At 66.6% G+C, this 326,285-nt stretch carries 291 protein-coding genes, 4 tRNA genes, 3 rRNA genes, 2 pseudogenes and 2 riboswitches (1 of these 302 running past the window's edge); of the genes and pseudogenes, 217 read left to right on the top strand and 83 right to left on the bottom strand.

The genetic code is table 11. The annotated features are described in order from the left end of the window. The 15 genes and pseudogenes from FBY30_RS20610 to FBY30_RS20545 form a co-directional block, all read left to right on the top strand. Positions 1-667 (top strand): AAA family ATPase (locus tag FBY30_RS20610; protein WP_142134764.1); only part of this gene is annotated, 667 nt, incomplete at its 5' end. Positions 668-737: 70 nt separating this feature from the next. Then, positions 738-2,081 (top strand): DUF58 domain-containing protein, encoded by a 1,344-nt coding sequence (locus FBY30_RS20605; protein ID WP_142134763.1) that lies wholly within the window; start codon positions 738-740, stop codon positions 2,079-2,081. Then, the gene (locus tag FBY30_RS20600) at positions 2,078-4,651 is read left to right on the top strand and encodes a transglutaminase-like domain-containing protein (RefSeq protein ID WP_142134760.1); all 2,574 of its coding nucleotides are present in this window, start codon (positions 2,078-2,080) and stop codon (positions 4,649-4,651) included. The genes FBY30_RS20605 and FBY30_RS20600 overlap by 4 nt, the downstream gene beginning before the upstream one ends. After that, positions 4,648-4,728, top strand: a pseudogene (locus tag FBY30_RS21210) (zinc-ribbon domain-containing protein); the annotation flags it as partial. The gene FBY30_RS20600 and the pseudogene FBY30_RS21210, both read left to right, overlap by 4 nt. Positions 4,729-4,977: 249 nt before the next feature. After that, positions 4,978-6,270, top strand: coding sequence for an RDD family protein (locus FBY30_RS20595; protein ID WP_235009523.1), 1,293 nt, complete (start codon positions 4,978-4,980; stop codon positions 6,268-6,270). Beyond that, complete coding sequence (locus FBY30_RS20590) at positions 6,267-7,238, top strand: PP2C family protein-serine/threonine phosphatase (RefSeq protein WP_235009522.1); 972 nt, start codon at positions 6,267-6,269, stop codon at positions 7,236-7,238. Before FBY30_RS20595 ends, FBY30_RS20590 begins: the two co-directional genes overlap by 4 nt. Beyond that, complete coding sequence (locus FBY30_RS20585) at positions 7,225-9,315, top strand: FHA domain-containing protein (protein ID WP_142134756.1); 2,091 nt, start codon at positions 7,225-7,227, stop codon at positions 9,313-9,315. The genes FBY30_RS20590 and FBY30_RS20585 overlap by 14 nt, the downstream gene beginning before the upstream one ends. Then, complete coding sequence (locus tag FBY30_RS20580; RefSeq protein ID WP_142134754.1) at positions 9,312-11,102, top strand: serine/threonine protein kinase; 1,791 nt, start codon at positions 9,312-9,314, stop codon at positions 11,100-11,102. The genes FBY30_RS20585 and FBY30_RS20580 overlap by 4 nt, the downstream gene beginning before the upstream one ends. Positions 11,103-11,205: 103 nt before the next feature. Then, positions 11,206-11,910, top strand: a complete 705-nt coding sequence (locus tag FBY30_RS20575; protein WP_142134752.1) for a hypothetical protein — start codon at positions 11,206-11,208, stop codon at positions 11,908-11,910. Beyond that, entirely contained in the window at positions 11,907-16,352 is a 4,446-nt protein-coding gene (locus FBY30_RS20570; RefSeq protein WP_142134750.1) for an FtsK/SpoIIIE domain-containing protein, read from the top strand. Before FBY30_RS20575 ends, FBY30_RS20570 begins: the two co-directional genes overlap by 4 nt. Before the next feature lie 121 nt (positions 16,353-16,473). Further along, positions 16,474-17,115, top strand: a complete 642-nt coding sequence (locus FBY30_RS20565) for a hypothetical protein (protein ID WP_142134748.1) — start codon at positions 16,474-16,476, stop codon at positions 17,113-17,115. A gap of 112 nt (positions 17,116-17,227) precedes the next feature. Beyond that, positions 17,228-19,600, top strand: a complete 2,373-nt coding sequence (gene ligA, locus FBY30_RS20560) for an NAD-dependent DNA ligase LigA (RefSeq protein ID WP_142134746.1) — start codon at positions 17,228-17,230, stop codon at positions 19,598-19,600. Next, a complete protein-coding gene (locus FBY30_RS20555; protein WP_142134744.1) occupies positions 19,597-20,406 on the top strand; it encodes an inositol monophosphatase family protein in 810 nt (269 codons plus the stop codon). The genes ligA and FBY30_RS20555 overlap by 4 nt, the downstream gene beginning before the upstream one ends. Before the next feature lie 111 nt (positions 20,407-20,517). Continuing rightward, complete coding sequence (locus FBY30_RS20550; protein ID WP_142134742.1) at positions 20,518-21,021, top strand: GNAT family N-acetyltransferase; 504 nt, start codon at positions 20,518-20,520, stop codon at positions 21,019-21,021. A 47-nt stretch (positions 21,022-21,068) separates the two neighbouring features. Further along, positions 21,069-21,449 carry a RidA family protein gene (locus FBY30_RS20545; RefSeq protein ID WP_142134740.1) on the top strand — a complete coding sequence of 127 codons (381 nt, stop codon included), beginning with the start codon at positions 21,069-21,071 and terminating at the stop codon, positions 21,447-21,449. Positions 21,450-21,459: 10 nt separating this feature from the next. On the opposite strand, the gene FBY30_RS20540 is transcribed toward FBY30_RS20545, so the two are convergent. After that, a complete protein-coding gene (locus FBY30_RS20540; RefSeq protein ID WP_142134738.1) occupies positions 21,460-22,122 on the bottom strand; it encodes a response regulator in 663 nt (220 codons plus the stop codon). Beyond that, positions 22,115-23,872 (bottom strand): sensor histidine kinase, encoded by a 1,758-nt coding sequence (locus tag FBY30_RS20535; protein ID WP_142134736.1) that lies wholly within the window; start codon positions 23,870-23,872, stop codon positions 22,115-22,117. The genes FBY30_RS20540 and FBY30_RS20535 overlap by 8 nt, the downstream gene beginning before the upstream one ends. A 186-nt stretch (positions 23,873-24,058) precedes the next feature. On the opposite strand from FBY30_RS20535, the gene FBY30_RS20530 reads away from it, so the two are divergent. The 5 genes from FBY30_RS20530 to FBY30_RS20510 all read left to right on the top strand — a co-directional run bounded on the left by FBY30_RS20530 (position 24,059) and on the right by FBY30_RS20510 (position 30,006). Continuing rightward, entirely contained in the window at positions 24,059-25,558 is a 1,500-nt protein-coding gene (locus FBY30_RS20530) for a CitMHS family transporter (RefSeq protein WP_142134734.1), read from the top strand. 146 nt (positions 25,559-25,704) lie between these two features. Then, on the top strand, positions 25,705-26,001 hold the full coding sequence (gatC, locus tag FBY30_RS20525) for an Asp-tRNA(Asn)/Glu-tRNA(Gln) amidotransferase subunit GatC (RefSeq protein ID WP_141940678.1): 297 nt from the start codon (positions 25,705-25,707) through the stop codon (positions 25,999-26,001). A 2-nt stretch (positions 26,002-26,003) separates the two neighbouring features. Continuing rightward, positions 26,004-27,578: an Asp-tRNA(Asn)/Glu-tRNA(Gln) amidotransferase subunit GatA gene (gene gatA, locus FBY30_RS20520; RefSeq protein ID WP_142134732.1), complete on the top strand. Its 1,575-nt coding sequence runs from the start codon at positions 26,004-26,006 to the stop codon at positions 27,576-27,578. Next, the gene (gene gatB / locus FBY30_RS20515; protein ID WP_142134730.1) at positions 27,578-29,086 is read left to right on the top strand and encodes an Asp-tRNA(Asn)/Glu-tRNA(Gln) amidotransferase subunit GatB; all 1,509 of its coding nucleotides are present in this window, start codon (positions 27,578-27,580) and stop codon (positions 29,084-29,086) included. The genes gatA and gatB overlap by 1 nt, the downstream gene beginning before the upstream one ends. 206 nt (positions 29,087-29,292) lie before the next feature. Then, on the top strand, positions 29,293-30,006 hold the full coding sequence (locus tag FBY30_RS20510) for a DUF5666 domain-containing protein (RefSeq protein WP_142134728.1): 714 nt from the start codon (positions 29,293-29,295) through the stop codon (positions 30,004-30,006). A gap of 60 nt (positions 30,007-30,066) precedes the next feature. Here FBY30_RS20510 and FBY30_RS20505 read toward each other — a convergent pair whose 3' ends face one another. Continuing rightward, positions 30,067-30,978 carry a LysR family transcriptional regulator gene (locus FBY30_RS20505; RefSeq protein WP_142134726.1) on the bottom strand — a complete coding sequence of 304 codons (912 nt, stop codon included), beginning with the start codon at positions 30,976-30,978 and terminating at the stop codon, positions 30,067-30,069. A 130-nt stretch (positions 30,979-31,108) separates the two neighbouring features. Between FBY30_RS20505 and tdh the strand changes: the two genes are divergently transcribed. From tdh to FBY30_RS20475, 6 genes are all read left to right on the top strand, one after another. Then, positions 31,109-32,155, top strand: coding sequence for an L-threonine 3-dehydrogenase (gene tdh / locus FBY30_RS20500; protein WP_142134723.1), 1,047 nt, complete (start codon positions 31,109-31,111; stop codon positions 32,153-32,155). 21 nt (positions 32,156-32,176) lie between these two features. Further along, complete coding sequence (locus tag FBY30_RS20495; protein WP_142134721.1) at positions 32,177-33,373, top strand: glycine C-acetyltransferase; 1,197 nt, start codon at positions 32,177-32,179, stop codon at positions 33,371-33,373. A 103-nt stretch (positions 33,374-33,476) separates the two neighbouring features. Next, a complete protein-coding gene (locus FBY30_RS20490; protein ID WP_142134719.1) occupies positions 33,477-34,607 on the top strand; it encodes an NAD(P)/FAD-dependent oxidoreductase in 1,131 nt (376 codons plus the stop codon). Between the two features lie 11 nt (positions 34,608-34,618). Then, positions 34,619-35,830 carry an imidazolonepropionase gene (hutI, locus tag FBY30_RS20485; RefSeq protein ID WP_142134717.1) on the top strand — a complete coding sequence of 404 codons (1,212 nt, stop codon included), beginning with the start codon at positions 34,619-34,621 and terminating at the stop codon, positions 35,828-35,830. 100 nt (positions 35,831-35,930) lie between these two features. Beyond that, on the top strand, positions 35,931-36,719 hold the full coding sequence (locus tag FBY30_RS20480) for a DeoR/GlpR family DNA-binding transcription regulator (RefSeq protein WP_142134715.1): 789 nt from the start codon (positions 35,931-35,933) through the stop codon (positions 36,717-36,719). 71 nt (positions 36,720-36,790) lie between these two features. Continuing rightward, positions 36,791-37,570, top strand: coding sequence for a CPBP family intramembrane glutamic endopeptidase (locus FBY30_RS20475; protein ID WP_142134713.1), 780 nt, complete (start codon positions 36,791-36,793; stop codon positions 37,568-37,570). A gap of 71 nt (positions 37,571-37,641) precedes the next feature. Here the strand turns inward: FBY30_RS20475 and FBY30_RS20470 are convergent, their stop codons facing one another. After that, entirely contained in the window at positions 37,642-39,363 is a 1,722-nt protein-coding gene (locus tag FBY30_RS20470; protein ID WP_142134711.1) for an HNH endonuclease signature motif containing protein, read from the bottom strand. Positions 39,364-39,831: 468 nt separating this feature from the next. After that, positions 39,832-40,470: a VOC family protein gene (locus FBY30_RS20465; protein WP_142134709.1), complete on the bottom strand. Its 639-nt coding sequence runs from the start codon at positions 40,468-40,470 to the stop codon at positions 39,832-39,834. Positions 40,471-40,621: 151 nt separating this feature from the next. Further along, positions 40,622-40,736, top strand: a riboswitch (SAM riboswitch). A gap of 44 nt (positions 40,737-40,780) precedes the next feature. On the opposite strand from FBY30_RS20465, the gene FBY30_RS20460 reads away from it, so the two are divergent. From FBY30_RS20460 to FBY30_RS20445, 4 genes are all read left to right on the top strand, one after another. Further along, positions 40,781-42,097: a bifunctional o-acetylhomoserine/o-acetylserine sulfhydrylase gene (locus tag FBY30_RS20460; RefSeq protein ID WP_142134707.1), complete on the top strand. Its 1,317-nt coding sequence runs from the start codon at positions 40,781-40,783 to the stop codon at positions 42,095-42,097. Between the two features lie 122 nt (positions 42,098-42,219). Beyond that, positions 42,220-42,335: riboswitch (SAM riboswitch) on the top strand. A gap of 11 nt (positions 42,336-42,346) precedes the next feature. Next, positions 42,347-43,462 carry a homoserine O-acetyltransferase MetX gene (gene metX / locus FBY30_RS20455; protein WP_142134705.1) on the top strand — a complete coding sequence of 372 codons (1,116 nt, stop codon included), beginning with the start codon at positions 42,347-42,349 and terminating at the stop codon, positions 43,460-43,462. Between the two features lie 178 nt (positions 43,463-43,640). Then, on the top strand, positions 43,641-45,023 hold the full coding sequence (locus FBY30_RS20450; protein ID WP_142134703.1) for an MFS transporter: 1,383 nt from the start codon (positions 43,641-43,643) through the stop codon (positions 45,021-45,023). A 7-nt stretch (positions 45,024-45,030) separates the two neighbouring features. Continuing rightward, complete coding sequence (locus FBY30_RS20445) at positions 45,031-46,167, top strand: alcohol dehydrogenase catalytic domain-containing protein (RefSeq protein WP_142134701.1); 1,137 nt, start codon at positions 45,031-45,033, stop codon at positions 46,165-46,167. A 1-nt stretch (position 46,168) separates the two neighbouring features. Here FBY30_RS20445 and FBY30_RS20440 read toward each other — a convergent pair whose 3' ends face one another. Further along, entirely contained in the window at positions 46,169-47,101 is a 933-nt protein-coding gene (locus FBY30_RS20440) for a LysR family transcriptional regulator (protein WP_142135525.1), read from the bottom strand. A 111-nt stretch (positions 47,102-47,212) separates the two neighbouring features. On the opposite strand from FBY30_RS20440, the gene mmsB reads away from it, so the two are divergent. Next, entirely contained in the window at positions 47,213-48,130 is a 918-nt protein-coding gene (mmsB, locus tag FBY30_RS20435) for a 3-hydroxyisobutyrate dehydrogenase (RefSeq protein ID WP_142134699.1), read from the top strand. Between the two features lie 68 nt (positions 48,131-48,198). Continuing rightward, positions 48,199-49,683, top strand: coding sequence for a CoA-acylating methylmalonate-semialdehyde dehydrogenase (locus tag FBY30_RS20430; protein WP_142134696.1), 1,485 nt, complete (start codon positions 48,199-48,201; stop codon positions 49,681-49,683). A gap of 115 nt (positions 49,684-49,798) precedes the next feature. Here FBY30_RS20430 and FBY30_RS20425 read toward each other — a convergent pair whose 3' ends face one another. Next, entirely contained in the window at positions 49,799-50,404 is a 606-nt protein-coding gene (locus FBY30_RS20425) for a hypothetical protein (RefSeq protein WP_142134694.1), read from the bottom strand. A 48-nt stretch (positions 50,405-50,452) separates the two neighbouring features. Then, entirely contained in the window at positions 50,453-51,322 is an 870-nt protein-coding gene (locus FBY30_RS20420; RefSeq protein ID WP_142134693.1) for an SGNH/GDSL hydrolase family protein, read from the bottom strand. Between the two features lie 78 nt (positions 51,323-51,400). On the opposite strand from FBY30_RS20420, the gene FBY30_RS20415 reads away from it, so the two are divergent. Beyond that, positions 51,401-52,051, top strand: coding sequence for an alpha/beta hydrolase (locus FBY30_RS20415; RefSeq protein WP_142134691.1), 651 nt, complete (start codon positions 51,401-51,403; stop codon positions 52,049-52,051). Positions 52,052-52,083: 32 nt separating this feature from the next. On the opposite strand, the gene FBY30_RS20410 is transcribed toward FBY30_RS20415, so the two are convergent. Next, the gene (locus FBY30_RS20410; RefSeq protein ID WP_142134689.1) at positions 52,084-52,317 is read right to left on the bottom strand and encodes an RNA-binding S4 domain-containing protein; all 234 of its coding nucleotides are present in this window, start codon (positions 52,315-52,317) and stop codon (positions 52,084-52,086) included. A gap of 32 nt (positions 52,318-52,349) precedes the next feature. Between FBY30_RS20410 and FBY30_RS20405 the strand changes: the two genes are divergently transcribed. The 3 genes from FBY30_RS20405 to FBY30_RS20395 all read left to right on the top strand — a co-directional run bounded on the left by FBY30_RS20405 (position 52,350) and on the right by FBY30_RS20395 (position 55,909). After that, positions 52,350-53,339, top strand: coding sequence for a DMT family transporter (locus FBY30_RS20405; RefSeq protein ID WP_142134687.1), 990 nt, complete (start codon positions 52,350-52,352; stop codon positions 53,337-53,339). 129 nt (positions 53,340-53,468) lie between these two features. Beyond that, positions 53,469-54,854, top strand: coding sequence for a glycine--tRNA ligase (locus FBY30_RS20400; RefSeq protein ID WP_142134684.1), 1,386 nt, complete (start codon positions 53,469-53,471; stop codon positions 54,852-54,854). A gap of 2 nt (positions 54,855-54,856) precedes the next feature. Beyond that, a complete protein-coding gene (locus FBY30_RS20395; RefSeq protein ID WP_142134682.1) occupies positions 54,857-55,909 on the top strand; it encodes a GNAT family N-acetyltransferase in 1,053 nt (350 codons plus the stop codon). 101 nt (positions 55,910-56,010) lie between these two features. On the opposite strand, the gene FBY30_RS20390 is transcribed toward FBY30_RS20395, so the two are convergent. Continuing rightward, positions 56,011-56,835 (bottom strand): lysophospholipid acyltransferase family protein, encoded by an 825-nt coding sequence (locus FBY30_RS20390; RefSeq protein WP_142134680.1) that lies wholly within the window; start codon positions 56,833-56,835, stop codon positions 56,011-56,013. Positions 56,836-56,847: 12 nt separating this feature from the next. Next, positions 56,848-57,666, bottom strand: a complete 819-nt coding sequence (locus FBY30_RS20385) for an alpha/beta hydrolase (protein ID WP_235009521.1) — start codon at positions 57,664-57,666, stop codon at positions 56,848-56,850. 110 nt (positions 57,667-57,776) lie between these two features. Here FBY30_RS20385 and FBY30_RS20380 point away from each other — a divergent pair, with 110 nt between their 5' ends. The 11 genes from FBY30_RS20380 (at position 57,777) to FBY30_RS20330 (ending at position 67,939) form a co-directional block, all read left to right on the top strand. Beyond that, positions 57,777-59,258: a YibE/F family protein gene (locus FBY30_RS20380; RefSeq protein ID WP_142135520.1), complete on the top strand. Its 1,482-nt coding sequence runs from the start codon at positions 57,777-57,779 to the stop codon at positions 59,256-59,258. Positions 59,259-59,329: 71 nt separating this feature from the next. After that, positions 59,330-60,508: a tRNA dihydrouridine synthase DusB gene (gene dusB / locus FBY30_RS20375; protein WP_142134678.1), complete on the top strand. Its 1,179-nt coding sequence runs from the start codon at positions 59,330-59,332 to the stop codon at positions 60,506-60,508. Beyond that, positions 60,456-61,805 (top strand): deoxyguanosinetriphosphate triphosphohydrolase, encoded by a 1,350-nt coding sequence (locus FBY30_RS20370; RefSeq protein ID WP_442858292.1) that lies wholly within the window; start codon positions 60,456-60,458, stop codon positions 61,803-61,805. The genes dusB and FBY30_RS20370 overlap by 53 nt, the downstream gene beginning before the upstream one ends. 128 nt (positions 61,806-61,933) lie before the next feature. After that, positions 61,934-62,305, top strand: coding sequence for a hypothetical protein (locus tag FBY30_RS20365; protein WP_142134674.1), 372 nt, complete (start codon positions 61,934-61,936; stop codon positions 62,303-62,305). Position 62,306: 1 nt separating this feature from the next. After that, positions 62,307-63,431, top strand: coding sequence for an FAD:protein FMN transferase (locus FBY30_RS20360; RefSeq protein ID WP_235009520.1), 1,125 nt, complete (start codon positions 62,307-62,309; stop codon positions 63,429-63,431). Beyond that, positions 63,424-63,981 carry a ferric reductase-like transmembrane domain-containing protein gene (locus FBY30_RS20355; RefSeq protein WP_235009519.1) on the top strand — a complete coding sequence of 186 codons (558 nt, stop codon included), beginning with the start codon at positions 63,424-63,426 and terminating at the stop codon, positions 63,979-63,981. The genes FBY30_RS20360 and FBY30_RS20355 overlap by 8 nt, the downstream gene beginning before the upstream one ends. Then, positions 63,978-65,270: an NADH-ubiquinone oxidoreductase-F iron-sulfur binding region domain-containing protein gene (locus tag FBY30_RS20350; protein WP_142134670.1), complete on the top strand. Its 1,293-nt coding sequence runs from the start codon at positions 63,978-63,980 to the stop codon at positions 65,268-65,270. The genes FBY30_RS20355 and FBY30_RS20350 overlap by 4 nt, the downstream gene beginning before the upstream one ends. Beyond that, positions 65,267-65,539 (top strand): ferredoxin, encoded by a 273-nt coding sequence (locus FBY30_RS20345; RefSeq protein WP_142134668.1) that lies wholly within the window; start codon positions 65,267-65,269, stop codon positions 65,537-65,539. Before FBY30_RS20350 ends, FBY30_RS20345 begins: the two co-directional genes overlap by 4 nt. A gap of 41 nt (positions 65,540-65,580) precedes the next feature. Next, complete coding sequence (dnaG, locus tag FBY30_RS20340) at positions 65,581-67,560, top strand: DNA primase (RefSeq protein WP_142134666.1); 1,980 nt, start codon at positions 65,581-65,583, stop codon at positions 67,558-67,560. Between the two features lie 98 nt (positions 67,561-67,658). Then, positions 67,659-67,731 (top strand) — tRNA-Asn (locus tag FBY30_RS20335). A 135-nt stretch (positions 67,732-67,866) separates the two neighbouring features. Next, positions 67,867-67,939: transfer RNA gene (locus tag FBY30_RS20330), tRNA-Asn, on the top strand. 88 nt (positions 67,940-68,027) lie between these two features. Here the strand turns inward: FBY30_RS20330 and FBY30_RS20325 are convergent. From FBY30_RS20325 to FBY30_RS20315, 3 genes are all read right to left on the bottom strand, one after another. Continuing rightward, the gene (locus FBY30_RS20325) at positions 68,028-68,435 is read right to left on the bottom strand and encodes a hypothetical protein (protein ID WP_142134664.1); all 408 of its coding nucleotides are present in this window, start codon (positions 68,433-68,435) and stop codon (positions 68,028-68,030) included. An 89-nt stretch (positions 68,436-68,524) separates the two neighbouring features. Further along, a complete protein-coding gene (locus FBY30_RS20320; protein ID WP_142134662.1) occupies positions 68,525-68,704 on the bottom strand; it encodes a glycine zipper 2TM domain-containing protein in 180 nt (59 codons plus the stop codon). Positions 68,705-68,751: 47 nt separating this feature from the next. After that, the gene (locus FBY30_RS20315; protein ID WP_235009518.1) at positions 68,752-69,975 is read right to left on the bottom strand and encodes a multidrug effflux MFS transporter; all 1,224 of its coding nucleotides are present in this window, start codon (positions 69,973-69,975) and stop codon (positions 68,752-68,754) included. Positions 69,976-70,155: 180 nt separating this feature from the next. On the opposite strand from FBY30_RS20315, the gene FBY30_RS20310 reads away from it, so the two are divergent. From FBY30_RS20310 to FBY30_RS20285, 6 genes are all read left to right on the top strand, one after another. Beyond that, positions 70,156-71,007, top strand: coding sequence for a phage holin family protein (locus FBY30_RS20310; RefSeq protein ID WP_142134658.1), 852 nt, complete (start codon positions 70,156-70,158; stop codon positions 71,005-71,007). Positions 71,008-71,090: 83 nt separating this feature from the next. Continuing rightward, positions 71,091-71,714 (top strand): CDP-alcohol phosphatidyltransferase family protein, encoded by a 624-nt coding sequence (locus tag FBY30_RS20305; protein ID WP_142134656.1) that lies wholly within the window; start codon positions 71,091-71,093, stop codon positions 71,712-71,714. Then, positions 71,714-72,622 (top strand): DMT family transporter, encoded by a 909-nt coding sequence (locus FBY30_RS20300; protein ID WP_142134654.1) that lies wholly within the window; start codon positions 71,714-71,716, stop codon positions 72,620-72,622. Before FBY30_RS20305 ends, FBY30_RS20300 begins: the two co-directional genes overlap by 1 nt. 109 nt (positions 72,623-72,731) lie before the next feature. Beyond that, the gene (locus tag FBY30_RS20295) at positions 72,732-73,928 is read left to right on the top strand and encodes a glycosyltransferase (protein WP_142134652.1); all 1,197 of its coding nucleotides are present in this window, start codon (positions 72,732-72,734) and stop codon (positions 73,926-73,928) included. Positions 73,929-74,002: 74 nt separating this feature from the next. Beyond that, positions 74,003-74,076, top strand: a tRNA-Ile gene (locus FBY30_RS20290). Between the two features lie 148 nt (positions 74,077-74,224). Beyond that, complete coding sequence (locus tag FBY30_RS20285; protein ID WP_142134650.1) at positions 74,225-75,415, top strand: acyl-CoA dehydrogenase family protein; 1,191 nt, start codon at positions 74,225-74,227, stop codon at positions 75,413-75,415. A gap of 87 nt (positions 75,416-75,502) precedes the next feature. Here the strand turns inward: FBY30_RS20285 and FBY30_RS20280 are convergent, their stop codons facing one another. After that, a complete protein-coding gene (locus FBY30_RS20280; RefSeq protein WP_142134648.1) occupies positions 75,503-76,084 on the bottom strand; it encodes a M23 family metallopeptidase in 582 nt (193 codons plus the stop codon). Positions 76,085-76,532: 448 nt separating this feature from the next. Here FBY30_RS20280 and rpsB point away from each other — a divergent pair, with 448 nt between their 5' ends. The 6 genes from rpsB (at position 76,533) to FBY30_RS20250 (ending at position 81,539) form a co-directional block, all read left to right on the top strand. Then, a complete protein-coding gene (gene rpsB / locus FBY30_RS20275; RefSeq protein WP_142134646.1) occupies positions 76,533-77,378 on the top strand; it encodes a 30S ribosomal protein S2 in 846 nt (281 codons plus the stop codon). A gap of 126 nt (positions 77,379-77,504) precedes the next feature. Beyond that, a complete protein-coding gene (gene tsf, locus FBY30_RS20270) occupies positions 77,505-78,341 on the top strand; it encodes a translation elongation factor Ts (protein WP_142134644.1) in 837 nt (278 codons plus the stop codon). 149 nt (positions 78,342-78,490) lie between these two features. Continuing rightward, the gene (gene pyrH / locus FBY30_RS20265) at positions 78,491-79,228 is read left to right on the top strand and encodes a UMP kinase (protein ID WP_043452869.1); all 738 of its coding nucleotides are present in this window, start codon (positions 78,491-78,493) and stop codon (positions 79,226-79,228) included. Positions 79,229-79,358: 130 nt separating this feature from the next. After that, positions 79,359-79,916, top strand: coding sequence for a ribosome recycling factor (gene frr / locus FBY30_RS20260; protein ID WP_043452867.1), 558 nt, complete (start codon positions 79,359-79,361; stop codon positions 79,914-79,916). Beyond that, on the top strand, positions 79,916-80,836 hold the full coding sequence (locus FBY30_RS20255; RefSeq protein ID WP_142134642.1) for a phosphatidate cytidylyltransferase: 921 nt from the start codon (positions 79,916-79,918) through the stop codon (positions 80,834-80,836). Before frr ends, FBY30_RS20255 begins: the two co-directional genes overlap by 1 nt. A 118-nt stretch (positions 80,837-80,954) precedes the next feature. Then, complete coding sequence (locus FBY30_RS20250; RefSeq protein ID WP_142134640.1) at positions 80,955-81,539, top strand: DivIVA domain-containing protein; 585 nt, start codon at positions 80,955-80,957, stop codon at positions 81,537-81,539. A 33-nt stretch (positions 81,540-81,572) separates the two neighbouring features. Here FBY30_RS20250 and FBY30_RS20245 read toward each other — a convergent pair whose 3' ends face one another. From FBY30_RS20245 to FBY30_RS20225, 5 genes are read right to left on the bottom strand one after another with little or no spacing between them, the layout of a single operon-like run. Then, positions 81,573-82,289: a hypothetical protein gene (locus FBY30_RS20245; protein ID WP_142134637.1), complete on the bottom strand. Its 717-nt coding sequence runs from the start codon at positions 82,287-82,289 to the stop codon at positions 81,573-81,575. Between the two features lie 19 nt (positions 82,290-82,308). Continuing rightward, the gene (locus FBY30_RS20240) at positions 82,309-83,775 is read right to left on the bottom strand and encodes a sodium/solute symporter (protein ID WP_142134635.1); all 1,467 of its coding nucleotides are present in this window, start codon (positions 83,773-83,775) and stop codon (positions 82,309-82,311) included. A 7-nt stretch (positions 83,776-83,782) separates the two neighbouring features. Next, complete coding sequence (locus FBY30_RS20235; RefSeq protein WP_142134633.1) at positions 83,783-84,154, bottom strand: DUF485 domain-containing protein; 372 nt, start codon at positions 84,152-84,154, stop codon at positions 83,783-83,785. Beyond that, positions 84,151-84,867: a LytR/AlgR family response regulator transcription factor gene (locus tag FBY30_RS20230; RefSeq protein WP_142134631.1), complete on the bottom strand. Its 717-nt coding sequence runs from the start codon at positions 84,865-84,867 to the stop codon at positions 84,151-84,153. The genes FBY30_RS20235 and FBY30_RS20230 overlap by 4 nt, the downstream gene beginning before the upstream one ends. 33 nt (positions 84,868-84,900) lie before the next feature. Further along, positions 84,901-86,082 (bottom strand): sensor histidine kinase, encoded by a 1,182-nt coding sequence (locus FBY30_RS20225; RefSeq protein ID WP_142134629.1) that lies wholly within the window; start codon positions 86,080-86,082, stop codon positions 84,901-84,903. A 184-nt stretch (positions 86,083-86,266) separates the two neighbouring features. On the opposite strand from FBY30_RS20225, the gene FBY30_RS20220 reads away from it, so the two are divergent. Beyond that, complete coding sequence (locus FBY30_RS20220) at positions 86,267-86,647, top strand: DUF485 domain-containing protein (RefSeq protein WP_142134627.1); 381 nt, start codon at positions 86,267-86,269, stop codon at positions 86,645-86,647. Next, a complete protein-coding gene (locus FBY30_RS20215) occupies positions 86,644-88,260 on the top strand; it encodes a solute symporter family protein (protein WP_142134625.1) in 1,617 nt (538 codons plus the stop codon). The genes FBY30_RS20220 and FBY30_RS20215 overlap by 4 nt, the downstream gene beginning before the upstream one ends. A 108-nt stretch (positions 88,261-88,368) precedes the next feature. Here FBY30_RS20215 and FBY30_RS20210 read toward each other — a convergent pair whose 3' ends face one another. From FBY30_RS20210 to FBY30_RS20190, 6 genes are all read right to left on the bottom strand, one after another. Beyond that, the gene (locus FBY30_RS20210; protein ID WP_235009505.1) at positions 88,369-89,223 is read right to left on the bottom strand and encodes an IS3 family transposase; all 855 of its coding nucleotides are present in this window, start codon (positions 89,221-89,223) and stop codon (positions 88,369-88,371) included. Further along, positions 89,220-89,546 (bottom strand): helix-turn-helix domain-containing protein, encoded by a 327-nt coding sequence (locus FBY30_RS21095; RefSeq protein ID WP_235009504.1) that lies wholly within the window; start codon positions 89,544-89,546, stop codon positions 89,220-89,222. The genes FBY30_RS20210 and FBY30_RS21095 overlap by 4 nt, the downstream gene beginning before the upstream one ends. A gap of 272 nt (positions 89,547-89,818) precedes the next feature. Next, positions 89,819-90,427, bottom strand: coding sequence for a hypothetical protein (locus FBY30_RS20205; RefSeq protein ID WP_235009517.1), 609 nt, complete (start codon positions 90,425-90,427; stop codon positions 89,819-89,821). Positions 90,428-90,458: 31 nt separating this feature from the next. Next, positions 90,459-90,863 carry a DUF4383 domain-containing protein gene (locus FBY30_RS20200; RefSeq protein WP_142134623.1) on the bottom strand — a complete coding sequence of 135 codons (405 nt, stop codon included), beginning with the start codon at positions 90,861-90,863 and terminating at the stop codon, positions 90,459-90,461. Positions 90,864-91,018: 155 nt separating this feature from the next. Next, positions 91,019-91,633 carry a hypothetical protein gene (locus FBY30_RS20195; protein ID WP_235009516.1) on the bottom strand — a complete coding sequence of 205 codons (615 nt, stop codon included), beginning with the start codon at positions 91,631-91,633 and terminating at the stop codon, positions 91,019-91,021. 134 nt (positions 91,634-91,767) lie between these two features. Continuing rightward, the gene (locus tag FBY30_RS20190) at positions 91,768-92,241 is read right to left on the bottom strand and encodes an Lrp/AsnC family transcriptional regulator (RefSeq protein WP_142134621.1); all 474 of its coding nucleotides are present in this window, start codon (positions 92,239-92,241) and stop codon (positions 91,768-91,770) included. 193 nt (positions 92,242-92,434) lie between these two features. On the opposite strand from FBY30_RS20190, the gene pdhA reads away from it, so the two are divergent. From pdhA to FBY30_RS20175, 3 genes are read left to right on the top strand one after another with little or no spacing between them, the layout of a single operon-like run. After that, positions 92,435-93,604 (top strand): pyruvate dehydrogenase (acetyl-transferring) E1 component subunit alpha, encoded by a 1,170-nt coding sequence (pdhA, locus tag FBY30_RS20185; RefSeq protein ID WP_142134619.1) that lies wholly within the window; start codon positions 92,435-92,437, stop codon positions 93,602-93,604. Next, on the top strand, positions 93,604-94,614 hold the full coding sequence (locus FBY30_RS20180; RefSeq protein WP_142134617.1) for an alpha-ketoacid dehydrogenase subunit beta: 1,011 nt from the start codon (positions 93,604-93,606) through the stop codon (positions 94,612-94,614). The genes pdhA and FBY30_RS20180 overlap by 1 nt, the downstream gene beginning before the upstream one ends. After that, positions 94,611-96,017: a dihydrolipoamide acetyltransferase family protein gene (locus FBY30_RS20175; RefSeq protein WP_142134615.1), complete on the top strand. Its 1,407-nt coding sequence runs from the start codon at positions 94,611-94,613 to the stop codon at positions 96,015-96,017. Before FBY30_RS20180 ends, FBY30_RS20175 begins: the two co-directional genes overlap by 4 nt. Here FBY30_RS20175 and FBY30_RS20170 read toward each other — a convergent pair. Then, positions 96,014-96,679, bottom strand: a complete 666-nt coding sequence (locus FBY30_RS20170; protein WP_327437020.1) for an SACE_7040 family transcriptional regulator — start codon at positions 96,677-96,679, stop codon at positions 96,014-96,016. The two genes, FBY30_RS20175 and FBY30_RS20170, sit on opposite strands and share 4 nt — an antisense overlap. A gap of 145 nt (positions 96,680-96,824) precedes the next feature. Between FBY30_RS20170 and FBY30_RS20165 the strand changes: the two genes are divergently transcribed. From FBY30_RS20165 to FBY30_RS20135, 7 genes are read left to right on the top strand one after another with little or no spacing between them, the layout of a single operon-like run. Next, on the top strand, positions 96,825-98,432 hold the full coding sequence (locus FBY30_RS20165) for a carboxyl transferase domain-containing protein (protein WP_142134613.1): 1,608 nt from the start codon (positions 96,825-96,827) through the stop codon (positions 98,430-98,432). 7 nt (positions 98,433-98,439) lie between these two features. After that, positions 98,440-100,713: an ATP-binding protein gene (locus FBY30_RS20160; RefSeq protein WP_142134610.1), complete on the top strand. Its 2,274-nt coding sequence runs from the start codon at positions 98,440-98,442 to the stop codon at positions 100,711-100,713. Positions 100,714-100,715: 2 nt separating this feature from the next. Further along, positions 100,716-101,879 carry an acyl-CoA dehydrogenase family protein gene (locus FBY30_RS20155; protein ID WP_142134608.1) on the top strand — a complete coding sequence of 388 codons (1,164 nt, stop codon included), beginning with the start codon at positions 100,716-100,718 and terminating at the stop codon, positions 101,877-101,879. A 47-nt stretch (positions 101,880-101,926) separates the two neighbouring features. Beyond that, complete coding sequence (locus FBY30_RS20150; RefSeq protein ID WP_142135508.1) at positions 101,927-102,727, top strand: CoA transferase subunit A; 801 nt, start codon at positions 101,927-101,929, stop codon at positions 102,725-102,727. Further along, positions 102,724-103,506: a CoA transferase subunit B gene (locus tag FBY30_RS20145; RefSeq protein ID WP_442858291.1), complete on the top strand. Its 783-nt coding sequence runs from the start codon at positions 102,724-102,726 to the stop codon at positions 103,504-103,506. Before FBY30_RS20150 ends, FBY30_RS20145 begins: the two co-directional genes overlap by 4 nt. Next, entirely contained in the window at positions 103,503-104,024 is a 522-nt protein-coding gene (locus tag FBY30_RS20140) for a MaoC family dehydratase (protein ID WP_142134606.1), read from the top strand. The genes FBY30_RS20145 and FBY30_RS20140 overlap by 4 nt, the downstream gene beginning before the upstream one ends. A gap of 4 nt (positions 104,025-104,028) precedes the next feature. Beyond that, positions 104,029-104,868 carry an HpcH/HpaI aldolase/citrate lyase family protein gene (locus FBY30_RS20135; RefSeq protein ID WP_142134604.1) on the top strand — a complete coding sequence of 280 codons (840 nt, stop codon included), beginning with the start codon at positions 104,029-104,031 and terminating at the stop codon, positions 104,866-104,868. Here the strand turns inward: FBY30_RS20135 and FBY30_RS20130 are convergent, their stop codons facing one another. Next, on the bottom strand, positions 104,869-106,338 hold the full coding sequence (locus tag FBY30_RS20130) for a lipase maturation factor family protein (protein ID WP_142135502.1): 1,470 nt from the start codon (positions 106,336-106,338) through the stop codon (positions 104,869-104,871). A gap of 104 nt (positions 106,339-106,442) precedes the next feature. Here FBY30_RS20130 and dxr point away from each other — a divergent pair, with 104 nt between their 5' ends. The 11 genes from dxr (at position 106,443) to FBY30_RS20075 (ending at position 118,102) form a co-directional block, all read left to right on the top strand. After that, a complete protein-coding gene (dxr, locus tag FBY30_RS20125; RefSeq protein ID WP_142134602.1) occupies positions 106,443-107,627 on the top strand; it encodes a 1-deoxy-D-xylulose-5-phosphate reductoisomerase in 1,185 nt (394 codons plus the stop codon). Between the two features lie 17 nt (positions 107,628-107,644). Next, positions 107,645-108,976 (top strand): M50 family metallopeptidase, encoded by a 1,332-nt coding sequence (locus tag FBY30_RS20120; protein WP_142134600.1) that lies wholly within the window; start codon positions 107,645-107,647, stop codon positions 108,974-108,976. Between the two features lie 128 nt (positions 108,977-109,104). After that, positions 109,105-109,818, top strand: coding sequence for a MarR family transcriptional regulator (locus FBY30_RS20115; RefSeq protein ID WP_142134598.1), 714 nt, complete (start codon positions 109,105-109,107; stop codon positions 109,816-109,818). Further along, on the top strand, positions 109,815-110,351 hold the full coding sequence (locus tag FBY30_RS20110; RefSeq protein ID WP_142134596.1) for a hypothetical protein: 537 nt from the start codon (positions 109,815-109,817) through the stop codon (positions 110,349-110,351). The genes FBY30_RS20115 and FBY30_RS20110 overlap by 4 nt, the downstream gene beginning before the upstream one ends. Positions 110,352-110,484: 133 nt before the next feature. Beyond that, complete coding sequence (locus tag FBY30_RS20105; RefSeq protein WP_142134595.1) at positions 110,485-110,778, top strand: YciI family protein; 294 nt, start codon at positions 110,485-110,487, stop codon at positions 110,776-110,778. 34 nt (positions 110,779-110,812) lie between these two features. Next, positions 110,813-111,979 carry a flavodoxin-dependent (E)-4-hydroxy-3-methylbut-2-enyl-diphosphate synthase gene (ispG, locus tag FBY30_RS20100; protein ID WP_142134593.1) on the top strand — a complete coding sequence of 389 codons (1,167 nt, stop codon included), beginning with the start codon at positions 110,813-110,815 and terminating at the stop codon, positions 111,977-111,979. Next, a complete protein-coding gene (locus tag FBY30_RS20095; protein ID WP_142135500.1) occupies positions 111,942-112,832 on the top strand; it encodes a GNAT family N-acetyltransferase in 891 nt (296 codons plus the stop codon). Before ispG ends, FBY30_RS20095 begins: the two co-directional genes overlap by 38 nt. 59 nt (positions 112,833-112,891) lie before the next feature. Then, complete coding sequence (locus tag FBY30_RS20090; protein ID WP_235009514.1) at positions 112,892-113,635, top strand: hypothetical protein; 744 nt, start codon at positions 112,892-112,894, stop codon at positions 113,633-113,635. A 415-nt stretch (positions 113,636-114,050) separates the two neighbouring features. Next, positions 114,051-115,862, top strand: a complete 1,812-nt coding sequence (locus tag FBY30_RS20085) for a proline--tRNA ligase (protein WP_142134589.1) — start codon at positions 114,051-114,053, stop codon at positions 115,860-115,862. Next, positions 115,859-116,653 (top strand): sulfite exporter TauE/SafE family protein, encoded by a 795-nt coding sequence (locus tag FBY30_RS20080; RefSeq protein ID WP_142134587.1) that lies wholly within the window; start codon positions 115,859-115,861, stop codon positions 116,651-116,653. Before FBY30_RS20085 ends, FBY30_RS20080 begins: the two co-directional genes overlap by 4 nt. Positions 116,654-116,710: 57 nt before the next feature. Further along, positions 116,711-118,102 carry a pyridoxal phosphate-dependent decarboxylase family protein gene (locus FBY30_RS20075; RefSeq protein ID WP_142134585.1) on the top strand — a complete coding sequence of 464 codons (1,392 nt, stop codon included), beginning with the start codon at positions 116,711-116,713 and terminating at the stop codon, positions 118,100-118,102. 22 nt (positions 118,103-118,124) lie between these two features. Here the strand turns inward: FBY30_RS20075 and FBY30_RS20070 are convergent, their stop codons facing one another. The 3 genes from FBY30_RS20070 to FBY30_RS20060 all read right to left on the bottom strand — a co-directional run bounded on the left by FBY30_RS20070 (position 118,125) and on the right by FBY30_RS20060 (position 121,135). Further along, positions 118,125-119,117, bottom strand: a complete 993-nt coding sequence (locus FBY30_RS20070; protein WP_142135497.1) for an aminoglycoside phosphotransferase family protein — start codon at positions 119,115-119,117, stop codon at positions 118,125-118,127. Positions 119,118-119,154: 37 nt separating this feature from the next. After that, positions 119,155-119,922, bottom strand: coding sequence for a VIT1/CCC1 transporter family protein (locus tag FBY30_RS20065; protein ID WP_142134583.1), 768 nt, complete (start codon positions 119,920-119,922; stop codon positions 119,155-119,157). A 97-nt stretch (positions 119,923-120,019) separates the two neighbouring features. Continuing rightward, entirely contained in the window at positions 120,020-121,135 is a 1,116-nt protein-coding gene (locus FBY30_RS20060) for a DUF4439 domain-containing protein (protein WP_235009513.1), read from the bottom strand. Between the two features lie 106 nt (positions 121,136-121,241). On the opposite strand from FBY30_RS20060, the gene rimP reads away from it, so the two are divergent. The 5 genes from rimP to rbfA all read left to right on the top strand — a co-directional run bounded on the left by rimP (position 121,242) and on the right by rbfA (position 127,235). Further along, complete coding sequence (rimP, locus tag FBY30_RS20055; RefSeq protein ID WP_142134581.1) at positions 121,242-121,853, top strand: ribosome maturation factor RimP; 612 nt, start codon at positions 121,242-121,244, stop codon at positions 121,851-121,853. After that, a complete protein-coding gene (gene nusA / locus FBY30_RS20050) occupies positions 121,853-122,833 on the top strand; it encodes a transcription termination factor NusA (protein ID WP_142134579.1) in 981 nt (326 codons plus the stop codon). The genes rimP and nusA overlap by 1 nt, the downstream gene beginning before the upstream one ends. Positions 122,834-123,014: 181 nt before the next feature. Next, a complete protein-coding gene (locus tag FBY30_RS20045; RefSeq protein WP_142134577.1) occupies positions 123,015-123,362 on the top strand; it encodes a YlxR family protein in 348 nt (115 codons plus the stop codon). Positions 123,363-123,514: 152 nt separating this feature from the next. After that, a complete protein-coding gene (gene infB / locus FBY30_RS20040) occupies positions 123,515-126,436 on the top strand; it encodes a translation initiation factor IF-2 (protein WP_142134575.1) in 2,922 nt (973 codons plus the stop codon). Positions 126,437-126,725: 289 nt separating this feature from the next. Beyond that, positions 126,726-127,235 (top strand): 30S ribosome-binding factor RbfA, encoded by a 510-nt coding sequence (gene rbfA, locus FBY30_RS20035; RefSeq protein ID WP_142134573.1) that lies wholly within the window; start codon positions 126,726-126,728, stop codon positions 127,233-127,235. Between the two features lie 85 nt (positions 127,236-127,320). On the opposite strand, the gene FBY30_RS20030 is transcribed toward rbfA, so the two are convergent. Further along, positions 127,321-128,448: a ScyD/ScyE family protein gene (locus FBY30_RS20030; RefSeq protein WP_142134571.1), complete on the bottom strand. Its 1,128-nt coding sequence runs from the start codon at positions 128,446-128,448 to the stop codon at positions 127,321-127,323. A gap of 177 nt (positions 128,449-128,625) precedes the next feature. Here FBY30_RS20030 and FBY30_RS20025 point away from each other — a divergent pair, with 177 nt between their 5' ends. Next, entirely contained in the window at positions 128,626-129,129 is a 504-nt protein-coding gene (locus tag FBY30_RS20025) for a nucleoside deaminase (protein ID WP_142134569.1), read from the top strand. A gap of 2 nt (positions 129,130-129,131) precedes the next feature. Then, positions 129,132-129,569 carry a thioredoxin gene (gene trxA / locus FBY30_RS20020; RefSeq protein WP_142134566.1) on the top strand — a complete coding sequence of 146 codons (438 nt, stop codon included), beginning with the start codon at positions 129,132-129,134 and terminating at the stop codon, positions 129,567-129,569. Positions 129,570-129,596: 27 nt separating this feature from the next. Here the strand turns inward: trxA and FBY30_RS20015 are convergent, their stop codons facing one another. Next, positions 129,597-130,751, bottom strand: coding sequence for a pyridoxal phosphate-dependent aminotransferase (locus FBY30_RS20015; protein WP_200830734.1), 1,155 nt, complete (start codon positions 130,749-130,751; stop codon positions 129,597-129,599). 83 nt (positions 130,752-130,834) lie between these two features. Here FBY30_RS20015 and truB point away from each other — a divergent pair, with 83 nt between their 5' ends. From truB to FBY30_RS19965, 10 genes are all read left to right on the top strand, one after another. Beyond that, entirely contained in the window at positions 130,835-131,788 is a 954-nt protein-coding gene (gene truB / locus FBY30_RS20010; protein ID WP_142134563.1) for a tRNA pseudouridine(55) synthase TruB, read from the top strand. 2 nt (positions 131,789-131,790) lie between these two features. Next, the gene (locus tag FBY30_RS20005; protein ID WP_142134561.1) at positions 131,791-132,144 is read left to right on the top strand and encodes a hypothetical protein; all 354 of its coding nucleotides are present in this window, start codon (positions 131,791-131,793) and stop codon (positions 132,142-132,144) included. A 19-nt stretch (positions 132,145-132,163) separates the two neighbouring features. Next, positions 132,164-132,631 carry a hypothetical protein gene (locus FBY30_RS20000; protein WP_142134559.1) on the top strand — a complete coding sequence of 156 codons (468 nt, stop codon included), beginning with the start codon at positions 132,164-132,166 and terminating at the stop codon, positions 132,629-132,631. Between the two features lie 100 nt (positions 132,632-132,731). After that, complete coding sequence (locus tag FBY30_RS19995) at positions 132,732-133,715, top strand: bifunctional riboflavin kinase/FAD synthetase (protein WP_142134558.1); 984 nt, start codon at positions 132,732-132,734, stop codon at positions 133,713-133,715. Between the two features lie 42 nt (positions 133,716-133,757). Continuing rightward, the gene (kynA, locus tag FBY30_RS19990) at positions 133,758-134,612 is read left to right on the top strand and encodes a tryptophan 2,3-dioxygenase (RefSeq protein ID WP_142134556.1); all 855 of its coding nucleotides are present in this window, start codon (positions 133,758-133,760) and stop codon (positions 134,610-134,612) included. After that, positions 134,609-135,868 (top strand): kynureninase, encoded by a 1,260-nt coding sequence (locus FBY30_RS19985; protein WP_142134554.1) that lies wholly within the window; start codon positions 134,609-134,611, stop codon positions 135,866-135,868. Before kynA ends, FBY30_RS19985 begins: the two co-directional genes overlap by 4 nt. Before the next feature lie 226 nt (positions 135,869-136,094). After that, a complete protein-coding gene (rpsO, locus tag FBY30_RS19980) occupies positions 136,095-136,364 on the top strand; it encodes a 30S ribosomal protein S15 (RefSeq protein WP_043452786.1) in 270 nt (89 codons plus the stop codon). A 243-nt stretch (positions 136,365-136,607) separates the two neighbouring features. Further along, entirely contained in the window at positions 136,608-138,866 is a 2,259-nt protein-coding gene (locus FBY30_RS19975; protein ID WP_142135492.1) for a polyribonucleotide nucleotidyltransferase, read from the top strand. A 112-nt stretch (positions 138,867-138,978) separates the two neighbouring features. Beyond that, entirely contained in the window at positions 138,979-140,322 is a 1,344-nt protein-coding gene (locus tag FBY30_RS19970; protein WP_142134553.1) for a M16 family metallopeptidase, read from the top strand. A gap of 66 nt (positions 140,323-140,388) precedes the next feature. Continuing rightward, positions 140,389-140,913, top strand: a complete 525-nt coding sequence (locus FBY30_RS19965; RefSeq protein WP_235009512.1) for a DUF1579 family protein — start codon at positions 140,389-140,391, stop codon at positions 140,911-140,913. A 92-nt stretch (positions 140,914-141,005) separates the two neighbouring features. Here the strand turns inward: FBY30_RS19965 and FBY30_RS19960 are convergent, their stop codons facing one another. From FBY30_RS19960 to moaA, 3 genes are all read right to left on the bottom strand, one after another. After that, a complete protein-coding gene (locus FBY30_RS19960; RefSeq protein WP_142134551.1) occupies positions 141,006-142,664 on the bottom strand; it encodes an HNH endonuclease signature motif containing protein in 1,659 nt (552 codons plus the stop codon). Positions 142,665-142,734: 70 nt separating this feature from the next. Beyond that, positions 142,735-143,001 (bottom strand): MoaD/ThiS family protein, encoded by a 267-nt coding sequence (locus FBY30_RS19955; protein ID WP_142134550.1) that lies wholly within the window; start codon positions 142,999-143,001, stop codon positions 142,735-142,737. Between the two features lie 6 nt (positions 143,002-143,007). After that, positions 143,008-144,126 carry a GTP 3',8-cyclase MoaA gene (gene moaA / locus FBY30_RS19950; RefSeq protein ID WP_200830733.1) on the bottom strand — a complete coding sequence of 373 codons (1,119 nt, stop codon included), beginning with the start codon at positions 144,124-144,126 and terminating at the stop codon, positions 143,008-143,010. A gap of 227 nt (positions 144,127-144,353) precedes the next feature. Between moaA and FBY30_RS19945 the strand changes: the two genes are divergently transcribed. The 8 genes from FBY30_RS19945 to FBY30_RS19910 all read left to right on the top strand — a co-directional run bounded on the left by FBY30_RS19945 (position 144,354) and on the right by FBY30_RS19910 (position 151,201). Next, positions 144,354-145,874 (top strand): molybdopterin-dependent oxidoreductase, encoded by a 1,521-nt coding sequence (locus FBY30_RS19945; RefSeq protein WP_142135484.1) that lies wholly within the window; start codon positions 144,354-144,356, stop codon positions 145,872-145,874. 23 nt (positions 145,875-145,897) lie between these two features. Continuing rightward, complete coding sequence (locus FBY30_RS19940) at positions 145,898-147,151, top strand: molybdopterin molybdotransferase MoeA (protein ID WP_142134548.1); 1,254 nt, start codon at positions 145,898-145,900, stop codon at positions 147,149-147,151. Continuing rightward, positions 147,139-147,630 (top strand): cyclic pyranopterin monophosphate synthase MoaC, encoded by a 492-nt coding sequence (gene moaC, locus FBY30_RS19935; RefSeq protein WP_142134547.1) that lies wholly within the window; start codon positions 147,139-147,141, stop codon positions 147,628-147,630. Before FBY30_RS19940 ends, moaC begins: the two co-directional genes overlap by 13 nt. Beyond that, on the top strand, positions 147,627-148,151 hold the full coding sequence (locus FBY30_RS19930) for a MogA/MoaB family molybdenum cofactor biosynthesis protein (RefSeq protein WP_142134546.1): 525 nt from the start codon (positions 147,627-147,629) through the stop codon (positions 148,149-148,151). Before moaC ends, FBY30_RS19930 begins: the two co-directional genes overlap by 4 nt. Continuing rightward, entirely contained in the window at positions 148,141-148,605 is a 465-nt protein-coding gene (locus tag FBY30_RS19925; protein WP_142134544.1) for a molybdenum cofactor biosynthesis protein MoaE, read from the top strand. The genes FBY30_RS19930 and FBY30_RS19925 overlap by 11 nt, the downstream gene beginning before the upstream one ends. An 82-nt stretch (positions 148,606-148,687) precedes the next feature. Next, positions 148,688-149,458 carry a 4-hydroxy-tetrahydrodipicolinate reductase gene (gene dapB, locus FBY30_RS19920; RefSeq protein ID WP_142134543.1) on the top strand — a complete coding sequence of 257 codons (771 nt, stop codon included), beginning with the start codon at positions 148,688-148,690 and terminating at the stop codon, positions 149,456-149,458. 3 nt (positions 149,459-149,461) lie between these two features. After that, positions 149,462-149,935, top strand: coding sequence for a hypothetical protein (locus tag FBY30_RS19915; protein WP_142134541.1), 474 nt, complete (start codon positions 149,462-149,464; stop codon positions 149,933-149,935). A gap of 297 nt (positions 149,936-150,232) precedes the next feature. Next, positions 150,233-151,201 (top strand): TM2 domain-containing protein, encoded by a 969-nt coding sequence (locus tag FBY30_RS19910; protein ID WP_142134540.1) that lies wholly within the window; start codon positions 150,233-150,235, stop codon positions 151,199-151,201. Positions 151,202-151,325: 124 nt separating this feature from the next. On the opposite strand, the gene FBY30_RS19905 is transcribed toward FBY30_RS19910, so the two are convergent. Then, positions 151,326-152,561 (bottom strand): heparan-alpha-glucosaminide N-acetyltransferase domain-containing protein, encoded by a 1,236-nt coding sequence (locus FBY30_RS19905; protein ID WP_142134539.1) that lies wholly within the window; start codon positions 152,559-152,561, stop codon positions 151,326-151,328. A 122-nt stretch (positions 152,562-152,683) separates the two neighbouring features. Here FBY30_RS19905 and FBY30_RS21090 point away from each other — a divergent pair, with 122 nt between their 5' ends. The 7 genes from FBY30_RS21090 (at position 152,684) to FBY30_RS19870 (ending at position 160,616) form a co-directional block, all read left to right on the top strand. Then, a complete protein-coding gene (locus FBY30_RS21090; RefSeq protein WP_235009511.1) occupies positions 152,684-153,136 on the top strand; it encodes a hypothetical protein in 453 nt (150 codons plus the stop codon). 58 nt (positions 153,137-153,194) lie between these two features. Continuing rightward, complete coding sequence (gene dapA, locus FBY30_RS19895) at positions 153,195-154,103, top strand: 4-hydroxy-tetrahydrodipicolinate synthase (protein WP_142134537.1); 909 nt, start codon at positions 153,195-153,197, stop codon at positions 154,101-154,103. A gap of 40 nt (positions 154,104-154,143) precedes the next feature. Then, complete coding sequence (locus tag FBY30_RS19890; protein ID WP_142134536.1) at positions 154,144-155,835, top strand: ribonuclease J; 1,692 nt, start codon at positions 154,144-154,146, stop codon at positions 155,833-155,835. A gap of 140 nt (positions 155,836-155,975) precedes the next feature. Further along, positions 155,976-158,870, top strand: coding sequence for an FtsK/SpoIIIE family DNA translocase (locus FBY30_RS19885; protein ID WP_142134534.1), 2,895 nt, complete (start codon positions 155,976-155,978; stop codon positions 158,868-158,870). Positions 158,871-158,887: 17 nt separating this feature from the next. Then, positions 158,888-159,532: a CDP-diacylglycerol--glycerol-3-phosphate 3-phosphatidyltransferase gene (gene pgsA, locus FBY30_RS19880; protein ID WP_142134532.1), complete on the top strand. Its 645-nt coding sequence runs from the start codon at positions 158,888-158,890 to the stop codon at positions 159,530-159,532. After that, positions 159,529-160,008 (top strand): CinA family protein, encoded by a 480-nt coding sequence (locus tag FBY30_RS19875; protein ID WP_142134530.1) that lies wholly within the window; start codon positions 159,529-159,531, stop codon positions 160,006-160,008. Before pgsA ends, FBY30_RS19875 begins: the two co-directional genes overlap by 4 nt. Before the next feature lie 167 nt (positions 160,009-160,175). Then, on the top strand, positions 160,176-160,616 hold the full coding sequence (locus FBY30_RS19870; protein WP_142134528.1) for a helix-turn-helix domain-containing protein: 441 nt from the start codon (positions 160,176-160,178) through the stop codon (positions 160,614-160,616). 109 nt (positions 160,617-160,725) lie between these two features. Here FBY30_RS19870 and FBY30_RS19865 read toward each other — a convergent pair whose 3' ends face one another. Then, positions 160,726-161,256, bottom strand: a complete 531-nt coding sequence (locus FBY30_RS19865) for a MarR family winged helix-turn-helix transcriptional regulator (protein WP_142134526.1) — start codon at positions 161,254-161,256, stop codon at positions 160,726-160,728. A 41-nt stretch (positions 161,257-161,297) separates the two neighbouring features. Between FBY30_RS19865 and FBY30_RS19860 the strand changes: the two genes are divergently transcribed. From FBY30_RS19860 to dapF, 6 genes are all read left to right on the top strand, one after another. Next, positions 161,298-161,522, top strand: coding sequence for a DUF3046 domain-containing protein (locus tag FBY30_RS19860; RefSeq protein ID WP_142134524.1), 225 nt, complete (start codon positions 161,298-161,300; stop codon positions 161,520-161,522). A 196-nt stretch (positions 161,523-161,718) separates the two neighbouring features. Then, positions 161,719-162,774 (top strand): recombinase RecA, encoded by a 1,056-nt coding sequence (gene recA / locus FBY30_RS19855; protein WP_142135479.1) that lies wholly within the window; start codon positions 161,719-161,721, stop codon positions 162,772-162,774. A 120-nt stretch (positions 162,775-162,894) separates the two neighbouring features. Beyond that, complete coding sequence (locus FBY30_RS19850; protein WP_200830786.1) at positions 162,895-163,395, top strand: regulatory protein RecX; 501 nt, start codon at positions 162,895-162,897, stop codon at positions 163,393-163,395. 3 nt (positions 163,396-163,398) lie between these two features. After that, on the top strand, positions 163,399-164,958 hold the full coding sequence (gene miaB, locus FBY30_RS19845; protein ID WP_200830732.1) for a tRNA (N6-isopentenyl adenosine(37)-C2)-methylthiotransferase MiaB: 1,560 nt from the start codon (positions 163,399-163,401) through the stop codon (positions 164,956-164,958). Between the two features lie 3 nt (positions 164,959-164,961). After that, positions 164,962-165,858, top strand: coding sequence for a tRNA (adenosine(37)-N6)-dimethylallyltransferase MiaA (gene miaA, locus FBY30_RS19840; RefSeq protein WP_142134519.1), 897 nt, complete (start codon positions 164,962-164,964; stop codon positions 165,856-165,858). A 96-nt stretch (positions 165,859-165,954) separates the two neighbouring features. After that, a complete protein-coding gene (gene dapF / locus FBY30_RS19835; protein WP_142134517.1) occupies positions 165,955-166,899 on the top strand; it encodes a diaminopimelate epimerase in 945 nt (314 codons plus the stop codon). Here the strand turns inward: dapF and FBY30_RS19830 are convergent. Beyond that, positions 166,871-167,494 (bottom strand): class I SAM-dependent methyltransferase, encoded by a 624-nt coding sequence (locus tag FBY30_RS19830; RefSeq protein ID WP_142134514.1) that lies wholly within the window; start codon positions 167,492-167,494, stop codon positions 166,871-166,873. The genes dapF and FBY30_RS19830 overlap by 29 nt on opposite strands. A gap of 430 nt (positions 167,495-167,924) precedes the next feature. Between FBY30_RS19830 and hflX the strand changes: the two genes are divergently transcribed. Together hflX and FBY30_RS19820 are read left to right on the top strand one after the other, a co-directional pair. Continuing rightward, positions 167,925-169,505, top strand: coding sequence for a GTPase HflX (gene hflX / locus FBY30_RS19825; RefSeq protein WP_142134512.1), 1,581 nt, complete (start codon positions 167,925-167,927; stop codon positions 169,503-169,505). 76 nt (positions 169,506-169,581) lie between these two features. Further along, positions 169,582-171,630, top strand: a complete 2,049-nt coding sequence (locus FBY30_RS19820; protein ID WP_142135473.1) for an ATP-dependent DNA helicase — start codon at positions 169,582-169,584, stop codon at positions 171,628-171,630. 111 nt (positions 171,631-171,741) lie between these two features. On the opposite strand, the gene lexA is transcribed toward FBY30_RS19820, so the two are convergent. Next, positions 171,742-172,479: a transcriptional repressor LexA gene (lexA, locus tag FBY30_RS19815; protein ID WP_142134510.1), complete on the bottom strand. Its 738-nt coding sequence runs from the start codon at positions 172,477-172,479 to the stop codon at positions 171,742-171,744. Between the two features lie 358 nt (positions 172,480-172,837). Between lexA and FBY30_RS19810 the strand changes: the two genes are divergently transcribed. From FBY30_RS19810 to FBY30_RS19780, 8 genes are all read left to right on the top strand, one after another. Next, positions 172,838-173,188: a LysM peptidoglycan-binding domain-containing protein gene (locus FBY30_RS19810; protein WP_142134507.1), complete on the top strand. Its 351-nt coding sequence runs from the start codon at positions 172,838-172,840 to the stop codon at positions 173,186-173,188. 113 nt (positions 173,189-173,301) lie between these two features. Beyond that, complete coding sequence (locus tag FBY30_RS19805) at positions 173,302-174,420, top strand: histidinol-phosphate transaminase (RefSeq protein WP_142134505.1); 1,119 nt, start codon at positions 173,302-173,304, stop codon at positions 174,418-174,420. Positions 174,421-174,481: 61 nt separating this feature from the next. Then, positions 174,482-175,108 (top strand): imidazoleglycerol-phosphate dehydratase HisB, encoded by a 627-nt coding sequence (gene hisB, locus FBY30_RS19800; protein WP_142134503.1) that lies wholly within the window; start codon positions 174,482-174,484, stop codon positions 175,106-175,108. Next, positions 175,105-175,872, top strand: coding sequence for an imidazole glycerol phosphate synthase subunit HisH (gene hisH / locus FBY30_RS19795; protein WP_142134501.1), 768 nt, complete (start codon positions 175,105-175,107; stop codon positions 175,870-175,872). The genes hisB and hisH overlap by 4 nt, the downstream gene beginning before the upstream one ends. Then, positions 175,873-176,031: a hypothetical protein gene (locus tag FBY30_RS20870; protein ID WP_200830731.1), complete on the top strand. Its 159-nt coding sequence runs from the start codon at positions 175,873-175,875 to the stop codon at positions 176,029-176,031. A gap of 111 nt (positions 176,032-176,142) precedes the next feature. After that, positions 176,143-176,889 (top strand): bifunctional 1-(5-phosphoribosyl)-5-((5-phosphoribosylamino)methylideneamino)imidazole-4-carboxamide isomerase/phosphoribosylanthranilate isomerase PriA, encoded by a 747-nt coding sequence (gene priA, locus FBY30_RS19790; RefSeq protein ID WP_142134499.1) that lies wholly within the window; start codon positions 176,143-176,145, stop codon positions 176,887-176,889. Between the two features lie 19 nt (positions 176,890-176,908). Then, on the top strand, positions 176,909-177,793 hold the full coding sequence (locus FBY30_RS19785; RefSeq protein ID WP_142134496.1) for an SseB family protein: 885 nt from the start codon (positions 176,909-176,911) through the stop codon (positions 177,791-177,793). Between the two features lie 59 nt (positions 177,794-177,852). Further along, positions 177,853-179,148: an MFS transporter gene (locus FBY30_RS19780; protein ID WP_142134494.1), complete on the top strand. Its 1,296-nt coding sequence runs from the start codon at positions 177,853-177,855 to the stop codon at positions 179,146-179,148. Positions 179,149-179,296: 148 nt separating this feature from the next. Here FBY30_RS19780 and FBY30_RS19775 read toward each other — a convergent pair whose 3' ends face one another. Further along, positions 179,297-179,683, bottom strand: a complete 387-nt coding sequence (locus FBY30_RS19775) for a DUF1844 domain-containing protein (RefSeq protein WP_018771577.1) — start codon at positions 179,681-179,683, stop codon at positions 179,297-179,299. Positions 179,684-180,082: 399 nt separating this feature from the next. On the opposite strand from FBY30_RS19775, the gene infC reads away from it, so the two are divergent. The 4 genes from infC to FBY30_RS19755 all read left to right on the top strand — a co-directional run bounded on the left by infC (position 180,083) and on the right by FBY30_RS19755 (position 182,885). Further along, a complete protein-coding gene (gene infC / locus FBY30_RS19770) occupies positions 180,083-181,063 on the top strand; it encodes a translation initiation factor IF-3 (protein WP_235009510.1) in 981 nt (326 codons plus the stop codon). A gap of 119 nt (positions 181,064-181,182) precedes the next feature. Beyond that, on the top strand, positions 181,183-181,377 hold the full coding sequence (gene rpmI / locus FBY30_RS19765) for a 50S ribosomal protein L35 (RefSeq protein ID WP_018771575.1): 195 nt from the start codon (positions 181,183-181,185) through the stop codon (positions 181,375-181,377). Between the two features lie 122 nt (positions 181,378-181,499). Next, entirely contained in the window at positions 181,500-181,889 is a 390-nt protein-coding gene (rplT, locus tag FBY30_RS19760) for a 50S ribosomal protein L20 (protein WP_018763610.1), read from the top strand. A 69-nt stretch (positions 181,890-181,958) separates the two neighbouring features. Next, a complete protein-coding gene (locus FBY30_RS19755) occupies positions 181,959-182,885 on the top strand; it encodes a TrmH family RNA methyltransferase (RefSeq protein WP_142134492.1) in 927 nt (308 codons plus the stop codon). A 126-nt stretch (positions 182,886-183,011) separates the two neighbouring features. Here the strand turns inward: FBY30_RS19755 and FBY30_RS19750 are convergent, their stop codons facing one another. Together FBY30_RS19750 and FBY30_RS19745 are read right to left on the bottom strand one after the other, a co-directional pair. Next, entirely contained in the window at positions 183,012-183,287 is a 276-nt protein-coding gene (locus tag FBY30_RS19750) for a GlsB/YeaQ/YmgE family stress response membrane protein (RefSeq protein WP_142134490.1), read from the bottom strand. A gap of 175 nt (positions 183,288-183,462) precedes the next feature. Then, positions 183,463-184,671 (bottom strand): MFS transporter, encoded by a 1,209-nt coding sequence (locus FBY30_RS19745; protein WP_142134488.1) that lies wholly within the window; start codon positions 184,669-184,671, stop codon positions 183,463-183,465. 168 nt (positions 184,672-184,839) lie between these two features. Here FBY30_RS19745 and FBY30_RS19740 point away from each other — a divergent pair, with 168 nt between their 5' ends. Then, a complete protein-coding gene (locus FBY30_RS19740; protein WP_142134486.1) occupies positions 184,840-185,295 on the top strand; it encodes a (deoxy)nucleoside triphosphate pyrophosphohydrolase in 456 nt (151 codons plus the stop codon). A gap of 34 nt (positions 185,296-185,329) precedes the next feature. On the opposite strand, the gene FBY30_RS19735 is transcribed toward FBY30_RS19740, so the two are convergent. The 3 genes from FBY30_RS19735 to FBY30_RS19725 form a co-directional block, all read right to left on the bottom strand. Next, complete coding sequence (locus FBY30_RS19735) at positions 185,330-186,448, bottom strand: Rv2578c family radical SAM protein (RefSeq protein WP_142134484.1); 1,119 nt, start codon at positions 186,446-186,448, stop codon at positions 185,330-185,332. Positions 186,449-186,525: 77 nt separating this feature from the next. Then, on the bottom strand, positions 186,526-187,164 hold the full coding sequence (locus FBY30_RS19730; RefSeq protein ID WP_235009509.1) for an SIMPL domain-containing protein: 639 nt from the start codon (positions 187,162-187,164) through the stop codon (positions 186,526-186,528). 29 nt (positions 187,165-187,193) lie between these two features. Next, on the bottom strand, positions 187,194-187,631 hold the full coding sequence (locus FBY30_RS19725) for a hypothetical protein (protein WP_142134479.1): 438 nt from the start codon (positions 187,629-187,631) through the stop codon (positions 187,194-187,196). Between the two features lie 199 nt (positions 187,632-187,830). Here FBY30_RS19725 and pheS point away from each other — a divergent pair, with 199 nt between their 5' ends. Beyond that, complete coding sequence (gene pheS / locus FBY30_RS19720) at positions 187,831-188,892, top strand: phenylalanine--tRNA ligase subunit alpha (RefSeq protein ID WP_142134477.1); 1,062 nt, start codon at positions 187,831-187,833, stop codon at positions 188,890-188,892. Between the two features lie 2 nt (positions 188,893-188,894). Beyond that, the gene (gene pheT, locus FBY30_RS19715) at positions 188,895-191,438 is read left to right on the top strand and encodes a phenylalanine--tRNA ligase subunit beta (RefSeq protein WP_142134474.1); all 2,544 of its coding nucleotides are present in this window, start codon (positions 188,895-188,897) and stop codon (positions 191,436-191,438) included. 91 nt (positions 191,439-191,529) lie between these two features. Here the strand turns inward: pheT and FBY30_RS19710 are convergent, their stop codons facing one another. Then, a complete protein-coding gene (locus tag FBY30_RS19710; protein WP_142134471.1) occupies positions 191,530-192,495 on the bottom strand; it encodes a quinone oxidoreductase family protein in 966 nt (321 codons plus the stop codon). Positions 192,496-192,653: 158 nt separating this feature from the next. Here FBY30_RS19710 and argC point away from each other — a divergent pair, with 158 nt between their 5' ends. The 10 genes from argC (at position 192,654) to FBY30_RS19660 (ending at position 202,729) form a co-directional block, all read left to right on the top strand. After that, complete coding sequence (gene argC, locus FBY30_RS19705; RefSeq protein WP_142134469.1) at positions 192,654-193,685, top strand: N-acetyl-gamma-glutamyl-phosphate reductase; 1,032 nt, start codon at positions 192,654-192,656, stop codon at positions 193,683-193,685. Further along, positions 193,682-194,848 (top strand): bifunctional glutamate N-acetyltransferase/amino-acid acetyltransferase ArgJ, encoded by a 1,167-nt coding sequence (gene argJ, locus FBY30_RS19700; protein WP_142134467.1) that lies wholly within the window; start codon positions 193,682-193,684, stop codon positions 194,846-194,848. Before argC ends, argJ begins: the two co-directional genes overlap by 4 nt. A gap of 55 nt (positions 194,849-194,903) precedes the next feature. Next, the gene (gene argB, locus FBY30_RS19695; protein WP_142134464.1) at positions 194,904-195,863 is read left to right on the top strand and encodes an acetylglutamate kinase; all 960 of its coding nucleotides are present in this window, start codon (positions 194,904-194,906) and stop codon (positions 195,861-195,863) included. After that, on the top strand, positions 195,860-197,113 hold the full coding sequence (locus FBY30_RS19690) for an acetylornithine transaminase (RefSeq protein WP_142134462.1): 1,254 nt from the start codon (positions 195,860-195,862) through the stop codon (positions 197,111-197,113). The genes argB and FBY30_RS19690 overlap by 4 nt, the downstream gene beginning before the upstream one ends. Continuing rightward, positions 197,110-198,111, top strand: coding sequence for an ornithine carbamoyltransferase (gene argF, locus FBY30_RS19685; protein ID WP_142134461.1), 1,002 nt, complete (start codon positions 197,110-197,112; stop codon positions 198,109-198,111). The genes FBY30_RS19690 and argF overlap by 4 nt, the downstream gene beginning before the upstream one ends. Next, positions 198,111-198,641: an arginine repressor gene (locus FBY30_RS19680; protein ID WP_142134458.1), complete on the top strand. Its 531-nt coding sequence runs from the start codon at positions 198,111-198,113 to the stop codon at positions 198,639-198,641. The genes argF and FBY30_RS19680 overlap by 1 nt, the downstream gene beginning before the upstream one ends. Before the next feature lie 45 nt (positions 198,642-198,686). Continuing rightward, positions 198,687-199,892: an argininosuccinate synthase gene (locus FBY30_RS19675; RefSeq protein WP_142134456.1), complete on the top strand. Its 1,206-nt coding sequence runs from the start codon at positions 198,687-198,689 to the stop codon at positions 199,890-199,892. A gap of 5 nt (positions 199,893-199,897) precedes the next feature. Continuing rightward, a complete protein-coding gene (gene argH / locus FBY30_RS19670; RefSeq protein WP_142134454.1) occupies positions 199,898-201,325 on the top strand; it encodes an argininosuccinate lyase in 1,428 nt (475 codons plus the stop codon). Between the two features lie 96 nt (positions 201,326-201,421). Beyond that, positions 201,422-201,970, top strand: a complete 549-nt coding sequence (locus FBY30_RS19665; protein WP_142134452.1) for a pyridoxine/pyridoxamine 5'-phosphate oxidase — start codon at positions 201,422-201,424, stop codon at positions 201,968-201,970. Positions 201,971-201,991: 21 nt separating this feature from the next. Beyond that, a complete protein-coding gene (locus FBY30_RS19660; RefSeq protein ID WP_142134450.1) occupies positions 201,992-202,729 on the top strand; it encodes a maleylpyruvate isomerase family mycothiol-dependent enzyme in 738 nt (245 codons plus the stop codon). Positions 202,730-202,829: 100 nt separating this feature from the next. Here the strand turns inward: FBY30_RS19660 and FBY30_RS19655 are convergent, their stop codons facing one another. Then, positions 202,830-203,324, bottom strand: a complete 495-nt coding sequence (locus FBY30_RS19655; protein ID WP_142134448.1) for a methylated-DNA--[protein]-cysteine S-methyltransferase — start codon at positions 203,322-203,324, stop codon at positions 202,830-202,832. Beyond that, positions 203,321-204,814 (bottom strand): AlkA N-terminal domain-containing protein, encoded by a 1,494-nt coding sequence (locus tag FBY30_RS19650; RefSeq protein ID WP_142134446.1) that lies wholly within the window; start codon positions 204,812-204,814, stop codon positions 203,321-203,323. Before FBY30_RS19650 ends, FBY30_RS19655 begins: the two co-directional genes overlap by 4 nt. Before the next feature lie 128 nt (positions 204,815-204,942). Between FBY30_RS19650 and FBY30_RS19645 the strand changes: the two genes are divergently transcribed. The 6 genes from FBY30_RS19645 (at position 204,943) to rrf (ending at position 215,228) form a co-directional block, all read left to right on the top strand. Then, a complete protein-coding gene (locus FBY30_RS19645) occupies positions 204,943-205,632 on the top strand; it encodes a DNA-3-methyladenine glycosylase (RefSeq protein WP_142134444.1) in 690 nt (229 codons plus the stop codon). Between the two features lie 51 nt (positions 205,633-205,683). Further along, entirely contained in the window at positions 205,684-207,912 is a 2,229-nt protein-coding gene (locus FBY30_RS19640) for a HelD family protein (RefSeq protein ID WP_142134442.1), read from the top strand. Positions 207,913-207,946: 34 nt separating this feature from the next. Continuing rightward, positions 207,947-209,260, top strand: coding sequence for a tyrosine--tRNA ligase (gene tyrS, locus FBY30_RS19635; RefSeq protein WP_142134440.1), 1,314 nt, complete (start codon positions 207,947-207,949; stop codon positions 209,258-209,260). Between the two features lie 501 nt (positions 209,261-209,761). After that, positions 209,762-211,284, top strand: a 16S ribosomal RNA gene (locus FBY30_RS19630). Positions 211,285-211,799: 515 nt separating this feature from the next. Continuing rightward, positions 211,800-214,926, top strand: a 23S ribosomal RNA gene (locus tag FBY30_RS19625). Between the two features lie 185 nt (positions 214,927-215,111). Further along, positions 215,112-215,228 (top strand): 5S ribosomal RNA (gene rrf, locus FBY30_RS19620). The 16S, 23S and 5S rRNA genes sit together here, the layout of an rRNA operon. Positions 215,229-215,500: 272 nt before the next feature. Here rrf and FBY30_RS20865 read toward each other — a convergent pair. Further along, positions 215,501-216,544, bottom strand: coding sequence for a hypothetical protein (locus FBY30_RS20865; protein ID WP_200830730.1), 1,044 nt, complete (start codon positions 216,542-216,544; stop codon positions 215,501-215,503). 12 nt (positions 216,545-216,556) lie between these two features. Here FBY30_RS20865 and FBY30_RS20860 point away from each other — a divergent pair, with 12 nt between their 5' ends. The 10 genes from FBY30_RS20860 to FBY30_RS19570 are packed head-to-tail and all read left to right on the top strand — an operon-like array spanning position 216,557 to position 226,494. Beyond that, positions 216,557-217,639: a hypothetical protein gene (locus FBY30_RS20860; RefSeq protein WP_235009508.1), complete on the top strand. Its 1,083-nt coding sequence runs from the start codon at positions 216,557-216,559 to the stop codon at positions 217,637-217,639. A gap of 6 nt (positions 217,640-217,645) precedes the next feature. Continuing rightward, complete coding sequence (locus tag FBY30_RS19610; RefSeq protein ID WP_142134435.1) at positions 217,646-218,635, top strand: HAD-IIA family hydrolase; 990 nt, start codon at positions 217,646-217,648, stop codon at positions 218,633-218,635. A 9-nt stretch (positions 218,636-218,644) separates the two neighbouring features. Then, the gene (locus tag FBY30_RS19605) at positions 218,645-218,908 is read left to right on the top strand and encodes a hypothetical protein (RefSeq protein ID WP_142134433.1); all 264 of its coding nucleotides are present in this window, start codon (positions 218,645-218,647) and stop codon (positions 218,906-218,908) included. Continuing rightward, complete coding sequence (locus tag FBY30_RS19600; RefSeq protein WP_142134431.1) at positions 218,908-219,723, top strand: TlyA family RNA methyltransferase; 816 nt, start codon at positions 218,908-218,910, stop codon at positions 219,721-219,723. The genes FBY30_RS19605 and FBY30_RS19600 overlap by 1 nt, the downstream gene beginning before the upstream one ends. A gap of 13 nt (positions 219,724-219,736) precedes the next feature. Then, complete coding sequence (locus FBY30_RS19595; protein WP_142134429.1) at positions 219,737-220,762, top strand: NAD kinase; 1,026 nt, start codon at positions 219,737-219,739, stop codon at positions 220,760-220,762. A 4-nt stretch (positions 220,763-220,766) separates the two neighbouring features. Next, positions 220,767-222,506 carry a DNA repair protein RecN gene (recN, locus tag FBY30_RS19590; RefSeq protein ID WP_142134427.1) on the top strand — a complete coding sequence of 580 codons (1,740 nt, stop codon included), beginning with the start codon at positions 220,767-220,769 and terminating at the stop codon, positions 222,504-222,506. Positions 222,507-222,534: 28 nt separating this feature from the next. Continuing rightward, on the top strand, positions 222,535-224,310 hold the full coding sequence (locus FBY30_RS19585; RefSeq protein ID WP_142135468.1) for a CTP synthase: 1,776 nt from the start codon (positions 222,535-222,537) through the stop codon (positions 224,308-224,310). A gap of 25 nt (positions 224,311-224,335) precedes the next feature. Continuing rightward, complete coding sequence (locus tag FBY30_RS19580) at positions 224,336-224,995, top strand: NUDIX domain-containing protein (RefSeq protein ID WP_142134425.1); 660 nt, start codon at positions 224,336-224,338, stop codon at positions 224,993-224,995. Next, positions 224,995-226,002 carry a site-specific tyrosine recombinase XerD gene (gene xerD / locus FBY30_RS19575; protein WP_200830729.1) on the top strand — a complete coding sequence of 336 codons (1,008 nt, stop codon included), beginning with the start codon at positions 224,995-224,997 and terminating at the stop codon, positions 226,000-226,002. Before FBY30_RS19580 ends, xerD begins: the two co-directional genes overlap by 1 nt. Positions 226,003-226,011: 9 nt before the next feature. Next, a complete protein-coding gene (locus FBY30_RS19570; RefSeq protein ID WP_142134423.1) occupies positions 226,012-226,494 on the top strand; it encodes an 8-oxo-dGTP diphosphatase in 483 nt (160 codons plus the stop codon). An 82-nt stretch (positions 226,495-226,576) separates the two neighbouring features. Here FBY30_RS19570 and FBY30_RS19565 read toward each other — a convergent pair whose 3' ends face one another. The 4 genes from FBY30_RS19565 to FBY30_RS19550 form a co-directional block, all read right to left on the bottom strand. After that, positions 226,577-227,716, bottom strand: a complete 1,140-nt coding sequence (locus FBY30_RS19565; protein WP_142134421.1) for a bifunctional 2-methylcitrate synthase/citrate synthase — start codon at positions 227,714-227,716, stop codon at positions 226,577-226,579. Positions 227,717-227,802: 86 nt separating this feature from the next. Continuing rightward, the gene (prpB, locus tag FBY30_RS19560) at positions 227,803-228,705 is read right to left on the bottom strand and encodes a methylisocitrate lyase (protein ID WP_142134419.1); all 903 of its coding nucleotides are present in this window, start codon (positions 228,703-228,705) and stop codon (positions 227,803-227,805) included. After that, complete coding sequence (locus tag FBY30_RS19555; protein ID WP_142134417.1) at positions 228,705-230,225, bottom strand: MmgE/PrpD family protein; 1,521 nt, start codon at positions 230,223-230,225, stop codon at positions 228,705-228,707. The genes prpB and FBY30_RS19555 overlap by 1 nt, the downstream gene beginning before the upstream one ends. After that, on the bottom strand, positions 230,218-230,874 hold the full coding sequence (locus tag FBY30_RS19550) for a GntR family transcriptional regulator (RefSeq protein WP_142134414.1): 657 nt from the start codon (positions 230,872-230,874) through the stop codon (positions 230,218-230,220). The genes FBY30_RS19555 and FBY30_RS19550 overlap by 8 nt, the downstream gene beginning before the upstream one ends. A gap of 172 nt (positions 230,875-231,046) precedes the next feature. Between FBY30_RS19550 and FBY30_RS19545 the strand changes: the two genes are divergently transcribed. Continuing rightward, on the top strand, positions 231,047-232,951 hold the full coding sequence (locus FBY30_RS19545) for a propionyl-CoA synthetase (RefSeq protein WP_142134412.1): 1,905 nt from the start codon (positions 231,047-231,049) through the stop codon (positions 232,949-232,951). A 31-nt stretch (positions 232,952-232,982) separates the two neighbouring features. Here FBY30_RS19545 and FBY30_RS19540 read toward each other — a convergent pair whose 3' ends face one another. After that, a complete protein-coding gene (locus tag FBY30_RS19540; protein ID WP_142134410.1) occupies positions 232,983-233,696 on the bottom strand; it encodes a response regulator in 714 nt (237 codons plus the stop codon). Next, complete coding sequence (locus FBY30_RS19535; protein ID WP_142134408.1) at positions 233,693-235,327, bottom strand: sensor histidine kinase; 1,635 nt, start codon at positions 235,325-235,327, stop codon at positions 233,693-233,695. Before FBY30_RS19535 ends, FBY30_RS19540 begins: the two co-directional genes overlap by 4 nt. Positions 235,328-235,481: 154 nt before the next feature. Here FBY30_RS19535 and FBY30_RS19530 point away from each other — a divergent pair, with 154 nt between their 5' ends. The 10 genes and pseudogenes from FBY30_RS19530 (at position 235,482) to FBY30_RS19485 (ending at position 245,078) form a co-directional block, all read left to right on the top strand. Continuing rightward, positions 235,482-236,825, top strand: a complete 1,344-nt coding sequence (locus FBY30_RS19530; RefSeq protein ID WP_142134405.1) for a cation:dicarboxylate symporter family transporter — start codon at positions 235,482-235,484, stop codon at positions 236,823-236,825. Positions 236,826-237,055: 230 nt separating this feature from the next. Beyond that, positions 237,056-237,955, top strand: a complete 900-nt coding sequence (locus FBY30_RS19525; protein ID WP_142134403.1) for a ParA family protein — start codon at positions 237,056-237,058, stop codon at positions 237,953-237,955. A 7-nt stretch (positions 237,956-237,962) separates the two neighbouring features. Further along, a complete protein-coding gene (locus FBY30_RS19520; RefSeq protein WP_142134401.1) occupies positions 237,963-238,778 on the top strand; it encodes a segregation and condensation protein A in 816 nt (271 codons plus the stop codon). After that, positions 238,775-239,443 carry an SMC-Scp complex subunit ScpB gene (gene scpB / locus FBY30_RS19515; RefSeq protein ID WP_142134399.1) on the top strand — a complete coding sequence of 223 codons (669 nt, stop codon included), beginning with the start codon at positions 238,775-238,777 and terminating at the stop codon, positions 239,441-239,443. Before FBY30_RS19520 ends, scpB begins: the two co-directional genes overlap by 4 nt. 123 nt (positions 239,444-239,566) lie before the next feature. Continuing rightward, positions 239,567-240,775, top strand: a complete 1,209-nt coding sequence (locus FBY30_RS19510; protein WP_142134397.1) for a pseudouridine synthase — start codon at positions 239,567-239,569, stop codon at positions 240,773-240,775. A gap of 3 nt (positions 240,776-240,778) precedes the next feature. After that, complete coding sequence (locus tag FBY30_RS19505; protein WP_142134395.1) at positions 240,779-241,888, top strand: prephenate dehydrogenase; 1,110 nt, start codon at positions 240,779-240,781, stop codon at positions 241,886-241,888. Beyond that, positions 241,888-242,601, top strand: coding sequence for a (d)CMP kinase (gene cmk / locus FBY30_RS19500; protein WP_142134393.1), 714 nt, complete (start codon positions 241,888-241,890; stop codon positions 242,599-242,601). The genes FBY30_RS19505 and cmk overlap by 1 nt, the downstream gene beginning before the upstream one ends. A 31-nt stretch (positions 242,602-242,632) precedes the next feature. Further along, positions 242,633-243,308, top strand: a pseudogene (locus FBY30_RS19495) (lysophospholipid acyltransferase family protein); the annotation flags it as partial. A 12-nt stretch (positions 243,309-243,320) separates the two neighbouring features. After that, the gene (gene der / locus FBY30_RS19490) at positions 243,321-244,868 is read left to right on the top strand and encodes a ribosome biogenesis GTPase Der (protein ID WP_142134391.1); all 1,548 of its coding nucleotides are present in this window, start codon (positions 243,321-243,323) and stop codon (positions 244,866-244,868) included. Positions 244,869-245,004: 136 nt separating this feature from the next. Continuing rightward, positions 245,005-245,078: transfer RNA gene (locus FBY30_RS19485), tRNA-Pro, on the top strand. Positions 245,079-245,243: 165 nt separating this feature from the next. Here FBY30_RS19485 and FBY30_RS19480 read toward each other — a convergent pair. Together FBY30_RS19480 and FBY30_RS19475 are read right to left on the bottom strand one after the other, a co-directional pair. After that, the gene (locus FBY30_RS19480; RefSeq protein ID WP_142134389.1) at positions 245,244-247,013 is read right to left on the bottom strand and encodes a polysaccharide deacetylase family protein; all 1,770 of its coding nucleotides are present in this window, start codon (positions 247,011-247,013) and stop codon (positions 245,244-245,246) included. 116 nt (positions 247,014-247,129) lie between these two features. Next, a complete protein-coding gene (locus tag FBY30_RS19475) occupies positions 247,130-247,999 on the bottom strand; it encodes an Fpg/Nei family DNA glycosylase (RefSeq protein ID WP_142134387.1) in 870 nt (289 codons plus the stop codon). 167 nt (positions 248,000-248,166) lie between these two features. Here FBY30_RS19475 and gcvH point away from each other — a divergent pair, with 167 nt between their 5' ends. The 5 genes from gcvH to FBY30_RS19450 all read left to right on the top strand — a co-directional run bounded on the left by gcvH (position 248,167) and on the right by FBY30_RS19450 (position 251,255). Next, entirely contained in the window at positions 248,167-248,553 is a 387-nt protein-coding gene (gcvH, locus tag FBY30_RS19470) for a glycine cleavage system protein GcvH (RefSeq protein ID WP_142134386.1), read from the top strand. A 156-nt stretch (positions 248,554-248,709) separates the two neighbouring features. After that, entirely contained in the window at positions 248,710-249,186 is a 477-nt protein-coding gene (locus FBY30_RS19465; RefSeq protein WP_142134384.1) for an FHA domain-containing protein, read from the top strand. Positions 249,187-249,209: 23 nt separating this feature from the next. After that, complete coding sequence (gene ftsR, locus FBY30_RS19460; RefSeq protein ID WP_018763526.1) at positions 249,210-249,926, top strand: transcriptional regulator FtsR; 717 nt, start codon at positions 249,210-249,212, stop codon at positions 249,924-249,926. Further along, positions 249,926-250,429 (top strand): bifunctional nuclease family protein, encoded by a 504-nt coding sequence (locus tag FBY30_RS19455; RefSeq protein ID WP_142134382.1) that lies wholly within the window; start codon positions 249,926-249,928, stop codon positions 250,427-250,429. The genes ftsR and FBY30_RS19455 overlap by 1 nt, the downstream gene beginning before the upstream one ends. A gap of 232 nt (positions 250,430-250,661) precedes the next feature. Next, positions 250,662-251,255 carry a MerR family transcriptional regulator gene (locus FBY30_RS19450; protein WP_142134380.1) on the top strand — a complete coding sequence of 198 codons (594 nt, stop codon included), beginning with the start codon at positions 250,662-250,664 and terminating at the stop codon, positions 251,253-251,255. A 96-nt stretch (positions 251,256-251,351) separates the two neighbouring features. Here the strand turns inward: FBY30_RS19450 and FBY30_RS19445 are convergent, their stop codons facing one another. Next, the gene (locus FBY30_RS19445) at positions 251,352-252,170 is read right to left on the bottom strand and encodes a ParA family protein (RefSeq protein WP_142134378.1); all 819 of its coding nucleotides are present in this window, start codon (positions 252,168-252,170) and stop codon (positions 251,352-251,354) included. 302 nt (positions 252,171-252,472) lie between these two features. On the opposite strand from FBY30_RS19445, the gene FBY30_RS19440 reads away from it, so the two are divergent. Continuing rightward, positions 252,473-255,871, top strand: coding sequence for a pyruvate carboxylase (locus FBY30_RS19440; RefSeq protein WP_142134376.1), 3,399 nt, complete (start codon positions 252,473-252,475; stop codon positions 255,869-255,871). Positions 255,872-255,934: 63 nt separating this feature from the next. On the opposite strand, the gene FBY30_RS19435 is transcribed toward FBY30_RS19440, so the two are convergent. Next, positions 255,935-257,743, bottom strand: a complete 1,809-nt coding sequence (locus tag FBY30_RS19435; protein WP_142134373.1) for an AMP-dependent synthetase/ligase — start codon at positions 257,741-257,743, stop codon at positions 255,935-255,937. Positions 257,744-257,913: 170 nt separating this feature from the next. Between FBY30_RS19435 and FBY30_RS19430 the strand changes: the two genes are divergently transcribed. Continuing rightward, entirely contained in the window at positions 257,914-259,002 is a 1,089-nt protein-coding gene (locus tag FBY30_RS19430; RefSeq protein WP_142134371.1) for an ROK family glucokinase, read from the top strand. A gap of 63 nt (positions 259,003-259,065) precedes the next feature. On the opposite strand, the gene FBY30_RS19425 is transcribed toward FBY30_RS19430, so the two are convergent. The 3 genes from FBY30_RS19425 to FBY30_RS19415 are packed head-to-tail and all read right to left on the bottom strand — an operon-like array spanning position 259,066 to position 261,201. Further along, the gene (locus FBY30_RS19425) at positions 259,066-259,623 is read right to left on the bottom strand and encodes a hypothetical protein (RefSeq protein WP_142134369.1); all 558 of its coding nucleotides are present in this window, start codon (positions 259,621-259,623) and stop codon (positions 259,066-259,068) included. Beyond that, entirely contained in the window at positions 259,610-260,416 is an 807-nt protein-coding gene (locus FBY30_RS19420) for an alpha/beta hydrolase (protein WP_142134367.1), read from the bottom strand. Before FBY30_RS19420 ends, FBY30_RS19425 begins: the two co-directional genes overlap by 14 nt. Further along, entirely contained in the window at positions 260,413-261,201 is a 789-nt protein-coding gene (locus FBY30_RS19415) for an alpha/beta hydrolase (RefSeq protein WP_142134365.1), read from the bottom strand. Before FBY30_RS19415 ends, FBY30_RS19420 begins: the two co-directional genes overlap by 4 nt. 111 nt (positions 261,202-261,312) lie before the next feature. Here FBY30_RS19415 and FBY30_RS19410 point away from each other — a divergent pair, with 111 nt between their 5' ends. Continuing rightward, on the top strand, positions 261,313-262,137 hold the full coding sequence (locus tag FBY30_RS19410; protein WP_142134363.1) for a lysophospholipid acyltransferase family protein: 825 nt from the start codon (positions 261,313-261,315) through the stop codon (positions 262,135-262,137). A 99-nt stretch (positions 262,138-262,236) separates the two neighbouring features. Beyond that, positions 262,237-263,628 (top strand): class II 3-deoxy-7-phosphoheptulonate synthase, encoded by a 1,392-nt coding sequence (locus FBY30_RS19405; RefSeq protein ID WP_142134361.1) that lies wholly within the window; start codon positions 262,237-262,239, stop codon positions 263,626-263,628. Positions 263,629-263,673: 45 nt separating this feature from the next. Here the strand turns inward: FBY30_RS19405 and pknB are convergent, their stop codons facing one another. Both pknB and FBY30_RS19395 read right to left on the bottom strand, forming a co-directional pair. Then, on the bottom strand, positions 263,674-265,764 hold the full coding sequence (gene pknB, locus FBY30_RS19400; RefSeq protein ID WP_142134359.1) for a Stk1 family PASTA domain-containing Ser/Thr kinase: 2,091 nt from the start codon (positions 265,762-265,764) through the stop codon (positions 263,674-263,676). A 101-nt stretch (positions 265,765-265,865) separates the two neighbouring features. Then, positions 265,866-267,251, bottom strand: a complete 1,386-nt coding sequence (locus FBY30_RS19395) for a lytic transglycosylase domain-containing protein (RefSeq protein WP_142134357.1) — start codon at positions 267,249-267,251, stop codon at positions 265,866-265,868. 249 nt (positions 267,252-267,500) lie between these two features. Between FBY30_RS19395 and FBY30_RS19390 the strand changes: the two genes are divergently transcribed. Further along, positions 267,501-267,854 (top strand): Rv2175c family DNA-binding protein, encoded by a 354-nt coding sequence (locus FBY30_RS19390; RefSeq protein ID WP_200830728.1) that lies wholly within the window; start codon positions 267,501-267,503, stop codon positions 267,852-267,854. Between the two features lie 9 nt (positions 267,855-267,863). On the opposite strand, the gene FBY30_RS19385 is transcribed toward FBY30_RS19390, so the two are convergent. Both FBY30_RS19385 and FBY30_RS19380 read right to left on the bottom strand, forming a co-directional pair. Continuing rightward, positions 267,864-268,958, bottom strand: a complete 1,095-nt coding sequence (locus tag FBY30_RS19385) for a polyprenyl synthetase family protein (protein WP_142134355.1) — start codon at positions 268,956-268,958, stop codon at positions 267,864-267,866. Next, entirely contained in the window at positions 268,955-269,479 is a 525-nt protein-coding gene (locus FBY30_RS19380; protein ID WP_142134353.1) for a hypothetical protein, read from the bottom strand. The genes FBY30_RS19385 and FBY30_RS19380 overlap by 4 nt, the downstream gene beginning before the upstream one ends. Positions 269,480-269,602: 123 nt before the next feature. Here FBY30_RS19380 and dinB point away from each other — a divergent pair, with 123 nt between their 5' ends. From dinB to dnaE, 23 genes are all read left to right on the top strand, one after another. Then, positions 269,603-270,835: a DNA polymerase IV gene (dinB, locus tag FBY30_RS19375; protein ID WP_142134351.1), complete on the top strand. Its 1,233-nt coding sequence runs from the start codon at positions 269,603-269,605 to the stop codon at positions 270,833-270,835. A 252-nt stretch (positions 270,836-271,087) separates the two neighbouring features. After that, on the top strand, positions 271,088-271,459 hold the full coding sequence (locus tag FBY30_RS19370) for a DUF3040 domain-containing protein (protein WP_142134349.1): 372 nt from the start codon (positions 271,088-271,090) through the stop codon (positions 271,457-271,459). A gap of 353 nt (positions 271,460-271,812) precedes the next feature. Beyond that, positions 271,813-272,241: a division/cell wall cluster transcriptional repressor MraZ gene (mraZ, locus tag FBY30_RS19365; protein ID WP_018763545.1), complete on the top strand. Its 429-nt coding sequence runs from the start codon at positions 271,813-271,815 to the stop codon at positions 272,239-272,241. Positions 272,242-272,408: 167 nt separating this feature from the next. Beyond that, entirely contained in the window at positions 272,409-273,401 is a 993-nt protein-coding gene (gene rsmH, locus FBY30_RS19360) for a 16S rRNA (cytosine(1402)-N(4))-methyltransferase RsmH (protein WP_142134347.1), read from the top strand. Then, positions 273,398-274,111, top strand: a complete 714-nt coding sequence (locus FBY30_RS19355; RefSeq protein WP_142134345.1) for a hypothetical protein — start codon at positions 273,398-273,400, stop codon at positions 274,109-274,111. The genes rsmH and FBY30_RS19355 overlap by 4 nt, the downstream gene beginning before the upstream one ends. A 48-nt stretch (positions 274,112-274,159) precedes the next feature. After that, positions 274,160-275,962, top strand: a complete 1,803-nt coding sequence (locus FBY30_RS19350; RefSeq protein ID WP_142134343.1) for a peptidoglycan D,D-transpeptidase FtsI family protein — start codon at positions 274,160-274,162, stop codon at positions 275,960-275,962. Between the two features lie 96 nt (positions 275,963-276,058). Beyond that, complete coding sequence (locus FBY30_RS19345) at positions 276,059-277,690, top strand: UDP-N-acetylmuramoyl-L-alanyl-D-glutamate--2,6-diaminopimelate ligase (RefSeq protein ID WP_142134341.1); 1,632 nt, start codon at positions 276,059-276,061, stop codon at positions 277,688-277,690. A 6-nt stretch (positions 277,691-277,696) separates the two neighbouring features. Further along, positions 277,697-279,160: a UDP-N-acetylmuramoyl-tripeptide--D-alanyl-D-alanine ligase gene (locus FBY30_RS19340; RefSeq protein WP_142134339.1), complete on the top strand. Its 1,464-nt coding sequence runs from the start codon at positions 277,697-277,699 to the stop codon at positions 279,158-279,160. Continuing rightward, positions 279,157-280,266 (top strand): phospho-N-acetylmuramoyl-pentapeptide-transferase, encoded by a 1,110-nt coding sequence (gene mraY / locus FBY30_RS19335; RefSeq protein ID WP_142134337.1) that lies wholly within the window; start codon positions 279,157-279,159, stop codon positions 280,264-280,266. Before FBY30_RS19340 ends, mraY begins: the two co-directional genes overlap by 4 nt. Further along, positions 280,248-281,825, top strand: a complete 1,578-nt coding sequence (murD, locus tag FBY30_RS19330; RefSeq protein ID WP_200830727.1) for a UDP-N-acetylmuramoyl-L-alanine--D-glutamate ligase — start codon at positions 280,248-280,250, stop codon at positions 281,823-281,825. The genes mraY and murD overlap by 19 nt, the downstream gene beginning before the upstream one ends. A gap of 2 nt (positions 281,826-281,827) precedes the next feature. Continuing rightward, positions 281,828-283,153 (top strand): putative lipid II flippase FtsW, encoded by a 1,326-nt coding sequence (gene ftsW / locus FBY30_RS19325; RefSeq protein WP_142134333.1) that lies wholly within the window; start codon positions 281,828-281,830, stop codon positions 283,151-283,153. A gap of 6 nt (positions 283,154-283,159) precedes the next feature. Further along, positions 283,160-284,260 carry an undecaprenyldiphospho-muramoylpentapeptide beta-N-acetylglucosaminyltransferase gene (murG, locus tag FBY30_RS19320; protein WP_142134331.1) on the top strand — a complete coding sequence of 367 codons (1,101 nt, stop codon included), beginning with the start codon at positions 283,160-283,162 and terminating at the stop codon, positions 284,258-284,260. Beyond that, the gene (gene murC / locus FBY30_RS19315) at positions 284,257-285,633 is read left to right on the top strand and encodes a UDP-N-acetylmuramate--L-alanine ligase (protein ID WP_142134330.1); all 1,377 of its coding nucleotides are present in this window, start codon (positions 284,257-284,259) and stop codon (positions 285,631-285,633) included. The genes murG and murC overlap by 4 nt, the downstream gene beginning before the upstream one ends. Continuing rightward, a complete protein-coding gene (locus tag FBY30_RS19310; protein WP_142134328.1) occupies positions 285,626-286,543 on the top strand; it encodes a cell division protein FtsQ/DivIB in 918 nt (305 codons plus the stop codon). The genes murC and FBY30_RS19310 overlap by 8 nt, the downstream gene beginning before the upstream one ends. A 184-nt stretch (positions 286,544-286,727) precedes the next feature. After that, positions 286,728-287,978, top strand: coding sequence for a cell division protein FtsZ (gene ftsZ, locus FBY30_RS19305; RefSeq protein ID WP_142134327.1), 1,251 nt, complete (start codon positions 286,728-286,730; stop codon positions 287,976-287,978). 8 nt (positions 287,979-287,986) lie between these two features. After that, on the top strand, positions 287,987-288,676 hold the full coding sequence (gene pgeF, locus FBY30_RS19300) for a peptidoglycan editing factor PgeF (RefSeq protein WP_142134325.1): 690 nt from the start codon (positions 287,987-287,989) through the stop codon (positions 288,674-288,676). After that, on the top strand, positions 288,669-289,430 hold the full coding sequence (locus FBY30_RS19295) for a YggS family pyridoxal phosphate-dependent enzyme (RefSeq protein WP_142134324.1): 762 nt from the start codon (positions 288,669-288,671) through the stop codon (positions 289,428-289,430). The genes pgeF and FBY30_RS19295 overlap by 8 nt, the downstream gene beginning before the upstream one ends. Before the next feature lie 90 nt (positions 289,431-289,520). Further along, on the top strand, positions 289,521-290,051 hold the full coding sequence (locus FBY30_RS19290; RefSeq protein ID WP_141160844.1) for a cell division protein SepF: 531 nt from the start codon (positions 289,521-289,523) through the stop codon (positions 290,049-290,051). 132 nt (positions 290,052-290,183) lie between these two features. Continuing rightward, the gene (locus FBY30_RS19285; RefSeq protein ID WP_142134322.1) at positions 290,184-290,471 is read left to right on the top strand and encodes a YggT family protein; all 288 of its coding nucleotides are present in this window, start codon (positions 290,184-290,186) and stop codon (positions 290,469-290,471) included. Positions 290,472-290,645: 174 nt separating this feature from the next. Continuing rightward, positions 290,646-291,329, top strand: a complete 684-nt coding sequence (locus tag FBY30_RS19280) for a DivIVA domain-containing protein (protein ID WP_142134321.1) — start codon at positions 290,646-290,648, stop codon at positions 291,327-291,329. Positions 291,330-291,422: 93 nt separating this feature from the next. Further along, positions 291,423-291,995 carry a signal peptidase II gene (gene lspA / locus FBY30_RS19275; RefSeq protein ID WP_142134320.1) on the top strand — a complete coding sequence of 191 codons (573 nt, stop codon included), beginning with the start codon at positions 291,423-291,425 and terminating at the stop codon, positions 291,993-291,995. Beyond that, positions 291,988-292,914, top strand: a complete 927-nt coding sequence (locus FBY30_RS19270; protein ID WP_142134318.1) for an RluA family pseudouridine synthase — start codon at positions 291,988-291,990, stop codon at positions 292,912-292,914. The genes lspA and FBY30_RS19270 overlap by 8 nt, the downstream gene beginning before the upstream one ends. Positions 292,915-292,963: 49 nt before the next feature. Continuing rightward, entirely contained in the window at positions 292,964-296,521 is a 3,558-nt protein-coding gene (dnaE, locus tag FBY30_RS19265) for a DNA polymerase III subunit alpha (protein WP_142134317.1), read from the top strand. A gap of 89 nt (positions 296,522-296,610) precedes the next feature. Here the strand turns inward: dnaE and FBY30_RS19260 are convergent, their stop codons facing one another. Beyond that, positions 296,611-297,111 carry a flavin reductase family protein gene (locus tag FBY30_RS19260; protein ID WP_142134315.1) on the bottom strand — a complete coding sequence of 167 codons (501 nt, stop codon included), beginning with the start codon at positions 297,109-297,111 and terminating at the stop codon, positions 296,611-296,613. 127 nt (positions 297,112-297,238) lie between these two features. Between FBY30_RS19260 and FBY30_RS19255 the strand changes: the two genes are divergently transcribed. From FBY30_RS19255 to nrdR, 3 genes are all read left to right on the top strand, one after another. Next, the gene (locus tag FBY30_RS19255) at positions 297,239-297,772 is read left to right on the top strand and encodes a hypothetical protein (protein WP_142134314.1); all 534 of its coding nucleotides are present in this window, start codon (positions 297,239-297,241) and stop codon (positions 297,770-297,772) included. A gap of 4 nt (positions 297,773-297,776) precedes the next feature. Further along, positions 297,777-299,150 (top strand): histidinol dehydrogenase, encoded by a 1,374-nt coding sequence (gene hisD / locus FBY30_RS19250; RefSeq protein WP_142134312.1) that lies wholly within the window; start codon positions 297,777-297,779, stop codon positions 299,148-299,150. A gap of 138 nt (positions 299,151-299,288) precedes the next feature. Then, a complete protein-coding gene (nrdR, locus tag FBY30_RS19245; RefSeq protein ID WP_142134311.1) occupies positions 299,289-299,789 on the top strand; it encodes a transcriptional regulator NrdR in 501 nt (166 codons plus the stop codon). 51 nt (positions 299,790-299,840) lie between these two features. Here nrdR and ppgK read toward each other — a convergent pair whose 3' ends face one another. Beyond that, positions 299,841-300,644, bottom strand: coding sequence for a polyphosphate--glucose phosphotransferase (gene ppgK / locus FBY30_RS19240; RefSeq protein WP_142134309.1), 804 nt, complete (start codon positions 300,642-300,644; stop codon positions 299,841-299,843). Positions 300,645-300,749: 105 nt separating this feature from the next. Next, entirely contained in the window at positions 300,750-301,628 is an 879-nt protein-coding gene (map, locus tag FBY30_RS19235) for a type I methionyl aminopeptidase (protein ID WP_142134308.1), read from the bottom strand. A gap of 117 nt (positions 301,629-301,745) precedes the next feature. On the opposite strand from map, the gene FBY30_RS19230 reads away from it, so the two are divergent. Next, positions 301,746-301,910 (top strand): SPOR domain-containing protein, encoded by a 165-nt coding sequence (locus FBY30_RS19230; protein ID WP_110544584.1) that lies wholly within the window; start codon positions 301,746-301,748, stop codon positions 301,908-301,910. 133 nt (positions 301,911-302,043) lie between these two features. Here FBY30_RS19230 and panB read toward each other — a convergent pair whose 3' ends face one another. Then, positions 302,044-302,931, bottom strand: coding sequence for a 3-methyl-2-oxobutanoate hydroxymethyltransferase (panB, locus tag FBY30_RS19225; RefSeq protein WP_142134306.1), 888 nt, complete (start codon positions 302,929-302,931; stop codon positions 302,044-302,046). 285 nt (positions 302,932-303,216) lie between these two features. Here panB and glnA (FBY30_RS19220) point away from each other — a divergent pair, with 285 nt between their 5' ends. Genes glnA (FBY30_RS19220) through FBY30_RS19210 form a run of 3 tightly spaced genes read left to right on the top strand, consistent with a single transcriptional unit; the run spans position 303,217 to position 308,116 of the window. Beyond that, positions 303,217-304,557: a type I glutamate--ammonia ligase gene (gene glnA / locus FBY30_RS19220; protein WP_141160830.1), complete on the top strand. Its 1,341-nt coding sequence runs from the start codon at positions 303,217-303,219 to the stop codon at positions 304,555-304,557. 9 nt (positions 304,558-304,566) lie between these two features. Continuing rightward, positions 304,567-307,578: a bifunctional [glutamine synthetase] adenylyltransferase/[glutamine synthetase]-adenylyl-L-tyrosine phosphorylase gene (locus FBY30_RS19215; RefSeq protein ID WP_142134305.1), complete on the top strand. Its 3,012-nt coding sequence runs from the start codon at positions 304,567-304,569 to the stop codon at positions 307,576-307,578. Continuing rightward, positions 307,568-308,116 (top strand): GNAT family N-acetyltransferase, encoded by a 549-nt coding sequence (locus FBY30_RS19210; RefSeq protein WP_142134303.1) that lies wholly within the window; start codon positions 307,568-307,570, stop codon positions 308,114-308,116. Before FBY30_RS19215 ends, FBY30_RS19210 begins: the two co-directional genes overlap by 11 nt. Positions 308,117-308,406: 290 nt before the next feature. On the opposite strand, the gene glnA (FBY30_RS19205) is transcribed toward FBY30_RS19210, so the two are convergent. Then, positions 308,407-309,831, bottom strand: coding sequence for a type I glutamate--ammonia ligase (gene glnA / locus FBY30_RS19205; RefSeq protein ID WP_142134301.1), 1,425 nt, complete (start codon positions 309,829-309,831; stop codon positions 308,407-308,409). Positions 309,832-310,116: 285 nt separating this feature from the next. Between glnA (FBY30_RS19205) and FBY30_RS19200 the strand changes: the two genes are divergently transcribed. Further along, on the top strand, positions 310,117-310,554 hold the full coding sequence (locus FBY30_RS19200) for an RDD family protein (protein WP_142134299.1): 438 nt from the start codon (positions 310,117-310,119) through the stop codon (positions 310,552-310,554). 10 nt (positions 310,555-310,564) lie between these two features. Here the strand turns inward: FBY30_RS19200 and FBY30_RS19195 are convergent, their stop codons facing one another. The 5 genes from FBY30_RS19195 to lipB form a co-directional block, all read right to left on the bottom strand. Continuing rightward, a complete protein-coding gene (locus tag FBY30_RS19195; RefSeq protein WP_235009507.1) occupies positions 310,565-311,521 on the bottom strand; it encodes a DMT family transporter in 957 nt (318 codons plus the stop codon). 19 nt (positions 311,522-311,540) lie between these two features. Further along, positions 311,541-311,894: a DUF3817 domain-containing protein gene (locus FBY30_RS19190; protein WP_142134297.1), complete on the bottom strand. Its 354-nt coding sequence runs from the start codon at positions 311,892-311,894 to the stop codon at positions 311,541-311,543. Between the two features lie 97 nt (positions 311,895-311,991). Next, positions 311,992-312,744 carry a DUF4191 domain-containing protein gene (locus FBY30_RS19185; protein WP_142134295.1) on the bottom strand — a complete coding sequence of 251 codons (753 nt, stop codon included), beginning with the start codon at positions 312,742-312,744 and terminating at the stop codon, positions 311,992-311,994. An 88-nt stretch (positions 312,745-312,832) separates the two neighbouring features. Next, a complete protein-coding gene (lipA, locus tag FBY30_RS19180; protein ID WP_142134293.1) occupies positions 312,833-313,852 on the bottom strand; it encodes a lipoyl synthase in 1,020 nt (339 codons plus the stop codon). Next, positions 313,849-314,517, bottom strand: a complete 669-nt coding sequence (gene lipB, locus FBY30_RS19175; RefSeq protein ID WP_142134291.1) for a lipoyl(octanoyl) transferase LipB — start codon at positions 314,515-314,517, stop codon at positions 313,849-313,851. Before lipB ends, lipA begins: the two co-directional genes overlap by 4 nt. A gap of 134 nt (positions 314,518-314,651) precedes the next feature. Here lipB and FBY30_RS19170 point away from each other — a divergent pair, with 134 nt between their 5' ends. Then, the gene (locus tag FBY30_RS19170) at positions 314,652-316,367 is read left to right on the top strand and encodes a serine/threonine-protein kinase (RefSeq protein WP_142134289.1); all 1,716 of its coding nucleotides are present in this window, start codon (positions 314,652-314,654) and stop codon (positions 316,365-316,367) included. A gap of 48 nt (positions 316,368-316,415) precedes the next feature. On the opposite strand, the gene FBY30_RS19165 is transcribed toward FBY30_RS19170, so the two are convergent. Further along, positions 316,416-317,318: a TIGR01777 family oxidoreductase gene (locus tag FBY30_RS19165; RefSeq protein WP_142134287.1), complete on the bottom strand. Its 903-nt coding sequence runs from the start codon at positions 317,316-317,318 to the stop codon at positions 316,416-316,418. Positions 317,319-317,391: 73 nt separating this feature from the next. On the opposite strand from FBY30_RS19165, the gene FBY30_RS19160 reads away from it, so the two are divergent. Next, positions 317,392-320,919, top strand: a complete 3,528-nt coding sequence (locus FBY30_RS19160; RefSeq protein ID WP_142134285.1) for a S41 family peptidase — start codon at positions 317,392-317,394, stop codon at positions 320,917-320,919. Positions 320,920-321,002: 83 nt separating this feature from the next. Here FBY30_RS19160 and FBY30_RS19155 read toward each other — a convergent pair whose 3' ends face one another. The 5 genes from FBY30_RS19155 to FBY30_RS19135 all read right to left on the bottom strand — a co-directional run. Then, positions 321,003-321,431 (bottom strand): OsmC family protein, encoded by a 429-nt coding sequence (locus FBY30_RS19155; RefSeq protein ID WP_142134283.1) that lies wholly within the window; start codon positions 321,429-321,431, stop codon positions 321,003-321,005. A gap of 134 nt (positions 321,432-321,565) precedes the next feature. Further along, positions 321,566-321,919 carry a hypothetical protein gene (locus tag FBY30_RS19150; RefSeq protein WP_142134281.1) on the bottom strand — a complete coding sequence of 118 codons (354 nt, stop codon included), beginning with the start codon at positions 321,917-321,919 and terminating at the stop codon, positions 321,566-321,568. Between the two features lie 159 nt (positions 321,920-322,078). Next, positions 322,079-323,842 (bottom strand): 2-oxoglutarate dehydrogenase, E2 component, dihydrolipoamide succinyltransferase, encoded by a 1,764-nt coding sequence (sucB, locus tag FBY30_RS19145; protein WP_142134279.1) that lies wholly within the window; start codon positions 323,840-323,842, stop codon positions 322,079-322,081. 114 nt (positions 323,843-323,956) lie between these two features. Continuing rightward, a complete protein-coding gene (gene lpdA / locus FBY30_RS19140) occupies positions 323,957-325,342 on the bottom strand; it encodes a dihydrolipoyl dehydrogenase (RefSeq protein WP_142134277.1) in 1,386 nt (461 codons plus the stop codon). A 254-nt stretch (positions 325,343-325,596) separates the two neighbouring features. Then, positions 325,597-326,285: the 3' end of a leucyl aminopeptidase gene (locus FBY30_RS19135; protein ID WP_142134275.1), read on the bottom strand. The gene runs 835 nt beyond the window's last position; only the last 689 of its 1,524 coding nucleotides appear in the window; the start codon falls outside the window, past its right edge; it ends in the stop codon at positions 325,597-325,599.

The raw sequence follows: 326,285 nt of genomic DNA, 5'->3' as shown, positions 1-326,285 counted from the left end.
TGGTCCGATCTTCAACAACATCGTCCTGGCCGATGAAATCAACCGCGCTTCGCCCAAGACCCAGTCAGCCCTCCTTGAAGTCATGGAGGAATCCCGGGTCACCGTGGACGGCGTCACCTACTCAGCGGGCCGCCCGTTCATGGTCATGGCCACCCAGAACCCCATCGAGCAGGCCGGTACCTACCGCCTGCCCGAAGCCCAGTTGGACCGCTTCCTGATCAAGACGTCCATCGGCTACCCGGACCACGCCTCCACCGTACGGCTCCTGGGTGGCAGCAACCTGAAGGACCGTTCCAAGGAACTGTCCGCTGTCATCACCACCCAGGCAGTGGCGGACATGGCTGACCTCGCCGCAACCGCGCACATCGACACCGCGGTGCTGGAGTACATCTCCCGCCTGTGCGAAGAAACCCGCAACGCTCCCGAAACCAGGCTCGGCGTCTCCGTGCGCGGCGCCCTGGCCATGGTGCGGGCCGCCAAGGTGTGGGCCGCCTCGCAGGGACGCAACTTCGTCCTGCCGGATGACATCAAGGAACTGGCCTCCGTGGTGTGGACCCACCGGTTCGTGATGGACCCCGAAGCCGAATTCTCCGGCGCCACCGCCGAGGCCGTGCTGACCCGGATCCTGGCCGACGTCGCAGCCCCGCAGCAGCGCACCAACGCCTGACCGGCCGGCTGCAGCCTGGCGCTGCAGCCACCACCACTCCATCCCAGCGCAACAACGAAGGCACACCCCTATGTCCGACGGCACGTCCAGCGGCACCCCGTTGACCCGGCTCACGGAGCGATTCCACCAGCTCTTCCACCGGAACGGCCGCCCCACCCGACTGCACCCAGCAGCGGTATGGTCCGAAGCCAGCAGCACGGCCCTCCAGGCCCTGACACCTGCCTGGCGGGCCGTCCGCGACACCTGGCTGAAGTATGCCTGGCCGGTGCTTTCCGTGGTCAGCATCCTGGGCTGGTCCGTACTTGCCGCCGCCATCCTGCTGTGGACCACGGGACAGGCATTCGGCTGGCAGGAAGCCACAGCGGCCTCCATTGCCGCGTTCGCCATGTTCGTCATCGCGGTGGCCTTCATCCTGGGCCGGTCTTCCTACGGGGTGGTCCTGGACCTGGCCCGTACGCGGGTTGCGGTGGGGGACAGCGCCGTGGGCAGCATTGCCGTCTCCAACACGTCGGCCCGGCCGCTGCTGCCGGCCGCGCTGGAACTGCCGGTGGGCAGCACCACGGCCGTCTTCCACCTGCCGCGGATGAAGCCCGGACAGGTCCACGAAGACCTGTTCACCATCCCCACCGCGCGGCGCGCCGTCATCGTGGTAGGACCGGTCCGCTCCGTCCGGGCAGACCCCCTGCACCTGCTGCGCCGCCAGGTCCTCTGGACCGAGCCGGAGGATCTCTTCGTACACCCGCGCACCGTCGCCCTCGCAGGTTCGGCCGCCGGCTTCATCCGCGACCTCGAAGGCATGCCCACCACCGAACTCTCCAGCGCCGACGTCTCCTTCCACGCCCTGCGCGACTACGTGCCCGGCGATGACCGGAGGCACATCCACTGGAAGACCACGGCCCGTACCAACAAACTGATGGTGCGCCAGTTCGAGGAAACCCGACGCGCCCACCTGGCCATCTCGCTGTCCATCAACACCGAGGAATACGCGTCCGAAACCGAGTTCGAGATGGCCATTTCGGTGGCTGCCTCCATCGGCCGCCAGGCCATCCGCGAACAGCGGGAACTGGATGTCCTGACCCAAAAGGGGCCGCTGCGCTGTGAAACCGGCCGCAACATGCTGGACGACATGACAAGGATCGTCGGCACCCCCATGCGCCGCACCGCCGTCGACCTCGCCCGCACCCTGGCCGACACCGTCCCCAACGCCTCCGTGGTCTTCTTCGTGGTGGGCAGCCACGTGACCGCAACCCAGCTCCGTTCCGCCGCCGCCTCCGTGCCTCCGGGTGTGCGGAGCCTCGCCGTACGGGTGGAAGCGGGCGCTGCCCCCACCCGGGCCAACATCGCAGACCTTACTGTCCTGACGCTCGGCGACCTGGCCGACCTTGCCATCGTGCTGAGAAAGGCGGCCGCATGAGCACCGCACCGGGCCGTTCCCCGCAAACCTCCATCCCGCCCACCCGTACCCGCCGGAAAGCCGCCACCACGGCGTCGGCCTTCGCAGACGGCCAGCCCCTCTGGCACTTCCTGCTCGACGCCGCTGCCCTGGTGGTCCTGCTGGGCCTGGGCCTGCTTGGCTTCGGCCTGAGCTTCGGCGGCGACCCCTACTACCTGCTCTCCGGATTCGGCGGCATCATCCTGGGCCTGGCCATCGGGGCGGCGAACGCCCACCTGCGCCTGGGCCTGCTGATCACCACCGCCCTCGCCCTGGCCGCGTACCTGGTGTTCGGGACCTGGCTGGCCGTGCCGGATGCTGCGATTGCCGGCTTCGTTCCCTCGCTGGACTCGCTGCGGACCCTGCTGCTGGGTGTCGTCTTCGCCTGGAAGGACATGCTCACCGTCGGCGTGCCGGTGGGCACGGCAGGTGGCGTCCTCATCGTTCCGTTCCTGAGCTCGCTCATCACAGCCCTCGTGGCCGCGCTCCTGACCTGGCGGCTCCGCAGCCCCTACCTGCCCCTCCTTCCGGTGCTGGTTCTGTTCGTCACCGGCATCGCCTTCAGCACCAACGCCGCCTTCCTGACGCTGGAGCGCGGCATTGGGCTGACCGTGCTGGGCATCGCCTGGGCAACGTTCCGCCGGGACGCCCTGCGGCGGAACAGCACCAAGCGGGTGGCCGTGAACAACCCGCAGAATGACAGTGCCACTGCACGGCGGGCCAGGATCCGCCGGCTGGGCATGGCCGCGGGCGTCATCGCCGTCAGCGTGGGCATCACCGCGGTGGCCGCACCGCTGGTCAGCGCCGGGGAGGACCGTAAAGTCCTCCGCAACGTGGTGGTGCCGCCGTTCGATCCCAAGGATTACATCACTCCGCTGGCCAGCTTCCGGACCTACGTGAAGGACAAGAAGGACGACACCCTGTTCGTGGTCAAGGGCCTCCCGCGCGACGGCCGGGTGCGCCTGGGGGCCCTGGACGCCTTCAACGGCACCAACTACAACATGGACCCCAACGGATCGGGCAACTTCAGCAAGGTGGGCGACGCCAAATCCATCAACACGCTTGCCGATACGTCCGGCGTGGTGCCCACCAACGACTACTCGATCAGCATCAACATCGAGGACTACCAGGGCTACTTTGTCCCCGGCGGCCGCAAGACCACCGGCATCAGCTTTGACCAGCCCGGTTCTGCCGCGGCTGGTGGCCTCTACTTCAATCCGGGATCGGACACCGCCGTCACCACCAGCGGACTGTCCAGGGGCGACTCCTACACGGTCCAGGTCTCCGACCCCGTCAAGCTCGAGCACGGGCAGCTGACCCAGTACGACTTCGCCAAGATCTCCCTCCCGGACCCCCTGGAGGTTCCGCCGGTGGTGGGCTCCCAGGCGAATGACCTGTCCGCCGATGCCCCCACGGCCATCGACCGGCTGCGCCAGATCGAGGCGCATTTCCAGAAGACCGGGGCGTTCAGCAACGGCTTGGTGAGCGAAGGGCAGTTGCCCAGCGTCTCCGGCCACGGCTCCGCCCGCATTCGCAACCTGCTCACGGCCAAGCAGATGCTCGGCGACGACGAACAGTACGCCGTGGCCATGTCCCTGATTCTGCGGCACCTGGGCATCCCCTCCCGCGTGGTGATGGGCTTCTACCCTGAACCGACCAGCCCCGAGAACGGTGCCGGCGAAGTGAAAATCACGGGCAAGGACGTCCACGCCTGGGTGGAGGTGGCGTTCGAGCGGGTGGGCTGGGTCAGCTTCGATCCCACCCCGCCCAAGGACAACATCCCCATCCCGCCGGACCCCGAAAGCAAGTCCAAGCCCAAGCCGCAGGTGCTGCAGCCGCCGCCCCCGCCGCAGGAGCCGGCGGACCTGCCGCCGGACTCCTCGCCGGACGCGCTGGACGCGGACCAGAAGAAGAACAACCCGTGGCTGTTCTGGGGCGCGCTCCTGGGCGCCCTGGGTGTCGCGGCCATCCCGGTGGTCATCCTGGCCCTGCCGCTGTTGCTGATTGCTTTGCTGAAGGCACGACGGCGGAAGTCGCGTTTCCGTGATGGCCTCCCCGCCCAGCGTGTGGGCGGGGGATGGAACGAGGTGGTGAGCCTGGCGACGGACCTGGGTGCCGCCGTCGACACCCGGTCGACCCGGCGCGAAAGCGCCGCCGTGCTGGCCGAGGCGTTCCCTGCAACCTCGGGGACCACCACCATGCTGGCCCGCCGGGCGGACGCATCAATCTTCGGCGCCGGGGAGCCCACGGAGGAGCAGGTCCGGGAGTACTGGACCATCGTTGACGGCTCGCTTAAGGAGATGACCTCCGGAATGGGCTTCTGGCGCCGGCAGCAGGCACGGTTCTCGCCGCGGTCGCTGCTCGCCGACGCCCGCACGGCCATGAACTCCGGCAAGAGCCTTAAGCTGCGCGGAGGCCGGCTGGCACTGCCGACGGTGCCCGGGATCCTTGCCGCGCGCCGCCGTCGTACCTCCGGCAACGCTGATGCGCCGCAGCAACAGCAAACACCCAACCAGCAAGCGCCCAACCAGCAAGGACCAAACCAGCAGTGACGCCCGACGCCGAACGCTGCCCCCGCTGCCAACAGCAGATCCGTGCCGGGGCCACCTTCTGCACTGCCTGCGGTGCGCCGCTGTCCAACCGGGCGGCGCGCCGCACCCGCACTCCGGACCCGCTTCAGGATCACGGCCCCAGCGCTGCCAGGGAGGCGCGTCCCGAGCATGCGACGGGGATTCCCGGTACTATCCCGGTAGTAGAAAGGCCCCTGGCAGGTCAGCCGGCGGGCAGCGCATTGACGGGTCCCATGTACACGGGCTCCGGGCCGGGCAGGACCGGCGGTTCCACCAAGGTGGAAGCCGCTCCAGGGGGAGGAACGGGAATGGCAGTGAACCTTCAGCTTGTTCCGGCTACGGCGGGCAAGCGGCTTGGTGCTGCCGTCATTGACTGGCTGCCTGGGATAGCGGTGCTGGTGGTGACCTTCGCCATTGGTTTCGCAGGCATAACGCGGACCAGGAGCGGCGGCTTCATCGTCTATGACACGTCGTCCCTGGTGCTGTTCGGCGGCATCGGCCTCGGCCTGACCCTGGCCTACCTGTTTGTCGTCCTCGGACTGGAGGGCCGCAGCGGCAAAACCCCCGGCAACCTGATGATGGGCATCCGCAGTGCGGACCAGGATGGTTACGCGCCCGGCGCCGGCGCCGTGTTCCTGCGCGGCCTGATCACGGGAGCGGGTGTCCTGCTGGCCTTGCTGGCGGCGGTACTGGTGGTGGTGTTCAAATGGTTTGACGTTGCCCTGTTCATTCTTGGGCCGCTGCTCCTGGTGGCTGCCGTCTGGGCTGTGCTGGTGGTTGTTTCCTGCCGATGGGACAAGAGCGGCGGGCTGCGCGGCTGGCATGACAACGCTGCCAAGACCCTGGTGTTCGACGTGAAGGCGGGCCGGGATCCTATTACCACCGGCGGCATCCAGGGGCCCTACAGCTTCGCACCCTTGGACCTTCCGCCCGTCCAGCAGGTGCTGTCCCCGGTGGCGTCCCAACCCGGCGCGCCCCAGGCAGCGGCGACGCCCCCGGCAACCCCAGCCCACGCACTCCAAGCACCTGCGCCGTCGGCCACCATGCCGTCCCAGACCATGCCCTACACCTCGCCGGCATCCTTCGCTCCGCCGGCTGCCGGTGCCCCGGCTGCTGGTAGTCCGGGTTCGCCGTCGGGCTTCGAACAAGGTGCCGCCCAGGGGGTCCCTCCTACGGGCGCTCCCTCCGGTCACCGCGTGCCCCCGCCGCATGTGGACGACGACGTTGAGCGCACCCAGGTGCGCCCCGGCAGCGGTGCCCCGGCCCAAGTGGCAGTCCTGCGCATCCGCCTGGACGACGGCCGGGACTTCCAGCTGGACCGCAGCGTCCTGGTGGGCCGCAACCCCGTGGGACAAACCGGGGAGCAGCATGCGCAGCTGCTGGCCGTGGACGATCCCGGCCGATCCATTTCGAAAACCCACCTGCACCTGCTTACTGACGGTGCCGGCATCTGGGTGACGGACCGGCACTCAACCAACGGAAGCGCCGTCACCACCCCGGACGGCCTGCGCACCCCCTTGGTGCCGGGCGTCCCCACGTTTGTTACCCCGGGATCCAGCGTGCACTTTGGAGACCGTACCTTTTACCTAGGACAGGCATGAACCAGCACCCCGCCAGTGTTTCCTCCACCATCGAGCCGGGGCCGGGCCTTAGCCTCTCCTGCGGTTACGGGACGGACAGGGGGCTCCGCCGGGAACTGAACGAGGATTCGTACATCGCAGCCGATCCCGTCTTCGCCGTGGCTGACGGCATGGGCGGCCACGAAGCCGGCGAAATTGCCAGCGGCCTGTGCGTGCGTACGCTGGCCGAGATGCCCCAGGTCGCCACGGGGGAGCGGAACATCACGGCATCCGTCCTCCAGCAGTACCTGGTCCGTGCCGACGCCTCCATCCGTGAAGCCGCCGGGGCCCGCGCCGGTACCACGCTGACGGGCGCCGTCGTTGTGGAACAGATGGGCATGCCCTACTGGCTGGTGATGAACATCGGCGACTCCCGCACCTACCGGCTCAGCCTGGGACGGTTCGAGCAAATCAGCGTGGACCACTCCGAAGTCCAGGAGCTCGTGGACGCGGGCGAAATCACCGCCCAGGAAGCCACCGTCCACCCGCGCCGGAACGTCGTCACGCGCGCCCTTGGGACAGGGGATGAGACGGAGGCGGACTACTGGCTCCTCCCGGTCGAGGAAGGCGATCGCGTGCTGGTCTGCTCCGACGGCCTGACCGGCGAACTGGCAGACGATGACATCCTCCGTATCCTCAGCACCCTGGCCGACCCGCAGGAGGCCGTGGACGCCCTGATCCAGGCGGCCCTGCGCAGCGGCGGCCGTGACAACGTCACCGCCATCGTTGTGGACGCACACAACGTGGCGAACGACGACGGCGCAGGCACCACGGCGCCCCGCCACACCACAGCTGACGGGGACGAAGTGACGCTGCCGCGTCCGCAGTCCTCCGAGGCCATAACGGAACCGCTGCCCGAACCACTGGTGGACGGCACGGCACTGGAGAACGGCACCGGGCTGGTCGACGGCACTTCGCTGGAGGGGGAACCGGGCGATGACCGGCGCTAGCTACATTCCCGGCGGCTGGCTGGGGATCGTCCGGTCCCGCACTGCAGTCCTGTTGGGGCCGGAGGCGCCCGCTGAACTGGCCGGCGCGCTGTGGGAACTCCTTGCCGGCGGACCCGAGCCCCACGAGGTCCTGGCCGCCGTGACCAGCAGCTCCGGCGGTTCGCTTACCCACATACCATCCTTCGCCATCCTTGACTTCAACGGGTCGCTGCGGGTCTTCCTGCGGGGCGCGGTCGACCTCACCGTCGAGCAGCCCGGCGGCGCCGTGGACCTCGACGGCAGGGACGTGACCACCTGGAACGAACGCAAGTTCGTGGTGGCCGGCACGTGCAGGCTGGGTGTCGCGGACGGCGGGGCTGCAGGCGCCGGTGACGCCGGGACCGCTGAGGGTCCCCGGCTGCCGCTGGGGGAGGGCGTGGTGCTGCTGCGGTCGCTGACCTTCGGGGCGCGCCCAGGCCCTGCCGCCGTCGATGGCGCTGTTGCTGATGCTGGCACCGCGGCGGGCGCAGGCACCGCCGTGGTCACAGGCGCGGCGCCTGCGAGCGGTCCAGAAGCAGGGCATGCTCCTACCGCCCCCGACGGCCCTTTCGCCGTCAACGCTGCCGGTGAAGTGGACGCTGCCGGTGAAGTGGACGCTGCCAGCGAAGTCGACGTTGCCGGCGAAGTCGACGGTAGCGGCGGCGCTGGCCATGTTGCCGGGACTGTGGTGGGGGTGATCGACGAGGACCTGAACGCGGACCCGGTTGAGGACCCGGTCGCTGACTTGAATGACGACCTGGACGAGGCGCCGGACGGGGAACGCGCGGAAGACGCGAACCTGCCCCAGGCGTTCGCCGCCGATGCTGGTGACCTCGAAGGCCCTGACCTCGAAGGCCTTGACCCCGACGCCACCATCGCTCCGGGCGCCATCATCGACGCCGACGAGGAACTGCTGGAGGAGCCTGCCACTCCGGAACCGGTTGGCGACGGACCGGGTGGCGACGGAACTGCCGGGCCGGACGGGCTGCAGGCTGACCCAGGCGATGCCCCTCCGGCCGAGGAACTCACCAGCTCCTACGACCACCTCTGGGACCGCACCGTCATGCGGAACATCGAGGACGCGGCGGTGCGCGAGGAACCCGATGCAGACTCCGGCCACGTGGTCCCACAGCAACCGCCAGCACTGCCTGCAGCCGAACCGCTGGCCGCCCTTGGTTCGGCGGAGAACGCCGGCCTGCAGGGTGCAGCAGCCGGTTCCAGTCCGGCAGCGGACACCGACACTGACACCGGCGCCGGCAATCCTGCCACAGCTGGCCCCGAAACCGGCGCGGCGGCTGCCATGCCCCGCCCCGCCTCCACGGGCCTCATCGATTCCGTCCCATGGCGTACCGGGGGAGCAGCGACAACACCCACCCCGGAACCCAGCACGCCACCAACCCTCGGCACGCCGCCGGCTCCGCCGGTCCCTGCTCCCGTTGCATTCCAAGGAGGTCCCGCCAGCCCGGCGCAGAGCTCATCCCAGAGCCAACCAGAGGCCGGCTTCGATCCCGACCACGACGGCCAGACGGTCATGAAGAGCAGCCTCCCGGGAACGGGCGGCCCGGCAGCGAACCGGCAGGCGCAGCAGGATGCCGGCGACGGTCCGCTGGTACTGGCGCGCGTCTGTCCGCAGGGCCACGCCAACCCGCCAACCCGTGCACACTGCAACGCCTGCGGTTCGGCGCTGTTGCCCGATGCCGTTCAGGTGGCACGCCCCCGGCTGGGCCGGATGCGGCTGTCCACCGGGGAACTCCTGGACCTGGACCAATCAATGGTCATCGGCCGCCAGCCCTCCGTGTCCCGGGTCCAGGGCGGGGTCATGCCGCGCCTCGTGCAGGTGGCGAGCCCGGGCGGGGACATCTCCCGGTCCCACGTTGAGGTGCGGCTCGAGGGCTGGCACGTCATGCTCTGCGATCTCAAAGCCACCAACGGCACCGTCCTGGTCCGCGAAGGCCAGCCGCCGCGACGCCTGGCCCAAAACGAGATGGCCATCCTGCTCGACGGCGACATCGCGGAGCTGGGCGACAACATCTCACTGCGTTTTGAGGAGATTCCGTGAGTTCCAAACGGCCCGTTGCGCCGCCGCCCCGCATTCCGGGGTTCACCTACATCAGCCTGCTGGGATCCGGCGGCTTCTCCGATGTCTACCTCTACGAACAGGACAGGCCGCGCCGAAAGGTGGCGGTCAAGGTGCTGCTCTCCGACCTGAAGACTGAGGGCGCCCGGCGTAGGTTCGAATCCGAAGCCAACCTCATGGCCCAGCTGTCCTCGCATCCGTACATTGTCACCATTTTTGAAGCGGAAGTGACGGATGACGGGCACTCCTACCTGGCCATGGAGTACTGCTCCCGGCCCAGCCTTGACGTGCGGTACCGGCGGCAGCGCTTCAGTGTGGACGAAGTCCTGGCGGTGGGCATCCAGGTTGCCTCCGCCGTCGAGACAGCCCACCGTGCCGGCATCGCCCACCGCGACATCAAGCCCGCCAACATCCTGGTCACGGACTACAACCGCCCTGCCCTCACCGACTTCGGCATCTCCGGCACCCTCGCCGGGGAATCGGACGACGACTCCGGGATGTCCATTCCGTGGTCCCCGCCGGAGCAGTTCCGGGACGGCCCCGTGGACGGCGTCATGGTGGACGTGTGGGCGCTTGGCGCCACCCTTTACACGCTGCTGGCTGGCCGCTCGCCCTTCGTGATGCCCGGGGCGGACAACTCCCAGCGCGAACTGATCAACCGCATCAGCAACACGGCCCTGCCGCGGCTGGGCCGTGCGGATGTCCCGGAGTCCCTGGAACTGGCACTGGCGACGGCCATGGCCAAATCACCGCAGTCCCGGTACTCCTCGGCCCATGCCTTCGCCTTGGCCCTGCAGCGCATCCAGGCCGAGCTCAACCTCTCCGTCACGCCCTTCGAGGTCCTGGAGGAGCCCCAGCAGGACGAGGGCCACCCGGACGACGGCACCGAAGAGACCCGCGTCCGCAGCATCGCCGCCATCGACCCGGAAGGCACCGGCAGCGCCCCCACCTTCCCGGCACGCACCCGACCCAACACACCCGGCGCCAACCTTCCGGGCGTAAATCTTCCCGGTGCCCAGACCGATGCGACCGGACGCAGGGGAGGCGCCCTCCCGCCGTCGGCCTTCACTCCGGCAGCACCCAGCCAATGGCGCGCCGCCCCGGCAGTGCCCTCCATCCCGGCAAGTCCGGCAGGAGCGGCCTCCGCCGGAACAGAAACGGCCGACGGCGGCGGGCAGGGTGAGTGGGCCCAGTCCACCGTCCTGCGCGGCAGCCCGGGGGCGGTGAACTACGGTGCGCCGGTAACCGACGCATGGCAGGACGCCTACACCGCCGACGCAACAGTCCAGCGGGCCGTAAAAGTGGACGAGCCGGAGGCGGCGCCGGAAGCCGACCACGGCAAACGCAACCTCTGGCTGGCAGTCACCGGCGGCACCCTCCTGGCGCTGGCGGCTGTGGTGGGCATCGTGGTGGCCAACACGGCCCCGGGCACACCCAAGCCTGTGCCCACCCAGCAGGTAACCAAGTCCCCAGCGGACGCTTTGGACAACGGCACGGTGCCCGACGTGGAAGGCCTTAAGGGATCCATCGGCGGCGACGGGGAGGCCAGCTTCACCTGGACCAACCCGCAGCCTAAGGAAGGGGACACCTACAAGTGGAAGGTGTACACCATGGGCGGGAACAGCGCTGAGTTCCACGCCGTGGATAAGCCGCCGGTCAAGATCCGGCCCAACCCCACCGGGCAGACCTGCATCCAGGTAATGATCGTCCGCTCGGACGGCGCATTCTCACCCATGGAGGAGAACTCCATCGCCTGCACCGGCCAGTGATGTCACCCGACCAGCGCATGACATCCCGGCCCCGGCACCGGGCAACAGCACACCACCAGTACTCCGGTCAACGGAAAAATTCTGCCTTGAGGAGGCGTGGATCGTGGGGGATCTAGCAATCGATTTCTGCGGCGAATGGTATGAGCCATCGGACGAGGACATCTTCAATATCGGCCGCGAGGGCGACCTGGAAGTGGACGACAACCCTTACCTGCACCGGCAGTTCCTGCAAGTGGCCCGGTATGACGGGATCTGGTGGCTCAGCAACGTGGGCAGCATGCTCTCCGCCACCGTTGCCGACGCATCGGGCGGCATGCAGGCCTGGCTGTCACCCGGCGCCCGGATTCCGCTGGTGTTCAGCCACACCAATGTGATCTTCACGGCCGGACCTACCACCTACGAATTCGCCGTGCACCTGAAGACGCCGTCGTTCCGGCAGGAAGCCAGGGAAGACGCCAGCAGCGGGGACACCACCATCGGCCCCGTGGTCTTCACCGATGCTCAGAAGGCACTGATCGTGGCGCTCGCCGAGCCGGTACTGCGGCGCGAAGGCACCGGCTTCAGCACCATCCCGTCCTCGGCGGCGGCCGCCAAGACCCTTGGGTGGGCGCTGACCCGCTTCAACCGCAAACTCGACAACGTCTGCGACAAGCTGGACCGCGTGGGCGTGGTGGGGCTGCGCGGCGGCGGCGGCAAGCTGGCCACCAACCGCCGCGCCCGCCTGGTGGAACACGCCGTCACCACCCACCTGGTAACACCCGATGACCTGTACCTGCTCGAAAAGATGAGGGGCGTGGACGAAGGATGAGGATCCGGCTGACACTCCGCCGCGAACCCGCCGACGCCAAGGACCTGGCCGTCACGGTGGACGGCATGGCCACCGTAGCCGATATCGCCACCGTGCTCTGGGCTGCGGACCCGGACCGCAAGGGCACTCCTGCGCCGGACAACCTTTCGCTGCGGATCGATGAAGCCTTCGTGGGCGCCGGAATCAGCGGCAACATCCTGGCCCGCCAGGACAACCTCCTCGAATCGGGCCTCCGCCCCGGCTCCGTGGTTTCACTGGCCCAGGTGAGCGAACAGTTCCACGAGCCAGGGGCCAACCGGGGGCCGGCAGCGGCCACCCTGCGGGTGCTGTCCGGGCCCGACGTCGGCCGCGAATTTTCGCTGCCCACCGGCACCAGCTACATCGGCCGGGACCGGGACGTGGACATCCGGTTGACGGACCCGCTCACCTCCAAGCGGCACGCCCGGATCACGGTGGGCGAGAGCATCGAAATCGTGGACACCAACTCCGCCAACGGGCTCCTCATGGACGGCCTGCCCGTCACCCGCGCCACCCTCAACTCCTCCGACACCGTGACCCTGGGGGACACCACCGTCACGGTGGTGCCGCTGGGGCACAACCACGCGGCAGCGCCGACGTCGCCCCTGGTGGACTTCAACCGTTCCCCGCGCGTGGTGCCCCGCTTCGAGGTACCCAAGCGCGTCCTTCCCTCAGGGCCCAAGCGGCCCGAGGACCAGCCATTTCCGTACATCATGCTGGTGGCGCCCCTGATGATGGGCGCGGTTATCTTCGCGGTCACGCAGAACGTGCTGTCCATGGTGTTCATGCTGATGATGCCCCTGTTCATCGTGGGCCACTACGTTGACACAAAGATGCGGACCCGGAAGCAGCAAAAGGAGCAGCTCAAGCAGTTCCGGGCTTCCATGGCCGCCTTCCGGCAGGACCTCACCGAGCTGCAGCAGGTGGAACGGGCCGTCCGGCTCCAGGAGGCACCGTCCGTCAGCGACACCGTGGACGCCATCTACAAGCTGGGGCCGCTGCTGTGGACGCACCGGCCGGAGCACTCCTCCTTCCTGGGCCTGCGCTTCGGACTGGGCACCGCGCCGTCCCGCATCCCCCTTGAGGAACCGTCCAACAACGACACCGAGGTCCAGTACGCCCGCGAAATCCAGGACTGCATCAAGCAGTTCAGCGAGATCGAAGGCGTTCCCGTGGTCTCCCAGCTGCGCACCTCCGGCGCCCTGGGCATCGCTGGAGCCCGCGGCCTGGTGGACGACGTTGCCCGCGGCATGGTGCTGCAGCTGGTGGGCCTGCACTCGCCGGCTGAAGTAGTTCTCACCGCCATCACTTCCGCACAATCGCGTGAGCGCTGGAACTGGCTGCAGTGGCTGCCGCACGTTGGCTCCGGCCACAGTCCGCTGGGCGGAGACCACCTTGCTGCCGGGTCGGCCGGCGGGTCGTCGCTGCTGGCCCGCCTCGAGGACCTGGTGGATGCCCGTGAGGCGGCGGCCAAACGGACTGCGCCGGAGCTGCGTCCCGGCATCGACCCGGTCAAGCATGAGCTCGAGGAACCGGTCCTGCCGTCCGTGCTGGTCATCGTGGAAGACGACGCCCCGGTGGACCGCGGCCGCCTCACCCGGCTCGCGGAACGCGGTCCCGACTCAGGTGTCCATGTCCTGTGGGTGGCCACCGACATCCAGGCCCTTCCTGCAGCCTGCCGCGACTTCATGGTGGTGGACGGCGAGCACGGCACCACCACCGGCCAGGTCCGCCTGGGCCGCCACACCTACCCCGTCAGCTGCGAAAGCGTTGACGCTGAACTCGCCGCCCAACTGGCCAGGATGCTGGCTCCCGTGGTGGACGTGGGCAAGCCCGTCAACGACGACTCCGACCTGCCCAGGGCCGTCTCCTACGCCACCCTGATCGGCAAGGACTTCCTGGACAACCCGCAGGCTGTGGCGGAGCGCTGGACGGAGAACAACTCCGTGCACGCCACCGCCGTGGCCAACCGCAAGGACAACGGCACGCTCCGGGCCTTGGTGGGGTCAAAGGGCATCGAACCGCTGTATCTGGACCTGAAGAACGAGGGGCCGCACGCGCTGGTGGGCGGCACCACCGGCGCCGGTAAATCCGAGTTCCTGCAGTCCTGGGTGATGGGCATGGCCGCGGCCTACAGCCCGGACCGGGTCAGCTTCCTGTTCGTGGACTACAAGGGCGGCGCCGCCTTCGCGGACTGCATCAACCTTCCGCACACCGTGGGCCTGGTGACGGACCTGTCCCCGCACCTGGTGCGCCGCGCCCTCACATCGCTGCGGGCCGAGCTGCACTACCGGGAGCAGCTGCTGAACCGGAAAAAGGCCAAGGACCTGCTGGCCCTGCAGCGTGAGGCCGACCCCGAGGCGCCGCCGTACCTGATCATCATCGTGGACGAGTTCGCGGCCCTGGCCAACGATGTTCCCGAGTTCGTTGACGGCGTGGTGGACGTGGCCGCCCGTGGCCGCTCCCTGGGCCTGCACCTGATCCTTGCCACCCAGCGACCGGCCGGCGTCATCAAGGACAACCTGCGCGCCAACACCAACCTCCGGGTGGCATTGCGCATGGCGGACGAGGACGACGCCACCGACATCCTGGGCGTCCCGGATGCGGCCTACTTCGACCCCGCCATTCCCGGCCGCGGCGCCGCCAAGACCGGCCCCGGCCGTATCCAGGGGTTCCAGACCGGCTACGCCGGCGGCTGGACCACTGACAAGCCGCAGCGGCCGCAGATCGACATCGTGGAGATGGCCTTCGGTTCCGGTCCCAGCTGGGAGGCACCCGCACCGGACAAGCCTGTGGCCCAGGAACCGGCCGGCCCCAACGACATCGCCAGGATGACCTCCACCATCGTGCACGCCGCGGACACCCTGGCCATCCAGCCGCCGCGTAAACCGTGGCTCGATGAGCTGGCCAAGACCTACGACTTCTCCAAGCTCCCCAACCCGCGCACCGACGAACAGCTGCTGCTCGGTGTGGCCGACGATCCCGTCCACCAGGACCAGCCCACCGTGTTCTACGAACCGGACCGGGATGGAAACATGGCCATCTACGGCACCGGTGGCTCGGGCAAGTCCGCGGCCCTGCGGGGCATCGCCATCGCAGCCGCGGTCACCCCGCGCGGCGGGCCCGTGCACGTGTACGGCATCGACTGCGGCTCCGCCGGGCTGCGGATGCTTGAGGAGCTTCCGCATGTTGGCGAGATCATCAACGGCGACGACGTGGAACGCGTCGGGCGGCTGCTGCGCCTCCTGCGGGACATCGCAGAGCTGCGGGCCGCCCAGTTCGCCGAGGTCCGTGCCTCCACCATCGTGGAGTACCGGAAGCTGGCCAACCGGCCGGACGAGAAACGCATCTTCGTGCTGGTGGACGGCATGTCTGCCTTCCGGGAGGCCTACGAACACAGCAAGCTCTCCGGCCTCTGGGACATTTTCCTGCAGCTGGCTACGGACGGCCGGACGCTGGGCATCCACCTGGTGGTCACGGGAGACCGGCCCAACGCCGTCCCCGCGTCGCTGCTGGCCTCCATCCAGCGGCGGCTGGTCCTGCGGCTGTCCAACGAGGACGACTACATATCCATGGACGTGCCCAGGGACGTCCTCACCGCCAACTCACCTCCGGGCCGCGGACTCCTGGACGGACTCGAAGTCCAGCTGGCCGTCCTGGGCGGCAACTCGAACCTGGCCCTGCAGGCCCGGGAAGTGCACAAGCTCAGCGAAGCCATGCTGCGGCAGGGGCTGGGTACCGCCCCCGGCATCGAACGGCTTCCCGAGCAGGTGGACCTGGACGTCCTGCCCGCCGGGAGCCAGGACCTGCCCGTCATCGGCGTGGACGACGAGTCACTCCAGCCCGCCGAGATCATGGCACGTGGCCCGCTGCTGCTGGCCGGCCCGCCCGGTGCCGGGCGGACCGTAGCCCTGGTCACCCTGGCCTACGCGCTGCGGCGGTCCAACCTCGCCACTGAGCTGATCTACCTCGGGTCCCGCCGGTCCGCCGTGGCCTCCCTTCCCATCTGGAACCGTTCCGTGGTGGGGCCGGACGATCTCGCCGAGGTGGTGGAGGACCTGGTGGAACACTCCACCGGGAACCCGGGAACGGTGGCCTTCTTCATCGAAGGCCTGACCGAGTTCACCGACACCATCGCCGAATCGGGCGTGGCGCAGCTGGTGACGGCGTCGCTGAAGGCGGACCAGTGGGTAGTGGGGGAGTCCGAGTCCTCCACCTGGTCCAGTGCGTGGCAGCTTGCCCAACCCTTCAAATCCGGCCGCCGCGGGCTGCTGCTCAACCCGGGGGACATCGAGGGCGACAGCCTGCTCAACACTTCCCTGGGCCGCGTCAGTCCGGAGTTCATCCCCGGCCGCGGCTATGTGGTGGGACGCGGCAAGGCGCGGAAAATCCAGGTGGCACTGCCACCGGAAAACCGGGACTGAACAGGCCCGATAACTGCGGGGCCGCCACTGCTGCGGATTTGCGGCCCCGCAGGGCGCTGTAGAAGACTACCGGGGACACCAGAAAGCCGTGGTGGGGGGCTGCGCGCATCGAAAGGTAGCAATGACCCCGTCCGCACCGCTCCGCCACGCCGTTTCGACAACGGCATCCGCAGCCGTCCTGGCCCTCGCCTTTGGCTTCTTCCCCGCCGGCCCGGCGCTCGCTGCCACAGCTGAACCCACGCCCGTCCCGGCGTCAGATACCCAGGCTCCTTCAGACTGCGGCCTGATCTGCGTGCCCATCCTTGCCGGCAGCCCGGACTCAAGCCAGCCCGGCCGCCCTCGGAAATCCAAGGAACCCGTTGCTCCGCCGGCCCCGCCGGCGCCGCCTGCCGAGCCGCCCGCCCAGCCGGCCCAGCCCCAGCCGCCGCAGACAAATATGCCCCCACAGCCCGTCGCCCCGGCACTTGATCCGGCAGCGATCCCTGCGACCGAAGCGGCAGTCCCGGATGAGCCTGCCCCCGACACTGCCTCGGCCGCCGCCGGTTACCGGCCTCCCACCGGCCCGTCCAGCGGCCAGGACTGGAACAGCCCAGTCACCCGGTCCGCCGCGCCTGCCCAATTGGCTGCCGTTGCCCCCGCAGGTGGCCATGGCCCTGACGGCCCGGCGCTGCTGCCCATCGTCGCCGGAACGGTGCTGCTGGCAGTGTCCGCCGGAGCCTTCGCGTGGTGGACCCGGAACCGCAACCGGCTTCGGTCGCACTGAGCCGTTCCTGCGGCAACACTGCCTGGCTGCCGGGGCTTTCCGGCTGCGACGCTTCCTGCCTGCCGCGCGGGCCTGCCGGGTGGCTGTCGGAGGTGTAAGGCAAGATAGGTTTGTGAGCACAGGACCAGGACCCGCAGAAAAGACCGCCGCCCGGACCACGGCACCGCACGAACCAGAGGCGGTCCCCACAGAGGCCATCCGCGAGGAATACGAAAACCTTGCGGATCTGGTGCGAAAGTACCGGTTCGCGTATTACCAGGAGGACGCGCCGCTGGTGTCGGATGCCGAATTCGACGCCCTCTTCCGCCGGCTCGAGGAGATCGAGGCGCTGCACCCGGAACTGGTGGCCAACGATTCACCTACCCAGGAAGTGGGCGGCGAGGTCTCCGCCGCGTTCGCCCCGGTGGAACACCTGCAGCGGATGTACAGCCTGGAGGACGTCTTCTCGCTGGAGGAGCTTGAGGCCTGGCTCAACCGGGCCGAGGCCAGCATCGAAAAAATCGGTGACGGCGGCGCCAAGGCAGCCTGGCTGACCGAACTCAAGATCGACGGCCTGGCAGTCAACCTTTTGTACCGGGACGGCAGGCTGGTTCGGGCTGCCACCCGCGGCGACGGCACCACGGGTGAGGACATCACCCACAACCTGCTCACCATCAAGGAAATCCCGCAGGAACTGGCCGGCAGCAGCTTCCCGGCCGAGATGGAGGTGCGCGGTGAAGTCTTCATCCCCTCCAAAGCCTTCGCGGAGTTCAATGAAGCACTGATCGAAGCCGGCAAGGCTCCACTGGCCAACCCCCGGAACGCTGCCGCCGGGTCGCTGCGCCAGAAGGACCCGGCCGAGACCGCCAAGCGGCCCCTGAAAATGTTCGTCCACGGCATCGGCGCCCGGGAGGGGCTTGAGGCCGGCAGCCAGTCGGAAACGTATGGGTTGCTCAAGGAGTGGGGCCTGCCCGTCAGTCCGTACTTCGAGGTGCTGGAAGCCCGCGACGACGTCCTGGGCTTCATCAAGCGGTACGGCGACCAGCGCCACAAGCTGCTCCATGAGATCGACGGCATCGTGATCAAGGTGGATGACTTCGCCATCCAGCGGGCCCTGGGCAACACCACCCGCGTTCCCCGCTGGGCCGTGGCCTACAAGTATCCGCCGGAGGAAGTCCACACCAAGCTGCTGGACATCCAGGTCAACGTGGGCCGCACCGGCCGCGTCACCCCCTACGGCGTCATGGAGCCGGTCAAGGTTGCCGGATCCACAGTGGAGATGGCCACCTTGCACAACCAGGACGTGGTCAAGGCCAAGGGTGTCAAGATCGGCGACATCGTGATCCTGCGGAAAGCGGGGGACGTCATTCCCGAGATCGTGGGCCCGGTCCTGAATCTCCGCGACCAGCAGGATCCCCCGGTGCGCGACTTCGTCATGCCCACTGAATGCCCCTCCTGCGGCACACCGCTGGCCCCGGCCAAGGAAGGGGACGTGGACGTCCGCTGTCCCAACGCCCGGTCCTGCCCGTCCCAGCTGCGCGAGCGGGTGTTCCACGTAGCCGGCAGGGGCGCGTTCGACATCGAGGCCCTGGGCTGGGAAGCCGCCATCGCCCTGACCCAGCCCATCGAACCTGAGGTGCCGCCGCTGACCTCCGAAGCGGGGCTCTTCGACCTCACGCCCGAGGACCTGGCCGATGTCAGGATCCGGCGCGAGAAAAAGGCCAAGGGGGTCCCCACGGGTGAGTACGAGTTGGTGCCCTACTTCTTCAGCAAGGGCACGGCCAAGTCGCCGTCCAAGCCCACGGCCACTACGCAGAAGCTCTTCAAGGAACTCGAAAAGGCCAAGACCCAGCCCTTGTGGCGCGTGCTGGTTGCCTTGTCCATCCGGCACGTTGGTCCCCGCGCATCGCGGGCCCTGGCGCAGGCGTTCGGCTCCATGGACCGCATCCGCGCAGCCTCCGAGGAGGAACTGGCCCACGTGGACGGGGTGGGGCCCACCATCGCCGCGGCCCTGAAGGAATGGTTCGCCGAGGACTGGCACGTGGAGATCGTCGAGCGCTGGGCCGCCGCCGGGGTGCGCATGGAGGACGAACAGGACGAGTCCATGCCGCGCACCCTCGAAGGGCTCACCGTGGTGGTCACCGGCTCCCTGCCCAACTTCAGCCGCGACGAGGCCAAGGAGGCAATCCTGCTCCGGGGCGGCAAGGCCGCGGGCTCCGTTTCCAAGAACACCAGCTACGTGGTGGCCGGCGAAAGCGCCGGCAGCAAGCTGGACAAGGCAGAGCAGCTCGGAATCCGGGTGCTGGATGAGGACGGGTTCCGGCAATTGCTCGACGGTGGCCCGGCAGCTTTGGGTGACGGGGCAGCAGCGGACACAGGAGCAGCCAGCAGCGTAGAAGAAGCAGACGACGACGGCAACGAAGAGGCGACCCTGCCGGCCACCGCGGGGGAGAACACTCCGGGGGAGAACACTGTCGGGGAGAACAGGGTGGAGGAAAACGCATGACATCCGCTTCGGAGCTCCTGGAGGTGGCCAAACAGGCTGCGGCAGCAGGCGCCAAGGTCCTGTCCGGCCGGGATGGCAAGGCCCTGGACGCAAGCAACAAGGGAGCGGCGGGGGACTGGGTGACCGCCTATGACGTCGCTGCCGAAAATGCCGTGCGGGATGTCATTTCCGCTGCCCGCCCAGGCGACAGCGTCACGGGTGAGGAACAGGGAACCACCCGCGCTGCCCACCCCACCGGCTACCGCTGGTCCATCGACCCCCTGGATGGCACCACCAACTTCATCCGCAACATCGTCTACTACGCCACCTCCGTGGCCGTGGCGGATGCCGACGGCGTCTGGCAGGCCGGCGTCGTGAACGCGCCAGCGCTGGGCCGGGTGTACTACGCTGCCCGCGGCCACGGTGCGTGGCTGGAGGAGCGGGGCACCGTCACCAGGCTCGACGGGCCGGTTCCGGGGCGCACCGGGCAGATCCTGGCCACCGGGTTCAGCTACGAGCCCGGGATCCGCGTCCAACAGGCTGCGGCCTTCGGTGCCTTGATGGACGGCTTTGCCGATGTCCGCCGCCTTGGTTCCGCCGCCCTCGACCTGTGCATGGTGGCGGATGGAACCCATGACGCCTATGGCGAGCGGGGGCTAAACGAGCATGACTTCTCGGCCGGCGCCCTGATCGCGGAGGAAGCCGGCTGCTGGGTGCGCAGGCCGCGCCTCACCAGCCCGCTCGACGGCGGTCCCACCGACGACGAGCGCCTGGACGCCTGGACCTGCGCCGCCAGCCTGGAACTGTCCGGCAAGTTCCCACTGTAAAAGGGGTACGTGCCGGCAGTCGCACGTGCTCCAGTCGCCCGTACTGATAGTTCGATCACGGAAAGCGCGTTTCCGCCGGAGACGAGGTACGCGGGCTACTACCATTGACGGGTGCACAAGCAGTTGACCATCCGTCCCGCCGTCAAGGCCGATTTCGCCGCCGTCGCCCGCATCACCGGCGACTCCTACCTTTCCGCAGGCTACTTCGACGACGCCGCCCACCCGTACATGGTCAAGATCATGGACGTTGCGGCCCGCGCCGAGCAGGCCACCATTTGGGTGGCGGAACGGGAAGGAACCGTTATCGGCTCGGTCACGTTGGCGCTGGCCGGGGAACCGTACGCGGACATCGCGCTGCAGGATGAGCTGGAGTTCCGCATGCTGGTAGTGGACCCGGCCGTGCAGCGCAGCGGTGCCGGCAAGGCCATGGTGGACGCCATCCTCAGCCACGCGAAGACCCTTCCCGGCATCAAGGGAGTGTCACTCACCACCGGCCAGGCCTGGGAAAGCGCGCACGGGCTGTACCGCAAGACCGGTTTCCAGCGCGTGCCCGAGCGGGACTGGTTCGTTCCCGGCACCGACACAAAACTGCTGGTTTATCGACGCGACCTGTAGCAGCCCTACAGTGGTGGCGACCCATTCCAGCTTTGAAAGGCCCACCCATGCGCAAAACCTTCGGCAGCGGATCCGTCTGGGAACAGACCCTCGGTTACTCCCGCGCCGTCCAGGTGGACAACACCCTGTACATCTCCGCCACCGCCGCCAGCGGCGAGGACGGCGTGGTGGGGGACGACTTCTACACGCAGACCCAGTACATCCTGCAGAAACTCGGCAAGGTCCTGGCCGACGCGGGCTTCGCCTACGGGGACGTGGTGCAGTCCAAGCTGTACCTGACGGACATCAGCAAATGGGAAGAAGCCGGCCGGGCCCACGGCGAGGTGTTTGGCGAAATCCGCCCCACTCTCTCCCTGGTCCACGTGCTGCCGTTCCTGGACCCGAAGATGCTCGTCGAGATCGAACTGGTCGCCCAGAAGAGCGCGTAGTTCCCCTGCCCTACCGGGCCGGCAGGCCGTAGCGGTGTTCCGGCCTGCCGGTGGTGCCGTAGCGGAGCTGGATGTCCACCGCGCCGTCGTCGGCCAGCGAGGACAGGTACCGCTGGGCGGTGGCGCGGGAGACGCCCACCCGGGCGGCCACCTCGGCGGCAGAGTACTGCTCGCCCGGGGCCAGTGATTCCAGCACCGCCGCCTCCGTTGCGGAGCGCGGTTTCGACGACGGCGTGACGTCGCCCGGAATCAGCGACCGTTTTGCGCGTTCCACGCCGTCCTGGTCCAGCGCCCCCGGCTGGCCCAGGAGGCGCCGGTACCGGGCGTAGGAGCGCAGCTGCTGGGACAGTGACTCCGCCGTAAAGGGCTTGAGCAGGTACCCCAGCGCCCCGCGGCGGAACGCCACCCGGACCGACGCGGGATCGGAGGCAGCGCTGAGGATGATCGTGTCCACATCCAGTTGCTGGAGCAGGTCCAGGCCGGAGGCATCCGGAAGGTAGACGTCCAGCAGCACCAGGTCCGGCCGCAGGCTGTGGATAGCCTGCAGCGCCAGGGATGCCGTGCCAACCGGGGCCAGGGCGAGGAAGCCCGCCACCGAATCCACATAGGCCGCGTGCAGCTTGGCGACATGGAAGTCGTCGTCCACGATCAGGACCCGAAAATCGTCAGCCATTCCCATCCTTTCCGGCTGCCCCCAGATTACTGTCGGCAGGGTTGCCTGCCGTGGTGTGCGGAAGGGTAGCCATGAACACGGCACCCGGCCCGCCCTTGGCCCCGCGTTCCAGCACCTTTACATCGCCACCGCGGCGCCGTGCCAGCTGGCGCGCCAAAGCCAGCCCGAAGCCCTGCCCGCCGCCGGCACGGACAGGACCGGCGGAGGTGGTGAAACCCTCCGCAAAGACGTGCTCCGCATCCGTTCCCTCTGCCAGCCCGTCACCGGAATCGGCGACCACCACGTGCAGGGTGCCGCCGTCGTCGCCCGGTTCATCCAGCACCTCAAGCTCAATCCAGCGGTCCGTCGCTGAGCCGGCCACGGCGGCGTTGACTGCGTTGTCGATCAGGTTCCCCAGCACCGTGGTGACATCCTGGGCATCCGTCACCTGCCCGCGGACCAGGGTCTCCGGGCCGATGCGCAGGGCGACGCCCCGCTCGTCGGCCTCCACGCCCTTGGCACCCACGAACGCCTGCAGGTACGGGTCCTGGAGCAGCTCGGCCTGGTCCACCGGGAACTTGAGCGGCCCGGTGGCTGCCAGCGTGGCCAGGTAATCGCGTGCTTCCTGGTGCTGCCCGATGCCCAGGAAGCCGGCAAGGGTGTGCAGCTGGTTGGCGAACTCATGCCGCTGGGCACGCAGCGCCGTGGACATGGTCCCGACGGCGTCCAGCTGCCGCGTGAGCCCCTGCAGTTCCGTGCGGTCACGCAGCATGATCACCCAGCCCAGGTCCTCCCGCCGATGCAGCGCCTTGCGGGCGTTCACCACCAGCACCCGGCCGCCGGCCACCAGCTCCAGGGCGTCAGGCGTGGCACCCGCGGTGATGGAAACGCCAGGACCGGCAGTTGCAGACGCCGGCCGGGTCAGCGACTTCAGCTGGTCCGGCACCGGCGCGTCCTCCCAGCGGGACCCCGCCAGGTCCGGCAAACCAAGCAGCCGCTGCGCGGCGGCGTTGAACACGCTGACCCGGCCGTCGGCACTCACACCGATGACGCCGTCGTCCACACCCTGCAGCACCGCCACCTGGTCGTGGACCAGCGTGCTGATCTCCTCGGGTTCCAGCCCCAGGGTGAGGCGCTGCAGGCGGCGGCGCAGCAGGAAGGACCCCAGGATCCCCGCGAGCAGGGCGCCTGCGGCGGTCAGGGCCACCGGGCCGATGTCGCGGGCCACGCTCTGGGCCACGGTTTCCATGGAGTAGCCCACGCTCACCTCGCCCACCACCGTGCTGCTGCCGGGAGCGTACACGGGAACCTTCGCCCCGGCGGAAGGCCCCAGGGTTCCGGTGTTCCGGGTGGTGATCTCCTGCCCGGACAATGCTTCGGACGGGTCGGTGCTCACCTTCTCGCCGAGCCGCTGCGGATCCGGGTGGGCCAGCCGGATGCCCGTTTCGTCGGTGATCACCACGAACAGCGCCCCGGTCCGGGTCCGCGCTGCCTCGGCGGAGGACTGGAGCGGGCCGGCCAGGAGCTCGGCCGGCGGGGGAGTGCCGGGCTGTTCACTGATGGCCAGCACATTGGCGCGCACCTCGGGGTCGGAAGCCACGGTCCGCGCCAGCGTCAGCGCCTGGTTCTCCGCATCGCTGCCCACCCGGTCGTACGTCAGCCAAGCGTGCACGGCGGCGCTGAGCAGCACCACCAGCAGCACCACGGCCAGCTGCAGCAGCAAAGTCTGGGTGGAAAACCGCAGCGGCTGCCGGGGCACGGGTCGCTGCATTCATCCTCCTTGACGGGCGTGGGTTGGTGGTTTAGTGCGAAAACGTGGTGAGCACAATGAGCAAAATGCTCCCAATAAGCAGTATGCCAATCAATTGAGCCAAAGGCATTCCCGTGACGGCCGCCACCCTACAGTCTGTAGCACGCATCACAACGCTGTGGTGCTGTTCACAAGAAGGAGCCGGCTGTGCTGGTAATACTTGGATTCGCCATGATCGCGGTATTCATGGTGCTGATCATGACGAAGAAGTTGACGCCAGTGCTGGCGTTGATCATTGTCCCTACTGTTTTTGGGCTTTTCGCCGGGGCCGGCCTGGGCATCGGCGACATGGTCATGGACTCCATGAAGTCCATGACCTCCACTGCGGCCCTGCTGATGTTCGCCATCATCTACTTCGGCCTGATGATCGACGTCGGACTCTTTGACCCGCTGGTGAAGTTCATCCTCCGCAAGCTGGGCAATGACCCCGCCAAGGTTGTCCTCGGCACCGCCATCCTGGCTGCTGCCGTATCACTGGACGGTGACGGGTCAACCACGTTCATCCTCACCACCGCGGCGATGCTGCCCGTTTACCTGCGCCTCAAGATGAGCCCGGTGGTCCTCACCTGCGTCGCCGGCCTGGCCAACGGCACCATGAACATCCTGCCCTGGGGCGGCCCCACCGCCCGTGCTGCCACCGCCCTGAAAATCGACGTCAACGACGTGTTCGTCCCCATGATCCCGTCCCTCGTGGCTGGCTTGGTCGTGGTCTTCGCCTTCGCCTGGCTGCTCGGCCTGCAGGAACGCAACCGGCTCCGCGCCACCGCGCCGGAGATCTGGGGAACGCCGTCATCGGCAGAGCCCTTCGCGGCAGAAGAGTTCGACGGCGGCACTTCCGCAGGTGCCTCCGGCACCGGCGCTTACGGAACCGGCCGACGCAAGGGCGGCAACCCCGGCGGAGCAGCCCCCGCTGTCGGCCGTCCCCTTGGCGGCGCCGGCGTGGCCGTGCTGGAACGCACCGAAACCCTGGTGGACGAACACGACACCGCCATGGCGGACACCGCCCTGGACCCCAACCGCAGCACCCTGCGCCCCAAGCTGTTCTGGTTCAACCTGGCCCTGACCGTCGCCGTCATGGTGGTGCTGGTGGCCAACGTCATCCCGCTGCCGTTCGTGTTCATGGTGGGCGCCGCAATCGCCCTGTTGGTCAACTTCCCCAAGGTCAAGGACCAGGGCGCCCAGCTGATTGCGCACGCCCCGTCCATCGTGGCCGTGGTCAGCATGGTCATGGCCGCCGCCGTCCTCACCGGCGTCCTCAAGGGCACCGGCATGGTGGAAGCCATGTCCGCGTGGCTGGTCCAGATCATCCCCACCTCCATGGGCCCGTTCATGGCCGTCATCACCGCCGTGCTGAGCATCCCCATGACGTTCTTCATGAGCAACGATGCCTTCTACTTCGGCGTCCTGCCGGTCCTCAGCGAGACCGCCGCCCACTACGGCGTCGGTGCCGCGGACATGGCCCGCGCCTCCATTACCGGCCAGCCGTTCCACCTGCAGAGCCCGCTGGTTCCGGCCATCCTGCTGCTGGTGTCGCTGGCAAAGGTTGACCTCGGTGACCACCACAAGAAGGTCCTGTGGCGCACCGCCGTGATCTCCCTGGTGATGCTTGGGGTCGGCATGCTGACCGGAGCCATTGGGATCGGTTAGTCTGTACCTGCCCGCGCTCCCGTCCCCGTGACCGGACCGGGTATCGAAGGTGCCCGTCTGACGCCCGCTGGGGGATGTCAGACGGGCATCTGCGTTTCCGCACTAGACTGGATCGGAAAACAATCCGAACTTTGCAGGGGAGATCCATGGCTGCGATCAACCGTGACGACGTCGCGCATCTCGCGCGGCTCGCTCACATCGAGATGAGTGCCGAAGAGCTGGACAGGATGGCCGGCGAGCTCGCCGTCATCGTCGATTCGGTCAAGTCCGTCAGCGAGGCCGCCGGGGACGATGTTCCGGCCACCTCACACCCCATTCCGCTCACCAACGTATTCCGTGAGGACGTCGTGGGGCACACCTTCACGGCCGAGCAGGCACTCTCCGGCGCACCGGATTCCGATGAGAACCGTTTCAAGGTCCCGGCCATCCTGGATGAGGCATAACCATGACTGAACAGAACTCCACCGGCACCAGCGCCGACGCCCTGATCCGCCTGTCCGCCGCGCAGCTGGCCGAAAAGCTCGCCGCCCGCGAGGTCACCGCCGTCGAGGTGACGCAGGCCTACCTGGACCGCATTGCCGCCGTTGACGGCAAGGTCAACGCCTTCCTGCACATCAACGCCGAGGAAGCCCTCGCCGTCGCCGCCGAGGTGGACGCCATCCGTGCCGCCGGCGGTGCCGAAGCCGAGGCCCTGCACGTCCTGGCCGGTGTCCCCATCGCCGTTAAGGACCTCATCGTCACCATCGGCCAGCCCACCACGGCAGGCTCGAAGATCCTCGAAGGCTGGCACAGCCCGTACGACGCCACCGTGGTGGAACGGCTGCGCGCCGCCAGGATGCCCATTCTGGGCAAGACCAACCTCGACGAATTCGCCATGGGCTCCTCCACCGAGCACTCCGCCTACGGCCCTACCCGCAACCCCTGGGACCTCGACCGGATTCCCGGCGGATCCGGCGGTGGCTCGGCCGCGGCCGTGGCCGCCTTCGAAGCGCCCCTGGCCCTGGGCACGGACACCGGCGGCTCCATCCGCCAGCCAGGTGCCGTCACCGGAACGGTCGGCGTGAAGCCCACCTATGGCAGCGTTTCCCGCTATGGCGCCATCGCCATGGCCTCCTCGCTGGACCAGATTGGGCCCGTCACCCGGACCGTGCTGGATTCAGCCTTGCTGCACCAGGTCATCGGCGGCCATGATCCGCGCGACTCCACCTCCCTGCCGGACCCGCTGGCGGACCTCGTTGCCGCCGCGAAGACCGGCAGCGTTGAGGGCCTGCGGATCGGTATCATCAAGGAACTGCACGGCGAGGGCTACCAGGCCGGCGTCGAAAACCGCTTCAACGACGCCCTGGAGCTGCTCAAGGAAGCCGGCGCCGAAATCGTTGAGGTCTCCTGCCCCAACTTCCAGTACGCCCTGGGCGCCTACTACCTGATCATGCCGTCCGAGGCCTCCTCCAACCTGGCCAAGTTCGACGGCGTCCGGTACGGCCTGCGCGTCCTGCCCGAAGAGGGGCCCATGACCATCGAACGGGTCATGGGTGCCACCCGCGCCGCCGGGTTCGGCGACGAGGTCAAGCGCCGCATCATCCTGGGCACCTACGCCCTGTCCGCCGGTTACTACGACGCCTACTACGGCTCGGCCCAGAAGGTCCGCACCCTGGTGCAGCGGGACTTCGACGCAGCCTTTGAAAAGGCCGACGTCCTGATCTCGCCCACCGCGCCCACCACGGCGTTCCCGCTCGGAGAAAAGCTGGACGATCCGCTGGCCATGTACCTCAATGACGTCGCCACCATCCCCGCGAACCTCGCCGGCGTGCCCGGCCTGTCGCTGCCCGGCGGCCTGGCGGACGAGGACGGACTGCCCGTCGGCATCCAGCTGCTGGCCCCGGCCCGGGAGGACGCCCGCCTGTACCGGGTGGGCGCAGTCCTGGAATCGCTGCTCGAAGCGAAGTGGGGCGGCCCGCTGCTGGCCCAGGCTCCCGACCTTGCGGCTGCTGAAACCCTCGAAACCCAGGAGGCAAAATAATGAGCACTGACGACATCCTGAGCTTCGAAGAGGCCATGGAGAAGTACGATCCCGTCCTGGGGTTCGAGGTCCACGTGGAGCTGAACACCAAGACCAAGATGTTCTCCTCCGCCCCGAACGTTTTCGGCGACGAGCCCAACACCAACGTCAACGAGGTGGACCTTGGCATGCCCGGCGTGCTTCCCGTGGTCAACAAGACGGCCATCGAGTCCTCCATCAAGATCGGCCTGGCGCTGAACTGCAAGATCGCAGAATCCTGCCGCTTCGCCCGGAAGCAGTACTTCTACCCGGACACGCCCAAGAACTTCCAGACCTCCCAGTACGACGAACCCATCGCGTACGACGGCTACCTGGATATCGAACTCGAGGACGGCACTGTGTTCCGCGTGGAGATCGAGCGCGCGCACATGGAGGAAGACGCCGGCAAGCTGACCCACATGGGCGGCGCCACCGGCCGTATCCACGGCGCCGACTTCTCCCTGGTGGACTACAACCGCGCCGGTGTTCCGCTCGTGGAAATTGTCACCAAGCCCATCGAGGGCGCCGGCTCCCGCGCACCGGAGCTGGCCAAGGCCTACGTGGCCGCCGTCCGCGAGATCGTGAAGAACCTTGGCGTCTCGGATGCCCGCATGGAACGCGGCAACGTCCGCTGCGACGCCAACGTCTCGCTCCGCCCCCACGGCCGCGAACGCTTCGGCATCCGGTCCGAAACCAAGAACGTGAACTCGCTGCGCGCCGTCGAACACGCTGTCCGCTACGAGATCCAGCGCCACGCCGCCGTCCTGGACTCAGGTAACCCTGTTGTCCAGGAAACCAGGCACTGGCACGAGGACACCCGGACCACTACCTCGGGCCGGCCCAAGTCCGACGCCGACGACTACCGCTACTTCCCGGAACCGGACCTGGTCCCCGTGGTGGCATCCCGCGAATGGGTGGAGGAATTGCGCGCCACCCTGCCCGAGCCGCCCGCCGAGCGCCGCAAGCGGCTGAAGGCCGACTGGGGCTACTCCGACCTCGAATTCCGCGACGTGGTGAACGCCGGCGTCCTGGACGAAATCGAGGAAACCATTGCTGCCGGAGCCTCCGCGTCCGTTGCCCGCAAGTGGTGGATGGGCGAGATCGTGGGCCGCGCCAAGGCCGCCGACGTCGACCCCGGCCAGCTGGGCGTCAGCCCCGCCACCGTTGTGGAGCTGAGCCGCATGGTGGAGGCCGGCAAGATCAACAACAAGATGGCCTCGCAGGTGCTGGACGGCGTCCTCGCCGGCGAAGGCACTCCGGAAGAGATCGTGGAGAAGCGCGGCCTTGCGGTCGTGTCCGACGACGGCCCCCTCCTGGAAGCCATCGACGCCGCACTCGCGGCGCAGCCCGACGTCGCGGAGAAGATCCGCGGCGGCAAGGTGCAGGCCATCGGCGCGATCGTGGGCGGGGTCATGAAGGCCACCCGCGGCCAGGCCGACGCCGGCCGCGTCAAGGAGCTGATCCTGGAAAAGCTGGGCGTCACCGTCTAGCAGGTCCACCCAACTGGGTCGCAGTTATTGTCGTTTTGAGCCCTCATAACGACAACAACTGCGACCCACTTGCGCTTTAAGTACTCAGGTGGCCGCCGCTGAAAGTACCCGTGGTTGAGCGTGCGCCGCCGCACTTACACTGGAGGCCACGGGGCGCTGATGCCCCGGCCGTTGAGCTGCGGTGTGAGTGTGCGGGAGGAACAACCATGGTGGTCCGGGAACCAATAAGGGTGCGCAAGGCGGCGCTTGCAGGGGTGGTGGCCCTGGCGCTGACCGGGACCGGCGCCGCGCTGGCGTGGTCCGCCACAGGCGCGCCAACACCGGCGCCGTCGCCACAACAATCGTCACAATCAGCGCCCGGCAACTCGGGCAACGCTCCGGGGCACAACAAGCCCGGCAAAGGCCAGCGTGCCCAGCCCCTCCACGGGGAGGCCGTGGTCAAGAATCCCGATGGCAGCCTGCAAACCCGGCTGGAACAGCGGGGGACCGTGGAGTCGGTCAGCGACTCGGCCATCACCGTCAAGAGCGAGGACGGTTTTTCCCAGACCTACACAGTCAACGGCGATACGAAGATCACCAGGATTCCTCCGGCCGCCAATCCGGGTGCAACGCCCAATCCAGGCGCAACGCCCAACCCCGGTGCAACGCCCAGCCCCGGAGGAAAGTCCGACGACGGCAAGCGCCTTAAGCCGAGCGACGGAACCATCGCGGACATTGCGGTTGGTGACGCCGTGCGGATTGCCGGCGTCAAGGACGGAGACAACGCCACAGCCAAGCGGATTGTGAAGGGCGCCGGTGACAAGCCCGGCCTTGGGCTGGGGCGCGGTTTGGAACACGCACCTGGACTGAAACACGCCCCCGGACTTGGGCCTGGCAAAGGAATGAACCAGGGCAACGGCAAAGATGACCAGGGAGCGTAACTCCGGCAGATTCCGGGCGTGCCCGCCTTCCGGGGCGGACCCCTTACCGCTTAGCGCTGTTCAGCCCTGGCGTACCAGGCCTGCCATGATGTCCTCCAGCGCCTCGCAAACCATCACCACGGCCCGCCGCTTCAGGTTCTCCGGCCGGGCCAGCAGGTCAATCCTGCGGCGGGTGCTGATCCCCGCCAATGGGCGCAGCACGATGTCCGGGTTCAGGACGGGCCCGGCCGTGTACCTGGGCAGCAGCCCCACCACGCCACCGGCAGCCACAAGGGCCGCTACCGTGGAGTAGTCATTGATGCGGTGGACGATGTTCGGTTCGCGGCTGGAGACGGCAGCGACGGCGGCCAGGACATCGGCGGGGGAGTAGCCGGGGTGGCTGGTCACCCAGGCCTCGGCGCCGACGTCGTCCGCCGTCACCGTGTCCTGCCGGGCCAGGGGGTGGCTGGCGGGCAGCGCCACGTCCAGGGGCTCGTGTGCCAGCGGGATGACGGCAACCCGTTCCGCCGGCCAGCGGGGGCTGTGGTCCATGCGGTGGGCCAGTACCAGGTCATAGCGGGCAGTGAGCGCCGGAAAGTCCTGCTGGGCAACGTCCTCGTCGGACAGCTCAATCCGCGGATGCTCCGGCTTATCCAGCATCCTGGCCAGGGGCGCGAACAGGGCCTGTCCCGCGCTGTGGAACCCGCTGACCGTCACCCGGCCGGCGGGAGAGCCATGATAGGTTCCCAGCGCGCCGCGGGCCTCGGCCATGGCGCTGACGACGGCGGCGCCTGCGTCGGCGAGTACCTGGCCGGCCTCCGTGAGCACCAGGTTCCGGCCCTCCTTGCGCGTCAGCGGCACCTCCACGCTGCGCTGCAGATGGGCCAATTGCTGGGACACTGCCGACGGGGTCACCATGAGCGTATCGGCCACCGCTTTCACGCTGCCAAGGGCACCCAGTTCCCGCAGGATTTCGAGCTGATGAACCTCCATGGCTCCAGTCTATTCATTAGCTATTACTACATCGTTGATTGAGAAAAATCCTGTTGTGCTAACGCTTCAGCAGGGCTTCAATGGGGATGACATACCCCGCAAACGTGAACCCCAATCAGTAAGGACGCCAATGAAGGCCCTGTACAAGGCCGGCCCGCAGGCCGGTTTCGAGCTCGTCGAGCGGCCGGAACCGGAGGCCGGTCCGGCGGACGTAAAGATCCGCGTCATGACCACGGGCATCTGCGGCACGGACCTGCACATCCAGTCCTGGGACTCCTGGGCGCAGGGGATCATTGAAGCTCCCCTTATTGCCGGCCACGAGTTCTATGGCGAAGTGGTGGAGGTGGGCGAGGACGTCCGCGAGGTCAAGGTGGGCGACAGGGTCTCGGGCGAAGGACACGTGGTGTGCGGCATCTGCCGGAACTGCCGGGCCGGACGCCGCCAGATGTGCATCCATACCGTCAGCGTGGGTGTCCAGCGTGACGGTGCCTTTGCCGAGTACGTGGTGATCCCCGAAACCAACGCGTGGGTACACCACGACCCCTCCGTCACGCCGGAGCTTGGCGCGATCTTCGACCCGTTCGGCAACGCCACCCACACCGCGTTGAGCTTCCCCCTGGTGGGTGAGGACGTGCTGATCACCGGCGCCGGCCCCATCGGACTCATGGCCATCGCCGTCGCCCGCCACGCGGGCGCACGCAAGATCGCCATCACGGACGTCTCCCGCCCGCGGCTGGACCTGGCCCGGCAGCTCGGCGCCGACCTTGCCATCGACGTCTCCACCACCCGGGTGCGCGACGCCCAACGTGAGCTGGGCATGCGCGAAGGCTTCGACGTCGGAATGGAAATGTCCGGCCATCCCTCCGCGCTGCCTGAGATGATCGACAACATGAACCACGGCGGCCGGATCGCCATGCTGGGACTGCCCAGCCAGGAGATCACCATCGACTGGGGCAAGGTGGTCACCCACATGCTCACGCTCAAGGGCATTTATGGCCGCGAGATGTACGAAACCTGGTACGCCATGAGCGCCATGCTCTCTTCCAATCCGGTCCTCCACGCCGGAATTTCTGCCGTGGTCACGGACACGCTGCCCGCAACGGACTGGGAAAAGGGCTTTGAGATTGCCCGCAGCGGCGTGGGCGGCAAAGTTGTCCTCGACTGGACCCGACTCTAAGACCCGACGGTAAGGAACCCCATGTACACCTCCATGAAGGACCAGCTCCACGACGAGCTGGAAGAAATCCGCACGGCCGGGCTCTACAAGACCGAACGCAGCATCAGCTCGCCGCAGTCCAGCCACATCACCGCCGGGCAGATCGGCGGCCCGGGCGCCGACGTACTGAACTTCTGCGCAAACAACTACCTGGGCCTGGCGGACCACCCGGACATCATCAGCACCGCCAAGGCCGCCATGGATGAGCGCGGTTTCGGGATGGCCAGCGTCCGTTTCATCTGCGGCACCCAGGACCTGCACCTGGAGCTGGAAGCCAGGGTCTCCAAGTTCCTGGGCACCGAGGACACCATCCTGTTCTCCAGCTGCTTTGACGCCAACGGCGGGGTGTTCGAGTCCCTCTTTGGGGCCGAGGACGCAGTGATCTCCGATGCCCTGAACCACGCGTCCATCATCGACGGAATCCGCCTGTGCAAGGCACAGCGGTACCGGTACGCCAACCAGGACATGGCCGATCTCGAAGCCAAGCTGATGGAAGCCAAGGACGCCCGGCGGAAGATCATCGTCACTGATGGCGTGTTCTCCATGGACGGCTACCTTGCACCGCTTGAGGCCATTTGCGACCTCGCCGACAAGTACGGCGCCCTGGTGATGGTGGATGACTCCCACGCCGTAGGCTTCATGGGAGCCACCGGTGCGGGTACCCCGGAACACGCCGGTGTCAGCGACCGCGTGGACATCTATACCGGTACCTTTGGCAAGGCGCTGGGCGGGGCCTCCGGCGGTTACGTTTCCGGCCGCAGGGAGATTGTTGCCATGCTCCGCCAGAAGGCGCGGCCCTACCTGTTCTCCAACTCCCTGGCTCCCGCCATCGTTGCCGCCACCCTCAAGGCGCTGGACCTGGTGGAAAACTCCCATGACCTGCGGCGCCGGCTGTTCGAATACGCCGAACTGTTCCGCCGCCGGATGACCGAGGAGGGCTTCGACCTGCTCCCCGGCGAACACGCCATCGTCCCGGTCATGTTCGGCGACGCCGTGATGGCCGCCAAGGTGGCCGACCGGATGCTGCAGCACGGCGTCTTCGTCACCGCCTTCAGCTTCCCCGTGGTTCCGCGGGGTGCCGCAAGGATCCGGGTGCAGCTTTCGGCCGCACATTCAGCGGACGACGTCGAAGCCTGCGTGCGTGCCTTCGTCGCCGCCCGCGCCGAGGCGGCAGCCTGACAGGAGTTGTTGCGGAGAGCCAGGCGGTCCCGGCAATCAACCGCCAGGCAACGGACCCGACAGGAATAAGCTTTGTGAGGACCAACCCGGACAGGAGTAACCAATGGCAGCCCATTACGACGTCCTGATTGTGGGCGGCGGCATTGCCGGCCTCTCCCTGGCATCCGCGCTGGCGGGCCGCTGCAGTGTTGTGCTGGTGGAGGCGGAACAGGAGCTGGCGTACCACACATCCTCCCGCTCGGCCCGGCAGCTGATCCCCAGCTACGGACCGCCGGTGGTCCAGGAACTCACTGTCCGGACCCTTGAGCTGCTCGCGGAACGGGACACTGAGCTTCCGGAACCGGTCCTGACGCCGCGGAGCTTCATGCTGATCGGTTCCGAGGCTGAGGTGGCCGCGGAAGCCAGCGGGCACATGCAGTCCATCACGGTGGACCGCGCCCTGGAACTGTGCCCGGCCCTGAAGCCTGGAACCTTTGCCGCCGCGGGACTTGATACCGGATCCTTTGGCTGCAACGCCCCGTTGCTTTTGGAAGAACACCGAAAGCGGGCGCTCGCCGCCGGCGCAGACATCCTCACCGGAGCCCGTGTCCATTCTGCGCAACGGCTCGGTTCCGGCTGGCAGGTGGGTGCCGGTGCCGAGGGGTTCGAGGTAGGAGTGCTGGTCAACGCGGCCGGAGCGTGGGCGGACGAGCTCGCGGTGCTCAGCGGCGTCGAAAAGCTGGGCCTGCAGCCGTACCGGCGCACGGCGGCGATTACCGCCGTCGAACGTCCCCTTCCGGCCGCCACTCCAATGGTGGCTGCGGCCGACAACACGTTCTATTTCCGTCCGGACGGCCGGGACGTGCTGATTTCGCCGTCCGAGACCGTTCCCAGCGGCCCCGAGGATGCACGCCCCCGGCCCGGAGATGTGGAACGCCTGGTGGAGAAGCTCAACGCCTTCACCAGCCTTGGAATTACGGCAGTCCGCCGGGCCTGGACTGGGCTGCGCACCGAGGCGGCAGATGGGATTCCGGTAGCGGGGTTCGATGCCGAAGCGGCCGGCTTCTATTGGCTTGCAGGGCAGGGCGGCTATGGCTTCCAAACCTCGTCAGCCCTGGCGGAATTCGCGGCGTCGCAGATCCTTGCCGGGCAGGACCCGTCCGGCGGTACTGCTTCCCTTGATGGCGCCGCCGACGGTCCGGTATCCCGGACAGCGCAGGCCTTGGCAGCCACGCGCTGGTCCATCCGGCGTTGAAGAATGGTGCAATGAGCACCCTGATCACCAACATTGCCGAGCTGATGACGCAGGACCTTGAGCACCGCGTCCTGAAGAATGCGGCGGTAGTTATCGAGGGGGAACGGATCTCGTGGATCGGCGCCGCGGCCGATGCACCTGCAGCGGATGACGCCGTCGACGCCGGAGGCCGGGCCATGCTGCCAGGTTGGGTGGACTCGCACAGCCACCTGCTGTTCGCCGGGGACCGGACCGCTGAGTTCGAGGCTCGGATGGCGGGGGAGGCCTACGCGGCCGGTGGCATCGCCGTCACCATGGAAGCCACGCGCGCCACCTCCGATTTCGACCTCACACGGCTGGCGATGGGCCGGGTCGCCGAGGCCGTCTCGCAGGGAACCACGTATCTGGAAACCAAAACCGGCTACGGCCTGGATGTGGAGAACGAGGCCCGGAGCGCCCGCATCGCCTCCACCGTGGCAGACCAGGTGACCTACCTCGGCGCCCACCTGGTTCCCAGCGGCCAGGATCCTGACGAGTACACGGACCTGGTCTGCGGACCGATGCTTGACGCCGTCCGTCCGTACGTCCAGTGGGCTGATGTCTTCTGCGAAGAGGGTGCGTTCACCGCCGAACAGTCCCGCCGGGTGCTGCTGGCCTGCCGGGACGCGGGCCTGGGCCTGCGCGTGCACGGCAACCAGCTGGGTGAAGGGCCAGGGGTCCAGCTTGCCGTGGAGTTGGGAGCGGCAAGCGTGGACCATGTGAATTACCTGATGGGGCAGGACGTGAAGGCCCTCGCTGCTTCCTGGTCCGGGTGGGACGCTGTCAGCGGCGCCGGCGAGCGGGGCACTGTGGCCACCTGCCTCCCTGCGTGCGACCTCTCCACCCGCCAGCCGCTGGCTCCTGCCCGCGAGCTTCTCGATGCCGGAGTGCAGGTGGCGCTTGCCTCCAACTGCAATCCCGGCACCTCCTACACCAGTTCCATGGCGTATTGCGTGACCACTGCCGTCCTCCAGATGCGCCTGACTGTGCACGAGGCAGTCCGCGCCGCAACGTACGGTGGTGCCCTGGCCTTGCACAAGGACACCGGGCGGGACGCGGACGGTGAACGCGCGGTGGGGTCGCTCGCCGTCGGGCACCGTGCGGACCTGCACCTCCTGAACGCACCTTCCGCCACGCACCTCGCTTACCGCCCGGGCATGCCTTTGACGTACGCTGTGTGGCGGGCCGGAGCCCGGGAGCGGTAGCACCAGCATCCCGATGTGCTTGTTTCTGATCGTATGCCGTAGGTTAGAATCAGAAAACGTCATCAGGAATGGTGGCTGAATGATCGGAAGGCCCCCTTGCATGACGCGCACTGACCGGCTTACGGCGATCCTCGACCTGCTGGCCAAGAGCGGCCAAGTGGAGGTTGACGAGATCGTCAGCACCCTCAATGTTTCCCCGGCCACTGCCCGCCGCGACCTGGACAGCCTTGCCAAGCGCCGGCTTTTGACGAGGACCCGGGGCGGTGCGACCACCGGTGCCCTGGCCTACGACCTGCCCGGCCGCTACAACCGCGACGACCATGCCGAAGCCAAGGAACAGATCGCACAATGCGCCTCTGCCTTGATCCGTCCAGGGGCGGTCATCGGGCTCTGCGGAGGCACCACCAGCACGGCGCTTGCGCAGATCCTGGCTACCCGGGAGGACCTGAACGCACCCTCCAACCAGCCCACGCTTACCGTGGTGACGAATGCAATCAACATTGCTGGCCAGTTGGCGGTCCGGCCCAACATCAAGGTGATGGTCACGGGCGGGATCCTCAACCCCCGCTCCTACGAACTGGTGGGGCCCTACACGGACATCATCATGCAGAAGGTGGTGCTGGACATCGCGTTTATCGGCGTCAACGGCATCGATCCCGAGGTCGGCCCCACCAACACGGGGGAGGGGGAGGCTTCCGTCAACGCCCTTCTGGCATCCCGCGCCCGCGTTTCCTATGTCATTGCCGATTCCTCCAAGGTGGGAGTGCGCGCCTTCGCCACCATGGACGGCTATGACTTCAACAGGTTGATCACAGACTCCGGCATTTCTGCCCGCGACAAGGCCGCGTTCGAGGCCAACGGCACGGAAGTGATCGTCGCACCCGCCTGACATCGCGGAGAGACGGGGTGCATCGGCAGTTTCATCAGGCCGGATCCAGAAACTGAATGCAAGATGGGAACATGCTGGTTCCCTCCCGCCGTCGCCTGCGGCTCGAAGTCTGGATCGTCCTGGGTCTGTCCCTGGGCCAGTCGGCTGTCTATTCCGTGGTGCAGCTGCTCGACAAGATGACGCGTGCGCCCTTGGCCGAGGGGACGTCCACCCTGAACCGCTCGCAGAGCACGCGGGAGTACTTCGACCTGACCTACCAGCTGCTGGACATCATCTTTGCGCTGGTGCCGGTGCTGCTGGTCCTCTACTTCCTCACCGAGCAGCGCCAGACTGTACCTGGTGAAACGGGCAACCCCGGCTCCGCTTTCCAGAAACTTGGCTTCAACTTTGCCCGGCCCGGCCGCGACCTGCTGCAGGGGCTGGGGCTCGCTGCACTGATCGGCATACCCTCACTGGGACTCTATGCGGCCGGCCGGGCCTTGGGCATCACCACGGCCATCATTCCCAGCGCACTCGATGCCTACTGGTGGACCGTTCCCGTCCTCATCCTGTCCGCCATCCGGCACGCCGTGCTTGAGGAAGTCATTGTGGTGGGTTATCTCCTGGACCGTTTTGGGAAGTTCGGTTGGAGCACGCCGCTGGCCATCGCCGTGAGCTCGGTCCTCCGCGGCAGCTACCACTTGTATCAAGGCTTTGGGCCGTTTATTGGCAACGCCGTGATGGGAGTTGTGTTCGCCTGGCTGTACACCCGGACACGGCGGGTCATGCCACTGGTGATCGCCCATGCCCTGCTGGATATCGTGGCGTTCGTTGGGTTCAGCCTCTTCGGCAAGGCTGTGGGGCTGGGGTAGGGAAACCGGCCCTCACGGTGGGGTGGGTCCGGCGAAAAGTCGTGGGCTGGCAGGAGAAGGCGTCTCTGCTGTCACATTAGCGGCAGCAGTAGCCACGAATCTGCCTCGGGGTCGGGTGGCAGATTGAATGGTTGCGCGTAGAAGTCGTCCCATAGTGGATCTGTGGGGCACAGGCCGCTGGGGTCGAGCAGATTCCCGGCGGGTGGTTCTTCAGGTGGCGGGTCGGGCCAGTTTGGCATGTCCGCGAGTAGTGGCTCCCACTCCAGATCCTCAGTTGCGCGCGCAACAGCATTCATCGGGATGATGCCTGGTGGCCAGTGTGGTGGTTTGGGGTCTGGGTGTTCGGGTTTGTAGTGGCGGCCGGTGGGTGAGGTCCAGCCGGGTGGGTCGTTCATGGTGGCTGGATCCGGTGTCCATTGGCTGTGGTGTTTGAGCCGGTGATGTTTGGGGCAGAGCTGCGCCAGGTTGGTGATGCCGGTGGTGCCGCCGTTTTCCCACGCGGTGAGGTGGTCGGTGTCGTTGTCCGGGGTGAGGTTGGTGCAGCCGGGGAAGGTGCATTTGGCGTCGCGCATCCTGATCCAGCGTTTGATGGTCTCGGGAAGCCGGTAGTTCTTGCGGCCTATCTCCAGCGGTGCCCCGTCCCTGGGGTCGACGAGGACGCGGTAGAACGAGTCGGCCCCGTCCGCGACGAGTTTGCGTGCCATCGAGGCCGGGATCGGTCCCACCCCGTCCAGTACTGCCGGCTCATCGGTCGCCCCGAGCAGGGAGAACACCGGAACCATGACCAGGACATCGGCCCGCGGTGTGGGTACCTTCCCGATCTCCCGGACGGCCCGCGAACCGGCAGCGGTGCCGGTCCCGTCGTCGTTACCGGGTCCTTCGTCGTTGCTGACCGGCTCGCTTGCTGGGGCGGTGGTGTTGCGGTTGGTCTCCATGGCGTTGCCGGTGCTGAGGAGGAGGGATGCTGCGATGTCGGGGCGGAGTTGGGTGATGGTGCGTGGTTCGTTGGGGCCTTGGAGGCCGCGGGCGGTGGCGGTGGTGCGGTTCCAGATGGCGCAGGCGGTGTCGCCTGGGAGGTAGAGGGTGACCCGGGCCATGCCGTCGCGGTCGGGGGTGTATTCCATGCGCCGGTCGGCAAAACCTTTGGTGTGGCGTTTTTCGATGGATTCGGGGTGGTGGCGTTCGCGCCAGCCACGGACTTTGGCCCGGAAGCGGGAGGGGACGAGTTCGCCGGGGGCGGCGCCGCGGGCGGGGTGGGGTGCGTCGGGGTCGAAGAAGTGCGCCACGAGCCCGGCAGCGCCGGCGGGGTCGAGGCCTTCGGTTTCATCGGTGATGACTTTGGCGTGCTGCCAGGACATGTCACCGGCGGCCAGGGCTTTGAATACGGGTGGGAGGGAGCAGACCTTCCGGGACTGGTCCACAAGAGCCCCGGCCGCGGCGGAGCTGATGGTCAGGACCCCGGCGATCTCCTCAACCGTGGACATCTCCGTGTAGGTGCGGTCGTGCAGGGAGGCGTCGGGCGGGGTCATGGCCTGCTGAAAACCGAGGGCTTCGGATGCGTCCCGTGCCTTCATCGCGGCGAGTTGCGCCTCCAGACGTGCCGTGACCTCCAGTCGTTCCAGCCGGATCTCGTACCGCCGCTGCAACACATCAACACCGGAACCAACAGCAGCCCCCGAACCAAAAGCAGTGCCGGAGGCCAGGAAAGCATCCTCACGGTCCAGGGCATCAAGAGCGACCACGGAGGCATGAACGCCTTCCGTACCTGCCCCCACACCGCTGCTGATTCCCATACGAACATCGTCCCTCGAGGCACTGACAAGCAAACCTGTCATGCAGACTTACGGCATGGACCGGCGCCCGAGGGCGCGCCAGCCTAGTACCGCCGTCGTATGTTCTCGCGGCGCACGTTCCTATTCGCACCCCACATACTCGTCGCGAAAAGGAATATGTGTGGCGCAGGAATATATGTGGTGCGAAAAGGAACAGATGCAGCGCCGGAACGCGGCAGCCGGAGCACCAAACCCGCCAGCCGTCGTCGTACGTTTTCGATGCGAAGGTTCCCTGCCGCAGCCAAAATGTACGGTGCCCAAAGGAGTATGTGGCGCAGAACTATTTGCGGCCCAGCAAAAGCGAGTACCACTTAAATGAATTCGGCCGCCATGGGATGGTGACGCCGTTGTCACCACCTCATGGCGGCCGAAGATTACCCGGGCATGGACCCGGCGTCCCATTCCCGAAAGGGAACAAGGCTGGAACGATCAGATGGTGACGGCTCCGTTGGCGGTTTCAAAGGTGACCGACAGGATGCCCGGCGTTCCGTGCGGGGCGACCCATTCCACTGCAACATCCTCCAGCGGCTTCTCCACCGGCTCACCCAGCCACTCGGTGACACGCGAGGCGGAACCGGCGATGGTCAGGCAGCTCATCTTGAGGCTGCTCTCGTAGGCGTTGGACGGGTGAAGTGAGGGATCACCCTCCCACTTGAGCATGTACGGGACCTGGGGATCGGCGATGAGGCCCAGGATGCCAATCTGCTTCCAGACCAGCTCCCGCCCGTCCGGGAACTTGCGGTTGCCGTTGACGGCCGCGCGGCCCAGGCGTTCCTCGAAGGGGGCGAGGTCGTCCACTTCGACGCACCAGCCCATCCAGCCTCCGCCTGCCGCGGAACGGGCCCGTACGGCCTGCCCGAACGGTGCCTTGTCCGATGCAGGGTGGTCCAGGACCTCCACGACCTCGAGGTACTTGTGACCGGCGAGCGGGATGATCATATTCCGGGTTCCGAACCGGGGGTGTACCCCGCCCTTCACTGCCTCAACGCCGAGGGCAGTTGCAATACGTTCGGTGGTGGCCGCGAGGCCGTCGTGTTCACAGGCGTAAGAGACGTGATCCATGCGCATGGCAACATCTTGGCACTTTGTGATGCGGCTCTCAGCTAAGGGTACCCTTACTGGATTTGCGCGCTTTCAGAGGCCATGGAAAGGCCGCCTAAAAGACCATGTTCGTCACAATCCTGTTCATCGCAACAACGCTGTTCCTAAACTTGGCGCAGGTCATGAGTGCCAGCGCCAAGCCCCGGCTCGCTGGCCGGCAACCCTCCATCCGCGGTGGGGTGCCCCGGGTGAAGACCTGGCTGTCCGGCAAGAGCCGGAGGCAAGCGCGGCCCGCACTGCCGGTGAGCATGCCGGGCCCACGTCAAAGGAGATTTGGATGTCCAACGGTTGGTCCTTCGAAACCCGCCAGATCCACGCCGGCCAGGAAGTGGACAGTGCCGCGGGAGCCCGTGCGCTGCCCATCTACCAGACCACATCCTTCGTGTTCCCTACGGCCGAGAGCGCAGCAAACCGCTTCGCACTGTCCGAGCTCGCGCCCATCTACACCCGCATCGGCAACCCGACGCAGGACGCCGTGGAACAGCGGATCGCCAGCCTTGAAGGTGGCCTCGCTGCGCTGCTGCTGAGCTCCGGCCAGGCCGCCGAAACATTCGCGGTGCTCAACATCGCCGAGGCAGGGGACCATATCGTGGCCAGCCCCAGCCTCTACGGCGGTACCTACAATTTGTTCGCCCACACCCTGAAGAAGTTCGGTATTTCCGTCACGTTCGTGGACGATCCCGACAACCTGGACCAGTGGCGCAACGCCGTCCAGCCCAACACCAAGCTCTTCTTCGGTGAAGTGGTCTCCAACCCGCGCCAGGACGTCCTGGACATCGAGGGCATCTCCGAGGTCGCCCACCAGGCCGGCGTGCCCCTCATCGTGGACAACACCCTCTCCACCCCATACCTGATCCGCCCGCTGGAGTGGGGAGCGGACATCGTGATCCACTCAGCCACTAAATACCTGGGCGGCCACGGTACAGCCATCGCCGGCGTGATCGTCGATTCCGGTAAATTCGATTTCAGCAAGGACCCGGAACGGTTCCCAAGCTTCAACACCCCGGATCCCACCTACAACGGGCTGGTCTACGCCCGGGACCTGGGAGCCGACGGCGCGTTGGGGGCCAACCTCTCCTACATCCTCAAGGCGCGCGTCCAGCTCCTGCGCGACCTGGGCTCGGCGGTCTCGCCTTTCAATGCCTTCCTGATTTCCCAGGGCCTGGAGACATTGAGCCTGCGGGTGGAACGCCACGTGGCCAACGCCACCGAGGTGGCGCGCTGGCTTGAGGCAAGGGACGACGTCGAATCGGTCGCCTACGCCGGGCTGCCATCCAGCCCCTGGTACGAGCGTGGCCGCAAGTACGGCCCCAAGGGTACGGGCGCCGTCGTCGCCTTCAACCTGGCCGGCGGAGCGGAGGCGGGCAAACGCTTCGTCGACGCCCTGGAACTGCACTCCCACGTGGCCAACATCGGCGACGTGCGCTCCCTGGTCATCCACCCGGCGTCGACCACGCACAGCCAGCTCTCGCCCGAGCAGCAGGCGGTGGCCGGGGTGCACCCGGGACTCGTCAGGCTTTCCGTGGGTCTGGAACACATCGACGACATCCTGGCCGACCTGGAAGCAGGCTTCAGGGCTGCGAAAAGCGCCTAGAAGCGTAAAGCACGACGCCGGGCCTCCACTTGGGCGGTAAGGCGGGGCGGGCAGCAAGCCGGGAAGTCATAACCAGTCACACTCTTGGCTTGGACCGGGTGGTGTTTCGTACACTCGATCCAGGTCATGAGTGCCAGTGACAGCCCCGGCTTGCTGGCCGGCAACCCTCCTTCCGCGGTGGGGTGCCCCGGGTGAGGACCTGGCCTGCCGGTCAGACGACGGCAGGCAAGCGCGTAGAAGAGGTCTGCCATGACGGTTACCGTCGCCCCAACCACCATCCCCGAACACGGAATTGTCCGCTACGCCTCCATTGGGGGACTGGAGCTCGAGGCCGGGGGATACCTGCCCGACGTAACGCTGGCCTACGAAACCTGGGGCACCCTCAACGCGGATGCCAGCAACGCCGTCCTGATCGAGCACGCGCTCACCGGCAGCACCCACGTGACCCGCGGTGACACCGACGAAGAAGGCTGGTGGGAACAGCTGGCCGGCCCCGGCGCCCCCGTGGACACCAACCGTTTCTTCGTGGTGTCCATCAACATCGTTGGCGGCTGCTACGGCTCCACCGGCCCCTCCTCGCCCGCCCCCGACGGAGCGCCCTGGGGCTCGCGCTTCCCCCTGGTCACGCTGCGGGACAGCACCGTGGCCGAGGCCCGGCTGGCAGACCAGTTGGGGATCAAGAGCTGGTTCGCGGTCCTTGGCGGCTCCATGGGCGGTGCCCGCGCACTGGAATGGGCGGTGACCTACCCGGAAAGGGTTCAGCGCTGCGCCGTGATCTCCGTGGGTGCGGCGAGCACTGCGGAGCAGATCGCCTTCGCCCAGGCCCAAACCCTGGCCATCCGGCAGGATCAAAACTTCAACGGCGGCGACTACTACGGCGGTCCCTGCCCTGAACAGGGCCTGGCCCTTGCCCGGCGCATCGCCCACATCACGTACAGGTCCGCCGCGGAACTGGAAGGCCGCTTCGGCCGGTCAGCCCAGGCATCCGAGTCGCCCCTGCAGGGCGAAGTGTTGGCAGCCCGCGGCCGCTACCAGGTGGAAAGCTACCTGGACCACCAGGGCAATAAGCTCGTGAAGCGCTTTGACGCCAACAGCTACATCGCCCTGACCGAAGCGCTGATGAGCCATGACGTCTGCCGCGGGCGGGGGACCCTGGCCGAAACCCTGGCCGGTACTACTGCACGCTTCTTCGTGGCCGCCGTCGACTCCGACCGGCTCTACTTCCCAAGCCAGTCGCGGGAGCTTGCGCAGGCGCTGCCCGGCGAGGTGGACGTCCACATCATCCAGGCGCCCATTGGCCACGACGGATTCCTTACCGAGATCGGCCAGCTGGGGCCGCAGCTCCGGAGCAGCTTCCTGGCCTAGTACCACCCAGCAAACCACCAGCAATGTGCATCCCTGCAGATGCCTTCTGCACTAATGGGCGTTGAGGTTGCACGGGCAGGCAGACCATACTCATCGAAGCCGCTTTTCGTGGTGTACATCACACGCGGCTGCCATCGACTGTCCCCATGGTGTCGACGACGACGCCGAAGGAGTTCGCATGAGTACGGAACGCTCCGCCGCAAGGCGCACCGAGGAAACCGACGTCAAGGCATCAGGCCTGAAGAAGGTGGTGACGGCCTCCATGGCCGGCACCGTCGTGGAGTGGTACGAGTTCTTCCTCTACGCATCGGCCGCCACCCTGGTGTTCGGAAAGGCCTTCTTCCCCAACGCCGGGACCGAACTGGACGGCATCATCGCCGCCTTCCTTACCTACGCCGTCGGCTTCGTGGCCCGTCCCATCGGCGGCATCGTCTTTGGCCACTTCGGCGACAAGTTCGGCCGCAAGCAGCTGCTGCAGCTGAGCATCGTCCTGGTGGGAGTCTCCACCTTCCTCATGGGCTGCCTGCCCACATTCGCGCAGATCGGCTACTGGGCTCCGGCGCTGCTGGTCATCCTCCGGTTTGCGCAGGGCTTCGCTGTTGGCGGGGAATGGGGCGGCGCCGTCCTCCTCGTGGCAGAGCACAGCCCCAGCAAGTCCCGCGGGTTCTGGGCCAGCTGGCCGCAGTCAGCGGTGCCCCTGGGCAACCTCCTCGCCACGGCCGTGCTGTTCGTCCTGTCCTCCACCCTGACCCAGGAAGCCTTCCTCGGATGGGGCTGGCGCGTTGCCTTCTGGCTGTCCGCGGTGATCGTCCTGATCGGCTACTACATCCGGACCAAGGTCAACGATGCCCCCATCTTCCTTGAGGCCCGCAAGGAAGTGGACGCCGGCCATAAGGGCTACGGCGTGGCCGAGGTCTTCCGCCGCTACCCGCGCGGGGTCTTCACCGCCATGGGCCTGCGCTTCGCGGAAAACATCCTGTACTACCTGGTGGTGACGTTCTCCATCACCTACCTCAAGACCGTGGTGCAGGCGGACACTACCCGCATCCTCCTCCTGCTGCTCCTGGCCCACGCCGTCCACTTCGCCGTGGTGCCCATGATCGGCAAGCTCTCGGACCGCTTTGGCCGCAAGCCCGTCTACATGGCCGGCGCCGTCATGGGTGCCACGTGGGGCTTCTTTGCCTTCCCGATGATGGACACAAAGAACGACTTCATCATCCTGGCGTCCATCATGATCGGCCTGGTGTTCCACGCCTTTATGTACGCCGGCCAACCTGCCATCATGGCGGAAATGTTCCCCACCCGGATGCGCTACTCCGGCGTCTCCCTGGGCTACCAGGTGACCTCGATAGTTGCCGGCTCCCTGGCCCCCATCATCGCCGCCTCACTTCTGGCCACCTACAAGTCCTCGGTTCCCGTGGCCGTCTACCTGCTCATCGCCTGCGCCATCACCGCCGTCGCGGTCTTCTTCCTGAAGGAGACCCGCGGCGTCTCACTCCACGACGTGGATGCCGCCGACGCCCAGGGCACCGCCGACCTGTTGGCCGCCAGCAAGAAGTAGGGGTCCCATGAAAGCCGCCGTCCTGTACGCAACCGTCCCCGCCACTGGAGACGCCTCCGGTAAACGCAGCTACGCCGACGCCCGGCCACTGCTGGTGCAGGAGCTCCAGCAGCCGGAGCCCCGGGCGGGTGAACTGGGGGTTGCCATCACCTATTCGAGCCTGTGCCACTCCGATCTCTCCGTGGTGGACGGCTCAAGGGTCCGGCCGCTTCCCATGGCCCTGGGCCATGAGGCGGTGGGGCGCGTAGTGTCCGTGGGCCAAGGTGTGGAGGACGTGTCCGTTGGCGACCACGTGGTGTTGGTGTTCGTACCCAGCTGCGGCCATTGCCGGGCCTGCCTGGCCGGCCGGCCCGCGCTTTGCCACCGGGCAGCTGAGGTGAACGGATCCGGTGACCTGCTCCATGGTCCGGCACTGTTGCGGACGCCGGAGGGGGAGCGCATCAACCATCACCTGGGTGTCTCGGCCTTCGCGGATTACGCAGTGGTTGCGCGGGAATCAGTGGTGGTGATTGACGACGACGTCCCGGACACGGTCGCGGCAATGTTTGGTTGCGCCGTGCTCACCGGAATGGGCGCGGTGTTCAACACGGCGGGAGTCAGCCAGGGACAGCACGTGGCAGTGTTCGGCCTGGGCGCGGTGGGCCTTTCCGTCGTCATGGCGGCACGCCTGGCCGGAGCTGCCAGCGTGATTGCCATCGACCCGAACCAGGGAAAACACCAGCTGGCCCGTGATGCCGGTGCCACCGCGGTGGGTACGCCGGACGACGCCGGCCGGCTGATTGGCGAAGCTTCGGGCGACGGAGTGGACGTTGCCATCGAGGCGGTGGGCTCGGCAGGGGTGATCGCGTCCTGCCTGGAGCGGGTCACCCGGGGTGGGGCGGTGGTCTCGGTGGGCCTTCCGCATCCGTCCGCCGAGTTGACCGTCCCGGCCCTCCAGTTCGCGGGAGCAGGCAAGCGGCTGCTGGGCTCCTACATGGGTGATGCCGTTCCCGCCCGCGACATCCCCAAGTACCTGGGGTACTGGCGGGAGGGGAGGCTGCCGGTTGAGCTGCTGCACACGGACACGCGGCCACTGAGCGAAATCAACGAGGGCCTGGACGCGCTCGCAGCCGGGGAGGTAGTGCGCCGGCTCTTCCAGGCCTGACTCAGCCGGCCAGCAGTCCCGCGCGCTCCTTCAGCTCTTCCTTCAAGGCCGCGATCACCGCCTGCACGCGGCCCGACCGGAGCGACTCCGGACGGGCAACGGCCCAGATGGGGAGCTGGCGCTCAAAGTCGCCGGCCAGGACGGGAACGAAATCCTCCCGGTCCGCCACCATGAAGTTGGGCAGCAGGCCAATGCCGGCGCCCTGGCGTACCGCCTCCACTTGGGCGAAGACGCTGGTGGCCTGGAAGCTTGTTCGGGGCATTGGCAGCTGCGATGACCAGCGGGGGCCCAGTTCCGCCACCTGGAGCGCAGACTCGACGTAAGAGACAAACGCGTGCTGCCCCACGCCGTCGAGCGTTTCCGGAAGGCCGTGCCGCGCTGCATAGTCCTGGCTGGCGTAGAGGCGCAGGTAGTAGTTGCTCAGGAAGATGGTCTGGGCAGTGCTGACGTCGGCCCGGCCCACCACGATCTCCAGGTCCACCCCGGACCGGTTCTGGCTGACTTTCCGGGTGGCGCTCAGCATTTCGATGTTCAGCTGGGGGTTCTGTTGCTGGAGCCGCACAAGCGACGGGGTGACGAACACCGCTCCCACTGCGTCGGTGGTGGCGACCCGCACCAGGCCGGCAAGGGCGCTCTGGTCCTGGCTGATCAGGCCTGACAGTGAGCCGAGCGTGCTCTCGATCGCCTCTGCTGCATCCACGGCGGCAGCACCGAGCTGAGTGAGTTCCCAGCCGTGCGGGCTGCGCTCCAGTGTCCGGCCGCCCAGCTGCTTGTCCAGCGCGAGGATCCGGCGGGAGATGGTGGTGTGGGTGGTTCCCAGGCTCTCGGCCACCGCGTTGAACCGGCCCAGGCGTGCAACCGTCAGGAGGATGAGCAGGTCGTCAGGGCTCGGCAGCCGTCTGGAGTCCACGCTGGACCTTCCCTTGATGTGCATCAATGCACAGAGTGTCTGTAATTTTTCCCCTTGATTGCACCCTAGCACGGTGTGATGGTTGACACAGGAATGCCGGCAAAAGCGCCGGAATGGAAGCAAAGGAGCTTACGCATGGCAGTTATCGGTTGGATCGGCCTGGGCAACATGGGCGGCCACATGTCGGTGAACCTGGTGAAAGCCGGGCATGATGTCCGCGGCTTTGACCTCAACCCGGCAGCCCTGGACGCGGCTGCAGCAGGCGGCGTCAAGAGGGCCGCGAGCATTGCTGAAGCGGTGGAGGGAGCGGACGCCGTGTTCACCATGCTGCCCAAGGGCGAGCACGCCCGGGCAGTGTATCTGGGTGCGGACGGGGTGCTGGCGCACGCGGACAAGCGCACGCTGCTCATCGACTCCTCCACCATCGACATCGCCTCCGCGCAGGAACTGCACGACGCCGCTGCTGCCGCCGGCTTCCGCTTCGTGGACGCGCCGGTATCCGGCGGGATGAGCGGCGCGGAGGCCGGAACCCTGACGTTCATGGTGGGCGGTGAAGAAGGTGCCGTCAAGGACGCTGCCGGCTACATCGGTCCCATGTCCGGCAACATCATTCCCACCGGCGGCCCCACCACAGGGCAGGCGGCCAAGATCTGCAACAACCTGATGCTTTTCATCAACCTTGCCTCCACTGCTGAAGGCGCTGTGCTGGCTGACCGCCTGGGCCTGGACAAGCAGGTCTTTTGGAACATTGCCTCGGTCTCCTCGGGGGACTCATGGGCGCTCCGGACCTGGTACCCCGTGCCAGGTGTGGTTCCCACCGCGGCCTCCAACAATGACTTCGCACCCACCTTCACCACCGAACTCGCCAACAAGGACATTGGCCTGGCCATCAGCGCCGCCGAGGACACCGGCACGCCCCTGGAGATCGGCAAGCACGTCCAGCAGCTGTTCCAGCGGCTCATCGACGCCGGGGACGCGGGCAAGGACTGCTCCATGATCATCAAGCTCGTGGACGGCTCGCTTGAGGCCGCCGACCGCACGGCGTCCAACTAACCCCACCGTCGAGCCAACTCCGCTGTCCAACCAGCCACGCAGCAAGCACCGCAGGAAAAGAGACTCTTTTGGAAACCATCCCGCACTACATCAACGGCGCCCGCGTCACCGATGCCGACCGCTTCGGTTTCGTCTTTAACCCCGCCACCGGCCAGCAGGAGAAGCAGGTGGCGCTCGCCTCCGCGGCCCGGACAGAGGAAGCCATCGCGGCAGCCCGCGCAGCGCTGCCTGCATGGCGCGCAACCAGCCTGGCCAAGCGCACCACCATCTTCTTCAAGGTCCGCGAAATCCTGAACCAGCGCAAGTCCGAACTCGCCGCGATCCTGACCAGCGAGCACGGCAAGGTCCTCTCCGACGCGGAAGGTGAAATCGCCCGCGGCCTGGAGAACATCGACTTCGCCACGGGCCTGTCCCACATGCTGAAAGGCGAGCGGTCGGAGCAGGTCTCCAGCGGCATCGACGTCCACTCCATCCGCCAGCCGGTGGGCGTAGTGGCCTGCATTACCCCGTTCAACTTCCCGGCCATGGTGCCGCTGTGGATGATCGGCAGCGCCCTGGCCTGCGGCAACACGGTGCTGCTGAAGCCGAGCGAAAAGGATCCGTCCGCGGCCGTCTTCATCGCGGAGGCCTTCGCCGAAGCGGGGCTCCCGGCCGGCGTGCTTAACGTGGTCCAGGGGGACAAGGAAGCAGTGGACGTCCTGCTGGAGCACCCTGACGTAAAGGCAGTCAGTTTCGTTGGGTCCACCCCCGTGGCCCAGTCAATCTACAAGAGGGCAGCTGAGCACGGCAAGCGCGTGCAGGCCCTGGGTGGTGCCAAGAACCACATGGTGGTGCTTCCCGACGCCGACCTGGACATGGCTGCCGACGCTGCGGTGTCTGCCGCCTACGGTTCCGCGGGCGAACGCTGCATGGCTGTCAGCGTCCTGGTGGCCGTGGGCAACATCGCCGACGACCTGGTGAAGGCGATTTCCAGCCGCATGGCAGACCTCAAGATTGGTGACGGCACGGATCCCGCCTCGCAGATGGGCCCCCTGATCACTGCGGAGCACCGGGAACGCGTGGCTTCCTACGTTGCGGGAGCGGAAGGCGAAGGCGCAACCGTGGTGGTGGACGGGCGCTCGCAGCAGTTCGACTCCAACGGGTTCTTCATCGGCGTCAGCCTGGTGGACCACGTCAAGCCCGGCATGAAGGTGTACGACGACGAAATCTTCGGCCCGGTCCTGTCCGTGGTCCGCGTGGACACCTACAACGACGCTGTCCGGCTGGTCAACGACAACCAGTTCGGCAACGGCACCGCCATCTTCACCCGCGACGGCGGAGCGGCGCGGCAGTTCGAGTTCGACGTCGAAGCGGGCATGGTGGGCGTCAACGTGCCCATCCCGGTCCCGGTGGGCACCTTCTCGTTCGGCGGCTGGAAAAACTCCCTGTTCGGTGACACCCACATGTACGGACCCGACAGCATCCGCTTCTACACCCGGGGCAAAGTGGTGACCACCCGTTGGCCGGACCCATCAACCTCGGTGATCGACCTGGGCTTCCCCCAGGTGGACTAGCAGGCTGGACTGAACCAGCGCACTAGGCAGATGGATTAAACAAAAACAAGCAGGTCGGGGACCGGAAACCGGTCCCCGACCTGCTCTGTCCCCGACCTGCCTCAAAGCCAGTTGGCTAGCCGTTCATGATGTCGCCGCGGCGCTTCATGTACTCCTCCATGGACAGCTCACCGTTGGTGTACTGCTGGTCCAGTTCCGCGAGCTTGCGTGCCCGGAACCCCTGCGGCGCCGACGGCGGCGGGGGAGTGGCAGGCCCGGAGGATTGGGCGCGTCCCGGTTGGCCCTGCCCGGGCTGCTGATATCCGGGCTGCTGGTAGCCCGGCTGCTGGAACGGCGGTTCCTGCCCGAAGTCCTGTGACCCCGTGCCGAACCGGGGGTCCGGCACGGGCGGCTGTCCGTACTGGTACGGCGGCAGCTGCTGCCCGCCATAGGGCTGCGGCGGCTGGCCGGGCTGGCGGAAGCCACCGGAGAAGTAGTCCTGCTGGGTGTAGCCGTCGCGGGGCTGGCGGTTCTGCGGCCCGGCCGAGCCCGGGAACTGGCCATAACCCGGGTACTGGTCCGGCCCGGGGAACTGGTTCTGCCCCGGGAACTGGCCAGGCCCGGAAAACGGCCCGGGCAAGCCCTGGTCCCGGTCCCGCCGTGCCATGGAGCGGCGGTACGCCCGCATGGCCATGGGGACCACGAAGGACAGGATAATGATCCAGAAAAACAAGCTGCTCACGGTGCCGCGCCTCTCGTGTATTGTCCTTCCAGCGTAACCCCGGCAGCCCTACCGGCGGCTGGGCTCGGCCGATCCCAGCGGACCCTCGCCGGAACCCAACGGAACGCCAGGGCCGAAGACGGGACCCGGCGTCGGCCGTTTTGCCGTAATGCCGTCCCCGGACGACTGGTGGCGCAGCCGGCGCAGCACCCACGGCACGAAGTATTCGCGCGCCCACACGAGGTCCCCGCTCCTGGCCTCGCGCCAGGTCCGCGGCGGCAGCGGCTTGGGCTGCAGCGGTTCCAGGGAGTGCTCCACGTTGAGCGCGTCCAGCACCATGGCTGCGATGGTGTGGTGGCCCAGCGGGGAGAAGTGCAGGCGGTCCTGGTCCCACATCTGCGGGTCGCTTAGCTGCCGCAGGGACCACATGTCGGCGATCACCGCGTCATGGCGCGCGGCAACGGTCCGCAGGTTTTCGTTGTAGATGGCCACCTTGCTGCGGATCCGGCTGAGCACGGAGGATCCCGTATCCGGCCCATTGAACAGGACCACGGTGGCGCCGCCCATGGACAGGATCTGCACCACGGAATCAAGCTTCTCGGCCAGCGCATCGGGATCGCCGCCGGGACGGATGAGGTCGTTGCCGCCTGCGGACAGGGTGACCAGGTCCGGCTTCAGTTCCAGTGCAGGAGCGAGCTGCTGGTCCACGATCTGCTGGAGCAGCCGGCCGCGCACGGCAAGGTTGGCATAGGCGAAGTCCGGCTGGGTGCGGCCCAGCTCTTCGGCCACCCTGTCGGCCCAGCCACGGTGGCCGCCGGGGCTTGAAGGCTCGGGGTCACCGATGCCTTCCGTGAACGAATCACCCATCGCCACGTACCGGGTCCAGGGGTGGGAACCGGCGTGCGCGGAGGGGGTCTGGATGGCACTTGCGTCAGTCACGGTCCTATCCTGCCTTCCGCCTCGCTGCCTACGCGAACGTAGGTTGTTACTTCCAAGTAACTGGTATGAATGGAAACCATGACTGACGCCGAAGTATTTCCTGCCCCCGTTGTCCTGTGGTCCCATCCGGAAGACCAGCGCGCCGGCAAGCCGCTGCTGGTCCTGCTCCACGGCTACGGCGCCAACGAGCAGGACCTGCTCAGCCTGGCGGACATGCTGCCCGGGGACTTCGCCGTCGCCTCCCTCCGCGCGCCCATCGCCATGGGCCCCGGCTTCACCTGGTTCCCGCTGACGGCCTCCATCGAATACTCGCTGGACCGGGTCAAGGAGGCTTCGGCCTACGTGCTCGAATGGATCGACGCCATCAGGCCCGGCCACCCTTCAGTGACCCTCCTGGGCTTTTCCATGGGCATGGCCATGGCCACCACGCTCCTGCGCCAGCGGCCCACGGACTTTGCCGCCGTCGTCGGACTTTCAGGCTTTGTGGTGGACGCCGCCGGCGACCCAACCTTCAAGGACGACGAGCTGGACGGCACCGTGCCCATGTTCTGGGGCCGCGACCAGCAGGACCCGGTGATCACCCAGGACAAGATCGAGTTCACCATGGGCTGGGTCCGCAAGCACGTCAAGCTCACCAAGGTCCTCTACACCGGCATGTGGCACGGCATCAACCAGCAGGAGATCGGGCACGTGGGGGAGTTCCTCACCCATGAGGTGCTGAACAAATAGGACGTACGACGGCGGCGCAACAGCTGCCGCCGTCAGCCGGCCTGGGGTGCCACCACTCGGATGGTCTGGCCGTTAACGGTGACGGTGTCCCCGTTGTGCAGCTGCCGGCCCCGGCGGTCGTCGCTCTCGCCGTTGACCTTGACCAGCCCGTTCTTGATCAGCTCCGCCGCCTCCACGCCGTCTTCCACGAGATTGGCGAGCTTCAGCAGCTGGCCCAGCCGGATCATGCTGTCGCGGATGGGGACGTCGTCAATGGGGTTGCTCATAGAGCAATAATGCCTGAACTAAGGTGGATTCAATGACCTCCCCTTCGCGCCTGCCGGTACTCGCAGGCCTGCCCCTGGCCGTGGGCTCCGGCCTTGCCATCCCCGTCCAAGGGCGGATTAACGGGGCGTTGGGTGCCCGGCTCAACGATGGAATCGCGGCCGCGGCCGTGAGTTTCAGCACAGGCCTGCTGGTCATGATCATCATTTCCCTTGTGTTGCCGCGTGGCCGGGCCGGCCTGGCAAACATCCTCCCCGCAGTCCGGAACCGGGCGTTTCCCCGGATCTACGTGGTGGCAGGAGCCATCGGGGCCTTGTTCGTCTTTGCCCAGTCCTTCACCGTGGGCATCCTGGGCGTGGCACTCTTCACCGTCGCCACCGTCACCGGGCAGACGGTGAGCGGCCTGCTGGTGGACCGGCTGGGAATCGGGCCGGCCGGAAAGAAATCGGTGACGGGCATCCGCATCATCGGCTGCATCCTGACCATCGCCGCCGTCGCCTGGGCGGTGTCGCCCCGGTTCAGCAGCGGAGGCTCGGGGGACGGCGCGGCCGGCCTGCTGCTGCCCCTCCTCCTGCCGGTGGCGGCGGGCTTCCTCATGAGTTTCCAGCAGGCCATGAACGGCACCGCGACGCTCCACTACGGGACGCCCATTGCGGCCACGCTGGTGAACTTCGTGGCCGGCTGCATCGTGCTGTGGGCAGCGTTCGCGGTGAAGCTGGCCGTGGCCGGTCCCGCCAACCCGCTGCCGGGGGAGTGGTGGTACTACCTGGGCGGGCCCATGGGCTGCGTCTTCATCGGCCTTGGCGCCCTCCTGGTCCGCAGCCTGGGCGTGCTGGTCACCGGGCTGGGCATGATCGCCGGCCAGTTGCTCGGCTCGCTGGCCCTGGACCTGATGCTTCCCGCACCGGGCACCATCGTTGCTCCCGCCACCGTCCTGGGGACCCTGCTGACCCTCGGCGCCATCATCCTGGCAACCCTGCCCTGGCCGCGGGGCGCGCTGCGCAGGCAGCGGCCGGTACGCTAGGACACGAGCTTTCACCATCTTCCTTCATCCGCCCCGACGCGTTGCCCGCTGTGCCCAGGCACGCAGCAGCCGGGGCCCGAACAACCCGCGGACCGCACCCAGCGGCCCTGTAGAAATTGGAGTTATCCCATGGCAGCAAAATCCGTCCTCGACCAGGTCATTTCCCTCTCCAAGCGGAGGGGCTTCGTGTTCCAGGCCGGTGAGATCTACGGAGGCTCGCGGTCTGCCTGGGACTACGGCCCCCTGGGCGCTGAGCTGAAGGAAAACATCAAGCGCCAGTGGTGGCAGTCCATGGTCCGCGGCCGCGAGGACGTGGTGGGCCTGGACTCCTCCGTGATCCTGCCGCGCCAGGTCTGGGAAGCCTCCGGCCACGTGGAGGTCTTCTCCGACCCGCTGGTGGAGTGCCTGTCCTGCCACAAGCGCTACCGCGCGGACCACCTCGAGGAAGAGTACGAGGAGAAGAAGGGCCGCCCGGCGGAAAACGGCCTGAAGGACATCGTCTGCGCCAACTGCGGCACCCGCGGCCAGTGGACCGAGCCGCAGGAGTTCTCCGGCCTGCTCAAGACCTACCTGGGCCCGGTGGCCAGCGAGGAAGGCCTGCACTACCTCCGCCCCGAAACCGCGCAGGGCATCTTCGTGAACTTCAACAACGTCCTCACCACGTCCCGGAAGAAGCCGCCGTTCGGCATCGGCCAGATCGGCAAGTCCTTCCGCAACGAAATCACGCCCGGCAACTTCATCTTCCGCACCCGCGAGTTCGAGCAGATGGAAATGGAATTCTTCGTGGAACCCGGCACGGACGAAGAGTGGCACAAGTACTGGATGAACGAGCGCATGGCCTGGTACACCGGCCTGGGCATCCGCGAGGAGAACCTGCGCTTCTACGAGCACCCCAAGGAAAAGCTCAGCCACTACTCCAAGGGAACCACGGACATCGAGTACCGCTTCGGCTTCCAGGGTTCCGAATGGGGCGAGCTGGAAGGCATCGCCAACCGCACCGACTTCGACCTCTCCACCCACGCCAAGGCCTCCGGCACGGACCTAAGCTACTTCAACCAGGCCACCAACGAGCGCTACACCCCGTACGTGATCGAGCCCGCGGCCGGCCTGACCCGTTCCTTCATGGCGTTCCTGGTGGATGCCTACACCGAGGACGAGGCCCCCAACGCCAAGGGCGGCGTGGACGTCCGCACCGTGCTGAAGCTGGACCCGCGCCTGGCCCCGGTCAAGGCCGCCGTGCTGCCGCTGAGCCGCAACGAGGACCTGTCCCCGAAGGCCAAGGCCCTGGGCGCCCAGCTGCGCAAGAACTGGAACATCGACTTCGATGATGCCGGTGCCATCGGCCGCCGCTACCGCCGCCAGGACGAGATCGGCACCCCGTTCTGCATCACCGTGGACTTCGACACCCTTGAGGACCAGGCCGTCACCATCCGCGAGCGGGACACCATGAGCCAGGAGCGCGTCTCCCTGGACAAGGTGGAGGGCTACCTGGCGGCACGGCTGATCGGCGCCTGAGCATGGCCATCGAATACCGCGAATGGCGCGACGGCGACGACCTGGCGCTCCTGGAAATCTGGGGTGACCCGGACACCGCCCAGGCCCGCCAGTTCCGTGGCGCGCTTGCCGTGTCCTCCAACGGCGGGAACGGAATGCCCTGGCGCCGCTGCATCGTGGCGGAAGACGTCGTTGACGGCGTCGGCATTCCCGTGGCCGCCGGCGTCGTCTATGAAGCGTCGCTGCACCCCGAGCGCTTGTGGACGTACATCGAAGTGGCGAAGGACCACCGCCGCGCGGGCATCGGGGCCAGCCTTCTAACCATGCTGCGGCGCGAAGCCGAAAACGCGCCGTCGGGCGTCAGCAAGCTCCGCGCCAAGGTGGAACCCGGCACCGCGGGCGCCGCGTTCGCTGAAGAATCCGGGCTGGCGCCGATCCAGCGCTCCCGGCTGGTCATCGTGGAACCCGGAGCCCTGAAGCTGCCCGTCTTCCCGGACAAGGACCACGGCGGCCGCCCCATTGACGGTGAAAACGCCGGTTCCGACATCGTGATGGACCTGGCCACCGGCTCGGTGGAGCTGACGGACGTGGTGGGCCGGTACTACACCTTCATCCACGGCTGGGACTCCCCGGGCGTGCTGTCCGTGGGACAGGTGCAGAGGCTGTTCCTGGACGAGCTCACCGGAGCCCACGGCGCCATCGTGCTGCGAGCCCAGCCGGAATCTGCGTTCGGCCAGGGAGTTGCGCCCAGCAAAAAGGGCCGCATCCGCGCATTCGCGGTCAGCTACGCCGCACCCGCGGACCCGGATGCGGCCCCGGCCCACCTGGAAGGCTCCGCTGCAGAGGCAACGGGTGCCGATACCCCCACGGACGTCTTCGTGGGGCACGAGCCGTCCCTCGCCGCTGACGACGCCGCCGAAGCGGTCCGCGACATCCTCGCACTGATCGCCTACCAGCACCCGGTCATGCTGGAACTGGACGATTCCATGACCGCCCTGCGCGCCGCCGTCGAGCCCCTCCTGGAGAGCGGCAAAGCCCGGCTGGCGGGCGCCGAGACCCTGGTGGTTTCGGACTAGCTACTGCCGGTCCACGTCAGCGCCGCGCGTCGTTCCCCGAGGGACGGCACGCGGCGCTGGCTGCGTTAAACCCACGTCCTGCCCTTGAGCGCCCGTCCCGGCTACTTTGTGCGGGGAGCACGACGTCGGCCGGCGGCTGCGTCGGCCGCGTCCAGCAGTTGCCGCTCGGCATCGGTGGGGGCGCTGCCGCCCAGGGAGGCGGGCATCCACCACGCCCCTGGTCCGGGCTGGAGCGGAAAGCCGGCGATGCAGCGGTCAATTCCCGCCTGCAGGACGCCGCGCAACTCTTCCGTTGCCGCCTGCACATCGACGTCCTGCTCAAACACCATCGGCACGCCTACCTGGACCCGGACAGGGGCCCGCCAGCTGCGCCGCAGGGAGAAGCCATGGCCGCGGGTCAGGATCCGGTGTGCGCCCCAGACGGATACCGGGATCACCGGGACACCGGCCTCAGCAGCCATCCGGACAGCCCCGGTCCTGCATTCCCGGACCGTGAAGCTACGGCTTACCCCGGCCTCGGGAAAAACCGCGAGGTACTCGCCGGCCCGCAGCTTTGCCACGGCAGCGTCGTAGGCGCTGGACCGGTCCGAGTAGCCCACCACCACCTGCCCGGAGGCGCTGATGGCGGGCCCCGCCAGCCAGTGGTCGGCCGCACCCTGGTGCACCAGGAACCGCAGCTGGGCACGGGAATGGCGCCACAGGAGCAGCTCCAGCACCGCAAAGTCCAGATAGCCGAAGTGCGTGACGGCGAAAACCACCCCCTGCCCGGGAGAGACCCACCGCGAGGGTCCGCTCAGGGGAGCCTTTGGCGGCAGGTGCTCCAGGCCCTCCGCACGGATGTCCAGCTGCAGCGCCCAGCGCAGGAACAGCCCGGTGCGGACGATCAGCCGGTAGAAGCGGTCGTTGGATGGGGGACGCCAGGGCATGGCAAAAACTGCTTAGAGGGTGACCTGGACGGAGGAGTCCGGCAACAGCCCGGTAAAGGCCCGGGACGGCTGGACCGCCGCCCCTGTGCTCTCGGCAAAGGACTTGATGACGAAACCGGTGGCCAGGGTGTGCCAGATGCGGACCTTGCGGAGCATGAAGTGCCCCACGCCCCTCAGGGACACGTACTGCATGCTGGCTGCGTCCGGAGCGGCGCGCCGGGCGAAGGCAAGGGACTGCGTGGGGCTGGTCATATGGTCCGTGGTCCCGTGGATGATCAGGACCTTCCGGCCGGTAACCCTGTCCGCAGGGGTCTGCGGGTCGAGCCAAGGGGCCAGCGCCACCACGGCCTCCACCTGCGGGTGGTCCGCGGCGCATACCGCAGTCAGGCCGCCCATGGAGTGGCCCAGCAGGAACACCGGAACATCGGGGTGGCGTTCTGCGATTTGCTGCAGCGCCCATCGTGCATCCTGCAACGGGGACATGTCGGGCCCATTCCAGCCGCGGACACTGTTGCGCAGGGACCAGACGGCCAGCCCGTGTCGCCGGCCCGCGCGGTGCAGGTGCCGGGCGAAGGGCACCATGCGCGCCGGGCTCAGGTGCCGGGCCTCCACCGGATCCCGGCTGTGGGCCTTGCCGCCGTGCAGGACCAGGACCACGCCCTTGGTGGCGCCGGATGCTTCAAGGACACTGAGCACGGGCTGGTGGGCTGGAATCACCGGCACCTGTCCGGCCTTTGCGCTTCCTGCCGGGGAAACTTCTGCCCCACGAATATCGGCCCCACCCCTGCCGTGGTTGTCCATGCCTGGTACCTCCCCATCCCGATGGTCCATTTATCAACCCTATGGCGCCGCACGTAGAGTTCAACCATGAGGTTGTACTGCTGATGGGCGCCGGTCACTCCCATGCTTCCTTGGATCATTCGGAGCCGACGCCCCAGGCGATGGCTGCCCGCAGCAAAGCGAACCGAATCCTGGCTGCAGTGCTGATTCCCCTGGCGCTGCTGACCCTGGCCGGGATGGCCGCGCTTTGGCCCTCGGGGAGCAAGGAGGGCATCTCGCTCGCCAACCCGTACTCAACCGCTCCCGGGGTCACCTTCGATACGGGCACCATCCAGAGCGTGCTGACCGGGAGCTGCATGCAGGGGCCCGGCCAGCAGGCTTCAAACCAACAGGGCACGGGTCAACAGAGTTCCGGCCAGCAGGATCCAAACCAACAGGGGTCCGGCCAACCCAGCACCACACAGCAGCCGCCCAGCCAGGGCTCCGAGTGCACCTTCGCCGTCACCGAACCGGACAAGGGCGGAAGCCCGGTGAAGGTGGTCATCAACCCGGACGTCGCCTCCTCCCATGGGGTGAAGCCCGGGGACCAGATCCGCTACCTGAACCTCTCCAACGTCCAGGGCGCAACGGGGTCGCAGGGCTCGCCGGCCTACATCTTCGTGGACTTCGTCCGCACCTTGCCGATCATCCTGCTGGCCGTGCTCTACGCCGTGGTGGTCATTGCGGTCGCCAGGTGGCGCGGATTGCGCGCCCTGATCGGGCTGGTGGGCGCTTACTTCGTGCTCGCCAACTTCCTGCTCCCGGGCCTGGTGGAAGGCAAGCCGCCCCTGCTGCTGGCACTGGTGGGGTCCACGGTGATCATGATCGGGGTACTCTACTTCGCCCACGGATTCTCCGCGCGCACGTCCACCGCGCTCCTGGGGACAATCTTCGGGCTGGCCATCACCGCCCTGCTGGCAGCCTGGGCCACGGACGCCGCCAACCTCGCGGGCGTGGGCAGCCATGACGCCGCCACTTTGGTGAACACGTCGTCCAACATTTCCATCTCCGGGGTGATCCTTTGCGGGCTCATCATCTCCGGCCTGGGTGTCCTCAACGACGTCACCATCACGCAGTCCTCGGCTGTCTGGGAGCTCTACGAACTGGCACCGGCCAGCAGCGCCCGGAAGCTGTTCACCTCCGCCATGCGGATCGGCCGGGACCACATCGCCTCCACCGTGTACACCATCGCCTTTGCCTACGCCGGCGCGGCGCTGCCCATCCTGATCATCGTGATGCTCTACGACCGGCCTCTGATGGACACCCTCACCAGCGCCGAACTCTCCGAGGAAGTCATCCGGACGCTGGTGGGCTCCATCGGGCTGGTCCTGGCCATCCCCGTCACCACCCTGATCGCCGTGCTGGTGGTTAAGGCCACCGGAGTCAAGGCAGCGGGCGCCGAGCCAGTGGACGGCGGTCGTCAGGACGGAATGCACGACGGCGGGCACCACCACGCGGAGGACGTTGCGGACACCGGGGCGCTCGCCGCAGCGGCGCTTGAGGAACGCGGCCGGCGCGCCGCCGTCGAACCTGCCGTCGAAGCCGCCCGGGAGCCGTCCGCACAGCCCGCAACGCGGCGCGGCCGCCGGGCTGACCGCGGCTGACCTTACTGCCCGGCCAACCGCCGTATGGGTCGGCAGATCGCCGATTTGCCCGGCTTTGCAACAATGGACAGGTGACTGTTGCAGCAACTCCTCCCGCCCCCAAGCTGGAACTCCCGCCCCTGAAGCTGGGACCCATCACGGTTGACACCCCGGTGATCCTTGCCCCGATGGCCGGCATCACCAACTCCGCGTTCCGCAGGCTGTGCCGTGAATACGGCGGCGGCATGTACGTGGCGGAGATGGTGACCTCCCGCGCGCTGGTGGAGCGGACGCCCGAATCCCTCCGCATCATTTCGCATGACGACGACGAAAAGGTCCGGTCCGTGCAGCTCTACGGCGTGGACCCGGGCACGGTGGGTGCCGCGGTGCGGATGCTCGTGGAGGAGAACCGGGCGGACCACATCGACCTCAACTTCGGCTGTCCCGTCCCCAAGGTGACCCGGCGCGGCGGCGGGTCGGCGCTGCCCTGGAAGATCGACCTCTTCACCTCCATCGTGCAGACCGCCGTCAAGGAAGCGTCCAAGGGCAACATCCCGCTGACCATCAAGATGCGCAAGGGCATCGACGAGGACCACCTGACGTACCTCGACGCCGGCCGGATCGCCCGCGATTCCGGTGTTGCCGCCGTCGCGCTCCACGGCCGCACGGCCGCCCAGTTCTATTCCGGCAAGGCCGACTGGTCCGCCATCGCCCGGCTCCGCGAGGCGCTGCCCGACATTCCCGTGCTGGGCAACGGCGACATCTGGTCCGCCGAGGACGCCGTCCGCATGGTGCGTGAAACCGGCGTGGACGGCGTAGTGGTGGGCCGAGGCTGCCAGGGCCGGCCCTGGCTCTTCGGCGACCTGCAGGCCGCGTTCGAGGGCAGCGACGTCCGGCACCGCCCCAACCTGCGGCAGGTGGCCGAGGGCGTTTACCGGCACGCCGAACTGATGGTGGAAACCTTCGGTGACGAAGGCAAGGCGCTGCGCGAGATCCGCAAGCACATCGCCTGGTACTTCAAGGGCTACGTGGTGGGCGGTGAGCTGCGCACCCGGCTGGCCCTGGTCACCAGCCTGGAGGTGCTCCGGGACACCCTCGCCGAGCTGGACCTGGACTCGCCCTATCCCGGGGTGGACGCCGAAGGCCCGCGCGGCCGCGCCGGCTCGCCCAAGAAGCCTGCCCTGCCCAAGGACTGGCTGGACTCCCGTGCCCTGAACGATGACCAGTCCCGCGATATCGCCGCCGCCGAACTGGACGTTTCCGGTGGCTGAAACACCAACTGCCGGAACCCCCACCGCAGCCCTGGCGCTCCCGGGTTACGACACGCACGACTCTGCCCGCTGGGTGGAGGAGCCGCCCAAGAGCACCTACCGCTCGGACTTTGAACGGGACCGTGCCCGGGTGCTGCACTCCTCGGCGCTGCGGCGGCTTGGCGCCAAGACCCAGGTGGTGGCACCGGATACGGACGATTTCGTCCGGACCCGCCTCACGCACAGCCTGGAAGTGGCACAGGTGGGCCGCGAACTGGGCCGCGCCCTGGGCTGCGATCCGGACGTGGTGGACACGGCATGCCTCAGCCACGACCTGGGCCACCCGCCCTTCGGCCACAACGGCGAATCCGCGCTGAACGAGGTGGCGCACGCCATCGGTGGTTTTGAAGGCAACGCCCAGACCCTCCGCCTGCTTACCCGCCTGGAACCCAAGGTGCTCAGGGCTGACGGCCACCCCGCCGGACTGAACCTGACGCGCGCAAGCCTGGACGCGGCGTCGAAATATCCCTGGTCAGCCCTGGAAGCACCCGTGATCCACGGGCAGCGGACCAGCAAGTTCGGGGCCTACGAGGATGACCTCCCCATCTTCAGCTGGATCCGCGAAGGCGCCCCGGAACGCCGTACCTGCCTGGAAGCGCAGGTGATGGACCTTGCGGATGACATCTCCTACTCGGTGCACGACGTGGAGGACGCAATTGTCGCCGGCCACTTCCAGTTGCGCTGGATGGACAACCCGGACCACCGGGCCCGCGTGGTGGGCTACGCCAAGCAGTGGTACCTGCCGCACAACGACCCCGCCGCCATTGACGCCGCCCTGGCGCGCCTGGAGGCCACCGACGTGTGGGTGCGCGAAGCCGACGGCAGCCGGAAATCCATGGCGGCACTGAAGAACATGACCAGCCAGCTGATCGGCAGGTTCTGCCAGTCCGCCCTGGAGACCACCCGCGCCGTCTATGGGCCGGAAAACCTGACGCGCTACAACGCCGAACTCATTGTTCCGGACGAGACCGTCATGGAGATCGCGGTCATGAAGGGCCTTGCCACCACCTTCGTCATGACCACCGAACACCGGCAGCCCATCTATGAGCGCCAGAGGGAAGTGCTCCACGCCCTGGTCACGGCCCTCAGCGCCACGGGTGACCGGCACCTGGAGCCGATGTTCGCTGCGGATTGGCGGGCAGCGGACGACGACGGCGCGCGCCTCCGGGTGGTCATCGACCAGGTGGCGTCGCTCACCGACGGGTCGGCCCTGGCCATGTACGAACGCCTGGTGGGGAGCCTGCCCTCGCTCTGGTGAACCCGCCTGTACCCCCATGCGGAGAAACTCCTCGACGTCCTCCTGATCAACAGCTTCCTTAAAGCATCTACACAGGAAGGAAGCGCACCATGGGAGGAAAGGCAGGCCGCTAGGAACGGGAGCAGGTCATGAGTACTCGCAGCAGGGGCAAGCGCCTGGCCACCGGAATCACCGCGGCGGTGGGCGTGGGCAGCTTCGCCGTTGCCGGCGTGGCCGCGTCCGCTGTCTATGCCGCGACTCCGTCCGTGATTGCCAGGACAACTGCAGGTACGGACAGCAGCACCCAGGACGGCGGTGCGCAGGGGAGCACGCCCAAATCCGGGTCCGGCCGCTCTGATGACGACGGTTACGGTACCCGGCAGGACAGTGGCACCGGCCAGAACAGCGGCACCCAGAATGGTGGCTCGCGGCGCTCGAAGAGCTACGGAAACTACGGCAGCACCAGCCCGGTCCAGCCCGGCAAGGGCGGCACCATCCACGGAAGGTCCTCGGGGTCCTGACGTGGCCGGTTCAGACACCCATCGCATTGGAGCCCGGGAATCTGCAGCGGCCCATGATTACGAAGCCGCACCGGCCCCCACAGCACAATCCAACTGGACCGTATGGGAACTCGAGGCAGCCGTCACGGTGACCGAGCCCGGCCTGCTGGATGCCGCGGAAATGCTTGTTCGCCAAGTGCTGGCGGCGGTGGACCATGCCTGCAGCCGCTTCCGTGCCGACTCGGAACTGGTGGCGCTCCAGCCCCGAATGGCATCTGGCGTCAGGGTGAGCCCCATGTTCCGGCTGCTCCTGGAGCGCGCCCTGGACGCTGCCAGGCTGACCGGAGGCGCTGTTGATCCCACCCTTGGAGCAGACCTGGCCGCCCTGGGCCACGGTCCGGAGATGTCGGGTGAACTCTCCAGGCTGCCAGACACAGGGGGCAGGCCGGAAGTCCGGAGCGTGCCCGTATTGCCGCTGCCTTCGCCCCCGGACCTGGTGCCGCCGCTGGCACCGCGGGCGCCAGGCTGGTGGCGGATTCACGTGGACGGTGATGTGCTGACCGTGCCGGCCGGGCTTCGCCTCGATCTGGGTGCATCCGCCAAGGCCGTCGCAGCTGATCTAGCCGCTGCCGAAGTGCACCGGCGGCTGGGCTGCGGAGTCCTGGTAAGCCTCGGTGGAGACCTGGCCAGCGCAGGACCAGGCCCGCGAGGGGAGCAGCCGGAGGACAGGCCTGGCCAGTGGCAGATCCTGGTGCAGGACATTCCCGCCGACCCCGCCCAGCGCATTTCGCTGGCTCCGGGATTTGCCCTGGCAACGTCCAGCACGCAAAAGCGCCGCTGGCTCCACCAGGGCAGTCAGGTGCACCACATCCTCGATCCCCGTTTTGGCCTGCCCGCGCAACCGGTGTGGCGGTCGGTGACCGTGGCGGCGCCTACCTGCCTGGAGGCGAATGCGTTCAGCACCGGGGCCATTGTGCGCGGCTTCCAAGCCCTCGAGTGGTTCCGCGCCGAGGGCATTTCCGCCCGGTTCGTGGACAGCCGCGGCAGGGTGGCGACCACCGGAGACTGGCCCGCCGAAAACTACCGCCCAGCCGAAAGCTCCCGTCCCCTCGTAAGCTTCAGCAGGGAAGGCCTGCGCCATGGATGAGGCAATGTGGGCCTTCGGTCGTGTCAGCGGATTCGTGGCACTGGCACTGTTTACCGCATCGGTGCTGCTGGGCATCCTGAACCGGTCAGGACGGCCCCTGCTGGTGCTGCCGCGGTTCTCCATCAGCCTCCTGCACCGGAACATTGCCCTGCTCGCCACGGTTTTCCTGGGGCTGCACGTTGGGTCCCTGCTCCTTGACTCTTTCGCCAGGCTCAATCCCGTGGACATCGTGGTGCCGTTCCTGGGGTCGTACCAGCCGTTCTGGCAGGGGCTGGGCACGGTGGCCCTGGACCTGGTCCTGGCCGTCGTGGTCACAGCGCTGCTGCGGCACCGTATTGGGCAGCGCACCTTCAGGGCTGTCCATTGGTTCAGCTATGGCGTTTGGCCGGTGGCCATGGCCCACGCCCTCGGAAACGGCACGGACGTGTCAAGCGGGTGGTTCCTCCTGTTGGCTGCGGCGTCCGCAGTGGCCGTTGCCGCTGCCCTGATGTGGCGGTTGAGCCCCTCCTTCCTCGAAACCTTCCGCGCCAGGCAAGGAAACCTCCCGTGAACCAATCCCGTAGCGGCTACCCCGTGAACCAGGACAGTATCCGCCAGGAGCCGCGCCTCCTGGCGGCAGGCCCTGATGCAGGCTGGGCCCGGCACCTGGACACCTTTGGCCAGTGGGAGCCGCAGGCGGCAGGTCCGGGTCTCCTGGAAGTGCTCGCTGAATCCGGGTTGACCGGCCGCGGCGGAGCCGCATTCGAAACCTGGCGCAAGGCCACTGCAACTGCCGGTACCGGGCGAAAGGGTTTGTTCGCCGCCCGGCCCGTGGTGATAGCCAACGGCGCGGAGGGCGAACCGCTCAGCTTCAAGGACCGGACCCTCCTCGCCCACGCGCCGCACCTGGTCATTGACGGGTTGACCGCCCTCGCCGCCGCCCTGGGCCAGACAGGCGGCAGGACAAGCAGCCAGGCAGGCGCTGGCGGCACAAGCATGTACGTTTACGCCCCCGCGGCCAGCCTTGCCCGTGTGAAGCAGGCCCTCGGGGAGCGTCCGGGCGGCAGGAAGATCCGGGTAGTGCAGGCTCCCGAAACTTTCATTTCCGGCGAGTCGAGCGCCGTCGTCAACATGATCGAGAACGGTACCGCCCTGCCCACGGACCAGCGCCGGCGCCTCAGCGAGTCGGGCCTGAACGGCCGCCCCACTCTGGTGGTCAATGTCGAGACCCTGGCCCAGGTGGCCCTGATCGCCCGCTACGGCGCGCAGTGGTTCCGGCAGGCGGGCACCGCCACCGATCCCGGCACCAGGTTGGTGTCCGTGTCCGGGCCTGCCCCCACAAGGGACGTGGTGTTGGAGGTACCGGGCGGGGTGCAACTTTCCGCCGTCCTGAAGGAAGCCGGAATGGATCCGGGATCCTTGTCCGCCGTCCTGGTGGGCGGGTACCACGGCCGGTGGGTGCGGCCGGCGGATCACGCCCTCACGCCCGCGGGAGCGCCGGGCCGGGCAGTCCGCCCGGGTGCGGGAGTTATCCATGCCCTGGACCTGCAGACCTGCGGCATCCAGGAGACGGCCCGGATCCTCAACTACCTGGCCGGCCAGTCCGCCCGGCAGTGCGGCCCCTGCATGTTCGGGCTGCCGGCCATGGCGTCCGTCCTCAACCGCATCGCCGGAGGCGAAACAAATCCGCGGCTTGGCTCGGAGCTGGACCGGCTGGGGCGGCTGGTTTCCGGGCGCGGTGCATGCCGCCATCCCGAAGGGACCACCGGTATGGTCAGCAGCGCGTTGGACGTCTTTGCCGCTGACTTCCGCGCCCATCTGTCCGGATACTGCACAGGCCCGGGAGGCGTGGCGGCATGAAGACGTACCTGCATATCGACTGGACCAGCTGTGATGGCCGCGGCCTGTGCTCAGAGCTGCTTCCCGCAGTGCTCGACAGGGACGACTGGGGCTACCCGGTGGCACGGGGCAAGGTTGGCCGTGACCGCACGGACGTTCCGCTGCGGGACGCCGACCGGGATGCCGCGCAGGAGGCCGTCTTCCTTTGCCCCAGGCTTGCCCTCAGCCTGGTGGAGCGCGCGGCGCCCGAAGCGGGACAGCGGACGCCCGGCAGGACGCCCGGGAGGTAGGCCCGCCAGTGGCACCAAGCCAGTGACACTAAGATTGCTGTGTGGCTGGGCTGATCAAACGTGAAGATATCGATGAAGTACGCCAGCGCACGGACATCAAGGAAGTTGTTGACGGCTACGTGACGCTCAAGGGCGCCGGGCTGGGCACCTTCAAGGGTCTGTGCCCCTTCCACGATGAGCGCTCGCCGTCCTTCACCGTCCGTCCCCAGGTGGGCCGGTACCACTGTTTCGGCTGCGGCGAGGACGGCGACGTCATCGCCTTCGTGCAAAAGCAGGACCACAGCTCCTTCCAGGAAGCCGTGGAAAAGCTCGCTGCCCGAATCGGTTACGAGCTCCGGTACGAGGACGGCGGGACCGGACCCAACCGCGAGGAAGTGGGCCGGCGCCAGCGGCTGCTTGACGCGCACAAGATCGCCGACGAGTTCTTCCGCGCCCAACTGCTCACCCCAGGTGCGGCAGAGGCCCGGAACTTCCTGTTCGGCCGGGGGTTCGACAGGGCGGCCGCGGAACACTTTGGCTGCGGCTACGCTCCGCAGGGCTGGGACGCGCTCCTGAAACACCTTCGCGGCCGCGGCTTCACCGATGCCGAGCTCAAGCTCACCGGCATGTTCAGCGAAGGAAACCGGGGCATCTACGACCGCTTCCGCGGCCGCCTCATCTGGCCCATCAAGGACATCGCCGGCGACACCATCGGCTTCGGCGCCCGCAAGCTCTACGAGGACGACCAGGGCCCCAAGTACCTCAACACCCCGGAGACCACCCTCTACAAGAAGTCCCAGGTCCTCTACGGCATCGACCTGGCCAAGAAGAGCATCGCAAAGGACCGCCAGCTGGTGGTGGTGGAGGGCTACACGGACGTGATGGCCTGCCACCTTGCAGGAATCACGACGGCGGTGGCCACGTGCGGCACGGCGTTCGGCACCGAACACATCAAGATCGCCCGGCGGCTTTTGTCCGACGACGGCACCGGGGGAGAAGTGGTGTTCACCTTCGACGGCGACGCCGCCGGGCAGAAGGCAGCACTGCGCGCCTTCGAGGAGGATCAGCGGTTCACTGCCCAGACCTTCGTGGCCGTGGAACCCACTGGAGCCGATCCCTGCGACCTCCGGCTCAGCAGGGGGGACGAGGCCGTACACGCCCTGATCCAGTCCCGGCGGCCCCTGTTCGAGTTCGCCATCCGGACCACGCTGAAGCAGTTCAACCTGGACACCGTGGAAGGCCGCGTCCAGGGCCTGAAGGCTTCCGTGCCGGTGGTGGCGGCCATCCGCGACGGCTCCACCCGGACCGGGTACTGCCAGGCCCTGACCGGCTGGCTGGGCATGCCCGATCCCAATGAAGTCCTGCGCCTGGTCAACGCCGAGGTGAAGAACGCAGCGAAGCGGGGGGACACCGGAAGTCCCGCGGGCCAGGGCACCTCCAACCGGGGACAGCAGCAGCGCAGCAACGGCCACGAGGGCAGGGGGTACGAAGGCCAAACCGGCCCGGCACCTGCCGGCGGCCCCGGCGTGGCTGTTGGGCCGTCGTCGGGCGCTGTTCCTTCCTTCCACCGTCCGGACCCGCGCGACCCCGTGGCTTCCATGGAACGGCAGGCGCTGGAGGTGGCCCTGCAGCAGCCGTCGCTGCTGGCGGGCGAGGTTTGGGACCGGTTCGCGGCTGCCCGCTTCTCCACCCCTGCCTTCCAGGCCGTGCACGACGCCATGCGCGCCACCGGGCCGGGACTGGTGGGTGATCCGGTGCGCTGGGTGGAACACGTCATGCACGAGGTCCCCGAACCGCTCCGGCCGCTGGTGTCGGAACTGTCGGTGGTGCCGCTTCCGGCCCATACGGAGGAGGCGGTGCTGAAGTACTGCCGTGACATCCTGTCCCGGCTGTTCGAACTCCAGATCACCCGGGTCAAAGCGGACAAGATGGGCCAGCTGCAGCGCCTTGACGCCGCGGCAGACCCGGAAACGTACCAGCGGCTCAACCGCGAACTGATGATGCTGGAAATGGAACGCCGGGCCCTGCGGGCAGAAGCGTAGGCGGCTGCCTGCCGGGTGGAACCAGGAAGTGGGGGAGGTCATGGCACTCCCGATTTCGTTTCCGCAGCGGGTGTTTGCTAGGCTGGTACCCGCTTCATTCCTCCTTAGCTCAATTGGCAGAGCATTCGACTGTTAATCGAAGGGTTGCTGGTTCAAGTCCAGCAGGAGGAGCTTCCAATCCCCGTTCCGGCTTCCGGAACGGGGATTTTTGTTTCTGCTTTTGGACTGCGCGAGGCGGGTTTTGGCCCGAAATACCGCCGATTTCCCTTGGGCCGGAAACCTTTGCTAATGTCATACCTGCTTCATTCCTCCTTAGCTCAATTGGCAGAGCATTCGACTGTTAATCGAAGGGTTGCTGGTTCAAGTCCAGCAGGAGGAGCGCTACGAAAAATCCCCGTTCCTCCGGCTGGAGGAACGGGGATTTTTTGTTTCCGCGGGGTGGGAAAACCGGGGTGGGGAAGATGGGCTCAGACGAAGTCCATTTCCACCTGCAGGAACCTTTCGGCCTCGGCGATGGCTGACTCGAAGGCTTCCTTTTCCGTGGGGGACTTGCGGGGTTCGCGGGGATTCCATTCGTGCGGGGCCGAGTGGATACGGACAAAGCCGGCATCCGGTGGGGCGTAGAAAATGCCGAAGCGCTGTACCGGCCATTCCGGCGAGGTTTCCGGTGCCACCAGGAGGGCGGCCTTGAAGGCTGGATTGAACCACTGGGCGATGGGCCGGCGCCGGTCCTCCGTGAACAGCCCTGCCGCGTACAGCGCCGCAGATTGCTGGCCTGCCTGCGCGCACAGCCGCTCCCACCACAGTGGCAGGATCCTGGCGTCGCACCGTTGCCATGTGGCCGGAAGTGGCGGTTGGTTCTGCCAGCTGGACACGGGATCATTTTATCGCGCTGGGCTTCATCGTGCAGTGGAGCCATAGGGCAGGGATGGCCGCGCCAAGCGGTATCCGGCAGCAGGTGCTGTCAGCGGCGGTTGCGGCGGCCCGGATTTACCCGGTACAGGAGTGCGGCACCCGCCAGTGTTCCCAGGATGATGCCCCAGGCGGGGTTGCCCATGGCACGGCCGGCAAAATAGCCGACGACGGCGCCAAGCACCGCGCCGAGGAAGAGTCCCCTTCCATTACGGTGCGGTCTGCGGGCCATGTTCTGCCTTCCTGGTGCCTGGCGTGCGGTCAATGGAGTGTAGGTACTCAGTGGATCGAGGGTACCGTGCGCGGCCGGACCACCAGCCACAGGGCCCCAATGGCCACCAGGATGCACGCCGCCTGGACTGCTCCCATGGGCGCGGCGCTGGTGATGCCCACCCAGCCCACCACGGGGGAGATCAGCCCGGCCATGAGGAACGTGGCCGCGCCGAGGAGGGATGCCGCGGTTCCCGCCTGGGAGGCATGGCTTGCCAGGGCCAGCACCTGGACGCAGGGGAACATGAAGCCGGTGCCCAGGATGTAGAACCACAGGGGCACCATGACGCCCCACAGCCCCAGGCCCAGCCGGTCGAACACCACGATCAACAGGGCCATCAGGAACATCCATGCCGTGGCGGCGGCCAGGATCCATTGCGGCGGGACAATCCTGATCAGCCGTGAACTGGTCTGCACGCCCGCCACGATGCCCAGGGAGTTGATGCCGAAGAGCAGCCCGTACTGCTGGGCCGAAAACCCGAAGACGTCCTGGAACAGGAACGGGGAGGCCGACAGATACGTGAAGAGGCCGCCGAAATTGAAGCCGGCCACCATGAGCAGCCCCACGAAGATCCGGTCGCTGAAGAGCGCCTTGTAGCGCTGCCTGGCCGTCATGCCGCTCTGGCCCCGCTTCTCCGGCGGAAGCGTCTCCCGCACCAGGAGCAGGGCGGCCACGATGACCAGCGTCCCGTACGCGGCCAGGAACACGAAGATGCCGGGCCACGGCATCACCAGGAGCAGTTGTGAGCCGATCACCGGCGCCAGGATGGGCGCCAGGCCGTTAACCAGGGCCATCCGCGAGAACATCCGCACCATGGCATACCCGGAGAACAGGTCACGCACCATGGCCATGGCCACCACGCCGCCGCCGGCTGCGCCCACACCCATCAGGACACGGAACACCCCCAGGGTGGCGATGTCAGTGGACAGGGCGGCGCCCATGGACGCGGCAATGTGCAGCGCGGTGGCAAGGATCAGCGGAGTCCGTCGCCCGAACTTGTCACTGAACGGCCCCACCACCAACTGGCCAAACGCGAAACCGACAGTAGTGCCGGCCAGGGTGAGCTGGACCTGCGCCTCGGTCACCCCCAGGCTTGCCTCCAGCGCGGGGAAGGCAGGCAGGTAAAGGTCGATGGTGAACGGGCCAAGGGCCGTCAAGGCGCCCAAGAGGAGGATGTAAAGGAGCTTGCGGCGGCGGCTCAGCAGGTCGCCCGGATTGGGGGGATTGGTCACGGAGAACAATCCTAGGCCCCGCCCGGACGGTTTTTGCATCGTTGTAGGCCGCGCCGTCCGGCAAGCCCCCAAGTTCGCCCTGAACCTGAATGGTAGTTTTGGTGGCGTGGACTGTGCGGCTGCACATTTCCGCAATAAACGGAAGCAGTATCGACCCATGAAACCAGTAAGGCGGAACCGATGAGCGGACGTCACAGCGGGCGTACCAGCCCGGGATTGCGTATCACTGCGCTGCCCGGAACGGCAAGACTCCTTTTCCGGTTGGCCCCCCGCCAGCTCAACGACGAGATCGCCTTCGCCAAGATCGAACTCAAGCGCAAGGGCATCCAGGTGGGGGTGGCCGCCGCCTTCTTCGCTGTGGCGCTCCTCTTCCTGGCGCTCCTGGTGGTCGGCCTGATCGTTGCTGCGATCATGGGCCTGGCCACCATCATGCCCGCCTGGCTGGCAGCCCTCCTGGTCTCCGCAGCCTTCCTGCTGATAGCGCTCGTCGGCGGACTGGTTGGCCTCGCGAGGTTCAAGAAGGCCATGCCGCTGATGCCCGAGGAAACCATCCGTGGCATCAGGCACGATATCGGCGTTGCCCGGGAAGGCTCCGCCTTCAACCCCGCCATCCTGGATCCGGAGAGCCCGGAGGCAAAGGCTGCGAAGGCAGCCAAGGCCGAGGCCGCTGCCAAGGCAAAGGCCGAAAAGGAAGCAAAGGCCGCCCGGGAGCAGCAGGAGTTCCCGCACGCGTCCGAACCCGAGCTTGCGCGCCGCCTGAGCCAGCGCAGGCACCACCTCACCGAGGTCCGCGACGAACTCGGTACCGAACTGGACTTCAAGACCCAGGCCCGGTACCTGCTGGCAGCCGCACAGGTCAAGGCGCGCGAAGGCCAAGTGCTGGCGCAGCACGGCGTGGACGCAGCGGGCGAACGCTTCGCGGCGTTGTCCGGCTCCGCGGACCTGTCCAGGCGCTGGAAGCCGCTGGCAGCCTTCGTAGCCGCAGGAACCGTCCTGGTTGTCCTCCTCCGCAGGCTGTTCCGTTCCAACTAGGCTGCTGCTCCAAAAGCACTGCCTGGTACACAAGGAATTACTGAACACCGCGCTCCGGCGCAGCAGGAAAGGAGAGGGGACGGGTGAAGTTCATTGGTGCAGGCGCCCGCCCCGGCCGTCCCCAGGTGGACCACGACCTCGTGTTCACCATCCCCAACCTGCTCACCGTGGTGCGGTTCATGGGTGTTCCGCTCTTCATGTGGCTCGTCCTGGCCCAAAAGGAATACGGTGCCGGCGTGATCGTCCTGGCTGTCATGGCAGGCACGGACTGGATCGACGGCTATATTGCCCGGCGCTTCGACCAGGCCTCCAAGCTCGGCAGGGTCCTCGACCCCATCGCCGACCGGCTTGCCCTGCTGGCCGTGGCGTTCACCCTGGTGATTGCCGGCGTCGTGCATTGGCTCTACCTGGCCGCGCTGGTAGTGCCCGATGCCGTGTTGCTGGCCCTGACGCTCTCCTTCTTCCATGGCCACCCGGACCTCCCCGTCAGCGTGGTGGGCAAGGTGCGCACCGGTCTGCTGCTCCTGGGCACCCCGCTGCTGGTCCTCTCCCGCCTGGATACCGGCGCTTCTGACCAACTCTTCGCAGCCGCCTGGGTGGTGTTGGGCCTGGGCCTGATCGGCCACTGGATTGCCGCCTGCAACTACTTCTGGGCCATCCTGCGAAAGGGCAGGGAACTGAAACAGCACGACGGCGGGAACGGCTGATGGTGTGGCTAGCCGTCGGCCTGGCGGTGCTTGGCGCGTTCTGCCTCGCCCTGGGTGCCCAGCGCCAGGGCAGCGCTGTCAAAGCCGACACCGGCGGGCTTGCCCTGAGTTCCAACGGCTTCCTGCGCCTGCTCCGCAACCCCCGGTGGATGTTCGGGCTCCTGCTGCTCTGCACCGGGATGGCCATGAACGCCGTGGCCCTGGTGTCCGCGCCACTCACGGTGATCCAGCCCATCGGCGCCATCGCCCTGGTGATCACCACCGTGGTCAACGCCCGCGACCAGGACCTGACCATCAACCGCGCCACGGCCGTCTCCATCGGCGCCTGCGTCACCGGCTCGGCACTCTTTGTCCTCCTGGCGGTCAACGTCACCCAGGAAAGCCACCATGTCAGCCCGGAGGACGAGCTCACCATCGTGCTGCTGCTGGCCCTGGCCGTGGGGCTGTTCGGCACCCTGGCAGTGACGTTCAAGCACCGCATGAACGCGTTCATCTACATCCTGGGCGCCGGTATCCTCTTCGGCTTCGTGGCGGTCCTCACCCGGATCATCGGCAAGCACCTCCTGGACCCCAACGGCCTCTTCCTGCTCAACGTCCAGTGGTACTCGGTGGTGGCCATCATCGCGGCCGGCGGCCTGGGCTCGTGGTTCGTGCAAAGCGCATACTCCACGGGACCGCCGGACCTGGTCATCGCCGGGCTCACCGTGATCGACCCCATGGTGGGCATTGCCATCGGCATCATCATCCTGGGCGAACTGCGTCCCGACGTCCATGCGGTCATGGCAATTGCGATGGGAACGGCTGCCTGCCTTGCTATCGTTGGGGTTATCGCCCTTTCCCGGCACCACCCGGAGGTCACCAAGCGCAAGAAGGACGCGCGCAAGGCCGCCGGCAGGCCGTCCCACTAGCCCATTTCTTCCAGATCCCAAACCCCACGAGGCCTGAGCCCATGCGCCACCGGCCAACCGTGCTGTCAGTTCCATGCTGTCCGCACCGTGACCATCAGGAGTACTCCCCATGACCACGCCAGCCGACCAGCGTCCCCTGACCATTCTCATCGCCGCCGACACCTATCCGCCGGACGTCAACGGCGCTGCCCAGTTCGGATACCGCCTGGCGAAAGGCATGACTGCCAGGGGCCACAACGTCCATGTCCTGGCGTCCCGCGACAGTAAGGGAAAGAGCTTCACCGAGTTCCGCGAGGAAGCAACCGTGCACCGGCTCCGCTCGCACAAGGCGTTCACCCACGAAAGCTTCCGCCTCTGCTTCCCGTGGGAAATCAAGAAGGAAATCACGCTCCTCTTCGACCGGGTGAAGCCCGACGTCGTGCACATCCAAAGCCACTACATGATTGGCGAGCACGTGCTTTACGAGGCCGTTAAGCGCGGCGTCCGGATCATCGCCACCAACCACTTCATGCCCGAGAACCTCAACCCCTTCCTGCCGTTCCCGCAGTGGTTCAAGGACATCATTGGGCGGGTCTCCTGGAAGGACATGGGCAAGGTCATGGGCCAGGCGGATGTGGTCACAACCCCCACGCCGCTTGCCGCCCGTGCCATGCACGAACACGCCTTCCTGCGGAAGGTGCTGCCGTTGTCCAACGGCATCGATTCCGCTGCCTATGAGCTGCAGCCCGGCGAGCACATCGAGCCGCATGCCCACCCCACCGTCCTGTTCGCCGGGCGGCTTGCGGAGGAGAAGCATGTGGACGTGCTCATCGAGGCCATCGGCAAGACGCCGCCGGAGCTGAACGTCCATCTGGAGATCGTGGGCGGGGGAGAGGTGCGCCCTGCACTGGAGGACCTGGTGCGTCGGTTGGGACTCACCAGCCGGGTCAAGTTCCTGGGCCTTGCCAGCGACGACGAACTGCGCACCGCGTACATCCGGGCGGACCTGTTCTGCATGCCCGGAACGGCTGAGCTGCAGTCCCTGGTCACCCTGGAAGCCATGTCCGCCTCCACCCCCGTGGTCCTGGCCGACGCCATGGCCCTGCCGCACCTGGTGCGCGACGGCGAGAACGGCTACCTCTTCACGCCCAACGACAGTGACGACCTCGCCAAGAAGATCACCCAGGTCCTGGAGCTTCCCAAGGACCAGCAGCGCGCCATGGGCCGGGCCAGCCGGCAGATGGTGGAGCCGCACAGCCTCCAGGGAACGCTGCAGACCTTTGAGGACCTGTACCGGGGCGCCACCTACGAGGACAAGGTGGTCTGAACCCGTTCCCGGGTTTGCTAGAGTGTTTTTGCCCTGCCGGGGCGTGGTGTTCCACGACGTATCCGCAGGGATTGGGGGCTATAGCTCAGCTGGTTAGAGCGCGGGACTCATAATCCTAAGGTCCTCGGTTCAAGTCCGAGTAGCCCTACCGAACAGCAGGAAGAACCGCGGCCGACAGCTTTCGTCGGCCGCGGTTCTTCTTGGTTAACCCCGACCCCTGCGGTAAGTTACTGCCCAGTAACATTCCGTGCCCGGTTCCGCGGCACGGCCAGCGCTGAACACCAAAGAAGGTACCCATGGCAACCTCCGCAGCCGAGTCCCACGAGCTTCCCTACGCCGACGGCGACTTCTTCGCCTTCGAGCAGCTTCTGTCCGGCAAGGAACAGGACAGGCTCGCCGAGGTCCGCGACTTCCTGGCGCGCGAGGTCAAGCCCCTTGCCGTGGACTGCTGGAACCGCGGGGAGTTCCCCATGGACCTGGTGCCGAAGTGTGCAGCCCTGGACCTGGTCAGCCCGGTCCGCCGGCAAGGTTACTCCAACCTCTTCGCCGGCATGCTGCACGCGGAGGTCACCCGCGCCGACGCGTCGATCGCCACCTTCCTGGGCGTGCACGACGGGCTGTTTACCGGGTCCATCGAGCTGCTGGCATCCCAGGAGCAAAAGGACGAGTGGCTGCCCGACATCTACGCCTTCAAGAAGATCGGCGCCTTCGGCCTGACCGAGCCGCTGGGCGGCAGCGACGTGGCCGGCGGTACCCGTACCACGGCGCGAAGGGACGGTGGCAACTGGATCCTCAACGGAGCCAAGCGGTGGATCGGCAACGCCACCTTCTCCGACTGGGTGGTCATCTACGCCCGCGACGTTGCCGACAACCAGGTCAAGGGCTTCCTGGTGGACACCACGCTTGATGGATTCAGCGCGACAAAGATCGAAAACAAGATCTCCCTGCGCACCGTCCAGAATGCCGACATCGTCCTCACGGACGTGGTGGTCCCGGACCACTTCAAACTGGCCAACGCCAACAGCTTCCGCGACGTCAACAAGGTGCTCAAGGCCACCCGCCTGTCCGTTGCCTGGCAGGCCGTCGGGCTCCAGCTGGCCGCGTTCGACGTTGCCCGCCGCTACGCTGTGGAGCGGCATCAGTTCGGCCGGCCGCTCGCCTTCTTCCAGCTCATCCAGGACCAGCTGGTCCGGATCCTGGGCAATACCGTCAGCTCCATGGGCATGATGGTCCGCCTCTCCCAGCTGGAGGACGAAGGCGCGGCCAAGGACGAACAGTCCGCCCTGGCAAAGGCCTTTGCCACGGCACGCATGCGGGACAGCGTGGCCCTGGGCCGCAGCATCCTGGGCGGCAACGGCATCGTGACCGACTATGAAATGGCCAAAATTTTTGCCGATGCCGAAGCCATCTACTCGTACGAGGGCACCGCTGAAATCAACACCCTGGTGACGGGCCGGGCCATCACCGGCATTTCGGCCATCGTCTAGCCAGCCGCATTCCAACCAGCCACCGTCCAGTCAGTCATCGGCCGGCCCCGGCACGCTTCATGGGGCAGCATCATCCGTTCCCGCGGCCTATGGCGGTCCGGGCAGTGGAAGCAGGATGGACGGGCGAAGGTCCAGGACGAACTGCAGGGGATTGACATAGTCCTCTCCCTCCCGCACTCCCCAGTGCAGGCACTGGGCCGCCGGGCAATGTCCGGGGACGGCGGTCCCGATCACCTGGCCGGCCGCCACGGTGGACCCCGCAACCAGCGTGCTCTCCACCGGTTCGAAACTGCTGCGCAGCCCGCCGCCATGGTCGATGGTGATCACGGGACGGTCCACCACCACGCCCACGAAACTGACCGATCCGGCCGCCGGTGACACAACCTGTGTTCCTGCCGTGAAATCCAGGTCCACGCCGCGGTGCCCGCTGAGCCAGGGCTTGGGTGGGGGATCGAAGCCCCGCAACACCGGCGGACGCGGCGCCAGCGGCCAGCGCCAGGAGGGCCTGGCAGCCACCCCGGCAGCCGCCGTCGTCCTTTCCTGCTGAATGGTGCTGGATTGGGCCCCGGAGGGCTGCGCGCCGGCTGCGGTGTACTGGAAGGCCGGGCCGGGGGAGGCCACGGACGCCGGCAGCAGCAGGAGCGCGGCCAGGAGGACTGGTGGTTTCATCCCACCAGCCTGCCCGGCTGAGTCCGGAGCGGGCAGGGCCGGTTCCGGCTATGTGGACAACGCCTCCGACGGGGTGCTTTCCTGTCCGGCGGCCGGGGGTGCCTGTAGTACACTTGATGGAGCAGTTTGCTGCGCCCTCAACGCTTCCCGTCCCAGTGGTTCACCTCCGCGGTGCATTGCCCTGTCCGGATTGCGTCGGCACATCTCATTCAGGAGTGTGGGGGAGCAGCGGCTGACTACGCGCATCCAGCCCTCCGGCAGGCGACGCCCCGCGTCGTCCATGGAGGACCGCACTTCCTGCGGTCAGGCTTTGTTCCTGATGGGAAGAACGGTGGATGCCAGGAGCACGGCCCAACCGGGCCACGCTAATCAACCGTCAACTATTGGCAGGGTAAGAAGCCTCCGGGTTTTCTCATGAATGACCTGCCGGAAAATAAGGAGCGCCGGAATGCCCGTCGTAACCATGCGCCAGCTGCTTGACAGCGGCGTCCACTTTGGACACCAGACCCGCCGTTGGAACCCGAAGATGAAGCGCTTCATCTTCACCGAGCGCAACGGCATCTACATCATCGACCTGCAGCAGTCGCTGTCCTACATCGACCGCGCCTACGAGTTCGTCAAGGCCACTGTTGCCCACGGCGGCACCGTGCTCTTCGTTGGCACCAAGAAGCAGGCCCAGGAAGCAATTGCCGAGCAGGCAACGCGCGTGGGCCAGCCCTACGTCAACCAGCGCTGGCTCGGCGGCATGCTGACCAACTTCCAGACGGTTGCCAAGCGCATCCAGCGCATGAAGGAACTCGAAGAGATCGACTTCGACGACGTCGCCGGTTCCGCTTACACCAAGAAGGAACTGCTGCTCCTCAAGCGCGAGCTCACCAAGCTGGAGTCCAACCTGGGCGGTATCCGCAACCTGACCAAGGCACCGTCCGTGCTGTGGGTTGTCGACACCAAGAAGGAACACCTCGCCGTTGACGAGGCCAAGAAGCTGAACATCCCGGTTGTGGCCATCCTGGACACCAACTGCGATCCCGACGAAGTTGATTTCCCGATCCCGGGCAACGACGACGCCATCCGCTCCGTGAACCTCCTGACCCGCGTGGTTGCCGACGCCGTTGCTGAGGGCCTGATCGCCCGCAACAACCGCGGCACCGGCACCACCGAGGCTCCGGAAGAGCCGCTGGCCGAGTGGGAGCGCGAGCTCCTCGAAGGCAGCAAGGCAGAAGCCGCCGCCGCTCCGGCCGAGAACGCTGAGGCTCCGGCTGCCGCCGAGGCTCCCGCCGAAGACGCCAAGTAAGACACTCAAATCCGGATTCTCCGCGCTGTCCGCAGCCGGAGCTGCTGACAGGATGGCAGCCCACCCCGTGGGCTGCCGTCCTGTCGGTCCGTACACCACCACACATTTCTAGACAGAGGGGTTCACATGGCGAACTACACTGCCGCGGACATCAAGGCCCTGCGCGAGCGCACCGGCGCCGGCATGATGGACGTCAAGAAGGCTCTTGACGAAGCCAACGGTGACGCCGAGAAGGCCACCGAGATCATCCGCATCAAGGGCCTCAAGGGCGCTACCAAGCGTGAAGGCCGCTCCACCGCTGAGGGCCTCGTGGCCGCCAAGGTCAGCAACGGCGTCGGCGTCATGATCGAGGTCAACTGCGAGACCGACTTCGTTGCCAAGGCTGACAAGTTCATCCAGCTGGCCGACAAGGTCCTGGCCGTCGCCGTCGAGTCCGGCGCTGCCGACCTCGACACCCTGCTGGCCACCGACGTTGACGGTAAGCCGCTCTCCGAGGTCGTCGTCGAAGAAGGCGCCATCCTGGGCGAGAAGGTTGTTGTCCGCCGCATCTCCCGCATTGAGGGTGCAACGGTCGACGCTTACCTGCACAAGACCTCCAAGGACCTCCCGGCCCAGGTCGGCGTGCTGTTCGCTGTCGACGGTGAAGGCGAAGCCGCTGCTGCCGCCGCCCACGACGTTGCCGTCCACATCGCTGCCATGGCTCCGAACTACCTCACCCGCGAGGACGTTCCGGCCGAGCTCGTTGAGTCGGAGCGCCGCATCGCCGAAGAGACCGCCAAGGCCGAAGGCAAGCCCGAAGCCGCCCTCACCAAGATTGTGGAAGGCCGCGTGACGGGCTTCTACAAGGGTGAGGTCCTGGTTGACCAGGCATTCGCCAAGGACGCCAAAAAGTCCGTGGCACAGGTCCTCGAAGAGGCCGGTGTCAAGGGAACCGCGTTCACGCGCTTCCGCGTCGGCTCCTAGTCGAAACTGCAAGGGGTGGCCACTTCGGTGGCCGCCCCTTTTGCATGCGCCCAAACCACTGGAAGTCCGGTCCATGTGGTGCGCAGCCGGTTCCGACCACCGGATCCGGCAGGATACCCTTTTTTCAGAGTCATCAACGGGAAGGCATCATGGAAGCCGTCAACACTGTCACGCATTCAGAGAAGAGCCGGCGGCGCGTCCTCCTGAAGCTCTCCGGCGAGGTCTTCGGCGGCGGAAAACTGGGTGTCGACCCCGAAACCGTCCGCGACGTTGCCAAGCAGATCGCAGCCGCTGTCCCGCAGGTGGAAGTGGCCATCGTGGTGGGCGGCGGCAACTTCTTCCGCGGCGCCGAACTGTCCCAGAGCGGCATGGACCGCTCCCGGGCCGACTACATGGGCATGCTGGGAACGGTCATGAACTGCCTGGCCCTGCAGGATTTCCTGGAGCAGGCAGGCGTTGAAACCCGCGTGCAGAGCGCCATCACCATGGGGCAGGTGGCCGAGGCCTACATTCCGCGCCGTGCCATCCGGCACATGGAGAAGGGCCGCGTGGTCATCTTCGGCGCCGGCGCAGGCCTGCCGTACTTCTCCACGGACACCGTTGCCGCCCAGCGCGCCCTGGAAGTGCACGCCGACGTGGTCCTCATGGCCAAGAGCGGAGTGGACGCCGTCTACACCGCCGACCCCAAGAAGGACCCCACCGCGGAGCGCCTGGAAACCCTCAGCTACGACGACGCCCTGCGCCGCGACATCCGCGTCATGGACCAGACCGCCATGACCATGTGCAAGGACAACAACCTTTCCATGGTGGTCTTTGGCATGGAGGGCGAAGGCAATGTCACCCGCGCCATCCTTGGCGAAAAGCTGGGCACCCTGGTCACCGCCTAGCTGCGGCTAGGATGATTTCAGGACAGTTCCGTCCCCGCCCTTGCCGGCGGGGACGGAAAACAGCAACCAAGAACCACGTGCGTGCAGATAACCGGCGCCCCGGACCGCACCAGAACCGTCAGGAGAGACCGTGATCGAAGAAACCTTGCTCGAAGCCGAAGAAAAGATGGACAAGGCGGTTGAGGTAGCCAAGGAAGACTTCGCTTCCGTCCGCACCGGCCGCGCCAACCCCGGCCTGTACAACAAGGTCCTGGTGGACTACTACGGTTCACCCACGCCCCTGCAGCAACTGGCTTCCTTTGCCATCCCGGACGCCCGGACCATCCTGATCACCCCGTTCGACAAGTCCGCCATGCGCGACATCGAGCGTGCCCTGAGCGATTCCGAGGTCGGCGCCAACCCGTCCAACGACGGCAACGTCATCAGGATCACCATTCCTGAGCTGACCAAGGAACGCCGCAAGGAATACGTCAAGATCGTCAAGACCAAGGGCGAGGACGCCAAGATCTCCATCCGCAACATCCGCCGCAAGGCCAAGGAGACGCTGGACCGCCTGGTCAAGGACGGGGAGGCCGGCGAAGACGAGGGAAACCGCGCCGAGAAGGAACTGGACAGCCTCACCAAGGCCCACGTGGACGGCATCGACGAGCTGCTCAAGCGCAAGGAAGCAGAGCTGCTCGAAGTCTGATGGGCCAGGCAGATCAGGCCCCCACACCCAGGGCGCGCACACGGGGGAAGCAGCCCAGGAGCAACCCGACACCAAAGGCCGGGCGGAACCTGCCCGCCGCCGTCGTGGTGGGCCTTGCCATGCTCATCGCCGTCCTGGGCGGGCTGCTGTTCCTCCCGCTGGTTTTCGTCGCCATCGTCACGGCCTTCGCCGTGTTCGGCGTCTGGGAAATCTACCGGGCGCTGGAAGCAAACGGTACAAGGATGCCGATTGTTCCGGTCATGACCGGAACCCTGGCCATGCCGGTCGCCGCCTACTTCGGCGGGATCGAGAGCCAGCTCTTTGCCCTGCTCCTGAGCGCCGTGGCGGTCCTGGTGTGGCGCTCCATTGAAAGTGCCGCCGGATCCGCGAACAGTATTTTCGCCGGCGTCTTCACCCTGGGCTGGGTGCCGTTCTTCATCAGCTTCGCCGCGCTGCCGCTGCATGCCGCCGGCACAACACCGCTGGGACTCTGGCCGGGCGGCATGGCGCCCATCGGAGCGTGGGAGATCGCGGTGATGCTGCTGCTGGTGGTATCCAACGACACCTTCGGCTACCTGGTGGGCGCGTCAATCGGCAAGCATCCCATGGCTCCGAAGATCAGCCCCAAGAAATCCTGGGAAGGGTTCGCCGGCTCCGTGGCGGGCGCCATGCTGATCGGCATCCTCGCAGCCCTTTTTGTGCTGGACAAGCCGTGGTGGGTCGGCGCTGTGCTGGCCGTGGGAACGGTGGCAGCCTCCACTGCCGGCGACCTCGCTGAATCCATGGTTAAGCGTGAGCTGGGCGTCAAGGACATGAGCAGCATCCTGCCCGGACACGGAGGCGTGATGGACCGCCTGGACTCCATCGTGTTCGCCGCGCCCGTGGCCTTCATCCTGTACGGACTTGTGGCCGGCGCCTAGGTCCCTCCGGCCCGGCGCACCCGGGTATTGACACAAACGGGGTCCGGGGGGCGCACCGGGTCCGGCACCCTAAACTGGTGCGGAAGCACTACGGCTGAAGAGCATTGAAGGAATCGAAGTGGCATTGGACATTCATCGGCAGATCCCTGCGTCCTTTGAGCGCGTGCAGCGCACCGAGTACGGCTACAACGCCAAGCAGGTGGACCAGTTCCTCCAGCGGGCACGGGTTTCCCTGGAAACGCCCGAAGCTGCAACCGAGCCCGTCAACAGCTCCGACGTGCGGGCAGTGTCCTTCGATCCCGTCAAGGGCGGCTACTCGGCGGCCGTGGTGGATGCCGCGCTGGATCGGCTTGAGGATGCCTTCGCCCGCCGGGAGCGGGATGAATTGATCGCAGCGCGGGGCGAGGAAGCCTGGCTGCGCGAAATCGGAAACCTGTCCGGCATCCTCCGGGGACGGCTCCACCGGCCGGACGGCGACCGCTTCCGCCGGCCCAGCAAGAAGAGGGGGCGCAGCTACAACACGGACGACGTCGACCGGCTGTGCCACGAGCTCATCGCCTACCTTGAGCAGGACAAGCCGCTGAGCGTGGACAGTGTGCGGCGCGCAGTCTTCCGCCCAGCCGTGGGCCAGGAAGGATACGAGGAATCCCAGGTGGACGCCTTCCTGGACCGCGTCGTGGAACTGATGGCAGCCATCGACTGACCCGCCCCTGCCGGAGGCCCTGCACCCGTACGCTCAATTCCCGGATGGCGATGTGGGCGACGGCGGCGTGGGGGACAGGGGCTTGAAACGGCGCCACACATCGCGGTAGCTACGGTACCCGCGGACCGCGGACGCAGCCAGGAACACAGCCCCGCACACTGCACCCGTCACCGCCGCCGGTGCCGTACCGGCGCCCGCCAATGTCACCAGCAGGCCCGCCAGGATGGCAATCAAGGCAGCGTTCGCCGTCGTCATGAAGATCATGCTGCTGCCCGCCACGTGGCTGAAGCTGCCGCGGTTGCCAAAGAAGTAGTAGGTCTGCACGGAGCCGGCCTCGTCGTCGTGGTGGGAGGCCATCAAATACGGCGCCACCCCGGGATCAAGGTCCACGTAGCCGGCCCGCAACCTGTTCATGGCCGTCACGTACATGAGGTCCTCGTGGGCCACGTTGTTCACCCGTAGCTGGGTCAGGAGGCCGATTGCCGCGTCGATGAACAACACCACCACTGCCAGCAGGACGAACGCATCCGAAAACCCGGTTGCCTGTCCCACCAGCGCCACACTGACCACGCTGGCAGAGGTGAAGGTGAGGAACATGCTGATGCGGGTCAGCACCTCCGCCTGTGCCGTGCTGCGGGACGCCAGCAGGCCCCAGTGTTCCGTGGCGAGGAGTTGGGCCCGCACGGAGGCCGGGACCGCGCTGTCCTGCTGGAAGCCGTGCTGGTGGGACGCGCCGTCCTCGATGGACATAGCGTTATTGTCCTCCCGATCACCGTTCGGTTGCCAGTGGCCGTTCCGGGGTGTGCAGCCGGGTCATGATCCTCGGCATGGTGGCCGGGATCCGGCTGGCGGTGGCCCGTGACACGATGACCATCACGGCGAACGCGGCGGGCACGCTCCAGGCCGCCGGCTGAGCCAGCCAGGCCGGCGTCGGGCCCGCACCGGGGAGGGCTCCGGCGATCATTGCCCCGCCGCAGAGCAATCCGCCGGTCACCATCCCGGCAATGGCGCCGGCATCGGTCAGGCCACGCCACCAGATGCCCAGCAGCAGGACCGGACACACGGTGGAGGCCGTGAAGGCGAACACCAGGCCGACGCTGCCGGCCAGTGCCAGGGAACCGGTCATGAAGGCAAAGCCAAGGGGCACGACGGCGGACACGACGGCTGCGAGCCGGAACCCGCGGACGCTGCCGCCCAGGACGTCCTGGCTGATGACGCCGGCCAGGGACACTACTAGTCCGGACGTCGTGGACAGGAAGGCGGCAAACGCCCCGGCCACCACCAGGGCGGTGAGCAGGTCGCCGGCCACCCCGCCGACGAGTTCGCCGGGCAGCCGCAGGACCATGGCGTCCGGCTGCCCGGACCGGGCGAGGTCCGGGGCGAACATCCGGGCCACCAGGCCGTAAGCACTGGGGAAGAGGTAGAACACTGACAGCAGGCCCAGGACGATCAGCGTGGTGCGGCGAGCTGAGTGCCCGTCCGGGTTCGTGTAGAAACGCACCAGCACGTGCGGCAGGCCCAGGGTGCCGAACAACAGCGCCACCAGCAGGGACACGTTCTGGTAGGGCCCGGCCGGCGCCAGGCCCGTGGGGTTGACGGCCGGCGGGGCTTGCGCCTCGGCCCCGTTCCCGGCCAGCACGAAGATGATGAACAGGATGGGTACGGCCAGGGCCGTCAGCTTGAGCCAGTACTGGAAGGCCTGGACAAAGGTGATGGAGCGCATTCCGCCCGCCACCACCGTCAGGCACACCACCACCACGACAGCCACGGAGCCCACCCAGGACGGCAGGCCCGTGGCGATATGGATGGTCAGCGCGGCGCCGTGGAGCTGCGGCACGATGTACAGCCACCCCACCATCACCACCACCAGGCTGGTGACCCGCCGCACCGTCCGGGAGGCGAGCCGGGACTCCGTGAAGTCCGGGATGGTGTAGGCCCCCGACCGGCGGAGCGGGGCGGCCACGAAGAGCAGCAGCATCAGGTACCCGGCCGTATAGCCCACGGGGAACCAGAGCGCGTCGGTCCCGGACAGCAGGATGAGGCCGGCCACGCCCAGGAAGCTGGCGGCAGACAGGTACTCCCCGCCGATCGCCGATGCATTCCACCAGGGCCGCACGGTCCGCGAGGCGACGTAGAAGTCTCCCGTGGTGCGGGAGATCCGCAGCCCGTAGAACCCGATGATGGCGGTGGCGAGGGACACCACGGTGACGGCGGTGATGGCGACGCCGGCATTCACCCCTGCATCACTGTTCCCCCGCCAGGTCCCGGTACCGTGCCTCGTTTCGGGCCGCCGTCCTGACGTACAGCCATGCGCTCAGTCCGATCACCGGGTAGATTCCGGCGCCCAGCAGCAACCAGCCAAAGGGGATGCCGGCGATGCGGGCGTCGGCGAGGCCGGGAACCACCACAAGGATCAGCGGGAACGCGGCAAGGATCAGCAGGAAGCCACCCGCCACCACCAGGGCCAGCCGCAGCTGGGACCGGATCAGCGAACGGACGAACACCTGTCCAACGTCGGACTCCTGCGCTGCTTCGCGCGACTCCAGGGGCTTGGATGAGCCGCGCACCGGAATCCTCGGCGCCGCGTGCGGGGCCGTGACCCGGACCCGGGTCATGCGTGCGGCCTGATGCGGGTGGCCTCCAGCTTCTCCCGCACGATGGGCAGGTGCCGGCGGCTGATGGGCAGGCCGGCTCCGGCCACCGTCACGCGCGGCCCGTCCGCCGCCAGCTTCATGGAGGAAACATGCTTCAGGGCCACAAGGTAGGAGCGGTGGGTGCGGATGAAACCTGCGTCTGCCCACTGCTGTTCCAGGTCGGCCAGTGGCACCCGGATGAGGTAGCTTGCGTCGGCGGTGTGCAGCCGCGCATAGTCCCCCTGGGCCTGGACGTACGTGACGTCGTCGCGGCGGATCATCCTGGTGGTCCCGCCCTGGTCCACGGTGATCATCTCCGGTGCCGCCCCGCCGTCGCGCAGTTCACTGATCCGTCCCACGGAACGGGCCAGGCGCTCGGAGCGCACAGGCTTGAGCAGGTAGTCCACGGCGGCGAGTTCGAAGGCCGCGAGGGCGTGGTCCTCGTCAGCGGTGACAAAGACGACGGCGGGCGGGTTGCTGCTCCGGGCGATGGCGCCGGCAATATCCAGGCCGGACACGGCGGGCATGTGGATGTCCAGGAAGACGGCGTCGATGCTGCCGGCGGACAGGGCCGTAAGTGCCTCGGCGCCGGACGTGGCCCGCAGCACCTTTCCGATGCGTTCGTCCCTGCCCAGCAGGAAAGCCAGTTCCTCAACGGCGGGCAGCTCATCATCAACGACGAGGACGTTAATCATTCTCCTAGGGTACTTCCAGGGACAGCGGGCGTTTCACGCATCGTGCCCGGGCTGGGACTTGGGCACCCGCATGGTGATGAGGGTCCCCTCTCCGGGCGCCGTTTCCACCACCAGCCCGTGGTCGTTGCCGTACACCTGGCGGAGGCGGGCATCCACGTTTCGCAGTCCCACATGGTCCCCATCGGTGTGACCCGCAAGGACCGACCGGAGCTGCTCCGGATCCATCCCCACGCCGTCGTCCTCGATGGTGACCTCAGCGAAGGCACCCGCGTCCTCCGCCGTGATGCTGATGTGGCCGGGCCCCGCTTTGGCTTCAAGCCCGTGCCGGACGGCGTTTTCCACCAGCGGCTGGAGGCTGAGGAAAGGGATGACGGTACTCAGCACCTCCGGGGCTATGCGCAGGCTGACCTGGACCCGGTCACCGAACCGGGCCCGCTCCAGGAGCAGGTAGCGGTCGATGCAACGCAGCTCTTCGGCAAGCGTGGTGAAGTCGCCGTGCCGCCGGAACGAATAGCGGGTGAAGTCCGCAAACTCCACCACCAGTTCCCGTGCCCGCTCCGGGTCCGTGTTGATGAAGGACGCGATGGCGTTGAGCGAGTTGTAGATGAAGTGCGGGCTGATCTGGGCGCGCAATGCCCGGACTTCCGCTTCCATGAGCAGCGTGCGGGAAGCGTCCAGTTCGGCCAGTTCCACCTGGACGGCCACCCAGTCCGCCACTTCCCCCGTCGCCCTGACCAGGCCTGCCCCCGCAGAAGGGGCAAAGGCGGCCACGGCACCTACCACGTGGGTGCCCGCCCGCACTGGGGCGATGACGCCGGCAAGGTGGCCCCCGGTTCCTTCCCCTCCCGCGGGGAGTACGGCTGTCCGGCCCGAAGCAAGGACATTCGCGGCAAGTTCCATCAGGCGCGGCTTGATGTCCTCGCCGCCGCCGTCCCAGGCCAGCACGCCCGAGGTGTCCGTGATCGCCAGGGCATCGCAGGCAAGCAGGGCGCGGAGCTGGCGGCTGGCCTTGGCGGCTCCGGCGGGGTTCAGGCCGCGCCGCAGGTGCTGCCCGGCCTGGGAGGCCGCGTGGAGCGTGTGGTAGGTGGCGCGTTCGGCGTCGGTGCCCAGCTCACGGAAGGAACGGAGCACCTTCAGGCCCACGCCGACGACGACGGCAATGGCCATGGCGATCACCGCCACTGCCGCGGCGGTGAGGAGGGGGGAGTCCGGCATGGTGCCCAGCGTAGCGGCGGGCGCCGCTTGCCGCAGCATCGCAACCGTTGAGCGACGGTGGGGGATGATGTGCTGGAACACGGGCGGGACTGGACGGCAAAGTGATTGGTGTCACATCTGCGGTGCCCCTGCGTGATCAGGGCCTGCCGCCCGGTGTGTTCCGGCAACTCAATGAGGAGGAACGATGGGTAACGATGCCCATACTCCGGACGCAGCGGCGTCCGTGGACTTTGAACAAGTCCAGTCGACCGGGCAGTTCCAGGAATTGCGCAAGCGTCACCGCAGCTTTGTCTTCCCCATGGCAGTGGCCTTCCTGCTGTGGTACTTCGCGTATGTCCTGCTTGCCGACTACGCGGTGGGATTCATGTCCACCAAGGTCTGGGGCAACATCAACATCGGCCTGATCCTGGGCCTGCTCCAGTTTGTCTCCACCTTCGCCATCACCGGCTGGTACGTGCACTACTCCAACAAGCGGCTGGATCCCATCGCCTCGGAAATCAGGCACGAGATCGAGGAGCATGAATTCGATAGGAACGGAAACCGAGTGGGCGGAGCCAACAAATGATCGCAATTCCCGCAGCGGTGGACGTCGCCGCCCTCAAGGACACCACCCTGCTGAATATGGGCATCTTCGGCCTGTTCGTGGCCGTGACCATGGTGATCGTGTTCCGTGCCAGCCGCAACAACAAGACCGCCGCCGATTACTACGCGGCAGGACGGTCGTTCACCGGCTCGCAGAACGGCACCGCCATTGCCGGCGACTACCTGTCCGCAGCATCCTTCCTGGGCATCACCGGGGCCATCGCCATCAACGGATACGACGGGTTCATGTACTCCATCGGCTTCCTGGTGGCCTGGCTGGTGGCGCTGCTGCTGGTTGCTGAACTGCTGCGCAACACCGGCAAGTTCACCATGGCGGACGTGCTGTCCTTCCGGCTGAAGCAGCGCCCGGTCCGGATCGCCGCCGCCATCTCCACCCTCGCCGTGTGCTTCTTCTACCTGCTGGCCCAGATGGCCGGCGCGGGAAGCCTGATTTCCCTGCTGCTGGGCATCAGCGACTGGGGCGGACAGGCCCTGGTGATCATCGTCGTCGGCGCCCTCATGATCATGTACGTCCTGATCGGCGGCATGAAGGGCACCACCTGGGTCCAGATCATCAAAGCCATGCTGCTGATCGCCGGTGCCGCCGTCATGACGCTCTGGGTCCTGGCCATCTACGGCTTCAACCTCTCCGCCCTGCTGGGCGGCGCCGTGGAGACCGCCAACAACCCGGCGGTCCTCAACCCGGGCCTGCAGTACGGCAAGACCGAAACCTCCAAGCTGGACTTCATGTCCCTGGGCCTGGCCCTGGTGCTCGGCACGGCAGCCCTGCCGCACGTCCTGATGCGCTTCTACACCGTCCCCACGGCCAAGGAAGCACGCAAGTCCGTGGTCTGGTCCATCTGGCTGATCGGCCTGTTCTACCTCTTCACCCTGGTGCTGGGATACGGAGCCGCGGCCCTGGTGGGGGCGGACACCATCAAGTCCGCACCCGGCGGAGTTAATGCCGCAGCCCCGCTGCTGGCGTTCCACCTGGGTGGCCCGCTGCTGCTCGGGTTCATCTCGGCGGTCGCGTTTGCCACCATCCTGGCGGTGGTGGCCGGCCTGACCATCACGGCCGCGGCATCCTTTGCCCATGACATCTACGCCAACGTCATTGCCAAGGGCAAGGCCGACGCTGCCACTGAAGTCCGGGTAGCCCGCCGCACCGTGGTGGTGATCGGCATCCTGGCCATCCTGGGCGGCATCTTCGCCAACGGCCAGAACGTGGCCTTCCTGGTGGCGCTCGCATTCGCGGTAGCCGCTTCGGCGAACCTGCCCACCATCATCTACTCGCTGTTCTGGCGGAAGTTCACCACCCAGGGCGCCGTGTGGAGCATGTACGGCGGCCTGGCCTCCGCGATCCTGCTCATCGTGTTCTCCCCAGTGGTCTCGGGATTGAAGACCTCGATGATCCCGGGCGCCAACTTCGCCCTCTTCCCGCTTAGCAACCCGGGCATCGTGTCCATCCCGCTGGCCTTCTTCCTGGGCTGGCTGGGTACCACCCTGGACAAGCAGAAGGAGGATGCCGCCAAGCAGGCCGAGATGGAAGTCCGGTCGCTCACGGGCATCGGAGCCGAAAAGGCCGTGGACCACTAAATAGCGCACCACTGCAAAGAAGCCCCGGGACTGTTCCGGCGCAACGCGAAGAGCCTCCTGCCGCAGAACTGAACTGGTCCCCGGAAGTTGGACTGGCCAAATAAGAGCCTAAGCCGCAAGGGCCTGGGTCCGGTATTGCACCGGGCTCAGGCCCTTGAGCTTTGTCGAGATTCTTTGGGTGTTGTACCAGCGGATGTATTCGTGCAGTGCCGCTGTCAAGGCGTCGGTGCTGAGGTATCGCACGTGATGGAAGAGCTCTTCCTTGAGGTGGCCGAAGAAGTTTTCCATCACGGCGTTGTCGTAGCAGTTGCCCTTGCGTGACATGGACTGGCTCGCGCCGGCTTCCTGTAAGAGTTTTCGCCATGAGACGTGCTGGTACTGGAAGCCCTGGTCGGAATGCACGAGTGGCTGCTGGTTATCCTCAAGGCCGGCAAGGGCCTGGCGTAGCGAATTATTGGTGAGCTCCAGATTCGGGGACGGGCTGATCGAGTAGGAGATGATCTGCCGGTCGAAAAGATCCATGACCGGCGAGAGATAGAGCTTACGGTCGCCGACGCTGAACTCCGTCACGTCCGTTACCCACTTTCGGTTCGGGGCATCCGCCTCGAACTCCCGGTTCAACACGTTCGGGGCAACCCTGCCCTGCCCGCCCTGGTAGGAGTTGTAACGCTTCTTCCGCCGGACCTTGCACACCAGGTTCAGGGACCGCATGAGCTTCAGCACGGTCTTTTTCGCGGCCGTCCACCCCTGCTTGAGCATCTCGGTGTGGACCCGCCGGTGCCCGTACCGGCCATGGTTCTTCTCGAAAATTTCCCTGACAGCGGCCTTGATGGCCTCCTGCGGATCAGGGCCTTGGATGCGTGCCTGATGATAGAAGAACGTGGACCTGGCAAGAGCTGCTGCCTGCAGCAGGACCGGAAGCGGGAAGTCAGCCTTGAGAGCGATGAGGGCTTGGACCTTCACCGTCGTTCCTGCGCCCTCAAGGCCCGCAATTTTCCCAGGTAAGCCACTTCCGCCCGCAACCGTTCGTTCTCCCGCCGCAACCGCTCCAGTTCCGATACCTCGGCCGGCTGCGGGGCACCGGGTGCCTTAGGCCTGCCCTTGGGCTTGGGACGTAACGCGTCTGGGCCCTCGCGGCGATACGCCCGGGCCCACGTCTTCAGTAGCGTGGGCGAGGACAAACCAACCTCCGCCGCGAGATCCGGGGCAGACTCACCGGCGATAAACCGTTCAACCAGCGCGAGCTTGAATTCGAACGAGTACACCTGTTTCGTCGGCTTGGCCACCAGCGCTCCTCGACCATGGATCTTCCACCGCCGATAGAGAACCCTTACCGGCGGGCGGGACACCCCCAGCAACGTCGCCGCTGCACTATCCGCGATGCCCTTCTCAAACCACGCTACAGCGGCCTCACGCTGAATCTCAGACAACGAACTACGTGCATGCATAAAACTGCTCCCCGGAAGTCGGAACTGAATTTCTCAGTCCAACTTCCGGGGAGCAGTTCAGACCGCGGCATGGAGGCTCTTTCGTTGGAGTTGGTCTTGCTGGGGACGGCTTAGTGCTGGTGATGGCCGCCCGGCGCCAGGTTCCCGTGGCCACCGTGCGGCACTGCGTACTGGCCGGCGGTCGAAGCGGCGAGTCCCGGCGTCGTAATGCCCGCCACCAGGACGGCGCCCGCGAACGCTGCCAGCAGCAGCCTCCCCGGGCGCATGGCCCGCTTTTCCCCGCTTGCCCGCCCCAGCCAAGCAAGCGAGGCGATGATCATCAGTGTGAGCAGCAGCGCCGAAAGATGTGTCAGGTTCAGCCCGGAGGTTGCGGGGGTGGGGAAGGCGATGGCGGCGAGATGCGCCACGGCCGCGGCTGCCAACGCATACCGCACCCGCCGGCCGCCTGCTGGCCGGTCCCTGGCCAGGAATACCACGGCACCGGCCAGCAAGGCCGCGCCCCAAAGCCCGGCCACCGCTCCGGCGATGACCCTTTCCGGCTCACCGGAGCCAGCTGCAAAGAAGCTCGACGCAATGGCCAGGTTGACGGACCCCGCGCCGAATCCGGCAAACCCTGTTACCAGCCGGACCGAAGGGTGCGCCTGGGGCACCGCTTGCGGCGGCACCGGGCGGTCCAGCCGTGCTGGTGCCCAGAGAGCCGCTGCGTCGTGCCCTGTCATGCTCTGCCCCGCCGTGTCCTGTCCCGGCATGCTAGGCGCGGGCTGCGGCCGGGGACTTGTCCAGGGACAGGCCCACGCCGAGCAGGAGTACCGCGCTGGCCAGGTGGAGGACGTTGTCGGCACCGTTCAACGCGATAATGTTCAGCGGCGAGTTCAGCAGGAACAGGCCAACAATGCCCACCAGGAGGTAGACGGCGCCTACGGTGGCGTTTACCGTGCGTGCGCTGGCCGTTCCGCGAAGCCCGGCGAACAGCAGCGCGGCGCCGATTGCCAGGTGAATGACATTGTGCAGCGGGTTGACTTCGAAAATGATGAGGTTCGCGCCCTCGGTGGCGGCGAAACCGACGCCGGAGGTGACGGCGAAGCCCAGGAGGCCCACCAGCAGGTAGACGGCTCCGAAAATGGTGGCGATGAGGCGGTTGGGTGAGTTGCGCATGGCCTAGATCCTTCCGATAGGGCGGGTGGGCCCACCCGCCGTTTGTGGTCCCTGGGCGGGACCCTCGGAAGCGATTCGGATCGCGGGCGGAGGTGGATGGGTAAAAAGAGCAGTACCCTTTCCACTTTCCGGCTTTCCCCGCCGTCACGTGGACTCTACGAGGCGGGACGCAGCTTGATGTTGATCATGCGGAGCTGGTCGGTTCCCTGGAACTTGTAGGCCAGGTCAACCTTCTTGCCGGTGCAGCTGATCTGGCCCACCACCTCGGCCGACTTGACGCCGTTCTCGGTGGCAACCTTGAGGTTGTTGTAGGAGGGCTGGCAGGAGCTGTCCATTTCCAGGCTCTGCACCCCGGAGATGAATGCCTCCTTGGAGAGCTGCTCCTGCAGGGCAGGGTCAAGGTATTCGTCATACGCCCCGGAAGTGTCGCCGGCGATCACCTTTTTGGTGAAATCGTCCGCAAGGCCCCTGGCCTGGTTGGTGGCACTGCCCACGATGTTCACCAGGATGACGACGCCGATGATCACCAGCAGCAGCACCCCGCCGATGCTGCCAAGGATGATCCACAGCCTCCGCCGGCTCCGCTGCCGGATCCGCTGCAGGGGAGGCTCACCGGGCAGACCGAACGGGGCCGGCTGCTGCGCCGGCATCGGGGGAAACTGCTGCGGCGGCGTGTAGCCCGAAGCGCCCTGCTGGTACGGACCCTGCTGGTATGGATCCTGGGAGCTGCCCTGGTCCTGGGGGCTGCCCGCTTCCTGGGGACTAGTCAAGTGGGAGCCTTTCATCGAACAGGCGCTCTGGCGCCGGCGGGCGGACGGGCCGTCCCGGCCCGCGCATGACTGGAACCAGCCTATAACCCCGCCCGTCGCCGTCGTGCTTTCAGCGCCGGCTTGAAATCCTGCCGCTACGCGCCCTCGGAGCCCCGGTCCAGCAGGGGCTGCACCCGGAAGGGGATCAGCTCGCCCATCGCCAAGGCTGTGTCCGCCCGCTCCACGCCGTCGCAGGCCAGGATCTTGCCGTTGATGCGGAACAGGTCCTCGGCATCCCGGGCCACCACGCGCAGCAGCAGGTCGGCCGATCCGGTCAGACCGTATCCCTCCAGAACCTCCGGAATGGCCGCGATCTCCTCCGCCAGCCGCCCAAGCTTCTGCTGCTGGACATGCACCGAGATGAAGGCCATGAGCGGGTACCCCAGCGCAGCCGGGTTAATGCGCCGTTGAAAGGACAGGAAGGCGTGCTTCTTTTCCATCTGGGCCATCCGCGCCTGGACCGTATTGCGGGAGAGGCCCAGCTTCTGGGCGAGCGCCACTACCGTCCGGCGCGGATCCTCTGCCAGCGCCGACAGCAGGCGGGTGTCAGTGCCATCCAAAGCTTGCATAATGCGCAACGCTAGCACGGTACGGGATGGCTCAACCGTGCATCCTGCTCAAGAAATTCCTAAGTGGTTGTACCCCCTGGACGTTGTGAGTAGGGTCACAGTATCTGGGGCAATGACGCCCGGAAGGCCGGTGGCTGCAGGGGCCAAAAGCCCTAAAGCCACGGGTCAACGACGTACGAAGGTTGCGGCAATCGTGTCTACAGACGAAACGGGCCATGGCGGCGCACAGACCCCCGAAAGCGCAGGAAATCCGGGCACGCCCGGGCAGGAATTTCTCCAACTGATCACCCCGGCAGGCGAGCGCATCAGCCATCCGGAATTCGACTTCTGGGTCAGGGATATCACCGACGAGCAGTTGTGTTCCCTGTTCGAGGACATGACCGTCATCCGCCGGATCGACGTGGAGGCCACCGCCCTGCAACGGCAGGGTGAGCTGGCCCTGTGGCCCCCGCTGCTCGGCCAGGAGGCGGCCCAAATTGGCTCCGGCAGGTCGCTGCGCGCGGACGACTTCGTGTTCTCCAGCTACCGCGAGAACGGCGTGGCGTACTGCCGCGGCGTGGATCTGACCGACCTCCTCCGGGTATGGCGCGGCAACGCCTCCGGCGGCTGGGACCCATACAGCATCAACATGGCCACGCCGCAGATCATCATCGGTGCCCAGACCCTGCACGCCACCGGCTATGCCATGGGGATCCAGAATGACGGGGCCGACGCGGCCGCCATCACCTACTTCGGCGACGGTGCCACCAGCGAAGGCGACGTCAGCGAGGCCATGGTATTTGCCGCCAGCTTCCAGGTCCCCGTGGTGTTCTTCTGCACCAACAACCACTGGGCCATCTCCGAGCCGGTACGCCTGCAGTCCCATATCCAGCTCGCGGACCGGGCTGCCGGCTTCGGCATCCCCAGCCTGCGGGTGGACGGCAACGACGTCCTGGCGGTCATGGCCGCCACCAGGCTGGCACTGGACCGGGCACGGCGCGGCGGGGGTCCCACCTTCATCGAGGCCGTCAGCTACCGCATGGGGCCGCACACCACCGCGGACGATCCCACCCGCTACCGCGACGCCAATGAACTGGAGGACTGGGCGGCGAAGGACCCCATCTCCCGGCTGGCAGGCCTCCTGGACCGGAAGGGCCTGCTCAGCCCCGAACTGCAGCAGCAGGTCAAGGACAAGGCAAACGCCGTTGCGGCGGAGGTGCGCCGCGGCTGCACCACCATGCCCAATCCCCAGCCCATGGACATCTTCAAGCACGTCTACAGCACACCCAACTCATGGCTGGAACGCCAGCAGGACCATTACGCCCGTTATTTGGCGTCCTTCGGCGATCCCGCAGGAGCCGTTTCAGAGGAAGGTGCACGCTGATGACGCAATTGACCTTTGCCCGTGCCATCAACGCCGGGCTGCGCAAGTCCCTGGAGAACGACTCAAAGGTGGTCCTCCTCGGCGAGGACATCGGCACCCTGGGCGGAGTGTTCCGGGTGACGGACGGCCTGCAAAAGGACTTCGGGACCCACCGCGTCGTGGACACGCCACTGGCCGAGTCCGCCATTGTGGGCACCGCCGTGGGCCTGGCCTACCGGGGCTACCGGCCGGTGGTGGAGATCCAGTTCGACGGGTTCATCTACCCGGCGTTCGACCAGATCGTCAGCCAGGTGGCCAAGCTGCACTACCGCACCCTCGGGGCCGTCAAGATGCCCATCACCATCCGGGTACCTTTCGGCGGCGGCATCGGCTCGCCCGAGCATCACTCGGAATCCCCGGAAGCCTACTTCACCCACACCTCCGGGTTGCGGGTGGTGACCGTGGCCAACCCGCAGGACGCTTACACCGTGATCCAGCAGGCCATCTCCTGCGACGATCCCGTCCTGTATTTCGAGCCCAAGCGCCGCTACCACGACAAAGGCGAAGTGGACGAGTCCGTGGATCCGGCCAAGGCCCTGCCCATGGACAAGGCGCGGGTTTTGACCGACGGCAGCGACGTCACCCTGGTGGCTTACGGGCCCCTGGTCAAGACCGCCCTGGACGCCGCCTCCGCCGCTGCCGACGAAGGCATCTCCATTGAAGTCATCGACCTGCGCTCGCTTGCCCCCGTGGACTACGAACCCGTGGTGGCCTCCGTGCGGAAGACCGGGCGGCTGGTGGTGACCCACGAGGCCGGACAGTCCGGCGGGCTCGGCGCGGAGGTGGCTGCGAGCATCACCGAGCGGTGTTTCTATCATCTGGAAGCAGCTCCCGTCCGCGTGACCGGCTTCGACATTCCATACCCGTACTCCAAGCTGGAAATGCACCACCTGCCGGGCCTGGACCGCATCCTGGACGGCGTTGACCGTGCCCTGGGCCGCCCCAACTCCCTGAGCGGGCTGGAAGGATGAGTGCCACCATGATCAAGGAATTCCGGCTCCCGGACCTGGGGGAGGGGCTCACTGAGTCCGAAATCCTCAGCTGGAAAGTGGGTGTTGGCGACACCGTCAGCCTGAACCAGGTCATCGCCGAGGTGGAAACGGCCAAGGCCGTGGTGGAGCTTCCGTCGCCGTTCGCCGGCGTCATCAAGGAACTTCACGAGCAGCCCGGTTCCGTCGTGGAGGTGGGCAAGCCCATCGTCTCCTTTGAGGTGGCGGACGACGCCGGCGGGTCACCTTCTGTCCCGTCCGGCACAGTCCCGTCCGGTACCGTTCGCACCGGCGCCGGAAGCGCGGGGTCCGGGGAGGCTGCGGTGGAAACGCCCAAACGGGAACCGAACCTGGTGGGGTACGGCGCCGTCGTCGAAGGTTCCGGGCGCCCCACGCGCCGGGCGCGGAACTTCGCCCCGGTGGCTGGGCCCGCCGAAACCAAACCCGCGGTGGTTGAGCCTGTCGACACCAGACCTGTCGACACCAGCGCGGCCGAACGTCCGCGGTCCACTCCTCCTGTCCGCAAGTTGGCCAAGGACCTTGGAGTGAACCTCGTGCAGGTTCGCGGTACCGGTCCCGGCGGCCTGATTACCAGGGAGGATGTGCAGGGATTTGCCGGGCAGGTGGAAGAGGCTGCCACGCCCTTGGCCGGCCAGGTGTCTGCAGCTGCAACCGCTGCGGGGGAGCGGGAAACCCGGACCCCCATCAAGGGCGTCCGGAAACACACCGCGGCCGCGATGGTGCAAAGCGCCTTCACCGCGCCGCATGCCACCGAGTTCCTCACCGTGGACGTCACGCCCAGCCTCGAGCTGCTGGCCAAGCTCAAGGACAGCAGGGCATTCGCCGGCATCAAGCTCACGCCCCTGACACTCGCAGCCAAGGCGGTCCTCATCGCCCTGCGCCGGCACCCGGCGTTGAATTCGCGCTGGGATGAGGAACACCAGGAGATCGTCACGTTCCATTACGTGAACCTGGGCATCGCCGCGGCCACGCCCAGGGGGCTCACCGTGCCCAACATTAAGGACGCCGACGCCCTGCAGCTCCCGGAGCTCGCCCAGGCGCTGGCTGAGCTCGCCGATACGGCGCGGGCGGGCAAGACCACCCCTGCCGACCTTACCGGCGGCACCATCTCCATCACCAACATCGGTGTCTTCGGCATCGACGCCGGCACCCCGATCCTCAACCCGGGGGAGGCGGCGATCCTTGGCCTTGGGGCGGTCCGCACCATGCCGTGGGAATACCGGGGTGAGGTGGCGCTGCGCCAGGTGCTCACGCTGAGCCTGTCCTTCGACCACCGGCTGGTGGATGGGGAACAAGGCTCCCGTTTCCTGGCCGACGTCGGCGCCATCCTGGCCGAGCCGGGGATGGTCCTCACCATGGTCTAGCCGCGGGGCGGTGTGCTCTCAACCATCAGGGCTGCCAGCGCCATCCGTTCCAGCAGGGGGCGGGCAACGCTGGCAGCCATCCGCCTGCCATGGCTGCGGACCGAGTGGGGCGTGGAATTGATCAGGCCGAAGGTGGCATGGGCACGCATCCGCAGCTCTGCGGCATCGATGCCGGGGTGGACCTTGGCCAGGACGTCCACCCACACCTCCACGTAGCTGCGCTGCAGTGCGCGCACCGCGGACTGGTCCTGCTCCGACAGATTGCTGAGGTCCCGGTCCTGCACCCGGATCACGTCGGGCTTGCCGAGCGCGAAATCCACCTGGAACTCCACCAGTTGACGCAGCGCTGCCAAGGGATCGGCGGTGCGCTCCACAACTTGGCGCCCGCCGTCGAGCAGTTCCTGGCTCACGGTGACCAGCAGGTCGGCGAGGACTGCCTGCTTGCCGGGAAAGTGGCGGTAGACCGCAGGCCCGCTGACGCCCGCGGCGGCGCCCAGGTCCTCCAGGGACACCCGGTTGAAGCCGTTGGCTGCGAACAGTGATGCCGCAGCAGTGAGCAACGCCTGCCGCCGGTTCTCCTTGGCCTTGCCGCGCTGCGTTGTAGGGACCTGCGTTGTGGGGGCCTGCGTGGCAGGGACCGGCTGCACTGGATTGCTGGACACTTTTCCTCCTGGGGCCGACGCAGAGTCTAACAAGGCGCCCGTGTGTTGGACATCACAGTTAATCGAGACTAACCTGAATTTCAGTTATTAGTCACTAACCGAGTTGGCTTTGTGCTGGCCCGGTGCGCATAAGGATGGATCGTCAATGGAGACCCTGGCCACCCGGCTCGACCCCGCAAGCGAGTCCTTCCGCGCCAACCGTGAAGCGCAGCTGGCGCTCGCGGAGAACCTGCGGAAGAGGCTGGCGGATGCGGCGCTGGGCGGACCCCAGAAGTCCCGGGACCGGCACGTTGCCCGCGGCAAGCTGCTCCCGCGGGACCGGATCGACCAGCTCCTGGATGACGGCAGCCCGTTCCTGGAGATCGCGCCCCTTGCCGCCAACGGCATGTACAACGACGACGCATCGGGCGCCGGGGTAATCGCCGGGATCGGCCTGGTGCACGGACGGCAGGTGCTGGTCATCTCCAACGACGCCACTGTCAAGGGCGGCACCTACTACCCGATGACGGTCAAGAAGCACCTCCGTGCCCAGGAGATTGCCCTGGAGAACCGGCTGCCCTGCATTTACCTGGTGGATTCGGGCGGGGCGTTCCTGCCCAAGCAGGATGAGGTGTTCCCGGACAAGGAACACTTTGGCCGGATCTTCTACAACCAGGCCCGGCTCTCCGCCGCCAAGATCCCCCAGATTGCCGCCGTGATGGGGTCCTGTACCGCGGGCGGCGCCTACGTCCCCGCCATGAGCGACGAAACCGTCATCGTCCGGAACCAGGGCACCATCTTCCTAGGCGGACCGCCGCTGGTGAAGGCGGCTATCGGGGAAATCGTCACCGCCGAGGAACTGGGTGGCGGCGAGGTGCACTCCCGGGTCTCCGGCGTCACCGACCACCTGGCCGACAATGACGAGCATGCCCTGCAGATCATCAGGGACATTGTGGCCACCCTGCCACCCCCCGCCGCGCCCGCCTGGCAGGTGGAAGCCGCCGTCGAACCCGCCGTGGACCCGGAAGGGCTCTACGGCGCCGTGCCCACGGACGTCAACGCGCCCTACGACGTCCATGAAGTCATCGCCCGGCTGGTGGATGGCAGCTGGTTCCACGAGTTCAAGAAGGACTACGGCACCACCCTGGTCACGGGATTCGCCCGGATCGAGGGTCACCCGGTGGGCATCGTTGCCAACAATGGCGTGCTGTTCAGCGAGTCCTCGCTCAAGGGAGCCCATTTCATCGAACTGTGCGATCAGCGCGGCATTCCGCTGCTGTTCCTGCAGAACATCTCCGGCTTCATGGTGGGTAAGGATGCCGAGCAAGGCGGGATCGCCAAAAACGGTGCCAAAATGGTCACCGCCGTGGCCACGGCCCGTGTCCCCAAGCTGACAGTGGTGATTGGCGGATCCTTTGGTGCCGGAAACTACTCCATGTGCGGCCGTGCCTATTCACCGCGGTTCCTGTGGATGTGGCCGGCGGCCCGGATCTCCGTGATGGGCGGCAACCAAGCGGCCAGCGTGCTGGCCACCGTGAAGCGGGACCAGTACGAGGCGGCAGGGCAGGACTGGGCGGCCGACGACGAGGAAGCCTTCAAGGCCCCCATCCGCCGGCAGTATGAGGACCAGGGAAGCCCCTATTACTCAACGGCACGCCTGTGGGACGACGCCGTCATCGACCCCGCCGATACCCGCACCGTCCTGGGCCTCGCCCTGGACGTCGTCTCCCGCACCCCCTTGCCGGAGACGTCCTTCGGCCTCTTTCGGATGTGAGCCAGCAATGACCATGCAGACCAACACCGCCACGCAGCCCACGACCGCCGCCGGGAGCGGGGCGGCCGCCAATGATGCCACGCCCCTTTTCAGCACGGTCCTGGTGGCCAACCGCGGCGAAATCGCCTGCCGCGTCATCCGGACCCTCCGCCAGCTGGGGATCCGCTCGGTGGCTGTCTACAGCGATGCCGACGCCGGCGCCCGCCACGTGCGCGAAGCCGACACTTCCATCCGGATCGGCCCGGCCGCGGCAGCCGAGAGCTACCTGAACACCGACGCGATAGTGGAAGCCTGCCGGCAGTCCGGCGCCGAAGCCGTCCACCCGGGGTACGGCTTCCTCAGCGAGAACGTGGACTTCGCCCGCGCCCTCGAAAAGGCCGGCATCACCTTCATCGGCCCGGGCGTGGAAGCGCTGAACGTCATGGGCGACAAGATCCGCGCCAAGAACCATGTGGCGGGGTACGGCGTGCCCGTGGTCCCCGGCGTTGCCAGGCCCGGCATGACGGACACCGAACTGGTCGAGGCGGCTGCCGGCGTCGGCTATCCACTCCTGATCAAGCCCTCCGCCGGTGGCGGCGGCAAAGGCATGCACGTGGTGGAAAGGCCGGCGGACCTGCCCGCCGCCCTGGCTACGGCGCGGCGGGTGGCAAGCGCGGCGTTCGGTGATGACACCCTGTTCCTGGAGCGCCTGGTGACCACCCCGCGGCACATCGAAGTGCAGGTGCTGGCCGACACCCACGGCAACGTCATCCACCTGGGCGAGCGCGAGTGCTCCCTGCAGCGGCGGCACCAGAAAGTCATCGAGGAAGCACCGTCGCCCCTGCTGGAGGGCCTGCCGAACGGTGCGGAGGTGCGGGCACGGATCGGCGAAGCCGCATGCAACGCCGCCCGCAGCGTGAACTACACCGGGGCGGGAACCGTGGAGTTCCTGGTGTCCGACGATGCCCCGGACGAGTTCTTCTTCATGGAGATGAACACCCGGCTGCAGGTGGAACACCCGGTCACGGAAATGGTCACCGGCATCGACCTGGTGGAATGGCAGGTGCGGATCGCCGCCGGTGCGGAACTGACCCTGCGGCAGGCCGACGTCGAACTGTCCGGCCACGCGGTCGAGGCGCGCGTCTACGCCGAGGTGCCGGAGAAGAACTTCCTGCCGTCCACCGGGACGGTGCTGCAGCTGGATGAGCTGCCGGGACCACAGCAGCGGCCCAGCGCTCCCGCAAGCTTCGAAGCGGACCAGCCCGGCAGCCGGGTCCGGGTGGATTCTTCCCTGGTGGAAGGGCTGGAGCTGTCGGCACACTACGATCCGATGATCTCCAAGGTGATCGCGTGGGGCAGTGACCGTGGCGCGGCTTTGGCATCCCTGGACACAGCACTGACCGGCTACACGGCACTGGGCATCGAGACCAACGTCGAGTACCTGCGGCTCCTGCTCAATGATCCCGACGTCCGCGCCGGGCGGCTGGACACCAGCCTGATCGAACGGAAGCTGCCTGCGCTCGAATTCCGCCGCATCGGGGAGCCCGAACTCGTGGCTGCCGCGCTTTACGTGCTGACCCTCGAAGTGCAGAACGAGCCCGTCCCGGCGCCCGGGCCCTGGCAGGGCAGGAGCGGCTGGCGCCTTGGCGCGCATGCGCCGCGGCGCATCAGCCTGGGAACGCCCGACGGCGGCGTAACAACCGTGCTGGTCAGCGGCAGCCCCAACGGGGGAGGGACCGCCACGGTAACGGTCGACGGCGGTACCCGCCGGCGTGCGGCGCTGTACTGGTCCAGCCGGCAAAGCATCGACCTCGACCTGGACGGCGAACGCCGGAGTTACCGGCTTGCGCCGGTCTTCACGGGGCCGGTGGAACCGACGTGGAGCAATCCACTGCCCGGACGCCCCGCCCAACTCTTCCTCGGCAACGGCGGCTGGTCCTGCCGGCTTGAGGTCCTGACCCGAGAGGCGCGGCTGGAGCGGGTACTGGCAGCAGTCCAGCGGCAGGAAGGCGCCGCCGATCCCGAGGTGCGCTCGCCGATGCCCGGAACGGTGGTGGCTGTCCCGGTCAGTGACGGGGATGAGGTTCAGGCCGGAGAGGTCCTGGTGTCCGTGGAGGCCATGAAGATGGAGCACCATTTGGTGGCGCCGCTGGCCGGGACAGTTCACCTGACCGCCCGAACCGGGGACCTGGTGAAGGCCGACCAGGTGCTGGCCACCGTCCACCCCCATTCCACGGATACCCAACCCGCGCCCGGCAATACAGAAACAGCTACAGACGAAGACCAAGGCGAAGGAGCCTGACCATGACCGGTTTTGAACTTAGCGAGGAATACCAGGACCTCAGCGACACCGTGCGCGACTTCGCGGACAACGTGGTGGCCCCGGTCTCGGCGAAGCACGACGAAGAGCACAGCTTCCCCTACGAAGTGGTGAAGCAGATGGCCGAGATGGGCCTGTTCGGGCTGCCGTTCCCGGAGGAATACGGCGGCATGGGCGGGGACTATTTCGCCCTGGCCCTCGCGCTGGAACAGCTTGGCCGCGTGGACCAGTCCGTCGCCATCACCCTGGAAGCCGGCGTATCCCTGGGCGCCATGCCGGTGTACCGCTTCGGCACCGAGGCGCAGAAACAGGAATGGCTGCCCATGCTGGCGTCCGGCCAGGCGCTCGCCGGGTTCGGGCTCACCGAGCCGGAGGCAGGCTCGGACGCCGGCGGCACCAAGACCCACGCCAGGCGCGAGGACGGCAGCTGGGTGATCAACGGCAACAAGGAGTTCATCACCAACTCCGGAACCGACATCACCCGGCTGGTCACCGTCACCGCCGTCACGGGGCAGCAGGAACGCGAAGACGGCAGCATCAAGAAGGAGATCTCCACCATCCTGGTGCCCACGGACACCCCCGGCTTCAAGGCGGAGAAGCCCTACAACAAGGTGGGCTGGAACGCTTCGGACACCCACCCCCTCACCCTGAAGGACGTCCGGGTACCGGAGGAAAACCTGCTGGGCACCGAAGGGCGCGGCTACGCCAACTTCCTGTCCATCCTGGACGAGGGCCGCATCGCCATCGCGGCCCTGGCAACCGGCGCGGCGCAGGGCTGCGTGGACCTGTCGGTCAGGTATGCCAGCGAGCGCCGGGCCTTTGGCCACGAAATAGGCAAGTACCAGGCAGTCTCCTTCAAGATCGCACGCATGGAGGCGCGGGCCCACACCGCCCGGCTGGCCTACTACGACGCGGCGGCCCGGATGCTGGCCGGCAAGCCGTTCAAGACCCAGGCGGCCATCGCTAAGATGGTCGCAGGCGAGGCAGCCATGGACAACGCGCGGGATGCCACCCAGGTATTCGGCGGCTATGGCTTCATCAACGAGTTCACTGTGGCACGCCACTACCGCGACTCCAAGATCCTTGAAGTGGGGGAAGGCACCACGGAGGTCCAGCTGATGCTGATCGCCCGCGAACTGGGACTTTAACCCTGCGCCTGCCGCAGGGTACATAAGCCGGCCTGAAAGGATCAATGATGATTGACAAGGTTGTTGCCAGCGCTGATGAGGCCGTGGCGGACATTCCCGACGGTGCCTCGCTGGCCGTGGGCGGGTTCGGCCTCTGCGGGATCCCGGTAGCCCTGATCGACGCCCTGCACCGGGCCGGCACAACGGACCTGGAAACCGTCAGCAACAACTGCGGCGTTGACGACTGGGGGCTTGGCATCCTGCTCCGGGACGGGCGCATCCGCCGCACCATAAGCTCCTATGTGGGCGAAAACAAGGAGTTCGCCCGGCAGTACCTTGCCGGCGAGCTTGAGGTGGTACTTACCCCGCAGGGCACGCTGGCCGAGAAATTGCGCGCCGGCGGCGCCGGCATCCCGGCGTTCTACACCAAGGCAGGGGTAGGCACGCAGGTGTCCGACGGCGGCCTGCCGCAGAAGTACGACGCCAACGGAGGCATCGCGGTTGCCTCAGCCCCCAAGGAAGTGCGCCCGTTCGGTGGCGTCGACTACGTCCTGGAGGAGTCCCTCACCCCGGACTTCGGGCTGGTGCACGCGTGGAAGGGCGACCGCCACGGCAACCTTGTCTTCCACGCCACTGCCATGAACTTCAACCCGCTGTGTGCCATGGCCGGCAAGATCACCATCGCCGAGGTGGAGGAACTGGTGGAACCCGGAGAACTGGACCCCGAACACATCCACACGCCCGGCATCTTTGTCCAGCGCGTGGTCCTGGCGCAGAACGGGGAAAAGCGCATTGAGAAGCGGACCGTGGCACTGACCGCCCCGTCTTCAAGCGGAACAGCCGGCAGCAACCAGGAGGCAGGAGCATGACCATGGATCCCAACAGCCCCGAAGCTCCGCGGCCGGAAGCCGTACGGCCGGAATACCGGCGCGCAGGCTCCCAGCAGCACGCCGGCCAAGGTGACTCCACATCGCCCGCTGAAACGAAAGGCTGGAACCGCAATGAGCTGGCCGCCCGGGTGGCCAGGGAACTGCGGAACGGACAGTACGTGAACCTGGGAATCGGCATGCCCACCTTGATCCCCAACTACATCCCGGACGGGGTGGAAGTGGTGCTGCACTCCGAGAACGGGATCCTCGGCGTCGGACCTTATCCTGCCGAAGATGCCTTGGACCCGGACCTGATCAACGCCGGCAAGGAAACCGTGACCGTCAACAGGGGCGCGGCGTTCTTCGACTCCGCAACCTCCTTCGGCATGATCCGCGGCGGCCACGTCGACGTGGCCGTGCTGGGCGCCATGGAGGTGGCCGCCAACGGCGACCTGGCCAACTGGATGATTCCCGGAAAGATGGTCAAGGGCATGGGCGGGGCCATGGACCTGGTGTTCGGGGCCAAGCGGGTGATCGTGATGATGGAGCACGTTGACCGCAACGGCAGACCCAAGATCGTCCAGCAATGCTCGCTGCCGCTGACCGGCAAGGGCTGTGTGGACCGGATCATCACGGACCTTGCGGTCATCGACGTCGTCAAGGATGGCGGCTCGTCACGCCTGGTCCTGCAGGAACTCGCCCCCAACGTCTCCGTGGAAGACGTGGTGGCCGCCACCGGCGCGGACCTGTTCGAGGAAGACCGGGAACTCACGGTATGACGGGCGACGGCGGCAGGCGGGTCGTCGAGCAGCGCGGGCTGTACTTCGACGAACTGGAGGAAGGCGTGGTGTATGCCCACCGTCCCGGGCGCACGGTGACCGAAGCCGACAACGTCCTGTTCACCACGCTCACCATGAACACCCAGGCCCTCCACCTGGACGCGGCCTGGAGCGCGGGGCAGCCCTTTGGCCAGCGGCTGGTGAACTCCATGTTCACCCTTGCCACCATGGTGGGCCAGTCCGTCACCCAGCTAACCCAGGGGACCATCATCGCCCAGCTGGGCCTGACGGACGTGTCCTTCCCGCACCCGCTCTTTCATGGCGACACGCTGTACACGGAAACCGTCATTACCGGCAGGAGGCCTTCTGCCTCGCGCCCGGGCCAGGGGATCGTGACCATGGAACACACCGGCCGCAACCAGGATGGAACCGTGGTGGCCCGGGCCACGCGCAGCTGCCTGATGTGGACGCGGGACGCGTACCAGGACGCGCAAAACGTTCAAAACAACGGAGAATAGCCTTATGACTTTCGTGATGGGCCCTGCCCTGCTGTTCTGCCCCGCCGACCGGCCTGAGCGCTACCAAAAGGCCGCTGCCCGCGCGGATGCCGTGATCCTTGACCTGGAAGATGCGGTGGCGCCGGCGGACAAGCAGCGCGCCCGCGGCGCCATCCTGGCCCAGTTGGGAACCACCGGGGTGGAGCCGGAACTGGAACCCAGCTGCACCATCGTCAGGGTCAATCCCGTGGGAACCGAAGACTTCGAAAAGGACCTGCACTGCCTGGCCCACACGCCGTACCGCACCGTGATGCTGGCCAAGGCCGAGTCCGCAGAACAGCTCAAGGCCCTTGAGGGCTACCAGGTGATCGCGCTCTGCGAGACGGCCCTGGGCGTGCTCAACGCCCCGGCCATCGCCGCCGCGCCCAACGTGGTGGGACTCATGTGGGGGGCGGAAGACCTGCTGGCCACGCTTGGCGGGACTTCCAGCAGGACGGACGACGGCGGCTACCGGGCTGTTGCGCTGCACGCCCGCTCTTCGGTGCTGGTGGCGGCCAGGGCGTTTGGCAAGGAAGCCGTGGACGCCGTCTATACCAACATCCCCGACCTTGACGGGCTGGCGGCCGAGGCAGCCGACGCCGTCGCCTCGGGCTTCAGTTCCAAGGCATGCATCCACCCGAACCAGGCGGAGGTGGTCCGTAAGGCCTATGCACCCTCCGATGACGAAGTTGCCGCGGCCCAGGCACTCCTGGCTGCCGCGGAGTCGGCCGGGTCCGGAGTGTTCCGGTACGAGGGAAAAATGATCGACGGCCCCATCCTGAAGCATGCCCAGGAGATCATCCGGCGCGCGGCACAGAAGGTTTAGCTAGCGCTGCCGTCCCTGCTGCCGCCGCAGGGATGTTGGCGGGATGGGTTCGTACAGCAAGGTCCGCACCCAGCGGTTCCCTGTCTCGCGGAACTCCTTCCGGCTGGCGAAACGGTAATGGAAGCTGCGCACGCGCACCCACCGGGGCGCGGCGCCGTCGAACGGGTCATGCCGCAGCAGCCGCAGCATTTGCCGGTCCGCCGCCAGCAGCTTTGCCAGGAAGGCGTAAAACCATTCCTCGTGCACGCTGCGCAGCGGCAGGAACCACATAAGCCAGTCAAGGCGCAGGTGGTACGGGGCCCACTGCCTGGGGATCCTGCGGACATCGCCGGGCTTGCCCTTGAAGCCGTACTCACGCCACTCGGAGGTGTCGCCGGGGTCTTCGTCCAGGGTGCCCTCCACCACGATTTCGATGCGTTGCTTGGTCACGGAGCCAAATGCGCCGTAGGCGTTGACCAGCTGCCACCGGTTGAAGCTGGCGTTCATCAGCTGCCGGCGGGAGAAGAGGTTGCGCAACGGCCAGTAGCTCAGGGCGAGCAGCAGGAGGGACGCGGCCAGGGTGATGCCCTGCCACCACAAGGGCGTCTCCCGCTGTACGCCCATTGCGGCGTCCCAGTCCGCAGGGATTGCCGGTATCACGGCGTGCGCCACGGGGTCGCTGACTGCGGCGAACCCCAGCACTATCGCCATCCAGTTCAGCCAGGCGAAGTTGCCGCTGGCCACCAGCCACAGCTGGGTGGCCACCACGACGCCGGCAGCAACACTGGCTACGGGCTGCGGCGCGAAGAGCAGGAACGGCACCACCAGCTGCGCAATGTGGTTGCCCACCACCTCGATGCGGTGCAGCGGCTTCGGCAACAGGTGCGCCTGCCGGCTGAGCGGCCCTGGCATCGGTTGGGTTTCGTGGTGGTAGTACAACGCCGTCAGGTCCCGCCACTCCCGGCCGCCGCGGATCTTGATCATCCCCGCACCGAACTCGAGCCGGAACACCAGCCACACGATGAGGATCAGGATGGTCCTCGGCGGCTCCGTCTGGTTGGACCCAAGGAAGGCTACCGTGAAACCCGACTCCAGGAGCAGCATCTCCCAGCCGAACCCGTAAAACGTCTGGCCCACGTTCACGATGGACATGTACAGCAGCCACAGGGCCAGGAACGCGATCAGCGGCACCCAGGGCGGCCCCATCTGCGGGATCCCGGCCACGAGCAGCGCCGATACCACCAGCCCTGCGGCGCAGACACCGCGCAGCAGCCCGTCCGAGTACCGCCACCGGAACAGTGTGGGCCGGCGCATCCGGGTAAACGCCGCCAGGAACTCCGGCACCGGCAGCAGGCCGCGCTCGCCCAGCAGGGCTGGAAACTGGTTCAGCGTGGACAGGAACGCCACAAGGTACAGTGCCGCCACACCCCGTTGCAGCACCTGCCGGGCGAATTCGTACTCCGGCGCATCAAACCATGAGAGCCAGTCCACGCAGTCCACGTTACGCCCGGCCACCCCGGGGTCAAGGCGCAGCAGCAGGTCAGCGGCGCGGGCCGGCGCACGGCCGGCCCCGAAGGGTGCGGGATACTTAACCAATGCAGCCACGCAGAATCGTCCTTCTCGGATCCACCGGTTCCATCGGCACCCAGGCGATCGACGTCGTCGACGGCGCCCCGCACCTGTTCGAGGTGGTGGCCCTGAGCGCCGGGGGCGGCAACCTGGAACTCCTGGCCCGGCAGGCGGTCCATACCGGTGCCGCATTCGTGGGAATCGCCGGGGGAGACCCAGCCAGGCTGGAAACACTGATCCGTGAAGCCGCGGCCGCGGCAGGCCGCCCCGGCTACCGGCCCCAGATCGTGTCAGGTCCGGATGCCTCCGCGCAGGTCGCGGCGGTCGAAGCCGATGTGGTGCTCAACGGCATTACCGGTTCCATCGGCCTGGCCCCCACGCTGGCGGCGCTCAAGTCCGGCGCCACCCTTGCCCTGGCCAACAAGGAGTCGCTGATCGTGGGCGGCAGCCTGGTCAAAGCCGCGGCCCGGGAGGGCCAGATTGTTCCGGTGGACTCGGAACACTCCGCCATTGCCCAGTGCCTGCGCTCCGGCACTGCGGACGAGGTGGACAAGCTGATTTTGACCGCGTCCGGCGGCCCGTTCCGCGGCAGGAGCCGGGAGGAACTCCACGGCGTGACGCCGCAGGAGGCCCTGGCCCACCCCACCTGGGACATGGGCGTCATGGTCACCACCAACTCGGCCACGCTGGTCAACAAGGGCCTGGAAGTCATCGAGGCGCACCTGCTGTTCGATATTCCGCTGGACCGGATCGACGTCGTGGTCCATCCCCAGTCAGTGGTGCACTCCATGGTGCAGTTCGTTGACGGCTCCACCATCGCCCAGGCCTCCCCGCCGGACATGCGGCTGCCCATCGCGCTGGGACTCGGCTGGCCGGCCCGGGTAGCTAAAGCCGCCAGCCCGTGCGACTGGACCAAGGCCGCCACGTGGACCTTCGAGCCGCTGGACACAGAGGCGTTCCCCGCCGTCGGCCTTGCCAAGGATGCGGCCAAGCAGGGCAGCACGTTCCCTGCCGTGTTCAACGCGGCCAACGAGGAAGCCGTCACGGCGTTCCATGCCGGCAGGATCCGCTTCACCGACATCGTGGACACCATCGATACCGTGCTCAGCGAACACTCAGGCTCCTCCGGGCTGACGGTGGAATCAGTGCTGGATGCTGAAAGCTGGGCACGCGCCCGCGCCCACGAACGTTTAGCAGTCAGCAGTCTCTAGGAAGCAGCAGCACCTCCATGACCCCTGTTTTACTTTTCATCCTCGGCGTCGTCTTCGTGGCCGTGGGCATCGCCGTGTCCATTGCGCTTCATGAAGTGGGGCACCTGGTCCCCGCCAAGCTCTTCAAGGTGCGCGTCACCAAATACATGATCGGGTTCGGTCCCACCCTGTGGTCGCGCCGGAGAGGCGAAACCGAGTACGGCCTCAAGGCCGTACCGCTGGGCGGCTACGTCTCCATGATCGGCATGTACCCGCCCAACAAGGAGGACGGCTCGGTAAGGCCCTCCAGCACCGGCATGTTCCAGACACTTGCCACCGAAGCCCGCTCCCAGGCCCACGAGGAAGTTGGCCCGGGCGACGAAAACCGGGTGTTTTACCGGCTGCCGGTCTGGAAGAAGATCATCGTGATGCTGGGCGGCCCGGCCATGAACATGCTCCTCGGCCTGCTGTTCACGGCCGTGCTGCTCATGGGCTTTGGGGTTGCCACCGCCACCACCACCATCTCCGACGTCTCCAAGTGCCAGGTGGCCGCCGGCCAAACCGTTGATCCCAATTCCGCTGACTGCCAGCTGACGCCGGCAGCGGCGGCCGGGCTCAAGCCCAACGACACCATCACCTCCTTTGACGGCAAGGCCGTGACCAGTTGGAGCCAGCTGACGGAATGGATCCGCGCTTCCGCAGGCAAGGAAGTGGCCATCACCGTGCAGCGGGACGGCAACCCCGTGTCCACCACCGTGACGCCCGTCCTTTCGGCCCGGCCGGTGATGGGAAACGATGGACGCCAGGCCACTGACGCCGCCGGCAATCTCCAGTACCAGGACGTCGGCTTCCTTGGCATCGGTGCGCAAACGGCACTGGTGCCCCAGCCGGCGTCGTCCGTCCTGCCGATGGCGGGGGAGAACATCCGCCAGGTGGCCGGCGTGGTCTTCAACCTCCCGGCCCGTGTGGTGGGCGTGGCCAAAGCCGCGTTCAGCGAAGAGCCGCGCGACCCCAACGGACCCATCAGCGTGGTGGGCGTAGGCAGGGTGGCAGGCGAAGTGGCCGCCATGGAGGCGGTGCCGCTGCAGTCCCGGGTGGCTACCCTCGTTGGCCTGCTGGCAGGCCTGAACTTCGCTCTCGCCGTGTTCAACCTGATCCCGCTCCTGCCGCTCGACGGCGGCCACGTTGCCGGGGCGCTCTATGAGGGCGTACGCCGCAAGGTGGCAAAGCTGCGCGGGCGCCCTGATCCCGGAGCTTTCGATATCGCCAAGCTGCTGCCCGTCACCTACGTTGTCGCGGCACTGCTTATGGGCATGAGCGTGCTGTTGATCTACGCCGACATCGTCAAGCCGGTAAATCTCTTCGGCTAGTCGCGCTTCTGTTGGGGGCCCTGGCCGGCACGGAGAGCTCTGCTTGGCCAGCAGCCGGGATCGGCTGATTTCCAGAATATCAGCCAAATATGATTGATCTGCTGGTATCAGCCATCTATGGTTGAGGGATGTTCGTCATGACCATCGACCAGAGGGGAAGTACCGGCGCCCAGGACCTCGTCCCGGATCTTCTCGCCCGGATTGCCGCGCTGCAACTTTCCGGAACGGGGAAACCGGTCTTCGAACGAACCGTGGGTGATGAGGTCCAGGGAGTAGTGCCGGACGCTTCCGCCGTTGTGGAGGTTGCCCTCCATGCACTCCGGGTCGGTCGCTGGTACGTGGGGATCGGCGTCGGAACCGTCTCCCTGGCTCCAGGTGCCAGCCCCCGCGAAGGAACCGGCACCGCGTTTGTCGCCGCCCGCAAGGCAGTTGAATTGGCCAAAGCCGCCGGGCAGCAGGTGCCCTTGTCAGTGGTGCCGGGCATCATGGCAAAGACCGGTGGCAGTGGCCCCGCCGGGGAAGGGAGCCAGGCGTGTGCAAATGCGGAGGCGGTGCTCCGGCTGCTCGGCCGGCTTGTCCAGGACCGCACGGAGGCCCAGTGGCGGGTGGTGGATGCGCTGCGCCGCCTGGGACCGGCCCGCCATGGAAGCCAGAAACAGGTGGCGCTTGACCTCGGCATCTCGGAACAATCGGTGAGCCGCACCGTGCTTCGGTCCGGATGGCAGGAAGAATGGGCAGCCAGGCCCGCTGCGGCGATGCTTCTTGGTATCGCTGACTCGCAGATTAGTGGCCCCTTACAAGACGACCGTAATGCAGGCGACCCCAACGAAGGAGACAGGTGAGCGCACTGTGGGTGGCAGTGGCCCTGGTGGTGGCCGGCTTCGCCGGCTGGCCGGTCACGGCGTTGGTGTTCAAGCTCGCACGGACCATCGACGACCGGGCGGATGCTGCGAAGGCGGCGGAAGCAGCCCGCGGGGCCGTAGAGGATCCGGCGGCCGACGTCACGGTGGACGACATCGCTGCGGCTCCCGACGCTGCCCTTGGAACAGCAGGCGGCCAGACCGTTGACGGTGAGCTGACCGCCCCGCCTGTCCAGCCGACGCCGGCCGCGCCCGCCGGACCGTCGCTCCCCACCCAGCGCATCCTGCGCGGCGGCGCCATCATTGGCGTGCTGGAGCGGCTGGGCGTCTGCCTCGCCATCCTTACCGGGCAGCCCGTGGCCATCGCCTACATCGTTGCCATCAAAGGCCTGGGCAGGTTCGCCGAGCTGAAGGAAACCCCGGTGGCAGCCGAGCGATTCATTATCGGCACGCTGACATCAATGCTCTGGGCGGCCGGAACCGCTGCCGCAGTCAAAGTCCTCTTCCTGCACTGAGGTCATGGCTGCCCCGGCTGGTCTTTGCCCCGCCGGTGGTCTTTGCCGCGCCGGTGGTCCTGCTGCACCCGCCACTGGCCCTGCCCGCCCGATGCGTACGGTACCAAGCCGGCCATGGCGATAGGGTAGCGGTATGACAGTTTTTGCCGTTGAGTACGTTTATGCCGCCAGCTCCACTGAAACCCGCAACGAGGTCCGGCCCGCCCACCGCGAATGGACGGGGAACCTCGCGCAGGACGGCGTCATCGTGGCCAGCGGCCCTTACGGTGACGGTGTTGGTGCCCTGCTGATCTTCAAGGCGACGGATGAAGCCGCGCTCAATTCGATCCTCAAGCAGGACCCCTTCGCCGGAGCCGGTGTGATCGCCGGAACGCGCGTCACGGAATGGTCACCGGTAACCGGCATGTTGGCCGGCATTTCCGCGTAGCCGCTTTTTTACCCTTTCAACTCAAGGAGTCCACGTGACCTCGGTCAGCCTGGGAATGCCGTCAGCACCACCGCCCGTCCTTGCCCCCCGCCGCAAGACGCGCCAGATCAAAGTCGGCTCGGTAGGCGTAGGGTCTGACTACCCCATCAGCGTGCAGTCCATGACCACCACGCCCACCACGGACATCAACGCCACCCTGCAGCAGATCGCTGAACTGACGGCGTCCGGCTGCGACATCGTCCGGGTCGCATGCCCGTCCGCTGATGATGCCGAAGCGCTGCCCATCATTGCCCGGAAGTCCCAGATCCCTGTTATTGCGGACATTCACTTCCAGCCCAAGTACGTCTTTGCGGCCATTGAAGCCGGCTGCGCCGCCGTGCGCGTGAACCCGGGAAACATCCGCAAGTTCGACGACCAGGTCAAGGAGATCGCCGCCGCCGCCAAGGACCACGGCACCTCCATCCGCATCGGCGTGAACGCAGGTTCCCTTGAGCCGGGCATCCTGAAGAAGTACGGCAAGGCCACGCCTGAGGCACTGGTCGAGTCGGCGGTCTGGGAAGCCTCCCTGTTCGAGGAACACGGCTTCCACGACTTCAAGATTTCCGTGAAGCACAACGACCCCGTGGTCATGGTGGCCGCCTACGAGATGCTCGCGGAAAAGGGTGACTGGCCCCTGCACCTGGGCGTCACCGAAGCCGGTCCCGCTTTCCAGGGGACCATCAAGTCCGCCACCGCGTTCGGCGCGCTCCTCTCGCGGGGGATCGGCGACACCATCCGCGTGTCCCTGTCCGCTCCGCCGGTGGAGGAGATCAAGGTGGGCAACCAGATCCTCCAGTCACTGAACCTGCGGCCCCGCAAGCTGGAAATCGTGTCGTGCCCTTCCTGCGGCCGCGCCCAGGTGGACGTGTACACTCTGGCAGAACAGGTCACCGCCGGGCTCGAGGGAATGGAAATTCCGCTGCGCGTGGCGGTCATGGGCTGCGTCGTGAACGGCCCCGGCGAGGCGCGCGAGGCTGACCTTGGTGTTGCATCGGGCAACGGCAAGGGCCAGATCTTCGTTAAGGGCGAGGTCATCAAGACTGTTCCCGAGAGCGCAATTGTTGAGACACTGATCGAAGAGGCTATGCGTATCGCGGAAGAGATGGGGGAGGCCGATGGCGAAGATGCTGTCAAGGGTAGCCCCGTGGTTAGCGTCTCGTAGGGACGCACCAGACCCGGCAGGGATTTTTGTCCGTACGCTCGACGACCGGGACACCCCCGCGCTGACATCGCTGGCCCAGCAGGACCCGGTGGCCAATGTGTTCATCCTGGCGCATCTGCACGGCACCGGGACGGCGGCACCCACCAGTGGCGGGGCCGGCGTCATCGGCGTCTTCGACGACGGCATCCTGACGGGTGCGTGCTGGGCCGGGGCCAACCTGGTTCCGGTCCAGCTCAACCCCGCGTTCGCCCCCCTGGTGGCGGAGGCCGCCAACAGCTCCGGGCGCAGGTACGCGTCCGCATTCGGGCCCGCCGATGCCGTACTGGCACTCAATGCCGAACTCACGGAGCTGGGGCACCACGCCCACGAGGTCCGGGCGGACCAGCCATTGATGGTCATCGACGGGCCGCCCCGGGTACCGCCTCACCCGGGCCTGGTACACGGGGACCTGGCAGACTTCGACCGCATCCTTCCCGCGTGCGCCGCCATGTTCGAGGAAGAAGTTGGCTACTCGCCCTACCTGGGCGGCAGGGAGTTCTACAGCCGGCGGGTGGAGGGCCTCATCAGGCAGGGGCACTCCCTGGTCCACCTCAACGAAGCCCGCGAAGTGGTGTTTAAAGCCGAGCTGGGTGCAGTAACGGAGGACGTCACCCAGGTCCAGGGAGTATGGATGAATCCTGCCTTCCGCGGCCAGGGGCTCAGCGCGGCGTACATGGCGGCAGTGGTGGAAAAGGCCCAGCAGGTTGCCCCGATGACCAGCCTTTACGTCAACGGCTTCAACACCAGGGCCAGGTCCACTTACGAGCGTGTGGGCTTCCGCCAGGTGGGGACGTTCGCTACAGTCCTCTTCTAGCCGGTAATTGCCGGCTGCCTGCCGCGTGCTGAATATTGGGGGAAAAATTGAAGACGTCCGTGCTTGGAACTTTCGGGGCCTGCGCCCTTCTTGCCGTTAGTGTTTCTGCGTGCGGCGGGACGTCCGCGCCGCAGGCAGCGGAATCCACAGCTGCCGCCTCCGCGGCCCCAGCAACAACCACCCCCACGCCAACGCCAACCCCCACACCAACTGCCAAGGCCTACACCACCGACGAGCTCGCGGCCATCGTGGGACAGGTCCGGGACGCAGCGGACCGAAGGCTGTCCGTCCTGCCCAGTACGGACATCAATACCACGCTGGAACAAACCAAGGCGATGATGGCATCCATCGACGTCAAGCCGGCAGAATGCAAGGAACTCGCCGCGGCGAGCACGGTGCCTTCCGTCGAGGGAGCGACCATGGCGATGGGCATGAGCACGGACGCCGGCACCGGTGCCGTCACAGCCCTGTCGTTGATTGCCGGCCTGGACCAAAGCTTCCTCGCCAAGGTCAAGGACCAACCGGACCAGCTGGCCAAGTGCTCCTCCATGACCATGACCGCCTCCGGCATGGAAATCGCCGTCACCGTAAAACCGGTGGAGGGGGCCGGCAGCCTTCCCGGCACCGTTGCTTACCGGACCGACAGCGCCCTGCCGGACGGCCGCAAGCAGTCAACAGTTACCGCCCAGGTGGTCAAGCAGGGCGTGGTGCTCACCTCGGTGGCGTCCGGCGGCGCGAGCGAGACCGACGCTGTGCGGCGGGCAGGTGCCCTCCTGGATTCCGCAGCCGCGCTGGTTAAGTAACAACAAGCTGTTACGTAACAACAATTCGCCAAGGAACAACAATGGAAGTAATGCCCGGCGACATATATCGGGTAAACGAATTCCGAAAATAAAAACACTTGTCAAACGTGCGCGCGATCACATAAATTCGTTCTAGCTGCGCTGGAAGTGGGGTGGGCGGTCTCACCAGTCCTCACCAGTACTCAGGCGATAACGGCGTTGAGCCACGCCCGGATGCGATGACCAGCCTCATTGGGGGGCCAGGGGCTTTGCATTCCCGGGCGTGGCTCTACTGTTTCCGGCCCTTGCCGGGCACGTCTGCCCGGTTCTCCTCCCTGGCCCCGTAATTGCCGCAGGTTCCGTGCCGGTAGATTAGTATCCAGACGAATTGTCCGGCCCTGCTGACCCAGCACTTCCCCAGAAACGGATACCACCCGTGGTCCTACGACTGTCCCAGCTTTTCCTGCGCACGCTGCGCGAAGACCCCGTCGATGCCGAGGTCGCCAGCCACAAGCTCCTGGTCCGCGCCGGCTACATCCGCCGCGCTGCCCCCGGCATCTACACCTGGCTTCCGCTGGGACTGAGCGTCCTGCGCAAGGTCGAGGAGATCATCCGCGAGGAAATGGCAGCCATTGGCGCCCAGGAAGTCCACTTCCCGGCCCTGCTGCCGCGTGAGCCGTACGAGGCCACCAACCGCTGGACTGAATACGGCGAAGGCCTGTTCCGGCTCCAGGACCGCAAGGGCGCCGACTACCTGCTGGCGCCCACGCATGAGGAGATGTTCACGCTCCTGGTCAAGGACCTGTACTCGTCCTACAAAGACCTGCCGCTGAGCCTGTACCAGATCCAGAACAAATACCGCGATGAGGCCCGCCCCCGCGCGGGGCTCCTCCGCGGCCGCGAGTTCATCATGAAGGATTCCTACTCCTTCGACGTGGACGACGCCGGCCTCGATGCCAGCTACGCTGCCCACCGCGCCGCCTACCTGAAAATCTTCGAACGCCTGGGCCTCGAGGTGGTGCCGGTGGCAGCTACCGCGGGCGCCATGGGCGGGTCCAAGAGCGAGGAATTCCTGTTCCCCACCGAGATCGGCGAGGACACCTTTGTCCGGTCCGCCGGCGGCTACGCGGCCAACGTCGAGGCCGTCACCACAGTGGTCCCTGAGGGGATCGACTTCACCAACGCCCCGGCGGCCGAGGTTCTGGATACCCCGGACACTCCCACCATTGAGACCCTGGTTGCCGCTTCCAACCAGATTGCCCCGCGGGCAGAGTCCGACGGCGGCGCCTGGACTGCAGCGGACACGCTCAAGAACGTGGTCCTCGCCGTCACGCTGCCCACCGGTGAGCGGCAACTGGTTGTCATCGGCCTCCCCGGCGACCGCGCAGTGGACCTCAAGCGGGTAGAGGCAAACATCGGCGCCTTCCTGCCGATCGGTGGAGAGATCGGCCTGGAGCAGGCAACCGAGGAAGACCTCAAGAAGCAGCCGCTGATCGTCAAGGGCTACCTGGGCCCCGGCCTGTCCCTGGACGAACCGCTCCTGGGCGCGGAGAGCGCCACTAAGCTGCTCTACCTGGTGGACCCGCGGGTGGTCAGCGGAACGGCGTGGATCACCGGCGCCAACGAGGCCGGCAAGCACGTGTTCGGCCTGGTGGCCGGCCGCGACTTCACCTGGGACGGCGTCATCGAGTGCACCGAAGTCCGCGCAGGCGACCCCTCCCCGGACGGCTCCGGCCCGCTGGAGACCGCCCGTGGCATCGAAATGGGCCACATCTTCCAGCTGGGCCGCAAATACGCCGAAGCCCTGGACCTCAAGGTGCTGGACCAAAACGGCAAGCAGGTGGTGGTCACCATGGGTTCCTACGGGGTCGGAGTCACCCGCGCCGTGGCCGCCCTGGCAGAGGCCAACCACGATGACCGTGGCCTTGTCTGGCCCCGCACGGTGGCTCCCGCCGATGTGCACGTGGTGGCCGTGGGCCGCGGCGACGAAATCTTCCAGACAGCGGAAAAGCTCTCGACGGAACTCGAAGACGCCGGCCTGTCCGTCATCTATGACGACCGGCCCAAGGTCTCGCCGGGCGTGAAGTTCGGCGACGCCGAGCTGGTGGGCGTCCCAACCATCCTGGCCGTGGGCCGCGGCTTGGTGGACGGCGTGGTGGAGATCAAGGACCGCCGCAGCGGCGCCGCCGAGAACGTGGCGGTAGACAAGGCCGTCGACTACGTGGTCAACGCCGTCCGCAACCAGTGATCTCCGGCTTCGAATCGATCCAGCTCACCACCATCATCCTGATCGTGGTGGCTGGATTCGCAGCCGGCTGGGTGGATGCGGTGGTGGGAGGCGGAGGACTCATCCAGCTTCCGGCGCTGCTCCTGGTTCCCGGCATCGCGCCGGTCCAGGCGCTGGCCACCAACAAGATGGGCTCCATCTTCGGTACCGCCACCAGTGCCGTCACGTACTACCGGCGGGTGGGCCCCGACCTTCGGACTGCGGTGCCCATGGCCGTGATAGCCCTGGCAGGCAGCTTTGGCGGGGCAAGCCTGGCCGCCACCCTGCCGGCCGGGGTGTTCAAGCCCATCATCGTGGTGGCCCTGGTCGCCGTCGCGCTTTTCACGGCCCTGAGGCCCAGCGTGGGCGAGCTGACGGCGCTGCGCCACGAAGGTCACAAGCACTACGTCGTGGCCTGCCTTATCGGTGCCGTGATCGGCTTTTATGACGGACTTATCGGCCCGGGGACAGGCTCCTTCCTGGTCATCGCTCTGGTGTCCGCCATGGGCTACGCCTTCCTGGAAGCAAGCGCCAAGGCCAAGATCGTCAACATGGCCACCAATGCCGGCGCCCTGTTGTTCTTCCTGCCGCACGGGTCCATCCTGTGGGGGATCGGCCTGCTGCTCGGCGGAGCCAACATGGCCGGGGGCTACCTCGGCGCCCGCACTGCCGTAAAGCAGGGCAGCAAGTTCGTCCGGGTTGTCTTCCTGGTGGTCGTGGCGGCCCTGATCGTCAAGCTGGGCTACGACGTTTGGCAGGAAAACTTCTCCTGAGCAACTCCCGGAAAGATCGTCCTCGTCGCGTACACCGGTCCGGCGTAGCATGCAGGTATGGCACACGGCGATGACGGGATTGCCGCGGCACTGGCAGCCGCCGCAGGGTATTCGCAGGCCTGGCTGGACAGCCTTCCGCACCGCCGCGTGGGACCCAGCCGGAACGCCACTGAGCTTGCCGCAGTGTTCGGCGGGCCGCTGCCCGAAGCGGGGATGCCTGCAGCCGGCGTCATCGACTTCCTGGCCACCCAGGCAGAGCCCGGCCTGATGGCCATGCCCTCCGGCCGGTTCTTCGGCTGGGTGATCGGCGGCACCCTGCCCGCGGCCCTGGCCTCGGACTGGCTGGTCAGCGCCTGGGACCAGAACGCCGGCCTGCGCTACGCCACCCCGGCTACGGCGGCCATCGAGGAAGCCGCCGGACACTGGCTGCTGGACCTGCTGGGCCTCCCCTCCACCGCCGACGTCGGATTCGTCACCGGCGCCACCATGGCAAACTTCACCGGAATGGCCGCCGCCCGCTGGCGGCTGCTCGCCGACGCCGGCTGGGACCTGGACCGCGACGGGCTCTTCGGCGCACCCCGGATCCGGTGCTTCGTGGGACGGGAACGGCACGACACCGTAGACCTCGGCCTGCGCTACCTGGGCCTCGGAAAACCAACGGAAGTGGACGCCGACGGGCAGGGCCGCCTGCTCCCCGCCGCCCTGGACGCCGCGCTTGCCGCCGGCACCGGTCCCGCCCTGGTGTGCCTCCAGGCGGGCAACCTGCACTCAGGCGCCTTCGACCCCTTTGCCGAGGCGATCGCCGTCGCCCGCAAACACGGCGCGTGGGTGCACATCGACGGCGCATTCGGCCTCTGGGGCGCCGCCGCACCGGAACTGCAGCACCTCACCCGGGGCTATGAAGAGGCTGACTCCTGGGGCACCGATGCCCACAAGACCCTCAACGTTCCCTACGACTGCGGCATCGCCATTGTCCGCGACCCTTCAGCACTGCGGGCCGCGATGGGACTGCACGCGAGCTACCTGGTGCACGACGCGGAAGGCCCGGGCGATCCGTTCGAGAAGGTCCCGGAACTCTCGCGCCGGGCCCGGGGAGTACCCGTGTGGGCCGCGCTGAAAAGCCTGGGCCGCGAGGGCGTGGCCGCCCAGGTGGGCGGTCTTGCAGGTGCCGCCGCGGCCATCGCGGAGGGGATGGCCGCCCTGGACGGCGTGGAGGTGCTCAACGACGTCGCCTACACCCAGGTGTGCCTGGCTTTCGGCGACGACGACACCACCCGCGCGGTCACGGCCCGCATCATCGAGGACGGGAAGGTGTGGATGTCCGGCTCACGCTGGAGGGAGCGGGACATCCTTCGGGTTTCGGTGAGCAACTGGCATACGGCGGGAGAGGACGTGGGCACCGCCGTCGAGGCCGTGCGGTCAGCCCTGGCCGCAGTGCGGAACTCCTGACAGTCTCCGCTTGCCGCCGGCCCTACCCGTCCTGTCCTGGCTCCGGCAGCCAATGGGGATCCGGCAAGCCGTCCAGCGTTTTGCCAGCCAGGGTGCTGGACACCCAGAGAGACCGGGCCAGATCGCCCCTGTGGCCCTGCGCGGCGTACCCCAGTGCGTTTTCCACCTCCCTGGCGATGGCCCACTGCCGGGCCACGTCAGGGTCCAGGCCGGCAGCGGAGCTGAAGTCATGGCAGCGCCGGAGCAGCGCCGCGCCGGCCATGGATGCCGGCAGGTCGGCAAGGCGGTTCCACAGCAGCGGAGCCACGGCGAACTCGGGCTCGCCAATCATTGGCTGCGGGTCGATGGCCGCATAGCCCGCCGCAGTCGGTGCCTCACTCGCGGGCGGCAATCCCGGGCGCGCCAGGACATTCAGGAAATGCAGGTCGGTGTGGACCAGCAGGTCATGCGCGGACCGGCGGCCCACCGCCCCGCGCGTCTGGCACACCTCCAGGGCTGCCTCCAGCAGCCACCGGGGGAACGGGCGGCCCAACTGGTCCCAGTCCGCCGGCAGCTCGTCGCTCCACTGTTCCGCACGGGCGGCGATGTGGGCGAACTCCCGCCATTCGGGCCGGCGGTCCGGAGTTACCCCCAGTTGCCGCACCAGCCCGCCCCACACCACGGCAGCGTCTTCCAGCGGTACGTCTGCCAGCGACCGGCCCGCATCAAGGCGTTCCAGGACCATCGCGCATGATTCCAGGTCCGAGGCCAGCAACGCAACAGCGCCATGGCCGCCCCAAAGCGCCAGCGCATGCCGCTCCACCTTGGCTTCATCGTGGGGGAAAGCGATCTTCAAGGCTGCAGGTGAACCGTCTTCCTGCCGCACCGGCACCACGATGCCGCCATGTCCGCTCCAGGGCAGGCTGCCGGGCGCCAGGTCAACGTCGAGCCGCCACTGCTCCAGGCGGTCAGCCAGCAGCCCCGGAAGACTGTCCAGCCATGCCCGTCCCGCCGCGCTGCGCGTGTAACGGGCCATGAGGGCCGGCGGGATGGGCGGCGCCGGCACCACGGGGTCAGACAACACCCGAAGCGCCCAGCAGGTTGCCGATCAGGAACGTTGCCACGAGCGCCAACGCGCCGCCCACCACTACGCGCACAGCTGCCCGGGTCTTGGAGCCGCCTCCGATCCATGCCCCCAGGGCGCCCGTCAAAGCCAACGCCACCAGCACTGATGCGAAGGTCAGCGGGACCCGGATGCCGGGCGGGGGAAGCAGGATGGCCAGCATTGGCAGGATCGCGCCGATAGTAAAGGCAATGGCGGAGGCGAATGCCGCGTGCCAGGGGCTGACGATGTCCTCCTCGGCGATGTTGAGCTCGGCCGACAGGTGCGCGGCCAGGACATCGTGGGCAGTCAGTTCCCGGGCCACCTTGGCCGCGGTTTCGGGGGTCAGCCCCTTGGCCAGGTAAATGGCGGTCAGCTCGGCGAGCTCCGCTTCCGGTTCTTCCGCCAGTTCGCGGCGTTCCTTCTCGATCAGGGCCCGTTGGCTGTCGCTTTGGCTGCTGACCGAGACATATTCCCCCAACGCCATCGACACCGCACCGCCCACCACCCCGGCTACGCCGGCCGTGAGGATGGGGCCCGGCTCAGCTGTGGCGCCTGCCACGCCCACCACAATGGCGGCCACGGAGACAATGCCGTCATTCGCGCCGAGGACGCCGGCGCGCAGCCAGTTCAGCCGGTGGGCTATGTCATTGCCGTGCGGTTCCGTCTCGAGGTGGCTGTTCAACTCCGGGCCTGCGGCACCGGATCCCGGGACATCGGCTGGATCGTCGGCGTTCATGCCTTCAGCAAACCACCCCTGCCTGCCCAGTGCCACCCTCTGCGTGGCCTTCTTTGGCGCCGGGACATGGGAAGGAATGAGAGCCGCGCACCCGGGTTCAGGATCCCGTGGACGACGGCGTGGGGCCGGTACCAGCAGGTAATCCGGTACCAGCGGGAAGGGCAGGGAGTTGGCCAACGTCCAGGGCGAGGCCCGGAACGGGTCCGGGGTCAGCGCCCCAGCGGAGCGCCCTTGCCGCGGCGGCCTGCAGCGCTGACAGCGCCCACCTCCGGTCCTGGCCCTGGGACAGCGCCACAAGGTCGCCGTAGGAGGCGAGCGTCGCCGCCTCGAGCCTGCCCAGGCCTGCCGCCGGTGCGGCCAGGAAGCCGGGATCCAGGACATATCCGGGTTGCTGGGGTACGGCCGTTCCACACGCGAGCCTGAGGCGTTCCTCCCCGGCGGCGGCCAGTTCCCGATGCCGGGCCAGGAACTCCGATGCCGGCCCGGCCTCGGCGGGAGCGAGGCGGGGGAGTGCCGCCTGGTACCCGTAGGCAGCCTCCTGCTCCGCGGTGATGGCACTGGCCAGGGCCTGGCGCACACCGGCAGCAGTGCCCTGGACTCCGCCCTCCTGGGAGGCAGCCGGGGAAGGCGGGGGGCACGGGGAAGCAGTTGCCGCGGCGGGCACCTTTACTACCGTTGCGGCGGCCGCTCCCTCCGGGACGGGTACTCCTGTGGCGGAGGCCAGGCGCCCGGCCGCGAGGAGCTGCGCGGTGCCGGCGCCCGCGAGGAGGCGGGCCATGCCGCCGTCGGCTGTCTCTGCGTCCTTGAGCCGGGCGGTGCCGCTGCCGGCCAGCGCCTGGACCAGCCCGGCAACGCCGGCGGGACCGGCGGTGGAAGACGGCGGGACAGAGGCTGCCGGCCTGGCGGGCGCGGTTTCCGGCGCAGGGCCCATCAACGCCCTCGCCTGGATGGTCAGCAAGGTCACAACGGGTTCCAGGATGCTGGAATCCGCGGCGCCGGTGGAAGCCAGCTCCATCCCGGAAGCACGCAGGTCCTTGGCAGCAGTGAGCGCCGCCGCCCTGGCCCTTTCAGTAGAGGAAGGCTCGGCGGGAGCCGGCTTTTCCGCGGGAATCAAGGCGAAACCAAGGCTCAGGACCACCAGCGCCGCAAGGGCAAAGACGGCAAACCGGAACGCGCGCACGCGCGGGTGGGGGTCCTTGAGGGGGTCTTTCACAACAGACCATGGTGTCACGCTGAGGGGGCACCCGGGTGCACCACTGGGCCGGTAAAATAGCTACGCTAGTAAACACCACATCATCTATAGGGAGGCGGCCGGCATCGTGAGCAATGCAGAAGCTACGGCTTCACCAGACCACACCGGCACGGGAAGCGAAACCGCACCGGCCCACAACCCCGAAGCTGCGCGGCTCCGGGCCCTCCTGGAACCCGCCGTTCACGCCAACCGCCTGTACCTCGAGGACGTGGCCATCATCCCCGGCTCCCACCGCGTGGTTCACGTCGTGGTGGACCTGCCGCAGGAGGAAACGGGCGGCGTCAGCCTGGACGTCATCGCGGACATCTCCAAGGTTCTTTCGGATGTGCTGGACAACGACCCCAACGATGACGGCCGTCCATATGACCTCGAAGTGTCCTCGCCCGGCGTCGGCCGTCCCCTGACCGAGCCGCGGCACTGGCACCGTGCCCGGGGCCGGATGGTCAAGGTCAACGTCATCCAGGGCGACAACATGACCGGCCGCATCAAATCCGTGGACGATGGGGGAGTCACCCTCGTTCCGGAAATCGCCGTCAAGAAGGGCATGAAGCCCCGGCAGGGCGAACCCGTAAAGCTTCCTTTCGACAGGATCCGCAACGGAAAAGTCGAGATCGAATTCAGCCACCTCCCGGAGGACGGTCTGGAACCTGAACACAATGGACCTTCTGAGGAGGCCTGATGGATATTGACATGAGCGCACTGAGACTTTTGGAGCGTGAGCGTGAAATCCCGCTGGACCTCCTCATCCCCACCATCGAGCAGGCGCTCCTGGTGGCCTACCACAAGTCGCCCGGCGCCTTCGAAAAAGCGCGCGCCGAGCTGGACCGCAAGAGCGGCCACGTGACCATCTGGGCTGTGGAGATTGACGACGACGGCGCCCCCATCGGCGAATTCGAGCACACCCCCGAAGGGTTCGGCCGCATCGCTGCAAGCACCGCGCGCCAGATCATCCTGCAGCGGCTCCGCGACGTTGAGGACGACAACGTCCTGGGCGAGTTCAAGGGCCGCGAAGGCGAGCTGGTGTCCGGCACCATCCAGCAGGGCAACAACCCGCACATGATCCAGGTCAACCTCGGCTCGCTTGAGGCGCTGCTTCCGCCGCCAGAGCAGGTTCCCGGCGAGAAGTACATCCACGGAAACCGCCTGCGCGCCCTGGTCATCGATGTGCACCGCGGCACCAAGGGCCCCTCCGTAACACTGTCCCGGTCACACCCCGGCCTGGTCCGGAAGCTCTTCGAACTCGAAGTCCCGGAAATCGCGGACCACTCCGTGGAGATCGTGGCGCTGGCCCGCGAGGCCGGTCACCGCACCAAGATCGCCGTCAAGGCGAACACCCCGGGAATCAACGCGAAGGGTGCCTGCATTGGCGAGATGGGTTCCCGCGTCCGCGCCGTCATGACCGAGCTGAACGACGAAAAGATCGACATTGTCGACTACAGCGAGAACCCGGCGACCTTCATCGCCAGTGCGTTGTCGCCGTCGCGGGTGAATTCGGTCACCATCACGGACGAGGCCACCCGCTCCGCGCGCGTGGTGGTCCCGGACTACCAGCTGTCCCTGGCCATCGGCAAGGAAGGCCAGAATGCCCGCCTCGCGGCAAAGCTGACCGGGTGGCGCATCGACATTGTCTCCGACGCCGCGGTGGCCCGCGACAAGTAACTACCGGGACGGGGGTGGCTGGCGCACCGCGGCAGCCACCCCCGTTTCGGGTAGAACGGCCCCGAGGGGCTAGAATGGATAAGACCGCGCCTTAGAGCCGGTAGCCGTGTGCCTTGGGCGTGCTCGTTTCCGCGACTGCGGAGGCGGTCAACCTGCGGCCAGCAGAAAGAACGTCAGGACGATGACCGTGGCAGAAATGCTTTCCACCGGGAATCAGCCCGAGCGTACCTGCATCGGATGCCGGAAGAAGGGTACGCGGTCGCAGTTGCTCCGGCTCGTCGCCGAAGGCAGCGGGTCAACCGCTGTCCTGGTGGATGAACGACGCCGGATGGCTGGCCGGGGTGCATGGCTGCACCCCAGCGAATCGTGCCTGGCCCTGGCGGTCAAGCGGCGAGCATTCGGACGTGCCCTTCCGGGCGCAACTGAAACAACCGCCGTCGAACGCCGGATCACCTCAGGTCCGAACGTTGACGCCGCCCCGGTGGCTGCAACACCAACCGTCCAACCTGAAAGCGGGTCAGAAATCTGATGGAAACCCGATGAGTTCCCAGCGATGAGTGCGTAACGATGACAACTTTGTTGCGCTCTGCAATGGGCCCCTTCGCATCAACAGCGGCTGGGGTCCGCAGTAAGAAGTAGACGGTTCGTGCCTGGCTCGGTGCGGACCGAGACAGGAGAAATGTGGCCAAGGTCCGCGTACATGAGCTCGCCAAAGAGCTCGGTATAACTTCCAAAGATGCAGTGACAAAACTGCAGGAACTGGGCGAATTCGTTCGCTCTGCCTCTTCAACCATTGAGGCCCCCGTTGTGCGTAAACTGCGCAACGCCTTCCCCGATGCCGCCGCAAAGTCGTCGGCTCCGGCGGCAGCGCCTGCCGCTGCGCCCAAGGCGCCTGCCCCCGCGGCAGGAACACGCCCTTCAGCACCGGCCCCCGGCCCGGCTGCGCCCAAGGCTCCGGCCCCCAAGGCGCAGGCACCGGCTCCGGCCGCTCCCGCTGCTCCTGCACAGGCAGCAGCCCCGGCAGCCCCCGCCACGCCTGCCGCTCCCGCGGCTCCGGCTTCCGGTGCGCCGGCTTCCAGCGCCCCGTCCGCTGGTGCCCCGTCCACCGGCGCCAAGCCCGGTGCGCGTCCGGCACCCAAGGCTGACGCCCCGGCTCCCTCCGCCCGTCCGGGTGGTTCAGGGCCCCGTCCCGGCGGTCCCCGTCCGGGCAATAACCCATTCGCCACCTCGCAGGGCATGCCCCGCGGCCGCGGCGGAGACGGTGACCGTGCACCCCGTCCGGGCAACAACCCGTTCGCCACCTCCCAGGGCATGCCCCGTCCGGGTGGCAGCCGTACGGACGGCGACCGCCCCGGTGGTCCCCGTCCCGCAGCAGGCGCCGGCGGACCGCGCCCTGGTGGGCCGCGTCCCGCAGCCGGTGCCGGTGGTCCCCGCCCCGCAGCAGGCGCCGGCGGCCCCCGTCCGGGCGCACCGCGCCCCGGTGGTCCCCGTCCTACTCCCGGCATGATGCCCAACCGCACTGAGCGTCCCGCACCCGCAGGTGCAGGCCGTCCCGGCGGCGGCCGCGGTCCCGGACGCCCCGGCGGCGCTCCCGGCACCGGTGGTCCCGGTGGCGGCGGTGCTCCCGCCGGCGGTGGCTTCGGCAAGGGCGGCCGCGGCCGCGGCGGCACCCAGGGTGCCTTCGGCAAGGGCGGCGCAGGCCGTGGCAAGCAGCGCAAGTCCAAGCGCGCAAAGCGCCAGGAACTTGAGCAGATGAGTGCCCCGTCGCTGGGTGGCGTGAGCGTACCCCGCGGCGACGGCAACACCGTCATCCGGCTTCGCCGAGGTTCTTCCATCACGGACTTCGCCGACAAGATCGAGGCAAACCCCGCCGCACTGGTCACCGTGCTGTTCCACCTTGGTGAAATGGCCACCGCCACCCAGTCGCTGGACGAGGACACCTTCGCCCTGCTCGGCGAGGAACTCGGCTACAAGCTCCAGGTCGTCTCCCCGGAGGACGAGGAGCGCGAGCTGCTCTCCAGCTTCGACATCGACTTTGAAGCCGAACTCGAAGCCGAAGGCGACGAGGAACTCGAGGCACGTCCGCCGGTAGTCACCGTCATGGGCCACGTGGACCACGGTAAAACCCGCCTGCTGGATGCCATCCGCAAGTCCGACGTCATGGCGGGCGAGCACGGCGGCATCACCCAGCACATCGGTGCCTACCAGGTCACGCACAACCACGAAGGCGACGACCGCAAGATCACCTTCATCGACACCCCGGGCCACGAGGCGTTCACCGCCATGCGTGCGCGTGGTGCCAAGGTCACCGACATCGCCATCCTGGTGGTCGCAGCGGACGACGGCGTGATGCCGCAGACCGTTGAAGCCCTCAACCACGCCCAGGCGGCCAACGTGCCGATCGTCGTGGCCGTGAACAAGATCGACAAGGAAGGCGCCAACCCGGAGAAGGTCCGCGGCCAGCTGACCGAGTACGGCCTGGTTCCCGAGGAATACGGTGGCGACACCATGTTCGTGGAGGTCTCTGCGCGCCAGAACCTGCACATCGACGAGCTGCTCGAGGCCGTCCTGCTCACCGCGGACGCCGCCCTGGACATGCGCGCCAACCCGAACAAGGACGCCCGCGGTATCGCGATCGAAGCCAACCTGGACAAGGGCCGCGGTGCGGTTGCCACCGTCCTGGTGCAGTCCGGTACCCTGCGCGTCGGCGACACCATCGTGGCAGGCACGGCCCACGGCCGCGTCCGTGCGATGTTCGACGACGACGGCAGCGCCCTGACCGAGGCAGGCCCGTCCCGCCCCGTCCAGGTGCTGGGCCTGTCCAACGTGCCGCGCGCCGGCGACACCTTCTTCGTGACCGCTGACGAGCGCACCGCCCGCCAGATCGCCGAGAAGCGCGAAGCCGCCGACCGCAACGCCGCCCTGGCCAAGCGCCGCAAGCGCATCAGCCTGGAAGACTTCGACCAGGCCGTCGCCGAAGGCAAGATCGACACCCTCAACCTCATCCTCAAGGGTGACGTGTCCGGTGCCGTGGAAGCCCTCGAAGACGCGCTGCTCAAGATCGACGTCGGCGAAGGCGTGCAGCTGCGCGTCATCCACCGCGGTGTGGGTGCCATCACCCAGAACGACGTCAACCTGGCAACGGTCGACTCCGCCGTCATCATCGGCTTCAACGTCAAGCCCGCCGAGCGGGTTGCCGAACTGGCAGACCGCGAAGGCGTGGACATGCGCTTCTACTCCGTCATCTACGCAGCAATCGATGACATCGAGGCAGCGCTCAAGGGCATGCTCAAGCCGGAATACGAAGAAGTCCAGCTCGGCACCGCCGAGGTCCGCGAAGTCTTCCGCTCCTCCAAGTTCGGAAACATCGCCGGCTCGATCGTCCGCTCGGGCATCATCCGACGCAACGCCAAGGCACGCGTCAGCCGCGACGGCAAGATCATCGGTGACAACCTCACCGTGGAGTCGCTCAAGCGCTTCAAGGACGACGCCACCGAGGTCCGTACGGACTTCGAGTGTGGTATCGGTCTTGGGTCGTACAACGACATCACCGAAGGCGACATCATCGAGACCTTCGAGATGCGCGAGAAGCCGCGCGTCTAGTCTGTCTGGTGTGGGGCCGTCGGGATCTCCCGGCGGCCCCCGCTTTTCCGCCGTGAAGGGGGCCCCGCCCCTACGACGGGTGGCTGGCGATCTGCGATCGTCAGCCACCCGTCTCCGGCAGGCCCGACGCCACTCCCGGGCCCCCTTCACGGCTCCAAAGCGCCGCCGGAAAATCCCGACGGCATGGTCGTTGGCCCGCCTTTAGCGCGTGGCACATAACTGAAACGTTCGACGCCGGCCCACCGCCGCCGTCGTACGTCCCTTACTTTTCTTCTTATAGGAGTTGTTCATGGCTGATCCGGCACGTGCTGCCAAGTTGGCGCAGCGGATTAAGGTTGTTGTTGCTGAGGCCCTGGGCCGGCGGATCAAGGATCCTCGGGTTGAAGGCGTTACCGTTACTGATGCCCGCGTGACCAATGACCTGCAGCACGCCACTGTGTACTACACCGTCTTCGGGGACCAGGCTGTCCAGGCTGATGCTGCCAAGGGGCTTGAAAAGGCCAAGGGTGTGCTTCGGCAGGAAGTGGGCCGGAACATCACCGCCCGCCTGACCCCCACCCTCGAATTCGTCGCCGACCAGATCCCGGTCAACGCCTCCAACCTGGAGGAACTGCTGCGGGAGGCCCGGAAGCGGGACGCCGAGGTGGCAGCCCTTGCCGCCAACGCCCGCCACGCAGGCGACGCCGACCCGTACAAGTCCGATGCGTCCGGTGACGTGGACATCGACGAGGACGACTTCGACGAAGAGGACCTGGACCTCAACGACGATGAGGACCTCGACGAGGACGGCAACAAGTAACACGCACACCAGGGCCCGGGAGCTTATCCCGGGCCCTGGCTGCTTTTAACCCACCCAGTCCTTAACCAGGGGCGGTCACCGTCGGCTACCCGAGGTCGGCCTTGATGACCTTTCCAGCGGGCGGCTGCGTCGGGTCACCCAGGACATCGATCGTGGCGTAGAGGTTGTTCCCCTTGATGTCGACGTCAGCTGGCATATTCACCTTGAGGAATGTCGAACGGTCGCCGTCGTCGTTGAACTTCAGGATCTCTCCGCCGAACAGCGACGCTGCATACACGTCACCGTTGCCAGCGACAGCCACACCCGTGGGGCCAAGGATGTCGTCCGCCCAAACGTCGGTGTCACCGTTCCACGGATTTACCTTGAAGATCGCACCACGGGCACCCAGTTCAGGTCCTTCCGGTCCGCCGGGCAGGGACGTCACGTACAGCATGCCGTCAGGGGCGACCGCGACATCCGTGGGGACGGGTTCGAACGCATATTCATGCCCCACTACGCAGGCCGGCACCTCCGCCGTGTTCCCCTGCATATCTGTAGGGATCCGCAGACCCGCCGGAATCACCGCCGGCCGTGGCGGCAGGACGGCAACCGTATCGATGTCACCATTCTTCAGGTTGACCTTCAGCACAGCGTTCATGCCGGCATCCGCAACGTACGCAGTATTGTCCCGGACGGCCACGGCGTAGGGGTGCGAATCCACGGTGCCCTTGTAGGTGGCCGGCGGGAAGTTTGGCCAGTTGGCCATGCACTGTGCGCTGACGTCATCCCCGAAGCCGTAACGCTGGTCGCCATCCGGGTTATGGCGCCGCTCGTAATCGGCAAAGTTTGCGATGGTGTCCACATGGCCTTTGGAGTCAATCGACTTCAGGTATCCGTGCAGTGCGGCGGGGTCTTCTTGCCCGGCGCCCACGCTTTCAAGGAAGTAGGTTGTGCTGCCGCGCGTATCGGAACCGGCCACTTCCCAGCCCTTGGGCGTGCCCGTATCCAGGTCTTCGGCTGCTCCGTCATGGTTGAAGCGCGTGAGTTTCCCGGCAAAATCCTGGGACACCAGGACGTCCTTGCCGGTTCCTGCGGCTACATGCAGCGGCGAGACCAGGCCGCCTGCAATTACCTGGTAATCCGGCGCTTTAGTGGAAGCGGCGGCGGGGCCTGCGGACGCTATGGCAGCGGCCGAGGCGGTGATACAGGCTAAGAGTGCGAGTCTTCTCTTCATTGGGTACTCCGGGTGCGGGGCCCTTGCGGGCTGGATAAATGGAAGCCTCGGCAGAGGCAAAATATGTATCCCCCGGCGCAAGAGTAGGCCCCTACCGGCGGGTAGTGTTTGGGGGCGTCCCCCCTTCCTTGCCCCCTTTCCATCCCCCATAGGGTCACCGGTGGCTAGGATCGTGCTATGACGGCTGCAGACCATGGAAAGAGCTCCCAAAAACACTTCGAACGGGTCCACTACCTCGAACAGGCAGTGGACCTTGCCACGGCGAACGTGGGCCAGGGCGGCGGACCGTTCGGGGCCGTGGTGGTGACGCCCGACGGACGGGTCCACTCCGGCGTCAACAGAGTGACCCGGGACAACGATCCGACCGCCCACGCGGAGGTGGTGGCTATCCGGGCCGCGGCAGCCGCAACAGCGGATTTCGACCTCACGGGATCGGTTCTCTACGCCAGCTGCGAGCCCTGCCCCATGTGCCTGGCATCAGCCCTGTGGGCCCGAATCGGGCACGTCTATTTCGCCGCGGACCGCCATGGCGCCGCAGCAGCGGGCTTCGACGATGCCCTCTTTTACGACTATTTCAGCGGTGCCGCACCGGAACTGATGCCGGTCACCCGGGGCGACATCCCGACGTCGGACGTCCCCTTCCAGACCTGGCGCGCCTTTGACAGCAGGAAGGAATACTGACCATGGAATCCACGCTGCTTGCCTGCCCCTCCTGCGGAAAGACCAACCGCGTGCCCGCCCAGGCCTCCGGCCACCCCCGCTGCGGCAACTGCAAGGCGGACCTGCCGTGGATCGTGGCCGCGGGCGACAGCGACTTCGCTGCCGTGGCGGAGCAGGCCCCGGTGCCGGTGCTGGTCGATTTCTGGGCCGCCTGGTGCGGCCCCTGCCGGATGGTCAGCCCGGTCCTGGACAAGCTGGCGCGGGAACGGCCCGGGAAGATCAAGCTGGTAAAGGTGGACGTGGACAAATCTCCCGGGCTGTCGAGGCGGTTCGATGTGCAGGCCATCCCCACCCTGATGGTGCTCGTTAACGGGAAAGTAGCCGCGCGCCAGGCGGGCGCCGCAGCCGCCGAGGTCCTTCGGTCGTGGCTGGACAAGGCCCTGGCCGGCGCCCGCAGCTGACGCCGCTCCGGCGCTGGAGGGCAGCAGTCAGGATGCCGCCGGAAGACGCGACAACCCTTCCAGCAGGTCCTCTTTCCGGCCGCACAGGGCAACCCGTACCCAGCCCTCGCCGATGGAGCCGAACGCCGTCCCCGGAGCCAGCGCCACGCCGGACTCGGCGAGGAAGCGCCGGACCCAGGCCCGGACGTCGCCGCCGGTGACGTGCGACATATCGGCCCAGAGGTAAAACGCGCCCTGTGCCGGCAGGTAGCGGATCCCCTTTGCGGCAAGGACTGCCGAAGCCGCATCGCGGTTCTCGCGGTAGTGCTGATGTGCGTGCCGGACGTAGTCCTGCGGCCCCGTAAGCGCCGCCAGCGCCGCGTACTGCGGGGCGGACGCCACGCAGGAGACGATCGATTCCATGACGTTGTCCATCTTCCGTTCCAGCCCCGGCGGGCAGACCAGTGCGCCGATGCGCAGCCCGGTCAACCCGTAGGTCTTGGACAGTGTCAGCGAAGTGAACACGCGCGCATCAGCCTCGGTGCCGCCGTCGAACCTTGCCGGGCTGACGTGCGGGACATCGTAGGTGAACGCCTCGTAGCACTCATCCGAGATGACCCAGATGTCGTGCCGGCGGGCCAGCTCCACCAACTCCCGCACCAGTTCCCCGTTGAGCACGGCGCCCAGCGGGTTGGAGGGCGAGTTGAGCACCAGCACCCGGGTGCGGCCGGTGATGAGGGCCTCGACGTCGGCAACGCGCGGCTGGAAGCCGTGCTCGGGATGCAGCGGATAGCCCACCGGAACGGCGTTCAGCAGCCGGCTGGTCATGGCGAAAGTGGGGTAGCCGGGATTGGGGATCAGGATCTCGTCGCCGGGGGAGAGCAGCAGGCTCATGGCGAAGTGCAGGCCCTGCTGGGCGCCGGACACCACGTACACCCGGTCGGCGCCGACGTCCACACCCTGTTCCTCCCGGAACCTGGCGGCGAACGCCTCGCGCAGGGCCGGGATGCCTGCGTTGGGGGTGTAGTTGGTCTCGTCCCGGTCCAGGCAGGCAATACCCGCGTCCAGGACGTGGCGGGGAAGCGGAAAGCCGGGCTCCCCGATGCTCAGCACGATCGCGCCGGGAGTCCGCCATGCGGCCTCGGTGATCTCGCGGATCTGGTTTACGGGCACGTCGCGGACATGGGCGGCAAGCTGGGGCATGCCAGCCATCCTAGCCGCCGCCGTCGTACGCCTGCGCCGGTCCCTGCACAAGGGCCCCAACCTGCGCCGATATACTGGGAGGCGTGCTTTCTGGACTGGTGATAGTGGACAAGCCGCAGGGATGGACCAGCCATGATGTGGTTGGGCGGATGCGGCGCCTCGCAGGGACCCGGAAAGTCGGGCACGCTGGAACACTCGATCCCATGGCTACCGGCGTGCTGGTGCTGGGCATCAACAAAGCCACCCGCCTGCTGACCTACATCGTGGGCACCTCCAAGACCTACACCGCCACCATCCGGCTGGGCCAGTCCACGGTGACGGATGACGCGGAGGGCGAGGTCACGGCCACCGCCAGCGCCGCCGGCGTTTCGGAGCAGGAGATTTACGACGGCGTCGCGGTGCTCACGGGGGAGCTGCAGCAGGTGCCCAGCAGCGTCAGCGCGATCAAGGTGAACGGCGAACGCGCCTACGCACGCGTGCGGTCCGGCGAAGACGTCAAGCTCGCCGCGCGCCCTGTCACCATCCACCGCTTCGACGTCCACGCCATCCGCAGGGACGCCGCGGCCGGCGTCGTGGACCTGGACGTGACGGTGGAGTGCTCCTCAGGCACGTACATCCGTGCCCTGGCCCGGGACCTCGGCAACGCCCTTGGCGTCGGCGGCCACCTCACCGCCCTCCGCCGGACCCAGGTGGGTCCGTACACCCTTGACCAGGCGCGCACCCTGGAACAGCTCGCCGAAGAGCTCAACGTCCTGGACATGTCCCTGGCCGCGCGTGCCCTGATGCCCAACCGCGAACTCACTGCCGAGGAAACCGCGGAGATCTCGTTCGGCCGGCGGATCGCTTCCGGTACGGCTCCCGGCACCCCCGGCGCCGCCACCACTGAACACCCTGCCGCCGGCTTCGCCCCTGATGGCAGCCTGGTGGCCCTCCTCGCCGATGCGGGCAGCTACGCCAAACCGGTCCTTGTCTTCGCGCCCGGCACCGGGACTGGAAATGGGAACGGGGCGGCCGCCACCGCGTCCGCGGAGGCGTAGGCGTGGACGCATACTTTTGGATCATCCTGGCCGTCGGCCTGGTGTCCACGGTGCTCTGCCTCGGGGCGGGAATCCTGAAGAAGGCGCCGAACGACGTCACCCTCCTGTCCGTCGTGGCCGTGGAAGCAGCCCTGGTGGTCTACCTGGTGGGCTCGATCGTCCGCGTCATCGCCGGCGAATCGATCGCCGGCGAAGCGTGGGAGTTTTGGGGCTACATGGCCACCGCCATGCTCCTGCCGCCCGCGGCAATCTACTGGGCCATCCTGGAGCGGACGCGGTGGAGCAACTTTGTCCTGGCCGCGGTGGGTGTCACTGCCCTGGTGATGGCTGCCCGAATGAACCAGATCTGGTACTGAAGTGGAAGAAGCAGCAGAAATGAAAGAGCAGCAGGCCCGCGCGGCCGCCGGCGACGCACCCGTCCGCAATACCCGCAACACCGGACCCGGCCGCCTGTTGATCGCGGTCTATGGGGTGTTCGCCATATCGGCCACCGCCCGCGCCGGCTACCAGATCCTCACCAAGTTCTCGGAGGCCCCGCTGGCCTACCTGCTCTCTGCGTTCGCCGCCGTGGTGTACATCCTGGCGACGGTTTCGCTGGCCAAGGCAGGGACCACGTGGTTCAAGGTCTCCGTTGCCGCCGTGCTGGTGGAGCTCGCCGGGGTCCTTGTGGTGGGAACGCTGAGCATCCTGGACTCAGTGCAGTTCCCGCATGAGACTGTCTGGTCCCTGTTCGGCCGCGGCTACGGCTTCATCCCCCTGCTGCTGCCCATTCTGGGCCTGGTGTGGCTGTACCGCCGCCGTCCCTCCGCAGCTGCGGCGGGTTCTGCCAAGGCTGCGGAGTGACGGCGAAAGCCGCGCAGCGGATCCGGGTAACCTTGAAGAGTTCCCCAGCCGCACGGCCGGCGGAACACCGATGCTTGCACGCAGCTTAAAGGCGAGGGTGATGGTCTACATCTGGAACGATCCGTCCGATGTCCCGGCGGACTTCGGCCCATCTGTTGTCACTTTCGGCAACTTCGACGGCGTTCACCGCGGCCACCAGCAGGTGCTGTCCCAGCTGATCCGTTCTGCCCGGCTCGCGCAGGCCAAGGCCGTGGCCATCACCTTCGACCCCCACCCGGCAGTTATCCACCGGCCCGAGGCGGCCCCGGAGCTCATCATGGGCCTGGATGACAAGCTGGAGGCGCTGGGGGAGCTTGGCCTGGACGCGATCCTGGTGGTCAAGTACTCGCTGGACCTTGCCAGCCTCACGGCCGAGGAGTTCGTGGAGCAGTACCTGGTGGACTGCCTGCATGCCAGCCACGTCGTCATCGGCCACGACGCCCGCTTTGGACGCGCCAACTCCGGGGACCTTGAGACCATGAAGGCGCTGGGCGACAAGTTCGGCTTCGACGTCCAGGTCATCAGCGAGTTCGGGTCCGAGGGCTACCCCCTGCATGACGACGACGGCACGGACCGCCGCTGCTCCTCCACCTGGGTGCGGGAGGCGCTGCAGGAGGGCGACGTCGCCACCGCAGCCTCCGTCCTGGGCCGCCCGCACCGGATGCGCGGCGAAGTTGTCCACGGCGCCGCCCGGGGCAGGGCGCTTGGCTTCCCCACGGCCAACCTCTCCTCGAATGCCACGGGCCTGATCCCCGCGGACGGCATCTACGCCGGCTGGCTGGTGGACCAGGCAGGCAAGCGCTGGCCGGCCGCCATCTCGGTAGGCTCCAACCCCACCTTCGATGGCGTCAGCCGCCAGGTGGAGGCGCATGTAATCGACAGGCCGGAGGAAGCCGTGGAGGACTTCGATCTGTACGACCAGACAGTCATTGTGGAATTCGTGCAGCGGCTCCGCGGCATGGTGGCCTACCGTGGCCCTGAGGCCCTGGTGGAACAAATGCGGCTGGACGTGGCCCAGGCCCACCAGATCCTGGCCGGCCCCTGACTCCAGCCTCATCCCCGGGGTGAGAATAACGAAAGGCAGTGCGTGTCCGTCGAGAAGAACACCCGCAAGCTGGATAAGGGGATTGTCCGCGACTTCAGCTCACGGATGAGCTACGCCTCCTACCTGCAGCTTCCCACGCTGCTCAGCGCGCAGCAGCCGGTCAGCCAGCCTGAACACCACGACGAGCTGCTGTTCATCATCCAGCACCAGACCACGGAGCTGTGGCTGAAACTGGTCCTGCACGAACTGCGCAGCGCCGCCGCCTGGCTCCGGGAGGACGACCTGGGCTCGGCACTCAAGGGCATCGCCCGGGTCAAGCACATCCAGAAGACCCTCACCGAGCAGTGGTCCGTCCTGGCCACCCTCACGCCCACCGAGTACTCGCAGTTCCGCGGTTTCCTGGGCAACTCCTCCGGTTTCCAGTCCGCCCAGTACCGCGCAGTGGAGTTTGTCCTGGGCAACAAGAACAGCAAGATGCTGCCCATCTTCGAATCCGATCCGCAGGCCCACGGGATGCTGGCGGAGCTGCTGGCCGCCCCCAGCATCTACGACGAGTTCCTGGCCTACCTTGCCCGGCAGGGGTTTGACGTGCCGCGGTCGGTCCTGGACCGGGACGTCACTCTGGCCCACGAGTTCGCCCCCGAACTGGTCCCTCTCTTCAAGCACATCTACGAGAACGCCGCGGACAACTGGGCTGCTTACGAGGCCTGCGAGGAACTGGTGGACCTGGAGGACAACTTCCAGCTCTGGCGGTTCCGGCACCTGCGCACCGTCCAGCGGACCATCGGCATGAAGACCGGAACGGGGGGATCCAGCGGTGTGACGTTCCTGCAGAAGGCCCTGGAACTGACGTTCTTCCCGGAACTATTCGCTGTCAGGACGGAGATCGGACAATGAGCATCCATCAGGAAAACCCCACGGACGTTTCCGCCGAAGAGCTCCGGCAGCGAGCCGAAGAGCTGGACCGCCGTGACGCCCTGGCGCACTACCGGGAGCAGTTCATTGGCACGGACACACCCCTGTCCTACCTTGACGGCAATTCCCTGGGCCGCCCCCTGAAGCGGACTGCCGACGATGTGGCCGCCTTCATCCGGGACGAATGGGGTGGCCGGCTCATCCGCGGCTGGGACGAGAAATGGCTGGCCCTGCCACAGGCTATCGGGGACCAGCTGGGCCGTGCTGTCCTGGGGGCAGCGCCGGGGCAGACCATCATCGCCGACTCCACCACCGTGGTGCTTTACAAGCTCATCCGCGCGGCCCTTGCCTCTGTGCAGGACCCGGACCGCAACGAGCTGGTGCTGGACACGGAGAACTTCCCCACGGACCGCTACCTGGTGGAGGGCATCGCCCTTGAGGAGGGCCTGACCCTGCGCTGGATCCAGCCGGATCCCGCCGCCGGGGTGACCCTTGAACAGGTGCGCCAGGCCACCGGGCCGCGCACCGCCGTCGTACTCCTCAGCCAGATCGCCTACCGCTCCGGCCACCTCGCCGACCTGCCGGGAATTACCGCCGCAGTGCACGACGCCGGCGCCGTGGTGGTGTGGGACCTTTGCCATTCCGCGGGGTCGGTGGAGATCGACCTGGACGGCGCGGACGTGGACTTCGCCGCCGGATGCACGTACAAGTACCTCAACGGAGGCCCGGGGTCGCCGGCCTTCGCGTACGTCAACGCCCGCCACCTGCCGTCGCTGAACCAGCCCATCTGGGGCTGGATGGGCCGCAAGGACGCCTTCGAAATGGCCGCCGGATATGAACCGGCCCAGGGCATTCGGGGTTTCCTCAGCGGCACACCCGCCATCTTCGGCATGATCGCCATGCAGGGCACCCTGGCCCTCATCGAGGAAGCGTCCATGGCCGCCATCCGGGAAAAATCCGTGGCGCTGACCGGCTTCGCCGTGGAGGTCTTCGACGCCTGGCTGGCCCCGCTGGGTGCGCAACTGGCATCGCCCCGGGAACCGGGGGAGCGCGGCGGCCACATCACCGTGGACCACCCGGACTTTACCAAGGCCACGGTGGAAGCGCTCTGGGACGGGGACGTCATTCCGGACTTCCGCTCGCCGCACGGCATCCGGGTGGGGCTGTCCCCGCTGAGCACCAGCTTCGCCGAAGTGCTGCAGGGCATGGCCGCCATCAGGGAACGGCTGCAGGGCTGAGCGCCCCACTGTCCCCGCTGACTGTTTCGAGCGCTCCGTTTCGAGCGCCCTGTTTCGACAAGGTTAGGCCGGGGCCGGTAAACTGGACGATGGATCCGGCTGCAGTCCGTGGCGGCTGGCTCCTGTTGTTGGCGCCTCCTCCGGTTTTCCCGATCAGGACGCTGGCGGCAGACCCGGCAGTGAGTTACTGACCTGGGCCTTCACGGCACATTCCCAAGGAGTTATTGTGGCACTTGACGCCGCTGTAAAGCAGTCCATCATCAAGGAATACGCAACCGCCGAAGGCGACACCGGTTCACCCGAGGTCCAGGTTGCCGTCCTGACCCAGCGGATCAAGGATCTGACTGAGCACATGAAGGAGCACAAGCACGACTACCACACCCAGCGCGGTCTGCTGGCCATGGTTGGTCGCCGCAAGCGCATGCTGAGCTACCTCAAGAAGACTGACATCGCCCGCTACCGTTCGCTCATCGAGCGCCTCGGCCTGCGCCGCTAGTCTGGCTTTGGGGCGGCCCTTTCCCTCCGGATCGGGCCGCCTTCTTCAAATGAAAAACTAAACAGGAGGATCAACCGCATCACGCATTCGCGGTCCTCGGTAGTGATCTCCGGGAACGGCTTCGTTGACAGAAGCCGGCGGCCCGTGGGTCTCGATCGATGACCGGGTGCAGGGCCAGTAGACAGATGCTGGGCTGGGTTGATGCGGCTGGACTTCCGTGAAACAGAAACGGAGGTGACTCTCTTGGAGGGTCCCGAAATCCAGTTCTCAGAGGCAGTCATTGACAATGGCCGCTTCGGCAAGCGTGTAATCCGCTTCGAAACCGGCCGCCTCGCCAAGCAGGCTGCCGGCGCAGCCATGGTGTACATCGACGATGACACCGCGCTGCTGTCCGCCACCACCGCCGGCAAGCACCCGCGTGAAGGCTTCGACTTCTTCCCGCTGACCGTTGACGTCGAAGAGCGCATGTACGCCGCCGGCCGCATCCCGGGCTCGTTCTTCCGCCGCGAAGGCCGCCCGTCCACCGAAGCCATCCTGGCCTGCCGCCTGATGGACCGCCCGCTGCGCCCCGCCTTCATCAAGGGCCTGCGCAACGAAGTCCAGATCGTGGTGACCGTCCTGGCCATCAACCCCGATGAGCTGTACGACGTCGTGGCCATCAACGCTTCCTCGATGTCCACCCAGCTGTCCGGCCTGCCGTTCTCCGGCCCCATCGGCGGCGTCCGCGTTGCCCTGGTGAACGACGAAAACGGCTCCCAGTGGGTTGCCTTCCCCAAGCACTCGCAGCTGGAAAACTCCGTGTTCAACATGGTGGTTGCCGGCCGTGTTGCCGGTGACGACGTCGCCATCATGATGGTCGAGGCCGAAGCCACCGACAACTCCTGGAACCTCATCAAGGAACAGGGCGCCACCGCCCCCACCGAAGAGGTTGTGGCCGAGGGCCTGGAGGCTGCAAAGCCGTTCATCAAGGCACTCTGCGACGCCCAGGCCGATCTCGCCGCCCGCGCTGCCAAGCCCACGGTCGAGTTCCCGGTCTTCCTGGACTACGAGGACGACGCTTACGCCGCCGTCGAGTCCGCTGCAGCCGACAAGCTTGCCGCCGTCTTCCAGATCGCAGACAAGCAGGAACGCGACAACGCTTCCGACGCGCTCAAGGACGAGGTCCTGTCCAGCCTGGCCGGCCAGTTCGAAGGCCGCGAGAAGGAACTGTCCGCAGCGTTCCGCTCGGTCACCAAGCACGTGGTGCGCCAGCGCATCCTGAAGGACCAGATCCGCATCGACGGCCGCGGCCTGACGGACATCCGCCAGCTCACGGCCGAGGTGGAGGTCCTGCCCCGCGTCCACGGCTCCGCCATCTTCGAACGCGGCGAGACCCAGATCATGGGTGTCACCACGCTGAACATGCTCAAGATGGAACAGCAGATCGACTCGCTGTCGCCGGTGACGCGCAAGCGCTACATGCACAACTACAACTTCCCGCCGTACTCCACCGGTGAAACCGGCCGCGTGGGCTCGCCCAAGCGCCGCGAAATCGGCCACGGCGCCCTGGCCGAACGTGCCCTGGTGCCCGTCCTGCCGTCCCGCGAGGAATTCCCGTACGCCATCCGCCAGGTGTCCGAGGCCCTCGGCTCCAACGGTTCGACGTCGATGGGTTCCGTCTGCGCCTCCACCCTGTCCCTGCTGAACGCCGGTGTGCCCCTGAAGGCCGCCGTCGCCGGCATCGCCATGGGCCTGGTCTCCGACCAGGTGGACGGTCAGACCCGCTACGCAGCCCTGACCGACATCCTCGGCGCCGAAGACGCCTTCGGTGACATGGACTTCAAGGTTGCCGGCACCTCCGAGTTCGTCACGGCCATCCAGCTGGACACCAAGCTCGACGGTATCCCCGCCTCCGTGCTGGCGGCAGCACTGAAGCAGGCCCGCGAAGCACGCCTGCACATCCTCGAGGTCATCAACTCGGCAATCGACACCCCGGACGAGCTCTCCGAGTTCGCACCGCGCGTCATCGCCGTGAAGATCCCCGTGGACAAGATTGGCGAGGTCATTGGCCCCAAGGGCAAGATGATCAACCAGATCCAGGAGGACACCGGCGCCGACATCTCCATCGAGGACGACGGCACGGTCTACATTGGCGCCACCAACGGCCCGTCTGCCGACGCAGCACGCTCCGCCATCAACGCCATCGCCAACCCGCAGGTCCCCGAGATCGGCGAGCGCTACCTGGGCACGGTCGTCAAGACCACCACCTTCGGTGCCTTCGTGTCGCTGACCCCGGGCAAGGACGGCCTCCTGCACATCTCCGAGCTCCGCAAGCTGGCCAACGGCAAGCGCGTGGACAACGTGGAGGACGTGGTTTCCGTCGGCCAGAAGATCCAGGTGGAAATCACCAAGATCGACGACCGCGGAAAGCTCTCGCTTGCCCCGGTGGTAGCCGAGGAAGAGGCTCCGGCCGACACCGAGCGCGCCCACACCACGGAGCCCGCTGAAGGCGTTGACGTCTAACAGCCCGGGACTCCCGGCAGAAGCATGAATCGGCGGGGCCGGTGGATGATCCACCGGTCCCGCCGCTGTTACGATGGCAGCCAGATCCGGCTGCCCCTCCTGAAAGGCATCAATGACTGTTGTACCCCTGCCGCTTGAGCAGAACCACGCCGGCGACACCCTGGTCCACGGCTCCGACGGCGGGTCCGAGGTCCGCCGTTCAGTGCTGCCAGGAGGCGTGCGGGTACTGACGGAGGCGATGCCGGGCCAGCGGTCAGCCACCATCGGGTTCTGGGTGGGCGTCGGGTCCCGCGACGAGGCCCCGGGCCAGCACGGATCCACCCACTTCCTCGAGCACCTGCTGTTCAAGGGCACCAAGCGGCGCACTGCCCTGGAGATCGCCTCGGCCTTCGACGAGGTGGGCGGGGAATCCAACGCGGCAACAGCCAAGGAAAGCACGTGCTACTTTGCCCGGGTGCTGGACACGGACCTGCCCATGGCCATCGACGTCATTGCGGACATGATCACCGGGGCCGTATTGGATCCTGACGAGATGGAGCAGGAACGCGACGTCATCCTGGAGGAGATCGCCATGGACAGCGATGACCCCACAGACGTCGCCCACGAACATTTTGTCGCCGCAGTCCTCGGCAGCCACCCGCTGGGCCGTCCCATCGGCGGAACCCCCGCCGCGATCAAGGCCGTGGCCCGGGATTCCGTGTGGGAGCACTACCGCAGGTACTACAAGCCGGAGGAACTGGTCATCACCGCCGCGGGCGGCCTGGACCACGACGTCGTCTGCGGACTCGTGGTGGATGCCCTCGAGGCCGCCGGGTGGTCGCTGCAGTCCGACGCGGCGCCCGTGCAGCGCCGCTCCACCGAACGTGCCCTGATCACCGGGACGGCCGGGCTGCACGTGGTCAAGCGTGCCGTGGAGCAGGCAAACATCATCATGGGATGCCCCACGATCGTCGCCACCGACGAACGCCGCTATGTCATGAGCGTCCTGAACGCGGTCCTCGGCGGCGGCATGTCCTCGCGGCTGTTCCAGGAAGTCCGCGAGAAGCGTGGCCTCGTTTACTCCACCTACTCCTTTGCATCGTCCTACGCCGACGCCGGCTACTTCGGCATGTACGCCGGCTGCACGCCGTCCAAGGTCCGCCAGGTGGTGGACCTGCTGGGCGTGGAGCTTGACAAGCTCGCTGAGCACGGAATTTCCGAGGATGAACTCCGCAAGGCAGTGGGACAGCTCGGCGGCGGAATCGTCCTGGCCCTGGAGGACACCGGCTCCAGGATGTCCCGGCTGGGCCGGGCAGAGCTGGTCTCCGGCGAATACCAGGACATCGACGAGACCCTGCGCCTGATCAAGGCCGTCACCGCCGAACAGGTCCAGGAACTGGCCGCCGAACTCGCTGCCGCGCCGCGGACCATCACCGTGGTGGGCCCCTTCGAAGAGACGGAAACCTTCGGACTGTAGGAGGCTGGCGCTGCTGCCCTGCAGAGTCCATCCTGAGTATGGGGGTGAGCTTCGGCAGGAGGTGGCGTGTTCGTGGACAGGCCGGAGTTGAAGCCCGGGCATCCTGCCCTGGCACCTCTGTTGGGCCACTGGCGTGGAAGCACCGTCCTTGCCGCCGGTCCTTGGGGGCCTGAGCGCACGGTGGACGCCGAGGTGTCCTACACGCCGATTGCTGGTGGCTTCGGAGTGGTGCAGGGCTACCGGCATGTCGAGCCTGATGGCACGCACTTCGAGGGCCATGGCATCTTCACGATCGATCCTGCGCGCAAGGACGTGCTCTGGTATTTCGTGGACAGCACAGGTGCGCTGCCCGCTGGCGCTGCCCGGTGTACGTGGCACGACGGCGTCATCCGGGTGGAGCGGCCAAGCAGTGCAGGCTGGACGCGGCACGCCATCAGCGTTGAAGCCGGAGTGCTGCGGCACGTCACCGACTTGCGTGCAGCTGGAAGATTCGAGCCTGAAGACGTGCCGGAGGTGAAAGCACAGGTCGCAGGGAACGGAAAGGATCAAACCTACCGGCCCTTCATGCGATCCGTCTTCCACCGTGCCTGAGGGCGTCTGGGAACGAGTGCGCGGGCCGCGAGCGTTGCCGATCTTTCAAGCCCAGGCTTCGTCGGCACCTCAATTGACGGTGGCTTCAAAATTTATGACTTCAGCCGTTCCCAGTCCTTCCACGGGTCGGGTGGCAGATTGAATGGTTGCGCGTAGAAGTCGTCCCATAGTGGATCTGTGGGGCACAGGCCGCTGGAGTCGAGCAGATTCTCGGAGGGTGGTTCTTCAGGTGGCCGGTCGGGCCAGTTTGGCATGTCCGCGAGTAGTGGCTCCCACTCCAGATCCTCAGTTGCGCGCGCAACAGCCTCTATCGGCAGGATTCCTGGTGGCCAGTGTGGTGGTTCGGTGTCTGGGTGTTCGGATTTGTAGTGGCGGCCGGTGGGTGAGGTCCAGCCGGGCGGGTCGTTGTCGGTGGCTGGGTCTGGTGTCCATCTGCTGTGGTGTTTGAGCCGGTGGTGTTTGGGGCAGAGCTGGGCCAAGTTGGTGGTGCCGGTGGTTCCGCAGTGTTCCCAAGCTTGAAGGTGGTCGGTTTCGTTGTCCGGGGTGCCGTTGGTGCAGCCGGGGAAGGTGCATTTGGCGTCGCGCATCCTGATCCAGCGTTTGATGGTCTCAGGAAGCCGGTAGCTCTTCCTGCCGATTTCCAGCGGCGCCCCGTCGCGAGGATCGACGAGGACCCGGTAGAAGGAGTCGGCCCCGTCGGCGACGAGTTTCCGTGCCATCGAGGCCGGAATCGGTCCCAACCCGTCAAGTACCGCCGGCTCATCCGTCGCCCCGAGCAGGGAGAGCACCGGCACCATGACCAGGACATCTGCCCGCGGCGTGGGGACCTTGCCAATTTCCGTGACGACCGCTGAAGTGGGGGCGTTGTCGGTGGTGTCCACGGCGTTTACGGTGCCTCTTAGGGTGTGGCCGGCTCCGAGGAGCTGGGACGCTGCGATGTCGGGTCGGAGTTGGGTGAGGGTGCGTGGTTCGTCGGGCCCCTGGAGCCCGCGCGCGATGGCGGTACTCCGGTTCCAGATGGCGCAGGCGGTATCGCCGGGGAGGTAGAGCGAGACCCAGGCCATGCCGTCGCGGTCTGGGGCGTATTCCATCCGCCGGTCAGCGACCCCCTTTACGTGGCGCTTCTCGATCGATTCGGGGTGGTGGCGTTCCCGCCACCCCCGCACCTTCGCTCGGAACCTGGACGGCACAAGTTCACCCGGGGCTGCCCCGCGGGCGGGGTTGGGTGTGTCGGGGTCGAAGAAATGCGCCACGAGGGCGGCAGCCCCGGCCGGGTCAAGGCCATCGGTTTCACCGGCGATGACCTTCGCGTGCTGCCAGGACACGACACCGGTAGACAACGCCTCGAACACCAGCGGTAGGGAGCAGACCTTCCGCGACTGGTCCACGAACGCAGCGGCGGCCGCCGAACTAATGGTCAGGACCCCGGCGATTTCCTCCACCACGGACATTTCGGCGTAGGTCCGGTCCGTGACGGACGCGTCCGGCGGCATCAAGGCCTGCTGGATCTCCATGGCCTCACCAGCATCCCGGGCTTTCATCGCGGACAGCCGCGCCTCCATCCGGGCGATAACTTCGAGCCGTTCCAGCCGGATCTCGTACCGCCGCTGCAGCACATCAAAATCAGGGCCAATACCTACGCCGGCCGCCAGGAAGGCGTCCTCGCGTTCCAGAACATTCAGGGCATCGAGGGCAGCAACGCAGGCATGAACACCTTCCGCTGCCGCTGCCACCCCAAGGCTGGTTCCCATAGAAGAATCATCCAACGAGGGTCTGACAATCAAAGCCCCGCAGGCACCAATGCGCCCGAAGGCTGGCTCCCTAGCCTCCCGCGAAGGGCGGAAGCACGTCCACCACGTCGTCGGGACGCAGCACAGTTGCCTGGTCCCGCACGGCCACCTCGTTGAGCAGGAAGCTGCTCCGGGAAAGGATCCGGGGAAGCGGCGGGGTTCCCGTTGGGGGCTCCGCCCGCTCCACGGCGGCTACGGCCTTCACCAGGTCAGCCACCGTGGCGCCGTCGGGCAGGTCGAACTTCTCTTCTTCGAAACCGGCGGCGGCGCGTGCGGCAGCAAAGTAACGTACAAGCATTTCCGGTCAGCCCCCGATGGCACTCATGCTGCGGTCCGGCTGGACGAAGTCCGGGGCGTCCAGTCCCACGTGGTCCATGCCATGCGCTTTGGGTTTGATCCACATGGCGTCCTGCCACCGCTGCGCCAGCTCCGCGTCGCCGGCGCCCGCCCGCAGCAGGCCCAGCAGATCGTATTCTTCCCGTGAGAACAGGCAGCTCATGATCTTGCCTTCGGCGGTGATCCTGGTGCGCCGGCAGTCGGAGCAGAACGGCTCGGTGACGGAGGCGATAATCCCCACCGTCCCCAGCACCGGGCCCTCCGGATCCGCAGGGCCGGCCACCCGGCGTCGTACTTCAAAGCGTTCCGCGGGGGCGCCGTCACGTTCCCGGGGATCTGGACTGAGGACGAAATCCCGGGACAGCAGCTCCCGGATTTCGGCGGCGGTGATCATGTTCCGGCGCGTCCAGCCATGGTCCGCGTCGAGCGGCATCTGCTCGATGAACCGCAGCTCGTACCCGCGCTCCAGGGCCCAGGCCAGCAGCTGCGGTGACTCGGCATCGTTGATCCCGCGCATCAGGACAGCGTTCAGCTTGACCGGTCCCAGCCCGGCAGCCCAGGCCGCGTCCACACCGGCCAGGACCTGGTCCAGGAAGGGGCGGCGGGTCAGCTTGGTGAACGTTTCCTCGTGCAGGGAATCAAGCGACACGTTGATGCGCGTCAGCCCGGCGCCCTTCAGCGCTGCCGCCTTCCTGGCCAGGCCAACGCCGTTGGTGGTCATCGAGATCGGAAGGTCGGGGTGGTTGCGCCGCAGGGCCGCGATGATGTCCACCAAATCGTGCCGGACCAGCGGCTCGCCGCCCGTCAGCCGCAGCTCCCGGACACCCAGCCGTTCAACGCCCACCTTGACGATCCGCACGATTTCTTCGCCGGACATCACCGCCTGCTTGGCCAGCCACTCGAGGCCTTCGGCAGGCATGCAGTAGGTGCAGCGGAGGTTGCATTTGTCAGTCAGTGACAGCCTCATGTCGGTGGCGCGGCGGCCGTACCTGTCCGCCAGGCCGGCCGGTGCATCCGCGGGGCGGCGTCCGGGCACAGCCGATGCTGCTTCTTCCCGCGGCTGGGGCATGCCTAGCTGGACACTCATGAATTCAGGCTACGCCACCTTGAGCCGCGCATCACACAGTGACCGGTCGGGGAACATCCCGGCGCCACGATCCTATGCTGGGAGATGTGAAGACTTCCCGGCACGGGTACGGGGCGGACGACGACGGCGGCGGCCTCGAGGGGCGCGCGGAACCTTCCGTCCGGCACCAGGGAGTCCCGCGCGCCACGGTGCGGCACCCACGGAGGTATTGGGGTGCGGCAGCCGGGATGGCGGCCGTCGCCGGGGGTGTCGCGGCGGGGGAGCTGCTGGCCGGGTTCGCCAGCCCCTCCCTTTCCCCGCTGACCGCCGTTGGCGGAGTGGTGATCGACGGTGTTCCCCCCGGTGTGAAGGACTGGGCCATCTCCCTTTTCGGTACGGCTGACAAGGCTGCCCTGCTGACGGGCATGGCGTTGGTCATCGCGGGGCTGGCCGCGCTGGCCGGGGTGCTTGAGCTCCGGAGACGGTTCGCCGGTGCGGGCGTGGTGGGAGTCTTCGGACTCGCCGGAGCGGCAGCCGTGCTGACGCGTTCCCAGGTGACCCCGGTGGCTGTTGCGCTTCCGCTCCTGGCCGCGGGTGCCGCCGTCGTGCTCTTGCGGCTCCTGGCAGGGCGGGTGGCGGCGTGGGAGGCCACTGCTTCAACCGGCGATGCCGAAAGCGCACCCGATCCCACAGCTGCCGGCTCCCGCCGCCGCTTCCTCCAGGCCCTGGGAGGCACCGCGGCGCTGACTGCCGCTGCCGGCGTGCTGGCGGGGATCTGGCGCGGGGCCACCACCGCGGTCAGCGAAGCCCGGGCACGCATCACCCTTCCAGTGCCGGCATCTCCCGCGCCGCCCATCCCGGCCGCTGCGGAGTCCGGCGTGGCGGGAACGCCGCCGCTGGTCACACCGAACCGGGACTTCTACCGGATCGACACAGCCCTCACCGTTCCGGCGGTCAACCCGGATACCTGGGTCCTCAAGGTCACCGGCATGGTGGCCCGGGATCTCCAGCTCTCCTTTGCGGACCTGATGGCGAAACCCCTGACCGAACGCCACATCACCATCGCCTGCGTCTCAAACAACGTGGGTGGGGACCTGATCGGCAACGCCCGGTGGCTGGGGTGGCCGGTCCGGGACCTGCTGGGCCTGGCGGAGCCGCAGCCGGGAGCCGACATGGTGCTCTCGCGCAGCGCCGACGGCTGGACCGCCGGGACGCCGTTGGAGGTGCTGACGGATAACCGGGATGCCCTGCTGGCCGTAGGCATGAACGGGGAGCCGCTGCCCCTGGAGCACGGCTTCCCCGTCCGGCTGGTGGTCCCCGGCCTTTACGGCTACGTTTCTGCGACCAAGTGGCTGACCGAACTCAAGGTCACCAGGTTCGCCGACGATGCCGGGTACTGGACCCCGCGGGGCTGGTCCGAGCGCGGGCCCATCAAGACGTCGTCGCGCATCGACGTGCCCCGCAGCGGCTGGCCGCTCAGCCCGGGGACCGTTGTTTTTGCCGGCGTAGCCTGGGCCCAGCACACGGGCATCGGGAAGGTGGAAGTGCGGCTCAACCGGGGGCCATGGCGGGAAGCTGAGCTGGCGCCCGGCATCTCCGCCGATACCTGGTACCAGTGGAAGCTGGCCATCGACCTCACTCCGGGGCAGTACGAAGTCCAGGTCCGCGCCACCGACCTGAACGGCCGGCCCCAGGACGAAACTTTCCGGCCGCCCGCGCCTGACGGAGCCACCGGATTCCACACGGTTAGAGTGGACGTGAAATCCTGACGGCCGCGACCAAAGGCGTACCCATGACCACTGCGCAACACGCCCCTGCCGGCAGGGCGCATAACGCCCGCTCCGTTGCCGACCACCGAGCCGCCGTCACGGATCTCCTGGCCCCGCTCGCGGCAGAATCCCGTGCCGAGGCTGTTCCGTTGCCGGATGCCCTGGGCCGGTCGTTGGTGCATGGACTCCTTGCGCCGCTCAGCCTTCCCCCCTTCGCCAATTCCCAGATGGACGGGTACGCCGTCCGTTCCGCGGACATTCCCAACGGCGGCACTGACCTGCGCATCATGCCCCCCGTTCCCGCCGGGTCAACCCCCCAGCCGCTGGAGCCGGGGACTGCGGCGCCCATCATGACCGGTGCCATGATCCCGGTGGGGGCTGACGCCGTCGTACCTATCGAAAAGGCGGTGCCAGACCATTTCCTTCCGGAGGGGACTGTTGTGACGCTGCCTGCCACTGCCCCGGGAACGTACGTGCGCACCGCCGGCAGTGACATTCCGGCGGGGGAGCGGGCGCTCGCCGCACGGACCTGCCTGGGGCCGGCGCAGCTGGGACTGCTCGCCGCCCTAGGCCTAACGGAGGTGGAGGTGTACCGGTCGGTGACCGTCCTGCTCGTCACCACCGGGGACGAAGTGGTTGAACCGGGCCGGCCCCTGCCGGACGGCAAGATCTACGACTCAAACGGAACCCTCCTGGAAGCGGCCATGACACAGGCAGGCCTCCGCGTCCGCCGCGCAGGGATCTCCACCGACAACCCTGCTGAACTCCAGGCGCTGCTGCGGGCCGAAGGCCGGGACTCCGACCTGATCGTCACCACCGGAGGGGTCAGCAAGGGAGCCTACGAGGTGGTGCGTCAGGCCATGGCGGAACAGCCGGTCGACTTCCTGCATGTTGCCCTGCAGCCTGGCGGTCCCCAGGGAATAGGAACGTTCGACAGCGTCCCCTTCCTTGGGTTTCCCGGCAATCCGGTCAGCTGCCTGGTCTCCTTCGAAATGTTCCTCCGGCCCGCCCTGTCGGCCTTGGTGGGGGCACCGGCGCCCCGGCTGCCCCTGCGCGCCCGGCTTGACCTTGAAGGGCAAACGCAGCAGCTCACCTCGCCCGGCACCAAACACCAGGTCCGCCGGGGGAGCCTGCGGCCGGACGGGACGGTACGGCTGGAAGGCGGCGAGAGCTCGCACCTGATGCACGCGCTCGCGGGCTCGAATGTCCTGGTCCACATCCCCGAGGGCGTCACGGAACTCGCTGCCGGGGACGAGGTGGAAGTATGGATGCTGTGAACGCAGAACAGACCCCCGCCCTGACGCACCTGCGCCAGGACGGCAGCGCCCAGATGGTGGACGTTTCCGCCAAGGCAGAAACCACCCGGGAAGCGACGGCCACCGCCACGGTCCGGACCACCGCCGAAGTAATGCAGCTCCTGGGCACCGGCGGGCTCCCCAAGGGCGATGCCCTGGCCGTTGCCCGCGTAGCCGGCATCATGGCCGCCAAGAAGACCCCGGACCTGATCCCGCTCTGCCATCCGCTGCCGCTCTCCAAAGTCACGGTCGACTTTGACCTTGGCGCTGACGCCGTCACCATCGGCGCCACCGTCAAGACCAGGGGTGTCACCGGCGTGGAAATGGAGGCCCTGACCGCGGTGTCCGTGGCCGCCCTGAGCGTTTACGACATGATCAAGGCAGTGGACAAGCACGCCGTGCTGACGGACATCAAGGTGCTGGCCAAGAGCGGCGGCAAGAGCGGAGACTGGGCACTGTGACCACACCCTTCAGCGCGGCGGCCCCGCATGTGCACGGCGAGGTGCAGGGGCGGAAGGCCGGCGTCGTCATCGCCTCCACCCGCGCGGCCGCCGGCATCTACGACGACGAAACCGGCCCCGTGATCACTGACTGGCTCGCCGAGCACGGCTTCGACGTGTTTCCGGCCATGGTGGTCCCCGACGGTGACCCGGCGGGTGCCGCCATCAGGGCGCTCCTCACCCAGCACCCCGCCGTCATCATCACCAGCGGCGGCACCGGGCTCAGCCCCGACGACCGCACGCCGGACGTCACCCTGCCGCTCCTGGACCGCGAGATTCCCGGGATCATGGAGGCGATCAGGAGGGCGGGCGCTGCCAAAACCCCGCTCGCTGCCCTAAGCCGTGGCTACGCCGGCGCCGCAGGGCACACGTTCATCGTCAACCTGCCCGGATCACCGAAGGGCGTCATGGACGGGCTCACCGTCCTGGACCCGCTGATCGGGCACCTTTGCGACCAGCTGGAAGGCGGACATGGGCACTGAAGCATTTGAAGTGGTCAGGGCAGTCCTGAGTGCGGATCCCATCTCGGTGGACCAGGCAATAGCGGCAGTGGAAAGCGACACCGCGGGCGCGGTGGTCAGCTTCAGCGGCGTGGTGCGGAACCACGACGGCGGCAAGGCCGTTCAGCGCCTCAGCTACAGCGCGCACCCCACGGCACACCAGGTGATGGCCGACGTCGTCGCGCGCCTTGTTGCCGAACAGGGCGCTGAAGGGGACGCCGGGGCTGAACAGCCTGTCCGGATCTGGGCAGCACACCGCACCGGCATGCTGGAAATTGGCGACCCCGCTCTGGTGTGCGCCGTCTCCGCCGCGCACCGTGGCCAGGCCTTCGCCGTCTGCTCAGAACTCGTGGACCGCATCAAGGAACAGGTGCCCATCTGGAAGGAACAGTTCTTCTCCGACGGCACGGTGGAATGGGTTGGCGCAGGCGGCTGACACCCACCGCTGATCCCCGCTGCGAGGTAACGCACGCCTCCCGGTTCCTGCACCAACCACCGGCGCCGGTAGGGTTAACGCCATGACCGAACAACACTCCGTTCCCAAGCTGGTGGCCGTCCTCGGCGCCAACGGACGCATGGGCGCCGAAGCCGTCAAGGCCATCGACGCCGCTCCCGACATGAAGCTCGTCGCAGCCCTGGGACGGGGTGACTCACTGGAGCAGCTGACCGCCTCAGGTGCGCAGTACCTGGTGGACCTCACGGTCCCCGAAAGCACCGAAGCGAACGTCCGCTTCGCCGTCGAGCACGGAATCCACGCCGTGGTGGGCACCACAGGCTGGGACGCCCAGCGCCTCTCCGCGCTGGAATCCCTCTTGGCGGAACACCCGGAGACGGGCGTCCTGATCGCCCCGAATTTCGCCCTGGGCTCCGTCCTGGCCTCCGCGTTCGCCGCGAAGGCGTCCAAGTACTTCGAATCGGTGGAGATCATCGAACTGCACCACCCGGACAAGGTGGATGCCCCTTCCGGCACTGCCGTCCGCACGGCGGAGCTGATTGCCGCCGAACGTGCTGCCGCCCAGCTGCCACCCAGCCCCGATGCCACCACCAGCGAACGCGCCGGGGCCCGGGGCTGCGAAGTGGACGGCGTCCGCGTGCACAGCGTCCGGCTCCGCGGGCTCGTGGCACACCAGGAAGTGCTCCTCGGCGGTCCCGGTGAGCAGCTGACCCTCCGCCACGACTCCTTTGACCGTGCCTCCTTCATGCCGGGCGTGCTCCTGGGCGTTCGCAACGTCGCTGCGCACCCCGGCCTGACCGTCGGCCTGGACGGTTACCTGGACCTGGGACTCTAGGCCGTGAACGGGCTCGCAGCCGGCTTCCGGAAAAACCGCACCAAGATCTGGGTGGCAGCGGTGACGCTGCTGCTGGTGTTCTACCTGGTGGTGTCCTTCCAGCGCTCCCTCCTGCTTCTGTCGGACGCCAACCTGACCGCCAAGGCCATCGGCGCCGCCTACCTGGTGCTGCCCATTGTTGGCGCCTGGGCCCTGATCCGCGAGCTGATGTTCGGAGCCCGTACCGAACAGATGGCCAAGGTCCTGGAAGCCGAAGGCGGCCTGCCGGTGGACGAGCTCCCGCGCACGCCCGGTGGCCGGATCGTCCGGGCGGCTGCAGATGCCGAATTCGAAAAGTACCGGGCCGAGGCCGAGGCCGCTCCCGACGACTGGCGTTCCTGGTTCCGGCTCAGCTGCGCCTACGACGCCGCCGGGGACCGCAAACGTGCCCGGGCATCCATGCGCGACGCCGTGAAGCTTTTCACCGCCGCGTCCTAGCTTCCGGGGCTGCTCCCCGCCGCGATGGGCATTTCTGCCCATCGCGGCTTTTTACCGTCCACGGTAGGTTGACTTAGTACACACTCTTCAGCTTTGGGGGAAAGCATGAGGTTGGCCACCGCCGTTGGCACCGTCCGCGCCACAGGTGCGCACTATTTCCGGCCCGGCCCCAACGGTCCCACCCCCGTATTGCAGACGCCGTCGTTCCACGTGCCCGGACACCGGAGGCCAAGACCTGCACCCTGACCACAGCACGCCTCATCACCGCACCCTTGTTACCGCACAGAAGGACCATCAATGAGCCACCCGAATTACCCCCACCCGCAGCAGAACGGACCGTCTGCGCCTCCCATTCCGCCGCCGCCTTCCTCCTTTGGCGCGCAGCCCGCTTTCGAGGGGCAGTATCCGGCAGGTCCGCAGGGGGAATACCAGTCCGCGCCCTACGGCCAGGGCCCCTACTCCGATGCGCCGCGGAAATCCTTCATGGTCACGTGGCTCCTTTCCCTCCTGCTCGGCACTTTTGGCGTGGACCGCTTCTACCTGGGCAAGATCGGCACCGGCGTGGCGAAGCTGCTCACGGCCGGCGGTGCGGGCATCTGGTCGATTGTGGACCTGATCATGACCCTGACCGGAAACACCCGGGACAAGGACGGCCGTCCGCTGGAGGGCTACCAGGAAAACAAGAAGAAGGCGTGGATCATCACTGCCGTCGTCTGGCTGGTCAGCATCATTACCGGGATTCTGTTGACTATCGCGTCCATCGCCATGGTTGGTGCGGCCATCGATGCCCGGAAGGTGCCCGTGGCACCTGAACTTCCTTCGGCTTCCCAGGCCGCACCTGCCCCCTCCGGCGGAAGCCAGACCGGTGGCAGCGCGGCCGGAGCCAACTCCATGGTCGCAACCGTGTCCGAAGGCAACACCGTGAAGGTCAGCGTTCTTGACTCCATCTACACGGACAAGATTCCCGGCATGGACTACATGACTGCAAAGAACGGTGGCTTCTTTGCAATAGAGGTTTCCTGGGAGACGCAAACGGGCAGCAGCTTCTCCAGCCCCTCCAACTTCACCGTCCTTGATGCCGACGGCAAGGAGGGCGAGATGGTGTACCTGGACGAGAAGCTGGGACCGCTGCCCACCGATGAGGTAGGTGCCGGCGATGCCCGCAAGGGGATTATTGCGTTCGACGTCAAAAAGGGTCCGGTCCAGGTAGTGGTCTTTGATGACTATGGCGACAAGGCGGCCACCTTCAACCTGACCGCCCAGTAGGCAGCCAACTCCCGGCAGGTGTTCAAAAGGGAACCCGCGGCCCCATCTTGAGGTGGGCCGCGGGTTCCTTTCCTTAACCGAAAAACCGATTGTAAGGTCCAGGCCAGTCTTTGGTGGCTGCCGGTCAGTGGAGGGCCTTGAGGCCGCCCCGGCCCACCCGGCTCGCCGCATGGCCCACCCACTCCAGCGGACCGCGCCACGCCAGCACGGCGAACACCATGCCAATGATGATCGCGGCCGCTGCATGGGCAAAGTACATGCCGTCTTCGGTCCAGCCCGCGGGCAGGGGTTTGAGGTAGAAGCCGGAGACCACCCAGACGTGAACGGTGTACAGGGTCAGCGTCATGGCGCCGGCTCCCCGCAGCGGCAGCAGCAGGTCCAGGTCCACCCATTCGGCGAGGCGTCCCAGGAGCAGGCAGGCCCCGATGACGGCTGCCGCCACCGCCGAGGTGTGCAGCAGGTCAAGCGGGGTGCCGGAGTGCGGTGCGGCGGATGCCAGCCACCACCACGAGCCCTCCTGCGGCAGTCCCGCCAGGTTGACCTGCAGGACGCTGCCCAGCGGATAACCCGGCGAGTTGAGGACCTTCTCCAGCGCCGCGCGGCCGCCCCAGTCCTCCATGGCGGCTGTGCCCAAGGTCTTGGCGGCCACGGCCACCACCGTCCCGCCCACCAGCAGCAGGACGGGAACCAATGCCTTGGTGAGGACCAGGCGGCCGATGGCCAGACCAACCAGCAGGTAGGACAGCCACTGCACCACCGGGTAATACCCGGTGAAGAACACGTCCGCGAGCAGCCTCGAGGGGGTTCCCAGGTCCTCCCAGTTTGGGTTGTGGCCCAGCTTCAGCGGCGGCTCGGGGGCCAGGAGCCAGGGCCGCAGCAGATAAGCCAGCACCGGTGACGCCAGGATCCAGCCTGCAGCCCACGCACACAGGCGCTTCACGCCGAGTCCCAGGAACGGAAGGATGCACAGGAAGAGCACGGCGTAGTGGACCAGGATGATGGCCACGTTCACTTCCAGGCTGCCCAGGGTAAGTCCGACGGCGGCAATCACCAGTGCGCGCAGCGCCACTCCACGCCGGGCGCCCGACAGTTCGGCGCCCTCCAGGGGCTTGTCCCTGCCGGTCGAGAGGGCAAGCCCCACGCCGGCCAGAACGGCGAACAGTGCCGCGGCCCGCCCCGAGAATGTCAGGCCGATCCAAGTGGGGGTGAGGTTGGCATTCGATTCGAACGTCGGCAGCAGGTGCGTGGCCATCATGCCCAGCAGTGCCAGGCCGCGGGCGGCGTCGATGCCCCGAAGGCGCCCCGATTGTTGCCGGCCTGGGGTCTTCCGGGAACGGGTGGCCGGTGTTCGGGAGGTCATGACCAGATCGTCTCACACGCACTCGCGGCGTTGCTGTCAAGCAGGCGACGCCAACAGGGAAGGGAGTTGCGGCGGCGGAGAACCCTCTTGTTTTCGAATATATGTTCGAATAACATGGCTGCATGAAGACGTCATCAACCGGAGCCCCTGCCCCGCGGGGAGCCCAGCAGCCGGGAAATCTCCACTCCGGAAACCTGCAGGCGGGGAACGTGCCCACAGGTTTCCGTCCGGCCGGTCCGTCGGCTGAGGACGCCGCGGCCGGGGATGGCCTGCTGAAGGCAATGAGTCCCGGCGTGGTGGACTATCTTTTCCGCCAACTCGTTTCAGGCCGTCCGGCCGAGGATGTCCAATGGGAGCGGGAGGGCATCAGCCTTGCTGCCCAGCCGGAAGGGGCCGAGCTGGCCCGGCGGCTCGCGGAAACAGACATTGATGCGCTGACGCCAACGGAGCTGTTCCACTATGTACGCGCTGCGCAGCGGCTCGCTTCCTGGGCTGAGGACCTCCGGCAGGCCGCCGTCGGACGCTATTGCCATGCCGGAACAAACGGACCGCGGCCCGGCGGCCGCCATATTTGACGTTCGTCACGCCCGTGGCATTGTCCTAACCAGCCGGGGACAGGGTAACGTTTTTTCCATGGCTGACTCTTCCGCGCACATCCCTGCCCTCGGTACCCTTCTGACCGCCATGGTCACGCCGTTCACCAAGGACGGCGCAGTGGATTACGACCAGGCGGCAGCGCTGGCCAGCAAGCTGGTCGACGACGGCTGCGACGGGCTGGTGGTCACCGGAACCACGGGTGAAACCTCCACGCTGACGGACGAAGAGAACGTCGGCATGTTCCGCGCCGTGAAGGACGCCGTAGGCGGCCGGGCGGCCATCATCGCCGGTACCGGCACCAACGACACCGCGCACTCGGTCCACCTTTCCCAGCAGGCAGCAGCCCTCGGCGTCGACGGCCTCCTCCTGGTGACCCCTTACTACAACAAGCCCAGCCAGGCCGGCGTCCGCGCCCACTTCGAGACCATTGCGTCCGCCGTGGACGTCCCCGTCATGCTCTACGACATCCCCGGCCGGTCCTCCATCGCCATCGAACCGGACACCATGATCCGGCTGGCGCAGCACCCCAACATCGTCGCCGTCAAGGACGCCAAGGCGGACCTCACCGCCGCCACCCGTGTCATGGCGGAAACCGACCTGCTGTTCTACTCGGGCGACGACGGACTGACCCTTCCCTGGATGGCGCTGGGCGCCGTCGGGCTGGTAGGTGTCACCACGCATGTCGCCACCCGCCGCTTCCGGGAAATGATTGACGCCGTCAACGCCAATGACCTCGGCACCGCCCGCAAGATCAACTTCGAGCTGCAGCCCGTGGTTCGCGCCACCATGACCCGCGTACAGGGAGCCGTGGCGGCCAAACAGATTCTTAAATGGCAGGGAGTCCTGCCCAACTCGATTGTCCGTTTGCCCCTCGTGGAGCCGGACGAAACCGAGATCGAAACCATCCGCGGGGATTTGGCGGAAGCGGGGCTGGTCTTCTCCTGAGGCTAAGACCGGCACCCTTCCGCCTGGAAAGTAGTGCACTATGACCCAAACTGCCCTTACCGGCCTTGTCACCCCTCCGCGCCTGCCCCAGGGCACGCTGCGGATCGTCCCGCTTGGCGGGCTGGGGGAGATCGGCCGGAACATGGCCGTGTTCGAAATCGACGGCAAACTGCTGATCGTGGACTGCGGCGTCCTCTTTCCCGAGGAAACCCAGCCCGGCGTTGACCTGATCCTGCCGGACTTCTCCTACATCGAGGATCGGCTGGACGACGTCGTGGCCGTGATCCTCACGCATGGCCACGAGGACCACATCGGTGCGGTGCCGTACCTGCTGAAGCTGCGCAACGACATCCCGCTGGTGGGATCGCAGCTGACCCTCGCCCTCATCGAGGCCAAGCTGCAGGAGCACCGCATCCGGCCCTACACGCTGACCGTCGAAGAAGGCCAGGTGGAAAAGTTCGGGCCCTTCGAATGCGAGTTCGTGGCCGTGAACCACTCCATCCCGGACGCCCTGGCCGTGTTCATCCGCACCGCGGGCGGCACCGTCCTGCACACCGGCGACTTCAAGATGGACCAGTTGCCGCTGGACGGCCGCATCACCGACCTCCGGCACTTTGCCAAGCTCGGCGAAGAGGGCGTGGACCTCTTCATGTCCGACTCCACCAACGCCGACGTCCCGGGATTCACCACGGCTGAGAAGGAGATCGGCCCCACGCTGGAGCGGCTTTTTGGCCAGGCCACCAAGCGCATCATCGTGGCGTCCTTCTCCTCCCACGTGCACCGGGTACAGCAGGTGCTGGACGCGGCGGCCAAACATAACCGCAAGGTGGCCTTTGTGGGACGGTCCATGGTCCGCAATATGGCCATCGCCGAGAAGCTGGGCTACCTTGACGTTCCTGCCGGACTGATTGTCGACATCAAGAACATCGACAACCTTCCGGACAACCGTGTGGTGCTCATGTCCACTGGTTCACAGGGTGAGCCGATGGCCGCCCTGTCCCGCATGGCAAACGGCGACCACCGGGTGGTGGTGGGCGACGGCGATACCGTCATCCTGGCCTCCAGCCTTATCCCGGGCAACGAGAACGCCGTGTTCCGGATCATCAACGGCCTGCTCAAGCTCGGCGCCGACGTGATCCACAAGGGCAACGCGAAGGTGCACGTCTCCGGCCACGCCGCCGCAGGCGAGCTGCTGTACTGCTACAACATCCTCGAACCGCTCAACGCCATGCCCGTGCACGGCGAAACCCGCCACCTGATCGCCAACGGCAAGATCGCCATCGAGTCCGGCGTGCCGGAAGCCAGCGTCATCCTCGCGGACAACGGCAGCGTCATCGACCTTCGCGACCATCAGGCAGACATTGTGGGCCAGGTGGAGGTTGGCTTCGTCTACGTGGACGGTTCCAGCGTGGGCGAGATCACCGATGCCGACCTCAAGGACCGCCGCATCCTGGGTGACGAAGGCTTCATCTCCATCATCACGGTCATCCACCGCGCCACCGGCAAGGTGGTGTCCGGTCCGGAGATCCACGCCCGCGGCGTGGCTGAGGACGACTCGGTCTTCGACGACATCATCCCCAAGATCAACGCGGCCCTGGAGGAAGCAGTCCAGAACCACGCCGACCACACCAGCCACCAGCTCCAGCAGGTTGTCCGCCGGGTTGTCGGCACGTGGGTCAATCGGAAGCTCCGCCGCAAGCCCATGATCATCCCCGTGGTGCTCGAAGCCTGACAACATCCGCTCACTGGCTCCGGCCCGTACTCCCGCTGGCAGCAGGAGTCCGGGCCGGAGCTGTTTAACTACAGGGTCCAGGTGCCTGCCCGGCCCCGATATCCCCGGAATCACAGCATGCTTCCGGTAGCGTGGCTACTATGGCCACACGTACTACTTCCGCGCCCAAAGGTACCGGCAGGGGCAGCTCCGGCAGCAAATCCGGGAGCTCCACAGGCCGCGGAACCGGCTCCACCGCCAGCAAGGCAGGACGCGGCGGCTCCTCCAGCACCGCCCGCACCCGCCAGCTTCCCGCCGTCGAACACCACCAGCCCTGGCTGCTGCGCGTGGTGGGCGGAGCCTGGCTGGGCGTGGGCCACCTGGTGGGCGGGGGAGTGCGACGCATCGGCCATGACGTCAGCGATCTCCCTGCCGAGGATCGCCGCGACGGCGCCGCCCTGTTCAACCTGGCTCTGGGCATCTTCATTGCCACCTTCGCCTGGTGGGGCCTGACAGGCTGGTTCCCGGACGCCGTCTACGCCGTGGTGAACGGCACGTTTGGCTGGATCTCACTGCTGCTTCCGCTCATGCTGTTCGTGTGCGCGTTCCGGCTGTTCCGCCAGCCCTCCGATGGCCGGGGCAACAACCGGGTAGGCATCGGCTTCCTGATCATGGCGTTTGCCGGCTGCGGCCTGGCGCACATCCTGGGCGGCCAGCCCACGGTCGCCGACGGCTTCGACGGCCTGCGCAAGGCCGGCGGAATGCTTGGCTTCCTGGCCGCCGCACCGCTGGCCGCCATCCACCCGGCCGTCCCCGTGCTCCTCTACGGGCTGCTGGCCTTTATTTCGCTGCTGATCCTCACCGCCACCCCGTTCACGGCCATCCCGCGGCGCCTTCGGGAAGCCTACGAACACCTCATGGGCATCGACCTGATGGACCAGGAAAGCCCCGGCGACACGCACGACCGCAGCTACCTGGAACGGTCGCGGCCTGCGGCCCCGAAGAAAAAGAAGCGCAAGCTGTTCGGCAAGGATGAGGAGCACGACGCCGGCCTTGAGGGCTACGTGGGCGACGAAGCCTTTGAACACGCCGTCATTGACGACGACGACGAACGGGAAGCGCCCCGGCCGGCGCCCGGCGTGCGGCGGCCCACCCAGGCGGAAATCGCCGTCGAAAAGATCAAGGCGGCCCAGGGCCTGGGCGCCGGGGGGCCGGCTGCTCCTGCGGAGAACGCCACCGAGGCCATCCCGCTGGTCATCCCCGGCGCCGCTGCCCCCGGCAAAGCCGCCGCCGCGCCCACCGTGCCCTCCAACCCTGTTGCTCCCGCACCCCCGCCCGTGCCCATCCCGCAGCGCACCGAGCAGCTCTCGCTCGCGGGCGACGTCACCTACACTCTTCCGGCCTCGGACTTCCTGACGCCCGGCTCCATCCCCAAGGAGCGCACCGAAGCCAACGACGCCGTCGTCGCTGCCCTGACCGACACCCTGACCCAGTTCAACGTGGACGCCACCGTCACCGGCTTCAGCCGCGGCCCCACGGTCACCCGGTACGAGATCGAACTATCGCCCGGCACCAAGGTGGAGCGCGTCACCGCGCTGTCCAAGAACATCTCCTACGCCGTGGCGTCCAGCGACGTGCGCATCCTCAGCCCCATCCCCGGCAAATCGGCCATCGGCATCGAGATCCCCAACACGGACCGCGAAACCGTCTCCCTGGGCGACGTGCTCCGCAGCCAGAACGCGCGCCGCACGGACCATCCGATGGTGATGGGCGTGGGCAAGGACGTGGAGGGCGGCTACGTGGTGGCCAACCTGGCCAAGATGCCGCACCTCCTGGTTGCCGGCGCCACCGGTGCCGGTAAGTCCTCCTTCGTGAACTCGATGATCACCTCCATCCTGATGCGGGCCACGCCGGACGAAGTGCGCATGGTCATGGTGGACCCCAAGCGGGTGGAACTGACCGCCTACGAGGGCGTCCCGCACCTGATCACGCCCATCATCACCAACCCCAAAAAAGCCGCCGAAGCACTGCAGTGGGTGGTGCGGGAAATGGACGCCCGGTACGACGACCTCGCAAATTACGGCTTCAAGCACATCGACGACTTCAACAAGGCGGTGCGGGCCGGCAAGGTCCACCCGCCGGAGGGGTCCAAGCGGGTCATCCGCGCCTACCCGTACCTGCTGGTGATTGTCGACGAACTCGCGGACCTCATGATGGTGGCCCCGCGCGACGTCGAGGACTCGATCGTCCGCATCACCCAGCTGGCCCGTGCCGCCGGCATCCACCTGGTGCTGGCCACCCAACGTCCGTCCGTGGACGTGGTCACCGGCCTGATCAAAGCCAACGTCCCTTCGCGCATGGCCTTTGCCACGTCCTCCGTCACGGACTCCCGCGTGGTCCTGGACCAGCCCGGTGCCGAAAAGCTCATCGGCCAGGGTGACGCGCTCTTCCTGCCCATGGGTGCCTCCAAGGCGATGCGTGTCCAGGGCGCCTGGGTCACGGAGTCGGAGATCCACAAGGTGGTTGAGCACGTCAAGGGACAGCTGCAGGCCGTCTACCGCGACGACGTTGCCCCTGAAGCGGAAAAGAAGCAGATCGACGACGACATCGGGGACGACCTCGAGGTGCTGCTGCAGGCAACCGAACTGGTGGTCACCACGCAGTTCGGCTCCACGTCCATGCTGCAGCGCAAGCTGCGCGTCGGCTTCGCTAAAGCGGGCCGCCTCATGGACCTGCTCGAATCCAGGGGAGTGGTGGGTCCCTCCGAGGGGTCCAAGGCGCGCGACGTGTTGGTCAAGCCGGACGACCTCGCTGCCGTCCTGGCCGCCATGAAGGGCCAGGAGGCGCCGGCCACGGCCGACTCCCAGACGGCCGCGCTTAGCGACAATGCCAACGCCAACATCGCCCAGGGCGGCTACGCCGAAGACCTGGTGGCTGCGGACCTGGACAACAGGAAGCAGAGCGTCGAATACTACGACGGCTCCGATTCCGCGCCGGGCGGCTACGGCGATGACGACGACGGGTCCGAAGACGCATGGTCCCTCACCGGGCGTTAGGCCGGTAGCCTAGAAACGTGACTAGCACTGATGCAACCGCCGCCGGCCAGGGCCGTGCCGGGGTCTGGAACCTTCCTAATGTCCTGACCATGATCCGCATCGCGCTGGTCCCGTTTTTCGTGTGGTTCCTCGTAGCGGACGCCCCCGGGCTGCACAGCGAATCCGGGCCGTGGCGCTGGGCAGCGGTGGCGGCGTTCGCCGTCGCCATCTACACGGACAAGCTTGACGGCGACATCGCCAGGAGCCGGAACCTCGTCACCGACTTCGGCAAGATTGCCGACCCCATCGCTGACAAGCTCCTCACCGGCTCGGCGCTGGTGATGCTGTCCCTGCTGGGGGAGCTGCCCTGGTGGGCCACCCTTGTGATCCTGGTCCGGGAATGGGGCATCACGGCCCTGCGCTTCTTCGTGATCCGGTACGGCGTCATCCCTGCCTCCCGCGGCGGCAAGCTCAAGACCGTGGTGCAGACGGCGGCGATCTTCCTGTACCTCCTGCCGTTCGGGTCGTTCGCACCGTGGATGTCCTGGGTTGCGTTTGCGGTCATGATGGCGGCAGTGGCCATCACGCTGTGGACCGGCGTCGAATATGTTGTTGAGGCGCTGCGCCTCCGTGCGAAGGGCAAGCGCCAGGCCGGAACCGTGCAGGGGCAGGAGCAGGCATGAGCAATCTTCACCACCTGGCAGCGCGGGCCGTCCGCCAGGCGCTTGAGTCGGGGCAGACCGTTGCCACCGCCGAATCCCTGACGGCGGGCATGGTGTCAGCTGTTCTCGCCGACACGCCCGGGGCGTCCGGCATGCTGCAGGGCGGGGTGGTGGCCTACCAGAACTCCGTCAAGGACAGGGTGCTGCACGTCCCCGCCGATCTGCTGGCCCGCGTCGGGTCGGTCGACCCGGACGTCGCCCGGGCCATGGCAGCCGGCGCGCGCGCGGAACTCGGCGCCGACGTCGGGCTTTCCACCACGGGGGTGGCAGGTCCTGATGCCCACGACGGCAAGCCGGTGGGGCGGGTCTACATTGGGATCTCAACCGCCGCTGGATCCGCAGCGTTCGAGTATTCCTTCACCGGCAGCCGGCCGGACATCCGCGCCGCCGCCTGCGCTGCCGCCCTGGAAAGGCTCGGGGAGGCGCTGTCCGCCTGAACCTGTGGCCGCCTAAGTTACCAGGCGTAAAGTTGGCGGGAACAAAAGCCGGTACCGATTAGTTATTACATTGTGTCGCTTCCGGAGAGCGGAGGCGCCTAGGATGAAATGACCACGACGGTCCGCCAGGCGGCGGACCTGACCAATGAGGGAGCAAGGCGATACAGATGGTAAAGCAGCCCGTATCCGTAAACGGCGTTGTCCGCTGGAAGGATGTGGGCCTCGCCGAACAGGCTAAGAGCGAACAGAAGGAGCGCAAGATGGTAGTACTTCGTCACGAAATCGGTGATGTCCTGCGCGATGTCCGCCAGCGTCAGGGGCGTACGCTCCGTGAAGTTTCGCACAGCGCCCGCGTCTCCCTGGGATACCTCAGCGAAGTGGAGCGCGGCCAGAAGGAAGCATCGTCAGAGCTCCTGTCCTCGATTTGCTCGGCACTGGATGTTCCGCTGTCAAGCATGCTCCGCGAGGTCAGCGACCGCGTGGCAGTAGCCGAAGGTGTCGCCGTTCCGGACACCGTTCCACAGGAATTCTCCCAGCGTTACGGCCGCGACCTTAACACTGAACTGGACGACGAACTCTCCACGGGCCTTCTCTCCGGCGCCCGCTAGAGCAGCCGGCGCCCGCAGCGGGTCCGACGAACAGCAGGAAGCCCCTGGCGTGGCCGGGGGCTTCCTGCTGTTTCTTTTGCGCCGGTCCCCGCGTGCTTGTCCGGTTGGGCTACTGGTCCTGGGCGGACGCTGCGCCTGCGGCATCCCCGGGAAACCCGTCACGCTCGTATGTAGAGTTCAGCTTGGCCATGTAGCGGCCGAGTTCCTGCAGGTCCTCCACCGGCCACTCGCGCAGCCGTTCCTGGAAGACCTGGCGCCGTGCGTCCTGGACCTGGTGCATCTTCTCCTCGCCCTTGGCCGTCAGGCGGATGGACTGCGCCCTGCGGTCCAGCGGATCAGCCTCCTTGGATACCAGTCCCAGGCTTTCCAGGAACGCGATCTGCCGGCTGACCGAAGGCTTTCCCACCCCGATGTTCATGGCAAGCTCGGTGAGCCGGATGGGTCCCTCCCGGCGGATCACCGTCAACAGCCCGTACGCGGCAGGCTCCATGTCTGGGTGGACTTCCCGGGACAACTGGTTGGAAATGGCCCGGGCCCGCCGCCAAAACAGGCTGATCTGGTGTTCGACATTCTGCAGCGCGGTGTCGGCGGCTTCTTCGCCTGGATCGCGCCGCGGCGGGACATCGGGGGAGGTGCTCATGGCAATAATTCTATGGTCCACAATCATGAGAGGATTTACCGATGCGAATCAGCGAGTACTGGCGTCTCATGGATGACGAGTTCGGCGCGGGCTACTCCCGGGTGCTGAGCAGCAGCCTGGTCCTTGCCGGCGTCGGCGGGCGCACCGCCGACCAAGCCCTCGCTGCCGGTGTGGAGCCCCGAAAGGTCTGGCTTGCCGTCTGCGACGTCCAGGACGTACCGGCAGAACGCCGCTTGGGACGGGATATCGCTCCCCGGCGGGACTAACCGCCCTCCCGCCGGACACGCCGCAGGAGCCGTACTCTTCGAATACCTGTTCGGATAACGCTATGCTTTTTCTATTGGGTTTATCCACATAGCCGTCGTCCTCCGGCCGGAATGTCAGTGGGTCCCCTTAGCGTCAGAGATGACCAATAAATCGGCCGCGAAGGCCACCATCGAGAAAGCATTAGAGGTGTCAACCATGGCGGCAGCCCCGGATCGTGCAAAAGCGCTGGAAGCAGCGCTTGCCCAGATTGACAAGCAGTTCGGCAAGGGCTCGGTCATGCGCCTGGGCGACGAAGTCCGTGCCCCGATCGAAGTCATCCCCACCGGCTCCATCGCACTGGACGTCGCCCTTGGCATTGGCGGGCTCCCGCGCGGCCGCGTCATCGAAATCTACGGTCCTGAATCCTCGGGTAAGACCACCGTCGCCCTGCACGCCGTGGCAAACGCTCAGCGCGCCGGCGGCATCGCGGCCTTCATCGACGCCGAACACGCCCTGGATCCGGATTACGCCGCCAAGCTTGGGGTGGACACGGACGCCCTCCTCGTCTCGCAGCCGGACACCGGTGAACAGGCACTGGAAATCATGGACATGCTGGTGGGCTCCGGCTCGCTGGACGTCATCGTCATCGACTCCGTTGCCGCCTTGGTGCCGCGCGCCGAAATCGAAGGCGACATGGGTGACAGCCACGTCGGCCTGCAGGCACGCCTCATGAGCCAGGCCCTGCGTAAGATCACCGGCCGCCTGAGCCAGACCAAGACCACCGCCATCTTCATCAACCAGCTGCGCGAAAAGATCGGCGTCTTCTTCGGTTCGCCCGAAACCACCACCGGTGGTAAGGCCCTCAAGTTCTACGCTTCGGTCCGTATCGACGTCCGCCGCATCCAGACCCTCAAGGAGGGCGCCGACTCCGTCGGCAACCGGACCAAGGCCAAGATCGTCAAGAACAAGATGGCCCCGCCGTTCAAGGTGGCCGAGTTCGACATCATCTACGGCCAGGGCATCTCCCGCGAGGGCGGCATCATTGACATGGGCGTGGAGCACGGCATCATCAAGAAGTCCGGCTCCTGGTTCACCTACGATGGCGACCAGCTGGGCCAGGGCATGGAGAACTCGCGCCGGTTCCTGCGCGACAACCCTGAACTCGCCGCCGAGCTGGAACGCCTCATCAAGGAAAAGCTTGGTGTCGGGGTCAAGCCCGCCGAAGACGACTCCAAGGATGCGCCCAAGCTGAAAGCCGTCGACGGGTTCTAGCCCTTGGCTGGATCACGCTCACGGCGGTCCTCGTCCGGCGGCCCGTTCCCTGGGCCGCCGGACGACTTCGATGTCCCTGAGGACCCGCAGTCCGTAGACGCCGAACCGGACCCTTTCTCCGTGGCACAGGCCATCGTGTACCGACAGCTCACTGCAGCGCCCAAGAGCAGGCTGCAGCTTGCCCGGAAGCTGGCAGAACGGAACATCCCCGAGCACGTTGCCGAAGCAGTGCTGGACAAGTTCCAGGAAGTGCGGCTGATCAACGATGCCGAATTTGCCGACATGTGGGTCAGGAGCCGTTCCCAGTCCCGCAAACTGGCCAAGGGCGCGCTGCGGCGTGAGCTCGCCGAAAAGGGCATCGACCAGGAAACGGCGGCCTCGGCGCTGGAACAACTGACCGACGATGACGAGGAAGCCGCGGCCCGCGCCCTGGTGGAGCGCAAGCTCCGGCCCGGGACGGATCTGTCCGGCCCGGGGGAACGGGACAAGGCTGTCCGGCGGCTGGCCTCGATGTTGGCCAGAAAGGGCTACCAGCCGTCCCAGGCGTTCCGGATCGTCAACGAGGTCCTCGATGCCCGGCAGGAACCTGACGATGGTCCGGTCCAAAGCCGGTACCCTTAACGGGTGAGTTTGACCATTCCTTCCCCCCAATCCGGCGCCACCCCTTCGGTCGAAGCCGGGGCCGTTCCGCAATCCGGAGCCCTGCAGCCGCGCACCTACCACGTCCGCACCTTCGGCTGCCAGATGAACGTCCATGATTCGGAGCGGATGGCCGGCATGCTCGAGGACGCCGGCTACGTTCCGGCGGAAGGCGACCATGCCGACGTCGTGGTGTTCAACACGTGCGCGGTTCGGGAAAACGCCGACAACAAGCTCTACGGGAACCTTGGCATTCTGGCCCCTGTCAAGGCAGCCAACCCGGGGATGCAGATCGCCGTGGGCGGATGCCTTGCCCAAAAGGACCGCGAAACCATCCTGAAGAAGGCGCCATGGGTGGATGCGGTATTTGGCACCCATAACGTCGGCGCCCTGCCGGCCCTCCTGGACAGGGCACGGCACAACAACGAGGCTCAGCTGGAGATCCTCGAATCCCTGGACGTCTTCCCATCCACACTGCCCACCAAGCGGGACTCCGTCTACTCCGGCTGGGTGTCCATCTCCGTGGGCTGCAACAACACCTGCACCTTCTGCATCGTGCCGGCGCTCCGCGGGAAGGAAAAAGACCGGCGCCCCGGAGACATCCTCGCTGAAATCCAGGCACTCGTGGACGACGGCGCCATCGAGGTGACCCTGCTGGGCCAGAACGTCAACTCCTACGGAGTGGAGTTCGGCGACCGCCAGGCCTTCTCCAAGCTGCTGCGCGCCTGCGGTGATATCGAGGGCCTTGAACGGGTCCGCTTCACCAGCCCGCACCCGGCAGCCTTCACAGACGACGTCATCGACGCCATGGCAGAGACGCACAACGTCATGCCGCAGCTGCACATGCCGCTGCAGTCCGGTTCGGACCGCATCCTCAAAGCCATGAAGCGCTCCTACCGGTCCACGAAGTTCCTGGGCATCCTGGACAAGGTCCGGGAGAGAATCCCGCACGCAGCCATCTCCACGGACATCATCGTGGGTTTCCCCGGCGAAACTGAAGAGGACTTCCAGGCAACCCTGGACGTCGTGGAAAAGTCGCGCTTCGCCACGGCCTTCACGTTCCAGTATTCAAAGCGCCCCGGAACCCCCGCCGCCGACCTCCCCGACCAGCTGCCCAAGGCAGTGGTCCAGGAGCGCTTCGAACGGCTCACCGCCCTGCAGGACCGCATCGCCGCGGAGGAGAACCGGAAGCAGCTGGGCCGCAGGCTCGAGGTCATGGTCACCGCGCAGTCCGGGCGGAAATCGGAGGAGACCCACAGGTTGTCCGGCCGCTCCCAGGACCAGCGGCTGGTGCACTTCTCGGTTCCCGAGGGCGCTCCCGCCCCCCGACCGGGAGACCTCGTCACCGTCACCATCACCGAGGCCGCGGCGTTCCACCTGGTGTCCGATCCTACGCTCGAGGACTACAGCCTGCGCCGGTCACGGGCCGGGGATGCCTGGGACAGGTCCCAGGCAGACTCCTGCGGAGCACCCGCTCCCGATTCCGCGCCGGGACAAAAGGGCGTTTCCCTCGGCATGCCCTCGCTGCCGCTGCGCACCCGCTGACAGGTGGCCGCCCCGCCCGTCATCGCCGTCGTCGGTCCCACCGGCTCCGGCAAGTCCGATCTTGCCGTCAGCCTTGCCCTGGAACTGGACGGCGAGGTCATCAACGCCGACGCCATGCAGTTCTACCGCGGCATGGACATCGGCACCGCCAAGATCACGCCGGCTGAACGCAAAGGCGTTCCGCACCATCTCCTGGACACCCTGGACGTGACCCAGGAAGCCAGCGTGTCGGACTTCCAGCAACAGGCACGTGAAATCATTGCGGACATCCATGCCCGCGGCAAGCGCGCCATTCTGGCCGGCGGCTCCGGCCTTTATGTGCGCGCAGCCCTGGACGTCCTGGAGTTCCCCGGCACCGACCCTGCCGTGCGCGCGCGGCTGGAGGCAGAGCACGCCAAGGTCGGCACGCAGGAGCTCCTGGACCGGCTGGCGAGCGTGGATCCAGTCTCCGCGGGCAGGGTCTCCGACGCCCGGCGCATCATCCGGGCGCTGGAGGTCCATGAGCTCACCGGGCGCCCTTTCAGTTCCTTCATGCCGCGCCGGGAGTACTGCCAGCCGGCCATCCAGGTGGGCCTTGGGGTGGACCGGGAGGTGCTCCGTGAACGCCTGGCAGCACGGGTGCACCGAATGGTGGACGCCGGCCTGCTCGAGGAGGTCCGGCGGCTCGACGCTCTGGGCCTGCGCCGGGGCAAGACCGCTTCCCGCGCACTTGGCTACTCGCAGTTCCTGCGGGTCATTGATGGCACCTCTACCGTGGAGGATGCTGCGGAGGAAACCATCGTGGCCACCCGGCAGTTCGCCCGGCGGCAGCTGACCTGGTTCCGCGCCGATCCCCGCATCACGTGGCTGGACTGGCAGGATCCGGAGCTCGTGGGCAAGGCAGCGGAGCTGAGCAGATAGGAAGGCAGGCGGGCCGCAGACTGGAATCCGTCCCGGTTGCCGCGGTTCAGCACCCTGGTTTCGGCACCGGACGGGTCCGCCGCTACGCTTGGGACCATGAATGCAACCCCCGCAGAAACCACCGGATCCGCCCTGCGCACACTAAGCGGGCTCCGCTTTTCCAAGGGGCACGGCACCGGAAACGACTTCGTCCTGGTAGCCGATGCCGACGGCACGCACGCCATCGGCGCAGACCAGGCCGCCGCCCTCTGTGACCGCCACCGCGGCATTGGTGCAGATGGCCTGATCAGGGCGGTGCCCTCCCGGTTCCTGCCCGAAGGCCGTGAACTGCTGGCCGGTGCCCCGGACGCGGAATGGTTCATGGATTACCGCAACGCGGACGGCTCATTGTCCGAGATGTGCGGCAACGGGGTGCGGGTGTTCGTCCACTTCCTGCACACCGAGGGCCTGATCGACCTGCCCGACGGCGGATCGCTCACCATTGGCACGCGCGGCGGGGTGAAGACCGTGGTCCGCACCGGCGACGGCTACGCCGTGGACATGGGGCCTTGGGAGTTCATTTTCCCCGGGGAGGCCAGCGCCAAGGCCATGGATTCCCTGGTCACCGCCGACGGACTGGAAGTTGCCCGGCCTGCGCTCTCCGTGAGCATGGGAAATCCGCACACGGTGGTGGCCCTCGCCGAACTTTCCGAACTGGCAGGCACACAGCTCTTCACCGCGCCGAAGGTGGACCCGGTGCCGCCGAACGGGACCAACGTGGAGTTCGTGGTTCCCGCGGAACCGCTGGTCCATGACGGAGTGGGTTCGGTGACCATGAGGGTGCATGAGCGCGGGGTGGGGGAGACCCAGTCCTGCGGCACGGGCGCGTGTGCTGCCGCCGTCGCCATCCGGCACTGGGCCGGAGCCGAAGCCCCGGATGCCTGGCGGGTCCATGTTCCGGGCGGAGTGGTGGGCGTCAAGTTCTTTGCCGGCCCCGGTGGCCACGAGCACGTGGAACTCAGCGGCCCCGCTGTCATTGTGGCGAGCGGGACGCTTTCGTAACCTTGAGGATTCGAAAGGACTTGGACGTTGACTCCCGGGTCACGGTGAACGAATCGTCCAGTTCCGCAGCCAGCCAGCGCTGAAGCGAATCCGAACCCAGGTTCTTCTGAACCACCAGCCATGCCGTGCCGCCGTCGGCCAGGCGGGGCAGCCAGAGCTTGAGCAGGGTGTGCAGCTCATCCTTGCCGATCCTGATCGGCGGGTTGGACCAAATGGTATCGAAGCGGACGCCCGGGTCCACCTCCTGGGGCGTGCTGGCGACGACGTTGGGCAGTCCCAGCGCCGCGGCGTTTTCGTTGGTCAGGGCAATGCAGCGTTCGTTGACGTCCACGGCGTAAACCTTGGACCCGGGGGCCAGCAGGCCCATGGTCAGCGCAACGGGGCCCCAGCCGCAGCCGATGTCCAGGAGGTTGCCCTGGGGATTCGGATCAGGAACTTCGGCCAGCAGTACGGCAGTGCCTTTATCAATCCCGTCCGGACTGAAGATGCCGGTGGAGGTATGCAGCTTACGCGGCTTGCCCGCCAGCTCGACCGTGAGTGGCTTACGGGTGAAGGGGCCGGCGGGGGACGCGCTGAAATAGTGTGCTGACTCCATAACTCGCCAGAGTAGTTCCCCTTGCAGCGTAAAGGGAAACCGCGCTGCGGCCCCTCTGCTACGCTGGAACGCATGTTCCTGATCTTCGAGTAGCCGGCACGGGCCACGCCCGTCCCGCAGCCTGTCCTTTAGCGACAGTCCGTCCCGCAGCGACGCAGGCTTCATGCCTTCCGCTTGCGCACCGGCCAGACCGTACCGTCTGCCCGGCCGCCGGACGATACCCGAACGTCAGCATCCCGCTGTACTTCCCGCCATTCTCCGGCCCTTTTACGTCTTGCCGCCGTTCCAAGGCGGCGTTCCCAGCCCGGCATCGCAGCCGGTGCAGACCATCAGGAGAACCATGACCGCAGGCCGTCAGCCCAGCGCGAATACTTTCCAACTTCCACCCAATCAGCACTATTCTGGAATTGCCGAATCTTCAAAGGAGACCATGACCAGCCAGCCCAATACCGGTTCCGAACCAGCCGCCCAGGACATGAGTCCGCAGGAGATCCAGGCTGTCATCGACCGGATCCTCGCCAAGGACGTACCGGCCAAGAATGTCAGCACGCCCCGCGGTGAGGGCAGCGGCAATGGAAAAGCGGTGCTCGGCAGGGCACAGGCCATTTCCCGCCTCGACGAAGAGCATTCAACGTACGACGGCGACCAGCAGGATCTTGAGGAACGCCGGGCGCTGCGGCGCAGGGCAGGCCTCTCCACTGAACTTGAGGACGTCACCGAGGTCGAGTACCGCCAGCTGCGCCTTGAGCGTGTGGTCCTGGCCGGGCTCTGGTCCGAGGGCACGCTTGCCGACGCCGAGAACTCCCTGCGCGAGCTGGCCGCCCTTGCCGAAACCGCCGGATCGGAGGTCCTCGACGGCCTGGTGCAGCGCCGCGACAAGCCGGACCCCGGAACCTTCCTGGGCTCGGGCAAGGCACAGGAGCTCAAGGACATCGTGATGTCAACGGGCGCGGATACCGTGGTGGTGGACGCCGAACTGGCACCGTCCCAGCGGCGCGCCCTTGAAGACATCGTCAAGGTCAAGGTCATTGACCGGACTGCCCTGATCCTGGATATCTTCGCCCAGCACGCCAAGAGCCGCGAGGGCAAGGCCCAGGTGGAACTCGCGCAACTGGAATACCTGCTTCCCCGCCTGCGCGGCTGGGGCGAGTCGATGTCCCGCCAGGCCGGTGGCCAGGTTGGCGGCGCCGCCGCCGGCATGGGTTCCCGTGGCCCCGGTGAAACCAAGATCGAACTGGACCGGCGCCGCATCCGCACCCGCATGGCCAAGCTGCGGCGCGAAATCGCCGCGATGAAGCCCGCGCGCGAGACCAAGCGGGCCAACCGCCGTCGTAATGAAGTGCCCTCCGTCGCCATCGCCGGATACACCAACGCCGGCAAGTCCTCCCTGCTCAACCGCCTCACCGACGCCGGAGTCCTCGTGGAGAACGCCCTGTTCGCCACCCTGGACCCCACCGTCCGCAAGGCGGAAACCACGGACGGCCTGGGCTATACCCTGGCCGATACCGTGGGGTTCGTCCGTTCGCTGCCAACCCAGCTGGTGGAGGCCTTCCGCTCCACCCTCGAGGAAGTGGCCGACGCCGACCTGATCCTGCACGTGGTGGACGTCTCGCACCCCGATCCGGAAGGCCAGATTGCTGCCGTCCGCAAGGTCTTCAGCGAAGTTGACGCCCGGAAGGTTCCGGAAATCATCGTGCTGAACAAGGCTGATGCCGCCGACCCCTTCGTGGTGGAGCGGCTGAAGCAGCGCGAACCGCGCCACGTTGTGGTCTCCGCCCGCACGGGCGAGGGGATCCCGGAACTGCTGAAGGTCATCAGCGAATCCATTCCCCGGCCTTCGGTCAAGATGCAGCTGCTCATCCCGTACGACCGCGGAGACCTGATCAGCAAGCTTCACGAGTCCGACGCCGAGATCCTCAGCCTGGACCACGTGGAGGCCGGGACCAGGGCTGCCGTGATGGTCCGGGAGGGCCTGGCGTCCGAACTGGAATCCTTCACCGTCAATGAGTGATCCTGCGGCGGACGAAGCCGCGCAGACGGCCGGCGAGCAGTTCGTCATCGAACTGCTCGACCGGGCCGTCGCAGGCATGGGCGGACAAAGCCTGCAGACGGCCGGCGAGCAGTTCGTCATCGAACTGCTCGACCGGGCCGTCGCAGGCATGGGCGGACAAAGCCGCGCCGGACAGCACGAAATGGCCCTGCAGGTGGCCCGCGCCATCGAAACGGGCAACCATCTGCTGGTCCAGGCCGGTACCGGCACCGGCAAATCGCTTGCCTACCTGGTGCCACTGATCGCCCATGCGCTGGAAAGCAACAAGCCTGCGCTGGTCTCCACGGCCACGCTTGCCCTCCAAACCCAGATCGTGGGCAGGGACCTGCCCCGGCTTTTGAAGAACATCACCCCGGCACTGGAACGTCCGGTCAAGGTCGCCTTGGTGAAGGGGCGTTCCAATTACGTTTGCCGCCACAAGCTCGAAGGCGGTTTCCCCTCCGAGGAGCCCTCCGAAGGGCAGCTCTTTTCGCTGGGCGAGGATACCAGCGTGCCGCACTTCGCGGCGTCCGTGGGCGGACCATCCTCCCAGCTCGGTAAGGAAGTGGTCCGGCTCCGCGAGTGGGCGGAGAAGACGACCACTGGGGACCGGGACGAATTGCTTCCGGGCGTGACAGACCGCGCCTGGCGGCAGGTCTCTGTGACGTCCATGGAGTGCCTGGGCGCCCAGAAATGCCCCATGGCTGCCGAGTGCTTCAGCGAACTCGCCCGGCAGGACGCTGCCGAAGCGGACGTGGTGGTCACCAATCACGCCATGCTCGCCGTCAGCGCCTTCGAGGGACTCGCCGTCCTGCCTGAATACGACGTCGTGGTGGTGGACGAAGCGCACGAACTCCAGGATCGGGTCACCGGAGCCGTATCGGGGCAGCTGTCAGTTGCGATGGTCCACGCCGCTGCTGCCGGTGCACGGAAACACACAGCCATTACTGTTGACGCCCTCAATGCCGCCGCTGCCAACCTTGAGCTGGCCCTCGGCGGCGCACCAAACGGCTTGCTTCCCAACGGCCTGAACGATGAACAGCTTGACTGCGTGGATCAGCTGCGTGAGGCCTGCCGGGCTGCGTTGTCCGATTCCAAGGGGGACAGCAACACCACGGCCGACGGCGGCCGGCAGCTGGCCAGATCCCGTCTCATGCTCATCCTGGAGCTGTGCGAGCGTCTGATCGCCGCCCGGGAAAACCGGGAAGTGGTGTGGTTCTCCCGCGCCAGCACCTTCGACCCCGGCCAGGGCTACTCGCAGCCGGACGAGAATGCACCGGTGCTGATAAACATCGCCCCGCTGTCCGTCGCCGGGCGGCTGCGGGAAGGGCTCTTTGCCGACCATACCGTGGTGCTGACTTCCGCCACCCTGGCCATCGGTTCCGCTTTTGAACCCGCCGCAGGAGGGCTTGGCCTCCTCGGCGACGGCGCTCCCAGCTGGACCGGTGTGGATGTCGGCTCACCCTTCGACTACCCCAAGCAGGGCATCCTCTACGTCGCCGGGCACCTGCCCAAGCCCGGCCGCGGCGTGTCCCCGGAGGCGCTGGAGGAACTGGAAGCGCTCATCAAGGCGTCCGGTGGGGGAGCCCTGTGCCTGTTCTCCTCACGGCGGGCAGCCGAGGAAGCCGCCGACGCCCTCCGGCCCAAGCTGGATATGACCGTCCTCTGCCAGGGGGAATCGACCATGACTGCCCTGGTTAAGCAGTTCGCCGATGAACCGGACACCTGCCTTTTCGGAACCATGTCCCTGTGGCAGGGCGTCGACGTCCCGGGCGGCTCGTGCCGGCTGGTGGTGATTGACCGGATTCCATTCCCGCGGCCGGACGATCCCCTGATGACGGCACGTTCGCGTGCCGTGGCGCAGGCAGGCGGTAATGGCTTCATGTCCGTTTCAGCCACCCACGCTGCGATCCGCCTGGCCCAGGGCGCCGGGCGGCTGATCAGGTCAACGGGAGACAAGGGGGTTGTGGCCGTACTCGACTCCCGCCTGGCAACCGAGCGGTACGCCGGATTCCTTCGGGGCGCCCTGCCACCGTTCTGGGCCACCACCGACCGCAGCAAGGCGCTGGCAGCCCTCACCAGGCTGGGCGCGGACGCGCTCCGGTAGGTCCGGGAGAGCGCTCCAGGCCCGCCTCGATGGAACGGGGGCGGGCCTGGGGCGGACTCGGGCGCCCCTGGTGGGGGCTTGGGCCGGCGGATATAAGCCGAAGGGAACGGGCTAGAGCGAACGCAGGACCGAGACGACCTTGCCCATGATGGTGGCGTGGTCGCCCAGGATGGGTTCGTACTGCGTGTTCTGGGGGAGTAGCCAAGTGTGGCCGTCGCGCTGGCGGAGGGTCTTGACGGTAGCTTCGTCGTCCAGCAGCGCTGCAACGATGTCCCCGTTGGCTGCGTCCGCCTGGCGCCGGACCACCACCCAGTCGCCGTCGCAAATGGCGGCGTCCACCATGGAGTCGCCGGCCACGCGCAGCATGAAGAGCTCGCCCTGGCCCACCAGCTGGCGGGGGAGGGGCATGACATCCTCGACCAGCTGCTCGGCCAGGATGGGACCGCCGGCAGCGATCCGGCCCACAAGCGGAACCATTGCGGTATCGAGCGCGGTAGGAAGCTCGGTCACGGATGCGCCCCCACCGGCGGGCTGGGGCGCAGGAGAGGTGCCCGCGGCCTTACCGGCACCGCTGTCCAGGGTGAGGGGCATCAGCACTTCCATGGCGCGCGGCCGCTTGGGATCGCGGCGCAGGTAACCCAGTTTTTCCAGCTGGGAGAGCTGGTGGGTCACGCTGGACAGGCTTGCCAGCCCCACGGTATCGCCGATCTCGCGCATGGAGGGCGGGTATCCGTTCTCATTGACCGAGCGCTGGATGGTTTCGAGGATCTTCTTTTGCCGGGGGGTCAGGCCCTTGGCGGTCCTCTTGGTTTGCGGGGCGGTCCTGCCCCCGGCGGCTGCTGCTGCCATATTCGCCAATGCCTTTCGCTTGCCGCCGGATCGTCCACCCCGGTGCTGGTGTGTATGCGCCGGCGGAAGGACTCCCACTGTCATTGTCAGACCCTGCTGTTCAACTTCAGGGGTGGTTGTTCTTTGGTTTCAAAGCTAGGCCAGCCGCATTGCTTTTTCAAACATTTGTTCTAGCGAGTCTCGACAATATTCGTTGATAAGTGCTAAAACTTAACAAGCAAAGTTCGAACATGTGTTCTAACCAGCGCGTGCCCTATTCGAAAACCCGACCGGAGGAAGTTCCGGGTGCGGTCTGAATGGTCAGGGCGGCCGCGGGTGGACACCCGGGCAGCACGGCAGGTCCAGGAGGGCTCAGTTCATGTCAGCTTCATCTCGTCACCAGGTTTCACCGACTTCCGCGCCCCTGCGCCTTACCCGGCGCGGGAGGGTCGTCCTGATCGGAGTCCCGCTGGTACTCCTCGCGGTTCTCCTGCTGTCGCTGTCCGGGTTCTTCAACTCGCCGGCCAAGGCCTCCGACTCCGCAGCGGACCTGGCGGTGACCCCGACGGTCACCGTGACGGTGCAGCCGGGCCAGTCGCTGTGGACCATCGCCGGTGCGGTTGATCCGGACCGCGACGCCCGGGATGTGGTGGCAGATATCGTCCAGCTCAACAACCTCAGCGCCGGCTCAGTTCTGCCGGGGCAGCAGCTGTTCGTCCCAACACACTGAACCTCGCTGCCCACTCGGGATAAGGGGGTCGGAGTGGCCGGGGCGGCGCACGCCGAGGGCGAACAGCACCCGTCACATTTTCCGGTCGTTGCTGCGGCAACTAAACTGTTCAGGTGAACGACCAGCTAGAGCGTCTGAACCGGCTTCCCCTCCGCAGCAACCTTCGCGGGCTCACCCCTTACGGGGCGCCCCAACTGGACGTCCCCATCCTTTTGAACGTCAATGAGAACACCCATGGTGTCCCTGCCGATGTGCAGGCCGCCATCAGCGCCGCCGTAACGGAGGCCGCCGCAGGCCTGAACCGCTACCCGGACCGGGAGTTCACGGAACTCCGAAAAGCTTTGGCGGAGTATCTCGGGCATGGCCTCGACGAGACCAACGTATGGGCAGCCAACGGCTCCAATGAGGTCCTGCAGCAGATCCTCCAGGCCTTCGGCGGCCCGGGCCGCACGGCCCTGGGCTTCCCGCCCACGTACTCCATGTACCCCCTGCTGGCCAGCGGGACCGACACGCAGTACATCACCGGGGAGCGCGCCGAAGGATACGACCTGAGTGCAGAGTCGGCCGCGCGCCAGGTCAAGGAACTGCAACCGAACATCGTGTTCCTCTGCTCGCCCAACAATCCCACGGGGACCGGGCTCGGCCTGGATGTCGTGGAGGCTGTCTATGAGGCCGGGGAGGCCAGCCAGGCCATTGTGATCGTGGACGAGGCCTACCATGAGTTCGCGCACGACGGAACGCCCAGCGCGCTGACCCTGCTTCCCGGCCGGGAGCGGCTGATCGTGTCCCGCACCATGAGCAAGGCGTTCGCCCTGGCAGGCGCCCGCCTCGGCTACATGGCTGCCGCGCCGGAGGTCACCGACGCCCTGCGGCTGGTGCGCCTGCCGTACCACCTTTCAGCCATCACGCAAGCCACCGCGCTGGCCGCCCTTGAGCACCGCGAAGCGCTGATGGCGGACGTCCAGGACATTAAGGCCCAGCGGGACCGGATCGTGGCGGAACTGACCAGAATGGGCCTGACGCCTGCAGCCTCCGATTCCAACTACGTGTTCTTCGGCGGCCTGGAAAACCCCCACCAGGTCTGGCAGGAACTGCTGGACGCCGGTGTGCTGATCCGCGACGTTGGCATCCCCGGCCACCTTCGGGTGACTGCGGGCACTGAGGCGGAAACCACAGCCTTCCTTACCTCCCTGGAACGCATCCTTGCGGGCCAGGCCGCGCTTCCCGCCTAGACTTGTAGTGCGGCGCTGGACGCCTTGAACCACTTCTTCTCCCACTAAGGATCCCTTCACCATGAGTCCAACCGGATCGAATGCGGCTGCGGCCCGGACCGCCCGCATGGAGCGTGCCACCAGCGAGTCCTCCGTGCTCGTGGAGATCAATCTCGATGGAACCGGGGTGTCTGACATCGATACTTCGGTGCCGTTCTACGACCACATGCTGACCGCCCTGTGCAAGCACTCCCTGATCGACATGACGGTCAAGGCCACCGGCGACACCCACATCGACGTCCACCACACCGTGGAGGACGTTGCCATCACCTTCGGCGAGGTCCTGCGCACTGCCCTGGGCAACAAGGCGGGAATCCGACGTTTCGGTGAGGCCACCGTGCCGCTGGATGAAGCGCTTGCCAATGCAGTCGTGGATGTCTCCGGCCGCCCCTACCTGGTGCACGGCGGCGAGCCGGCGGGCCAGGAGTACCACCTGATCGGCGGCCACTTCACCGGGTCCCTGACCCGCCACGTTTTCGAAGCCATCACGCTGCACGCCGGCATCTGCCTGCACATGACCGTACTGGCCGGCCGGGACCCGCACCACATCGTCGAGGCTCAGTTCAAAGCCTTCGCCCGTGCCCTCCGCGCCGCCGTCGAACCTGATCCCCGCGTTGAGGGCATCCCGTCCACCAAGGGCGCACTGTGAGCGGCCAGGTCCTCAAGGACGGGGCCATCATCGACCCCTCGGCCTCACGCAAGCTGCCTTCACCCGAGGGTAAACCGACCGTCACCGTGCTGGACTACGGTTCCGGGAACGTCAGGTCCGCTGTCCGCGCACTGGAACGTGCCGGTGCGGAAGTGATCCTAAGCTCCAAGCCGGAGGACGTGCTGAACGCGGACGGACTGGTGGTGCCCGGCGTCGGCGCTTTCGAGACCGTGATGCGCGAACTCAAGGCCGTGGATGGCATCCGGCTCATCGGCAGGCGCGTTGCCGGCGGCCGCCCGGTGCTGGGCATTTGTGTTGGCCTCCAGGTGTTGTTCGAGGCCGGTGTGGAGCACGGCACCGAAGCCGAAGGCATCGGTGAATGGCCCGGAAAGGTGGAGGCCCTTCCCGCGGAAGTTGTGCCGCACATGGGCTGGAACACCGTCAAGGTTCCTGAAGGTTCCAAGCTCTTTGCCGGCGTCGAAAATGAGCGCTTCTACTTCGTGCACTCTTACGGTGTGCAGGAATGGAATTTCGATGTGATTCAGCCGCGGATGGCTCCGCCGATGGTCACGTGGTCCGAGCACGGCGCTCCGTTCATTGCGGCGGTTGAAAACGGGCCGCTCTGCGCCACCCAGTTCCACCCGGAAAAGTCAGGAGACGCCGGCGCGCGTCTGCTGCGCAACTGGGTGGAAGGCCTGCGCAAACCGGCCAACGGCGAAACCGGCTCCGGAGCAGCATCAGCCGATGCCGGCAGCGGCGCCTAGATGTGGCCCGTACTGCTGACGGGCCTCGCCGGCCTTTTGATTGGCGGCGGCATCTCGTTCCGGCAGCAGCGCAAGCCCGTCTGGACGCAGGTTGTCTTCTACGTCCTGGCCGCAATGTCGCTGCTCGCCGCCTATTTGCTCACGCTGCCGGCCAGCTGACCACCGGTGGTCAGACTCCCATTGGCAGCCCGACGGTAGACCCGCAACGCCAGGCCCAGCCCCAATTCCCGCCAAATGCCTTGAGCCCACGAACCAACACCGAGGATGAGTATGACCACCGCACATGACCTGCCGGTACTTGAACTGCTGCCCGCCGTCGACGTCGTTAATGGCCAGGCCGTTCGGCTGGTCCAAGGCGAGGCCGGCAGCGAGACCAGCTACGGCACCCCCCTCGAAGCGGCGCTCAACTGGCAGCAGCAGGGCGCCGAGTGGGTCCACCTGGTGGACCTCGACGCCGCTTTTGGGCGCGGATCCAACGCGGAACTGCTCCGTGAGGTGGTGGGCCGGCTGGACATCAAGGTGGAACTCTCCGGCGGGCTCCGCGACGACGAGACCCTCGAAGCAGCTCTTGACCTGGGCGTTGCCCGCGTCAACCTGGGCACCGCAGCGCTGGAGAACCCCGAGTGGACCGCCCGGGCCATCGACCGCTTCGGCGACAAGATTGCCGTCGGGCTCGACGTTCGTGGCACCACCCTTGCAGGCCGCGGCTGGACAAAGGAAGGCGGGGACCTGTGGGACGTCCTGGGCCGCCTCGAAGAGGCCGGCTGCGCCCGGTACGTGGTGACCGACGTAACCAAGGACGGCACCCTGCAGGGACCGAACGTGGAACTCCTGCGGCAGATGGTGGAGAAGACGGGCAAGCCGGTGGTGGCCTCCGGCGGAATCTCCAGCCTGGACGACCTCAAGGTCCTCCGCTCGCTGGTCCCGCTGGGCGTGGAAGGCGCCATCGTCGGCAAAGCCCTGTACTCCGGAGCCTTCACGCTGCCTGAAGCCCTCGACGTCGCCGGCCGGCGCTAGGGCCGGGCGCATTATTCCCATGTCCAACGTCGAGGAACCGCAACCCCCCACAGCCCGCCATTTGCCCGGTCACATTGCAGCAGCACTCGCCGGTGCCGGCGGTGCTACAGACTCCGCGGGCCAGCCGTGGGCGGGCCGGAGCCTCGCCGGCGACGACGCCAAGATCCACAACTTCGAGGACGACGACGGAACAGCCGACGCCGGTTATCTCGCCGCAGTTGCCGCGCTCCGCGAGGGACGGAGCGGTGAAGAAGCGGTGGTTGCCTCGCTGGCAACTGCCCGGGTCTTCATTCCGATCGTGGCGCAGCTTGCCGAGGAGGAAGAAACCGCCCACGGGCTGCATGCGGACAAGCAGGCAGACATGGCGCTGGTGACGCTGAAGGCCGCCGACGGGAGGACCGCGCTGCCGGCGTTCACCTCGGCCGCCGCGCTGTCGGCATGGCATCCCGAGGCCAGGCCGGTAGCTGTCTACGCCGCCCGGGCGGCGCTCTCGGCAGTGGCCGAAGGAGCCGAACTCCTGGTCCTTGACCCGGGCGCCGATGTGACGTTCGTGGTCCGCAGGCCCGGAGTCTGGGCCCTCGCCCAGCAGCATGGCTGGATCCCCTCCTACGGTGATGAGGAGCTCGCCGCCGAAATGGGCCGCGCGGCCTCAGGCTTCGCCGCCATCCGCCGGCTCGAACTCCTGCCCGGCAGGGGGGTGGCCGCAAGGGCCGCCGACGGATCGGTAATCCCCGGTGGCGGTGCCGGCCCGGAACTGCAGGTGGTGCTGTACCTCGAAGACGGCCTGGACGCCGCCGGTGTCCAGCAACTGGTAGCGGGCCTGCAGGCGGAGTGGTCCCGGAATGTATTGTTTGGGGAGCGCGTCGATTCCCTTGAAATCAAACTAAGGCGCGCTCCCGACTAGCCGCCAGCCGGATGGGTGATCCCCGCCAGGGCTGCGGCGCATCCTGAAGGACCGCTTTCGTGAATTTCGCTCTCTACCGGGAGTTGCTCGCCATCCGGCCTATCCGCCGGCTGCTGCTGGTGGGCATGGTTGCCCGAATCCCGCACTCGGCCGCCGGCGTCCTGCTCACCCTGCACATCGTCCTCACCCTGGGCCAGGGCTATGCCGCGGCCGGTGCTGCCGCGGCGGTCATGACCATCGGCATCGCCCTGGGGGCCCCGTGGCGTGGGCGGCGCGTGGACACGGTGGGGCTGCGCACGGCGCTCATCCCGTCGGTGATCTCGGAGACGGTGATCTGGTCGATTGTGCCGCACGTGTCCTACCAGTGGCTCCTGCCGCTGGTCTTCGTGGGCGGCCTGCTCACGCTGCCCATCTTCAGCGTGGTCCGGCAATCCCTGGGTGTGCTGGCCGAGGGCGACCAGCGCCGGACCGCGTTCGCCCTCGACGCCATCACCACGGAAGTGGTGTTCATGATCGGACCGGCCGCCGGTGCCGTGGTAGCGACCAGCGGCTTCACCGTTGCCGGACTGACGGTGGTGGGGGTGGCCACTTCCCTTTCCGGGCTTTTCCTCATGTGGTTCAACCCACCCACGCGCAGCGAGGGCCTGACGATCGAATGCGCCGAGGATGAGCAGCATGCCGCGGAAGCCGCCGTCGTCTCCACTGCTCCGGCCCATGTCCAGGAAGCCGCCGCGGAACTGGCCCCTGCCGGGGCCGCCACCAGTGCCGCGCAGGGCCTGAGGGGAAAGCTGGCGGGCGGCTTTTCGTGGTTCACCGCCACAGTCGCTGCACTCTTCGCCGTGGCCGCCGGCGCCGGCATGGTCCTCAGCGGAACCGACGTAGGCATCGTCGCAGCCCTGCAGATCGGTGGACACCAAAGCGAAATCGGCATCGTCTTCGTCTTCTGGTGCGCCGCTTCCGTGGTGGGCGGCTTGATCTACGGCGCCATGCACCGGCCTGTCCCCCCGATCCTGCTGCTGCTGGGCATGGCTGCCCTGACCCTGCCCATGGCCTTCGCCCACGACACCTGGACGCTGGCCTTCGTCTCCGTCCTGCCGGGCTTGCTGTGCGCGCCCGTGCTCTCTGCAGCCTCCGAAAAGGTGGCAGACCTGGTGTCGGAGGAGCGGCGCGGGGAGGCCATGGGCTGGTATGGATCGGCCCTCACTGCCGGGGTTGCCTTGGGTTCCCCGCTGGCCGGGGTCTTCATCGACGTCATGGGCCCCTCCGGTGGCTTCGTGTCCGTCGGTGCCGCGGGCGTGGTGCTGTGCCTGGTGGGCCTGGCGCTCCAACAGCGCCGCCGCCGGGCCGCCGCCTAAGCATTACCCACCCATCGATTGCTGCCTAATGGTCCTTTTGGCCCCGCTAAACGGCAGTTACGGAGCAATCGATGCTGTTAAAGCGCGACGGCGGGACAACCTTCAAAAGGCCGTCCCGCCGTCGGACGTTGCTTGGGGGAGTTCTTCCTTAGTTCACTGCCCCGGTGTACTTTTCGCCCGGGCCCTTGCCCGGAGCGTCCGGAATCAGCGACTCTTCGCGGAAGGCCAGCTGGAGGGAACGCAGGCCGTCGCGCAAGGGGCCGGCGTGCTGGGAGCCGATCTCGGGGGCGGCGGCGGTGACCAGGCCGGCCAGTGCCGTGATCAGTTTCCGGGCCTCGTCCAGGTCCTTCAGTTCGGCTGCGTTGTCTTCCGCGGCCAGGCCAAGCTTTACCGCGGCGGCGCTCATCAGGTGAACTGCGGCCGTGGTGATGACCTCGATGGCGGGAACCTCCGAGATGTCCCGGATCTGCTGTGAAACGTCTGCGCCTGCGTCGCCGGGCTCGAAGACGTACGAATTACTGTCTGAGGTGCTCATACTGGTAAGCTTGACACAGACCGACTGGATGTCGTTATTTCAGGGATTGTTCCAACAATCAGGTTCCCAACAGCGCTTTCCGGCGTTGGCGGGAATTTTTTCTGTAGAATGGCATGCAGTTTGCAAGCGGAGTTCTCTCCCACCCGCGTCAGCCGCTGTCCCAGGCGTTCCATCGGAATGTGCAGGGGCGCAAGGTTGCCGGGTACCTGGTTGGGCATGGGCCGGCATTTGCCGGGACTGTGCACGTGCAGCCCTTTGCGGGGTTGCGTCGCCAACCTCTTTGAGGCCTTCGATTGCTCCGGCAATTGGGGGCCTTCTCTATTTGCCGGAAACAACAACAAACACAGGAGCTTTAACATTAGCGAGCCAAGAATCAATGAGCGTATCCGCGTCCCCGAGGTGCGGCTGGTCGGACCTGCAGGTGAACAGGTAGGAATCGTCCGTATTGAGGATGCCCTGCGCCTGGCTGCCGAATCCGACCTTGATCTCGTTGAAGTTGCACCTCAGGCGAAGCCTCCGGTGTGCAAGCTGATGGACTTCGGCAAGTACAAGTACGAGGCCGCGGTCAAGGCGCGTGAGGCCCGGAAGAACCAGACGAACACCGTTCTGAAGGAAATCCGCTTCCGCCTGAAGATCGACACCCACGACTACGAGACCAAGCGCGGGCACGCCCTTCGCTTCCTCGGTGCCGGGGACAAGGTCAAGGCCATGATCCAGTTCCGTGGCCGTGAACAGCAGCGTCCGGAGATGGGCATCCGCCTGCTCCAGCGTTTCGCGGACGACGTCGCCGAAGTTGGCGTGGTGGAGTCCAGCCCGCGCATCGACGGCCGCAACATGGTCATGGTGGTTGGCCCGCTGAAGAACAAGGCCGAGGCCAAGGCTGAGGCACGTCGTGCCACCCAGCGCGCCGAGGCCAAGGCACAGAACGAAGCCAAGGCTTCCGGACGCGTCGACACATCCGGCCAGGACCAGGCCCCCATGACGCAGTCACTGGCGGACCTCCTGCCGGAAGGCTTCACCGTGTCCACCGAGCCCCAGGCGGCGGCTCCGGAGCAGGAAGTCCCGAAGCAGGAAGCACCGAAGGCCGAGGCTCCGAAGCAGGAAGCCCCCAAGGCTGCCGCGCCCAAGCAGGAAGCCCCGAAACAGGAAGCCCCTAAGGCTGCCGCTCCGAAGCAGGAAGCTCCCAAGGCGGCTGCGCCGAAGGCCGCTCCGGCGCCCAAGCCTGCGGCTGCCAAGCCGGAAGCTGCAGCACCGGCCGCGCCCAAGCCTGCTGCCGTGCCTGCACCGCCGAAGCCGGTGGCCAGGCCTGCCGCGCCCAAGCCTGCTGCGCGCCCTGCCCCCAAGGCAGTGCCGAAGCCGGCCGGCAAGAAGACCAACTAGTTCACAGCTGCCGGGGGTCCGCCCTCCGGCAGTCAGCAACCAGCATGCTGCCCGCAGGGGCGGCTGCGCGATAGAACTGCGGCCTCCGGGCCTGCAGAAACGTAAGGAGATCGGTTCCCATGCCGAAGATGAAGACCCACAGTGGTGCTAAGAAGCGCTTCAAGCTGACCGGCAGCGGCAAGCTGCGCCGCCAGCAGGCCAACCGCCGCCACTACCTGGAGCACAAGTCCTCCCGCCTGACCCGTCGCCTCGCCGGCGACAGGATCGTCTTCAAGGGCGACGCCAAGGTCATCCGGAAGATGCTCGGCATCTAGTTCCCAAGTTTTACTGACGGGCCGCCCCCTGGTGGCCGGTCACCTGCCAAACAGCCTTCTCAGGCCGCCGCCGGATTACCGGCAACAGATGCTTGGGATCAGATTTTCGAAGGAGTACGCACGTGGCACGTGTGAAGAGGGCGGTAAACGCCCACAAGAAGCGCCGGGTTGTCCTTGAACGGGCAAAGGGTTACCGCGGACAGCGTTCGCGCCTGTACCGCAAGGCCAAAGAGCAGCTGCTGCACTCGTTTGTGTACAGCTACGGCGACCGCAAGAAGAAGAAGGGCGACTTCCGCCGCCTGTGGATCCAGCGCATCAACGCTGCTTCCCGCGCCAACGGCCTCACCTACAACCGCCTCATCCAGGGCCTGAAGGCCGCCGAGGTCGAGGTTGACCGCCGTATGCTGGCCGAGCTTGCCGTCTCCGACGCCAACGCCTTCGCCGCACTGGTCCAGGTTGCCAAGGACTCCCTGCCGGCAGACACCTCCGCCAAGAAGGTTGCCGCAGCCTAGCCAAAGCTGCCGCCCCTCGCCTGAGGGGCCCATTCAGGAACAGGTGGCAGCAGCTACTACAGTTCTTGTATGAACGAAACCGGGCGCCCGCAAGATCTTCCACTGTCCAACCCCCGAGCCGATCGGGTCAGGGATGTGGCGAAACTTGCAGGGCGCCCGGCCCGTTTAAAGCGCGGCCAGTTCCTTGCCGAAGGTCCACAGGCCGTCCGGGAGGCCCTCAAGCTCCACCAGCAGCGCCTTGCGGCAGGTGCCCCCGGAGTCGTCACGGAAGTCTTTGCCAGCGAAAGCTGCCTTGACCGTTTCCCTGAGTTTGAAGAGCTCGCCCATGGCACCACGGCCCGGCTGGCCACCGATGAGGTCCTGGCCGCCATGGCCGACACCGTCAATCCGCAGGGGATCGTGGCCGTCTGCCGCTTCGTGGATGTTTCCCTGGCGGAAGTGCTGGACGCCGGCCCCCGTCTGGTTGCCGTCCTGTGCCAGGTCAGGGACCCTGGCAACGCGGGAACCGTACTGCGTGCGGCCGACTCCGCAGGCGCAGACGCGGTGGTCTTCACCGCATCCAGCGTGGACATCTACAACCCCAAGGCGGTCCGGTCCACCGCGGGGTCGTTGTTCCACCTTCCGGTCGTCCTGGCCGCGGACCCTGCGGAACTGGCAGCGGAGTGTAAAGCCCGGGGCATCGGCGTCCTCGCGGCTGACGGTTACGGCCAGCTGGACCTGGACGTCCTGCAGGACGAGAGCGCCCGCCGCAGGCTCACCGGCGCCGGCCCCGAGTCTGCCTACGATCTCGCCGGGCCTACCGCCTGGTTCTTTGGAAACGAGGCGCAGGGTCTTTCCGAGGAGGAACTTGGCCTTGCGGACCACCGGGTGGCCGTGCCCGTCTATGGCGCCGCCGAAAGCCTCAACCTTGGGACCGCAGCCACCGTATGCCTGTACGCCAGCGCCCGGTCCCAGCGCCGGGCTGAGGCTGCGGCGGGCACCGGAAGCGCCCGATAGGACGCCCGAGGCAGGACTGGGCGCAAACACGGGACTGGGCTGAAACACGGACGACGGCGGCCGGTCCGGAGGACAAAGAAAGGCCCCGGAATTCCGGGGCCCGTGGGTTATTGATTGACAGAGCGATCAGGGTGCGCGGCTGGCTTTCCCGCGTCCGGTGACTGCTCCGTAGATGCCGGCGACAATCAGGCCGCCGACGATAGCGAGAATCCAGGTGCCGAGGTCGAAGAAGGCAAGATCGCCCTTGTTGAACAGGAGGCTGCCAATCCAGCCGCCAACAATGGCTCCGACGACACCCAGGATGAGGCTGGTCACCCAGCCGCCGCCAACCCGTCCGGGCATTACGGCTTTAACGATGGCCCCAACAATCAGGCCCAAAATAATCCAAGCAAGAAAACCCATGTCTCCTCCTCATTGTGACCGGGATTAATAGTCCCGATGAGGCTCAAGCTAACATAAGCACCCCCTAAAGTCAGTAGCTCCGGGGGCGGCGTTGCAGCATCGTTAGGCCTCCGTGCAGGGAAGTATTCGCCATGGATCGTCCACGGCAACCCGGGCAGGGACAGCCTCGGCAAGCTCAGGCAGCCAACGGCCGTCTGCGTTCCATCAGGCCGCTGAAGAGGGCCACGCCGAAACCGAGGAGTGCCAGGACGGCGCCAACGAGTGCCGGGGCGGTGAAGCCCCAGCCGAGGGCAATGACCAGGCCGCCGAGGAACGCCCCCAAGGCATTGGCGACGTTCAGGGCGGCATGGTTCAGCGAGGATGCCAGTGACGGGGCATCCGGCGAGGCGTCCAGCAGTCGGGTCTGCAGGGCCGGGATCAACATGGAGCCGGCGGCGCCCACCACGAACACCATGACCATGGCGCTCCACGGCCAGTGCGCGGCCACAGCGTAGACCACCAGGGCCACGGCGACAGCCGGGAGGACCCGGTACAGGGTGCCCATGACGGACCTGTCGGCCAGCCGGCCGCCAACAATGTTTCCGGCCACCATGCCCAGCCCATAGAGCGCCACCACCAGGGGGATCAGTGCGGTGGGGATGCCGGCCACGGCGGTCATGGTGTGCGCAATGTAGGTATAGGTGGCAAAGAAGCCGCCGAAACCCACGATGCCCACCAGGAGGGCCAGCCACACCTGCAGCCGCTTGAGCGCGCCAAGCTCACGCCGGATACTCGCATCGGGGTGGGCAGCCTGGAAGGGCACGAACTTCCACACCATGGCCAACGCCAGCAGACCGATGGCGCCCACCAGGACAAACAGCAACCGCCAGCCGAAGGTCTGGCCCAGCCACGTGGCAAACGGTACGCCCACCACGTTGGAGACGCTGAGCCCTGCCATGACCATCGAGATGGCCCAGCCGCGCCGGGTAGCGGGGACTAGGGAGGCGGCTATGACTGCAGCAACTCCGAAGAAGGCCCCGTGCGGGAGCCCGGCGGCAAAGCGGGAGACGAGCATCGACCCGTAGTCAGGGGCGATGAAAGAACTCAGGTTGGCCAGGGTGAAGAAGAGCAGGAGCCCCAGCGCGAGTTTCTTGCGGGGGAGCTTGGCGCCGACGGCGGCCAGCAGGGGAGCGCCAACCACCACTCCCAGCGCATAGGCGGAGATCAGATGGCCGGCCTCGGGCGTGCTGATCCCCAGGCCCTGTTCCACTTCCTTCAGCAGGCCCATCATGGTGAACTCAGTGACGCCGATGCCCACACCGCCCATGGCCAGGGCAAAGATGGCCATTCCGATATTGGGGGCCTTGGTGCCGGCTGCCGTGGACGGGGAAAGAACGCTGCTCATATGCCTGCTTTTCGAAGGTGGAACATGGAATGGACGGTGCCACAGCAGTGGGGCAGGATAATCCGGACAGTGTTGCAAACCCCCGGCGGTCAGGAGCTATTCCTCCGGCGTCGACGGGCTGCCGGATGCTGTTCCGGGCATTCCCATTGTGGCCCATAGAATGAGCCGGTGACTGGACTGATACAGGTAGTGGGCGGAGCCGTGGTGGACAACCTGGCCCAGCCGGCGGCAATGCTGGTGGCGCGGAGGAGCGCACCGGAGCACCTGGCCGGGCTGTGGGAGTTTCCCGGGGGCAAAGTGGAAGCCGGCGAGGAACCCGAAACAGCGCTGGTGCGCGAACTCGCCGAGGAACTGGGCATCGATGTCCGCCTGGGGTCGGAGCTGCCCGCGGAGGACCCCCAAGGCTGGCCGCTCAATGAGCGCGCCAGCATGCGGGTCTGGTTCGCCGAAGTGACCAGCGGCGAGGCGACGCCCCTTGAAGACCACGACGAGCTGCAGTGGGTGGACCTCCGAAACCGGGAAGCCGTCCTTGGCCTGCCCTGGATCCCGGCCGACTATCCGATTGTCAGTGCCCTCCTGGACTCTGTGGCGGTGCCGGTACAGGAGCCCCTGGCGCAGGACTGAGCCCCTGCGACTGACCCCCGGGGCCTCACAAAAGTCAGAACAGTGAATCCTGCACTCCGGGCCGGGAAGCCGCAGAAACAGCAGGGGAGCCGCCTTGAACGGCGACGGGGATGCTGCCTGCCGGGTACTGCGCCTCTTCGACGCGCGGATCGTCCAGGTCCGGCTTGTCCAGGTCACGGTGGCTGAAGCCTGACGAATGCGAGAAGCCGTGGCGCGCCTTGAAGTACCGGACCCTCCCGGCGAGCCACGTCCGGTATTCCTTGGACGCGTAGGAGCCGGTGCCGTACAGCCGCCGGTAGCGGCCGGCAAGCTCGGGGTGGTTGGCCGCGATCCACTTCATGAACCACTCCCTGGTGCCGGGTTTCAGGTACAGGGCACCCGCAGTGACTCCTGTGGCGCCCGCTGCCGCCAGCGAGCCGAACAGCGCATCCAGTGCTTCGTCGCTGTCGGACAACCACGGCAGGATGGGCATGGCCATCACGCCGCAGGGCAGTCCCGCTTCGCGGAGCCGGGACACCAGCCGGAGCCGCGCCCTGGGTGCCGGCGTTCCGGGCTCGATCGCCTCGGACAGGGCTTCGTTGGTCATGGCCAGGGAAATGCCGAGCCCTACGGGGACCTGCGTGGCGGCGCTCTTAAGCAGCGGAATGTCCCGTGCCAGCAGGGTTCCCTTGGTGAGGATGGACAGGGGAGTGCCGGACTCGGCCAGGGCGTTAATGATTCCCGGCATGAGCCGGTACCGGCCCTCGGCCCGCTGGTAGGGATCGGTGTTGGTGCCCAGGGCCACTTGCTGGCGCGTCCAGGAGGCCTTGTTCAGTTCCTTCCGGAGGACCTCGGCGGCGTTCACCTTCACCACAACCTGGCTGTCGAAGTCCATGCCGGCGTCGAAATCCAGGTACGTGTGCGTCTTGCGGGCAAAGCAGTAGACGCAGGCATGGCTGCAGCCGCGGTAGGGATTGACGGTCCATTCGAATGGCATCCTGGACCCCGCCGGCACCTTGTTGAGCACCGATTTGGCAGTGACCTCGTGGAACGTGATGCCTGCGAACTCAGGCGTGGTGACGGAGCGGACCAGGCCCGCCAGCGGAAGCAGCGCTGGAGCGGCTGTGCCTGCGGGGTTGGGTGTGGGCACCAGTGCCTGCGCTTCCCATCTCATGCCTCCATTCGAAAACATGTTCGAATGGAAGTCAAGGCCGCAACACCTCCCGCAGTCCCGCCCCTACCGGGAGGGTGTCAGCGCTGCAGCTCCCACGTGACGGTCACGGCCGCGTCCACCCGGTTTTCCCCGGGCTCAACGGCCAGGGATTCGGCGGAGGAGGCCCGCTGCAGTCCAGCAAGCGGTACGGGCCCCGAAGCCGGCCGCTGGTCTGCCACGGACAACACCCGTCCCAGGGTGGCCGAGGCCAGCGCGGCGTACTGTCCGGCGGTGTGGAGCGCGTCCTCCCACGCGGCGTCCCGGGCCTGTGCCCGAACGGCGGAATCGTCGGACAGGACCAGCTGCAGGCTGTTAAGCCGGGCAGCGTCCCCTGCCGCGCGGACGGCTTCCGAAACCGTTCCCGATGCGCTGCCAAGGTCCCGCAATTTCACCAGAAGGCTGCCGGCGGCCACGTAGCCCACGAGTTTCTGCCCTTCCCCGTCCCGCCAGGCGAGGTCGGCCCGGACACTCAGCCCTGCGGTCCGGAGATCGACGGGGGCAACGCCGCGGCCGCGGAGCACCGATCCCACGGCAGCCAGGGCCTCGCCTGCTGCCGCGTACGCTTCCTGCACCGATCCGGCCCGGCACTCCACGCCTACCGAAACCAGCATCAGGTCCGGGGCCGCCTCCGCGGAGCCCGTTCCCGTCACGGTGACCGTGCCGGCGCCAACCTGCATGTGCGGGTCCTGAACCATCACGTCCGCCTTCACGTAAGGGGGTAACCGCCCGCGGCCAGCCCCGCGTGCATTTCAAAGATGTTTGCCGTCCCCGGATTTCCCGTGCGCAGCACGGACCAGCCCGCGGCTGCCAGGTACAACGGGATGAACGGCAGCCCCAGGCACCACGCGTACTGGGTGCAGTGCCGTTCCTCGTGGCCCATGAGCGCCGGGCGGGAGACCAGCTCCTCAGCGGTGCTGCGGCACAGCACCACGTTGCCCAGGGTGTAGGCCTGCGCAAAGGGCAGCCGCCACCGGTATCCCGCGGCGATGATCAGCCCCCGGGGCCCCCGGCTGATGCGTGTCCGGGCGGCGAGGGCGACGGCGAGCCCGGCCAGGGTGCTTCCGTTAAGGAGGTTGGCTGCCCGCCTGAGCCGCTGGGCCGCCGTCGGACCCTGAAGGGAACCCGTGCGCTGCCGCAAAGTCATGAGGCCATGGTAGCCGGAGGGTTCAACTAGACTGGAGGGCAGTGGCCGCCGGTCCTGCCGGCGAGCCCTGACCTGGTCATTGAATGCCACTGACGTTCAGCATTCATCCATGACCTGCCAGCGACGGACGCGCCGGGCGGGAAACCGCGCGTGGCTGCCCCGCCTGCCGGCAGCCACGACTCGTAGCTAAGAACAGTAGATGACTGAAACTTTGCCGGGCGCCGCCATCCCGAACCCCACGGATGAGGCCGCCATCAACGCCGCTGTAGACCAGGCCATCACCGCCATTGCCGGTGCGGCCACCCTTGACGAGCTGAAGGCGGTACGCCTTGCCCACAGTGGCGAGAAGTCCCCGCTCAGCCTTGCCAACCGTGAGATCGGCCGGCTGCCCAAGGACCAGAAGGCGCTCGCCGGAAAGCTGATGGGTGCCTCCCGCGGAAAGGTCAACAAGGCGCTCGCCGAGCGCGCCGAAGTGTTGGAGGCCGAAAACGATGCCCGGATCCTGGTGGAGGAAACCGTGGATGTCACGGCCGCTCCGCGCCGCCGCCGTGCCGGTGCCCGCCACCCGCTCTCCACGCTGCAGGACCGCGTGGCGGACATCTTCGTTGGCATGGGTTGGGAGATCGCTGAGGGGCCGGAGGTGGAATCGGAATGGTTCAACTTCGACGCCCTGAACTTCAAGCCGGACCACCCTGCCCGCGAAATGCAGGACACCTTCTTCGTGGAGCCGCCCGAAGCCCACCTGCTGATGCGTACCCACACCTCCCCGGTGCAGGTGCGGTCCATGCTGGAGCGCGAGGTACCCATCTACGTGCTGTGCCCGGGCAAGGTGTTCCGCACCGATGAGCTCGATGCCACGCACACGCCGGTGTTCCACCAGTTCGAAGGCCTGGCCATCGACAAGAACCTGAGCATGGCAGACCTGCGGGGCACCCTTGAGCACTTCGCCCGGCAGATGTTCGGCGACGAAGCGCAGATCCGGCTGCGCCCCAACTACTTCCCGTTCACCGAGCCCTCCGCCGAGCTGGACATCTTCCACCCCGGCGCCAAGGGTGGCCCGGCATGGATCGAGTGGGGCGGCTGCGGCATGGTCAACCCGAACGTCCTGCGCGCCGCCGGCATCGATCCGGAGGTCTATTCAGGTTTTGCCTTCGGGATGGGCATCGAGCGCACCCTCATGTTCCGCAATGAGGTGGGGGACATGCGCGACATGATCGAGGGCGATGTACGGTTCAGCGAGCACTTCGGGATGGAGATCTAACAGTGCGTATCCCACTTTCCTGGCTGCGTGAATTCGCGGCAGTACCGGCCGAAGCAACGGCCGAAGACGTCATGGCAGAGCTGGTCAAGGTCGGCTTCGAGGAGGAAGCGGTCCACCGCCCCACGGAGACCCTGCAGGGCCCCATCGTGGTGGGCCAGGTCCTGAGCCTTGTCAAGGAACCGCAGAGCAACGGCAAGACCATCAACTGGTGCCAGGTCCGCGTTGTCCCCGAGGGGCAGGAGCAGACCCTCACCGGCAAGGGCATCGATCCCTCCGGTGTGCAGGGCATCGTCTGCGGTGCGCACAACTTCGTTGAGGGCGACAAGGTGGTGGTCACGCTTCCGGGCGCCGTGCTGCCGGGCGACTTCCACATCTCGGCACGCAAGACCTATGGGCACCTCTCCGCCGGCATGATCGCCTCCGTCCGCGAACTGGGCATCGGCGAGGACCACGACGGCATCCTGGTGCTGTCCCGCATCGGGCTGGACCCGGAAGTGGGCACTGACGCCATGGAGCTCCTGGGCCTCTACGACCAGGCCGCGGAAATCAACGTCACCCCGGACCGCGGGTACGCGTTCTCCATCCGCGGCGTGGCCCGCGAGTACGCGCACGCTACGGGCACGGCCTTCACGGACCCGGCCACCAAGGTCCAGGCCCCGGCGGAACTGTCCGGCGGCTACGGCATCAAGCTCAACGACGACGCCCCCATCTACGGCAAACCAGGCTGCGACCGGTTCGTGGCGCGCACCGTCCGCGGCGTCGACGCCACCAAGCCCACGCCGCAGTGGATGGTCTCCCGGCTCCGGCTGGCCGGCATCCGCTCCATCTCGCTGCCGGTGGACATCTCCAACTACGTCATGCTCGAGCTGGGCCAGCCCACCCACTGCTATGACCTGGACAAGCTGTCCGGGGACATCGTGGTGCGGCGCGCGTCCGCCGGCGAGAAGATCACCACGCTGGACGGCAAGGAACGCACCCTCGACGCCGAGGACCTGCTCATCACCGACGACTCCGGCGCCATCGGCATCGCGGGCGTCATGGGTGGCGCGGCAACCGAGGTGAGCGATTCGACGTCGAACGTCCTGGTGGAGTCCGCGCACTTCGACGAGGTGTCCATCGGCCGCTCCCGCCGCCGGCATAAGCTGCCGTCCGAGGCCTCCAAGCGCTTCGAGCGCGGCGTGGACTGGCAGGTGGCGGGCATCGCCGCGCAGCGCGTGGTGGACCTCCTGGTGGAACTGGCCGGCGGCACGGAGGACGAAGCCGGCACCGACGTTGGCACCGCTCCGGAGACGATCAGCATCGAGCTGCCCGCCGGTTTCGCTGCCGCACGCATCGGCATTGACTTCACCGGGGAACAGATCATCACCTCCCTTGAGGACCTGGGCGCCGGAGTCGTTAAGAACGACGGCGGCTGGACCGTCACGCCGCCCAGCTGGCGGAGCGACCTGGGCACCAAGGAAGACCTCACGGAGGAAATCGCCCGGCTGGTGGGCTATGACAAGATTCCCGCCACGCTTCCGGTGGCGCCTCCCGGCCGCGGCCTCACCCGGGTCCAGCAGCAGCGCCGGCGCCTCATCCAGGCCCTGGCGGACTTCGGCCTCACCGAGGTCCTGGCGTACCCGTTCGTATCCAAGGCCGCCAACGACACCTTCGGGGTGTCGGAGGAAGGTGCGGCGCGAAGCGCCGTCAAGCTCGCCAACCCCATCAGCGAGGAGCACGGCTACCTGCGGACGTCCATCCTGCCCGGGCTGATCGAGGTGGCCAAGCGGAACCACTCGCGGGGCTTCCGCGACCTGGCCCTCTTCGAATCCGGCCTGGTGTTCCTGCCCGGCGAAAGCGTGGGCACGGCCTCCATCCCGCCGCTGGGAATCAAGCCTTCCGACGAGGTGCTCGATGACTTGTTCGACGGCGTCCCGGACCAGCCGTTCCACCTCGCAGCGGTCCTCACCGGCCATGATTCCCCGGCCGCCGCGTCCCACACCCCCCGGGCGTGGGACTGGGCCGACGCGCTGGATGTTGCCCGCCTTGCCGGCGATGTCCTCGGCGTGGACCTGGTGGTCAGCCAGGGCAGCCACCAGGCGTTCCATCCCGGCCGTACCGCCAAACTTGCGCTGCGAACGGGGGAGACCGTGGGGTACGCGGGCGAACTGCACCCCAAGCTGCTGGCAGCCTCGGACATGCCGGCCCGGACCGTTGCCCTCGAAATCAACGCCGATGCCCTGTTCGAGGCGGCTCCGGACGTCATCGTGGCCCGCCACATCTCCACCTTCCCGGTGGCAACCCAGGACGTGGCCCTCGTGGTCCCGGCCGACGTGCCGGCAGACGAGGTTCTCGCCGCACTGCGCGAAGGCGCCGGGGAGCTCCTGGAGGACGTGGCTCTGTTCGACGTCTACGCCGGCAAGGGCATCGAGGAAGGCAAGAAGTCGCTGGCCTTCGGTCTGCGTTTCCGGGCACAGGACCGCACGCTGACCGCTGACGAAGCCTCGGCAGCCCGCGAAAGCGCAGTGGCCCTGGCTGCTGAACGGTTCGGAGCTGTCCAGCGCTAACCGCAGCCCTTGGAAATCCGAACGTCCCCGCAATCCTCATGGATTGCGGGGACTTTCTATTTGCCGACGCGTATTGGCCGGCGACTACATGTCAGGGCACCAGGAGGACCTTGCCGGTGGTCTTGCGGCCCTCAAGGTCGCGGTGCGCCTGCCCGGCCTGACTCAACGGGTAGCGGGCACCGATCCGGACCTTCAGGCTGCCGTCCGCGGCGGCGGCAAAAATCTCGTCCGAGCGCCAGCGCCGCTCCGCCGCATCCCGCAGGTAATGCCCCATGGTGGGGCGCGTCAGGAAAAGGGAACCGGCGGCGTTGAGGCGTTGCGGATCAAAGGGCGGAACGGGGCCTGACGCAGCACCGAACAACACCAGCATCCCGCGGACCCGCAAGGACGCCAGCGAACCGTCGAAGGTGTCCTTGCCCACGCCGTCGTACACCACGTCCACCCCGGTCCCGCTGGTGATGTCCCTGACCCGCTCCGCAAAGCCGTCGTAGCGCAGCACGTGGTCCGCGCCGGCGTCGAGCGCCAGCTGTTCCTTTTCGTCGGTGGAAACCGTGGTGATGACTTCCGCGCCACGTGCCTTGAGCAGCTGGATCAGCAGCAGCCCCACGCCGCCGGCCCCGGCATGCAGCAGGACCTTGTGCCCCGGCTCCACCTTGAAGGTCGAATTCATCAGATAGTGCGCAGTGACACCCTGCAGGGGCAGCGCTGCGGCGGTGAATACGTCCAGGCCCTTGGGTACCGGCAGCGCGGCGTCCTCGTCAACGAGCGCATAGTCCGCGTAGCAGTCGATACCCTCGGCGGTGGCTACCCGGTCGCCCACGGCGAAGCCGGTCACGCCGTCGCCTACTGCTTCCACCGTGCCCGCGGCCTCCGAGCCGGGTGTGAAGGGGTATGGCACTTTGTAGGTGCCGCTGCGCTTGTACGTGTCGATGAAGTTGACGCCCGCCGCCCCGACGTGGATCAGCAATTGTCCAGGGCCTGGCGTGGGAGGTTCAACGTCAACGTAGTCAAGGACTTCCGGACCGCCTGCCTGCCGTGCGACGATTGCGTGCGTCATGGCTCTCCTTTCGCGGGTCCCGGCGTTTCCGGACCCGGCTGCCGAAACCATCCTAGGGACAGGGGTGTCCGGGAGGACAAGTACGGCACGCCTCTTGCAGCCAATGCCTATGCATAATTATCGGTACCAATGCATAACTATTGCTGTATAGTCGGAGCATGACTATTTCTGTTGCGGTTTCAGGAGCCAGCGGTTACGCCGGGGGAGAAGTCCTCCGTCTTCTGGCCGGGCACCCGGGGGTGACCATTGGCGCCATCACAGCCCACAGCAACGCCGGTTCCCGCCTGGGTGAACTGCAGCCGCACCTGCATGGACTCGCCAGCCGCATTCTTGAAGACACCACGGTGGAAAACCTCTCCGGCCATGACGTTGTATTCCTTGCCCTGCCGCACGGTGCCTCCGCTGGGATCGCGGCCCAACTGCCGGAAGGGACGGTGGTGATCGACGCCGGCGCCGACCACCGCCTCGAAGATCCCGCCGCCTGGGAAAAGTTCTACGGCTCCGCCCATGCCGGCACCTGGCCCTACGGGCTTCCCGAGCTCCCTGGCCAGCGCGAAGCCCTCAAGGGCGCCAAGCGGATCGCCGTTCCCGGCTGCTACCCGACGTCCGCCCTCCTGGCGCTGGCGCCCGGGTTCGCTGCCCACCTGCTGGAACCCGACGACGTCGTGATCGTTTCCGCCTCCGGCACCTCGGGTGCGGGCAAGGCTGCCAAGGTAAACCTGATCGGATCCGAGGTCATGGGCTCCATGAGCCCTTACGGAGTGGGCGGCGGGCACCGGCACACCCCGGAAATCGAGCAGGGCCTCTCCAACGCGGCGGGGGAGAAGGTCACCGTCTCCTTCACGCCCACCCTCGCCCCAATGAGCCGCGGCATCCTCACGACCGCCACCGCGAAGGTCAAGGCCGGCACCACCGCAGCCCAGCTGCGGCTGGCCTGGGCCGAGGCCTATGAAGACGAGCCCTTCGTCCACCTGCTACCCGAAGGCCAGTGGCCGACGACCAAGTCGGTCCAGGGCTCCAACCACGCAGCCATGCAGCTGGCTTTCGACGCCCACACGGGACGGGTCATCGTCACCTGCGTGATCGACAACCTCACCAAGGGCACGGCCGGCGGCGCCGTACAGTCCATGAACATCGCACTCGGCCTGCCGGAAACCGCCGGCCTCAACCTGCAGGGAGTAGCCCCGTGACCATCACCGCACCCCAAGGATTCCGGGCCGCCGGCGTCACCGCCGGACTCAAGGCATCCGGCAACCCGGACCTCGCGCTGGTGGTCAACGACGGACCGTCCAAGGCCGCCGCCGCCGTCTTTACCAGCAACCGCGTCGCTGCCGCGCCTGTGCACTGGTCCCGGCAGGTAGTCTCGGACGGCCGCGTGGACGCCGTCATCCTGAACTCCGGCGGAGCCAACGCCTGCACCGGCCCCACCGGCTTCCAGAACACCCACAGCACAGCGGAAAATGTCGCCGAGGTCCTGGGCATTTCCGCTACGGACGTCTTTGTCTGCTCCACCGGCCTGATCGGCGAGCAGTTGCCCATGGACAAGATCCTGCCGGGCGTTGAAGCTGCCGCTGCCGAGCTCAGCACCGACGGCGGCCCTGCCGCCGGCACCGCCATCATGACCACGGACAGCGTGCCCAAGTCCGCGCTCTTCATCGGTACGGACGCCGACGGCCAGGAATTCAGCATCGGCGGCATCGCCAAGGGAGCCGGCATGCTGGCCCCGGGCCTGGCGACGATGCTGGTGGTGCTCACCACGGACGCCGACGTCCAGCCGGAAATGCTCGACGTCGTCCTCCGCGACGCCACCCGCGTCACCTTCGACCGCGCCGACTCGGACGGCTGTATGTCCACCAACGACACCGTTGTCCTGCTGGCGTCCGGTGCTTCCGGCGCCGTGCCCTCTGCCGAGGACTTCGGCGCAGGGCTCACCCAGGTCTGCGCCGAGCTGGCCCGGAAGCTGATCGCGGATGCGGAAGGGGCCAGCCACGACATCGCCATCCGCACCTTCAACGCAGCCAGCGAAGCAGACGCCGAAACGGTCAGCCGCTCGGTTGCCCGCTCCAACCTGTTCAAGGCAGCCATCTTCGGGAAGGACCCCAACTGGGGCCGCGTGCTCTCGGCCGTGGGCACCACGGACGCCGCCTTCGAGCCGGACAAGCTCAACGTCGCCATGAACGGCGTCCAGATCTGCCGCAACGGCAGCATCGGTGACGACCGCAGCCTGGTGGACCTGGAACCCCGCGAGGTCCTGGTGGAGATCGACCTGCAGGCAGGCGATGCCGAAGCCACCATCTGGACCAACGACCTCACCCACGACTACGTCCACGAAAACAGCGCCTACTCCAGCTAGGAGCACCGCCCAGGGCAAAACCCGCCGGGCCCAAACCGCTGTGGAAAGTGACACCATGAACACCCAGACGCGTGAAAACACCACCATGTCCGCCGCGCAGGACAAGGCTGAAACCCTGATCGAGGCCCTGCCGTGGATCCAGCGGTTTGCCGGCAGCATCATGGTGGTCAAGTACGGCGGCAACGCCATGGTCAATGACGAACTCCGGCGCGCCTTCGCCGAGGACATCGTCTTCCTCCACCACGTGGGCATCCACCCCGTGGTGGTCCACGGCGGCGGCCCCCAGATCAACTCCATGCTGGGCCGGCTGGGCATCGAGTCCGAGTTCAAAGGCGGCCTGAGGGTCACCACCCCCGAGGCCATGGAGGTGGTCCGCATGGTCCTCACCGGTCAGGTTGGCCGCGAACTGGTGGGCCTCATCAACTCCCACGGGCCCTACGCCGTTGGCATGTCGGGCGAAGACGGCGGCCTGCTCCGAGCCGTCCGCACCGGCACCGTAGTGGACGGGGAAGAGGTGGACCTCGGCCTGGTGGGCGAGGTGGTGGGCGTCGACCCCGCCGGCATCGTGGACATCCTTGAGGCCGGCCGCATCCCGGTGATCTCCACCGTCGCCCCGGAAATCGTCGACGGCGGAGAGGGCGTAGTGGGCACCGTCCGGTTCCAGCCCACCGGCCAGGTCCTGAACGTCAACGCAGACACCGCGGCGGCTGCCGTCGCCTCGGCGCTGGGCGCCTCCAAGCTGGTGATCCTGACCGACGTCGAAGGCCTTTACGCCAACTGGCCGGACAAGTCTTCCCTGATCTCATCCCTTACGGCTTCCGAGTTGCGGGAGATGCTGCCGAGCCTCCAGTCCGGCATGATCCCCAAGATGGCCGCCTGCCTGAAGGCCGTCGACGAGGGCGTGGAAAGGGCACACATCGTGGACGGGCGCCTGGCCCACTCGATGCTTCTTGAAACATTTACGACGGCGGGCATCGGCACCCAGGTAGTCCCGGACGAGGAGATTAACGGATGAACACTATCGAGAAGGCATCAGTGACCGAGCTGGTGGAGACCACGGGCCACGCCGGCTCCGAGTGGCTGTCCCGCTACTCCTCTTCGCTCATGAACGTGTTCGGTACGCCCCAGCGCGTCCTGGTCCGCGGGGCCGGTTGCCTGGTGTGGGATGCCGACGGCAAGGAGTACCTGGACCTGCTGGGCGGCATCGCCGTGAACGCCCTGGGCCACGCCCACCCCTTCGTGACCTCGGTCATCGCCAGCCAGCTGGCCACGCTCGGGCACGTCTCCAACTTCTTCACCAGCCCCACCCAGGTGGCGCTGGCCGAGAAGCTCCTGGAACTGGCCCACGCCCCCGCCGGTTCGAAGGTGTTCTTCAGCAACTCCGGCACTGAAGCGAACGAGGCCGCCTTCAAGCTGGCCCGCCGCAACAACGGCACGGACGGAACGAAACGCACCAAGATCATCGCCTTGGAGGGCGCCTTCCATGGCCGGACCATGGGCGCGCTGGCACTCACCGCGAAGGAGGCCTACCGGGCACCCTTCGAGCCGCTGCCCGGCGGCGTGGTGCACATTCCGTTCGGCGACATCGCCGCGCTGGAGGCGGCGGTAGACGACACCGTGGCTGCCGTCTTCCTGGAGCCCATCCAGGGCGAGGCAGGTGTCCGGCCGCTGCCCCCCGGCTACCTCAAGGCCGCGCGTGAAGCCACCAGCAAAGCCGGTGCCCTGTTGATCCTGGACGAGGTCCAGACCGGCATCGGCCGGACCGGCAAGTGGTTCGCCAGCGAGGATGCCGGGATCGTCCCCGACGCCATCACGCTGGCCAAGGGCCTCGGCGGCGGGTTCCCCATCGGTGCCCTGATCACGTTTGGTGAGGCAACGTCGTCGTTGTTGTCCGCTGGCCAGCATGGCACCACCTTCGGCGGCAACCCGGTGGCGACCGCCGCGGCCCTTGCCACCCTGCACGCCCTCGAAAGCCAGAACGTGCTCGCCAACGCCACGGCGGTGGGGGAGCACCTGCGCTCAGCGCTGGCCGCGATCCCCGGCATCACCGAGGTCCGCGGCGAAGGACTCCTGATCGGCTTCGACCTGGACGCCGACGTCGCCCCCGCCGTGGTGCAGGCCGCCCTCGATGCGGGCTTTATCATCAACAGCCCGGGTCCGCGCACTATCCGCCTGGCACCGCCGCTGATCCTCACCACGGCGCAGGCCGACACCTTCCTCGCCGCTTTCCCGGCAATCCTCCAAGCAGCTAAGGACGCCCAGTGAAAACTGCAACCCGGCACTTCCTCAAGGACACCGACCTTTCCCCGGCCGAGCAGGCGGAAGTCCTGGAACTCGCGGCCCGCATGAAGGCTGCCCCCTACAGCGTGCAGCCGTATGCAGCGGAAGGCAGTGGCCGAAAGACCGTGGCCGTGATTTTCGACAAGACCTCCACCCGGACCCGTGTCTCCTTCGCCACCGGCGTTGCGGACATGGGAGGCAATGCGCTGATCATCAACCCCGGTGAAGCACAGATCGGGCACAAGGAATCCGTGGAGGACACGGCAAAGGTGCTGGAACGCATGGTTTCCACCATCGTGTGGCGCACCGGAGCGCACGCCGGCCTGGTGGCCATGGCGGAGAACTCAAAGGTTCCGGTCATCAACGCCCTCTGCGACGACTACCACCCGTGCCAGCTCCTGGCGGACCTGCTGGCCGTGAAGGAGCACAAGGGCGAGCTCAAGGGGCTGACCATGAGCTACCTGGGCGACGCCGCCAACAACATGGCCAACTCCTACCTGCTTGCGGGGGTCACGGCCGGGATGCACGTGCGCATCGCGGGACCGGAGGGCTACCTGCCGGCCGCGGACATTGTGGCAGCAGCCGAGGAGCGGGCGGCCGAAACCGGCGGCTCGGTGCTGATCACCACCGATGCCAAGGAAGCGCTGCAGGGGGCAGACGTGGTCGCCACCGATACGTGGGTGTCCATGGGCCAGGAGGCCGAAAAGGAAGCCCGGATGCAGTTGTTCCGGGACTACTCCGTGGACTCTGACGCCATGGCACTGGCTGCGGATGACGCCGTCGTGCTTCACTGCCTGCCCGCCTACCGCGGCTACGAAATTTCCGCCGATGTCATCGACGGCCCGCAGTCCATCGTCTGGGACGAGGCGGAAAACCGGCTCCACGCCCAGAAGGCATTGATGGCCTGGCTGATGCACCGTTCGGGCCTGGCAATTGTCGACGGCCTTTCTCCGGTTAAAGGCACCGGGGAAAGCACGTTCTAGTGTCCGCCCAACCGTCCTCCCCGGGCACCAGCCCGGCCACCAAGACCGCCAGGCAGGCTCGCATTACCGCCATCCTCACCGGGCAGTCCGTGCGTTCGCAGGCGGAGCTCGCTGCGTTGCTGGCGGACGACGGCGTGCAGGTCACCCAAGCCACGCTCTCCCGCGACCTCGTGGAACTCGGCGCCGTCCGGGTCCGCGGGAAGGAAGGCGTGCTGGTGTACGCGGTCCCCGGCGAAGGCGGTGAGCGCGGAGCCAAGAGCGGCGTGACCCAGGAAATCCTGGACGCCAGGCTGGCCCGGCTCTGCAGCGAACTGCTGGTCACTGCGGAGGCCTCCGGCAACATAGCCGTGCTGCGGACCCCGCCGGGTGCCGCCAACTTCCTGGCCCTGGCCATCGACCACTCGGTGATGCCGTCCATCCTGGGCACCATCGCCGGCGACGATACCGTACTGCTGGTCTCCCGCGACCCGCTGGGCGGCCAGGACCTCGCTGCCCGTTTCCTGCAAATGGCTGAGGAAGCCGGGCAATAAGCTTGAAGACAAAGAACAACCAAACCCCAACAAGGAGCATTTAAAGTGACTGAACGCATTGTGCTGGCCTACTCCGGCGGCCTGGACACGTCCGTCGCCATCGGCTGGATCGGTGAAGCCACCGGTGCCGAGGTCATCGCCGTGGCGGTCGACGTCGGACAGGGCGGCGAATCGCTGGAAACCATCCGCCAGCGCGCCCTGGGCTGCGGCGCCGTGGAGGCGTACGTGGCCGACGCATCGGACGAGTTCGCCAACGAATACTGCGTGCCCACCCTGAAGGCCAACGCCCTCTACCAAGGCCACTACCCGCTGGTTTCCGCCATCTCCCGCCCGGTCATCGTCAAGCACCTGGTGAAGGCTGCCCGTGAATTCGGCGCCACCACCGTGGCCCACGGCTGCACCGGCAAGGGCAACGACCAGGTCCGCTTCGAAGTGGGCATCCAGACCCTGGGCCCGGACCTGAAGTGCATCGCACCGGTCCGCGACCTCGCCCTGACCCGCGACAAGGCCATCGCCTTCGCCGAGGAAAAGGGACTGCCCATCGAGACCACCAAGAAGAACCCGTACTCCATCGACCAGAACGTCTGGGGCCGCGCCGTGGAAACCGGCTACCTCGAGGACATCTGGAACGCCCCCACCAAGGACATCTACGACTACACCGCCACTCCAGAGTTCCCGCCGGCACCGGATGAGGTCACCATCTCCTTCGAAGCCGGCGTGCCGGTCGCGATCGACGGCGTCAAGGTCACCGCGCTGCAGGCCATCAAGGAACTGAACCGCCGCGCCGGTGCACAGGGCGTCGGCCGCATCGACGTCGTGGAGGACCGCCTGGTGGGCATCAAGTCCCGCGAAATCTACGAGGCTCCGGGCGCCATGGCGCTGATCACCGCGCACAAGCACCTCGAGGACATCACCGTCGAGCGCGAGCAGGCCCGCTTCAAGGCCACCGTTGGCCAGCGCTGGGCCGAACTGGTCTACGACGGCCAGTGGTTCTCCCCGCTGAAGCGCTCGCTGGACGCCTTCATCGAGGACACCCAGAAGTACGTCTCCGGCGACATCCGCATGACCCTGCACGGTGGCCAGGCCATCGTCAACGGCCGCCGCTCCGACACCTCGCTGTACGACTTCTCCCTGGCCACCTACGACACCGGTGACACCTTCGACCAGTCCCAGGCCAAGGGCTTCATCGAGCTGTGGGGCATGTCCGCCAAGGTTGCCTCCGGCCGCGACATCCGGGTCGCAGGGAAGTAGCCTCTGTGGCTGAGCAGAAGACTGAGGCGACCAACGCAGGTGCGCTGTGGGGCGGCCGGTTCGCCGGCGGCCCCGCAGACGCCCTCGCGGCGCTGAGCAAGTCCACGCACTTCGACTGGCGGCTGGCACGGTACGACATCGCCGGGTCCAAGGCGCACGCGCGCGTGCTGCACAAGGCCGGGCTGTTGAACGATGCCGAACTGGAAGGCATGCTCGCCGCGCTGACGCAGCTGGACGAGGACGTGGCCTCCGGCGCGTACCTCCCGGCCGAGTCGGACGAGGACGTGCACGGTTCGCTGGAGCGCGGACTGATCGAGCGTGCCGGTGCCCAGCTGGGCGGCAAGCTCCGCGCCGGCCGGTCCCGGAACGACCAGGTGGCAACCCTGGGCCGGATGTTCCTGCGTGACCATGCCCGGATCATCGCGCGCGGAGTGCTGGCGACGGTGGACGCGCTGGTTGAACAGGCCAGGGCCCACCACGGCGTGGCCATGCCGGGCCGCACCCACCTGCAGCACGCGCAGCCCGTCCTGCTCAGCCACCACCTGCTGGCCCACGCCTGGGCCCTGCTGCGCGACGTGCAGCGGCTCCAGGACTGGGACAAGCGGGCGGGCGTTTCGCCCTACGGCTCCGGCGCGCTGGCCGGGTCCTCGCTGGGACTCGATCCGGAAGCGGTGGCTGCGGACCTGGGGTTCTACTCCGCCGTGCACAACTCGATCGACGGCACCGCCTCGCGCGACGTCTTCGCCGAGTTCGCGTGGGTTTGCTCCATGATCGGCGTGGATCTGTCCCGCATCTCCGAGGAAGTCATCTTCTGGGCCACCAAGGAGTTCTCCTTCGTGACGCTCGACGATTCGTACTCCACGGGGTCCTCGATCATGCCGCAGAAGAAGAACCCGGACGTGGCGGAACTGGCCCGCGGCAAGGCGGGGCGCCTGATCGGCAACCTAACCGGCCTGCTGGCAACGCTCAAGGGCCTGCCGCTCGCGTACAACCGCGACCTGCAGGAGGACAAGGAGCCGGTGTTCGACGCCGCGGACACCCTGGAGCTGCTTCTCCCGGCCGTGTCCGGCATGATCGCCACGCTGAAGTTCAACACGGAGCGGATGGAATCGCTGGCTCCCCAGGGCTTCGCGCTGGCCACGGACATCGCCGAATGGCTGGTCCGCCAGGGCGTGCCGTTCCGCGAGGCGCACGAGCTGTCCGGCGCCGCCGTCAAGCAGGCGGAGTCGCGCGGTGTGGAGCTGTGGGACCTCACGGATGAAGAGTACGCCGCCATCTCCGGGCACCTGACCCCGGAGGTCCGCACCGTCCTCTCCACGGAGGGGTCACTCAACAGCCGCAACTCCCAGGGCGGCACGGCACCGGCCGCCGTCGAACGCCAACTGGCTGCGCTGGAAGCCGAGCTGGCCGGCGTGCGGGAGTACGCCAAGTAAGTCCCCCGCGAGATGGCACTTCGCGGCAGTATTTTTCATCCACACTGCTGCGAAGTGCCATCTCGCGGCGTTTAATGGGGCGGCTAGGCTGGGGCAATGAGCGAAACCTTCCGCAAGTTCCTTCGCACCCTGCCCGACTTCCCATCCGATCTGCCCGGCTTCGATCCGGACAGCGCCCCGCAGGACCCGGCCCTGCTTTTCAAACAGTGGCTGGACGAGGCGCTGGATTCGGGGGAGCGGCAACCGCACGCTTTCAGCCTGGCCACGGTCGGGGGAGGCGCCGACAGCGGCCCCCAGCCGTCCTCACGGATGCTGATCCTGAAAAACATTGACGACGACGGGTGGCACTTCGCCACGTCCCGCACCTCCCGGAAGGGCCGGGAACTGGCGGAGTCGCCAAGGGCCGCGATGAACTTCTATTGGCCCGGCCTGGGTCGCCAGGTCCGCGTGGTTGGCCCCGTGTCCGAACTCTCTGCCGAAGCATCCGCCGTCGATTGGCATGAGCGTCCCAGGGCTGATGGCAGCGACAACCCGCACTGGCAGCTGTACGCCCTGCAGCCCACCGAGATCGAGTTCTGGCAGGCCAGTAACGACGGCCAACACGTTCGCCACCGTGTCGGCCCAGACGGACAGGCGCTCGGCTGATCCCTCCGCTAGTCTGGCCGCATGACCTCTCCTTCTCCTGCCGGCCTGCTGGCTGAGCTGCACAAGGCCGCCACGGCGCTGACCGCCACCATGGACCGCATCCCCGACGGCGGCGAACGCGCTCCGTCCACCCTTCCCGGCTGGAGCCGCGGACACCTGCTGGCCCACATCACCGGTATCTGCAATGCGTTGGCCCGCCAAGTGGAGTACGGCCGGCACGGTGAGACCGTGGAGCTTTACGACGGCGGCGTGGACGGCCGTAACCGGGCCATCGAGCTCGCCGCCGGGCACAGCCTCCAGGAGCACCGGGACGACGTCGCTGCGGCCATGCAGCGGGCATTGGCCGCCTTTGATGCGTTGACCGAGGATGAGTGGCGGACCCATATCGCGTTCCGCGACGGAGTGATCTTCGACGCGGGGCTGGCGCTCTGGCGCGAACTGGTCATCCACACCGCGGACCTGGACAGCGGCACGGGACCCGAGACCTGGAACCGGGAGTTCTGCTCCCACCTGTTCGACTTCCTGGCCGCCCGCGTGCCCGCCGAAACCAAGCTGGTCCTGCAGCCCGTGGCACTCCCGCCACTGGCCCTCGGAGCCGGCGCCAGCACCGTCGTCGTCAGCGGCATGGTCACCGACATCGCCGCCTGGCTGGCCGGACGGACGCCGTCCCTGGACAGCCTCCGTGCCACGGCCGCCGGGGACGGCACCGACCTTCCCAACCTGCTGCCCTGGCCGTCGGCGATGCCGGATCCCAAGTAGCACGCCCCGCCCCCAAACCTCTGCGCGAGATGGCATTTAATGGCAATGCCGCGGCGCAACACTGCCGTTAAATGGCATCTCGCGGGTGGGAGGAGAGCGCCTATGCGGCTTCGCGGGCCAGGAGGCTTTCCTTGACGCGCAGGCCCCACCGGAAGCCGCCCAGCGACCCGTCCGTCCGGATCACCCGGTGGCACGGAACGAACAGTGCCGCAGCGTTGAACGCGCACGCGCTGGCCGCAGCCCTCACGGCGCGCGGGTTGCCGGCCAGGGCCGCGTACTCGGTGTACGTGACCGGTGAACCCGGCTTGACCTGGCGCAGGACGTCCCATGCATGGGCGCGGAACGGGCCCGACTGCTGAAGCACAGGGACGGCCATGGCAGGGGCGGGGTCGCCGGCGTAGAAGGCCTCGACGGCGGACGAGATGGCTCCGAGGTCCGCCACCACCTCCACGGTGTCGGGGCGGAGGGAGGGATGGACCTGCCCGGTCAGTTCGGCAAGGCCGGCAGTCCAACCCGAGGCAAGGACCACGCCGTCCCTTGCAAGCACCGTGAATGGGCCGTCCGGCGTGGACAGCTGCAGCAGTTGGGCTTTCATGGCATCCCTTTCGCAGGAGCGGTGGTTGTCAGGGCGGGCCGGGCAGCAGCGCGCCAAAGGTGCATGGTGGCGTAGGAACGCCACGGGCTGGTCTCGCGGAAGTCAAGGCTCAGGGCGCCGTCCCCGATGGCGTAGTTCCCATTATCGAGGGCGCGGATCCCGTTCCGGACCGCGGCGTCGTTGGCGAGGAAGATGTCCGGTGCGCCCAGGACGCGCATTGCCACGTACCCCACCGTCCATGGGCCCACGCCGGGCAACGGCAGCAGTTTCGCGCCCAGGCCGGCCAGGTCGTCGCCGTATCCGAACTCGAAGTGTCCTTCAGCCATCGCCGTCGCGGCATGCAGCAGCGATTCGATCCTGCGCCGGGGACCGCGGAGCAGATGCTCCGCCGCCGCGATCTCCGCGGGTGTAGGGAACAGCCGGTCCAAGCCTTCGCCGGGAGCGCTGGAGGGACTCCCGGCCGCGGACAGCTGGGTCAGCGCGGTCCGGGCTGCCGCTACCGTGATCTGCTGGCCCACCATGGCCCGGACCAGCAGTTCCTGTGGGTCCAGCGCCCCGGGCATCCGCATCCCCGGCGCCTGGGCAACGGAGGTGGCCAGGCGGGAGTCGGCGGCGAGGGCAGTATCAATTGCCTCCGGATCGGCGTCCAGGTCGAAGAGCCTGCGCACGCGGCTGAGCAGCGCCGGCAGGTCGCGCAGGTCCACCGCGCCGACGGTGAGCGTTAACTGCCGCTCCCGGGTGCCGCCGTCGTACTCCACCCGGAACCTGGCGTCGCCGTGGGGGAGCCGCAGGGTCCGGGCGTAGGAGGCGGGCGTCCCCTCCTCGATGCCGGGGATGGCGCGGGCTGCAAGGAAGGAGAAGATGCCCGGGTCGAACGGCGGGCGGAAGGGCAAGCCCAGCGTTAGGGCGGTGGTGCCGCCGGCGGGTGCCGGGTGCCGGGACGTTTGACGCAGGGCAGTGGGTGTCATGGCGAACACCTCGGCGATGGTCTCATTGAACTGCCTGACACTGCTGAAGCCTGCCGCAAACGCCACGTCGGCGAGCTTCATGGAGGTGGACACCAGCAGGGTGCGTGCCGTCTGCGCCCTCGCCGCGCGGGCCAGGGACAGGGGACCGGCGCCGAGTTCCTGGCCCAGGATCCGATTGAGCTGCCGGGGTGAATACCCCAGCCGGGCGGCAAGGCCTGCCACCCCGTCCCGGTTGATCACGCCGTCGTTGATCAGCCGCATCGCCCGGCCCGCAATGTCCTGCCGCACGTTCCAGGCGGGGGTGCCGGGCACCGCCTCAGGCAGGCAGCGCTTGCACGCCCGGTACCCTGCCTCGTGTGCCGCTGCGGACGTTTCATAGAACGTCACATTGGCGGCCTTGGGGGTCCGTGCGGGGCAGGAGGGGCGGCAATAGATCCCGGTGCTGCGGACGGCGGTGAAGAACTGGCCGTCGAACCGGGGGTCGCGGGCATCGATTGCCCGGTAGCGCTGCCAGAAGTCCATTCCTCAATCCTGCCAGCCCGGGCCCACTGCTACTAGCGGAAATCGGACATGGCCGTGGAGGGGGCATAACTCCGCCGGGCCGCGCTTCAACGGGGATGAAATCGGCAACATCTGGGTAAGGTCAAGCAATGAACGAAAGCACTTTGGGCGCGGAACGGCTGCGGGACTTCCTGTCTGCGGACGCCCGTGAGCTCGCCCCGCAGCTGCTGGGTGCCGTGCTGACCCACGAGTCGCGCGACGGCGCCGTGTCCATCCGGCTCACGGAGGTGGAGGCCTACATGGGACCCGAGGACTCCCTGCATCCGGATCCCGGCTCACACACCTACCGCGGTCCGACACCCCGCAACGCCCCCATGTTCGGCCCCGCCGGGCACCTCTACGTCTACTTCACGTACGGAATGCACCACTGCACGAACATCGTCTGCGGTCCGGCAGGATTCGCGTCCGCCCTGCTGCTCCGGGCTGGGGAAGTCGTGGACGGGCTGGAACTGGCGCAACTGCGCCGGCCCACGTCGAAAAGCCCCGCCGACCTTGCCAGCGGCCCCGCCCGTCTCGCCAAAGCGCTGGGATTGACGACGGCGGACAGCGGCCGGGATGCGCTGGCTCCACCGTTCGAGCTGGTGCTTCCGTCCGGTCCCGCCGGTCCCGTCAGTTCCGGCCCCCGGGTGGGCGTGGCAGGAGCCGGAGGATCGGACGAGTACGCCTGGCGGTTCTGGCTCACCGGCAACCCCACGGTCTCCCAGTACAAAGCGGCGAAGCCACGGAACCGGAAGCGACCCGCAACGGCGCCGCCCGGTGCAACGTTTCACAAGCGTTAATCGAAATGGTAGTAGAATGGACGGTCTGTCTTTCGCGATAGGGGAACGTTAATGCTCGACGCCGAATTGGCCCACGAACGGGAGTATGTGGCCGGCCTGTACGCCCGGCTGGAGGAACTCCGGGAGGAAAAGCGCCGCCAACTGGCGCAGGTCCGTCATGCCGGAGCCGTGGGCACCATGCAGAACGTTTCGGAACGTGACGCGTTCGCCGCACTGTATGAGGACCGTTTGGCACAGCTGGACGCGGTGGATGACCGGCTGGTCTTCGGCCGCCTGGACCTGGACTCCGGGGAAGCGCAGTACATCGGCCGCATCGGGCTCACCACCGAGGACCTGCAGCGGTTGATGGTGGACTGGCGCGCCCCCGAGGCCGGGCACTTCTACCAGGCCACCGCATTTGACCGGCAGGGCGTGCGCCGCCGCCGGCACCTGATCCTGCAGGGACGCGACGTCAAGGCCATCGAAGACGATGTGCTGGACGCCTCCATGCTCACGGACGCCGATACCCTCCAGGGCGAAGGCGCCCTGCTGGCTGCGCTGAACTCCAAGCGGACGGGCCGCATGTCGGACATCGTCAGCACCATCCAGTCCGAGCAGGACCGCATCATCCGGTCTTCGATCTCCGGGGCCGTAGTGGTTCAGGGCGGGCCGGGCACGGGCAAGACCGCCGTGGCCCTGCACCGCGCCGCTTACCTGCTCTACACCCACCGTGACCGCCTCAAGAGTGCAGGCGTGCTGCTGGTGGGCCCGTCGTCGTCGTTCATGAAGTACATCGAACGGGTGCTGCCCTCGCTCGGCGAGACCGGCGTGGTCATGGCGAGCCTGGGCCGCCTGATGCCGGGCATCAACGCGGTGCCCGAAACAAACGCGGACGTTGCCGCCATCAAGGGCCGATTGGACATGGCTGCCATCGTGGCCAACGCCGTGTCCAATCGCATGCGCGTGCCACCGCAGAACCGGATCCTCGAGGTGGACGGACGCAAGCTCACCCTGACGCCCCGGCAGGTCCGCCGTGCGCGGGAACGTGCCCGCGCCACCGGGAAGCCGTACAACGAGGCCCGCGTGACGTTCGTGAAGATCCTGTTGCGCGAGCTGACGGAACAGATGACCGAGCTCGTTGAGGCCGCCAACATCGGCAACAACGCGGACCGCTCCTACCTTGCCGAGGACGTCCGCACCGCCCGGGACGTGCGGATTGCCCTGAACCTGTGCTGGATGCCCATGACGCCGGAGAAGCTCATCTCCGATCTGTTCAGCAAGCCGGAAATCCTGGAGTTCTGCACCCCCAACCTGAGCCCGGCCGAGCGCGCGCTGCTGCAGCGCCCAGCCGATGCACCTTGGACAGAGTCTGACGTGCCGCTGCTGGACGAGGCCGCTGAACTGCTCGGCGAGCTGGACCCTGCGGCCGGGCGCGGGCTGGCGCAGCAGGAGCACGACCGTGCCCGGGACCTGGCCAACGCCAAGCAGACCCTGGTCAACATGGAAGCCGCCGGGGTGGACCCCCTTATGTCCGCCGAAGAGCTGGCTGAGCAGAACCGGGAGCAGGAAGCCCGGCAGACCGCGGCAGAGCGGGCAACCAGTGACCGTACCTGGGCCTTCGGCCACATTGTGGTGGATGAGGCCCAGGAGCTGTCGCCCATGCAGTGGCGGCTGCTGGTGCGCCGCTGCCCGCTGAAGTCCTTCACTATCGTCGGTGACATTGCCCAGACCAGCTCAGTTGCTGGAGCCAATTCCTGGCAGGGCGCGCTGGCTCCGATGTTCGGCGACCGTTGGCAGCTGGAGGAGCTGACGGTCAACTACCGCACGCCGTCTCAGATCGCCGAGGCGGCTGTCCGGATGGCCAACGCCGCCGGGCTGGTGGTTTCCGCCCCCAAGGCTGTCCGGGAAGGGCGCTGGGAGCCCATCATCGACGAAGTTTCCACCGGTGCCGTGGTGGACCGGCTCGTCGAGGTGCTTCCGGAAGAGCTTGAAGCGCTCGACGGCGGCCTGCTCGCCGTGATTGCCGACGGTGACCTCCTGCCCCAGGCCACGGCCGCACTGCGTGCCGTGTACGGGCGTCGGATCGGGACCGGGGCCGGCAGCTACGAGCAGGACATCGTGGTGATCAGCCCCCGTGAGGCGAAGGGCCTGGAGTTCGACGGCGTGGTGGTGCTGGAACCGTCAGCGATGCTCAACCACGAACACGGCAAGGTGGGGGACCTCTACGTCGCCATGACCCGCGCTACACAGCGGTTGCGGCTGATTGCGTCCCAGCCGGTACCTGCGGGGATTGCCGGCTGACAGCGCCTTCGGCGTTACTGCTAACTTAGGAAGCGTGCCAGAACTGAACAACCTCGAACCGCAGCGCAACGACCCCACTTTTGCCAACGTTTGGCAGGAACTGAAGTGGCGTGGGCTGGTCCATGTCTCCACCGACGAAGCAGAGCTGGAAAAGCTCCTCGCCAACGGGCCGGTCACCTACTATTGCGGCTTCGATCCCACCGCGCCGAGCCTTCACCTGGGCAACCTGGTCCAGTTGCTGGTCATGCGGCGGCTCCAGCTGGCCGGCCACAAGCCGCTGGGACTGGTGGGCGGCTCCACCGGCATGATCGGGGACCCGCGTCCGACGGCGGAACGCACGTTGAACACCAAGGACACGGTGGCGGAGTGGGTTGGCTACCTCCAGGCCCAGGTTCAGCGCTTCCTCAGCTTTGAGGGAGACAACGCTGCCCGGATGGTGAACAACCTGGACTGGACTGCACCACTGAGCGCCATCGACTTCCTGCGTGAAGTGGGCAAGCACTTCCGCGTGGGCACCATGCTGCGCAAGGACGCGGTGGCGTCCCGCCTGAACTCCGACGAGGGCATCAGCTACACGGAGTTCAGCTACCAGATCCTCCAGGGCATGGACTACCTGCAGCTCTACCGCGACTACGGCTGCGTGCTGCAGACCGGCGGTTCGGACCAGTGGGGAAACCTGACCAGCGGTACGGAGTTGATCCGCAAGGTGGAGGGCAAGAGCGTCCACGCACTGGGAACCCCGCTGATCACCAACTCTGACGGAACCAAGTTCGGCAAGAGCGAGGGCAACGCCATTTGGCTCGACGCCGGCATGTGCAGCCCCTACGCGTTCTACCAGTTCTGGCTCAACACGGCGGATGCCGACGTGGTGGACCGGCTCAAGGTGTTCACCTTCCTGACGCGTGCCCAGATCGAAGAGATCGCCGTGTCTGTGGCCGAGCGCCCCTTCGCCCGCGAAGGACAGCGGAAGCTCGCTTTCGAAGTGACCTCGCTGGTGCACGGCGTGGAAGCCACCGAGAAGGTGATTGCCGCCTCGGCAGCTTTGTTCGGCAACGGGGACCTGGCCGCGCTGGACAAAGCAACCCTCCAGGCCGCTACTTCCGAACTTCCCACTGCCACCGTTCAGGTGGATGAAATGGGGATCGTGGACCTGCTGGTGGCGTCCGGGCTTTCCGAAAGCAAGTCGGCTGCCCGCCGGACGGTGGGGGAGGGCGGCGCCTACGTGAACAACGAGAAGGTGTCCGATCCTGAAGCCGTGATTTCCGAAGACGAACTTCTGCACGGCCAGTACCTGTTGTTGCGCCGCGGCAAGAAGAACCTGGCCACTGTTGAAGTGCTGGTTCCCTAGCACCTTCCACACCTGCATGCACGCCCTTCGGCAGCCGATTTGCACGGCCGCTGGGGGGCGTGTATTGTTTTCTGAGTCGCCGCCGCTGAATGGTGACAAACCCCCAACTAATGAGAAGCAATTCTTGCCGCGGATCACGCGGACTTGGAGAAATTGCTTCTTATTCTGCTGGGCGGATTCATTCCACCGAGTGAATTCCGGGAAAATCACCGGATTTGCAAAAGTGAATATGAATGAAATAAGATAAAAACATCGCAGCGAAGAAATGCGGAATAGAAATTCTTTGAATTTTTCCGGCGAGTATTCGAAATGTGTCTGTTGTTTGAGAACTCAATAGTGTGCCAAGTTTGTTGATACCGATTATGTATGTAATTGGTTGATTGTGCCGAATCGTGCCGCCCCTGTGGTATTGGTTTGGTGTTTTTAGCTGGTTTCAAATTTTGTGCAGCCTTTGTCGCCGTTATTTCCGGTGGTTTTGGTTGTGTCTGTTTTTGTTTTACTTCAACGGAGAGTTTGATCCTGGCTCAGGATGAACGCTGGCGGCGTGCTTAACACATGCAAGTCGAACGATGAAGCCCACTTGTGGGTGGATTAGTGGCGAACGGGTGAGTAACACGTGAGTAACCTGCCCTTGACTCTGGGATAAGCCTGGGAAACTGGGTCTAATACCGGATATGACCTTCCATCGCATGGTGGTTGGTGGAAAGCTTTTGTGGTTTTGGATGGACTCGCGGCCTATCAGCTTGTTGGTGGGGTAATGGCCTACCAAGGCGACGACGGGTAGCCGGCCTGAGAGGGTGACCGGCCACACTGGGACTGAGACACGGCCCAGACTCCTACGGGAGGCAGCAGTGGGGAATATTGCACAATGGGCGCAAGCCTGATGCAGCGACGCCGCGTGAGGGATGACGGCCTTCGGGTTGTAAACCTCTTTCAGTAGGGAAGAAGCGTAAGTGACGGTACCTGCAGAAGAAGCGCCGGCTAACTACGTGCCAGCAGCCGCGGTAATACGTAGGGCGCAAGCGTTATCCGGAATTATTGGGCGTAAAGAGCTCGTAGGCGGTTTGTCGCGTCTGCCGTGAAAGTCCGGGGCTCAACTCCGGATCTGCGGTGGGTACGGGCAGACTAGAGTGATGTAGGGGAGACTGGAATTCCTGGTGTAGCGGTGAAATGCGCAGATATCAGGAGGAACACCGATGGCGAAGGCAGGTCTCTGGGCATTAACTGACGCTGAGGAGCGAAAGCATGGGGAGCGAACAGGATTAGATACCCTGGTAGTCCATGCCGTAAACGTTGGGCACTAGGTGTGGGGGACATTCCACGTTTTCCGCGCCGTAGCTAACGCATTAAGTGCCCCGCCTGGGGAGTACGGCCGCAAGGCTAAAACTCAAAGGAATTGACGGGGGCCCGCACAAGCGGCGGAGCATGCGGATTAATTCGATGCAACGCGAAGAACCTTACCAAGGCTTGACATGAACCAGACCGGGCTGGAAACAGTTCTTCCCCTTTGGGGTTGGTTTACAGGTGGTGCATGGTTGTCGTCAGCTCGTGTCGTGAGATGTTGGGTTAAGTCCCGCAACGAGCGCAACCCTCGTTCCATGTTGCCAGCGGGTAGTGCCGGGGACTCATGGGAGACTGCCGGGGTCAACTCGGAGGAAGGTGGGGACGACGTCAAATCATCATGCCCCTTATGTCTTGGGCTTCACGCATGCTACAATGGCCGGTACAAAGGGTTGCGATACTGTGAGGTGGAGCTAATCCCAAAAAGCCGGTCTCAGTTCGGATTGGGGTCTGCAACTCGACCCCATGAAGTCGGAGTCGCTAGTAATCGCAGATCAGCAACGCTGCGGTGAATACGTTCCCGGGCCTTGTACACACCGCCCGTCAAGTCACGAAAGTTGGTAACACCCGAAGCCGGTGGCCTAACCCCTTGTGGGAGGGAGCTGTCGAAGGTGGGACTGGCGATTGGGACTAAGTCGTAACAAGGTAGCCGTACCGGAAGGTGCGGCTGGATCACCTCCTTTCTAAGGAGCACCTACAACAACCACCCGCTCAACGCATGTTGGTGGTGTGGGGTTGTCAGGAGTAAAGGCCCGTTGCACGGACGAATGTTCCGTGGCGGGTGCTCAAGGGTGGAATATCAACAAATAGGTGCCTGGTGGCACGGACCGTTCAGTGAGTACGAACCTTCTCCTTCGTGGGGTTGTTGTTCTGGAAAGCGGCCGGACCGGGTTGTCCTGGGTAGTGTTTGGCACACTGTTGGGTCCTGAGGCAACAGGACCATGTGGTGGCTCTGCGTTTGTGGGGGTTGCCGGGTGGGTTTTGTTTGTTTCTGGTTTCCCTGCCGCGACGTCCCGCACATGTTTGTGTGTGGGGTGTGTGGTGTGGGGTTGTTGTTTGAGAACTACATAGTGGACGCGAGCATCTTGTATAAGAAGCAATTTCCAAGATATTAGAACCTGGATCTGGTTCGTGTGCCTTTTGGGTGTGCGGGACAGTTTCTGTGGTTCTCTCGAGTGAGCTTGTTTTTGATCTTTGTGGTCAAGTTTTTAAGAGCACACGGTGGATGCCTTGGCATTAGGAGCCGAAGAAGGACGTAGGAATCTGCGATAAGCCTGGGGGAGTCGATAACCGGACTGTGATCCCAGGGTGTCCGAATGGGGAAACCCCGCCAAGCGCGCGAGTGACTTGGTGACCCGTACCTGAACACATAGGGTGCGTGGGGGGAACGCGGGGAAGTGAAACATCTCAGTACCCGCAGGAAGAGAAAACAATAGTGATTCCGTTAGTAGTGGCGAGCGAACGCGGATCAGGCTAAACCGTTCCATGTGTGATAGCCGGCGGGCGTTGCATGGTCGGGGTTGTGGGACTTTCCATACCAGTTCTGCCGGGCTGGTGGGGTGTGATGTGCGCGCATAGGTGAACGGTTTTGAAAGGCCGGCCAGAGAGGGTGTTAGTCCCGTAACCGTAATGTGTTTGTACCGCCTGTGAGAGTATCCCAAGTAGTACGGGGCCCGAGAAATCCCGTGCGAATCTGTCAGGACCACCTGATAAGCCTAAATACTCCCTAATGACCGATAGCGGACCAGTACCGTGAGGGAAAGGTGAAAAGTACCCCGGGAGGGGAGTGAAACAGTACCTGAAACCGTGTGCTTACAATCCGTCGGAGCAGCCTTGTAGTTGTGACGGCGTGCCTTTTGAAGAATGAGCCTGCGAGTTAGTGTTACGTCGCGAGGTTAACCCGTGTGGGGCAGCCGTAGCGAAAGCGAGTCTGAATAGGGCGTGTGAGTGGCGTGATCTAGACCCGAAGCGAAGTGATCTACCCATGGCCAGGTTGAAGCGACGGTAAGACGTCGTGGAGGACCGAACCCACTTCAGTTGAAAATGGAGGGGATGAGCTGTGGGTAGGGGTGAAAGGCCAATCAAACTTCGTGATAGCTGGTTCTCCCCGAAATGCATTTAGGTGCAGCGTTGCGTGTTTCTTGCTGGAGGTAGAGCTACTGGATGGCTAATGGGCCCTACAAGGTTACTGACGTCAGCCAAACTCCGAATGCCGGTAAGTGAGAGCGCAGCAGTGAGACTGTGGGGGATAAGCTTCATAGTCGAGAGGGAAACAGCCCAGACCACCAACTAAGGCCCCTAAGCGTGTGCTAAGTGGGAAAGGATGTGGAGTTGCCCAGACAACCAGGAGGTTGGCTTAGAAGCAGCCACCCTTAAAAGAGTGCGTAATAGCTCACTGGTCAAGTGATTCCGCGCCGACAATGTAGCGGGGCTCAAGTACACCGCCGAAGTTGTGGCATTCACACATGTTCTAAGCCGTCATGGTTCAGGAGTGTGGATGGGTAGGGGAGCGTCGTGTGGGCGGTGAAGCTGCGGTGTAAACCAGTGGTGGAGCCTACACGAGTGAGAATGCAGGCATGAGTAGCGAAAGACGGGTGAGAAACCCGTCCGCCGAATGATCAAGGGTTCCAGGGTCAAGCTAATCTGCCCTGGGTAAGTCGGGACCTAAGGCGAGGCCGACAGGCGTAGTCGATGGACAACGGGTTGATATTCCCGTACCGGCGAAAAACCGCCCATGCTGAGCGGGGGATACTAACTGCCCGAAACCTGCCCGACACCCCTTGTGGGTGAAGGGTTTTGGTGGAGCGCAGGACCTGATCCCGGGAGGCAAGCGTATTAACAGGTGTGACGCAGGAAGGTAGCCGAGCCGGGCGATGGTTGTCCCGGTCTAAGGATGTAGGGCGAATGGTAGGCAAATCCGCCGTTCATGTGCCTGAGATCTGATGGGACCCCCGTTTGGGGGGATTTGGTGATCCTATGCTGCCGAGAAAAGCATCGACGCGAGGTTTTAGCCGCCCGTACCCCAAACCGACACAGGTGATCAGGTAGAGAATACCAAGGCGATCGAGAGAATTATGGTTAAGGAACTCGGCAAAATGCCCCCGTAACTTCGGGAGAAGGGGGGCCCCAACCTTGAACACCACTTGCTGGTGGGAGGGGATCGGGGCCGCAGAGACCAGGGGGAAGCGACTGTTTACTAAAAACACAGGTCCGTGCGAAGTCGCAAGACGATGTATACGGACTGACTCCTGCCCGGTGCTGGAAGGTTAAGAGGACCGGTTAGCCGTAAGGCGAAGCTGAGAATTTAAGCCCCAGTAAACGGCGGTGGTAACTATAACCATCCTAAGGTAGCGAAATTCCTTGTCGGGTAAGTTCCGACCTGCACGAATGGAGTAACGACTTCCCCGCTGTCTCAACCATAAACTCGGCGAAATTGCAGTACGAGTAAAGATGCTCGTTACGCGCAGCAGGACGGAAAGACCCCGAGACCTTTACTATAGTTTGGTATTGGTGTTCGGAGTGGCTTGTGTAGGATAGGTGGGAGACGTTGAAGCCCGGACGCCAGTTCGGGTGGAGTCATCGTTGAAATACCACTCTGGTCACTTTGGACATCTAACTTCGGCCCGTAATCCGGGTCAGGGACAGTGCCTGATGGGTAGTTTAACTGGGGCGGTTGCCTCCTAAAAAGTAACGGAGGCGCCCAAAGGTTCCCTCAGCCTGGTTGGCAATCAGGTGTCGAGTGTAAGTGCACAAGGGAGCTTGACTGTGAGAGAGACATCTCGAGCAGGGACGAAAGTCGGGACTAGTGATCCGGCGGTACATTGTGGAATGGCCGTCGCTCAACGGATAAAAGGTACCTCGGGGATAACAGGCTGATCTTGCCCAAGAGTCCATATCGACGGCATGGTTTGGCACCTCGATGTCGGCTCGTCGCATCCTGGGGCTGGAGTAGGTCCCAAGGGTTGGGCTGTTCGCCCATTAAAGCGGTACGCGAGCTGGGTTTAGAACGTCGTGAGACAGTTCGGTCCCTATCCGCTGCGCGCGCAGGAAATTTGAGAAGGGCTGTCCTTAGTACGAGAGGACCGGGACGGACGAACCTCTGGTGTGTCAGTTGTACTGCCAAGTGCACCGCTGATTAGCTACGTTCGGATGGGATAACCGCTGAAAGCATCTAAGCGGGAAGCTCGCTTCAAGATGAGATTTCCATACACATTTATGTGTGAGAGGCCCCCAGCCAGACCACTGGGTTGATAGGCCGGATGTGGAAGCGAGGACTAACGACTCGTGAAGCTGACCGGTACTAATAGGCCAACAACTTACACCACACAGAAACATACATATTCTGCTTGCGTCCACTATGTGGTTCCCAACCAACAACCCCGAACACGGGCTTGTCTGGCAGGAACCAACCAACTGAATAACAACACCACCAGTCCAAGAACACGGACAATGTTGTAACCACTGGTTTTCCCACCCCCGGCACTTTTTGAGGGGGAGCGGGTGAAAGGGTTACGGCGGTCATAGCGTGGGGGAAACGCCCGGTCCCATTCCGAACCCGGAAGCTAAGACCCACAGCGCCGATGGTACTGCACCCGGGAGGGTGTGGGAGAGTAGGTCACCGCCGGAACATAATTACTGGTCGAGGCCCCAACCACCACGGTTGGGGCCTCCCACATTTAACAACCACAACGAGTACCAGGGACGCCCCCAAAACCCCCGCTCACCTACGGCAGGTAAACAACCGACCCCAGCTCACCTCTGACACCAAGGGCAGGAATCCTCGCTCACGTCCTTCTTGAGGCAAATCCGCGGCCCCTCCAGGGAACCCTGCAGCAAGTGAGCGGGCATCGGGAGGGAACGTGCCGGATGTGAGCGGGCATCGTAAGAAAAGCTGCAGGATCAGAGCGGGCGTCCGGGGAGAGGGGACGGGGCCTCGTGTGAACATGGCCACGATACTGCTGCCAGGGCTCCCACCGTGCCGGGGATTTTCTCGGCTCCACTAGAATTGATGAAGATGTACGGACTTCGAAGCGCTTGATTTCGGGTTGCGTAGGAAACGAAACGAGCGGCTGCAGTTGCGCCAGTGGTCGGCTCACAACAGGAGGAATCCATATGGCCGAGCACAACGGTGGCAACCGCGGCAATGACCGCGGCGCGTTCCGCGGCAACAACAATTCCGGCGGTGAGCCCCGCGGCTTCAGGTCGCGGTCCGACCGTGACGGCAACAACTTCTCCCGCGGCGGAGCCACCGGAGGCGGGGAGCGTAAATCCTACGGTGACCGTGATCGTAAGCCGTTTGGTGATCGTCCGCGTCGTGATGGTGAGGGTGACCGGCGTGGTTTCGGTGGTGCTGGTGACCGTGATCGTAAGCCGTTTGGTGATCGTCCGCGTCGTGATGGTGAGGGTGACCGGCGTGGTTTCGGCGGTGCTGGTGACCGTGATCGTAAGCCGTTTGGTGATCGTCCGCGCCGTGAGGGTGAGGGTGAGCGCCGTCAGTTCGGCGACCGTGATCGTAAGCCTTACGGTGATCGTCCGCGCCGTGAGGGTGAGGGTGAGCGCCGTCAGTTCGGCGATCGCGACCGTAAGCCTTACGGTGATCGTCCCCGTCGTGAGGGTGAGGGTGAGCGCCGTCAGTTCGGCGATCGCGACCGTAAGCCTTACGGTGATCGTCCGCGCCGTGAGGGTGAGGGTGAGCGCCGTCAGTTCGGTGACCGGGACCGCAAACCCTTCGGTGACCGGGACCGTAAGCCGTTTGGTGATCGTCCGCGCCGCGATGGTGAGGGTGACCGGCGTGGTTTCGGTGGCGACAACCGCAAGCCGTTTGGCGACCGGCAGGAACGTGCGCCCCGCAGCTTCGACGGTGGCGACGCCCCCCGTGCTGAGTCCGGCCGCGGCGCAGGCCCCCGTGACTCCGGCCCCCGCAGCTTCGGCCGCGACCGCCAAGAGGAACGCCCGGTGCGCGTGCCCAACGCCGCTGACCTTCGCAGCGCCAACCGCCCGGACCGGGAACGCTCACCCGAAATCGACGAGGACGTCACGGGCAAGGAGCTTGACCGCGCCACGCAGCACCAGATCAAGACCCTCGAGTCCAAGAGCTCGGAGTGGGTGGCCCGCCACTTGGTCATGGCCGGCCGCCTGATTGACGATGAGCCCGAGCTGGCGTTCCAGCACGCCCTTGCGGCCAGCCGCCGCGGCGGAAGGCTCGCAGCTGTGCGCGAAGCCGTTGGCCTGACGGCTTACGCTGCCGGCCACTACGGCGAGGCGCTCCGCGAGTTCCGCACCTTCCGGCGCATCAGCGGCTCCAACGTGCACCTGCCCGTGATGGCCGACTGCGAACGTGGCCTGGGCCGGCCCGACCGCGCCCTTGACGTTGCCCGCTCCGAGGAAGCCCAGGATCTGGACGCTCCGGGCAAGGTCGAACTGGCCATTGTTGCCGCCGGCGCCCGGACCGACCTCGGCCAGCTGGATGCGGCAGTGGCGGAGCTTGAGATCCCGCAGCTGGACATCAACCGTGCGTTCTCCTACAGCCCGCGTCTCTTCCGTGCCTATGCGGAAGCACTGGCAGCGGTGGGGCGCGACGAAGAGTCGCAGAAGTGGAGCCGGCAGGCCGTAGTGGCGGAAAACGCCCTGGGCCAAGGTATGGATGAGGAGCCGGAGATCATCGACCTCGGTTGGGACGAGGAAGAAGAGGCCCGGGAAGAGGCTGAGCGCCGCCGGATGCTGGACCGTGCTTCCAAGGCCTCCGGAGCTGTAACCGGCCCCGAAACTACGGCAGCGTCCCCGGAAGCCGCTGGAACTGGGAACCCGCGCGCCACTGAAGCGAAGGCTGTCCAGGACGGCAGCATCGACGACCAGGATGCCGACTACTTCGTTTCCGACGACGCCGAGTCGGACCAGGACTCAGTGGAACACGACGAGCTTGAGCCCGGCTCAGCAGCCGTGGACGAGGCCGGCAATGAGGACGCCGTGGACGACCAGGACGCAGTGGAACACCACGTCAACGCGGATTCCTTTGCGGATGAAGAACGGCGGGACTAGGCTCCCATGACTGACGTTTCCCTGGTTTCCCGCTTCGATGCCCTTCTGGCCGACCTGGACGGCGTGGTGTACGCAGGACCGCACGCAATCCCCGGCGCAGTGGAGTCGCTGCGGCAGCTCTCCGGGCTGGGCATCGGTTTGGGCTATGTGACGAACAACGCCTCCCGTTCCCCGGCAGAGGTGGCAGCGCACCTGCGCGAACTCGGCGCTCCCGCCGAGGACAACCAGGTGGTCAGCTCCTCCCAGGCGGCAGCGGACCTGCTTGCTTCGCTGCTGGCACCCGGGTCACGGATCCTCATTACCGGCAGCCCGGCGCTGGCCCGCGAAATCGAGCTTGCCGGTTTGGTGCCGGTGGGCAGCCAGGATGAGGAACCGGTGGCCGTGGTCCAGGGCTTCAGCCCGGCCATTGGCTGGAAGGAGCTGGCGGAGGCCACCTATGTGGTGAACGCCGGCGCCCTTTGGGTGGCCACCAATACCGACATGACGATTCCGCAGGCGCGCGGGATCGCCCCGGGGAACGGGACTTTGGTTGCGGCCGTCGCTGCCGCTACTGCGCAGCAGCCAAAAGTCGCGGGCAAGCCGGAGGCTCCGCTGTTCCACTCCGCGGCCAAACGGCTCGGCGCCGAGCGTCCCCTGGTGGTGGGGGACCGGCTGGACACGGACATCCTGGGCGGCAACAACGCGGGCTTTGCCACCGTGGCGGTGCTGACCGGCGTCGACACACGCGAGTCGATCCTTGCGGCGCGCTCCGCGGAACGGCCCAACTACATCATCGGGAACCTGACGGACCTGCACCGCCCCTACCCTGACGTGACGCACGACGACGGCACCTACGCTTGCGGGGAAGCGACGGCACGCGTGGCCAACGGAGCGGTGGGCATCATCGGCAGCCAGGACGACCTGGACTCCTGGCGCGCGGCGTGCGCTGCCTGGTGGGCGGAGACGCCGAACGCCGCAACCCCGCAGGCACCCAAGCTGGTGTGGCTCAATCACTAGACTGGTTCAATGACTGAGCTGACCGAACCGGACGACTCGACAGCCCAGCCCACCCCGGAGTGGCCGGAGGCGGCCTCCCCGGACAGCGGGCGCGGGATCACCGATCCGCAGGTGGCGCGGGCGGTGGCCAGGCTTTCGGACCTACCCGGCCTACCTTCGTCAGATCACGAAGTTGTGTACAACGAACTCCACGACGAACTGCTGGCCGCCCTGAACAGCGATCCCATCGACCAGGTCAGGGCGGCAACCGGCCGCGCCGGCGGGGCAGCCTGATGCCGGTCCGCCTAGACCAGGCCCTTGTGGCCCGTGGCCTGGCGAGGTCGCGCACACATGCAGCCTCGCTGATCGCCGAAGGCAAGGTCACCTCTGGAGGCCAGGTCCTCGCCAAAGCCTCCCTGCAGGTTGACGAAACCCGGGAGCTCGCCGTCGAACTTGATGACCAGGACACCTACGCCAGCCGGGCCGCCCACAAGCTGGCCGGCGCCCTCGACGCCTTCCCGGAGGTATCGGTGCAGGGCAAGAGGTGCCTCGACGCCGGTGCCTCCACCGGCGGTTTCACCGACGTCCTCCTTCGGCGCGGTGCCGCACAGGTGGTGGCGGTCGACGTCGGACACGGCCAGTTGGTGCCGCAGCTCCGCGACCACCCGCGCGTGGACGTCCACGAGGGCATGAACGTCAGGTATATGGCGCCGGAGGACATCGGCGGCCCCGCCGCCCTGACCGTGGCGGACCTGTCCTTCATCTCCCTCACCCTGGTGGTCCAGCCGCTGGCGGACTGCACCGAACCGGGCGGCGACCTGGTGCTGATGGTCAAGCCACAATTCGAGATCGGCAAGGACCGGCTGGGCCGCACCGGTGTGGTCACCTCGGAGCGCGAGCGGCGGATGGCGGTCGAAAAGGTTGCCAGGGCAGCGCTCGACGCCGGGTTGGACCTTTGCGGCCTGGCGCCCAGTCCGTTGCCCGGGCAGGACGGAAACGTCGAATACTTCCTGTGGATAAAACGCAGGATCAGCAAAGACTTGCCTAAGATCAAAGAGCGAGAGGCAGCAGCCGCTGCGTTGCTCGGACAAATCTGGCCGAACCACTAGAGAGCGGAACCTGATGAGCAGGCGTGTACTGGTCCTTGCCCACACCGGCCGCGAGGAGTCGTTGAAAGCCGCCTGGGAAGCCTGTGCCCTGCTGCACGCCTCGGGCATGGTCCCCGTAATGCAGGAGTCCGAGCTGGGGGACATGGAGCGGTTCTTCGGGCATCTGGCCCAGCCGGTGGAGGTGCTCCACGACCACGTCCAGCTGCCCGACGTCGAACTCGTCATGGTCCTCGGCGGCGACGGAACCATCCTGCGGGCCGCCGAACTGGTCCGCGAGGTGGATGTGCCGCTGCTCGGCGTCAACCTTGGCCACGTGGGTTTCCTGGCCGAAAGTGAGCGCGCGGACCTGGCCCAGACCGTCGAGTGGGTCGCCAGCCGCGAGTACACGGTGGAAGAGCGCATGACCATCGACGTGCAGGTGTGGGTCCGCGGCCAGAAGATTTGGCACACCTGGGCTTTAAACGAGGCCGCCATCGAGAAAGCCAACCGGGAACGGATGCTGGAAGTGGTGACCGAGGTGGACGAGCGTCCTCTGACGTCCTTCGGCTCGGACGGCATTGTGCTGGCCACCCCTACGGGTTCCACGGCCTACGCGTTCTCCGCCGGCGGACCCGTGGTGTGGCCGGAGGTGGAGGCGCTGGTAATCGTGCCCATCAGTGCCCACGCGCTCTTCGCCAAGCCCCTGGTCGTGTCGCCGCGGTCCAAGCTGGCTGTTGAGGTGCTGGGCCGCACGGATGCCCAGGGGGTCCTGTGGTGCGACGGCAGGCGCTCCGTTGACCTGCCGCCCGGCGCGCGCGTGGAAGTGACCAAATCGGCCACCCCCGTCCGGCTGGCCCGCACCCACCAGACCCCGTTCTCGGCACGCCTGGTCCGCAAGTTCGAGCTGCCCATCCACGGCTGGCGCGGCCCGCTGCCCAAGACCGAGGCCGTGCACACCGGCCCCATTCCCGTGGTGCGGACGCCCCGGCCCATGCCGCCGCTGCCCGTGCCGCACGTTGAGAACCCGGGCAGCGATCCCGATCCGTCGACTGCAAAGTGAATCCATGCTTGAAGAACTGAGAATCCGCGATCTGGGCGTCATTACCGACGCAACGCTTCCGCTCGGCCCGGGACTGAGCGTCGTAACCGGCGAAACCGGTGCCGGCAAGACCATGGTGGTCACCGCCGTCGGACTGCTGCTGGGCGCCCGCTCGGACGCGGGGGCCGTCCGCAGCGGGGCGAAAAGCGCCACGGCCGAAGCCGTGCTCAAGCTCGACACCGGACATCCCGCCGTCGCCCGTGCCCTCGACGCGGGCGCCGACGCTGAGGAGTTCGACGGCGGCACGGAGCTGATCCTCGCCCGCCGCCTGGGTGCGGACGGACGGAGCCGGGCGTTCCTTGGCGGCCGTGCCGCGCCCGTGGGCGTTCTGGCCGAGATCGGCGAATCGCTGGTGGTGGTGCATGGCCAGACGGACCAGATCCGGCTCAAGGGCGCCACGGCGCAGCGTGAAGCCCTGGACAAGTTCGCCGGGGAGGCGCTGGCCAAACCGCTTGCCGCCTACCAGGACCTTTACAGCCGGTGGAAGGCCAGCCAGGCGGAACTGGACAGCCTCCGCAGCGCAGCCCGCGACAGGCTCCGCGAAGCCGAATCCCTGGAGGCAGCCCTTGCGGAGATCGATGACGTGGATCCGCAGCCGGGGGAGGACGAGCTCCTGAAGGCCGAAGCCGTGAAGCTGGCGAACGTTGAGGAGCTCCGGATTGCCGCCAGCACCGCGCACCAGGCCCTCATCGCCGAGGACTTCGGTGAGGCCGGGGATGCCACCACACTGGTGGACTCTGCCAAACGGACCCTTGAACACGTAGCCGAGCACGACGCCGAACTGGGGTCTGCCGCCGCCCGCCTGGCCGAGGTGGGCTTCCTGCTCAACGACATCGCCACCGAACTGGCCAGCTACCAGGCGGGCCTGGACTCTGAGGGTCCGGAACGGCTCGCCGAAATCGAGGACCGGCGCGCCGCCCTGGCCAAGCTGGTCCGCAAATATGCTCCCACCATCGACGAGGTGCTGGAGTGGGCGGACAAGGCACGCGTCCGGTTCGACGAGCTGCAGGACGATTCCTCCCGCATCGAGGCCCTGGACGCGGAAGTGGTCCGTGCTGAAGCGGACCTGAAGAAGCAGTCGGCGGCCATCAGCAAGATCCGGGCCAAGGCCGCCAAGGACCTCTCCGCCCGGGTCAGCGCCGAACTGAAGGCCCTGGCCATGGCCGACGCCACTTTGGTGATCAACGTCGATCCGGCTGCGCAACTGGGCCCCTACGGCGCGGACGAGATCAGCTTCCTGCTGCAGCCGCATTCCGGCGCCCCGGCCCGGCCGCTGGGCAAGGGCGCGTCCGGCGGTGAGCTCTCCCGCGTGATGCTGGCCATCGAAGTGGTGCTGGCCGCCGTCGATCCCGTCCCCACGTTCGTCTTCGATGAAGTGGATGCCGGCGTGGGTGGGCGCGCCGCCGTCGAGATCGGCCGCCGGCTGGCCATGCTGGCACGCCATGTGCAGGTGCTGGTGGTCACCCACCTTCCGCAGGTGGCCGCTTTCGCGGACCAGCACATCACGGTGACCAAGACTTCCGTCAGGGGAGCCGACGGCGGCACCGCCACCGGGTTCACCTCCAGTGACGTCCGCCTCCTCGATGAGCCGGAGCGGGTGCGTGAGCTGGCCCGGATGCTTGCCGGCCAGGAGGACTCGGAATCGGCGCAGGCCCATGCCCGGGAGCTGCTGGATGACGCCAAGCTGCTGCCGCAGCGGGCCTGACCTGCGCAGCCACGGGAAGGCGTAAATGATGATAGGCTCGAATTCCGTGGTGCAGCGATCAAATTCCCGTGTAAATTCCCGGTTCCCGGGCTCCTCCAAGACGACCAAGCACATTTTCGTCACTGGCGGTGTGGCGTCCTCGCTCGGTAAGGGACTGACGGCCTCCAGCCTTGGTCATCTGCTGCGGGCACGCGGCCTGTCCGTCACGATGCAGAAGCTCGATCCCTACCTGAACGTGGATCCGGGCACGATGAACCCCTTCCAGCACGGTGAGGTCTTCGTCACGGACGACGGCGCCGAGACGGACCTGGACATCGGGCACTACGAACGCTTCCTCGATGAGAACCTCGAAGGTTCCGCGAACGTGACCACCGGCCAGGTGTACTCCACCGTGATTGCCAAGGAACGTCGCGGCGAGTACCTCGGGGACACCGTTCAGGTCATCCCGCACATCACCGATGAGATCAAGCGCCGCATGCGCCTGCCCGCCGAGGGCAAGAACGCGCCGGACGTCATCATCACCGAAATCGGCGGCACCGTGGGCGACATCGAGTCGCAGCCCTTCCTCGAGTCCGCCCGCCAGGTCCGCCAGGACATTGGCAGGAACAACGTGTTCTTCCTCCACGTGTCCCTGGTGCCCTACATCGGCCCGTCCCAGGAACTGAAGACCAAGCCCACCCAGCACTCCGTGGCTGCGCTGCGCTCCATCGGCATCCAGCCGGAGGCCATTGTGATCCGTTCGGACCGCGAAGTGCCCGAGGCCATGCGCGAAAAGATCGGCCGCATGTGCGACGTCGACATCGACGCAGTGGTGAACGCCGCCGACGCCCCCAGCATCTACGACATCCCCAAGACCCTGCACGGCCAGGGACTGGACTCCTACATCGTCCGTGCCCTGGACCTGCCGTTCAAGGACGTCGACTGGACCAGCTGGGACCGCCTCCTCGAGGCCGTCCACAACCCGAAGCACCACGTTGAGATCGCCTTGGTGGGCAAGTACATTGATCTCCCGGACGCCTACCTTTCGGTCACCGAGGCGCTGCGCGCCGGCGGCTTCGCCAACGAGGCCAAGGTCAAGATCCGCTGGGTCCCGTCCGACGAGTGCGAGACCCGTGAGGGCGCCATCAAGGCGCTCGACGGCGTTGACGCCATCTGCGTTCCGGGCGGCTTTGGCATCCGCGGCCTCGAAGGCAAGCTGGGCGCCCTGAAGTTCGCCCGCGAAACCAAGCTGCCGGTCCTGGGCCTGTGCCTTGGCCTGCAGTGCATGGTTATCGAATACGCCCGCAACGTGGTGGGCCTGGAAGGCGCCTCCTCCAGCGAGTTCGAGCCGGACTCCAAGTACCCGGTCATCGCCACGATGGAAGAGCAGCTGGAGTACGTCGAGGGCCGCGGCGACCTCGGTGGCACCATGCGCCTGGGCCTGTACGAAGCCAAGCTCGACGAAGGCTCGGTCATCGCCGGAACCTACGGCAAGACCACCGTCAGTGAACGCCACCGGCACCGCTACGAGGTCAACAACAAGTACCGCCAGCAGATCGCGGACAAGGGGCTGGTCTTCTCCGGCACCTCCCCGGACGGCAAGCTGGTGGAATTCGTCGAGCTGCCCGCCGACGTCCACCCGTACTACGTTGCCACCCAGGCGCACCCCGAGCTGAGCTCGCGGCCCACGCGCCCCCACCCGCTGTTCGCCGGCCTGGTCAAGGCTGCCTTGGACCACCAGAACGCCAACCACCAGGGTGCAGCCGACACGGCGGCCCCCGCGGACGGCGAGCCTGCAGCATCGGGTAGCGTTACCGCTAAGTAGTCAAGAGAACACAAAGGACGGCGCGATGCCTGGTACACCTGAAGCCACCCCTGCCAAACAGGTTTCGGATGCACCAAGCCCGCGCCGTCTTTTGTCTTCCGAGAAGGTTTATGAGGGCCGGATCTGGGACGTCGTCAGCGACACCTTCCAGCTCTCCGAGTCCGGGGACGCCCTCACCCGCGACTACATCGACCATCCCGGCGCCGTTGCGGTCCTGCCCATGAATGACAAAGGCCAGATCCTCCTCCTGAAGCAGTACCGGCACCCTGTGGGCATGGACCTCTGGGAAGTCCCCGCCGGTCTGCTGGACGTCGAAGGCGAGGACTTCGTGGTGGGGGCGGCACGCGAACTCGCCGAGGAAGCAGATCTGGCGGCCGGGACCTGGAACGTCCTGGCCGACGTCTTCAACTCCCCGGGATCCTCCAGCGAGGCCATCCGGATCTACCTTGCCCGGGACCTCACCGAGGTTCCGCACCACGAACGCCATGAGCGGACGGACGAGGAAGCGGAGATCGAGTTCCACTGGATCAGCCTCGACGACGCCGTGGCGTCCGTCCTGGCCGGCCGCCTGCACAACCCGTCCGCCGTCGTCGGGATCCTTGCCGCCGCGGCCGCCCGGGCCGGCAACTACCAAGACCTCCGCCCCGCCGACGCCCCCTGGCCCGCACACCCCAGCCAGCGCTGATGGTCCCGGGTCCTTCGGCTGAAGCAGTACCGTCCGTCCAGCCGGCTGCCGGTGCGGCCCCGGCCGACGTTCCTCCCGCCATTGACCGGGGAATCACTGACTACCTCCAGCACATGGGCGTGGAACGGGGGCTGGCAGCGAACACCCTGGCGGCCTACCGCCGCGACCTGGCCCGATACGCCCGCTACCTGGCCGCTGCCGGGTGCACCCGGCCGGAGGAGATCACCCGGCACCATGTCACCGGCTACGTCCGTGCCCTCTCCGATGGATCCGACGGCGGATCCACCCTGGGGGTGCGCTCGGCAGCCCGGACAGTGGTGGCCGTCCGGGGGCTGCATAAGTTCTGGGCCCTGGAAGGCTTCACGCCCGCGGACCCAGCCAGCGAAGTCCACCCGCCGATGGCCGGTAAGCGGCTGCCCAAAGCCATCAGCGTCGATGAGGTGACCCGTATCCTCGAGGCCGCGGGTACCGACACCGCAACGGGATTGCGGGACCGCGCCCTCCTGGAATTCCTCTATTCCACCGGCGCCAGGATCAGCGAAGCCGTAGGCCTTGACGTGGACGACATCTCCCTGGCGGAACCCGAATCCGGGCCGGCCGTTGTCCGCCTGTTCGGCAAGGGATCCAAGGAACGGATGGTGCCGCTGGGCTCCTACGGCGCCCGTGCGCTGGATGCCTACCTGGTCCGCGGCCGGCCGCTGCTCGCCGCCAAGGGAAAGGGCACCCCGGCGTTGTTCCTGAATGCCCGCGGCGGCAGGATCAGCCGGCAAAGTGCCTGGACCATCCTGAAGGCGGCTGCGGAGAAAGCAAACATCACCCGGGACGTCTCGCCGCACACGTTGAGGCACTCGTTCGCCACCCACCTGCTCGAAGGGGGCGCCGATGTGCGCGTGGTGCAGGAACTGCTGGGCCACGCGTCCGTGACCACCACACAGGTGTACACGCTGGTCACTGCGGACACTCTGCGCGAGGTCTATGCTGCGGCCCATCCCCGGGCCCTGGGCTAGGGGACAGGCATGGCTGCAGCGGCAGTAACCCTCTGCTTTCTCCTGCGGGAGGGGGAGAACGGCACGGAGGTTCTCCTGGGGCTGAAGCAGACAGGCTTCGGCAGGGGCAAGATCGTGGGCATCGGCGGCCACGTGGAGCCGGGCGAGACCTCCGCCCAGGCCGTGATCCGGGAAGTCCTCGAGGAGACCGGGGTGGTGCTGGAGGAAGAGGCCCTGGCCGACGCCGGTGCGGTGCACTTCGTGTTCCCGGCCCGGCCCGACTGGGACATGAAGACCACCCTTTTCACGGCGCGCACCTGGCAGGGTGAGCCGGCCCCCAGTGACGAGATCCTGCCTGAATGGTTCAGCGTTGCGGCCCTGCCGGTGGAGCGCATGTGGCAGGACGCCGACCATTGGCTGCCGGTGGTGCTGGAAGGCGGCCGGGTCAACGTGGTGGTCACCATGCACACCGACAACGAGTCGGTCGCCTCGTCCGAAAGCCGCCTGGAGTAGTCCCGGGAGCGCCCGTGCTGTTAAACGTCCGACGGCGGGTGGCCACCAAAGTGCCCACCCGCCGTCGTGATCTTGCCAAGAGCTACGGAAGGTGCCGTTCCTCCACGCCGTTGTACTCGCTCAGCGGCCTGATCAAGGAGTTGGCATCAAGCTGCTCCATGATGTGCGCGGTCCAGCCCGTGATCCGGCTGGCCACGAACAGGGGAGTGAACGTGGGGGTGTCGAAGCCCATCAGGTGGTAAGTGGGCCCTGCCGGGTAGTCGAGGTTCGGCTTGATGGCCTTGGCCTCGTCCATCGCCGTTTCCAGGCCGTTGTACAGGCCCAGCAACTCGGGGCGGCCGTAGTGGGCGATCATCTTGTCCAGGGCCGCCTTCATGGTGGGGACCCGGGAATCACCATGCTTGTAGACGCGGTGGCCGAAGCCCATGACCTTCTTCTTCTGCGCCAGCGCGTCTTCCATCCAGGCCTTGGCACGGGCGGCGGCCTCCTCCAGGGACTCTTCCTGCCGGATGCCGATCTCGTCGAAGGTGTGCATCACGGCCTCATTGGCACCGCCGTGCAGCGGTCCCTTCAGCGCGCCGATGGCTCCGGTTACTGCTGAATGCAGGTCCGAAAGCGTTGAGGTGATCACCCGGGCGGTGAAGGTGGACGCATTGAAGGAGTGCTCGGCGTACAGGATCATCGAGACGTTGAAGGCCTCCACCACCTCCGGAACCTGTTCCTCGCCGAAGGCCATCCACAGGAAGTTCGCCGAGTAACCCAGGTCGTCCCGGGGTTCCACGACGTCCTGTCCGTGGCGGCGGCGCTGGTCGTAGGCCACCACCGCGGGCATGGCCGCGAACAGGTCCACGGCCTTGGCCATGTTCGCTTCCCGGGAGGAGTCCTCGGCCAGCGGGTGCCGGGCGCCCATCACGGAAGCCGCGGTCCGGCAGACGTCCATCGGGTGGGAGGTGACCGGCAAGGCGTCGATGACCTGCTTGACTACCGGATCCAGGGCGCGGCCGGCGCGCTCCTTCGCCGTGAACTCCGCCAGCTGCTGCTCGGTGGGAAGCTCACCGTTCCAGAGCAGGTAGGCCACTTCCTCGAAGCTGCACTTGGCGGCCAGTTCCTGGACCGGGTAGCCCCGGTACAGGAGGGAGTTCGTGTCCGGGTTGACCTCGGAAACCGCGGTGTAGTCCACCACGACGCCGGCAAGGCCCTTTTTGATCTCATTTTCAGCCATGCTGAAACTCCTTTGTTCCTAAAGCCAGTGTTCCTGGAGCGGGCTGCCGGCTCCTGCCGGCATTCCCGTGGTGTCAGGGTTGGGTGTCAGATGCCGGGGATTTGGAAGTTGAACACCCCGGTGTCAAAGCGGTTGTAGGCCTCATAATCGACGAGGTCGTAGAGCCGGGCACGGGTCAGCATGTTTGGGACCTGTGCCTCCTGGGTGCCGTCGGACTTGATCGCTTCCAGAGTACGCTCGGCAGCGCCCATGGCACTACGGAGCAGCGTCACCGGATAGATAATCATGTTGACGCCGACGCCGGCCAGCTGGTCCACGGTGAACAGGTCGCTCTTGCCGAACTCGGTCATGTTGGCCAGGATCGGCACGTCCACGGCGTCCCGGATGGCCTGGAACTCGCTGAGGTCCTTCATGGCCTCCGGGAAGATGGCGTCCGCTCCGGCCTCAACCAGGGCCCTTGCCCGGTCCTGGGCTGCTTCCAGCCCGTCGGTGGCACGGATGTCGGTCCGGGCCATGATCAGGAAGTTCGGGTCGCGGCGGGCGTCGGCGGCGGCACGGATCCGCTTGGTGGCGGTGTCCAGGTCAACCACGTTCTTGCCGTCCAGGTGGCCGCAGCGCTTGGGGTTGAACTGGTCCTCGATGTGGCAGCCGGCCAGGCCCGCGTTCTCGAGTTCCTGCACGGTGCGCGCCACGTTCATGGGCTCGCCGAAGCCGGTGTCGGCGTCGACAATCGAGGGCAGGTCCGTCATGCGGGCAATCTGGCCGGCCCGGGTGGCCACCTCGGTCAGCGTGGTCAGCCCGATGTCCGGCAGGCCCAGGTCGTTGGCCAGGACGGCACCGGAAATGTAGACCCCGGCGAAGCCCTTCTCCTCGATCAAACGGGCGGAGAGGGGATTGAACGCGCCGGGGAACTGCTGGATGGTGCCGGAGGAGAGCAGCTCGCGGAACCGGATCCGCTTCTGCTCCGGCGTGGTCTTGGAGTACAGCATCAGAAGAGTCCCTTCGGTGCCGCGGCCAGGTCGATGACGCCCGGGGCGGCGGTGATGTTCAGCTGGTCCAGTTCGCCGGCGGCGAGTTGGGGGAGGCGTTCGACGGCGGAGAGGAACCTTTCGATCTCGGCCTCCTCCACCAAGCCTGTGGCCAGGGTGCGGAACTTGTTGACGTACTGCTCGCGTGCGAACGGGCGGGCACCCAGCGGGTGGGCGTCGGCCACGGCGATCTGGTCCGTGATGACAGTGCCGTCCTTGAGCGCGATTTCCACGGAGCCGCCGAAAGCCTTCTCGGAGATGTCCAGGGAGTGGTAGCGGCGGGTCCACTCCGGGTCTTCCACGGTGGTCACCTTGTGCCACAGCTCCACGGTGTCCGGGCGTGCAGCGCGTGCCGGCGCGTAGGAGTCCACGTGGTGCCAGGCCCCGTCCTGCAGGGCGACGGTGAAGATGTAGGGGATGGAGTGGTCCAGCGTTTCCCGGCTGGCGGTGGGGCTGTACTTCTGGGGGTCGTTGGCGCCGGAGCCGATCACGTAATGCGTGTGGTGGCTGGTTTTGATCAGGACGGACTCCACGTTGGCGGGGTCCGTCACCTCCGGGTGCTCGCGGTGGAGCTTGCGTGCAAGGTCGATCCAGGCCTGGGCCTGGTACTCGGCGGAGTGTTCCTTTGTGTAGGTGTCCATGATGGCGCGCTTGGCTTCGCCGGGGGTGGGGAGCGGAACCATGTAGGACGCGTCAGGACCGTCCAGCATCCAGGCGATGACACCGTCTTCGCCTTCGTAGATGGGCACGGGGGAGGTCTGGCCGCGCATGGCCCGGTCCGCGGATTCGACGGCCATCTTGCCGGCGAACGCCGGAGCGTGGGCCTTCCAGGTGGAGATCTCGCCCTTGCGGGACTGCCGGGTTGCGGTGGTGGTGTGCAGTGCCTGGCCTATGGACTGGAAGATGGTTTCGACGTCGAGGCCCAGCAGGGTGCCGATGCCGGCGGCGGCGGAGGGGCCGAGGTGCGCCACGTGGTCGATCTTGTGCTTGTGCAGGCAGATGGCCTTGACCAGGTTGACCTGGATTTCGTAGCCGGTGGCGATGCCGCGGATCAGGTCGTGGCCGCTGGAGCCGACGTGCTGGGCGACGGCCAGGATCGGCGGGATGTTGTCGCCGGGGTGGGAGTACTCGGCGGCGAGGAAGGTGTCGTGGTAGTCCAGCTCGCGGACGGCCACGCCGTTGGCCCAGGCAGCCCATTCCGGTGCCACCCGCTCCTCGATGCCGAACACCTTGGAGCCCTTGCCGCCTGTGCTGGGGCCGTGGGTGAGTGCCTGGGCGCGCGCCGCGACGATGGGGGCCCGGTTCAGGGAGGCGATGGCAACCGAGGCGTTGTCGATGATGCGGTTGATCACCATGTCAGTCACTTCGTCTGAGACGGCGACGGGGTCCGCTGCCACCTGGGCGATCTTGAAGGCGAGCTGGTCCTCGCGGGGGAGGTTCTCTTCGCTCTTGTAGACGCGGACGTGGTGTTCCTTAACCATGATGCTCCTTTGGGTGGGATGCGTGGGTTGCTTTGACGTGGGAGAGGCTGCGGTGCAGGTGGACGATGGTGGCCGCTTCGGCGAGCTTGGGGTTGCCGGCTGCAATTGCCTCAGCGATGGCTGCGTGTTCTGCGGCTGCAGCGGTGAGACGGCGCGCGTCGTCGGCTGCCAGGCGCCTGATCCGGACCAGGTGGACGCGCAGGCTGCGCATGGCCTGGGCCAGGTAGGAATTGGAGATGGCTGCATCTATGGCGGTGTCCAGCCGCCCGACGAGTTCGTAGTAGTCATGGAGCCCCGAGTCGCCGCCGCTGATCAGCTCGGGGGCCAGGAGCAGCTCGTGCTGCAGGCGCTGGAACGTCGCGGGGTCGCCGCGCCGGGCGGCCAACGCAGCGGCCCTGCCTTCGAGCGTTTCGCGGAGTTCGAAGAGCTCGTCGATGTCCTCCAGGGAAATGTCCGTAACGACGACGCCACGGCCGCCGGCCGCCGTCAGCCCCTCCGCTGTGAGGCGCCCCAGTGCTTCCCGCAGCGGTGTGCGCGAGACGCCCAGCCGTTCGGACTGTTCCACTTCGGCGAGGACCGTTCCGGGCGCCAGGCGCCATTCGATGATGTCGTCGCGCAGGGCTGCATACGCTTTGTCGCTGGCGCGCATGGCGTCCTCCTTCCTCGATAACTCAATCAGTGTATACATAGCACCGGAGGTATAACAGGTTTGTCGCCTGTATATCCGAAAAAAGATGGGCAATGTATACAAGACCCTTGTGGCCAAGGCGCCTTTGCCACTAGCATGAGCTGCATCACAACGTCGTGGACGGGATTACCTCATGGTCACCAACAGCTACCGGGACAGTTACCGGCGCAGCGTTGAACAGCCCGAAGATTTCTGGCTGGAGGCAGCGCGAAAGATCTCCTGGACTTCTCCTCCCAGCCAGGCCGTGGACGCCAGCCGGGCGCCGCTGTATAGCTGGTTTCCGGACGGCGTCCTGAACACCTGCTACAACGCGCTGGACCGGCACGTTGCCGAGGGCCGCGGAGGGCAGGACGCCCTCATCCATGACTCCGCCATGCTGGGAACACGGCAGCGCTATACCTACTCAGAACTCACAGACCTCGTGGCGCGCTTTGCCGGCGTGCTGCGCAGTAACGGCGTAGGCAAGGGTGACCGGGTGGTGATCTACATGCCGATGATCCCCGAAGCTGCCATTGCCATGCTGGCAACTGCCAGGCTGGGCGCGGTCCACTCCGTGGTGTTCGGCGGCTTTGCGCCCAAGGAACTTGCAGCCCGGATCAGGGATGCAGCACCTGCCGCCGTGGTCACCGCTTCGGGCGGGATCGAACCCTCCCGCCGCATTGAGTACCTGCCGGCCGTCGTTGAGGCGCTTGAGTTGGCCGGCGCGCAGGACCTCCCCGTGCTGGTCAAGGCGCGCGACGGCTTTGCGTCAACGGTGGCGGACCATGCCGGCTGGCTGGACTGGGACGCGGCCATGGCATCCGCCCAGCCGGCCCGACCGGTCGATGTGAAAGCGACGGACCCGCTCTACATCCTGTACACGTCCGGCACCACCGGCACACCCAAGGGCGTGGTGCGGGACAACGGTGGCCACGCCGTCGCCCTGCGCTGGACGCTTGAGAATATCTACGACGTCGGTCCGGGCGATGTGATGTGGACCGCCTCGGACGTCGGCTGGGTGGTGGGGCACTCGTACATCGTGTACGGTCCGCTGCTGGCCGGGGCCACCACCGTGATGTACGAAGGCAAGCCGGTGGGGACGCCGGACGCCGGTGCATTCTGGCGGGTTGTCCAGGACCACAAGGTCAACGTGCTTTTTACCGCCCCTACGGCGCTGCGGGCCATCCGCAAGGCCGATCCGGAGGCGTCGCTGCTGGCGGACTATGACGTCTCGAGCCTGCGGACGCTCTTCACGGCCGGTGAGCGGCTGGACACGGACACCTTCCACTGGGCGTCCCGGGTCCTCGGCGTGCCGGTGGTGGACCACTGGTGGCAGACCGAAACCGGCTGGGCCATCTGCGCTAACCCGCGCGGGCTGGAGCGGCTCCCCATCAAGGCCGGCTCCCCAAGCGTTCCGATGCCTGGTTTCCGGCTGCGGATCCTCGACGGCGCGGGCGGGGAAGTGGAGTCCGGGACCGAGGGCAACATCGTGCTGGGCCTGCCGCTGCCACCGGGAACCCTGACCACTCTGTGGGGGAACGATGAACGTTTCATCTCCTCCTACCTGCAGGCCTTTGAGGGCTACTACGCCACGGGCGATTCCGGCTACCGCGATGAGGACGGCTACCTGTTCGTCATGGGCCGTACCGACGACATCATCAACGTCGCCGGCCACCGGCTCTCCACCGGCGCCATGGAACAGGTCATCGGGCAGCACCCGGCAGTTGCCGAGTGTGCTGTCATCGGCCTCGCGGACCCCCTGAAGGGCCAGCGGCCCAGTGGCTACGTGGTGCTCAAATCCGGGGTCGACATCCCTGAAGAGGTCCTGGCCAAGGACCTGGTGGCACTGGTCCGCCGGGATATCGGCGCCGTTGCGGACTTCAAGCACGTGACGGTGGTGGACGCCCTGCCCAAGACGCGCTCCGGGAAGATCCTGCGCAAGACCATGCGCCAGATAGCCGACGGCGAGGAATACACGGTGCCCTCCACCATTGAAGATCCAGGAGTCATTGACCAGTTGGCCGGCGTGCTTCGGGTTGGCAGGGCCCAGGCCGGCTGACATGTGGCTGGAACGTCCAGCGGCGGGCACGTCAGCGGGCGTTCCAGCGGTACTCGTTCTCCGGCCTGCCCGGCGTTCCGTAACGGGCAGTCCGGGATACCGTGCCGGCGTCCGCGAGATACTCAAGGTAGCGCCGGGCGGTGACGCGGGACATGCCCAGGGCATCCATGACTTCGGTGGCGGACACTGCCTCCGGCTGTTGGCGGAGGAACTCCTGCACCGAGCCCAGGGTCGAGGTGGAAAGGCCTTTGGGAAGCGGCAGCTCAGACGGAGCCCGAAGGCTGGCAAAAGCCCGGTCAACCTCGCTTTGGGAGGCGCCGCCCTTGGCATGGCCGGCAGTGGAACCGGCCAGCTGCAGGCGGAACTGGCGGTAGTTCTCCAGCTTGTCGGAGAACGTGGCGAACGTGAAGGGCTTGATCAGGTATTGGACCACTCCGATGGCCACGGCGCTGCGGACAATCGCCAGTTCGCGGACAGCGGTAATGGCGATGATGTCCGCGAGGATTCCCGCTGAACGCATCCGCCGGGCAATGTCCAGGCCGTGGAGGTCAGGCAGGTTCATGTCCAGCAGGACCAGTTCCACCGGCTCGCCGGCCGCCACAAATTCGTTCAACAGCCGCAGGGCGGACTGGCCGTCCGGGGCAGTTCCGGCGAGCTCGAATCCTTCCAGCCGCCCCACATAGGCTGCATGCGCTGCCGAAGCGATGGCCTCGTCTTCAACCACGAGGACACGGATGTTGCTCACTGTCTGTGCTCCTTCTCCGCGGGAACCGCTGCGGGCAGGAATACTTCGAACTTGGCGCCACGCCGGCCGTTGATGGCCAGCGTACCGCCCAAGCGCTGCACGGCCTGCCGGACCAATGCCAGGCCGATGCCCCGGCCACCGGCTCCTGCCGGCTTCGTGCTGAATCCGTGCCGGAAGATCTTCTCCGTGTCCTCGCCGCTGATGGGCGTGCCCGAATCGTTGACGGCGATGTCCAGTCCTTCGTCATCCGCCTCCAAGGTCAGTATCACGCGCCGCGGCGGCGGTGCGTCGGCCGCGGCGTCGATGGCGTTGTCCAGCAGGTTGCCCAGGATTGTCACCAGGTCCTGGACCGCAAGTCCGGGTGCGGCGCCGGATCCAAGCGTGGCTACATCCAGTTGCACGCCCCGTTCGTGGGCCTCGGCCACTTTCCCCATGACCAGTGCGCCCAGCACGGGTTCATCGATTGAACCGACCATGTCATCCGTCAGTTGCTGGCTCAGGGCCAGGTCCTGGGTGGCAAAGTCCAGCGCTTCCCCCGTGCGGCCAAGTTCCAGGAGCGAAACCATGGTGTGCAGCCGGTTGGCGTGTTCGTGGGTCTGGGCCCGGAGCGCGTCGGAGAGGGTCCGCATGGTCTGCAGTTCGTTGCCCAGTGCCTCGATCTCGGTCCGGTCCCGAAGGGTGGCCACCGTTCCGTAGACGGGGACCTTCCCGCGCGGGCTGCGGGATTCGGGGCCCCGCGCCGGGCCTTGGTTCACCACCAGCACCCGGGACCCGGCCAGCACCATCTCGTCCTTGGTAGTGCGCCCGGAATCGAACAGGCTGCGCAGTTCAGTGTCGAGGGGGAGTTCTGCCAGTGAGGGCGGACGGGTGGGGTCGTTGCTGCCGGTTTCCGGCAGGCCCAGCAGTTCGGCAGCCTGGTCGTTGTACATCACCACGCGCTTCCTGGCATCGATCAAAATGAGGCCTTCCCGGACCGAGTGCAGCACCGATTCGTAGTAGGCAAACAGCTGTGCCAACTGCTCAGGTCCCCAGCCGCGGGTCACCTGCCGAAGGTACCGGCCCAGCAGCCAGGACACCAGGGAACCGCCCACCAGCAGGGCGACGCCCACGGCCAGCAGGACGGGCAGGCGGCCGGCGAGGGCGACGTCGACGCTGCGGACCGTGACACCGGCCGCCACAAGCGCTTTGACGGCACCGGACGTGTCCTTGACCGGAACAATGGTCCGGACGGAAGGTCCAAGGGTGCCTGCCGTGACTTCCGTAAAGGCGCGGCCCTGAAGGGCAGCGTCAATGGAGCCGATATAGGGTTTGCCCAGTTCCTCATCCCGCGGGTGCGTCCAGCGGGTCCGGTCCGGAGCCATAATGGTGATGAAGTCGACGTGGGCCGCCGCGGCTACGTCCCTTGCATACGGCTGCAGGAGGACGGACGGATCCGGCGTCGCCGCGGCCTGGAGCACCAGGGGATTGGCGGCGATGGAAGCGGCCACCCCCTCCATGCGGCGGCCTGCTTCGTCGTACGTCCGGTCCCGTGCATCCACGTAGGCGGCCGTTCCCACAATGGCGATAAAGGATATGACGATGAGCAGGTTCGCCAGGAACAGCCGGCGGGCAATGCTCCAGCGGTGGATCATGCGTACCTCCATCTGACCCTGCGGGCGCCGCGACCAATATGAACGCAACGGTGAGCTGGATCACGGGTTGCCGAATGATGGGTATCACATTAGGACGTGTTGAGCCCAGAGACTGCGCCGCAGCGTCTATCAGAATATCCACAAGGAGACACACATGGCTTCTCAACGAGGAGAGTCGCTCAAGACCGCGACACCGCGGCGCAAGGGACTGGACAAGTCCCACTACCTGTACATCGCCGTTATCGCCGCCGTCATTCTCGGCGCGCTGGTTGGCCTGATCTTCCCCGAGTTCGGCAAATCCCTCAAGCCCCTGGGCGACGGCTTCGTCAAGCTCATCAAGATGATGATCGCGCCGGTCATCTTCTGCACCATCGTCCTTGGCATCGGCTCCATCGCCAAGGCAGCCACTGTCGGCAAGGTGGGCGGCCTGGCACTGGGCTACTTCATCATCATGTCCACCTTCGCGCTGGCTATCGGCCTTGTGGTGGGCAACCTGATCCACCCGGGTGAGGGCCTGAAGCTGACGCCCTACGACCCCAACAAAAAGGCTGCAACGGACAGCACCGTTGACTTCCTGCTGGGCATCATCCCAGGTGACGTCCCCGTCCTCCCCACCCTGCTGGCGGCCATCCTCGTCGGCTTCGCACTGCAGAAGATGGGAACCCAGGGCGCTCCGATCCTTCGGGCCATCGGCTACGGCCAGGCGCTCGTGTTCCGCATCCTCATCATGATCATGTGGCTCGCCCCCGTGGGTGCCTTCGGCGCCATCGCCGCCGTCGTCGGTGCAACCGGCGTCCAGGCCATCGTGAGCATGTTCACCCTGATGATTGCGTTCTACATCACCTGCGCTTTGTTCATCGTGGTCATCCTCGGCGGCATCCTCCAGGTGGTCGCCGGCGTAAACATCTTCAAGCTGATGAAGTACCTGGCCCGCGAGTACCTCATCATCTTCTCCACCTCGTCCTCCGAGGCCGCCCTGCCGCGGCTGATCGCCAAGATGGAACACCTCGGCGTCTCCAAGCCGGTTGTGGGCGTCACTGTTCCCACCGGCTACTCCTTCAACCTGGACGGCACGGCGATCTACCTGACCATGGCCTCCCTCTTCGTGGCCAACGCGATGGGAACCCCGCTGGACCTCGGCGCCCAGATCTCCCTGCTGGTCTTCATGATCATTGCGTCCAAGGGCGCCGCAGGCGTGACCGGCGCCGGCCTGGCCACCCTCGCGGCAGGCCTGCAGGCACACCGGCCCGAACTGCTGGGCGGCGTGGGCATCATCGTTGGCATCGACCGCTTCATGTCCGAGGCCCGCGCCCTGACCAACTTCACGGGCAACGCCGTCGCCACCGTCCTGATCGGCACCTGGGTCAAGGAGATCGACGGCGGCCAGGTCAGCCGCGTCCTCTCCGGCGAACTGCCCTTCGACGAGCAGACCATGATGGCCGGGCACGGCGAAATGGCGCCGAAGGAAGAAGGCGCACTGGAGGCTGCGAAGGCCTAGCCCCAGCCCTCGACCGAACCAGAACCGCCCCCGCAGCCTGCCTGCGGGGGCGGTTTTTCGATCCCCGGCGCCTCAACCTTCGACCTCAGCTAGAAGGTCAAGGCTCAACATCCGCGGAAAGTCAAGTTCCCTCGAATACCGTGTCGGGCGCTGTAACCTTGGGAGCAGAACGAACGCCGCTGGCAAGCCGGCGGCAGGAAATCACCGTCATCGAAAGTGTGGACAGATACGTGAGCAGCGAACAGGGTTCAGCAACTCTGGAGGGCACGGAATTCGACCTCGACAACGCGGTGATGGGGCCCACCGGGCGCCCATACCGCGAGTTCCCGGAACCCGCGCCGCTGTCCTCCCATGGTCCGGCCCGCGTGATCGCCATGGTCAACCAGAAGGGCGGCGTGGGGAAGACCACCTCCACCATTAACCTCGCCGCGGCCCTCGCGGAGTACGGCCGCCGCGTCCTGCTGGTGGACTTCGACCCCCAGGGTGCGCTCTCCGCCGGCCTTGGGGTCAACCCGCATGAGCTGGACCTCACCGTGTACAACGTCCTGATGGACCGCAAGGTGGACATTCGCGACGCCATCCACCACACCGGCGTCGAAAATGTGGACCTGCTGCCGGCCAACATCGACCTCTCCGCGGCGGAAGTACAGCTGGTCAACGAAGTGGCACGCGAACAGGTCCTGGACCGCGCGCTGAAGAAAGTCGAAGACGACTACGACGTTGTCCTGATCGACTGCCAGCCGTCCCTGGGGCTCCTCACGGTCAATGCCCTCACGGCCGCCCACGGCGTCATCATCCCGCTCATCTGCGAGTTCTTCGCCCTCCGCGCCGTGGCGCTCCTGGTCGAAACCATCGACAAGGTGCAGGACCGGTTGAACCCGCGACTGCAGGTGGACGGCGTACTGGCCACCATGTACGACGCACGGACGCTGCACAGCCGCGAGGTCATCACCAGGCTGGTGGAAGCGTTCGGAGACAAGGTCTTCGAAACCGTCATCAAGCGCTCCATCAAGTTCGCGGACGCCACCGTCGCCGCTGAACCCATCACCAGCTATGCGGGGAACCACGTGGGCGCGGACGCCTACCGCCGGCTCGCCAAGGAGCTGATCTCCCGCGGCGGCGCACCCTAACCACGCCGTGGCCGAATCCAAACCCGGCTTCGAGGTGCGGCTGGCCAACTTCACGGGTCCGTTCGACCTCCTCCTGGGGCTGATCGCCAAGCACCAGCTGGACATCACCGAAGTAGCCATCGCCACCGTCACCGATGAGTTCATCAAATACATCCGGAAGCTGCAGCAGCTCGGTGAAGAATGGGCCCTGGACGAGGCAAGCGAATTCCTGGTGATTGCCGCCACCCTGCTTGACCTCAAGGCGGCGCGGCTCCTTCCTGCCGGCGAAGTCGAGGACGACGAGGACATCGCCCTGCTGGAGGCCCGGGACCTCCTTTTCGCCCGGTTGCTTCAGTACAAGGCCTTCAAACAGGTGGCAGGCATCCTCGGAGAAACGCTGGACCAGGAAGGCCGCCGTTTTCCCCGGCAAGTGGCACTGGAAGGACACTTCGCGGCGATGCTGCCGGAACTGGTCTGGAAACACACGCCCCAGCAGTTTGCAGCGCTGGCTGAGGCCGCGCTGCGGCCCAAGGCGCCGGCGCAGCCACCGCAGGTGGGGCTTGGCCACCTGCACGGCAGCAACGTCAGCGTCAAGGAGCAGGCAGAACTGCTGGGCCTTAGGCTCCAGCAGGAGTCACCCATGACGTTCCGTTCGCTGATTGCCGACGCCGGCTCCACCCTGGTGGTGGTGGCCCGGTTCCTGGCACTCCTGGAACTGTTCCGGGACCGGGCAGTTGCTTTCGACCAACTCTCCCCGCTGGCCGAGCTTGCCATCCACTGGACGGCCGAGGGCCGGGACTGGTCAGCGGACAACCTGAGCGAAGAATACGAGGAGCAACCGTGACGCCCCAGTTTCCCGAAACCCACCCGCAGGAGGACTCCGGCCACGACCTCGACCATCTTCCTGGAGGTGCCAAGGCCGCCCTCGAGGCGGTGCTCATGGTCCTGGACCAACCCGCCAATGAGGAAGAGTTGGCGGCAGGGCTTGGCTTGACAGTGCGTGCAGTCCGTTCTCTTCTGGCCGAACTGCAGCGTGAGTATGACGGCTATACTGTTAAAGCCCCGGAGATGGATAGTGCCAGCCACGCTGGTATCGGTTCCAGCCCCCGGGGTTTTGAATTGCGGAACATCGCTGGTGGCTGGCGGATCTACTCCCGCACCGAATTTGCCGACATTGTTGGCAAGTATGTGCTGGAGGGACAGACTGCCAGGCTCACCCAAGCGGCGTTGGAAACACTGGCAGTCATTGCATACCGGCAGCCGGTCTCCCGTGCCCGCGTGTCTGCAATTCGCGGCGTCAATGTTGATTCCGTCGTACGCACGCTCACCCAGCGCGGGCTGATCGAGGACTCGGGAACGGATCCCGAGTCCGGCGCAATCCTGTACCGGACTACCTCCTATTTCCTCGAACGGATGGGAATCAGTTCGGTTGGGGACTTGCCCCAGCTCTCGCCGCACCTTCCGGGGCTCGACGGAATCGCGGAGTTCTACGACGCCGAAACCATGTAGGCAGGCCACCCTGCCCGCAGCATTATTTACCAGGTTTAGTTATCAGGGCAGACGAAGTCTGCACGGCTGGCTAGGGTTGTCCTTGGACATCGCTGCCGGCCAAAACACATTGAAGGACGGGTCATGACACAGGCGGGACGCCAGGGTTCACCACGTAACGGTTCGGGACGCGGCGGGAACGAACGCAACAATTCCCAGCAGCGCAGTTCACAGGGCGGCAGCTTCAGCGGGGGCTCCCGCGGCGGGACAGGAAAACGCGCTGCCGGTTTCGGCGGCGACCGTCCGCACCGCGCTCCAAAACCCCGCGAGGAACGCTTCATCGATCCCGACCTCGCCGGGAACCAGCCCGAACGCGGCGCCGAGGGCGCCAGGGGTGCCAAGCCGTCGTCGCGCAAGCCTGCCGCCAGGAAGCCCGGCGCCAAAAAGGCTCCCGGAACTCCCGGCGCACCCAAGCCCAAGCCGCGCACCGGCGCACCCGGGGCGGCAGCTTCCCGCGCATTCGGCAGCGAACGCTTCGGCCAGAACCTGGGCCCGGTCCGCAAGCCGGCCCGGAAGAAGCACCCCCGCGGCAATGTTCCGCAGTCCGAACTCCACGACGCCGACGGCGTGCGCCTCCAGAAGGTCATGGCGTCCGCGGGAGTGGCGTCCCGGCGCGTCTGCGAGGAAATGATCGCCGAGGGCCGCGTTGAGGTGGACGGCCAGGTTGTGACCGAACTCGGTGTCCGCGTTGATCCCAAGACCGCAGTGATCCACGTTGACGGCCTGCGGATCCAGCTGGACGAGAACCTTGTGTACATGGTGTTCAACAAGCCCAAGGGCGTTGTGTCCACCATGGAGGACCCCGAGGGCCGGCCCTGCATCAGCGATTTCCTCAAGAACAACAAAAACACCGGCGAACGCCTCTTCCACGTGGGCCGGCTCGACGTCGCCACCGAAGGCCTGCTGCTGCTGACCAACGACGGCGAACTGGCCAACCGGCTGACCCACCCGTCCTACGAGGTGCCCAAGACCTACCTGGTGCAGGTTCGGGGGCCGTTCCCGCACGGCGTCGGAGCCCAGCTGAAGGCCGGCGTCGAGCTGGAAGACGGCATGGCCGCCGTCGACTCCTTCCGCCTGGTGGATTCCACCCCAGGCCACGTGCTGATCGAAGTTGTGCTCCACTCCGGCAAGAACCGCATCGTGCGCCGCATGTTCGATGCTGTCGGCTTCCCGGTCCAGCGGCTGGTGCGGGTCAAGGTGGGGCCGATCGGCCTCGGGGACCAGCGCCAGGGCAGCATCCGCAACCTGGGCAAGCAGGAAGTCGGCCACCTGCTGGCATCCGTAGGGCTCTGACTCATGTCCGCGTTCAAAAGCCAGGGCCGCGGCCACCTGGACGGCCCGGTGGTGGTCATTGGTACCGGACTGCTGGGAGCCAGCATCGGGCTGGGCCTGCGGGGGCGCGGGGTGCCCGTGTTCCTTTCCGACCCATCGCCCACCAACCAGGCCGTGGCTGTGGACATCGGTGCCGGCCGCCCGCTCTCGGAACTGGGCGAAGCCTCGCCGCAGCTGGTGGTGGTTGCGGCCCCGCCGGACGTGACGGCCGACGTCGTCTGCCGGGCGCTGGCTGACTACCCCGAGTCCGTCGTGGTGGACATTGCCAGCGTCAAGGCGGACATCCAGTCGCGGCTTCGCAGCCTCGGCGCCGACCTCTCGCGATACGTGGGCACCCACCCCATGGCCGGCCGGGAGAAGTCGGGCCCCGTGGCGGCGCGCGGCGAGCTGTTCACGTCCATGCCGTGGGTGCTCTGCCCGTCGGAGGAAACATCAGGCAGTGCCCTGCAGGTGGCCCGTTCGCTTGCCTCCGACTTGGGCGCGGTGGTGTCGCAGTTCAGCGCGGACGAACACGATGAAGCAGTGGCACTGGTGTCGCACCTGCCGCAGGTCATGTCCTCCCTCCTGGCCAGCCGCCTGCAGGGGACACCGCTGCATGCGCTGTCGCTGGCCGGCAACGGACTTCGCGACGTCACCAGGATTGCCGCCAGCGATCCCACCCTGTGGGTGCAGATCCTCGGCGGCAATGCGGCCAAAGTGGTGGAGATCCTCTACGGAGTTCGCGAGGACCTGAACCGCCTCATCGGCACCCTGGAACACCCCTCCGCACCCGGCGCCAGGCTGGACCTGGCGCAGCTGATCAGCGAGGGCAACGCAGGCCAGGCCCGGATCCCCGGCAAGCACGGCGGCCCGCCGCAGGCATATTCCTGGCTCACCGTCCTGGTTGACGACAAGCCCGGCCAGATCGCGCAGCTGCTCACCGAGATCGGTGAAATCGGCGTGAACGTCGAAGACCTTCGGCTGGACCATTCCTCCGGACAGAACGTGGGCATGGTGGAATTGTCTGTATTGCCGAACAAGCACGACCACCTGATCGAAGCTCTCAACGACCGCGGATGGCGGGTACTTCAGTAATGACACAGGAACTCCTCGAAACCATGCGCGCGCTGCGCATTGGCCGACCCCTGGTGGTCGCCATCGACGGGCCCTCCGGCTCCGGCAAATCCAGCGTGAGCAAGGAAGTTGCCCGCCGGCTCCGGCTGGCCTACCTGGACACCGGCGCGATGTACCGCGCCCTGACCTGGTACTGCGTGACCGAAGGTATCGACCTTGACGACACGCCCGCCGTGGAGCAGGCTTCCAGGGACTTTGTCCTGGAAGTGAGCACCAGCCCGCAGGATGAGTACGTCCGGGTGGGCGGCGTGGACGTCACGGACGCCATCCGTGAGCCGGCCATCTCGTCCGCCGTCAGTGCCGTGGCCACCACCCTCGGCGCCCGGACTGAGCTGATTCGCCGGCAGCGCGACCTCATCGAAAAGCACCACCGCCGCATGGTGGTGGAAGGCAGGGACATCACCACCGTCGTCGCGCCCGGGGCTGAGGTACGCATGCTCCTCACGGCCAGCGAAGAAGCCCGGCTGCGCCGGCGGGGAATCCAGCTGGGCGGCACGCAAAACGCCGAGCAGCTTGCGGCCCAGGTAACGCGCCGGGACGCCAAGGACTCCACCGTGGTGAATTTCACCAAGGCGGCCGACGGCGTGGTCACGCTGGACTCCTCGGACCTGGATTTCGAGCAGACCGTGGACGCCGCCCTGGTGATCGTCACCAAGGTCCTCAACCGTGACTGAGCCCGTGGCCGCCCTGCCGTCCGGCCTGACCATGGCGTGGAGCAGGCCGGTGGGCTGGATCCTCGACCACCTCGTCTACCGGACCACCGTGACCGGCAGGACCAACGTGCCCACCGGCGGGCCGGTGATCTTCGCAGGCAACCACATCAGCTTCCTTGACGGGCCCGTAATGTTCGGCGCCGCGCCCCGGCCCATGCACATCCTCGTGAAGCAAGAGATGTTCAAAGGATTCCTGGGCCGGGTGCTCACCGCCTCCGGCCAGCTTCCGGTGGACCGGCGCGGGGACCGCGCCGCGCTGCAGCGATGCAAGGACGTGCTCGACGCCGGGCGGTGCGTTGGGATTCTTCCTGAGGGGACACGGGGGAGCGGGGCAGCCGCGGGCATCAACGGCGGCGTGGCTTGGCTGGCACTGAACAGCGGTGCGCCGGTAGTGCCGGTCGCGATCTTGGGGACGCGCCAGGGCGATGAGCACCTGGACTTCGTTCCGCGGCCCGGACGGCGCTTCCACGTCAGCTTCGGCTCGGCCCTCACCCTGGCCCGCCGTGCCGGCGAAACCGGGCGTGCTTCAATGGACAGGGCGTCGCAGGAGATCCGTGCAGCGCTGGCAGGGCACGTCCAGGACACCATCCAAGTCAGCGGGCAGCCACTGCCCGATGCTGACCAAAAAGACTTGACAGCAGTAGCCGGGGACGCCGGCAGATGACCACAAAGGACTTGCAATGAGCGACACCACCCAGACTCCCGGGCATTCCGGCGCCGACGACGACTACAGGCCCACAGGCACCGACCAAGTTGCCGAACGGCTCGCAGCGATTGACGACGACGAAGCGGAGCTGCGTGCCGCTTCCCTCCGGGCCGGCCTGGAGGACTACGAGCTTGACGAGGACGATGCCGCACTGCTGAGCGGCGAGTACGGCGACGAGGACTTTGAGGGCCCCCTCAAGCTGGATCCCGTCCTCGCCATCATCGGCCGGCCGAACGTGGGCAAGTCCACCCTCGTAAACCGCATCCTCGGACGTCGCGAGGCAGTGGTGGAGGACACCCCGGGCGTTACCCGCGACCGCGTGATGTACTCGGCGCATTGGAACGGCCGCAACTTCACGCTGGTGGACACCGGTGGGTGGGAGCATGACGCCCGCGGCATCCACGCCCGGGTTGCCGAACAGGCCGAGATGGCAGTGGAACTCGCCGACGCCGTGCTGTTCGTGGTTGACTCCGCGGTGGGTGCCACGGCAACCGACGAGGGCGTCATGAAGATGCTCCGCCGCAGCAAGAAGCCGGTCATCATGGTGGCCAACAAGGTGGACGACTTTGCCCAGGAAGCCGACAGCGCCGCGCTTTGGGGCCTCGGTTTCGGCGAGCCCTACCCGGTATCGGCCCTGCACGGCCGCGGGGTTGCCGACCTCCTGGACCACGTCATGGACGTGCTGCCCGAGTTCTCCACCATCGTAGGCGTGGAGCGCTCCGGCGGTCCCCGGCGCGTGGCCCTCATCGGCCGGCCCAACGTTGGCAAGTCCTCGCTGCTGAACAAGCTCGCCGGATCCGAACGCGTGGTGGTGGACAACACGGCCGGCACCACCCGCGACCCCGTGGACGAATTCATCGAACTCGGCGGCCGTACCTGGCGCTTTGTTGATACCGCCGGCATCCGCCGCCGCCAGCACATGGCCCAGGGTGCGGACTACTACGCCTCCCTCCGGACGCAGGCCGCGCTCGAAAAGGCGGAGGTCGCCGTCGTGCTCCTCGCCGTGGACGAGGTCCTCAGCGAACAGGACGTGCGCATCCTGCAGCTGGCCATCGAGTCCGGGCGCGCCCTGGTCCTGGCCTTCAACAAGTGGGACCTGCTCGATGACGAACGCCGCCGCTACCTGGAGCGCGAAATCGAGCAGGACCTGGCGCACGTCGACTGGGCTCCGCGCGTCAATATCTCTGCAAAGACCGGCTGGCACAAGGACCGACTGGTTCCTGCGCTGGACCTTGCCCTGGAGAACTGGGACCGGCGCATCGCCACCGGGCGCCTGAATGCCTTCCTCGGCGAGCTCGTGGCCGCGCACCCTCACCCGGTCCGCGGCGGCAAGCAACCGCGCATCCTCTTCGGCACCCAGGCCTCCAGCCGGCCTCCGAAGTTTGTGTTGTTTACCACCGGATTCCTGGACCCCGGGTACCGCCGTTTCATCACGCGCCGGCTGCGCGAGACCTTCGGATTCGAAGGCACGCCCATCGAGGTCAGCATGCGCGTGCGCGAGAAGCGCGGCCGGAAGCGTTAATTGCGACACACCTTGGAGCCGATCGCCGGAAAGTGTCACAGGCACCCCTCCGGATCGTGTAAGCTCTTCTAGGTGGTTCGGCCGGACTGCTGATGAAAACCTTCGGGTTGAGTTCAGCGGAGAACGGCGGAACCAGCGGGCTGTAGCGCAGCTTGGTAGCGCACTTGACTGGGGGTCAAGGGGTCGCAGGTTCAAATCCTGTCAGCCCGACCTAAAAGCGGAAAGCGCCGGAGAATTCTCCGGCGCTTTCCGCTTTTTTGGCGTCGTGGTCATGAGTGGCCGCGCACCTTCCTTCGGACAAATCACCCAGGAGGCCGGGGGTGGTTTGTCCGGACGGGGGTGTCCTGGGCGGGACGCGCCATCACAGCGGGCCGGCTAGCCGAGGGCGGCGTCCAGGGTGACGAAGCCGTAGCCTGCCGCCCGAAGCTGGGAGATCACCTGTGGGAGGGCCGCGGCGTCAAGTGTTGAGCCGTCGTCGGGGTTCGCGCCGAGGTGCATCAGCACGATCTCCCCGGGCTGCGCGGATGCCATAACGCGCTGGACGATAAAGTCCGGGCCCCGCGTTCCGTTCATGGTGCCTTCCCAGCCCAGCGTGTCAACGGTCCACCGGATTGCCGCATAGCCGGCGGCATTCACGTCTGCGATCGTACGGGAATTGCGGGCCCCGAACGGGAAGCGGAGGAACGGGAGGGGGTCGCCTCCAGCGGCCTCGATGGTCCTCTGCGCGCTGCTGATCTCGGCTGCGATCTGGGCGTCGGTCAGGGCGGTGAAGTCCGGGTGGGTCATGGAATGGTTGCCGATCCGATGCCCCGCGTTGTAGATCAGCGCCGCGTCGGAGGGGAACTGATTGACCCAATCTCCGGTGAGGAAGAACGTACCGGGCACGCCACTGGCTGCGAGGGTGGCGAGGATCGATCGGAGGGCGGCATCGTTGGCGCCGGCGTCGAACGTCAGTGCGACAACCTTCTGGATGGTCGGAATGCGCTCGAGATCTACGCCCAGAAGCGCTGACGGGACGCTGGTGTAGACCACCTCGGTCCTGCCGCTGGCCGCGTGCCACAGGATCGAACCGTGCTGGAAGTCGTTCCGGCGCCCGCCCGTGATGCCGTACTCGCCGCTGGTGGGGTAACCGAGCCGGCTGCGCTCCCAACCGAGGGCCGCCCACTGGGCCCGGATGGCTCCGTACACTTCGTGGGCTCCCGTGGCAGGCGACCAGTAGATCGACGAGCCGGCGTTCGTGCCGCTGAAGTGGTTGTACCTGCCGGCCCCGTCGGGGGCGCCCGACTCGTCCGTGACGGGGAATCCGAGCAAGCCGGCCGGCCCGCCGAGCTCGAGATAGCGTGCGCGGATGGCGCCGTGCACCTCGTGCGCTCCGGTGCCGGGGCTCCAGTAGATGGTGCCGCGGGCGAAGTCGTTGTATGCGCCGCCGCCGGGGGTGGCGGTCTCGTCTGTCAGGGGGAAGCCAAAGAACCCGGCGGGCCCGCCCAGTGCCAGGTAGTGGCCGCGGATGGCGCCGTGTACCTCGTGCGCTCCGGTGCCGGGGCTCCAGTAGATGGTGCCGCGGGCGAAGTCGTTGTATGCGCCGCCGGGGGTGGCGGTCTCGTCTGTCAGGGGGAAGCCAAAGAACCCGGCGGGCCCGCCCAGTGCCAGGTAGTGGCCGCGGATGGCGCCGTGCACCTCGTGCGCTCCGGTGCCTGGGCTCCAGTAGATGGTGCCGCGGGCGAAGTCGTTGTATGCGCCGCCGCCGCCGGGGGTGGCGGCCTCGTCTGTCAGGGGGAAGCCAAAGAACCCGGCGGGCCCGCCCAGTGCCAGGTAGTGGCCGCGGATGGCGCCGTGAACCTCGCGCGCCCCAGTGCCGGGGCTCCAATAGATCGTGCCAGCGGTGTAGTCCTGGGCGCGACCCCCAGCGATGTCATACGCGCTGCCGACGGGCGTGCCGAGGAATGAAGCGCTGCCGCCGAGCTGCTCATAGTGCTGAATGATCGCGTCGTCGCCAACCTGCAGGACCGCCATCGACGCCTGAACGCTCTGCTGCGAGGCTGCCGCCGCGGTAGCCGCGGGCGGCGCCAAGGCAGTGCCCCCGGGGCCACCGCCAAGGGCGAGGGCCAAGGCTGTTCCGATGATGGCGAATCGAGACCGGCGCATTGTGGCCCCTTAGAACTGATCGAGACTTGCGAGCCTTGATCAAGACGCTACGCCCCAGGGGTATGTCCGGGCAGGACCGGAAGTCCCGAATTGCAGGCTTCGGTACCCGGATTCTCCTACTTCAGGAACTTCGAGGTCCTGCGGTCCGCCAGGATCTTGCCTTTGGTCTGGCACGTGGGGCAGTACTGCAGGGCCGTGTCCGCGAAAGACACCTCCCGGACGGTGTCGCCGCATACAGGGCAGGGCTGGCCGGTCCGGGCGTGCACCCGCATGTGGCTGCGCTTGACGTCCTTCAAGTCCTTGGGAGGCTTGCCGCTGGCCTCGGCCAGCGCCTCGCCCAACACGCTGTGGATGGCGTCGTACAACACCTGCACGGTGTCCCGGTCCAGGGACTTTGCGATTGCGAAGGGCGAGATCCGGGCGGCATGCAGGATTTCGTCGCTGTAGGCATTTCCGATGCCTGCAATGACGCTCTGGCTGCGCAGGAGTCCCTTGATTTGCTGGGAACTGCCGGCCAGGATTTCAGCCAGCATGTCGGCGTCGAACGCCTCGGTAAAGGGATCCGGACCCAGCGTGGCGATGCCCGGTACCTCCTGCGGGTCCCGCACCACGTAGACGGCCAGGCTCTTCTTGGTGCCCGCCTCCGTCAGGTCCAGCCCGCGGGGCCCCTCCGGACCCGAGAACGCACACCTGACCGCTATGAGGCCTTTGCCCATCCGGAGCTGGCTGTCGGCAGGGGAGTCGGTGAAACGCACCCAGCCTGCCCGCGCCAGGTGGAACACCAGCGACACGCCGTCCGTGTCGATGCTGATGAACTTTCCGAACCTGCGTACGCCTGACACCATGCGTCCCTCGATGGCGTTGAAGGGTGGATCCGCCGTCTTGAGTACGGCAAAGGAGACGATCTGCAGTTTGGTGACCACGCAGCCCCGTAGTTGTTCATCCAGGAACCCGGCGAGGCCGGCGACTTCAGGCAGTTCCGGCATGGCCTACCCGCCCAGTTCCGGGGACGCTGCACCGATGCTTGCATTCATGGCCCCATCTTGTCAGAAAGCCCCCGTGCCGGGCCCGGCAGTTATGCCTATACTTTCAGCGGCGGCCCGTTTTGCGGGCCCCTTTTGACATTGGCGTGTACCCCGATGAAAGGCCCCCCATGAGCAACATTCCCGAAGACCTGTCCTACACCGCGGAACATGAGTGGGTCACCGCCCCCAATGCCGATGGCGTGGTCCGCGTGGGAATCACCGACTTTGCCCAGGACGCCCTTGGAGATGTCGTTTACGCCCAGATGCCCGAAGTGGGCACGAAGATTACGGCAAACGAAGTGGTGGGCGAAGTCGAGTCGACCAAGAGCGTGAGCGACATCTACGCACCCGTTTCCGGTGAAGTCGTGGGCCGCAATGACTCGCTGGACAGCGATTCAGCCTTGATCAACACCGATCCCTACGGTGACGGCTGGCTCATCGAGGTCAAACTCGCAGAACCCGACGCCGTTGAGTCTTTGCTCAGTGCATCCGAGTACGAACAACAGGTAGGCTAAAGCTAACCGGTAATTCCGGTCCGGCCCCGCGCCGCAGGCAACGCGTCTTCGCACGTCAAGCCGGGAACGGGAGCCGGTGCCGGACCCCCTGGCAGGTCCGGTAGAGCAAACGTTGGTTGCGGGTTTGGTGCCCGCAACGTCTAAGAGGAGGAATCCATGGCTGGCCACAGACACAACCCTGCCGATGGGGATTACGGCACGGGTGCGGCTAGGGCGTCGGAGACCACCTCGATCCATCTCACCCCCGTCACCGACGAACCCACCATCGCGCCCAAGCTGTCCTCGGACGAGCGCAACTCGGTTGAGGCGCTGCCCGCAGGATCGGCGCTGCTCGTGGCCCACAGTGGCCCGAATGCCGGTGCCCGGTTCCTGCTGGACTCGGACGTGACCACCGCGGGCCGCCACCCGGACGCGGACATCTTCCTGGACGACGTCACGGTGTCGCGCCGCCACGTCGAATTCCGGCGCACCGCGCGCAGCTTCGAAGTGGTGGACAAGAACAGCCTCAACGGCACTTACGTCAACCATGACCGGGTGGACCGCGTTGAGCTGAAGTCCGGCAGCGAAGTCCAGATCGGCAAGTTCCGCCTCACCTTCTACCTGAGCCCTGCCACGGCTGCAGGCCGCAGCTGACCCGGGGACCACTGCCTGTGGCAATGGCACAACCGGAACGCCGGGGCCCCCAGGTCCTGAACATCGGCGAAGTCCTCGCCCAGCTCAGCGCCGACTTCCCGGGCATGACCGCTTCGAAGATCCGGTTCCTTGAGGAAAAGGGACTCATCAACCCGCGGCGCACCCCTGCCGGGTACCGCCAGTATTCGGACGGCGACGTCGAGCGGCTGCGCTTTGTGCTGGCCCTGCAGCGGGATCAGTACCTGCCCCTGAAAGTCATCAAGGACTATCTTGATGCCATCGACAGGGGAGAGCGCCCGGAGAACCTGCCGCCCGGCGTCGTGGTTTCGCCCCGCATCGTTTCCGACGAGCTGGCCGCCGAGCTGCAGAACCGCGGCCGAAAGCTCAGCGAGGAACAGCTCCGCACAGAATCCGGCGCCAGCGTTCCCCTGCTGCAGTCCCTCTTGAGCTTCGGCCTCATCAGCCACAGCAACGGACAGTTCGACGAGCACGCCCTCCAGGTTGCCCGCGCCTGCGTCCAGTTGGAAAGCCACGGCCTGGAACCCCGTCACCTGAGGCCCTTCCAGGCAGCGGCCGAAAGGGAATTCGGCCTGGTGGAACGTGCGGTCGCGCCGCTTGCCTCCCGCAAGGATTCGGCATCGCAGGCGCGGGCAGCCGAGGCCGCCCGCGAAATCAGCGACCTCTGCCTCACCCTGCACAGGGCCCTGGTGCAGGACCACATCTCACGCATGGACATCTGATGATTGAAGTCGAGATTGTAGGCGTTCGCATTGAACTGCCTTCCAACCAGCCGCTGGTCCTGCTCAAGGAGATGCACGGCGAACGCCACGTGCCCATCTGGATCGGCACCCCGGAAGCCAGCGCCATCGCACTGGCCCAGCAGGGTGTGGTCCCGCCCCGGCCCATGACCCATGACCTGCTCGTGGACGTCGTGGAGTCCCTGGGCCACTCCGTGGTCAGCGTGAACATCGTGGCGGTCGAGGACAACATTTTCTACGGGCAGCTGCAGTTCGAGAACGGAACCACGGTCAGCTCGCGTGCTTCGGACGCGCTGGCGGTGGCACTGCGCGCCAAGTGCCGGATCTGGTGCGCCGATTCGGTGATGGACGAGGCTGGAGTCCGCATTACCGAGCACGACGAGGGGGAGGACACCGAGCCCGGCCCCACCGTCGATGAGGAACGCGAAATGCGCCGCTTCCGCGAGTTCCTGGACGACGTGGAGCCCGAGGATTTCGACGGCTAAGGTCACGTTAAGGTTAAAGTTAAGGCTGAAAGTTTCGACACGCCTCTTCAAAGCCCCGAAGGTCTTTGACCTCCGGACCCGCCGGGCCTAACGTCGAAGTATCAAGTTTCCTTGCTTACGGCAGCCGCGCAAGTCACACTGGAAAGTGCGCCCCGCGGAAAAATTACACGCATGGTCTTCAGGCCCAGCAGCCGTATCAGTACCAAGGGAGCGTACGACAAGGAGGATCCAGGTGAGTCCCAAAGGCGAAGCAGGTGGGCTAAAGCAGCCCAAGGCTGGTGTTGCTGTGCCCGTAAGTGGTGCCCAGGGCCTCCTGTTTACCGAGGACCTACCCGTACTGGACGAAGACGCCGGCTACCGCGGGCCCACCGCCTGCAAGGCTGCAGGCATCACCTACCGCCAGCTTGATTACTGGGCCCGTACCGGCCTCGTGGAACCGGCCGTCCGGGGCGCCGCAGGATCCGGATCCCAGCGGCTGTACGGATTCCGCGACATCCTGGTGCTCAAGGTGGTCAAGCGGCTCCTCGATACCGGTGTGTCCCTGCAGCAGATCCGCACCGCAGTGGAACACCTGCGCGAGCGTGGGGTTGAGGACCTGGCGCAGATCACGCTTATGAGCGACGGCGCCAGCGTTTACGAATGCACGTCGGCAGATGAGGTCATTGACCTGGTCCAGGGCGGCCAGGGCGTCTTCGGCATTGCCGTTGGGCGGGTGTGGCGCGAGGTGGAAGGCAGCCTGGCGTCGCTGCCCAGCGAACACGCAGCCGAGCAGTCCTTTCCCGATGATGAACTCAGCAAGCGCCGGGCCGCCCGGAAGATCAGCTGACCCGTAGATCAACAGATCAGGGGCCGTCCTCCGGTTGGAGGACGGCCCCTGAACGTTTAAGCACGGGCCCTCTAGGGGGTTTGACCAGCTTCCGGCCTAGCGGGCCCGGCTCCGCAGGCCGCTGCGGGTGGCCATCAGGTTGGACAAAAGGTCGTCAAACAGGCCGGCGGCCGACTTGGCCGAGTCCCCGGGCCAGTGGTGGACGGGATGGGCGGCGCCCTGGATCTGCTGCCAGTTGGCCTGTTCCGGTATGCGCGGGTTCAGGAGGAGTTCACCGAACATGGACTCCATTTCAGCCAGGCGGTAGGTGTGCTCCGACGAGCCGCTCCGGACGCGGTTTGCCACGATCCCGGCCGGAGACAGGTTCGGAGCGAACTCCTGCTTGAACAGCTGGATGGCCCGCATGGTGCGTTCCGTCCCGGCCACCGAGAACAGGCCGGGTTCGGCAACCAGGGCAACCTTGTCGCTGGCGGCCCAGGCCATGCGCGTCAGGCCGTTGAGGGACGGAGGGCAGTCGATCAGCACCAGCTGGTAGTCGTCGGCGCCGGCAAGAACGGCGGAAAGCCGGCGGAGGTCGCGGCGGCCCAAGTCTGGCCGGTCGTAGATCCCTGTGTAAGCGGAGCCGACGGCGACATCCAGGACGGCGGGCCCGGAACCGTTTGTGGGGGTTCGGTCAGCCCAGCTGCTGTGGACCACGTTCTCCGCCAGTTTTGCCCTGCGGGGGCTCTTGAGCATCCTGCCAATATCCAACTGGTCGCCCGGCTGGACACCCAGGGCGGTGGTGGCGTCGGCATGCGGATCGAGGTCCACCACCAGCGTGCGTACTCCCGCGGCCAGCGCCGCAGACGCCAATCCTGTGGTGACGGAAGTCTTGCCGACTCCACCCTTGAGGCTGCTGATGCTGACTACTTGCACTTGAGAGACCAAAACCTAACGCCGGATGCCGTGTTGGGAGTAATGTTTGCCTCGGCAGAGCCGAAGCCGGACGGTCCTGCCGCCCTACTCATCATATGTTGATGCGTCGGCGAATCCTGCTTTATCGGGCGTCGGCATGCCAGCGACTGTGCTGCCGGGGCGGTTTCCGCCAGCCAGGCTGAAAGCGTTCGGGACATGACGGGAAAATCTGTGACCGTGACCACAAAGATTTGTGTTTGTCCTTGTAGGTCCTAGACACTGTGACCACTCATCGATCCACCCAGCAATGATGCAGGAGAAGTATGTTTTCCAAAGTTCTGGTGGCCAACCGCGGTGAAATCGCGATCAGGGCCTTCCGCGCAGGCTACGAGCTGGGCGCCAAGACCGTTGCCGTTTTTCCCCAAGAGGACCGAAACTCAATCCACCGCCAGAAAGCGGACGAGGCTTACCTGATTGGCGAGGAAGGACACCCCGTCCGGGCATACCTTGACGTTGCGGAGGTGGTGCGCGTTGCCAAGGAGTCCGGAGCCGACGCCATCTACCCGGGCTACGGCTTCCTCTCCGAGAACCCCGAGCTGGCACGTGCGGCAAAGGAAGCGGGCATCACCTTCGTGGGGCCGCCCGCCGAAGTGCTGGAGCTCGCAGGCAACAAGGTAGCGGCGCTGAAGGCCGCCCGCGAGGCCGGCGTCCCGGTCCTGAAGTCCAGTGAACCGTCGAAGGACCTTGACGAGCTCCTGGCAGCGGCCGATGAGATCGGATTCCCCATCTTCGCCAAGGCTGTTGCCGGCGGTGGCGGTCGCGGCATGCGCCGCGTTGACACCCGCGAGGCCCTGCCCGAAGCCCTGAAGTCGGCCATGCGTGAAGCCGATGCCGCATTCGGCGATCCCACCATGTTCCTTGAGCAGGCGGTCCTCCGCCCCCGGCACATCGAAGTGCAGATCCTGGCGGACGCCGAGGGCAACGTCATGCACCTGTTCGAGCGTGACTGCTCCATCCAGCGGCGGCACCAGAAGGTCATCGAGATCGCTCCTGCCCCCAACCTGGACGACAGCATCCGCCAGGCCCTCTACCGGGACGCCGTGAAGTTTGCCCAGGCCTTGAAGTACGTCAACGCCGGTACAGTGGAGTTCCTTGTGGACACCGAAGGCGAGCGGGCAGGCCAGCACGTGTTCATCGAAATGAACCCGCGCATCCAGGTGGAGCACACGGTCACCGAGGAAGTCACGGATGTGGACCTGGTCCAGGCCCAGATGCGGATCGCCTCCGGCGAGACCCTCGCCGACCTTGGCCTCTCGCAGGACACAGTCAAGCTTCGCGGCGCGGCCCTCCAGAGCCGCATCACCACGGAGGACCCCGCCAACGGCTTCCGCCCCGACGTCGGAAAGATCACCGGGTACCGCTCGGCCGGCGGCGCCGGTGTCCGCCTGGACGGCGGCACTGTGTACTCCGGCGCCGAGATCAGCCCCCACTTCGACTCCATGCTGGTCAAGCTCACCTGCCGCGGCAGGGACTACCCCACAGCGGTTGCCCGCGCCCGTCGTGCCCTCGCGGAGTTCCGCATCCGTGGCGTCTCCACGAACATCCCCTTCCTCCAGGCCGTGCTGGACGACCCCGACTTCATTGCCGGGGATGTGGCCACCAACTTCATCGACCAGCGCCCGGAGCTGCTCAAGGCCCGGGTCTCGGCCGACCGCGGTACCAAGCTCCTCACCTGGCTGGCCGACGTCACCGTCAACAAGCCCAACGGCGAGCTGACCGTGCATTCGGATCCCGCCTACAAGCTGCCCGACGTCAAGGGCAGGCAGGCAGTACCCGGTTCACGGCAGAAGCTCCTTGAGCTGGGCCCGGAAGGCTTCGCAAAGGCACTGCGTGAGCAGAACGCCGTTGCCGTCACTGACACCACTTTCCGCGACGCGCACCAGTCCCTGCTGGCCACCCGCGTCCGCACCCGCGACCTCGTGGCGGCGGGACCCGCCGTTACAGCCCTGATGCCGCAACTGCTGTCCGTTGAGGCCTGGGGTGGTGCCACCTACGACGTGGCGCTGCGCTTCCTGGGCGAGGACCCCTGGGACCGGCTGGCGGCCCTGCGCAGGGCCATGCCCAACGTCTGCATCCAGATGCTGCTCCGCGGCCGCAACACCGTGGGCTACACGCCCTACCCGGAAGAGGTCACGGAAGCCTTCGTCAACGAGGCTGCCGCCACCGGCATCGACATCTTCCGCATCTTTGACGCCCTGAACGACGTCAACCAGATGGCTCCGGCCATCCGTGCAGTACGCGCCACCGGCACCGCCGTCGCGGAAGTCGCCCTCTGCTACACCGGCGACATGCTGGACCCGGAAGAGAAGCTCTACACCCTGGACTACTACCTGGGGCTGGCGCAGAAGATTGTCGACGCCGGTGCCCACATCCTGGCCATCAAGGACATGGCCGGGCTGCTGCGGCCCGCCGCTGCCGCCAAGCTCGTTGCGGCGCTCCGGGAGCGCTTCGACCTGCCGGTCCACCTGCACACCCATGACACCGCGGGTGGCCAGCTGGCTACGCTCCTGTCGGCCGTCGACGCCGGCGTGGATGCCGTGGACGTGGCGTCTGCATCGCTGGCCGGCACCACCAGCCAGGTGTCGGCGTCGGCCCTTGTTGCTGCCCTGGCCCACACGCCCCGGGATACCGGCCTCAGCCTTGACGCCGTGAGCTCACTTGAGCCTTACTGGGAAGCGGTCCGCCGCGTCTACGCGCCGTTCGAGTCCGGACTGCCCGGGCCCACCGGCCGGGTGTACAAGCACGAGATCCCCGGCGGCCAGCTGTCCAACCTGCGCCAGCAGGCCATGGCCCTGGGCCTGGGGGAGCGGTTCGAGGCGATCGAGGATATGTACACCGCCGCCGACCGCATCCTGGGCCACCTGGTGAAGGTTACGCCGTCCTCCAAGGTGGTGGGCGACCTCGCGTTGCACCTGGTGGGCCTCAATGCCGATCCTGCGGACTTCGAAGCGAACCCGCAGAATTACGACATCCCCGACTCCGTCATCGGCTTCCTGTCCGGCGAGCTCGGTGATCCTCCCGGAGGCTGGCCCGAGCCTTTCCGCACCAAGGCCCTGCAGGGCAGGAGCGTGAAGGTCCGCGACGTCGAACTGAGCTCCGAGGACAGCGCCGCCCTGAAGTCCGACTCGAAGACGCGCCAGCACACGCTGAACCGGCTGCTCTTCGACGGCCCCACCAAGGACTACCTGAAGAGCGTGGAGACGTACGGCAACATCTCCGTCCTGGACACCCGCGACTACCTGTACGGACTCCAGCGCGGCACCGAGCACGAGATCCAGCTGGAACGCGGTGTCCGCCTCATCGCCTCCCTGGAAGCCGTCTCGGAGCCGGACGAAAAGGGCATGCGCACCGTTATGTGCACCCTCAATGGCCAGTCCCGCCCCGTGGTGGTGCGCGACCGTTCCGTGGTGAGCAACGTCAAGGCCGCTGAAAAGGCAGACCCCGCCCAGCCCGGCCAGGTGGCTGCACCGTTCGCGGGCGCCGTTACCGTCACGGTCAAGCCCGGCGATACGGTCAAGGCAGGAGACACCGTGGCAACCATCGAGGCCATGAAGATGGAAGCATCCATCACGACGCCGGTAGCCGGCAAGGTCTCCCGCCTCGCCATCTCCGCCGTCGAGCAGGTCCAGGGTGGAGACCTGATCCTGGTCATCGAGCAGTAGGAAGTTCCAGGCACAACGAAAGGGTCCTCCCAAGGCGGGAGGACCCTTTCGTTGTTGTGGGCGTCAGGGACGCGGAGCTGAGTACATCTCTTCGATGACGGTTTCGAAGTCCTTCATGACCTGAGCCCTCTTCACCTTCATGGACGGGGTCAGGTGGCCGGACGCTTCGGTGAAGTCGGCCGGGACAATGCGGAAGGACTTGATGGCCTCGGCCTGGGACACTGACGTGTTGGCTGCGGTAATCAGGTCCTGGACCGCAGCCTTCACCACGGGGTTGGTGGCTGCTTGCTCCAGGGTGGTGTCTGCGGGGAGGTTGTGGCGCTGGAGCCAGCCCGGCAGGGCTTCCTGGTCCAGGGTTACAAGGGCCCCGATGAAGGGCCTGTTGTCGCCCACCACCAGCACCTGTGACACCAGGGCGTCGGCCCGGATCTGGTCTTCGAGCAGGGCGGGAATGACGTTCTTGCCGCCGGCGGTGACAATGATTTCCTTCTTGCGGCCGGTAATCCAGACAAAGCCCTCGTCATCCAGCCGGCCGATGTCCCCGGTGTGGAACCAGCCGTCCGTGAAGGCTTCTGCCGTGAGGTCATCCCGCTGGTAGTAGCCCCGCATGACGCAGACTCCCTTGGCCAGGATCTCGCCGTCGTCGGCAATTTTCACCGCGTTCCCCGGCAGCGGCTTGCCTACCGAGCCGATCTTGATCCGCGAAGGTGTGTTCACGGTGATGGGGGCCGTGGTCTCGGTGAGGCCGTAGCCCTCCAGCACCTGCAGGCCGATGCCCTGGAAGAAGTGCCCCAGACGCTCACCCAGGGGGCCGCCGCCGGACACCGCATGTGCCACGTGTCCGCCCATGGCGGCACGCAGCTTGCCGTAGACCAGCTTGTCGAACAAAGCGTGCCGCAGCTTCAGGCCCAGCCCCACCCGTCCGTCCTGCCGGGCCTTCGAGAAGGCGATGGCGGTTTCGGCGGCGCGGTGGAAAATGGCGCCCTTGCCGCCGTCCTCGGCCTTGGTCAGCGCGGAGTTGTAAACCTTCTCGAAGACCCTGGGCACGGCCAGGATGAAGGTTGGTTCGTAGCTCTGCAGGTCGGCCAGCAGGTTTTTGATATCGGGGGTGTGGGCCACCGTGGTTCCGGCGGCCATGGCCAGGACCGAGATGTAGCGGGCGAACACATGGGCCAGCGGCAGGAACATGATGGTCTTGGCCTTCTCATGGACGATCTCGCCGATGATGGCCAGGGCGTTGTCCGAGAGTTCCACGAAGTTGCCGTGCGTGAGCTCGCAGCCTTTGGGCCGTCCGGTGGTTCCGGAGGTGTAAATGATGGTGGCCACGTCGTGGAGCCCGGCTGCGCTGCGGCGGGACTCGAGCTCTTCGTCGCTGACGCTGCGGCCCGCCTCGCGAAGGCTGTCCAGGCCGGTCCCCTCGAGCTGCCACACGTGCTGGACCGCTGTGAGCCCCTCGGCCGTGACGGCCTGGCGGATGACGTTCTCGTGGTGGGCTGATTCGCCGAAAGCGGCAACGGCACCGGAGTCCCCGAGGTTCCAGGCGACCTGGGAGGGGGAAGAGGTCTCGTAGATTGGAACGGAAACCGCGCCGGCGAACCAGATGGAGAAGTCCACCAGCGACCACTCGTAACGGGTGCGGGACATGATGCCCACGCGGTCCCCGGCGCCCACTCCGCTGGCGATCAGTCCTTTGGCAAGCGCCCTGACGTCAGCGAGGAACTCGGTGGCGGGGACGTCGCGCCAGGAGCCTGCCGGGTCCAGGCGGGAAAACAGTGCCGGATTGCTGGGCTTGGCCGCCTGCCGCAGCACCAGGTCGGTGATGTTGGTTTCCGGCGGGACAACAACCAGGGGCGGAACACTGAATTCGCGCACTATAGCTCCTTTGATATCTGAAGTCCCGCGCAGGGGGTTGCCTAAAGACTAGTACCCCGGGCGGAACAGTGCAGTACATAAACCTACTGGCGAGTAACTTAGCCGTCAATGGACGCGGCATGCGGCCTATATGTCAAGACAATCTTGCCGCCCGCCTAGAATGGTGGACTATGTACGGACCGTTGCCCGGCGATCAGGCCGGCCCCCTGAAAAGACCAGCTCCCTGGCGCCGCCGTCCCGCCACCTACCGCGCCGGACAGCTCCATGGCGGATCCGGTGGAAACCTCCGCCTGGGCCGCAAGGGATTGGCCATCGGGATTGATATCGGGGGAACGAAGGTAGCCGCCGGTGTGGTGGATGCAGAAGGGCGTATCCTCAGCGAGGCCCGCCGCTCCACCCCCGGAACGGATCCCCGCGCGGTGGAGCAGGTCATTGTGGAACTGGTGGAGGAGCTCAGCCAGGGGCACCGTATCTGGTCTGTGGGCATCGGCGCTGCCGGGTGGATGGACCTGGCCGGCGGAACCGTCCTCTTCAGCCCGCACCTGGCCTGGCGCAACGAGCCGCTGCGTGAGAATCTCCAGCGGCTCCTCCGCCGGCCGGTACTTTTGACCAACGACGCCGATGCGGCGGCGTGGGCCGAGTGGCGCTTCGGTGCCGGCCAGGGGGAGGACCGGCTGGTCTGCATCACGCTGGGCACCGGTATTGGCGGTGCCATGGTGATGGACGGCAGGGTGGAGCGCGGCCGGTTCGGTGTGGCGGGGGAGTTCGGCCACCAGATCATCATGCCGGGCGGGCACCGGTGCGAATGCGGCAACCGCGGATGCTGGGAACAGTATGCGTCCGGCAATGCCCTGGGGCGGGAAGCAAGGCTGCTGGCCCGGTCCAACTCACCGGTGGCGCAGGACCTGCTGGCTGCCGTGCACGGGCATCCCGAAGCCATTACCGGTGCGATCGTGACCGAATTGGCCCTGGCCGGTGACCGCGCTTCCCGCGAGCTGATCGAGGAAGTGGGCGAATGGCTTGGGCTTGGGCTGGCCAACCTTGCAGCAGCACTTGACCCCGGCCTCTTCGTGATCGGCGGGGGACTGTGTTCGGCCGGTGACCTGCTGGTGGAGCCTGCCCGCAAAGCCTTCGCCCGTAACCTGACGGGCCGGGGCTTCCGCCCGGCCGCGGGCATCGAGCTTGCGGCCCTGGGGCCCAACGCGGGGCTTATCGGCGCGGCTGACCTTTCGCGGGTCAGCAGCCGCGTCCGCAGCTGACCGCCGGCTGAGCGCGGCTTGTTGACGACGATTTAGCTGACGACGACGGCGGGCCGGGGCGCGCTACACCCTGGCGCCGTCGTCGTCCCCGTTCTTTTCCTGCGGCAGCTTCATGATCAGGTACACCGTCCCAAGGACGAACGCGGCAACGATGCCGACAATGGCCAGCAGGGGCGCCGAGCGCCAGAACATCGCCGACAACAGGAGTGCCACGGGGCCACCTACGGCACCGAGCCAGGCCAGCATGGTCAGCGGCTCGGTGCCGGCCAGGCTGGGCGGTTCCTCGGGCACGAACTCTTCGTCGCCGTCGTCCACCTCATAGTCCCTGGGGCCCTCCGTGGCCCCGCTTTCGTCCTGCCCTCCTGCCTCCGCCTGGCGTTCCGCGGCTGACAGTTCGGCAGGGGCAGTCCCTGCCAGGCCCAGCGGATCGAAGTCGCGGAAGGAAGGCGCCTGCGGTGTTTCCGGGGTGGCTTCCTTCCCGGTGGCCGGCTGTTCCCCGGCACCGGGGGAATCGGGGCGTATTGCCACTGTGTCCGACTCAAGCCGTGCCACCAGGTCCAGCCATACGGCGTCGTCCTGGTTGGCCCCCTGGTCAGGCTGTTCCGAATCAGGCCTGTTCACCGCGCACCTCCTGTCCTGATCCTGCGGGGCTGGCCGGCGTTTCCTGCAGCACGCGCCGGATAAAGTCCACCGAACCCTCGAAGATGCGGTCGGCGTCGTTGTCCAGGGTTGCTACGTGGTAGCTGTTCTCGAGCCGGACCACTTCAAGGGGAGCATGCACCAGCCCGCGCCGCAGGACGTCCATGCTGGAATCAGACACCACGTGGTCCACAGTAGAGCGGTATACCTGGACGGGCGCCGTGACCCGGGGGAGGAGCCGGACGGTGTCCTTGAACATCTTGTTCAGTTCATGGGCCGCGGCCACGGGGGTGCGGGCATAGGCGCCCTCATCCACCCCCGCCTTAAGGATGTCGTTGCCAATGGACGGGGTGCTCTTCAAAACCAGCTTGAGGAGTCCGGCCAGCGGCGCCCTCGGATCGTCAATCACCAGGCCGGGGTTCACCAGCAGCACACCAGCCACGGGCCGGGTGGCGGCAACGCGCAGGGCGAGGGCCCCGCCCATGCTCAGGCCGGCCGCGAAAACCTGGTCGCATTCGGCGTCCAGTTCCAGGAAGGCATCGTCCAGGGCACCGTGCCATTGATGCCAGCGGGTGCGGGCAAGGTCCTGCCAGGTGGTCCCATGCCCGGGCAGCAAAGGCATCCGGACAGCGAAACCGGCAGCGGCGAATGCCTGGGCCCAGGCGCGAAGGCCATGCGGGCTTCCCGTGAAGCCGTGGGAGAGCACCACTCCCGTGCGCGGTCCTTCGCCGTTGAAGGCGCTGCTGAACGGGCTGTGGTCCGGACCGGACGTCATGGCGTCTCCAAGGTGGTGGTGCGGCGTGCGTGGCCGGCGAAAAATTCGCCCGAACCGGCGAAGATGGCGGGCGCGTCAACGTCCAGAGTAGCCACATGTCCGCTGCTGGCAAGCTCCTCCACCGCCACGAGGTTCGCGCCCAACCCTTTCCGCAGCAGGGCCAGGGAGGTGGGCGGCACCACGGCGTCTGTGCGCGACTTGAAAACCTGGACGGGAGCGTTCACGCTGGGCAGGCCCCGCACGGCTGCACGGAACAGTTTCTTCAGCTCGTGCACCGCAGACAGCGGAGTCAGCGTGTAGTCGCCGTCGTCGGTTGCGGGGGCGCCGGTCTGGTCCTCCTGGAGGGGGACAGTGGTGCGCTGGACGTACTTGAGGAGGCCGATGATCCGGACACGCCAGTCGTAAAAAGTCAGGCCCGGGTTGACCACGCTGACGCCCGCCACCGGATGGCGGGCGGCGGCAAGGAGTGCGATGGCGCCGCCCATCGACAGGCCCGCAGTGAAACAGGCGTCCGTCCGCGCGGCAAGGTCGAGGTAAGCCTTTTCGTAGCTGCCGTACCAGTCCTTCCAGCCGGTCAGTGCGAGTTGGCGCCAGTCTGTTCCGTGCCCTGGGAGAAGGGGTACGGTCACCGCGTACCCCAGGTCCGCCAGGTGCTGCGCCCAGGGCATGATGCTCAGCGGGCTGCCCGTAAATCCGTGGCACAAGGCCACCCCGATGCGGGCGTTGGCGCCGTGGCCTGGATAGCTGAAAGCGGCCGGACGGGGCGGAATGCTGCTTTCAGTCATGAGTCCATCGTGTCACTGTTCCACCCAAATCTCACTAGAGTAGGGTTGCATTGAATCGCTGGCCAGGCCCGATGCGGGGACTGGAAGCTGCCTTCCGGAGAGGTTCACCACGTGTTCTATTGGGTCATGAAAAGGATCTTCCTCGGTCCGGTGATCAAGCTGCTTTTTCGGCCGTGGGTTAAAGGCCTGGACAACATCCCGGTGCAGGGCGCGGCCATCATCGCTTCCAACCACCTGTCGTTTTCCGATTCGATTTTCATGCCGCTCATGGTGCACCGGCCTGTGGTCTTCCTGGCAAAGTCGGAATACTTCACCGGGACGGGCATCAAGGGCAGGCTTACCGCTGCGTTCTTCCGCCTAACCAACCAGCTGCCTATGGACAGGTCCGGCGGCGCAGCGTCAGCCGCGTCCTTGAACGCGGGAATGGAAGTGCTCAACGCAGGCGGCCTGCTGGGCATCTACCCCGAGGGCACGCGGAGCCCCGATGGGCGGCTGTACCGCGGCAAGGTGGGCGTGGCCAGGCTCGCACTGCAGGCGGGCGTCCCCGTTATCCCTGTTGCCATGATCGGCACCGACAAGGTCCAGCCCATCGGCAAGCGGCTGCCCAACATCCGCAGGATCGGCATGATCTTCGGTGAACCCCTGGACTTCAGCCAGTACCGTGAGCAGGCCGAGGACAGGACGGTCCAGCGCACGGTCACGGACCAGATCATGTCCAGCCTGCTGCGGCTCTCCGGGCAGGAGTACGTGGACGAATACGCGGCCGTGGTGAAGCTTCGGCTGGCTGGCAAGCCCGGCGAAGCGAAGGCGGCAGGCGAACCCCTGGCCGCCCCGGTGGCAGCTGAGGGAGAGTTCGTGCAGGACACCGGTGCCGGCAGTCCAGCCGCCGGGCCCGATGGCATGGAGGACGACGCCGGCACAACAGCGGCGGGATAGCGGAACCTTCACCGGGGACGCACCGCAGTTGTGACGGGCAGAGCCGGCAGCGTGACGCCCCGGTGCCCTCCGGCGTCCCCCTGCCGCTAGTCTTAGAGGGTGACTGAGCTATCTGCAAAACCCGCCTTTTCGCTGTCCAGCACCGCACAGAGCGGAGCGGCCAACTATCCCGGACTGGACGACTGGCGGGACCTTCCCATTTCCCAGCAGCCCAGCTGGCAGGACCGGGAAGTTTTTGATGCGTCCGTGAAGGAGCTGTCAGTCCTTCCGCCGCTGGTATTCGCAGGCGAAGTGGACGTGCTTCGTGAGCGGCTGGCCGCTGCTGCCCAGGGCAAGGCGTTCCTGCTGCAGGGCGGCGACTGCGCGGAAACCTTCGAGGCCGCTACCGCGGACAAGATCAGCGCCCGCGTCAAGACCATCCTCCAGATGGCCGTGGTCCTCACCTACGGCGCGGCCATGCCCGTCATCAAGATGGGCCGGATGGCAGGCCAGTTCGCCAAGCCCCGTTCCTCCAACAACGAAACCCGCGACGGCGTGACCCTGCCCGCCTACCGCGGCGACATCGTCAACGGTTACGAGTTCACCCCGGAATCCCGCGGGCACGACGCCTCCCGCATGCTGCGCGCTTACCACACCTCCGCGTCCACCTTGAACCTCATCAGGGCCTTCACGCAGGGTGGCTTTGCCGACCTTCGCTCCGTGCACCAGTGGAACAAGGGGTTCACCGAGAACCCCGCGCACGCCCGCTACGAGTCGCTGGCCAGGGACATCGACCGTGCCATCAAGTTCATGGACTCCTGCGGCGCCGACTTCGAGGCCCTCAAGCGGGTCGAGTTCTTCGCAAGCCACGAGGCGCTGCTGCTGGATTACGAACGGGCATTGACCCGCATCGACTCCCGCACCGGCTTCCCCTACGACACCTCCGCGCATTTCCTGTGGATCGGGGAGCGCACCCGCGAACTGGACCACGCCCACGTCGACTTCCTGTCCCGCGTGCGCAACCCCATCGGCGTCAAGCTCGGCCCGTCCACCACCGGCGATGACGCCCTGCGCCTGATCGACAAGCTGGACCCGGACCGCGAGCCCGGCCGCCTGACGTTCATCACCCGCATGGGCGCCGGCAACATCCGCGAAAAGCTGCCGGCCGTCGTCGAAAAGGTCACCGCTTCCGGCGCGCAGGTCCTGTGGGTCACCGACCCCATGCACGGCAACACGGTCACTTCGCCCAACGGCTACAAGACACGCAATTTCGACGACGTCATCGACGAAGTGCGCGGGTTCTTCGAGGTGCACCACGGCTTGGGCACCGTGCCTGGTGGCCTTCACGTGGAGATGACCGGCGACGACGTGGCCGAGTGCCTGGGTGGCGCAGACCCGATCGACCAGGATGCGTTCCTGGACCGTTACGAGTCTGTCTGCGATCCGCGGCTGAACCACATGCAGTCCCTCGAAATGGCCTTCCTGGTGGCCGGCGCCCTCGCCAAGCACTAGGGACACCACTGCTTAAGGTGGGCCGGCGTTGCCGGCCCACCTTTGCTATACCACGGTGATGGTGACGACCGAGCCCTCCGGGACCTCCCGGTCCACCGGCGACTGGTCCCGCACGGTGCCGAAGAAACCACCGAGGATGTTGTTTACCCGGACCTGGAAGCCCAGTGCCTCCAGCGCCTTGCGCGCCTCTGAGGCCTGCTTGCCAATGTAGCTGGGGACGTTCACCATTTTGGGGCCCTTGGAGATGGTCAAGGTGACCGTCCCGCCCCTGGTGAGTGTCCCGTTGGCCGGGGACTGGCTGGCCACGTCGCCCTCCGGGACGTTCCGGTCGAACACCTCATCCGGGGCCACACGGGCATTAAGGCCTGCGGCCTCGATCGCTGCGACGGCGTCATCTTCGGACTTGCCGATGACGGAGGGAACTGCAATGGGCTGCGGACCCTTGGAAACCGCAATTGCCACGGGGGTGCCGTGGCGGGCGGGGGTGCCGGCTGCAGGGTCCTGCGACAGGACGATGCCTGCCGCCGCGTCCTCATCGAACTTCTCCGCGACGGTCCCCAGCGCCATCTGCGCCGCGTTCAGGGAACTCTTAGCCTGGTCCAGGGTCCCACCGGTGAGGTTCGGCAGGGGAAACAGCTGTGGACCCTTCGAGACCAGCAGGGAGACGGGCTGGAACTTCCGGATCTGGGTCCCCGCAGCCGGCTCACTGCCCACCACCAGTCCGGAGGGCACCTCGTCGTCGAACACATCGCTCGTCGTGAAACGGAAACCCACCCCGCTCAGGACCTGCTGGGCCTGGGCCACCGTCTTGTTGGCTACGGCGGGTACGGCGGCGGCCGCGCCGGGTCCCATGCCGAAAAACCATCCGGCGCCGGTGGCCAGCAGGGCGGCGAGGATCAGGACCAGGACCCAGATGGCGCCGCGTCGCCGCGGGTTTCCGTCCCGCAGCGTACGCACTGGGGTGGCAGCGGCCACGGCCCGGAGCCTTTCGTCTTCCTTGTCGGCACGACGCTGGGCCCGTTTGCCCAGCCGGGGCGGCGGGGGAGACCATTCGCCGTCCGAATCGTCGTCGGGCAGTGCCAGCCCGGGGCGCTGGTAGGCCACGCGGGCGGTGTGAGCCTGTCCTTCGTCCACGGTGTGCTGTCCGGGCGTTAGGTGCCCGGGCGGGTACGGCGGCGCAGCAGGCCGCGAAGGCGGCAGCAACGTTGTCGGGTTGCTGGCGCGGGCCAGGACCTCGGTGTGGTGCTGGGACGCGGGACCAACCGCTGCGGGCGGCAGCAGGTCGAGTTCGGCGTCCGTGAGGTGGGTCCGGATATGCCGCAGTTCCTGAAGCAGCGCGTTGCCGTCCACCGGCCGGTTCTCGGGATCATTGGCCGTGCACCACTGCACCAGCTCGTCCACCTCTTCCGCCAGACCGGGCACTTGGTCCGACGGCGGCCCTACCGTGCCGTTGACGTGCTGGTAGGCCACCTGGATGGGAACCTCGCCCTCGAACGGCTGCCGGCCGGTCAGCATTTCATACAGCATGATCCCCACCGAATAGACATCGCTGCGCGCGTCTGCGGGCTTGCCCAAAACCAGCTCCGGTGAGATGTAGGCCACCGTCCCGATCAACGCTCCGGTGCTGGTTGAACTGGTGACGGCGCGAGCCAGGCCAAAGTCACCGATCTTGATCCTGCCGTCGTCGGCGATCAGGACATTTTCGGGCTTCACATCACGATGGATGAAACCCGCGGCGTGCGCCGCGCCCAGACCCTCCACCACGGGATCAATGAGTGCCAGTGCCAGCCTGGGCGGCAGGGCGCCCCTGTCCCGGATGACGTCCCTGAGCGTATGGCCCTTGATGTACTCCATGACAAGGTAGGCCGTGGTGCCGTCATTGCCTTGGTCCAGGACGCCCACCACATGGGGGTGTGACAGTCGGGCAGCGGCCTTTGCTTCCCGGCCCAGCCTGCCTAGGAAGTTTTCGTCAGCAGCAAGGTGCGGGTGCAGCACCTTTAGTGCCACTTCGCGGTCCAGCCTCTGGTCCACGGCGAGATAGACCGTTGACATGCCGCCGCGGGCAAGCTTGGAAACGACTGCATAGCGGTTGTCCACCAGCGTCCCTACAACGGGGTCCGACACGTGTTCCTGCACCTTATGATCCTAATCCCGCAGCAAAACGCGCCTGAAACGAAAGCGGGTCCGAACCGGTAACGGTTCGGACCCGCACTACTGCACTGGTCAGTGTCAGTAGCTCACCTGAAGTTCTTCTGGTGGGCCTTGATCGCTGCAAGGTACGCCTTGGTGTCGTCGTACATGCCGTACTTGCTCACCGAGTACTGGCCCTGGTAGTAACCGGCGATTGCCGTGTCCTGGTCCTTGCTGGTAGCCAGCAGCTGCCGGATGATGGCCACGCCGGCTGCGGCGTTGTCGTACGGGTCCAGGAGGTTCAGCTTCCGTCCCACCAGGTCCGATGCCCACTGTCCGGAGCTGGGTATAACCTGCATGGTGCCGATTGCGTTGGCCGGGGATACGGCGCGCTGGTTGAAGCCGGACTCCTGGAAGGCAAAGGCAAGGGCAAGGGAGGTGTCCACACCCATGCGGCGCGCCGTGTCCGCAACGATGTTCTTCATTTCCTCCCGTGAGGGAACGGGCGAAGCATTCAGCAGGGCCTTGTTCTCATTGGCCGAGCTGACAACAGCGGCCGGGTAGCTGAATCCGAGGAACGAGCTGGGCACCAGGGGAGCAGCAGCCGGCTGGGGCGCCGCAGGCTGTGCTGCCGGTTGGCCGGAGGCGCCGGGGATGACCAGTTTGCTGCCCGGATAAATGATGGTGGTCATGCTCAGCTTGTTGGCAGACAGCAGGTCCGACAGCTTTACCCCATTGCGGGATGCGATGGCTGAGAGCGTGTCGCCGGCTTTGATGGTGTAGGAGCCTGTTGCCGGCGCCGAGGTGTTGGCCAGGGCGGGCGCAGGTGCTGGAGCCGCCGGCGCAGGAGCGGCCGGAGCGGGCGCGGAGCCGCCGCCAACCTTGATCTTCTGTCCCGGATAGATGATGGAACGCATGGAGAGGTTGTTCCAAGTGAAGACGTCCGAAAGGGCCACGTTGTGCCTGGCTGCGATGGCGCCAAGGGTGTCGCCGGACTTCACTGTGTAGGTTGCTCCGGCGCCGGGCGCCGGGGCTGCAGGGGCAGCGGCGGGTGCAGGCGCGGGTGCTGCGGGAGTGGGGGAACCGGACAGCTTGAGTTTCTGGCCCGGGTAAATGATGGTGTTGGCCTGCAGGTTGTTCAGCTTGAGGATCTCACCGGTGTCCAGGCCGAAACGGCCCGCGATGGCGCTGACCGTATCGCCGCGGACAATCGTGTACTCGGCGGGGGCCGTGGGCTGGGCCGGCTGGAAAGCGGCCGGAATGGTGGTGGAGACAACAGAAGCGGGGATCACGGTGCCGGCTGCCTTCGCCTCGGCCTGGGCCTTCATTGCTGCTGCCAGGCTGCTGGGGATGCTCCGGGCGGGCTGCTGCGCTGCAGCCGGCTGGGCCAGGGCCAGGGATGACAGGACGACCGCTGGCAGTGCCGCCGTGGTGGCGGCAATCATCGGCAGACTCGGTTTGGGGGGCTGCTTGGGCGAGCGGGACATCGTCATCGGAAAGAATCCTCTTCTCAACTGCGGGTGCGGACGCGGACGGGGATGCCGCTGTCAATCTTGATACTACTGTGACTTAAGTTATTACTGTTACAACTGTGATGCATGTGAATCTCTCATGAATTCGGGATTAGCACAAGAAATTCCTGATTGCGTGTAATGCCTTCTTTTCGGGAGTGTCCGCAGGCCAAGGGCGGAATGAATTGCTTCGACTAGGCGCCGGGGCGCGCCGCATGGCAACCTTGATCCGTGAGTAATGTAGAAAACCTGGTGGGCGAGTGGTTGCCACTGCCCGACGTCGCCCGTTTATTGGATGTTTCCGTCACCAAGGTGCACAGCCTTATTGATGAACGTGCGCTGGCGGCACTGCGGGTGGGCGAACGGAAAATCCGGTCGGTTCCCGCCGAATTCATCCAGGACGGCCAGGTAGTGGACAGCCTTAAGGGCACCATTGTGGTGCTGGCCGATGCCGGTTACTCGGATGAAGACCTTATTGTCTGGCTGTTTACTGCCGACGAGTCACTGCGCGGCCGTCCCATTGATGCCCTCCGGGAAGGCCGCAAGACCGAAATCAGGCGCAGGGCCCAGACCCTGGCCTGGTAGGCCGCCGCTTCAGGAGGCTCGGCTGACGGCGGCTTCAGCCAGCTTCCGCAGCGCGACTTTGGGCAATTCCTCCAAGGGGAGTCCGTCAAGTGCCTCGAATGCCGCAGCGCCGAATTCACTAATGAGGACTTCGGTGGCCTGCAACGCTCCGGAATCCTCGATGATGCGGCGTATTTCCACGATGTCAGCGTCCGACAATGCAGGACTGCCCAAGCTCGCATCAATGAATGCGGATTCTTCAGGGGAGGCCTGGTCCAGGGCGAGGGCCACCAGGACAGTGCGCTTTCCTTCGCGCAAATCGTCGCCTGCCGGTTTGCCGGTGGTGACCGGATCGCCAAACACGCCAAGGACGTCATCACGGAGTTGGAAGGCTTCGCCGAGCGGAAGGGCGAAGGCGGAATAGCCGCGGAGTAATTCATTCGATGCTCCAGCCAGGGCTCCGCCCAGGGCCAGGGGATGCTCCGTGGAGTATTTGGCGCTCTTGAACCGGATGATGGATTGCGCCCTTCCGACTGCTCCCGCCCGGTCGCGGACAGGTCCGGCCACTTCTTCCAGGATGTCCAGGTACTGGCCGGCCATGACCTCTGCGCGCATCAGGTTGAAAATCAGCCGCGCCCTGCTTCCCGACGCAGCCCGTTCGCCGATATCGGTAAACGCCTCCTCGCTGAAGGACAGGCAAAGGTCGCCCGCAAGAATGGCTGCCGCCTGGCCAAACCGTTCGCTGTCCAGGGCCCAGCCCTGGGAGGTGTGCAGCTGGCTGAAGCGCCGGTGCACACTGGGACCTCCGCGGCGGGTATCGGAGCGGTCGATGATGTCGTCGTGGATCAATGCGGCGGCCTGGAACAGCTCAAGCGCAGCGCCGGCCGTGACCACCTGGCTGGCTCCGGCCCCGCCCCCTGCGCCGCGCCAGCCCCAGTAGCACATCAGGGCACGGAGGCGCTTTCCGCCGGTGACCAGGTTCGAGATGGAACCCATGATTGGTTCGATGTCCGGGGAGATGCCGGACATTACTGACTGCCGTGCGGTCAGGAAGCCAGTCAGCTCGCCTGCCACGCCTGCCACGAAGTCGGCTTGTTCATTCCGTAGCTGCTCTGCCGCCGTCACTTGGCTGACTCAGCTGCCACGTTGGCGCCAATGGTGAACGTGGAAACGCCGGCGGCTTCGACCACCGACAGGTTGACGGTTTCGTTATCACCGCGGACGAAATCCTTGGAAGCGACCCCGCCCACCTTGTCTCCGGGAACGGCTTTGAAGCCCTGGCCTTCCAAGGCCTTTGTATAGAAGTCAAGGACGGAGGCGGTGGGGGCTGTGACCGTCCCCACAAGGGCGGCGGTGGCGGGAGCTGAGGCCTTGTCGAAGCTGCTGGATACGACTGTTGCCCCGGTCATCAGGGGGAGGAGTTGCTGAGGAAAGCCCGCCACCACTGCGCCGACCGTTGCGGAGGTATTGGGCGACGCCGACGGGCTGGGTGAGGCCGTAAGGGTGGACTGGGTGGCGGCAACGGACGCGGACTGGGATGCCTCTGCCTGTCCGGACGGGGTCTGGCTGCAGGCGGCCAGGGCCAGCACCGCCGCAGCGGCAAGCGCGGCCAAGCCTGCTGGCTTAGAGATTCCAATAGCCGTCACAGAGACTTTCCTCCTGGTGTTGTTGGCAAAACCAGCCTCCAGTTTAGCCAGCCTCCGCTGCACCCCTGACAAACGGTAAAGCCGCCACAAGCCGATAGGATTGCAGCCGTGGGGCCCGCAGGTATGAACCAGCCATCAGCCGCGCGCCCCCAGGGGCGCCGGCGCACATGCATCATGCACGTGGACATGGATGCCTTCTTTGTTTCCGTGGAGCTGAGGACGCGCCCCGAACTTCGCGGCAAGCCCGTGATCGTCGGCTTCCCGGGAGAGCGCTCGGTTGTCCTCTCCGGCTCCTACGAGGCCCGCGCTTTCGGGGTCAAATCCGCGATGCCCATGGCCGTGGCCATGCGCATGTGTCCGCAGGCGGTGGTCATTGAACCCCGGCACAAGCTCTACTACGAGGTGTCGGGGCAACTGATGGCCATCTTCGAATCCATCACCGGTCTGGTGGAGCCGCTTAGCGTGGATGAGGCGTTCCTGGACGTCACGGGTGCACTCCGCCGGCTGGGGCCACCCAGGGGGATCGGTGAGCTGATCCGCCGTCGGGTCGCAGCGGAGTTGGGCATCACCGCCTCCGTGGGAATCGCGGAGACCAAGTTCGTGGCGAAGATTGCCTCCACCCGATGCAAGCCCGACGGGCTGCTGCTCATCGGGCCGGATGAAACCGTGCCTTATCTGCACAGCCTCCCCGTGGGTGCACTGTGGGGTGTGGGCGCCAAGACCGGGGAGGTCCTGGCGAAGATGGGAATCAGGACGGTGGCGGACGTTGCCGCTACACCGGTGTCCTCGCTCAGGAAGGTCCTGGGAGCCACGGGGGAGCATGTGCACCAGCTTGCCTGGGGCATCGATCCCCGGCCGGTTACCCCGGTGCGGCTGGAAAAGAGCATCGGAGCCGAAGAAACCTTTGCCACGGATACCGACGACGAGGCACTCCTTCGCCGTGAACTCCTGCGGCTCTCGCACCGCACGGCGGCCCGGTTGCGGAGCTCCGGAATGGTGGCCAGGACGGTGGCGCTGAAGCTGCGTTTCGCCGATTTTTCCACGGTAACCCGCAGCAGGACGGTCCAGACCCCGGTGGACAGCGCCCAGCTGATCTACGCAGTGGCGCTGCAGCTCCTGGAGTCGCTGGGAACCAGGGCCATGGCCGTAAGGCTCGTGGGCGTCCGGGCGGAGCAGCTCGAGGAGGCGGCGCGCACATCGCTCCAGCTAAGCATCGACCGCCGGGACGAGAACTGGAGGGCGGCCGAACAGGCCCTTGACGAGGTGACCCGCAGGTTCGGCAGCAAGTCTGTCCTGCCGGCACGTTTGATGGAGCCTGAAAACCGGCCCGGCGACGGCACGCAGCGGCCTGCCTGAGGGGTGCGCCGAAGTCATTGCCGTCTTTCAGATCAGCCCTCAACAATCTATCCTTAGAGATACATAGTTTTCGAGTGAATGGACTTACTGCCGGACCCTCTTGGACATGCTCCCGCTCCCGGGACCGCATGCTGAATCCCCGTTTTGCCACGGCCGGCAAAACGGGGAACTTACCAGCATCGGCAGGCGTTCTACGGAGTAGAAGTAGTGGCTGGGATCAGCCCGGACGTTGGCCTACAAAAGGAGGTCGTGATGCCGCTGTCGGAGCACGAACAGAAGCTGCTTGAGCAGCTTGAGAAGCAGCTTCACGAGGACGACCCGAAGTTCGCGAACTCAATGGGTTCGGACCCCGGGCGTTCATGGTCCACGAGGCATGTTGTTATTGGGGTCCTGTGCGCGCTGGCAGGTGTCTTCCTGTTGCTGGTCGGTGTCACCCTCCAAAACATCTTCGTCGGGGTCCTGGGCTTCGTGGTCATGGGCGGCGGAGTTTACTTCGCCACCATGCGAAGTTCCCGTGGGGGTTCCGCCGCCAAGGGCGGGGGAGCAAAGCCAGGCAAGCAACGGAGTTCATTCATGAGCAGCCTGGAAGAGCGCTGGGACGAGCGCCGCAGGGGGGAGCCCTAGGCGCCTTGGGCTCCTGCGTCCCACGTCCCTCCATTCCGCTCCCCTGACACAGGGGATCGCCCGTGAAGACCCGCTACGGCGGGTCTTTTCGCGTTTAAGGAACACGGTCCACGGCTTTCCGACGAGCCCGCCCGCTGAGGAGATTCGCCGGGCCCTTGCGGGGCCAAAAGATCCTCCACTTTCCACCACCGTTCAATATTCCCGCGATTTCAGGCATTTCATCCCATAATTGCGGCGTCCCAGGAGCCGTTTTGCGTTGACTGTGGTGGAAAGTGGAGTAATGTGGAGGACATAAGAGGGTGGTTGCAACATAGGGGATGTGCAGTTCCTGACAGCGGACAGGCGGTGGGCCAGTGTTTCTGGGCACTCACTCGCCGCGTCTGGATGAAAAGGGACGGATCATTCTCCCCGCCAAGTTCCGCGAGGAGCTTGCCAGCGGCCTGGTGCTCACAAGGGGCCAGGAACGTTGTATCTACGTCTTCAGTGAGAAGGAATTTGCACGGGTTCACGAGCAAATGCGGGAGGCGCCAATTTCCTCCAAGCAGGCACGTGACTACATCCGTGTATTTCTCTCTGGAGCCTCTGACGAGGTACCTGACAAGCAGGGGCGCGTGACCATTCCACCGGCGCTCCGGGAGTACGCAGGACTCGGAAGGGAACTTGCCGTCATCGGCGCCGGTACCCGCGCCGAGATCTGGGACGCCCAGGCTTGGAATGAGTACCTCGCGGAGAAGGAGACGGCCTTTTCCGAGACTGACGATCCCATTCCGGGCATTCTCTGAATCCCGGAGCGGGGCAGCAGGTGGTTTCTTGGACGAGATCTCCAGCCGGCCCACCGACTGCCAACCTGGCTCACCTTCCCCGGAGCCAGGCGGGCGGAACGGTAGGCGCGGATGGGGATCTGGTCCCAGAAGCAGCAGGTGACAACGACGGCGGGAAAGGACCAGGCATGACCGATCAACCCAAGCCCACGTCCGAACGCCATGTGCCGGTCCTCCGCGACCGGTGCATCAATTTGTTGGCACCGGGGTTCGAAGCAGCGAGGCTCCGCGGCGAAACCCCCATCGCCGTAGACGCAACCCTTGGGATGGGCGGCCACTCGGAGGCCATGCTCCAGAGGTTCCCCGACCTCCACCTCATCGGCATTGACCGTGACGAGGAAGCGCTGGCCCTCGCGGGGGAGCGGCTGGCTCCTTTCGCCGCCCGAACGGACCTGGTCCACGCGGTCTACGACGAAATCCAGGACGTACTGGCAGACCTCGGCGTGGCCGAGGTGCACGGCATCCTGATGGACCTGGGTGTCTCTTCCCTGCAGCTGGATGAACGGGAGCGTGGCTTCGCCTACTCGTTCGATGCCCCGCTGGACATGCGGATGGATACCAGCCGCGGCCAAACGGCGGCGGATGTGGTCAATACCTACAGCGAAGCGGACCTGGTCCGGATCATCCGCAAGTGGGGCGAGGAGAAGTTCGCCGGACGGATCGCCAACAGGATCGTGGCAGCACGTGCGGTAAAGGAATTCACCACCACCGGCGAGCTCGTGGAGCAGATCCGGTCCGTGGTGCCCGCCTCCGCCGCGAAGTCAGGCGGACACCCTGCCAAGCGGACTTTCCAGGCCCTGCGGATCGAGGTCAACGAAGAACTTGACGTCCTGGAACGGGCCGTCCCCGCCGCCGTCGACTCCCTGGCCCTGGGCGGGCGCATCGTGATCATGTCCTACCACTCCCTGGAGGACAAGATTGTCAAGGGCGTCCTCCAGGCACGCTCGAAGTCCTCCGCTCCGCTTGGCTTCCCCGTCGAGCTGGAAGAACACAAGCCTGAACTCAAGACCCTGACCAAAGGCACTGAGGTGCCAACCGCCGTCGAAATTGCTGAAAATCCGCGCGCTGCCTCCGCCAGGCTCCGCGCGGCAGAACGAATCAGAGCCAGGAGAGCTGCATGAGCACCGCCGCCGTCAAGAACTTTCCCATCGTTTCCGGCAGTTCGGCGGCCGATGCCAGGCCTGCAGGCGAACCGGGCGGGGGCCGGAAGGGGCGTACACCGCTTTCCGTAGTCCGCACGGCGCCCCGGAAGCGCCGCGCCCCCTTCGTCGTGCTCTGCTTTGCCATGCTCGCGGTCGCCTTGGTCGCCGTACTGGTCCTGAACATCTCGGTGTCCACCGCCCAGTACCAGCTGGTGGAGCTGCGCGCCAAGCAGAGCTCACTGACCAAGGCCAACCAGGACCTCACCCAGCAGGTACAGAACTACGAGGCCCCGCAGAACCTGGCGGCCAAAGCCACCGAGCTCGGCATGGTGGCCTCCACGGTAAAGGGCCAGATCGACCTGTCCACCCTCTCAGTCACCGGCAAAGCCACCCCCGCAGTCAAGGGTGCAGCAGGAGGAGCGGTGATCCCGGCGCCGGCCGTGGCCGGGCAGCTCATTGTGCCGCCGGCTTCCAAGGGCGCAACAGCGGACAAGGGCGCGACACCGGACGCGGGCAAGGCGGCCGCCGCTCCCTCGGCCGGCCCGGCCCCCGCAGCCAGCCCGGCACAGGCCGGTGGAGCCCCCGCGGCCCAGGCGGCTGCAGCTGCCCAGGCCGCCGCGGCGGCTCCGGCACCCGCGCTTCACGGCGGCTCCGTTCCGGCGCCCCAGCAGAAGGTCCCCGGACACTAGACCAAGGGGCAGGACAGGCAGTAGCGTCGAGCAGCAAGGAATATCACGGTGGCGGAGAAGACCGGCAAGGCAGGACAAGGCAAGGCACCCAACGCCACGAAACGCTTACGCCTGGGACTGGGCGTCATGCTCACGCTTTTGCTGGTGGTGGGCGGGAAGCTCTTCCTGGTCCAGGGACTCGACGTCGGGGGCATGGCTGAAGCGGCGTTGAACAGCCGCATGACCTCCGCCATCCTGCCTGCAGAGCGCGGCAGCATCCTGGACTCCCGCGGAACCGTCCTGGCCAACAGCGTGATCCGCTACAACATCGTGGTCGACCAGCGGGTCAACACCAAGACGGAGTCCTACAAGCGGCTGGACCAGACGGACGGCCACGAAAAACTGGTGGACGTCAGCCGCGACCAGGCAATTTCCGAGCTCGCAGCCGCCCTTGGCATGGACACGAATGCTGTCCGGGACGCCGTCACCGGCCAGCAGCCTTACTACATCGTGGCCAAGGACGTGAAGCCCGACGTCGAGGACCGCATCTCCAAACTCCAGGTGCCCGGCATCGTTGCCGAGGGCGTGAGCAAGCGCGTCTACCCGAACGGTGCAGTGGCCGGGGGAGTGGTGGGCTTCCTCCAGGACGGCACCACCGGCCTGGCCGGTATCGAGCAGACCCAGGACGACCAGCTCAAGGGCAAGGACGGCAAGCGCCTGTTCGAGATCGGCGCCGATGGGTTGCGCATCCCGGTGGGCCTTGACGAGCTGACGCCGCCCCAGAACGGCAAGGACGTCAAGCTCACGCTCAACTCCGATCTTCAATACTTTGCCCAGCAGGCCATCCAGAGCCAGTCGGACAAGCTCAGCGCCGAATGGGGCGTCATCATCGTCATGGACGCCAAGACCGGGAACCTCCTTGCCCTGGCCGACACGAACTCACCGGACCCGAACAACCCCGGTCTCGTGGCGGCCAAGGACCGCGGCGTCCGCTCCGTGACCGCAGCCTACGAGCCCGGTTCCGTGGAGAAGATGATGACGGCGGCAGCTGTGATCGATGAGGGACTCGCGAAACCGCTGGACACCTTTACGATCCCGCCCACCTACACGGTTGATGGCCAGACGTTCAGCGATGCGTTCACCCACGGGACCGAGGAACGGACACTGGCGGGCATCATCGGGTACTCCATGAACACCGGAACTGTCATGGCGGGCCAGCGGCTCAGCAAGGAACAGCGGTATGACTGGCTGAAGAAGTTCGGCATCGGCGAGGCACCGGACATCGGCCTGCCGGCCACCGCCTCGGGCATCCTCACACCGCCGGATCAGTGGGATGGACGCCAGCAGTACACTGTGCTGTTCGGGCAGGGCGTTTCGCAGTCCACGCTGCAGACCGTCCGTGCCTACCAAAGCATCGCCAACAACGGCGTCATGCTGCAGCCACGGCTGATCGATTCCTACATTTCGCCTGACGGCACCGAGGAAAAGGTGCCCGCCCAGCCGTCGCGGCAGGTTGTCTCCGGCAGTACGGCCCAGCAGGTCAAGGACATCCTGGAAAGCGCCGTCACCGAGGGCGAAATCAAGGACGCCGGGATCGACGGCTACCGGGTGGGAGCCAAGACCGGCACGTCCGAGTCACCGTGCGACGACGGCAAGTCGGGCTACTGCGGCTATACGGCCTCGATTGTGGGAATGGCGCCGATGGATGATCCGCGGTTTATTGTGGAGGTGGTGCTCCAGCGGCCGAAGGGCAGCATCTACGGCATCACCAACGGGCCGGTGTTCCGGTCCGTCATGAGCCAGGCGCTGCGGACCTACAACGTCCAGCCTTCAACCGGAACGCCGGCCAGGATGCCCCAGTACGCCAAATAGCCGCCGCGCGGGGCCGGAAGTACCAGCAGCATCCAGCGCATCACAGTGCCCGGGGCGAACCATGCCGGGCACGCACTAGCACCATCGGAGATCCCCTTGTCAGAGTTCACCACGCCCGGCAGCGACGCTCCCCGGGACGAAAGTCCGGGCCGCTTCCGGCCCGCAGCCGTGGCTGCCGTCCCGCTGGCCGCCGTCGGGCAGGCCCTTGGCGTAGCTGTGCCCGAACCCGCCGCCGACGCGGAGATCACCGGCATATCGCTCAACTCACGCACCGTGGAGCCTGGCGACCTTTACGTGGCTCTCCCCGGAGCCAGCAGGCACGGCGCCGACTTCGCCTCCGACGCCATCGGTGCAGGGGCAGTGGCCGTCCTCACCGACGACGCGGGGGCACGGCTGCTGGCACTGTCCGCCGATACGCCGGTCCCGGTGCTCGTGGTCGGGAATCCCCGCAACGAGGTGGGACCGCTCTCCGCCATGATCTACCGAAGCCAGCCCGCTGACGGCCGGCCATTGCGGCTGTTCGGTGTTACCGGAACCAACGGGAAAACCACCACCACCTACTTCATCACCTCCCTGCTGCGTGCGCTCGGGCAGAAAACCGGCCTGATCGGAACCATCGAAATCCTGGCCGGCGGGAAGCCGATCCCCAGCCTCCTGACCACGCCCGAATCGACCGAGGTCCACGGGCTCCTGGCGCTCATGCGCGAACGCGGGCTGAACGCCGCCGCCATGGAAGTTTCCTCCCACGCCATCTCCTACCAGCGTGTTGACGGCCTGCTCTTCGACGTCGCGGGTTTCACCAACCTGACCCAGGACCACCTTGACCTTCACAACACCATGGAGGAGTACTTCGCCACCAAGGCGGAACTCTTCACGCCCGGGCGCACCCGCCGGGCGGTGGTGACGGTCGACGACGAGTGGGGACGCCGGCTGGCCGGCAGCACCCAGGTGCCGGTCACCACGCTCAGTACGTCAGGCAGCAACCAGGCGGACTGGACGGTGGCAGCAACGGCCCCGCGGGGACTCGGGACCGACTTCACCCTTGCGGGTCCCGGAGGCGCCACCTTGAGGATCCACACCGGCTTGCCCGGCAGCTTCAACGTGGCCAACGCGGCCCTGGCTGCGCTGATGGTCCTCGCTTCCGGCGTGGACCCGGCTGACCTGCAGGCCGCACTGGACAGTGCCGACCCCTTCACGGTGGCCGTGCCCGGACGAATGCAGCTGATCGCCGCGGAGCCCGCCGCCGTGGTGGACTTCGCCCACAACACGGACGCCCTGGCCCGGGCCCTGGAAGCTGTCCGGCCTGCCCAGCCGGACTCCCGGCTGATCGTGGTGTTCGGCGCCACCGGACAGCGGGACCAGGGCAAACGGCCCGCCATGGGCGCCATTGCGGCGCGGCTTGCCGACACCGTGATCATCACCGACGACGATCCCCACGACGAGGACGCGGCAGCGATCCGCTCCGACGTGTTGGCGGGGGCTCGTGAAGCCCTGGACAGCGGGTCATCGACGGCCGAGCTGCTGGAGGTCTTTCCCCGCGACGAAGCCATCCGCCACGCAGTGTCCCTGGCGCGCCCACAGGACACCATCCTTGTTGCGGGCCGGGGGCACGAGGTCTGGCAGGAAGTGAAGGGCGTCAACCTCGCCCTGGACGACAGGGTGGAACTGCGCAACGCCTTGACAGCCAGGGGATTCAACGTTCTCCATGACGACCGGATAGAGTCCTAGACCGAGATGATTGCATTTACTGCGGCGGAAATCGCCGAAATCACCAGCGGGCGCCTGGACGCCGATCCCGGACTTACGCCCCTCTCGGTGGTGACGGATTCACGCGAAGCCACACCGGGTTCGCTTTACGTCGCGAAGCCGGGCGAACACGCCGACGGCCACGACTTCATCGATGCCGCCTTTGCCGCGGGTGCCGTGCTGGCACTCGTCGAGCACCCGGTGCCGGCACCGGACGGAGACGCGTACCCGTCGATCGTGGTGGCCGACGCCGTCCTGGCCATGGGCGCCCTTGCCGCGGAGGCCGTCCGCCGGATCCGGGCCGCACGTGCGGCAGCAGGAGACCAGCTGACGGTGGTGGGCATCACCGGTTCCGCCGGCAAGACCACCACCAAGGACCTCCTGGCCGGAATCCTGGCCACGCAAGGCAACACAGTGGCGCCCCAAGGCTCCTACAACGGCGAGGTGGGTGTCCCGCTCACGGTCTTCCGGGCCGGCACCGATACCCGCTACCTGGTCATCGAGATGGGGGCCACCGGGATCGGCCACATCCGCTACCTCGCAGAGATGGTCAAGCCGGACATCGGCGTGGTCCTGGCAGTGGGCACCGCCCACGCCGGCGAGTTCGGGGGAGTGGAGAACATTGCGCTTGCCAAGGGTGAAATGGTCGAAGGCCTGACCGCCGGCGGGACCGCGATCATCAACCTTGACGACGAGCGCGTGGCCGCAATGCGCAGCCGTACCACCGCTGCCGTCCTTGGCTTTTCCGCAGAAGGACGCACGGATGCGCAGGTCCAGGCGCTCAATCCGGACACCAACGCCGGGGGCAGCCCCGAATTCGACCTCCAGCTTCCGGATGGTGCCGCTCCCCGGCATGTAAGCAGCCGGCTCATCGGTGCGCACCACGTGGGAAACCTGCTCGCAGCCGCTGCCGCCGCGTGGGCTGCCGGAGTGCCCGGTGACCACATCGCCGATTCGCTGAGCAACCAGGCGGCCGCCAGCCGCTGGCGCATGGAACGCACCGAGCGGGCCGACGGTGTCACCATCATCAACGATGCGTACAACGCCAACCCGGAGTCCATGCGGGCCGCCCTTCGAACCCTTGCCGACCTTGGCCGCGGCCGCCGCACCTGGGCGGTCCTGGGGGCCATGCTGGAACTGGGCGAAGACTCCATCCGCGAGCACACAGCCGTCGGGACCCAGGTGGTGCGCCTCAACATCTCCAGGCTGCTGGTGGTGGGCCGCGAAGCCAGGGCCCTCTACGTTTCGGCCGTGCAGGAAGGCTCCTGGGGGGACGAGTGCCTCTTCGCCGAGACGGTGGATGAGGCCTATGAAGTCCTGGACGCCGAACTCCAGTCCGGCGACCTGGTGTTGTTCAAGTCCTCCAATAGCGTGGGACTTCGCCATTTGGGCGATCGGATAGCATTACCCCCAACCTCCACCCCTGCCGACGAAAGGAGCACTCTGCTGTGATTGCTCTATTGATCGGCGCAGGACTGGCCCTGCTGTGCTCCCTGGTGGGCACCCCGCTTTTCATCCGACTCCTGGTGCGCCGCGGCTACGGCCAGTTCATCCGTGACGACGGCCCCACATCGCACCACACCAAGCGCGGCACCCCCACCATGGGCGGAACCGTGGTGGTGGCCTCCGTGCTGCTCAGTTACGGACTCACGCATCTCATCATGCTGATGATGAACCCCGACTCGCCGGGACCATCCGCCTCGGCCCTGATCCTGCTTTTCCTCATGGTGGGCATGGGCCTGGTGGGCTTCCTGGACGACTTCATCAAAATCTCCCGGCAGCGCAGCCTCGGCCTTAACGCCAAGGCAAAGCTCATCCTCCAGGCCGCGGTAGGCATCATCTTCGCCATCCTGGCGCTGAACTTCCCCAATGGCGCCGGCCTGACGCCCGCGTCCACAAAGATCTCCCTGGTCCGCGACCTGCCCTGGCTCGACCTTGCCTTCGGCGGCACCGTCCTTGGGGCCATCCTCTTCGTCATCTGGTCGAACCTGATCGTCACCGCTGCCACGAACGGCGTGAACCTTACCGATGGCCTGGACGGCCTGGCGGCCGGTGCATCAATCATGGTTTTCGGCGCTTATACGCTGATGGGCATATGGCAGAGCAACCAGGCCTGTGGTTCCCCCAGGGAGGCCGGCAGCGGCTGCTACCTGGTCAGGGACCCCTTGGACCTGGCGCTCCTGGCCGCCATCCTCAGCGCCGCGCTGGTGGGGTTCCTCTGGTGGAACACATCGCCGGCAAAGATCTTCATGGGCGACACCGGTTCGCTGGCCATCGGCGGCGCGGTGGCTGGTTTCGCCATCCTGTCCCGGACCGAACTCCTGCTGGGCATCGTGGGCGGCCTCTTCGTGCTGATCACCCTGTCGGTCATCATCCAGGTGGGCTACTTCAAGGCCACCGGCGGGAAGCGCGTGTTCAAGATGGCACCGCTGCAGCACCACTTCGAGCTAAAGGGGTGGGCCGAAGTGACCGTCGTGGTCCGGTTCTGGATCCTGGGCGGACTCTTCGTCGCCGTCGGATTGGGCATCTTCTACGCTGAATGGGTTGTACTGCTGTGACCGTTTCCCCACGCTTGGCCAACCTCGTCTCCTGGGACTCCGATTGGGCCGGCCTGCGCGTCGTCGTCACCGGCATCGGGGTATCAGGTTTCGCCGCTGCTGACACCCTGATCGAACTTGGCGCGCGCGTCGTCGTGGTGGACGCCGCTACCAGCGACACTGCCCGCGCCCACGCGGACACGTTGAAAATCGTGGGTGCCGCGGATGTGCTGCTCGGTCCCGACGCCGTGACGCACATCCCGCGCATCGACGGCGAGCTTCCGGAACTGATTGTGACCTCGCCGGGGTGGCGCCCGGACCAGGCGCTGCTCGCCGCAGCGGCACGGGCACACATACCAGTGTGGGGCGACGTCGAACTCGCTTGGCGGGTGCGGACCAGGGAAGGCCGGAAGACGGCCGACTGGCTGGCAATCACCGGCACCAACGGCAAGACCACCACGGTGGGGTTGACCGAATCCATGCTGCGTGCAGCCGGCCTCAAAGCCGTCGCCGTGGGCAACGTGGGCACTCCTATCCTGGATGCCCTCCGCGACCCCGTCGAGTACGACGTCTTCGCCGTCGAACTCTCCAGCTTCCAGCTGCACTGGGCGGAATCCGTTTCGCCCGTGGCCAGCGTCTGCCTGAACGTGGCCGAAGACCACGTTGACTGGCACGGCTCCTATGATTCGTACCTCGCGGACAAAGCGAAGGTGTACGAGCGGACCCAGAAGGCCTGCATCTACAACGCCGAGCAGGTTGAAACCGAGCGCATGGTGGAAAACGCAGACGTCGTGGAAGGCTGCCGTGCGGTGGGCTTCACTACAGTCACTCCGGCCATCAGCATGCTTGGAGTGGTGGAAGGGCTGCTGGTGGACCGCGCCTTCATCGAAGAGCGCAGGAACAGCGCGGCTGAACTGGCCTCCATGGCGGACCTGGGACCGCTGGCCCCACGCCACATGGTTGCCAATGCCCTTGCCGCAGCCGGCCTGGTCCGCGCCTATGGCGTGGACGCCAAGGCAGTCCGCCAGGGCATCCTCGACTACGTCCCGGGCGACCATCGCATCCAGCCGGTCGCCCGCATGAATGGCGTCCTCTGGGTTAACGACTCCAAGGCCACCAATCCACACGCAGCCTCAGCATCCCTGTCGGCCTTCAGCAACGTAGTCTGGATCGCCGGCGGCCTGTCCAAGGGCGTGAGTTACGACGAGCTGGTAAGGGACCACGCCGCGCGGCTCAAGGCCGTAGTACTGATCGGGACGGACACCACCCACCTCCGGGAAGCCCTCCAGCGACACGCGCCCGATGTCCCGGTGATCGAACCGGAGGCAGGTGAGACTGAAGGGGTGCAGACTGCTTCCGCGTCCGGTGGCACCTCCGGCGGTTCCCCCGGAAAGGGAGAACGGGTGATGTCCTGGGCCGTTGCGTCAGCAGCACGGATCGCCGAATCAGGCGACACCGTGCTGATGGCTCCGGCAGCTGCTTCCATGGATCAGTTCTCTTCCTACGCTCACCGTGGTGGTACTTTCATCGACGCTGTCCGCGAGCTGGTGGAAGGGCAGGCCCACACCGGCGAGGAGTAACAATGGCCAGTACGCCCACCCGGCCCCAGGCCGGCAGGCCCCGCCTTGGCTCCACGGCTGCCGCTTCCCGGCAGCCCGCTTCTGCAGGCAGGAAACTGCGCGCCCTGTACCGGCGCTTCTGGGCTGCCCTGGAGGGAACGGGCACGTCCCGGAACGGCTCCACGTACTACCTCATCCTTGGCGCCACCCTTGCGTTGACGGCCATCGGGATCATGATGGTCCTCTCGGCCTCCAGCGTTGAATCGATCGCCGCCGGAAAGTCGCCCTACGGAGACGCGCTGAAGCAGGGTGTCTTCGCCGCCATCGGCATTTTCACCATGTTCGTGTTGTCGCGCATCAACGTCACCTGGCTCAAGCGGCTCGCCTGGCCCGCCGTTGGGTTGGCCGTGGTGCTCCTTGCCGTGGTGCAGGTGGTTGGCACGGAGATCAACGGCAACCGGAACTGGGTTGACCTGGGCGGCATCACGTTCCAGCCTTCTGAGGCGGCAAAACTGGCCCTGGCGCTGTGGTTGGCCACGGTGCTGGCCAGGAAAGGCAAGCTGCTCAACCGGTGGCAGCACGTGCTGGTCCCCGCCGTCCCCATGGCGGCCATCATCGTCGTGCTGATCCTGGTGGGGAACGACCTGGGCACCGCCATGATCATCATGATGATCATGGCGGCGGCGCTGTTCTTCGCAGGCGTTCCCCTCTACCTCTTCGGCATCGCGGGCCTTATCGCCGCTGCCGGCACGGCCGTCATGGCGGTCACCAGCTCGAACCGCATGTGCCGCATCACCTCATGGTGGACCGGCCAGTCCTGTGCCGACGGCATCGACGCCAACTACCAGGCCACCAACGGCATGTACGGCCTCGCCTCAGGGGGCTGGCTGGGCGTGGGCCTGGGGCAGAGCCGGCAGAAGTACAGCTGGATTCCCGAAGCCCACAACGACTTCATCTTTGCCATCATCGGTGAGGAACTTGGCCTGGTGGGTACCGTCGTCGTGCTGGTTCTCTTCGCGATCCTCGGCGCGGCGATCTACCGCGTGGTGGTAGCGCAGGAGGACATGTTCCACCGGGTCCTGGCGGGCACCATCATGGTGTGGCTGCTGGGCCAGGCCACAGTGAATATGTCCGTGGTCACCGGCCTCATGCCCGTCATCGGCGTGCCGCTGCCGTTCATTTCCTATGGCGGCTCGGCCCTGCTGATGTCGCTGTGCGCCGTGGGGGTGGTCCTCTCGCTGGCCCGGGAACAGATGGCCCCGGCCATGCGCCCCAAACGGATCCTGAAGTTTCGGATCCGGCCGGGGCGGGACAAGAGCCAACCAAAGAATTCCAGAAAGCGTGCCTAACCCCAGATGACTTCGACAAAACCCTCCATCGTCCTGGCAGGCGGCGGAACTGCCGGCCATATCAGCCCATTGCTCGCAATCGCCGCCGCCATCCGCAGCGAAGCGCCCGATGCCGCCGTCCTGGCCGTCGGCACGCCCGCGGGAATGGAAACCCGCCTGGTTCCCGCCGCAGGCGTGGACCTCGCCACGATCGACCGCGTGCCTTTTCCGCGGAAGCCGTCCGCGGACCTGCTCCGGCTGCCCGGAAGACTGGCCGGCGCGGTCCGCCAGGCCGGCGCCATCCTTGACCGGGCGCAGGCTGACGTACTGGTGGGTGTGGGCGGATACGTCTGCACCCCGATGTACCTCGCGGCCCGGAAGCGCGGGACACCGATCGTGATCCATGAGGCGAACGCGCGGCCCGGACTGGCCAACAGGGTGGGAGCCTTCCTGGGCGGACGGGTGGCTGTGGCTTTCGACGGCACACCCCTCCGCAACGCCGCGCACGTGGGGATGCCCATGCGCAAGGAGATCTCCGGCCTTGACCGGAAGGCAGCCCGTACAGCGGCGCGGGAGGCACTGGGGCTTGATCCCCAGCAGCCAACCTTGATCGTCACCGGCGGATCATCCGGGGCGCAGAGCATCAACCGGACCATTGCGGCCGCCGTTGGCATGCTTGCCGAGGCCGGCGTCCAAACCCTGCACATCACCGGCCGCGGCAAAACCGTCCTGGACCAGGCCGGGCAGCCCCTCACGGCCACGGGGTACCGCCAAGTGGAGTACATCGACGGAATGGAACTTGCCTATGCTGCCGCCGACCTGCTCCTGGCACGGTCCGGTGCGGCCACGGTGTGCGAGGTTGCCGCGGTGGGCGTCCCGGCGGTCCTGGTGCCCCTGCCCATCGGTAACGGGGAACAGGCGCTGAACGCAAAGGGCCTGGTGGCGGCGGGCGGTGCACTGCTGGTGGCTGACCGCGACTTCACGGCTGCATGGGTTGAGCGCGAGCTGATTCCGTTGATCACCGACAAAGCACGCCTCGCCGCCATGGAAGCCAAGTCCTACCGGCTCGGCATCCGAAACGCCGACCAGCGAATGGCTGGTCTTGTCCTGGAAGCGGTATCAGCATGAGCCCCCACAACACGCCCGGCCTGGACTCCCTTGGAAAGGTGCACTTCATTGGCATCGGGGGAGTAGGCATGTCCGCCGTGGCCCGCATCATGGTGGCACGCGGCGTCCCCGTCAGCGGCTCCGATGCCAAGGACCTGCCGGTCATGGCAGACCTCGCCGCTGCCGGAGCGCGCATAGCGGTGGGCTACGCAGCCGGCAACCTGGGCGACGCGCAGACCGTCGTTGCCGGATCCGCAATCCGCGAAGACAATCCTGAACTGGCGGCAGCGCGGCAGGCGGGGCTGCCGGTGCTGCACCGTTCGCAGGCGCTGGCGGCCACCATGGGCGATGACGTCGTGGTGACAGTGGCCGGAACGCATGGCAAGTCCACCACGACGTCGATGATCACCGTCCTGCTCCGGGCAGCCGGACTGGATCCCAGCTTCGCCGTGGGAGCCAATATCCCCGCGCTTGGCGTCAACGCCGCCCACGGGACCTCGGGAATCTTCGTCGCCGAGGCAGACGAATCAGACGGCTCCTTCCTGAACTACCGGCCCCGCATCGCCGTCGTCACCAACGTGGAGCCTGACCACCTTGACTACTACGGCACCGCTGAAGCCGTGTACCAGTCCTTCGACCGGTTCACCGGGCTGCTGCCTGCGGAGGGCCTGCTGGTGGCTTGCGCAGACGATCCAGGTGCCCTGGCCCTCGCGGAACGGACCAGGGCACGGGGCAACACACGGGTGGTCCTGTACGGCACCGGCGGGGCCGCGGACATCAGGCTGGACGACGGCGGCCCGGGCCAGGTTGCGGTGGCAACAGGCGGTGCCCGGTACGGCCTGTCGCTGCAGGTTCCCGGACGGCACAACGCCCTGAACGCCGCTGCCGCCTTTGCCGTTGCCCTTGAACTGGGTGTGGACCCGGCAGCAGCAGCCGAGGGCCTGGCCCGTTTCTCCGGCGCCTCCCGCCGGTTCGAGCTGAAGGGCGTGGAGCGGGGGGTGCGGGTGTTTGACGACTACGCCCACCACCCCACTGAAGTCCGTGCCGCCCTGGCCGCAGCCCGTTCGGTGGCAGGGGGCAATAAGGTGCACGTCCTGTTCCAGCCGCACCTGTTCTCCCGGACCCGCGAGTTCGCGGCAGAATTTGCCGACGCCCTCAACCTGGCAGACACCGCCCTGGTCCTGGACATCTACCCCGCAAGGGAAGATCCCATTCCCGGGGTCACCAGCCAGCTCATTGCCGACCACCTCACGGAGGGCGGCCGGTTGGTCAGCGCAGAGGACGCGGTGAAGACGCTCGCCGGAGTGGCAGGGGAAGGGGACGTTGTCCTCACCGTTGGTGCGGGCGATGTTACGGCCTACGGGCCCCAAATCGTGGAGGCGCTGCGTGCCTAGCTCCCGCCGTCCCACTTACGCCCCGCCCAAACGGAACACCCGCCCGGACTCCGGGGAGGGTGCCAGCGCGCCGAAAGAGGCGACCGGCGCCGCCGCCGGGGACGTAATTACCGCGTCGCGCAGCATCCCGGACCAGGCGGCGCAGAAACCCGCCCGGAAGCCGGCGAAGGAGCAGAAACCTGCCGGGGCAACTGTCCTGGCGTTCCCCGAGCCGAAGGGCCGGCGGCGCCGGAAGAGAGTCCTGCTCGCCGTCGGAACCGTGATTGCGCTGGTGGCCGCCCTGCTGGCCGCGGCAGTCTATTCACCTGTCCTTGCCCTCAAGACAGTCGCAGTCTCCGGCACCCGGCTGCTCACCCCGGAGCAGGTACAGGCGGCTCTGGAACCCCTGCGCGGCAAGCCGCTGCCGCAAATCAGCGACGACGATGTGCGCGGCCTGCTCGGCTCCCTGATCCAGGTGAAATCCGTTTCCGTCGAGGCGCGCCCGCCATCCACCCTTGCCGTCGCCGTGCACGAGCGGGTACCCGTGGCCCTGGTCAAGCAGGGGGAGCAGTACCAACTGGTGGACGTCGACGGCGTGCAGTTGGGCACCACCGATGATCCCGCGTCCGCCTCCCTGCCCGTGATCGACGGCGGCGCCGGGGCCATCGGCCAGGACCTGTTCCGCGCCACCGCGGCGGTCCTGGGGGCGCTGCCTGCCGACGTCCTGGCCAAGCTGTCCAATGCCTCAGCGCAATCCGTGGACGCCGTGGAACTCAAGCTGGTGGACGGCCAGACCATCGTCTGGGGCAACGCCTCGGAGAAGGAACTCAAAGCCAAGGTCCTGGCCGCGCTCCTCAAGGCTCCGGCGGATCCCAAGAACCCGGTCAAGGTCTACGATGTCAGTGTGCCCCGGCACCCCGTGACGCGCTGAGCGCTTTCTTTCCCGGTATTAATCCGACACGCGGACCCGGTTATTGAATGTGTGTTCCAGAGGAAATACCGTCACAGACAAGAGTTACTTGACATAACTCTAACCTTCAACTGGAGGGTTAGGGTTGAGGGTTTCAAGCTCACCATCAGTTTTCGCAATAAGACACGAACAAGGGACACGTAACGTGGCAGCTCCGCAGAATTACTTGGCCGTCATCAAAGTCGTCGGCATCGGCGGCGGTGGCGTGAACGCAGTCAACCGCATGATCGAGGTCGGCCTCAGGGGTGTTGAGTTCATCGCCATCAACACCGACGCCCAGGCTTTGCTGATGAGCGACGCGGACGTGAAGCTCGACGTCGGACGCGAGCTGACCCGCGGCCTGGGTGCGGGCGCCAACCCCGAGGTGGGCAAGCAGGCCGCCGAGGACCACGCGGACGAAATCGAGGAAGTCCTCCGCGGCGCCGACATGGTTTTCGTCACCGCCGGCGAGGGTGGCGGTACGGGCACCGGCGGCGCGCCGGTCGTTGCCCGCATCGCCCGCTCGCTTGGAGCCCTGACCATCGGTGTGGTCACCCGTCCGTTCACCTTCGAGGGCCGCCGTCGTGCCGGTTCGGCCGAGGCAGGCATCGATGCCCTGCGCGACGAGGTGGACACCCTGATCGTGATCCCCAACGACCGGCTGCTCTCCATCAGCGACCGTAACGTGTCCGTCCTTGACGCGTTCCGCTCCGCCGACCAGGTCCTGCTCTCGGGCGTCCAGGGCATCACAGACCTCATCACCACGCCGGGCCTGATCAACCTGGACTTTGCAGACGTCAAGTCCGTCATGCAGGGCGCCGGTTCAGCCCTCATGGGCATCGGCTCCGCCCGGGGCGAGGACCGCGCCGTCAAGGCAGCCGAATTGGCCATCGCCTCGCCGCTGCTGGAAGCATCCATCGACGGCGCGCACGGCGTGCTGCTGTCTATCCAGGGCGGCTCCGACCTTGGCCTGTTCGAGATCAACGAGGCCGCGCGGCTGGTCCAGGAAGTGGCCCACCCCGAAGCCAACATCATCTTCGGCGCCGTCATCGATGACGCCCTTGGCGATGAAGCGCGCGTGACCGTGATCGCGGCCGGGTTCGACGACGTCAAGGCCACCTCACCCTCCATGGACCAGTCCCAGCCGCAGGCCGCCCCGCAGCGGCCTGCTGCCCCTGCCGCCGCTCCGGCCTCTGCGCCGCAAAACGGAAACCACCAGGGCAACGGAAACCACCAGCAGAACGTCCAGCCGCTCCACGCCGGCATCGGCGCCGCGGGACTCAGCAACTGGGGCCAGCAGCGTCCCTCGGCCGTCCCCGCGGACTCCGGCTTCGACGTCGACCTGCCTTCCGTGGTGGAGCCGGACCTGACCGGAAACCACCCGGATGACCTGGATGTCCCCGACTTCCTGAAGTAGGCGCTGGCTTGTTCCATTGGCGTGCCGACATCCTGCCCGGGGTGTCGGCCGCATTCACCAATGTGGATGCAGGAAACCTGGCCCTGCACGTGGGGGATGATCCCGCTGCGGTCCAGGGCCGCCGCGCACGCCTGGAGCAGTCCATCGGTGTGGCTCCGCAGTCGCTGCGCTTTATGAATCAGGTCCACGGCACCACGGTGGCGCTGATGGACGCGCAGTCGCCGGCCCCTGAAGCCGACGCCATGGTGTCCCTCGGCCTGCCCCTGGCGGTCATGGTGGCGGACTGCATTCCGGTGCTGCTGGCGGGGGAGTCCGGCAACGGCCCGGTCCTTGCCGCCGTCCATGCCGGCCGCCCCGGTGTCGCCAACGGCGTCCTGCCAGCCGCGGTGGAGCGCATGGAGTCCCTCGGTGCCTCCCGCATCCGTGCCTGGCTGGGGCCGTCAATCTGCGGGTCCTGTTATGAAGTTCCCGCTGCCCTGCGTGAGGACGTGGCCGCCTTGGTTCCCGCAACCCGGAGCACCACGTCCTGGGGCACCCCCGCCCTTGACCTTCCTGCCGGGGCAAGGAGCCAGCTGGAAGCCGTTGGGGTGGACGTGGAATACGCGGGCCCGTGCACGCTCGAGACGGAAACGCTCTATTCATACCGCCGGGACAGCAAGACGGGCCGTTTCGCCGGACTGGTCTGGTGCCATGACTGAGCTTTCGGTTCCAGGTCAGGGCCAGGGCGAAGACACTCGCACGGCGGAACTGGCCCAGCGGCTTGCCGCAGTACGGGCCCGCATCGCCGCGGCGGCTGAAAGCGCCGGCCGCAGCGGGCGGTTGCCCGCCCTGATCGTGGTCACCAAGTTCCACCCGGCAAAGGACATCCGGCGGCTTGCAGGCCTGGGGATCAAGGATGTCGGTGAGAACCGCGACCAGGAAGCCGCCGCCAAAGCCACGGAACTGGCCGACCTTGCCCTCACGTGGCATTTCGTGGGCCAGCTGCAGACCAAGAAGGCCAAATCGGTGGCACGCTATGCCTCCGCGGTCCACTCGGTGGACCGGACGCAGCTCGTGGATGCGCTGGCAAAGGCAGTTCGGAACGAGATGGAGTCCAGCGGCCGCGCCCCGCTGGACTGCTTCATCCAGGTCAGCCTGGAAGATCAAACGGACGACGCCGGCACGCACCGCGGCGGGGCAGCCCCGGCCGATGTGCCGGTCCTGGCGGAACGGATCGCCGCCGCCGAAGGCCTCAACCTGGCGGGCGTGATGGCGGTTGCGCCGTTGGGGGTGCCGCCGGAGCCGGCGTTCGAAAAGCTTGCCGGCATCTCCTCAAGGCTCGTGGTGGATTACCCCGCTGCGACGGCCATTTCCGCGGGCATGAGCCAGGACCTGGAGGCAGCGATTACGTTCGGGGCGACACACCTGCGAATCGGTTCCGATATTCTCGGTTCCCGTCCCGCCGTGGGGTAGCGTCGGACCTATTGGAAGTGATGGGCGGGGGACTCCAGTGCTGTCAAATCATTGGGCGGCCCGCTTACGGGACACGATTAGGAGTCGACCATGGCCGGCGCTCTGCGCAAGACAATGATCTATCTTGGGCTCGCCGACGGCGACGAGCATTACGAGCCCGAGCAACAGACCACACGTAAGGATGAGGACGAACCGATGGAAGTTGACCGCGAGGAACGCCGTGCCCCGGCACCGGTCCGCGAAGTCAGCCGCGAGGCGTCCTACGCCCCTGAAGAGGAATACCGCGCCCCTGTGACCCCCATTAAGCGTGCGGCCTCGAGCCGCGAAGAGAACACCGGTCTGCGCCAGATCACTACCATCCACCCGCGCTCCTACAATGATGCCAAGCTCATCGGTGAGAGCTTCCGGGACGGGATTCCGGTAATCATGAACGTCACGGACATGGGTGAGGCAGACGCCAAGCGCCTGGTGGACTTCTCCGCGGGCCTCGTCTTTGGCCTCCGGGGCAGCATCGAGCGGGTGACCAACAAGGTGTTCCTGCTCTCACCGTCGTATGTCGAAGTGATCGGTGACGACAAGAAGGCCAGTGATACGCAGGCCAGCTTCTTCAACCAAAGCTGAACATCAGCGCTCGTCAGATGCCAGGCAGGGACACCTGTCTGGCATCTGTGCTGAAATAGACAAGACAACGGCAGTACAACAGCGGCATCCATCACGGACGCGCCGCACGAATATGGAGATATGAAATAAGTCATGGGAATTGTTTTCGGACTTCTCTATCTCGCCCTGCTGCTGTTCTTTGTCGCCCTCATCATCCGCCTGGTGTTCGACTGGGTGCAGATGTTCGCCAGGGAATGGCGCCCGAGGGGCGCGGCCCTGGTGGTGGCACATGCCGTGTACTCCATCACGGATCCTCCGCTTAAGGGACTGCGGCGGCTCATACCCCCGCTCCGGCTCGGCGGTATTTCCCTGGACCTCGGCTTCCTGATCCTGTTCATCGGCGTCAGCATTGCGATGAGCGTCACCAGGAGCCTGGCCTGAGCCAGCAATTAGACCGGCAATGCAGGTTGTTCCGCTTGTGAGCGGCTACTGTAAAGCGAAGAAACCTCCGGTTTGACACTGCAGTGTTGAATTAGAGTAAGCAGACCAAATTTAGGTACCGTAGTTTTGACGGCCGGAAGGCCTACTGACTAACCAGACCAGTGAGGTGACCAGATGGCTTTGACGCCAGAAGACGTTGTCAACAAGCGCTTTCAGCCCACCAAGTTCCGTGAGGGCTATGACCAGGACGAGGTTGACGACTTCCTGGACGAAATCGTCGTTGAACTCCGCCGCCTGAACCAGGAAAACGACGAGCTCCGCAAGAAGCTCGCCGAGGCCGGTTCCAGCGTGCCGGCAAGCTCCGCTGCCGCGCCTGTGGTGGAGAAGGTCCCCGCGCCGGTCAAGGCCGACAAGGACGAGGCCCGCGAGAAGGCAGAAGCGGAAGCCAAGGCTGCCGAAGCCAAGAAGAAGGACGTCGAGCCCGCTGCCCCGGCTGCTGCCGCCCCGGCCGCGCCCGCAGCTGTCGCCACTCCCTCCGCCGAATCGGCTGCTGGCCTGCTTGCGATGGCACAGCAGATGCACGACCGCCACGTCGCCGACGGCCAGGCACAGAAGGACAAGATCATCGCCGAGGCGCAGATCGAAGCCAGCAGCCTCGTCAACGACGCCCAGGAAAAGTCCCGCAAGATCCTCGGTGCACTCGAGCAGCAGCGCTCGGTCCTGGAGCGCAAGGTGGAGCAGCTCCGCGGCTTCGAACGCGATTACCGTTCACGCCTGAAGGCCTACATCGAGGGCCAGCTCCGCGACCTGGATGCCCGTGGCTCCGTTGCAACGCCGGAAGTCAGCGAAGCGAACTAAGCCTGGCAGCACGTATTCTGAAAGCCGGTGGCTGAGGATTCCTCGGCCGCCGGCTTTTGGCATTGACGCCCAGTTCCCCGAATTGAAAGCACCATGACTGACGAAATTGCCGCCGACGCGGCACGCCCTGTCCCTCCCTCGCACCGCCCCCGCCGGGCAGTCCTGCTGTCCCTGTTTGCCGGCTTCGCGGTTTTCGCCTATGTCCTGGACCAGCTGACTAAACTCTGGGTGACCTCCACCATGGTGGAGGGTGAGCGGATCCCCGTGTTGCCACCCCTGCTCCACTGGTATTTCATCCGCAATTCAGGTGCGGCGTTTTCCATCGGCGAGAACGTCACCTGGGTGTTTTCCATCATCATGGCCGGTGTTGCCATCGCCATCCTGTTCCAGGTCCGGAGGCTGGGCTCAGCCTGGTGGTCGCTGGCGTTGGGCCTGTTGCTTGGCGGCGCCCTGGGCAACCTCACGGACCGGCTTTTCCGGGAGCCGTCCTTTGGCATGGGGCACGTGGTGGACTTCATCCAGCTCCCCAACTTCGCCATCTTCAACATCGCCGATTCCGCAGTGGTGTCCGCCGTCGCCATCATCTGCATCCTGACCCTGCGGGGGATCGCCCTCGATGGAACGCGGCTGGGTAGCGGACACAAGGACAAGCCCGGCCATGAGTGAGCGCATCGTCGTCGCCGAAGAATTTGGCGGCACACGGGCCGACGCCGGGTTGGCCGGCATCCTGGGCGTGTCCCGTTCCGTTGCCGCGTCCCTGCTGGCGGAAGGCCATGTGCTGAACAAAGGCAAGGCGTTGCCAAAGTCGGCAAAACTCGTGGCCGGGGCGGTCCTGGACGTCACCGTCCCGGAACGCCGGGACCCGCTCGAAGTCGTGGAGGAAGCTGTGGAAGGCCTGAACATCCTGCTCGACGATGACGATTTCGTTGTCGTTGACAAGCCCGTCGGCGTGGCAGCGCATCCTTCGCCCGGCTGGGTTGGGCCCACCGTAGTGGGCGGACTCGCCGCAGCCGGCTACCGTATCTCCACCTCCGGCGCCCCCGAGCGGGCCGGCATTGTCCACCGGCTCGACGTCGGGACCTCGGGGGTAATGGTGGTGGCCAAGTCAGAGCGGGCCTACACAGCCCTCAAGCGGGCGTTCAAGGAACGCACCGTGGACAAGGTGTACCACGCGGTAGTGCAGGGCCTGCCGGACCCCCTGACCGGTACCATCGACGCTCCCATAGGCCGCCATCCCGGGCACGACTGGCGCTTCGCCGTCATCGAGGACGGCCGCCCCTCCGTGACGCACTACGAGGTCCTGGAGGCATTCGGCAAGGCAAGCCTGGTGGAGGTCCACCTCGAAACCGGGCGGACACACCAGATCCGCGTCCACTTCTCTGCGCTCCGGCATCCCTGCGCCGGTGACCTGACGTACGGTGCTGATCCCCGCCTGGCCGCGAACCTGGGGCTCACGCGGCAGTGGTTGCACGCCCGTGAACTCGCCTTTGACCATCCGGTAACGGGGGAGCGCGTCACCGTCACCAGCGGCTATCCGCAGGACCTGGCCTATGCCCTGGAAGTGCTGGAATCCGGCCAGGCCTGACACGCGATGCCTGGCAGGACAGCGCGGGGGCAGCGCTTAGAATAGTGCGGTGAGTTCCAGCAATGATTCGTTTGTCCACCTGCACACCCACACCGAATATTCCATGCTGGATGGAGCTGCCCGCCTGGGGGAACTGTTCGATGAAACCGAGCGGCTGGGCATGCCGGCGCTGGCAACCACCGACCACGGCTACCTGTTCGGCGCGTTCGACTTCTGGCAGAAGGCCAAGGCCAAGGGCATCAAGCCGATCATCGGCGTCGAAGCCTATGTGACTCCCGGAACTGCACGAACTGACAAGGAACGTGTGCGCTGGGGCGATGAATCCCAGCGCAAGGACGACGTTTCCGGCGGTGGCTCCTACACCCACATGACGCTCCTGAGCTACAACAACGTGGGCATGCGGAACCTCTTCCGCGCCTCATCCATCGCCTCCCTGGACTCCGTCTTTGGCAAGTGGCCGCGGCTGGACCGGGAATTGCTGAACACCTACTCCGAGGGGCTCATCGCCACCACGGGCTGCCCCTCCGGCGAAGTCCAGACCCGGCTCCGGCTGGGCCAGTACCGGGAAGCACTCGAAGCCGCGGCCGAGTTCCGGGACATCTTCGGTGCGGAGAACTACTTCTGCGAACTGATGGACCACGGGCTGGACATTGAACGGCGGGTCACCGGCGACCTGCTGCGGCTGGCCAAGGACCTGAACCTGCCACTGGTGGCCACGAACGACCTCCACTACACGCACGAACATGACGCAAAGGCGCACGAGGCGCTGCTGGCCATCCAGTCAGGCTCCACGCTGCTGGAACCCACCTATGACAACGGCGGTTCCCGGTTCGCCTTCTCCGGCAGCGGCTACTACCTCAAGTCCCCGCGGGAAATGCGCGAACTGTTCCGCGACCACCCCGATGCCTGCGACAACACCCTGCTGATCGCCGAGCGCTGCGAGGTGTCCTTCAACACCGACGCCAACTTCATGCCGCGGTTCCCCTGCCCGCCGGGGGAAGACGAGACCTCATGGCTGGTCAAGGAAGTGGACAAGGGCCTGCAGTACCGCTACCCCGGAGGTGTGCCGGACGCGGTCCGCAAGCAGGCGGACTACGAACTCGGCGTCATCACCTCCATGGGCTTCCCGGGCTACTTCCTGGTGGTTGCAGACTTCATCAACTGGGCCAAGAACAACGGCATCCGCGTAGGTCCCGGGCGTGGCTCGGGTGCAGGTTCCATGGTGGCGTACGCCATGCGCATCACCGACCTGGACCCACTGCGCCACGGCCTGATCTTCGAACGGTTCCTGAACCCGGACCGCGTCTCCATGCCCGACTTCGACGTCGACTTCGATGACCGGCGCCGTTCCGAGGTCATCGACTACGTCACCCGTAAATACGGTGATGAGCGCGTGGCGATGATTGTCACCTACGGCACCATCAAGACCAAACAGGCCCTCAAGGACTCCTCCCGCGTGCTGGGCTACCCCTTCAGCATGGGCGAGCAGCTCACCAAGGCACTGCCGCCGGCCGTCATGGCCAAGGACATTCCGTTGGCGGACATCCAGAACCCCGAATCCAAGCGATACAGCGAAGCGGGGGACTTCCGGCAACTGATTGCCACCGACCCCGAGGCTGCCAAGGTCTTCGAGACGGCGTTGGGCATCGAAGGCCTGAAGCGCCAATGGGGCGTGCACGCGGCCGGCGTCATCATGTCCTCGGACCCCATCATCGACGTCATCCCGATCATGCGCCGTTTCCAGGACGGCCAGGTGATCACCCAGTTCGACTACCCCACGTCCGAGGGCCTCGGCCTGATCAAGATGGACTTCCTGGGCCTGCGGAACCTGACGATCATTTCCGACGCCCTCGAGAACATCAAGATGAACCGCGGCATCGACCTGGACCTGGAAAACCTCGAGCTGGACGACGCCGCGTCCTACGAGCTCCTGGCCCGCGGCGACACCCTGGGCGTGTTCCAGCTCGACGGCGGCCCCATGCGGTCGCTGCTCAAGCTCATGAAGCCTGACAACTTCGAAGACATTTCCGCCGTCCTGGCGCTCTACCGGCCCGGCCCCATGGGCGCCAACGCGCACACCGACTATGCGCTGCGCAAGAACGGCATCCAGGAAGTCATCCCCATCCACCCTGAGCTGGAGGAACCGCTTAAGGAGATCCTCGGAGGCACCTATGGCCTGATCGTGTACCAGGAGCAGGTCATGGCCGTGGCGCAGAAGCTGGCCGGATACTCGCTGGGCCAGGCAGACATCCTCCGCCGCGCCATGGGCAAGAAGAAGAAGTCCGAGCTGGACAAGCAGTTTGCCGGCTTCTCCCAGGGCATGCAGGACAACGGCTACTCGATGGAAGCGGTGAAGACCCTCTGGGACATCCTGCTGCCGTTCTCCGACTACGCCTTCAACAAGGCCCACTCCGCCGCGTACGGGGTCATTTCGTACTGGACCGCCTACCTCAAGGCCCACTACGCTCCCGAATACATGGCCGCCCTGCTGACCTCGGTGGGCGACGACAAGGACAAGTCCGCGATCTACCTCAACGAATGCCGGCGCATGGGCATCACGGTGCTTCCGCCGGATGTTAATGAGTCCGCCCTGAACTTCACCCCGGTGGGCAACGACATCCGCTTCGGCATGGGGGCGATCCGCAACGTGGGTGCCAACGCCGTTGAGGCCATGGTGACCGCGCGCGAGAGCGAGGGCGCGTTCACCTCCTTCAAGGACTACCTGATGAAGGTTCCCGCCGTGGTCTGCAACAAACGGACCATCGAGTCCCTCATCAAATCGGGTGCCTTCGACTCGCTGGGCCACCAACGCCGCGCCCTGGCGATGATCCATGAAGAAGCGATCGACTCCGTCATCACCCTGAAGCGAAACGAGGCAATTGGCCAGTTCGACCTCTTCGCCGGTTTCGAGGAGGCCGAATCGGAGGCCTCGCTGAGCATCGAAATCCCGGACCTGCCCGAGTGGGAGAAAAAGGACAAGCTCTCCTTCGAGCGGGACATGCTGGGCCTGTACGTCTCGGACCACCCGCTGCAGGGCCTCGAGGGGCTCCTCAGCCAGCACGCCGAAATGAGCATCACCACCATCCTGGGTGAGGACGGGCCGCAGGATGGCGCCATCATCACCATCGCCGGCATGATCACCTCACTGAGCCGGCGCATCGCCAAAGCCAGCGGCAACGCCTACGCGCGGGCCGAGGTGGAAGACCTGGGCGGCTCCATCGAGGTCATGTTCTTCGGCCAGGTCTACGGGCCCATCGCATCCGTGCTGGCCGAGGACCTGATCGTGGTGGTCAAGGGCCGCCTGCAAAAGCGCGACGACGGCGCCATCACCTTGAACTGCATGGAGCTGTCCGTGCCGGACCTGAGTGAAGGGCTGCACGGGCCCCTGGTGATCACCATGCCCACCCACAAGGCCACCGAAGCGGTTGTCACCGAACTGGGCGATGTGCTGCGCACCCACCGGGGCAACTCGGAGGTCAGGCTGCACCTGCAGGGCGACACCCGCACGGAAATCATGGGACTTCCCGTCCACCTCCGGGTCAACCCCAGCCCGTCGCTGTTCGGCGACCTGAAGGTCCTGCTGGGTCCGGCCTGCCTGGACGCCTAGGACTGGACGGCTGACAAAGACGCGGACGACGGCGGGAAGCACCTCCCGCCGTCGTCCGCGTCTTTTGGTTCGGGCCGGTTTACCCGGGGCTAGATTTCATAGTCGAGCGGCACCGGTTGCCCGTAGGCACCACCGTGGTATAGCAGTGGCGACCCTTCGCCGCCCACCTGGCCGTCCACCACCTGGACCACCACCACTGCGTTGTTCTCGAAGGAGAGGCGCATTTGCACCTCGCCGATCAGCCACCCGGCGACGTCCTTGAGGATGGGAACCCCGTGCGGACCGGCCTCCCAGTGGTTGCCCTCGAACCGGTTGCCGGGCCGGGCGAAGCGCGCTGCCAGCTCCTGGTTCTCCAGCCCGAGCATGTGCACGCCCAGGTACTGGGTGTTGGCCACCGCGGGCCAGGACCTGGAACTGCGCGCCATGTTGAAGGTGAAGCGCGGCGGCTTGGCAGACAGGGACGCCACGGAGGTGGCGGTGAAACCGTAGGGCTCGTCCTGGTAGTTCACGGTGATGATGGCGACGCCCGCAGCGTGCCGGCGGAACATCTCCCTGAAGGTCTGCTCGAACGGCTCGCTGTTGTCGGTCACCGGGACTCCTGTACTAGGGGGCGTATCTCTTTCTCCAAGCGTATTGGCCCGTGGTCGCGGCGGGAAAACCGGCGGCGCCGTCAGCACTCAGCATGGCGTTCCAGGAAGCTTTGTTAAGGTGTGTTGCATGACAAACTTCCCCCGCCCCGCCAGGCGGCTGCTGCCATGGCCCCTGCTGCTGGTCCCGGCGGCGGCGGGAATTCCGGCTGGACTCCTGTGGTGGCTCCTGGCGCCGGGCGGGTTGAACCTGATCACGCGCGATCCCGCCTTAGCCTCCGGCAACGCCCCCCTTGTCTGGCTGCCGCGGGACCTTACGCTCGCCGGCATCCTGGTGCTGGCCGGCTGTCTGCTGGCCGTGTTCCTGGCCGACGGCAAACGCCCTGACCCGCAGGCGGCGCTGCTGGCCGGCCTGGTGGGAGCTGCGGCCGGCAGCCTGGTGGCCTGGGGGACAGGCATCCTGGCAGCCCGGCTGTGGGGCCCGGCAGTGGATGCCTCAGCCAACGCGAGCATTGCCTTCTCGCTGCGGGCATGGCCGGTGCTGCTGCTGTGGCCTGCCGCCACCGCCGTGTCGGTCTTCGCCCTGGAACTGGTGGGCGCGGCGGGCAGGAAGCCCGGCGCCGGCGGCCCCGCAACGGGCGGCACCATCAGCCCCGTAAAATAGACGGGTGACCACTTCCCCGGACCTTCCCGCCCCCGTGACAGCCGCCGTCGACTTCCGCACCATCGATCTCCGGGGCCGCAACCTCACCCTCGCGGCCCTGCGCGCGGCTGTTCCCCGCGCCAAGGGCCAGACCGTAGCGGACGCCGAGGACAAGGTCCTGCAGATCATCTCGGCCGTCCGGCAGCGGGGCTTTGCGGCCCTGGCCGAGCTTGCCGAGAGGTTCGACGGCGTGGCACAGGAACACCCGCTGGTACCGCGGGAGGCCATCGCCAAAGCCCTGGACCAGCTGGACCCGGCCGTGCGGGCTGCCTTGGAGGAGTCCATCAGCCGGGCACGGAAGTTCGCCGACGGGCAGCGGCCGCGCAACGTCGACGTCGAACTTGGCGACGGCGCTGTGGTGAGCCAGAACTGGGTGCCCGTGGCCCGCGTGGGACTTTATGTTCCCGGCGGCCTTGCCGTCTACCCGTCATCGGTCATCATGAACGTGGTGCCCGCCCTGGCGGCAGGCGTGGAGTCCATCGCCCTCGCCTCGCCGCCCCAGAAGGAGTTCGGCGGGCTTCCGCACCCCACCATCCTGGCCGCCGCAGCCCTGCTGGGCATCACGGAGGTCTACGCCATCGGCGGGGCCCAGGCTATTGCCGCCTTTGCCTACGGCGTTGAAGCCACGGACGCAGGCCCGGCACTGGAACCCGTGGACGTGGTCACCGGGCCCGGCAACATCTTCGTAGCCACGGCAAAGCGCCTGGTCAAGGGCGTGGTTGGCATCGATTCCGAGGCCGGGACCACGGAAATCGCCATCCTTGCCGACGACTCCGCCCAGCCGGCGCTGGTGGCAGCTGACCTCCTCAGCCAGGCCGAGCACGACCCCAAGGCGGCATCGGTCCTCATTACCGATTCCGAGGAGCTGGCCACGGCGGTGCGGGCCGAACTGGCCTTGCAGGCCGCTGCCACCAAACACGCTGCCAGGGTGCAGGAGGCGCTGTCCGGTCCGCAGTCCGGCGTGGTGCTGGTGGACGGCCTGGAACAGGGGATTGCAGCCTGTGACGCCTACGCCGCCGAGCACCTGGAAATCATGACGCGGGACGCAGCTGCCGTGGCTGCGCGCATCCGCAATGCCGGCGCCATTTTCGTGGGCGATTACAGCCCTGTCAGCCTGGGCGACTACTGCGCGGGCTCCAACCACGTCCTGCCCACCAGCGGTACGGCAGCCTTCTCCTCCGGGCTGAACGTCACCACTTTCCTGCGCGCCATCCAGGTAATCAACTACAGCCGGGATGCCCTTGCCGAGGTCAGCGGGCACATCGTGAGCCTGTCCCGGGCCGAGGACCTGCCCGCGCACGGCGACGCTGTCACGGCCCGCTTCCCCGGCATTGGCTGACACCACTACATGTAGTAATTACAGGATTGTTATTACCCCACATCTGCCCGTAAACTGAAAGACGCCACGGCATCGCCCCCCGGCGGTGCTGATGGCTTTCACCGACGTTGCACACTACAAGCGAAAAGGGGGAACGCCATGTACTGCCCGTTCTGCCGCAACCCCGATTCCCGTGTTGTTGACAGCCGCATGGCGGATGACGGCTCGGCCATCCGCCGCCGCCGGCAGTGCCCTGAATGCGGCCGCCGGTTCACCACCGTGGAGACCACCAGCCTGTCCGTCATCAAGCGGTCCGGCGTGGGCGAACCCTTCAGCCGCAGCAAGGTTATCAACGGTGTGCGCAAGGCCTGCCAGGGCCGCCCCGTGAGCGAGGACGACCTCGCCATGCTGGCGCAGGAAGTGGAAGAGCAGATCCGCGCCTCCGGTGCCGCCGAAATCGACGCCCACGAGGTTGGGCTGGTGATCCTGGGACCGCTGCAGAAACTCGACAAGGTGGCGTACCTGCGCTTCGCCAGCGTCTACCAGGCGTTCGAATCCCTCGAGGACTTTGAAACTGCTATCGCACTGCTGCGCCACGAGGCCGAAGAAGACGCCAAGGGCACGGCCGGCGCCAAGAGCTCCGAGAAGAGCCCCCTCTAGACTCCGGTGGCGGCAGCGGAGGGGAAGCCGCAGCCGCCACCGGCACCACTCCTACTTGGACAGCTGGTGCTTGATGGCTATTTCCAGCGCCGCGCCCACAATTCCTGCCTCGTTGCGCAGGACGGCCGGGACAATCGGCGTGCGCAGCTTGAGGTTGGGAAGGTACTCGTCGGCCCGCTTGGAGATACCGCCGCCCACGATGAACAGTTCCGGCGAGAACAGGAACTCCACGTGCGAGAAGTAGCGCTGCAGCAGGACGCTGTACTCGTCCCAGGACAGCCCATCCCGTTCACGGGCAACGGCGGACGCCTTCGATTCGGCGTCGAAGCCGTCAACTTCCAGATGGCCCAGCTCGGCGTTCGGTACGAGTTTTCCGTCGAAGATGAACGCTGAGCCGATGCCGGTGCCCAGGGTGATCACCAGGACGGTGCCGGACACGCCGGCGCCTGCGCCGTAGCGGGCTTCGGCCAGGCCGGCGGCGTCGGCGTCATTGATGACCTCCACGGGGCGGCCCAGCCGGGCGGTGAGGAGGGCGTCGATGTCCGTATCCAGCCAGCTCTTGTCCACGTTGGCCGCAGAGTGGACCACGCCGTGCTGAATGATGCCGGGGAAGGTCACGCCGACGGGGGAGCCGGCCTCCGGGGCCTCAGGGCGCGCCGAGAGTTCCGCCACCACCAGGGCCACGGCCTCGGCAACGGCCTCCGGGGTGGCAGGTTGGGGAGTGGGCACACGGAAGCGTTCGCCCAGGAGCTTGCCCTTCTTCAGGTCGACAATGCCGCCCTTGATGCCCGTACCACCGATGTCGATGCCGATCAGCGGTGCGTTCTTGTGCGACTTCTCGTCCTTCTTGGCCAATGGGATTCCGTTCTTGACAGGGGCGGGCAGGAAAAGGGGCCGGTATGGGCCCGTAACAGGTGTCCGGTCTGCACCGGCGGCCATGCCCAGTGGGCATGGGACAGGCTACGGCAGGGTGAGGATCTCTGCGCCGGTCTCGGTGACCAGCAAGGTGTGCTCGAACTGGGCGGTGCGCTTGCGGTCCCGGGTGACAACGGTCCAGTCGTCACTCCACATGTCCCACTCCACGGTGCCCAGCGTGAGCATCGGCTCGATGGTGAACACCATGCCGGTTTCGATCACCGTGTTGTACGCGGGGGCGGCGTCATAGTGCGGGATGATCAGGCCGGTGTGGAAGGCCTCGCCAACCCCGTGGCCGGTGAAGTCGCGCACCACGCCGTAGCCAAAGCGCTTGGCGTAGGACTGGATGGCCCGGCCGATGACGTTGATTTCCCGCCCCGGCGCCACCGCCTTGATGGCACGGTTCAGCGACTCTTGGGTGCGCTCCACCAGGAGCCGCGATTCCTCATCCACGTCGCCCACCAGGAAGGTGTAGTTGGTGTCGCCGTGGACGCCATTGATGAACGCGGTGATGTCGATATTGAGGATGTCGCCGTCCTGGACCACCGTGCTGTCCGGGATGCCGTGGCAGATGACCTCGTTCAGCGAGGAGCACAGGGACTTTGGGAAACCGCGGTAGCCGAGCGTGGACGGGTAGGCGTGGTGGTCCAGGAGGAACTCGTGGCCCACCTTGTCCAGCTCATCCGTGGTGACACCGGGCTGGATGTGCTTGCCCACTTCCACGATGGCCTGCGCTGCGATCTTCCCGGCGATCCGGATCTTTTCGATGGTCTCGGCGGACTTGACCTCAGAGCCGGTGAACTTGGCCGGGGCCGGCTTGCCGACGTACTCAGGACGGGGGATGGACGCCGGTACGGGACGCTGCGGGCTCAGGGTACCCGGGGTGAGGGTGCCAATGGGTGCAGTCGAGGCAAGGGAAGGCATAGATTGATCATATAAGGCACCACAGAACGCCTAACAACCGACAAGCGGGGAGGGCGCGCGTAAGTGTTTGTGTTACGTGGGTCACCCCGTGCGCTGTCGCCGGAACGAGGAGCAACGATGACTGAGTACTGGTTCAACATCAAGACCCACGAGGTGGAAGAGGACCGGCTGTCGGACTGGAGCCAGCTCATTGGGCCGTACAAGACGCGGGCAGAGGCTGAGCACGCGCTGGAAAAGGTGAAGGCGCGCAACGAGGCCTGGGAAAAGGGCGACGACGACTGAACAGTCGAGTGGGCAGGCTCCAGGGCGCCCGGGCGTGGGGGCGCCTGAACGGCACTCCTCCGCGGACTGCCTCGGCCGCGGGCGGCCTCGCCTTGACGTCCGCTTCCGGAGTACCGCCCAGACGCCGTCCAGGTTAGAACGAGTGCTCCGGGCCGGGGAACTCGCCTGACCTGACGTCGTCGCCATAGGCGGTTGCGGCGTCGAGCAGTGTGTTGCGCAGGTCCGCGTACTGCTTCACGAACTTTGCCATCCGGCCGCCCCGCAGTCCGGCCATGTCCTGCCACACCAGGACTTGTCCGGTGGTTGCGTTGCCCGCACCGATCCCCACGGTGGGAACACTGACAGCTGCGTCCACGGCCGCTGCCGTCTCTGCGGGCACCATTTCCATCAGCACGCAGAACGCTCCGGCGTCGGCGAGGGCGCGGGCGTCGTCGATCAGCCGCTGGGCGTCGTCGCCGCGGCCCTGCACGCGGTAACCACCCAGGGCGTGCTCGCTCTGCGGCGTGAAGCCGATATGGGCCATGACGGGGATGCCCGCCTGCACCATGGCCCGGACGGTAGGCGCGTAGTATTTACCGCCCTCCATCTTGACCGCGTGCGCCAGCCCTTCCTTCAGGAACCGCACACCGGTTGCCACGGCCTGTTCGGCGCTGACCTCGTAGCTGCCGAAGGGAAGGTCCGCCACCACCAGGGCGCGCCTTGCCGAGCGTGCCACGGCACGGCACAGGGGCAGCAGTTCGTCCACGGTGACGGGGAGGCTTGTTTCGTTGCCGAAGACATTGTTGGAGGCTGAATCTCCCACCAGGAGCACTTCAATGCCTGCGGAATCAAAGATCTCGGCCGTGTACTGCTCGTACGCGGTCAGCATCGCGAACCTGGTGCCGTCCTGCTTGGCCTGCTGGAGGTGGTGGAGGCGGACCTTGGCCGGCTTCCGTTCGCCCGGGGCGGGCACGCCGGGGCCACTGCCATAGGGGGCGGGTACTTCTGCGGACGCGCTGGAGTCGGAGCTGTTGGAGGCCATGGGATGAGCGTAATGCGGTACCGGCCGTCCTAGCTACCGCGCCCATCCGCCCGGCGGCAGTGATGTGCGTCATGGTGCGGGCGGCGGGGCGTAGCTGTGGCGCCGGGAACGGGACCCGGGCGTGACCTGGAGGCAGGATTAGGGAACCGCGAGGTTAATGCTGTGTTACGCACGGCGCAGGCTTCGGCATCGGCGGAGAATGATTAGTACAGTGTTGATGAACTGCTGCCGGCTTTCCCCTTGCATGGGCCCGGAGCATGGACGTTGACCGGAGAAGAGGCCATCATGGACCGCCAGCAAGAGTTTGTCCTGCGCACAATCGAAGAGCGCGACGTACGTTTCGTACGCCTGTGGTTCACCGACGTCGTGGGATCGCTGAAGTCCGTGGCACTGGCCCCGGCGGAAGTCGAGGGCGCGTTCGAGGAAGGGCTGGGCTTCGACGGTTCCTCCATTGAAGGCCTGGCCCGGGTGTTCGAATCGGACATGCTGGCCCAGCCCGATCCCGCCACCTTCCAGATCCTCCCGTGGCGCGGTGAGACCGAACAGACCTCGCGGATGTTCTGCGACATCCTGACCCCAGACGGCGAGCCCTCCGCGGCCGACCCGCGCAACGTGCTGAAGCGCACCCTGGCCAAGGCAGCGGACATGGGCTTCACCTGCTACACCCATCCGGAGATTGAGTTCTACCTGCTGAAGTCGCATGAGCCTGGCCCCAACGGCGCGCCGGTACCGGTGGATGAAGGCGGGTACTTCGACCACGTCCCGGGCGGAGTGGCCCAGGACTTCCGCCGCACCGCGGTGACCATGCTGGAATCAGTGGGCATCTCCGTGGAGTTCAGCCACCACGAGGCCGGCCCCGGACAGAACGAGATTGACCTCCGGTACGCGGATGCGCTGCAGACCGCGGACAACATCATGACGTTCCGGACCGTCATCAAGGAGGTGGCGCTGCAGCAGGGCACCTACGCCACGTTCATGCCCAAGCCGTTCACCGACCACCCCGGGTCCGGCATGCACACGCACTTCTCCTTGTTCGAGGGCGACAGCAACGCGTTCTTTGAGGCCGGCGCCGAGTTCCAGCTGTCCAAGACGGCCCGCCAGTTCATCGCCGGCATCCTCAAGCACGCCCCGGAGTTCACCGCCGTCACCAACCAGTTCGTCAACTCCTACAAGCGCCTGTGGGGCGGCGGCGAGGCACCCAGCTACCTCAGCTGGGGCCACAACAACCGCTCAGCCCTGGTCCGTGTGCCGCTGTACAAGCCCGGCAAGGGCCAGTCCGCCCGGATCGAGTACCGCGGCATCGATTCAGCCGCCAACCCGTACCTGGCCTACGCCGTCCTGCTCGGTGCCGGGCTGAAGGGCATCGAGGAAGGCTACGACCTGCCGGCCGCTGCCGAGGACGACGTCTGGTCGCTGAGCTCGGCCGAACGCCGCGCCATGGGCCACGACCCGCTGCCGGCCAGCCTGCACGACGCCATCCGCTCCATGGAGGACTCCGAGCTGATGCCGCAGATCCTGGGCGAACAGGTTTACGAGCACTTCCTGCGCAACAAGCGCGCCGAATGGCAGGACTACCGGCTGCAGGTGACGCCCTACGAGCTGCAGCGCAACCTCGGCATTCTCTAGGTGCCCGGCGTGAGCCTGGCGCGCCGCCTGATAGCGGCCGGATTCAGCGACCTGGAAAAGGGCGAGCGGTTCCTTGCCGCCCGCGAACTCGAGGGGCTGGACCAGGACAGGCTCTTTGCCGGGCTGCAGCTTGCGGCCAGCCCGGACACCGCCCTGCAGTCCCTGGTCCGGTTGATCGAAAAGCACCCCCAGCTGCGCGAACTGGCCGCAGCCGAGCCGGAGGCCAGCGAGCCGATGTTCCGGGTCCTCGGCGCCTCGGAGGCGCTGGGGGAGTTCCTCATCCGGCACCCTGAGCACCTGGAAGCCTTCCGGGTCCGGGCCAGTCCCGAACCCCTGCCCGCCGACCCGGGCCGGCTTCGCGCCACGCTCCTGCAGTCCGTCGGCGCGGACCCCCGTGCCGCCCGGCCCGTTGCTTCCACCACCGGCGTGGACGCCTACGCAGCCCTGCGCACGGCCTACCGCCGCGGCCTGGTGGACCTCGCCGTCAAGGACCTGTGCGCCGCAGACCCGCTGGACTTCCTGCCGGCCGTGGGCGGCGAACTCGCCGACCTGGCCGCAGCCGCCATCGAGGCCGCCCTTGCAGTTTCGCGCGCGGAAGCGGCGGAGCAGCACAGCCCTGCCGAGGTCGCCGACGTCGGCCTGGCAGTGATCGGCATGGGCAAGTGCGGTGCCCGGGAACTGAACTACATCTCCGACGTCGACGTCATCTATGTGGTGGACCCGGGCAGCCTGGAGGACGCCCACGCCAACACCATCGGTACGGCATTGGCCAGCGGCATCTCCCGGGCCATCTCCTCCGTGGCCCGGGAACCTGGCCTGTGGGAGGTGGACGCCAACCTGCGGCCCGAAGGCAAGTCCGGGCCGCTGGTCCGCACCCTCGCCTCCCACGAGACGTACTACGCCAGATGGGCGGAGAGCTGGGAATTCCAGGCGCTGCTCAAGGCCCGCGCCATCGCCGGCGACGCTGCATTGGGCCGTGCCTACGAGGACGCCGTAGCGCCGCTGATCTGGAACTCCGCGGGGCGGGAGGGATTCGTCGAATCCGTCCAGGCGATGCGCCGCAGGGTGACGGAGCACATCCCGGCCGCCGAGGAGCAGCGCCAGATCAAGCTGGGCCGCGGCGGCCTGCGCGACGTCGAGTTCACCGTGCAGCTGCTGCAGCTGGTGCACGGCAAGGCAGACGAGTCATTACGACGGCGGGACACCACCTCCGCGATCGCCGCACTGTCCGCCGGAGGCTACATCGGCCGGTCCGACGCGGCGGCCTTTGACAACGCCTACCGCTACCTGCGGCTGCTGGAACATAGGATCCAGCTGTTCCAGCTGCGCCGGACCCACCTCATGCCGGTGGCTGAGCCGGCGCTGCGTTCCCTGGCCAAGGCCGTGCTGGGGCCCTTCTCCAATGAACGGCCCACGCCTGACTCATTGCTCACAGCCTGGCAGCGGACCAAGCGCTCGGTGCGTGAACTGCACGAACGCATCTTCTACCGGCCACTGCTGAATTCGGCGGCCAAGCTCAGCAGCGAGGACGCCAGGCTCACCCCCGAAGCGGCACAGGGCCGGCTTGCCGCCCTGGGGTACCGGGACCCGCAGGGAGCAATGCGCCACATCGAGGCCCTGACGGCCGGGGTGAGCCGCCGCGCCGCCCTGCAGCGCCAACTCCTGCCCATCCTGCTGGACTGGCTCGCCGAAGGCGTGGACCCCGATGCAGGGCTCCTCGCTTTCCGCCGGGTCAGCGAGGCACTGGGCACCACACATTGGTACCTGGGCCTGCTGCGCGACTCCAATGCCGCCGCCGAGCGCCTGTGCCACATGCTCTCCAACTCCCGGCTGATCGCAGACCTGCTGGAAGTCTCGCCGGAGTCCGTGGCATGGCTGGGACAGGACAAGGACCTGGTACCGGTGGGCTTCGAAGCGCAGTGGCAGGAGATCACGGCCAAGATGTCCCGGCACTCGGACCCGGAAAGCGCCATGCGCCTCATCCGGCTGATCCGGCGGCGGGAAATCCTGCGCATCGCCATTGCCGATTCGGCCGGCCTCCTTGACCAGGACCAGGTAGGCAGGGCCCTGGCAGACACAGACCGGGCCGCCGTCCTGGGCGCCCTGCGCGTGGCCGAAGGTATCGTCTCCGCCGGCGGCCCGCTCAAGACCACGGTCCTGGTGGTTGCCATGGGCCGCCAGGGCGGTCGCGAGATCGGCTATGGCTCGGATGCCGATGTCATGTACGTCCACCGCGCCCTTCCCGGCTTCTCCGACGCCGAGGCCCAGGAACAGGCTGTCCGCATCGTGGCGAAGGTTTCCAGCCTGCTCACCCAGCCGCTGAAGCCGGCCATCATGGCAGAACGCGTCCTCCAGATGGACGCCGACCTCCGGCCGGAGGGCAAGAACGGCGCCATGGTGCGCTCCTTGGACTCCTTTGCGGAGTACTACCGCCGCTGGTCCCTGATCTGGGAAGCCCAGGCCCTGCTGCGGGCACGTCCCATGGCAGGCGACGACACCCTTGCCGCCGACTTCCTCGCCCTCATCGACCCCATCCGGTACCCGGAATCGGTGTCGGAACAGGACGTGCGCGAGATCAGGCGCATCAAGGCAAGAGTCGAATCCGAGCGGCTGCCGCGCGGAGCCGACCCCGCACGGCACCTCAAACTGGGGCGCGGCGGCCTCAGCGACGTGGAGTGGCTGGTCCAGCTGCTCCAGCTCCAGCATGCCGGGAAACATCCGGAGCTTCGGACCACATCCACGCTGGAGGCACTCGCGGCCGCCGCGGAACTTGGCCTGCTGGATGCTGCAGATGCCGCGCTGCTGGCGGAGGCCTGGCGGCTTGCGAGCCGCATCCGGTCCGCCAATGTCATCTGGAATGGCAAGGCCTCCGACCTCCTTCCCTCCTCGCGCCGCGACCTCGAGGCCGTGGCGCGCTGGTGCGGGTACGAGCCCGGACACGCTGCCGCCCTGGAGGAGGACTACCTGCGGGTGAGCCGGCGGGCACGCGCTGTTTTCGAGCGCGTCTTCTATGGGCACTGACTTGGGCACTGACTGGGTCTGGCTCATTGCCCTCCGGGACCTGGACGACGATGCCCGCGCCATCCAGTTCGGGGCCATCGCGGGCATGTCGCTGCTCCCGGGCCAGGACCGCTTCGTGGGCGACCCGCTGCGGATGGCCTTGGCAGGACTGGCCGAAGAATCGCGCAGGCCGTACGTCGTGGAGGCCGGGGGTGCCGCCGTCGGCCTGTTGACCCTGCAGGCAGGCGCAGCGGGTCTTGCCGGCTGGCCGGACGACGAGTCGGCCTGGTTACTGCGCGGGTTCCTCATCGACCGGCGGCACCAAGGGAAAGGCTTGGGGACCCTGGCAGCGGCCGCGGCCGTGGAGGCGGCCCGCAGACTCACGGTTCGGCACCAAAGCCGCGAGACCGGCGTCGTACTCTCCGTCAACGACGAAAACCCTGCGGGACTCTCCGCTTACCGCCGGGCCGGGTTTGTCGATGCGGGGCCCTATCTGGGCGGCCCGGCGGGGCCGCAGCGGACCATGTTCCACAGCTTCGCCGGAACCCCACTCCCGTAACGCGCTTCTCGACGTAACCCACCGCGCCGGCATTGCGCTTAGCAAGCGTTTGCCCGATTATGTGGATTGGCGGTGTTCTCCAACCTTGTTGGGGGGAAGGCTGGACAGTCTTCGTCTCGGGGGGCATTCGTCAGGGGGTCCGGCTCCCGGTCTCAGCACGTCTGGAGGCGGGCCCCCACCTTTTCGGTCTCGATCGGCCTGACGACGGCCCCCGGACAACGCAAAAGGCGGCCACCGGTTACCGGTGGCCGCCTTTGCTGGTTCAGCTGTCCTGCAGTGCAGGCTGCTGACTAGACGCCGTAATAGAGCTCGAACTCGTAGGGGTTCGGGCGCAGCGACAGCGGGCGGATCTCGTTCTCGTACTTGTACTCGATCCAGGTGTCGATCAGGTCCTGGGTGAAGACGCCGCCGGCCTGCAGGAACTCGTTGTCCTCGCGCAGTGCCTCAAGGGCTTCCTCAAGGGAGCCCGGAGCCTTGGGGATGTCCTTGGCTTCCTCGGCGGGCAGCTCGTAGAGGTCCTTGTCGATCGGAGCCGGGGGCTCGATGCGGTTGCGGATGCCGTCGATGCCCGCCATCAGCTGGGCAGCGAACGCCAGGTACGGGTTGGAGGAGGGGTCCGGTGCGCGGAATTCGATGCGCTTGGCCTTGGGGTTGGAACCCGTAATGGGGATACGGATACCGGCGGAGCGGTTGCCCTGCGAGTAGACCATGTTGACCGGAGCCTCGAAGCCCTTGACCAGGCGGCGGTAGGAGTTCACGGTGGGGTTGGTGAAGGCCAGGACAGCGGAAGCGTGCTTCAGCAGGCCGCCGATGTACCAGCGTGCGGTGTCGGACAGGCCGGCGTAGCCCTTCTCGTCGTAGAACAGCGGCTCGCCACCGTTCCACAGCGACTGGTGGCAGTGCATGCCGGAGCCGTTGTCGCCGAAGACCGGCTTGGGCATGAAGGTGACGGACTTGCCCCAGGCGTCAGCCGTGTTCTTGATGACGTACTTGAACTTCTGCAGGTCATCGGCGGCGTGGGTCAGGGTGGTGAACTTATAGTTGATCTCAGCCTGGCCGGCGGAGCCAACTTCGTGGTGGCTGCGCTCCACCTCAAGGCCGGCTTCGTCCAGGGCGACACACATGGCATCGCGCAGGTCGGCCTGCTTGTCGGTGGGGGAGACCGGGAAGTAACCGCCCTTGACGGGGGTCTTGTAGCCCAAGTTGCCGCCCTCTTCTTCGCGGCCGGTGTTCCAGTGGGCTTCCTCGGAGTCGATCTTGTAGAAGCTTCCCTGCGGGGAGGACTGGTACTGGACGTTGTCGAACACGAAGAACTCGGCTTCGGGGGCGAAGAACGCGGTGTCGGCGATGCCGGTGGAGGCCAGGTAGGCTTCAGCCTTCTCGGCCACACCGCGGGGGTCGCGGTGGTAGGGGTCGCCGGTGCGGGGGTTGACGATGGAGAAGTTCAGCGCGAGGGTCTTCTCCATGCGGAAGGTGTCCAGGAACGCGGTGGTGACGTCCGGGATCAGCTGCATGTCAGACTCGGCAATGCCCTGGAAGCCGCGGATGGAGGAACCGTCGAAGAGCTGGCCGTTGACGAAGAAGTCCGCGTCGACGCTCTTGGCGGGGACGTTGAAGTGCTGCTGGACGCCCGGAAGGTCGGTGAAGCGGATATCGACGAACTTTACATCTTCGTCCTTGATGAACTTGAGGACTTCGTCCGCAGTCTTGAACATCTATGCTCCTAACGCATATGTAAATATCTGGCATGCAAGCCATATGATCCAGCGCAATCCAAAAGCAGGGAGAACGCGGGGTTTTCCCTGCTGCGCGTACCTGCCGGGGGATTGCTTGAAACTGGTAACAGCCTATGGATACGGCATTTCCCGTCCGTGTCCGCATTGTTTCGGGCAGGTTACAGAATGCCCTGCTATGGCAACGGTATCGTCAGTCCACACTGTGGTCGACTCCCATCCACACTGTGGGCGCGTCCACCGTGCCTGGGTCGGTAAACTTGGACGGTGGTAGATCGCAAAGACATTGGCTCCTGGCTCAGCGGACCGGACACCTCCGGCATCTCGAAGTATCCGGGGGAGCGCCTGGGACTGCCGGAGTCCGGTCCCGGGTCCATTGCCCGGGCGGGGCGGCGCATTGCGGCCCTCTGCATCGACTGGGGCATTGCTCTACTGATCAGCAACTTCGCCTTTGGCGGCGATTCCTGGGCCACCCTGGCGGTCTTCGCCATCGAACAGATCCTGCTGGTGGGAACCCTCGGTTACAGCATCGGCCATCGCGTGATGGGCATTGCCGTGATCAAACCGGGCGGCGGTACCCCCGGCCCGCTCGCGGCCCTGGTCAGGTCGGTGCTGCTGTGCCTGGTGATCCCTGCCGTGATCTTCGACCCGGACCAGCGCGGCCTGCACGACAAAGCCATGAACACGCTCCTGATCCGGCGCTAGCCGGTCCCGCTTAGGCCTCCGGCAGTTCCCTGGTCCGTTTCTGCTGCCGGAAGGCCGGAGCGTTGGTCACCACCACCCCCGCAATGACCACCGCGCCGCCCACAAGTTGGGCGGCTGTGTGGACTTGTCCGGCAAGGACGGTCAGGATGGCGGTGAAGAGGGTGATGAGGTTGAGGAACACTCCCGCGCCGGCCGCCGGCAGGACCGTCAGGGCGCGGTTCCACAGCAGGTAGGACAGCACTGACGGGAAGATGGCGATAAACAGCAGTGATGCCAGCACGGTGCCCGTTGAGGGAAGCGCCACGCCGCCCGTGGCGAAGCGGACCGGGCCCAGAATGGCCACCACCACCGCTGCCTGGACCGCTGTTGCGGTGATGGGCGGGATCTTCGGCGCCAAGCGCCCCGTAATGGTGTACGCCGTCCAGACAACGATGGCACCCACCATAAGAACCTCACCGGTACCGAAACCAGTGCTGATCAGCCGGGCCATGTTTCCTCCGCTGATGACGATCAGGACGCCGGCCAGGGCCATCAGGACCCCTGCCACGGCAAGCGGCGTGAGCCGTTCGCGCAGGAAGACCGCGGCGGCCAGCGTGATCAGCGCTGGATTGAACGCGTTGATCAGCGATGCGTTGAACGCGTCCGTGTGCTCCAGGGCGAAGTACAGGAGGAGGTTGTAGCCGAGCAGGCCGCATACGCTTAGCGCGAGCAGCCAGGGCCACGCGGCCAGGACGGACCGCCACGATGGCCGCTCCACCAGTTGGGCGATCACCAGCAGCGGCACCAACGCAATGGTCCACCGCAGGAACACCAGGCTCAGGGGGTCGATGCTTTGGACCGCGCCGGCGCCCACCACGTAGTTGCCGGCCCAGAAGAGCGTTGCCCCGAGCAGGGAGAGGACTGCCACCACCCGCCGCCGGCCCTGGGTGCCCTTCACCGGCGCGGCCCCGGCCTCAATTGACTTCAAATCTGGGGGTCCTGCCCAGCTAGGCCCGGCTGGGTTCGAGGCCGGCGCCGGCCTGATCTGCCCGGGAATCAGCGAGGTAGCCGCGCCGCCCGGCCCAGCGCTCGAAGAGGATGGTGGCGAACGGGAAGACGGCGGAGGCACCGGCAAGTACAGCCGCCAGGAACGGCCAGCGCTGCACGCGCCACAGCGTGAGCGCAGCAACCCCGTAACCAATGAACAGTGCACCGTGCACAGGCCCGGCAATCTGCACGCCAAGCTCCGTGGTGCCGGCAATCCACTTGAAGTACATTCCAGTCAGGAGTGCAGCCCAGCTGCAGGCTTCGGCGACTGCGAGAATGCGGAAGGCGCGGATCACGGTTGTCCTGAGGGGCATGGTCAAGTCCTTTGTCGTAGCTGGATGCGCGGGCCGGTCAGGGCACAAGAAAAACGCCCCGGCGGCCGGCTCTGCCGGTACCGGAGCGTCCTGTTGGCTAGCGCCCCCGGTTGGGACGGGCCTTGTAGGGATCGATGCCCTTGGGAATGGGAAGCCTGTTGCCCATGGACGCGATGCGCTTGGAGACGGTGCTGACTTCCAGTTTGGTCAGTTCTTTCTTCATCTTGCCCATCTGCTTGGCCACCTGGCTCAGCGGCACCTGGCCCTCCCCGCGCCCCGTCTGGATGGTGTGCACGGGGACGTTGGGCAGGATGCGCGCCAGGCGCTTGCGCTCGGCATCGAGCAGCGGCTTCACCCGGTGGGTGGGGCCTTCGCTGACAAGGACGACGCCGGGACGACCTACGGCGCGGAATACGGCATCCTGCGTGCGCGGGTTGACAGCCACCGGCTGTTCCTCGGTAATCCAGCCCCTTCGGAGCGTCCCCAGGGCTGCGCCGGAGGCACCCGGCTGGTTTTCGATCTGCGCGAACGCGGCACGTTCGGCGCGGCGGGACAGGATGAAAGTGGCGGCCAGGAGGCCGAGCGGAATGCCGATGATCAGGCCGGTGATCCAGTTATCCAGCCAGAAGCCCACCAGGAAGCTCACGGCCACAACACCCAGGAAGACTGCGAGCATCAGCCACGGAACCATGGGGTCGTGGCGGCGGGTCATGGTGAAGACCTCGCCAATCTGCTTGAGCCTGCTGGGCTTCTTGGCCTTTGCTTCCTTCGGCTTGCGCGAGAACATGCTGCGCTTCACCGCGCTTGAGCCCGCGGAGGTGGAGTTGCTGGAGTCAGGGGATTTCGCCATAGTGCCTCAATTCTACGTGACTTAAACGCAAGGGCCGGACGCTGGAAACTTCCAGCGTCCGGCCCTTGGCCGCTTCACGAATCCGAGGTCAGGAGTGGGCTGCCAGGAGGGTGGCGGCTTCCTGGCGGGTGGTGCCGGAGTCCTGGATGCCTTCGGCGATGTGGGCCAGTTCGGCGGGGATGTCACGGCCTTTTTTGCGCATGGCGGTGGCCCAGAGCCGGCCCGCGCGGTAGGAGGAGCGGACCAGGGGGCCGGACATGACGCCGAGGAATCCGATTTCTTCGGCTTCGTGCTGGAGGTCGACGAATTCCTGGGGTTTGACCCAGCGGTCCACGGGCAGGTGCCGTTCACTGGGGCGGAGGTACTGGGTGATGGTGATCAGGTCGCAGCCTGCCTGGTGGAGGTCGCGGAGGGCTTCGGAGATTTCCTGACGGGTTTCGCCCATGCCCAGGATGAGGTTGGATTTGGTGACCATCCCGTGGTTGCGGCCCTGGGTGATGACGTCCAGGGAGCGGTCGTAGCGGAACGCGGGGCGGATGCGCTTGAAGATCCTGGGGACGGTTTCAACGTTGTGCGCGAAGACTTCGGGCTTGGAGTCGCAGATCGCCTTGATGTGCCCGGGGTTGCCGGAGAAGTCCGGGATGAGCAGTTCGACGCCGGTGCCGGGGTTCAGTTCGTGGATCTTGCGGACGGTTTCGGCATAGAGCCAGACGCCTTCGTCCTCAAGGTCGTCGCGGGCCACACCGGTGACGGTGGCGTAGCGCAGCTGCATGGATTGGACGGAGCGGGCCACCTTGGTGGGTTCGAACCGGTCCAGGGGCGAGGGTTTGCCGGTGTCGATCTGGCAGAAGTCGCAGCGGCGGGTGCATTCGGAGCCGCCGATCAGGAAGGTGGCTTCCTTGTCTTCCCAGCATTCGAAGATGTTGGGGCAGCCGGCCTCCTCGCAGACCGTGTGCAGGCCCTCTTTCTTGACCAGGTTCTTCAGGCCGACGAATTCCGGGCCCATCTGGACCTTGGCCTTGATCCACTCCGGCTTGCGCTCCACCGGGACCGCAGCGTTGCGCTGCTCGATCCGCAGCATCTTCCGGCCTTCAGGTGCCAATGTCACAGTAGAGCTCCTTCAGGGCTCGAAACCAATGCTTCTTCATGTTTGCGGAATTCGGCTACGAACCGGTCCACGATATCGGTGGGCGTGATTTCCCGGCCCGTCTCCTGGGACATGGTGGTCACCCCTGCATCGGTGATGCCGCAGGCGATGATCTGCCCGTAGGGCGCCAGGTCATTGCTGCAGTTGATCGCCACTCCGTGCATGGTGACTCCGTTGAGCACGCGGATGCCGATGGCCGCGATCTTGCGGTCCGGGCCCTTGGCATCGGCCTTGATCCACACGCCGGCCCGCCCCTTGATGCGCTCGGCCTTGATGCCGTAGTCAGCCATGACGGTGATCATGATTTCTTCCAGGCGTTCCACGTAATCGCGGATGCCGGAGCGGTTTTTCAGCTTAAGGATGGGGTAGGCGACCAGCTGTCCCGGGCCATGCCAGGTGAGCTTGCCGCCGCGGTCCACCGGAACCACCGGTGTGCCGTCAAACGGGCGCTCATGGTCCTCTGTCAGCTTGCCGGCCGTGTAGACGGCGGCGTGCTCCAAAAGCAGGACTGTGCTGGGGGCAACTCCGGCGACAACTTTGTCATGGAGTTCGCGCTGGGCATCCCAGCCTTCCATGTAATCAACGAAGTCGGGGGCAAGACCCAGCTGTGAAAACTCAAGAGTCATGGCATCCAGCTTAGACCCCGCAGCGGCCCGGACCCGGTTTAGTGTCCAAGCTCACCGTTGTCCCCATTATGACTGCGGCACGAGGGCTGTGGATAACTTCTGCAGCCGCGCCGGAAGTCGGCTAGACATGGACCATGGATGATGCACAGGCGCCTGAGGTCCCCGGTTACGATGTCGGCCGGCTGCTGGGACGGGGCGGCAGCGCGGATGTGTGGCTGGCCAGGGAACAGCGGACCGGCAGGGACCTCGCGCTCAAGTGCTTCCGCGCTGCCGGCAGCGTGCGGGGCAGCGCGGCCATCACCGAGGAGGAGATCCGGCGGGAGATCCGCATCCTTTCGGTCCTGGACCATCAGCACCTGATCAGGGCGCACGACGCAGTGCGCGTCGGGGAGCCGGGCGGAGTCACGGCGTTGACCATGGCCTACGCTGCCGGCGGCTCCCTGGCCCAGCTGGTCGCCGCCCGCGGCAGGCTCACCGTGGGGGAGACCGTCACCGTGCTGACTCCCATAGCGCAGGCCCTGGGTTACCTTCATGGCAAAGGGTTTACCCACTCGGATGTATCCCCGGGAAACGTGCTGTTCACCGGGCAGGGTAAACCCATGTTGTCGGACGTTGGCATTGCCCGGATGCTGGGCGATCCTGGCAGTCCGGGAACGACAGGAACGGCCGGCTTCCTTGACCCGGCCCCGGTCGATGCCGTGCGTGCCGGGCTGCAGCCTGAACGCGACGTCTACTCCGCTGCCGCACTTGGCTGGTACTGCCTGACAGGTGCTGCACCCGGCCGCACGGCCGACCGCCCACCGCTGTCGCTCCTTGTTCCCGGCGTCCCAAGGGAACTGGCAGCAGCCCTGGAAGCAGGGTTGAACGAGGACCGGCGGCTGCGCCCCAACGCACTGGCACTGGCCACGGCTGTATACCGCAGTGCAGAACCGCAGCCGGTGGACCTCTCCGACGCTGTCCACCCCACCGTCCTGCCCGAGCTGCTGACACGGCGCCGCGCCGCCCCTGAAACAAGGGGCGCCGGTCTCCGGACGAAACTCCAGGCTCTTCGCCGCCGCCTGGCGACGTCCCGCTGGAGCGCCTGGTCCTTCACTCCGTCATCTGCCACACTGCCCGCGGGCCGGACCATATGGCGATCCCTGCGGCAACGGCCGCCGTTGGCCGAAAAGAAAGGGGCCCTCGTCGCGCCCGGGAAACGTGCTGTCGGACCCGCCGGCCGGCAAGGGAAACATGCCGACGGACCGGTAGCCGGCCGGAGGGCGGGGATACTGGCGCGTGCCCTCCTGCCCGCCATTGCCGCAGCGGCCGCCGGAATGTGGTGGCTGTCAGCGGCCGGACATCCGCCGTGGCCAGGAGTCGCCGCAACCGGTTCGCTGCCGGCAGCTGCACGCCCCGCCGAAGCCGCTGCGGACGGCGGAACACGAGCCCCTGGACCGGTCGATGAAGCCAGGCAGCGCGCCCGTTCGGCTGATCCCGCAGTCGCCGTGCAGGGACTTGCCGCGCTGCGGGATCATGCCTTCAGCAGCGGCCGGCTTGAGCTCCTTGCGGAGGTGAACGCGCCAGGCTCCGCTGCAGCTGCCGCCGACGAAAGTACTGCTGCCCGGCTCCGCCCTTCCGGGAACCGGTTGGTCGGCTTCACCAGCACACTGGCCGGGGTGGCGGCGGAAGAGGGGGCCACCCCGGCCCGCGCCGTCGTCCGGGTGGTGTCCGCCACCTCCGGCTACAGCACGGTCAACGCGGACAACAGCGTGCTCGCCACGGGGGCGCCCAGCAGGCCGCAGCCGCTTCGGTTGGTCCTGGTCTCCGTGGACGGCCAGTGGCGGGTCAGCGAGATCCTTGCTGCAGATTGAACTCGTGGCGGAAGGAGGCCGGGAGCTTTCCGGTGCCGGCTGATGCAGCTAGGTGGAGCTGTCCTTGGCGGCCACCCAGCGGGCAGCATCCTCCAGGCCTCCGTGCTGCCACCGGAATCCCGCGGACGCCAGCACCGCCGGTTCCATCCGCTGGCTGTGCAGCAGGAGCTCCTCGCCCAGCCCCGGCATCACCGTGCGCAGCACAGGGGCGGGAACCCGCAGCATGGCAGGCCGGTGCAGGGCATGGGCCAGCGCCGCGACGATCGTGTTGACATCCGCCTGTTCGGGAGCCGTCACATTGACCGGGCCGGAGACCGGGGAGTCCAGGAGGAAGAGGGAGGCGGCGCAAACATCCGGAAGCGTAACCCAGGGCCAGAACTGGTGTCCGTTGCCAAAGGGACCGCCAAGGCCCAGCCGCAGCAGCGGGAGCAGCTTGCCCAGCGCTCCGCCGGAACGGCTGAAGACAACTCCCGTGCGGGGCAGCACCACCCGCACGCCGGCCGGTGCCGCCAGTGCCGCCTGCTCCCACTCGACGCAGATCTGCGCCAGGGTGCTGGAGCCGGCAGGCGCGTCCTCGCGCAGGACGGTATTGCCGGCGTCGCCGTAGTAACCGGACGCCGACTGGCTGATGAAGGTGGCCGGCGGCGTATCCATTTGCGCCATGGCCTGCACCAAGGTCCTGGTGGGGCCCAAGCGGGAACTGAACAGCTCCTCCACCCGCTTCCGCGTCCAGGGCCTGTCTCCAATGCCGGCGCCGGAAAGATTGACCACGGCGTCAGCACCGGCAAGCGCCGAGGGATCCAGGACGCCGGCCGCCGGATCCCAGCGGACTTCGCCTGCGCCGGCAGGTGGCCGCCGGACCAGGGCCACCACGGAGTGGCCGGCATCGCGGAAGGCTGCGGACATGGAGGTGCCGATGAGCCCGGAGGCGCCGGCCATGACAATGTGCATGGTCCATCACACCACGCCAGCGCCGGTTGTGTACCTCCCGCGGGGCAGGGGAGGGGTTGACTATGATCGAACGATGACCTCTTCGAGCTACTTCCGTTTCCCGCATTTGCACGGCGATCTGGTCACTTTCGTGGCCGAGGACGACGTGTGGATTGCGCCCCTGGACGGCGGCCGTGCCTGGCGCGTCTCGTCACTCCAGCTGCCTGCCCGCAACCCGCGCTTCACCCCGGACGGCAAGCGGCTGGTGTGGACCGTGGTGCAGGGAACGGCTCCGGAGGTTGTGTCGGCAGAGGTCGACGGCGGCGGGTACCGGCAGCTCACGTACTTTGGCCACAGCACCACAAAGGTCAAGGGATTCACCGCCACGGGCGCCGTGGTGGTCACCAGCGCATTCCGCCAGGCTGAAAGCCGGCACACCCACGCCTACAGCGTTCCCCTTGAGGGCGGCTGGGCACAGGAACTTCCCTACGGCCCCGTGGAGTCAGTGGCGTACGGACCCGAAGTAGGCGATGAACGCCCGGTGGTGCTGGCAAGTGTGCTGTCCCGGGAACCGGCATGGTGGAAGCGCTACCGCGGCGGCACGGCCGGGAAGCTGTGGATCGACCGCGACGGCAACGGTGAGTTCGAGCGCCTCCTTCCCGACCTCGACGGCAACCTCACCGACCCGCTTTGGATCGACGGCCGGATCGCCTTCCTGTCCGACCACGAGGGCTACGGCAATCTCTATTCGGTGCTTCCCGATGGAGAAGACCTGCGCCGGCACACCGACCACCAGGACTTCTACGTCCGGCACGCCGCCACCGACGGCAAGCGGGTCATCTTCGAGTCCGCCGGTGAACTCTGGGTACTCCGGGACCTGGATTCGGAAGCGGAAAAGCTGGACATCACCCTCGGCTCCGCCTCCCAGACCAGGCGTCCTGCCCTCCTCGACGCCGTCAAGCACCTGGGCGCCGTGGCCCCTGACACCACAGGCGCCGCCAGCGCGGTGGAATCACACGGGACGATTTCCTGGCTGCGGCACAAGGACGGGCCGTCCCGCATCATTGAGGCCACGCCTGGGGTCCGGGGCCGGCTGCCCAGGCCCCTCGGTGACGGCCGGATCGCCTACATCGCCGACCACGGCGGCGTTGAGGCCATCCACATCAAGGACATTGCCGCGCCCGTCCCGCACACCGCTGCCCAGGTGACGGCACGGAGCGGCAAGGCCGGCACCGCTGCCGCCTCCGAAACCCCCGATTCCCCGCAGCTGGAACAGGCAGGCGCAGAGGGACCGGAAACGGTCAGCCTGCCCCAGCCGGTTCCTGCATCAGGGGCTGCGGTGCTGGCTGGAAGCCCTGCGCATGTTCCCGCGGACGATGAGCAGCAGGCCGATGTTGCGCCCCAGGACACGGCCCCCGCCGCGGAAGCCCAGACGCCGGCGGTGGAGGCCGGCATCAGCGTTCCCACGCCGTCGCGCGCCAGCTCCCTTGAGCCCAGCCCGGACGGCCGGTGGATCGCCCTCGGTACATCCTTCGGCGACGTGTACGTGGTGGATACCCACAGCGGCCACCTCAGCCAGGTGGCCAGCATCGGCGAAGGCAGCATTTCCGAGCTGGCATGGTCGGCGGACTCCCGCTGGCTGGCGTGGTCCGAGCCCGTCACGTCCTTTGGCTCGCGCAGCCGGCTGCGCCTGGCCACGGTGGAGCAGCTCGACGCCGATCCCGTGGACGTCACCGACGGCCGCTTCCGCGATGCCTCACCGGCCTTCACTCCGGACGGCAAGTTCCTTGCGTTCCTCTCCAACCGCAGCTTCGATCCGGTGTACGACGGGCATTCCTTCGACCTCTCCTTCCCCAGCCCCATCAAGCCGTACCTGGTGGCACTTGCGGCTCAGACGCCGTCGCCCTTTGGCCCGTCGGTCGATCCTGCGGGCGCGGAGCAGGAAACGGACGCACAGGGCACGGACAAGGGCGAGGCGGCCGACAGCGACGTACCTGCCGTCCAGGTGGACGCAGAGGGCCTGGCGCACCGTGTGATTGGCGTTCCCGTTCCGCAGGGCAACTACAGCTCGCTGGAAGCCGTTGACGGCGCCCTCCTCTGGCTCGACTCCGTCCTGTCCGGTGTCACCGGCGACGGAAAGGCTAGCCAGGAGGACAAGGACGCCCGCCCCAGCCTGGTCCGTTATGACATCGCCCGGCGCAAGCAGACCACGCTGGTGGATGCCGTGGACAGCTACCGGCTGACCGGGGACCGCAGCAAGGTGGTGCTGGTTTCCGACAAACAGGTGACCGTGGTCCCTTCGGACGCCAAGGCCGACGAGGAATCGGGCAAGCTGGTCAAGGTTGACCTGGGCCGGATCCGCGTCCTGCTGGATCCGCTCAGCGTCTGGGGACAGGCATTTGATGAAGCCTGGCGGCTGCAGCGCGACTTCTTCTGGACCGAGGACATGGCCGGGCAGGACTGGGAATCCATCCACGCCCGCTACCGCCCCATCGTGGAACGGCTGGGTTCCCATGACGACCTGGTGGACCTGCTGTGGGAACTGCACGGCGAGCTGGGGACATCGCACGCCTACGTGCGCCCCGCTGCCGTCACTGAACGCGGCAGCCGCGGACAGGGCCGGCTCGGCGCCGACCTTGCCCACACCGCCAACGGCTGGGAAATCACCCGGATCCTGGCCGGCGAGTCCTCCGATCCGTTGGCCACCTCGCCGCTCACCAGGCCCGGCGTCGGCGCCAAAGCCGGGGACTTCCTGCTGGCCATCGATGGAGTCCCGCTGTCCGAAAGCACCACCCCGGCCATGCAGCTGGTGGGAGCGGCAGGCCGCGCTGTGGAGTTGACCCTCCTCAATGGCCCGGGGCACGGTGGTGCTGAGGGCACCCAGCGCCGCGTCGCCGTCGTGCCCGTTAAGGATGAAGAGCGCCTGCGCTACCAGGAATGGGTTGCCGGCAACCGGCGGACCGTCCGTGAGGCCTCCAACGGCACCTTCGGGTACCTGCACATTCCGGACATGATGGCCAACGGCTGGGCGCAGCTGCACCGGGACCTGGATACCGAGACGGCGCTGGACGGCCTGATCGTGGACGTGCGCCGCAACCGTGGAGGCCACACATCGCAGCTTGTTGCGGAGCTGATCGGCCGCAAGGTCACCGGATGGAGCATGCCGCGCGGGGAGAAGCCGCGCACGTACCCGCATCACGCGCCGAGGGGGCCGGTGATCATCCTGGCGGACGAGTTCGCGGGATCCGACGGCGACATCATCACCCAGGTCTCAAAGCTGAGGGGCATCGGCCCGGTCATCGGCACGCGCACCTGGGGTGGCGTGGTGGGGATCGACAACCGGTTTGCGCTGGCGGACGGCACCGGAGTCACCCAGCCCCGCTATGCCAACTGGTTCAGCGGCGGCGTGGGCTGGAGCGTGGAAAACTACGGCGTCGACCCCGACATCGAGGTGACCTACCCGCCGCACGCCTACGCAGCCGGCCGCGACCCGCAGTTGGAATACGGCATCGGGGCGCTCAAGGAAATGATCCAGGAACTGCCCACCGACCGTCCGCCGGCCCGCTCCGGTTACCGCAAGCTGTTGCCTTCGCCGCTGCCGGACCGCCCGCAGGGACGCTAGGAACAGCAAAGGCCCTGTCCTTCCGGTTCTCCCGGAAGGACAGGGCCTTTTGCGTTGTGCAGGGCCCGGTGGGCCCGGGACTGCTAGGACTGCAGCGTGGCGTCGAGCGTGATCTCGATGCCGGCGAGGGCCTGGGAGACGGGGCAGCCCTTCTTGGCGGCCTCGGCAATGCGCTGGAACTCGTCCTCGGAAATCCCGGGGATGCGGGCGTTGAGGGTCAGGTGGCTGCCGGTGATGCCGGTGCCGGGCTGGAAGCCGACCTCTGACTTGGTGTTGACCTCTTCAGGCGTGAAGCCGGCCTGGCTGAGTTCGTGGCTGAAGGCCATGGAGAAGCAGGCCGAGTGGGCTGCGGCGATGAGCTCTTCCGGGCTGGTCTTGCCGCCGGCAGCTTCGGTGCGCGCCTTCCAGGTGACATCGAAGGTGCCCAGACCCGAGCTGTCCAGGGTGGTGTTGCCCGAGCCCTCGGTCAGGCTTCCGGTCCATACGGTGTGGGCGTTGCGTGTTGTAGCCATGTCTCTCCTCAACGTCGATTCGATCCGGGTCCGGCCGCTGCCGGGCCCACCATTTCCCATCCTAGGGACCAGCCACCTCCGGTGCACGGATTGTCCGCTCTCAGAGGATTATGACCGGCTCCCCGGCACGGACGTTACTGCCAGATGGTGGCGATGGCGATGTTGAGCAGGGCCAGGCCGCCCACCCCGTGGGCGAGTCCGGTGGAGACGGGCTGGCCGTTCTTGACCTTGCGCGAGCCGATGACGGCCAGGACGGCAACGACGACGGCGATGACGAACTTGATGCCCAGCTTGGCGTAGTTGGGGTTCGAGTCCGGCAGGAAGGGCAGGATGCCCATCATGGCGATGCCGGTGAGCAGCTGCAGGAAGGCGCCGTCACGCTGGCGCGGGTGCACGGTGGGCGTCCGCATGGTGGCGATCCAGTAGCCCACGATCATGGCGGCCCCGACGACGTGCAGGAAGACCAGGATGTTGAAGAGAATGTTCATGGCTCCAGCTTAGCCAGTCATTTCTACCGTCTGTAGCAAAGCCACGCGGTGCCCGGGCTGCGGAGCGCAGGCGGGAACTTCGGGTTAAACCACGACGGCGGCCCCGGCTGTGGGGGGTTTCCCACCCGCGCCGGCGCCGCCGTCGTTGGACTTCTTTGGTTACAGTCCCAAGTCCGCCTCGAACGCGCCTTCTTCAAGGCGTGCCTTCAGGGTCTGGAGGAACCGGCCTGCGTCGGCGCCGTCCACCAGGCGGTGGTCGTACGTCAGGGACAGGTACATCATGGAGCGGATGGCGATCGAGTCGTCACCGTTCTCGTCAGCAACAACCACGGGGCGCTTGACGATGGCACCGGTGCCCAGGATGCCCACCTGCGGCTGGTTGATGATCGGGGTGTCGAACAGGGCCCCCACCGAACCGATGTTGGTGATGCTGAAGGTGCCGCCGGACAGTTCGTCCGGGCCGATCTTGCCGTCGCGGGTGCGGGAAGCAACGTCGGCGATCTTGCCGGCCAGTCCGGCAAGGTTCAGGTTGCCGGCGTCCGCGATGACCGGTACAAGGAGGCCCTTGTCCGTGTCGACGGCGATCGCCAGGTGCTCGGCGTTGTGGTAGGTGATCTCCTGCTTTTCCTCGTCGTAGGCAGCGTTGAGCTTGGGGTGCTGCTTGAGGGCCTCGGCAACAGCCTTGGCGATGAAGGGCAGGAAGGTCAGCTTGGTGCCGTTCTGGGCCTGGAACGAGTTCTTGGCACGGGCACGCAGCTTGGCGACCTTGGTCATGTCCACTTCGTGGACCTGGGTCAGCTGGGTGGAGATTTCCAGCGACTCGCGCATGCGCCGGGCGATGACCTGGCGGATGCGGGGAGCCTTCTGGGTGGTGCCACGCAGCGACGAGGCTGCTGCGCCGGATGCAGCCGGGGCAGAGGCGGCAGGGGCTGCTGCCGGAGCCGGAGCGGGAGCAGCCTTGGCCTCGGCTGCGGCGATGACATCCTGCTTGCGGATGCGGCCACCAACACCGGTGCCGGAGAGGCTGGAGATGTCCACACCGTGCTGGTTGGCCAGCTTGCGGACCAGGGGAGTGACGTAACCGGACTCGGATCCGCCGGCCGGCGCTTCCTGGGCTGCCGGAGCGGCGGGAGCCTGCGCGGCGGGAGCCGGGGCAGCCTGGGGTGCAGCCTGTTCAGGAGCCTGCTGGGCAGGAACGGCCTGGGCGGGAGCGGTCTGCGCAGGAGCGGACTCTGCCGGTGCAGGCTTGGGGGCTTCCTGCTGGGGAGCGGCCGGTGCAGCCTGCGGAGCCGCAGCAGCGGGAGCGCCGGAGCCGATGACGGCGAGCACGGAGCCAACCTCGGCGGTTTCGTCCTCATTGACCCGGATTTCCTGCAGGGTGCCGGCAACCGGGGAGGGGATCTCGGTGTCCACCTTGTCGGTGGAGACTTCCAGCAGCGGTTCGTCGACGTCGACGGAATCGCCAATGGCCTTCAGCCAGCGGGTCACGGTGCCTTCGGTGACGCTCTCGCCGAGTGCCGGGAGGGTGACCTCGTGGCTTTCGCCGCCGGCAGCGGGTGCTTCCTGGGCCGGCGCCTCCTGGGCGGGGGCTGCTTCAGCCGGTGCTTCCTGTGCGGGAGCGGCTGCAGGTGCCTCTTCGGCCGGCGCAGCAGCGGGAGCTTCGGCGGGCGCGGAACCGCCGCCGGAGCCGTCGCCGATGCGCACCAGCGGTGCACCTACTTCGGCGGTCTCATCTTCAGCGACCAGGATTTCTTCAATCACGCCAGCTACAGGAGAGGGGATTTCAGTGTCTACTTTGTCGGTGGAGACTTCGAGCAGCGGCTCGTCCACCTCTACCCGGTCACCTACCTGCTTGAGCCAGCGGGTGACGGTTCCTTCGGTGACACTCTCACCGAGGGCGGGCAAGTTAACGGATTCAGACATGTCGTCCCCGTTCTCCTTATTGATCTTTAGTGCGAATGGTTGCTGCCTTGTTGGAAGCCTAGTGCACCCGGTCTGCGCGACCGGGTGCACCGGGCCTGGTAATGCTGGCGAAAATCAGCCGTGGAGCGGCTTGCCGGCCAGCGCCAGGTGGGCTTCGCCGAGGGCTTCGTTCTGGGTGGGGTGTGCGTGCACCAGCTGCGCCACATCCTCCGGGTAGGCTTCCCAGTTCACGATCAGCTGGGCCTCGCCCACCTGCTCGCCCATGCGGGCACCGATCATGTGGACGCCCACCACGGGGCCGTCCTTCTGGCGGACCAGCTTGATCAGGCCCGAGGTGCCAAGGATGGAGCTCTTGCCGTTGCCGGCCAGGTTGTATTCCTGGGTCTGCACCTGGTCCTCGCCGAACTTTTCCTTGGCAGCCTTCTCGGTGTAGCCGACGGTGGCAATCTCGGGTTCGGAGTAGGTGACCTTGGGGATGTTGATGTCCTCGACCACTACAGGCTTCAGGCCGGCAATTTCCTCGGCCACGAAGATGCCCTGCTGGTAGCCGCGGTGGGCCAGCTGCACGCCGGGGACGATGTCACCCACGGCGTAGATGTTGCCCACGCCGGTGTGCAGGCGCTCGTTGGTGATGACGAAGCCGCGGTCGATGGTGACGCCGGCTTCCTCATAGCCCAGGTTGGCCGTGACGGGGCCACGGCCGACGGCGACCAGCAGCAGGTCCGCTTCGAAGGTCTTGCCGTCCACCAGGGTGACCTTGACGCCGTCGTCGTTCTGCTCGACGCCCTGGAAGAAAACGCCGGTGGAGAACTTGATGCCGCGCTTCTTGAAGGCACGCTCGAAGTTCTTGATGATCGTGGCGTCCTCGTTGGGAACGAGGGAGGGCAGGCCTTCGACGATGGTCACGTCCACGCCGAACGACTTCCAGACCGAGGCGAACTCGACGCCGATGACGCCGCCGCCCAGGATGATGGCGCTCTTGGGGATGGTGTCCATGGTGAGGGCCTGGTCGGAGGTGATGACCTTGCCGCCGATTTCCAGGCCGGGAAGGGTGCGCGAGTAGGATCCGGTGGCCAGGACGATGTTCTTGCCCTTGTAGGCGGTGCCGTTCACCACGATGGTGTCGGTGCCCTGCAGCTTGCCTTCACCCTCGATGACGGTGATGCCCTTCTTGGACTTGATCAGACCCTGCAGGCCCTTGTACTTGCCGGCGATGATGCCGTCCTTGTACGCGTTGACGGCGTTGATGTCGATGCCGTCGAGGGTGACGTTCACGCCGTACTTGGCGGAGTCACGGGCGTGGTCGGCCAGCTCTGCGGAGTGCAGCAGGGCCTTGGTGGGGATGCAGCCGTTGTGGAGGCAGGTACCGCCCAGCTTGGCCTTCTCCACGAGGCCGACGGTGAGGCCGAGCTGTACCGCACGCAGCGCTGCAGCGTACCCGCCGCTGCCGCCACCGAGTACCAGGATGTCGAATTCTTGCGCAGTTGCCTGATCGGCCACTAAAACGCTCCCTCGCGTGAACGATGACGCGATCAGCGCGCATCATCTGGTCTTGGAACTTGCACTGCCGTGATTATGTCAGCAGGGCAACTCTCTTGCATTTGTGACTACCGTGGTTCACCTTAGCGAACCACCTATCCATGCTCCACCTTGGCACTGCGTTTGTGGAGCGCTTGTGTCCAGTGTCACGCGGCCCTGTGGCACAGGAATCACCTGCGCCGCAGGGCCGCGTGGCACCGGGCCGGCAACCGTTGCTAAGCCGCGGCCAGGATGTCCTCCACGTAGGCAACCAGGGTGCGGACAGTGCAGCCGGTGCCCTGTTTGTGTGTGTAGCCGTACGGACTGCCGTTATTGAAGGACGGTCCTGCAATATCGATGTGCGCCCAGGGGATCTGTTCGCCCGACTTGTCCTTACCCACGAACTCGCGCAGGAACACGGCCGCGGTCATCATTCCGCCGTGCCGTTCGCCGATGTTGGCCAGGTCGGCCACCTGGGAGTCCAGCGTGGGGCGCAGTTCCTCCGGCAGGGGCATGGGCCAGACCAGCTCGCCGGCGCGGTCCGCCGCGGCCTTGAGCGCGCCCGTGACGCTGTCCGAGCCCATGACTCCGGCGGTACGGTTGCCCAGGGCGATCAGCTGCGCACCTGTGAGGGTTGCGACGTCGATGATGGCGTCCGGGTATTCGCGGCTGGCGGCGACGATGCCGTCCGCCATGACCAGGCGTCCCTCGGCGTCGGTGTTGAGGACCTCCACGGTCTTGCCGCCGAACATGGTCAGGACGTCGGCAGGGCGCGATGCTCCGCCGCCGGGCATATTCTCCGCGATGCAGAGCCAGGCGGTCGCCTTGACCGGCAGACCCAGGCCGGCGAGGGCCAGGACAGTGTTAAGTACGACGGCGGCACCGGCCATGTCGCTTTTCATGTCGCCCATGTTGAGGGCCGGCT

The sequence above is a fragment of the Arthrobacter sp. SLBN-83 genome, from assembly GCF_006715285.1.
Taxonomy (GTDB): domain Bacteria; phylum Actinomycetota; class Actinomycetes; order Actinomycetales; family Micrococcaceae; genus Arthrobacter.
Note: the sequence above shows the minus strand (reverse complement) of the source record. Positions and strands in the feature narration are given on the sequence as shown.

Bases quoted from the DNA above. Each gene is read 5' to 3' on its own strand.
- FBY30_RS19970 (WP_142134553.1), top strand. From the start codon at position 138,979: ATGACTGTTGTACCCCTGCCGCTTGAGCAGAACCACGCCGGCGACACC.
- ftsW (WP_142134333.1), top strand. From the start codon at position 281,828: ATGGCCAGTACGCCCACCCGGCCCCAGGCCGGCAGGCCCCGCCTTGGC.
- FBY30_RS19985 (WP_142134554.1), top strand. From the start codon at position 134,609: ATGAGCATCCATCAGGAAAACCCCACGGACGTTTCCGCCGAAGAGCTC.
- FBY30_RS19150 (WP_142134281.1), bottom strand. From the start codon at position 321,919: ATGAACATTCTCTTCAACATCCTGGTCTTCCTGCACGTCGTCGGGGCC.
- FBY30_RS20585 (WP_142134756.1), top strand. From the start codon at position 7,225: ATGACCGGCGCTAGCTACATTCCCGGCGGCTGGCTGGGGATCGTCCGG.
- FBY30_RS20405 (WP_142134687.1), top strand. From the start codon at position 52,350: ATGACCTCCCCTTCGCGCCTGCCGGTACTCGCAGGCCTGCCCCTGGCC.
- FBY30_RS19640 (WP_142134442.1), top strand. From the start codon at position 205,684: ATGCTCGACGCCGAATTGGCCCACGAACGGGAGTATGTGGCCGGCCTG.
- FBY30_RS20490 (WP_142134719.1), top strand. From the start codon at position 33,477: ATGGCAGCCCATTACGACGTCCTGATTGTGGGCGGCGGCATTGCCGGC.
- FBY30_RS20440 (WP_142135525.1), bottom strand. From the start codon at position 47,101: ATGCACATCAAGGGAAGGTCCAGCGTGGACTCCAGACGGCTGCCGAGC.
- FBY30_RS20545 (WP_142134740.1), top strand. From the start codon at position 21,069: ATGCGCAAAACCTTCGGCAGCGGATCCGTCTGGGAACAGACCCTCGGT.
- FBY30_RS19530 (WP_142134405.1), top strand. From the start codon at position 235,482: ATGGCTTCTCAACGAGGAGAGTCGCTCAAGACCGCGACACCGCGGCGC.
- FBY30_RS20565 (WP_142134748.1), top strand. From the start codon at position 16,474: ATGACCCCGTCCGCACCGCTCCGCCACGCCGTTTCGACAACGGCATCC.
- FBY30_RS19565 (WP_142134421.1), bottom strand. From the start codon at position 227,716: ATGGCTGAAAATGAGATCAAAAAGGGCCTTGCCGGCGTCGTGGTGGAC.
- FBY30_RS20145 (WP_442858291.1), top strand. From the start codon at position 102,724: ATGACCATGGATCCCAACAGCCCCGAAGCTCCGCGGCCGGAAGCCGTA.
- FBY30_RS19160 (WP_142134285.1), top strand. From the start codon at position 317,392: ATGACCTCTTCGAGCTACTTCCGTTTCCCGCATTTGCACGGCGATCTG.
- gatC (WP_141940678.1), top strand. From the start codon at position 25,705: ATGGCTGCGATCAACCGTGACGACGTCGCGCATCTCGCGCGGCTCGCT.
- FBY30_RS19690 (WP_142134462.1), top strand. From the start codon at position 195,860: ATGAACACTATCGAGAAGGCATCAGTGACCGAGCTGGTGGAGACCACG.
- FBY30_RS19230 (WP_110544584.1), top strand. From the start codon at position 301,746: ATGACTGAGTACTGGTTCAACATCAAGACCCACGAGGTGGAAGAGGAC.
- FBY30_RS19285 (WP_142134322.1), top strand. From the start codon at position 290,184: ATGGGAATTGTTTTCGGACTTCTCTATCTCGCCCTGCTGCTGTTCTTT.
- dxr (WP_142134602.1), top strand. From the start codon at position 106,443: ATGCAGCCACGCAGAATCGTCCTTCTCGGATCCACCGGTTCCATCGGC.
- FBY30_RS19785 (WP_142134496.1), top strand. From the start codon at position 176,909: ATGTCCAACGTCGAGGAACCGCAACCCCCCACAGCCCGCCATTTGCCC.
- mmsB (WP_142134699.1), top strand. From the start codon at position 47,213: ATGGCAGTTATCGGTTGGATCGGCCTGGGCAACATGGGCGGCCACATG.
- dapB (WP_142134543.1), top strand. From the start codon at position 148,688: ATGACCGAACAACACTCCGTTCCCAAGCTGGTGGCCGTCCTCGGCGCC.
- FBY30_RS19660 (WP_142134450.1), top strand. From the start codon at position 201,992: ATGACCTCTCCTTCTCCTGCCGGCCTGCTGGCTGAGCTGCACAAGGCC.
- FBY30_RS19940 (WP_142134548.1), top strand. From the start codon at position 145,898: ATGACCACTGCGCAACACGCCCCTGCCGGCAGGGCGCATAACGCCCGC.
- FBY30_RS21090 (WP_235009511.1), top strand. From the start codon at position 152,684: ATGAAGACGTCATCAACCGGAGCCCCTGCCCCGCGGGGAGCCCAGCAG.
- FBY30_RS20605 (WP_142134763.1), top strand. From the start codon at position 738: ATGTCCGACGGCACGTCCAGCGGCACCCCGTTGACCCGGCTCACGGAG.
- FBY30_RS19890 (WP_142134536.1), top strand. From the start codon at position 154,144: ATGACCCAAACTGCCCTTACCGGCCTTGTCACCCCTCCGCGCCTGCCC.
- FBY30_RS19735 (WP_142134484.1), bottom strand. From the start codon at position 186,448: ATGAGATGGGAAGCGCAGGCACTGGTGCCCACACCCAACCCCGCAGGC.
- FBY30_RS19725 (WP_142134479.1), bottom strand. From the start codon at position 187,631: ATGACTTTGCGGCAGCGCACGGGTTCCCTTCAGGGTCCGACGGCGGCC.
- FBY30_RS19415 (WP_142134365.1), bottom strand. From the start codon at position 261,201: ATGACTGAAAGCAGCATTCCGCCCCGTCCGGCCGCTTTCAGCTATCCA.
- FBY30_RS19210 (WP_142134303.1), top strand. From the start codon at position 307,568: ATGGGCACTGACTTGGGCACTGACTGGGTCTGGCTCATTGCCCTCCGG.
- lipB (WP_142134291.1), bottom strand. From the start codon at position 314,517: ATGACTCTTGAGTTTTCACAGCTGGGTCTTGCCCCCGACTTCGTTGAT.
- sucB (WP_142134279.1), bottom strand. From the start codon at position 323,842: ATGTCTGAATCCGTTAACTTGCCCGCCCTCGGTGAGAGTGTCACCGAA.
- xerD (WP_200830729.1), top strand. From the start codon at position 224,995: ATGGTCCCGGGTCCTTCGGCTGAAGCAGTACCGTCCGTCCAGCCGGCT.
- FBY30_RS20540 (WP_142134738.1), bottom strand. From the start codon at position 22,122: ATGGCTGACGATTTTCGGGTCCTGATCGTGGACGACGACTTCCATGTC.
- glnA (WP_141160830.1), top strand. From the start codon at position 303,217: ATGGACCGCCAGCAAGAGTTTGTCCTGCGCACAATCGAAGAGCGCGAC.
- FBY30_RS19925 (WP_142134544.1), top strand. From the start codon at position 148,141: ATGGGCACTGAAGCATTTGAAGTGGTCAGGGCAGTCCTGAGTGCGGAT.
- FBY30_RS19910 (WP_142134540.1), top strand. From the start codon at position 150,233: ATGAGCCACCCGAATTACCCCCACCCGCAGCAGAACGGACCGTCTGCG.
- FBY30_RS20320 (WP_142134662.1), bottom strand. From the start codon at position 68,704: ATGGCCCGCAGACCGCACCGTAATGGAAGGGGACTCTTCCTCGGCGCG.
- FBY30_RS20255 (WP_142134642.1), top strand. From the start codon at position 79,916: ATGGGCCAGGCAGATCAGGCCCCCACACCCAGGGCGCGCACACGGGGG.
- FBY30_RS20600 (WP_142134760.1), top strand. From the start codon at position 2,078: ATGAGCACCGCACCGGGCCGTTCCCCGCAAACCTCCATCCCGCCCACC.
- moaC (WP_142134547.1), top strand. From the start codon at position 147,139: ATGGATGCTGTGAACGCAGAACAGACCCCCGCCCTGACGCACCTGCGC.
- FBY30_RS19820 (WP_142135473.1), top strand. From the start codon at position 169,582: ATGGGCGGACAAAGCCTGCAGACGGCCGGCGAGCAGTTCGTCATCGAA.
- recA (WP_142135479.1), top strand. From the start codon at position 161,719: ATGGCGGCAGCCCCGGATCGTGCAAAAGCGCTGGAAGCAGCGCTTGCC.
- FBY30_RS19755 (WP_142134492.1), top strand. From the start codon at position 181,959: ATGAACGAAACCGGGCGCCCGCAAGATCTTCCACTGTCCAACCCCCGA.
- pyrH (WP_043452869.1), top strand. From the start codon at position 78,491: ATGGAAGCCGTCAACACTGTCACGCATTCAGAGAAGAGCCGGCGGCGC.
- FBY30_RS20120 (WP_142134600.1), top strand. From the start codon at position 107,645: ATGACCCCTGTTTTACTTTTCATCCTCGGCGTCGTCTTCGTGGCCGTG.
- FBY30_RS19295 (WP_142134324.1), top strand. From the start codon at position 288,669: ATGACTGAGCTTTCGGTTCCAGGTCAGGGCCAGGGCGAAGACACTCGC.
- FBY30_RS19645 (WP_142134444.1), top strand. From the start codon at position 204,943: ATGAACGAAAGCACTTTGGGCGCGGAACGGCTGCGGGACTTCCTGTCT.
- FBY30_RS19165 (WP_142134287.1), bottom strand. From the start codon at position 317,318: ATGCACATTGTCATGGCCGGCGCCTCCGGGCTCATCGGCACCTCCATG.
- FBY30_RS20070 (WP_142135497.1), bottom strand. From the start codon at position 119,117: ATGGCCCGTTACACGCGCAGCGCGGCGGGACGGGCATGGCTGGACAGT.
- FBY30_RS19270 (WP_142134318.1), top strand. From the start codon at position 291,988: ATGAGTGAGCGCATCGTCGTCGCCGAAGAATTTGGCGGCACACGGGCC.
- hutI (WP_142134717.1), top strand. From the start codon at position 34,619: ATGAGCACCCTGATCACCAACATTGCCGAGCTGATGACGCAGGACCTT.
- FBY30_RS20000 (WP_142134559.1), top strand. From the start codon at position 132,164: ATGAAAGAGCAGCAGGCCCGCGCGGCCGCCGGCGACGCACCCGTCCGC.
- priA (WP_142134499.1), top strand. From the start codon at position 176,143: ATGACCACCGCACATGACCTGCCGGTACTTGAACTGCTGCCCGCCGTC.
- FBY30_RS20495 (WP_142134721.1), top strand. From the start codon at position 32,177: ATGTACACCTCCATGAAGGACCAGCTCCACGACGAGCTGGAAGAAATC.
- FBY30_RS20475 (WP_142134713.1), top strand. From the start codon at position 36,791: ATGCTGGTTCCCTCCCGCCGTCGCCTGCGGCTCGAAGTCTGGATCGTC.
- FBY30_RS20445 (WP_142134701.1), top strand. From the start codon at position 45,031: ATGAAAGCCGCCGTCCTGTACGCAACCGTCCCCGCCACTGGAGACGCC.
- FBY30_RS20160 (WP_142134610.1), top strand. From the start codon at position 98,440: ATGACCATGCAGACCAACACCGCCACGCAGCCCACGACCGCCGCCGGG.
- FBY30_RS20870 (WP_200830731.1), top strand. From the start codon at position 175,873: ATGTGGCCCGTACTGCTGACGGGCCTCGCCGGCCTTTTGATTGGCGGC.
- FBY30_RS20505 (WP_142134726.1), bottom strand. From the start codon at position 30,978: ATGGAGGTTCATCAGCTCGAAATCCTGCGGGAACTGGGTGCCCTTGGC.
- FBY30_RS20470 (WP_142134711.1), bottom strand. From the start codon at position 39,363: ATGGGAATCAGCAGCGGTGTGGGGGCAGGTACGGAAGGCGTTCATGCC.
- FBY30_RS19570 (WP_142134423.1), top strand. From the start codon at position 226,012: ATGGCTGCAGCGGCAGTAACCCTCTGCTTTCTCCTGCGGGAGGGGGAG.
- FBY30_RS20165 (WP_142134613.1), top strand. From the start codon at position 96,825: ATGGAGACCCTGGCCACCCGGCTCGACCCCGCAAGCGAGTCCTTCCGC.
- FBY30_RS19865 (WP_142134526.1), bottom strand. From the start codon at position 161,256: ATGAGCACCTCCCCCGATGTCCCGCCGCGGCGCGATCCAGGCGAAGAA.
- FBY30_RS19860 (WP_142134524.1), top strand. From the start codon at position 161,298: ATGCGAATCAGCGAGTACTGGCGTCTCATGGATGACGAGTTCGGCGCG.
- FBY30_RS20245 (WP_142134637.1), bottom strand. From the start codon at position 82,289: ATGTCCATCGAGGACGGCGCGTCCCACCAGCACGGCTTCCAGCAGGAC.
- FBY30_RS20150 (WP_142135508.1), top strand. From the start codon at position 101,927: ATGATTGACAAGGTTGTTGCCAGCGCTGATGAGGCCGTGGCGGACATT.
- hflX (WP_142134512.1), top strand. From the start codon at position 167,925: ATGACCAGCCAGCCCAATACCGGTTCCGAACCAGCCGCCCAGGACATG.
- trxA (WP_142134566.1), top strand. From the start codon at position 129,132: ATGGAATCCACGCTGCTTGCCTGCCCCTCCTGCGGAAAGACCAACCGC.
- FBY30_RS20345 (WP_142134668.1), top strand. From the start codon at position 65,267: ATGAAGACGTACCTGCATATCGACTGGACCAGCTGTGATGGCCGCGGC.
- FBY30_RS20190 (WP_142134621.1), bottom strand. From the start codon at position 92,241: ATGCAAGCTTTGGATGGCACTGACACCCGCCTGCTGTCGGCGCTGGCA.
- FBY30_RS20365 (WP_142134674.1), top strand. From the start codon at position 61,934: ATGAGTACTCGCAGCAGGGGCAAGCGCCTGGCCACCGGAATCACCGCG.
- FBY30_RS20535 (WP_142134736.1), bottom strand. From the start codon at position 23,872: ATGCAGCGACCCGTGCCCCGGCAGCCGCTGCGGTTTTCCACCCAGACT.
- FBY30_RS20310 (WP_142134658.1), top strand. From the start codon at position 70,156: ATGAGCGGACGTCACAGCGGGCGTACCAGCCCGGGATTGCGTATCACT.
- FBY30_RS20590 (WP_235009522.1), top strand. From the start codon at position 6,267: ATGAACCAGCACCCCGCCAGTGTTTCCTCCACCATCGAGCCGGGGCCG.
- FBY30_RS19830 (WP_142134514.1), bottom strand. From the start codon at position 167,494: ATGGAGTCAGCACACTATTTCAGCGCGTCCCCCGCCGGCCCCTTCACC.
- FBY30_RS19395 (WP_142134357.1), bottom strand. From the start codon at position 267,251: ATGACGATGTCCCGCTCGCCCAAGCAGCCCCCCAAACCGAGTCTGCCG.
- prpB (WP_142134419.1), bottom strand. From the start codon at position 228,705: ATGCTGTACTCCAAGACCACGCCGGAGCAGAAGCGGATCCGGTTCCGC.
- FBY30_RS19810 (WP_142134507.1), top strand. From the start codon at position 172,838: ATGTCAGCTTCATCTCGTCACCAGGTTTCACCGACTTCCGCGCCCCTG.
- FBY30_RS19650 (WP_142134446.1), bottom strand. From the start codon at position 204,814: ATGGACTTCTGGCAGCGCTACCGGGCAATCGATGCCCGCGACCCCCGG.
- FBY30_RS19355 (WP_142134345.1), top strand. From the start codon at position 273,398: ATGAGCACCGCCGCCGTCAAGAACTTTCCCATCGTTTCCGGCAGTTCG.
- FBY30_RS20220 (WP_142134627.1), top strand. From the start codon at position 86,267: ATGGGTAACGATGCCCATACTCCGGACGCAGCGGCGTCCGTGGACTTT.
- FBY30_RS20115 (WP_142134598.1), top strand. From the start codon at position 109,105: ATGTTCGTCATGACCATCGACCAGAGGGGAAGTACCGGCGCCCAGGAC.
- FBY30_RS19870 (WP_142134528.1), top strand. From the start codon at position 160,176: ATGGTAAAGCAGCCCGTATCCGTAAACGGCGTTGTCCGCTGGAAGGAT.
- FBY30_RS20395 (WP_142134682.1), top strand. From the start codon at position 54,857: ATGGCCATCGAATACCGCGAATGGCGCGACGGCGACGACCTGGCGCTC.
- FBY30_RS19750 (WP_142134490.1), bottom strand. From the start codon at position 183,287: ATGGGTTTTCTTGCTTGGATTATTTTGGGCCTGATTGTTGGGGCCATC.
- nrdR (WP_142134311.1), top strand. From the start codon at position 299,289: ATGTACTGCCCGTTCTGCCGCAACCCCGATTCCCGTGTTGTTGACAGC.
- FBY30_RS20030 (WP_142134571.1), bottom strand. From the start codon at position 128,448: ATGAAGAGAAGACTCGCACTCTTAGCCTGTATCACCGCCTCGGCCGCT.
- FBY30_RS19730 (WP_235009509.1), bottom strand. From the start codon at position 187,164: ATGCAGGTTGGCGCCGGCACGGTCACCGTGACGGGAACGGGCTCCGCG.
- rpsB (WP_142134646.1), top strand. From the start codon at position 76,533: ATGCCCGTCGTAACCATGCGCCAGCTGCTTGACAGCGGCGTCCACTTT.
- FBY30_RS19955 (WP_142134550.1), bottom strand. From the start codon at position 143,001: ATGCTTGTACGTTACTTTGCTGCCGCACGCGCCGCCGCCGGTTTCGAA.
- FBY30_RS19280 (WP_142134321.1), top strand. From the start codon at position 290,646: ATGGCTTTGACGCCAGAAGACGTTGTCAACAAGCGCTTTCAGCCCACC.
- FBY30_RS19185 (WP_142134295.1), bottom strand. From the start codon at position 312,744: ATGGCGAAATCCCCTGACTCCAGCAACTCCACCTCCGCGGGCTCAAGC.
- FBY30_RS19510 (WP_142134397.1), top strand. From the start codon at position 239,567: ATGACACAGGCGGGACGCCAGGGTTCACCACGTAACGGTTCGGGACGC.
- FBY30_RS20095 (WP_142135500.1), top strand. From the start codon at position 111,942: ATGCTGTCAAGGGTAGCCCCGTGGTTAGCGTCTCGTAGGGACGCACCA.
- FBY30_RS19710 (WP_142134471.1), bottom strand. From the start codon at position 192,495: ATGACGCACGCAATCGTCGCACGGCAGGCAGGCGGTCCGGAAGTCCTT.
- FBY30_RS19585 (WP_142135468.1), top strand. From the start codon at position 222,535: ATGATAGGCTCGAATTCCGTGGTGCAGCGATCAAATTCCCGTGTAAAT.
- FBY30_RS20135 (WP_142134604.1), top strand. From the start codon at position 104,029: ATGACTTTCGTGATGGGCCCTGCCCTGCTGTTCTGCCCCGCCGACCGG.
- gatB (WP_142134730.1), top strand. From the start codon at position 27,578: ATGAGCACTGACGACATCCTGAGCTTCGAAGAGGCCATGGAGAAGTAC.
- FBY30_RS19905 (WP_142134539.1), bottom strand. From the start codon at position 152,561: ATGACCTCCCGAACACCGGCCACCCGTTCCCGGAAGACCCCAGGCCGG.
- lexA (WP_142134510.1), bottom strand. From the start codon at position 172,479: ATGGCAGCAGCAGCCGCCGGGGGCAGGACCGCCCCGCAAACCAAGAGG.
- FBY30_RS20460 (WP_142134707.1), top strand. From the start codon at position 40,781: ATGTCCAACGGTTGGTCCTTCGAAACCCGCCAGATCCACGCCGGCCAG.
- dapF (WP_142134517.1), top strand. From the start codon at position 165,955: ATGAATGCAACCCCCGCAGAAACCACCGGATCCGCCCTGCGCACACTA.
- FBY30_RS19190 (WP_142134297.1), bottom strand. From the start codon at position 311,894: ATGCCCCTCAGGACAACCGTGATCCGCGCCTTCCGCATTCTCGCAGTC.
- FBY30_RS19430 (WP_142134371.1), top strand. From the start codon at position 257,914: ATGTACGGACCGTTGCCCGGCGATCAGGCCGGCCCCCTGAAAAGACCA.
- FBY30_RS20295 (WP_142134652.1), top strand. From the start codon at position 72,732: ATGACCACGCCAGCCGACCAGCGTCCCCTGACCATTCTCATCGCCGCC.
- FBY30_RS20230 (WP_142134631.1), bottom strand. From the start codon at position 84,867: ATGATTAACGTCCTCGTCGTTGATGATGAGCTGCCCGCCGTTGAGGAA.
- FBY30_RS20180 (WP_142134617.1), top strand. From the start codon at position 93,604: ATGACGCAATTGACCTTTGCCCGTGCCATCAACGCCGGGCTGCGCAAG.
- FBY30_RS20285 (WP_142134650.1), top strand. From the start codon at position 74,225: ATGGCAACCTCCGCAGCCGAGTCCCACGAGCTTCCCTACGCCGACGGC.
- FBY30_RS19745 (WP_142134488.1), bottom strand. From the start codon at position 184,671: ATGAGCAGCGTTCTTTCCCCGTCCACGGCAGCCGGCACCAAGGCCCCC.
- FBY30_RS19480 (WP_142134389.1), bottom strand. From the start codon at position 247,013: ATGCGCCGGTCTCGATTCGCCATCATCGGAACAGCCTTGGCCCTCGCC.
- FBY30_RS19555 (WP_142134417.1), bottom strand. From the start codon at position 230,225: ATGGTTAAGGAACACCACGTCCGCGTCTACAAGAGCGAAGAGAACCTC.
- FBY30_RS20175 (WP_142134615.1), top strand. From the start codon at position 94,611: ATGAGTGCCACCATGATCAAGGAATTCCGGCTCCCGGACCTGGGGGAG.
- murC (WP_142134330.1), top strand. From the start codon at position 284,257: ATGAGCCCCCACAACACGCCCGGCCTGGACTCCCTTGGAAAGGTGCAC.
- FBY30_RS20155 (WP_142134608.1), top strand. From the start codon at position 100,716: ATGACCGGTTTTGAACTTAGCGAGGAATACCAGGACCTCAGCGACACC.
- FBY30_RS19475 (WP_142134387.1), bottom strand. From the start codon at position 247,999: ATGCCGGAACTGCCTGAAGTCGCCGGCCTCGCCGGGTTCCTGGATGAA.
- map (WP_142134308.1), bottom strand. From the start codon at position 301,628: ATGCCTTCCCTTGCCTCGACTGCACCCATTGGCACCCTCACCCCGGGT.
- argB (WP_142134464.1), top strand. From the start codon at position 194,904: ATGAACACCCAGACGCGTGAAAACACCACCATGTCCGCCGCGCAGGAC.
- moaA (WP_200830733.1), bottom strand. From the start codon at position 144,126: ATGAGTGTCCAGCTAGGCATGCCCCAGCCGCGGGAAGAAGCAGCATCG.
- FBY30_RS20105 (WP_142134595.1), top strand. From the start codon at position 110,485: ATGACAGTTTTTGCCGTTGAGTACGTTTATGCCGCCAGCTCCACTGAA.
- FBY30_RS19605 (WP_142134433.1), top strand. From the start codon at position 218,645: ATGACTGAGCTGACCGAACCGGACGACTCGACAGCCCAGCCCACCCCG.
- gatA (WP_142134732.1), top strand. From the start codon at position 26,004: ATGACTGAACAGAACTCCACCGGCACCAGCGCCGACGCCCTGATCCGC.
- recN (WP_142134427.1), top strand. From the start codon at position 220,767: ATGCTTGAAGAACTGAGAATCCGCGATCTGGGCGTCATTACCGACGCA.
- FBY30_RS19545 (WP_142134412.1), top strand. From the start codon at position 231,047: ATGGTCACCAACAGCTACCGGGACAGTTACCGGCGCAGCGTTGAACAG.
- FBY30_RS20065 (WP_142134583.1), bottom strand. From the start codon at position 119,922: ATGAACGCCGACGATCCAGCCGATGTCCCGGGATCCGGTGCCGCAGGC.
- FBY30_RS20385 (WP_235009521.1), bottom strand. From the start codon at position 57,666: ATGGACCATCGGGATGGGGAGGTACCAGGCATGGACAACCACGGCAGG.
- FBY30_RS20510 (WP_142134728.1), top strand. From the start codon at position 29,293: ATGGTGGTCCGGGAACCAATAAGGGTGCGCAAGGCGGCGCTTGCAGGG.
- FBY30_RS19960 (WP_142134551.1), bottom strand. From the start codon at position 142,664: ATGGGAACCAGCCTTGGGGTGGCAGCGGCAGCGGAAGGTGTTCATGCC.
- murG (WP_142134331.1), top strand. From the start codon at position 283,160: ATGACTTCGACAAAACCCTCCATCGTCCTGGCAGGCGGCGGAACTGCC.
- FBY30_RS20400 (WP_142134684.1), top strand. From the start codon at position 53,469: ATGGCAGCAAAATCCGTCCTCGACCAGGTCATTTCCCTCTCCAAGCGG.
- FBY30_RS19440 (WP_142134376.1), top strand. From the start codon at position 252,473: ATGTTTTCCAAAGTTCTGGTGGCCAACCGCGGTGAAATCGCGATCAGG.
- FBY30_RS20555 (WP_142134744.1), top strand. From the start codon at position 19,597: ATGACATCCGCTTCGGAGCTCCTGGAGGTGGCCAAACAGGCTGCGGCA.
- rbfA (WP_142134573.1), top strand. From the start codon at position 126,726: ATGGCTGATCCGGCACGTGCTGCCAAGTTGGCGCAGCGGATTAAGGTT.
- FBY30_RS19885 (WP_142134534.1), top strand. From the start codon at position 155,976: ATGGCCACACGTACTACTTCCGCGCCCAAAGGTACCGGCAGGGGCAGC.
- FBY30_RS19505 (WP_142134395.1), top strand. From the start codon at position 240,779: ATGTCCGCGTTCAAAAGCCAGGGCCGCGGCCACCTGGACGGCCCGGTG.
- FBY30_RS20415 (WP_142134691.1), top strand. From the start codon at position 51,401: ATGACTGACGCCGAAGTATTTCCTGCCCCCGTTGTCCTGTGGTCCCAT.
- dapA (WP_142134537.1), top strand. From the start codon at position 153,195: ATGGCTGACTCTTCCGCGCACATCCCTGCCCTCGGTACCCTTCTGACC.
- FBY30_RS19155 (WP_142134283.1), bottom strand. From the start codon at position 321,431: ATGGCTACAACACGCAACGCCCACACCGTATGGACCGGAAGCCTGACC.
- FBY30_RS19775 (WP_018771577.1), bottom strand. From the start codon at position 179,683: ATGAGCACCTCAGACAGTAATTCGTACGTCTTCGAGCCCGGCGACGCA.
- FBY30_RS20300 (WP_142134654.1), top strand. From the start codon at position 71,714: ATGGTGTGGCTAGCCGTCGGCCTGGCGGTGCTTGGCGCGTTCTGCCTC.
- FBY30_RS20390 (WP_142134680.1), bottom strand. From the start codon at position 56,835: ATGCCCTGGCGTCCCCCATCCAACGACCGCTTCTACCGGCTGATCGTC.
- FBY30_RS20205 (WP_235009517.1), bottom strand. From the start codon at position 90,427: ATGACAGGGCACGACGCAGCGGCTCTCTGGGCACCAGCACGGCTGGAC.
- FBY30_RS19290 (WP_141160844.1), top strand. From the start codon at position 289,521: ATGGCCGGCGCTCTGCGCAAGACAATGATCTATCTTGGGCTCGCCGAC.
- der (WP_142134391.1), top strand. From the start codon at position 243,321: ATGAGCGACACCACCCAGACTCCCGGGCATTCCGGCGCCGACGACGAC.
- FBY30_RS19945 (WP_142135484.1), top strand. From the start codon at position 144,354: ATGGCGGCCGTCGCCGGGGGTGTCGCGGCGGGGGAGCTGCTGGCCGGG.
- FBY30_RS20025 (WP_142134569.1), top strand. From the start codon at position 128,626: ATGACGGCTGCAGACCATGGAAAGAGCTCCCAAAAACACTTCGAACGG.
- FBY30_RS20235 (WP_142134633.1), bottom strand. From the start codon at position 84,154: ATGACCCGGGTCCGGGTCACGGCCCCGCACGCGGCGCCGAGGATTCCG.
- FBY30_RS20280 (WP_142134648.1), bottom strand. From the start codon at position 76,084: ATGAAACCACCAGTCCTCCTGGCCGCGCTCCTGCTGCTGCCGGCGTCC.
- FBY30_RS19995 (WP_142134558.1), top strand. From the start codon at position 132,732: ATGGTCTACATCTGGAACGATCCGTCCGATGTCCCGGCGGACTTCGGC.
- argC (WP_142134469.1), top strand. From the start codon at position 192,654: ATGACTATTTCTGTTGCGGTTTCAGGAGCCAGCGGTTACGCCGGGGGA.
- murD (WP_200830727.1), top strand. From the start codon at position 280,248: ATGGGTTGTACTGCTGTGACCGTTTCCCCACGCTTGGCCAACCTCGTC.
- FBY30_RS19340 (WP_142134339.1), top strand. From the start codon at position 277,697: ATGATTGCATTTACTGCGGCGGAAATCGCCGAAATCACCAGCGGGCGC.
- FBY30_RS20370 (WP_442858292.1), top strand. From the start codon at position 60,456: ATGACCAGTCCCGCGATATCGCCGCCGCCGAACTGGACGTTTCCGGTG.
- FBY30_RS19535 (WP_142134408.1), bottom strand. From the start codon at position 235,327: ATGATCCACCGCTGGAGCATTGCCCGCCGGCTGTTCCTGGCGAACCTG.
- FBY30_RS19610 (WP_142134435.1), top strand. From the start codon at position 217,646: ATGACTGACGTTTCCCTGGTTTCCCGCTTCGATGCCCTTCTGGCCGAC.
- pheS (WP_142134477.1), top strand. From the start codon at position 187,831: ATGACTGAAACTTTGCCGGGCGCCGCCATCCCGAACCCCACGGATGAG.
- ftsR (WP_018763526.1), top strand. From the start codon at position 249,210: ATGGCACAACCGGAACGCCGGGGCCCCCAGGTCCTGAACATCGGCGAA.
- FBY30_RS19455 (WP_142134382.1), top strand. From the start codon at position 249,926: ATGATTGAAGTCGAGATTGTAGGCGTTCGCATTGAACTGCCTTCCAAC.
- FBY30_RS20015 (WP_200830734.1), bottom strand. From the start codon at position 130,751: ATGCCCCAGCTTGCCGCCCATGTCCGCGACGTGCCCGTAAACCAGATC.
- FBY30_RS20140 (WP_142134606.1), top strand. From the start codon at position 103,503: ATGACGGGCGACGGCGGCAGGCGGGTCGTCGAGCAGCGCGGGCTGTAC.
- tsf (WP_142134644.1), top strand. From the start codon at position 77,505: ATGGCGAACTACACTGCCGCGGACATCAAGGCCCTGCGCGAGCGCACC.
- rsmH (WP_142134347.1), top strand. From the start codon at position 272,409: ATGACCGATCAACCCAAGCCCACGTCCGAACGCCATGTGCCGGTCCTC.
- FBY30_RS19550 (WP_142134414.1), bottom strand. From the start codon at position 230,874: ATGCGCGCCAGCGACAAAGCGTATGCAGCCCTGCGCGACGACATCATC.
- rpmI (WP_018771575.1), top strand. From the start codon at position 181,183: ATGCCGAAGATGAAGACCCACAGTGGTGCTAAGAAGCGCTTCAAGCTG.
- FBY30_RS19600 (WP_142134431.1), top strand. From the start codon at position 218,908: ATGCCGGTCCGCCTAGACCAGGCCCTTGTGGCCCGTGGCCTGGCGAGG.
- FBY30_RS20465 (WP_142134709.1), bottom strand. From the start codon at position 40,470: ATGCGCATGGATCACGTCTCTTACGCCTGTGAACACGACGGCCTCGCG.
- FBY30_RS20595 (WP_235009523.1), top strand. From the start codon at position 4,978: ATGGCAGTGAACCTTCAGCTTGTTCCGGCTACGGCGGGCAAGCGGCTT.
- lspA (WP_142134320.1), top strand. From the start codon at position 291,423: ATGACTGACGAAATTGCCGCCGACGCGGCACGCCCTGTCCCTCCCTCG.
- FBY30_RS20215 (WP_142134625.1), top strand. From the start codon at position 86,644: ATGATCGCAATTCCCGCAGCGGTGGACGTCGCCGCCCTCAAGGACACC.
- FBY30_RS19580 (WP_142134425.1), top strand. From the start codon at position 224,336: ATGCCTGGTACACCTGAAGCCACCCCTGCCAAACAGGTTTCGGATGCA.
- FBY30_RS20450 (WP_142134703.1), top strand. From the start codon at position 43,641: ATGAGTACGGAACGCTCCGCCGCAAGGCGCACCGAGGAAACCGACGTC.
- nusA (WP_142134579.1), top strand. From the start codon at position 121,853: ATGGATATTGACATGAGCGCACTGAGACTTTTGGAGCGTGAGCGTGAA.
- hisB (WP_142134503.1), top strand. From the start codon at position 174,482: ATGAGTCCAACCGGATCGAATGCGGCTGCGGCCCGGACCGCCCGCATG.
- FBY30_RS19170 (WP_142134289.1), top strand. From the start codon at position 314,652: ATGGATGATGCACAGGCGCCTGAGGTCCCCGGTTACGATGTCGGCCGG.
- FBY30_RS20075 (WP_142134585.1), top strand. From the start codon at position 116,711: ATGGCACACGGCGATGACGGGATTGCCGCGGCACTGGCAGCCGCCGCA.
- FBY30_RS20225 (WP_142134629.1), bottom strand. From the start codon at position 86,082: ATGCCGGACTCCCCCCTCCTCACCGCCGCGGCAGTGGCGGTGATCGCC.
- gcvH (WP_142134386.1), top strand. From the start codon at position 248,167: ATGAGCAACATTCCCGAAGACCTGTCCTACACCGCGGAACATGAGTGG.
- FBY30_RS19420 (WP_142134367.1), bottom strand. From the start codon at position 260,416: ATGACGTCCGGTCCGGACCACAGCCCGTTCAGCAGCGCCTTCAACGGC.
- FBY30_RS19655 (WP_142134448.1), bottom strand. From the start codon at position 203,324: ATGAAAGCCCAACTGCTGCAGCTGTCCACGCCGGACGGCCCATTCACG.
- FBY30_RS19665 (WP_142134452.1), top strand. From the start codon at position 201,422: ATGAGCGAAACCTTCCGCAAGTTCCTTCGCACCCTGCCCGACTTCCCA.
- FBY30_RS20200 (WP_142134623.1), bottom strand. From the start codon at position 90,863: ATGCGCAACTCACCCAACCGCCTCATCGCCACCATTTTCGGAGCCGTC.
- FBY30_RS20380 (WP_142135520.1), top strand. From the start codon at position 57,777: ATGGCTGCCCGCAGCAAAGCGAACCGAATCCTGGCTGCAGTGCTGATT.
- glnA (WP_142134301.1), bottom strand. From the start codon at position 309,831: ATGTTCAAGACTGCGGACGAAGTCCTCAAGTTCATCAAGGACGAAGAT.
- FBY30_RS19595 (WP_142134429.1), top strand. From the start codon at position 219,737: ATGAGCAGGCGTGTACTGGTCCTTGCCCACACCGGCCGCGAGGAGTCG.
- panB (WP_142134306.1), bottom strand. From the start codon at position 302,931: ATGGCCTCCAACAGCTCCGACTCCAGCGCGTCCGCAGAAGTACCCGCC.
- FBY30_RS19370 (WP_142134349.1), top strand. From the start codon at position 271,088: ATGCCGCTGTCGGAGCACGAACAGAAGCTGCTTGAGCAGCTTGAGAAG.
- cmk (WP_142134393.1), top strand. From the start codon at position 241,888: ATGACACAGGAACTCCTCGAAACCATGCGCGCGCTGCGCATTGGCCGA.
- metX (WP_142134705.1), top strand. From the start codon at position 42,347: ATGACGGTTACCGTCGCCCCAACCACCATCCCCGAACACGGAATTGTC.
- FBY30_RS20570 (WP_142134750.1), top strand. From the start codon at position 11,907: ATGAGGATCCGGCTGACACTCCGCCGCGAACCCGCCGACGCCAAGGAC.
- FBY30_RS20480 (WP_142134715.1), top strand. From the start codon at position 35,931: ATGACGCGCACTGACCGGCTTACGGCGATCCTCGACCTGCTGGCCAAG.
- FBY30_RS19875 (WP_142134530.1), top strand. From the start codon at position 159,529: ATGAGCAATCTTCACCACCTGGCAGCGCGGGCCGTCCGCCAGGCGCTT.
- tdh (WP_142134723.1), top strand. From the start codon at position 31,109: ATGAAGGCCCTGTACAAGGCCGGCCCGCAGGCCGGTTTCGAGCTCGTC.
- FBY30_RS20045 (WP_142134577.1), top strand. From the start codon at position 123,015: ATGACCGTGGCAGAAATGCTTTCCACCGGGAATCAGCCCGAGCGTACC.
- FBY30_RS19465 (WP_142134384.1), top strand. From the start codon at position 248,710: ATGGCTGGCCACAGACACAACCCTGCCGATGGGGATTACGGCACGGGT.
- FBY30_RS19255 (WP_142134314.1), top strand. From the start codon at position 297,239: ATGACAAACTTCCCCCGCCCCGCCAGGCGGCTGCTGCCATGGCCCCTG.
- FBY30_RS20355 (WP_235009519.1), top strand. From the start codon at position 63,424: ATGGATGAGGCAATGTGGGCCTTCGGTCGTGTCAGCGGATTCGTGGCA.
- dinB (WP_142134351.1), top strand. From the start codon at position 269,603: ATGAACCAGCCATCAGCCGCGCGCCCCCAGGGGCGCCGGCGCACATGC.
- FBY30_RS20410 (WP_142134689.1), bottom strand. From the start codon at position 52,317: ATGAGCAACCCCATTGACGACGTCCCCATCCGCGACAGCATGATCCGG.